The 407,818-nt window shown below is 44.2% G+C and carries 343 protein-coding genes, 2 pseudogenes and 1 riboswitch (1 of these 346 running past the window's edge); of the genes and pseudogenes, 145 read left to right on the top strand and 200 right to left on the bottom strand.

All coding sequences use genetic code 11. The features are described from left to right. Positions 1 to 173: 173 nt before the first annotated feature. From F0228_RS01975 to F0228_RS01960, 4 genes are all read right to left on the bottom strand, one after another. The gene (locus F0228_RS01975) at positions 174 to 710 is read right to left on the bottom strand and encodes a nucleotidyltransferase family protein (protein WP_105058154.1); all 537 of its coding nucleotides are present in this window, start codon (positions 708 to 710) and stop codon (positions 174 to 176) included. Positions 711 to 847: 137 nt separating this feature from the next. Beyond that, entirely contained in the window at positions 848 to 1,501 is a 654-nt protein-coding gene (locus F0228_RS01970; RefSeq protein WP_171761795.1) for a DUF262 domain-containing protein, read from the bottom strand. Continuing rightward, positions 1,491 to 2,294, bottom strand: coding sequence for a hypothetical protein (locus F0228_RS01965; RefSeq protein WP_171761794.1), 804 nt, complete (start codon positions 2,292 to 2,294; stop codon positions 1,491 to 1,493). The genes F0228_RS01970 and F0228_RS01965 overlap by 11 nt, the downstream gene beginning before the upstream one ends. Positions 2,295 to 2,492: 198 nt before the next feature. Further along, positions 2,493 to 3,122: a hypothetical protein gene (locus F0228_RS01960; protein WP_171761793.1), complete on the bottom strand. Its 630-nt coding sequence runs from the start codon at positions 3,120 to 3,122 to the stop codon at positions 2,493 to 2,495. 394 nt (positions 3,123 to 3,516) lie between these two features. On the opposite strand from F0228_RS01960, the gene F0228_RS01955 reads away from it, so the two are divergent. Beyond that, positions 3,517 to 4,899, top strand: coding sequence for an MATE family efflux transporter (locus F0228_RS01955; RefSeq protein WP_171761792.1), 1,383 nt, complete (start codon positions 3,517 to 3,519; stop codon positions 4,897 to 4,899). A gap of 95 nt (positions 4,900 to 4,994) precedes the next feature. Here F0228_RS01955 and F0228_RS01950 read toward each other — a convergent pair whose 3' ends face one another. From F0228_RS01950 to F0228_RS01895, 12 genes are all read right to left on the bottom strand, one after another. Next, the gene (locus tag F0228_RS01950; RefSeq protein WP_061031336.1) at positions 4,995 to 5,537 is read right to left on the bottom strand and encodes a hypothetical protein; all 543 of its coding nucleotides are present in this window, start codon (positions 5,535 to 5,537) and stop codon (positions 4,995 to 4,997) included. Between the two features lie 407 nt (positions 5,538 to 5,944). Beyond that, positions 5,945 to 6,571, bottom strand: a complete 627-nt coding sequence (locus F0228_RS01945) for a LysE family translocator (RefSeq protein ID WP_171761791.1) — start codon at positions 6,569 to 6,571, stop codon at positions 5,945 to 5,947. A gap of 253 nt (positions 6,572 to 6,824) precedes the next feature. Further along, positions 6,825 to 7,685, bottom strand: coding sequence for a delta-class carbonic anhydrase (locus tag F0228_RS01940; protein ID WP_171761790.1), 861 nt, complete (start codon positions 7,683 to 7,685; stop codon positions 6,825 to 6,827). Positions 7,686 to 8,045: 360 nt separating this feature from the next. Then, entirely contained in the window at positions 8,046 to 8,573 is a 528-nt protein-coding gene (locus F0228_RS01935; RefSeq protein WP_253820267.1) for a hypothetical protein, read from the bottom strand. Positions 8,574 to 8,717: 144 nt separating this feature from the next. Then, complete coding sequence (locus F0228_RS01930) at positions 8,718 to 9,095, bottom strand: VOC family protein (RefSeq protein WP_061031005.1); 378 nt, start codon at positions 9,093 to 9,095, stop codon at positions 8,718 to 8,720. A gap of 186 nt (positions 9,096 to 9,281) precedes the next feature. After that, a complete protein-coding gene (locus F0228_RS01925) occupies positions 9,282 to 11,330 on the bottom strand; it encodes a M4 family metallopeptidase (protein WP_171761789.1) in 2,049 nt (682 codons plus the stop codon). A 408-nt stretch (positions 11,331 to 11,738) separates the two neighbouring features. Next, positions 11,739 to 12,095 carry a hypothetical protein gene (locus F0228_RS01920; protein ID WP_171761788.1) on the bottom strand — a complete coding sequence of 119 codons (357 nt, stop codon included), beginning with the start codon at positions 12,093 to 12,095 and terminating at the stop codon, positions 11,739 to 11,741. A gap of 214 nt (positions 12,096 to 12,309) precedes the next feature. Beyond that, a complete protein-coding gene (trpS, locus tag F0228_RS01915) occupies positions 12,310 to 13,332 on the bottom strand; it encodes a tryptophan--tRNA ligase (RefSeq protein ID WP_171761787.1) in 1,023 nt (340 codons plus the stop codon). A gap of 230 nt (positions 13,333 to 13,562) precedes the next feature. Next, positions 13,563 to 14,363 carry a hypothetical protein gene (locus F0228_RS01910; protein ID WP_171761786.1) on the bottom strand — a complete coding sequence of 267 codons (801 nt, stop codon included), beginning with the start codon at positions 14,361 to 14,363 and terminating at the stop codon, positions 13,563 to 13,565. 159 nt (positions 14,364 to 14,522) lie between these two features. Continuing rightward, entirely contained in the window at positions 14,523 to 15,854 is a 1,332-nt protein-coding gene (locus tag F0228_RS01905) for a D-serine ammonia-lyase (RefSeq protein WP_171761785.1), read from the bottom strand. A 131-nt stretch (positions 15,855 to 15,985) separates the two neighbouring features. Beyond that, positions 15,986 to 16,771 (bottom strand): helix-turn-helix transcriptional regulator, encoded by a 786-nt coding sequence (locus F0228_RS01900; protein WP_171761784.1) that lies wholly within the window; start codon positions 16,769 to 16,771, stop codon positions 15,986 to 15,988. A 34-nt stretch (positions 16,772 to 16,805) separates the two neighbouring features. Continuing rightward, positions 16,806 to 17,339 (bottom strand): YbhB/YbcL family Raf kinase inhibitor-like protein, encoded by a 534-nt coding sequence (locus F0228_RS01895; protein WP_105058141.1) that lies wholly within the window; start codon positions 17,337 to 17,339, stop codon positions 16,806 to 16,808. A gap of 275 nt (positions 17,340 to 17,614) precedes the next feature. Here F0228_RS01895 and F0228_RS01890 point away from each other — a divergent pair, with 275 nt between their 5' ends. From F0228_RS01890 to F0228_RS01875, 4 genes are all read left to right on the top strand, one after another. After that, on the top strand, positions 17,615 to 19,024 hold the full coding sequence (locus F0228_RS01890) for a DUF3404 domain-containing protein (protein WP_171761783.1): 1,410 nt from the start codon (positions 17,615 to 17,617) through the stop codon (positions 19,022 to 19,024). Next, on the top strand, positions 19,002 to 19,652 hold the full coding sequence (locus tag F0228_RS01885) for a response regulator transcription factor (RefSeq protein WP_116870710.1): 651 nt from the start codon (positions 19,002 to 19,004) through the stop codon (positions 19,650 to 19,652). Before F0228_RS01890 ends, F0228_RS01885 begins: the two co-directional genes overlap by 23 nt. Continuing rightward, positions 19,649 to 20,467 (top strand): DUF2861 family protein, encoded by an 819-nt coding sequence (locus tag F0228_RS01880; protein WP_171761782.1) that lies wholly within the window; start codon positions 19,649 to 19,651, stop codon positions 20,465 to 20,467. The genes F0228_RS01885 and F0228_RS01880 overlap by 4 nt, the downstream gene beginning before the upstream one ends. A gap of 118 nt (positions 20,468 to 20,585) precedes the next feature. Continuing rightward, positions 20,586 to 22,898: a glycoside hydrolase gene (locus F0228_RS01875; RefSeq protein WP_171761781.1), complete on the top strand. Its 2,313-nt coding sequence runs from the start codon at positions 20,586 to 20,588 to the stop codon at positions 22,896 to 22,898. Positions 22,899 to 22,982: 84 nt separating this feature from the next. On the opposite strand, the gene F0228_RS01870 is transcribed toward F0228_RS01875, so the two are convergent. Beyond that, complete coding sequence (locus tag F0228_RS01870; RefSeq protein WP_171761780.1) at positions 22,983 to 23,885, bottom strand: LysR family transcriptional regulator; 903 nt, start codon at positions 23,883 to 23,885, stop codon at positions 22,983 to 22,985. 127 nt (positions 23,886 to 24,012) lie between these two features. Between F0228_RS01870 and F0228_RS01865 the strand changes: the two genes are divergently transcribed. The 5 genes from F0228_RS01865 to F0228_RS01845 all read left to right on the top strand — a co-directional run bounded on the left by F0228_RS01865 (position 24,013) and on the right by F0228_RS01845 (position 30,137). After that, a complete protein-coding gene (locus F0228_RS01865) occupies positions 24,013 to 25,077 on the top strand; it encodes an HlyD family secretion protein (protein WP_061031018.1) in 1,065 nt (354 codons plus the stop codon). A gap of 3 nt (positions 25,078 to 25,080) precedes the next feature. Continuing rightward, on the top strand, positions 25,081 to 26,631 hold the full coding sequence (locus tag F0228_RS01860) for a DHA2 family efflux MFS transporter permease subunit (RefSeq protein WP_061031019.1): 1,551 nt from the start codon (positions 25,081 to 25,083) through the stop codon (positions 26,629 to 26,631). A 270-nt stretch (positions 26,632 to 26,901) separates the two neighbouring features. Continuing rightward, positions 26,902 to 28,491, top strand: coding sequence for a response regulator (locus F0228_RS01855; protein ID WP_105058135.1), 1,590 nt, complete (start codon positions 26,902 to 26,904; stop codon positions 28,489 to 28,491). Beyond that, complete coding sequence (locus F0228_RS01850) at positions 28,485 to 28,817, top strand: Hpt domain-containing protein (protein WP_105058134.1); 333 nt, start codon at positions 28,485 to 28,487, stop codon at positions 28,815 to 28,817. The genes F0228_RS01855 and F0228_RS01850 overlap by 7 nt, the downstream gene beginning before the upstream one ends. Before the next feature lie 423 nt (positions 28,818 to 29,240). Next, positions 29,241 to 30,137, top strand: a complete 897-nt coding sequence (locus F0228_RS01845; RefSeq protein WP_061031021.1) for a sigma-70 family RNA polymerase sigma factor — start codon at positions 29,241 to 29,243, stop codon at positions 30,135 to 30,137. A gap of 100 nt (positions 30,138 to 30,237) precedes the next feature. Here the strand turns inward: F0228_RS01845 and F0228_RS01840 are convergent, their stop codons facing one another. Next, entirely contained in the window at positions 30,238 to 30,591 is a 354-nt protein-coding gene (locus tag F0228_RS01840) for a hypothetical protein (RefSeq protein WP_171761779.1), read from the bottom strand. Between the two features lie 195 nt (positions 30,592 to 30,786). Next, a complete protein-coding gene (locus F0228_RS01835) occupies positions 30,787 to 50,304 on the bottom strand; it encodes a tandem-95 repeat protein (protein ID WP_171761778.1) in 19,518 nt (6,505 codons plus the stop codon). A 184-nt stretch (positions 50,305 to 50,488) separates the two neighbouring features. Here F0228_RS01835 and F0228_RS01830 point away from each other — a divergent pair, with 184 nt between their 5' ends. The 10 genes from F0228_RS01830 (at position 50,489) to F0228_RS01785 (ending at position 65,014) form a co-directional block, all read left to right on the top strand. Next, a complete protein-coding gene (locus F0228_RS01830) occupies positions 50,489 to 50,851 on the top strand; it encodes a hypothetical protein (RefSeq protein WP_171761804.1) in 363 nt (120 codons plus the stop codon). A 3-nt stretch (positions 50,852 to 50,854) separates the two neighbouring features. Beyond that, positions 50,855 to 52,204, top strand: coding sequence for an HlyD family type I secretion periplasmic adaptor subunit (locus F0228_RS01825; RefSeq protein ID WP_171761777.1), 1,350 nt, complete (start codon positions 50,855 to 50,857; stop codon positions 52,202 to 52,204). A 3-nt stretch (positions 52,205 to 52,207) separates the two neighbouring features. Then, positions 52,208 to 54,439, top strand: a complete 2,232-nt coding sequence (locus F0228_RS01820; RefSeq protein ID WP_171761776.1) for a response regulator — start codon at positions 52,208 to 52,210, stop codon at positions 54,437 to 54,439. Further along, entirely contained in the window at positions 54,414 to 55,838 is a 1,425-nt protein-coding gene (locus tag F0228_RS01815) for a TolC family protein (RefSeq protein WP_171761775.1), read from the top strand. The genes F0228_RS01820 and F0228_RS01815 overlap by 26 nt, the downstream gene beginning before the upstream one ends. Next, the gene (locus F0228_RS01810; RefSeq protein ID WP_171761774.1) at positions 55,828 to 57,414 is read left to right on the top strand and encodes an ATP-binding cassette domain-containing protein; all 1,587 of its coding nucleotides are present in this window, start codon (positions 55,828 to 55,830) and stop codon (positions 57,412 to 57,414) included. Before F0228_RS01815 ends, F0228_RS01810 begins: the two co-directional genes overlap by 11 nt. Then, positions 57,411 to 59,549, top strand: coding sequence for an ATP-binding cassette domain-containing protein (locus F0228_RS01805; protein ID WP_171761773.1), 2,139 nt, complete (start codon positions 57,411 to 57,413; stop codon positions 59,547 to 59,549). The genes F0228_RS01810 and F0228_RS01805 overlap by 4 nt, the downstream gene beginning before the upstream one ends. Positions 59,550 to 59,657: 108 nt before the next feature. Beyond that, a complete protein-coding gene (locus F0228_RS01800) occupies positions 59,658 to 60,032 on the top strand; it encodes a hypothetical protein (RefSeq protein ID WP_171761772.1) in 375 nt (124 codons plus the stop codon). A 214-nt stretch (positions 60,033 to 60,246) separates the two neighbouring features. Continuing rightward, complete coding sequence (locus F0228_RS01795; RefSeq protein WP_171731564.1) at positions 60,247 to 63,459, top strand: response regulator; 3,213 nt, start codon at positions 60,247 to 60,249, stop codon at positions 63,457 to 63,459. Positions 63,460 to 63,468: 9 nt separating this feature from the next. Further along, positions 63,469 to 63,945 (top strand): hypothetical protein, encoded by a 477-nt coding sequence (locus F0228_RS01790; RefSeq protein WP_171731565.1) that lies wholly within the window; start codon positions 63,469 to 63,471, stop codon positions 63,943 to 63,945. Between the two features lies 1 nt (position 63,946). Then, a complete protein-coding gene (locus F0228_RS01785) occupies positions 63,947 to 65,014 on the top strand; it encodes a sulfate ABC transporter permease (RefSeq protein WP_171761771.1) in 1,068 nt (355 codons plus the stop codon). A gap of 88 nt (positions 65,015 to 65,102) precedes the next feature. On the opposite strand, the gene F0228_RS01780 is transcribed toward F0228_RS01785, so the two are convergent. From F0228_RS01780 to F0228_RS01770, 3 genes are all read right to left on the bottom strand, one after another. Next, on the bottom strand, positions 65,103 to 65,513 hold the full coding sequence (locus F0228_RS01780; protein WP_171731567.1) for a phosphate ABC transporter substrate-binding protein: 411 nt from the start codon (positions 65,511 to 65,513) through the stop codon (positions 65,103 to 65,105). A gap of 9 nt (positions 65,514 to 65,522) precedes the next feature. Continuing rightward, positions 65,523 to 66,665: a hypothetical protein gene (locus F0228_RS01775; protein ID WP_171731568.1), complete on the bottom strand. Its 1,143-nt coding sequence runs from the start codon at positions 66,663 to 66,665 to the stop codon at positions 65,523 to 65,525. A gap of 116 nt (positions 66,666 to 66,781) precedes the next feature. Then, a complete protein-coding gene (locus F0228_RS01770; protein WP_171731571.1) occupies positions 66,782 to 68,248 on the bottom strand; it encodes a methyl-accepting chemotaxis protein in 1,467 nt (488 codons plus the stop codon). A 623-nt stretch (positions 68,249 to 68,871) separates the two neighbouring features. Between F0228_RS01770 and ggt the strand changes: the two genes are divergently transcribed. Next, positions 68,872 to 70,602 (top strand): gamma-glutamyltransferase, encoded by a 1,731-nt coding sequence (ggt, locus tag F0228_RS01765; protein WP_171761770.1) that lies wholly within the window; start codon positions 68,872 to 68,874, stop codon positions 70,600 to 70,602. Positions 70,603 to 70,802: 200 nt separating this feature from the next. On the opposite strand, the gene F0228_RS01760 is transcribed toward ggt, so the two are convergent. Then, positions 70,803 to 71,861 carry a hypothetical protein gene (locus F0228_RS01760; protein ID WP_171731107.1) on the bottom strand — a complete coding sequence of 353 codons (1,059 nt, stop codon included), beginning with the start codon at positions 71,859 to 71,861 and terminating at the stop codon, positions 70,803 to 70,805. Positions 71,862 to 71,943: 82 nt separating this feature from the next. After that, the gene (locus F0228_RS01755; RefSeq protein WP_171731106.1) at positions 71,944 to 73,275 is read right to left on the bottom strand and encodes an anaerobic sulfatase maturase; all 1,332 of its coding nucleotides are present in this window, start codon (positions 73,273 to 73,275) and stop codon (positions 71,944 to 71,946) included. Between the two features lie 137 nt (positions 73,276 to 73,412). Between F0228_RS01755 and F0228_RS01750 the strand changes: the two genes are divergently transcribed. Then, a complete protein-coding gene (locus tag F0228_RS01750) occupies positions 73,413 to 74,201 on the top strand; it encodes an SUMF1/EgtB/PvdO family nonheme iron enzyme (RefSeq protein WP_105058118.1) in 789 nt (262 codons plus the stop codon). Positions 74,202 to 74,281: 80 nt separating this feature from the next. Beyond that, positions 74,282 to 75,964 (top strand): alkaline phosphatase family protein, encoded by a 1,683-nt coding sequence (locus F0228_RS01745; RefSeq protein ID WP_171761769.1) that lies wholly within the window; start codon positions 74,282 to 74,284, stop codon positions 75,962 to 75,964. A gap of 114 nt (positions 75,965 to 76,078) precedes the next feature. Here F0228_RS01745 and F0228_RS01740 read toward each other — a convergent pair whose 3' ends face one another. Then, positions 76,079 to 77,173 (bottom strand): substrate-binding domain-containing protein, encoded by a 1,095-nt coding sequence (locus F0228_RS01740; protein WP_171731104.1) that lies wholly within the window; start codon positions 77,171 to 77,173, stop codon positions 76,079 to 76,081. A gap of 82 nt (positions 77,174 to 77,255) precedes the next feature. Here F0228_RS01740 and F0228_RS01735 point away from each other — a divergent pair, with 82 nt between their 5' ends. Then, positions 77,256 to 78,374 (top strand): substrate-binding domain-containing protein, encoded by a 1,119-nt coding sequence (locus F0228_RS01735; RefSeq protein ID WP_061031040.1) that lies wholly within the window; start codon positions 77,256 to 77,258, stop codon positions 78,372 to 78,374. Next, the gene (locus F0228_RS01730) at positions 78,371 to 80,848 is read left to right on the top strand and encodes an EAL domain-containing protein (RefSeq protein WP_171731103.1); all 2,478 of its coding nucleotides are present in this window, start codon (positions 78,371 to 78,373) and stop codon (positions 80,846 to 80,848) included. Before F0228_RS01735 ends, F0228_RS01730 begins: the two co-directional genes overlap by 4 nt. A 105-nt stretch (positions 80,849 to 80,953) precedes the next feature. Here F0228_RS01730 and F0228_RS01725 read toward each other — a convergent pair whose 3' ends face one another. The 9 genes from F0228_RS01725 to F0228_RS01685 form a co-directional block, all read right to left on the bottom strand. Then, positions 80,954 to 81,859, bottom strand: a complete 906-nt coding sequence (locus F0228_RS01725; RefSeq protein ID WP_171731102.1) for a LysR family transcriptional regulator — start codon at positions 81,857 to 81,859, stop codon at positions 80,954 to 80,956. Positions 81,860 to 82,002: 143 nt separating this feature from the next. After that, the gene (locus tag F0228_RS01720; protein ID WP_253820269.1) at positions 82,003 to 83,280 is read right to left on the bottom strand and encodes a BatD family protein; all 1,278 of its coding nucleotides are present in this window, start codon (positions 83,278 to 83,280) and stop codon (positions 82,003 to 82,005) included. 89 nt (positions 83,281 to 83,369) lie between these two features. After that, complete coding sequence (locus F0228_RS01715) at positions 83,370 to 85,061, bottom strand: VWA domain-containing protein (protein WP_171761767.1); 1,692 nt, start codon at positions 85,059 to 85,061, stop codon at positions 83,370 to 83,372. After that, complete coding sequence (locus F0228_RS01710; protein WP_171761766.1) at positions 85,054 to 86,127, bottom strand: VWA domain-containing protein; 1,074 nt, start codon at positions 86,125 to 86,127, stop codon at positions 85,054 to 85,056. The genes F0228_RS01715 and F0228_RS01710 overlap by 8 nt, the downstream gene beginning before the upstream one ends. After that, positions 86,120 to 86,659, bottom strand: a complete 540-nt coding sequence (locus F0228_RS01705) for a DUF4381 domain-containing protein (protein WP_171761765.1) — start codon at positions 86,657 to 86,659, stop codon at positions 86,120 to 86,122. Before F0228_RS01705 ends, F0228_RS01710 begins: the two co-directional genes overlap by 8 nt. Next, positions 86,660 to 87,622: a DUF58 domain-containing protein gene (locus tag F0228_RS01700; RefSeq protein WP_171761764.1), complete on the bottom strand. Its 963-nt coding sequence runs from the start codon at positions 87,620 to 87,622 to the stop codon at positions 86,660 to 86,662. A gap of 12 nt (positions 87,623 to 87,634) precedes the next feature. Further along, positions 87,635 to 88,618: a MoxR family ATPase gene (locus F0228_RS01695; protein WP_105058109.1), complete on the bottom strand. Its 984-nt coding sequence runs from the start codon at positions 88,616 to 88,618 to the stop codon at positions 87,635 to 87,637. Positions 88,619 to 88,746: 128 nt separating this feature from the next. After that, on the bottom strand, positions 88,747 to 91,131 hold the full coding sequence (locus F0228_RS01690) for a multiheme c-type cytochrome (protein WP_171761763.1): 2,385 nt from the start codon (positions 91,129 to 91,131) through the stop codon (positions 88,747 to 88,749). A 190-nt stretch (positions 91,132 to 91,321) separates the two neighbouring features. Continuing rightward, positions 91,322 to 92,869, bottom strand: coding sequence for an arylsulfatase (locus F0228_RS01685; protein WP_061031049.1), 1,548 nt, complete (start codon positions 92,867 to 92,869; stop codon positions 91,322 to 91,324). A gap of 345 nt (positions 92,870 to 93,214) precedes the next feature. On the opposite strand from F0228_RS01685, the gene F0228_RS01680 reads away from it, so the two are divergent. The 5 genes from F0228_RS01680 to F0228_RS01660 all read left to right on the top strand — a co-directional run bounded on the left by F0228_RS01680 (position 93,215) and on the right by F0228_RS01660 (position 99,688). Next, complete coding sequence (locus tag F0228_RS01680; RefSeq protein ID WP_171761762.1) at positions 93,215 to 94,777, top strand: arylsulfatase; 1,563 nt, start codon at positions 93,215 to 93,217, stop codon at positions 94,775 to 94,777. A 259-nt stretch (positions 94,778 to 95,036) separates the two neighbouring features. Next, a complete protein-coding gene (locus tag F0228_RS01675; RefSeq protein ID WP_171761761.1) occupies positions 95,037 to 96,113 on the top strand; it encodes a cytochrome c peroxidase in 1,077 nt (358 codons plus the stop codon). Beyond that, positions 96,106 to 98,493, top strand: a complete 2,388-nt coding sequence (locus F0228_RS01670) for an ATP-binding protein (protein ID WP_171761760.1) — start codon at positions 96,106 to 96,108, stop codon at positions 98,491 to 98,493. Before F0228_RS01675 ends, F0228_RS01670 begins: the two co-directional genes overlap by 8 nt. Before the next feature lie 12 nt (positions 98,494 to 98,505). Beyond that, a complete protein-coding gene (locus F0228_RS01665; RefSeq protein ID WP_171761759.1) occupies positions 98,506 to 98,925 on the top strand; it encodes a hypothetical protein in 420 nt (139 codons plus the stop codon). A 106-nt stretch (positions 98,926 to 99,031) separates the two neighbouring features. Then, on the top strand, positions 99,032 to 99,688 hold the full coding sequence (locus tag F0228_RS01660; RefSeq protein ID WP_171761758.1) for a DUF2057 family protein: 657 nt from the start codon (positions 99,032 to 99,034) through the stop codon (positions 99,686 to 99,688). Between the two features lie 112 nt (positions 99,689 to 99,800). Here the strand turns inward: F0228_RS01660 and F0228_RS01655 are convergent, their stop codons facing one another. From F0228_RS01655 to F0228_RS01600, 12 genes are all read right to left on the bottom strand, one after another. Continuing rightward, on the bottom strand, positions 99,801 to 99,959 hold the full coding sequence (locus tag F0228_RS01655) for a hypothetical protein (protein ID WP_171750743.1): 159 nt from the start codon (positions 99,957 to 99,959) through the stop codon (positions 99,801 to 99,803). A 153-nt stretch (positions 99,960 to 100,112) separates the two neighbouring features. Next, positions 100,113 to 100,832, bottom strand: coding sequence for a Crp/Fnr family transcriptional regulator (locus tag F0228_RS01650; protein ID WP_171761757.1), 720 nt, complete (start codon positions 100,830 to 100,832; stop codon positions 100,113 to 100,115). A gap of 226 nt (positions 100,833 to 101,058) precedes the next feature. Next, the gene (locus F0228_RS01645; protein WP_116870739.1) at positions 101,059 to 102,360 is read right to left on the bottom strand and encodes a BatD family protein; all 1,302 of its coding nucleotides are present in this window, start codon (positions 102,358 to 102,360) and stop codon (positions 101,059 to 101,061) included. After that, complete coding sequence (locus F0228_RS01640; protein WP_239930599.1) at positions 102,347 to 103,942, bottom strand: VWA domain-containing protein; 1,596 nt, start codon at positions 103,940 to 103,942, stop codon at positions 102,347 to 102,349. The genes F0228_RS01645 and F0228_RS01640 overlap by 14 nt, the downstream gene beginning before the upstream one ends. Further along, positions 103,932 to 105,029, bottom strand: coding sequence for a VWA domain-containing protein (locus F0228_RS01635; protein WP_171761756.1), 1,098 nt, complete (start codon positions 105,027 to 105,029; stop codon positions 103,932 to 103,934). The genes F0228_RS01640 and F0228_RS01635 overlap by 11 nt, the downstream gene beginning before the upstream one ends. Then, a complete protein-coding gene (locus F0228_RS01630) occupies positions 105,016 to 105,528 on the bottom strand; it encodes a DUF4381 domain-containing protein (RefSeq protein ID WP_116870742.1) in 513 nt (170 codons plus the stop codon). The genes F0228_RS01635 and F0228_RS01630 overlap by 14 nt, the downstream gene beginning before the upstream one ends. Then, positions 105,518 to 106,462, bottom strand: a complete 945-nt coding sequence (locus F0228_RS01625; RefSeq protein ID WP_171761755.1) for a DUF58 domain-containing protein — start codon at positions 106,460 to 106,462, stop codon at positions 105,518 to 105,520. The genes F0228_RS01630 and F0228_RS01625 overlap by 11 nt, the downstream gene beginning before the upstream one ends. 11 nt (positions 106,463 to 106,473) lie before the next feature. After that, positions 106,474 to 107,496, bottom strand: coding sequence for a MoxR family ATPase (locus tag F0228_RS01620; RefSeq protein ID WP_116870744.1), 1,023 nt, complete (start codon positions 107,494 to 107,496; stop codon positions 106,474 to 106,476). A 59-nt stretch (positions 107,497 to 107,555) separates the two neighbouring features. Continuing rightward, positions 107,556 to 108,587: a hypothetical protein gene (locus F0228_RS01615; RefSeq protein ID WP_116870745.1), complete on the bottom strand. Its 1,032-nt coding sequence runs from the start codon at positions 108,585 to 108,587 to the stop codon at positions 107,556 to 107,558. Beyond that, positions 108,584 to 109,123 (bottom strand): hypothetical protein, encoded by a 540-nt coding sequence (locus F0228_RS01610; RefSeq protein WP_116870746.1) that lies wholly within the window; start codon positions 109,121 to 109,123, stop codon positions 108,584 to 108,586. Before F0228_RS01610 ends, F0228_RS01615 begins: the two co-directional genes overlap by 4 nt. A 9-nt stretch (positions 109,124 to 109,132) precedes the next feature. Then, complete coding sequence (locus F0228_RS01605) at positions 109,133 to 110,437, bottom strand: anaerobic sulfatase maturase (RefSeq protein WP_116870747.1); 1,305 nt, start codon at positions 110,435 to 110,437, stop codon at positions 109,133 to 109,135. Positions 110,438 to 110,701: 264 nt separating this feature from the next. Then, on the bottom strand, positions 110,702 to 112,249 hold the full coding sequence (locus tag F0228_RS01600) for an arylsulfatase (protein WP_239937404.1): 1,548 nt from the start codon (positions 112,247 to 112,249) through the stop codon (positions 110,702 to 110,704). Positions 112,250 to 112,514: 265 nt separating this feature from the next. Here F0228_RS01600 and F0228_RS01595 point away from each other — a divergent pair, with 265 nt between their 5' ends. From F0228_RS01595 to F0228_RS01575, 5 genes are all read left to right on the top strand, one after another. Beyond that, positions 112,515 to 113,294 carry a LuxR C-terminal-related transcriptional regulator gene (locus F0228_RS01595; RefSeq protein WP_116870749.1) on the top strand — a complete coding sequence of 260 codons (780 nt, stop codon included), beginning with the start codon at positions 112,515 to 112,517 and terminating at the stop codon, positions 113,292 to 113,294. 242 nt (positions 113,295 to 113,536) lie between these two features. Beyond that, on the top strand, positions 113,537 to 114,364 hold the full coding sequence (locus F0228_RS01590) for an SDR family oxidoreductase (protein ID WP_116870750.1): 828 nt from the start codon (positions 113,537 to 113,539) through the stop codon (positions 114,362 to 114,364). Between the two features lie 295 nt (positions 114,365 to 114,659). Next, complete coding sequence (locus F0228_RS01585) at positions 114,660 to 116,087, top strand: sodium-dependent transporter (protein ID WP_116870751.1); 1,428 nt, start codon at positions 114,660 to 114,662, stop codon at positions 116,085 to 116,087. Between the two features lie 253 nt (positions 116,088 to 116,340). Then, on the top strand, positions 116,341 to 116,664 hold the full coding sequence (locus F0228_RS01580) for a hypothetical protein (protein WP_017072366.1): 324 nt from the start codon (positions 116,341 to 116,343) through the stop codon (positions 116,662 to 116,664). Between the two features lie 2 nt (positions 116,665 to 116,666). Continuing rightward, positions 116,667 to 117,890 (top strand): efflux RND transporter periplasmic adaptor subunit, encoded by a 1,224-nt coding sequence (locus F0228_RS01575; RefSeq protein WP_017072365.1) that lies wholly within the window; start codon positions 116,667 to 116,669, stop codon positions 117,888 to 117,890. Positions 117,891 to 118,349: 459 nt separating this feature from the next. On the opposite strand, the gene F0228_RS01570 is transcribed toward F0228_RS01575, so the two are convergent. Next, the gene (locus tag F0228_RS01570; RefSeq protein ID WP_171761754.1) at positions 118,350 to 118,889 is read right to left on the bottom strand and encodes a hypothetical protein; all 540 of its coding nucleotides are present in this window, start codon (positions 118,887 to 118,889) and stop codon (positions 118,350 to 118,352) included. Between the two features lie 87 nt (positions 118,890 to 118,976). Continuing rightward, positions 118,977 to 120,032, bottom strand: coding sequence for a DUF2860 family protein (locus F0228_RS01565; RefSeq protein WP_116870753.1), 1,056 nt, complete (start codon positions 120,030 to 120,032; stop codon positions 118,977 to 118,979). A gap of 156 nt (positions 120,033 to 120,188) precedes the next feature. Here F0228_RS01565 and F0228_RS01560 point away from each other — a divergent pair, with 156 nt between their 5' ends. Further along, a complete protein-coding gene (locus tag F0228_RS01560) occupies positions 120,189 to 121,364 on the top strand; it encodes an outer membrane protein transport protein (RefSeq protein ID WP_116870754.1) in 1,176 nt (391 codons plus the stop codon). Between the two features lie 58 nt (positions 121,365 to 121,422). Here the strand turns inward: F0228_RS01560 and F0228_RS01555 are convergent, their stop codons facing one another. Continuing rightward, positions 121,423 to 122,184: a hypothetical protein gene (locus F0228_RS01555; RefSeq protein WP_017071330.1), complete on the bottom strand. Its 762-nt coding sequence runs from the start codon at positions 122,182 to 122,184 to the stop codon at positions 121,423 to 121,425. A 139-nt stretch (positions 122,185 to 122,323) separates the two neighbouring features. Between F0228_RS01555 and F0228_RS01550 the strand changes: the two genes are divergently transcribed. The 3 genes from F0228_RS01550 (at position 122,324) to F0228_RS01540 (ending at position 124,581) form a co-directional block, all read left to right on the top strand. Then, positions 122,324 to 123,280, top strand: a complete 957-nt coding sequence (locus F0228_RS01550) for a LysR family transcriptional regulator (protein ID WP_017071331.1) — start codon at positions 122,324 to 122,326, stop codon at positions 123,278 to 123,280. Between the two features lie 212 nt (positions 123,281 to 123,492). Then, positions 123,493 to 124,146, top strand: coding sequence for an OmpA family protein (locus F0228_RS01545; protein ID WP_116870755.1), 654 nt, complete (start codon positions 123,493 to 123,495; stop codon positions 124,144 to 124,146). 24 nt (positions 124,147 to 124,170) lie between these two features. Continuing rightward, positions 124,171 to 124,581, top strand: coding sequence for a hypothetical protein (locus F0228_RS01540; RefSeq protein WP_171761753.1), 411 nt, complete (start codon positions 124,171 to 124,173; stop codon positions 124,579 to 124,581). Between the two features lie 343 nt (positions 124,582 to 124,924). Here the strand turns inward: F0228_RS01540 and F0228_RS01535 are convergent, their stop codons facing one another. Beyond that, entirely contained in the window at positions 124,925 to 125,428 is a 504-nt protein-coding gene (locus F0228_RS01535) for a GNAT family N-acetyltransferase (protein WP_171761752.1), read from the bottom strand. Between the two features lie 139 nt (positions 125,429 to 125,567). Next, on the bottom strand, positions 125,568 to 126,560 hold the full coding sequence (locus F0228_RS01530) for a DUF2860 family protein (protein ID WP_171761751.1): 993 nt from the start codon (positions 126,558 to 126,560) through the stop codon (positions 125,568 to 125,570). 202 nt (positions 126,561 to 126,762) lie between these two features. Here F0228_RS01530 and F0228_RS01525 point away from each other — a divergent pair, with 202 nt between their 5' ends. Next, complete coding sequence (locus tag F0228_RS01525; RefSeq protein ID WP_061031059.1) at positions 126,763 to 127,260, top strand: fasciclin domain-containing protein; 498 nt, start codon at positions 126,763 to 126,765, stop codon at positions 127,258 to 127,260. Positions 127,261 to 127,371: 111 nt separating this feature from the next. Here the strand turns inward: F0228_RS01525 and F0228_RS01520 are convergent, their stop codons facing one another. The 6 genes from F0228_RS01520 to F0228_RS01495 form a co-directional block, all read right to left on the bottom strand. Beyond that, entirely contained in the window at positions 127,372 to 127,668 is a 297-nt protein-coding gene (locus F0228_RS01520; RefSeq protein ID WP_086713803.1) for a hypothetical protein, read from the bottom strand. A 499-nt stretch (positions 127,669 to 128,167) separates the two neighbouring features. Further along, on the bottom strand, positions 128,168 to 128,638 hold the full coding sequence (locus tag F0228_RS01515) for a GNAT family N-acetyltransferase (RefSeq protein ID WP_061031061.1): 471 nt from the start codon (positions 128,636 to 128,638) through the stop codon (positions 128,168 to 128,170). A gap of 103 nt (positions 128,639 to 128,741) precedes the next feature. Beyond that, positions 128,742 to 128,960 (bottom strand): hypothetical protein, encoded by a 219-nt coding sequence (locus tag F0228_RS01510; protein WP_061031062.1) that lies wholly within the window; start codon positions 128,958 to 128,960, stop codon positions 128,742 to 128,744. A 25-nt stretch (positions 128,961 to 128,985) separates the two neighbouring features. Then, on the bottom strand, positions 128,986 to 129,300 hold the full coding sequence (locus F0228_RS01505) for a cupin domain-containing protein (RefSeq protein WP_061031063.1): 315 nt from the start codon (positions 129,298 to 129,300) through the stop codon (positions 128,986 to 128,988). Positions 129,301 to 129,357: 57 nt separating this feature from the next. Next, a complete protein-coding gene (locus F0228_RS01500) occupies positions 129,358 to 129,861 on the bottom strand; it encodes a YgjV family protein (protein ID WP_105058101.1) in 504 nt (167 codons plus the stop codon). Between the two features lie 182 nt (positions 129,862 to 130,043). Continuing rightward, on the bottom strand, positions 130,044 to 130,841 hold the full coding sequence (locus F0228_RS01495) for a PhzF family phenazine biosynthesis isomerase (protein WP_171761750.1): 798 nt from the start codon (positions 130,839 to 130,841) through the stop codon (positions 130,044 to 130,046). Between the two features lie 417 nt (positions 130,842 to 131,258). Here F0228_RS01495 and F0228_RS01490 point away from each other — a divergent pair, with 417 nt between their 5' ends. Further along, on the top strand, positions 131,259 to 132,290 hold the full coding sequence (locus F0228_RS01490) for an extracellular solute-binding protein (RefSeq protein WP_171761749.1): 1,032 nt from the start codon (positions 131,259 to 131,261) through the stop codon (positions 132,288 to 132,290). Positions 132,291 to 132,293: 3 nt separating this feature from the next. Next, positions 132,294 to 134,696: a bifunctional diguanylate cyclase/phosphodiesterase gene (locus F0228_RS01485; RefSeq protein ID WP_171761748.1), complete on the top strand. Its 2,403-nt coding sequence runs from the start codon at positions 132,294 to 132,296 to the stop codon at positions 134,694 to 134,696. A 336-nt stretch (positions 134,697 to 135,032) separates the two neighbouring features. Here the strand turns inward: F0228_RS01485 and F0228_RS01480 are convergent, their stop codons facing one another. Together F0228_RS01480 and F0228_RS01475 are read right to left on the bottom strand one after the other, a co-directional pair. After that, complete coding sequence (locus tag F0228_RS01480) at positions 135,033 to 136,061, bottom strand: diguanylate cyclase (RefSeq protein WP_171761747.1); 1,029 nt, start codon at positions 136,059 to 136,061, stop codon at positions 135,033 to 135,035. A gap of 8 nt (positions 136,062 to 136,069) precedes the next feature. Further along, entirely contained in the window at positions 136,070 to 136,537 is a 468-nt protein-coding gene (locus F0228_RS01475; RefSeq protein WP_171761746.1) for a hypothetical protein, read from the bottom strand. 372 nt (positions 136,538 to 136,909) lie between these two features. Here F0228_RS01475 and F0228_RS01470 point away from each other — a divergent pair, with 372 nt between their 5' ends. The 6 genes from F0228_RS01470 to F0228_RS01445 all read left to right on the top strand — a co-directional run bounded on the left by F0228_RS01470 (position 136,910) and on the right by F0228_RS01445 (position 142,433). Next, positions 136,910 to 137,278, top strand: coding sequence for a cytochrome c (locus F0228_RS01470; protein ID WP_171761745.1), 369 nt, complete (start codon positions 136,910 to 136,912; stop codon positions 137,276 to 137,278). Between the two features lie 58 nt (positions 137,279 to 137,336). Then, positions 137,337 to 138,761 (top strand): cytochrome-c oxidase, cbb3-type subunit I, encoded by a 1,425-nt coding sequence (gene ccoN, locus F0228_RS01465; RefSeq protein WP_171761744.1) that lies wholly within the window; start codon positions 137,337 to 137,339, stop codon positions 138,759 to 138,761. Position 138,762: 1 nt separating this feature from the next. Further along, positions 138,763 to 139,374 carry a cbb3-type cytochrome c oxidase subunit II gene (locus tag F0228_RS01460; protein WP_171761743.1) on the top strand — a complete coding sequence of 204 codons (612 nt, stop codon included), beginning with the start codon at positions 138,763 to 138,765 and terminating at the stop codon, positions 139,372 to 139,374. Next, positions 139,371 to 141,527 carry a cytochrome c gene (locus F0228_RS01455; RefSeq protein ID WP_171761742.1) on the top strand — a complete coding sequence of 719 codons (2,157 nt, stop codon included), beginning with the start codon at positions 139,371 to 139,373 and terminating at the stop codon, positions 141,525 to 141,527. Before F0228_RS01460 ends, F0228_RS01455 begins: the two co-directional genes overlap by 4 nt. 218 nt (positions 141,528 to 141,745) lie before the next feature. Then, the gene (locus tag F0228_RS01450; RefSeq protein ID WP_061031074.1) at positions 141,746 to 141,973 is read left to right on the top strand and encodes a PAS factor family protein; all 228 of its coding nucleotides are present in this window, start codon (positions 141,746 to 141,748) and stop codon (positions 141,971 to 141,973) included. 277 nt (positions 141,974 to 142,250) lie between these two features. Next, positions 142,251 to 142,433 (top strand): hypothetical protein, encoded by a 183-nt coding sequence (locus tag F0228_RS01445; RefSeq protein WP_004741177.1) that lies wholly within the window; start codon positions 142,251 to 142,253, stop codon positions 142,431 to 142,433. A 139-nt stretch (positions 142,434 to 142,572) separates the two neighbouring features. On the opposite strand, the gene F0228_RS01440 is transcribed toward F0228_RS01445, so the two are convergent. The 7 genes and pseudogenes from F0228_RS01440 to F0228_RS01410 all read right to left on the bottom strand — a co-directional run bounded on the left by F0228_RS01440 (position 142,573) and on the right by F0228_RS01410 (position 152,063). Further along, positions 142,573 to 143,865, bottom strand: a complete 1,293-nt coding sequence (locus F0228_RS01440; protein ID WP_061031075.1) for an alpha/beta fold hydrolase — start codon at positions 143,863 to 143,865, stop codon at positions 142,573 to 142,575. A 316-nt stretch (positions 143,866 to 144,181) separates the two neighbouring features. Then, positions 144,182 to 144,919 carry a DUF3726 domain-containing protein gene (locus F0228_RS01435; protein WP_116870764.1) on the bottom strand — a complete coding sequence of 246 codons (738 nt, stop codon included), beginning with the start codon at positions 144,917 to 144,919 and terminating at the stop codon, positions 144,182 to 144,184. Next, positions 144,916 to 146,729, bottom strand: a pseudogene (locus F0228_RS01430) (hypothetical protein). The gene F0228_RS01435 and the pseudogene F0228_RS01430 overlap by 4 nt, the downstream one beginning before the upstream one ends. A 288-nt stretch (positions 146,730 to 147,017) precedes the next feature. Further along, the gene (locus F0228_RS01425) at positions 147,018 to 148,625 is read right to left on the bottom strand and encodes a BCCT family transporter (RefSeq protein WP_008217070.1); all 1,608 of its coding nucleotides are present in this window, start codon (positions 148,623 to 148,625) and stop codon (positions 147,018 to 147,020) included. Positions 148,626 to 148,855: 230 nt separating this feature from the next. Beyond that, positions 148,856 to 149,851, bottom strand: a complete 996-nt coding sequence (locus tag F0228_RS01420) for a membrane dipeptidase (protein WP_048613377.1) — start codon at positions 149,849 to 149,851, stop codon at positions 148,856 to 148,858. Between the two features lie 165 nt (positions 149,852 to 150,016). Then, positions 150,017 to 151,477 carry an aldehyde dehydrogenase family protein gene (locus tag F0228_RS01415; protein ID WP_061031078.1) on the bottom strand — a complete coding sequence of 487 codons (1,461 nt, stop codon included), beginning with the start codon at positions 151,475 to 151,477 and terminating at the stop codon, positions 150,017 to 150,019. A gap of 187 nt (positions 151,478 to 151,664) precedes the next feature. Then, positions 151,665 to 152,063, bottom strand: a complete 399-nt coding sequence (locus tag F0228_RS01410; protein ID WP_004741170.1) for a RidA family protein — start codon at positions 152,061 to 152,063, stop codon at positions 151,665 to 151,667. Positions 152,064 to 152,220: 157 nt separating this feature from the next. Between F0228_RS01410 and F0228_RS01405 the strand changes: the two genes are divergently transcribed. The 10 genes from F0228_RS01405 to F0228_RS01360 all read left to right on the top strand — a co-directional run bounded on the left by F0228_RS01405 (position 152,221) and on the right by F0228_RS01360 (position 160,761). Then, the gene (locus F0228_RS01405; protein ID WP_105058091.1) at positions 152,221 to 153,105 is read left to right on the top strand and encodes a LysR family transcriptional regulator; all 885 of its coding nucleotides are present in this window, start codon (positions 152,221 to 152,223) and stop codon (positions 153,103 to 153,105) included. 757 nt (positions 153,106 to 153,862) lie between these two features. Beyond that, on the top strand, positions 153,863 to 154,264 hold the full coding sequence (locus F0228_RS01400) for a hypothetical protein (RefSeq protein WP_061031080.1): 402 nt from the start codon (positions 153,863 to 153,865) through the stop codon (positions 154,262 to 154,264). 1 nt (position 154,265) lies between these two features. Continuing rightward, on the top strand, positions 154,266 to 155,036 hold the full coding sequence (atpB, locus tag F0228_RS01395) for a F0F1 ATP synthase subunit A (protein ID WP_017060838.1): 771 nt from the start codon (positions 154,266 to 154,268) through the stop codon (positions 155,034 to 155,036). Between the two features lie 47 nt (positions 155,037 to 155,083). Further along, a complete protein-coding gene (gene atpE / locus F0228_RS01390; protein ID WP_004730405.1) occupies positions 155,084 to 155,320 on the top strand; it encodes a F0F1 ATP synthase subunit C in 237 nt (78 codons plus the stop codon). A 55-nt stretch (positions 155,321 to 155,375) separates the two neighbouring features. Further along, positions 155,376 to 155,846: a F0F1 ATP synthase subunit B gene (locus tag F0228_RS01385; protein ID WP_004741166.1), complete on the top strand. Its 471-nt coding sequence runs from the start codon at positions 155,376 to 155,378 to the stop codon at positions 155,844 to 155,846. Between the two features lie 11 nt (positions 155,847 to 155,857). Further along, positions 155,858 to 156,409, top strand: a complete 552-nt coding sequence (locus F0228_RS01380) for a F0F1 ATP synthase subunit delta (RefSeq protein ID WP_004741165.1) — start codon at positions 155,858 to 155,860, stop codon at positions 156,407 to 156,409. Positions 156,410 to 156,417: 8 nt separating this feature from the next. Continuing rightward, a complete protein-coding gene (atpA, locus tag F0228_RS01375) occupies positions 156,418 to 157,959 on the top strand; it encodes a F0F1 ATP synthase subunit alpha (protein ID WP_061031082.1) in 1,542 nt (513 codons plus the stop codon). A 46-nt stretch (positions 157,960 to 158,005) separates the two neighbouring features. Beyond that, positions 158,006 to 158,875 (top strand): F0F1 ATP synthase subunit gamma, encoded by an 870-nt coding sequence (gene atpG / locus F0228_RS01370; RefSeq protein ID WP_061031083.1) that lies wholly within the window; start codon positions 158,006 to 158,008, stop codon positions 158,873 to 158,875. 42 nt (positions 158,876 to 158,917) lie between these two features. After that, on the top strand, positions 158,918 to 160,303 hold the full coding sequence (gene atpD / locus F0228_RS01365; protein ID WP_004741162.1) for a F0F1 ATP synthase subunit beta: 1,386 nt from the start codon (positions 158,918 to 158,920) through the stop codon (positions 160,301 to 160,303). A 14-nt stretch (positions 160,304 to 160,317) separates the two neighbouring features. Continuing rightward, positions 160,318 to 160,761 carry a F0F1 ATP synthase subunit epsilon gene (locus tag F0228_RS01360; protein WP_004741161.1) on the top strand — a complete coding sequence of 148 codons (444 nt, stop codon included), beginning with the start codon at positions 160,318 to 160,320 and terminating at the stop codon, positions 160,759 to 160,761. Between the two features lie 155 nt (positions 160,762 to 160,916). Here F0228_RS01360 and F0228_RS01355 read toward each other — a convergent pair whose 3' ends face one another. Next, complete coding sequence (locus F0228_RS01355) at positions 160,917 to 161,879, bottom strand: nitrilase family protein (protein ID WP_171761740.1); 963 nt, start codon at positions 161,877 to 161,879, stop codon at positions 160,917 to 160,919. 107 nt (positions 161,880 to 161,986) lie between these two features. On the opposite strand from F0228_RS01355, the gene F0228_RS01350 reads away from it, so the two are divergent. Next, positions 161,987 to 162,880: a LysR family transcriptional regulator gene (locus F0228_RS01350; RefSeq protein ID WP_171761739.1), complete on the top strand. Its 894-nt coding sequence runs from the start codon at positions 161,987 to 161,989 to the stop codon at positions 162,878 to 162,880. A 121-nt stretch (positions 162,881 to 163,001) separates the two neighbouring features. Here the strand turns inward: F0228_RS01350 and F0228_RS01345 are convergent, their stop codons facing one another. The 6 genes from F0228_RS01345 to bla form a co-directional block, all read right to left on the bottom strand. Then, positions 163,002 to 163,550 (bottom strand): RNA-binding S4 domain-containing protein, encoded by a 549-nt coding sequence (locus F0228_RS01345; RefSeq protein WP_171761738.1) that lies wholly within the window; start codon positions 163,548 to 163,550, stop codon positions 163,002 to 163,004. 126 nt (positions 163,551 to 163,676) lie between these two features. Beyond that, a complete protein-coding gene (yejF, locus tag F0228_RS01340) occupies positions 163,677 to 165,296 on the bottom strand; it encodes a microcin C ABC transporter ATP-binding protein YejF (protein WP_105058086.1) in 1,620 nt (539 codons plus the stop codon). A gap of 9 nt (positions 165,297 to 165,305) precedes the next feature. Then, the gene (locus F0228_RS01335; protein ID WP_171761737.1) at positions 165,306 to 166,328 is read right to left on the bottom strand and encodes an ABC transporter permease; all 1,023 of its coding nucleotides are present in this window, start codon (positions 166,326 to 166,328) and stop codon (positions 165,306 to 165,308) included. Positions 166,329 to 166,359: 31 nt separating this feature from the next. Then, positions 166,360 to 167,448, bottom strand: a complete 1,089-nt coding sequence (locus tag F0228_RS01330; protein WP_061031098.1) for a microcin C ABC transporter permease YejB — start codon at positions 167,446 to 167,448, stop codon at positions 166,360 to 166,362. Between the two features lie 12 nt (positions 167,449 to 167,460). Beyond that, a complete protein-coding gene (locus F0228_RS01325; RefSeq protein ID WP_171761736.1) occupies positions 167,461 to 169,356 on the bottom strand; it encodes an extracellular solute-binding protein in 1,896 nt (631 codons plus the stop codon). Positions 169,357 to 169,600: 244 nt separating this feature from the next. Beyond that, positions 169,601 to 170,464, bottom strand: coding sequence for a class A beta-lactamase (bla, locus tag F0228_RS01320; RefSeq protein ID WP_171761735.1), 864 nt, complete (start codon positions 170,462 to 170,464; stop codon positions 169,601 to 169,603). 192 nt (positions 170,465 to 170,656) lie between these two features. Here bla and F0228_RS01315 point away from each other — a divergent pair, with 192 nt between their 5' ends. Next, positions 170,657 to 171,700, top strand: a complete 1,044-nt coding sequence (locus F0228_RS01315; protein ID WP_171761734.1) for an endonuclease/exonuclease/phosphatase family protein — start codon at positions 170,657 to 170,659, stop codon at positions 171,698 to 171,700. 151 nt (positions 171,701 to 171,851) lie between these two features. Here the strand turns inward: F0228_RS01315 and F0228_RS01310 are convergent, their stop codons facing one another. Both F0228_RS01310 and F0228_RS01305 read right to left on the bottom strand, forming a co-directional pair. Next, positions 171,852 to 172,517, bottom strand: a complete 666-nt coding sequence (locus tag F0228_RS01310) for an outer membrane beta-barrel protein (protein ID WP_171761733.1) — start codon at positions 172,515 to 172,517, stop codon at positions 171,852 to 171,854. A 163-nt stretch (positions 172,518 to 172,680) separates the two neighbouring features. Next, positions 172,681 to 173,316 (bottom strand): porin family protein, encoded by a 636-nt coding sequence (locus tag F0228_RS01305; protein WP_171761732.1) that lies wholly within the window; start codon positions 173,314 to 173,316, stop codon positions 172,681 to 172,683. Between the two features lie 405 nt (positions 173,317 to 173,721). Here F0228_RS01305 and F0228_RS01300 point away from each other — a divergent pair, with 405 nt between their 5' ends. From F0228_RS01300 to F0228_RS01265, 8 genes are all read left to right on the top strand, one after another. After that, positions 173,722 to 174,045 (top strand): winged helix-turn-helix domain-containing protein, encoded by a 324-nt coding sequence (locus F0228_RS01300; protein ID WP_061031102.1) that lies wholly within the window; start codon positions 173,722 to 173,724, stop codon positions 174,043 to 174,045. Between the two features lie 307 nt (positions 174,046 to 174,352). Beyond that, positions 174,353 to 174,772, top strand: coding sequence for a D-ribose pyranase (gene rbsD, locus F0228_RS01295; RefSeq protein WP_105058081.1), 420 nt, complete (start codon positions 174,353 to 174,355; stop codon positions 174,770 to 174,772). A gap of 85 nt (positions 174,773 to 174,857) precedes the next feature. Continuing rightward, the gene (rbsA, locus tag F0228_RS01290) at positions 174,858 to 176,363 is read left to right on the top strand and encodes a ribose ABC transporter ATP-binding protein RbsA (protein ID WP_171761731.1); all 1,506 of its coding nucleotides are present in this window, start codon (positions 174,858 to 174,860) and stop codon (positions 176,361 to 176,363) included. After that, positions 176,360 to 177,352: a ribose ABC transporter permease gene (rbsC, locus tag F0228_RS01285; protein ID WP_171731062.1), complete on the top strand. Its 993-nt coding sequence runs from the start codon at positions 176,360 to 176,362 to the stop codon at positions 177,350 to 177,352. The genes rbsA and rbsC overlap by 4 nt, the downstream gene beginning before the upstream one ends. A 108-nt stretch (positions 177,353 to 177,460) precedes the next feature. Next, positions 177,461 to 178,339, top strand: a complete 879-nt coding sequence (gene rbsB / locus F0228_RS01280) for a ribose ABC transporter substrate-binding protein RbsB (RefSeq protein ID WP_171761730.1) — start codon at positions 177,461 to 177,463, stop codon at positions 178,337 to 178,339. A gap of 222 nt (positions 178,340 to 178,561) precedes the next feature. Beyond that, positions 178,562 to 179,488: a ribokinase gene (rbsK, locus tag F0228_RS01275; protein ID WP_171761729.1), complete on the top strand. Its 927-nt coding sequence runs from the start codon at positions 178,562 to 178,564 to the stop codon at positions 179,486 to 179,488. Between the two features lie 108 nt (positions 179,489 to 179,596). Then, positions 179,597 to 180,598 (top strand): substrate-binding domain-containing protein, encoded by a 1,002-nt coding sequence (locus F0228_RS01270; protein ID WP_171731060.1) that lies wholly within the window; start codon positions 179,597 to 179,599, stop codon positions 180,596 to 180,598. Positions 180,599 to 180,832: 234 nt separating this feature from the next. Next, positions 180,833 to 183,295 carry a CHASE3 domain-containing protein gene (locus F0228_RS01265; RefSeq protein WP_171761803.1) on the top strand — a complete coding sequence of 821 codons (2,463 nt, stop codon included), beginning with the start codon at positions 180,833 to 180,835 and terminating at the stop codon, positions 183,293 to 183,295. A gap of 74 nt (positions 183,296 to 183,369) precedes the next feature. Here F0228_RS01265 and F0228_RS01260 read toward each other — a convergent pair whose 3' ends face one another. Continuing rightward, positions 183,370 to 184,161 (bottom strand): carbon-nitrogen hydrolase family protein, encoded by a 792-nt coding sequence (locus F0228_RS01260; protein WP_171761728.1) that lies wholly within the window; start codon positions 184,159 to 184,161, stop codon positions 183,370 to 183,372. Between the two features lie 119 nt (positions 184,162 to 184,280). Further along, positions 184,281 to 184,703: a lysozyme inhibitor LprI family protein gene (locus F0228_RS01255; protein WP_061031111.1), complete on the bottom strand. Its 423-nt coding sequence runs from the start codon at positions 184,701 to 184,703 to the stop codon at positions 184,281 to 184,283. Between the two features lie 288 nt (positions 184,704 to 184,991). Here F0228_RS01255 and F0228_RS01250 point away from each other — a divergent pair, with 288 nt between their 5' ends. Together F0228_RS01250 and F0228_RS01245 are read left to right on the top strand one after the other, a co-directional pair. Further along, the gene (locus tag F0228_RS01250; RefSeq protein ID WP_171761727.1) at positions 184,992 to 186,551 is read left to right on the top strand and encodes an EAL domain-containing protein; all 1,560 of its coding nucleotides are present in this window, start codon (positions 184,992 to 184,994) and stop codon (positions 186,549 to 186,551) included. Positions 186,552 to 186,817: 266 nt separating this feature from the next. Further along, a complete protein-coding gene (locus tag F0228_RS01245) occupies positions 186,818 to 187,216 on the top strand; it encodes a hypothetical protein (protein ID WP_171761726.1) in 399 nt (132 codons plus the stop codon). Positions 187,217 to 187,382: 166 nt separating this feature from the next. Here the strand turns inward: F0228_RS01245 and F0228_RS01240 are convergent, their stop codons facing one another. From F0228_RS01240 to F0228_RS01230, 3 genes are all read right to left on the bottom strand, one after another. Beyond that, complete coding sequence (locus tag F0228_RS01240; RefSeq protein ID WP_171761725.1) at positions 187,383 to 190,271, bottom strand: Ig-like domain-containing protein; 2,889 nt, start codon at positions 190,269 to 190,271, stop codon at positions 187,383 to 187,385. 973 nt (positions 190,272 to 191,244) lie between these two features. Continuing rightward, positions 191,245 to 191,463: a hypothetical protein gene (locus tag F0228_RS01235; RefSeq protein ID WP_171761724.1), complete on the bottom strand. Its 219-nt coding sequence runs from the start codon at positions 191,461 to 191,463 to the stop codon at positions 191,245 to 191,247. An 87-nt stretch (positions 191,464 to 191,550) separates the two neighbouring features. Further along, positions 191,551 to 192,408 (bottom strand): LysR family transcriptional regulator, encoded by an 858-nt coding sequence (locus tag F0228_RS01230; RefSeq protein WP_105023317.1) that lies wholly within the window; start codon positions 192,406 to 192,408, stop codon positions 191,551 to 191,553. Positions 192,409 to 192,494: 86 nt separating this feature from the next. On the opposite strand from F0228_RS01230, the gene F0228_RS01225 reads away from it, so the two are divergent. Beyond that, positions 192,495 to 192,734, top strand: a complete 240-nt coding sequence (locus F0228_RS01225; protein WP_063524166.1) for a DUF2798 domain-containing protein — start codon at positions 192,495 to 192,497, stop codon at positions 192,732 to 192,734. Further along, on the top strand, positions 192,727 to 193,014 hold the full coding sequence (locus F0228_RS01220; protein ID WP_171761723.1) for a putative quinol monooxygenase: 288 nt from the start codon (positions 192,727 to 192,729) through the stop codon (positions 193,012 to 193,014). The genes F0228_RS01225 and F0228_RS01220 overlap by 8 nt, the downstream gene beginning before the upstream one ends. 146 nt (positions 193,015 to 193,160) lie before the next feature. Here F0228_RS01220 and F0228_RS01215 read toward each other — a convergent pair whose 3' ends face one another. The 10 genes and pseudogenes from F0228_RS01215 to F0228_RS01170 form a co-directional block, all read right to left on the bottom strand. Further along, complete coding sequence (locus tag F0228_RS01215) at positions 193,161 to 193,832, bottom strand: hypothetical protein (RefSeq protein ID WP_171761722.1); 672 nt, start codon at positions 193,830 to 193,832, stop codon at positions 193,161 to 193,163. 127 nt (positions 193,833 to 193,959) lie between these two features. Next, a pseudogene (locus F0228_RS01210) lies at positions 193,960 to 194,221 on the bottom strand (MerR family transcriptional regulator); the annotation flags it as partial. A gap of 89 nt (positions 194,222 to 194,310) precedes the next feature. Beyond that, entirely contained in the window at positions 194,311 to 194,631 is a 321-nt protein-coding gene (locus F0228_RS01205; RefSeq protein ID WP_171761721.1) for a hypothetical protein, read from the bottom strand. Positions 194,632 to 194,854: 223 nt separating this feature from the next. Then, on the bottom strand, positions 194,855 to 195,100 hold the full coding sequence (locus F0228_RS01200; protein WP_171761720.1) for a hypothetical protein: 246 nt from the start codon (positions 195,098 to 195,100) through the stop codon (positions 194,855 to 194,857). A gap of 117 nt (positions 195,101 to 195,217) precedes the next feature. Beyond that, on the bottom strand, positions 195,218 to 195,967 hold the full coding sequence (locus F0228_RS01195; RefSeq protein WP_171761719.1) for a hypothetical protein: 750 nt from the start codon (positions 195,965 to 195,967) through the stop codon (positions 195,218 to 195,220). 149 nt (positions 195,968 to 196,116) lie between these two features. Continuing rightward, complete coding sequence (locus F0228_RS01190; RefSeq protein ID WP_171761718.1) at positions 196,117 to 196,902, bottom strand: hypothetical protein; 786 nt, start codon at positions 196,900 to 196,902, stop codon at positions 196,117 to 196,119. 133 nt (positions 196,903 to 197,035) lie between these two features. After that, entirely contained in the window at positions 197,036 to 198,325 is a 1,290-nt protein-coding gene (locus F0228_RS01185; RefSeq protein ID WP_171761717.1) for a hypothetical protein, read from the bottom strand. Between the two features lie 168 nt (positions 198,326 to 198,493). After that, the gene (locus tag F0228_RS01180) at positions 198,494 to 199,420 is read right to left on the bottom strand and encodes a toll/interleukin-1 receptor domain-containing protein (RefSeq protein ID WP_171761716.1); all 927 of its coding nucleotides are present in this window, start codon (positions 199,418 to 199,420) and stop codon (positions 198,494 to 198,496) included. 133 nt (positions 199,421 to 199,553) lie between these two features. Beyond that, the gene (locus F0228_RS01175; RefSeq protein ID WP_171761715.1) at positions 199,554 to 199,946 is read right to left on the bottom strand and encodes a hypothetical protein; all 393 of its coding nucleotides are present in this window, start codon (positions 199,944 to 199,946) and stop codon (positions 199,554 to 199,556) included. A 116-nt stretch (positions 199,947 to 200,062) separates the two neighbouring features. Then, positions 200,063 to 200,638: a hypothetical protein gene (locus F0228_RS01170; protein ID WP_171761714.1), complete on the bottom strand. Its 576-nt coding sequence runs from the start codon at positions 200,636 to 200,638 to the stop codon at positions 200,063 to 200,065. 1,196 nt (positions 200,639 to 201,834) lie between these two features. On the opposite strand from F0228_RS01170, the gene F0228_RS01165 reads away from it, so the two are divergent. After that, the gene (locus tag F0228_RS01165) at positions 201,835 to 202,122 is read left to right on the top strand and encodes a hypothetical protein (RefSeq protein WP_116870796.1); all 288 of its coding nucleotides are present in this window, start codon (positions 201,835 to 201,837) and stop codon (positions 202,120 to 202,122) included. A gap of 62 nt (positions 202,123 to 202,184) precedes the next feature. On the opposite strand, the gene F0228_RS01160 is transcribed toward F0228_RS01165, so the two are convergent. The 15 genes from F0228_RS01160 to F0228_RS01090 form a co-directional block, all read right to left on the bottom strand. Further along, positions 202,185 to 202,949, bottom strand: coding sequence for a hypothetical protein (locus F0228_RS01160; protein WP_171761713.1), 765 nt, complete (start codon positions 202,947 to 202,949; stop codon positions 202,185 to 202,187). Between the two features lie 131 nt (positions 202,950 to 203,080). Further along, positions 203,081 to 203,503 carry a GNAT family N-acetyltransferase gene (locus F0228_RS01155; RefSeq protein ID WP_105058062.1) on the bottom strand — a complete coding sequence of 141 codons (423 nt, stop codon included), beginning with the start codon at positions 203,501 to 203,503 and terminating at the stop codon, positions 203,081 to 203,083. A 223-nt stretch (positions 203,504 to 203,726) separates the two neighbouring features. Next, the gene (gene def / locus F0228_RS01150; RefSeq protein ID WP_171761712.1) at positions 203,727 to 204,230 is read right to left on the bottom strand and encodes a peptide deformylase; all 504 of its coding nucleotides are present in this window, start codon (positions 204,228 to 204,230) and stop codon (positions 203,727 to 203,729) included. A 93-nt stretch (positions 204,231 to 204,323) separates the two neighbouring features. Further along, positions 204,324 to 204,737, bottom strand: a complete 414-nt coding sequence (locus F0228_RS01145) for an NUDIX hydrolase (protein ID WP_061031128.1) — start codon at positions 204,735 to 204,737, stop codon at positions 204,324 to 204,326. Positions 204,738 to 204,758: 21 nt separating this feature from the next. Then, the gene (locus tag F0228_RS01140) at positions 204,759 to 205,529 is read right to left on the bottom strand and encodes a GNAT family N-acetyltransferase (RefSeq protein WP_171761711.1); all 771 of its coding nucleotides are present in this window, start codon (positions 205,527 to 205,529) and stop codon (positions 204,759 to 204,761) included. Positions 205,530 to 205,557: 28 nt separating this feature from the next. Beyond that, positions 205,558 to 206,388: a GNAT family N-acetyltransferase gene (locus F0228_RS01135; protein WP_171761710.1), complete on the bottom strand. Its 831-nt coding sequence runs from the start codon at positions 206,386 to 206,388 to the stop codon at positions 205,558 to 205,560. Between the two features lie 107 nt (positions 206,389 to 206,495). Beyond that, positions 206,496 to 206,834, bottom strand: a complete 339-nt coding sequence (locus tag F0228_RS01130) for a DUF952 domain-containing protein (RefSeq protein ID WP_171761709.1) — start codon at positions 206,832 to 206,834, stop codon at positions 206,496 to 206,498. A gap of 66 nt (positions 206,835 to 206,900) precedes the next feature. Beyond that, on the bottom strand, positions 206,901 to 207,224 hold the full coding sequence (locus F0228_RS01125) for a hypothetical protein (RefSeq protein WP_171761708.1): 324 nt from the start codon (positions 207,222 to 207,224) through the stop codon (positions 206,901 to 206,903). A gap of 153 nt (positions 207,225 to 207,377) precedes the next feature. Beyond that, positions 207,378 to 207,731 (bottom strand): DUF6404 family protein, encoded by a 354-nt coding sequence (locus F0228_RS01120; RefSeq protein ID WP_171731642.1) that lies wholly within the window; start codon positions 207,729 to 207,731, stop codon positions 207,378 to 207,380. Positions 207,732 to 207,848: 117 nt separating this feature from the next. Beyond that, a complete protein-coding gene (locus F0228_RS01115; protein ID WP_061031132.1) occupies positions 207,849 to 208,301 on the bottom strand; it encodes a hypothetical protein in 453 nt (150 codons plus the stop codon). Between the two features lie 408 nt (positions 208,302 to 208,709). After that, the gene (locus tag F0228_RS01110; protein WP_239938234.1) at positions 208,710 to 210,032 is read right to left on the bottom strand and encodes a hypothetical protein; all 1,323 of its coding nucleotides are present in this window, start codon (positions 210,030 to 210,032) and stop codon (positions 208,710 to 208,712) included. Beyond that, positions 210,025 to 210,750, bottom strand: coding sequence for a hypothetical protein (locus F0228_RS01105; RefSeq protein WP_171761707.1), 726 nt, complete (start codon positions 210,748 to 210,750; stop codon positions 210,025 to 210,027). The genes F0228_RS01110 and F0228_RS01105 overlap by 8 nt, the downstream gene beginning before the upstream one ends. A 263-nt stretch (positions 210,751 to 211,013) precedes the next feature. Continuing rightward, positions 211,014 to 211,472, bottom strand: coding sequence for a hypothetical protein (locus F0228_RS01100; protein ID WP_017107819.1), 459 nt, complete (start codon positions 211,470 to 211,472; stop codon positions 211,014 to 211,016). Positions 211,473 to 211,759: 287 nt separating this feature from the next. After that, positions 211,760 to 212,434, bottom strand: a complete 675-nt coding sequence (locus tag F0228_RS01095) for a hypothetical protein (RefSeq protein WP_061031340.1) — start codon at positions 212,432 to 212,434, stop codon at positions 211,760 to 211,762. 381 nt (positions 212,435 to 212,815) lie between these two features. Continuing rightward, positions 212,816 to 215,398, bottom strand: a complete 2,583-nt coding sequence (locus tag F0228_RS01090; RefSeq protein WP_171761801.1) for a nitrate reductase — start codon at positions 215,396 to 215,398, stop codon at positions 212,816 to 212,818. Between the two features lie 505 nt (positions 215,399 to 215,903). On the opposite strand from F0228_RS01090, the gene nirB reads away from it, so the two are divergent. From nirB to F0228_RS01065, 5 genes are all read left to right on the top strand, one after another. Then, entirely contained in the window at positions 215,904 to 218,483 is a 2,580-nt protein-coding gene (gene nirB, locus F0228_RS01085; RefSeq protein WP_171761706.1) for a nitrite reductase large subunit NirB, read from the top strand. A 126-nt stretch (positions 218,484 to 218,609) separates the two neighbouring features. Further along, a complete protein-coding gene (gene nirD / locus F0228_RS01080) occupies positions 218,610 to 218,954 on the top strand; it encodes a nitrite reductase small subunit NirD (RefSeq protein WP_061031137.1) in 345 nt (114 codons plus the stop codon). 198 nt (positions 218,955 to 219,152) lie between these two features. Beyond that, a complete protein-coding gene (locus F0228_RS01075) occupies positions 219,153 to 220,619 on the top strand; it encodes a NarK family nitrate/nitrite MFS transporter (protein ID WP_171761705.1) in 1,467 nt (488 codons plus the stop codon). Between the two features lie 144 nt (positions 220,620 to 220,763). Next, positions 220,764 to 222,548, top strand: coding sequence for a bifunctional protein-serine/threonine kinase/phosphatase (locus F0228_RS01070; protein WP_171761704.1), 1,785 nt, complete (start codon positions 220,764 to 220,766; stop codon positions 222,546 to 222,548). Positions 222,549 to 222,788: 240 nt separating this feature from the next. After that, a complete protein-coding gene (locus F0228_RS01065) occupies positions 222,789 to 223,415 on the top strand; it encodes an outer membrane beta-barrel protein (RefSeq protein ID WP_171761800.1) in 627 nt (208 codons plus the stop codon). A gap of 91 nt (positions 223,416 to 223,506) precedes the next feature. Here F0228_RS01065 and F0228_RS01060 read toward each other — a convergent pair whose 3' ends face one another. The 3 genes from F0228_RS01060 to cra form a co-directional block, all read right to left on the bottom strand. Further along, positions 223,507 to 223,986 carry a hypothetical protein gene (locus F0228_RS01060; protein WP_061031141.1) on the bottom strand — a complete coding sequence of 160 codons (480 nt, stop codon included), beginning with the start codon at positions 223,984 to 223,986 and terminating at the stop codon, positions 223,507 to 223,509. A 15-nt stretch (positions 223,987 to 224,001) separates the two neighbouring features. Further along, on the bottom strand, positions 224,002 to 224,697 hold the full coding sequence (locus F0228_RS01055) for a winged helix-turn-helix domain-containing protein (protein WP_105058050.1): 696 nt from the start codon (positions 224,695 to 224,697) through the stop codon (positions 224,002 to 224,004). Between the two features lie 213 nt (positions 224,698 to 224,910). Beyond that, on the bottom strand, positions 224,911 to 225,915 hold the full coding sequence (cra, locus tag F0228_RS01050; RefSeq protein WP_105058049.1) for a catabolite repressor/activator: 1,005 nt from the start codon (positions 225,913 to 225,915) through the stop codon (positions 224,911 to 224,913). A gap of 374 nt (positions 225,916 to 226,289) precedes the next feature. Between cra and fruB the strand changes: the two genes are divergently transcribed. From fruB to fruA, 3 genes are read left to right on the top strand one after another with little or no spacing between them, the layout of a single operon-like run. Continuing rightward, positions 226,290 to 227,423: a fused PTS fructose transporter subunit IIA/HPr protein gene (gene fruB, locus F0228_RS01045; protein WP_061031144.1), complete on the top strand. Its 1,134-nt coding sequence runs from the start codon at positions 226,290 to 226,292 to the stop codon at positions 227,421 to 227,423. 9 nt (positions 227,424 to 227,432) lie between these two features. Further along, positions 227,433 to 228,410, top strand: coding sequence for a 1-phosphofructokinase (gene pfkB, locus F0228_RS01040; RefSeq protein WP_061031145.1), 978 nt, complete (start codon positions 227,433 to 227,435; stop codon positions 228,408 to 228,410). Between the two features lie 15 nt (positions 228,411 to 228,425). Next, entirely contained in the window at positions 228,426 to 230,189 is a 1,764-nt protein-coding gene (fruA, locus tag F0228_RS01035) for a PTS fructose transporter subunit IIBC (RefSeq protein WP_171761703.1), read from the top strand. 77 nt (positions 230,190 to 230,266) lie between these two features. Here the strand turns inward: fruA and F0228_RS01030 are convergent, their stop codons facing one another. The 7 genes from F0228_RS01030 to yghU all read right to left on the bottom strand — a co-directional run bounded on the left by F0228_RS01030 (position 230,267) and on the right by yghU (position 239,592). Continuing rightward, entirely contained in the window at positions 230,267 to 231,301 is a 1,035-nt protein-coding gene (locus F0228_RS01030) for an AraC family transcriptional regulator (RefSeq protein ID WP_102424857.1), read from the bottom strand. Then, positions 231,298 to 234,447: an efflux RND transporter permease subunit gene (locus tag F0228_RS01025; RefSeq protein WP_171761702.1), complete on the bottom strand. Its 3,150-nt coding sequence runs from the start codon at positions 234,445 to 234,447 to the stop codon at positions 231,298 to 231,300. The genes F0228_RS01030 and F0228_RS01025 overlap by 4 nt, the downstream gene beginning before the upstream one ends. Further along, entirely contained in the window at positions 234,444 to 235,619 is a 1,176-nt protein-coding gene (locus F0228_RS01020; protein ID WP_171761701.1) for an efflux RND transporter periplasmic adaptor subunit, read from the bottom strand. Before F0228_RS01020 ends, F0228_RS01025 begins: the two co-directional genes overlap by 4 nt. Next, on the bottom strand, positions 235,609 to 236,496 hold the full coding sequence (locus tag F0228_RS01015; RefSeq protein ID WP_116871533.1) for an ABC transporter six-transmembrane domain-containing protein: 888 nt from the start codon (positions 236,494 to 236,496) through the stop codon (positions 235,609 to 235,611). Before F0228_RS01015 ends, F0228_RS01020 begins: the two co-directional genes overlap by 11 nt. Positions 236,497 to 236,774: 278 nt before the next feature. Beyond that, positions 236,775 to 237,098, bottom strand: coding sequence for a DOPA 4,5-dioxygenase family protein (locus tag F0228_RS01010; RefSeq protein ID WP_004740273.1), 324 nt, complete (start codon positions 237,096 to 237,098; stop codon positions 236,775 to 236,777). Positions 237,099 to 237,307: 209 nt separating this feature from the next. Continuing rightward, positions 237,308 to 238,534 carry an NAD(P)/FAD-dependent oxidoreductase gene (locus F0228_RS01005; RefSeq protein WP_171761700.1) on the bottom strand — a complete coding sequence of 409 codons (1,227 nt, stop codon included), beginning with the start codon at positions 238,532 to 238,534 and terminating at the stop codon, positions 237,308 to 237,310. A 200-nt stretch (positions 238,535 to 238,734) separates the two neighbouring features. Then, positions 238,735 to 239,592, bottom strand: coding sequence for a glutathione-dependent disulfide-bond oxidoreductase (gene yghU / locus F0228_RS01000; RefSeq protein ID WP_171761699.1), 858 nt, complete (start codon positions 239,590 to 239,592; stop codon positions 238,735 to 238,737). 274 nt (positions 239,593 to 239,866) lie between these two features. Between yghU and F0228_RS00995 the strand changes: the two genes are divergently transcribed. After that, a complete protein-coding gene (locus F0228_RS00995; RefSeq protein ID WP_004740276.1) occupies positions 239,867 to 240,211 on the top strand; it encodes a YajD family HNH nuclease in 345 nt (114 codons plus the stop codon). Between the two features lie 137 nt (positions 240,212 to 240,348). On the opposite strand, the gene F0228_RS00990 is transcribed toward F0228_RS00995, so the two are convergent. Then, a complete protein-coding gene (locus tag F0228_RS00990; RefSeq protein ID WP_061031149.1) occupies positions 240,349 to 240,729 on the bottom strand; it encodes a hypothetical protein in 381 nt (126 codons plus the stop codon). Between the two features lie 596 nt (positions 240,730 to 241,325). On the opposite strand from F0228_RS00990, the gene F0228_RS00985 reads away from it, so the two are divergent. From F0228_RS00985 to F0228_RS00975, 3 genes are all read left to right on the top strand, one after another. Further along, positions 241,326 to 242,561 (top strand): OFA family MFS transporter, encoded by a 1,236-nt coding sequence (locus F0228_RS00985; protein ID WP_004740278.1) that lies wholly within the window; start codon positions 241,326 to 241,328, stop codon positions 242,559 to 242,561. A 56-nt stretch (positions 242,562 to 242,617) separates the two neighbouring features. After that, the gene (locus tag F0228_RS00980; RefSeq protein WP_171761698.1) at positions 242,618 to 244,282 is read left to right on the top strand and encodes a VRR-NUC domain-containing protein; all 1,665 of its coding nucleotides are present in this window, start codon (positions 242,618 to 242,620) and stop codon (positions 244,280 to 244,282) included. A gap of 144 nt (positions 244,283 to 244,426) precedes the next feature. Further along, positions 244,427 to 246,781: a fatty acid cis/trans isomerase gene (locus tag F0228_RS00975; protein ID WP_061031152.1), complete on the top strand. Its 2,355-nt coding sequence runs from the start codon at positions 244,427 to 244,429 to the stop codon at positions 246,779 to 246,781. A 127-nt stretch (positions 246,782 to 246,908) separates the two neighbouring features. Here the strand turns inward: F0228_RS00975 and torS are convergent, their stop codons facing one another. Beyond that, on the bottom strand, positions 246,909 to 249,923 hold the full coding sequence (torS, locus tag F0228_RS00970) for a TMAO reductase system sensor histidine kinase/response regulator TorS (protein WP_105058042.1): 3,015 nt from the start codon (positions 249,921 to 249,923) through the stop codon (positions 246,909 to 246,911). Between the two features lie 92 nt (positions 249,924 to 250,015). Between torS and torT the strand changes: the two genes are divergently transcribed. Beyond that, entirely contained in the window at positions 250,016 to 251,044 is a 1,029-nt protein-coding gene (torT, locus tag F0228_RS00965) for a TMAO reductase system periplasmic protein TorT (protein WP_061031154.1), read from the top strand. Positions 251,045 to 251,106: 62 nt separating this feature from the next. Next, positions 251,107 to 251,562: a methylglyoxal synthase gene (locus F0228_RS00960; protein ID WP_008218843.1), complete on the top strand. Its 456-nt coding sequence runs from the start codon at positions 251,107 to 251,109 to the stop codon at positions 251,560 to 251,562. Between the two features lie 92 nt (positions 251,563 to 251,654). On the opposite strand, the gene F0228_RS00955 is transcribed toward F0228_RS00960, so the two are convergent. Then, positions 251,655 to 252,005, bottom strand: a complete 351-nt coding sequence (locus tag F0228_RS00955) for a VOC family protein (RefSeq protein ID WP_171761697.1) — start codon at positions 252,003 to 252,005, stop codon at positions 251,655 to 251,657. Positions 252,006 to 252,089: 84 nt separating this feature from the next. Continuing rightward, positions 252,090 to 254,165, bottom strand: coding sequence for a DNA helicase IV (helD, locus tag F0228_RS00950; RefSeq protein WP_116870828.1), 2,076 nt, complete (start codon positions 254,163 to 254,165; stop codon positions 252,090 to 252,092). Between the two features lie 177 nt (positions 254,166 to 254,342). Here helD and yccS point away from each other — a divergent pair, with 177 nt between their 5' ends. The 5 genes from yccS to F0228_RS00925 all read left to right on the top strand — a co-directional run bounded on the left by yccS (position 254,343) and on the right by F0228_RS00925 (position 259,961). Next, positions 254,343 to 256,526 (top strand): YccS family putative transporter, encoded by a 2,184-nt coding sequence (yccS, locus tag F0228_RS00945; RefSeq protein ID WP_171761696.1) that lies wholly within the window; start codon positions 254,343 to 254,345, stop codon positions 256,524 to 256,526. Between the two features lie 332 nt (positions 256,527 to 256,858). Next, on the top strand, positions 256,859 to 257,044 hold the full coding sequence (locus tag F0228_RS00940) for a hypothetical protein (RefSeq protein ID WP_061031158.1): 186 nt from the start codon (positions 256,859 to 256,861) through the stop codon (positions 257,042 to 257,044). Positions 257,045 to 257,165: 121 nt separating this feature from the next. Further along, positions 257,166 to 257,504: a hypothetical protein gene (locus F0228_RS00935; RefSeq protein WP_171761695.1), complete on the top strand. Its 339-nt coding sequence runs from the start codon at positions 257,166 to 257,168 to the stop codon at positions 257,502 to 257,504. 208 nt (positions 257,505 to 257,712) lie between these two features. Continuing rightward, positions 257,713 to 258,975 (top strand): hydroxymethylglutaryl-CoA reductase, encoded by a 1,263-nt coding sequence (locus tag F0228_RS00930; protein WP_061031341.1) that lies wholly within the window; start codon positions 257,713 to 257,715, stop codon positions 258,973 to 258,975. Positions 258,976 to 259,049: 74 nt separating this feature from the next. Next, positions 259,050 to 259,961 (top strand): LysR family transcriptional regulator, encoded by a 912-nt coding sequence (locus F0228_RS00925; RefSeq protein ID WP_116870830.1) that lies wholly within the window; start codon positions 259,050 to 259,052, stop codon positions 259,959 to 259,961. A 27-nt stretch (positions 259,962 to 259,988) separates the two neighbouring features. Here the strand turns inward: F0228_RS00925 and F0228_RS00920 are convergent, their stop codons facing one another. The 3 genes from F0228_RS00920 to F0228_RS00910 all read right to left on the bottom strand — a co-directional run bounded on the left by F0228_RS00920 (position 259,989) and on the right by F0228_RS00910 (position 263,377). Next, positions 259,989 to 260,903, bottom strand: a complete 915-nt coding sequence (locus F0228_RS00920) for a YjjW family glycine radical enzyme activase (RefSeq protein WP_116870831.1) — start codon at positions 260,901 to 260,903, stop codon at positions 259,989 to 259,991. Positions 260,904 to 260,927: 24 nt separating this feature from the next. Continuing rightward, positions 260,928 to 262,484, bottom strand: coding sequence for a YjjI family glycine radical enzyme (locus F0228_RS00915; protein ID WP_171761694.1), 1,557 nt, complete (start codon positions 262,482 to 262,484; stop codon positions 260,928 to 260,930). Between the two features lie 311 nt (positions 262,485 to 262,795). Further along, positions 262,796 to 263,377: a methyltransferase gene (locus tag F0228_RS00910; protein WP_171761799.1), complete on the bottom strand. Its 582-nt coding sequence runs from the start codon at positions 263,375 to 263,377 to the stop codon at positions 262,796 to 262,798. Between the two features lie 162 nt (positions 263,378 to 263,539). Between F0228_RS00910 and F0228_RS00905 the strand changes: the two genes are divergently transcribed. Further along, the gene (locus F0228_RS00905; protein ID WP_010428915.1) at positions 263,540 to 264,418 is read left to right on the top strand and encodes a LysR family transcriptional regulator; all 879 of its coding nucleotides are present in this window, start codon (positions 263,540 to 263,542) and stop codon (positions 264,416 to 264,418) included. A gap of 10 nt (positions 264,419 to 264,428) precedes the next feature. Here the strand turns inward: F0228_RS00905 and F0228_RS00900 are convergent, their stop codons facing one another. Continuing rightward, positions 264,429 to 264,779 carry a hypothetical protein gene (locus F0228_RS00900; RefSeq protein ID WP_008218874.1) on the bottom strand — a complete coding sequence of 117 codons (351 nt, stop codon included), beginning with the start codon at positions 264,777 to 264,779 and terminating at the stop codon, positions 264,429 to 264,431. Positions 264,780 to 265,069: 290 nt separating this feature from the next. Here F0228_RS00900 and F0228_RS00895 point away from each other — a divergent pair, with 290 nt between their 5' ends. Further along, a complete protein-coding gene (locus F0228_RS00895; protein WP_061031165.1) occupies positions 265,070 to 265,966 on the top strand; it encodes a cation diffusion facilitator family transporter in 897 nt (298 codons plus the stop codon). Between the two features lie 39 nt (positions 265,967 to 266,005). Here F0228_RS00895 and yddG read toward each other — a convergent pair whose 3' ends face one another. Together yddG and yjjG are read right to left on the bottom strand one after the other, a co-directional pair. Beyond that, positions 266,006 to 266,932: an aromatic amino acid DMT transporter YddG gene (yddG, locus tag F0228_RS00890; RefSeq protein WP_171761693.1), complete on the bottom strand. Its 927-nt coding sequence runs from the start codon at positions 266,930 to 266,932 to the stop codon at positions 266,006 to 266,008. A 449-nt stretch (positions 266,933 to 267,381) separates the two neighbouring features. Further along, positions 267,382 to 268,056 carry a pyrimidine 5'-nucleotidase gene (yjjG, locus tag F0228_RS00885; RefSeq protein ID WP_004740299.1) on the bottom strand — a complete coding sequence of 225 codons (675 nt, stop codon included), beginning with the start codon at positions 268,054 to 268,056 and terminating at the stop codon, positions 267,382 to 267,384. Positions 268,057 to 268,271: 215 nt separating this feature from the next. Between yjjG and F0228_RS00880 the strand changes: the two genes are divergently transcribed. From F0228_RS00880 to F0228_RS00870, 3 genes are all read left to right on the top strand, one after another. Further along, a complete protein-coding gene (locus tag F0228_RS00880; RefSeq protein ID WP_162884304.1) occupies positions 268,272 to 268,448 on the top strand; it encodes a hypothetical protein in 177 nt (58 codons plus the stop codon). Positions 268,449 to 268,687: 239 nt separating this feature from the next. Beyond that, positions 268,688 to 269,836 (top strand): L-threonine dehydrogenase, encoded by a 1,149-nt coding sequence (gene yiaY / locus F0228_RS00875; protein WP_105058035.1) that lies wholly within the window; start codon positions 268,688 to 268,690, stop codon positions 269,834 to 269,836. Positions 269,837 to 270,030: 194 nt separating this feature from the next. After that, positions 270,031 to 270,954, top strand: a complete 924-nt coding sequence (locus F0228_RS00870) for a hypothetical protein (protein ID WP_171761692.1) — start codon at positions 270,031 to 270,033, stop codon at positions 270,952 to 270,954. Between the two features lie 101 nt (positions 270,955 to 271,055). On the opposite strand, the gene F0228_RS00865 is transcribed toward F0228_RS00870, so the two are convergent. Further along, positions 271,056 to 271,490, bottom strand: coding sequence for a YccF domain-containing protein (locus F0228_RS00865; protein WP_004740303.1), 435 nt, complete (start codon positions 271,488 to 271,490; stop codon positions 271,056 to 271,058). A gap of 233 nt (positions 271,491 to 271,723) precedes the next feature. Between F0228_RS00865 and F0228_RS25935 the strand changes: the two genes are divergently transcribed. Further along, positions 271,724 to 271,849, top strand: a complete 126-nt coding sequence (locus F0228_RS25935) for a hypothetical protein (protein WP_008218887.1) — start codon at positions 271,724 to 271,726, stop codon at positions 271,847 to 271,849. A gap of 99 nt (positions 271,850 to 271,948) precedes the next feature. Here the strand turns inward: F0228_RS25935 and F0228_RS00860 are convergent, their stop codons facing one another. Further along, a complete protein-coding gene (locus F0228_RS00860; RefSeq protein WP_171761691.1) occupies positions 271,949 to 273,025 on the bottom strand; it encodes a beta-eliminating lyase-related protein in 1,077 nt (358 codons plus the stop codon). A 304-nt stretch (positions 273,026 to 273,329) separates the two neighbouring features. Here F0228_RS00860 and F0228_RS00855 point away from each other — a divergent pair, with 304 nt between their 5' ends. From F0228_RS00855 to F0228_RS00845, 3 genes are all read left to right on the top strand, one after another. Beyond that, the gene (locus tag F0228_RS00855; RefSeq protein WP_061031171.1) at positions 273,330 to 273,944 is read left to right on the top strand and encodes an NAD(P)H-dependent oxidoreductase; all 615 of its coding nucleotides are present in this window, start codon (positions 273,330 to 273,332) and stop codon (positions 273,942 to 273,944) included. 3 nt (positions 273,945 to 273,947) lie between these two features. Next, complete coding sequence (locus tag F0228_RS00850) at positions 273,948 to 275,873, top strand: monovalent cation:proton antiporter-2 (CPA2) family protein (RefSeq protein ID WP_061031172.1); 1,926 nt, start codon at positions 273,948 to 273,950, stop codon at positions 275,871 to 275,873. 515 nt (positions 275,874 to 276,388) lie between these two features. Beyond that, positions 276,389 to 277,612, top strand: a complete 1,224-nt coding sequence (locus F0228_RS00845) for a DUF819 family protein (protein ID WP_061031173.1) — start codon at positions 276,389 to 276,391, stop codon at positions 277,610 to 277,612. A 77-nt stretch (positions 277,613 to 277,689) separates the two neighbouring features. On the opposite strand, the gene F0228_RS00840 is transcribed toward F0228_RS00845, so the two are convergent. After that, a complete protein-coding gene (locus F0228_RS00840; RefSeq protein WP_061031174.1) occupies positions 277,690 to 277,935 on the bottom strand; it encodes a hypothetical protein in 246 nt (81 codons plus the stop codon). 287 nt (positions 277,936 to 278,222) lie between these two features. On the opposite strand from F0228_RS00840, the gene F0228_RS00835 reads away from it, so the two are divergent. Then, positions 278,223 to 278,378, top strand: coding sequence for a hypothetical protein (locus F0228_RS00835; RefSeq protein WP_244268232.1), 156 nt, complete (start codon positions 278,223 to 278,225; stop codon positions 278,376 to 278,378). 47 nt (positions 278,379 to 278,425) lie between these two features. On the opposite strand, the gene F0228_RS00830 is transcribed toward F0228_RS00835, so the two are convergent. The 3 genes from F0228_RS00830 to F0228_RS00820 all read right to left on the bottom strand — a co-directional run bounded on the left by F0228_RS00830 (position 278,426) and on the right by F0228_RS00820 (position 281,780). Next, positions 278,426 to 279,271: a hypothetical protein gene (locus F0228_RS00830; protein WP_061031176.1), complete on the bottom strand. Its 846-nt coding sequence runs from the start codon at positions 279,269 to 279,271 to the stop codon at positions 278,426 to 278,428. A 173-nt stretch (positions 279,272 to 279,444) separates the two neighbouring features. Further along, on the bottom strand, positions 279,445 to 280,476 hold the full coding sequence (gene tdh, locus F0228_RS00825) for an L-threonine 3-dehydrogenase (RefSeq protein WP_061031177.1): 1,032 nt from the start codon (positions 280,474 to 280,476) through the stop codon (positions 279,445 to 279,447). Positions 280,477 to 280,586: 110 nt separating this feature from the next. Next, entirely contained in the window at positions 280,587 to 281,780 is a 1,194-nt protein-coding gene (locus F0228_RS00820; protein WP_061031178.1) for a glycine C-acetyltransferase, read from the bottom strand. A 380-nt stretch (positions 281,781 to 282,160) separates the two neighbouring features. On the opposite strand from F0228_RS00820, the gene F0228_RS00815 reads away from it, so the two are divergent. After that, a complete protein-coding gene (locus F0228_RS00815) occupies positions 282,161 to 282,892 on the top strand; it encodes an EAL domain-containing protein (protein ID WP_105058834.1) in 732 nt (243 codons plus the stop codon). A gap of 25 nt (positions 282,893 to 282,917) precedes the next feature. On the opposite strand, the gene F0228_RS00810 is transcribed toward F0228_RS00815, so the two are convergent. The 7 genes from F0228_RS00810 to F0228_RS00780 all read right to left on the bottom strand — a co-directional run bounded on the left by F0228_RS00810 (position 282,918) and on the right by F0228_RS00780 (position 290,893). Continuing rightward, the gene (locus F0228_RS00810; RefSeq protein ID WP_061031180.1) at positions 282,918 to 283,730 is read right to left on the bottom strand and encodes a helix-turn-helix transcriptional regulator; all 813 of its coding nucleotides are present in this window, start codon (positions 283,728 to 283,730) and stop codon (positions 282,918 to 282,920) included. Positions 283,731 to 283,783: 53 nt separating this feature from the next. Further along, positions 283,784 to 285,028, bottom strand: a complete 1,245-nt coding sequence (locus F0228_RS00805) for an MFS transporter (protein ID WP_105058028.1) — start codon at positions 285,026 to 285,028, stop codon at positions 283,784 to 283,786. A 213-nt stretch (positions 285,029 to 285,241) separates the two neighbouring features. Further along, positions 285,242 to 285,946, bottom strand: coding sequence for an ABC transporter ATP-binding protein (locus F0228_RS00800; RefSeq protein WP_171731835.1), 705 nt, complete (start codon positions 285,944 to 285,946; stop codon positions 285,242 to 285,244). A gap of 19 nt (positions 285,947 to 285,965) precedes the next feature. Beyond that, positions 285,966 to 287,249 (bottom strand): ABC transporter permease, encoded by a 1,284-nt coding sequence (locus F0228_RS00795; RefSeq protein ID WP_171761690.1) that lies wholly within the window; start codon positions 287,247 to 287,249, stop codon positions 285,966 to 285,968. A gap of 2 nt (positions 287,250 to 287,251) precedes the next feature. Beyond that, positions 287,252 to 288,496, bottom strand: a complete 1,245-nt coding sequence (locus tag F0228_RS00790) for an ABC transporter permease (protein ID WP_061031184.1) — start codon at positions 288,494 to 288,496, stop codon at positions 287,252 to 287,254. After that, positions 288,493 to 289,764, bottom strand: coding sequence for a TolC family protein (locus F0228_RS00785; protein ID WP_171761689.1), 1,272 nt, complete (start codon positions 289,762 to 289,764; stop codon positions 288,493 to 288,495). Before F0228_RS00785 ends, F0228_RS00790 begins: the two co-directional genes overlap by 4 nt. After that, positions 289,757 to 290,893, bottom strand: a complete 1,137-nt coding sequence (locus F0228_RS00780) for an efflux RND transporter periplasmic adaptor subunit (protein WP_171761688.1) — start codon at positions 290,891 to 290,893, stop codon at positions 289,757 to 289,759. Before F0228_RS00780 ends, F0228_RS00785 begins: the two co-directional genes overlap by 8 nt. Before the next feature lie 356 nt (positions 290,894 to 291,249). On the opposite strand from F0228_RS00780, the gene F0228_RS00775 reads away from it, so the two are divergent. Next, entirely contained in the window at positions 291,250 to 292,182 is a 933-nt protein-coding gene (locus tag F0228_RS00775; protein WP_061031187.1) for a LysR family transcriptional regulator, read from the top strand. After that, positions 292,182 to 292,565: a VOC family protein gene (locus F0228_RS00770; RefSeq protein WP_171761687.1), complete on the top strand. Its 384-nt coding sequence runs from the start codon at positions 292,182 to 292,184 to the stop codon at positions 292,563 to 292,565. The genes F0228_RS00775 and F0228_RS00770 overlap by 1 nt, the downstream gene beginning before the upstream one ends. Before the next feature lie 93 nt (positions 292,566 to 292,658). Here the strand turns inward: F0228_RS00770 and F0228_RS00765 are convergent, their stop codons facing one another. The 4 genes from F0228_RS00765 to F0228_RS00750 form a co-directional block, all read right to left on the bottom strand. Next, positions 292,659 to 294,194, bottom strand: coding sequence for a PepSY domain-containing protein (locus tag F0228_RS00765; protein WP_105058021.1), 1,536 nt, complete (start codon positions 294,192 to 294,194; stop codon positions 292,659 to 292,661). 110 nt (positions 294,195 to 294,304) lie between these two features. After that, the gene (locus F0228_RS00760) at positions 294,305 to 294,655 is read right to left on the bottom strand and encodes a hypothetical protein (protein WP_004742438.1); all 351 of its coding nucleotides are present in this window, start codon (positions 294,653 to 294,655) and stop codon (positions 294,305 to 294,307) included. A 303-nt stretch (positions 294,656 to 294,958) separates the two neighbouring features. Next, positions 294,959 to 295,354: a cytochrome b562 gene (locus F0228_RS00755; protein ID WP_105058020.1), complete on the bottom strand. Its 396-nt coding sequence runs from the start codon at positions 295,352 to 295,354 to the stop codon at positions 294,959 to 294,961. A 145-nt stretch (positions 295,355 to 295,499) separates the two neighbouring features. Further along, a complete protein-coding gene (locus F0228_RS00750) occupies positions 295,500 to 296,246 on the bottom strand; it encodes a phosphatase (RefSeq protein ID WP_105058019.1) in 747 nt (248 codons plus the stop codon). 312 nt (positions 296,247 to 296,558) lie between these two features. Between F0228_RS00750 and F0228_RS00745 the strand changes: the two genes are divergently transcribed. Beyond that, complete coding sequence (locus tag F0228_RS00745; RefSeq protein ID WP_171761686.1) at positions 296,559 to 299,573, top strand: HD domain-containing phosphohydrolase; 3,015 nt, start codon at positions 296,559 to 296,561, stop codon at positions 299,571 to 299,573. 17 nt (positions 299,574 to 299,590) lie between these two features. Here the strand turns inward: F0228_RS00745 and F0228_RS00740 are convergent, their stop codons facing one another. Next, positions 299,591 to 300,601 carry a DMT family transporter gene (locus F0228_RS00740; RefSeq protein ID WP_171761685.1) on the bottom strand — a complete coding sequence of 337 codons (1,011 nt, stop codon included), beginning with the start codon at positions 300,599 to 300,601 and terminating at the stop codon, positions 299,591 to 299,593. 91 nt (positions 300,602 to 300,692) lie between these two features. Between F0228_RS00740 and F0228_RS00735 the strand changes: the two genes are divergently transcribed. Both F0228_RS00735 and F0228_RS00730 read left to right on the top strand, forming a co-directional pair. Further along, a complete protein-coding gene (locus F0228_RS00735) occupies positions 300,693 to 301,619 on the top strand; it encodes a LysR substrate-binding domain-containing protein (protein ID WP_171761684.1) in 927 nt (308 codons plus the stop codon). Between the two features lie 45 nt (positions 301,620 to 301,664). Continuing rightward, positions 301,665 to 301,985: a heavy metal-binding domain-containing protein gene (locus tag F0228_RS00730; protein ID WP_004730185.1), complete on the top strand. Its 321-nt coding sequence runs from the start codon at positions 301,665 to 301,667 to the stop codon at positions 301,983 to 301,985. A 99-nt stretch (positions 301,986 to 302,084) separates the two neighbouring features. Here F0228_RS00730 and F0228_RS00725 read toward each other — a convergent pair whose 3' ends face one another. Then, positions 302,085 to 303,341 carry a peptidoglycan DD-metalloendopeptidase family protein gene (locus F0228_RS00725; protein WP_171731827.1) on the bottom strand — a complete coding sequence of 419 codons (1,257 nt, stop codon included), beginning with the start codon at positions 303,339 to 303,341 and terminating at the stop codon, positions 302,085 to 302,087. Positions 303,342 to 303,484: 143 nt separating this feature from the next. Beyond that, positions 303,485 to 304,324, bottom strand: coding sequence for a hypothetical protein (locus F0228_RS00720; protein ID WP_008217164.1), 840 nt, complete (start codon positions 304,322 to 304,324; stop codon positions 303,485 to 303,487). A gap of 276 nt (positions 304,325 to 304,600) precedes the next feature. On the opposite strand from F0228_RS00720, the gene F0228_RS00715 reads away from it, so the two are divergent. Beyond that, positions 304,601 to 305,116 carry a cytochrome b/b6 domain-containing protein gene (locus F0228_RS00715; protein ID WP_116871534.1) on the top strand — a complete coding sequence of 172 codons (516 nt, stop codon included), beginning with the start codon at positions 304,601 to 304,603 and terminating at the stop codon, positions 305,114 to 305,116. 83 nt (positions 305,117 to 305,199) lie between these two features. On the opposite strand, the gene F0228_RS00710 is transcribed toward F0228_RS00715, so the two are convergent. The 7 genes from F0228_RS00710 to F0228_RS00680 form a co-directional block, all read right to left on the bottom strand. Further along, complete coding sequence (locus F0228_RS00710) at positions 305,200 to 305,634, bottom strand: hypothetical protein (RefSeq protein ID WP_116870853.1); 435 nt, start codon at positions 305,632 to 305,634, stop codon at positions 305,200 to 305,202. A 47-nt stretch (positions 305,635 to 305,681) separates the two neighbouring features. After that, positions 305,682 to 305,948: a hypothetical protein gene (locus tag F0228_RS00705; RefSeq protein ID WP_061031198.1), complete on the bottom strand. Its 267-nt coding sequence runs from the start codon at positions 305,946 to 305,948 to the stop codon at positions 305,682 to 305,684. Positions 305,949 to 306,175: 227 nt separating this feature from the next. Next, complete coding sequence (locus F0228_RS00700; RefSeq protein ID WP_171761683.1) at positions 306,176 to 307,960, bottom strand: ABC transporter ATP-binding protein; 1,785 nt, start codon at positions 307,958 to 307,960, stop codon at positions 306,176 to 306,178. Beyond that, positions 307,954 to 309,717, bottom strand: a complete 1,764-nt coding sequence (locus F0228_RS00695) for an ABC transporter ATP-binding protein (protein WP_171761682.1) — start codon at positions 309,715 to 309,717, stop codon at positions 307,954 to 307,956. Before F0228_RS00695 ends, F0228_RS00700 begins: the two co-directional genes overlap by 7 nt. 232 nt (positions 309,718 to 309,949) lie before the next feature. After that, a complete protein-coding gene (locus F0228_RS00690) occupies positions 309,950 to 310,462 on the bottom strand; it encodes a hypothetical protein (protein WP_171761681.1) in 513 nt (170 codons plus the stop codon). 13 nt (positions 310,463 to 310,475) lie between these two features. Beyond that, positions 310,476 to 312,587: an LruC domain-containing protein gene (locus F0228_RS00685; protein ID WP_061031202.1), complete on the bottom strand. Its 2,112-nt coding sequence runs from the start codon at positions 312,585 to 312,587 to the stop codon at positions 310,476 to 310,478. A gap of 563 nt (positions 312,588 to 313,150) precedes the next feature. Beyond that, positions 313,151 to 313,669 (bottom strand): NUDIX hydrolase, encoded by a 519-nt coding sequence (locus F0228_RS00680; protein ID WP_171761680.1) that lies wholly within the window; start codon positions 313,667 to 313,669, stop codon positions 313,151 to 313,153. Between the two features lie 368 nt (positions 313,670 to 314,037). On the opposite strand from F0228_RS00680, the gene F0228_RS00675 reads away from it, so the two are divergent. Then, positions 314,038 to 314,301, top strand: a complete 264-nt coding sequence (locus tag F0228_RS00675; RefSeq protein ID WP_061031205.1) for a DUF333 domain-containing protein — start codon at positions 314,038 to 314,040, stop codon at positions 314,299 to 314,301. Between the two features lie 196 nt (positions 314,302 to 314,497). Beyond that, the gene (locus tag F0228_RS00670) at positions 314,498 to 315,175 is read left to right on the top strand and encodes a hypothetical protein (protein WP_116870858.1); all 678 of its coding nucleotides are present in this window, start codon (positions 314,498 to 314,500) and stop codon (positions 315,173 to 315,175) included. A 4-nt stretch (positions 315,176 to 315,179) separates the two neighbouring features. On the opposite strand, the gene F0228_RS00665 is transcribed toward F0228_RS00670, so the two are convergent. Then, positions 315,180 to 316,058, bottom strand: coding sequence for a YdcF family protein (locus tag F0228_RS00665; RefSeq protein WP_171761679.1), 879 nt, complete (start codon positions 316,056 to 316,058; stop codon positions 315,180 to 315,182). Between the two features lie 313 nt (positions 316,059 to 316,371). Here F0228_RS00665 and F0228_RS00660 point away from each other — a divergent pair, with 313 nt between their 5' ends. The 3 genes from F0228_RS00660 (at position 316,372) to F0228_RS00650 (ending at position 320,619) form a co-directional block, all read left to right on the top strand. Further along, positions 316,372 to 317,742, top strand: coding sequence for an L-serine ammonia-lyase (locus tag F0228_RS00660; RefSeq protein WP_019820442.1), 1,371 nt, complete (start codon positions 316,372 to 316,374; stop codon positions 317,740 to 317,742). 415 nt (positions 317,743 to 318,157) lie between these two features. Continuing rightward, entirely contained in the window at positions 318,158 to 319,636 is a 1,479-nt protein-coding gene (locus F0228_RS00655; protein WP_081090286.1) for a peptide MFS transporter, read from the top strand. A gap of 200 nt (positions 319,637 to 319,836) precedes the next feature. Beyond that, on the top strand, positions 319,837 to 320,619 hold the full coding sequence (locus F0228_RS00650) for a siderophore-interacting protein (RefSeq protein ID WP_171761678.1): 783 nt from the start codon (positions 319,837 to 319,839) through the stop codon (positions 320,617 to 320,619). A gap of 138 nt (positions 320,620 to 320,757) precedes the next feature. Here F0228_RS00650 and F0228_RS00645 read toward each other — a convergent pair whose 3' ends face one another. The 7 genes from F0228_RS00645 to F0228_RS00615 all read right to left on the bottom strand — a co-directional run bounded on the left by F0228_RS00645 (position 320,758) and on the right by F0228_RS00615 (position 329,004). Further along, positions 320,758 to 321,660: an EamA family transporter gene (locus tag F0228_RS00645; protein ID WP_061031210.1), complete on the bottom strand. Its 903-nt coding sequence runs from the start codon at positions 321,658 to 321,660 to the stop codon at positions 320,758 to 320,760. Positions 321,661 to 321,816: 156 nt separating this feature from the next. After that, positions 321,817 to 322,521 (bottom strand): phosphonate utilization transcriptional regulator PhnR, encoded by a 705-nt coding sequence (phnR, locus tag F0228_RS00640; protein WP_061031211.1) that lies wholly within the window; start codon positions 322,519 to 322,521, stop codon positions 321,817 to 321,819. Between the two features lie 67 nt (positions 322,522 to 322,588). Further along, entirely contained in the window at positions 322,589 to 324,298 is a 1,710-nt protein-coding gene (locus F0228_RS00635; RefSeq protein WP_171761677.1) for a putative 2-aminoethylphosphonate ABC transporter permease subunit, read from the bottom strand. A gap of 21 nt (positions 324,299 to 324,319) precedes the next feature. Further along, positions 324,320 to 325,429: a putative 2-aminoethylphosphonate ABC transporter ATP-binding protein gene (locus F0228_RS00630; RefSeq protein ID WP_171731359.1), complete on the bottom strand. Its 1,110-nt coding sequence runs from the start codon at positions 325,427 to 325,429 to the stop codon at positions 324,320 to 324,322. A 274-nt stretch (positions 325,430 to 325,703) separates the two neighbouring features. Next, on the bottom strand, positions 325,704 to 326,357 hold the full coding sequence (locus F0228_RS00625) for an HAD-IB family hydrolase (protein ID WP_171761676.1): 654 nt from the start codon (positions 326,355 to 326,357) through the stop codon (positions 325,704 to 325,706). A gap of 97 nt (positions 326,358 to 326,454) precedes the next feature. After that, complete coding sequence (locus F0228_RS00620) at positions 326,455 to 327,873, bottom strand: FAD-dependent oxidoreductase (RefSeq protein ID WP_171761675.1); 1,419 nt, start codon at positions 327,871 to 327,873, stop codon at positions 326,455 to 326,457. Between the two features lie 120 nt (positions 327,874 to 327,993). Then, positions 327,994 to 329,004 carry a putative 2-aminoethylphosphonate ABC transporter substrate-binding protein gene (locus F0228_RS00615; protein ID WP_128644407.1) on the bottom strand — a complete coding sequence of 337 codons (1,011 nt, stop codon included), beginning with the start codon at positions 329,002 to 329,004 and terminating at the stop codon, positions 327,994 to 327,996. A gap of 350 nt (positions 329,005 to 329,354) precedes the next feature. Between F0228_RS00615 and phnW the strand changes: the two genes are divergently transcribed. The 4 genes from phnW (at position 329,355) to F0228_RS00595 (ending at position 334,180) form a co-directional block, all read left to right on the top strand. Beyond that, the gene (gene phnW, locus F0228_RS00610; protein WP_171761674.1) at positions 329,355 to 330,458 is read left to right on the top strand and encodes a 2-aminoethylphosphonate--pyruvate transaminase; all 1,104 of its coding nucleotides are present in this window, start codon (positions 329,355 to 329,357) and stop codon (positions 330,456 to 330,458) included. Continuing rightward, on the top strand, positions 330,458 to 331,879 hold the full coding sequence (locus F0228_RS00605; RefSeq protein WP_171761673.1) for an aspartate aminotransferase family protein: 1,422 nt from the start codon (positions 330,458 to 330,460) through the stop codon (positions 331,877 to 331,879). Before phnW ends, F0228_RS00605 begins: the two co-directional genes overlap by 1 nt. A gap of 84 nt (positions 331,880 to 331,963) precedes the next feature. Beyond that, positions 331,964 to 332,782 carry a phosphonoacetaldehyde hydrolase gene (gene phnX / locus F0228_RS00600; protein WP_061031219.1) on the top strand — a complete coding sequence of 273 codons (819 nt, stop codon included), beginning with the start codon at positions 331,964 to 331,966 and terminating at the stop codon, positions 332,780 to 332,782. A 330-nt stretch (positions 332,783 to 333,112) separates the two neighbouring features. Beyond that, entirely contained in the window at positions 333,113 to 334,180 is a 1,068-nt protein-coding gene (locus tag F0228_RS00595; protein WP_171761672.1) for an OmpA family protein, read from the top strand. 136 nt (positions 334,181 to 334,316) lie between these two features. On the opposite strand, the gene F0228_RS00590 is transcribed toward F0228_RS00595, so the two are convergent. Continuing rightward, positions 334,317 to 334,715 (bottom strand): OsmC family protein, encoded by a 399-nt coding sequence (locus F0228_RS00590; protein ID WP_017071630.1) that lies wholly within the window; start codon positions 334,713 to 334,715, stop codon positions 334,317 to 334,319. A 202-nt stretch (positions 334,716 to 334,917) separates the two neighbouring features. Between F0228_RS00590 and msrB the strand changes: the two genes are divergently transcribed. Next, a complete protein-coding gene (gene msrB, locus F0228_RS00585; RefSeq protein WP_171761671.1) occupies positions 334,918 to 336,060 on the top strand; it encodes a peptide-methionine (R)-S-oxide reductase MsrB in 1,143 nt (380 codons plus the stop codon). 83 nt (positions 336,061 to 336,143) lie between these two features. Here msrB and F0228_RS00580 read toward each other — a convergent pair whose 3' ends face one another. Both F0228_RS00580 and F0228_RS00575 read right to left on the bottom strand, forming a co-directional pair. Next, positions 336,144 to 337,511: a TrkH family potassium uptake protein gene (locus F0228_RS00580; protein WP_137407085.1), complete on the bottom strand. Its 1,368-nt coding sequence runs from the start codon at positions 337,509 to 337,511 to the stop codon at positions 336,144 to 336,146. A 24-nt stretch (positions 337,512 to 337,535) separates the two neighbouring features. Further along, positions 337,536 to 338,192 (bottom strand): TrkA family potassium uptake protein, encoded by a 657-nt coding sequence (locus tag F0228_RS00575; RefSeq protein ID WP_171761670.1) that lies wholly within the window; start codon positions 338,190 to 338,192, stop codon positions 337,536 to 337,538. 187 nt (positions 338,193 to 338,379) lie between these two features. Here F0228_RS00575 and F0228_RS00570 point away from each other — a divergent pair, with 187 nt between their 5' ends. The 3 genes from F0228_RS00570 (at position 338,380) to F0228_RS00560 (ending at position 342,500) form a co-directional block, all read left to right on the top strand. Next, positions 338,380 to 339,495 (top strand): mechanosensitive ion channel family protein, encoded by a 1,116-nt coding sequence (locus F0228_RS00570; protein ID WP_171761669.1) that lies wholly within the window; start codon positions 338,380 to 338,382, stop codon positions 339,493 to 339,495. An 80-nt stretch (positions 339,496 to 339,575) separates the two neighbouring features. Beyond that, positions 339,576 to 341,060 carry a mannose-1-phosphate guanylyltransferase/mannose-6-phosphate isomerase gene (locus F0228_RS00565; protein ID WP_171761668.1) on the top strand — a complete coding sequence of 495 codons (1,485 nt, stop codon included), beginning with the start codon at positions 339,576 to 339,578 and terminating at the stop codon, positions 341,058 to 341,060. Between the two features lie 15 nt (positions 341,061 to 341,075). Then, positions 341,076 to 342,500: a phosphomannomutase CpsG gene (locus F0228_RS00560; RefSeq protein WP_171731350.1), complete on the top strand. Its 1,425-nt coding sequence runs from the start codon at positions 341,076 to 341,078 to the stop codon at positions 342,498 to 342,500. A 115-nt stretch (positions 342,501 to 342,615) separates the two neighbouring features. Here the strand turns inward: F0228_RS00560 and aroG are convergent, their stop codons facing one another. The 4 genes from aroG to F0228_RS00540 all read right to left on the bottom strand — a co-directional run bounded on the left by aroG (position 342,616) and on the right by F0228_RS00540 (position 345,330). Further along, the gene (gene aroG, locus F0228_RS00555) at positions 342,616 to 343,668 is read right to left on the bottom strand and encodes a 3-deoxy-7-phosphoheptulonate synthase AroG (protein ID WP_008217211.1); all 1,053 of its coding nucleotides are present in this window, start codon (positions 343,666 to 343,668) and stop codon (positions 342,616 to 342,618) included. 312 nt (positions 343,669 to 343,980) lie between these two features. Next, positions 343,981 to 344,196 carry a DUF3820 family protein gene (locus F0228_RS00550; protein ID WP_061031229.1) on the bottom strand — a complete coding sequence of 72 codons (216 nt, stop codon included), beginning with the start codon at positions 344,194 to 344,196 and terminating at the stop codon, positions 343,981 to 343,983. Positions 344,197 to 344,208: 12 nt separating this feature from the next. Further along, on the bottom strand, positions 344,209 to 344,880 hold the full coding sequence (locus tag F0228_RS00545; RefSeq protein ID WP_105057995.1) for a DUF3313 domain-containing protein: 672 nt from the start codon (positions 344,878 to 344,880) through the stop codon (positions 344,209 to 344,211). A gap of 96 nt (positions 344,881 to 344,976) precedes the next feature. Next, positions 344,977 to 345,330 (bottom strand): transcriptional regulator, encoded by a 354-nt coding sequence (locus tag F0228_RS00540; RefSeq protein WP_105057994.1) that lies wholly within the window; start codon positions 345,328 to 345,330, stop codon positions 344,977 to 344,979. A 322-nt stretch (positions 345,331 to 345,652) separates the two neighbouring features. Continuing rightward, a riboswitch (cyclic di-GMP riboswitch) is annotated at positions 345,653 to 345,742 on the top strand. 72 nt (positions 345,743 to 345,814) lie between these two features. Here F0228_RS00540 and gbpA point away from each other — a divergent pair. Next, entirely contained in the window at positions 345,815 to 347,281 is a 1,467-nt protein-coding gene (gbpA, locus tag F0228_RS00535) for an N-acetylglucosamine-binding protein GbpA (protein WP_137407079.1), read from the top strand. 110 nt (positions 347,282 to 347,391) lie between these two features. Here the strand turns inward: gbpA and cyoE are convergent, their stop codons facing one another. The 4 genes from cyoE to F0228_RS00515 all read right to left on the bottom strand — a co-directional run bounded on the left by cyoE (position 347,392) and on the right by F0228_RS00515 (position 351,017). Further along, the gene (gene cyoE, locus F0228_RS00530) at positions 347,392 to 348,330 is read right to left on the bottom strand and encodes a heme o synthase (RefSeq protein WP_116870880.1); all 939 of its coding nucleotides are present in this window, start codon (positions 348,328 to 348,330) and stop codon (positions 347,392 to 347,394) included. After that, positions 348,320 to 349,375, bottom strand: a complete 1,056-nt coding sequence (locus F0228_RS00525; RefSeq protein WP_171731348.1) for a COX15/CtaA family protein — start codon at positions 349,373 to 349,375, stop codon at positions 348,320 to 348,322. The genes cyoE and F0228_RS00525 overlap by 11 nt, the downstream gene beginning before the upstream one ends. Before the next feature lie 74 nt (positions 349,376 to 349,449). Then, positions 349,450 to 350,058 carry a hypothetical protein gene (locus F0228_RS00520; RefSeq protein ID WP_171731347.1) on the bottom strand — a complete coding sequence of 203 codons (609 nt, stop codon included), beginning with the start codon at positions 350,056 to 350,058 and terminating at the stop codon, positions 349,450 to 349,452. A gap of 59 nt (positions 350,059 to 350,117) precedes the next feature. After that, complete coding sequence (locus F0228_RS00515; RefSeq protein ID WP_171731346.1) at positions 350,118 to 351,017, bottom strand: SURF1 family protein; 900 nt, start codon at positions 351,015 to 351,017, stop codon at positions 350,118 to 350,120. Here F0228_RS00515 and F0228_RS00510 point away from each other — a divergent pair. After that, positions 350,929 to 351,159 (top strand): DUF2909 family protein, encoded by a 231-nt coding sequence (locus F0228_RS00510; protein ID WP_061031236.1) that lies wholly within the window; start codon positions 350,929 to 350,931, stop codon positions 351,157 to 351,159. The two genes, F0228_RS00515 and F0228_RS00510, sit on opposite strands and share 89 nt — an antisense overlap. A 22-nt stretch (positions 351,160 to 351,181) precedes the next feature. On the opposite strand, the gene F0228_RS00505 is transcribed toward F0228_RS00510, so the two are convergent. The 4 genes from F0228_RS00505 to coxB are packed head-to-tail and all read right to left on the bottom strand — an operon-like array spanning position 351,182 to position 355,597. Next, a complete protein-coding gene (locus F0228_RS00505) occupies positions 351,182 to 352,066 on the bottom strand; it encodes a cytochrome c oxidase subunit 3 (RefSeq protein WP_105057991.1) in 885 nt (294 codons plus the stop codon). Between the two features lie 29 nt (positions 352,067 to 352,095). Next, the gene (locus F0228_RS00500; RefSeq protein WP_171761667.1) at positions 352,096 to 352,725 is read right to left on the bottom strand and encodes a cytochrome c oxidase assembly protein; all 630 of its coding nucleotides are present in this window, start codon (positions 352,723 to 352,725) and stop codon (positions 352,096 to 352,098) included. A gap of 11 nt (positions 352,726 to 352,736) precedes the next feature. Beyond that, positions 352,737 to 354,398, bottom strand: coding sequence for a cytochrome c oxidase subunit I (gene ctaD, locus F0228_RS00495; RefSeq protein ID WP_171761666.1), 1,662 nt, complete (start codon positions 354,396 to 354,398; stop codon positions 352,737 to 352,739). After that, positions 354,395 to 355,597, bottom strand: coding sequence for a cytochrome c oxidase subunit II (gene coxB / locus F0228_RS00490; RefSeq protein WP_116870887.1), 1,203 nt, complete (start codon positions 355,595 to 355,597; stop codon positions 354,395 to 354,397). Before coxB ends, ctaD begins: the two co-directional genes overlap by 4 nt. 451 nt (positions 355,598 to 356,048) lie before the next feature. Between coxB and F0228_RS00485 the strand changes: the two genes are divergently transcribed. Then, a complete protein-coding gene (locus tag F0228_RS00485) occupies positions 356,049 to 357,755 on the top strand; it encodes a phospho-sugar mutase (RefSeq protein WP_116870888.1) in 1,707 nt (568 codons plus the stop codon). A 104-nt stretch (positions 357,756 to 357,859) separates the two neighbouring features. On the opposite strand, the gene F0228_RS00480 is transcribed toward F0228_RS00485, so the two are convergent. The 4 genes from F0228_RS00480 to yegD all read right to left on the bottom strand — a co-directional run bounded on the left by F0228_RS00480 (position 357,860) and on the right by yegD (position 362,481). Next, positions 357,860 to 358,492, bottom strand: a complete 633-nt coding sequence (locus F0228_RS00480; protein ID WP_061031342.1) for a LysE family translocator — start codon at positions 358,490 to 358,492, stop codon at positions 357,860 to 357,862. A 150-nt stretch (positions 358,493 to 358,642) separates the two neighbouring features. After that, positions 358,643 to 359,275: a fumarylacetoacetate hydrolase family protein gene (locus tag F0228_RS00475; protein WP_116870889.1), complete on the bottom strand. Its 633-nt coding sequence runs from the start codon at positions 359,273 to 359,275 to the stop codon at positions 358,643 to 358,645. 287 nt (positions 359,276 to 359,562) lie between these two features. Then, positions 359,563 to 360,636: a porin gene (locus F0228_RS00470; protein ID WP_116870890.1), complete on the bottom strand. Its 1,074-nt coding sequence runs from the start codon at positions 360,634 to 360,636 to the stop codon at positions 359,563 to 359,565. Positions 360,637 to 361,128: 492 nt separating this feature from the next. After that, positions 361,129 to 362,481: a molecular chaperone gene (yegD, locus tag F0228_RS00465; RefSeq protein WP_171731343.1), complete on the bottom strand. Its 1,353-nt coding sequence runs from the start codon at positions 362,479 to 362,481 to the stop codon at positions 361,129 to 361,131. A gap of 158 nt (positions 362,482 to 362,639) precedes the next feature. On the opposite strand from yegD, the gene F0228_RS00460 reads away from it, so the two are divergent. After that, on the top strand, positions 362,640 to 362,948 hold the full coding sequence (locus tag F0228_RS00460; RefSeq protein WP_081090287.1) for a DUF1289 domain-containing protein: 309 nt from the start codon (positions 362,640 to 362,642) through the stop codon (positions 362,946 to 362,948). A 99-nt stretch (positions 362,949 to 363,047) separates the two neighbouring features. On the opposite strand, the gene F0228_RS00455 is transcribed toward F0228_RS00460, so the two are convergent. Next, positions 363,048 to 363,398: a HopJ type III effector protein gene (locus F0228_RS00455; protein WP_061031245.1), complete on the bottom strand. Its 351-nt coding sequence runs from the start codon at positions 363,396 to 363,398 to the stop codon at positions 363,048 to 363,050. A gap of 194 nt (positions 363,399 to 363,592) precedes the next feature. On the opposite strand from F0228_RS00455, the gene F0228_RS00450 reads away from it, so the two are divergent. Beyond that, the gene (locus F0228_RS00450) at positions 363,593 to 364,252 is read left to right on the top strand and encodes a PilZ domain-containing protein (RefSeq protein ID WP_171731342.1); all 660 of its coding nucleotides are present in this window, start codon (positions 363,593 to 363,595) and stop codon (positions 364,250 to 364,252) included. Between the two features lie 79 nt (positions 364,253 to 364,331). Here F0228_RS00450 and luxQ read toward each other — a convergent pair whose 3' ends face one another. The 5 genes from luxQ to F0228_RS00425 all read right to left on the bottom strand — a co-directional run bounded on the left by luxQ (position 364,332) and on the right by F0228_RS00425 (position 369,533). Further along, entirely contained in the window at positions 364,332 to 366,902 is a 2,571-nt protein-coding gene (luxQ, locus tag F0228_RS00445; protein WP_171731341.1) for a quorum-sensing autoinducer 2 sensor kinase/phosphatase LuxQ, read from the bottom strand. After that, a complete protein-coding gene (locus F0228_RS00440; protein WP_061031248.1) occupies positions 366,902 to 367,996 on the bottom strand; it encodes an autoinducer 2-binding periplasmic protein LuxP in 1,095 nt (364 codons plus the stop codon). The genes luxQ and F0228_RS00440 overlap by 1 nt, the downstream gene beginning before the upstream one ends. A gap of 308 nt (positions 367,997 to 368,304) precedes the next feature. Then, positions 368,305 to 368,619 (bottom strand): GIY-YIG nuclease family protein, encoded by a 315-nt coding sequence (locus F0228_RS00435; protein ID WP_061031249.1) that lies wholly within the window; start codon positions 368,617 to 368,619, stop codon positions 368,305 to 368,307. Beyond that, a complete protein-coding gene (locus tag F0228_RS00430; RefSeq protein WP_061031250.1) occupies positions 368,620 to 369,276 on the bottom strand; it encodes a YceH family protein in 657 nt (218 codons plus the stop codon). A gap of 56 nt (positions 369,277 to 369,332) precedes the next feature. Next, positions 369,333 to 369,533, bottom strand: coding sequence for a hypothetical protein (locus tag F0228_RS00425; protein WP_008217256.1), 201 nt, complete (start codon positions 369,531 to 369,533; stop codon positions 369,333 to 369,335). A gap of 195 nt (positions 369,534 to 369,728) precedes the next feature. Here F0228_RS00425 and F0228_RS00420 point away from each other — a divergent pair, with 195 nt between their 5' ends. The 3 genes from F0228_RS00420 (at position 369,729) to F0228_RS00410 (ending at position 371,212) form a co-directional block, all read left to right on the top strand. After that, positions 369,729 to 370,043, top strand: a complete 315-nt coding sequence (locus tag F0228_RS00420; RefSeq protein ID WP_004742367.1) for a DUF496 family protein — start codon at positions 369,729 to 369,731, stop codon at positions 370,041 to 370,043. Between the two features lie 140 nt (positions 370,044 to 370,183). Then, a complete protein-coding gene (locus F0228_RS00415) occupies positions 370,184 to 370,810 on the top strand; it encodes a D-Ala-D-Ala carboxypeptidase family metallohydrolase (protein WP_105057980.1) in 627 nt (208 codons plus the stop codon). Positions 370,811 to 370,975: 165 nt separating this feature from the next. After that, a complete protein-coding gene (locus F0228_RS00410; RefSeq protein ID WP_061031252.1) occupies positions 370,976 to 371,212 on the top strand; it encodes a hypothetical protein in 237 nt (78 codons plus the stop codon). A 73-nt stretch (positions 371,213 to 371,285) separates the two neighbouring features. Here F0228_RS00410 and F0228_RS00405 read toward each other — a convergent pair whose 3' ends face one another. After that, the gene (locus F0228_RS00405; RefSeq protein WP_171761798.1) at positions 371,286 to 373,850 is read right to left on the bottom strand and encodes an ATP-binding protein; all 2,565 of its coding nucleotides are present in this window, start codon (positions 373,848 to 373,850) and stop codon (positions 371,286 to 371,288) included. An 849-nt stretch (positions 373,851 to 374,699) separates the two neighbouring features. On the opposite strand from F0228_RS00405, the gene F0228_RS00400 reads away from it, so the two are divergent. Beyond that, the gene (locus tag F0228_RS00400) at positions 374,700 to 376,136 is read left to right on the top strand and encodes a glyceraldehyde-3-phosphate dehydrogenase (RefSeq protein ID WP_061031254.1); all 1,437 of its coding nucleotides are present in this window, start codon (positions 374,700 to 374,702) and stop codon (positions 376,134 to 376,136) included. Between the two features lie 179 nt (positions 376,137 to 376,315). On the opposite strand, the gene F0228_RS00395 is transcribed toward F0228_RS00400, so the two are convergent. Together F0228_RS00395 and hcp are read right to left on the bottom strand one after the other, a co-directional pair. Continuing rightward, a complete protein-coding gene (locus tag F0228_RS00395; protein ID WP_171731340.1) occupies positions 376,316 to 377,371 on the bottom strand; it encodes a hybrid-cluster NAD(P)-dependent oxidoreductase in 1,056 nt (351 codons plus the stop codon). Between the two features lie 101 nt (positions 377,372 to 377,472). Beyond that, positions 377,473 to 379,134 (bottom strand): hydroxylamine reductase, encoded by a 1,662-nt coding sequence (gene hcp / locus F0228_RS00390; protein WP_061031256.1) that lies wholly within the window; start codon positions 379,132 to 379,134, stop codon positions 377,473 to 377,475. A gap of 273 nt (positions 379,135 to 379,407) precedes the next feature. Here hcp and F0228_RS00385 point away from each other — a divergent pair, with 273 nt between their 5' ends. Both F0228_RS00385 and F0228_RS00380 read left to right on the top strand, forming a co-directional pair. Then, positions 379,408 to 379,638 (top strand): hypothetical protein, encoded by a 231-nt coding sequence (locus F0228_RS00385; RefSeq protein ID WP_017630489.1) that lies wholly within the window; start codon positions 379,408 to 379,410, stop codon positions 379,636 to 379,638. Positions 379,639 to 379,685: 47 nt separating this feature from the next. Continuing rightward, positions 379,686 to 380,849, top strand: a complete 1,164-nt coding sequence (locus F0228_RS00380; protein WP_116870897.1) for an alpha/beta fold hydrolase — start codon at positions 379,686 to 379,688, stop codon at positions 380,847 to 380,849. A 93-nt stretch (positions 380,850 to 380,942) separates the two neighbouring features. Here F0228_RS00380 and F0228_RS00375 read toward each other — a convergent pair whose 3' ends face one another. From F0228_RS00375 to F0228_RS00365, 3 genes are all read right to left on the bottom strand, one after another. Next, the gene (locus tag F0228_RS00375) at positions 380,943 to 381,557 is read right to left on the bottom strand and encodes a LysE family translocator (RefSeq protein WP_171761797.1); all 615 of its coding nucleotides are present in this window, start codon (positions 381,555 to 381,557) and stop codon (positions 380,943 to 380,945) included. Positions 381,558 to 381,670: 113 nt separating this feature from the next. Continuing rightward, a complete protein-coding gene (locus tag F0228_RS00370; RefSeq protein ID WP_171731339.1) occupies positions 381,671 to 382,591 on the bottom strand; it encodes a LysR family transcriptional regulator in 921 nt (306 codons plus the stop codon). After that, positions 382,585 to 383,046 carry an Lrp/AsnC family transcriptional regulator gene (locus F0228_RS00365; protein WP_171731338.1) on the bottom strand — a complete coding sequence of 154 codons (462 nt, stop codon included), beginning with the start codon at positions 383,044 to 383,046 and terminating at the stop codon, positions 382,585 to 382,587. The genes F0228_RS00370 and F0228_RS00365 overlap by 7 nt, the downstream gene beginning before the upstream one ends. A 238-nt stretch (positions 383,047 to 383,284) precedes the next feature. Here F0228_RS00365 and yjeH point away from each other — a divergent pair, with 238 nt between their 5' ends. After that, positions 383,285 to 384,550, top strand: coding sequence for an L-methionine/branched-chain amino acid transporter (gene yjeH / locus F0228_RS00360; RefSeq protein WP_105057977.1), 1,266 nt, complete (start codon positions 383,285 to 383,287; stop codon positions 384,548 to 384,550). Between the two features lie 15 nt (positions 384,551 to 384,565). Here the strand turns inward: yjeH and F0228_RS00355 are convergent, their stop codons facing one another. Continuing rightward, positions 384,566 to 386,026 carry a PLP-dependent aminotransferase family protein gene (locus F0228_RS00355; RefSeq protein WP_171761665.1) on the bottom strand — a complete coding sequence of 487 codons (1,461 nt, stop codon included), beginning with the start codon at positions 386,024 to 386,026 and terminating at the stop codon, positions 384,566 to 384,568. A gap of 90 nt (positions 386,027 to 386,116) precedes the next feature. Between F0228_RS00355 and F0228_RS00350 the strand changes: the two genes are divergently transcribed. Further along, positions 386,117 to 386,776, top strand: coding sequence for a pyridoxamine 5'-phosphate oxidase family protein (locus tag F0228_RS00350; RefSeq protein WP_061031262.1), 660 nt, complete (start codon positions 386,117 to 386,119; stop codon positions 386,774 to 386,776). Positions 386,777 to 386,859: 83 nt separating this feature from the next. Next, positions 386,860 to 387,783: an urea transporter gene (locus F0228_RS00345; protein WP_171731337.1), complete on the top strand. Its 924-nt coding sequence runs from the start codon at positions 386,860 to 386,862 to the stop codon at positions 387,781 to 387,783. 8 nt (positions 387,784 to 387,791) lie between these two features. Here the strand turns inward: F0228_RS00345 and F0228_RS00340 are convergent, their stop codons facing one another. After that, the gene (locus tag F0228_RS00340; protein ID WP_171731336.1) at positions 387,792 to 388,799 is read right to left on the bottom strand and encodes an AraC family transcriptional regulator; all 1,008 of its coding nucleotides are present in this window, start codon (positions 388,797 to 388,799) and stop codon (positions 387,792 to 387,794) included. A gap of 132 nt (positions 388,800 to 388,931) precedes the next feature. Here F0228_RS00340 and F0228_RS00335 point away from each other — a divergent pair, with 132 nt between their 5' ends. The 6 genes from F0228_RS00335 to F0228_RS00310 all read left to right on the top strand — a co-directional run bounded on the left by F0228_RS00335 (position 388,932) and on the right by F0228_RS00310 (position 395,877). Continuing rightward, the gene (locus tag F0228_RS00335) at positions 388,932 to 389,282 is read left to right on the top strand and encodes an MFS transporter (protein ID WP_171731335.1); all 351 of its coding nucleotides are present in this window, start codon (positions 388,932 to 388,934) and stop codon (positions 389,280 to 389,282) included. Next, entirely contained in the window at positions 389,276 to 390,499 is a 1,224-nt protein-coding gene (locus tag F0228_RS00330; RefSeq protein ID WP_105057973.1) for a biotin/lipoyl-binding protein, read from the top strand. Before F0228_RS00335 ends, F0228_RS00330 begins: the two co-directional genes overlap by 7 nt. A gap of 705 nt (positions 390,500 to 391,204) precedes the next feature. Then, a complete protein-coding gene (gene codB / locus F0228_RS00325; RefSeq protein ID WP_032498227.1) occupies positions 391,205 to 392,443 on the top strand; it encodes a cytosine permease in 1,239 nt (412 codons plus the stop codon). A 9-nt stretch (positions 392,444 to 392,452) separates the two neighbouring features. Then, a complete protein-coding gene (locus F0228_RS00320; protein WP_171731334.1) occupies positions 392,453 to 393,730 on the top strand; it encodes a cytosine deaminase in 1,278 nt (425 codons plus the stop codon). 361 nt (positions 393,731 to 394,091) lie between these two features. Further along, complete coding sequence (locus F0228_RS00315; RefSeq protein WP_004740083.1) at positions 394,092 to 394,304, top strand: cold-shock protein; 213 nt, start codon at positions 394,092 to 394,094, stop codon at positions 394,302 to 394,304. Between the two features lie 556 nt (positions 394,305 to 394,860). Beyond that, positions 394,861 to 395,877 (top strand): GGDEF domain-containing protein, encoded by a 1,017-nt coding sequence (locus tag F0228_RS00310; RefSeq protein ID WP_061031267.1) that lies wholly within the window; start codon positions 394,861 to 394,863, stop codon positions 395,875 to 395,877. Positions 395,878 to 396,012: 135 nt separating this feature from the next. On the opposite strand, the gene F0228_RS00305 is transcribed toward F0228_RS00310, so the two are convergent. Beyond that, positions 396,013 to 396,612, bottom strand: a complete 600-nt coding sequence (locus F0228_RS00305; RefSeq protein WP_105057972.1) for a malate synthase — start codon at positions 396,610 to 396,612, stop codon at positions 396,013 to 396,015. A gap of 169 nt (positions 396,613 to 396,781) precedes the next feature. Between F0228_RS00305 and F0228_RS00300 the strand changes: the two genes are divergently transcribed. Next, positions 396,782 to 398,314, top strand: coding sequence for a DUF3612 domain-containing protein (locus F0228_RS00300; RefSeq protein ID WP_081090288.1), 1,533 nt, complete (start codon positions 396,782 to 396,784; stop codon positions 398,312 to 398,314). Positions 398,315 to 398,942: 628 nt separating this feature from the next. Here the strand turns inward: F0228_RS00300 and F0228_RS00295 are convergent. Beyond that, positions 398,943 to 400,598, bottom strand: coding sequence for a DEAD/DEAH box helicase (locus tag F0228_RS00295; RefSeq protein ID WP_061031270.1), 1,656 nt, complete (start codon positions 400,596 to 400,598; stop codon positions 398,943 to 398,945). Positions 400,599 to 400,761: 163 nt separating this feature from the next. Then, entirely contained in the window at positions 400,762 to 402,117 is a 1,356-nt protein-coding gene (locus F0228_RS00290; RefSeq protein WP_171761664.1) for a diguanylate cyclase, read from the bottom strand. Positions 402,118 to 402,401: 284 nt separating this feature from the next. On the opposite strand from F0228_RS00290, the gene F0228_RS00285 reads away from it, so the two are divergent. After that, positions 402,402 to 403,586, top strand: coding sequence for a DUF3541 domain-containing protein (locus F0228_RS00285; protein ID WP_171761663.1), 1,185 nt, complete (start codon positions 402,402 to 402,404; stop codon positions 403,584 to 403,586). 109 nt (positions 403,587 to 403,695) lie between these two features. On the opposite strand, the gene F0228_RS00280 is transcribed toward F0228_RS00285, so the two are convergent. From F0228_RS00280 to F0228_RS00265, 4 genes are all read right to left on the bottom strand, one after another. Continuing rightward, positions 403,696 to 404,313 (bottom strand): class I SAM-dependent methyltransferase, encoded by a 618-nt coding sequence (locus tag F0228_RS00280; protein WP_061031273.1) that lies wholly within the window; start codon positions 404,311 to 404,313, stop codon positions 403,696 to 403,698. A 31-nt stretch (positions 404,314 to 404,344) separates the two neighbouring features. After that, positions 404,345 to 404,614: a hypothetical protein gene (locus tag F0228_RS00275; protein ID WP_171761662.1), complete on the bottom strand. Its 270-nt coding sequence runs from the start codon at positions 404,612 to 404,614 to the stop codon at positions 404,345 to 404,347. A gap of 296 nt (positions 404,615 to 404,910) precedes the next feature. Then, the gene (locus F0228_RS00270) at positions 404,911 to 406,119 is read right to left on the bottom strand and encodes a NupC/NupG family nucleoside CNT transporter (RefSeq protein ID WP_004740074.1); all 1,209 of its coding nucleotides are present in this window, start codon (positions 406,117 to 406,119) and stop codon (positions 404,911 to 404,913) included. 445 nt (positions 406,120 to 406,564) lie between these two features. Continuing rightward, positions 406,565 to 407,185, bottom strand: a complete 621-nt coding sequence (locus F0228_RS00265; protein WP_171761661.1) for a hypothetical protein — start codon at positions 407,183 to 407,185, stop codon at positions 406,565 to 406,567. Positions 407,186 to 407,607: 422 nt separating this feature from the next. Here F0228_RS00265 and F0228_RS00260 point away from each other — a divergent pair, with 422 nt between their 5' ends. Continuing rightward, positions 407,608 to 407,818: the start of a hypothetical protein gene (locus tag F0228_RS00260; protein WP_008217326.1), read on the top strand. The gene runs 266 nt beyond the window's last position; the window shows 211 of its 477 coding nt (coding positions 1–211); the start codon lies at positions 407,608 to 407,610; the stop codon falls past the right edge of the window.

The following is a 407,818-nucleotide window of genomic DNA, read 5'->3' as shown; positions in this document are numbered from 1 at the left end:
GCTTTTAACTGTAGCTCCTTCTCGAAGCGAAAGTCGGACAGCAGTTACCTTAAATTCCGTAAGATATTGTTGAGTTTTTTTACCTGATTTATAAGCTGGCATAAACACCTCCAATTACTATTGAAGGTGTCCACTAGATCGGGTCAACTACAGAGTCACTCTTAAATTGTTTGTTAGGGCACTACTCTCAAAGATGACCACTTTACTAGCCACCCTTTTGAATTTACACGACTTTTAAACGTTTCTTGTGACCTTTTCGGGTTATGTGTGACACAGTAACCAAATAATGATTCATACCCAAAAGCTGATATGCATTCGTACTTTTCAGGAACAACTTGTCGGATACCAATTGCCGTTTCTTTCTCTGGCCAGTAGCTCATAGCGTCTAGTGAACTTGTATAAGGTAAGTCACCATTGCGAGTGTGCATTATTGCCTGATTTCGAACTTGCCAGTTAATTTCCGGCATTAGCTGCTTAAGCTGAGCTTCATAGTATAAATATGCATTATGATCTCGCTCGTCAGGTGCGAAATAGATAACATCCGCATCATTCAATGGTGTCGCCACCTGAAAACCATGTAATGCATCCCACACAAGATTTCGGACGAAACCTGCTGCAATATAGCATTGAGGTAAACCCAATTGAGATACACACTTCAAAGCGTTAACTCTAACTGGATCTTGTTTGATTAATTCTACGATTCTGTCCATTTCGTCCTGTGCCCTAACGCCCTGTTAAGGTGTGAGCAACGCAATACTGATGCCGCTGCATACCACCTAAAACACAAAACGCAACGCATAGCAAAAATGCCAAGCGTTGCGAATCACTCTTAAACAGATTGTTAAGTTTATTTGTTCGAATATTTCTTAGCCAACTCTAAATCTTCTTTAGTTAATCTAATGCCGCTCACATTAATTCGTTTAAATAATGACGATAGTTTTCTATTATCAATATGTTTAATCTTATAAAGAGGAAGTGAAAACTCTTTTATCTTGTAATAAAAATCATCTAGCTCATGTAGGAGTTCACTATTCACCGCCCCAATGGACTGTATTGCCTTGAAGTATTCTTCTGGATTAAATAGTGAAGACAAAAGTATAGATGTTTCACTCGTCTTCTCCCCCATCGAAAACTGTTTATTCTTCAAGTCATACCAAACTTTAAACTTTTCGTTTTTACTATTAAAGCAATTATATAAAGTCGATAACCTTTGTACGCCATCAATAACTAAATAGTGATGATAAAAATTACTCTCGGTTTTATTTGGTTTCGGAAAAAATGACTCTTCTATATCTTTTAAAGGGTAATCAGAAGTATCAACAGCTAAGATTATAGTTCCAATTGGAAAGCCTTCAGATATTGATACAAATAGGTCTATAATATTATTTTCTTCCCATGAATACTTTCTTTGAAAAGCTGGCACTTGAATCAAGCCATCTTGCATTTGAAGAAATAGTTTATATAGTGAGATTGTTTCTAGTGCCATATCATTATTCACCATGCTTCTCCTTACCCAAAACAGAATTTCTTGACTCTAGAATAATTGACTCTAATAAATGTAAAGTATGACTTAAATATCCAACTTTAAATTTGCCTGATTCAAAATTCCACTTCCACTTGTCAACATCCTCTGTATCTACCGAACGTTCTTTCTCATAAAACTTATGAGTTATGCTACGAAGTACTTCTTGAAGTTGCGTTGTAACTTGTACTTCTACCTCAACTTCAGCCTCATACGAAGTAAAATCTATATTAAACAGTTGGACCGGGACTTTTACGTAAAAATGATACGCATAATACCCATCATCACGCTCTTGGCTGTAAGATCTATGTTTTAAATTTAAGGAAGCAGCAAATTCAGACAACTTCTCTGTAACATATTTCGGGCCATCAACGTACTTACAAACCAAGCAACCTCTAATTATATCATTAAAGCTCACAACTAAATTAGTAGTCGTGATCCATCCATTTTTCGGTTGCTCTGGAAAGTTTTCATTCCACAGAACATTAAAACGAAAAGATTTATCAATAGCAGATTCAAACGGTTTTGTAAAAAAGGTTGGCACAGAGTCACTAGTATAAAGCTGACTATCCGTCTTTTGATTATAGTCTTCACACCATTGCCCGGATTTATCATTGAGTTTTTGAAAAAACTCGTGCTTCTCAACAGTAGTTTTTATCGATGCCATATTGGCACGATACATATTAGCAACTGCCGGGTCTAGAAACCTAGATTCCAGATGCTCTTCTGCCCAAGGGTAATATGATTCTAGTGTTCTTGGGTTCTCGTCCAAAGTATGCTCTCCATGATTTAACGAGGAAACTGTAGTAAATCAGACACTTATATCATATACATTCACACACTGTAAACTTAACGCCCAATTAAGGGGTGAACAACGCCTCCCCCCAAACCTAACGTATTGTGCCATAAACACTAAATTTGAAGTAGAAGCAAAAATGCCAAGCGTTGTGAATCCCTCTTAAATTGCTTGTTAGGTTTGTACCCACGAGCTTTGCATTAGCCTATTGTACGGAATTTCATATGTATCCAAATAATAAGCAACAATAGACTGGTCGCCACCCTGCTTCCGATACAACTCAATATATTGAAACAGACCTTTTGCAGCATTGTGTGCCTGTAACCATATATCTCTATCTTGGAATAGTACTCCATTAGGTTGCTTACGAAACTTTAAGCTTCCCATCAGTTCAGATAAATGATGCTCCCAGTCTATAGAGTCACTTTCTAGCAATGTTCGTAAAGGTAATTCCTTTAAATCGTCAAAAGCGCCAATATCATGCCCCCATACCCAAGGAGATTCACAAGTAACCACCATTTCATATGAACTTTTCAAATCTTGCTCATATGAACGAATTGTAAGTAAGATCTCTGAATTTACTTGTTGTCGTTTGAGGAATTTTAAATTCTCTAAACCAGCAAGAAACGCTAAAAATGCGAATAGTGGACCAAGAACACCACCAACATAACTACCAAAGCTCCCCCAGTCGCTTTGGTCATTAGAAAGTCCAGAATGAAACTGAATGAAAAACACACCTAACGTTGAAATTGTTACCAACACTGCCCCGATAAGAACAGCATTTTCACGCTTAAAGTATTTCAATTTGAACTCCTAAAACCTAACAGTTCTTAGACAGAAAAATTCTGCATTTAAATATAGAATTTTTCTATCTAGTTTCTTATGCCATCAATTGTACTAAATTTAGTTCTTCCATAACAGTGACTTATGATGTGCGCATGGAAATTCAACAAGCAAATATAGAAACTTTCTATCTAGTATGATTCACATTAAAATCATCAGGTTATGTACATAGAAACAGTATCTAACACCATGCAAATCTGGCGTTCTTCCAGAGCAAATTAGCCCCTGTAAATCCAATGCTTGACCCTATACGGTAAGGTGTTTATATTGTCGCCCGCCCAACGGGGCACATCCTAAAATGCACGCCGGCCATCCTGCCATCACTGGTGCATTTATATTGGTGTTTTGAACTTCCATGCTAACGAAACTTCGTCCTTTTACTCGTGAATCGGGTGCGCTTATGCATCTTTCGATTCCAATCATTTTGACTCAAATAGCTACCCAAGCGATGGGATTTGTCGATACGACAATGGCTGGCCAAGTAAGCCCTGCTGATCTTGCCGCTATTGCACTCGGCACTAGCCTTTGGATTCCCGTGTTGCTGTTGTTACGTGGTGTGATTATGGCGTTAACGCCTGTAGTCGCTTACCACCGTGGCGCTCGCGACTTTCAGAGTATCTCTGTCGAGTTTTTCCAAATGGTATGGCTTGCATTAATTGCTAGCGTACTGCTTATCGCTTACTTGGTGAGTGCTAAACCAATCTTAGAATGGATTGGCGTAGCCGCTGAGATCATCCCAATTGGCAGTGACTATGCGTTTGCCCTAGCCTTTGGTGTACCGGGTATTGCCCTGTTCTACACCTTGAACGGCTTCTGTGAAGGGATGAACAACACCAAAGTACCGATGATCATTTCGGTAATTGGTTTGCTGATTAACATTCCAGTCAACTACGTGCTTATCTACGGTAAGTTTGGCTTCCCTGAAATGGGCGCTGTGGGTTGTGGCTGGGCGACAAGCTTGGTGTATTGGCTAATGTCGGGCATGCTGTATTCCTACATTAAAGGTCATCACCACTACAAGACGATTATTAGTTTTACAGACGCTAAGCCAAAAGCAAAAGAGATGCTTCACCTTCTAAGGTTAGGTTTGCCTATCGGAATGAACATCGCGGTATGTGGCAGCATCTTTGCGGTTATCGCATTGATGATCGGCCGTATTGGTGCCGAGAATGTGGCAGCGGCGCAAATCGCTCTCAATATATCGAGCCTAACTTATGTGATCCCGATGAGTATCTCGTTTGGCATTACGATTCGTGTTGGACACGCTTTGGGTGAAAAAGATGAGCTTGGCGCGATTGAGCGCAGTAAAGTCGGTATTTTGGTGGCAGCATTAATCTCATTGCTTTCGGTAGCGATGTTCCTACTGTTCCCTGAATTAATCATTAGGCTTTACACCACTGACCCAGTAATCAGTGCAACAGCGGCAGTGTTATTGACCTTTACCGCTATGTACCAATTCAGTGATGCTCTGCAAACCTCTGCAAATGGTGCTCTGCGTGGCTATAAAGATACCAAGATCCCGATGATCTTAGCTATCGCTTCATACTGGGGCTTAGCGTTACCACTGGGTATGGTGTTGGGCTTAACAGATCACATTGTTCCTGCAATGGGTGAAGAAGGCTTTTGGATTGGTATTCTAACGGGCTTAAGTGTGTCAGCAGCTCTCATGCTACTTCGCTTACGTTACGTGATTAAGAAGCGTGACTTGCCACCAGCAGATGCGGTAACGGCAAATTAAGAGAAACCAATAAACTGATACAAAAAAGCGCGTTATTGCCATTGGCGATAACGCGCTTTTTATTCGAAGTCTAAAAATCAGTTACAGGATTCGGTTTAACAATTGTTGTTCACAATACGAACTGTACACTCACATCCTTCATCAGGACATTGGCTGCCATTTGTTCGGCCAAAAGAGTCATAAAGAACAAAGCAACCTTGGCGCGTCTCTAGATCCGCATCCGTTATGTTCGTGCTATCTAATTCAGCTTGGGTAAAGTCGTATTCATACCCGATCACAGTGTGTCGATTACCAAAATCAGAAGTTAAGCTGTCATCATCTGATAAGGTCATAAAATCGATCATCGTCAATTTGTCGCCCGACTCCCCTCGGCTTTCCGGACAAAGTGTGCCCCAGTCAACCTCAACACTGCCGATACCAAAATCGATCACATAGTTGCTCTGATCTCCTGGGTTTGATGCATCAGGGTTAAGCCCAGCGATAATAGCTTTAGACGTTACCTGTGTGATTACTCCTTCCATTGCACCCGCAACACCCTCAAGTACCGCTTCTCTTGCTGATTCTTGGATATTAAGAAACCTCGGCGCTGCTGTTACAGCAATAATACCGATTATCACGATCACAACGATTAATTCCATTAACGTAAAGCCGTTTTTCTTCATAACACCCACATCATGCGACAACTTAAAATTAGATAGCTCAATCATTAGATAACTTAATGAATTATCATTAACTATACATCCTGAATAACACACTTAAAACTCAACTTAGAGCGTGATAACACAGTCAACCTCAAATCATTTTATATACATTAAGTTGATATAATTCTTTGAAGCGTTATCACACAAGGGTTAAATCGAGTTTTCTACATGTAGTTCTGTTGAGTTAGCTGAGGCTAAACAAGGATCGATTTTAGTCCAAATATTTGAGCTAGCGCATGAAAGACTAAATAGAGAATGTATACAGATAACGCCAAGGCGAACCAATTGGTCCGCCTTCATGTTTCAAGAGTCGTACTTAGAAAATCGAGCTCAACAAGCCATATCTATCGATTGATCGCCAGATATGAGCCTGCAGCAATCATGATGCCACCAGCGCTTTGGTTTAACCGTTTATGCGCGCGCGGGGTTTTAAGCAAAGTCACCATGCGCCCCGCTCCCATCGCAATCAGCATCAAGCCAGCCATTAGTGCAATAGAAGCTAATACAGAAACTAAGACGATGTCTTGTGAACGCAAAACCGTTAGATCAACGAACGTTGGTAAGAACGAAATATAAAACAGAATTACTTTAGGGTTTGACGCTGAGATCAGAAAACCTTGCGCGAAGCTAGCAAGTTCTGATTTCTGACTTTTTTTGGCTGCATGCTCTGCCGAACCTTGCACTTCAGGTAAGGCCTTAAACATTTTGTACCCGAGGTAAATAAGGTAAGCTGCGCCGACATAACGAATGATCTCGAAAGCAAATGACCAGTTCTCCGCAATGGTTGCTAAACCAAAACAAGCAAGCGCTAGATAAATAAGATCACTGCATATCATGCCTAAAGAAAGGGAAATGCACTTTCGCCATCCATCGACCATTCCACGAGCCAAAATCGCAAATACGCCGGGCCCTGGAGTAATGCCAAATATAAACATGGCAATAAAGAATGTAACCGCACCTTCAAACGACATTGGCTTGTCCTTATTCATAGCTCAACATGATATTTGCTGAACGTAACATGCGTCCTTAAAGGGAGTAAAGAAACTATTCACCGATCCTTTACTTACGGTATCAAGGCGTTTAAATCTGCTTTTATTACTCGCTTAGAATATTCACCTAATGACAGTCGCTCGCTAATTAAAAACGTTCAAAACCTTTAATACTAAAAAAGCGAACCGTATGGCTCGCTCTTTATACTTCAGCTTCAGTTGAAAAGAAACTTATCTAGTTCGCGATTGGCGACAGTAACTTAGGGTTTACGACTAAGTTTCTCACACCGTGTGCGTGGTCTTCATTAAAGTCGTTCCCCTCACACCAGCTACCAACCGTTGCGATGTTCACTTTCGCCACTTGTGGTCTCACACTCCATGTGACTTGGAACGGTGAACCTTGTTCGTTGTAACCTGGGCCCGTAGTCGAGCCTGCATATTGAATGGCAGAACCTGTATTTTGTGGAATGTTCGTCGCTTGGTGCAAACCATTCACTTTAGAGTGCTTAGCTAGCTCTTCAAAATCGAGCGCTTTGTTATCATTAACTAAGACGTAGACTTGGGTTTCTACACGTAGCTGAGGGTTAGTAATTGCATCATTGAAACACGCCCCTAATGTTTCACCCGGCTCCACTTGCGCCGTTGAGTACACATAATGCACTTCAATAGTATCACCGGAATGAAGCGAACCATGATCGCTCGGACAAACCTTACCCTCAAATGGTTTTAGTTCAGCCTCGCTTAGCTTACCTGTGTATTTGAATCCACTTTGGAAACCTTTGCCGTCACCATTACCCGCATACTGGGTAAACTCACCGCCTTTGTGCTCTGCATTTTTATGAAAGTGAATATTACATAAGTTCATCGCGGTTGAGTCTGGTGCATTTGAGAACAAGCGCTCGTTAGTACCCTCAGATGAACCCAAGTCACGCGGCGCTTGTGGACCAAAGCCTTTACCTTGCGTATTTTCCGACAGTTGCGCTCTTTGCTCTGCTATCACACTGTCTGAAACCGCCTCATGACTGGCATCTGACGCACTTGCTTGCGTGGATAACATAACCATGGCGACGCTTAAAAACACACTTTTGTTTTTCATATCTCTTCCCTAGACTCTTATTTATTAAACCTAACTGACTGTGTCACAACAGCATATTACTATGCTCACGAGTGAATATAAGACATTGTCTTTGTAAGATTAGATTTCAATGCTTACTTTGGGAGAGTATTCAAACCCTTAGTGCATATAACAAGATCAATAGGTTAAATACGGCGACTCCCTTCCATAACAAGTAAATACCGAGCTGCGCTGACCTGCCCCTTACTCAAATCCAACTCTTATTGTGTTAGTAAGCAGAAACAAGACGTTACGTAATCCTGACGAATTCCAAATTCAGGCTCAAAAAAGGCGAACCAATTGGGTCGCCTTTTTTGTTTAGTCGTAATTTTTAAAATCGAGCTATTGTGCTGGTCGCGTTCCTGAAGCAAATATTCCGAAAGTCATGACATTCAAAGCATCTGTCACACCCTCCAAAGATTTTATGACCTGCTTCGTAGGCCCATTATTGAATATATGGTTACCCAAGCCTTTTTCGCCGTTAGCCTTAGCATGCTCCTCAGGAGGTTGTTTATCTGTCACTTGGGTCTTTTCATTAGCATCAGATGATTCACTCAGTTCATGAGAAGCCGAGCCATCATCACCATTGATATCACTGTCTTCTGAGGTAATAACGGAACTCTCATTAACATTATTTGGGGCAGGCTCAATGACCACTTCGCTTGCTGTCTCCTTGACCACAGCCTCTTCGACACTGTTATTAATCACTTTTTCATTGCTTGAGATATTTTCGTCGGTTTGATTTTCACTTGTTGTCGCACAAGCGGATAAAAGCAACAGGCTAATAGTTATTATGAATAATTTTCTGACCATGACGATTGGAACTGGATTAATAAAACATTGTTCGATTGTAAGTAAATTAAGCCACATGTTCCAGCTACACACTTACTTTGTGGTAACGAGATGTGTACATAATTACGTACTGCATAGAGATTCTTGGCTTTACAGAGTCTTGCTTCAAGCTTTAATAGAGTAACTGATTTATGGGTAGCACAATCCACCGATATCGACCTACTAATAATTCGAGACTTCGATTAGGTTACCATCAGGATCTCGTAGATAAATTGAGGTGATCTTGTCCACTGCACCCGTTCGCTCGACAGGCCCTTCTTCGATGATCACACCTTGTCCCGTGATATGATCGAATACCTCATCAATAGGTGTGTTGGTAATGAAACATAAGTCCGCACTCCCGGCTTGAACATGCTTAGCCTTAGGCTCGAACTCTTTCCCTTGCTGATGGAGGTTTATCTTTTGATGACCAAACGACAATGCCCAACGTCCCTCACCAAATTGAATCGGTTTCATCCCTAATACGCTTTGATAGAAATTTACTGTTATCTCTATATCTTTAACGGTTAATACAAGGTGATCTAGATGACTTATTTCCATAAAAGTAAACTCTCCAAAAATGACAGGCTCCCCGATTTAACCATTCGCCATGAGCGCAGATATAATCCAGCGCTTAGAAGAGTGACACAAGTAAATTATACGTAGGTAGATCCCATTGTTGACGAATAAAGGGAGCACGTCTGAGTGCTCCCTTTGTCTATTTGTCTTAGCTAAACTCTAACCAAGTTACATACACAAACCTTCGTGTGTCCAGTACCAATAGTTTTCAAACGGATCAGCACCCCAGTTATCTGTTGTAGACGTAAAACGGTTGCCCCAGTATTGAACCGACGCTCCAGCTGGGTAGAAAGTATTCGGGCTCCACTCTGGCACATCCACACACATGTCCTGAGGATCAGGTTGAGGACTAGGGTTTGGCAGTTCTAGTACAGTGCTGACCGCTACATAAGCGTCTGTTGACCCTTGCGCACCAGATACCATTACGTAGATATCATCTCCTTGTATACCGCCAAAGCCACAGTACTCGTTGTTATCCAAGTTGGTAGACGAGCAATCGTAATCATTCAAGGATGCAGGGCGACCGATAGCAACATACAGATCGACGTTACCGTAACCATTGTAAGTTTGGATCCACACATCACCTTCAGAGCTGTTCTTCAAAACGAACTGCTGCTGATCGTTGCCGCTACTCAACACTGGTGCAGGAACGTTCAATTCTAAATTGTTGATGCCCGGAGTTGGTGTTGGTGTTGGTGTTGGTGGATTAGGGTTTGGATTCGGCTGACCAGAACCACAGTATTGTACGTTAACCCCAACCTGACTAAAGGCAGAGCGTACAGCAGATGATTCATAACCTAGGTGTTGTGCCGCCTTACAAACTCCTTCAGCTCCTGATTGGAAGTTCGATCTTGATGTCCAGTAAAGTTGATTTGCCGTAGCGTAAGCCATGAACGCCTTTTTAATGTCCCAACCGTTGCTAGTTGCTAGGTGGTAGAACGCTTTGTTAAAAATGCCCGAGCTGTGGTGGACATCAATGCCATTGTAGTACTGGTTAACATGGTCGATAGACATACCATCTTCGCTAGGTTGAATGAAGTAGCGCATTGCTGGGCTATACTTCATGACGTGCTCACCCATCTTCCAGTTAAAGCTGCCATGCACATATTCACTTAACGCCGCAGCTGCCACATCAGAGAATGACTCATTCATACCACCTGACTGACCACGGTACTCAAGGTTTGAATTTTGCTCAGTAAAACCGTGGCTTACCTCGTGCGCGATCACATCCCACGTTGCTAATGGGTACATTGATTGGTTGCCATCACCAAACGTCATCTGTTGACCATCCCAGAACGCGTTACCGTAGTTCGATCCGTAGTGCACACGCATCGTTAGTTTTTGCTGGATAGGACGAGTGTTCAGCCACTCTTTGTACATATCAAAAACACGCTGGCCGAAGTAATGTGCATCGTTCATTGGTGCATACGCGCCGTTAATCGCGCGATAGTCATTGACGTTTCTTCCGTAATTACCATTACAGGCAAATTGGTGAACCTGACCATAATCTTGGCGATTATTCATGTTCATAGTGACGACGTTTTGGCTGTCCATCTGGCAATATGAGTTAACTTGGAATCCACCATACTGAGTGTTCGGACCGAAGTAGTAGCGACCACTCTTCTGGTTCCCACCTGGGCCTTCAGCATCGATGAACGCAATACCTTCCCACTGGTCAAGTAGCTCGCCAGATTTAGCGTCTACAAGCGTAATTGGTCGTGAAGGTCCCATGCCTTTTGTTTGTAGGAAATCAACCTTATAGATGAGGTGTGCTTGTTGCTGTTCATCTAACCAAATAAAAAGATCAGCATTTGGATTACGAATGGTTGCAGCTGCTACACCCTTATGTTGTGACTTGGCAATGGCAATCGCTTGTTGAGCGTTGATCATTGGCAAGGTTGACCCGATATCAGTTTCAATGCCCGTCAATACTTGTCCATCGACGGCTTGAGCAATACCTTGCTGGGAAAGATCAACGACTACCGACTGGCCATAAACCGGAACGCCATAGTGAAGCTGTTGTTTACGAAGGAGTGTCGTTGTACCGGTCTCAACTCGACTTGCTTCATGATAAGCAAGTGATTGATTTGCAGCACTAAAGCCTTGGCTAGTTTGATTAAGAATTGTTGACAAATCGACTTCAGAGTAGTCGAGTACATTGGCAGCTTGAGAAGTAAACGCTATTGGAAATAGCATTAGTAAATGTGCACCACGCATACATCACCTTTATAATTATGTTTTTTATAAATTCACCCAATGGATGAGCGCGCATCTTAACGATAGATTTCACGCATAGCTAAGTGCACTTAGTTTTATATGTGATGTCGATTCAGAACATAACTTCTCACGAAATAAAAAGTGAGGTGGGGAGTCAAAAAAATCAATACTTTCCGACACTTACGAATAACTCAATAAATAGACGCAAAATATGGAGGGGTATCTAATTTCCGATAATATCCGGAAATTTCATGCTTCGAATGGTTACGAGATTAAGGTTTGATATCAATTTTCAAATAACGGCGCCAACTCACCATCACAAAATTAAACTCCTACATTCACTAAACAAGGTAACGAGCAAATAATGATGAGGGTGTGTTGGCAATGTGTATTAGCTGAGGTTGAGACTTAGTCTTTGGCTTTATTGAGCGTATAAGTAATTATGCTATCGTCCCCTACCTTAAATGACCAAGTGTTGTCGCCTTCGGTAAAATGATATTCACCCTTAGACAAAGTTGGCGTCAGATTAGCGATGAACGCAGACAGCTGAGGCTCGTTGATAACAAAACTCCCCTCAGAAGTGTTGATATCTAAATCGTTATTGACTTCAATCTGCGACGTTGAGCTAGGCAATATGTCGGGCAACCAACCTCTATCAAACAAACGATCTTGTTGAGCCTGCTCGTAAGTGGCGTACTGATCACTGACCACGTCAGAACAGCCTGACAGTAAAAGTAAAATTGGGAGTAATAGCTTCGTTTTCATTTATTTCCATCATTTGAAAGCAAGGGCTTGTCCAGCCTCTGAGTTGTATTCGAATAAAAACAACAAGCGAGGAACAAGTACAATACAAAAACAATTTTATAAATTAATTATTATTCCCATTCAATTGAATTGACTTTATTTACATGCAGCCCACATGTAAATCATTTTAATCAGTACCTTAACGGAAGGATTTACCTATAAAGCGATATATCGATCAGAGTATATTAAGACCAAACACGCCCTTTACGTCGAACAAAACAGCTTCCGTTTTTTCTCTCGATACTTGCGTACCTTTGCGTAAAATATCAATCAGCTGCGCTTTGTCATCTAGCAGTTCTGCTCTACGGGACCTTATCGGCCTTAACATCTCCTGCAAGCACTCCTCCAACACCTTCTTTGTTTGTCCATCCCCTAACCCGCCTCTGCGGTAATGATTCTTTAACTCACTGACATATTGTGCATCACCATGAAACGCATCAAGGTATGTAAACACAATATTCCCTTCCACTTGACCCGGATCTTCAATTTTTAAATGGTTTGGATCGGTATACATGGACTTTACTGCCGTTCGAATCTCTTTCTCAGTCGCTCCCAGGTTAATGGCGTTTCCCATCGACTTGGACATCTTGTTTTTCCCATCCGTACTCGGAAGTCGTGATGCGTTACTCAGAAGCGGCTTACATTCGTTCAAAATAGACTTACCAGCGAGCGAGTTTAGCTTTCGAACAATCTCGTTTGTCTGCTCTAGCATTGGCAGTTGGTCATCGCCCACAGGGACTAACGTTGCATTGAACGCCGTAATATCAGCCGCTTGAGATATAGGATAAGTGAGAAAACCAGCAGGAATAGAGCGACCAAACGCCTTGTTTTGAATTTCACTTTTGACGGTAGGATTACGTTCCAAACGTGCGATGGATACAAGGTTGCTGTAAAACATGGTCAGCTCGGCCAATGCAGGAAGCTGAGATTGAAGGCAAATTGTGGTTTTAGTTGGGTCGATGCCAACAGCCAGATAGTCGGCGACCACATTGGGGATGTTTGAAGAGACCTTTGCAGGATTATGCGCGTTATCAGTCAAGCCCTGCATGTCGGCAACCAATATCGTTTGGTCATGCTCATGTTGTAAGGATACACGTTGTTTGAGAGAGCCCACGTAATGCCCTAAATGCAAAGGACCTGTCGCGCGGTCGCCAGTAAGAATAATTTCGGATTTGTTATCGTTTTGATTTGTTTTCATTGAGTATCTCCAAGTTAAAAAGGCTACTGGAGATATAAAGAGACGACAATCTTGATGACATTCTTAGCTACCTTCCAGCAGCGTAAGAATGTGAGTATTCCGTGCTGCTCTAGATAGAGCACCACCAGAAGAAAACTGAAGTTGAAGCGGGATTAAATTTCATTCTTAAAACGTATCAATATTATTGGCTAGCGACAACACATTTTATTGATTCAATTTAACTCGCTGTATTAATTGCATAAATTTATAATTCTAGAACGCATGGCTTGGTTAATCTCAAAGTAAGTGTTCAAGAAATTGAGCTGCGATAAAGCAGACTCTGCGGTGTGTTCGTAACCTTGATTGAAGCTTGGAAGCAGTTGAGCAAACTTAGGAAACCGCGCTTCTAACCTTCTATCAGACATAAACTCATCGACATAGCCAGGTTGTGGATTTTCTGTTTGTTCGACAAGATCAATCAAACGATCCAATGCATAAGACTGAACAAATCGACTCCCAGAGAGCTTTTCTCCACGGTTATAGCGGGACATACCCACATAAAGATTGGTCAGTGCTTCCCCGATCAACCACTCTTGGGTATTAGCTTGTGGAGCACTTTTTTTCGATGGTACACAGCACCTAGCATTGAACGCCTCTTCCTGCCAAACAATACGACCTTCAGCAAATGGAATATGGGCTAATTCATGGGGTTCAAAGACCGCAAATTCGCAAAAGATTCCATCGGCATACAGAACTTTATAACCATCGACCGTGTTTCGCACGGAATAGTCGATTGGATAGACATCAGATAACCAATTTAAATTGTTTAAAAAATGCTGCTTTTGTCCTGCCTGTACGATCGCAAAGAAATCGACATCTGAGTATTGGTCCAGTCTTTCCGTTTCGATACCAACAGAACCAAGCCCCAACAAGGCAAGCGCCTTATTTGAAGCTCTTAAACACTGCCCAATAGAATCCAAGCGTTGTAGCAGCATTGTTGGGGTAAGTTCTTGTGATGTGATTGGCTGTCGAATGGTGTTATCGGTTTGCATCGTGCTATCCCTGTCAAATTGAATGCCATTCAACCTAACTGAGAGTGATAGCAACGACTAAACACAATTTATAAAATCTGTGTTTTGGATAACGATCTGTGCAATAAATGGATTGATTTAGGAGCTTTCAACTACCACCCGCATTTGTATCTCTACCTATTAAATAGATGACTTGCCAAGATACATCGCCATTTCTTGTTCAGGTACCATGCCTCCACCCGTCGCCCAAACAAGATGCGTGCTGTTGGATAACGTCGAACCATCAATACCTAATCTCGTCATATATTCAGTGTTGTGTTCTACATGGATAGGCCCTGGCATGCCTGCTAATGCAGAGGGCTCTAGTTTGATGGCTTCTGCTTGATTCAATTGACCTAACAATTGATACATGCGTTCATCCGTTAATGTGTAGTAACCATCCAATAAGCGCTCCATTGCTCTGCCAACAAAGCCTGACGCTCGGCCCACGGCTAACCCATCAGCTGCAGTAAGGTTATCAATACCAAGATCTTGTACTGCAATCTCGTCATGCAAACCGGTGTGAACGCCTAACAACATACAAGGTGAATGCGTAGGCTCGGCGAACAGACAATGAACATGGTCGCCAAATGCCATCTTCAAACCAAATGCCACACCACCGGGGCCGCCGCCTACACCACATGGTAGGTAGACAAACAGCGGGTGCGCTTCGTCGACGACAATCTGCTGCTGAGCAAATTGCTGCTTTAGCCTTTCTCCGGCCACAGAATATCCAAGGAACAGTGTCTTCGAGTTTTCATCGTCAATGAAGAAACAACTAGGATCCAATTCAGCTTCTTTTCGTCCTTGTTCAACCGCAACGCCGTAATCTTGCTCATACTCAACCACATTTACGCCGTGCTCACGCAGTTTGTTCTTCTTCCACGCTCTCGCATCGGCAGACATATGAACGGATACGGTAAAGCCTAATTTCGCGCTCATGATACCAATTGACATGCCTAGGTTCCCTGTTGAACCTACCGCAATACTGTATTGCTTAAAGAACTCACGAAACTCGGGTTCTAGCAATTTGCTGTAATCATCGCTTTCACTTAGTAACCCAGCTTCAAACGCGAGTTTCTCAGCGTGAGTCAGTACCTCATATATGCCGCCACGGGCTTTGATAGACCCAGAGATAGGCAAGTGACTGTCTTTCTTCATCATCAACCGCCCTTTTATCGGCAATTGATAATACGCCTCCAATGCTGTTTTCATCGTTGGAATATCAACAACATCCGATTCAATGATGCCATTGGATAATTGAGTTTCAGGAAATGCTTTTGCAAGGTAAGGGGCGAATCGTTGTAAGCGTAAACTCGCATCATGAATGTCTTTCTCATCCAAGCCGACATAAGGTAACCCTTGGTCTAGTGTTGTGACATTTGGGTTAAACCAAACCACCTCTTCGAACGCCATAAGCTTATTTAGTAATGGAAAGTCGTTGGTGAGGTTATTTAGATTCAGTTCGTTCATGGCTACCTTCTCTGGTATTAAGCGTTCTGGGCGATTTCAATCACTTGGTGTACACCCTATTAGAGCCGTAATCGAGAAATGATTCAATAACCGATACTTGTGCCTGCCGTCAGCAGATGCTATTTCCCTTACTATGCCCTTGAGGCAACCGTCTTAATGTATTCACTTGGCGACAGACCAAACTTACCCTTAAAGCGCTGACTAAAACGTCCTTCAGATTGGTAACCACAAGATTGAGCAAGCATCGTGACATTGTGTTGGCCATTTTGCATAAGATACAAAGCATGGCTCAAACGCACTTCTGCTAATACCTCACGATATTGCATTCCTTCGAGTTTGAGCTTACGGATTAACGTCGCACGACTCATTGCAAAACGCTCTGCAACGTCTTCTAAAGAGTGTTTCTCGTCTGGTGAATGAGATAGGTAATGACTGAGTTTTTGGCTGAAAGAGACGTTTGAACGGGTAAACAACCGATGTAATACACCCTTCTCTGCAAGCTGTTGATACAAACCTTGCAACCAAAATTGCTGTGTGGTTTCACTCATACTTTGACGATCAAACGTAAACAACGCATTTAAAGTATCTTGTAAACTGCGGTCTGTTTCTATAGTGGGGTATTCAAATTCGGCAGCACATTGTTCACTCAGTTCGAGCATCGCTTGAGTGGGTTGAAAATGAAAACTAAACACGCGGGACAGAAATCGCCCTTTATGTGGCATATTCTCAAAACTCAATGATGCCGAAGCTTCACACAGCAACAACTCAGAATGAGTAAGCTCTGCTGCTGAGTCTTTCCAAAACAAACGCTTACTGCCCGTGATGATCTGAATAATACTAGGGGATAGAATCCTCACATTACGCAGCTTTTGTAACTGCTCAGCTCGAAACACTGTCACTTGATATTGATGATTCATCTCATCCCCTTATTTGTTGTTTGTCTATAGCAAATTAACGGGTGTAAGTTGCTGTTAACCTTGCTTTGTCTAGCGCCATGCTATTCAGTGTAAAGCCCACGACAGCTGATGGTGTATTCTCATCGAGGTTTAACTTATCAGTTGGTAGCGCCCAAACCGTAAATTGATAACGATGCATGCCGTCTTTCTCAGGAGGGCAAGCGCCACCAAAACCGACCGTTCCGTAATCGATGCGCCCTTCCTTACCACCCAACTTCGTAATGTCCGCTGCGCGAGGTAATTCATTCACGGTTGCTGGAATATCAAATGCAACCCAATGCCAAAAACCACTTTCGGTTGGTGCGTCTGGGTCATAAGCCGTGATTGCAAAACTTTTGGTGCCTGCCGGTGCGTCTTTCCACATTAGTTGAGGTGATAAGTTCTCACCATCACAACCCCAACTAGAGTATTCAAACGTCTTGGCCATTGGGTGACCTTCTTGAATATCGTTACTGGTTAATTCAAATGCGTGAACTGAGCTTGCAGCCAAGATGCTCGCTGCCAATACTGATCTGATCATTGTTCTCATGATGATTCCTCTTGTTAGGTTTAAATCCAGTATAATCAGTTCCACCCTTTAATAAGTAACAGTAAGTACATAATTATCTAATCAAATTCAAATAAATGATACTTTCTGCACTTTAGAACCATTATTTTAAGAAATCATCGATTGATGATGTATCGCTAATTTCGCGACTCGCGGTCACAAATTGATAAAGTGGGGACACTTGTTGACATTCAGGTTACAAATCTCGAGCAAAATTCTTTAGACTCGCGCTAATGACTTTTAATGAGAATAACTGGATGCGCAGGCTGACATTAGCCCTTTGTTTGATCTTTTGGCTCCCTACGCTAGCCAACGCCCAAAGCTTGCAAGATAAATGGCAGTCCCTGTACCAATTGAGTTGGCAGGCGTCTCCGATCTTTGTTTCTCAGCAAGAGTTATCTCATTACCCAAAGGCTCTGCTTCAAGACAACAGCCGTTACCCAAATTTCAAAAAATTCACATGGCAAGATATTGCTTTATTGGCTGAGATTCAGCAAACATGCCAAGCGATTGAACCTTCTAATTCTGCGTTAAACGATGCCATCGAGTTCGAGCTTGCTTTATGTCAGCAACAAACCTTAGATTCAATCTGGTTTGCCGCCCATTCTAAAAAACACCCTGCTGGTGGAAGTTTCGCGGACCGTTATGTGGCGCATTACCCAGAGACAAGCGAACAGATTCACCCGTTTTTAACGATTACCAACCCACTGCACCCGCTGTACACCAAACTACAACCCTTAACAGCAGAAGGAAGGGAAGCGCTGCTTGATGGATACCGAGCCTGGCAACAAGGTGATGTACTTTGGTTAAGTGGTGAGCAAGGTTGGAAAGTGGTCTCGCAGGATGTTTGGAAGCCAATTGCGAACCAACAAGGCATGACCTTATCTGGAGAAAGCTGTTCGTTTCGATACAGTAATCTCTGCATGAGTGAAACGAACAACGACACTCTTTTCATGAAAGTGATGATCTTCTCTTTACTGATTGTTCTATTTTCAATACTAGCAAGATCGCTATTTCTAAGAACAAAACAGCGTAAAGAGAGACAGTTTGTGTTGCAGCTACTGACTCATGAACTTCGCACACCAATTACCAGCCTTGGTTTAACCGTCGAAATGTTCAGAAATCGCTATGACGAGTTCCCTGATGCCACTCAAGATGCAGTTTGGCGTTTAATATCTGACTATCAGAGGCTATCTCAACTGACTGAAAACAGTAAGGTTTACTTGAGCACAGAAAACGCCGAACCTCTATTAAAGCAAAACGCTTCTCTCGAAGAGTGGCTTGAACATGTATGCGAAAAGCACAACATCGGCTATCAATGTGATTCCGGCGAAGTAGAGCTTAACCTGCCCTATTACTGGCTGACCATTTGCTTAGATAACTTGATCAAGAACGCTAAGCAACACGGCAAAGGTAATGTGTTAGTGACCGTTACCCTTGCTGACAAGTTAAGAATTGAGGTCCAAGATCAAGGACATTTCCCTTCATTCTTAGAACGAACCTTGTCCCGAGTCACTCCAAATGATGCGCATAGACACGATAACATGGGTATTGGACTCACCATTGTCGAACACTTGATGAAACAGGCGAATGGACGCCTCATTATTCTCCGTAATCCAACCCGATGTATTTTGGAAATAGCTTATGAACACCCTACTGCTGATTGAAGATGATCCACTACTTGGACAAGGCCTAGTCAGCTTCTTTGAGTCCAATGGTTATCAATGCCTTTGGGCACAAGAAGCTGCGCATGCCAATAAGCTTTGGTTACGAGCCGACCTCGTGGTGCTTGATAGGCAACTTGAGGACGGCGACAGCTTACAACACCTGCCAAACTGGTTACTTCTTAAAGCACTACCCGTGATCGTATTAACCGCGAAAGTAGAAGTTCAACAGCGTGTTGAAGGCTTAATGGCTGGAGCAAAAGATTATGTGACCAAGCCTTTTTCTAATGAAGAGCTGCTCGCGCGGGTCATCACTCAACTGCGTCCGCTGGGTGTGAGCCACCTAAATTACGCCGACATCCAAATCAACTTGTCAGAAAGAATCGCGTATCTGGATGAAAGCCCAATCGCACTTAAACCTAAGGAATTTCAGTTACTGGTTCTGTTTATTCAAAACCAAGGGCGGGTGTTTCATCGAGACGAACTGCTCAACAAAATTTGGGGCTATCAAGCCTTTCCAAGCACCCGAACCGTGGACAATCACATACTCCGCTTGCGTCAGAAATTGCCGACACTCCACTTAGAAACTCACCGCGGTGTTGGTTATCGTTTAGTTGGGGATTCGAAATGAAAGTAACATCGTTAACCGCTTTGCTGTGTGTGTTACCGTTTGCGAGTCATGCGACTTGGTTTACAGAGACACCTTTACAACGATCTTATCAATCGCTACTTAATGAGCAACCGCAGCTTGCATGGCAAGAGTTACAAATCGCACTCAATCAAGAATCGCTTGATAGTCACCTTTGGCTGCCCGTAAAACAAGAAATACTCACTAGAACTCAATGTGGAAGAACACTTAAACAAAGCGATGTACCCACCTACCACATCCAAGTGAGTTTTATTAAACGTTACGGTCTTTCGTCACAAGGCTATCAGATTAAAATCTCAGCCGAGCCACGCAGCAGTGATCTAAATAAAAAAGCACAGCCAGTCACACTCATCGCTCCTGATGGTCTTACGATGATTGAAGGACAGTTCAACCCGGGCGTCGACTATCAAGAAATCGAAACCAATGAGATGTTCATTAAGCCTGAATCTGGTGTCTATCAATTAACCGTTGGGACGAACAACTACCCACTTGTAGTCGCTTTAGATGACAGCAATCGCTGGTTAGCACTGGAGAATAAGCTTGAGAATGCACACGTTGTGGTCACGCCGCCAGAGGTAATCGATAACTGCCCTAGCACCAATGTAAGTTGGCAATGGTTTGATGAAAACTACAACATGTTAGGTTTCAAAGTGCCGATCAAAGCAAAACACGTCGCTGTTCCTACAGAAAGCCCATCAGTAGGTAAAGCTAGCCACTTGAGTGCCTCTGTAGAAAAGTATGAATACCAAGGCGCGATTGAAATCCAATATGTTCAGCGTGTTGCGGTGCCCTTCTGAAGTCCTACCACAACAAGATACTGATAGTTGTTCGGTGTAAAAATAGAGACATATAGGTGACAAAACACTAACGCATCTCAGATGTAATAACCGTACTTACTCTTTACGGAATATCGATATGCTTAGTATCCACCACAAATTTAATACTACATCTTGTGCCATTTTGGCCGTATTCGCCGCTTGTGCTTTTTCAACACATGCTCAAGCGAACGAGTTAATACTTGCCGACCACACCGCCAACGACATCGTTTCGATATCACCAGAAACGCTCACGATAGATTGGAATGACCTAAGCATTAACAGTGCTTCGCTAACCGTTAACCGTATCCCTCAAACAGTGGCCGAGATAACCAAGGATTCAACCAGTGCCGCTTGGACGTTAATGCCAAGCCGTATCGCAGTAACCGCAGAGTTAAATCAAGGTGAACTTGACCTCCAATTCACGCTACCTTCCGATATCAAGGTAAAGCGCAATCAACCAATAGAACTAGCGTGGTTCAACCTTGCGGAACAAGAAACACAAACACTGCTGCTGCCCTTTAGTGAAGGTATGCGCGTGCCTACCAACAATAAGCGATGGGCGAATTATCTCGCCAATAACCACTCTGGAAGTAACACCACTCAAGACCTAAAGATGCCGTTTTGGACCACACAACAGAGCGATCAATTCATCAGCTACCAATTGATCAACCCAACCAATAACCAACTGTTTTTTAATGATGTAACGTCTGAATCGGACTCTAAAAACAAGTCCCTTATCGATATGAGCGCATCGCATCAGTTCACCGCGCTAAATCAGTCACAACCTTTTGCTGTACGTATCACGCTTGGCGATTCAATGCTCGATGGTGCCAAGCAATACCGCGACTGGCGCATCGCCAATGGGTTGTCAGAATCACTAGCCTCAAAGCAAGCGCGTAATCCAGATATTAGCAAGCTGGTTGGTGCAAGTCATGTCTACCTGTTTGGTAAAGATCCTTTGAGTATCCAAGATGTGAAAGACTGGTGGGGACTAAAAGAGTGGTACTTTGAACGCTCTAAGCTCAACATATCCGATGAAGCTAAGCGTGAGCTATCCACTTTGTCTAAAGGTAAGGACTGCTTGAGCCGATATCATAAACAGTTGCTGTTGGATTCTATTAGCCAATATCTACAAAGCTTATACCCCGTCGCATCCCCGACACTCGCTGATAACACGATTGAGGCGCAATACATCGCGGCGCAAAATCGAAAAAACTGGTTGTCTGAACACGCGTCGTCATTTCTTAACTCACCAGATACTTGGGGGCAAGCCTTATCATCCGGCATGATCGATAATCTAAACAACGCCGGATTAAACAAGCTTTGGTTGGGCTTTGATAACTGGATGCCTGCATTTTATCAGCCAAACGCGGTCGAGTTAGCCAAACAATCTGGTTACTTGGTTGGGACTTACGACTCCTATAACACCGCAATACCGGCTCAATTAAATGACAGCTGGTTAACCGCCCAGCTACCAGATCCAATACGAAAAACATGCGCAATTGAACAAGCTGATGGGGCATTGAAAAAAGGATTTCGTGGTAACGGCTTCTACTTAAACCCTAATTGCCATTTGGACTACGTAAAACAGCGCGCTAAAGACATCATGAACTTTGGGCACTTCAATAGTTTATTTTTAGATGTCGATGCGACCGCAATGGCACGTGAAGACTACAGTGACAATACCAGTGAATCGCAGATGCTTTCCGCTTTTAACAACCGAATGCAGTGGCTAAGCGAGCAATCATCTCTCGTATTGGGCTCCGAAGACGGCAACAGCTTAACCACCAAAGGCATTGCATTTGCGCACGGCTTAGAAACGGTTGGATTCGGGTGGACAGATAAAGAGATGAAACAAAATCGCCAGTCCCCCTACTTTTTGGGTCGCTGGTATCCTGATCATAAGCCCGACTTTTTCTTCAAACCGGCAAAGGTTAAAGAGCCGTACAAGTCACTACTGTTTTCGCCTCAATATCGCGTCCCGCTATACCAAACTGTATTTCATGATGAAGTGATTAATACGCACCATTGGCACTCAGACAGTCTCAAGTTTACCAATGTGAAAACCAACCGTGACTTAACAGCCATGTTGTATAACACGCCCGCGATGGTGCACTTAACCAGAGACGAAGCTGTGAAAAGTACAAGCCCAAGGCTCAAAACCTTAAAACACTATCAAGATGGGTTTGACCCGATACATGAACAGCTGTGGAATAAAGCGTTGATTAATTTCTCATGGTTAAATAGCAACGGTACCGTCCAACAAACCATGTTCAGTGATGGCAGTAAGATCATCGCCAACTTCTCAGACCAAGTGTTTGATAAAGGCGACATCGATGTGGCTTCGGCTTCCATCAATGCGATATTAAGCAATGGAGAAGTCATAAAGTGGAAAGCCGAACTTAACTAAAGTGATTAATTTAGTCCCTTAGCTGTTAGCAGAAAACCAAGGGGGTTAGCTTACCTTAATAAAGCTAAGATTAAGCTAACCAAGCTACTTGCGCTTCTCACTCTGAAACGCTGTGAGTAGATAATCGATAAACACCTTCTTGCGTTTCGGCATTAATTGTCTGTCGGCATACACCAAGCTTACCGAAACTTGTGGCATGTCGTATTCCGGCAGCAGCTTCACCAGTCGACCCGTCTTGAAATGCTCCCGACAGATGAACTCAGGTAACACTGCTAGCCCTAGGCCATCGACACAGGCCGTTAAACACGCGGTAATCGTGTTTACCCGGAGTTGGCTTGGTAGCTGAATCAATTCAGACTCCCCATCACCTAATTGCAATTCCCACTTAGGTAAACGTGCGGCTTTGTTTACCACCTCTATCATGCGAAAAGGAATCTTAAGGTCCTTTGGCGTGTGTATTGGGCCAACTTGTTCTAGATATTTAGGGCTCGCCACTAACACACGTTTAGAGGTTGTTAGGTATCGAGAAACTAAACTTGAATCAACCAGCTCACCAATCTGCGCGTACAGGTCGATCCCTTCGCCGATGATGTCAACTTCTCGGTTGGTTAGCTCCAAGTTCATCGTCACATTCGGGTATTCAAGCAGAAAGCTATGGATGTATTTAGCAAGTACTTGATGACCCAACTCTACCGGTAGTACTACATTCAATGGACCACGAATCAAGTCTTGGTTTGCAGAGACTTCTAACTCCGCTTGATTCATGATCTCTTGCATTTGAAGGCTCGACTGATAGAAGCGCTCTCCTTCAGGCGTGAGTATCAAACTGCGAGTCGAACGAGTGATCAGCCTCACACCTAAATGCTGTTCTAGCTCTGCTAATTTTCGACTCACTGTTGATTTCGTCATGTTCAACGTTTCAGCAGCATGCGTAAAACTCCCACAATCAACCACTTGTGTGAAAACAGTCACAGCATTTAAGTCCATAAGACCTCCGAAAACTATAATTAGTAAGATTTTTGCAACAGTGTTTCCCTTTTTTCCTATCTTATCAATCAATCAGATTCATTTACAATTCGTTACATCCAAATAAAAACAAAATGAGAAAAGAGAAATGGCAGAGAACAACACCGCTTCGCAACCAGTAAGCACAAAAAAACGTAAAAAAGCCCCGCTTATTGCCACTGCGATCATGCTGTCATTGGGTTTAGCTGGCGCTGGATATTGGTACGGTTACGGTCAGTACTTTGAGTCGACCGATAATGCCTACCTACAAGGCGACATTACCAATATCAGCCCTAAGGTATCTGGCTATATCGTTAAGTCCTATGTAACGGACAACCAATCTGTTAAGGAAGGCGATCTATTGGTTCAAATCGATGATCGTGACTACCAAGCAACGCTTGCTCAGGCTAATGCTCACCTAGCCGTCGTTCAGTCTGACGTAAAGAACCTTATCGCCCAACAGACGTTACAACGTAGCAAAATTAGTCAAGCAGAAAGTGGCGTCGATTCAGCAGAAGCAGAATACGAACGTGCGATTCAACAAGTGCAGCGCTCGCGTAGCCTGTTAAAACGTAATTATGCTTCTCAAGATGAAGTCGATAGCATGGTCGCTCAACAAAAAGTGACTCTTGCGGACTTAGAGGAAGCAAAAGCAAACCTTGTGGCTAGCAATGATCAATTAACCGTAATTGCCAGCGAGATAGAACAAGCCAAAGCTTCGGTCACTGAAGCCCAAGCACAACAAGAACAGGCTCAGCTAAACCTTGATTACACCAAAGTTTACGCACCAACAGACGGTGTAATTGGTAAACGAAGCGTACGTGAAGGCTTGTTGATTCAAGCTGGTGCTCCACTTATGAGCTTAGTGCCAAACAACCAAGTGTGGATTGAGGCGAACTTCAAAGAGACGCAACTTAGTGGCATTCACAAAGGCCAAACGGTTGAAGTCGAACTCGACGCTTTCCCAGGACAACCGCTTGAAGGTGTTGTCGATAGCTTCTCACCTGCAACTGGTGCTAAGTTCGCACTACTTCCACCAGAGAACGCAACAGGTAACTTCACGAAGATCGTTCAACGTGTACCCGTAAAAATTACGATTCCAGACCAGCAAGGGTTAAAAGGTCGATTGCTTCCTGGTTTGTCTGTGGTTGCGACCATCGATAAACGAGGCTAGACCATGAGCAGCGCTGGTGTTATCAACTCAACTCATGATGAGGACAAAGTATCAACTCGCCATTGGATCGCCCTATTTGGCGGCTTGATCGGTGCGTTTATGGCTATCTTGGATATCCAGATCACCAACTCGTCTCTTAAAGATATTCAAGGTGCGCTATCTGCTACCCTGGATGAAAGTTCATGGATCTCGACCTCTTATCTAGTCGCAGAAATGATCGCTATTCCTCTCAGTGGTTGGCTTTCAAAAGCATTAGGTAAACGTCGTTACCTAACATGGACCACGGCTATCTTCACTATTTCATCGTTGCTGTGTTCGTTCTCGTGGAACATGACCTCGATGATCGTGTTCCGTGCAATGCAAGGTTTTAGTGGTGGTGCTTTAATACCACTCGCCTTCTCACTGGTCATTCAACTACTGCCCATTAACAAGCGTGCTGTCGGCATGGCTCTGTTTGGTGTTACTGCGACGTTTGCTCCATCTATTGGCCCAACGTTTGGTGGCTGGTTAACCGAGAACTTCTCGTGGCATTACATTTTCTACATCAACATCCCACCAGCCCTGCTCGTGATCACCATGATCCGATACGGCTTGGATGATGAAAAGCTCGACCTGGGTACGCTGAAGAAAGCCGATTGGTTCGGTATCGCTACCATGGCACTTGGACTTGGTTGTTTAGAAGTGGTGCTAGAAGAAGGCAACCGTGAAGAATGGTTCAGTTCAAGCTTTATCATTACGTTGAGCATTATCTCTGCAGTGAGCTTAGTCTACTTCGTCATAAATGAGCTTCAACACAAAAAACCATTGGTCAACTTACGGCTATTACGAAATGGGCAGTTTGCGATGTCTTGTATCGCTTACCTCATTCTAGGGATGGCGTTGCTTGGGTCTATCTACGTGTTGCCAATGTATCTGACACAGATTCAGCAATACAACGCGATGGAGATCGGCGAAGTACTCATGTGGATGGGTTTTCCTCAACTGTTGATATTTCCAATCGTACCTAAGCTGACTCAAATCATTAAGCCGAAATACTTAGTGACCTTTGGCTTCGCGATGTTTGGTTTCAGTTGTTACGTAAATACCCACATGACCATTGATTTTGGTGGGCAACAGTTGATCTTATCTATGGTATTGCGTGCAATTGGTAGCCCGTTCATCATGGTTCCGCTCTCTTTAGTGGCGATGAAGAACATCAGCAAAATGGATACGCCTGACGCCTCTACACTAACTAACGTTATGCGTAACCTAGGCGGGGCGTTCAGTATTGCGATCATCGCTACCCTTTTGGACAACAAGACACGTGAGCATCTAGCACATATTAAAGAGTCACTACCTTCAGTAAGTCAGTTAGGTTGGCAAACACTCAAAGATCAACAAGCGTTCTTTATCCAATCTGGCAGTGATGCCGCGACAGCGATGCAACAAGCACAGGCAAGCCTGTTAGGAACCATGCAACGTGACGCAGCTATCATGGCCTACAATGATGTGTTTCTCATGATGACCGCATTCTTGGCATTAGCTGCAGTGTTAATTCTTAGTATGCGTGATTAAGTTTTAAGGCTTACAAATACCGTTTGAATCGTAGATAAATACCGTTCCAATTAAACAAAGAGGCAAGCCTAACCGCTTGCCTCTTTTGATCAAACAAGTGTTAACCTCACAAAATTTATGGAAAAACAGTAGCCGCAAAGAAACACTGTCAATGGTTTGTGAATATTCTTTAGTTACCAATAGCTTATTGACTATATAGATGTGAGCTGAGCACCTTGACAATGTGCAACCTGACACCTAAATTAAAAATATCATTTGGTATAAAGGAAAATGGATTTGACCTTACCAGGAGACCTAAGGGTTTTAATTGTCGACGACTCTAAAAGCGCGACGATTCTGATCAAACAACAGCTAGCTAGTTTAGGTATTGCCCACGAGTGTATTTTCATTGCGACGGATTATCGACAAGCCATTAAGGCTGTCGAAACGCATGCGTTTCATGTACTTCTCATTGATTACCACTTAGAGCAATCTTTTACCGGCTTTGAGCTACTAGGTATTCTGTATCGTAATCGACTTATCGACCACACGGTTGCGACGATTTTACTCTCTGGAGATATGCGTCAAGAAACCGTGCTTACCGCCCTATCAGGGGAGGCTCACCATTTTATCTCTAAGCCAATTAACACTCAGGCATTAGGTAAAAAGATCAAAAGTGCCGTATTCGAGTCAAGACAAATAGACCAACTCAATCATCTATATCCCATTACCACACCGGAATTACTCAAACAGGCATTAGAAATAACCAGCGAGAAATCCAACGTTCAATTCGAAGCAACACTGATTGAGCACTTGATCGCTGGGAAGAAGTGGCAACTGCTCTCTAGTCTCATCACTCACTCTAAAACTAACATGCACCCAACCAAATTGGTCGCAGAAGCCTTAATTCTAGACAGCTTGGGAAAGCCGAACTTGGCAATAGAGAAACTGCACAACTACCTTATCGTGCAACCACTATCGTTAAACGTGATTGATTGCCTCAGCTGCATTTATGAAAAACACAACATGCTACTGCCCGCGTTAAAGTTGGCTATTCGCGCATTTGAGATGACGCCAAGTATTAGCCATCGCGCAATCAGAGCGATCGATTTGGCTGAGAACGCTGACAATACACACATGCTTATTAAGCTTGGTGAGATGTACGCAAGTCATATTTCACCCGCCGATATCGACGTAATACATTCTATTAGAACTCACTTCGATTCTCTTAAAGCGACGTACCAAAGAGAAACTCAAGTACAGAATAAGCGTCTTTTGCTTGAGCATGCCAACCAATTTACCGAGCTGGTCAATTTGAAGCTTCCCGCCACGCTTCAACAACAAGTGTTAGCAAGCCTCGCCCTCTTTCATAGCAATATATTGTTGATTGAAGGCAGCCCGTTCGTTGCACACAAAAAAGTGATACGAGCAACTACATTGTTAGCTAATCAGTTTTACAATCAACCGACTTCACTGCTATCGCAACTTCTGCCTTTGCTCTGCCACTTTGGTGAATACTCTTTGTATCACATCGTTGAGGAGTGTTTGAAATCACGCGGTGAGACAATAAACGATAAACTGGAATCTCGCAAAGACGATCCTTCGAACTGTATCAACATCGAAGACTCAGGTTCGCTCCAAGAGCTACGCGACTTTATTACCAATTACCCCTACTCAGTCGCCGCTAAGCTAGACTATCTTTACGCTGTCAATAACGCATGCGTTGAAACAAACCTTAGCGACGAATACGTGGAAGATCTTATTCAGCTAGACCTTCCTCCTAGATGGAATCAATGGATTAGTGACTCATCAAAATATGGTTATTCCACTAAGCCGCCCAGCCCATTTTCAACATGCAGCCGACAGGAGTCTATATGCTAGATTTTGATGCTTTAAATGCCTACCTCGACAATGACAGAGATGTCATTTTTGCCGTGTTATCAACCTACCAAGAAGACCATGGTAATTCATTACAAGAGATCGAAGAACTGGTGCAACAGCAAGATTGGGGCAAGCTTCATTTCACGGTGCATACCTTAAAAGGCATTTTAGCCAGCTTCGGGGAAGAGACAGCAACAGTTGCCCTCGAAAGAGTTGAACAAAACACGTTTAACAAAGTTGCTCCTGAAGCTGATGACCTTTTACTCATCTACAGTGAGATGAAAATTATTAATCAACAAATCGATGAAGTGCTCAGCACCTATTAATCTGGATGTCGTCCCTATTAATCAAAGAAGTCGTCCCGCTGACTCCATTTTGTCCCACCACCAAATAACGATCAGTGTTGAGGTTTTGTAGAATCACAGAACCTCTACACTTGTCATTTTCGTGAATAATTTATGCCCTTCTCACCGACTATAAATTCACGTAACTTATCTAGAACCCATACACATAACACCCCTTTATAAAAGGCTTATCTTTTTGTTTTTATTCTGAAATTCCACCTATCAGTAGAATGTAACCTAGTTAATTATTTGTTGAGTTATTTGTGACATTCACATACCAAGTTGCATTTTATTTATTGGTAAAGATAGAACTCTTATCTACACTCTAATGAAACCACGCGTTAATCGCTTAGTGGCATAATAATAAAATAAAAAACGTTCAGTCGGTTAGATAAGGACATGGAAATGAACAACGAGAACATTGCTGCGGTTCTGGGGCTCACGGATGGCACCCCCATTACAGAATCATTTTCTGCCAACGCAGAACCTTATGCACAATACTTGAAGGACATTGTGGGTATTGACCTACTATCTCGCGAAGATGAACTTTACTACGCACGTTTAAATCGTCAGGGTGACAAAAATGCTCGCGATGTGATGATCGAGTCGAATTTACGTCTTGTTGTTAAGATCGCAAAGAGTTTTCTCAAGCGCAAAGGGAATAACTTCACACTGCTCGATCTTATCGAAGAAGGTAACATTGGTTTAATTAAAGCGATCGATAAGTATGACCCAGAACCGGGCTATCGTTTTTCGACTTATGCCGTTTGGTGGATTCGTGAAAACATTGAAGCTGCCCTGATGAATAAGGGGCGTACGGTTCGTTTGCCCGCTCATGTTTGCAAAGAGATAAATAGCCTTGCATCTAAGAAGCTCGATGTAAGCAAAAAAATGCGTAAATCGGTTTCCATAACAGAGTTATCTGACAATTCCGGAGTTAAACCTCAACGCGTTGATCAACTTGTCGCACTGAGCGGTTTTATCGATGTGACCACCACGGTAGATATCAACCATGCACCATTAGTTTTGGAGCAATTTGAAAGTCTTGATATCCCCGATCCCCAGCAAGATTTGGAAGCTCAATCGTTCACGCAGGCTTTGGAGCAAATTATCGGTACTTTGCCGTCTAAATTACAGAAAGTCTTAATTCACCGTTTTGGACTGTTTGATAATAACGTTAAGACACTATCTGAAGTGGCAGGCATGTTAGATGTGAGTGTTTCCAATGAACGAGTAAGACAGATGCAAAAAGAAGCGGTTGAAAGGGTTCAAAAGCGGCTGCAATTTGATGGATGGGTATAAATCAAAGCCTATATAGTTGGATTTTGGGAGGGTGAGCTTAGAAGCTTGCCCTTTTTTGTGGCTGCCTTCTAAAAAACTCAATAGCGTTACCAATACTACGTCACCTATAAAGCGTAGTACGTTCACTACGTAGGATTAGATAATTGACATAAGTGGTCTCAAAGCGGTTCTGCTCCCACAACGATAGAATTCGCTTCGCCGCAAAATAGTAATCTTTGTTTCTCAATAGCATACCAACCGTGTTACTTAATTTCTCAAACCTGGCTTGTTCACTCTCGGATATGTAGCTCTGGTCGTTTTCAATAATTGGAGCCAATCCGTCTGCAAACCAGTTATTTAGAATTTCACGCATTTCTAATTCACACTCAGGCACGTCCACATTTGATAGCTCTCGATGTTGTGGGGGTGGCACAATGTATTTAGATGCTTGCGGTGAACTGACATAACGATACATGCCCTCACTCCTTTTTAACTCTCTCTATAGTAACTAAGAACATTCTTGTGGATTCTCAACCTTTTTGAAGCCAAAGAATGAATCTCAGCGACAAATAAGAAAGCCATGCAAAGGTCACTCTACATGGCTTTGCTCAGGGCAACTTTACGCTGCCCTATCTACTTGTCGGTTTAGACTAAAACTAAGCCCTCTCGATTATATCGAGCTTTGGTCGAAGTCGTTGCCTTGATCGTTTCCAGACTGCGAATCTGAGTCGAAGCTTCCAGAGTCGTCTGTGAAGTCAACACCTTGGTCTTGACCACCAGCACTAGTCCAGTCACTGCCACCTGATTCCATACCGGCCATGTCTGGTTGCTGCTCTTGAGTAGAACCTTGCATGGTGTATTGATCATCGACCTCAACTTCAACCGAGCCGCTTGCACCGTCTATTGAGCTACCCAATTCGTCGTAACCTTGGAATTGGATCTCGCTAGTGCCTTCGTAACCTTCAGGAAGCTCAACCGATACCGGCTGCTCAAGGTTACCACTGATAGTGAAGCTACCATCACCGTTATCCAACGCATTACTCACGCTAGAACCTTCAGGTAAACCAGACATTTCCGCGTAATCCACGGATTCATTGCCACTGACCTCATCAGGGATCGAGATAGAAATGGTATCGCCCGGAGCCGCTGTCACATCAGCGACGCTATCTTCAGCATCGGTGTCACTGTCTTGAACTTGCTCATCAGCTTGTTGTGCGACTTCCACTTGCTGCTCTTCTGTTGCTTGAACAGTTTCTGCTTGTGGTTCATCACTCTGTGCTGAATCATCGGCTACTTGAATGCTCAAGCTATGGCTCGATACTTCACCACCATCGCTAACGTCGACATTCATCGCTAAGTTGCCGTCGAAGTCTTCGTTTGGCCAGTATGTCCATTCTCCTTCACCAGATTCAGCGAAGAAACCTGCATCGTTCGCGTCTGCAACATCGACAACTTCTGCCGTTTCGCTCACGCCAAGTTCATCCACCAACTGCGATTCTGTGATAGTTAATGAACCATCGTCGGCTAATGCATAACCGTCACTCGCAGTCGCTTCATCGCCACCTTGGATATCCACATTGAAGAAGCTTTCGATGCGGTTTTCGCCATCGGTAGCAATAAATCCAACTTGAACATCGCCGGTGTAATCTTCGGCTGGTGTGAATTGGTAGTTACCTTGGTTATCGCTCTCTATTACGCCCTGACCTTCCATCAAGCTCACTGATTCAATGCTCAAGCTATCGCCCTCAGCATCGCTCAGGTTCGCTAACATATCTTGATCAGTGAACGACAAGGTAGCATCTGCCGCAATTTCAGTGGTTGTGATGCTGTTAACTTCTGGTGCCGCATTCTCTTGTGAGTCGCCCTCTTTAACGACTACGCCAGTTTGCTCATCATGAAGTACACCATCCTTGTCAATCACGTACGCAATGTCTGCTTCACCAGTAAAGCCAGGAGCTGGTGTAAACGTCCACGTGCCATCGCCATTATCGACAATCTCACCTTGGCTACGGTCCGCTAGGTGAACCAGTTTCACTTCATCATCACCATCTGCGTTCACGTTTTCAGCAAGTCCGATTAGGTCATCTGCTGTTAGGATAATCGAGTCACCCGCAACAGTTTCAAAATCACCTGAATCAATACCATCTTCAAACGCTTCTGGCTCATCACCGTAGTCAACGGTTGTTGCACTTACGGTCACGAAGAACTCGCCGTGGAAGTCTTCAGGAGGCGTCATTTGAATGTTTGAGATATCCCAGTCGAACAAGTCAATGTATTGACCAGGTTCAGTGATCATTACGGTGTTCACACCATCAGTCACTTCGAAGCCAACAGGGAAACCAGTCATCACTAGATTACTTAGTGTTTCTGAATCATCGACTAAGCCAACGTTCAATCCTAGGTGACCCGTTTCATCTTCACCGAAGACAAGTGGACCGTCATGGTCGGTTGTAATCACCGCGCCATCCGCAACAGGACGAACGTACACAGGAACATCGAGCACCGTTTCAAACTCACCGTCACTCACGACAACTTGTAGGTCTGAAACACCTGCAAAGTCGCCCGTTGGTGTGAAGGTCCAAGTACCATCGCCGTTGTCTGTTACTTCTCCGCCATCTTCACCGTCTGCGGTGATAATGCGTGAAACTACAAGGTCAGCGGTATCAATGTCACCGAACAAGTTCATCAAGTCGCCAGCGTCGAAGGTGAACGCGCCATCTTCGTCTGTGGTCATCATGGCGTTACCGACATTGAATGGAGCGTCGTTAACTGGAATCACATCCACATTCAGCGAACCATCAACCACTTCTTCGCCATCTGTTGCTTGATAACCTAGCTCTACCAAGCCATTGAAGTCTTGAGTAGTCACTAAGTGATACATGCCATCTGGCTGCTGAGTTAAGGTCGCATTGGCTGGAGCACGAACCGTAATGCTTTCGATGCTGATCTCGTCACCATCAAGATCCGTCACTTGATCCGCGATGTAAGCCGGGTCAATCACCATGACCACATCTTCTTCGCCTTGCATCTGAATGGTTGGTGCATCAGGTGCATCATTCACTGGCGTGACATCGATGTTGCCGTCGACTGATATTGTCTCTTGGCCATCGCTAACGTTAAACGTCATTGGCACATCGCCATTGAAGTTTTCGTTTGGTGTGAATGACCAAGTACCATCTTCGTTATCTAGCAACTCACCCAAACTAGGGGCAATCTGTAGACCTGAAGCAGACAGCTCGTCAACAGTGTTATCGATATCTGTAGCTTGAGCTAACAACATGTCTTGTGTGATAAGAATGGTGCTGTCTTCGGCTGTGGTTAGATTCACATCCTCTGATTCAGGTCCATCGTTCACAGCCAGAACTTCGATACCTGCCGTTGTTGTTGCTGTCGCACCGTCATCGTCGGTTACAACAACATCTAAGCTAATATCACCGTTAAAGTTCTCACTTGGTGTGAATGTCACTGAGCCATTATCGTTTTGAACTAAGGTGCCATCAGAGCCCGAGTAAGTCACACTCTCTAGCGACACTTCGCCATCAACGTCTGAGCTGTTCGCAATCAATTGCTCTGGGCTAATGGTTATCGTGCCATCTTCGTTCATTTGGTAAGACGTTGAACCTGCCACTGGTACATCATTCACATCCGTGACTGTCACATCGATGTTGGCGTCAACCGTATCAGTACCGTCAGACACTGTGAAACCAAGGTTTACATCGCCATTGAAGTTCTCATTCGGAGCAAAGCTATAAGTGCCGTCGCCGTTATCGGTGAACACACCCTCTGCACCTGTGTAAGACACATCAGCGATAGATAGGTCATCACCATCAATGTCCGCAGCGCCAGCAAGTAGATCTGCATCAGTGAAGGTTAGTGAACCGTCTTCTTCAATGGTGTAACTCACATCGTCGGCAGTCGGTAGGTCGTTAACAGGGTTAACCGTTAAGTCACCGGTTGCTTGAATGGTGTCGGTACCATCGGTGATATCAAACTGCATGTCGATATCGCCGTTGAAGTTCGCATCTGGCGTGATGGTAAATGAACCATCTTCATTCGCTTCAACCGTTGCATTACCATCCACAGTCAGGTTCGAAGCAGTTAGGTCATCCCCTTCAACATCACTTGAACCCGCAAGAAGTTGCTCTTGGCTGATAGTAATCGAGCCATCTTCGTTCACCGTGTAAGCCTGCTCACCTTGAACCGGAGCATCGTTCACAGCAATAACTTCAATGCCAGCAGTGGTTTCAGCCGTTGCGCCATCTTCATCAGCCACAGTGACATCTAAGCTGACATTGCCGTTGAAGTTTTCGTTTGGTGCAAAGCTGTAAGTACCGTCACCATTGTCAGTAAAGATACCGTCTGTGCCTGAGTAAGACACATCACTAACAGACACATCTCCCTCGATATCTGAGCTATTCGCAAGAAGCTGAGCGTCAGAAATCGTGATCACGTTATCTTCATCAACGCTGTAGGTCGTTGAACCAGCGACTGGTAGGTCATTAACTTCAATAACCTCAATACCAGCCGTGGTCTCTGCAGTTGCACCATCTTCATCCATAACGGATACATCAAGGCTGATATCGCCGTTAAAGTTTTCATTTGGCGCGAAGGTGTAAGTGCCGTCACCATTATCCGTAAATACACCATCAGTACCGCTGTAACTTACGTCACTAACAAACACTTCCCCTTCTACATCTGAGCTGTTCGCCAGTAGTTGTGTGTCGCTGAGGGTAATGCTGCCATCTTCTGCAACACTGTAAGAGGTTGTACCCGCAACTGGTACGTCATTGATTGGAACAACTTGAACATCAATGTTTGCTGAAACAACATCAGTACCATCACTTACATCGTAAGTTAGCTCGACGTTGCCGTTGAAGTTCTCGTTTGGAGCGAAGGTATAAGTACCATCGCCATTATCCGTGAACACACCGTCTGTGCCTTCGTAATTAACAGATTCAACAGAAAGGTCGTCGCCATCGATATCCGTTGCACCAGCGAGTAATTGCTCATCAGTGAAGGTTAACGAACCATCTTCATTAATGGTGTAGTCATGGTCGTAAATAACCGAAAGGTTGTTAACGGCTGTTACGGTAACGTCAAGTTCCGCAGGCGTAACCCCTCCGTTGCCATCGTCCACGTTGTAGCTAATGGAGAATTCACCGTTGAAGTTCTCCTCCGGTGTAATGGTGTAAGTGCCGTCACCATTGTCAGTGATTAGCGCGTTGTCGATGGAAATACCACCAACACTTGGTTCGTTACCATCGGTATCAACAGAGTCGCCATCTTCGTCGCCGGTTAGCAATTCAGAGATATCAATACTGTTTTCATTCGCGAGTGCTTCTTCTGCCGTTGGCAAGTCGAATGCATTTTGAGTGCCTACATCTTGGCTTGGAACAATAACTCCGTTCACGATATCGAATACATGCCAGTGATCACCCGATGGGTTTTCAGATAAGTCAGGGCTAAAGGTTTCAACTAATGTATCGCCAACAAACACCTGAACCTGTACATCTTCAACACCATCCACATCCCAACTTCTGCTGGTGTAGTTGTGTACTGAATAGTGCATGTCTGCATCTTGATAATTTGGAATAGTGATGGTTTCAGGACCACCGCCATTCGTGTCATCCACATCTTGCTGAACGACATTACCTTCGCCCAAATCGTGGCTCATGTCGCGGTAGTAGATATGGTCTAGCTCATTGCCATTTTCTGTATCGTAGAGCCATAGATGGTTGTCCATATCACGTGGGCTTTCACCCCATGTGACCACGATACGCATATCTGTTTCTTCAAGTACTTCAGATATTGCAGTTACGCCACCGTTCACATCCTCGCCCGCAGGGACAATGAAGCTGCTGGTGATAGATCCCTCTTGCTCAATGGTTACGGTACCTTGGTCGACGACAGCGCCAGTCACCGAGTAGTTTCCTGAGTCATCAGTAACTGTGGTGTAGCTGTGCCCTGCACTGTCGGTTAACGTCACTTCAGCGCCAGAGACTGGGTTACTGGTTTCAGCGTCTAAAACTGTACCCGTGACCGTAGTTTCATCACCTGCAGCACCAATAATCGCTGTCATGTCATCGTCTTCGATGTCAGTCGCGAATTGCAGCAACTCTTCTTGAGTGATGGTATACGAACCGTCTTCTTCGATGGTTATCGCCACATCAGCAGAGACAATCGGTGCATCGTTAACTGGGTCAACCGTTAGACCTAAGTTAGCCGCAATCGGTGTGTCACCATCACTGATGCTGTACGCGACATCAATGTAACCATTGAAGTTTTCGCTTGGAGTGATAGAGAATGTGCCATCGCCATTATCAACAATTGTTGCATCGTCTCCCACCAAGGTTAGGCTAGAAGCAACAAGCTCATCACCCTCAAGATCCGCGGCATTCGCAAGTAACTGCTCTTGAGTGATCGTGATGGTGTTATCTTCATCAACGTTAGCGTACACATCGTCACTGGTTGGTAAATCGTTCACTGGGTTAACGGTTAGGTCAACACCAGCTTGTACCGTTTCTAAGCCGTCTGATACATCGAAGCTTAGGTCAATGTCGCCGTTGAAATCAGCATCTGGCGTGACCGTGAAGGTACCATCGCCATTATCAACAACGGTCGCGTTATCCCCTGCACTGAGGTTGCTGGCTGTTAGATCATCACCATCGACATCCGATGCTTGAGACAGCAACTGCTCTTGAGTCAGAGTAATTGAACCATCTTCATCAATGCTGTACGCCAAGTCGCCCGATACTGGTGGATCATTAATTGGTAGAACATCAATACTTGCCGTTGTGGCCGTGGTTGCGCCATCCTCGTCGGTCACCACTACATCAAGGTTAACATCGCCATCGAAGTTTGCGTTTGGCGCGAAGCTGAATGTTCCATCGCCATTGTCCGTAAAGATGCCGTCAGCGCCTGTGTAATTCACGCTGTCAATCGCGACTTCGCCTTCAACGTCTGAAGAGTTTGCCAACAGCTGCTCTGAACTAATGGTGATAACTTCGTCTTCATTCACTGAGTAGCTCGTAGAGCCAGCAATTGGTGGATCGTTAACCTCAAGAACCGTAATTCCGGCGGTAGTCGCTTCAGTTGCACCTTCTTCATCAGTAACAACAACAGCTAAGCTCACTTCGCCATTGAAGTTCTCATTTGGCGAGAAGGTGTAGGTGCCGTCACCGTTGTCTTCGAACACACCATCACTGCCAGTGTAAGACACGCTATCAATCGCCACTTCACCTTCAACATCAGAAGAGTTAGCTAACAGCTGCTCGTTGCTGATGGTGATTGAGTTGTCTTCATGGACCGTGTAAGACGTGCTGCCTGCCACCGGTGGGTCGTTCTCAGGAGTCACGCTCACATCAATGTTGGCTTGAACCGTATCTGTGCCATCTGACACATCAAAACTAAAGTTCACATCACCATTGAAGTTCTCGTTAGGTGCAAAGCTGTAGCTGCCATCACCATTATCAGTAAGCACACCGTCAGCGCCTGTGTATGTCACGCTTTCAACCGCTAGTGTGTCACCTTCAACATCCGTAGCACCCGTTAGTAGGTCTTCATCTGTAAAGTTAAGAACACCATCCTCACCAATGGTGAATGTTTGGTCTTGTGGCTCTGGCGCGTCATTGACTGGTGTTACCGTCAAGTCTAAGCCTGCTGCAACCATGTCTTCTCCATCGGTGACATCGTAACTAAATTCGATATTACCGTTGAAGTTTTCACTTGGTGTAATGGTGAAACTGCCATCGTCGTTCATTTCAACGGTCGCATTTTCATCATTGGTGGTTAGGTTGATTGCAGATAGATCATCACCATCAATATCGACAGCGTGTTCTAACAACTGCTCTTGCGTTAATGTGATGCTGTTGTCTTCGGCAGTGACTGCACTGATATCACCTTCTACCTCTGGCGCATCGTTTGCTGGCGAGATGTGAATCGTCACATCTTGTGTTGCCGTTGCGGTTGTACCAGTATCAACATCCGTTGATGTCGCATTGACTGTCAGTACTACATCGCCATTGAAATCATCTGAAGGGATAAACTCTAGTCCTGCAAGCTCTTCTGGCTGTAGAGACCATGTGCCATCACCGTTGTCAGTACCTGCAGAAAGCGAACTTCCCTCTGGTACATCTTCAATCAAGATAGCGAGATTTTCTGAACCATCGGTATCCGTTAATGCAGCATCAATATCCAGTGGAACTGGTGTGTCTTCGGTACCAATGATTTGGTAATCCGCGTCAGACACTGATATTTCGATGTCGTCGATACCAAACGACTCGTCATTGACGCTTTGATTCAAGGTTGAACCAAAGCCAAGTTCAAGTTGGCCGTCTTCAACCGGCACCGTTAGGTTGATTTGGTGAGCTTGGTCATTCCATCCACTGAAGCCCTCACCTTGCGACACGCCATGAACCACTTCGCCGACTTCGTTACCTTCTGAGTCGTAAAGCGTTGTTGTGCCATCTTGCGTACGGAACGCAGAATTATCTAATGTAGTTAGCTCTTCGCCACCAACAAAGATTTGGAACGACTCACCATCCCAAGAGTCGATTTCGTAGAAGCTAAACGAGATATTAACTTCGCTCACATCACTTGGAATGTCGTAGGTTTTGCTGACGGCTTCATCGCCGCCTGTGCCACCGATACGACCCAACATGTCACCCGATTCGAAGCCTTGTGAGCTTTCTGTGCCTGTGTTCCAACCATTCGAGCCAGACTCGAAATTATCGGAAGCAATCACCAAGTCAGACGCAATCGACAGCTCTGGCATATCAACCACAGATTGAACATCAATCGTCGCTTCTGCAGGTACCGTTGCCGTACCGTCATTAACATCAAACGTCACATTCACATTGCCATCGAAGTTTTCATTCGGTGCAAATGTGTAGGTGCCGTCACCGTTATCAACCAAAGTACCGCTATCTGAAGCCACATTTTCAACCGATATGTTATCGCCATCAATGTCGCCCGCATTTTGCAGCAGTTGTTCTTCAGTGAAGGTAAAGCTGGTGTCTTCTTGAGTCACAAATTGTGGCTCACCGACTGTTGGTAAGTCATTAACTGGGTTAACAGTTAGGTCAGCCGTTGCTTGAAGCGTCGCATCACCATCGGTAATGTCGAAGTTCAAATCAATGTCGCCATTGAAGTTAGCATCTGGCGTGATAGTGAAACTACCATCATCGTTTGCTGTAACTGTCGCATCACCACCAACGGTTAGGTTAGCCGCTGTTAAGTCATCGCCGTCAACATCACTCGCTTGAGCAAGTAATTGCTCTTGGCTCAAGGTAATTGAACCATCTTCATCCACGCTGTACGCCAAGTCGCCCGATACCGGAGCATCGTTAACAGGCAGAACATCAATGCTTGCGTTGGTCGCTACAGTTGCACCGTCTTCATCGGTAACGACAACATCAAGGCTTACATCGCCATCGAAGTTAGCGTTAGGTGCGAAGCTGAATGTTCCGTCACCATTGTCGGTAAAGATACCGTCTGAACCTGTGTAGTTAACGCTATCAATCGCCACTTCACCCTCGATATCTGAAGCATTAGCCAGCAGTTGTTCAGAACTGATGGTGATGACTTCATCTTCATTCACTGAGTAGCTAGTAGAGCCAGCGATTGGCGGATCATTAACTTCAAGAACCGTAATTCCAGCGGTAGTCGCCTCGGTTGCACCATCTTCGTCTGTCACCACAACATCAAGGTTAACTTCGCCGTTGAAGTTCTCATTTGGCGAGAAGGTGTAAGTGCCATCACCGTTGTCTTCAAATACGCCGTCAGCACCACTGTAAGTCACGCTATCAATCGCCACTTCCCCTTCAATATCTGAAGAGTTTGCAAGCAACTGCTCGTTACTGATGGTGATTGAGTTGTCTTCATGAACGGTGTAAGACGTGCTGCCTGCAACTGGCGGATCGTTCTCCGGTGTCACGCTTACATCAATGTTGGCCTGAACTGTATCTGTGCCGTCTGACACATCAAAGCTGAAGTTTACGTCACCATTGAAGTTCTCGTTTGGCGCGAAGCTGTATGTGCCGTCACCATTATCGGTAAGCACACCGTCAGCGCCCGTGTAGTTTACACCTTCGACTGATAGGTCATCCCCATCGATATCGGTAGCACCTGTTAGCAGGTCTTCATCAGTGAAGTCCAAGGTGCCGTCTTCGCCAATGCTGAAGGTTTGATCTTGTGGCTGTGGCAGGTCATTAACAGGGTTAACCGTTAAGTCAGCCGTAGCGACTAATGTGTCTGTACCATCGTTAATGTCGAACGTTAGGTCAATATCGCCGTTAAAGTTAGCATCCGGTGTAATGGTGAAGCTACCGTCATCATTAGCAGTAACCGTAGCATCGCCATCAACCACTAGGTTAGATGCGGTCAACGCGTCGCCTTCAACATCACTCGCTTGAGAAAGAAGTTGCTCTTGGCTCAAAGTAATAGAGCCATCTTCCTCAACGCTGTATGCCAAATCTCCCGATACCGGTACATCATTTATAGGTAATACATCTACCGTAATGTAAGTATCAACTTGAACACCATCTTCATCCTGAATGGTTACATCCAACTGCACTTGACCGTTGAAGTTTTCATTCGGTGCAAAGCTACAAGTGCCATCACCATTGATTGAAAAGATGCCATCTGGACCATCGTAGTTGATCTCAACAAGCTCAACATCGCCTTCAATATCTGACGCGTTCAACAACACTTGAGATTCGCTAAATGTCAGTACTGAGTCTTCATCAATTGTGTAAGACGTTGGGCCTGCAACCGGAGGATCGTTCACCTCTAGAACCGTAATTCCGGCTGTGGTTGCTTCAGTGGCACCATCTTCATCGGTGACAACAACATCAAGGCTGACTTCACCGTTAAAGTTCTCGTTCGGAGAGAAGGTGTACGTACCGTCACCATTGATTTCAAGTACACCATCACTGCCGCTGTACGTAACGCTATCAATCGCCACTTCCCCTTCGATATCCGACGAGTTCGCAAGCAATTGTTCGTTGCTGATCGTGATGGAGTTATCTTCATGAACGGTGTAAGACGTGCTGCCAGCAACTGGAGGATCATTCTCAGGTGTTACGCTTACATCAACGTTAGCAGTAACCGTGTCTGTGCCATCGGACACATCAAACGTAAAGTTAACATCACCGTTGAAGTTCTCATTCGGCGCAAAGCTGTATGTACCGTCACCGTTATCAGTTAATACACCATCTGCGCCAGTGTATGTGACGCCTTCAACACTCAGGTCATCCCCTTCAATGTCCGTCGCACCTGTTAGTAGGTCTTGATCAGTGAAGGTTAATACACCATCTTCGTTTACTGTGAAGGCTTGATCTTGCGCGTCAGGACCGTCATTCACTGGTGAAACAGTCAGTTCTAGGTTAGTTGAAACAACATCATCACCATCAGATACGTCGAAGGTAAAGCTTACATCACCGTTGAAGTCAGCATCTGGTGTCAATGTGTATGTGCCATCACCGTTATCTGTAATAGTCACACTGTCATCGTCAGTTGCTAAGTTCAGCGCTGTTAACTGGTCGCCATCTAAATCGCGAGCGTTGGCTAACAGGTCTTCTTGAGTGATGATGATTGAGCCATCTTCTTCTACTGTTGCTGCAACAGGCAGTGCTTCAGGAGCATGTTCAATATGTGCACCTGTCGCATTGATGTGAATGGTTTGAGATACCGTCTCAGAGTCACCGTTTGATAGCTCGGTTGCGGTTGCTGTTACGTTGATTTCAATTTGTTCATTGAAATCTTCTGGCAGTTGAATCTGCAGCTCTTGTGCAATAGCTGTTGTTGGTATATCAACTGAGCCATCAGGACCAACGGTAATTTCACCGCTATAGATTTGGCTGTTCACCTCACCGACATCAATGGTGAAGTTGAAGTCGGTAAAGTCAGCGTCACCGCCGCCATAAAGATCTTCAAACCCATAAACCAGTTCGCCGTCTTCATTAACCGTGGTTCGTGTATGCTCGATACCATCTTGGTTTAGTTGAGCGCTTGAACCACCGTGGAAGATCGCGTCTCCATTCTGACCTTGAACAACTGTCTCAGAGCCGTCAGCACCTACGAATACTAGCTGAGGATCAACCGTATCCATGGTAGCTGGCGAGCCGTCTGCAGCGCGGAATTCATATTGACCGTCCTGCATTGCATCAAAGTTATTCGTCTGATGTCCATTTGGAATCAAGAACAGGTTGAAGCTTTCACCTTCTTCAATTTGGAAGCTGAATTGATCTTGCCCAGGGACTAGGTCACCACCGCCGCCAACTTGTGATGCATTCTCATACACCACTTCAACGCCTGTAATGTTGCCGTCTTCATCAACTTTGTAGTAACCGGCCGCATTTTGGAAACCGGCTGTTTCACCTTCAAACGTTACTGTAATTTCTGTGTCGTTGTAACTTGTGATGCCGTTTTCTTGGTCATTCAGAACGCCTTCGTTATCGTATTGAATAACCGAGCCTTCTGGCACACCATCAACCGTAACCGTGAGTGTTTCTGATAAATCTTGGTCGACAAGCGCAGCGCCAATATTCAGTTCAACAATACCGCCTGGCTCAACCAGAATCGCTTGGTCATCAACGTTAACGCCATCACCATCGGTAATCACAAGATCCGGCGCATCTGCGACTGCTTCAATATTCACGTACAGATCTTGCTCTACCTCATCAGTACCATCAGTCACTGTGAAGCTGAACTGTAAGTCACCGCTAAAGTGCTCTTCAGGAACAAAGCTGAACGTGCCATCACCATTGTCGGTAACCGTTCCTTCATCACCAGAGTAGTTGATGCTGGTAACACTTAGGTCGTCGCCATCAATATCAATCGCACCACTCAATAGATCTTCTTGAGTGAACAGGATGCTGCCATCCTCTTCGATGTGGTACATGCCTGGAGCAACAATTGGAATGTCATTCACCGGATTCACGGTCAATGTCATGTCATTAGAAGTACTTAGCTCACCATCGCTCACCTCATAAGTGAATGCGATATCACCGTTAAAGTTCTCCGAAGGTGTCACCGTGTAAGAGCCATCGCCATTATCTACAATGCTTGCATTTGGATCGTTAGTTTCCAATGAACTTGCAAACAGCTCGTCGCCATCTTGATCGGTCGCATTTTCTAGTAGCATCTCTTGAGTCACTAGAATTGAACCATCTTCGTCGACATTGGCAACCATTGGCGTTGCTTCTGGCGCGTCATTGACGAATTCAACTTTTAAGTCGATGTTTGCTGCAACTACATCCGTGCCATCGCTCACATCAAACGCTAAATCAACATTACCGAAGAAGCCCTGCTCTGGCGTCAATGTATATGTACCGTCGCCGTTATCGGTGACTTCAACTGTGTCGCTGGTGCTTGTAACATTCACAACAGACAGCTCATCGCCTTCGACATCGGTTGCTTGTGCTAATAGCTCAGCTTCAGTAATGGTAATCGCCTCACCATCTTCCGTGCTGAACGACATGTCCGGTACGTCAGGAGCGTCATTGATTGGATTTACTGTTAAGTTCAGGTCTGCTGCCACTGTCTCAATGGCATCAGTCACATCATAAGTGAATTCAATCTCACCAAAGAAATCTGCACTTGGTGTGATAGTGAAGCTGCCCTCAGAGTTTTCTACGATAACCGCATTTGGATCGTTGGTTGCTAAGTTAACCGCTTCAAGATTGTCACCATCAACATCCGTCGCGTTCGCTAACAAGTCTTCTTGTGTAATGGTGATTGAACCATCTTCATCCACCGCCGCTTCAATTGGACCACTCACTTCAGGGCCTTCATTGACAATCTCAACGTCTACCCTTGCTGTGCTTGGCGCGCTTGCTTGGCCATCACTAATATCGAAGGTTAAGTTCACCTCACCATAGAAGTTCTCGGCAGGTTCATAGGTAAAGGTGTTGTCGCCGTTATCGGTCAACGTACCTTGAGTTTGATCGACCAGTAACAGGTTCTCTACATGTAGGATATCGCCATCAACGTCCGTTGCACCAGATAGAAGATCTTTTGCTTCAATGACAATCGTGCCATTTTCAAGCATTTGGGTATGCAGCGGTTCACCTGGAACTGGAACATCGTTTACAGGCACAACGGTTAGGTCTAGATGAGTTGCTACTTCGTCAGTGCCATCAAATACTTTGTAGTCGATGTCGATTTCACCGTTGAAGTTTTCATTCGGCATGAAGGTGAATGTACCATCACCATTGTCGACTAGCTCACCGTCATCACCACCGTACGTGATGTCAGAAATAGACAGCGTATCGCCCTCAACGTCTGTGGTATTTGCCAACAAGTCATCAGCGCTGAACGTAATGCCAACATCTTCATCTGTTGATAGAACAATTGGACCAGACACAATTGGCGCATCATTCACAGATTCGAAGTTGATGTTGATGATATTGTCGTCGGTTAACTCACCATCACTGACTTGATAACCCAGCTCGATTTCACCATAGAAGTTTTCATCCGGTGTTACCGTCCAAGTACCATCGCCATTATCAGTCAGCGTTGCGTGCTCTGAGTTTTCACCCACCAGCTCTAAGTTCTGAATATCAAGGTCATCACCATCGATATCCGATGCTTGAGCGAGTAACTGTTCTTCGGTTATTACAACAGAAGCAAACTGAGCTGAACCTTCAGTATCGATAGTGATATTAGGAAGATCAGCCGTTAGCTCGATTTCGTTGTCACCCGCATGGATGTTCAACTCAACCGTTTCAGTGATTTCAGAGCCGTCTACACCAATCGATGTAAACACAGCTTCATCATTACAAGTTTGTGACACTGTCATGTTTTGAACAACATAAGTACCATTACCTTGCACTGTACCCAGTTCAAAGTAAGACACAGGTTGGTCAACGGTTAGTGTGTAGTCGGTCTCGAACGTACCACGATCTTCTTTGTGGTAAGTCATCGAATCGATCGTGTCTCCGTCTTCATTGAAGGCGCGAATTTCTACTTCTGTAAAGTGACGCGACTCTTCCATGAACCAACCACCCAAACCATCTAGGTGGAAGCTAATTTCGTTGATGTCTTGGCCTTCAACAGAAATGGTCAGTTTCTCATCACCACTCAGACCTTGGCGGTCGGTATCACCGATACCATGACCAATATGAGTATTACCATTCCATGCACCCAGCGGATCATCGTTACTTTGAACCGTAACCGTTAAGTCACCATCCGAGAACTCACGAGTATATGGGTCAACTTCTGTTCCCCAGTCATCCACGCTCGCATTATCATCGAAGGTACCAATTTGTGTTGTATGAGTACCGTTTGCTAGAGCATCTTCACTTGGCACGAAACGAACTTCCGTGTCAGCCGGTACTTCTTGACCAACTTCCAGTACTACCCACTCATTATCAAGATTAGCTTCAATAATGCCGTTTTCTGGTGCTTGATCTAGACGTAATGCAGGCTCTTCACGAAGCGTTACACCAACTGTTTGGTCTTCTTGTGCTTGGATGAAGATTTCTTCACCCGCTTCTGGTGCGTCATTGACTGGGTTAACGGTTAAATCCAGTGTGGTTAGGACTTCATTTTCACCATCGCTGATGCTGTATGTGAAATCTAGCTCGCCATTGAAGTTCTCGGTGTGCGTAATAGTGAAAGAACCATCGTCATTTGCAACGATAGTCGCGTCAGGGTCATTGGTTTGCAGGTTAGACGCCGTTAAATCATCACCTTCAACGTCCGTTGCGTTCGCTAGCAACTGCTCTTGAGTAATAGTGATTGCGTTGTCTTCATCGACTTCAGCTTGAATGCCGGATGTTTCAGGACCGTCATTCACAGCAATAACATCGATACCCGCAGTGGTTGTGGCAGTAGCACCATCTTCGTCAACGACAACAACATCAAGTGAGATATCACCGTCGAAGTTTTCGTTTGGCGTAAAGGTAAATGTGCCATTACCGTTATCAACGAATGTGCCATCATCACCGCCATAACTCACACTTGATAGTGAAACATCGCCTTCGACATCTGACGAATTCGCCAGTAGCTGTTCTGCACTGATGGTGATTTGACCATCTTCTTGAACGGTGTAAGCCGTCGAGCCCGCGACAGGTGGATCATTCTCAGGTGTCACGCTCACATCAATAACAGCAGCCGTCGATCCGGTACCATCAGAAACATCGAATGAGAATTGAACATCACCATTGAAGTTCTCGTTTGGTGCAAAGCTATATGTGCCGTCGCCATTATCGCTAAGAACGCCATCCGCACCTGTGTAAAGTACATTTTCAATCGACAGTTCATCACCATCAACATCCGATGCGCCAGCAAGTAAGTCCTCGTCCGTAAACAGTAATGTGCCATCTTCTTCAATGGTGAACTGTTGGTCTTGCGCTTGTGGCAAGTCGTTCAGTGGATTGACAGTGATATCGAGACCAACTTGAACCTCACCACCATCGTTATCAATGATATCGAAGCTTAGGTCTAGGTCGCCGTTGTAATCAGCATCAGGAGTAATGGTGTAGCTACCATCCTCGTTCTGTTGAATCGTTGCGTTTTCATCCGTCGATAGATTAATCGCTTCTAGGTTTTCACTATCAATATCACCCGCTAGTGCTAACAATTGATCTTGTGTCAGCGTGATTGAACTGTCTTCGTTGATGGTGTAAGCCAAGTCACCCGATACTGGTGGATCGTTAATTGGCAGAACATCAACATTGATGTGAGTTTCAACCGTTGCGCCATTCTCATCTTGAATCGTAACATCAAGCTGAACCTGACCATTAAAGTTTTCATTTGGTGCGAAGCTACATGTACCATCACCATTCACGGTAAAGATACCGTCCGACCCGTCGTAATTGATACCAACAAGTTCAACGTCACCTTCGACATCTGAAGCATTCGCAAGAATCTGAGATTCACTAAACGTTAGGACCGAATCTTCATCAATAGTGTATGACGTAGGCCCTGCAACAGGCGGATCGTTCACTTCAAGAACGGTAATGCCTGCTGTGGTTTCATCAATTGCACCCTCTTCATCTGCAACAATCACATCAAGGCTAATATCACCGCTGAAGTTTTCATTAGGAAGGAAGGTGTAGCTGCCGTCACCGTTATCTTGGAATACACCATCTGTGCCACTGTAGGTCACAGTATCAACCGATACCGCACCTTCAATATCCGAAGAGTTTGCTAACAATTGCTCATCAGAAATGGTGATCGCATTGTCTTCATTAACCATGTACGAGGTTGAACCAGCGACAGGCGGATCATTCTCAGGAGTGACACTGACATCGATATTTGCGCTAACGGTTTCGGTGCCGTCTGACACATCGAAGCTGAAGTTCACATCACCATTAAAGTTTTCGTTAGAAGCGAAGGTATAGGTACCATCCCCGTGATCGGTAAGTACACCATCACCGCCTGTGTAGCTGATGCCTTCGACTGTAAGGTCATCGCCATCCACATCTGTTGCGCCAGACAGTAAGTCTGCATCTGTGAATTGCAGGGTACCGTCTTCTTCAATACTAAATTGTTGATCTTGAGGAACCGGTAGGTCGTTAACTGGATTAACAGTCAAATCCGCTGTGGCTTGAACGGTGTCTGTACCATCAGTGATATTGAATTGAATATCAATGTCACCGTTAAAGTTCGCGTCAGGAACAATTGTGAAGCTGCCATCATCATTGGCCGTTACCGTTGCGTTACCATCAACCGTTAGGTCACTCGCCGTTAGGTCATCGCCATCTACGTCAGATGCTTGAGACAGTAATTGTTCCTGACTCAAGGTGATTGAGCCATCTTCGTTTACGTTATATGCCAAATCACCTGACACCGGAGCATCATTAATTGGCAATACGTCTACATTAATAACGGTTTCGACTTCTGCACCGTCTTCATCTCGTATAGTGACATCAAGTTGAACTTGACCATTGAAGTTCTCATTTGGTGCAAAGCTGCAAGTGCCGTCGCCATTTACAGAGAAGATACCATCTGGGCCGTCGTAGCTAATGCCAACAAGCTCGACATCGCCTTCCACATCCGAAGCGTTCAGTAGTACTTGTGATTCACTGAATGTTAGAACTGAATCTTCATCAATCGTGTACGACGTTGGACCAGCTACAGGTGGATCATTTACTTCTAGAACGGTGATCCCAGCCGTTGTTGCATCGGTTGCGCCGTCTTCATCGGCAACCACAACATCAAGTGCAATCTCACCGCTAAAGTTCTCGTTTGGAGAGAAGGTATACGTGCCGTTACCATTAATTTCAAGGACACCGTCACCACCAGAGTAAGTAACACTATCTATCGATACATCGCCTTCAATATCTGAAGATGTTGCCAACAGCTGCGCATCAGAGATAGTAATCGAGTTATCTTCGTTAACCGTGTATGACGTAGACCCTGCCACAGGCGGATCGTTTTCAGGAGTCACGGTAAGATCAATGTTCGCTGATACCGTATCGGTACCATCCGATACATCAAAGCTGAAGTTAACATCACCATTGAAGTTTTCGTTTGGTGCGAAGCTATAAGAGCCATCGCCATGATCTGTCAGCACGCCATCAGTGCCTTCATAGCTAATGCCTTCAACCGTGAGGTTATCCCCCTCGATATCAGTTGCACCCGCTAGAAGATTGGCATCGGTGAAGATTAGTGTACCGTCTTCTTCAACAGAGAACTGTTGGTCTTGAGGAACTGGCAGGTCGTTAACTGGGTTAACTGTTAGGTCGGCAGACGCTTGAACGGTATTGGTGCCATCAGAGATATCGAAGCTGATATCGATGTCACCGTTGAAGTTCTCATCCGGCGTGATCGTGAAGCTGCCGTCATCATTCTGAACAACTGTTGCATCCCCATCAACCGTTAGGCTGCTAGCAGTTAGATCATCCCCCTCTACGTCAGAAGCTTGGGATAGCAGCTGTTCTTGGCTTAAACGAATCGAACCGTCTTCATCAATTGAGTATGCTAGGTCGCCAGACACAGGAGCATCATCAACCGCAGTAACACTTACATCGATGTTTGCAGAAACAGTGTCTGTGCCATCCGACACATCAAAGCTAAAGTTGACGTCACCATTGAAGTTCTCGTTCGGTGCAAAGGTGTATGTACCATTACCATTGTCAGTAAGAATACCGTCGCCGCCATCGTAGGTCACACCTTCAACAGTAAGGTTGTCGCCTTCAATATCCGTCGCACCTGCTAGTAGGTCTGCATCAGTGAAGATAAGTGTGCCATCTTCTTCGATCTCGAACGTTTTATCTTCGGGAACTGGCGCATCATTTATTGGGCGAACCGTTAGATCAATTGCGCTGCTAATGGTTTCTTGGCCATCACTGATATCAAATGTTAGGTCAAGCTCACCGTTGAAATCTGCGGAAGGAACAACGGTAAAAGTACCATCACCATTATCCTGAACGGTAGCATCAGCACCAACTTGAACGTTTGATGCGACTAGGTCATCTCCATCGACATCACTTGCGTATTCGAGTAGTTGTTCTTGAGTGAACGTTATGGAGCCATCTTCATCAATGATGTAAGCAAGATCTTGCTCTACTTCTGGTGCGTCATTCTCACCTTCTACTTTGATTTTGAAGGTTTCGCTTACCGTTTCTGAATCAAAGTCGTCTTCAACTTCACTAATGGTCTCTTCATCTGAAGCTTGAACATCAACAGCAAACGTTTCTTCGACTGTCTGGGAATCAAGGCCATCATCAACCGGTTGTTCAGGTGCTTCGGAAGATTCTGCACTTGGCGATGCTGATGTTCTCGCTGCCTGCCCCTGCTCTTCATTACCTTCAGCAGTTGCACCGCCATCTGAAGCTTCATTGCTTTCACCACCTACAGCTTGAGCTCCAGCACCAGAACCGCCACCACTACCCGCCGCTTCTCCAGTCACCGCATCAGAAGCTGCGCCGCCAACCACATTCGACTGTGCATCATCAGAATCGCTGCCACCTTCAGGCGTTTCTTCTTGAACAGCACCACCGGAAGCTGAAGCCTCTTCTTCGTTACCAGCGCCACTTGGGTTATCTGCTAGAGCTTGGTTAACTTCGTCAGCTGCATCCGTGTTTTCAGCACCCGTAGCTATTGTTGACGCGATCGTATTCTGTTGATTCTGCTGGTTCTGCTGCTGGGAGGGAGTACCAGCATCATTCGCGTCCGTTTGTTCGACAGCATCATTGAGATCTTCGTTTTGGTTATTTTGGTTATTTTCGCCTGCCATTACAGCCTCCGTTGCTACTAGCTAACTGATCGTTTACAGGCATTAAAGGACACCATTTCGGAAAACCAAATTTTTATACAACATTTTTCATAATTTTCTTTTTACAAATAAAGATGCAAAAAAAATTTGAAATTCTCCTTTAAAGATCCTTAGTTATTGTCATTAAAGCAATTAAGGCAGTGGAATTATGATAGACATGACAAATTTGTTGCGTTCAATCGACAACAACCACAAAGGGCTGCAATTGCTATTGGGAGATTTTTACAAGGATTTTTCTGACGCAGCATCAAACATCGAACAGCTTCATAAAGGCCATCGTTTCGATGAGCTTAACCATTACGCAAGAAAGTTGAAGACAATCTTAACCCTACTATGCGACCAGGATTTGCCGCCTAAGATGGCGAAACTGGAGCATTTAAGTAAACACGAGTTCCCTGCTCCGGAAGAACTTTTAGAGGATGTAAAAGCTGAATTGCTAAACGTTAATCGACAAATAAATCATTTGTTAGAACTAGAAATCGTTTCAGATAACAAGGTATCGAGGTAGGTCATGAGCAATAATCAAATTGAGCATCACCTTAGAAAAGCCCTTGTTTCTAATACAGAAGCCACTAAGGTCACAGCAGACGATACCATAGTACTAGCAAGTGCAATGAGTAGTGTTCACAAAACGCTGCTTATTATATTTATGCTGGCACTGGTTGCGGTTGCCGTAGCGTCACAAGCACGTATAGACATTGTTGTTTCTGTTCGTGGTGAACTGCTTTTGGAATCTGACGTGGAAAAAGTTCAACACCTAGAAGGTGGGATTCTAGAAGAGTTGCTCGTAAGAAAAGGTGAAGTCGTTTATGAAGGGCAACCCATCGCGAGAATACGCTCACTCGACCGTAATACTCAGCTGGATACAGTAAATACGGAGATCATCCAACTTGAACTAGACAAGATTCGTTATGAAAGCTTGCGCGATATGGTGGAGCCCGACTTCACCACATTCATTGAGCAGTACCCTGAACAAGTGCAAACCAACATGAACACTTGGCGACAAGAGTTCTCTAAAAATCGCTCTAATGAAGAACTCATCACTCATGATATAAAGCACAAAAACTCCCTTATCAGCTCCATGCTAAAGCGCCGTAAAAGTTCAGAGAATCAGCTTTCATTGATTCGTAAACAGCTCAATATCAAAAACACCCTCTATAAAGAAGAGATGGCTTCTTACGTAGATGTTCTCAATATGCAGGTTCAAGAGTCCAATATGGTGCGTGAAATAGAGAACCTGGATGAGTCGGTAATGAACGAGCGCTTCCAGTTAGACAAACTAGAAAAGCAACATCGTGATTTAGTTGAGAACCGAAACTCAGAGTATCAAGCACAAATCATCCAAGCGAACAAAGATCTCAAACTGAAACGAATCTTACAACCGCAGCACTCAGACAAGGTTGACCGCCTAGTCGTTTATTCACCGGTTGATGGCGTGGTCGATAAATTGCACTTTAACTTCCGCTCGGCGGTTATTCCTCCAGGCGAGAGTATCGCTGATATCGCACCGATCAATAACTCCCTTCACGGCGAAGCAAAAATCCCTCGTAAAGACATGGGGTTTGTGGAGATCGGCCAAGCAGTAAAAGTGAAAATGGATACGTATAACTTTGCCAAGTATGGTTTTGTAGAGGGAACCATAGCCTCTATCAGTCGATCATCTTACGAAGAAGAGGACGCTGAGTTCTATTTGGCAGAGATTGAGATAAGCCAAAATTTTCTTGAGCGAGGAGGCACACAATACAAACTATCCCCTTATATGGAATTTACTGCCGATGTCAAAACGGGCTCACGCCGAGTCATCGAATACGCAGCCAAGCCTGTGATGTCCGCCATCGAAGATGCTTTCGATGAGAGGTAATGAATGAGCGGAAAGCCTTCATACAATATTTCGGTACCTGCGCTACGTCTAAGCATACTCTTTAGTGTGGTATTAGCTGCGCTTGCCTTTTATTTGTATTTCTCTTGGTCAAAGGTTGACTCGGTATCACAAGTGCAAAATACCCCGCTTCTTATCAAAGCCCAAGAGCTGAATCAAACCATAGAGTCAGACATTCAAACCTTACAGCGCTGTATAAAAGCCAATAACTGCAGCGCTAATGACTTAGATCTAACTACATTAAAGGGCGAGATTGACGAGTTTCGTTCATTAGCCTCCTTAAACAAAACCGAGTTCAGCTTGGTTGGCGCAACCGAATACACACAACTTGAATTGGCGATTAATCGTTTTTCAGATAGCTCAAAAACCCGTAATGACGTACTCGATTTATATCTTTCGCTCACCAACAACTACCTACAGATGGACGATAACTATCGCACCATGTTTAACAACCATGCAAGTGACCTAATGGCTGAGAAAAATGAGTTTTTCGTATGGCTATTCATGGTGGTGGCAGTGTTGGCTGTGATTAGCGTATTGTCCAATTTAGTCGCGATATTTAAGCTTAAGAAGTCCAGCTCAAATGAACGAGTCATTGACTATGAATTTGATGCGCTATACCAAGAGCTTAAACAACTGGATTTGCAAAGACTTGAAGAGCTTCTCAACGAAGTGAGCATCAACCCCAAACAGCGACAAATATACTCTCACCTCAAGTTGATCTTCAGCAAATTAGAAGATCAAAAGCGCAATAACGACCTTTATAAACAACTGTATGCGCTCATTGGCTATGAAATTCGCGGTATTACCAACACCATCAACGGTGGTGTTCAGTACCTAGTTCAAGAGACCGATGAAAGTGGCGTATTAATGGCGAAGGACATTACCTCCGCTTCCAATACCCTTTCTGAGCTAGCTGAAAACTACAACCGTCTGATATCTCAAGGAACGGAAAGCAAATCGAAAGAGTTCTCGCTGCTCAGCGTCTTATCAGAATTGATGATTCATATCAGTGCTAAAGTTCAACGAAATGAAGGCGAACTCGACTGCTTCATTTCCGACAACTTACCCAATCGCGTTGAAGGTCAATCCACCAGCTTGTTCTGGATTCTGTTTCTACAGCTTTCAAACGCAATTCAACTTAAATCAAACAAGAAGTTATTTGTGACCATTGAATCAGGCGCAGCGTCCGATATGGAAAACACGCGAGTCACGATTAACCTCAACTTTCTCTCAACCCTAGATGTGTCGGTGGCAAAGTTAAACAAGCTCCATTGGAGTGCTCATAAAGACCACACGACCAACACCGATGACTTGGCTAAGAGCGTGCTAAAAGATTATGGCTATTACGAAAGCCATTGGTTCCAATCAGGAGCCCAAGAGCGCTTTCAGATTGAGCTAGACCTCAAGGCGAAAAACTTCCATACCGAGAAAACTCGCTTCGATGGCAAGCGTTTACTGCTATGTGCTAACACTCAAGTTCGTATTGATGTGATGAAAAAGATGCTCGTAAATTTAGGACTAGATATCACCGAAGTTCGTACTGCAAACGAACTGTTCTCAGCAGCTAAAACCTTTGGTGACTATGACGCAATTATGTTGACTGACACCTTTGAACCTAACAAGCTACCGTCATTGAGCAAAACGGTGAAATCTCAACTCAAGAACCACCCGAACACCAAGCTACTACTGTCTGTCACGAATACTCAACATGCGCAAGAGTGTCACAGTTTTGTCGACAAGATCATCAACTCTCCTGCTATTCCGTATGAATTCATTCCGAACCTACTTGCCATCATGGAAGCAGAAGCCTCGGAAGAACAGATGGAAAACAGCTCATTCCTAATCGTGGAAGATGATCGAGTTCAGCAAATTCTTCTCAAACGAATTCTAACAAAACAAGAATACGAACCGGATACGGTTGGCGATGGTGCCGATGCGGTTAAGCACTTCATGAATAAGCGTTCTGACATCATCTTCATGGACTGCATTATGCCAGGCATGGGTGGCATTGAAGCAACCAAACGCATTCGTCAATTTGAACAAGAAAACGAGAAAAACCCTTGTACCATCATTGGTGCAACCGCATTGACCAGCAGTAATGAACATCAAGCGTGTATAGAAGCAGGGATGGATTACGTGATCAGCAAACCTTACAAGAGCGATGAAATCATCAAGGTGATCAACAAGTATGTGGCGGTACAAAAGCTTAACTAGCAGCATTATCGCTGCACTTGCAATCAGCACGACTCCTTCGGCAATGGCAACTACCCTGCTTGAGACGGTAGAGCTCGGCCTGCAAAACAGTCTATCCCTAAGAGCCAGTGACAAAGGCGTAGAAGAGAACGAATACAATATTGGTATTAGTCGTTCTAAGTTTCTCCCTTCGTTAAACGGTGCCGCCGATACCACATGGAATGAAAACGAGACCTTGTTATCGGGAGTTCCTGATGAAACCTCTAGCTATAACTCTAACAGCTATAGCCTTTCCCTTTCTCAATCGATATTTAACCTTGGTGACATTTTCAAATACGGCACCGCAAAGCTCGATTTCAATATCGAAGAAATTAAGCACGAAAACAAAATTCAAAGCACCATTTCAGAAATCGGATCTCAGTATTTTGAATACCTAAAAAACAATGCGCAAATCAAAGCGACCCTAGTTGAACTTAAATCATCTGAGACGCGAGAGCATCAAATGCGACGTAACGTAGAGCTAGGCAACACCGCGGCCAGTGAGCTATATGAGGTTATTGCGCAAAAAGAAGGAGTCGCTAACCGATTAAGAACGCTCCAAAAAGACCGACGCGTCATTCTTAACGGGTTATCGATTCAGATTCAGTACCCTATTACTCCGTCACAAGACATCTACGAAAGTGTTCCACTAAAAGAGATAAGTGAGACAGAGCAACGCTCAATTATGGACCAAGCGCTAAAACTCAATAACGATCTACTGGTCGCTAAGAAAAACGTCGAACGAAGCCGTCGTAGCTTAAAAGAGAGTGGGTCCAACTTTTTACCAACCGTTTCTCTTTCAGCCAGTTACCGCCATGACGATGCCAATAACTACGACAAAACAGACATCACTGCCACTGGTGAAAGTAACTCAACCAGTGTTGGACTGAATCTAGCCGTACCTATCCTATCGGGTGGCTCGGACTACTATGGTTATCAAAAATCATCGACGGCCATCGAGCGCACAGAGTTGCTTTATCAAGACTCGCTCTACACCACTCGTAATAGCGTGAACACATCAGTTCTTAACATTAACGACTTTTCTCAGTCGATCAGCAGTTATGAAAACATCATTCGTGCCAACTATGCCTCTTACAAAGGGATTCAACGTGCATATCAACTAGGCACGCGTACTATCACCGATTTACTCGCCGCAGAAAGCAAACTGTTTAGTGCGTTGCGAGACTACGAAAGTGCACGTTACGACTACATCATTGAGACGATCAAGCTTGAACAAATTAAAGGCGTACTGTCGATTCAGTCTATTGAGAGCATTATGCAATTAATGAGCGACATCGAAGGACGTGATAACCAAGATTTAGTGCCGAAACACCTTCTCTCAACCGAGTCACTAAAGAAAGGAGGTCGCAATGCAAACTGAGCAATTTTCTCAGAAAATCAATATGGCTGATAAGTGCTATCTCACTTTCTCTACCATTATCTCAACACTATTTGGTTTGGTACTGCCTTTCTCAATTCTGATCATTTTTGACCGAGTATTGCCGAACCAAGCACAAGACACCCTTTTCTTGCTGTTCGCGATCATTTTGATTTCGATATTCCTCGACTACCACCTAAAAAATCAGGAGGAGAAAATCTCCTCCGTGATCATGAGGCAGTTTGAGACAAACCTAACCAACAAGGTATTTCAATCCATCTGTTTAGCTGAAATATCTAAATTTCGCCGCTTAGAGCCGGGGGAATATCTAGAACGCATCGCCACCATCCCCGAACTAAAAACCTTCTTTGGCGGGGAATCGGTTAGAGCGCTTATCAACCTCGCAGTCAGTGTACTGACCATACTTATCATCGGATTAATCAACATATGGGCAGGTATCACCCTTCTCATTGCGTCACTGATCTTGGCTATATTCGCTTGGAGCCTTTCTAAACAAAAGATTGGCAGCTTGCAAAACAAGTCAGACATCGAGGGCTTAACCACATCTAAAATCATTGAGATCATATCAAGCCCACTGGATATCAAAGCGCGAAATATGGAGTACCGCGTAGAAAGCTTGATGACACAAATGGTAGAGGAGCGTGAAGTCGAGAACATCAAATACGAACAGATTGAATCTAACTTCAGTTTGATATTAGCGTTAATTCAACAGCTCTCAATTGCTTGTGTGGTGGTTGTTTTGGCGACAGCTGTAATCAATATGGAATCAAGCCAAGGGATCATGGCTGCGATTATTATGCTGACCAACCGTTACTTCGCCCCATACCAACAAGTCATGCGCACTGCGAGCCGCTGGGAGCTAAACAAACTCCACATCCAGCGCATTGCGGAGTTATTGGAGCTTGCCGCCTCTGTTGAACACCAGCATGAAACCACGGAAGTTGAGCGGATATCGGTTAAATATTCAGACAAACAGCGTATCGAGTTTGAGCGCGGCCAAGCGTATTTGCTGACAGGGAAGAGTGGCTCGGGTAAAACCCATTTGGCGAATTGCATCACTCGACAAAACAGTGACAGCAAATTAGAGATAATGATCAACAACACGCCGTTAGATGAGCTGAACTACAACGTTTGGCGCAACAGCGTATTGATGGTTGATAAGACCAGCTCCTTCGTAGAAGGCACCATTATTGATAACCTGACCTGTTTTCGCCCAAGCTTGAATAACACCGCCTTTGCCTTGTGCGAAACCATGAATATCAAGGCACAAATCGACGGGCTGCCTGCCGGTTTTTATACCGAACTCAAGGGCCATATGAGGAACCCTTTCTCACGCCAAGTGGGATACGCCCTGTTGTTGGTTCGTGCGTTACTGGCTAGCAAGCGTGTCTTAATATTTGATGACATCGATTGTGTCTACGACGATGAGTTCGCCCGCTTGGTGCTCACCAGTACCGCTTACCGAGCCAACGATAAGATCCTCATCATTGCCAGTAACAAAATGGACAAACTGAATCACCGCCTCAAACGCGTCAAACTAACGGGAGGTGACCAATGAGTATCTTAGTTGATTTCAATAATGTACCGCAGCGAGTGCTCGACTTTGAAGCCAGCGGGTATGACGAACGTTATATCCAATCACCACTGATTCGCGGCTTAGCCTACACCTTAATTGCCCTCGAGTGGGAAGGCACACCAGCGATACTCAGCGATGCATTCATTCCAAAGCCAAAAGACAGCGACAGTTTTACTGCGACTATCGAACGCCTTGGTTACCGCTGTGATGTCACCAAATTAAAAACACTCGAAAACATCGATAAGCACCCTCACCCATGCTTTATTGAGATAGAAAACCTTAGTGCTATCTTTCTTGGCACCAAAGATGGCAAGTTGATGCTGTTTGATTACACCAACAACAACACCATCGAATATCCAATGTGTAAAAAACCTTGCTTGTTGATTGCAATCAGCGAGTATTCACGCTTGTTCCGCGAACCACCACCAGAGTCACAAGACCGAAGTAACTGGATCAAATACGCGTTCTATCGTTATAACAATGAACTCAAAAGTTTAATCATCTTAAGCTTCGTGATCAGTATATTAGGTGCACTCCAACCCTTCTTCATCATGAGTGTATATAACTTCGCATTGACGTCCAGCTCTGAAGCCACCCTCTATTGGTTGACCCTATTTGCGGTGATTGTTGGATTCTCTGAATACTTCTTTAAGAAGATGCGGGTCAATATCATTGCCACTTCCGGTAAAGATCTCGCGGTTCATATATCGCAAGCCGTGATATCGAAGCTGCTATGGTTGCCCTACGCGATGACCTCAACCGCCGGCGTGTCATCTCAACTTGCCCGCTTAAAAGATATCGACACGTTTAGACGCTTGGTTACCGCAGAATCCACACTTAGCTACTTTGATATGCCGTTTGTGATTGTGTTTATCATAGCCATTGCTCTGATGTCCGGTACCGCGGCACTCGTGGTAATGGGTGGATTGATCTTGATGTTAGTGTTCTGTGTATACTCGCGTTATATCTATTCTCAAGCGACGTCCAAAAGCTCTCGGGCTAACGCCATGGTTTCCTACCAGTGGAATGAGATACTTCGTGGCATCAAAACCATTCAAGGGTTGCCGCTCCTGCGCGTGGTACAATCTCGTTTTAGCGCTTCTCACTTACAAAGTACCAATGATGCCGAAAATGTTGCGGTGACGAATAGTAAAATTCAGGCTGCTGGCGGTAGTTTGATTCAGGTGATTGGTACTGCAAGTATCGTGACTGCCGTTATTGGCGTAATGGAAGGTACCTCAGATGCCGGAGCCATGCTCGCAACCGTGATTCTGGTATGGAAAGCCTTAGGCCCAATCATGGGTATCTACAATTCGATCTCCAAGTTTCAGTCAATTAAGGCTTCATCGGCACAGATTAACAATTTGATGTCGATGAATGACGACAAGCTAACACTTGAAAAAAGCCCACCGATTCGCCTGTTCCAAGGCAGTATTGTAGGCAGTGGCGTGAGTCACCGTTATGCCGGCGCGGCAACAGGGCTAACCAACCTTGGCTTCAAAATCCCACCAGCAGCAAAAGTGGTGGTTTGTGGCCCTACCGGATGTGGAAAAACGACGTTGATATCCATCATTGCTGGCTTAGAAGACCGTTATCAAGGTGCTGTCTCTGTCGATGGTTACAACATTAAACAATTCAACAGCTATCGCTACCGTACCTCAATTAACTACATCCCTTTTAACCTACATATTTTTGAAGGCTCTTTAGAGACCAACTTCATTCTGCACAATGGGTTAATTCCTACTGAAAAGATGAAAGAGATGGTCAGCTTCTTCGAGCTAGATGAATGGTTACCAGAAGGGTTAGCAACACAGCTCAGTGTAGACAAATGCAAAAGCCTACCTAATGGAATTCAGCAAAAACTACGCCTCGCCCTTGGCCTAGGCAACTGTGAACAATCTCTGATAATCATCGATGAGCCATTCAACGGCGCTGAGCAAGAAAACGCCCAATATTTTAACCGATTATTTACTGATAAACTTTTGAATAAGAGCGTAATTTTCTCAACCAATGACCCGGGATTAATCGCGACATCGAACATGAGTCTAGTGTTAGAACCTGACGGGAACCTTAAATATTTTGGCTTAACAGACAAATACTTAAATAGCTTAAGCTAAAACTACAACGTACATTCACAATTCATTCGCCAGATAAATGGATAACATTGACACGCGGGTGATCGAGAGGGATGATTCGCTCAAAAAGCACATATAACAAGGAACCAGATGTACACATTCGTTGCTGACAAGCTTGATGTCACTTACTTATCCGCAATTCCTGAAAACCATCAACTTCAGGAATGCGATGTCCCTGAAGAAGAGCTAGAACTCCGCGAAATCATTGAGATATGGTATGAATGTTCTTTCCTGCCCGCTTTTAATCTTCAAAAGGTCGATATTGCCCACAAGGCGGAGCTTACTATTATACAAGCCCATGTATTGAATAACGATACTCAGACCTTAGCTTTCCTTCTCAAAAACAGAGTCTATCGTGCTGCACTCAAGCGCATCTTAGGTGTTTGGAAGTTAGAACACTCTGCAAAAGATATACTAGAACAACTTCTATCCGCAGCAAATCAGAGTAAAACTCGTACTCATTAATCTTGCTTTTGACATATTCATCAGCAAGCACAAGGAGAACAATAGAACTAACATCAATAAATTGCCGCCAATTATTGGTTTAATCAAAATAAGTTTCGGAATCATAAGAACTTATACTCCTCCCACAGTTCCAAAAAATTAACTCGTACAAAGTTTCCATATCGCTATTTTTATTCTACTGTTTTTATATAAAAACAGTTGGATGGATCCTTATATGGCGATTACGGTCTGGAATAACCTTTCAGTCAAACATAAACTCTTTGGCTTAGTTCTACTTCCCATTTCACTTTTACTCTTCCTAGCAGGCAGACAAGCGTATATTTTGACGACACAGTTAACTGATTTTGAGCGCACCAATCAGTTATCTGTCTACCTTCAAGATATTTCTGTCTTATACAGAAGCACATTAGCGTCGAGTCCTGAAGAGTTTACCGCTCAAAGTGAACAAGTTAAGTCAGAACTCAAAACCTTATCTCCTATTATCTTTCTAGGGGCTTCTGATGAAATGAATCAGTTAGTCGCGGATTTTAGCGAAGCGACCTTATCGACTATGGAAGCAACTGACACTTACGATAAATTGGATGCCCTTGAATGGCAGAGCGATTTATATAAACAGTTGTTACTTGAAATCGAGAAAGTCCCATTTGAAAACACCAAGCGTGAAATCCAACAACATCTCACAGCGCTACAACAACTAGAATGGTTGATGTTCTGGTCGAACGAAGAATTTAAATTGGGTACCTCGCTTATTGAGATATTCCAAAGTAGCCAAGAATACAATCCCGAACTAGCAGAACAGATTGAAACCCTAAGTGAAAGGCAACAACTGTTTTTGGAACGCTTCGTGTCATTGAATGCCAATGAACACCAGGTTTCACTAATGGTTGAAGTGTTCAGAAATGATGTGTTTGCTCAAAGCCAAGAAATAAGAAACGCTCTACTGGATCTCAACGCTCTTAGTGAGTTAACACCTCAAGAGATATCTGTCGGCTTGGAAGCAATGAGCGCGCGACTTAACCTATTGCAAAGTTTAGGGAACGTCATCAAACAAGAGTTCCAAGTTGAAGTTGAACAAGCAATCTCAGCGGCTCAAGTACAAAGAACATTATTCATCTCTTTAGTCGCCCTACTCGCAACGATTGTTATGGGCTTAACGCTGAGCTTAGCAAGACAGGTAACCAATAATCTTGGTTTGGTTCTGAAGTTCTTAAAGAGTGAGAATGATGAAACTCGCCCTTCACTGGAAAAGCTCATTCAAGGTAAAGATGAACTGAGTCTATTCGCTCAGCAAGTCGAGCGTTTAACTATTGAAAGAGAGCACGCTAAAGAAAAGCTCACGCTAGCGAAAGAAGACGCAGAGCGAGCTAAAGAGGACGCCGAAGAAGCGAAAGATCACGCAATACAAGCAAGTAAGGCGAAAAGTAGTTTCCTAGCCAACATGTCACACGAGATCCGTACCCCATTAAATGGCGTTATCGGTATCTCAGAGATCCTTTCTGATACTCCATTAACCCCGACACAGCGTGATTATGTAGACACTATAGAAACCTCTTCTCAACTCTTGCTTAGCTTAATCAATGACATATTGGACTTCTCGAAAATTGAATCCGGTATGTTGCTGATCAGTCCACATTCTGCGTCTATCCGCGAATCCATTTATGACATTGCGTCGATTGTTGCGCCAAAAGCCAAAGAGCAAAAAATATCAGTCAACGTTGATATCAGCCCGGATACTCCAGCCCGAGTTATGATCGATGACCACCGTCTAAGACAAGTGCTGATGAACTTTATGTCGAATGCTGTGAAGTTCACAGCTGAAGGCGGCGTTACCCTCTCGATCAACACTCTCCAACAATCCGACGACAAGGTCACAGTGCGCTTTGCAGTGCGAGATACGGGTATTGGTATCGATAAGCAGCAGCAAAAACAGATATTCGAACCTTTTGCGCAAGAAGATGACTCAACGACTCGTCAGTTTGGTGGTACTGGCTTAGGACTTGCCATCAGTACTCAGCTCGTAGAACTAATGGGCGGACAAATACAGCTAGATTCAGTGAAAGGCGAAGGTAGCTGTTTCTATTTCGACCTAGAATTAGCGGTTGACCTAATGCTACCGAAGCCAAGCTCAGCTTCCGCAGACATTTATATTCTTGGGCATGCTAACTTGCTTTCAGAGCGTATCGAAAACGACCTAAAACTCTATGGGTTAGAAGTGGCGCAAACCACCGATAATACGAGCGAGATTAGTGACCAAATCACCAACAAACAACACACAAAACCGACTACGGTTATCTTTGCAGAAAGCGATGAGTTCCAAGCTAGCGACTATGCCGAACAACTAGATACGCTCCATAAAAATGGCGCGACTATTTGTTTAATTCGTTCCTTCCTCAGCGACCCCGCCGACATCGGGGAATGTATCGCGGCACAAGTGTCACAACCCCTGCTCGGTCTGCGCTTAATAAAAGCAGTCGAACTTTGCGATACCCAGGGGTTAGCTGAGCTATCGAATACAAACCAGTCCGAGCTTCAGGTTCAACATAAGATCTTGATTGTCGAAGATAACAAGATAAATCAAAAAATCGCCGGTCTACACGTCGGAAAAAGTGGGTTCGAATTTGAATTCGCTAACAATGGGCAAGAGGCCGTGGATATGTTTACCGCGAACCCTCATTACGCAGCAATCTTGATGGATTGTATGATGCCTGTCATGGATGGCTTTGAGGCAACGGGTCACATTCGACGTATCGAGAAAGACACAGAAGCAACCCGCCGCATCCCTATCATTGCGTTGACTGCCAGTGTTATCGATGACGACATACAAAAGTGTTTCGATGTGGGTATGGACGATTACGTGCCTAAGCCGTTCAAGTTCGAGATGTTAAAAGAGAAAGTGCTAACGGCTGTCGAAGCAATGCCGCTTCCAGCAACACACAATACAGCGCCAACGCACAACTCAACCGTTACCCCTATTCACAAAGCCACCTCTACAACTCAAGCAGCGAAAACCACGCTACCGGAGGAGCCTCAAGAAGAATCTGTACCAAGTAAATCTGAAAAGATTCTTTTAGTCGAAGACAATCGTGTAAATCAAAAAGTGGCGTCGGTCATGCTTAAGAAAGCAGGTTATACCTTTGAAATTGCGGACAACGGACAGATTGCCGTTGATATGTATCAGAACGACAGCAGCTTCGACATTATTTTAATGGACTGCATGATGCCGGTGATGGATGGTTTCACCGCAACCAGGGAGATTAGAGAGCACGAGAAAAACCTAGGCTTAACAAAGACTCCTATCATCGCGTTAACCGCTAGCGTTATCGACGATGATATTCAAAAGTGCTTTGATTCGGGTATGGATGGTTATGTTGCGAAGCCCGTAAGAAAAGAGAAACTATTCCATCAAATTGAAAGCGCGACTTGCTAGGAGAAACCAATGGATTGGAAGAAAACAATAAAAACACTCCAGTGCAGAGCTGTGTTCGTCGCAGTACTAGGGCTATTAGGAGGTCTACTTCTTGTTAGCCCAGCTCATGCAGCGGAAGACTACGCCATATTCTCTTTAGATTCAGGGTTTGAAGAGATATCAATTAACAAAGCAAGAAAACTATATCGAGGAAAAACCAAACGTCTTAACAGCAAACGTGTAGAACTATCAGATTGGCCTGAAAACAGCGCCGAAAGAGAGGAATTTTATCAACTTTTACTAGGAAAGAACGCCGCTCAAATGAACGCTCACTGGGCTGGGTTATCTTTCTCGGGTAAAGCGCGTTATCCAAGAGAAATAAAATCGGCGTCGACAGACAGCTTAGTGGATTGGCTCAACGACAAACCTAACCGTATTGGTTATGCCCCACTCTCTTCGATTCCTCAAAATGCCAACGTTCTCTACGTTATAAGCTCGGAGAAATAACATGAAAAAAATAATTACGTCAGTGCTATGTGCTTCAATTGCCTCTCCGGCTTTCGCGATCATCGAGCTCACCGATAACTTGTCTCTGAGCGGCTTTGGTTCAACGTCTTGGGCAACATCAGACAACGACAACCCATTAATCATCAATCGTGGTTTTACCGATGAGAGTTGTTACGACTGTGATACCACTTTTGGTGTTCAACTCGATTATTTCTACGACTCATTCAAAGCCTCTGTGCAAGTTGTTAAAGCTCCTCAGTACGATTGGAGTGATCCGCAATTAGAATGGGCTTACCTTGGTTATGAATTCAATGATTTTGATGTCAGTATTGGGCGATTGAGACTGCCTCTCTTCCTTGCATCTGAGTACTACTATGTTGGTCAAGCCTACATGACAGCAAGGCCGCCTACAGAGGTGTATAACGCCGTATTGGGTATCACTGCGTTCAACGGTATCAAAGTGAGTTGGACCCATGATGTAAGCGATGAAGCGACGTTGTTACTCTCTCCGTTTTTCGGAATAAAAGACAACAATGAAGTCGATTTTAATTCGAGTACGGAACTGGAATTTGAAACCAATCGAATGTTCGGTGCCAATCTTCAGCTTAGTGGCGAGAACTATCGTTGGAACTTATCCTTCCTAGATTCAAACTTTGATCAGACGGTTAAGATTAAAAACGTTGGTTCTCTTCCAAAACAAGATAACCAACACATTCAACTTTGGTCGTTGGGTGCTGAGTACGAATTTGGTCAAGCAATACTGGCCAGTGAAGGTCAAATCAGTGACTTCTCCTCCTCGATGTACGCAAGTTTAGGTTACCGACTTAACTCATTCACTCCGTACGTGGTTTACGGAGCTGAGTTCGACTCAAATGAACATCTAACCGGCAACAGCTATTTAATTGGTGTTGATTACGACGTGTTACCTAACGTCTCTATCAATGGTGAGGTGCAATACTTTGAAGCTCGTAAAACCAACGGCGCCTTTGTTGAAGACTTCAATCCACTGACGGGCTTTGATGATAAAGATGCAGTGCTCTATACCATCATGCTGAGCTTTGTGTTCTAACCTCTACCGATAAAACACGTAACCAGTAAAACGGAAAGCCCAAGACAACACCTTTGTCTTGGGCTTTTTATCATCAACTAAAATTGCATTAGTACTTAAACAGCACTTTCACGTCACCCGTCAATGCGGACTCATCAACGTAACCAATGGCGTTAGTTTTTGACGCTACCGTTGTGATGGCCTCGCTATAGTCTGCAACTTGAATAGGCGCTTCAGCTTTACCTGTAAACACTAGCCTTGACCAAGCAGATTGTAGCTGAGATTCACTGCGCCCCGTTGCGACCTCATGGAAGGCAAGTCGACCCTCTGAACCATCAACTAACTCTATAATTTGCGCCTTAGTTCCGTTAGCCAGCTTGCTCTTTTTACCCATAAAGAGCTTTTTGACATCCGACTTCGACAATGACTCCACACCTGCATTGTTACCAATAACAACCATGCCTGCCGATACATTAAATGAAAGGATGGCTAATGTTATCGCTGATAATAAAGTTTTCATGTTGCCTCCTTAAAATACGAAATCTAGACGAGCTGAATAGACAATTGAGCTATCTTCAAGGTAATTCCCTGTCGCCATAAATGGGTTGGCTGCAGACGTCTCAACATTGGTTTGGAAGCCACCGCTTGTATCGCGGTAATCCACGTAAGTCACGTCAGCCTTTAACGACATATTCTTAGCAAAGTCCCAGCGGTTACCGATAGAGTAAGAGATACGCTCGTAATTCATCGACTCTTTAACTGCCGTAATCGTCATGTTTTCACGTTCATCGTTATCCGTGGTTTCAACCCAGCTAACTGAAAGGTAAGGTGTAAACTCATTGATTCGATAACCGACCAAGCCTGAAACGGATTGATAGTCGTAGAATTGACCTTCAATTTGAACGTCAGCGGCTTCTACGTTAACCAGTAGGTCGCCATTATCATATTGCGCCCCCAAAGAGATAAACTGACCATCTTGGCTATCAAGTAAAGGAGCTAAATGGCGGCAGTACGGGTCCGTTGATGTATTGAAATCACAAGATGGGTTTGTTTCAGCAACCAAGTAAGAACCACGGAAAGTAAAATCATCAACGTTCCAGTTCGCGCTCAAACCATACAATTGATCTAACTTAACCTCACCTACGATTGAATCTTCCTCATCGATAGTACCAATACCAACCAGTGGCTGCAGCAACAGGCTTGAATCTTCAAGCTCTATCGGAATCAGCAAATCTGCGCCGGTATAACCTTTCAAAACAATGTTTTCATAAAGCTCTTGAGACGGCCTGATCATTGGGTACGCATAGCCTAAATCGGTATAGTCTGAATAGAAGAATAGAGGAAGACGAAGCTTACCTGCACGAGCAGTAAACGAATCGAAATCATAAGACGCGTAAGCCATCTCAAATTTTGGATCATAGTCATAGCGGCTATTAGCAACCACCTGTGTTACGAATTTAGCACGCTCGTTGACTTGAAAGTCAAACTGCACCCCCGCTAGCATCTCTTGTTCCCAGTCAAGTTTTTCGTCAGTGTAACCCGCATAACCTATGGCGTTATCTGACTTACCAATACCTACAGAACCGAATCCGCTAATACGAATATTGTCCATACTTGTAGCATTAGCGCCAAACGCCATGCCTACGAGTGCAGCAACCACTGTCTTTCTCATAACTAACTCCATTGTTATGTTATTTTCTTGTTTTTATATGAATCACCCGAATTTCGGGTATAGACCTCCCTCCTTTATGTTTCACGAACAAGGATAGAGAGGACAATTAGGGGCTTTTAACTCACTTTAAAGTGGCCAGTTAATGTTGATATGTTTCGAGTGACCTCTTGAATATCATGGGCGACAGCATCAACTTGTTTTACACTGTTGCTGGTGCCTTCGGCCATTTTGCGAATTTCTTCTACAAAGCTTTCTATTCGGGTTGAGGTCTGTTCTTGCTGCTCTGTCGCAGCGGCAATACTTTCGTTTCGTTGGCTGATTTCGGTGACATCTGATGTAATTCTTTGCAGCGAACCTTCAGCCACTAAGAACTTCTCTACACAATCTTCTGCTTTGATAACGCTTTCAGAGATAATGTTCGAAGCGGTTTGTGCTTGTTCTTGAAGTTGTAAAAGCACCGACTGAATTTCTTGGGTTGAAGTTTGTGTCCGTGACGCTAACGTTCGAACCTCGTCAGCAACCACAGCAAAACCTCGACCTTGTTCTCCAGCACGAGCCGCTTCAATGGCCGCGTTAAGCGCTAACAGGTTGGTTTGTTCTGCAATTGCACTGATCGATTCTAAAATTGAACCTGCACTCTGTGTGTTGTCGTTCAGCTGTTTCACAACTTGCGATGCATTGCTGACATCGTTCGTTAGCTCTTTTACCGCAACGATGGTGCTCTCAACTTGCTGCTCCCCTAAGCTTGCTTGTTCACTAGCACTAGAAGCAGAAGATGACGCATCGTTTGCATTGGTTGCAATCTCTCGAGCAGCAAGAAATAGCTGATTCAATGAGCTAGAAACTTCTTCAATTGAAAGGTGTTGCTTGGTAGAAAGCTCGTTTGTAACTTGGCTCGACTTAACAAGAGAGCCAGAGATTGAATCCAGTTGAGTCACGTTGTCTATGGTATGGGTTACGTTCTGTTGCAGATGAGACACGAAGCTATTAAACGACTCTACTAATGGTTTAAGTTCATCATTTTTCTCGTGTTGAAGGCGTACTGTTAGGTCTCCGTCTCCCTCAGCGATATCGTGCATCTTATCGCTAATGTTTGCCAGATCCGCTCGAATTCCTCTTACGACTAACCACCCGAAGATACACATAGCAAGCATTGCCACAGCACCAGAAACACTCATGATTTGGTTAGCCTGTTTATTATTGGCTTCTAGATCTTCAACTGCATTCTCGAACTCAGTTTGTCGGTCTGCGCTGAACTCACGCATGCCAAGGGTTAAGGCATCTAAAATCGCGGTACTTTCTTTTGCTAAACGACCGGCTTCGCTCAGACTGATCTCCTCATCGATCATTCCTTGGGCAATTTGGTAAGCAAGTTCAAAATATTGATTGGTCTTATTTTGCAGAAGCGTCGATTCACCCTGCAGAGAAGGATCCAGCGTGATTTGAATATTGAAGTTACTTTGAATCGCAGCAAGAGTTTGCTTGTTCATTTCCAAAATCTCTTCATCACCAAGCGTTACAGCTAAGTTAAAGCGCTCCGCCAATTGCGAGATCAGCACACTGTTTAACGACGCCGCGTTCATCACGGGATAAGTAACTTGGTCAATTCGATTAACCTGCTTGGTATTGCTAGTAAGTGTATTCCCACCGACAAATAGAATACTAATAAACCCTACTAACGAAACCAAACATAACGCCAAAATTCGATTCTTAATCGATAGTGTAAACATAAGCTTCCTTGCTAAACAGTATGACAAACCGCACTAGTATTTTTTGGCACAATAACAGATCTGACCAGTTATTCAATCGGTCAATACAAAAATAGTGATAAATATGTAAATATTGTTTATAAAATGTATCGACCAAGAAAATCACCATATAAATCATAAGTTTTAATTTTCAACTTCATCAAATACAGCTTAATTCCAAGCTCGTCATCCTGTTTAAAACTTAATGTTTATTCGACTTCATACTCAACTAACATATTTAAACGCACGTATTCCATAGGCTTAATGTCGAGTTGAAATATATAAAAACACGATGATTCAAACGCGTTACCAATAATTAAATTTCCTACATGCCCTACACTTTAATAACTGTGTCAACATCGTCAGGTTTGTGTAAGAAGGCGACAGGCTCAAGAACTTACTCTTTTTAATTCAGTCAACCTTAGAGCGACTAAATTAAACCTCTAATTGGAGAGCGCATGCGTATAGCAACTTTATCTTTAAGCTTGGTTTCAGCGGTGGGTTTTGCTGCTGAGCCCAGCCCTTTTCCGGTAATGCCAGATGCTGAAGGTGACAAATTCATGGTTAGTGCGACAAACCCCTATGTCAGCAGCACTGGCTATTCGATACTGAAACAAGGCGGCAATGCCATCGACGCCATGGTGGCGATGCAAATGACCATGTCGGTGGTCGAGCCCGACATGACCGGGATCGGCGGCGGAACGTTTGCTTTGTTTTATCAGCATGATAAAGACCAGTTTCTCGCTCTTGATGGACGAGACGAGGCTCCTTCAAGCGCTACACCCGACATGTTCATGGAAAACGGCAAGCCACTGAGTCGAAATGAAATTTTAGGTCCGCGTTCGGTCGCAGTACCTGGCACTCTTCGTCTACTTTATAGTGCCCACCAAGAGTATGGGAAACTACCTTGGTCAGAGTTAGTTCAACCGGCCATCGACCTGGCTAGCAAAGGTTATGCGATGAATAGCTACACGTACGACATTGTGGTCCGTGAACAAAGCCGTTTAATTGAAGATCCAGAAATCAAAGCGCTGTATTGGGATAACGACGAAATCAAACCGACGGGCACCTTTATGACCAATCCAAAGCTTGCCGACACGTTGACCAATATTGCTCAACAAGGTGACAAATACCTTTATGGTGGAGAGTTTGGTAAGAACATTGTCGAAACGGTCAACAGTCGCATCGATTCCGACCACGCAAAATTATCCATCGAAGACTTTGAGCAGTACCAAATCAAAAAGCGTGACGTCATTGAGAGCGACTATCGTGGTAACAAGATCGTATCCTTTGGTTACCCTGCCTCTGGTGGCGTGATGGTAGCGCAAAGCCTAGAAATGCTAGAAGCGTTTGATTTGGCAGACATGCCCAAGACCGACGCAGAACCATGGCGCTTGATGACAGAGGCAATGAGAATCGCTAAAGCCGATCGTATTTCTTACGCCGGTGACCCTGATTATGTGGAAACCCCCATAAGTGCCCTGCTTGATAAATCTTATATTGATAATCGACGCCAACTGATCCCAGAAAATGGGATCGCTCAATCAAATCCAAAAGCTGGGAAGGTTTCAGATTCCGACTACGCACAACATCAAGGCTTTGAGAGTAAGGATACCGGACACATCTCCATCATCGACAAAGAGGGCAACGCGATAGCTATGACGAGCACCGTCGGTACAGGAATGGGCTCTGGCGTGATGGTAGACGGTGTGATTTTGAATGCGCAAATGGCGAACTTTTCTACCAAACCAACCATCAATGGCAAACCAAGCCAAAATGCAATTGAAGCAGGCAAGCGTCCTCGCTCAGCAATCACGCCATTAATGGTCATGGATAAGCAAGATGACCTACGTTTGGTTGTTGGCTCTCCGGGTAGCTCACAAATTCCTGGGTACGTGTTAAAAACCGTGGTTGGTGTTGTGGATTGGGATCTATCAGCGCAAGAAGCGATTGACCTGCCAAACATTCAATACGGTACTAAGATAGATCGCACCAAGCCCTATGACCCAACAGGCCTTTTGGTCGAGAAAAAAACCTACGCCGAAATGTTGGTTCCAGAATTCATGCAACTTGGTTACCCAGTGCATGTCATACCTGTCGTCAGTGGCTTAAACGCCATTGAAATCAAAGATGGAAAACTTTACGGCGCAACAGACAGACGTCGCGCATCCAGTTCTATGGGTGAATAGATGTTTTATGAGTGAATAGATGCTTTATGAGTGAATAGGTGCTTTACGGGTGAGTCGCTCGGCTCACCCACTATAACGCCTCTGATTTGTCTCTTGTTCCAACCACACATTTTAGAATCACTTCCAAATGCAAAAAAGCCAGTCGAACGTTTCGACTGGCTTTTCAATAACTCACTCTAGTTTATCGATTAACGCAATTACTATGAACTTGGCGCTACTCGCTTCTCTTTCAACTGCTCGATCACATAGTCAGGTGCGACTTTACTAAGCTCAGTCAAACATTCATCCGTTTTTTCATTACCGTAACGAACGTAAATATCACATACAGCGTAGAGTTGCTCTGGAGCGCCAGAAATCAAATACGCCTTTTCAAATGATTTTGTCGACTTGTCGATATCGAGATCTTCTTGCAATACGCCGTTGAGATACCAGTAATAGCTGTTGTCTTTCGCTAGTTCAGCAGCCACTTCAATCTCTTTTGCTGCGGCGCCCTTCTCTTCTAATCGAACTAAGGTCAGCGATTTTGAGTAATGCAAAGCCGCATTGTCCGGCACATTCGCTAAACCACGATCTAACACTTCAACCGCTTGTTGGTCTTTCTTCTGAGCTCGGAAGTTGTCTGCGTAACTCAACCATACTTGAGGATCATTTTGATGCGTTTTAATCAGCTCTAAATAAACCGTTTCCGCCTTTTCCCACTCATTGTGCCAACGTAGGACATCTGCAAACAGTAACTGAAACTTCTCTGATTCTTGTGTTTCCAAGAAAGTGATCAGCTCTTTTACCGCCGGTTCAATTTCCGCTTTTTGCGCTTCATCTAGGGTGTTGAAATCACGAACTAAATTCGATGTCGCTGTGTGGCGAACCATGGTATCACTGTCTTTAAGCAAAGGGGAAACCAATGCCCAACGATGTTCCAGTTGATATGGTTCAGAGCCAATAACCGCAGCTTCGCGTACTTCAGGGTCTTGGTCTTTCAAGCCTCTTGCAACGGCCACCAGCGCGTTTTGGCTTGGGTATGAAGCCAATTCTTGCAAAGCTCCTGTGCGGTTTTCAACAGACTGATTCTTATCTTGTGCCATGTAAGACAACTGCTGAATGCGTGTTTGAGTGTCAGTCATTTCAAGTACTTGATTAATGTTCTGTGCAGGTGCGTCAACAGTAGCTTGGACGCTGTTAGCTGCCATTGCAGATGTTGATAGCAATGCGGACGTTGAAATAACTAAAGCAACCGCTGTCGCTAAACTCTTCTTGATCATAGTGGTACCTTAAACTTGAGAACTTAGCCTGTCCCTAGACTCATATCTGTTTGAATTATCGTTAAGATTGATAGACCTTGAACTAGAACTTGGTCTCGAACGTCGCTTGCTTAGCCATCTCTGCACGACGTGCCATCATTACAGAGTCGCTGTACTTGCCGTGAGCAACAGGGTGTCTCATAGCGCGAGCGATGTACGCCATCGATTTATCGACATGAGAAAAGAACTTGTGCCAACCCGCGCACAAGTAGTTCAAACCCGGCTCACCTGAACGCGTTTTAATAAAGCGGTTCTTAGGACATTCACCATGGCAAGCAAACTTGTAATCACATTGCTGACATTGGTTGGTTAATGTTCGTGATTTAGCAAAGCCAAACTTCTGTTGTGAAGCGCTGTACGCCAAATCATCCAACTTCTCGTGGTGGATATTACCGATTTTATATTCTGGATAAACATAGTGGTCACATGAGAAAACGTCACCATTAGGCTCCATTGCCAGGCCTTTACCGCAGATCTCATTCAAGGTACAAAGTGGATTAGGACGACCAATCCACGTTTCTAAACTTGCTTCGAAATATTGAACGAACACTTTGCCGATATCGTTTTTCGCCCACTCATCAAACACGGTAATCAGGAAGTTACCCCACGCCAGATCTGACACACACCATGATTCCATGATTGAATCTTTATGACCCGGGATCAGGCGCTTGTCACCCTGCTTCAATTGCTCGCTCACTTGAGAGGTTTGCGGTGCAACCGTTCTAAAGGTTTTTTGCTCAACGATAGGGATAAACTGCATTTGCGGCGACTTCACCACATCACGTAAGAATCGGTACACTTCTAGTGCATTTTGACTGGTCAGGTTGTTCACGCAGGTTAACGTCGCGAATTTCACTTGGTGCTTGTGCAACAGCTCAACAGCCGCCATCACTTGCTTGAACGTACCGCGACCGGCTCGGTTAGTTCGGTAGGCGTTATGCAGCATCTCTGGGCCATCAATACTTAAGCCTACCAAGAAGTTATTCTTTGCTAAGAACTGTCCCCAATCGTCATTCAGTAATGTGCCATTGGTTTGTAGGTCATTGGAAATCAATACACCTTCAGGTTGGTACTTCTTCTGTAGTTCAACCACACGTTCAAAATAAGCCAAACCAAGCATGGTGGGTTCACCACCCTGCCATGAGAAGATAATTTCTGGCGTATTCTGGCCTTCGATGTATTGTCGGATATACGTCTCTAACGTTTCATCATCCATTCTTGGAGAACTGCCTTTCTTGTACTCCAACAAATCTTGCTTACTTAGGTAGTAACAATATTTACAGTCAATGTTACACGCTGCGCCAATCGGCTTCGCCATAACATGTAAGCGCTTAGACGCTTTACCATTATATTGAGGACCTTGAGTAATATGCATGATTTACCTACCTATCTTATTATCTTGTTCCCATCATAATTCCGAATGAAGTCAGTGGCATGTTATACCCTTTATAACCAATAGGAATGACCAAAAACGTTAGAATTACACCCTATTTCGAACATTTGAGGCACGTGATGAAATTTATCAATTACAAACATTTAGCAGCAGTCAGCGGCGTCACCATGACTATTCTTCTCAGCGGCTGTTCAAGCGTGCCAACACACCCTATTGCCCAACAAATTGACCAAGATATGGTTCTCGTTGAAGGCGGCACATTCACCATGGGTTCAAACAGCCCAGAAGCAAGTAAAGCCGAGCGCCCAGCACGTAGTGTTACTGTAGATAGTTTCTACATCGCCAAGTTTGAGGTGACTCAAGAATTGTTCGAATCTGTCATGGGCTCATCTCTCAGTTATTTCCAAAACCCACAAGTTCCCGTTAACAACCTAAGCTGGCAGCAAGCGAACTATTTCGTAGAGCAATTGAATGAGTTAACTGGCGAAGATTACCGTCTACCAACCGAAGCAGAATGGGAATTTGCTGCCAAAGGTGGCAACAAAAGCAAAGGCTATACTTACAGTGGTTCCAATAACTTAGATGATGTTGCGTGGTACTCAGCAAATTCGAAAAATAGCGCACACCCAGTCGGGCTAAAGAAGCCAAATGAACTAGGCTTATATGACATGACCGGTAATGTTGGCGAATTCGTGATCGATGCCTTCGATGACACCTTCTACCGATTTGGTCCAACAGACAATCCAAACAACGCTAAACACAGCGACGTAGGCTTATCGCACAAGTCTGTTCGCGGTGGCAGTTTTGCTTATGACGAAAATGAATCGGAAAGTTACCGTCGTGATTTCGCAAGCCAGTCCATCACCATGTCGGACATGGGATTGCGGTTGGTTAAAGATGCGAACTAGATACGTGAATAACCCTATCTCAACGTTAAAAGTCTGACCACACGCTAGAACAATGCGTCAACACTGAATAAGGAAACCCTATGCAATACACCAAGCTTTCAGGTCTTACACTTGCTCTACTCTGTGCTTTGCCCGCAACAGCCGCAGAGAAACCTGATTTGGTTCTTCAAATCACGGTTGATGGTCTGCGTGCCGACCTTATAGAGCGCTATAAGCATAACTTTGGTGAGGGTGGCTTTCGCTACTTGATGGATGATGGCACCTATTACACTAATGCCAATTATCAACACGGTAATACAGAAACCATTGTCGGCCATGTATCACTAGCAACAGGCGCTCCACCAAGTGTACATGGCATGGTGGGTAATGTTTGGTACGACCGCAGTGAAGAGCGTTTAGTGTATAACGTAGAGGACGGCAACTACACCATGTTAACCTCTGGTGCTGGTGTCGATAAGGCTACAGAGATAGATCCAACACAAAAGACAGCACAAGGCGATGGCCGTTCTCCAGAGCCAATTCTTGCGACCACCTTTGGTGATGAACTCACTATTTCCAACAGCGGAAAATCAAAGGTTTTTGGTGTGTCAGTGAAAGACCGTGGTGCTATCTCTCTTGCAGGACACAGTGGAAAAGCGTTTTGGTTCTCGAAAGCACAATCTGAGTTTGTCACCAGTAATTATTACTATGATGAATATCCAGATTGGGTATCTCGTTGGAATGAGAAGAAAGTTGCAGCGCAATACTCCAAACAGAAATGGGAACTCTCGTTGCCGCGCGACCAATATACACTTCAAGAGCACGATACTGATTACAAGGTTAAGCTAGGTGATTTCCAAAGGACTTTCCCTCACCCTTATGGCCCAGCGAGTTACAAATATTACAGCACCACGTTAACCGTGAGCCCCGCTGGTGATGAGATTACAGAGAACTTTGCCAGCACACTATTGATGCAAGAAAAGCTTGGGCAAGGCGATGCCACCGACTACCTATCGGTTAGCTTCTCATCGAACGATTATGTGGTCCATCTATACGGCCCAGAAAGCTTAGAAACGGAAGACAACTTAATTCGACTTGATAAAACTATCGCGAAACTTTTAAAAACCGTCGATGACCAAGTGGGGTTAGAAAACACACTCATTGTTTTGTCCGCCGACCATGGCGTACCTGAAGCGTCGCCTGCGGCAAATGCGCTTGGCTTTAATCAAGCACAATACTTCAACAAAGATACCTTACTATCGAGTGGTGTTGAGAAACGTTTGAAAGACCAATTTGGTTTAACTAAAGATGCGATCCGCTTGTATGCACAGCCGTACATTTACCTGAATCATGACCTTATCGCTGAGAAGAAGCTTGACCTAGCAAAAGTTCAGGAAGCGATTGCAGATGAAATTTCGAAAGTGAAAGGCGTAGCATTTGCTGTATCAAGCAGTGATATCGCTAAGAACAGAGTACCTGATACACACGTCATGCAGCTGATTAAAAACAACTATCACCCAGCGCGCTCTGGTGACGTTTATGTCGTATTTGCACCGCGCAGCTACATCAACGACATGGAAGGTCTTCAAATCGCGTCGACACATGGTTCACCATGGAAATACGACACTCATGTACCGGTTATCTTCGCAGGTTATGACGTAGAAGCTAAAAAGGTATCACGAGCAGTTACGCCTTATGATATTGCACCGACTCTGTCTAACAAGCTAGGCATCACACAGCCAAGTGGTTCGATTGGTGAAGTATTGAAAGAAATCGTCGACTAAAAGCATTAGCACTAACACCGATTAAACCGGTGTGTTGCGAACGATAAAAAAGCCGCTTACCTAATACAGGCAAGCGGCTTTTTCTTTGCTGTTGTGTAAGTGACGTTCAGTGCACTAGTTTTTTCCTGAATAACGGAAAGCCTCTCGAGTTAATTGGCTCAGCTCTTGATCATCCATTTTGTTGTGCACCACGGTGATTCTGCCTAAATAGATCAACGGCACTTCTGTTTGTCGACCTTCCAAGTGAAACTTAATCGCTTCTGCCGTAGCAACACCCAGATCGTCGCTCATTCTCATAGGGGTAGCATCAAGCTCATCAGAACGGATTTTTTCTATTTCTTTTGCGGTGCCGCCCCAACCTGTCACATATATCTCAGACAGCATGTCAGCTTCACTAAGCGCGTCCACCGCTCCCATCGTCATTGCCGTATTAGCATTGTGAACCATGGTCACTTCCGGAAAGTTACCGAGTACTAGGCGAATCCCATCGGCCCCTCCAATTTTTTGATACTGCCCAAAATGCTCATAAACCGTTAACCAATCGCCTTTCTCTTCAACACAATCGATAAAGCCTTGTGAACGTTGGGTGTCGGTGATGCCAGGAATGCCTCGGTTCGCGGAAAACTCAACATCATTACCTAACTCTTGAACCACGTGATCACACAACACTTTCGCGCCCATCTCACTGGAAAAATCAAACCAGCTATCTGGCTGATGTGACCACTGCTCGTTAGGGGTATGGAAAGCCCAAATGAAGGTTTTAAAGTCGGAGGACGCCGACAGCTTTTGAATGTTTCCGGCTTGAATATCCAATTCTGAAGGTCCAAAAATGACGAAGTCATACGGAGTATCCGAGCTGAGCACTTGTTCCGTGTATTGAGTTTGCAATGAGTGTTCAATCTGCCTTGATGTGAATTCATCAATCTCAAACCTGAGCTCCAAAGCGATCAGCCTTTCCTTTAGCGCAACGAAATTACGTATCCAAAAATCGGAAATATCTGCGCTTGGGTAAATTAAAGCGATCCTTACGGGTTTTTCAGACGATTCTGCTACAAGAGAAATAGGCTCACCACTCACAGTCTCTTGAAATTTTTCAAGTTTTCTAAAATCATCGTCAAGCCATTCTCCATCAGCCCTCACAGTTAGTGAAACCATAAAACAAGCAGTTAGAAGTAAAGGTAAAAGGATTTTATAATTTTGACCCAGCATAAATGTTACCAAGTGTTTGAATGTTTATTAACAATATTATAAATATAGGGCGATAATAATTTAAAGAACTTTTATAAAACTGATGAATAAAATATTTAACTTTGCAAGTGCATTACTTGCTATCACTTGCAGCTCAACAAGTTTTGCAGGGTACCCAGAAGACGTATTTTTCAAATACGCTGAAAATAAGGTTACGCGTGCGGTGTCTTACCAAACCACTTGGGGAGGACCAACTGCAGGCCCTGCGATACGCCATGAAAAAAGCATCATTTTTGTTGCATCGGACCTGCGTAACGGTGGTGTTTATGGTGTGGGGAAAGGCCTATCTGAAGCGATTTCAAAAATTGATTGGCACCTACGTTTTGTCGATGGTTTAGGATCTGAGGTTCGCCAAGGGGCAGCCATTAGAAAAGCAATCGGCTTTCAACCCGATGCCATTGTGCTTGGTGGTATTGATGCAGTACGTCATCAAAAGATCCTAAAACAAGCCCAAGATTTGGGCATCACCATCATTGGATGGCACGCCACAGAATTAGCGGGTGGAAATCCTGAGATTGGTCTGTTTACCAACATCACAACCGATCCTCTGGATGTAGCAGAAATCGCTGCTTTATTGTCTATTGTTAACTCAAAAGGCCAAGCCAAAATTGTGGTTTTCACCGACCCAAATTACGAAATTGCGATGATAAAAGCGAATGCAATGGTGGATACTATCAAACAGTGCCGCCAGTGTGATGTGCTTGAGCTGATCTACCTTCCACTCGATCAGATCGACCAAAAAATGCCATCTACCTTGAAGATGCTTGATAAAAAATATGGTGACAACATCACCCATATTTTAGCGATTAACGACCTATATATCGATTATGCCATCCCCTCCTTAGAGTCAAAAATCGAAGATAACAAGTTGATTCCCAATAACATTTCGGCAGGCGACGGCAGTAAAGCCGCGTACAAAAGAATCAACAGAGACAAGTTCCAGTCTGCGACCGTTCCTGAGCCTCTATACCTTCAAGGTTGGCAAATCGTTGACGAACTCAACAGAGCGTTTAATAACATGCCGCCTAGTGGTTATTCTGCGCCTGTTCATCTCGTCACGCCAAAGAACGTAGCAGAGCTTATTAACAACGAAACGACTGGCATTTATGACCCTAAGAATGGCTACCGCGAAGCGTATCTGAATATTTGGAAGCCACAATGAAATTCAATCAAATTAACATTACCCAGCGCTTCATAATATCCAACTTAATATCACTACTTATCGTAAGCTTCGCGGTCATCATGGTGATTCGCTCTTTGTATTATGTCGAATCAACGCTTAAAACAGAAACCTCTACACATGTCTCCGAGTTGATTGTAAATTCCGAGATAAGTCGACGAGTTTTTACCTTGACCTCTCGAGTAAAACTACTCGAACAGACCTTTCTATTCAGCGAGAATACCTTGTCTGAAGAGGCTTTTAACGTTGATTTCCAGCTGCAAAAACTAAGAGATTTGTCTACAAATGAAGGATTTTCACAGAAAATAGATGCCTTTATTGACAACTTCCACCGTTTCTTAGGCAGTTCACTTGCGCTTAATCGAATCTTAAAACAAACCAATCAAATTGATGCCACCTTAGCAGCCCAACTCAATAAGCTGGAGTTTGCTATTGCTGACAGTAAGCTGAAGCACCTCAATCAAAATGACTTTATTCGATACAACAATGAGTTGGATCTGATGAACATGCTGAGGGAATCTTTTCTGACTTCCGGAAAAATGGTCGGTGACATACACAGCCGCATTACACCAGAAACAGAAAAAGTGCTGTTAATCAAAGTCGAAAAAGAGCTCGATATCTTCTTACTGCACTTAGAAAACGTTGATATAAAAACAGCAGCGGTAATCAGCGAGAAGCAGAAAATTCAGAAAACAGTTAAACGCTATAATGCGGCACTTAAACGAATTCGTGCCAACCTAGAACAACGTTGGCTGGTCATGGCTTCTCTATTGGATGCACAAAGCGATCTATTAGAAATGGTAGAAAATACAGAGTCTCGTGTTCAAAACCAAGCTCTGGCCCTCACTGCTCAACTAGAAGAAGAGATCGGTGAGTCGCGCTTTAACGCAATTATCATCAGCTTTTCTGCCGTTATCTTGTCACTGCTGTTACTTAACCATGTCGTCAGACACCATATTCAAAAACCACTCAACGCACTTAAGCATGGTTTCAATCGTTTGGAGTCTGGCAGCCTAAAAGAGCCTATCGCGCTTGGTAGAAGCGATGAATGGTCTCATTTAGAGAAAGCCTACAATGACATGGCTGGTAGGCTGTCTGAAGCGTATTTGGACCTAACTGAAGAGAAAAAGAACTTCGACTTTCTTGCCCACCACGATCCGTTAACAGGTTTAGCAAACCGACTGTTAGCGACGAAGAGATTAGATGAGGAGATTAAACGGTCTCGAGAGCATAACTCATTTTTCTTACTGTTCTATCTGGATATTGATGAGTTTAAAACCATCAATGACTCGCTAGGACACGGGCAAGGTGACAACCTGTTGATCAACGTATCAAATATTTTGACCACGCTTGTTGGCAACAATGGCTTCGTCGCACGAATGGGCGGCGATGAGTTTATGGTCGTGTTCTCTGACATCAGCTTAAGTAAAGGTGAACAACTGGCAGACCGACTAAACCAATCACTCCGCAAACCTTACTATGCCGACAACAACTCGATATTCGTTGCTGCAAGTATAGGCGTGTGTGAGTACCCTACTCATGGCTCAAGTGGTGAAACTCTAATCCGAAACGCAGATACTGCCATGTATCACGCCAAGCGCAATGGCAGAGACCAATATCGCGTCTATGCCGACAAGATGACTCATGAAGTCAATGATCTTATCGAAACCAACATGGGCTTGCATCAGGCCATTGCTAATGACGAACTAGAAGTGTTCTTCCAACCAAAAGTCGATCTGGACACGCAAGAGATCATTGGTGCTGAAGCGCTAGTCCGTTGGCGACATCCTAAGTTGGGCCTTTTGCCTCCGGCTGGTTTTCTGGAAGTCGCAGAGAAGAGTGACCTTATTATCGACATTGATAAGTGGGTATTTAAAAAAGTAGCTAACCTCATCACCGACTGGCAACGCTCAGGAATCGACTTGGAGGGGGTAACTTTCTCAATCAACTTCTCTGCTCGGATGTTTTACATGACCGACCTCGCCGAGCAACTCCAAGTAATACTCGATGAGACAGATTGTCAGCCACATCAACTGTTACTTGAGATAACAGAAAGAGACATGATGCGAGATTTCGAGACCTGTTCGAGAACGATAGAAGTGCTTCATTCCAAGGGCTATAAAATTGCCATTGATGACTTTGGTACCGGTTACTCTTCACTATCTGTGTTGAAAAACCTCTCAGCAGACTGCGTCAAACTCGATCGAAGCTTTATTGAAGACATCAACTCATCTAAGGTTGATTACGAGATCACCTGTGCGGTATTAAAACTCGCACAAATACTCGATTTTTCAGTGATTGCTGAAGGACTTGAAACGCAGAACCACGTAAAGACTCTGCGTCAGATAGGTTGTAAATACGCACAAGGTTACTTCTTTGCTAGACCTCTACCTATAGATGACTGGGTCTCATATTTTGTTGGCAATACGGAGCAAACATCACAAGCATCAGTATAGGCTGTCGCTTCAAGCTCAGTGGAGTCAGTGGTTTGTACCCTACTCCAGACGTAATAAAAGCGTCTGGAGTGGGTCTACGAAACCACCACTCAGCTAACGAAAGCGCTAAGCCGAGACCTCTTTTGCTGCGGCTTTGATCTTGGCGCGTAACCACTTGTGGCTTGGTTCGTTAGTGCGGCTTGGGTGCCAAATCATACACATATCGAGGTTGTCCAGTTCGAACGGCAGCGCTAGCGTTTTAACCTTGTACTTTTCAGAGAAGCAACGCACCGACGACATCGGAAGCATTCCGATATAATCTGAGTTTTCGATAACCGGCAACATTTCAACTACACCTGCTGCTCTATAAACTACTCGACGTTTCTCAAGGTCTCTATAGTGCTCCGAACTCAATAGGCTTCGGCGTGCATGCCATTTGGATACCACCACATGCTCAAGCGACAAAAATTGTGTCATATCGATGCTATCGCCAATAGTTGGATGATCAGTGCGGCACACCACCACCAACTGTTCGGTAGAAATCACCTCATGCTTTAGCGTCGTTCTTCCTTTTGGCGTCATATCAATGATTACATCATGTCTTTGTAGTCTTAGATCCGACTCGTAGTCTTCTGTAAACAAAGGGTGAATTTCTAAGGCAATACCCGGTGCTACCTGGCTAATCAGTTGCATCACCTTAGGCATCATTTCGTAGCTCGCCGCCGACACACAGGCGATAGAGAACACGCGGCCGGAGGTTTTAGGGTCAAAGTCTCTTGATGCAGACAAGGTCGACGTAAAGTTCTTCAGTGCGGCCGCCATCGCTGGGTAGATATCCATCGCGAAAGTAGTTGGCTCAACACCTGAAGTGGTACGGTGAAACAGTGGCTCATCATAAATATCTCTCAGCCTTGCAAGTGCTTTACTCACAGCTGGCTGACTAATATCCATGCGGCTAGCAGCTCTAGATAAGTTCTGCTCTTCATAGATAGCGACAAATATAGGAATTAGATTTAGCTCGGTACTTTTCATACAGTTCCATATTAAAGAAGCAGGTTCCCTATAGTAGGGAACCTGCTGATTTTGTTCGATGCGAATTGCTAAAAGTTGTGCGTAATGCCTCGATAAACCTTGAATTTTTATAGGTATTTCAACGATACAAGAGCATCACGTGGCTACTTAGTTTTATCTTTTAAGTCTGGCAAGGCTTTAGGAATTTTCAAGCGACCTGCGATTGAGCGAGATACATGAGAGTTGGTCCGGCGATTGGCGAGTTTTTTTAACCCTTTCCACAAACGTTTAAACACGTTCTTATCTTCATGCCCTTGCTGAAGAGCAGTGCTATCATCCAGCCATAACTTTTCGGTGCTGGCTTTCGATAGCTCTAACTCCGTCGTTTGATATCGTAATTGAGTGTAAATAAACATTCGTAACGCAGCCCAGTCGCCCTGCTTAAGCAGGCGTCTCATCACTAACCACGTGGGTGTTGGTCGAGCCGCGTAATAACGCTTACCAACAACAAACAGTAAAACACATGCTAACGATACTAAACCAATCGTAATGAATGCCGACATATAAGCTTTAACAAAGGACTGTAATGTGTGCTTGGCTTCAAACACTTCACCTTTGATTACGACATCTTCTAAACGTTGTTTGTCGCTATTCCACCATTGAAACTTGAATTCAGGAAGCGTCAGTTCACCACCTTGTTGAATCACATAGACTGATTCTTCAATTCGGCTTGAACGATAGTCCCCTCGCTCTTGGGTATCATCAAGACGATTCGGTTGCGGATAGGCTTGATACTGCTGTGTAGATTCGTTGGTTAGTACGTTAGGTAACAACACAGATAAGCTGTCTTTTGCCCTAATGGTCACTGTTCGAGTGATTGCATCGCCAACTTTCAGCTCATCACTAGAGCGTTGCCACTTTTGCTGAACCTCAACATCCGTTGCTGCGAACCAAGGCGTGTCTTCACTCAATAACCCAGAAGGTAGCGAAGCTTCAAACTTAATCGGTTGGGTGTAAAGTGTACCAGTCACGTTAGAACCATCGGGAGCTGACACCTTTAAACTCACAGGCAAGGTAGGAATAACAAAAGCACCCGATGCCATTGGATAAAGAGTGATTTCCCAGCGCTGGCGTGACCAAGTAGTCCCGCCTACTCTTTCGGTGTAATTCGTTGCAAGTTGATTACGCTGCTTTGCAATCACGTTTGGGATTTCAATGCTACCGATGCGTGTGCCACCCGTAAACCAATGTGGGGTCGCGACTTCGATATTCAAAATCACTTGCTCATTAACGCTTACCTTAGCCGGCGTTATCTTATCGCCCAGTTTCGGTTTTTCTCCGACCCAAGCGATAAGCTCAACATCACCACTACGCTGAAGATCATAAATATCACGAGCGTACGCTGAAGAGGAACACAAGGTGATAAGCAGAGCCATCAACATAACAACGAAACCATGCTGTACATGACTTAACGGCTTAACTGAGTTCGAATCTCTAGAGTAACTGAGAGACAAAAATTGACAATAACTCATTACTTTTGCTCCTCATTAAATACTGGTGATGGTTCGCGCAATTGAATTTGAAACTTAGCTCGAAGGAAATACTTAGGATCCGCTTCCACTCGCTTTAACCACTTATCAGCGAGCTCTTGACTACCAAGAATTTCATTCGCATTGAGCGTTTCTTTTAACATGAGCTCAGCAACTGTCTCCTCTTCTGCACCATCGCCCGTACGTGGCTTATCCTCGTCTAGTTCAAACGATTCTTCAGGGCCATCCGTCGTCCCTGCTTGGCTTTCACTGGTTCGGTTAACTTCTTCAACAATGCCATTAACCACGGCTAAGTTGTGCTGAACCTCAGGCTTTAAATTAGAGTCAAGGTCAGGCTTATCATTTAAACTTTTCAGCAAATCTCGTGCAGCCAGATACTCTCGTTGCCTAGCTAGAGCACTGGCCGCGTTGTATAAACCTAAATCACTGTCGACTTGTAAGAAGGCACTATGGGCAAGCTTAAACTCGCGTGCGTAGTAGTAAGCGACACCTTTCCTAAGTGGATCCTCAAAGTGTTTCGCCGCTTCTAGATACTCTTGTTGATTTAACAATCGCTGACCCTGTTGGTCCGGAGTCAGCCATAAATCCCACCACCATTGGGCAGTTTTATCCCAAGCCGATAATGTTTCCACTTCAGCAGGTCTGTCCGCCGTCAGATGAACCGTTTTTGCCATTGTATTTGGCGTATATAAGGCACCTGTCGTAACAGCTCCGATTAGACACCACTGCACGAGCCAGCCTTTTCGGAACCAAAGTAACATGATCAAAGCAATAGGGAACAACAAGCCGTACCCCATGTCTTTCCAAGGCATCGAAGACTCACCATTGAGCTGCATATTGCGCTCAACCGCACTGTTAAGCGCTTTTATGTCAGAGTCATCTACCGTCACTTCAATCAAGCGACCACCCGTGGCTTTAGCCAACGTGTTCAATGAATCAAGGTCTACTGGGTTATTACTAACCATTTGGCTATTACCCGCTGCCAAAATCAACAATTGGTAACTGTTTTCATTAAAGAACTGTTCGTACGCCTTTATGGTCGTAGGATTCACGCCATCAGAAACCAGCAACACAGTTGAACCCGGTTCACCAGACAATTGTTGCTGAACTAAAGGCAGTGCTTTCTCAGCAGCTTTACCATCAACAGGCATAATTTCAGGCGTGATTGCCGCCAAAAACGGCTCGAAAACTTTGCTATCTTGAGTCACCGGCATCGCAACATGAGCACTTCCTGCATACACTACTAAACCTGTATTACCGCCTTTACGCGCCGCCAATAAGTCTCGAATTTTTTGTTTCGAGCGCTCTAAGCGACTAGGAGGTAAATCCTTTTCTAGCATAGATTCGCTGTTATCAAGTACCACTAACATCGAGGCTTTATCTTCTCCAAATGGCGATGCTTCACGCTGCCACGTTGGACCGGAGCAAATAATGATCGCGATGGTCACTATCACCATCAGTAGCTTGAGCGGTAGCTGTTTACGCCACCCTGTCTCACCAATTGTTAGTGCATTGCGTAAATGCTCTGGAAGAATGTCTTTCCAGTTCGGTTTAGTCTCTTCACGCCAACGTAACCAGAGTAAGAAAAACATCGGCACAAATGCTAAGAGCCAAAGTGGGCGAATAAAATGAAACTGAGTAAAAACCTGTTGAATTGCGAGAGAATCAAACATCAATCTCTCCTTTCGTTTCAAGGTTCGACAAACGAACGGCACGGCGACGTCTTAACGTTGCAAGACTAAATACTGTGAGATACATGAGTACGACGACTGCCATTAAATAGTGGTGTAAGCCCTGCTTAGGTCGATAGGTTGTGCTTTCATATAACTGAGGCTCAAGTTGGCCGATCTGTTCGTAGGCGGTACTGAGTTCATCACGGTTAAGCGCTTCAAACGCCTCACCGCCAGATTCAGAGGCGATACGCTTGATGGTTTCCATATCCAAAGCAACTTCTCCGACAGTCTGAGGGTCGCCCATCGCAATCACGTGGATACGAACCCCTTTCGCCTTAGCCACTTTTGCAGCATCAATTGGCTCTACAAAACTGCCCGTATCATTACCGTCCGTAAGAACAATCACGACTTTCTCACGCTCGATATCGTTTTGGGCTTGTTCGGCAGACATCTGCTTACCGCTCTGCTCAAACACTTTTATCGCTAAGCCAATCGCATCGCCCAAATGAGTGCTCTGCCCGGCCATCGCCACATCTGTTTGATTTAAGAGCTCAAGCCATACATCTTGGTCGGCAGTGAAAGGAGTTTGTACAAAAGCAGCATCACCAAACAGGATTAAACCTAAGCGGTCGCCTTTTCTGGTTTTCGCAAAGTCCGCTAACACCTGTTTGGTTGCTTCCAAGCGTGAGATTTTCTTACCTTGCTTAGATGTGAAGTCTTGTTCTGCCATTGATCCAGATAAATCAACAACCACCATGACATCGCGACCTAATTGTTCACGCACTTGAGGTTCACCAAGAATGGTCGGTTTAGCCAAGGCACAAACAACCAAAACCCAAGTGATAATGAGAGTGGTGCGTTGCCACCAGCTTGGCGTCAATTGACTTGCCCCTTCAGAAGGTGCTTCCCCAATCGCTTCCACCAATTCGTGGAAGAACGGCACTTTAATGGCCATTTGTTTGGTGCGATATGCTGGCACCGCTAAGTAGACCAACAGAGGTAAAGGCAGTGCAACGAACCACAATGGATGTGCAAATTCAAAGCTAGAAGAGAAGAGATTAATCATTTGCTTGCCCCTCAACTGCTACTTGAACATCAGGCTTATGGAGCTTTAACCACATCATTGAGGTTTGAATCACTTCCGAGCGCTGTTCAAAGGTCAAGCGTACCTTGGGATCAATGAGGCTTTGCATCCATAGTTCTGAGATTTCCTCGGCAAAGAATGCGTTGTTACTCTCTGTTTGCGCGTTGACAGGAAGGTGAGCATTCAAACGTTTTACATAAGCTTGTCCAAACAACTTTGCATTGCTGCTGTCTAAATAACCGAGTACAACTTTAAGCACTTTAAAAGCCTGCTCAGGGGAGTTTTTGTTTCTCGCATCCAATAACATCAATTCATTAAGTGCTTCTTTTCGGTAGCGATTATTCCACCACCTTAGCGCCAAACGATAGGCCAGGTAGAGAGCCGCTAATAACAAGATAACGCCAAGGATCTTCCAACCTATCGTTTGTGGAGCCCAGCTAACACTATTAGGTATCGCCACATCGTGCAGCTCACGCAGGATATAAGTACTAGGAGGCGTATGTTCGACTGTCATTTAGCGCCCTCCCACTAACTTTTGTAACTGGGAGATATGATTGCCAGACGTGTCTAATTCGATATACGGAAGGTTTTTCATCGCCATTAATTTAGCTAGAGATTGTTTTTGAAGTGCCGCTTTCTGAGCCAGGCTCTCGCTTGCAAGGTTGACCTTAGATTGGCTATCTAGGCTCAATTGAAAGCGACCATCACCCACCACCCAGTTTGCACTCGCAAGATCTCTTGGCAGTGAACGCTCTAGTGGGTCAGTGACCATGATTGCGAGGATATCGTTATGCTGCTGAAGTTGTTTCAAACGGTCTACGTGGTGCTCTTGGCAATCACGCCAATCGCTAATGAAGATTAACGTCGACTGTTTTAACCTCATTCGCTTAATCAATTCGATGCATTGAGTAAAGCCGACTCCCTCATTGTCACTCACATTTACACCCAAACTCTGGTTCGCTTTAGCAAGGTGTTTGAGTTGGGATAGCAAATCAGACTGAGAACGTTGCGCTTTTGTGTGAAATAGCTTTTGGTGTGAAGCCAAAACAAAACCGACGCGGTCTCCATCCTTAAGAACCCGCCAACCACACAATGCCGCCACTTCCGCGGCAACGACGGACTTCATGGTGTCTTGAGAGGCAAAGAACATAGAGCTGCGTTGGTCTACACAGATCATCACATTGCGGTCTTTTTCTTCGGTATAGCTACGAACATGTGGTTTCCCGGTTCGCATGGTGACTTTCCAATCAAGGTTACGGATATCATCACCCAGTTGGTAATGTCGTAACTCTTCAAAGTTCAAACCACGACCACGAAATAACGAGTTGTGTCTTCCCGAAAGGACACTGCCCGCTTTTAGGTGAGGCAACAGGGAAAACGACTCAGCTTGCGCCTGTATTCGCACTAACTTTGAATAATCACAGTACAGTCTTGGATCAAGGCCTTGCGATTTGGGAGCTTGTGTTGGCTTCGCCATGACGCCCCCTTATTATCCGATCTCTACGTTATCAAGTAGCTCTTCAACGACTCTCTGATGGTCGACCCCGTCAGCAAGCGCATCGTAAGACAGTGAGAATCGGTGCCCCAACACAGTTGGCAGCATTGCACGAACATCATCCAACGTGACGTGGTCACGCCCTTGTAGCCAAGCATAAGCGCGAGCACACTTATCTAGAGCGATAGAAGCACGTGGACTCGAACCAATTTCAATCCATTTGGACAAGTTAGATTCTGGGTAACGTTCCGGCTTTCGAGTTGCCATAACTAACGCCACGATATAGTTTTCAACTAAATCAGACACCGCGATTTCTGGAAGTTGGCGCCGTGCCTCAAGCACTAATTCAGGTTCAATATGCTGCGGAGTCACTAGCTCGGAACTGGTCTCATTGCCTAGCTCTTCACTGCGAACCAAGCGAATGATGTCACGCTCTGCTTCATCTTCTGGGTAATCAACCGTCACTTTCATAATGAAACGGTCCATTTGCGCTTCAGGTAGCGGGTATGTACCTTCTTGCTCAACTGGGTTTTGAGTAGCGAGTACCATGAATAGGTCAGGAAGGATGTGAGTTTCACCACCTACTGTGATCGTGCCTTCAGCCATCGCCTCAAGCAGTGCCGCTTGTACTTTAGCTGGCGCACGGTTTACTTCATCGGCTAGGACAATACTGTTGAAGATAGGCCCCGGTTGGAAGTGCAGTTGAGGTTTCCCGTCTAGCTCTTGATACACCTCTGTACCCGTCACATCTGATGGCAATAGGTCTGGTGTGAACTGGATTCGACCAAAACTGGTATTTAATAAGTTGGCAAGCGACTTTACTGAACGTGTTTTCGCTGTGCCAGGAAGCCCTTCTAAAAGCACATGCCCATTGGTCAATAACCCTATCACAAGAGCCCGAACGACGTGGCTCTGTCCGATAACACTTTTTTCTGTTTGTTCAATCAGTTGGTTTATTGCTTGTTGCGCATGGTTCATAGGTCTTCCTTTATTCAAACTGGCTGCGTACATCCTACTCACAAGCTCGATAACTATTGGTTATAAACGCAATAAGTGGTTATGGTGTAAAACGTTACAACCAGCATAACCAAGCTAACCTCATCGTTTTATTTAAGCCTAGCCTTCAATTGGTTAATGGCTTCTGGCGGGGCCACTTTACTCAATGATGAAATACACTGTTCAAATGCTTTTGGCACACCCGGTATATGGCTGTTTCGCGCCAACACTTCACACTGTGCATACAAATGTTGAGGGTTTCGGCTAAATTGATAAGCCTTGTGTAATGACTTGCTCGCCGCAAGTACATCTGACTTTTCCAATGCCAAGCCATACACATACCAATATTGCGGATCCGTCTGTGCAGTTTCAGCCGCTTGTTTTAGATAACGCGTTGCTTGATCATAGTCTTTTACCCTTAGCAAAGCTAAACCTGCGCTGTATGGCAACACACTCGATTTTGGTTGCGCCTGAATGCCTTGCTTCAAGGTAACAAGAGCTTTAGATTCATCACCTAGTGCCCGGTAGAGGTCAGCCAGATTGGCGTAGCTGTTCTCGAAATATGGCTCGATTTCGATAGCGCCTAAGTAGTATTCAATGGCTTGTTCGTGCTTCCCTAAATCTCGGTAAACATTACCCAGATTGGTTCTTCCAAAACCTCTGTCACCATTAAAGCGCTGAATCTCAATGTACTCTTCCAATGCAGACTTGATTTGGTCTTTCTGTAGCGGATTCATTTCTCCCCAATAACGGACTAGCGCGCCAGCTGTTTCTGAACGAATAGACAATACTGGGTCAGTAAGCAGTGGTTCTAGAATCTGCCAGCGGTCGGTAAACGGGAAACCAGATGAACCTTGTACAACGCCTAAACGGATCATCTCATCGTCGTGTTTTACTGCCCTTGCTAATGAAATGAGAGTGTTCTTACCCGTGTTACCAGACAAGCGCTCCAAGCTTGATGCTCGAATAATATTACTTAAGCTAGAATCCTGAGCCGAATACGCCAGTGCATCTTCCGCGCCTCTGTGCCCTATTGAGTCCGCGTAAAAAGCCACAGCGAAATGCTGTTGGTTTCTATATTTTGAATCAGGGAACCATTGACCAATTTGCTTATCGGCCCACTGATCGGTTTTGTCTTCATGGCAACTAGTACACACGTTCGGCGTTTTAATATGCTGGCTAATATCCGGGCGCGGAACATGCCAGCTGTGGTCACGTCTCGGATCGACCTCCATATACGTCGTTTCAGGCATGTGACAAGTGGTACATTTTGAAGCTTCCGTGTATGCCTCATGGAAAGTGTGTTTTTCTGGTGTGTATTCCGATGCAATATGGCATTGGCTACATACCGCTTCTTCCGCAATTTTCAGCTCAGCGGTATGGGGATCGTGACAGTTAGTGCAAGTGACGCCTTTCTCAGCCATCGCTGACTGTAGGAATGAACCGTACACGTAGTCCTCATCATAGATTTGACCATCGTGATGATAGAGTTCCGGGCTAATTAAGCTCAAACGGTATTTATCAAAAAACGAGCCATTGACGTGATCCGCCGTCTCATTCAGTTGTGTGCGTCGGCTATGGCACTGAGCACAGGTTTGAACTTGGTTGGTATGAATGATGTCTTTCGGTTGAAGGGTGGAATTGCCCTCTTGGTAAACCCACTCTTTGACCGACTTAGACAAATCGCGGTCAAAACCATAATGCGCCGTGAGTTGAACGCTTTTACCACCGTTGGCTTTAGCTGAATGAGCAGCTTGCTTTGCTTGTTCAACGTGCTCACTTGCAGGGCCATGACACGCCTCACAACCCACATTGATTTCAGACCAAGTTGTACTGTAGGTGTTGCTTGCCATGTCGTAGTTCTTTTCTAGGTTTGTTGAATGGCAATCAGCACACATGAAGTTCCAATTTTGGCCGCTATTGGTCCAATAAAATTCATCGGTGTTGGTTGTATCTGGATAGAGGTGAAACCAGCGCTGTCCTCCCTCAGTCTCGGTGCGAGAGTCCCAAGCAAAAGGAATGAGCTGAACACGGCCGTCTTCAAACTCAACCATATATTGCTGAAGTGGTTCAAAGGCAAAGGTATAACTGATTTTGTAATCTTTGAATTGAGCATCTGGCCCTTCAATGTTGACCCAGAACTCATCACCTTTGCGATAAAAACGATTTGGCTTACCTTGATGCGTGATGGTTTGGTTATCAAAATTACCTAAAACGGAATCATCTGTGGCGTGCTTCATCGCCATGTCATGATGAGAGCCCTGCCAAGCTTCGACTTCTGCGCTGTGGCAATCAATACAAGCCTCTGAGCCTATGTACGTGGCTGACGAACCGCTTTCCGTAGATTTAGACACGGTTTTCGTAGCTTTATCACTGACAGGCGACGCTTGTTCGCTCGCGCAAACATTGAAACTCAATATCGTGAAAATCGCGGATAATACTGCAACTCGCTGGTGTTTCAATCCGTTCACTAGTGAGCACAACAATGCAGACATAACATTCCTTGTTTTATACATCCTTATGCTTAATAAGGTAGACGCAAAAACAGCTAATTTACAATTATTTAGTGACCATGAGCTCGATTGTTGTGATTCATATTCAGGACATGTGGCTGCTCACCACTGCACCCATAAAAAAGAGCTCCGAAGAGCTCTTTTCATACAGTTGGTATATCCAAACCGTCGATTACTTGTTATGGGACTCCTGAAGTTTCTCCATAACCTGATCCAAACTAAAGCTCGCCGCTTTTTGACGTGGTGGATATTCAGCGAATGTTTCTAGGAACTTGCCCACATAGGCTTGTGCTGGAACGAACATGTACGCGTGGTCAAGTAACCAGTCGTAGTATGTGTTCGATGTGATATCAGCATTTTCGTATGGGTCCATTCTAAGGTTAAACAACTTAGGAAGACGCAAGGTCACAAACGGTTCAGCCCAAATTTGCATAGTACCCGTCGCTCGTTGCTCCATGAATACCGCTTTCCATTGGTTATAACGAAGTGCCGCTAAATCACCATCATCTGTGAAGTAGAAGATTTCGTGACGACGACCTTTTTCTTCTTCACCCGTTAGGTAAGGAAGGAAGTTATAACCATCTAGGTGAAGCTTAAAGGTTTTGTCACCCGCGGTATGACCTTTGAGTAGCTTCTCTTTGATCTGATCATCACCCGCTGCAGCAAGGAATGTTGGCATCCAGTCCATATGATGCATGATTTCGTTAGAGACAGTTCCAGGTTCAATTTTACCTGGCCAACGAACCATTGCGGGTACACGATATGCCCCTTCCCAGTTGGTATTTTTCTCACCTCGGAATGGCGTTGTACCTGCATCTGGCCATGAGTTCATGTGTGGACCATTATCCGTAGAGTAGAAAACAATGGTGTTGTCTTTGATGCCTAGATCATCCACTTGTTTTAGTAGCTGACCAACATGTCTATCGTGCTCAACCATACCATCGGCATAGTTACTAATGCCTGTTACACCTTTACTGTCTGGCTGAACGTGTGTTCTAAAGTGCATACGCGTAGCGTTCCACCAAACGAAGAATGGTTTGTCGGCTTTCACTGCACGGTCCATAAAGTCGAGTGCCGCGTCTAGTGTTTCTTCATCTACCGTTTCCATACGCTTACGCGTTAAAGGACCAGTATCTTCAATCTTACCGTCAGCGAATGACTTGATCACGCCACGTGGACCGAATTTCTTACGAAACTCTGGGTCTTTAGGGTAATCTTCATTCTCTGGTTCTTCCTCAGCATTTAGGTGGTAAAGGTTGCCAAAAAATTCATCAAACCCGTGTGCTGTTGGAAGGAATTCATCTTTATCGCCCAAGTGGTTTTTACCAAATTGGCCTGTCATATAACCCATAGGCTTCAGTAGTTCTGCGATCGTAGCATCTTCTGCTTGAAGACCAATATCCGCACCAGGTAAGCCTACTTTACTTAAACCTGTTCGCAATACACTTTGACCAGTAATGAACGTAGAGCGACCTGCGGTACACGACTGCTCTGCGTAGTAATCGGTAAACATCATGCCCTCTTTAGCGATGCTATCAATATTCGGAGTTTGATAGCCCATTAAGCCAAAGGTGTAAGCACTAACATTAGATTGACCAATGTCATCACCCCAAATGACGAGAATATTTGGTTTTTCGGCGGCGAATGTGGTGGTAGAAGCCGCCATCATCGCTGTCCCCAAAATCGCTAATCGACGCTTGACGCCATATTTCGCTGTCATAGAAACCTCTTCGTAAGTTATTTGCATCCTGCCCTACAACGTATAGTTCATTTTTTGCACATGCGCGAGATTCGGTAAGCTATTAATCTTTTTGTCATTTTTATAAGACACGGATACAAAACATACTGGTTTAATTTGCATCTACAAACTTGATAGGGATCACACATGTAAACTAAGTGTTTATTAGAACCATCAACTGAAACTCCAATTAATCAATAAGTTAACCCCACATCATAACGATTGGTTATAAACACTATAAAAGGACGGAACACGGTTTTGGGAATAACATTTGTCCATCGATGTGTTGTTCTAACGCATTAATCTTAAAAGTGAATCGGAGTCCTTATGGGTACTAAAATTAATAAACTAGCATTAGGTGTTGGCTTATTAGCAGCTTCTTCAGCAGCGACAGCAGCAGAAAAACCAAATATTCTTGCTATCTGGGGTGATGACATTGGTGTATTCAACATCAGTGCATATAACAACGGTATGATGGGTTACGAAACACCTAACATCGACCGTATTGCTAACGAAGGCGCACTATTTACTGACCACTACGGTCAACAATCGTGTACAGCTGGTCGTGCTGCATTCCTAACAGGTCAAGAACCTTTCCGTACAGGCCTACTTACCATTGGTATGCCAGGTTCTGATCACGGTATCCCAGACTGGGCTCCAACTATCGCTGACCTTCTTAAAGAACAGGGCTACATGACAGCTCAGTTCGGTAAGAACCACATGGGTGACCAAGACAAACACCTTCCTACGAACCACGGTTTTGATGAGTTCTTCGGTAACCTTTACCACCTGAATGCAGAAGAAGAGCCAGAGACATACTACTACCCTAAAGATCCTGAGTTCCGTAAGAACTTCGGTCCACGTGGTGTAATCAAGTCTACTGCTGACGGTAAGATCGAAGATACAGGTCCTATGACGCGTAAACGTATGGAGCACGCGGATGAAGAGTTCCTAGAAGAATCTCTAGCGTTTATGGAAAAAGCAGTGAAAGCTGACAAACCATTCTTTATCTGGCACAACACAACGCGTATGCACGTGTGGACTCGTCTACAAGAAAAATACCAAGGTAAATCTGGTATCAGCATCTACGCTGACGGCATGCTAGAGCACGATGACCAAGTTGGTATCCTTCTAGACAAGCTTGATGAGCTTAAAATCGCAGACAACACGATCGTGATCTACTCTACCGATAACGGTGCAGAGACAGTATCTTGGCCTGATGGTGGTGCAACTTACTTCCACGGTGAGAAAGGTACAACTTACGAAGGTGGTATGCGTGTTCCTCAGCTAGTTCGCTGGCCTGGCGTAATCAAACCGGGTAGCAAGATCAACGATATCATGGCTCACCAAGACTGGATCCCTACTCTTCTAGCGGCAGCTGGTGATGATAAAGTGGTTGAGAAGCTAGCGTCTGACAAAGGTGCTACATACAACGGTAAAAACTGGCGTGTACACCTAGATGGTTACAACTTCATGCCTTACTTCGAAGGTAAAGAAGAGAAAGGTCCTCGTGACAGCCTACTTTACTTCTCAGCGAACGCAGAGCTAAACGCGGTACGTTGGAATGACTTCAAGATCTCATTCGCAGTTATGGACGGTAACATCACAGATGCTGTACGTTTCCAACCAAACTGGCCACAAGTAGTACACCTACGTGCTGACCCATTCGAAAAAGCACCACACGAATCTGGCATGTACCTACGCTGGATGGCAGACAACATGTGGTTATTCGTACCAGTTGGCGGCAAAGTACAAGAATTCATGCAAACGCTACCTGATTACCCAATGCAGAACAGCCAAGCATTGAACCCAGGCAACTTCAACCAAAACGCTTACATGCTGCAAGGCAAACTTAAGCAACTTGAAGCGGCAGCAGCTCAAGCTAAATAAGCAAACCTGAACCATGTATTTTGAGTTGAATAACTAAATTAAATACATAGTCAAATACAAAGCCGTGGTGACTCAAAGAAGTTTCCACGGCTTTTCTGTATCTATCAGCCAATGTTCCTATCCCTGCTCCTTATCTTGCAACATTAGATTTATGAAACTAGATTTATAAAAGAACCCTTATGATTAGCAAGGTAAATAAGGGGTAATTCAGACGGATCCTGAATTGATTTAATGGATTAAATTTAGATGGAACTGAGCTATGAAGACATCCTATTTGGCTGGAATAAGCATAACTGTTATTTGTGTTTCGATCGCTATACTGGTTTATGATGGTGCATCTTCAAATTCTCACTCTTCCTTTGAACACAAAGACCATCACCCTGCTGATTCTTCTCACTCGGATTCGCACGCAAGCGACACGCATAAAACCCGTCAACTCACGACCTCTAATATCAAAGTCTTTCCAATTCCTAACGCCACTGAAATCGATCACGATCTGGCGAAAATTGGCTGGGTACTCTTCAAAGACCCAAATCTTTCCTCTAATCGAAACGTCAGTTGCGAAACCTGCCACAGCCTTCAAACCAACGGTGCTGAGGTGATTCCTGTATCAATAGGGGTAAATGGTGCCGGAATGCGCAACTCTCTTACGGTCTTCAACGCGGTTTTCAATTACCGATTCTTTTGGGACGGCAGGGTAAACAACCTTTCAGATCAGATAGACGGACCAGTACATAATGTGGACGAAATGGACTCGAACTGGGCGCTTATCACCGATTATGTATCTAAGTCACCCACCTACATTGACCTATTTAAAAGCCAAAAAATGGCAATTGATACCGTCTCCGTTAAAGCCGCGCTCATTGAGTTTATGCGAGGCTTAACCACACCCGACTCCCCTTTTGACCGATATTTACGTGGCGATACTGCCGCACTCTCCGCTGCTGAAAAACGTGGCTGGGAAACATTTCAAGAAGAAGGATGTATTCGTTGTCACCAAGGCACCAATATTGGTGGAGGCATGGTGATGCGTTTTGGTTACTTCGGATTATCAAAAACAGGCTCTGAGCGAAGTGAAGACCAAGGTCGCTTTATGTTTACTCAGCAACCACAAGACAAGCATCTGTTTCGTGTCGCGAGCTTGAGAAACGTCGCGATTACGGCGCCTTATTTCCATGACGGTCAAACCGAAACCCTAGAAGAGGCCATTAAAATAATGGGTGAAAGTCAGCTTGGTAAAACGTTTGAAGAACAAACAATCAGTGACATCAAGGTGTTTCTCGAGACACTCACTGGGCAACGCCCCGAAATACTAGTGGAGTTTGAAAATGAATAAGATCAGGCTCATCTTTTTGCTTTTTGTCACGCTATTTATCAGCTTAATCAGCTTTATCATACTGACCAACTCGGAGTATGAGAGGGTTACCGAATATGGGGAACCTATTCGTGAACTAGGCCACGAAGTTTTAGAGATGCGTGATCATATTACCAATGCAGCACTTACTGGTACTTCCGACCCTTACCAAATGTCCGAAGATTTAGTGATCCTAGAAAAAGAATTACAACAGCTAAGAGAGATCTATCAAGGCAAGAATATCCACTCTGCGTTCTTTAAAGACTTACCGACAGCGCAATTATTGGAGCGTTTTTATAACGCCTCAATGTCGAATTTAGACACACTCGATAAACTAGTTGGTTTAAGCGTCGCTCGTCAGTTTATTCTGCAATCTTTAACTCAACAACTCACAAAGAGCAGTTCAACTCGCACCGCGGTGAACAACGCAGATATCGAAATTCAAAGTGAGCTTCTTGCAAGCGTATTGGTTGGAGGAATCAGGCATCAGAATTCTGGTATCAACTCTGAGTTAGCGAACCTATATAAAACGTTTACTGAACTCAACCAACAACAGAGTCAGCTACTCTCACAAGTACTTTCAGCGCACAGTATGGAGTACATTGAACACATTGAGCATCGGTTTACTGACTTGCAAGACCAGCTTAAAGGCGTGATCGTTAAGCTTATTATCGTGCTAGCTTTTCTGACTTTAGTCTTTTCGTTCGCCATATTTATCTTGAGAGTTTTTGAATTAAAAAGGAATAACCTTTCTTATCAAGAGGCAGCAAACAGAGCACAAAAAGCGAGTGAGGCAAAATCATTGTTCCTCGCGACAATGAGTCACGAACTAAGAACCCCTATGAACGGCGTATTAGGTATTGCACAAATCATCAAAGAAGATTCTCAAAGTGCCGATACTCGGAAACAGGCACAAATCATCATCGACTCAGGGCAGCACCTTGTCACCATTCTGAATGACATTCTCGATTTTTCTAAAGTTGAGCAAGGTAAAATGGAGCTCGAACTGAGTCCATTTTCCGTAACCGACGTTGTCACACACCTAGACAAAACGCTAACGCCGCTCGCCACCGATAAAGGGATATCTTTTGTTATTAAGGATAATATCCCAACCAATATTCAACTTCTTGGCGACTCAGCACGAACGCGCCAAATCTTATTTAATCTAGCCGGAAATGCCGTCAAGTTTACCGAGTCAGGTAAGGTCGAAGTCGAGTTCGAGATCGCCCCTACTACACCACCATCGGTCAACATTATGGTCTCCGACACGGGCATAGGTATTGCTGAAGACAAGGTTGACCACATCTTTTCAGCGTTTGAGCAAGCAGAGCTCTCTACAACGCGTAAGTTCGGCGGAACGGGTTTAGGGTTATCAATAGTCAAACAGCTGGTTGAATTGATGGGCGGAACCATTGATGTCTCTAGCCAACTGAATGTGGGTACTTGTTTTACCATTTCCTTACCATTAGAAATGCACGAACTAGAACAACAAACTACCGAGCAAGCCTCCACCAGCATTAATAAAACGCTCAATGACTTCACTGTGCTGCTCGTAGAGGACAATAAAATCAACGCCATGGTTATCAAGAAGTTCTGTGAGTCTATAAACATGACTGTTGAGAATGCGTATGACGGGCTGCAGGCACTCGATAAATTGGCTGCAAACCAATATGACTTAATCATTATGGATAATCACATGCCGAATATGAGTGGTATCGAGGCGATTCAAAAGATCCGCAATGAACTTAAGTTAACCACGGTTATTTTTGCTTGTACTGCTGATGTGTTTAAAGAGGCTCATGACGAGTTTCTTGTGTCAGGAGCCAACTTTGTCCTTACGAAACCATTGCAAAAAAACAGCCTACAAAATGCCATTAATGAGTTTCATCATCAGTTTGAGATAAACCGACACCAATCTGTTCATTCTCGCCAATCAACCGAAACGAGTAATAGCAATGTCACCATGCTGACTCGTCCGCCTAAGAACAAGCTGCCTCTTACAGAAGAAGAAATATCTCGTAGCCCATTACTCGAGGGCGATAAGCTAGAAGGGAATGAAAAGCTGAAGTGTTTAAACAACTTAGTTGATGAATTAGAAAATGAAATTGATGAGCTAATAGCCCTCTTCTCGGATGATAAACCCGATGATTTATCAAGAACTTTAAAAGCCGTCATCGCCATTGCATCTAAGCACGAGATGTATGAGGTGCTTGAGCTTGCTATCTCTGCTGCGCAAACCACAGAGCAGCACATCATGCCGGAAGCCGAACTACTGCAACAGCTCATCAATCGACTCATGGTAAACAGCCATCAAGCAACACGCTTAATACACAAACTCAACCAACAACGTAAAACGGGTTAACTGGGGTGTCATATGAAATTGAACCTACCTAGTATCGGTCCACATCTACTTTTGGCGGTGGGCGCTACGCTCATTTCTGTCGTCGACTATCACGTGCCATTAGGTATCGCGATGGCCGTACCTTACATTACGATAGTACTGCTCGCATCAACCACTAAAGAGCCATTTTCAGCCATTATGTGGGCGATTGTCTGTACCTTACTTACTCTCGTTGGATACTACGTTTCCGAGTCCGGTAGTGAGGCATGGTTTGTTATATTGAACCGGGTCATTACCATTTATGCGATTTGGGTGTGTGCTTTTGTTCCTATCTACATCACGCTTCAATCGCCTACTGATGCTGAGGTTCTTGATGATGACGTCACCCCACCAGATGCACTAAACCACTCTTACGCGGATAAGAAACGTACAGGTAACACGGTCAATAATTAGGCTTAGGTTAAGTTTCGGTGAATTTTGCCAAATCGAGACAAGGTAACTTGAAATACTTCGTTCTGCGTGAGATTGTAAAATATCTCACACCAATAACTGTATGATTATGAAAACATTACAATCCATTGCGCTACTTTCCACAATTATCGCAGCACCACAAGTGTTAGCTGATGTAAAAATTGAAGTTCCTTCTAGCGCAGATGCTCTAGTTGAAGTCTTAGCGGTTAATGAGGCTAAACCTGATCTTGAGGGTGGTTTTTTCTCTTCAAGCAAAACGATCACCGTGCCAGACGGTATAAACCAAATCGTTTTCCAATATCAGCTCGCTTTTAGTCAAGGTAACGACCGTGAGTTTGTCGATAGTGACGCAATTATTGCTACTTTTGACGCTACAGACACAACGGTAACGTTCGACATGCCTAAGTTCCGCAACGCTAACGAAGCGAGAAAAGGCTTTCAGAACCTAGATTGGAAATTGGTTGATGAGAACCAAAATGCAATCAGTGTTAAGCAAGACAAATTAACCAAAGATGGTATGCAGATTGGCCGTAAATACCCTCAAGAAGCGAAAGAATACAACCGTACAGGTGGTATTGCCGCATTAACGACAGGTGCTACAGCCGCTGCAGTTGTTCAGCCAGTAACACTACCAGCAAAAATTGATGGCAACGCGTCTAACACGGCCGAAGAAATGCTGTACTTCTGGTATGAAAAAGCCGACGCTGAAACCAAGCAAAAATTCAAAGAGTTCGTGAACAAGTAAATCCTACTTGTTGATCGTCTTAATAAAAAAGCTGGCATTCAATCGCCAGCTTTTTTGTATCAACTATAGGGTAACTACCTTTCCGTATTCGCCCTATTGGTGCGCGTTTGCACTATGCGTTCTCAGCAGAAAACACTTCCCCGTCGATTTTGATCGGCCATCCCATCAATTCATATTCAGCAGCCAGTAAATGTGCGCAACGGCTTGATACTCTGGTTTTTATCCACTCACCTATGCCACACACTTTGTATTCCAAAACAGCCATTTTCATAACAACACCATTTACTCAAAATTAAATTTATAAATATCAGGTAGAAGTTATCTATTCCAAGGGCTTATGTATGTTCCCAAAAGAACATTAGCCTATAGTTTACCTATAAAGTTGTAGGTATTTTGTTTTCAATCATTTAGCGTAAAGCATACGCTACTGGGATTTTATCTCCGCAACTGGATCACGCATCATTAGATTCATTGGTGAAATACGTTCGTATAGCCCTTCAACATCTGAGATAAATACTTTACCCCTTTGAATCTTGACCAAACCGTCCTGTTCTATTCCTTTCAACACTTCGTTCAAGCGTGAGCGAGAAATTCCAGTAATCGTACTCAATTGAGTTTGTGACACGTTAACACTCACGGTAGCTCCCGCTATGTTATTTTGGCGCGCAGCGAGTTCTAAAAGTACATAAATCGTTTTTTGTTCTTTTTCATGGATAGAGGAAAGGTAAGCCTGCATCCAAATCGATTGTGCTCGGGTTCCGCAATGAAGCAGCCATTTGAATACCATGCACTGCTCTTCAGCCAGCTCTAGTACCTTTTCGGATGGGAAAAGTACCATGCTGACCGGTTCAACTTCTTCAGCAACCGCAAAAAGATTGTATTCAGCGTGAATCGACAAGGCCCCCATCCAATCACCTTTACCGATCACTCCTCCCGATAAGCTCTTCATATTTTCCGTCGAAAAGCAGATTCCCGCAGAGCCACTAAGAATATAGAAAACGCCAGGTAGGTTTTGAAACTTTTGTGTAATTTCCAAGCTTTGGATACCGGTTTTAAATACGGCAATCTCAAGTAAGCTATCGATAAGACCTTGTGGTAAATCACATGGCCACTGTATTTGTTTGCCTATGGTTGGGTCTAACAACAGTAATACGCTCCTTTCCCAAAATCCAACACGAGATGTGACAGATACTTTTAAAATATAGTCTATTCAGATAGTTGTACTAGAGAATTTTTATAATCATAGACAAAGTTAATCTAATAATTTTGCTAATACCTCCCATGCGCCTTGGTTAAGAAAGCGTATGGGAGGTATGCGCCTATCTTCAAGTTTAACCAACACTCCGCTACCCCTGGCGTTTATTAGCGACCTAACACTTTTGAGGTTTTGGCGGCATAGACATCAGTAGTTTTGCTAACACTTTGATCAAAAAAACGCGTGGGTGTTGCACTTCTATCAATGAATGAAGTGCCATGTTTTGTTGATATCTTTGCCAAATAACATCCAGCTCATCAAACGTTCTTCCTTCCTGCACTAATACTTTGGATTGAAAGTGCTTAAGCAATATTTGGTAAACCGCCTGTTCATACAAAGGTATATCTTTCTGGTATATCGCCTGACTTAATGTCACCCACCTATTGTTTCGATGAGCTCGGACATATCGATACAAGATCATGACTGCCAAAGCCAATGCTCCAATAAAGGCAGCTATCGAGGCTAGCAACCACTTGTACAGCTCAACAAAAGAACCTAACGTATGCGACACTTCCCAACTTCGCTCTTCCAGCACAAGAGTCCTTTGCATTTGAGACGCAGAATCCCACCAAAACACTCTTACAGAAGGAAGGGTCACTCGCCCCGGCTGATTGACTATATAGGTCACTCTTTCTATTCGTTGGGCAAGGCGCACTCCTCTTTGCTCATCATCGAGGTACTGAGTAGACTCGGGGTACACCAAAAATTGACTCTCTAATGTGTCAGGGAGTGTGGTGCTCTCCGGTAAAAGTGCGCTGATAGTGTCATGTGCCGATAACGTCACTTCACGAGTGATAGAGTCGCCTACACTGAGCTTTTTCTCTAACTCCTGTGAGCTCCCACTTTGAGAGACCAATGTCCACTTTTCGTGCAGGTTAGCTTCAGAGCCAGTTAACCATTTGTAGCCAGCCGTCATATTGGCTGAAGGCTTGTGAGCATTGAAAGACAAAGCCTTTGTGAGCAAGACCCCTTCAATATTATTCCGACCCTGCTTTACGCCAATTTCAAGTGCAACAGGAGGGATTCGATAGTCTCCACTCTGCAATGGGTAAAGCACTATTTCCCAAAGTTGCTTGGAATACACTTTCCCATCAATACGCTCTGTAGAGTTAACAGCAAAAGAACTCACAGGCAGCACTACCGCATTATCAATCTCGACACGATGTATCTTAGTACCTTTGGTGAACCAGGTATCAGTCATCACTTCTATGTTGAGAGTGATCTGCTCATGCACCGAAATATTAGAACTGGCGTGCGTCAGCCAAGCATTGAGTTTTACATTGCCTTGCTCATAGAGTGAGGCTAGCTTCTGACTGTGAGTATTTGGCTCGCTATAAGCAGAATGACTCGTTAAGCTAATAACTAAACACAAAAGCTGGAATAAACTCGTTAGTTGCATCTTTCTACTTAGCTGCATCTTTCCACTCCGTCTGATTCGCCGCCCCTTGTTGATACTGCAATGCAAACTTGGTGGAGATAAAGCTCGATAAGTCACTCTGAACGCGCTTCATCCACTTTTCGTTGGCGCCTGGATCATTCAAGATTTGTTCAGCGGATAAGACTTCTTGAATCACTTGAGCTTGCTCTACTTGCTGCTTTACGCCATCCGAGCGTTGCGGCTTATCACCATTCTCTTTACTTACCTGACGTTCATTGCTTTTCGATTGTTCCTTCGTGAAACTATCAATATAAGCAATCACATCTTCTACAATCTTTAAATTGTGAAGCGCCTCTTTATTGTTCGGATACAGATCCAAGATATCTCGGTACAAAGATCGGGCGGCGACAAACTCCTTTTGATTGGTCAATGAAGCCGCTGCACCTAATCGCCCCTGTAACGTGTCACTTCGCATGTAGAATTGTTGTGCTAATTCATACTCACCCGCTTGATAATAGGCCGATGCTTTCCAGTACTCATTTTTAAAGACTTGTGCGGCTTGGTGGTATTCTTGATCTTGAAAATACAGAGCCCCCTGCTGATCTCTCGTCAGCCAGACATCGACTAGCGAAAACTCTGCAGCGTATAAGTTAGGGCTGTAAGTCGCGCTATAAAACAGAGAAGCCACAACACACCACTGAACCAGCCAACCCTTTCTAAACCACAATAAATACGGAACCAATACCATCCACACCAAAGGGTAACTTGCATCAAACCAAGGTTCAGCTTGATCTGCAGAAAGCTCAGCAAACGACGTTATTTTCCCACTAAGGTTTTTGATATCTTGGCTATCTTGAGTAAAAGCGACGAACTCGCCACGCACCGAGCCGGCTAATTTCGACAGTGCTTCAACTTCCAAAGGTAAAGGAGATAAAACCTCTTGGTTGCCAACACCATAGATCAGCAGTTGGTAACCTTTTACCTCGAAATATTCTTGATACGCACGGTAAGCCAGTTGGTTTACCGCATCGGTCACCAACAATATCGTGGCATTGGCAGTTTCAGGTACTAATCTGTCAATGACAGGCAAAGTATATTCGGCAAACTTACCCGCTCTTGGCATGACTTCAGGATGGATAGCCTCCAATAAAGGCATAAACACTTCGATGTCTTGCGTTAAAGGCATCGCTAAATGAGCGGTACCCGAGTAGACGACTAACGCTGTTTTTCCTTTACCTTGCAGATCAATCAGCTCCGCTATTTTTTGTTTCGCTCTAAACAGACGACTTGGCGCAATATCCTTTTGTAGCATCGACTCAGAGACATCGAGCACAACCACCAATGGCGTGGTGTCTTCTGCAAAAGGCGAAGACTGACGATACCAACTGGGCCCGGAAGCAATCACTATCACGGCCAAACAGATTACGCTGAGCAGTATTATCGGAAGGTGCTTCACTCGAGACGACTCACCAACACGCAAAGCATCAGACAAGTGCTTGGGCAAATGAGTTACCCACGAATTCTGCTTTTGGTTGCGGCGCCAATTCATGATCAGAACCACAACAAGTGGCACGATTAGTAACAGCCATTCTGGGCGTATAAAGTGAAAATTATCCATCATAGCCCCCTGTGCTTTGGGTTTCTGGCTTCATACGCAATCGCAAAAGAGAACGAGCGACCATAAACAACAGATGGTAAATAAAGGCGATAAGCAAAGGCACATAATGAAGACTTTGTTTTGGCTGATAACGATAGCTTTCAAACACACTCGGTTCGAGTTCATTGATGATGTCGTATACATTGCTTAGCTCGCTAGGTGACATCGCTAAAAAGCTCCTTCCCCCCGTCAACTTAGCAACCGTATCAATGACATCCATATCAATCGCTTGTTCACCCGAAGTATTCGGACTACCCATCGCTACTAGATGAATCTTGATGTTATGTGCAGCAGCCACTTTAGCGGCATCAATCGGAGGTACTAAGCTGTCGGTGTCATTACCATCGGTAAGTACAATCATCAGATGTTCTCGCTTGAGATGCTCGTCACTATGACTATCCTGTGCAATTGAATTCGATTGACTGCTATTTAAGCCTGATGGTTGCTCTTGCTTATCTTTCTGGTTCTCAGAAAGAAATGTCTTAATACCCAGACCGATTGCATCACCCAAATGAGTACTTTGCCCAGCCATTGCTGGCTCGGTTTCATTTAGCAGTGCCAACCATGCCGAGTGGTCAGCCGTGAATGGCGATTGGAGAAAAGCAGAATCACCAAATACAATGAGACCCAGTCGATCGCCTTTGCGCTTCTGACTGAACGTATCCAGCACGTCTTTTGACGCTGCCAAACGAGTTACTTGGTTCCCATCACTATCAGATAAATCATCTGTCGCCATTGAGCCAGACAAATCCAGAACCATCATCACATCACGGCCCGTTAGCTCTCTCGTCTCTTCAGGCCCTAACCAAACGGGTTTGGCAGCAGCAAGTACAACTAAAAACCAACCTAAAACCAGAGAAGAACGTTGCCAAACACCTACTTTGATCTGACTTGAGCCTTTCTCAGTCCTCAAACCTAAACTAGATGCCAACGCATTAAAAAAAGGTACCTTTAAAGCAAGCTGGGGAGTTTGATGACTCGGTACAAAACAGTAGATAAGAATAGGCAGGGGCAATAAAGCGAAAACCAATAGATATTCAAACTCGATCATCCGTCCCCCTCGTATGGCCTTTTACCCATGCAATTGCACTTGTACGAATCTGACTCAATTCAGTTTTAGTCCAGCCATAATCAAGAGCTGGCTTATATATATCTTGCTGCCACTGCATCAGAAGCGTCCGGTCAAATACGAATTGTGGTGAAGAGACCATAAGAAATTCTGCCCACTCATCGCCACTTAGCATAGCGACCTTACTTCTAGGAAACGAACAACAAGCCACTTGCTTCAAAAGGCTGTTAATGGTGCGCAGTTCTTGATGTAAGCGCTGATTATCAAGGGTATCTTGTTTAGTTCTACAGATTGTTTTCACTGCTAGGCGACGATATTTGTTCGCCCTGTAGGATTGAAAAAAGTGGAACGACTTCCAAGCTCCCCACATTAAAATCAGAACAAAAGTGACTTTCCAACCAATTGTCGTTGGTAACCAACTGACATCAATATTCGAGGCCGGGTCGATAAAGCCTTTGAGCAAAACTCGATTATCGGACACGGTAGCCCCCGCTCATTTTTTGAATAAAGTCAGCGATGTGGTTACCAGACGTGTCTAACCTGACCACATCAACCCCACCAGCACTCAATAACTGATGGATATCTTGATATGCATGTTTGGTCGCTTGATTGTATTGATCAAGTTTCTCGTTCAATGATGTATCAACCAATAACTGCCACTCACCATCACTGATATGAATCGGTTGAGTGAATTCAAGTTCCAGTTCCATAGGGTCATTCACAGCAATTCCCATAAAATCATTGTGCTGTTTGAGCCATTTAATTCGTTGAACGTCTTGTTCTGTAGCGTCATTAAAATCACTTATAATGACGATCAAACAGCCCTTGAGTTTTTGCTGTGTTAGCTTATTCAAAGCGCTTGATAGCCCAAAGGCTAGGCCCTCTTTAGCTTTCGGCTCTTTACGGGATAAACCCTGATTTACAAGCGCTAGTGACTGAAGAATCCGTGCAACGTGAGCAGAATGACGTTGCGGTTTGTGCCAGTACTGCTTATCGTTTGAAAAAATCAGTGCGCCAATGCGATCACTGTCTTTTAGCACCTTCCAAGCACAGCAAGCGGCGACTTGAGCTGCCACCACTGATTTCATGGTATCGACCGATGAAAAATACATGCTACTACGTTGATCGATGAGCAAGATCACGGGCAGATCTTTCTCCTCACTTTGAACCCTTACGTAAGGCTCAAGCATTCTTTGTGTCACATTCCAATCGATGCTGCGAATATCATCCCCCATTTGGTAGTGACGAAACTCTTCAAAGTTAAGTCCTCGACCGCGGTAACGAGACAAATGGTTGCCAGCTTGTCTAGAACGGCTTTTGCTTAATGGTGGCAACGAAAAACCTGTCGAATTCAATTTTGTCGCCATCAAGGACTCAAACGAACTGACAACCCTTGCGTCATTGGAAATATTCATAACAATGCTCCCTAAGATAGAGGCACATTAAGCAGTAGCTCGTCGACTATCTGTTCTGCGCTCACCGAGTTAGACAAAGCATCAAAACTTGGAGTAATACGATGGCCTAATACCGAAACCACTACGGCTCTTACGTCGTCTGGAGTTACATAATCGCGTCCTACTAACCAAGCCTGGGCACGGCTACATTTGTCTAATGCAATCGAAGCACGAGGGCTTACACCGACGTCGATCCATTTGTCTAGGTTTGAATCTGGATACAAATGCGGAAAACGCGTCGCCATAACAAGGTCCACAATATATTGCTTAATAGGCTGTGATATATGGATACGCTTTACCGCTTCCTTGCCTGCCGCAATATGCTCAAAACCGCCTTTAAATGCCGCAGCTAACAATTCATTTTGTTCTTGAGGCTGAGTCTCTGTATCCTGGTTTATTCCACCATCCATTAAGGCGAGCTCTTCCTGGCGAACCAAGTCAATAATCAACATTTCAGAGTCTCGATCTGGATAGTCCACATTCACTTTCATCATGAAGCGATCCATCTGCGCTTCCGGTAATGGGTAGGTGCCCTCTTGCTCAACTGGGTTTTGGGTGGCTATCACCAAGAAAGGTTCTGGTAGAGACATGGTTTCACCCGCAACCGTCACGGTACCTTCAGCCATCGCTTCTAATAGTGCGGCTTGAACTTTTGCTGGTGCTCGATTGATCTCATCAGCCAGCACCATAGAGCTAAAGATTGGCCCTGGTTGGAAAGTCAGTTTTGACTGTTCTTGATGATAAATCTGCGTGCCAGTAACATCTGAAGGAAGTAAATCGGGCGTAAATTGCACACGGCTAAACGCCATATTTAATTGTTCCGCCAATATTTTTGCTGCGCGAGTTTTTGCCGTTCCAGGAAGTCCTTCCAATAAAATATGCCCACCCGACAACAACGCAATCATCATTGATTGCGTAACATGGGCTTGACCAATAATGGAGTGGTTAGTCTGTTCTATTAGTTGGCAAATCGCTTCACGAGTATCTGTAGACATAGGATTACCTTGAGGGCTATCTAAAACGCTGATCACTTAATAAAAAGTCCAGCATCAATTTATTTGGGCAAATATGATGTTTTGAGTTTTGATACAACATCTTGAGGTGCGACAGATTCAAGCTCAGCAATGCACTTAGTCGCATCTTTTTCAGCACTCAATAATGTGTCGCATAATGCGTATAGGTAAGCTGGTTGAGCGTGTTCCCGATAGATGTCTTGATAGACTTTGATCGCCGTTTCAGCATAGCTATCTCGAACCAGAGTCGCATAGGCATACCCATAAGAGCCGTTATGGGGATCCAGCTCATACGCATTTCTCAAACGGCGCAGCGCATTTAGCCTTTCTTTAGTTCGTAAGTAAGACAGACCAAGGCTATGGTGTAGAGAGGCAGCTTGGGGATACTCTGCGAGTGTCTGCTTTAAAATCTCTTGAGCTCGGTTATCGTCACCTACGCTTTTCAGATATTCTGCGTAAGCGATAGCGACTCTTGGCTCTTTATGATCATCAAACTGCTCTGAGTAAATCAACTCGGCCTGTTCAAAGTCACCTTTAATGGTATAGATCCATGCGCGCTCCATATCTCCATCAAGATCGTCGGATAATAAAGCTAAATGCCTATCCACTGCAGGCTCTAGGCGGTCAAGATACTCTCCTGAAAGCTGTGGCCAGAGTTCGATCAAAGTTCGAACCGCTTGAGCTTCAACAGCTCGGTCGACATCATCTAGCATTGGAGAAATCAAATCCCACTTAGCTCTACCACGCCATTGTCCAGCCGCTTGTATCGCAGCTAAGCGCAATTGAGGGTATTCCGACCGCGAAGCCCTGGCGACTGCAATGATCGAATTAGGGCCATAATATTGCCCTAAGCTGACAGTCGCTGCAGCACGCTGGGCTATCGGCAAAGATTCGTTTTGAGAATACTCTGCTAACAACTGCTCGCGCTGCTCAGGCCCCAGAGTAATTTGGTTTGAGCTTTCTTCACTTAAAGCGTGGATTGTTGTCGCCTGGCAGGTTTGAGACTGAATACTAACTAGCACTCCAACAATAATAAGCAGCACCGCTGACCAATTAATTAGCCGATGTTTCATATTGGATGACGCTCTATATACAGTTGTTGAGATAGCTCTTCAGCCCTTACCATTAACGCATGCATAAAATAGATCTCATCGGTTTTCGCAAAACTATGAAGCACAAGCCATTCATTCAATGCTTCAAGGACTAAAGAATGTTCCGCTTTAGTTTCATTTTCACTTAAATACCCCAATGTTTTCAGAGCCGAAACCAATTCAGGATAGTTAGATGGTGGCATCATTAAATCGATAAATTGCGCCTCATTGGCCATCAACAGCACGTTGTAATTCGCTTTCGCCAGCTCATAGTTTGATCGTTTTTTTTCGTATTTTTCACCACATTGTGGGTTATCAGGTAGCTTCTGACACAAGTTAAAAAGTGTCGCAAATTCAGTGTATCGTTGGCTTTTTGTATCGAAGGCCATGTCAATCACAGCGCCAACAGAAGCTTGGTTAAACAAGTGTTCAGCTGGTATAGGCTGTTCCGTTTGAGCAGAAACAGCTTGGCTGAAAAGTGCAGCAGTAAGCAAAGCGGCAGTCTTGAATCTCATCATGGTACACCTCTATTTAAACTTGATTTTCATTGCATCACTGTTGATGCCTTTGTGTACCGGATAACCCATAGTGGCCACAACCATTGAGATGTAAGGGTCAATATGAGAGAAAAAGCGCTTCCAACCTGCACATAGGTAGTTCAGTCCTGTTTCACCATCGAGCGTTTTAATAAAACGATTTTTCGGGCATTCGCCAAAACAAGCGAATTGATAGGTACACTCTCTACATTGCTTTGGAAGTGAAGACTCTTTTGCACGCCCAAACTCTTCTTGTCCTTTAGAAAACTGCATATCTTCTAGCTTGGCATCATTGATATTGCCAAGTTTATAGTCAGGATAGACGTAGTGGTCACAAGCGAATACATCACCATTGTGCTCAATAGCTAGACCCTTTCCACACATAGGAGCAAGTGTACAAAGAGGGTTTACACGGCCCATCCAAGTTTCAACGCAAGATTCGAAATACGGTACATTTACTTGGCCGATATCGTTCTCTAACCATTCGTCAAAAATGGTACAAAGAAATTCACCCCATTGATGGTCTGATACGCACCAAGACTCGACGATCGAATTAGGGTGGCTTGGCTCAGTTTCAGGCATGCCTTGAAATATGACTTCTTCATCTGTCCACTTTTGAGGTGCCGTATCTCGGAACGATTTCGGTTCAACAATTGGGATAAACTGCATCTGCGGTGAACGGATCTCGTCGCGTAGAAAGCGATAAACGTCCAGTGGGTTTGAACCTGTAAGATTGTTTACACAAGTTAAGGTCGCAAAATTAACCTTGTGTTTATGCAGAATATCGACACCTTTCATAGTTTGCTTGAATGTGCCGCGACCAGCTCGGTTAGTACGGTAGGCATTGTGAATCATCTCTGGGCCATCAATACTTAAACCAACCATGAACTTATTTTTGCTTAAGAACTTGCCCCATTCATCGTTCAGTAAGGTGCCATTGGTCTGAAGGTTGTTCTCAATTTTGACGCCTTTCGGGCAATATTTCTTTTGAAGACGCACGACATCACGAAAGAAATTCACGCCAAGTAACGTCGGTTCACCACCTTGCCAATGGAATACAATCTCAGGGAAGTTTTGCTGTTCGATATAGGTTCTGATGTAGGTGTCGAGCATTTCTTCGCTCATTTGAGTCGTGCAGCCGCGCTCATGGCCTAACAACTCTTCTTTACTTAGGTAATAACAGTAAGTGCAATCGATGTTGCAGGCAGAGCCTATCGGCTTAGTCATGATATTCATACGCTGCGCAGGCGCTGCTTTGGGTAACATAATCGTGTTGTGCTGAGCTGATTGGGTCATTATTTTTCCTCTTCTCGTTCACTCACATTCACTGTGCAACTGCTTCCCTAAAACAACCTACATCGGTTATCTGCAACCATTATCGACCAAGCAATTCGGGGGGTAATCAGTAGTATTACGGTATCGGCTCATACAGAGTGACGAAAAAAAAGAGCGACCCAAATGGTCGCTCTTCCTGTTCCCGATTAGCAATTAGGACTCAGCTGATTGAACAATATTGTATATCGATACCGTTAACACTGATGCCCTATGAACATTGAAACTCTATTGATATTGAGCTCGCTGCCAAATGTTCATCTTCTCTACAATCTTGTCGATAGAGAACGAACCTGGTACTTGACGAGGTGGAAACTCTTGGAAAGTTTGCAAGAATTGGAATGTGTAAGCCGCACCCATGTACATGTATGGCAAGTGCTCAACACGCCACTGCTGATAACCTACACCCTCTTTATGTGCATTCTCATAAGGGTCTTGACGTAGGTTAAAGATGTATGGGAAACGTAACTCTTCAAATTGACATTGCCAAGTTTCAATACCATGACATTCGTTAACCGTGAACATCACTTTCCAATCACCCATACGAACCGCTGAGATGTGACCATCATCGGCTGCATACACAAAGCCTTTACGAGGCCAATTCAGGTTGTTGTCTGCCGTCGTGTTTTTGCCTTCTTTCAGTGCAGGCATTAAGTTGTAACCGTCTAGATGTACTTTGTACTCTTTACCGTTAAGCTTTTTGCCCTTTTTAAGGTCAGCGACAATGTCCTTCTCACCAGCGGCGGCTAGGAATGTTGGAGCCCAATCATTGTGAGCAGCAATTTCATTCACTACAGTGCCCGCGGGGATCTTGTTTGGCCAACGCATCATAGCTGGTACGCGGAAACCACCTTCCCAAGTTGAGTTCTTCTCACCGTAGAAACGAGATGTTGCACCATCAGGCCAAGACCATTTTTCAGCACCGTTATCAGTGGTGTATGAAACGATCGTGTTATCGGCAATCTTCAACTCATCGAGCTTGTCAAGCAGTTGACCAACCATGTTGTCGTGCTCTACTAAACCGTCACCGTATATACCGCCACGTTTAGATAAGCCTTTTGATTCTTCTTTCAAGTGTGTCCAAACGTGCATACGTGTTGAGTTAAACCAAACGAAGAAAGGTTTTTTCTCTTTGTGAGCACGGTCGATGAAGTCTAAAGCACCTTCAAGGAACTCTTCGTCAACAGTTTCCATACGTTTGATCGTTAGAGCACCAGTATCTTCAATACGGCCATCAGCGTATGAATGAATAACACCACGTGGGCCAAAACGCTTTTTAAACGCTGGGTTTTTCGGGTAATCCGGATGCTCTGGCTCTTCTTCTGCGTTTAGGTGGTAAAGACTACCCATAAACTCATCAAAGCCATTCGCTGTTGGCAAGTGTTCGTCACGATCACCTAGGTGGTTCTTACCAAACTGCCCCGTCATGTAACCTTTGTTTTTTAGCATTATCGCGATGGTTGGATCTTCAGGGCGCATACCTTCAGCAGCACCAGGCATACCTACCTTCGTTAAACCTGTACGCATTGGGTGTTGGCCAGTGATAAATGCACTACGGCCCGCTGTACAAGAGTTTTCACCGTAGAAGTCAGTAAACAGCACGCCTTCATTCGCGATACGATCAATATTAGGAGTCCAGTGACCCGCTTGGCCGCGTGTATAAGCAGAGACATTATCGATACCAATATCGTCACCCCAGATAGCTAAGATGTTAGGGCGGCTGGTATCCGTTGTCGCGTAACTCGCCATTGCAGTCGATGCAAGTGCTGCACCCATCGCCAGCTGTAGGAAGGTTTTCTTTTTGAACATAGCTCAAGACCTTTTGTGATTTTTAAAAGTAATTTCTTTCCGAGAGCTATTATTTAAGAAACATAAAAGTAGGTAATCAGTAGTATTACTGATTTAAATGATAGTGATATATCGAACGTTGGTGAGAATAACGTTGGCGATAATATTCGGATATATAATGAAACGTTTGACGAGTAGCCCTAAAAAAAGCTAGTTTGTTTAGTATTATTACTGTTGAGGTTGATGATTTTTGATGACAAATACCACTAAAATATCTTTTGAAGACCTAGTGACGGAACAATCCGACGCATTAATTGGCTCACCTCCCAAAGATTTTGACATGACTTGGCAAAGAATCGCGCACTCCGTATTAGATTGGTTTGACATTGATAGAGTCACGCTTTTCCCCAACTCAATGATCATGCTCAACGACGGAAAGACCGTTACTATCGCTCGTGAGGGAGTTCCAGAGCTCAATGCACAGAGCTTTATTAGTGGCAATTACTTAGATTATCTAAAACAACTAAGAACAAAAAAACGTTGGCTGACATTTGACGAAGAAGAGATGAGTGACCACAAGATATCGGTTCTCAGAACATTGTATACGGAAGGTGGGCGTTGGCATGGCATCATCCCTCTGAAACTGTTTGGGCAAGATTGGGGTGCGCTATCCTTTTCCCGATTTAACAACGAGTTAGACCCACTATCAGACCAAGACATGAAGCGTCTTAAGCTTATCTGTGATATTTGGCTGTGTTATTGGCAGCACTCAACAATGGCTCGAAACCTAAAACAAGACCAAGCGATTAATGCAAATGAAGGTGAAAAACTTCTTCTATTATCACCTAAGCAGTGCTCTGTATTAACACTGCTCGCTCAAGGTTTTACCGCAAAACAGTGCGCTGAAAAGCTATTCTTAAGCCCCCGAACCATCGAATCTCACAAGTATCGTATGATCGACATATTGGAGCTAGAAAACAATACAGAACTAATCCAGTTCGCACTTCGTAATGGCCTAGGAATCGATCAATAACCTTCCTGTCGTTTCAAACACTTCCAACATTCTACTGAGTAGAACGCCTGTCACTTCAAAATGATAGGCGTTATTTCCGTAATACTACTGATTACAAAAGCAAGCTTACAAATTAAATTTAGGTATCAATAAATCTAGCTTCTAAATATATCCCTGACGATTACCACTTTAATTTTATAAAAGGGATAATTTCACGGTATATCTCTAGGTTTACTTCCTAACTAATTACTTGGAGCTTATCTATGTCTCTCAAAAATGTTCTTGTTACTGGTGCCTCATCAGGTATCGGTAAAGATCTGGTAATTGCGCTACTCAAGCAAGGTCACACCGTTTACTGCGGTGCAAGGCGCATTGAAAACATGCACGATTTGAGAATATTGGGAGCACATGTAGTAGAGATCGATGTACGAAATGAAGCGCAGGTAAATGCTGCCGTAGCCAAAATGATCTCAGAAGTAGGTAATATTGACATTGTTTATTCCAATGCCGGTTACCCAATCGCAGGCCCTATTGAAGAAACACCGATAGAAAAAGTCCATGCCCAGTTTGATACAAACGTTTATGGCGCTGCACGCCTTGCCCGCGCTGTATTGCCACATATGCGAGAGAGAAATCAAGGTCGTATCATCTTTACTACTTCTATCGCGGCACGTGTTTCTACCAGCATGAATTCTTGGTATTCAGCTTCTAAACATGCTCTAAACGGTATGGCTAAAGGACTATCTCAAGAAATTGCGGACTTTAATATCCAGATTTCGACGATCGAGCCGGGCTGCGTTCAAACAGAGCTTGATGCAATTCAACTGCAAGATATGAAAGACACTAATCAGATTGCCGAATATAAAGAGATAGTCGACAAATCTCATAAATTCTTAGATGAAGCTTACAGAAAAGGAGCAACACCCGAATCCACTGTAAACCACATGCTCAAAGCAGGGTTTGATGCTAAGCCAAAACTGAGTTATCAAACGACATTAGATGCCAAGCTCATGACTGTTGTACAAAAGGTCATTGGTGAAAAGGCTCTAGGCTCTCTACTTTCTAAGTTAATAAAACGCACATCAGTTTAGTTTTAAATCGTGTTGGTAGCTCATAAAAGTATTGAGCTGCCTGCTCTCCACTCCCCCTCGACATGCTCTCCCTCTCCAATATCGAACACCGTTTACCCACTACATCAAAAGTGTCGCCATAACAAAGCCAAAGAAGGGTGATACCGTAATTCTACGGTTTAGCTTCGTACTTTCGCCCCCTACACTGCGCGGCGGTTTGAAGTAATGTGACATTAAGAACACCACATTACTTTCATTATCGTCAAAAAAGCAAAATCTAATTCAATCATTTACTTAGAACACTTTCGGAGATGTTGTGGCAAGTAACCTTTCACAATCAAGAGACACATGGGGCTCAAAGCTTGGCTTTGTTATGGCGGCAGCAGGTTCTGCTGTTGGTCTTGGAAACATATGGAAATTCCCTTATACGGCAGGTGAGAGTGGCGGCGGTGCCTTCGTTCTTATCTACCTAGCCTTTGTTATCGTCATCGGCTTTAGCGTTATGCTGACCGAGTTTGCTATCGGTCGACACACTCAGAAATCGGCGGTCGGAGCATTCAAAACGACCGACCGACGTTGGACGTTTACCGGCGTGATCAGTGTGGTAAGTGGCCTGTTGATCATGGGGTTCTACCCCGTAGTCGGAGGTTGGTCTATCGCCTACATCTACAAAGTAGCGACCGGGCTCCTCAACACGCCAGAATTAATTGGCGATAGCTTCGGAAGCTTTATTTCAACGCCAGTAGAACCACTAATGTGGATGAGTGTTTACCTCATGTTGAATGTACTTATCGTAATGAAGGGCATTTCTGGTGGTATTGAAAAAGCAGGTAAAATCCTAATGCCAATGCTATTCATGATTTTGATTATCGTATCGATCAAAGGACTGTCACTTCCAGGTTCAAGCGCTGGCCTTACGTTCCTATTCAGCCCTGACTTTTCAAAGGTCGACAGTAGCGTTGTACTGGCAGCACTGGGGCAAGCTTTCTTCTCATTAAGCCTAGCAACAGGCTGTATGATCACCTACGGTAGCTACTTAAATAAGAAAGAGAACCTAGTACAAACAACCGCGATGGTAGTAGCAATGGATAGCGGTGTGGCGCTGCTAGCAGGTGTCGCCATGTTCCCTGCAATGTTCGCGTTTGGTATGGAGCCTGCTGCGGGTCCAGGATTAGTATTCGTTGTCGTACCTCAACTCTTTGCCGAGATGGGTGGTGTAATTGGCCTTCTGTTCGCCCTACTCTTCTTCGTTGGCTTAAGTGTGGCAGCATTGACGTCTTCAGTTTCTTTACTTGAAGTTGCCGTGTCATACTTAATCGATGAAAAGCAGATGACTCGTTTTAAGGCTGTCTTGGTATCAAGCATTACCATGATCAGTATGTGTGTGCTTTCTTCGTTGTCTTTGGGAGGCATTGGTCCGAAATTATTCGATACTGGTGTATTCGATATCTTCGACCTGCTTACTGACAAAATCTTCCTAGCAGTTTGTGGCATGTTCATATGTATTTTTGCCGGCTGGAGATTGAACAAGAAAGACCTAGAGAATGAAATTACCAATAACGGACAAGTTTCGTTCCCTCTATTCAACTTGTGGTACACACTTGTTAAATACGTAATCCCTTTTGCAATCGCAATCGTTGCATTGATGGGCGTAAAAGCAGGTTTTGATAGCGGCAAGGGCGAAGTCATGCTGATGGGAATCGCATTTATCGCGTTTACAGCCGTGATATCCAAACGATTCTAAAACTAATTACCATTTAAATATGCAATTAATATAAGCCTGTCATTGTATGTCAGGCTTTATTTTTGTCTTCTAAGTCACTTCAAATTTTCAACTAAATAAGCTCTAGCTCATTTTTTCTTCGACTAGTAATCACGAGCCGTATTTTTACTGATTCACACACTTTATTAGCTCCGTACCATTCCTCTATTCGTTCACTCACACTAAGTGAACTTACTCTAACTCAAATTTTTTAATACCCATTTTAGGAAGCGTTATGAGTTTAATAAGCATGCCTTTTGTCGATACTGCGTTCGACACAGGCTTACATGTGGTCGCAGGACTGGTACTCATCGGTACGGTTGTAGGTGCGTTATATGCATTTTGGAAGTTCCATGAGCTCCCAATTCATCACGCAGACAAAAAGAAACATGGTCAGATGGGCTTAGTCACGATCCTCACCTGGATTGGCTTTATTTGGCACTGGGTTTGGGTGCTAGCTGTGATCATTGCTTTTGTCGATACAGAAAAGAGCATACGCCGTATTCGCCACATTTGGCATGATTCCGCACCAACTCAAACGGCAGAGACAGGAGAATAATAATGTTAGAAGGTTTAGCTGTATGGGCTCTATTCATTTACCTACTCCGTCTTATTGGGGTACCTTGGACAAAGCCATTTAAAATGTTCGCTTACGGCGGCGGTTCTGTTTGGCTTGTTTTTGTGTGGGTTGGCCTTATTACATGGGCACCAATGGATCTTTCTGGTGGATCTGTTGTGCAATCACCGCACATTCAATTGCGCCCTGGTTCAACTAGAGTAACGGGTAACATCGAAGCGCTTCACATCTCGCCAAACAGTCAAATTGAGAAAGGTCAACTGATCTACGAACTCGACGATGACTCTTATGTAATAGCGGTAAAGAAAGCGACAGCACAACTAGCTATCGCAGAGATGGCACATCAAGCTGCACTCCAAGATATCAGTATCGCTAAAACAAACTATCAAGCTTCACTTGAAGATGTTGAGATCATCAGCAACCAGATATCGGCGGCTAAACAAGACCTAACACTTAAGCAACGTACGCTAAAGCGCTATGTCGACCAGAATGCAAAAGTTAAAAATACCATTACTGAAAGCGTTCTTGATCAGCAAAGAACGGCCGTGGAAGTCGCTAAAAATCAACTCACGATCATTGAATCCCAATATCAGAAATCAAAAATCACTGCGAATAAAAATCTAAATCTGATTGAGAAATCACAGATTTCCGAGATTAGTAAGCAGGCCGATCTTCAAAATAAAAAAGCAGCCTTAGCCCAATCTGAATGGGATCTATCGCAAACAAAAATTTATGCGCCAAGTAACGGGTATGTGACTAACTTTATGGCTCGTGAAGGTCAATTTGTTGGTGCGATGCCTCGCTTAAAAATGTATAGCGATGAAAAGTTTGTTTTGATGCGAATTAACCATCAAGCGTTCAGAAACATCAAAGTTGGACAAGAAGCAGAATTTGCTACCGCCATCTATCCAGGCAAGGTCTTTAATGCCCGCGTAGAAGGCATTGTTGAAGCGACAGGTGAATCTCAAGGTTCTTTACTTGCTCGCGAAACGAATGTGCGTGCAACAACAGGCAAAAACGTAATGAACAAGCATCACTTTGTGCGCTTACGCATATCGGAGCCTGAAGGCTATGACATTCCTGTTGGTGCTGTTGGACTTGCGTGGGTTAATGCAGAAAAGCCAATACCATTTTTGAATTTCTTGAACGTTATTCGAGGCATCATTATCCGAATGAAAGCTCAAATTTACTTCCTATATAGCATGTAAGAATATGAATAAATTCCACAAAATTTGCGATTTCGTAGATATCACGCACAGAAAAAAGAGCCAACTAGTTCTATTTATCGCGTTTGTTTACCTCGTTATACGTTGCGCTTACTAGCCTCCTAGCGCTACTTATTCATATTAGAAACCCAGCGACATCAAGGATGATTTGCCCTCCCCTATAGGCTGCTGGGTTTCTCCCCCTACTTAACAATTCAAACGGTTTAAATAGTTACAAACTCGAGTTTAGATACTCAGTCTTATCCCTAGCTATTTAGCGTCAGCCTCTCTTACATAGCCGTATCTCTTTATTGACTATTGAAATCCAGCGATTTCTTTTAGCCAACTAACCCGCAACTCCAGCAGTGCCCCTAAAGTGATCACATGGTACCCACCAGACCATAGATATAAAAAAGCCCCATCAATCATTAAAGAGTGATGGGACTTCATAAAAACAGAAACTTAGCGGTAAGAAAAACGTACTGAGAGTGCTAATTGGTGGTCATAGACTTGATAGTTCTTCCAATCCACTCCAACACTCAACTTTGGAGTGGAATGGAATCGAGCTCCTGCCCTGAACGCCGATTTTTCATCGTCGTCATTCATTAATCTACCATAATGACCAGATAACTCGACTCTATCGCTTAACCAAAATCGAGCTCCGAAGTTAATTTCGGCGTATACAACACTGTTTTCTGACTGTTCGATAGCGACAGTCTCTGTGTACTTTACATGATGTCCTAGAACTTGCCCGTAAATATCCATTCTGCGGTTAACAGGGCCATTGAAACCGACACCAACAGCGGAGTCCCAATCCCTCTCTAGATGGCTATCAATTCGAGTGACAATATGGCCGTTTTGGCTCAAAGGTAGATAAACTTCACCTCCGATCGTTTCCGTTCCTGTCGCGACTCTCACTTCAAACGTGTGATAGTCAAAATTATTTGCAAATGCATATTGTGGTGCTGATAAAGACATCATCAGTAAAGCAAGCTTCTTCATAAGTAGTACGTTTATTTATGTTCAAAGGAATATAAAAAAGACCCACCTTGGAAAGGCAGGTCTAAATAGAATTTAGATAAAGTTATATTAAAACTTGTAGTTAGCGCCGACAGATGCAAAGAAGAAATCAGCATCGTAATAATCAATGTTAGAATCAACGATATTTGCGCCTAGAAGACTAACAAAGGACCAGTTTTTAGCACCAAAAACATTCGCATACTCATAAGCGAAGAACATTCCGTATTGCTTATCTTCTCTGGTTTTACCATACAGAGGGTTAACCGCGTCGTAATCACGGACTCTTGCATCCAGAGTCAAAGCGTAACTATGACGTTTAACCGTTTTAGCATACGTCAGCTCTCCTTTAACCGAGTAATATGACAACGCATCGCCATCAGCCTCAGAAGACGCGACAGTCATAGAAGGCAATAGTAGCCCCATTTGTCCCGGAATAAAGTATAGATAATCGACTTTAACACTGTAATACTGACGATCTCGTTCCAACTGCTGTGCTTCATATTGAGTCAATGCGTCCCCATCAAAAGAGGCTACATCTTCAGTGCCACTTTGAGCATCATAACCTGATTGCTCATCGTCAATTTCAGAATACCCTGCGCCAATATCAACACCAAAATTAGAACCGAACAAACGATCAATTTTGATTCGACCCGCATTGCCTGTTAGGTCTGTTTCATTTCGTTGTTCTCCCACAGCGTATGGGTCAGCCCACACTTCAGCAGACACTAACGTTGGTAGTGTCGAGAAACTAACAACCGTTCCATCATTAAATTGATGTTTGTACCCCAACTCGAATGCTAGTGAACCTGTCGCAATTTCTTCACGTGATGTACCAAGGAAAAACTGATGATTTAACTCTTCACCAAATGTGTAATTCACAATCCCTAATAAACCAAAAATACCATCGCCATCAACACTGTCGTGCGTCTTTTCCTTACTGTCTGCACTTGAAGTTATGTCCTGCTGATACGCATCATTATTTGTACTTAAGTTATTCTTATCGCGGTAATAGCCAGTTAGGAAGTTAACCTCACCCGAAAAGCCTGCTTCTGGAGCAAGTGCGGCATAAGAAGATAAAGAGGTAAAAAACAATGAAGAAAGTAGCGCCAATTTTTTGATTTGCATAATGTCTGCTGGTTGGTTTTGGAGGTGCTCGTACTCTAAACACCTACCATTTATTTCAATACAGAAAAAATACTGAATATCTCCAACCCGTCCTTCCTTACACTATCCGCAGTTTATTAATCCATGCCCTCAAGGCTAACCTGCAGGAAAAAAACCATGAAAAAAACTGCTCTCGCTTTACTTATCTTTTCAAATCTAGCCAATGCTAGTGGCACACTCATGCAGGAAGCGACATATGCAAATGCAGGTACAGCGGGCGCTGGTGACGGCGTTTACACCGAGACCGCAACAGCTGCGTATACAAACCCTGCAACCATGTCCCACATGGGTGAAAGCAAGACTACGGTTAATGCCATGGTACTTGACTTAAACATGGACTATACCGACACCAACGATAGCAGCCCCCTAAATGCAACAGGCAAAGCTCAAGGTGATGCAAGTGCGCATACCGTTATGCCATCTATCGGTATTTTCCATGTGACTCAACTAAACGAAGATGTCCACTTAGGCCTGATGTTCGGTTCTATTGGCGGCACCGCTGTTGAATATGGAACAGACTGGGAAGGCGCTATTGGTTTAGACGAAGCCTTGGTGACTGCAGTTCAATTCAACCCTGCGTTGAGCTTTAAAGTGACGGATAAAGTGTCTATCGGCATCGGTGCTCAACTTAACTACGGTATCCTAGAAGCAAAAACTTCTACCCTAGAAACCGATCTAGACGGAGACTTTGCATGGGGCTTTAATGCCGGTGCAATGTATCAAGAAGATAACTGGGCGGTAGGTTTAAGTTACCGTTCAAAACTAGAACACGAATTTGATGTGGATGTTACTTCAGATGTCGATAGATTAGACACTTTAAGTACTGATCTAATATTTCCAACTATCGTTGACCTAAGTGGTAGCTATAACCTCAATCCACAATTAACTGTTTTGGGCTCAGTACAGTGGCACAAATGGAGTGATTACCCAGAAACACCACTTTATGCCAACGGCAGTGATAGCGCGCCAGTAGCTGTAGACCGCGACTGGGACGACGTTTGGAAATTCGCCATCGGCACTGACTACCAGCTGAACGCCAAATGGGCACTAAAAGCAGGTTTCTCTTACGAGACATCGCCACAAGATGACCCAACCAAGCAATGGGTTGACTTACCTGTTGGTGAACAGTATCGCTACTCTGTGGGCGCTAGTACCTACTGGGACGATGTTCGTATCGACATGTTCTATGAATTTGCTGACCTAGGTACCGTTGACGTTGAAAGAAACAAGGTTGACGTAACGGGTTCATTCGACGGCCATATTCACTTCATTGGTGCCAACGTCACTTTCTAATGCTGCAAGCGGTAACTTCAAACGCTGAACTCTCGAATTCAGCGTTTTTCTATCGTGACTAGAAGCGGTAATCAATACCAATTGAGGCGGTCACTTCTTCAGAAGTTTCATCAATGCCGCGCTCATTTTGAACAGAGATTACGTCGTATTTAAATTCAAACATGATGTTGAAATCTTTGTCTTGAACCTTGGTTTTAATACCTTGCAGCCACATAAGATTAGCCACCTGCATTTCAGCACCACTGTAGGATGAGCCAAGGTTAATATTAAATACAGAAAAGTGAGTGTCGTTCCACGGGTGTAGCGCGTACATGTTGACAGAACCCAAATGTGCTTCTTCGTTACCTTCTAAAGGTGCGCCTAGTCCGTTCAATGTTGAATAAGCATCACCACCATCGACATAGGTATAGTTCAATGAAGGGAAAAACAAAGTTCCATCCTCGCTTCCTAACGGTAGCATGTAACCAGTGGTATACATGTTAGCGGCGTCTTTCAATTGATAAACGTCAACATAGACACCACCAAAAGAATCAAAGTGTGCGGCTCTTAATCGCGCATTCTCAGACTGAGTGTAGTATTCGGCAAAACCAACGGTCTGAGAGATATCACTCGTGAGTCCTGAAGCACCACCACCAGCTAGGAGTTTTAATTCACCTTCATCGTCAGAAAATACTGCGGCTCTTAAACTACTATTTCGAGGGTCAGCATCATGATATTCATGAGTGTTTACGTCACTATTTTGCTCTGCGATAACTGAAGTTGAAGCTAACACTAAAGCTGTACTTATTAGAGAAAGAGAAGCTATTTTAATATTTTTCATAATATATACCGAGACTGATACTTAAGAAGATGCCGTCACTATATTCATATGAAGATTTCTTAGCTACTTATACAATAAATTAGCATTACTTATTCGATCGAATGTTTAATTAATCTAATAGAAAAAAGTGAGTATTTATATGTACAAAAAGTATAATGAACAAGTAAATCTAAACTACCTACGAGTCTTTGATGCTATTTATATTCATAGAAGTACTAAGTTAGCAGCTTCTGCTTTGGGTATTAGTCAGTCTGCGGTTAGCCAAACATTAGCTAAACTACGTGACTATACAGGCGATAAATTATTTTATTCAGCGAATGGTAAGCTACAGTCAACGCATAGAGCGGATGCTATTGGCTTAGGCTTAAATGAGCAACTCGACGCGCTCGACAATCGAATTTTTTCGGACATTTTTGAAGACCCAAGCAAATTCGATGGTGAACTCACAATCGCAGTTTCCAGCGTATTCCTTGAAGCAATAGCAACAGAATTAACCAGCTCCGTTGTATTTAACTCGTTCCCAAAAGCAAGATTGAACATTACGACTTGGACAGATAGAACATTCGCCGACATCCAAAATGGTGATGTGCACATTGGGTTGAACTTCGGCCCAATCGACACACCGAAGTCTATACGTTCTGTTGCTTTAACCTCAAGTGAACCCATTGTTATCATGAGAAAAGACCACCCATGGTCAAATGAAAACTACAAATTAGAAAGCTTCACTAAATACGTAACAGGCGGGATTCTTGTTCCAGGACTCACTGACTTTAACGCGATACTCGAGCGTCGTTCTCCAGCGACTTTTAACTTTAAGTACCGTTCTGCCAGCATGTCTGTTTTAACATGCCTAGCGGAGCATTCAGACATCTTAGCTATTACAGAAACACTTTCTGCATCTATGTGCCCAAACACAATTGATTGCATCCAACCAACATGGTTAAACGAGCTGGCACCAGATCAAATGAGCCACTCAATTTACTACCTAGAACGTAATCACAACCACCCTTTATACAGATTCTGTATCAATATTGTACGAACTTCTCTACAAGAAAAATTAGATAATTTAAAACTGCGAACCAAAATAAACACATAGTCATTAGGTATATTTACTGATTACACAAACGAAATAAAATGATATAGATTTTTCATTCTATTTTAAATCGATATATTGAAAAGCATAGCTGCGACCTTTAAATAAGATTAATTGCAGTATTTTTTCTGATCATTATTTACATAGGTAAGATTAAGATAACACTCATAGATATAACTAAATTTAGTCTCTCACTAATAAAGAGTATAAATTCAATGAAACGTGTAATCGTAACCCTCTCTATCGCTGCTTTGCTTTCAGGCTGCCAAGCCACTCAACGACAAAATGCAACTACTGGTGAAACCGAAACAAACTCCGCAACTAAAGGTGCTTTAGTGGGTATGTTAGCAGGTGCAGCAATTGGAGCTGCGACAGGTAACAGTTCTGACGCGTTGCGCGGTGCTGCTATTGGTGGTGTTGTAGGCGGCGGTGCTGGTTACTACATGGATAAGCAGGAACAAGCATTACGTGAGCAACTGGTGAGTTCTGGTGTACAAGTTAAACGCATCAATGAAAAAGAACTTCAATTAGTAATGGAAAATGGCATTGGTTTTGAATCAGGGTCATACAACTTATCATCCAACATCTACCAAACATTAAACAGCGTGGCTCTTGTTCTGGATGAATACCCTGATACGCGCTTGGATATTAAAGGATATACGGATAGCTCAGGTAATGATTCAAGTAATCAAACACTCTCTGAACAACGTGCTGAATCTGTTGGCCGTTACCTTATTAATCAGAAGGTTGCCTCAGGCCGAGTGGTCACTCAAGGTTATGGAGAGCGTTACCCGGTTTGCGATAACAGTACGAAAGAAGGCAGAGCTTGTAATCGTCGCGTTGAAATCAATATTTTGGCTTTGAACTGATCGTCGGACTAAAGGTAACTTGATATGTTTTTTAACCGCTTCCTCAAACCTTTCTTAGTCAATGGTGGCTTGGTCACTATGTATGCAGGTATTTACGCAATCAACCCAGAAACTGCCTTACATGACATGAACAACCTACCCTATGATTCTAACTACGTGTTCTTATTCAGACACTGGGGAATCATGGTTGGCTTAATGGGCTTTTTTATTGCAGCTTCAGCGTACGTGCGCCGTTGGAGAGAGTCGATTATCCTCTACTCATTCTTGGAAAAGCTATTCATGGTGTACCTGTTCGTTTCTAATTTCTTTAATCCAGAAACAGCACACTTAAACGCAAGCTTCATCCCGTTTGCGATAACTGATATCACCATCTGTACCTATACCCTTGGCTATTGGTACGAAAACTACAAGCTTAGAAAGACAGTAAGTGCCTAGGACGAAAGTAAAAGCTATGTTGCCATTGGTGGCGGTTTCATTTGCGTCGTTCGCAGACATAACAGTTACCCAAAGAAGCATAGTTTGTGGCAAAAAGAGTGCAATCTTAGCAGTAAAAGCGATGACAAAGCTTAACAACCTAATGGAATTACCAGATAGTTGTCGCCAGCTAAAAGTTGAACTCAAGGGCAATATCGCTAATGTAAACCACAGGCTGAATGTTAAGGTCAAAACTGAGTTGGGTGACGAGTTTTTCACCTTAACCAAATCAATAAAACACTGAATGTATAAGCCGCGAGTCTTGCGGCTTAAACTTTTTAATACACCATCGACTTACACGTCGTTAATTTGTTGCTAGATATTCAGGCTTTATTCTCGACATCAGCAACATATCAATGTACTTGCCGTTTTTAAAGGTACTCAATCGCTTAGTCCCCTCTAACTGAAATCCTACGCGTTCGTATAAAGCAATCGCAGCGTGGTTATCGGCATGAACCTCTAACTCTAGGCGAATTAGGTTTAGCCAATTAACCGCTTGATTGATGGCTTCTTGCATCAAGGCTTTACCAACCCCTTTTCCGTGAACATCCGGATGAATGGCAATACCAAGCCCTGCGCTGTGTCTGTCTCTCACCTTAGTCGTCATAAACAAGGTAATATGGCCCACAACTTTTTCAGCAGACTCTGCAACTAGAGTAAAATGATCGCAATGACCAAACAGCCGTTCCACTTGGTCAGAACTGAGATAAGGCTTTTGTGACGTGTTTTCTGAAACCGAAGGACGGCGATAAATATCAAATAAATCTTGGCTATCCGTTGCTTCTAAATGTCTAATTTGTATATCCAAATCGCTTCCTTAATAAGTTCCAATGTATCGTCTGGATTTCATATTACGGATAGCAGCGAGCACCTACAACCATAAAAAGTGTAAGTGCCCGAAATAATGAAGTTAACTTAGAACCGCACAGCTATGGTGGCGATCTGCGTTAAAATTTATAGTCGATGCCGACGCTTGCCAATACCTGTTCAGAGTTATAGAAATCGATATTGGAGTCAATCGTTCTTAGACCAAGTAAGGTGATAAACGACCAATCTTCATAACCCATCAACCCACCAAACTCATACGCTAAGAAGGCACCGTACTCGTTCTCTTCACGAGTTTTTCCATAGATTGGATTGACTTCATCGTACTGACGGTCATTCGCATCTAACGTAACAACAAAACCGTGACGGCCAATTCGCTTAGCGTAGTTCAACTCAATACCGTAGCTATCAAAGCTGAGTGCACCGCCTTCAGCGTCTGAATTGAAATAAACCATAGAAGGCACTAACAAACCGGCCTGATTAGGCAATATAAAGCGATAACCTGCTTTAGCGTACAGGTAGGTTCTTTCCCTATCTAATAGCGCTATTTCTTCGCCAGTTAACCCCAGTAAGTTTTGTGTACCCGATAATTCATCATCCACATCAGATTCACCAATAGCGAAGTCTGTTTGGAAAGCAGTGCCACCGATGTTAGTCAGTTGCAGCCTCCCAACAGTACCTTTCACGTCGGTTTCGTTTCGATTCACACCTACAGCATAAGGATCAGACCAAGCCTTACCGGAGATGAGTGTCGGTAACACGGAAACATCTAATATGGTGCCACCAGAGAGTTGGTGTCGATAACCTATTTCAAATGCAATGGTACCGGTCGCAATATCTTCTCGGGTAGTACCGGCATAAACTTGGTGAGTAAGGGATTCACCAAAGGTATATTTAACGGTTCCAAGAAAACCAAGTAAACCTTGATTCTCACCATCACCTTCCATGGTATTAGTTGCTTGATTTGAGTCTTGTTCGGTACTCAAATTACTGCTGTCAGAATAGAAACCAGCCAAGATACTAAAGTTACCACTAAAGCCCTCACTAGGAGCTAGTCCACTGTACGCAGGCATAGAAATAGCCGCGGAAAGTACTACAGGTAAAACAGACCTCATATTCACATCCATTAATTGAATAATCACCAATTAACTATAAGTAAAAAAGCGGAAGTTTAACAAATATTTAACTCATAATTTTTCATCATCTGCCCGCTTACCCTGCCAAAACTCTCGACACGAGAATTCAATAAGTTGATCTATCTCTTTTAGGCTTTCGTAGTACCTCTCGGAAATAACGGACAAACTCAAAGGACTACATATGTTGAATTATTTAAGCAAGACTCTGTCAGTACTGGTAGCAACACTTCTGTTCACCACTTTTGCACACGCAGCACACCACGGAGCGAAAAAAGACATCGTTGATGTAGCGGTTGATAATGGCTCTTTCACAACGTTAGTAGCGGCAGTAAAAGCAGCAGGATTAGTGGATACACTGAAAGGAGAAGGCCCGTTCACTGTTTTTGCACCAACAGATGAAGCGTTTGCCGCTCTACCGGAAGGCACAGTAGATATGTTATTGAAGCCGGAGAATAAAGACAAACTGGTCGCAATACTCACCTATCATGTGGTGCCAGGAAAAGTAATGGCTGAAGATGTGGTCAAACTAGATAGCGCAGTCACCGTCCAGGGTGAGCCAGTCGCAATTAGTACTGACCATGGTGTTGTAATGATCAACAAAGCTCACGTCGTAACAGCAGACGTTGAAGCGAGCAACGGTGTGATACATGTCATTGACGCTGTACTGTTACCTAAGTAAAGACAACCAATGGACATAAAAGATATTTAGGGGGTGTGACAATGTCACACCTCTTTTCTATTCGAACATTAGATTTTGGCTTACTACTTTAGATATTAAGTGAATATTAGGTTATACGAACAGTCGGCCGAATATCAGGAACGCGGCCATCGACACCACTTTGGTAAACACCACCACCCAAATACAATCACCAATACTCGAATGGGTTGCCTTCCCAAGTAGAAATACGAACAATATAAGCCCTAGAACCCACCCCACTGTCGGTATCATAGAGACTAAAGATACGATGATCGCTATCGTCAGAAGAGACTTAAAGTCCGCCACCACAAACGACATTTTAGATGCAATGTACATACAACATGCCGTGACTAGCGCATCCATAACAAATGCTAAAGCTTCGATTCCCACGTACTACCCTCACTCTTTTCAATCGAACCAAATAGTACATTGAAATTAAAGAGGAAATCTTTGGGGCAATTGTAAAAACATCATCAAGATCTGTCCTACAATTGAGATTTAGAAGAGATTTTCGATAATCATTTTCGAGATTTATTCTTTGGCATTCTCATATTTATGGCCGAATAAACAAAGGAATGAATTGATGACAAAAGAAAAAAATGAAATAACCACGACGAAGAGCGGAAACAACCCAGAGACCCCGGATTGCAAGGCTAACACTCCGATTGCAAAAGAAAAAATCGACACTAATGTATATATTTTTAATCTACTCACGTGACCCATGAACAACACTCCTTGTATTCATACAATCTTTAAGATTAGACAAATTGGCTAATACACAATTTGAACTCATCGACAATATCAGTAGATCAGCAAAATTTACCCTTAAAAAGGTTTAATAATCCTTTTAGGCCTGTTCCTCTTCACAATCTTCGCTCTTAACATAAACCTACTTATCGATAACCTTTTCCATCACGAAATTCGTAAGCGTTACTCCACGCATATCGACTTGCTGATCACTCACTACTTTAAAACCCATACGCTCATAAAATGGCCTCGCAGTGATACTTACCTCTGAGAAGTATCTTGATACCCCACGAATTTGCCCAATCGTGAACACATGCTCCATCAACGCTCGGCCCACACCTCGCCCCTGATGTTGGTGATGGCAAAAAAAATGGTCGACTAAACCACTCGGCTGTAAGTCAGTATAGCCAACAATATGACCATCTAACTCAGCGACAAATGGTTTTAACCCGTCCATACGCTTTTGCCACAACGCAAAGTCAAAACCACTTGGTGCCCAAGCCTCGACTTGCTCTTGAGAATAATCTCGTATGTTCACGTTGCGAACCGTGTAAAAAAAGATCTCCCATAGCGCTTTGGCATCACTTTCTTGATAATTTCGAATTCTAACCACACTCTCTTCCTTTGGTTGCTTTCAGATTCTAACTATTGGATTTGTTACTCTACAAACAGGCATCAGTTGATACATAGTTGCAATGGGACACTCACTAGCCACATTAAAGAATACGTGTCACTGATGGGTATTTTTCTGAAGCAAACTCATGATAAATATCCGCTAAATAACGCGCTAACTCTTCCTCTGCTAAATCAGAAGGGATAATCACATCATAAACTCGAGCTCGTATTGAAGTTTCCGACTCTCGATAAAGTAGCCACTCTTCGTTTTGTCTCTGTACCGACATTCTCTGATGAAAAACCTGAAATTTTAGCCACATACGCTCTTTCACCTCTATCCCAAAACTAACGATAAAACACCGCGAGCCATATCGTAACAGAGTCTTTGTCGGTCCCCTGAACCTTGTGCTTTTCACCGGCGGGAATATTGAGGTAGTCCCCTTTAGACAAAGTAACAATACGACCATCAGCAAATTCGATAACGCCTTGCCCCTCGAGCACCAGAACCCATTCATGCTCCTCTTGATCGTACCACCCCTCCTCAGGAGAACTGTGCCCATGTGAAAGTATCCTCTCTATCCGAATGTTGTCATTCGCTATCAAGTCATTAAATATTTCATTAGGTATCGACGAAGGGATATCCGTGTAGATATTTGACATAGCATTTCCTTGTTTTTTAGCCGCTCAAAGGTTGTGAGGTGTTAATGACACAACACACTAAGCAGCTACGTTCTTCCTGAAATAAAAACGGTAATAGCCAAGCAAGTTACTGACAATAAATAAGGCTTCCATAACAACCGCTGTTGGAGAGCCAACTAAGTAATTATGAACAAGCCAAAAACTGGTGCCGATGATCATTAGCTCTCGAAGTCGACGGTCATCCTTGTTAAAAGCAGCAAATGTTTGAAACATTGATGCGCAGCAACTCAATACGCTAGTTAACCCTGAGAAGGTAAAGGCAGTGGCAACCACAGACAGAGAGCAAAACAGATATTTGAATTTAGGTGATGTGGAAAACACACTCGTTAAATAACGGATAGTGGCAATAATCATCAAGCATGCCGCAGTCCACTGCTCCAAAAGAATAAAGTGACTTGAAATCAGTACACCGGCAAAAAACAGGCAAGTTACAATCTTCTTACGCTCTTTAAACTGAAACGACAGAAGATCAAAGCAAATCGCAATGGCGACTAAAACTTGAGATAGATAAAAAGCAGACACAGTGATTCCTTCAACAATAACTTAGGTTTTAACGACCTCGCTACGATTCATTAGGCAACTCAATAGCCAATAGCGCTCGTATGAACCCTCCATTTGTAACCTAAAAAAATGGGCTACACGATTATTTTTTGAATTACTGACTCGTTTTAGCGGCCTATGTGATATTCGTTCCTAAGTGATATCTAAACCTTCAAGCGCCCACTGATCACGGTTTTCGCAGAGCCAATCAACTTTATGCGTCCATTAGCCAGAAGTTCTGTCGAAATATAGCCTCCACGACGAGAAGCTTGGTATGCATTAAAACAATACTTGTTCAGTTTCTCAGACCAGTATTGCGTGAGAGCACAGTGCGCCGAGCCAGTTACTGGGTCTTCATTCGTGCCAACCCAAGGCGCGAAATAGCGGGAGATAAAATCAAGCTCAATATTGGATGAAAGCGCGGTCACCACAACACCTCTACCCTTCATCTTCTTGAGGGCATCAAAGTTGGGGGTTAGGTCTAAAACAACCTGCTCATTGGTCACCTCGATAAACGTTTTAGAGTCGAACTCCATGTATGACAACACTTGACTGTTCTCAATACCTAGATGTTCCAACAGCCTAGTATCAACCTCTACACTTGATAATTGAGTACCTGGGAAATCTAACTCGATGGACGAGTCACAAACTGTGGCAGTTAAATCACCAGATAAGGTCTGAAATACGATCCTGTCACTGGCTTTTACTAGTCCTTTTTCTTTCATCACATGAACCGTCGCCAAAGTGCCGTGCCCGCACAGCTGAACTTCTACTTCCGGCGTGAACCACTTAAGAGTCATAGATTCTAGCGCAAGGAAAGCCGTTTCTGGAACCGCCATCTCATCCGCAATAGAAAGCATTAATGCTTCATCCAACACGTGTTGACAAATACAGACACCCGCAGGATTGCCTTTAAAAGCTTGGCTAGTGAATGAATCGACTTGATATATTTCTAAATCCACAATGTCTCCGACGATTGAAATGAATGACAACGTTCGACCACAATAAGCACAAACTCCTTGTGCCACAAGTCATTAGGCAAAATTTCTCAAGGGGTGACCGATAGAATAAGCCAATGATAAATAATGAGTTATCGAACAACAACATGATTTAGAAGAATGGACCCATTAAGCTTGCTCAGGAGCGTCTCCTCCTTTTTCAGCGCTTTGTTTTATCGCTTCTCACCGTCGCTCCATATCGCAAACCTAGCGATTGGGATAGCGCTAACTAACACCATGCTGATGGTTTTACTTCAAGTAAAACCTAGGCAATTGCGTGCGCAGCATAATGTTTAAGTAAAATTAGAGGCGTAAATTTGAAGCAGGTCTCAAATTTTGCGCTAGGATCTAGTTAAACAAAGAAGAGAAAGGAATCCGTCAGTGAAGGCATTTTATGTTTCAGTTCTTGTGTCCGCATCCTTTTCGCCTGGGTTAGTATTTGGTCAGCAACATGAAATTTATCTCTATAACTGGGATGAGTTTTTATCCGAGAGCGTCGTTGAAGAATTGAATGATGCTTACGGCATTGCATTAAAACAGCAATACTTTTCGGACGAATCAATTCGCGATGAAGTGTTATTGAGTGAGCGCCGAGGTGCGTTTGAATTAGTTGTCATTGAAAGTATGAAACTGAAAGCGCTGGCTAAGCAGAACTTATTCCACAACCTAAGCGATTTACAGCAATCCCTTTCAAGTAACTTTGAATCAAGATGGGTGGATGGGTGTGGCGAATATGGAATCCCTTATGCTTGGGGGACATCCGGCATCTTATATCGAAACGGAAAAGTTGAGACTCCCAACTCTTGGAGCGCCCTTCTAAATCCTGAAACTAAAACCAGCGGTCGAATCAGCATGTATTATGAACCTACGGATTTGGTGAGTACTGCATTACTAGCGAATCAATTTGATCCATTTACCAACAACGAACAAGAACTTCGAGTGGCTTACAAAGCTCTACAAAACCAAAAGCCTCACCTCGAAAGCAGTGAATATGTCATCGACTACATTCACCAACCCGAACGTCTTGCCAACATAGACCTCGCCTACGGGTATTCTGGAGACAGTTATGCGTTAAATGATGCCGATCCTGATGCATCTTGGGCTTATATTGTTCCTCAAGAAGGCACTACGTTATGGTTAGAATGCATTGCGGCGATCAATAATGGGGAATTATCGCCCCAAGCAACAACCATTCTCTCATTCTTATCACAACCCAATATCGCCGCTCAAAACGCAATGGAGTCATGGTTTGCAACACCAAATTCGAAGGCAAAAGCCCTTACCTCACAAGAGTATCAAAACGACCCAGAGCTCTTCCCTAGCCAAGAGATTTTAGAACGCAGCTTTCTATATCAACCTCTTGAACCTAGTAGCCTTCAAATTCGAAACCGTATAGTCGATAGCTTGAGATAGTTGATGCCTTTATTAAAGAAACTGTATTTAGTCCTAACACCCGCACTACTGTTCGCATTTACGGTAGCGGGAATCATTACTTACAATTTCGCCTCTAACCATGCTAAGCACATGTACCTAGATGAAGTACGAGCTGATGTAAATGCAGCCCTAGTAGCGGCCGAATATGAACAACTCGGGCTTTCACTGCTAGTAAAAGATATCAGCTCATCACTTCAATTCTTACGCTACATTCAAAACCCTACTGACTACACTGCACTGTCTCTTTTAGAAAAAAGAGTGCTACGAGTCTTAAACCAAAGTAATGTCAATCAATTCGGCCAGCGACACATTTATCTCATTGATCCTAAATTTAAATTGACCCTGTCAACTTTACGAGTTGATCCATTCGAAGATCTAAAGATGCCTGATAACATCTACGAACGTGTATTCGATATCTATACCTCATTGGTTAATCAAGATGAACTAACTCAAAAGGGTTTCTCATACATATCCGTGAGTGGTGGCCTTAGATACGCCTACGTTGCTGCCATCGACCCATATTTAGTCCCTCAGGACAAACGAGCCAATAATAGTTCAAATCGATATATATTGATTGCAGACGGCCCACTCAAGCAACTATCAAGCTTACTTACCGAGTATAACGATGACGGTAATATGCAGCTTTTGATTGAGCCATCAGTGAATGAAGCATACATTGATAATACACAGTTTTTGATAAATTCATTCGAGCAAACTAAAGACAGTATTAACGTCCAAATGACCAGTCGTCACTTTCTCACTCAAGTCAACATTCGCGAGCAAAAGTTCAACCAAGAAAAAACCATGCTCGCCCAACAAACATTCTTAGGGTGCTTTACCACACTGTTTTTTATTATGTTAATCGTGCACTTGGTGGTGCGCTATCAATTAGTTCGCCCGCTCAAAGACCTTCTCCACGAAATTTCCATTGGCGGACTCAAACTCAGGTACTTTAAGCGCTCTTCAGGGCAAAGTGAGATCGATGGATTGAAGAATGCTTACATTGACTCACTTACGGAATTAAAATTCGAAGCCGAGTTCGACCAGCTGACCAAGTTGGCGAATCGACGTTCCTTCATTCGACATCTTGACGTTCGCCTGAAAAGCTCTGTGAGTCCAGGGTGCTACCTTGTTTGTTGGGACATCATTGATTTTCGAAAGATCAACGATCTCTACGGAGCAAAAATTGGTGATAATGTACTAATAAGTTTGGCAAAAACACTTAGAGAAACCATACATAACCAGCAATCTTCTTTTGGCTTTAGCTGCAGCGATTATTCATTGGCAAGACTGGGGGGAAACCAATTTATTGCCATATTAGAAATAGGAAAACGTCAATCGATCAACGAAGAAATCGAAAACATCAACAACACACTGACTGGCACCACCTTCCTTGATTACTATGGGTTCAGACTATCGCTCGCAACAGGCGTCTTACCTATCGATACTCCAAAATTCGAAGAAATTTGGTACCGATGCATAGACGAAATGCTAACCCATGCCAAAGCTCACAGCGATGGTGAAAGTCGTATTGTATATGGCAAAGAATTATTGCATACACTCGAACGACACGACATTGTCGAAAAAAGATTGCTAGAGTGTTGCGAGAGTGACAACTTTGAACTTCGCTTTATGCCCATTTTCAATGCTCAAACACTTGAAATAGATGGAGCTGAATGCTTGATCCGCTGCCCAGCCCTATTTGATATTGATGCAGGTCCTGAAGAATTTATTCCAGTAGCTGAAAAAAGCAACCTTATATCGAAGCTCGATATGTGGGTTATCAGCACCGCTATCAGGTGCTATCAAGAGCTCTCTGAAATCCACAAATATAAAGGGTCTCTATCGATAAACATATCGGCAATGGAACTCTACAACCGCAACTTTGCTGACAATATCCGTAAAGTACTCGAACGTTATCAAGTGCCGGCTGGCAACATTATTATCGAGATAACCGAGACCAGCTATGTAAAAAGCACCAAGCTGACTGTTCAAACGATTGAGAGTATCAGAAGTTTAGGCTTAAAAGTTTCGCTAGACGATTTTGGTACGGGCTACACGGCGTTTAATCAACTCCTCCACTACCCGGTCGACGAGTTAAAAATAGATAAAAGTTTTATTGATCATATCGTACCCGACAAAGCCGATCGAAAAATGGTCGAATCAATGATTAATTTGGGGCACTCCTGTGACACTCTAGTCGTTGCCGAAGGGGTTGAGTCCATCGAACAGTATTATCACCTCAAAGAAGCGAACTGTGACCTAATTCAAGGCTACTTCTTTAGCCAACCATTGACCTACATAGAGTTTATTGAGTTCATTCGCGACCATAACCCTCAAGCGATCTTAAACACGAGGTCTATCAACGATTCAAGGGCGAGTTAGTGTCGTGCTCTTATTTTCACTGACAGCTAAACATAGTGACCTTTGCGTATATCAAACCCGCACTACTTACAGTAACTCCAACGCCGAATAGCTTCAGTTCAAGTCCCACCTTTAGAGCAAGTCCGAGCTTTATAACAATATTTAGCTATGTATAAATAATTAGCTTTAAGCCGCGCTTCGCAAGGCAAACTAAATGAAAGGACTATCATTATCAAAAATGTCAGGCCCGGTACGCAGCACCTTCAGGTTTAGGAAGAGAATTGGATTACTTTAGGCCCGGCTATGGCGTGAATGGTAGGGAATATTAACCAAGCGTGTGGGGTAACTAGGTTATCATTATTGGCCTTGCATCGTAGTCAATAACTCCATCATATCCTTAGAGCTTATTTTCGCCTTATGTCTAACTACTGCATCAATCATCAATTCCAAATTACCCGCTGAAATATAATCTTTAAGCACGCTGTTAAACGTTTCTTGCATCTCATCACTTGAATATAAGTTTTCAGGGATAAAGAAAAGGAACTGGCTTCCACTGCTACGGAACGAGATGGTACTTTTGGGAACCTTAGTCGTCAGGGATTTCGCTGCAGAGCTAACAACTAGGTCGCCATATTCAAGCCCGTATTTTTGATTAATCTCGCTCAGGTTTCTAATTCGTACAAAATAAAGGTCATAGCGACTATCTCTCGGGTAACTATTTTTGACAAATCTCATTAGTGATACGCGGTTGCGAAAGCCTGTGATGAAATCCGTCGAATATAGTTTGCGCTTAAGTGAAAAGTCGAGGTAAAAAATGGCAGCCGTGATAAACCAGATTATGGCAAGTATTAGGCTGCTAACACCATGAACCATAACGAACTTGTCTACAATGGATGTATTCTCTTCAATAACTGGGCTTTGTAATCGAAACTTTTCGTTAATAAACTCAACCAAGGTGGTGTAACAAATATCGACTTTTTTTTGCAAGGAATCTTGGGGTAAAGCACCTTGCTGAACGAGTTTAATGGAAGCTTCTAATGACTTAAATTTTTCAAACTCTGTTGAAAAATATGGCTTAAAATTCGCAGATTTAATAAAGCTTGAAGATTCCGTACTGTTGAGGAGAATATCAAAACGACTCCAGGTGATATCATAAGCTAACCACAACTCGTCGTAATTTAGATTATCTGAACGGCTTATCATAAGAAAGTTGGCGTATTCTTTTACAAGCTGAAAAACAAACCACGTTGCTTCGTTTTGACGACTAGAGAAGCTTTTGTTTATATCGTCAATACGAGTAACGCTGTAGATGTTTATAGTTAGAATGGCTGCAGCAGAAATCAAAATAACAACTTTAACGGCATCCAGTGACAAGAACTTCTTCATGGTACTCCTCATAAATGAATATCTCGTATCTGCCAAATCATTTTTGCGTGGTAATCAGGGTTGTTGATGTCAGGCTGCGATGACAACGGGTAGATTAGCCAGTAGGGACCTTTCTCTCTCACCGACATAAACTCGCCGTTTTGTTTAACAGCAATAATCGGCTGGTAGTCGTAAAAATCTTCTTTTGGTATCGCCACTTTGTAGTCGTTTAGAGCCACAATAGTAACAAGCGATGACATCGATAAGTCTATGCTTTCTAAAATAACCTGCAGAGTCACACCACTGTAAAGCGATTCCCCCTCACTCCATGGAAGGACAGTTTTTATTTCAGTTTGAGGTAGTAGTAGCAACTGCTCTCGACTCAATTCATACTTTTTCCCAGTGTGATCAAACAAAGTCAAACCTGACGAGGCAAAAATAGAAAATGAACATAACGAAAAGAAACAAAGAAGTGCCGTTCTCATTTTAATCTCCATTTGATAATGGTCACTAAATTGAGTCTAGTTCAGATTATTGATTTGATTTACTAACAACAGCTTTATTTCTTTCAAAACCATCACTTTGTATATAATCGCCAAGTTAGATCTTAGATAAGCCCATTTATCAAGAAAACAATAACTTTGTTCCCAACCAGTAATCCAATTCCCTGCATGAATACGTAGTGACCAATAAAATTGACAAGAAAGATGAGTTTCAAAGTAGCGAGAAGTGCCGTCACAGCATAACCTTTAATCGAACGCAGTCATTTAAAGAGTCTATTTTATTCGTTTCATGGTGTGCTTATGCACCTTTGTCACTGTAAATAAACCTCAACATGGTTACTCACTTCATAATCAAGGGAATCGATAATGAGTTTTAATAAAAAAGCATTTAACCCCAAGGCGACACTTACTGCCTTAGTAATGACGCTGGTCATGTTTCCTGTTTCTGCTGAAGTTAATCAAGAACAATTTGAGTTAGGTAAGCAAAAAGCAAAAGTATGCATGACCTGCCATGGCGTTGACGGCATTTCAACACAAGATCCCTACCCTAATCTTCGAGGTCAAAAAATGGGGTATCTCATCTCTTCACTTAAAGATTATCAAACGAGAGAAAGAACGAGTGGTTTGGCGGTTCTAATGCAACAACAGGCCGACACGCTTTCAGATCAAGATATACGAGATATTTCGTATTTCTATTCAATGGTCGGTAGCGACTCAACCACATCTAGCGATTGAAGATCATCCACAGATTAAAATAAGTCAGCCATTGAAACTTTAGGCAAGGAGCCTTGTTATGGAACAAGTGACAACCCAGTACAGTATTAAGGTCGTGAAATACTTTATTATTGCCTCCTTAATCTGGGCCATTCTAGGTATGATTATCGGCGTGATTCTCGCCGCGCAATTGTATTGGCCGATACTAAACTTTGACTCTCAGTACTTTCAGTTTGGTCGGCTGCGTCCACTACATACGTCCGGTGTGATTTACGGGTTCGTCGTTAATATCCTGATGGGGACATCACTGTACATTGCCCAGAGAACGGGACATTGCGAACTGTTCAACAAAAGCCTGTCATGGATGGTGTTTTGGGGTTGGCAGCTTATCTTGCTATTGGCGCTCATATCGCTGCCAGCTGGCTACACCACATCAAAAGAGTACGCAGAGCTAGAATGGCCTATCGACCTACTTATCGTGTTGGTGTGGGTGCTCTACGCTATGTTGTTCTTTGGGACTATTGCTAAACGAAAAGTCGACCATATTTTCGTAGCGAATTGGTTCTTCGCTGCGTTCATCATTGTGATTGCAATGATCTTCATCGTAAACAATCTTGCGATGCCCGTTTCTGCCATGAAGTCTTATTCGGTCTTCGCAGGAGCACAAGACGCCATCGTCCAATGGTGGTGGGGCCATAATGCGGTAGGCTTCTTGTTAACGGCGGGGGTTATTGGAATGAACTACTACTTCATTCCCAAAGCGGCAGAACGCCCTATCTACTCTTACCGACTATCAGTAATTCATTTCTGGGGTTTGGTTGGTTTCTACACATGGGCAGGTACACACCACCTGATTTACTCATCCGTTCCGGTATGGGTTCAAAACATCGGTATTGTAATGTCACTGATTCTCTGGCTGCCATCATGGGCGGGCGCATTCAACAGTGCGATGACGCTTCTACAAAACAAAGAGAAACTTAAGTCCGATTACATTCTTTTATTCTTCTTTTCGGCCATTCTCTACTACTGCTTAGCTACATTCGAAGGTCCACTGCTTGCGATTCGCTGGTTCAACATGGTGGCGCACAATACCGAATGGATCATCGGTCACGTGCACTCCGGCGCACTTGGTTGGGTGGGTATGTCGGGGATAGCAGTCTTCTACTACTTCATTCCACGCTTATGGGGAAAAACCGAACTCTGGTCACCACGGCTTATTAAATGGCACTTCTGGTTGGCACACGCTGGTGTTGCTATCTACGCTATTGCCCTTTGGGTGGCGGGGGTTGGTGAGGGCTTCATGTGGCTCACTCAAAATGAAAACGGTGAGCTTGTCTATAGCTTCGTTGAAGCTATGAATTTCAAAGCTCCGTGGCTATTCCTACGCTTCTTTGGCGGTGCCCTATTTGTGCTTGGTTTGTTCTTAATGGCACTGAACCTGTACAAAACGGTACGAATGCCTAACACACCAGAAGCGAAACACACCGTAACGAAGGAGGCTTAAGATGAGCAAGGACTTTACACACTCAGTCGTCATATTAATTTTGACCACCGTAGCCGTCGCCTCCTTTTCGTTAGTGGTTTGGGTTGTGCCTAATATTGTTCGCAGTGACGATATCGCGAAAAACAGCTTAGCCGTTCCACTGACTGCCATAGAACTAGCAGGACGTGACATTTACATCAGCGAAGGCTGTCACGTATGTCATACGCAGATGGTGCGCCCGCTCGACCCGGAAGTGAAACGTAACGGACGCCCCAATCAAGAAGCGGATGATATCTACGAATTCCCTAATCTATGGGGCTCGAAACGTACTGGGCCAGATCTCACAAACCTAGGAAGAAAATATTCAGACCAATGGCATGTTCTGCATCTTATTTCGCCGCAGAAAGTAGTCCCAACCTCAATCATGCCGGCCTATCCGTGGCTGTTTGAGCAAACCTTGTCGGGGGATGATATCGGCGACAAGATGGAAGTTTTACGTACGTTAGGCGTGCCTTATACCGATCAAGAAATTGGCGATGCCAGACTGCAAGTAAGAGGAAAAACCAAAGGCGAAGCGCTAATTCGTTATCTACAAAGCCTTGGTAAAGATACGTCACAGGAGGTATCACAATGAATACATTCTGGAATCTATGGGCGGTAATATTAACCTTAATATTCTTTGTTCTAATGGTATCGGTTGTCGTTAAATATTGGCGTAGCAATCACAAGGCGGACCACGACCACACCATTGGCACCTTTGATGGTATTGAAGAGAAAGACGCACCGCCACCCAAGTTGCTGTTCATCAGCTATGCTGTCGCCTTCTTGCTGTCTGCTGGCTATTTGGTCCTTTACCCTGGGCTTGGTGAATGGGAAGGCTTAGTCGATTGGCAACAAAGCGACGACAAGCTTAGCTCCCCTAGCACAACGTTAGATGAGCAGTTTGCACAAACAAGCGAAACCACATTAGAAGGCCTCGCAACTGTTCCAGCTATCGTAAACAGCGGTAGAATTCTGTTCCAGACCCATTGTGCCGCGTGTCACCGCGACAACGGTCAAGGCCAAAAACACTTCCCTAACCTGATCGACCAAGAATGGCTATATGGCGGTAGCGATGAAGCGTTGATCCATTCCATTGCCAAGGGGCGAAATGGCGCAATGCCGGGTTGGAGTGAAATCATGCGCCCAGATGAAGTGGCAAAGGTTTCTTACTATCTAGCGTCTCTAAACCAACGCCATACCGATGTGCCTGAGGTTAAAGTCGAACTCGGTAAAAGCTTGTTTGTCCAATACTGTTCGTCTTGCCACGCTGATGGCACAGTTGCCAACCCAGAGATTGGGGTTCCCGATCTTTCCGATGACACTTGGCTCCATGGAGGCAGCATTGAAGAGATTCAACACACCATCAACTACGGCTTGAACAACCTGATGCCAGCGTTTGATGGTCAGCTCAGTGAGAACGAAATACTCGCACTTGGGGCATATATCCGACATGCGGGCGAAGCAGAACAACAAAGGGTGGCAAGCTTGGACTCACAGTCTGTTGAACGTGGCGAATACTTGGCGCATGCCGGTGACTGCGTGGCTTGTCACAGTGCAGAAGGTGGCGAACCCTTTGCTGGTGGCCTGCCGTTTGTTACTCCATTCGGTACCGTGTATTCAACCAATATCACCCCTCATACAACCGAGGGGATTGGAACCTATGACTTTGATGATTTCCGAGCCGCTTTAGTCGATGGTAAAGGTAAAAATGGTTACTTGTACCCTGCTATGCCATACACCTCTTATCAGTACCTCACCGACCAGGATATGGTCGATTTGTGGGAGTACATGCAATCCATCACAGCTGTACCAAGACGCAATGACGACAACAGCATGATGTTTCCATCGAACATTCGCCTAGGTCTGCTTGGCTGGAATATCGTGTTTATGGATACCGATCCGGTCGATTATCAAGTACCAGAGGAGATCAAAGACAAAGTCGACAACGTTGAGAAGTGGCAGCAAGGTAAATATTGGGTTGCAGGGCTTGGTCACTGCTCTGAGTGCCACACACCACGAAATATTGCACAAGCTCTAATACCTGAGCGCATTTTCCAAGGTAACTTAATTGATGGCTGGAATGCGCCCGATATTACCGCAAACGAGCTTTATATCGACGGCTGGGATGAGAAAACACTCACCGACTTCCTACACACCGGTCACTCAGACAAAGGCACGGCTTTCGCTGGTATGGCTGACGTAGTGAAAAATAGCCTGAGCTTGATGACACGTGAAGATATCGAGTCGATGTCCTACTACTTGTTGAGCGGTGATACCAACAACACCATTAGTAGCGATGCCGTACAGTTGCAGCCGAAAGGGTTTGATGAAGAGTCATACGCTGCCGAGATCTACACGACTTATCGCCAAACCTGTGGTGCGTGTCATGGTGACGATGGTAAAGGTCGCGACCCTATCGCCCCTACTCTGCTGAATAACGGCATCATCATGCACAGTGACCCATTCAACACCATTGCGGTAACGGTAAGGGGCTTACAACCTACGTATCTCGACAAAGACAGAAACTTCATGCCAATGGCTAGCTTTGAAGATGTCCTGTCTGATCAAAGGCTAGCCGAACTGATCACTTTCGTCCGATTACATCTCGGTGATAGAGAAGAACCAGTCACCGCAGAACATGTTCGCGAAGTGAGAGAAACCCTAGAGGCAGCGGGTTACGCGGGTGGGTTACATACCACACCTGACATGTATGACCGCAGAGATAACAACATCAACATCCGCTAGCGGATCTATCACTTAGAAAGTGAATTGCAAACGACCAAAGGAGACCTAAGTGTCTCCTTTTCTTTTGCGCTTTAAATGCCCTTGCTACTACAACACAATTATAACTAACTGATTACACAATTAAGCAGACTTGCACATAATGCGATCAATCTCGCAGAACAAAGATGACACCGAGTGCATAATACGCAAAATTTTATAATGAGTTACTAAGGACTGATATGGATACAACTACACTCATCTACGATACGTTGGAAGGTCTATCGAGCGCGAAACCACAACAACACGCTCAAATCCGCCAAAATCTATATAACCATCTAGATTTATCATTTGAGAAGCAGTTGGCTTTGTATTCATCCGTTCTTGGTCCAGCAAGTGCTGGTAGGTTGACCGACTTAGACAGTGCAGTAATGTCTGCGCGTAAAATTGTTGGTTTAGAAAACAGCTAATCTGTCGTCCAAGTGAATTCTTAAAAACGCTGCCTTGTGCAGCGTTTTTTTATGCTTCAATTTCCCGTATCGCAGCCCATTCTCTACGCTCTCTATCCCCCGACGACCAGCTATTTAGAGTAATAAGCTCGAACACTGATAAGTGCAATTTGTCGAAATTTTCAAGTTGCGGCCATTCTCATTTAGTTAATCTTATGTTCCATTTTTAACAGGTGTGTAACGACAATAATGGCGCTAATGTTAGTAGCACGTTAACCACACAGCGGATGGAAGAATCATGAGAGTACTTATTGAATACACACAAACAGGCAAATATCGTGATCAAGCTTGGGAAGCACTGACCATTCGTTCGAAAGGCGAGATTCAAGCTGTGACTCCATCTTACGCGGCTCAACTTATCGAACAAAATCGCGCCTGCTTAACCACAACAGAACATCAAGATATCGTCATCCAACCTTAATGGCTTATTGAGCTACCCCTCCTAGTTCCTTAAATCGAATAGTTCGATGACCTAACAAAAACGCTGCACGGATGCAGCGTTTTCTTTTTCTAGCGTTTCTAATTTTTAACGTCTCTTATTTCTAACTGTGATAGCTTGATTACTTTGGCAAATTCTCTAATGCTTCAACCATGGTCATCAGCTTGTCTACAATTCTTTCACCGTCTGCTCGTAAGCCGTTATGCTCATACTCATTAGTGATCCACGCTTTTGAGTTTGGAATGTTCGCCAATGTTTCACGGCTGTAATCCAGCTCAACGTACATGTCGTCGGCATAAACTGCGCACGCCATAGGCACGGTATTCTTGCTAAGTTGCGCTGCATTGTACAAAGTGCCCCAGTCCGACTTCTCAGCTAAGATATTCGCCGCTTCACGCAGTGGCTTCAGTGTCTCTAATTGGTCAAACATCCATGGGTAGACCATTTCTCCAGTAAACCAGAACTCACTTCCCGATTGGTAATTAAAGTGTGGATACTGCTCGCGAACTCGATGAGCCGACCAATTTGATGCTGTACCTTGGCAATAAATCGATTCATGCAAAATGGCATAGATTGGGTTGGTTAGATAACCCTGCTCTTGTTGCATTTGATTTAGGAAGCTGTAGCTCAGCTGCTTTTTACCATTTGCTTCAACAAACGCACTCTCTAATGTGAAGTACATAGGAAGGTTTGCTTCGCCAGCACCTAGGTTAATGCCAATCAATTGGAACTGTTCAACAGTAAATACCTGACCGTTTGGTAACTTCACTTCATTGTTAAGCAGATAATCAGAGATCTCACGACACATGGCTTGTGCTTGAGGGAATTGAGCAAAGAAGGCTCTGTTTTTATCTTCAACACGCTTATAGGTCGCACGGTATACATCGTCAGCTTCACGTTCAATAGACGGAATACCGCCCGTCACATAGCAGCGTTGCAAGCTTTTCGGGAACAGTGATAAGTAGCTTAGAGTGCAAAAGCCACCAAAGCTCTGGCCAATCGTCGACCACTGCTTAACACCAAATTGCTCACGAATCGCTTCAGCATCACGAACAATGTTGTCGGCCCTGAAGTGCGTAAGATATTCAGCTTGTTGCTCTGGAGAAAGATGCGCCAAGGTTTCATGGCTGATTACCGTGCTATTGCCAGTGCCACGCTGATCAAGAAGCAGAACGCGGTAGTTTTGTAAGGCACGTTTCATCCAACCTGATTCTCCACTCACACGCGGAGAAGGAAAGCCTGGGCCACCCTGAAAGTAGACAAGCCACGGGAGTTCTTGGCTGTCTTTTGCTAGATCGACAACTTCACGAGCGAATACTTGAATCTGCTGTCCATCTTTCGCTTGATAATCGAGTGGTAGTTCAAAATAGTGCTGACGATACAGGGTGGTTCCATCTATAAACTTAGCTTGCACGCTTCATTCCTTTTTATCTGATTCTAATGTCATCGGTACGAATAAAAGTAGCGCCCTATGGCACACATAGGTAGCAAGATACGCATAGTAGCTCGCAAATGAAACCGTTTGTTTAGCATGAATGTGAAGGTGCTTCATTTGATTGCTCAAGGAGTGTTCGTATCGTTACAACCTGTGTCAAAACGGCGCGTTTTTGAGGCTTTATCAAGGGATCAGTAAATAAAGAAGCAGGAAAATAAAAGGAACTTAACGAGGTGAGGATACGTTAAGCTCTTTTGGTGTTATCTGATGTTTCTTTTGCGGTAAGTTCAATCCACTATGAGGCGACTAACTCTCCTGCCCCTTGAATTGAACGCTGGCTATTTTCAACCAGAATCGCGGTGGCCGTTTCTTTTAATGTCGCCCACTCTGCGTCGTTGACCTCAATGCCATCACGCCACGCGTTTTCTTGTGTCTTAAATAACGACTCCGACGTGACATGTGTTTGGTAGCCATCTGACAAGCGTTCGATATCGAAATCCTGGACGGAAAGTTCGATGGTCATATTATGGATATGTTCGTCCGATGTCAGAGGCAAATCTGATAAAAACAGTTCTGGAGCAACGCAACCACGGTTAAGCACATACAAGGTGCTCTTAGGGTTAGAGCCGTTGTCCCAACGTGCAGTACACGCGATACCTTTCGCGGCCAGTTTCACAAGCTCGCTGTACGCTAGCCAGCGGTTATGACAGTTGTTGAGCTCAATTTTCAACGTCTTCTTACCGACCATTTTTTCAATCGCGTAATCCATCACCACAGGAAGATGGCACGCCAAGCTTGCCTTATGCAGGTCGACTTCAACCGTGTTATCACTTGTCACTTGAATATCAACTGGGCAGTCGTCCTCTAGACCTATAAAGTTGCTCGCATTATTAAAATGACGCACACCATCCAAGCCTACCATTTGTAAATCAGCCACCATGTTCGCTATCACATCGGCTTCACCACATGTACGGCGCATCCCTAAAAAGGCTTTGTTGACGGCCGCGACCAATTCATTGTGAGAAACGATCATAGCGATTTACCTCCATGTTGAGCATTGATATGTGTAGGAACGTTATGTGAGCCAGCAAGCTCCGCTTCACTCGGTAAGACTGGGAACACCCACTCGTCTTGATGAATTTCGTCAAGCAGCGGTGCGCCTTGGAAGAAGGTTACGCGAACCCAACGATCTGAGCGAGGATCAAACTTAGTTGCACCAAACATAGCCAGTTTGCAACGTAACAGATGCATCGGCAGCGACTCTTTATGAAGCACATTCATTTGAATGTCCCCCATCGCTTTGTTGCCCAGTGTCCATACGCGACGAGCTATAGCACGATGCTGTGGCTGTTTTACTAAGAACTCGGCTAGCGAGAGCTCCGGCGTAAACTGCAATAAAGCATGGTACAAACGATAAGCTTGACGACCGATATCTAACGGCAGTTCACGCTCTTCACCCAGCTCTTCACCTCGAACACCGAGTCTTGGCTCTTCTTTGTCTTGAGAGCGATACCAGAACCAGTAGTTGTTCTCAGCCTTAGTAAAGTCCGTTGTAATTGCCCAGCGGTACTTCTCTTCTAAGATCACCAACAGATCTTGTATTTTCTTACCGCTAGGAAGTGACAGTGTCTCGCTACAATTCATCTGCTCCTGATGGGCGTCCACTAATTCTGGGTACAATTCCATCAAGCATGAGATAAGGATTTCTTGGGCTTCCATACTCATGTGCTTAGATTGTTCAACTAACTGCGCCCATGTATCACATTGGCTGACAGACACTTCTAACGATTGCTCTGCGTGTTTCAACTCATCCACAGCAGCTTTGTTCAGCTCCTGCTGATGTTCATTGATGGTAACGACTTGTTCTAAATGACAAATCGCTTTTTTAACTAATGTACGTAGTGGCTTGATCAACGCCGTATCCGTGTGATTAGCCAACACGTCAGCTAATGCATGTTCACGGGTTGTCATCCATTGGTCGACAATACTTGGGTGGTTAATCAGGTATGGCGCCATGCCTAAACCAGTAGCATTACCCACACCTAGATAGCGTTGTAAGCCTCTGTGCAAGGTAATCGCTTGTTCACCGCCTTGTTGCTCTGCTAGGTAATGAACCCAGTCGAGACTAAATTCACGCAACATGTATACCGCACACATCTGAGCACTGAACGACTGATTGAAATCTGGGTTCTTTTCTAAAATTTTGAAGTCAGCAATACCGAACTTACCATTGCCATAAACCGCAGTAGTTCTCAGGATATAACCTACTTCCGCTAACTCTTTTGGCGTTGGTTGAACCCCTTTAGCCAAGTGGCTCACTATGTGTTCAAACACACGCACACTTTTGTTGGCGCGCGCTAGAACAAGCACATTGTTAGGGTTACGGCCTGCTTCTTGTAGCGGTACATTCGCACGAAGTCTCTCAAGTAGAGCGACATCCACATCGCCAAGAACCAAAGCAAATGTTACGTCCCACTTTTCAGCAATTACACGGTCATTTCGTTCGTCGTCTGCAATCTCATCGCAGAACACAACCAAATGATAAACATGGTTTGGCGTCTGTAGCTTATAGATAGCATGACCATACCCTTGAGGGTCTAATTGCCACTCATGCTTAGTCACTTTCCATTGCTGTTGCGCCATTTTGCGAATCAAAGTTCTTACGAAGCTGATACGCGTTTGGTGCATAGCACCTAGCCTTTCCGGTGCCATGACGACCGTTGCGTCACGTAGTGCTGATTCAGTGTAGGTAGAACGATGTGCATCCATTTTGCTCACCACCTTTGTAGTTATAAGGGTTTTGCTAGCCATTCAGAACCGATCGTTGCTGTCTTTTGAAGCATTTATAGCGACAGTATGTTGGTTAGCTTTCACGTTTTAATCGTTATTGATGTTGTCGGGGCAAGCGAACTCGCCCCTTATTATTTGTCCTGACTAGATCTCTTGACCTAAATAGTTGCCGTCCGATGTATCTTCACCAGTACGGGTTTTCTCTTCCTTTCGGAATCTGGTATCAGCCTTATTTCAAAGGCTGATACCTTGTTTCTCTTTAATTTTTAGAGAGCGTTACCTCTACAGTTTCTTTACAGTTCCTGCTCTTCTACAAACTCTGCTTTTCTACAAACTCTTTTCTACAAACCTTGCTCTTTCGCCATCTTGATTGCGATTTGAGGCGCATTCCAAAGCGATGGCAGTAAGATTAAGGACACCGGGACCGCTGTGATTACGATGAAAGATTGCAGTGCTGAAATACCACCAGAGCCTAGAGAAATCAGAATCAACGCCGTTACGCCCATCATCACGCCCCAGAAAGTACGGATGATTGCATTCGGCTCTGTCTCACCACTGATTACAACACTGATGGTGTAAGTCATTGAGTCGCCAGTCGTTACGATGAAAATCGTGGTTAAGATCAGGAACAAGATAGAGATAAGCATCGGCATTGGTAATTGCTGAGTTACCGCTAGCAGAGCACCTGGTAAGTTAAAGCCTTCAAACGCTTTACTTACGCTGCCTGGATCTGCGATTTCGAACGCAAGGCCAGAGCCACCAACAATCGTGAACCAGAAACAAGTAACAAACGGTGCAACTAAGCTGATGGTTGAAACCAGTTGGCGAATACTACGACCGCGAGAGATACGTGCAATAAAGATTGCCATCATTGGGCCGTAACCTAGGAACCAACCCCAGAAGAATACTGTCCACCAGCTCAACCACCCCTCGTCACCACGGTATGTCGCCATCGGGATGAAGTTATCGATCATGCTGCCTACACCTTGAATGTAGCCGTTAAAAATAAAGTTTGTAGGGCCAAAGATCAGGATGTAGACCATCAATGCCATTGCAAGAATCACGTTGTAACGGCTTAGCATTTGCATTCCACGGTTAAGGCCGCTCAATGCCGATAATGTGTATAGAACGATAGCGAATAAGATGATGATCAGCTGCGTCGTGAAGCCATCAGGGATATCAAACAGTGCATTCAGTGCATAGCTCACTTGCAAGCCCAAGAAGCCGATAGGACCGATGGTGCCCGCCGCTACAGCGACAATACAACATGCATCAATCAAAGCGCCGGTGTGACCTTTCAGTGCACGTTCGCCTAATACTGGGTAAAGCAAAATACGCGGTTTAAGTGGCAAGCCTTTGTCGTAGTGAAGGTGCATAACCACGATAGACGTTAAGCTGCCGACGATTGCCCATGCAAGGAAACCCCAGTGCATGAAAGATTGTGATAACGCATTCACCGCGCCTTGCTGTGCGTTTTCTTGTGCACCGTACAATGGTGGTGGGCTAACGTAGTGAGCAATCGGCTCCGCTGCAGCCCAAAATACGCCGCCACCCGCAAGTAGCGTACAGAAGATGATCGCCATCCAACGGAAACCATCCATTTCAGGTTTAGCGATGCCGCCTAGGATAACCTTACCTGTTCGCCCTGCCGCCAGGCCAAGACCAATAAGAAAAGTCAGAAGAAGTAGCATTTGCCAGTAAGGACCGAATACTTTTACCGACCACGCAAAGCCCGTGTTAACCAGAGTTGATAACAGTTCGCCATCAAATAAGGCCAGTGTCACGAACAGAGCGATAAAACCGCCGCTGTACCAAAGTGCCGGGTTGGATAACCCTAATTTGTCTGAGGTAGATTCAGACTGGTTGGTGTTGCTTGTTGCATTACTTGCTGTGTGTGCTTGACCCGCATTTAAGCTTGAAGATTTCACGCTATTGGTTAAATCAGACATACTCTGACTCCAGAGGTTTCTTTGCAGCTGTCATTTGAATGATGACTACAAGGGTGTATTTAACACCTGCCCTATTGTTTTTTGTGTTGGGCAGGCTAATCCATGTTTGGGTTACCGCGTTGCGAAATAGACCGTTGTTCCTTTTGAATAGTGAAATTGGTTTAAGCAGCACTTGCTTATTGAACGTTTGTTAGAAGGCTGCTAATTCGATGATGGCTCGCGAGAAACCGTTAACCCTTACTTTGCGGCTCTAGGCCATCTTTCAAGAAGTTAAACCAGTTTTCTCCCAAGACTTGCCCAGCTTCAGACTCACTGAAACCATGACGCATCAATCCGTTATAAATATTTTCCATACCCGAACTACCACAGAACCAAGGCAACGCATCAGGCCAACCAGAGTTATTCGCAGAGCCTTCGCCGTAGTCCATCGCTTTAGACCAACGACCATTTCTCATCCATTCAAGGACAGCTTGAGGCTGGTTTAAGCATAGGTCACTACCAATACCGAGGTGTTCGACGCCAACCATGTCAGCAGTGGTCGCAACCATCTGACAGAAGTCTTCCAAGGTACATTGGCTGCCGTTTGGTAGGTGGAATGGGTATAAGCTGAATCCGATTAAGCCACCGCGTGCAGTGAGCGCTTTAATCACATCGTTTGATTTGTTACGAAGTGCATCATGAGCAAACGTCGGATTCGCGTGGCTGATACAAATAGGACGAGAAGACAAATCAATCGCTTCAAGTGTTGAGCGCTCGGCACTGTGAGACATATCGATGATCATGCCCACTCGGTTCATCTCTTCGATGGCTTGCTTACCAAAGCGAGTAATACCGGTATCGTTCTTCTCGTAACAACCTGTCGCCAATAAACTTTGGTTGTTGTACGTCAGTTGCATGATCAAAAGACCCTGCTTACGCATCACTTCGATAAGACCGATCTCATCATCGATTGGAGAACAGTTCTGAGCGCCTAAGAAAATGCCGACTTTGCCAGTTGCTTTTGCAGTCTCAACATCAGCCATTGAGTGAATCGGCATGATAAGGTCTGCATTCTGCTCGAATCTTAAGTTCCATTCTGCAAAGCGAGATAAGGTTTCACGAGCTGTCTCGTGGTAAACCGCGGTAGCGTGAACTGCTGTAATGCCGCTCGCCTTTAGTGTTTGGAAATATTCTCTGTTCCAATTGCAGTATTGCAATCCATCTATAACAATCCGTTGCTGGTACATAACCACTCCTATTGAAAGCTCAGTGTTCTAGCTCGGTTTTGAAAACACGCTCAGGTAGCATGTTTTCAAAAATGGGTTAAATCACTTATCTAAGTTTGTTTTCTGTTTTGGTTTGAATGTTGGCCTGACTCTGTGAATCAGGCCAATTCTTATATAGAAAGCAGATTAGTAAGGACGCTGGTAAGCCGTCTTCACTACTGTGTAGAACTCTTTTGCGTATTGACCTTGCTCACGAGGACCGAAGCTAGACTCTTTACGACCGCCAAACGGTACGTGGTAGTCGGTACCAGCGGTTGGTAGGTTAACCATCACACAACCAGTTTGAGCTTGTTGCTTGAACAGTGCGCTCGTACGTAGGCTTTGAGTGATGATGCCGCCAGTTAGGCCAAAGCGAGTATCGTTAGTTGTTGCAATCGCTTCGTCCAAGTCAGCCACTCGAATCACGCTTGCCATTGGTGCGAACACTTCCTCTTGGTTCACTTCCCAATCGTTCTTAGTGTTCAAGAACAACGTTGGAGACATATAGAAACCTTCGTGTTGCATGCTCAAGCGTTCGCCGCCGAATGCTAGCTCACCGCCACTTTGACGCGCTTTCTCAACCCAACCTAGGTTTGCTTCAAGCTGGTTTCCGTCAACAACTGGGCCCATGAAAACGCCTTCCTCTAATGCGTGACCCACTTTCAGCTCGCTCATACGTTTAATCAGTGCTTCAACGTACTGGTCGTGGATGCTATCCATAACAACAAGACGAGAAGACGCTGTACATTTTTGACCTGCACCAGAGAAAGAGCCTGCAATAGTTGCTTCAACTGCGGTTTGGATATCTGCATCATCAGCGATAACCAGCGCGTTCTTACTGCCCATTTCCAGTTGGCAACGAACGAAGTTTGGTGCGGTAGCCGCTGCCACTTTACGACCCGTGTCAACAGAACCGGTAAAGCTCACACCGTTCACTTCTTTAGAGTTAATCAGTGCATCACCTACCGTTGAACCGCTACCCAATACAAGGTTAAACGTACCTGCAGGGATACCTTGGCGATGGATGATCTCAGTAAGCGCAACCGCACTTGCTGGTGTTAGGTTTGCTGGTTTCCAGATAACACTGTTACCGAAAGCCAATGCTGGAGCAATTTTCCAAGCTGCTGTTGCTGTCGGGAAGTTCCAAGGAGAGATAATGCCGATAACGCCTACCGCTTCGCGAGTCACTTCAACAGAAACACCCGGGCGTACAGAATCTGCGTTGTCACCAATTTGGCGAAGCACTTCAGCCGCAAAGTATTGGAAGAACTGACCTGCACGGTAAATCTCACCGCGACCTTCAGCAAAAGGCTTACCCTCTTCACGAGATAGCAAAGTGCCCAGCTCATCACAACGGGCAATCAGCTCATCACCAATCGCTTGAAGCACCGCTTGCTTGCGTTCAATCGGCGTTTTTTCCCACTCTGGTTGAGCGTGTTTCGCCGCTGAAATCGCTTGTTGAACTTGCTCAGCACTTGCTTGTGCAAAGTTACCGATGTTTTCAGAAATATCTGATGGGTTAATGTTCGCTACGGTGCTTACACCCGCTTGCCATTCGCCGCCAATGTAAAGTGCGTTTTCTGCTTGAACATTCTGTAAGTGAGTCATCATTCTGTCCTTGTAACGTTAGGTTGCGGTTGAGTCTGGCAACCATCGGATTAATTAATAAATTGTTAATTTATATAGAGAATAAGTATTAATTTTGTATCTAGACGTAAAACTATTCGCTTGTATCAGTAAAGATCTGCGTAGACAAACAGCTTTGATTGGCAAATTGCCTCAGTTCACAGTCCATTTATTCAGGTTGAGACGCCGATGCATAAACCACGAACTCAACCAACATCTCTTCTCTAGCTAGCCCTGCAACAACGACTGCTGCACGATTTGGATAAGGTGCGTTGAAGTATTCTCCGTATACGCTGTTTACCGTTTTCAGGTATTCACGGTCAGTCACGTAAATCAGAACCTGCAGCACGGAATCCATCGATTCGCCTGCACACTCCAAGGTATGAACAAGGTTGTTAAAAGTCTGACGCGTTTGCGCTTCAATACCGCCTTCTACTACTGCGCCCGTTTCATCAATTGGAATCTGAGCCGTGTATAGAGTGCCGTTATTAACGATTGCCCACTCTAGTGGTGCTTTTGAAGCAAAAAGAGCGGTTTTTACTGGGTGTTTTTTAGTTTGTGCGTTCACGATTTCATCCAACTTTGTAACAACTATGTTTCAAGATAGTTAAATACTGCACCTTGACGCCTGATAAATCTAACGGTAAATTTTGTGCATTTGATAAATAAAATCTATCACCTTACAAAAAGTAAGATATAGCAAGGGCTAGAGAGGGATCGAAGTCATGAGTATTAAGCTACAACAGTTAAAACATTTTGTTTTAGTGGTCGAAGAAGGTGGATTTCGTGCCGCCTCTCACCGAGCAAATCGCTCTCAAGCGGCACTGTCTACTTCAATAAAAGAGCTTGAGAAGATACTTGGTCAGCCACTGTTTGAAACAGGCAACAAATCTACACTGACACCTTTTGGTGAAATATGCCTACCAAAAATCATTCAATTCTTGAATGTTTACAAAGCATTAGACAACGACTTACGTGCAGCGGCGGCTGGGCAACAAGGAAGAGTTCGAATAGCGAGCGTGCCTTCGGTGGCAGCCAAATTGATCCCTAGCGTGTTAGGGGCCTTTTGTGAGCAATACCCGAATGTAGAAGTGAGTTTGATTGACGATAATGCGGCAGGTGTAGAAGCACGATTACTCTCTGGAGAAGTAGATGTCGCCCTAGGCAACACCTCCCATTTAGAAGAAGAGAGTATCGACTTCACCCCACTTCTTTCCGATCCTATCGGTGTGGTCTGCTTAAAGGACAACCCTATCGCCGCTCAACCTGAAGGGATCGAATGGCAAACTCTGTTAAAACAGCCCTTCATTCGTAACGGGACTTGCACCCTACTCGATCCAACACCTGCACGTATGCTCAGCGAACAAGCCCTGTATTCCGTAGAGAACATTACTTCTCTGTTTTCAGTGTTGGAACTAGGCATTGGGGTAACCACGCTGCCTAAGCTTGCTTTTCCAACCAATGAAACACGTTTAGTGTGGATTCCTTTGATCGACCCGCCGTTACAGCGACAAATTGGAATATTCCGACTGTCTGACCGTACTATCTCACCCCAAGCGCAAGCTTTTCATGACTTGTGTATTCAATATCTGAGCTATGAAGCTTCATAAACAAGGTTTAGCAAATGGCAGTGCTGCACTGCCATTTGTTGCTTCAAAATACGCTTTATCTGGCCGCATCAACCACTATCAACAAGCTCTTAAGTGGAGTTTGAACTTCATAAAAACGGTTTTAACACTCTCAATTCTTCCCCTTACCATCCAATCTAACCGGCCATAAATACCTCGATGAGTAACAAAAATGCGGATAACCATTGATGTAACACAGTTTTTCCACGCTTCATGAGTAATAAATAAAAAATATATATTTCTGCGTTAATAAACGCACGCCGCTCCCTATAAATAACCAAATAGTGATGAATTAACACATCTAGAGTCCGACTCTAACTCTGATGAAAAGTTAATTTAAGTGTCTGAAAAATATAAATTGATTACCTTAAACACACGTGGCTTGACCCTGATTTATTCGAGCAGTTATCAATACTTAAAGTTATCAGTAAATCATCTGAAATATTCATGATTATAGTGACAGAATTATTACTTTCATAAATGGAAAACACCCATTTCAAAAATGGAATTATTGATGTCGATATTTGTCGTTTTGATCACATAATTTTAGGCGTAGTTTATATTTTGTCGAAACGAGAGCGAATTAGTTTATATCGTTCTATTTCGTCAGGAGATATAAAACCAGCAAGATTATCTCTTTGTTAACAAGCAAAGTTTTATTAACAAGTAAATGCGAGTAGCAAGACATATTCAAACTGTGTTTTATATGAGCTTACACTGTTAAATATAAGGTTTTATTATGAGGCTTAATGGGATAAGTGGTGACATTCTTGTTGCTGCTAAAAGAGTTGTTCTCTGCCAAGTAGTATTAGCCGTCGGTGTAGTTTTATATGAAGTGTTTTTTGGTAATAAAGTAGATATGGAATCGTCGGCTTTGGGTATCGTTATTGCGATGCTACCTCCGCTGTTTGGTTTTATATATGCAAGCCTAAAGGTGCGCAAGAATCCTAATTATAGTTTACGTGACTTAATGCAAATGAGTCGTGTCGTGAAAATAACTTATACGTTCTTAATGTTTATCTTGGCGTTCCAGTTTTTCAAATTGGATAACCCAGTAATATTGTACGCATATATTCTCACTATGGTTGGGTACTTCTTAACACCATTTATTACTGCCTCTACAAGATCGGAGTACGTGTAGTATGGATCAAGTAACTACCGCTCACGAATACATAGAGCATCACTTAACCTTCTTAACTACAGGTGATGGTTTCTGGGCGTTCAACATCGACTCGATGTTGGTATCTTGGATTACGGGTTTACTGTTTATTGGAGCTTTTCGATACGTAGTGACTAAGGGCACCAGCGGTGTTCCAGGTCGATTTCAATGTTTTATCGAACTGATATTTGATTTTGTAAACAACCTAGTAAAAGAGATTTTTCAAGCGGAGGATAAATTAATAGGGCCACTGGCATTAACCACTTTTGTTTGGGTGTTGTTAATGAACGCGGTCGATTTATTACCAATAGATTTCATACCAGCATTAAGTCGTGCAATGGGTCTAGAACACTTTAGAGATCTACCAACGGCGGACGTAAATATTCCAATGTCGATGGCACTCGGTGTATTTATCTTACTGTTGACTTATACATTTAAAAATAAAGGATTGAAAGGCTTTATCAAAGAGCTTACTACGCAGCCATTTGATAACCCTCTTTTATACCCTGTTAACTTAGTTCTTGAATTAATAACATTAATTTCAAAACCTATATCACTAGGCTTACGATTATTTGGAAACATGTATGCAGGTGAGATGATATTTATTCTGATCGCATTAATGCCATGGTGGATGCAATGGGCACTGAGTGTTCCTTGGGCACTATTCCACATATTAATCGTATTCTTGCAAGCATTTATATTTATGGTACTGACCGTTGTTTATTTAGGTATGGCAACAGAAGAACACCACTAATTAATAACTAAAAAATTTAACTAACAAATTATTTATCGGAGATACAAATGGATATCGTAAGCGCAGTTTTATATGTAGCAGGTGCATTACTGATTGGTTTAGGTGCGGCAGGTGCAGCGTCAGGTATTGGTAATTTGGCAGGTAAATACCTTGAAGGTGTTGCTCGTCAACCAGACCTTACCCCAATGCTTCGTACTCAATTCTTCATCATGATGGGTCTTGTGGATGCAGTACCAATGATCGGTGTTGGTATCGGTCTATACATCATCTTCGCCGTGGCTTAATCAAAAAGCTTTGAAAAGATCGATTTGTAATTAATCAAGATTTAGCGAGGAAGGTATGAACTTAAATGCAAGCATGTTCGGGCAAGCAATCTCATTCGTGATTTTTGTTTGGCTATGCATGAAATATGTATGGCCCCCTCTCACCGCAATGTTAGACGAGCGCCAAAAAGAAATTGCTGATGGTTTACGCCATTCAGAGAATGCAGCGAAAGAACTAGAACTAGCAAAATCCAATGGCGCACAACTGGTCGAAGATGCAAAACGCAACGTCACTGAACTGATTGAACAAGGCAAAAAACGCCGCAATGAAATCATCAGCTTAGCGCACGAAGAAGCCGAGCAAGAAAAAGCTCGCATCTTAGAGCAAGGCAGAGCCGAACTAGAGAGTGAGCGTCAAAAGTTACGTCGTGAACTTCAGGCAGACATGGCAGACGCTGTTATTCAAAGTGCACAGAAACTGATCAACAAAAACCTAGATTCAGAAACGAACCGAGCGTTAGTTGATCAACTCATTAGCGAACTGTAAGCGGAGGCAGTATGTCAGATTACACCAATATTGCTCATCCCTACGCCAAAGCCTCATTCGACTTTGCTTTGGGTGAAAACAAGTTACAAGAGTGGCACTCGATGCTTTCGATTCTTGTGGCAGTAACGGAAGAAGAGGCGATCGCTGATCAGATTATCTCAGCAGAAGGGGCAAGCGCCCAACAAACTGAACAGCTCGCCAATCTCATCATTCACGTTTGCCAAGGGTTGGTTGATGAACACGTTATCAACCTAATTCGAGTGTTGGCTGAGAATGGTCGCCTTTCCGTCGTAAAAGACTTGTTTAGCTTGTTCAGCGAGCTGAAGGACGAACATGAACGTGTAATTCCTGTCACTGTCACCAGCTCAGAATGCCTTACATCAGGTCAAGTTACCTCATTAACGGCTGCACTTGAGAAGAAATTAGAGCGTCAGGTTGAATTAGAACAGGTGATTGACGACTCACTGGTCGGTGGGATCGTCATCAAGGCGGGTGAAACCGTTATCGATGGTTCATTGAACACATCAATAAGCCGATTAGCTAATCAACTTCACGCGAGATAGGTAATAAAATGCAATTAAATTCAAATGAAATTAGTGATCTAATTAGAGAACGAATCTCGCAATTTAACGTGAGCACTGAAGCTCGCAACGAAGGCACTATCGTATCGGTTCGTGATGGCATCATCACAATCAACGGTCTTGCAGATGTGATGCAAGGCGAGATGATTGAACTACCTGGCGGCAAATACGCACTTGCACTTAACCTAGACACCCACTCTGTTGGTGCGGTGGTAATGGGCCCTTACATTGACCTTTCTGAAGGCATGAAAGTAAAAGGCACTGGGCGTATCTTGGAAGTACCTGTAGGTAACGGGCTTCTGGGCCGTGTAGTAAATACCCTAGGTGAGCCGATTGATGGTAAAGGCCCCGTAAGTTGTGACCGTCTTGACCCAGTAGAAGTGATTGCCCCTGGTGTAATTGAACGTAAGTCTGTAGACCAGCCAATTCAGACTGGCTACAAAGCGGTAGATACCATGGTGCCTATCGGTCGTGGTCAACGTGAACTGATCATTGGTGACCGTCAGACAGGTAAAACGGCACTAGCAATCGATGCCATCATCAACCAAAAAGATTCAGGCATTAAATGTGTGTATGTGGCGATTGGTCAAAAAGCGTCAACCATCGCTAACGTGGTTCGCAAGCTCGAAGAGCACGACGCACTTAAAAACACCATCGTGGTTGTCGCATCAGCATCAGAATCAGCAGCGCTTCAATACCTAGCACCCTACGCGGGTTGCACCATGGGCGAATACTTCCGTGACCGTGGTGAAGATGCACTGATCATCTACGATGACCTATCCAAACAAGCAGTCGCATACCGCCAAATCTCATTGCTACTTAAACGCCCACCGGGTCGTGAAGCCTTCCCTGGCGACGTATTCTACCTTCACTCACGCCTGCTAGAACGCGCAGCACGAGTCAATGCAGAGTATGTAGAGAAGTTCACTAACGGTGAAGTGAAAGGCCAAACAGGCTCATTAACCGCGCTGCCTATTATTGAAACTCAAGCGGGTGACGTATCGGCATTCGTACCAACCAACGTAATCTCGATTACCGACGGTCAGGTTTTCCTACAGACTCAGCTATTTAACGCAGGCTTACGTCCAGCCGTTGACCCAGGCATCTCGGTATCTCGTGTGGGTGGTGCTGCCCAGTGCAAGATCATCAAGAAGCTATCTGGCGGTATCCGTACTTCGCTGGCTCAATACCGTGAATTGGCGGCATTCGCTCAGTTCTCTTCTGATCTAGATGAGATGACGCGCAAGCAACTTGACCATGGTGAGCGTGTGACTGAACTGATGAAGCAAAAGCAGTACTCCCCTATGTCGGTTGCAGAGCAAGCTACTGTGATTTACGCGGCTGAAAAAGGCTACTTAGTCGACGTTGAGCTAAACAACCTAGCCCGCTTCGAAGAAGAGCTGATCGCGTACGCCAAAGCTCAAAACCCAGCGCTGATCGACAAGATTAACGCGACAGGTGATTACAACGACGAAATCGATAGCGCTCTTAAAGAGATTCTAGAAGGTTTTGTTGGGATGAAAGCTTGGTAAGTGCTCCGGTTTGTTAGCTGGAAACAAAAACAAATAGGAGCAGATTATGGCAAGTACTAAAGAAATTCGCACCAAGATAGCCAGTGTTAGTAACACTCAGAAAATCACAAGTGCAATGGAAATGGTCGCGGCAAGTAAGATGCGTAAGGTTCAAGACAACATGACGCAGACGCGACCATATGCCGAAAACATGCGTAAGGTTATCTCCCATGTTGCATCAGGGTCGCTGGAATACCAGCACCCTTACCTTCAACAGCGTGAACCTAAGCGCGTGGCTTACATCATTATTTCGTCTGACCGCGGCTTATGTGGTGGCTTGAACTCCAACTTGTTCAAGAAAGTGCTGGAAGAAATGGAGCAATGGAGTGCTAAAGGCGTTGAGGTAGAAACCACCTTAATTGGTTCAAAAGCTATCTCATTTTTCCAACGCGGCGGCAATGTTATCGCACAAACCTCAGGCCTAGGTGACGCACCAAAGTTAGAAGACATCTTAGGTACGGTTAACGCGATGCTTGGTCACTATGACGAAGGCAAAATCGACAGCTTGTACTTAGTTTACAACCAGTTCGTTAACACCATGGTTCAGGCTCCAACGACTTTACAGCTTCTACCCCACCCTTCTGACTCAGAGGCAGACGGTGAAGCCAAGAAAGCGCGTCGTTGGGACTACATCTATGAACAAGCGCCAAGAGACATACTCTCTGAACTGTTACACCGATACATCGAATCTCAAGTGTATCAAGGCATCGTTGAGAGCATCGCCTGTGAGCAAGCTGCACGAATGGTAGCCATGAAAGCCGCTACCGACAACGCTGGTCAGCTCATCGATGATTTGCAGTTGGTGTACAACAAGGCACGACAAGCTGCCATTACCCAAGAACTGAGTGAAATCGTCTCAGGTGCTCAAGCTGTCTAAGGGCAGGAAGAGCGGGTCAGAATAGAATTTGAGGAATTACACATGAGTGTTGGAAAAATAGTAAAAGTGATCGGCGCGGTGGTCGACGTCGAGTTTAGCGGCAATAACAGCCCACGCGTTTATGATGCATTGAAAGTCACTAGCGACGAAGCAAGCTCGCTGGTATTAGAAGTTCAACAGCAACTCGGCGGCAACATTGTTCGCTGTATTGCGATGGGTACATCAGACGGCTTACGTCGTGGCCTAACTGTTGAAAACACAGGTTCTCCAATCACAGTTCCAGTCGGTGAAGAAACACTAGGCCGTATCATGAACGTGCTTGGCCAACCTATCGATGAATGTGGCGAAATCGGCCAAAAAGAGAACTACGAGATCCACCGCGAAGCCCCTTCTTATGAAGAACAAGCTAACAGCACTGAATTGCTTGAGACAGGTGTTAAGGTTATCGACCTTATCTGTCCATTCGCTAAGGGTGGTAAAATTGGTCTGTTTGGTGGTGCCGGTGTAGGTAAAACCGTCAACATGATGGAGCTTATCAACAACATCGCCAAAGCTCACTCAGGTTTGTCTGTATTTACCGGTGTAGGTGAACGTACTCGTGAAGGTAACGACTTCTACTACGAAATGAAAGAAGCCGGCGTACTAGACAAAGTTGCCATGGTTTACGGCCAAATGAACGAGCCACCGGGTAACCGTCTACGTGTTGCGCTTACTGGCCTAACTATGGCTGAACGCTTCCGTGATGAAGGCCGTGACGTACTCTTATTCATCGATAACATCTACCGTTACACGCTTGCAGGGACAGAAGTATCTGCGCTATTAGGTCGTATGCCTTCAGCGGTAGGTTACCAGCCAACATTGGCGGAAGAGATGGGTGTACTTCAAGAGCGCATCACGTCAACAAAACAGGGCTCTATCACCTCTATCCAAGCGGTATACGTACCTGCGGATGACTTGACTGACCCATCACCAGCAACCACCTTTGCTCACTTAGATGCGACCGTTGTACTGTCTCGTAACATCGCAGCACTGGGTCTATACCCTGCGATTGACCCGCTAGATTCAACGTCACGTCAATTGGACCCACTGATCGTAGGCCAAGAGCACTACGACATTGCACAAACGGTTCAAACTACGCTGCAACGCTACAAAGAGCTAAAGGACATCATCGCGATTCTTGGTATGGATGAGCTTTCTACAGAAGATAAGCAGGTCGTATCTCGCGCTCGTAAGATTGAACGTTTCTTAACTCAGCCTTACCACGTAGCGGAAGTCTTTACCGGTCAGAAAGGTGTGTTTGTACCACTCAGCGAAACGCTAAGAGGCTTCAAAGGCCTATTGAATGGTGAATACGACGACATTCCAGAGCAAGCATTCTTGTACTGTGGCTCTATCGACGAAGTGCTTGAAAAAGCGAAATCACTCTAACAGGTAGGTGCATCATGGCTATTGGAATTACAGACAATACATTTCAACTTAATATCGTAAGTGCGGAAGGTACGCTGTTTTCAGGGCCGGCATATGCCCTAGCCGTTTCTGGAGCAGATGGTGAACTCGGGATTCGTCCCGGTCACTCCCCGCTTCTCAGCAAAATAAAACCGGGCGTGACGGTATTTGTCACCGACCCAAAAGCAGAAGATGAAGTACTTTATGTGTCTGGTGGGATGATTGAAGTTCAACCGGATGTGGTAACGGTGTTGGCCGATACCGCTTTGCACGCAAAAGACATTGACCGCGCTCGCGCTGAAGAAGCTAAACACGCTGCCCTAGAAAACATCAATAAGGGCAACGTAGACGTTAACTTCGCACAAGCTCAGCTTGAACTAGCAAAAGCGATTGCTCAACTTAGAGCTGCGGATCTTACTTCGTCTCGAACTCGCCACTAAACATAGGCAATTGCTTATCCCAGTGTAGATAGTCTCCCCACTTAAAAACGATTTAAGTGGGGAGACTAAATTAAGAGCTAAAGACCGATCCCTTCCCCACTTCCCCATTAATCACTCGCTTGATTCACTCACTTTCTCCACCAGCAACTTCAACATTATTTCTCTGCAAAACGCGCTTGGTGTGGGTCCAGTTCATGTCCGAGCGGCTGCGTCAGTGAATGATAAAGCTCAGGCTTGCGACCACGAATCCAACGTCTCCCGGTGCACATCTCTAACTCTTGCGCTTGCAAACCCGCAACCACCATATCGTCATCAACGCTGTCCGTCTCTGTGATGATCTCCCCATAAGGGCTTAGGATCATCGCATTGCCCGTTCTTACTTCATCCATATCAACGCCAACACCGTTACTGAACACCACAAACATGCCATTATCGTGCGCTCTTGCCGGTAACCAACGCATTAGCCATTCGCGCCCATTCTTGCCCTGCATTTCAGCACGAATCGCCTCTGTGTTTTCATCTCGGTTTAACCATAAATCTGGGTCAATTCGCTTCATCGCATTGGGGCTACGCGAGTGGCAACCGCCCGTTTGATGTGGTGCAATCAATATATCGGCACCTTTCAAAGCGGTAATTCGAACGTTCTCAACCAAGTTATTATCCCAACAAATCAAGATCCCGACTTTGCAACCGTGGGGCGTATCGAACACCGTGTATTGATCGCCGCTGCTCATATATGGGCTTACGAACGTGTGCAATTTGCGATGTTTCTGTACCTCACCATTTGGCATCGCGAAGACATACGTATTGTATAACTCACCATCAATACCCTGCTCTATCAAGCCAGCACCAACACTCATTCCAAATCGTGTTGCTAGTGCAACCAGCTGTTGAGTGGATTCACCGCTCGGTACTGGCTCCGCGAGAGCTTCGATTTCGTCTCGCGACAAAGCAGACACATACCAGTAGCCAGTAATACACATCTCTGGGAAGCTAATGATCTCGACACCACTGTCCGCCGCTTGTTGAACGTAATGCTCAATCACCGATAAGTTGTACGCCTTGTCGCCGGCATGATGGTTAAACTGAACCGATGCTACTTTGATGTCTCTTTTCATGATTCGTCCTCAAATTTTCGCTTTATCCGATTTGCTATGGAGCCAGTATAAAAAATCGCTTCAATTCCATATAATGAAAGATATTCGTAGTTCAATGAGCGTTTGGAATGGAATTTGATTTACTGAAGGCATTTTGTCAGCTGGCTAAGTCGGGAAATTATCGTTTAGCTTCAGAGCAGCTCTACATTACTCAATCGGCACTCACCAAAAAGATTCAGCGGCTTGAATCCAATATTGGGGCGAGCCTGTTCTCTCGCGGCAGAAATGGCGCCGAACTGACGCATGCAGGCAAAACCTTACTGGCAGAAGCCCAACGCTTGGTCGATTCAATGCAAGCCTTTCAGCAGCTTTCTGGCTCGGTGGTCAATGGGACAGAGGGGCATTTAAACATTGGATTTGGCGTGTCCACTTATCACGAGGCACCTAAGATGATTGCTGCGTACAAGCAACAGCAGCCAAATGTTCACATCACCTTGAATGACACTCCTTCTAAGCAACAGACGGATGAGTTATTGACTCACGAACTCGATATCAGCTTCAATCGTATCCCCGATTCATCCGTTCTAAACAGCCTAACGCTTTTCGATGACTCCCTTGTGATTGCGATACACAAAGATCTTCTCAAGCAAGCGCCAAGCAAAACTCTGATTATCTCTGAGTTAGCGAAATGGCCTTACCTAAAGCTCGCCCAACATCGTGGACCCGGACTAGACAAACAGATCCAGCAATATTGCCTCGCCAATAATATCGAGCTATCAAAGACACAAGAAGCTGACGATATTCTTACCTTGCTAGCCTTAGTATCGGCCAATATTGGCTTTACCATAGTACCGAGCAGCGCGCAGCAGATAAGCAACACCAAAGTTGAATTCATTGCATTACAAGGTGAACATGCCACTTGGCCTGTCGGATTGATATGGAATGGAGAGAGTGAGAACCCACTCAGGGATAGGTTTGTAGATTTTGTGGCGAAGCAAAGCGAAATTAAAGCCAAACGCTGAATTTCAAACAAAAAAGGCTCACTATCAAAGTGAGCCTTTTAGTATCTCGCAAGCGCTAAAAATATGTAGCGCAGCTAATAAGCTATAAAAGAGTTTCAGACCAGCAGTTTAGAGCTGCAAATTAGAAGAATTCGATAGAATTACGGCCGCTTTTGTCGTCACGTGTTGGCTTTGGCGTGTCCGCTTTCTTTTTCGGCTTGTTTTCTTTCTTCTTCTCTTTTTTCTGTTTCTTAGGTTCAGCTTTAGCGCTTAGCATATCTGCAGTGCTGCGCTGTGATTCTTTCTTGCTTGAACCCTTTTTAGACTGGCCTTTTTTCGACTTGTTGTCTTTCTTAGCCGCTTCTTTTTTCTTTGGTTTATCTTCTACTTCTTGTACTGGCTGGTCACAGCACACTACATAGTATTCTTGGTTAAACTCAAAGAAGTCACCATCGTACATTTTACGACGCTTACGTGTTTCCAGCTCACCGTTTACCGCAACGTAACCTTCAGAGATGACATGCTTGGCTTCGCCACCGCCACTCACTAGGTTCGCGATCTTGAACACCTTGTAAAGCTCAATCGGCTGAGATGATACATCGACACCAATCGCCTCGATTTCAATCTCTTCGCCTTCTGCGCCGTGCTCGTAACCTTCGTAGTCAGCGTCTTCGTATTGTTCTTGGTCCATGGTGACCTCTACCTAAATATGTACTTCTGAAATATTGGGCGCAGTGTAATCGTAAAACCACTAAATGACCATGTTGAATTCAACCTGATCGCCCTTGTTATAAAGAATAGTGCTTCTATTGGCGACTTACACGCCACCCACGTTCGAGAGGCTCACCAACTGTTTGGTGTATTCGTGTTGAGGAGCGCTAAACAGCGTCTCAGTGTCACCTTTCTCTATCACCTCACCCGCTTTCATCACTATGGTGTAATGACATAGGGATTTGACGACGTTCAGGTCGTGACTGATGAACAGGTACGTAAGATCGTACTTTTCTTGTAGTGACTTCAGTAGATCCAGCACTTGCGCTTGAACGGTTCTGTCTAACGAAGATGTAGGCTCATCTAACAAGATAAACTCTGGTTTCAGAATCAGTGCTCGCGCAATCGCAATGCGCTGTCTTTGACCGCCCGAAAATTCATTTGGGTAACGGTGACGTGTTTCAGGGTCAAGGTCGACCTCTTTCATCACATCACAGATCCGTTGGTCCAGTTCGGTCTCATCCAGCTGCTGATGGACGCGTAAGCCTTCACCAATCACTTGTGCCACCGACATTCTTGGATTCAACGCAGAGAATGGGTCTTGAAAGACGACTTGCATACGGCTTCGAAATGGTAGCATCTGCTGGCGGTTTAGCCCTTGAAGCTGCTCGCTTTCATAAGTGATCGAACCTTCACTCTCCACCAGCTTTAATATCGCCATACCTGTAGTCGACTTACCCGAACCACTCTCACCCACTAAGCCAATGGAGTGCCCTTTCTTAAGGGTGAACTCCATATCAGTGACCGCTTTTATGTGCGAAATAGTACGCTTAAATAGGCCACCCGTGATCGGGAACCAAACTCGAAGTTGATCTACATCGAGTAGCGGTTTGCTGTCGGGTGACACAGGCACAGGCAAGCCTTTCGGGTCTGAATTGATTAGCTTTTGTGTGTAAGGGTGAGCTGGCGCATTAAACAGTGTCTGGCAGTCGTTGCTTTCGACAAGACGACCATCTTTCATCACCGCAACTCTATCGGCAATCTTACGAACAATACTCAAATCATGGGTGATAAACAGCATCGCCATGCCAAGCTCTTGCTGCAGGTCTTTTAGCAAGTCGAGGATCTGCGCTTGCACCGACACATCCAGTGCAGTCGTTGGCTCGTCAGCAATAAGCAGCTCTGGCTCATTAATCAGTGCCATCGCGATCATCACACGCTGACGCTCACCTCCAGATAACTCATGCGGATAGGCTAATATTTTTTGCTCTGGATGACGGATACCTACTTTAGATAACCACTCTATCGCCAAGGCTTGCGCTTTATTTGTGCGCATACCGCGGTGAATAGCGAGGGTTTCAACCAACTGCTTGCCGATTCGATGAAGCGGATTCAGTGACACCATCGGCTCTTGGAAGATCATCCCGATGCGACCACCACGAATACCGCGCAGTTGCCTCTCAGAACAACTCAAGATGTCGCTACCAGAGAAGTTAATCTTTCCGCTCAAGTAATGCGACGAGCCTTTAGGCAGTAGCTTTAAGATCGAGTTAGCCGTCACCGATTTACCCGAGCCACTCTCTCCCACCAGCGCCAGTGTTTCACCTTTGTATATTTCGAGCGAAACATCGTGTGTTACCTGCTCTATCGCCTTCTTTCTTCCAAAACCCACAGACAGTTTATCTATGGTTAGCACTGGAGAAGCAGGAGCTGTATTTGAAGTCATAACCTATCCTTACTTCTGTTGGTGTGGGTCGAAGGCATCACGTACCGCTTCACCGACGAAGACAAGTAACGTAAGCATCAAAGAAAGTACAACGAACGCGGAAATACCAAGCCAAGGCGCTTGTAAGTTAGCTTTACCTTGCGCCAAGAGCTCACCTAACGAAGGCGACCCCGCAGGAAGACCAAAGCCCAAGAAATCTAACGACGTCAGCGTGGTCACCGAACCAGACAAGATAAACGGCATCATAGTTAGGGACGCAACCATAGCGTTCGGCAACATGTGACGAAGCATAATGCGTTTGTCATCGACGCCCATCGCTTGTGCCGCACGTACATAGTCGAAGTTACGACAACGTAAGAACTCAGCGCGAACAATGCCCACCAAACTCATCCAGCTAAACAGCACCATAATCCCCAGCAACCACCAGAAATTCGGCTCGATAAAACTCGACAAAATAATCAGCAAGAACAAGGTCGGCATTCCGGACCACACCTCGATGAAACGTTGCCCAAACAGGTCAACCCAACCGCCGTAATAACCTTGTGTAGCCCCAACGACCACACCAATGACACTTGAAACAATCGTCAGAACAAAACCAAAGAGTACCGAGATACGAAAGCCGTAAATAATTCTCGCCAACACATCTCGCCCTTTGTCATCTGTCCCTAACCAGTTAACCGAGTCAGGCTCCGATGGTACCGCGCCTGCGATATCAAAGTTGATAGTGTCGTAGCTAAAAGGAATGATGGGCCATACGATATAGCCACTCTCTTCAATGAGGTCGATTACATACGGGTCTTTATAGTCGGCTTCGGTTTCAAACTCCCCACCGAATTCTGTCTCTGCGTATTCATTAATGACAGGCACAAACCATTGATTGTCATAAGAAACCAATAATGGCTTATCGTTCGCGATGATTTCAGCGAACAGGCTCAAGCCAAACAAGATGGTAAATATCCAAAGGGAGATAAAACCACGCTTATTTGCTTTAAAACGTAACCAACGAGCTTGAGCTAAAGGGTTGTTAAACATTTATTATCAATACCTTGTTATTCGTTCGCCATTAACGCGCTTCAAAATCAATTCGAGGATCAACCCAAGTATAAGTCAGGTCGGAGATAATACTCAGAACCAAGCCTAATAAGGTCATGATATAGAGAGAACTGAACACCACGGGATAGTCACGTTGAATGGTCGACTCAAAGCCAAGTAAACCAATGCCTTCAAGTGAAAACATCACTTCAATCAACATAGAACCCGTGAAGAAAATACTAATAAATGCGCTTGGGAAACCGGCAATAATGATCAACATCGCGTTACGGAAAACGTGTTTGTAGAGAATACTGTTCTCGTCCAAACCTTTCGCTCGTGCCGTTACCACATATTGCTTGTTAATTTCATCAAGGAAGGAGTTTTTGGTCAGCATGCTGAGCGTGGCAAAACCACCGATCACCATGGCGAAAATAGGCAATGCTAAGTGCCAGAAATAGTCACCGATTTGCTGATACCAATTGAGTTGGTCGAAGTTGCTCGATACTAACCCTCGCAAAGGGAACCAACTGAAGTAGTTACCGCTGGCAAATAAGATAATCAGAATGATAGCAAACAAGAAGCCAGGGACCGCATAACCGACAATCACCACCGCGCTCGACCAAATATCAAAACGAGAGCCGTGGTGTATCGCCTTCATAATGCCCAGAGGTATCGAAATCACGTAAATGATTAACGTACTCCAAAGCCCCAGAGAAATAGAGACGGGCAAGCGCTCGATGATTAAATCGATAACATTACCGCCCTTAAACAGGCTTTCACCAAAGTTAAAGGTCGCGTAGTTTTTCAACATCTCAAAGTAGCGAACGTGAATCGGCTTATCAAAACCAAACTGCTTTTTGATCTCTTCAACCACTTCCGGATCCAGCCCGCGTGAGCCTTTATAGCCACTAGCAGACGCTTGATCACTCTCGCTTAAATCAACCTCTTGTCCACCACCAGAAAAGCGCTCCATAATACCAGAGTTATGCCCTTCTAATTGCGCCACAGCCTGCTCTACAGGCCCGCCTGGCGCAATCTGAATGATGAAAAAGTTAATCGTGATGATCGCCCACAGCGTGGGGATCACCAACAACAAACGTCGAAATATATACGCAGCCATGCTAACTAACTCCTAGCGACGTTTCTCAGGAAGCAATGCCGCCTTCTCTTCTGAAATCCACCATGTATCGATACCTAAATCGTATTTAGGCAGCACATCCGGACGCTCAAACTTGTCCCACATCGCCACTCGGTATTCACCAACGTGCCATTGAGGAATGTTGTAGAAGTTCCACTGCAACACACGGTCAAGAGAGCGACCTAGCGTAAGGAGCTTTTCTGGGTTCTGTTGGTTACGCGCGATTTCTTCAGTTAACGCATCGACCACAGGATCCACTACACCCGCTGTATTGTAAGTAGAATCAATGTAGTTAGAGTTCCAAACAATCATTAAGTTCGGGCTTGGGTAAGGGTTTGGCGAAAACGATGAAGAGACCATATCGAAATCTCGATCACGCAGACGCTTGATGTATTGCGTGGTATCGACCGTGCGGATCTTCATCTCGATCCCCATTCGCTTAAGGTTCTTTTGAACAGGTGTAGCAATACGCTCCGTCGTTGGGCTGTAAATCAACAACTCAAACGACATTGGCTTACCAGTCTTTTCGTTGGTCATTACTTTGTCTTTTAGTACCCAACCCGCTTCCTTCAGCAGTTTAAATGCCGTGCGCATTTGGCTACGAATACGACCACTGCCATCGGTGACTGGTGGTTGGTATTCTTCGGTAAACACTCGCGGTGGGATCTGGTCTTTGTATTGAGACAGCAACGCCACTTCGTCTTCACTTGGTAAGCCTTTCGCTTCATAGTCAGTGTTTTGGAAGTAACTACGAGTGCGCTTGTACTGGCCATAGAACATGTTCTTATTCATCCACTCAAAGTCCATCGCATACGTTAACGCTTCACGAACTTTAGGATCTGAGAACACTGGAGATTGAATATTGTAGACAAAGCCCTGAGTCGACTCTGGCTTCTCGTGGTTGATCTCTTCTTTGACGATATAGCCTTTGTCGAAGTTTGCGCCTGTATAAGAGTTGGCCCAGAACTTAGCTGAGTTTTCAGTACGAAGGTCAAACTCCCCTGCTTTAAAGGCTTCTAACATCACGGTGTCATCACGATAGTAATCGTACTGCACTTCCTTAAAGTTATTGCGACCCACGTTAACGGGCAAATCTGCAGCCCAATAGTTTTCATCAAGGCCGTAGGTAACACTTTGACCCGACTTATAACTGATGATCTTATAAGGACCGCTGCCTACTGGCGGTTCACTTAGCGGCTCAGAGAGTTTTCTGTCTTTCCAAAAGTGCTTTGGTAACACGCGAGTGCTTTGAGCAAAGCTAAACAACTTCTCACGGTTCGGATTATTCATCTCGATACGAACAACCAAGTCAGAAACCGCGGTAACGGATTCGATGTCTTTGTAGTACACACGATATTGAGGCACACCTTCTGTCGAAAATTTCATGAAGGTAAACGCCACATCATGGGCTGTGATGGACTGACCATCATGGAATTTAGCATTCGGGTTGATATCGATTTCCATCCAAGAGAAATCACTCGCATAACGAACTTTAGAAGCAATCAATGGATAGTAGGCATCAATTTCATCACTCGGTGAAAACATCAAAGTATCGTAAATTTCACCGGAATAACTAGCGGCAACACCACGGGAGCCGAATCGATTAAAGCTATCGTAGGTACCAATGCTGCCGTAGGTCACTTTGCCGAATTTAGGCGCATTCGGATTAACATAATCGAAGTGAGTAAAGTTGGCTGGGTATTTTGCTTCACCAAAACCAACCAGTTGTGTGGTTTCAATAACAGTGACAGCGGGAGTGGATTCGGTATCGGATGCGTAAGTAACGGAGGGTTGTAGAGCAATAAGCGGCAGCATAACTGCACATGAGGCTAACTTTAACCTGAAAAACTGAGTGCGCTGCGAGGCCTTGCGTCGAAGATCTGTTCCCATTTGACTCTCCCTTCAAATGTCATGAATTCAATATTCAGCTTGATTTGTCGGCTTTGAATGCATGCCGTTAAAACAAGTATAGAATCAAATCTAACATCATGTAATAACTAATAAAACCATCAGCACCATAAGTCTTACGCTTTATTTACAAATTACTCGGGACTGCTCTAAGAAATATCACGCGCTAGCGCTATGGCTGAACCTGTGGCTAGCGCGTGATTGTGTAGGATTACTGCACTATTAACTACTGCACCAGATACGCGTCAAAGATAAGTTGACCCACTTCATTAATCACCTTGTCACGTTGTTGGAGAGTGAATTCAGTTTCTGTGAGAGAGACGCTGATGATCAACGGAGCTCGATGTTCACTCCACACAATAGCCGTGATTGCGCGAGAACCATAAGCGCCCGCCCCTGATCTATCCGCAATATTCCAACCACTAGGCAAGATAGAACGAAACATTCCGTCAGACACTTTATTGTCCATCATCCAGCCTTTTAACGTCGCTTTAGACGCTTGTGACAACGTATCGCCATACATCAACTCATTCAACGTCATCACAATACTATTCGGTGTTGTGGTATCGCGAGCATCACCAGGTCGAGCATGATTCAATTCTGGCTCCAAATGATCAAGGCGAGTATTGCTGTCTCCAATAGAACGCAGGAACTGAGTTAAGCCATTGGGTCCATCTATTCCACCTAGCACAATATTTGCGGCGGTATTGTCACTCATCGTCATGGTTGCGCTACACGCATCTCTAAGTGAAATACCTTTATCGACTAGCTCTTTAGTCACTGGAGACCAAACAATGAGGTCTTCAGACTTAATGTTGACCTTTGAATCCAAATCCAGCCCTTTGTTTTCAGCATCATAAAGAAGGTTCGCACAAGCCAGAGTTTTGAAGGTGCTCATCATCGGGAAACGTTCGTCGCCCTTGTAGCTCCACGCTTTCTTGGTCGCAGAATCATAGACCGCCAGACCAATGCGTGCCGAAACACGAGATTCAATTTGCTCAATCGATTCAGGCTTAAGGGATTGACTCAATGACGATGCAGAGAAAAAGGCGCTCAACAATACAAGAGCGAGAGAGGTATATTTTTTCATAGTGAAACCATAAGAAAACGACCGATTGATCGTAGAGAAAATTAAACTCGACACCTTAACCGCATCGAATGGAGAGAATCTAAGCAGAAAGCGACGACCTTCGCTAGATCAAATGAAAATAACTAACTAAATCCGAACAATATCTCCATATTTTAGATATCCTTAAAAGAGTGATTTCAATAGGATTCAACCTTGAACAAACCAAACCAAGTAACCTTCTCAACGTTCAACCTTTTGAACTACCTTGAGCCGCCGAATGCTTATTATGATTTTGAGAACATCTACAGCCTCGATGAATGGCAAAAGAAACAACATTGGATTGCTGAGGCGATTCGTTCAACAGATTGCGATGTGATTGGCTTTCAAGAGATCTTCAGCCCAGAATCTTTACAGCAGCTAATGAATGAGATCGGTTACCCCTTCTTTGCCGTGGTCGATAGTGCACATGTTGAAGATGATTACCTGTACACCTCCCCTGTCGTTGGTATCGCATCGCGTTACCCAATTGAAAATGTGCAGCCTGTGACACCCGATTTAGAGCAACTTTCAGCCTTCAACCTTGGCGACAAATTCTCATTCAACCGCACACCAGTACACGCCACGATTGAACTGCCTCACTTAGGCTCAACCGATTGTTATGTCGTGCACTTTAAATCACAACGCCCAACTGAGCCAAAAGTTGAGCTAGCAGAACCCAGCGACAGTTCAGCAGAGCAAAAGCCACAAAGCGACACACTGATTAAACTTCACCAGGAACAACTAGGGTCTTGGCTATCGAGTGTTCAACGCGGCCTGGAAGCTCAACTGCTACACCAATACATTACCAATCAACGCTCTCTCACCGACCAACCCGTTGTGTTGATGGGCGACTTTAACAAGCCCCTATTCAACGATGAATTCAAAGGGCTGTTGAGCTATTCGTTGAATCGAGATGAAACCAGCCAACATTGGCTTTCACACTTTAGATTGAGAGACAGTTGGGATCTCTACCATCAATTACACGAAGAAGACTTACTTGAACAACGGAAACCGACACACTATTACGGCGCTTCAGGCTCTGTATTGGACTACATATTGATGTCGAACGAATTTGACTGCCAGAACTCTTCGAGTTTGATGGAGATATCAAACTATACCGTGCTCGATCATCACCTAATTAACCCAAGCTTCGAACACGACCAATTCAGTACTGATCATGCTGTCGTTTCCGTCACCGCTCATATCCGCGAGGCCTAAGCTAGACACAGAAAAGCCGCAGTCAAACACTGCGGCTTTTTAGCCTAGCCAAGCGAGTTTAGCCAACCGACGCCCCATTTAGAAATGGACTAGCTTTTGGAAATAGACTTTCTTTTAGAAATGGATCTGTTCTTAGGCAAAACGAAAAATATTAAAAGGTGTACATCGCGCCTAAGTAGAAAGAGTCCAAAGTTACTGTCTTTTTATATTTTTTACTCTTTTCTGCGACCGAGCCCTTCCACCTTGTCTCCTTAATTTCGGCATCAAACACATCAGCTTCGTATCCTAAACGCATACTGAAAGCCGGTGCTTTTGGAGGTGTGTACTCTAAGCCAAAGCCTACGCGAGCCCCGATATCGGCATCAGACTTGATCTGAGAAGCGCTGTATCTTCCATCCTTAGAATCTAAGTCGATACTAGACAAACCAACCACACCAAAAGGACGCAATCCGTTATCGAACGTGTAACCAAGGTTTGCGCTCAAAGAAATAACCTTTGGTGCCCAACTGAAGTTGTAAGAGCGAGCAAAGTTTACTTTTGCGTTGTGCGCAACTACATCACCGTAATCCGTGTATTGAGCCTCAATAGAAGCAATACGATTAAACTTATAGCCGGCCATAATGCGATAAGCGTTATCTTTCGCTTCAAATGTCGCTGTTTTGGCTGAATTACTTTTTGATACTAAGCCGTCATCATCAATGTCTGACGAACCAATTGCGCCACCTAGATAAAAGCCGCTATCCGTTACCGAAGCTGATGCCGTATGAACTGTAAATGACGACAGAAGCAGTACTGCACTCAATAGAGATTTATTCATCTTCATATTACCTTGAGTCTTTAAACCAACAGCTTTGACGAACGTGTTGGTCGATGTATAAAAAAGCTGCCGACGATTGCGGCAGCTTTCACTTTAGCTAAACGGGTTGAGCCAACCGACGCCCCATTTCGAAATCGATTTACCGTTTAACAAAGTGTGAAACTTAAAAGTTGTATGTTGCGCCTAGGTAGAACGACTCTAGTACAATGTCTTTTTCTACTTTTCTACGATTCCAAAAACTACCTTCGTAAGTCTCGATAGTGAATGCATCCGCTTCATAACCAAGACGCAGGCTTAATGCTGATAATTTAGGTGGGGTATACTCCACACCAACACCGAAACGTACACCAGTGCCAGTATCGTCGAAGTTAGAACCAGAAGGGCGAGAACCGTCTGCGTTTTTCATATCTAGGTCGATAGAAGATAAACCGATAATACCGAATGGACGCATGCCGTTATCAAATGTGTATCCTAGGTTTGCAGCTACTGATAATGTTTGAGGAGTCCAAGTAAAACCGTCGTTTTTATCAGCGTGGTTTTTTGCAACTAGGTCGCCATAGTCTGTGTATTGAAACTCAAGCGATACAATGCGGTTAAACTTGTAACCTGCAATTAGACGGTAAGAGTTGTCTTCGGCTTCAAAAGTCACAGGTTCTGTCTTTGATGAAACTAAGTCATCATCTTCAAAATCAACGGTACCAATTGCACCGCCAAGGTAAAAACCACTGTCCTCTGCCATTACACTGTTTGTCGCTACCGCTGACATCAATGCCACGCCTAAAATTAGTTTGTTATTCATTACTGCTTGACCTTACTTATTTCAAATCAAGATTGCTAAGCGTTCCCAAACCGCACAATCTTTTTAGAGTTATCCGACACCCCGTCGAATTGGCAATCAGATTACGCTCACAGAAAACAAAAAAATAAATAAAAATATAATTACTTAGTAACTTCGAACAACAAAATCAGTAAAAACAAATAACCAACTGAATAACAAAGAAATAAAACATCTTCATTTTTCACAAAAAATCCCACATCCATTTTCAAACCAACGGTTTTTTATATTTTTTCTCGCGTGGCTTACGTGCGCTTACTTTCAAGAGAGGTGTGATTTTGCATAATCCGCGCGCTTTGATTGCTCACTTTCGATGCACAACAAGTCATAAACCAATCTTTTCTATTCGAACAAATGAACATAAATACGATGAACCACACCATAGACTTCAGCGGCCTGCTCATTGATACCAACTCTCGAACGATTACCAATCAGCAAGGTAACCGTATTGCATTACGCCCTCAGTTATTGGCTGTGCTCTGTCTACTAGTAGAGAACGTAGGAAAGCCAATCACTAAAGAACATATTATTGATGAGTGTTGGGAGGGAGAGCTTTCATCACCTCACGCCCTAGCTAACGTTATTTATAACCTGCGTAACGTATTCGCTCGCTTAAGAACGCCTCATATCCAAATTCTCACAGTCACCAAGTTTGGTTACGCTCTATCAATAAAAGAAGGTGAACTCGTTTAGGCTTTGCCCTATTCGAGCCAACGGTAAAGCCAGACATCGAGTAAACCTGTTCCTAGCTTTGCCAACGATCGGGCTCCACAAAAACGAACCTAGCCCCCTACTTCCCTCGAATTTATGCAATCAATCACGGTGATTGAGATCACCAAAAAACACCTCATCGAAACGTTTCGATGATCGCTATCACACTCTAAAGCTCTCATAGGTGCAAATGATAAATCACACACTATTATCACTATCGAAACGTTTCGATGGCTTTTCTTGAGTTGTTTCTCATCCCATTAAGCGTGTTTTTTCGATAGGTCGTGATATGAAAAAAAGTACTCTAATAAACTCTGAACTCTCCTACTTAGTGGCGACTCTTGGCCACACAGACGAAATTACGATTTGTGATGCAGGGCTACCGATTCCAGATCATGTATCTCGTATCGACCTTGCTTTAACTCACGGTGTGCCGAGCTTTGCTCAAACCGTAAAAACCATGCTTGATGAATCTCAAATTGAAGGTGTGGTTATCGCGGAAGAATTTGCAAAAGTAAGCCCAGAGCATCATGCAGCGCTGATTGATCAAATCAAAACAGAAGAAGCGCGTTGTGGTAAAGAAATTGCGATTACTTACATCACTCATGAAGAGTTTAAACAGCGCACTCATGAAAGCCGCGCTGTGATTCGTACCGGTGAATGCACACCTTACGCGAATGTCATTTTCCAAGCTGGCGTAACGTTCTAGCTCAAGCGAAAAATAACGACAGCCCAGCGTGACAGCTGAAAGAAAGAATAACCAAATACAACTGGCCCCGAGTAAAGGAACCGACATGACTCAAGCCATTTTAGAACTTAGCTCAATTGAGAAGGCCTTCCCTGGTGTGAAAGCACTAGACAAGGCAAGCCTCAACGTTTACCCAGGACGCGTGATGGCGTTAATGGGCGAAAACGGTGCAGGTAAATCAACCCTCATGAAAGTGCTAACAGGTATCTATCAATTGGATGGCGGCACTATCGCGTACCAAGGTAAGCCTGCTGCATTCAAAGGGCCTCGTGACTCTCAACAAGCTGGTATCAGTATCATTCACCAAGAACTGAACCTGATCCCAGAGCTGACCATCGCCGAGAACATCTTCTTAGGTCGTGAAATCACCGGCTCCATGGGACGCATCTTGTGGAACGAGATGTACCAAGAAGCCGACAAGCTACTGAAGCGCCTAAACGTAAAGCACAGTTCAAAAACACCGCTTGGCGAACTGAGCCTAGGCGAGCAGCAAATGGTAGAGATTGCAAAAGCCCTATCGTTTGAATCTAAGGTCATCATCATGGATGAACCAACAGATGCCCTAACCGATACTGAAACCGAGTCTCTGTTCAAGGTAATCAACGAGCTACGTGATGAAGGCTGCGGCATTGTTTACATTTCTCACCGCTTGAAAGAGATTTTCGAGATCTGTGACGACATCACTGTACTTCGTGACGGCAAGTTCATTGGCCAGTGCGAAGTAAAAGATACTGACGAAGACGGCCTTATCGAAATGATGGTAGGTCGTAAGCTCGACGAACAATACCCTCGCATCGCACCAAGTCATGGTGAAACCTGCTTAGAAGTGATTGGTCTTACTGGCTCAGGTGTGCATGACGTTAGCTTTACCCTAAAGCGCGGTGAAATCCTAGGTGTATCAGGGCTAATGGGTGCTGGTCGTACTGAATTGATGAAAGTGATTTACGGTGCCCTTCCAAGTGAGCGCGGCGTTATCAATTTAGAAAATAAAACCATCAACCCTGTGAGTCCTAAAGATGGCCTTGCTAATGGCATCGCTTACATATCTGAAGACCGTAAAGGTGACGGCTTAGTGCTTGGGCTTTCAGTGAAAGAGAACATGTCTCTTTGTTCACTGGACCTACTGACCAAAAGCGGTCAAATCCAACACAAAGACGAAGTGATCGCAGTCGATGACTTCATCAAGCTATTCAACATCAAGACCCCTACTCGCGAGCAAATCATTGGCAACCTTTCTGGTGGTAACCAGCAGAAAGTCGCTATCGCTAAAGGCTTGATGACTAAACCAAAAGTATTGATTCTCGACGAGCCAACCCGTGGTGTCGATGTCGGTGCGAAAAAAGAGATTTACCAACTCATTAATAAGTTTAAAGCCGACGGCATGAGCATCATTTTGGTGTCCTCTGAAATGCCAGAAGTATTAGGAATGAGTGACCGCATCATGGTGATGCATGAAGGCCGCATCAGCGGTGAATTTGACGCTAAAGAAGCAAACCAAGAATTATTACTGGCGTGTGCGGTCGGTAAAAAGATTAACGAGGACGCAGCATGAGTACCAAAACCATGAGCAAAACAACTGAAACTGAAGCGCCGAAGAAAAAGCCGTTAATCAGCAAAGAGTGGCTGATTGATCAAAAGTCATTGATTGCTTTGATCTTTCTGATTGTTGTCGTTTCTTTCTTAAACCCGAACTTTTTTACTGTCGACAACATCCTAAACATTCTGCGCCAAACGTCGGTTAACGCAATCATCGCTGTAGGTATGACGCTGGTTATCTTAACCGCAGGTATCGACTTGAGTGTTGGCTCTGTACTGGCGCTTTGTGGTGCATTCGCTGCCAGCATGATTGGCATGGAAATCCCAGTGATGATCGCTGTGCCAACCGCTCTTGTAGCTGGCGCAGCATTAGGTGCTATCAGTGGTGTGATCATCGCGAAAGGTAAGGTTCAAGCCTTCATCGCAACGCTAGTAACCATGACACTACTTCGTGGTGTAACCATGGTTTACACCGACGGTCGCCCTATCTCAACAGGCTTTACGGACACAGCAGACGCATTCGCTTGGTTTGGTACAGGCTACGCAATGGGTGTACCGGTTCCAGTTTGGATCATGGTCGTAGTATTCGCATCCGTTTGGTACCTACTTAACCACACACGCTTTGGCCGTTACGTTTACGCGCTTGGCGGCAACGAATCAGCAACTCGCCTATCAGGCATCGACGTAGACAAAGTAAAAATCGGCGTTTACGCAATCTGTGGTCTGTTAGCAGCGGTAGCGGGCATCATCGTGGCTTCTCGTTTGTCATCGGCTCAACCAACCGCAGGTATGGGTTATGAGCTAGACGCTATCGCAGCGGTGGTTCTTGGCGGTACAAGCCTAGCTGGCGGTCGTGGTCGCATCATGGGCACATTGATTGGTGCACTGATTATCGGCTTCCTGAACAACGCCCTAAACCTACTAGACGTTTCTTCTTACTACCAGATGATTGCAAAAGCAGTGGTTATTCTTCTGGCAGTATTGGTCGACAACAAAAACAAGTAACACTTTGAACGGCTCTAGTTTGAGTCAACGCAACACCCTAATAAATCAATAATATAACAACGAGCTAGGACTCACCTCCTAGCTCACCCTACACAAAGGACTTACACCATGAAAAAATTAGCGACTCTTATTTCTGCTGCTCTTCTTTCTACAACAGTATCTGTGTCTGCACAGGCGCAAGATACAATGGCAATCGTTCTGTCTACATTGAACAACCCATTCTTTGTAACCATGAAAGATGGCGCAGAAGCGAAAGCTGAAGAGCTAGGCTACAAGCTTATCGTTCTTGATTCTCAAAACGACCCAAGCAAAGAGCTGTCGAACATTGAAGATCTAACCATTCGTGGTGTCAAGGCAATCCTGATCAACCCAACAGATTCAGATGCTGTGTCTAACGCGATTCGCATGGCTAACCGCTCTAACATCCCAGTACTAACACTTGACCGTGGCGCAAGCCGTGGTGACGTTGTAAGCCACATCGCTTCTGATAACGTAATCGGTGGTGAAATGGCAGGTCACTTCATCATGGAAAAAGTGGGCGAAAAAGCGAAAGTAATCCAACTTGAAGGTATCGCTGGTACTTCTGCAGCTCGTGAACGTGGTGAAGGCTTCATGAACGCAGTAAACGGCAGCGGCCTTGAGCTTCTTGCAAGCCAACCTGCTGATTTCGACCGTACTAAAGGTCTGAACGTAATGGAAAACCTACTTGCAGCTAACCCAGATGTTGAAGCAGTATTCGCTCAGAACGATGAAATGGCTCTAGGTGCACTACGCGCTGTTCAAGCATCAGGTAAAGACGTGATGATCGTTGGCTTCGACGGCACAGACGACGGCATCGCTGCTGTTAACCGTGGCCTACTTGGCGCAACCGTTGCACAACAACCAGACCTAATCGGTTCTTTAGGCATCGAAATTGCTGACAAAGTACTGAAAGGCGAAAAAGTAGACGAGTACGTACCAGTACCTCTAAAAATCATCGCTAAATAATCGATGCTAATCGAGTAATACCAAGCAGGGAGTCCCCTATCTCCCTGCTTTCGTCACTCAATAGCGCATTTACTCACTGGCTCAAAGCAAAAAGCAAAAACCGACAGTGCATCGCTGTTTCTCATCCCTCTATCGCGACTTGACGGCTCTCTCGCGACTGAATAGCTAACCATGAGAAAGACCCATGCATTTTCAAATACGATATATCATAAGGCTCGTATCATGACTCAACTGATTGTTTTAGGTAGCGTTAACGCTGACCACGTACTGCAAGTTCCTTCGTTCCCTCGTCCGGGTGAAACCTTGATTGGCGGTAACTATCAGGTCATCCCTGGCGGTAAAGGCGCAAACCAAGCGGTCGCTGCTGCGCGATTAAACGCAGATATCGGCTTTATTGCCTGTGTCGGTGACGACCCATTCGGCATCAACATTCGTCAAGATTTTGCTAAAGACGGCATTAACATCGATGGCGTAATCATGGCAGAGAACACGCCAACTGGCATCGCGATGATCCAAGTATCAGCAGCGGGTGAAAACAGCATTTGTCTTTCTCCAGAAGCGAACAACAAGCTGACTTGCGAACAAATCGAACCACACCTAGAGAAGATCCGCGGTGCGAAATTCCTTCTAACTCAATTGGAAACCCCAATCGAAGGCATTGAATACGCAGCGAAAACCGCTAAAGAGAGCGGAACTCGCGTGATTCTAAACCCTGCCCCTGCTCGCCCACTATCAGATACGTTATTAGCGTGTGTGGATGTGATTACACCAAATGAAACCGAAGCAGAAGTACTGACAGGCGTGACCGTAACCGACAGCGCATCTGCTCATCAGGCGGCTTTGGCTCTGCATGCGAAAGGCATCGAAACGGTAATGATCACTCTTGGCGCTAAAGGTGTATGGGTAAGTAAAAACGGTGAGGCTGAGTTAATCGCTGGCTTCCGAGTTGAAGCGACAGACACCACCGCTGCTGGTGATACCTTCAACGGTGCACTAGTGACAGGCTTACTTGAAGATATGCCAATGGAACGCGCGATTAAGTTTGCTCATGCTGCGGCGGCAATTTCAGTAACTCGCTTTGGTGCTCAAACGTCTATTCCAAGCCGTGATGAAACAGACGCATTTTTGGCAGAGCAACTGTCTGCCTAATAGGTTGCAGCTTAATTAAGTTATGTAACAACAAATAACTAAACATAAGCCCCTGTTTTCAGGCAGAATATCGCCCAACGTGGAAGGTTATTCCCACAAGGATTTTTTATGGCAACAATGAAAGACATCGCTAAGCTCGCAAAGGTATCGACCTCTACGGTAAGCCATGTGATTAACAAGTCACGTTTTGTCAGTGAAGAGATAGCTGAGCGTGTCAACAATGCCGCGAGAGAGCTTAACTATGCGCCTTCTGCATTAGCTCGCAGTTTGAAGATGAAGCAAACCAAAACGCTTGGCATGCTAGTGACAACCTCTACCAACCCATTCTTTGGCGAAGTAGTAAAAGGCGTTGAACGTCGTTGTTATGAAAAAGGCTACAACCTTATCTTGTGTAACACCGAAGGCGATAGCGAACGTATGAAATCGTCTATCGATACACTGCTACAAAAACGTGTCGATGGCTTAATGCTGATGTGCTCTACCCTTGAAGGCGAACATATCGACGTGTTCGAACGTTACCCAGAACTGCCTGTCGTGGTGATGGATTGGGGACCAATGCTGTTTGCGAGCGACAAGATTCAAGATAACTCGCATCAAGGTGGCTACATGGCGACCAAGCACCTGATTGATAACGGCCACTCTCAAATTGGCTGTATCACAGGTCCGCTGCATCGTAACCAGGCATCATCGCGTTACCAAGGCTTCAAGCAAGCGATGGAAGAAGCAAGTTTAGAGATCAACCCTAACTGGATTGTAGAATCAAACTTTGAATGTGATGGCGGCTTTGACTCCTACCAAACATTAAAAGCCCGTGGCGAAATGCCATCAGCGATATTTGTTAGTAATGACATGATGGCAATGGGCGTGATTCATGCGGCAGCGCAAGATGGCACATCAATACCCAATGATCTGTCTATTATTGGCTACGATGACATCCACTTGTCTAAATACATGACACCGGCGTTAAGCACTGTCCACCAGCCAAAACACCGCTTAGGTAAAGCAGCCGTTGATACACTGTTGAGTCGCTTACAAACACCAGACGCCTACCCACAGGTCGTTGAGTTAGAGCCGACCCTAGTAGAACGAAGCAGCGTGAAAGCGATTTAACCCACAATCACCCTTACCCCATCATAAAGAGCCAGCTTATTAAGTTGGCTCTTTGTTTTTAGACTTAGTTGGTCAATAAAAGCTTCGTCCATCAAACCATCACCCTACCTCTCAAAACATGTATTTATGCATTAAATAGAGACATTTTCGAATCAAAATATGCATTTACACACTCAACAACTCATTCTCACCTACACTATCAATAACGAACATCGACATGGAGAGCGTTGTTTTATGATTTTGGGCTGGTTCGACAATATTTCCCTTCAAAAAAAGCTATTCGTCAGCTTTTGTATACCTATTGCTCTGATCGTGACCGTTTCGTTCTCAGTTCATGAAAACACCCAATCAATGGTAGAAGACAATCACTGGGTGGTTCACACACACAAAGCTATTGCACGAGCTCAAGAGTTGCTCAACCTAGTCGTAGATATGGAAACCGGTCAAAGGGGCTACTTAATCACAGGAGACCCTGTCTTTTTAGAGCCCTACCACCTTGCACTCGATGTGTGGCGTCAAAAAATTCAAACCCTTGCCGCTCAAGTTAGCGATAACCTGGCGCAAGTTGATCGCCTAAACAGAATTGATGATATCCATAAAACCTGGCTCAAAGAATCTGGAGAAAAGGAAATCCAACAACGCAACCTCGTTAACAAAGGTGAAGCAGATATGCAGAGTGTCGTAGCTCTCACCAAGCAGCAAACGGGAAAACAACTGATCGACCAAATACGAAGTGAAATCGCGCGATTTATCGAAATAGAGCATCAGCTGATCAGCGTTCGTGTTGTTAAATCTGATAACTCCGCTCAGCAAACCGATTACGTTCTATTGGTCGGTACACTCCTTTCCGTTTTCATCTCATTAGTTATCGCGGCATGGTCATCAAACCGTATTAAACGCAGGATAGACATACTGCTCGCAGCCGCTAATCAAGTTGCCGCAGGTAATCTAAGAGAAGGCGCTTCAACGCTTAACCTACATTCAAAAACAAACGCCCAAGACGAGGTTGCCCACCTCACACATAGCTTTCAGAAAATGGCGACCAACCTAGTAAAAAACGACAATGAAATGCGGGCAAAAAACCAAGAACTCGTCGCGGAACGCGCCAAAGCTGAAGCTGCGGTAAAAGCCAAGGGTGAGTTTTTATCAACCATGAGCCACGAAATCAGGACACCCATGAACGGTGTACTCGGGATTTCTCAGATCATCGCCAGTCAAACTCAAGAGCAAGAAACCAAAGAGAACATTAATATTATTCTCGATTCTGGCCATCATTTAATGACCATACTCAACGACATTCTCGACTTTTCTAAAGTAGAAGAGAACAAGCTTGAACTAGAGGTTGCACCTTTCCATTTTGTCCAAGTGATACAACCCGTTTGTAGCGCAATCAAGCCATTAGCAGACGAAAAAGGCATCCGCCTATTGATAGAAAATAACGTTCCGGCGCATATTCAGCTCATTGGAGACAGTGCAAGGTTACGTCAAATTCTTTACAACTTGGGCGGCAACGCGACCAAATTCACCAAAGAAGGTCATGTTGCCATTCAAGCTGAGCTCAACCGCCCCAATAATAAGCTCATTCTCACGGTGACAGACACCGGCGTTGGTATTCCCAAAAACAAACACGAGCAAATATTTAACTCATTTGAACAAGCAGACACATCAACAACAAGACAGTTTGGCGGTACCGGGCTTGGCCTCGCCATCGTTAAGAACCTCGTCAAACTTATGAATGGTGACATCATATTAACCAGTGCTGTTGGGCTTGGAACAAAATTCGAAGTCTCGCTTCCTATTGCATGGCAAGAAGGTAAAGTAGCCAGCGAGAACATCCCACGTTTGGCTGATACAGAGAAACTCACCTACGAATCCCTCAACATCCTGTTAGTCGAAGACAATCGCATCAACGCCATTGTCGCTAAGGGCTTCTGTGAAAACCTAGGCCACCATGTCGACCTAGCAGAGAATGGAAAATTGGCGATTGAACGTCTCGAAACCCATCAATATGATCTTATATTAATGGATAACCATATGCCTGAAATGAACGGGGTGGAGGCGACACATTACATACGAGATAAATTAAAACTCAACACCTTAATATTCGCCTATACCGCGGATGTGTTTCGCGAGGCTCATGACAGCTTTCTCGATGCTGGTGTCGACCACGTTCTTACCAAGCCCCTACAACAAGAAAGCTTCTTCGATGCGCTGCAACAGTTCTCAAACCGCTTACCAAAACAATCAGCGGTTGAACGTACAAAAAAGTATGAGAACGTCATAGAGCTTCTTCGCAAGCCCATCGACACATTAAGACTAACCGAAGAAGAGATAAGCCAATCAGAAGTTCTGAAAATGCTTAAAGATGACAAAATAGGATTTAGCATGCTTATTGACTCAACGATTCTCGAGTTCGAAAACTCTGTCGACAAAGTCATCGAATACTACCTCGCGAAAAAGCTAAAACCACTGTACAAAACCTTGCACTCCATTAAAGGTATGTCGCTTAACTTGGGGCTTAACATGCTTTCAAAACAAGCATTAGAGTTAGAAGTACAGGCAAAAAACCAGCAGCTACCTGATATAGAACTGCTCCAAAAACTGCTTAACCGCCTGATGGTCAATATTCATCAAGCTCAGCGAATGAAAGCCGGTAATTCCATCGAGCGTTTAAAGAAAATAGATAAAAAAACGTAAGAACACACCACTTCAAGACTAAGGGCAAGGTGAAATACCTTGCCCTTTTCAATTCCATACTGCATTGCGTCATCCTAACGGCTTAACACAGAGGCGATTTTCTGCATTTCATCCAACAGTTCTATCCCATTGTATTGAGGCGCTATCGCCAAGTCTTGAATAGTCACTGTATCAACCGACTGTTTGTCCGAACATTGAAGCACCAAGTCTCCCTTTGGTGAATAGACTCGGCTTCCACCACAATAGGTTGCAGTAAAGGCATCAACCGCATCTTGCCCAACACGGTTACACGTTACGATGTGGCAACCTTCTTCTAGCGCCCTCGCCCGTCCGATGGCAAAACTGTGGTGACCACCAAAATTGGCGGGGTGAAGAACAACATCAACAGAGTGATACGCTCTCATGATCTCTGGGAACCAAATATCGAAACAGATCGCCACACCAAACCTCAGGCCTTTATATTCGAAAGTTAAAAGCTCAGAGCCCCGTGAGAAATACTGCTTATCGAATTTGGTTTGACTGACTTTGCGATATTTATGGCGAAGCCCGGTTCCATCAATCACAGCAACGCCGTTGTAATATTCGCCTTGGTCTTCCTCTGCAATGCCAGCAACAATCAAGGTTTCATGCTTTTCTGCCAGTTTCGACAAAGAATCAATGGTCTCACTATTGGCGAAGTTTTCGCTTAACTCGTGCACTTCTGACGCTTGGTTAAAGATGTAACCCGTAGAGAACAATTCTGGTAGCAGGGTAATGTCACCGACGGAGGCTTGCGCATCTAAAAGCTCCGAAACCAGAGCGAGGTTTTGCTGTTTGTTTTTGTATTCAACTTCAAGCTGAACAAGGGTGATACTGACATTATTCAAAATCGAATCCTTACTGGGTCACACAAATCAGATGCAGAGTAAGAGAATCACCCTTCGCTTTCTTACTTCAAGCCAAACCATTGAAGCAAGCGCACACTCTCAAGCTCATTTTCGCCTGTCTATTCCATCAACTTAGGTTCTGGCAACACAGGCGGCGTACTGTCCATATAAGTTAAGAAATTCTCCCACACTTCGTGCGTGCGTTGCTTGGTTAACTTAGTCTTACAAGAAAGCGCCATCAGTCCACGAATTGAACCATCGCGCCATTGGGTATACACAGAATCACAATGCGCTGTCATATAGGCTTGCCAACTCTCCTGAGCGACCTTAATGCCCCCCACCAACTCAGTATCATCTGCATTGTGTTCAAAGCTGGCTGCTAAGTATTTCTCAAGCTCTACCTGTGCAGATTCAAGCTCAAGCGCGGCACAGTGATTGATCTCTAGCGTGTTCATCGCATTGTCGCAATCAACCGCGTCTTCGCCAGCATGTGCCAAACCAGAGAAGTAAGTCAGTAAGAGCAGTGCTATCGCTTTTTTCATACCAATCCCTAATCATTCGGTTAGTTTTCTTCAATATTGCAATCGTATATAACTCTAGCCTTTATAGGGTTATAAATATTTTTAATTCGTATTACTACTGCAAAAACACGTAAAATCCACAAAGAAAACCGGATTAACATCAATATGTTACTGGTGAAACTAAAAAAACATTATCTTTATCAATAATCCATGCGTGCATTCACAATATTTATTATTTTCCTTGCTACCTAATCGTTAAATTTATAAATTAAATCGAATGCTCATCCAATCGGTAACGCTTCTCCAATTATGGATATCAAGTACCAACATTTTGCCAAGACCACATTCTACTTTGCCATCTCTTTCGTTTTGTCGATGGCATTGCTCATTCCTTTTACACCGTCTCATTATCATGCGTTAACCGAAGAATCTTCACAATTAGTTGAAACCAGACTTCAAGAGATCCAAGCCAGGTTTGGCAGCTTTCTCGCAGGCATCACACCCGCTCTATCTTGTGATGCCATCGTGACCGAGCTTCGCCAGAATGTATTCAATGCCGATTGGGTGAAAGAAGCCGCTGTATTCAATAAACATAACCGCTTTTACTGCTCTACCACCGATGGCGAGGTGTCATTTCGCCTTTATAGCAGCATCCGAGAAAGGCTCAATGACAATCCAAACTTAACCACCTTATCGTACTCCAACGCTGCAATTACCAAGGTGCAGTCCATCATGCTGATTTTCTCGGACAAACAGCAGGCGGGAGTAAGCCTGATGATACCGCCACACTTTATCTACGATCTTGTAGAGTCAAACCTGAGTAGCCATGGAATCAACTCAAAAGTAGAAGTGATAAAAAGAGATATTCACCCAACCGAACCCGAAGTGTACTTTTCGAAGGTTCGCATACAATCAGAGACATACCCTCTGGCTATCACCTCCTACATCGGGCATCAGTACTACATCAACTTCTTAATGAGCTTTTCTTGGTTTGGGTTTCTTATGGCGGGAATCACCACCATTGTCCTGTTGTCCGCTAAACATAAGAAACAGAGCCAACGCAGTTTAGAATATTCCCTCTCTAGCGCTCTGAAAAACAAACACCTGCAAGTTCACATGCAGCCAATTGTTGACCAGAAAACCACCCAAATCGTGGGCTGTGAGTCACTGTTAAGGTGGAACCACCCGATTGAAGGCAACGTCTCACCCGCTATTTTCATACCGCTCGCAGAGAAGCTAGGTTTGATAGAAGAGCTGACGTACTTTGTGCTACGCGAAGTACTGAAAACCATCAAACACAATCAAGACCTTTTCGAAGACAAATACATCAGCGTCAACATCAGCCGAAACGTCGTGTCTAACAGTAACTTCGCCCACAAAGTATCAGGGATTTTCAAAAGAAACCCTGAGATTCTAAAGCAGGTGGTGTTTGAAGTAACCGAAGATGGTGAGTGCTCAGACGCGGATATGGCAAAGATAAAAGAAAACCTAACCAAGCTAGCGAACATGGGCGTGAAAGTCGCAATTGATGACTTTGGTACGGGCTACTCAGGGTTAGATTTCGTAAGGCAATTTCCGTTCAGCATCCTAAAGATTGATCGCGTCTTCGTGCAGAACATTTCAGACGAATCCAGCTTTGGTGTTCCTTTGCTAGAGTCCATGCTGCAACTGTCCCGTACTTTAGGCATGCAGGTTATCGTGGAAGGCGTAGAGTATGAATCGCAAGTGAAAGTCTTGTCTAAGTTAGGTGTCGACTATATCCAAGGTTTCTATTTCTATAAGCCGATGCCAATCAACCTAACCATCAGCCTGCTCAGGCAACAACAGCACATCACTGCGACTCATGAGTATCACATCTCGCCAACCTAACATATGAATGTAAACCGATGCGGGGGAAGCGCTGAAGAGACAGCCAGCGCTTTCCTGATTTCCTGATTTCCTGATTTCCTGATTTACCCACAATAGAAAACTCCTTTCTAATTCCTATCTCCCATTCACAGCGCGAACCACAAACCTAGCCAGACATTCCTTGTTACATAAGGCACTGAAAAACTGCGAAAGAAAACACAACAGCCATAGGTCTCCTTTGATGAACATTTAACGTCATCGCACCGTGAGTGCATAAAAGGAATATCATGGAAAAGACACTGCAAACCAAACTGGCCACCAGCCTACTGCTACTGCGAGTCGGCATTTTTATCGTCTTCTTGTTCTGGGGCTTAGATAAGATTCTTGTGCCAGAGCACGCTGTTAAGGTGCTGTCCGGCTTTTACGGGTTGGACATATCAACCAATGCGATGATGGCCTTAGGTGTCGCGCAGCTCGGGTTTTTAGGCGCGTTCGTCGTCGGTATGTGGAAGAAGTACACCTACGGCGCAATTCTAGTTCTTCATGCAGGTTCTACTTTCTCCTCTTTTGCTAAGTACATGGACCCGTTCAATAACCTGCTGTTCTTTGCCTCTTGGCCAATGCTTGCAGCTTGTGTCGCACTCTTCTTACTGCGCGACTACGACACTTACAGCGTTACCAACTAACACAAAGTGAGCATTTAAACTTTCCAAGATGTGATAGGTCTGAAGTGAAAGTAAATGTGAGATTAGTATGGGAATAAGGCGAGAAAAGCATTCCCATGATGGAGATTAAAAGAATAACGGAAGGCATAAGCGCCTTCCGTCGTTCAAGCAGGTGATAAGGTAAGTACTACTTACTTACGCTAATCATCTCGTTAAAGTAATCCACTTGCTCTGCCATGCTCAAACTTTGGCTGTTTGAACCTAACGTCCACATAAAGAAGCCACCGTAACCGTTATCTTTTTGCCATTTAGCACGGTCTAGGTTGTTCTGACGTGTTTCAACAAAGTTACCACCGGGTGCCCACTGACTGTTGATCGTATTACCTAGAACAATCTTTGACTTGTCTCCAATGTACTCAGCGTAGTTTGCCATCGCGACTTCGTATAAGAAGTTTCGACCCGCGTCGTATGTCATCACGTTGAAGAAATCGAAGTCGTTCTTGGTCGCTTTCAACAGATCAATCACTTCACCGTGATGAGATGAACGGCCAGACTCTTCAATGTAAGAGCAGTTTTCAAACACACTCGCATCCATACATTCAACTGGATCCGCACCTACGTGGTAAGTCGTTAGAGACAGAACCTTCGTATTACCCACTTTCTCACGGATAAGTTTGATCAAAGCCGTTAAGTCTTGGTTCTCTTTGTCTGAGATTCGTGCCGCTTTCTCAAAGTCAAAGTCCAGACCATCAATGTGCACGTAACCCGCTAATTGGTACTTGCTGTAATCACAGCTACCGTCTGAGTTTGTTGCAAGACACTCGCCTTCCACCTCTTCAGGTTTTAGGTTCTTTTTGTACACAGGGAATGGCGTATGCACCAAATCAACTAAACCGTTCGCAACCGATTCACGGCTTTCAGGCGTACTGATCGCCGACCAAATGCTCTCGTAAGTTTGACCACCAAACGCAACCATCATAGTCGCATTTTCGTTGTCATGCTTGAGCGTTGACCATGCTAGGTACTGTGTTGGCATCCAGTCCGGATTGTAATTCGGTGGTGTTAGCATGCCATCAGAGATCGTGATGTTACCGCTCGCGTCCCACTTACCAAATGACAATAAGTAACCATCACCTTCTGAGTTGAACAGCTCTTGGTAGTCATTCAACCCCCAAGACGTTAGGTAACTGATAGAGCGATCAGGGTTATCGACTAAGCCGCCACCACCTGTGCTTTCTTTGACTGTAATGTTAGACGTTGCAGAGGTTTGCTCTTGGTTGGCCGTATTCACCGCTTTTGCCGTGACAGCATATGTACCCTGCTGAGCACCTAGCCACTCATATTCATAAGGTGCTTCCGTGTCTTTAAACAGCTCGTTACCGTTCGCAATGAAGCTTACCGAGGAAATATCGCCTTCGTAACTCTTCGCGTCTGCTTTGATCGAAATCGCACGACCTTCGAAGTAGCTTGAACCATCCACAGGAGATGCTAAAGAAACAACCAAGTCTTTATCGGTAATCGCTAAAGAAATTGGCGCCGCCTCCGCACTCGCACCTTGGTCATCGTAGGCAACAACCGTTAATGTGTATTGGCCTTCAACTTGGGCAGGCACCGTGATGGTGTAAGTATCGCCTTGTGAAGGCGTGTTTGATGTCGCAACCACTTGACCATTCAATTGAACATCAACGCGAGCAACTTCAGTATCATCCGATGCATCGACTACAACTTCAAATGCTTGGTTAGGTGCGATTTTCTGTCCATCTTGCGGTGATTGAACGTCCACCACTGGCACTGGGTTCGGATCACACTCACCCGCTTCATCCCATGCATCTTTCCACGCATCAGGATAACTTGGATGACCGGTTCCTGGTGTCCATACAGGGTTACCACACCAACCCGCTACCGTACATGAGTAGATATTGCCAATGTTAGTGACTTCATCACCGACGTTATAGGCCACACCATCTTGGTACTGAGGTATGTCACCACAGCTGGTGCTTGTATCTGTCACCGTGATGGTTAAGTTCTTACTAGAGACATGTTGCTCGTCATCTTTTGCTTCCGCACGAAGCGTAGTAGAGCCTGCCGTTTGCGTTGTCCAGTCACAAGAGAAATCTTGGGGCGTTTTCGCATCAAGAGAACACACTTCTGAATCGTTAGCGAAGAACTTAACCGTCGCTAAGTCATCATCTGCATCTGTTACATGCGCTGAAATTGTGATGCTGTCACCTTTTTGGTGAGAAGAGCCTGCGTCTGGCGAGATAAACTCAATCACAGGTGGATTTGGCGCCGTCGATTCTGACTCTACCGTCACTTGAACTGCTTTTTCTGTGAGTTTATCGCCACTGTCATTGAAAGCCATCACAGTGATCGATGCTGCACCAACTTCGCTTGGAAGCCAAGCTTGTTGGTATTCTGTTGTACCTTCTACAACGTTTTGCTCACCCAATTTGGTACTGTTTGCCCAGAACTCGAGTTTGCTTGCACCCTCACCTTCGACACCCGTAATGATGTCAACATTCGTACCTGTGTAAACCACTGAGTTTTGAGCAGGCGCTAAAATATCCAGTGAAAATTCTGGTGGAGGAACCACTTCGCCATCCACTTTGACCACAACAGAATTCTCAAACGCATTCAGATCAGTCAGTTCGCCACCGAAAGAAATAGTCAATGCCGCAGATTCACCAGAGGCCAGCTCACTATCAACCCAAGAGCCTTCTGGGAACGTCAACGTCACGGCGTTCAATACCCCATCCGCTTGCGTCGTATGAGAGATTTCCCATGATGGGTAAGAAAGATGGTTCGACGCCCAGTTGATCTCGTTAATCGCTACTGGCAATAAAAATTCGATCACGGCTTCACGCATGTCTGCGCTATCTGAGCCTGTGTTTGTGATATCTAGCTTATAGGTGCTCCAGTATTCACTTTCTGACTGAGCCACCGCATCAGTACTGAACTCACTAGCCATGGCTTGTGAAATTGGATTCAACAATAAGCCAGAGCAAAGCATTGTTAGCCCTAACGCGCGATATCCAAAAGAGTGAATCTGTTTAGCACTGCTCTTTCTTAGATACATACTTGATTCCTTAGCTTTATATTAATTATTTTATTTCTGCAATAAACCTGCAATTGGAAATTCATCCCCCCCTTGCAAGTACACTTAATTTACACAAGAAATTAACCAACAAGGAATTAAACTTTTACTTATTGAATAAATGTCAAAATTTATTTAATTATGAGATAAAGCCCAAAATTTCGGAAAATACAATTATGTAAGGCCCCTTTAAACCACCAACTTAGAATGAACTAAATTAGGTTGAACTAATTTAGGAAAGGTAAAAATAATTAAATTAACCTGGATAAGAAAGGGTCTTGGCGGCATAACTAACAGACAAAGAAAATCACATGCAAATCAATACATAACAATAACTTAAATGAAAACCACTCATCTAAAAGCACCTATAGAAAGAATAACTCTCATGCGAACCATGAAGTCTATTTCGCTGAAAAAGGTTCATGGATCATTAACTCCCATCTAAATATCAACTTTTAATATGACGTTTAAATTAAAATAACAGTAACAACTCCAAGTTGGGTTTTATTTTTATTTTGAATTAAAATCACAATTTATTCATGGGAAAGAGTCATGTATAAAACGGTATTATTTAGAGTATTAATTCTATTTCCAACTGAATTATTCAATTAAAAATTTAATTATCTCTCTATGACTTCAATGTCTTCCATTAAAAACCGAACGTCACGCCTGTGTTTTTTATGCTTGTTCTGTATTTATTTTACCCAACGGTTAAAAAGGCAAGCCGAAAACCGCCTCTCACAGCGTACTGCACTCTTCTTACTACGCGACTACGACACATACAGCGTTACCAACTAACACAAAGGGCGCCGTTACTGGCGCCCTTTTCCATCGTTATACAGGTCAAGACTGGTTAATTCGCATCCTCTAGATATGAAGTTATGACTTATAAACACACTTACCTGATTAAGGTCTCCACACTGCAACAAATTTTCATAAGGCACTCAATTACCACTTAGTTCAGTGATTTATACAAGCGTTCCAGCTTATCTAAAAAACCATGTAATTTTATCCACCATTGAACACCTGTTCCCTTACCGATTCTTCCAAAGATATACCGCTCAATCATGGGCTGATAATAGCTTGCTAAAATGTGCAGCGAAGCGAAGCCGAGAAAGCGGTTAGCATTCCCATGCAGTATTAGCTTGTTAAGATTGCTCTTCAAATGGCTCACATAAAGTACCCTGATGGTAGCTCATTTGCCATCTCACCAAAAATCGTTGATATATGGAGAATTACCTTTCCATAGCAGCCAACCCAATCACGTCAAATCAACCTTGCGCCCTTGTAAAGCGGGAGTGTTTTGAACACAACTCTCGATACATGTGATCAGATCTTGGGACAGTGACGAAGGTTTTGGTTTATTCGCCCACAAGGCATACATAGGCCGAGTAAAAAGTATTTCAGAGTCGTATTGAATGTGCCCGGACATCTCACTATTCAAATCGGCGATCTCTGTCATAGGCAATAGGCCTACACCCATGCCTGACGCGACCAGTTTACGTACCAAGGTAATGTCGTTGACCCGAGAAACCTTGGAGTATTGCCGCTCGATACTTAGCAAGTCTTGCCCTGAAATTTGCGTCTTAGAGTACGGCATAATAAGTCGATCTCGGCTTTTGGAGTCTCTTCTTGAGACAAGGCATACGGCAATGTTGGCTAACTTTTTCTGGTAAAAAGACGAGTCTCTTTGCTCTCCACAACGTATCGCTAAATCAAAAGAAGTTTGGCTGAGCAGTACATTTGTATTGGCAGGCTCAATAACGACATCCACATGACTTTTCTCTAGCAGAAAGGCTTCAAGCGCTGGGTATAGTTGGCCAATGATTAAGTTTCGTGGGCAATGTAAGACGAATGAAACCGCTTCACTTTTCGAGCTTTCAGTTACAGCCTGATGAAGATTTAGGGTGGTCTCGCCAAGCTGTTCAAATAACCCTTTACCAAAGCTGGTGAGTTTGACTCCCCTAGAGGAACGAATAAAGAGTGACTCACCTAATCTCTCTTCTAACAATAAGATGCGTTTAGACAAGGTAGGCGCGGTAGTTGTTAAGTCTCGTGCCGCTTTTGAATAACTGCCTCGACGGGCTACTTCAACAAATAATAAAAAATCATCCAGCATAGGGTTTTCCGCAATCTTAGTGTTCTAAAGCTCGTATGGCTGAGGATACGATAAATCCATACAGTATACAGACAGGAGGAAGCGCTATGACAAAACTTTTGTTCACTGCTCTGTTCTCATGTGCGATGTCAAGTATGGTGTCCGCGTGGGTTACTTACATCAATCTCGGTTTACCAGAGGATTTCATCAGTCGATGGGGCTTTGCCTTTATTAATGCTTGGCCAGCTTCGTTTGCAGCGGCCTACTTGTTGAATAAACCAATCATGGTATTAACCCAAAAATTGATGTGCCAATTTACCCCCCAAAAGGAGAAAAACAATGCTTAGTGTTGTGGCTTTTATTACCCCAAAAAGTGAATTTTATGCGGAGTGCAAACAAAAAGCTGAAGGCATTCTAACGGCTACTCGAGAAGAAGCGGGGTGCTTGCGTTTTGAGCTATATGAAAACAAAGCGAAAGATCAGCTTATCTTGGTTGAAAAGTGGGTCGACCAGGCCGCCCTAGACGAACACTATGCCCAGCCATATATCACACCGATATTTGAGTTTTATAAAACCGCATTAGCTCATGAGCCACAAATACACAAAATGACCAATGTAGAGGGTTAAATTCTCAGATATATCTGAGTAAGTCACTAGGTAGGTATTGGCCTCACCTACCTATCATTTAAAAGTTGCTTGAGCTTCGGCTCTAACTCATTCCGTGAACATTCGAAAAAGTATCTTGAGTCTTAGTCGTTTGTTATATGCATAGCCTATTCAGCACTGAATACATAGCCCGGATACTCATCATTAAGTGTTTCCACCACTTCCAACCACGCACTTTTCTCGAGTAATTTAGGGGAAAGAGCTTCCGGAGCTAAAGACCAACTTTTTAGATTAAAACCCCAAGACACCGCGCCAACTGGATAGAATACCCCTTCTACTTCAGCTAGCCCAAACAACTTTCCATTCCAAGTTAAAGTGATATGGGGAGCCGAAGTCCAACCTGGATTATCTCGAAAAGCCTTTCCCAAACTATAAAATGGGTAACTACTATCACGCTTCTCTTGGCTACCAACATCAACAAAAACCCAATTGGGACCAAAGTTTCCCAAGGACGCATGTTTGCCTGAAAACTGCGCGCCGCTCGATGTTTCCACAATATGTAGCCAGTGTGTCACTTTTGAGGACGAAACCTCAATGGCTGGAAACTTTGGTGCAAAGCAATGAGAATTACCTGATTCGACAAAACGAACATCAAAAGCATCCTCTCGATTCCACAGATCAATACTGTAATTCTTTATCGCAGAGTCATTCAGACACTCACCATAGCTGCCATTTTCAATATTGGTTGAGAAAGCAGAGTTCCGATAAACGCCAAACGATAAGTAGGCACCAACAACAACGATCAGTAAAAATAACGAACCAAAAATATATTTTTTCATACCTTTTAAGCTTGCCTCCCCCTATAGCTTACGACGCCTAATTCTTATAAGTTCCCTCATCACTTCGATAAAACCCTTGAGAGGAAAATACGAAGTGCGACACCTCTGAACATCAAAACAGTAACTCTAAACTCTGTTGGTGTTGTTCTAGCAGCGCTGACGTTCAAGTACCGCGCTGCTGCCCTGCTCCCTTAATCGAGCGTATTCCAATATCTCTTCGAGTGGCATGGCCGTTTCTTTTAGTCGAATGACAAACTCAAGCCACTTTACGTCTTTCGCGCTATACACTCGGTGCCGACTGCTATTACGCTGAACATTTTTAAACAAACCGATTTTTTCATAGTTCTAAACGTATGAGCCGACAAACCCACCAAGCCAGAAACTATCATCCAAGAACGCGTTACGCTAAAAACACAAAAACCCAACGATAGCTTGTTGCCGTTGGGCTCTACTTTAAAATGCTGGTTATAACGCTTTGTTACTTAACTGTGATACCAAAATCGCTCCATTGAGCTTTACGCTTGGTCGTAAAAATACAAGAAACACCGCCCACGGTATGAGTAATTGGAGCTTCAAAATCACAAAACAGTGAGATATACAAAATTGGTAGCTGTTCGTTACCAAATGAATTTGGTGTCCACATGGCTACATCACCATCTTTACATTTAGCATTCGCTTCATCACCATTGGCAAAATGACAGATCTTATCTTGCTTTAAATCACTTAGCCCAAATGCAGCCGATGAGTTGAATGATATTGCTGATAAAGAAAAAGTAAGTGCTAATAGAACTTTTTTCATAATAAGGTCGCCCGTAGTTTGATATATACGAGTTACCTTAACATGATGATAAACATATACTTAGCCAGATTATGCAACCTATGACACAAACCACAAATTGCGTTACTCACGTCCAATTAAGATTTGAGTAACGCAATATCGTAGCCAGAGCAAACTACCTTATTCACTCACAGTGAAATGCCGTGTGTTGTGAATCGCTCTTAAACAGTTGTTATATGTATAGCTAAAAGTCCCCACTGATATTGACCATAGCCATTTTTACAGAACCCTCAGATTTTCCAATGATGAGAGTAGGTTTACGATATGCATCTCGAGTTGGTTCTACTTCCATTACATTTATATCTTGTACATCAAACAACTTGAATAACTCTTGATTATTAAGAACGTCTTCGTCTTCTGTAGACAAAATCAATTGTAATTCAGGGTCTAATTTAGACAATTTCTCTTGCAACTCTTTTACTTTCATCATTACTCCAATTTCAATATTCTGGAAGAAATATAACGCCGCATAAAGGTATGAGCGGCGCTTGGCTATACTTGAGCGAAGCGAAACCGCCAAGCGTTGCGATCACTCTTAAATGCTTTGTTATGCATATGATTTTAAAGATTGTTTCAGTGCTTCATACAGACCATACGCAGACTTTTCAACAAGCTTCCGTTGCTTCTCTGATATTTCCTCACCATGGATTGCATAGTTACAGATCGCCATGATTTCTAAAACACTTCCAGCCAACTCAGAACTTATAATTTCTTGATTAGCTAAGTTTCTTATAGTCTTTGTAATTGGACTACGCCTCGGATCGATACCATTCAAACGCGCATAATTGTTCAGCAACTTCTCGAATGAATAGCGAACCTTAAACAATTCAACATTTGAACGTTGGACATTTTCGCCAACAAGACTTGCAGTACTGCCACTAACTTTGTCACTTAGCCCGTACTTTTTGAGTGTTTCCGCTATATGTTTTTCAATATCTGGTAACTCAGAGTCAGACGCGGGAATCATAGGGTTTGAACCAATATGTACGTGGTTACTATTCGATGAAGAGACTTCAATTGATGACTGTAGTTCAACCTTCATCAGCGAAAGTTGATGATTCAAATCTTTTTTCAGTTGATCGATATCTTGCTTTAGATGTAGACCAAACAACTTCATATCTTTGAATATTGGCGCTAGTGCAACGGCAACCCAAACAAGGAAAACTACTGCGTCAAAGTAATTGGGATTGCCTTCAATGAGGAGTGGATATCGACCATACAGGTAAATACCAACTACAATCAGTAAAATGCCCCACCATAGAAGTTTAAAATTTTCACTATTATTCATTGTTATCATCGATTTCCATTAATACACATAACGCCGTATTAAAATGTGAGCAACGCTGCCACAAACCCAAACCATTGCGCCGAAAACACGAAACCCAAACTTGAACTGAAAATGCCAAGCGTTGAGAATCCGTCTTAAACGCTTTTTTATATGCCCTGCTAAAATGGAATGTCGTCATCGAAATCCATAGGTGGCTCACTGTATAAGTGAGACGAGCTTTGCGTTAACAAAGGAATATTCAAAACTTTGTGAGCTGCCCTAGTTGTATTACTCATGTCCTGGATTAGGGACAATGTACTTTCAGGTAGGTTTGTTACGTATGTTAGTTTTTCGATTCCCAAACCTACATCACGCACAATGTGAGTTAACTCTTGTCTGAGAGATTCTTCTCTAGCGCCGAGGTCATATACTTCAGATGTAAGCCTCTGAATTTCTTCTCGATAACTTGATACTTCGTTGTCAATTTTAGCCATTTTATCGGCATGTTCAGACCTAAACTGGATGATAGTTTCTGACATTCGCTGCTTTTCGTCGGCCCAAGTATCTAACTGCCTATCGCGCAATTTCCTGTTTTCTTCTTCGTCTGAGTCTAATTTAGCAATAGTTGTTCTCTTAACGGTATAATAATGCTCTTGCAAAGTTTTTTGTTTGAAAGCATTTCGGTACTTATTTATAAACCCATCAACAACTCGTTCATAAAGCATATTTAGGATAGGGACCACTAACAGGTAGACCAAAGAGATACCTAATGGAAACAGTAAGTCATTAGTTACCTCAAAAGCAGATTCATTGATCATCGCTATTTTCGCAGCGCTGCTGCTGAGAATAAACAGCATTACATCCGTGATGTTCCAGATTGTCCAAGAAAATACATAAGCACCTACCAGCGGATTTTTGAGCCTGCTGACAGTATTTTCTTGTAACGAATTGATCAATGTTCTCAAAAATAAACTCCTAATATTGTCTCGTTACTCGTGAGCATATAACGTCGCATTAAGGTGTGAGCGGCGCCTGGCAATACTTGAGCAAAGCGAAACTGCCAAACGTTGCGAATCACTCTTAAATGCTTTGTTAGTTTTATCGTCTCAGAAGCCCAAAAAAGTCTTCCTCACGTTGTTCGTCACATAAAGCTTCGATAAATTGCCTTTCTTGAAAAGATGCGGAAATCTTTTCTAATACGATGTTCCCTAAAATACGTAACCTGCGAAGCTTAGCAGGTGCTTCAATGCGCCTTTTTAGCAGATCATTACTTAAAACACCCTCAACAAAGTAACTCGCTGCGTGATCATCGAACGATTTAAACATATCGGGGATGTACATAGCTGCACCATCAGCATAAAAGTCTGTACGGTTCCACCTAGCACTAGATCCCATTCTGCCGACATATGTTTTTGTTATTGAAAGTACATACTCTGGAAGTAGATCATCTGGAATGAGGCTAGCGTATGGTACTAATGCTTTTACCGCATCGTTTTCTCTTGGAAAATCATCAAAAGCTGCAGATAGAGCCTGAACTAAAGGAGTTATTTGGTAACGTCGTGCCACAACCGATAAATAACCTTGTGTCTTTACCAGCTCAATGAAATTGAATGATGACTCTGTAACTTCAGCGTTACCTCTCTGAATTTCCTGATCTACGCGACGCGCAACCTGTACCTTGATATCTTTAGGAAGAACACGCCATAGTATTGGGGCTACAAACTCAATATTTGAACGTAGAACGCTCGTTGATTGCGGGTGAATATATGAATTAAATAGCCTATTTGCCAACTCCGTTTTATAGATCTCTGGCAGATCCCCTAAAGCGCTTTCTATTGCGACGACATTTCGATCAAATGTTTGCTCCGCTAGGTTAGACACATAGTCATTCACATCAATAATTTGTGCTGGATATTCAGCATTAAGAACATATTTGATGCAATCATCCATCATTGCTAGCACTTTGATTATTGACGGATCACTACTTTTTGGATGTCCTGAAAAAATATGACGCGTTTCTTTCGCATGCCTCAAAACTTTGCTAGCTTCCCAACCAATGACACCTATTTTGTATGCACCTTCGATTAACTGGTCATCATTAACAAAGTTTTGAAAGTCCTCGTATGATTCAACTTTACGAGGAAGATCTACAGATTGGTTAAATAGTTTTATACTACGAAAGATAATCTTGTTTCTTAAATCGTCAACAACTGCATTCCAGAATGAGCCTATTGAGCTTCGATAACCACCAACTTGAAGCACTTTTATTGCTTCTATTATATATGGGTCATCACGGAGCTCTTCCCTAACCGACATCAATGATCTCTGCATAATAGGAACCATCTCTGTCTGCCCTTCGGGCATTACAACTAGCACTTGATTACTCATTTCTATTCCTTCTAACTTTCTGAGAGTAACTTTTGTAAAACTAACCCCGTTTAAGTGGTGAGCAATGCCATACTATGTTTCTGCAAACCACCTAAATCACTAAATTTGCTGCAAACCATAAATGCCACGTGTTGCGAACCCGTCTTAAAGCGTTTGCTATGTGCTGTTCTAAAACGGAATATCATCCAATTCTTCTTGCTTAGGTTGAGAAAATAGAATAATTTTTTGAACATTGAATTTAAGCAACATGCTATTGAGCGAGTTAATAAAGTCACTTGATTCGACTAAAATTTTATTTTCTGACACTTGCTGCTTTAGATTTTCTAAAATCTCAGTTGAAATACTATCAATAGACTTCATGATTCTGACTTTGTCCAATGCATCTTCAACATCCGTTGCTTGGATTATTGCATTTGATAGAGCTGAAAGAATTTTGGCATTGGTTTTCGGTGACTTTACTAATGTTCTGAAAATTGCGTCAGCCACTTCAGCAACGCTTTTATTAGCGGCTTGAATACCCTGATATTTCCCAATGAAACCATATGGATCTAGTCCTTTACGTACAGGGATAATCAAAACATCACGCCCAACTGCTACTCCAACTTCTTGATCACACCAGTTACTTTCCTTAAAACCATCCATCAAAATTGCAGCTAGAGCATCCATTGTGTGCAAGCCAGCCTCAATTTCACTTTGCCACTCTTTTGTCGGCTCAATGTCTTCATGTGCTACAAAACTTGAAATTGCATAACGTCGTAAAGCAGATTGAAGGCGAGATGTTTGAACTTTGAATATTGCTAAATGGCTTAAAAACAAACGAAAGTGACCAGCTTTCCAGAATGTCGCATTTTCCACACTCTTATTCGAAAAGGGGGAATCAACACCCAACTCACTTGCGATTTTAAACAACACATCTTCATCAACTTTTGCGAGTACATCTTTGGCGTAGACTCGCTTACTGTTAGTGTTTGGATTCATATTTTTTAGGTCGATTTTATGCCCCGAAAAATATATATCGATGTCATCAAATGTCATTCGTGATTGCAGCTCAACACCGAGTTTTTCAAGAAACTCAATTTTTTCAATTCCGTTCATATATCCTCATTTGATTAATAATGGTGCTGAAGCATATAACGCCACATTAAGGTATGAGCGACGCTTAGCTATACTTGAGCGAAGCGAAACTGCCAAGCGTTGCGAATCACTCTTAAATGCTTTGTTATATTGGTTACCCTCCGTAATATTGCTTACAAGAAGGACACTTATGGTGACCAAATCTAAGGAATGCACCAGAAACTTTACTTAGACGAACTTGTTGATTTTTAGTTTCATAACAAGCTGAGCAAAATGGACCATCATCATCTAAACTAAAGTATGCAAATTTTCTAAATTCGAGTTTATTGAGATTGCTTCCTTGAGAGTTTTTGAGCTCATTAATTTCCAATTTTAGTTGCGAGTTTTGTTCGATTACATCTGCCAGTGCGAGCTTTGTATCCGCTAATTCCAGATTTAGATCAGCGAGTAGATTCTTAAACTCTGCATCTTCTATATTTTTACTTATATCTCTCAAACGTTTGGCTAAGCTTATAGCTTGACCAATTGAACCTAATACATCACTCACTTTTACTCCAAACTCAAATACCAATATAACGCCACGTTAAGGCATGAGTGAACATGTGCCACAATTGGAGCGAAGCGAAAATGGCACGCGTTTACGAATCGCTCTTGAACGTTTTGTTATGCAATTGGCTGTTTGTCAAAGAGCTTTTGAACCACTGCTTGCCCTGTTTCTAAAGCCCACTTCCAATCTTCATGAGTCGGAACGTCTCCGTCCCACCATTCAGCATAAAAAGTTATATTGCGTAAGCGTTCTAGTTCAGCCACCTCTGATTCAGTAATTTTACCCTGTGATTGACACATTGGAATTAGCTTATTTAAAGAAGGTGAAACACCTAACTCATGATCAGGAACTAACGCAACTAACCCCTTTCTCATTAACATTCTGGAAAGCACAAGCTTAAGCCAATCATTACTTTCAACAGATGTATACAAGTTGTTTATAGATTTATGATCAACAGAATCACCATGCGCCACATGCTTGATAGTCTTGTTTACATCACTTTTTAACTTCTCAAGCTCTAATCCCTTGGAACCAAATTTTATTACTGAAGCGTCTTTCCAAACAAAAGTTAAAAAAGGGATTAAAAGTAGCAAGATCAAATTAAAGTCTAATGGGGAAGTCTTAGTTTCCCATCCTATGTATATGTGCACTGTAGCTACCGCTGCTACAATAAAGATATATACGAATTTCATTATTTCCTCATAATTGCATAACAGCTCTATTAGACAGAATAATTCTGCATTTTGTCCCTAGGACTATTCAATCTAGTAACCTGAACCGTTTGGGAGCTGCCTAATAACTAATTTAATAACAACACCTTACCTGCTTGCTTCTGAAGCGAACATGATGAAACACAGAAATTTTCTATATAGTTTCGGCAAAATGCAGAAAATGGCGCAATGTGTGAGTGAGTCGTCATCTTGCAGTTTGGTTTTTCCCCGCCGCCTTAGCATTTTGGTTCCAGAACTGTCGGTAGCATGATGATTAAGCGGCAATGTCGGCTAGTCTCTTGCTGATAATTTTACAGAACGACATTCAAGATTCGAGAGATGGTATGTGAAACAGATCGTTTAATCAATCAGTATTTCATACTTAAAATCAAGTTATCTTATTGATACTTCTAACACTTTAACGCCGCGTGTAACGGTTCATTTTTAGTGGCTCATGAAGCCTTGGCACTCATCCATTTGGCTTGAGTTTTCTATGGCGTTACATCGCCGCTTTCAACACACTGGTAGACCTTGGTATTTATCCTTGTAAGTTTAATGGTCTTTATCTATCGAATTCTATACCTAAAGCTCCGCAGTGATGAAGCCTTTTGTGCACTGATAATTTTTGTCATCACGATTAATTTCATGGTGCTTAGTGCTCGGTTAATCCTGCTAAGTACAGTGCCAAACGTTTTGAAGCGCTAGCTTGGCTACAAACATTACTGGAACCAAAAGCACCGCGTGTTATGAATCAATGATGGATGTGACTGAGACGATTAATCCACTCAACTACTCATGTTCTGAGCCGACACCGATTCAGCACTAAATACCATGTGTTGTGAATCAATCTTGATCGACGACTCCACACGTTTAGCCAATAGCCCCCACCACCAGCGAATCGCCCCACAGAACGGATACATTAAAAGTCATCAAGCGGTTTGCTGCGTCAAAAAATGACGGAGCGAGAACGTAGGCACTAAAAAATTTCGCAACCGAGCAAAGGGTTAATTAAGAGCGAACAGCCCAATAAAACCGAAGGCTTTCACCATTATGCGCATGGTAGAACAAACACAAAACAACAAAAAATTATTGTTAATCGATAATTTTTTATTGATCTGCAAACATTAAGATGTATATTAGCCCCTCAACACCAACCCTAAACTCTTACGAGGTATAAAATGAAAAAGGCTTTACTGTTTCTTGCTCTTGGTTCTGTTTCTGTTTTCGCTCACGCTAAAGCAGCACAAAATTCCGACCAGATGCTTGCCCAAATCGATAACGTTATTGTTTACGCAGGTGAAAATGTAGACAGTTCAGAAGAGGTATATGAAACGATCAATTCAGCTAACTCTGCTGGGTTCGAAAACTGCGCGGTTTATTTACCGGAGGGGGAATTAGAGGCCAGCACGACGATCACTTTACGCCGCACTGAAGATGGCTTTATGTTGGAGTGTGGCTCTAATTAGAGCTGACGAATTAAAATACCGACCTTTAGGGTCGGTATTTATTCATTTATTGTCTTAAATGCCTATGTTGCGGCATTTAAAGCAAGTGACTGAGCAAACTCTCGCATGTGCCTTGCGTTGTCTGCTTTTTCTGCATCACCACATGCTTTTCCGTAGTATTGAATGTTTGGCGAGGAATACACGGGCAATACTTTTTCAGCGTAGGTCATCACGGTGCCCGCTTCCCGGCACAAAGCGCCGAAAGAGTAAGGTTTTATATAATCATGGTTTTCTTGTAGCAACATACCTTTGAGCCAGTGATCGGGAGTGTCGTTGTGCCAAGCCCAAGCCAAATGACCGAGTTCATGCTCAAGTACCCCTACCTCTGCTGCAGATGACAGCACTAAAAAGCTACGGCTTAAATTCAGATCAACCGTACCAAAGGTTCCGTCGTCTGAGAACTCGTGGTCTTCAGGAAGAATCAGTGCATAGTAGCTCCCCTCTCGCTGCATGGGTTCCAACACCTCATCGCCAACCAGGTTGACTAACTGTTTGTGCAGCTTGCTGCTTTCCGCATCTTGGAAACCAGAAAGGTCGATTCTAGTGATGCCTGATAATGTTCGCTCCATTGGTACGCATGAGTTTTGCAGAACAAGATTAGAGTAGCCTATCATCTTCTGAATTTTTGACTCGCTCATCGATGCATCGGTAAAAAAGTGAACGGGAGTTTCGACTTTTTCACCCATATCACAAGGGGCAAGGGTCAGTTCTTCGCCTCTGTGTTTGCCAACGAAAAAGAGTGCTACAACGCCCAGTAAAGAGCCGCCAACCACGAGGTTTTTCTTCATTATATTCCTTTACTATCTTATTGCTTTGATAGCTTTACTAAGTTAGTGCTTTATCAAACCATGTTTTGATGAGGGCAACAGCGTTACACTGCTGCCATCAGTGTCTTGGTTATGCTGGTTGCATGAACCCGTTAAGCTAACGCTTTTTCCATAGACAAGTGCACAATGCCTGCTTCCATGAACTCTTCTCCAAATGGTGTGAATCCCAGCTTGGTATAGAAGTCGATGGCTTGCTTTTGAGAGCCAAGATACACGCGCTGGTAACCGCTCTTCTTCGCTTCATCGATGAGCGATAAAACAATCTTCGAGCCAAGCCCCTGTCCTCTAAAATCTCTCATGATGGCAATACGGCCAATGTGACCGTCGCTTAAAATACGGCCCGTGCCGACAGGCTTTCCATCGACAGTCACCACGGCATGGATGGCCGAACTGTCTAACCCGTCGAACTCTATTTCAGGTGCGATAAATTGTTCGTTAATAAAAACGTTCTCGCGAATAGAACGAATTGATTGTTCATTTTCACTATCAAAAGCAACATTTTTTACTTGGATCATCATTTACCTTTTGTGAACGTTAAAACTGAATGAAACACGAGAACCAAACTAAAAGCACTCGCCTGCATATGCAACATAACTAAGGGAACGGATCAACCTATTGAAAAGCCGTGTAACATGAAAGGAGTAGTACACAAAATTGAGGAGGATAGCGACAAAACCCAACGCTGATGTGTTGAAATTCACGCGTTGGGTTTGAAGAGATGGTGATTTATAAACCGAATTAAGCGTGCGCTTTTAGGTACTTTTTAACTTTTTTCATCGCCATTTGACGCTTTAGTGGCGACAGGTAATCAATAAATAGGTTACCCGATAAATGGTCAATTTCATGCTGCATGACGATAGCGAGAAAGTCATCGCTTTCAATGGTGATTGGCTTCCCTTCTCGGTCGAGAGCAGAAACAGCCACAGACGTAAAACGCTCGACATCCGCATAGTAATCAGGCACTGATAAGCAGCCTTCTTGGCCCAAAGCTTTGTTGGAGCCACTTGCGACTACCGGGTTCACCAAGATTAACGGTTGGTCTCGGCTGTCTGAAATATCGATAACCACCACGGCCTCTTTACGTCCGATTTGAGTGGATGCCAAACCGATACCATTATCAGTGGCATAGAGTGTTTCTAACATATCGTCGATGAGTGTTTGTACCGTCGATACATCTTGCACCTCTTCCGCTTTCACTTTAAGCCTTGGGTCCGGTGCGGTAAGAATGTCTAAAACTGCCATGCTTTCCTTTGAATTTTCAATTGAATCATTACGTTGTAAAAGAGTGAACAAGATAACCCAATGTTCTTTCAGTACCAAGTATGGGCGTTCTGACTAGTCAAAATTCTTGAAGTTTACCGGCTCCTTCAACAAGTTCACCAAAGGTAAGAACAGAGGTTCTGGCAGTTCATCTAAGTCGAACCATTGCCACTGCTTACACTGATGAGGCTCCATGACTTGAGGCTCACCGCTAGTACTGGTCGCGACAACATACAAGGTGACATAGTGCTTGCCTTCTTTTTCGAAGATATCGTTGGTAAAGCCGAGCTTCTTAAAAGCGCCGACCTCTAACCCTGTCTCTTCAAGGGTTTCTCGCTGTGCGCACTCTTCAATGCTTTCACTCAGTTCAAGGTGCCCACCAGGCGTCGCCCACGTATTCGCACCATGAGAGCCTATGCGCTCGCCAAGTAGAATGCGTCCTTCCCGGAAAATGACCGCAGCCACACCTACACGTACTTGATTATTCACTCTTTACTCCTTTAAAACACATTACTCGCTACTTGGTGAGGTATACCCTATGGTTATCGCGATCACTTCAAAACCACGTTTGGATACAATGGGTTTACTCATGTCAGAAGCATCGATGGTAAGGTATTTAACCCCTTTCGATTTGGCTTCCTCAATGCGTTTGTTCAGTAGCAAACTGTAATAGCCTTTACCTCGAAATGCTTCGATGGTGCTTCCGCCCCAAATACCTGCAAACGGGCTGCTTCCATTAAATATGATCCACGCTGAGGTCACAGGCTGGTCGTCGACATACACGACATAGATAGACACTGAATCGGGAGCGTGCTGTTTAAGGCTGACTAAATGGTTGTAATGCCATTCGAAATCGCCACCCCAAACTTGCTCTTGGACTTTGATTGCATCGCGAATGCCTTTGCTGTCCGTCACCTCGGTGATCTTACCTTCATCAAAGGGCTCGCATGTGGCCTTAGACAGGTCCAACACCATGAATGACTCGTGCTCATCCTGCTCAAAACCATTCTCGAGCAATACGGCACTGATGTTCGTTGGTTTGTCGGTACTGTACGTCTTCCATTCAAAACATAAGTTACGCTGCTTAAAGTACGCGAGTTGCTCTTTTACGATAGAGTCTGTGAGGCTTTCATCGAAGTCGAAAAAGGAGATATAGCTACCATGACGATCGTTAGATACGAACTTAGTCAGGTTGTTCTCTGTTACTTTAATACCATTGAATGAGTTAAAACGCTTTCGCTCAAATTCGTTGTACTCTTGCATTACATCCGTTGTATTCATAATTTTCTCTTGGTAGATCGCCCTATCTCTAATCTTTACACCATACACTTCGTACGCCAACCGAGCGAAAACCGATCGATTTACAATTTTTGCTACTGGTGCTGTTTGGCATTACGTCGGTTAAAAGTACCTTTGCCCCTAAGGCGATGGCATCTTCGATTCGAGATCTTAACAGCGCCGTTTGGCATCCCTTTGAACGATAGCGCTCTTGTGTATACGCATTGGCAAGTATGGCGTGTTCGTTGTTGATGAAACTCGTCGCCCAAGCGCACGGTTTACCCTCTATTTTCGCAACGTAACAACGGAAAGTATCCGTGCAATAGAGCGCGCGTTTCTGCTGCCAAATTTGGTCTGAACACTCTAAACCGGATGTTTTGAGCAAAGCCAAAAACTCATCGGCATTATCTTGTGTCCATCGCTCAATCGTGACTTTACCTACATCGCTCAACGGTTCTACGCTGGATATTTCTGCAATCAATGGTTCTGCGCTTGATTTTTCAGTACTCGGCTTTTCTACATAGCCTTCTGCGGATAGCTCAAGAAACTCATGCTCAAAAGCGGGCACAAACTGATGTTTCGATAACCATGATTTCAGCTCTGCTGTTAAAGCGTTAGGCGCAATAGAAATCTCAGGTGAGATACCATCTTTAAATAGTTTGAGGTCTGCCTCTAAGCTCGCGGAATTGCAAACGCCATCAATGAGGATCTGGTTGTCGTACTTACGTGTTTTATCGATAAAAACAGTGAAGCCATCATCTTCAATTGAAATCAGTTCACTGGCTAAATCGGTTGAAAGGGTTCGCTCGTTATTAAAATAAAAGTATGCGTTATATGCGTCTTTAACTGCTTTAACTTGCATTGTTTTCCTTAACTTGATGGAAACAAAAAGCTCTGTAGAGCCAAAACAACAAACGATTAAGTGCTGCTTGTTTTGAATGGTACAGAGCCGATAGGAATACTCGATTGTTACAGGTTTACTTTTAGCGCACCTGATGAATCCGCGACTAACTTTATTGTTCTAATCACGGCTTGCTTAGAAAGTGGACTGTATAAATGTGGGTAGAGTGCCCCATCATCTTCAGTCCCTACTGGCGGCTCATCTCTTAAGTCTCTAGCAATCGCGTTTTTGTCGATTTCTAGAAGATATGCTTGCGCCACTCCCACAAAGAAACAATCTACAATTTTTTGCAGTTGCTCTTCATAAGCAAGGTGGATAAAGCCTTCGTCCTTCAAGGATGCGGGTTCATAGGTTTCTGTGCTTTGGTATTCTTTGTAATCACTTTCGGTCAGTAAGTGGTATAGCATTTTTATTTATCCTACTTTCTAAGACTTTGAGTCTACTTAAGCCGTTTAGCGACCACCAAAGTATCTTCAAAGATCGAACTCAGAGTTATAGATTTTGAAAACATTGACTAAAGGTTCCTCCCAGCCGAGGGACTCGCTAAGCTGATCAACAATTGGTTTCACTTGGCTCTTTGCCACGTTGATTTCAACTTTTAATAGCGGGTAATTTTCGACTTTTCCTTTGCTCCCAAACACAGGCGTAGATCCATCAAGCGCTCGGTGAGACCCGATAACTGACCCGATAGCCCAACAGTGGTCATAGTTTCCAATCCTGTCGACACCGGACTCATGTAAAGTGCTAAGAACTCGCTCTTGTTGTTCAGGCGTACAGAAAATTTCAAGTTTATACATCTAATTTAAACTCCAAAATACCCTGTGTTTTGAATCACTCGGAGACCTCACGAGATGTTTTACAGCTTTCTACCACAGCAAAACTATTCTAAACACAAAGCCTAAAATTTAAGGTGTTGAGCTAGACTCTGAACCTTGTTGATAGGTTTGCGGTCATTCACCTAATGAATCCCAATCTGTTAGGTTTAACTGCTTACGTCTTATGGCGTAGAAGATTGACATAAGCAAGCCAAACAAAGCCCCGCATTGCAATGATTTATAGGCAGCTTCTAGCATAGATATCCCAACCTCATTCCAATCCAAAAACCATTCAAAACCCCACCATATAGGAGCGAAATAGACCAAACAAAACACAAAATTTGAGAAAAAGCCCTGATAGTAAGGTGGCCGTATACGAAACCCGAGTTTACGCAACAATCTATCTATTGGGGGGTTATAGTTCGACTTCCAAACACCTTTGTCACTTAACTCTTTTAGAGCAAGTTGTATTTTCGTTTCATAATCCATGAGCTAACTCCTAAAGCTCTGCCTTTTATGCAAAGAAACCTAAAGACAACTGAGTTGCAGACAAATGTAAACCCAAGCGCACGCCCCACGTTACCCGCCTGATTACATGGTTTATTATTAATCTCTTACGTCGCCCATATGCTTAACAATGCGCGCATACAGTAAGATATTTAAACTCATCGATATCGCAACATCAACGCCTGTGGTAGCAATATCGCCATCATCAGATATCACTGAAAAGTAATAGAAAAATAACAGGATATAGAGAGGCAACATAAAAATGAGAAACCTCAAACCCACAACAAAGCTGATACCAAAATAGCGACCTAAGAAGTCTCGCCCATTTTCTGCACCATTCGCTCTATAAGCAAAATAGGTCCCTAGAAGAACGATGACGCTGAAACTGATTGATTCGATAACCTCCCAGGTATTTGAAAAGCCATTGGCGTAGCCATACATCGCGAGCGTACCCAACGCGATATATATAAATACATACCGAAAACGATCTTTCTCCGACAACTTATCGGCTTTGATGTCCGCCTTTAAGCCTTTGATGTTCCAAAAATACATACCTAGCCCTTTTACTGATAACGGTTCCGAGACCGAACATTGACGCTGTTTATAATTGAAATAGTTCGCCTACTAATAGCAACAGCTATTAAATTGACAATTAAGTCATTTAATAACAATACCTTAGTAAGAAAGTCGCATCATACATGACGAAAAACAGAAGTATTCCTAATAACTCCAATTAAATGTAGAAATCGTATGAATATGTGTATTACTTATCATTTTATCCATATCCATCCTTGTCCAGACGGGATAGTTGATTTTAGGTTTGTGTGTGACGCGATGATGGATAAACGACGTGAGGTTCGATAGATAAAAGTTAGCGTTGCCGTGGCGAATGGAAAAACGCCGACAGAGTTGTCGGCGTTTGGATTTCAGCGTGTTGTGTTAAATTAACGAGTGCACATCTTACTCAATACTTGCGGTATATTTTCCCGTTTCTTCGTTTTTAGTAACTAGCACATTAAACAAGTGGTATTCAGGCTTATCACCTGTCGCTCCACCTAATGTCACACTTTTTGTGCCAAGTGCTCCATTGGTCGTCGAATCAATCTGTACGGTTGCTAACCGGCCAGTAGCACGAGAAAAGTTCGCGACAGACACTGAATAAAGCCCTGTTTTAAGACTAGCTGGATCACACGAACTAAAATAATGCTCAGGACCGTACTCCCTAGTATTGTCTACATCTAAATACCCTGATGAACCTTGCTTGTTGCTGTAATAAACATGCTCCCCACTAGGCTCTGTCACATGAAGATCCGCATCTCCTTTGCCGTCCCACGTTAATTGTGCTGTAAAGAAACCTTGAGACGCTTCTGCGGGAGGAGCGGTCAGTGTATTCAATGCATCATTGATCTGCGTTCTCAATCTGTTCGATATATCTAGCTTTTGGTTGATATATATTTCAATAAAACCATGACCGAGAATATCCTTACTACCATTAACACCACTCGGCCTGAACAAGTAGCCTGGAATATTGTCTGTAATGTTCGGTACACTGCCCACAAGTCTTAACCCATTTATCACCAAATCCAGATCAGCCAATGTATGCTCACCATTAAGAGACGGTGATGCCGGAGCTACGTGAACAACTTTAACGGAGTCTTCATTTACCTTTGTTGTTGTATATTCGTAGGCCGCATTCGCAAAAAGGTTACCCTGAGAATGGGCTACAAAAAGTAGCTTAAAGCCTTTAAGGACCCAGTTATCGATCTTGGCCTGATGTTCTGAATAGTTAGCGGTAGTAGGTGGATTTCCCATCAATGATGTAAGGCTTTGAATAGTATCAGCCCGAAATCTATCACCAATAGCTTCATATAGAGCAGCAGTCGAAGAGGCAGTTTCAATAATACTCGACCACCAAGGGCCATCGCCTCTCATAATTTCAAAAAAGAGCTCATAACGCCCTTCCAATATGCGGCCTTGCTCCAAAAGACGTTGTTCGAAGGTTTCAACAAAGTCTTCAAAACCATCGGTGTAGTTGTAAAAAACCTCATACTGGATGGAGTCTCCTGTAACCGACTTTTCTCCATGGATTCTTTTTAGCTCTTCTTTTGCTCTGTTTGCTCCACTTGGCGTAGTGTTAACACCATTAAAAAAAGCGACGACCACATCTGTGTTTCTACAAATATCTCCTTCAGTGGTTACCTGTGCAGACGCTGTAAAAGTCAATACCGATGAGAGGAATAGGCCAATACTAAAAGATGAGATGTATCGAATAATTTTATTCACAGGTATCTCCTTTTGGAATCGACCAGGAAGTACCATTCAAGGCTCTGGCAAAGGCGAGATACGCTAATAGTCTTTCTTTTGTGTTCGTTGTTATGGACTCAAGCTCTTGGGATACTTGCGCCGGTTGCTTACTATTATTACTTCCATCAAAGCGGCTATAAATACAATGATCAGCTTCTGAAAGTTTTCTATTGGCACTTTTGACCGCGTTGATATCTGTTAGATCAATGATCAAAGTTTGCTGTAGTGCTTTAACATACTGCTCAACTGCCTGTTTCTGGTCCAGTTCGAGGTAGTTATTATCGATATATCTTTCAATATCATCCCTAATGCCATTATCGTCATTATCCACACCAACAAGTGTCGGCTCTCTTTCCAAATTAGGGAGGGTTTCTGGCAACTCCAGTTCTTCTTCTGATCCTGACGCAGCAGGAGGCAACGTATTGCTCGGCTCCTCTTCTGATACTGGCACAACAGGAGGCAACGTATTGATCAGTTCTTCTTCTGATACTGGCGCAACAGGAGGCAACGTATTGATCGGTTCTTCTTCTGATACTGGCGCAGCAGGAGGCAACTTATCGTTCGGCACCTCCTCTATTTTTCTTAAATCATGACATCCCATAAACATGGAAACTAATGGGACAATTAAAAACCTTATTTTCATATAAATCTGCTTTATTAACTGAACTGCTAATTCTGACGCACGTTCCTTACTCATTGGGTACAACAAGCAAGCAATGCCATGTATAACGAATCATTTTTATTGTTTGAACTTATGTTTATAACTAGCTTTTCGCACATCAAACATGCCTCCCACTTCACCTAGCACGGATATTGAGATCTAGGTTTCCATGTGGAGTTATAGTTGGTAAGTGGCGCTGAAATAGCGGCTAAGCTAGTCGCTGACAAGTTGTCAAAGAACGCCGATATGGTTGTCGGCGTTTGGTTGTTTACCTAGCTAAATTACTACTATTTATAAAACTAGTATTTTCTACGATTAATAGTGAAGGTAACTTTTGCGTCTCCGGTTACAACATTGAAATAATCAAGTTTTCCAGTACAAATCGCACGATCTCGGTAACTTCTGCTCTCATTCTCTGCGATTACTTTTTGAGGCAACATAGTGCCTGTTCGCGGATCGATTAAAGCAACAAAACGGAAATGACAGCGCGGTGCGTCATAGACTGAACTATCACTATACTGATATTCAAAATCAACCAAGCGAACTACATTGGGATAATTGCTAGAGACATTAAAACGGTCACTTGATTTAGCGATAATGGTGTCTTGAGGGTTTGGTGAGTATCGAGATGTTTGATAATCTTTACTGGTTAATTCTACATCATAGATTCTAGATTCATTCTTAACCTCAACGGCAATATTAGCGAATGCAGAAGAACTTAAAAGTAAGGCTGAAGCAACAATTGCTCTTTTGAACATGGATTTGTCCTTTATATTATTGTTTTAATAATGACTTTTTAATTATTAATAAGTCGTAGATAAATACCCATCTTTTACGTCACACAGGGGGAATCTTCGTCAGAATTCATTTCTAACTTAATTAAGTGTTTATAGAGAATAGGCAGCTAAGAAATGACGGAAAACTTAGGTTCTCTGATACAAGAACCTAAATATATCCGTCTAACCAAATTTAAATTTGATATTATTTTTTGTTAGATGATAGCTCTAAGAAATTTAGTTAATACAGGAAGTTAACCCCACTCTTGTTATGCCTCATTTCCTAGTGGCATTTCAGCAGCATCAACATTCGTAATGTAAACTCTAAAGTAGACAATAGAGCCGAATATCAATAAAACAGGGGATAAAATTGATGTTAGTATCCCTGTCGCTACTTGTAACGTCGGGTAAACCTCTCCAATATAACCAATCACGAAATTAAGGATAAAATTAAGGCACCCCAACAACAGAGATATTTTAATCAACTTCATAGTGATACCTTTGGTATCTCGCCAACTTTTTTCCAACGCAAACAGTGGAGATTTATTATTTAGTACAGCTTCGAACTCTACGAAACTGTATCGCGCAGCTAGATACAATCCCGGAATAATCAGTGCAATCGTTCCAACTAAAACAATTAAAGAATAAATAATATAAACGATCATTAATCTGGACCAAACTCTCCAAGATACGGAGCGTTCAATATCAAACCCATTAGTAGACGAAGCCATAAAATTGATAAAAATAGCGATTAGATAAGTGTAAATAGAAGAATATACACATAGATATACCGCGTAGACCCAGAGGTTTTCTGATACAGAAAATGAATGTTCAAGCCATACGCCTAAACATGACATCGTGATGATGAAACCGCCGAAAATTTTAAATATGCTTTTAAAATTTGAGCAAGTGAAATGTAAGCATTCAGATAGAAGAGTTCTCATAAACTGGTCTTTATTTAATGTAATTTGAACAGGATTCATCACCCAATAAACATTGGGTACTTCCGAGGCACTTCGTAAAGCAATCTCACCATCGATTAAATTGACAAATAAGTCATTTAATAACAGTACCTTACGAAAACTCTGGCATCATACACCAGGAATAAATAGAAATATTGTATATATTTGCACGCAAATAAAGAAACAGCATGAATATGTGTGTCGCTTGTCATTTTTTATATGACTCTGCAGCCTAACCGAGGTATTCGTTCAAATTATTCATTTAGCACGATGATTGGTAAATATGATCAAGAATGTTCGTCAGAAAATAAAAATGCCGACATTATTGTCGGCGTTTTACTCTGGACCTATTTCGATAAGTATCTACTTCGCCAATGTACTCAAAAACTCGGCTTCAAACTCTTCATCAGCCTCTCGGATTAAACATCCCACCAGCCAATCGATGCTTTGATGGTCGAGCTTACTGTTCACGACGAATGCTTGCTTTACACCAAACTGATCCAACTTGGCAGAGCCGTAGTTCTTGAATGATTTATTGCCGTGGTAATGGAGTGATTTAATCGCCTCTGTATTCGGTTCTGGTAAGGCATCAAGGGTGTTGGCAAGCTGAATCACCAACTCCATTGGATTCTTCGATGAAGAAATACGATACAGAAAACCACCCTCCACTCTTTGGCGAACCCAGTAATCAAACCCACTACAATCCATCACCTTCTCACTGACTAAGGCAGCTTCACTGCGATAGCCACACGGCTCTACCACAACAGGTGTGTGTTTAAATTCTGGTTGGCCTGAAGCTGCATCGGTATGAGGCAATATCAGGTCACACGGCTTGCTGTCTTTGGCGGTCGGCGCATTCCAGTGAATAGGCATAAACACCTGTTCACGGCGCATCTCTTTGGTCACCACTAAGCGAGCCTGGCATTCACCTTGTGCGCTGCGCACTTTCACTACCGGATTAATAGTGGCGTGGTTGAAAGCATCTAAGCCAAACTCTTCTAAACCAAGCTCTGCAACCGTATCTGGGTGCATGGCGACAAAGGGTTCTGGTGTGTGTTCACCTAAACCTGCGGCTAAGCCAGTTCGGCTCATGGTGTGCCATTGGTCTCGGATTCGACCTGTGTTCATAATCAGTGGGAATTCAACACTGGTATCGGCAATCGGCTTGTCGTGCTCAACCGCGATAAACTGCGCCTTGCCGGATTCAGTAAAGAACTCGCCATCGGTGAACATGCGCTGTTCAATGATCTTTGGTTGATATTCAAGTACTGGCCATTGCTGCGGAGTCAGTTCACTATAGCCTTTCTCATCTAACTGAGTAAGCCCGATTAAGCATAAATCGCGAGCTTTACCTGTCTCATTACCTAGTGCTGTCATCTCGCAATACTCTTTGAAGATCTCGCCTTCGTGGCGGTAATCAAACTGCTCTTTGAATCCCATTTTTTGCGCGACTTCTTTTAATATCCACCAATCAGGTTTCGCTTCTCCTGGGCTTGGTAATACGCGGCGTTGGCGTGAGATTCGACGCTCAGAGTTGGTTACGGTGCCCGACTTTTCACTCCACCCTTGCGCGGGTAGCACTACATCGGCCAAGCGAGTGGTTTCCGTATCGGCAATACAGTCCGACACCACCACAAACGGGCATTTCTCCAAAGCAGTTTTGATTTTTTCGCTATCTGGCAGGCTTACAACAGGGTTCGTCGCCATGATCCACACCGCTTTTATCTTGCCTTCATTCATGGCATCAAACAGGTCGATGGCTTTCAAGCCTGCGTGAGTGGCTAAGCTGTCGGTTTGCCAAAACTTGCTAACGGTTTGGTGTGATTGTGGATCACCAAATTCAAAGTGCGCGGCTAAGGTATTGGCTAGGCCGCCCACTTCACGCCCACCCATCGCATTCGGTTGGCCTGTTACCGAGAATGGTCCCATGCCCGGTTTACCAATTTTGCCAGTCGCTAAATGACAGTTGATAATGGCGTTTACCTTGTCACAACCTTGTGTGGATTGGTTCACGCCTTGGGAATAGATGGTGAGCACCTTCTCATTAGATGCAAACAACTGATAGAACTGTTCGAGTTGTTGCTCGCTAAGCCCAGTCAGTTCAGGAACGCTTTTGTTGCCCCAACCTGATTCGGTATAGCGATAATCTGTGGCTGTTCGAATCGCTTCCGTAAAACCTTGGGTATGATTTTCAATGTAATCAGAGTCAAGCTGGTCGTTATCATCTAAGTAAGCCAACAAACCATTGAATAGAGCGACATCGGAACCAGATTCCAATGCCATGTGTATATCGGCAATCTCACAGCTGTCGGTGTAGCGCGGGTCAATGACGATCACTTTCATGTCTGGGTTAGCTTGCTTGGCTGCTCTTAAGCGTTGAAACAGTACAGGGTGACACCAAGCGAGGTTTGATCCAGTGATGACGACCACTTCGGCTTGCTCTAAATCTTCATAACAAACAGGAACAGTATCAGTACCGAACGCGCGTTTATGCCCAACCACGCTAGATGCCATACAAAGGCGAGAGTTACTGTCGATGTTAGCGCTACCAATAAAACCCTTCATCAGCTTGTTAGCCACATAGTAATCTTCAGTCAGTAGTTGGCCTGACACATAAAAGGCGACAGAGTCTGGGCCATGCTGTTCTATCGCTTGTTTGAACTTGTCTGCCACCAGCTGAGATGCGCTACTCCAAGGTAGAAGTTGTTGTCCGCTTTCGACTCTTTGCATCGGCTGAGTTAAACGGCCAATTGGTGTTACGGTGTCTCCCAGTGCAGCGCCCTTTGTACACAACTTGCCATAATTCGATGGGTGGTCTTTATCGCCACGCACTTCCAGTTTCCCCGAAGCAGTTGGCCTTACTTCAATACCACAACCTACGCCACAGTAAGCACACGTTGATTTGATCCAATCCTTGTTTGAACTCATCACTCTTCCCTCGTGCAATGTTCTTTTTATTGTTTCCACCGTTCTAACAGAGCGCCTCTTACTAACCACTCTTCGCGGTGAAAATTTCTCTTTTTTAATAAAGCAATTTACGCACCACTATTCACCCCTTTCCCAACCAAGAAAAATAACCATAAATTACAACAACTTAAAATCAAATCACTTACAGAAAATAATGTTAATTAAATGCTATCGATAAAATATTTAGATTTTTGCACCATGTTGATCAATTTTGCACCACAAAGGCTCATTTTCATAAATGTTCTCTTTCTTAAACCTACCACTTTAGGGGTAATTGAGTCGCTCACCATTTAATTAAGCCACTGATTTAAAATGTTATTTTTATTTTCCTCGATATCCATTTTTATCTGGCACCCTACTTGCTCTCCTATTTACCAACCACTCAAAATTTACAGTTTTCAGTTCATTGGAAGAACAGCACATTATCCACCAGAGTGTGGGCAGTTTTAGAAACGCTAGGAAGCCAGCAAAAAAGGAATTTACTATGAGCAAACAAAAGATTGTCGTCGTTGGTAATGGCATGGTTGGCCACAAATTTATCGACAACATCATTCAAGCTGATTCAGACCAATATGAAGTTATTACCTTCAGTGAGGAATCGCGCCTTGCCTACGACCGTGTTCAACTTACGGCCTACTTCAACGGTAAGACAGCCGACGATTTGGCTTTAACGAGTGAAGCTTATTACCAAGAAAATGGCGTTAAATACCTAATCAATGCCAAAGTCACTGAGCTCGATACCGAAAACAAAGCAGTAGTGACTGACACTGGTCACCGTGAAAGCTATGACAAACTGATTCTCGCAACAGGTTCATTCCCGTTCGTTCCTCCTATTCCGGGGAACGACCAAGAACACTGTCATGTGTACCGTACGATAGAGGATCTCGATGCGATTGAGTCATCTGGTAAACAGAGCAAATCGGGCGTGGTGATTGGTGGTGGCTTACTGGGTTTAGAAGCGGCAAACGCGGTTAAGAACCTTGGATTAGAAACCCATGTCGTAGAATTTGCGCCTCGATTAATGGCAGTTCAACTCGATGACGGCGGCGGTGCCCTGCTGAGACGTAAAATTGAAGATTTGGGCGTACAGGTTCACACCGAGAAAGCGACCTCTGAAATTGTGGCGGGTGAAAATGCTCGCTACCGCATGAACTTTGCCGATGGCACACACTTAGAAACCGACATGATCGTGTTCTCTGCAGGTATCCGCCCTCAAGATGCTCTGGCTCGTAGCTCGGACATCGCAATAGGTGAACGCGGCGGTATCGTGATTGATGATTACTGCCAAACCAACATTGATGATGTGTACGCGATTGGTGAATGTGCGCTGTGGGATAACAAGATCTTTGGCTTAGTGGCTCCGGGCTACTCAATGGCGAAAATCGCAGCAAGCCATATCCTTTCCAATGGCGAAGATAAGAGCAGTTTTACGGGTGCCGATATGAGCACCAAGCTTAAGTTGCTAGGCGTCGATGTAGCAAGTATTGGTGAAGTGCATGGTAAAACCGAAGGTGCACAGTCTTACACCTACAACGATGAAATTGAGCAAGTTTATAAACGCTTAATTGTTTCTGCTGATGGCAAGAAGATCGTCGGTGCTGTGTTAGTGGGCGACGCAGACGCGTATGGTTCGCTGCTGCAAATCAAGCAAAACGATATGCCGTTGCCAGAGAACCCATCGGTATTGATTCTACCAAACCTTGCTGACGATTCCGGCAGCGCAATGGGTGTCGAAGCGCTACCAGACAGCGCCGTGATTTGTTCATGTTTCGACGTGACCAAAGGTGACATCAAAGAAGCAGTATCAGCAGGCTGCACCACAATGGCAGCGCTGAAAGAATCGACCAACGCTTCGACGGGTTGTGGTGGCTGTTCTGCCCTTGCTAAACAAGTATTAGATAGTGAATTGAGCAACTTGGGTGTGGAAGTCTCTAACGACATCTGTGAGCACTTTGCTTACTCTCGTCAAGAACTGACCGACATTATTCGCGTCAATAAAATCAAAACCTTCGATGAGCTGCTTGAGTCTCATGGTCAAGGCTTAGGCTGTACCGTTTGTAAGCCTGCGGTGGGTTCTATTCTCGCCTCTTACTGGAACGACTACATCCTGAAAGACGAACACATCGAGCTGCAAGATACCAACGACATCTACCTTGGCAACATGCAAAAAGACGGTACCTATTCTGTTGTTCCACGTATTGCCGGCGGTGAAATCACACCAGACAAATTGATTGTGCTAGGTGAAGTAGCAAAAGAATACGACCTCTACACCAAAATCACAGGCGGGCAACGTGTCGACCTATTTGGTGCACAACTCAATGAACTGCCAGCCATCTGGAAAAAGCTGATTGATGCAGGCTTTGAAACTGGCCACGCCTACGGTAAATCGGTTCGTACGGTGAAATCTTGTGTCGGTAGCACTTGGTGTCGCTACGGTGTTAACGACAGTGTTGGCCTCGCGATTAAACTAGAGAACCGCTACAAGGGCCTACGCTCACCACACAAGATCAAATTCGCGGTATCTGGCTGTACTCGTGAGTGTGCCGAAGCGCAATCAAAAGACATTGGTGTTATTGCCACAGATAAAGGTTGGAACCTGTACGTCTGTGGTAATGGCGGCATGCGCCCACGTCACGCCGACCTATTCGCAACCGACCTAGACGAGCAAACTCTCATTCAATACATCGACCGCGTGTTGATGTTCTACACACGTACTGCAGACCGCCTGCAACGTACTTCTGTTTGGATGGAAAACTTAGAAGGTGGTTTGGAGTATCTCAAAGAAGTGGTGATTGAAGACAAACTCAATGTCGCTGCTGAGCTAGAAGCCGACATCGCGCTCAACATCGAAAACTACCAGTGTGAGTGGAAAACCACTATCGAGAATCCAGTGAAGATGAAGCGCTTCCAGCACTACATCAACAGTGAAGAGATGGACTCTAGCCTCTCGTTCATCAAAGAGCGCGAACAACGCTTCCCAAAACCTTCGGTAAATACGGACCAAGAAGCGGAACGCAACCAAGCGTTAAACAGCACTGAACAGATTGAAATTACGGAAGTCTAGTAGCCAGTTTGGTCGTTAGCAGCCCCTTCGATCTCGGCAACACGCTGCTAGCGACCTTCTTTACGATCTTCTTTTTTACGAAATTGAACAAAATCAAAGACTCAACAATTTGACAAGGAGACTGTCATGGAAAACTGGACCACTGTTTGCTCCCAAGAGGAACTGTCACCCAATGCGGGTGTGTGCGCCAAAGTAGCTGATCATCAAGTCGCCATTTTTTACTGCAAACGCAGCGACAAGCTTTATGGCCTATCGAATTTCGACCCTGTGGGCAAAGCCAACGTTATGTCTCGCGGCATTATCGGCTCGTTAAGTGGAGAACCCTATGTGGCCTCCCCACTCTACAAGCAGCATTACCACTTAGAGACAGGCGCTTGTTTGGAAGAACCTGAACATGCCCTAACTCGCTTTGAAGTGCGCAGGCAAGGCAACCAGATTCAAGTACTGGCACCCGAAGCGTTGGCAAGTTAGTCATCTGACGACCAGTTAGCAACTAACAATAAATGTTCAACTAACAAGAAGTTATCGCCTAACTAAAAGGTTGTACTTTCAAATTCACCCATTAACATGCCTTAGCCGCCTATAATTAACAGTCTGGGCAAGCTACGGAGTTGGCATGTGGACGGCTAGATAAATCTAGACTCTTTCCATATTTAAAGGATTTAAAACATGGATAACTCAAAATTTTCGCTGTTTTCGTTTACAGGTAAGATGAAGGTCTTACATCTCAGCTGGATGGCCTTTTTCATTACCTTTGTGGTGTGGTTTAACTTCGCACCACTACTGCAGATGGTAAAAACCAGCCTAGGGCTAACCACTGAAGAGATCAAAACCCTTCTCATCTTAAACGTTGCCTTAACCATTCCAGCGCGTGTCGCGATTGGTATGCTTACCGACCGGTACGGTCCAAGACTTGTCTACTCTTCGCTACTCGCGATCTGTTCGATCCCGTGTTTCATGTTCGCACTGGCTGACTCTTTCATTCAAGCTGCCATTGCTCGTTTCCTACTTGGCTTTATTGGTGCTGGCTTCGTAGTTGGTATTCGCTTGGTATCTGAATGGTTCCCACATAACGAACTTGGTACAGCAGAAGGTATCTACGGCGGTTGGGGTAACTTTGGTTCAGCAGCGGCAGCATTCACTCTTCCTACTCTAGCATTAGTATTTGGTGGCGAAGATGGCTGGCGTTATGCGGTTGGTATCACCGGTGTAATGAGCTTACTGTTCTCTGTTGTGTTCTACAAAAACGTATCCGACACACCAAAAGGTTCTACCTACTTCAAACCAGCTCAAGTAACTGCAATGGAAGTGACGTCTAAGGGTGACTTTTTCTTTCTACTCTTCATGAAGATCCCTATGTACGCGGCACTGGCTCTACTTGCTTGGAAACTGTCTCCATCAGGTATCGGTATGCTTTCAGACGCAGCGGTGTACGGTGTGTATGCGGTACTTGCTGCACTGTATGTGTATGAAGTAACGCAAGTTTGGAAAGTGAATAAGAACGTATTTAAAGAAGAAGTGCCAGAGATTCACCAGTACAAATTTAAGCAAGTTGCGGTACTGAACGTTCTGTACTTCGCAACCTTTGGTTCTGAGCTAGCGGTAGTTTCTATGCTGCCTCTGTTCTTCTCTGAAACCTTCGAACTAACGCCTGTTCTGGCTGGTATGGTGGCTTCGGCTTATGCCTTCATGAACTTGATGTCTCGCCCAGGTGGCGGTTGGATTTCAGACAAATTTGGTCGTAAACCAACCCTACTTATTCTAACGGCAGGTTTGGCTGTAGGTTACTTCGCTATGGGCCAAGTCGAAAGCACATGGCCAGTATGGCTAGCGGTTGTTGCAGCAATGGCATGTTCGTTCTTCGTACAAGCAGGTGAAGGTGCAGTATTTGCGACAGTACCTCTTATCAAACGCCGTATGACAGGCCAGATTGCAGGTATGACAGGTGCTTACGGTAACGTGGGTGCGGTGGTTTACCTAACGGTCCTTTCATTCGTAAGTTACCAGACTTTCTTCCTTGTGATTGCTGCAACGGCGGTTCTTGGCTTTGTTACTCTGATGTTCATGGAAGAGCCCAACGGTCAGATCGCTGAAGTAAACGACGATGGTAGCGTAACCTTAATCAAGGTCAGTTAACCACTCATTGAATCGGGAGGAGTAACCGGGCTGCGACACTTGGTTACTTCGTTCAAAGGCTCTCGCTTTACTGAGAGCTTTTGTTCTTTCTCAGATGTGCTCTCAAGCAAATGAGAAAACGGCCAGTTAAGAAGAAGACCAGTTATGACGATTTCATTCAGCCAAGGGCAAGTCATTAAGCCAGAAACCAATAACCAACTGACTTTGAAGTTTGGTGGTTATTCGAATAAAGGCGTACGTGACGAAAACCAAGACGCCATCATTGTAAAACATCCGAAGACTCGTGCAGAACAAGAACTAAAAGGCAGTGTTGCCTGCATAGCCGACGGAGCCAGTTGCAGTGAACACGGCCAGAAAGCCAGTCACACCAGTGTGATGCAGTTTATTGACGACTATTACGCGACCCCACAAAGCTGGAGCATTCAGCGTTCGGCGCAAAAAGTTCTAACTTCGCTTAATTCTTGGCTCTTCAACACCTCTGTTTCTAATATTCATTCCGCACAACAAGTTAACCACAATGCCTTAGTTTCGACTTTCAGCAGCGTGATATTGAAATCGAACACCGCTCATCTATTCCATGTGGGTGACAGCCGCATTTACTTGCTAAGAGATGGAGAATTACGCCAACTGACCCGTGACCACACTCGTAAGAACATGGGACAAAAGCATTACTTAACCAGAGCATTAGGCATGGATAATCAGCTCAATGTTGACTACCAAACCTTACCCATCAAGAAGAATGACCGCTTTATCCTAACCTCGGATGGTGTGCATGAGTTCGTTTCCCCTAACACATTTAAAGAACACATCGACAAACCCGGTGCAGATTTCGAATACGCCTCTCAAACAATCTGTAACACAGCACTAAGCCACAATAGCGCAGACAACGTGAGCTGCCTGATTGTCGAAGTTACTCACTTACCTACACCGTCATTAATCGAATTTCACGAAAAGCTCTCTAAGCGCGCTATTCCACCTGCGTTAAAGCTTGGTCAAAGTATCGATAACTTTATGGTGCTTGAGGTGTTGTATGCGGGCACTCGAAGTCATGTGTATCGTGTGATGCAGAAAGAGACACAAACCGAATTCGTCCTCAAAGTACCTTCGGTTCAATACCATGACGATCCAGCACAGTTAAGGGCTTTCTTTAACGAGCAATGGGCTGGCATCTTGTTGAATAACAAGAAAGTAATGAAGGTTTACCCAACGCCAGAACACTCTCAATTTCTGTATCAAATTTGCGAATTGGTTGAAGGTGTCACGCTAAGGCAATGGATGTACGACAACCCTAAACCCTCGCTCGAACAAGTGCGTGAGATACTCGAAAAGATCACACAAGGTATTCGTGTATTGCAACGAGCCGACATGGTACACAGAGACTTGAAGCCTGAAAACATCATGGTTCAACGTAATGGCGACATCAAAATCATCGACCTTGGTGCGGTGTTAGTAAGAGGAATTGAAGAGGGAGAACAAGCAGACAAAGACTCAACACCACTCGGCGCGGTGAATTACATTGCACCAGAGAGCATTAAGTACAACACAGCTACGACAAGCTCGGATTTGTTCTCTATCGCGGTGATCGGCTATGAGATGCTAACGGGCGAACTACCCTACTCTGAAATGAGCGCGCAATCTCTAAAACAATCGCGCCATCATCAATGGGAATACCAACCGCTGACACAAAAGCGAACGGATCTACCGGCTTGGATTGATTTGGTTTTACAAAAGGCGTGTGCAGAATCCCCGACCGAGCGATATCAGGTTTTAGGCGATTTTGTAGCTGACCTTTACACACCCAATCAAAATCTAATGAAGCACAAAGCTAAGCAGCCTTTGATAAACCGTCACCCTATTCAGTTCTGGAAGGTGCTGGCCCTACTTTTAGGCTTAGTAGCGCTGGTTGAGTTTGGAATCTTGATTCAGTAGCCATGTCCATCGACAATTCATAAAAAAGAGCGAAAAATTAAAAGCTAAATATTTCAGTACCTTATCCAACTAAAAAAGCTAAAGATTTATCAAGATAAGCACTTTAGCTTTTTTCTGTCCTATTCCGCACAATTCGCTTCTCCTTTCCTACCCGAGCCTCTAACTTGAGCATCAATTCACCAAGACGTGAAAAACAATAACAACATAGTTAACTCTCAGCCTTTTTAATAGGAACCAATGATGCTTAATAAAACAACACCACTTTTTGCTTTTGCTATTCTAACCACAGCGACAACGTTCAACGCTAACGCCGCTACGAACTATGAACCGTTTATCGGTATTGATGTTGGTACACGTTTAAGTGGACAAATTGAATCAGAGTCCACGTATTACGGGACTAAAGGTAAAACCGACTTATCTTCATCAATGGTATTTGGCGTCGAAGGCGGTATGACAATCAACCAGACTCATCAAATTAGTATTGGTTATGATTACCGCGGTACCAGTGTCGAAAATAATGAAAATAACGATGATGAACTTGAAGTAGGCACACTATTTACTAAATACAACTACATCGTGCCTATTACACAAAAACTCGCTTGGACAGTGGGCGGCAAACTTGGTTATGAGATGTTCAACTCAGAAGCAGAATATGATGTAGATGATCTAAATGGAATCGTCCTTGGTGCTCAAACAGGACTCGACTACCGCTTTCATGCTTGGAGCATAGGTACCGAAGTAAACTACGTTTACCACACCAATGAACTTGAAGCCAAATGGACTGAAGAAGACGGTAAGACCTACAAAAACACCCAAAAGGTGAGTGATGAGTGGTTACTAATGGCGAACGTGAAATACCACTTCTAACACAGATAGAATTGATTCCCTTTATCTCCCGGTTAGCCGGGAGATAACCTTGGTTTGGGCTTTATCTTTACTGAAGTATGTTTATCGCTTGCTATTGCCTAACTCGGCTTAGCATCAAATAATTCCGCTCTCTCGAAATGACATCGACTCCTTGCCCATGATAAATCAATTCGTTTTTCGAGGTACCCGACAGGAACATTGTGGTATAACTCGCGGCTTGGTAACCATCTAATACTTCAGTAGTTTGAATGGCTTCAGTATTGTAAGAAAACTCAAATTCGCCATCGAAAGATTTGGTTATTTTGCCGTCCACTGAGAACAGTGCAACACCTTCTAAACCATCTCCTTCTATCGATATCGTTGACTCTATATGGCTTCGATACAAATCAACTTCAATTCTTTCTCTCCAAATATGCATATCATCAGAATATTGTTGCACCTCAGTAATGTATCTGCCATTAAGCAAAAGCTTTTTACTAAGCACGTAAAGTGACGCCCCATAAAGAGCAACGGAAGCAATCAGAAGAACGATCCAAGGTTTTAAACTAGATTTTAAGCTAAGTTTTATCAAACTAGATTCATCAGGCTATTCATCATTGAACAACCCCTCCGTTATTTCTGGCAGAGCCTCAATTTCAAAAAAGTAGTTCTCGCTATGATGACGTTTTTTGTCATAAACAGAGAGATTGTAGAGCCCCGCTTTTTCACCAATGAAATAAAAACAATCACATTCGAAGCGTTGAATCACCGCCTCAAGGTCAGGCGAAATAATCATGTCTTTGCGTTTCAACAGTTCATGAGAGCCGATATCCACCACTTCATAATCTCCGTGTAAATAAGGCATTAATTGAGTGTTCGTCACCCGTAAAAAGTTCAAGCAAGATAAGACAATGAACATAATAGAAGCTGACGCCAACAGTATCTTTGCTAGTTTAGTCGCGTTGAAACGTCGAGCACCTGATGGTTCTGTTTCGAGGGAGGCTTGATCGCAATACAGCATGTAGCCGACACCTGCAATCGTGCGTAACTCAACGGATTCAGACATAGCGATGGCAAGTCTAAGTTTTTGTACTGACTTTTGGAGAGAGGAATCCGTGACGATGGTTTCAGGCCATCCTGCTTGCTTTAGCGTCTCTTTATTCAGGACTTGGTTTGAACTGTCTAAGAATGCTTTAAACAAAAGACATTCATTGTAATTCAATGCCCGTTCTGCACGACCTTTTGTGATGGTCATCTTTTCGATATCGAAAACCAAATCACCACAAGAGTACTGCTTATCCACTTTGACTTTTCCCACCAAGATGTTAGCTAAATGAATGTTTATTGTAGTTGAAAAGTGACGAATATACATTAGGTTAAGTGCACTGATCAGACCAAGACATATGCATTCCCAAAACTGATCCATCCCACATGCAACTGATAACTATCACCCATAAAAAAAGCCTCAGTACCTTAAAAGTCACTGAGGCTCTCTTAAACTTGAATCGTCGGCGCGTTAAGTGCGTCTCACTAAGCTTCTTGGCACGAGTTCAATGCCAGCTTGGTAACGCTTAGCCGATGCATTTAGCGCCAAAGCAAACGCGCTGTCTGCAATGACCTCAAATTGCTGCGGCAGTGAGTGAACCTTAAAGGGTAAGAAATCCAATAATCGGTTATCACCAAAAGTCGCCAACTTCACTTGATTGATCAGCTCTGGCTTTTCGACCATCACATCCAACACACCTTCTAACAAGGTGTAAGACATGGTCACAATGGCATCAGGAACTGTGCCTTTAGCAATCCACTCTTCAAACACTTCTCGACCGGATTCACGATCAAAGTGCTCACCGTAGCCTACAACCATTGGCTTATTTTCATCGAGCCCTGTTTGCTGTGTATGAGCCTTATTCGCCGCTTCAAAACCCAACTGGCGTTCGCGTGAAATGTTCAGATCAGGCAGTGCGCCGATTAAACCAACACTGTGAATGTTGTCATCGAGAATCGAATGCGTCAGTTCAAATGCTGCTTCGAAATCTTCACTGATCACGCAGGCAAAATGTTCATCGTCTAACGGACGGTCAATCGCAATCACAGGCGTTCCCGAGTTTTGCAACTTCAAGTAAAACTCGTTAGCGTCTGGCATAGAACTCGCCACCAGCAAAGCATCAATACGACGGCTCACCAACGCTTCCGCGACCTTTCGTTCGGTTTCAGCATCATCATCAGAACAACCAATCAGGATTTGATAGCCCACTTTACGTGAGTTCTGCTCTATCAGTTTTGCCAAGCGCGCGTAACTGCTGTTTTCCAGGTCAGGAATAATCAAACCAAATGAACGGCTATTACCAGCACGCAGCGACGAAGCAGCATGGTCTGGACGGTAGTTATACTCGTCTACCACCGCCATTACTTTCTGCTGAGTCTTCTCACTGATTCTGTATTTTTGCGCCTTGCCGTTAATCACGTAACTGGCCGTGGTTTTCGACACACCGGCTAGTTTGGCAATCTCATCTAGTGTCATATGGGTGACCTGTATTTTGTGCGTAGGATCATATTACCAATCTTCTGATCCTTGGATTAGTTGAATTATATGCTGAATCGATTCAGTATAAAAGCTGAAAGGATTCAGCAAAATCTGAAAAGTGACTTCAATCATCCTTTTGAATGGATTGAGCGTCATTTGTCGTGATTCAACTTCTCGTTATGAACGAAACTGAAATTACGACACGCAGCAAAACTATTTTGGTTAACAGAATTGGCTTTGCTGAATTTTTTTACACTGAATGCTGAACCGATTCAGCCAAGATAAAACAAAGAGCAAGCGACGAGTAAATATTGCTCTAGACTGAATCGTAGCGATACACAAATTCTCAAGCGATACGCTAAAGAGGCACCATGCTTAAATTATCAAAATCTGACATCACTCTTGGTCAAACGGCCGATGACAAATTCAAAGCTATCCAGAACATTGCTGGCGACCTAACCACGAAAGGCTTAGTGGACTCTGGCTACGTTGAAGGAATGCTGAACCGTGAAAACCAGAACTCTACGTTCCTAGGCAACGGCATCGCGATTCCTCACGGCACCACTGACACGCGTAGCCTAGTAAAAGAGACAGGCGTTGCAGTACACCACTTCCCTGAAGGCATTGATTGGGCAGACGGCAACCGTGTTTACGTAGCAATTGGTATTGCAGCGAAATCTGACGAGCACTTAGGCATCCTTAAGCAGCTAACGAAAGTGCTAGCGGCGGACGGTGTTGAAGATAAATTAAAGCAAGCGAAATCAGAAGACGAAATCATCGCCCTGCTAAACGGCGAAGTTCAGCTAGAAGCCGACCTAGACGCTTCTCTAGTTCAACTATTGTTCCCAGCAAGCGACATGGTTCAAATGTCGGCGGTAGCTGGCGGTCTTCTTAAGAACACAGGCTGTACTGACAACGCATTCGTTGCTGACCTAGTAACAAAAACACCGACTCATCTAGGCCAAGGCGTTTGGTTACTAGGTAGCGATAAAGGCGTAACGCGCACTGGCGTATCTTTTGTTTCTACAGCGAACGATTGTGAGTTCGAGGGTACACCAGTGAAAGCATTGGTGGCATTCGCGGCTTGCAACAGCGCGCACCAATCTATTCTGGCGAACCTAAGCAAAATGGTTTTCGAAGGTAAACAGCAACAACTGTTAACTGCTGACGTTGCACAAGTGATTGGTCTTCTTAAAGGTGAAGCGGTTTCTACAGCTTCTGAGGGTGATGACAACTGCGCAGTATTCAAGATCAAAAACGCACACGGACTACACGCTCGTCCGGGTGCAATGCTGGTTGCTGAAGCGAAGAAGTTCGAATCAACAATCCGCGTTTCAAACCTAGATGGCGACGGAAAAGAAGTGAACGCGAAGAGCTTGATGAAAGTGATCGCACTTGGCGTTAAACACGGCCACCAACTTCAGTTTGTTGCTGAAGGTGACGATGCAGCACAAGCACTTGAATCGATTGGCAAAGCTATCGCTTCAGGCCTTGGCGAAGGTTAAGGAATCGATATGTCTGATAAACAAATCAAAGCCGTTACTGTAACGCTAAACCCTGCCCTAGACCTGACAGGTGCTATCGACGCACTGAATGTTGGCTCGGTTAGCCTAGTGAATCAAGGCTCTCTGCACGCAGCAGGCAAAGGCGTAAACGTAGCAAAAGTACTTTCTGAGCTTGGCGCTAAAGTGACCGTAACAGGTTTCCTTGGTCGCAATAACGAAGAGGCCTTCTGCCAACTGTTCGAACAAATGAGCGCAACAGACCGTTTCATCCGTGTTGATGGCGCAACTCGCATCAACGTGAAACTGGTAGAGAACTCTGGTCAAGTAAGCGACATCAACTTCCCTGGTGTTCCTGTTAATGCTGACGCGATTAAAGCGTTTGAAGAAACTTTGCTAGAACTGGCTGAAACACACGATTATTTCGTGATTGCGGGCAGCTTGCCTCAAGGCGTATCACCAGAGCTGTGCGCTTCTTGGGTACAACGCTTACGTGACCTAGGCAAGAAGGTTCTTTTCGACAGCAGCCGTGATGCACTTAAAGCTGGTATCAATGCACAGCCTTGGTTAATAAAGCCGAACGATGAAGAGCTATCTCAGCTATTCAATGCAGAGCTGACAACACGTGACCAATGCCAACACGCAGGCCAAGCCCTAAGTGAAAAAGGCATCGATAACATCGTGGTATCTCTAGGTGCTGAAGGCGTTATGTGGCTGAACCAAGGTGAATGGTTACACGCTCAGCCACCACGCATGCAAGTAGTGAGCACAGTAGGCGCAGGCGACACCTTAGTTGCTGGTCTATGTTGGGGTCACATGCAGCAAATGCCAAAACCAGAACTTATCAAATTCGCAACCGCCCTATCTGCTCTAGCCGTTTCGCAGGTAGGTGTCGGTGTAACCAGCCAACAAGAGCTGGATTCAGTACTACAAAATATCCAATTACAGGTGCTTGGTGCTCCAACTAACCAGTTAGACACAAGCAAATAGGACAAAAGGTTTATTATGAATATTACCATTATCACAGCTTGCCCTAGTGGCGTAGCAAACAGCATCATCGCAGCAGGCTTGTTAGAGCAAGCAACAAAAGCACTGGGTTGGAACGCCGCTATTGAATGCCAATCAAGCGTGCTGCCTGAATCTCCAGTATCACAAGACGCTATCGACAGCAGCGACGTTGTGGTTATTGCAGCGAACACAAACGTTGATAAAACACGTTTCGTGGGCAAAAAAGTTTACCAAGCAGCTATCTCTGAGTGCACTTCAGATGCAAAAGCATTTCTAGAGAAAGCGGTAGCAGAAGCAACAGTATTAGACGCTTCTCAAGCTGAAAGCACTGTTGAAGTGACTGGTACCTCTCCAAACTCTTCTACAACAACAAACACAGGCAGCAAGAAGATCGTAGCGATTACCGCTTGCCCAACGGGTGTTGCACACACCTTTATGGCAGCTGAAGCGCTTGAAGCAGAAGGTAAACGCCTAGGTCACCAAATCAAAGTGGAAACTCGCGGCTCTGTAGGTGCGAAGAACCAACTAACAGACCAAGAAATCGCAAACGCTGATCTTGTTATCATCGCAGCCGACATCGACGTTCCACTGGATCGTTTCAATGGTAAGCCTCTTTACAAAACAACAACTGGCCCAGCTCTTAAGAAAACTAAGCAAGAAGTTGAGAAAGCGTTCGCTGAAGCTAAGCCATACCAACACACAGCCTCTTCTTCACAAGCAGCACCTGCTGATGAGAAAAAAGGCGTGTACAAGCACCTAATGACAGGTGTATCTCACATGCTTCCTGTGGTTGTTGCGGGTGGTTTGATCATCGCACTGTCTTTCGTATTCGGCATCGAAGCGTTTAAAGAAGAAGGCACACTAGCAGCTGCACTGATGACTATCGGTGGTGGTTCTGCATTCGCACTGATGATTCCTGTTCTTGCTGGTTTCATTGCATTCTCGATTGCTGACCGTCCTGGTCTGGCTCCTGGTCTAATCGGCGGTATGCTGGCTAGTTCAACAGGCGCAGGCTTCCTAGGTGGTATCGCGGCGGGTTTCATTGCAGGTTACTCTGCGAAGTTCATTGCCGACAAAGTTCAACTTCCACAATCTATGGAAGCGCTTAAACCAATCCTGATCATTCCGTTTATCGCGAGTTTGTTCACTGGCCTTGTGATGGTTTACATCGTTGGTGGTCCTGTTTCTGGCGTAATGAGCGCAATGACAGACTTCCTAAACAACATGGGGACGTCTAATGCGATTCTTCTAGGTGTGATTCTAGGTGCAATGATGTGTTTCGACCTTGGTGGTCCGGTAAACAAAGCCGCTTACACATTCGGTGTTGGTCTATTGGCTTCGCAAACTTACGCACCAATGGCGGCTATCATGGCAGCAGGTATGGTTCCTGCTCTAGGTATGGGTCTTGCGACTTTCCTAGTGAAAGACAAGTTTGAAGCAGGCGAGCGTGAAGCAGGTAAAGCATCATTCGTTCTTGGCCTATGTTTCATCTCTGAAGGTGCGATTCCATTCGCAGCGAAAGACCCAATGCGTGTTATCCCGGCATGTATGGCAGGTGGTGCACTAACTGGTGCTCTATCAATGATGTTTGGTGCACAGCTGATGGCTCCACACGGCGGTCTATTCGTACTACTGATTCCTGGCGCTATCTCTCCAGTACTTATGTACCTAGTGGCAATTGCAGCAGGTACGCTAGTAACTGGCTTTGGCTACGCAGCACTTAAAAAGATGAGCGGCTCTAAAGTAACGGCAGAGGCTTAATCCCCCTACTCTGTTAAGCTCCTTCTATAAAGCGGCTTATCATTAAACAAAGGCTCCTCATATGAGGAGCCTTTTTGTTATTCGCTGTCTTGGGTCGTTAAAATGGGCAACTGGAAAGAGAAAGTCACCCCTTCTACATCGTCATCATCTATATGGCGAATCATCTCCACTAAATAGCCATTCACGTCTAACTGCAAGCCTTGTTGCTTAACCGCGTTAAACAGCGCTTCTAAAGCCGTGCTGTAGGCGACATCGGAAACCAGATACACATCGCTACACAAGTAGTATCCTTCTGGAATGATCATATCGTAACGCTCTTTAGCCACTTGCCAGTTACCGATTTCAGCGTCTATGTCGTCCCACTTGTTTCTCATCTGCTTAATTGGTGTTGTGCCCATGAGTTGTGTTGATTTCAGACCGTACATTTCAAACACGGTATCCCAATCAGGATCGTCCAATTTGAGCTTCTGCATACCGCGCTCTGGATACCAAACCAATTCTGTCGGCATCGACTTAACCAGCTCTTTCTCGATGGAAGACTGCACACCCGGATGCGCCAGTCTCTGGATAAAATCCGCGGTTTCCTTGGGGGTTGCGTTGTAACCCATTTCTCGGATGTGCTTTGCCGTCACGCCCAACTCACGCTTGAGCGCCTTGCCTAGCGACTGTGACGATGAAAATCCACAATACTGAGCTATCTCAATAACGCTCCATGGCTCGTCATTGATCAACAAACTAACCGCAATCTGTAGACGTACTCGGCTTAGGTACTGCCCCGGCGTTTCATTAAACAGCTCTGTAAACTGACGATGAAAGTGGTATGGCGAAATTGCGCTTTCGGTTGCGATCTCTTCCCAAGTACGACGTTCACCCCACTCTTCATGCATTAAATTAAGTGCATGGCTAAAGCGTTTTTGGAGGTGCTCTGGCAAAGATTCCACTAACGCAATCTCAGGCACCAGCTTAAAGCCAGGCACTGATTGATAGTCAGGTTTGCTCTGTTGCGTCATACGGTCTTTGTTCTCAGGCATAGAAGCTCTTGTCTCTGTCGACTTGATCGAATTCGATCGCTTGGCTTCACTATCGTCTTTGTCCTTTATAAAATCAATCATGAGCGCTCCAAAGTGAGCTGTGTCTGTACATGTGGTTCTTGTTCGACCTGCTCTTTTTCAATAAGCTCTTCAGCTTGAGGCGCTTTTCGGCAAAACAGACCAAGCAACACAGGTATCAAGATCAACGTTACCGCAGTGGCAAACAGTTCACCAAATACCAAGGATACCGCTGCAGGCTTTAGGTATTGTGCTTGTTCCGCAGTTTCGCTTAGTAACGGCAGCAAGCCACACACAGTGGTTATCGTAGTTAAGAAGATCGCTCTCAAACGGCTGGTGCCTGCAATTACTAACGCCTTCTGAAGTGGGACACCTTGGCGATATTCCGTATTAAAACGCGTGATCAGCACCAACGAGTCGTTAATCACGATCCCCGTCATGGCCATCATACCGAACATTGAAAGAATGCTGATCGGCAAGTCCATCAAGTAATGACCAAAAATCGCACCTGCGAATCCAAACGGGATGACTGCCATGATAATCATTGGTTGCCAGTAAGACTTCAAAGGCACCGCCAACAAGATGTAGATCATCAGCAGAGTCAGAATCATTGCGGATTTAAAGCCATCCGACACTTCCCCTATCTCTTCAAATTCCCCACCCGCTTTGATGGTTACGCTTGGATATTGTAGGTGCAGAGACTCAATCGTATCTTCAAGTTGCTCACGTGTTTTCTCTGGTGATTGTAGGTCGCGGTTTTGCTTCCAATAGAGGTTGATCACTTGCTCTCGGTCGCGGCGATAAACCACTTGCGGCTCTTGCTCGTGACGGAACTCAGCAATGTCGCCAATCATTACGCTGCCACCGCTCGGCAACATGATGATGGCTTGTTCTAGCTGAGCTAAAGTTCTGCGCTCATCTCTTGGGTATTGCAGCAATACCTTGGTCTCTTGTCCGTTTTCTAATAGGCGATGAACTTCCCTTTCGCCAAACGCTTCGCCAGCGAGTTGAGCTAGTGTGGCTTGAGTCAAACCAAGCTGTTGACCATATTGATTCAGTACCAAGCGAACTTGCGGTAAGCCATCCTGACCATCATCGTAAACATCTGAAACGCCTTTTAGCGAAGCTAAAGTATCTGCTAGCTGTTCACTGACACGAGACGCTAGTTCACGATCGTTGGAAGAGATCGTTAAGAACGTGCCGCCAGCAGGCTCCTCTGCCGCGCTGAATTTCACCGAGTAAGCCCCTTCGATTTGCCCAGTACTTTCTCGCCATCGCTTCAGCAGTAAGTTACCCGGCAATAAGCTTAAAGATTCATTGGTAAGTTCGGCAGTGACTTCAATTTCGCCATAGCCATCAGACCATGCAAGCAGGTTCACCACGGGCTTCTCTTGTAATGGGTAATCATCCATTAAGCCTTTTTCTACCTGTGTCATCGCTTGTTCTACTTGCAGCAAGGCTTGGCGCTGTAGTGGCAATGGCGCACCATCTTCTAACTCAATCACCGCTGTAATGTATCGCCCTGGAATTTCAGGGAACAGCGCACTGCGAATCGCCCCATTCGACCACATGCCATAAGCCAGTGATATAACCGCCACAAACCCAAGCAAAGACGCCACTTTGTAGCCAAGTGCAAACTCCAATACCGGCTTGTAGATGTTGAGATTGAACCACTGCAACCCACCTTGAGCGGTATTCTGAACCTTGGCGAAAATACTGGTAGATGGCTTTTTCACTGAAAGCTGAGCCAAGTGTGACGGTAGAATGAATTTGCTTTCAATCAGCGAGAAGATCAAAGCGAAGATCACCACTGCCGAAAACCCAGCAAGTACCTTGGCTAACTCATTGTTAATCCATAACATTGGAGAGAATGCCGCAATGGTTGTCAGCACACCGAATACCGTTGCCACCGACACGGAGTGTACACCCTGCCAAGCGGCTGTTTTTCCGTTTATATTAGAAGAATAGCCTGCGCTACGCGTCCGTTTTTCATGTATCGCTTCACCGACAACCACTGCGTCATCCACCAGCACACCGAGTACCAAGATAAAGCCAAACAAGGTGATGTCGTTGATGCTGTAGTTAAACCAATGCATTGCAGCGAGCGTTCCTGTCAGCGCAATTGGAATCCCCATTGCGACCCAAAACGCGAGCCTAATCTCAAGAAATATTCCGAGTAAAATCAGCACTATCAACAAGCCTTGCCATGCGTTTTCGCTCAAACGAAACAGCTGTTCTTCAATGTAAGGTGCCATATCAGCCATGGTATTCAGCTCAATATCCGAAGGCAGAATCGCTCGTTGTGCATCCAGGGTTTCACTGATCGCTTCGCTGACTTTAAGCAGGTTATCGGTTTGGCTAGTACTGACCAACAAAGCAATGGCATTGGAACCGTTGTTACGCACGATAGAACCGCTGTATTGGTAGCCACGGGTCAGCTTGGCAATGTCTCCCAAGTGTATTTTTCCGTTACTTCCCGAAATCACGACAAGCTGATTGAGCTTCTGCAAATCATCAGCGTAACCGTCACCACGAATCACCATTCGGCCTTTGTCACTAATAAGCTCTCCGCTGCGAGACTCAAGTGAGCGCTGCTCAACTAAACCTGCAAGATCTTCCAAGCTCAGCCCTAATGCTTTGAGTTCATCAGGGTCTGGCTCGATCACCAACTGAGGTGTTCGAGTTCCCCAGTTTGATACCTTTGAAATTTGAGGGTTCTTCTTCAGCGCTTGTTCAAGCTGCTTAGCAATCGGTTGTAATTCGTCGTCGGTTCTTGGGCCTGACACCACAACAAACGCGGCTAAATTGGTAAATTCATTACGCACCACTTGCGGTCTTTCTGCTTGCACGGGAAAGCCGTTGATGGCGTTAACTTGGTTACGAATGTCATCCAACAGCTTGTCTAAGTCTGTGCTGCTGGTTTTACGCACCACGACTCGTGACATTCCAGCACTCGATTGGCTGGTGATCTGCTTGATGCCTGCAATGCCACTAATCGACTCTTCGATTCGTTGCGTCACGCTCTCATCAATCTGTTGTGCAGTACCGCCAGGATAAGCCACAGTAATACTGATTGATGATGGTGCGATTTGCGGAAACGACTCAACACGCAGTTGTCCAAACGCCAACACACCGCTGATAACAATCGCCATCATCAACAAATTGGCAGCGACTGGATTATTAATGAACCATTTTGTCATCCAACTCATCGGTTTGATTCCTTAATCTGTGCGACATCAGATTTGCCCGCGAGCATGGCTTCGGAGCGACCGTCATCGAATTTAGGCGCGACCTGTTTACCGATTAACATCGAAGAAAGCGGATATTGCACCACGCGGCGAGCCTTATTACTTCGATCATTAAAGCGAATATCAAGCTCTTGGCTGCCTTGACCAATAAGCGTTACCGACTCTTTTCGTAGGCGATCTTCTGTATCTAATGTCCACACATAGCCGTCTCTCGTCATTGCACTCAGAGGAACACTGACTACGTCATCTTGTAGACCAAGGTTAACCACAGCTTGAACCTGCTGATTAGGGAATAGCCTAGGCTTGTGTTGGTAAGGATCTTCAACCGAGAGCACTACTTGTCTTTGACGAGTCACCGATTCGACTTCCGGCGACACATAGCGCACCTTCGCTGGCCATTGATGACCAGAACGACTCACGACACGAATACTCGGCTTAACCAAGGCAGTTTGCACTTGTTGCCAATGCATTTCAGAGATTGGAAGCTCGATATCAATCGAATCACTGGCAGCTAACTCAAAGGTCACTTGCCCCGCCTCTACCCACTCTCTCGGACTAATGTGACGCTTCATGACCACAGCATCAAAAGGCGCGGTGATCGTCGACTCTTCCACTAGTTTCTTCGCACTGACATACGCTTGTTTGGCTTGTTGCAGGTTAGCTTTTGCGGCAAGCACTTGGGGCTCTCTGCGTGCAAAAGACGAACTTGTTTTTGGGTTGAGCATTTTGAGAGCGACAGTTTGTTCATGTTTAGCCTGTTTCAATTCCAACTCCGCTTGCTTTAACGCGCTTAACGCTTGCGCTAGGTTCGCATCAACGGCGCTGGTATCTAGCCTCGCCAGCACATCGCCCTTTGTCACTAATTGTCCCGGTTCGATGTTTTCATTCAGCCACTTAAGTTGCGCACTACTCGACGCTTTAAGTTGAATTGGCCAGCGAGCAGCGGTTAAACCGAGTACCGTTAACGTCGATTCGTGCTGCGAAGGTGTCACCTCCAACACAGAAACGGGTGCCAGTACTGCTTGCTTCTTCACAGGTTCCGCTGCCTCAGGTTCCAATTCATCGACAACAATCAAGGCAACAAAGATAGCTGCACAACCGACTAATACCGAAAGTGGCTTTTTAAACTTCATAAGGCATCTCCTTGGTAGCCTGTTGGACAGAGGTAGGATTGAGTCGCTGACTGATCTCAGTAAGACGAGAAAGGGTTTGTAGCGTAATTGGCAGCATCACTGCGGTTTCAACAAACTCCAGTGAATAAGTAACGATAGAGAACACTTGTCCTGCAGTCGGCTCGATAAGCTGACTCACCATCCACAAATTGCCCACGACTGCGCCAAACAAAACGGTAAAGATCAGTCCATAGACAATCGCCTCAGTGTCTGAGAGTTTAATTTCACACTGTTTAAGTCGCTCAAAGTGCCAGCGAAGCGCTGATAAGCGAACACCGCTCAGCAACTGAACCTGCTGTTCAACTTGATCGTTAAATTGGCCGTTAAGCCGCGCGAAGGTTTGGTGAAACAAACCATAGATGGCGAGCATCGACAGCCCAGCAAACAACATGCAAAGCGCCAATGAGAAATGGAATGTAGAGAGAATCACCACAGTTGCAACAAGCTGCACCACTGCTGTCATCAAAGCAGGTAAGTCGTCTTCTAGGAAATCAACCAGCTCACGCGACATGGTGAGCCGAGCGTCTTTGGTTGATACAGATAAGCCTCGTAGGTTTCGCTCCACGATATTCGCCAGTTTTACACGAATCGCCCCATAAACGCGGGTGTCGTAGAAACGACGAACCACGCTGAGAATGACCAGTACAAAGAGGATCAGTGCCAGCATCACCAAAGGCTGGAAGCTTTGGTTTAACACGCCGTCGATGGCGTAACCAATAAACAATGGCAACAGAATAAGCATCACGTTTTCAGCTAGGACCATTAACCAAGTCGCAGCGACCTTTAATGGGTTAAGCCGAATAATCGTTAGCAGAGAGACGGGATGTTTGAATAGCATTATTGAGCCCATAAATGAATATGGCCTCAGTATTACCAATTCGGCATGGGAAAAAGTGTCCCAGATTGCTGTATTGGGAAATCACATGCAATTCAAGGGCAGCAAACTCTATAGGCGACGAACTGAATTACATTAATTAGAGGGAAGTTCAGACAGGAAGGTTGAATTTATCGAAGTGGAAACTGGGATAACTCACCCGACAGAAGAAAACAATGATTCGCTTATGTTTTGTACAAACGTATTGTTTATTAGGTACGTACTGTCGGGCGTAAATTAAATTAGCTACTTAGCGTGTCTTCGAATACACCTAGCTCACGCCCCAGCCAGATCGCACGTACTGTATGGTCTAATGTTTCTTCACCACCAGTTACTGGGTGAATCAGCACCGACATATCACCGCGCTCTTGCTCAAGCCATTCCACGATGCCTGACTCTTTGTTGGCAAAATGAATCTCAAACATCGGCATTTTATGTGGGCCAACCAAACGTTGTACTAAAGGAAAAACCTCTAATACATCTTTACGCTCAGATAGAATCTTTTGACGAAGTGTTTCTGCTTGCTCCGCAAATCGCAGAGGGAAATAAACATGACCGTGGTACATGGCACCATCCTTTAGAATTATGATGTCGCAAGTTTATACCTAAACCACCATCAATAGCTAAAGCTAAATATGATAAGTCAGCACTCACGCTTTCACGCCGTATCTCAGTTGTAAGCTGTCTTTTGCACAAAAGAAAAGCGCCATACATAACCTTATGCATGGCGCTCATTGAAGTAGCAACTTGAGGGTAAGCCTCAAACCGACCTACGTTAGATCTTTTTACTGTATGGGTTTAGTGCACATTTCAGTCTCTTTAATACGACCAATGCGGTCACACGCCCCCAACTAAACAACACTCTTTGATGTAAACGGAAAATAGTGTCGTAAAGGTTTCGCACAAATCGACCACGCAAAAGTACTCTGTCATTCATCAGCGCGCCGACCGCATAGTCATGACCAACCGCTACCAACATGCCTCCATCATGGAAAACAAAGGGTTGTAATGCCTTACCTTTCGCTAAACGCTTGAACTGCTGAGCCAAGTGAGCCGCGGCTTGATTAGCAGCTTGAGCTCTTGGTGGAACAAAAGAACCATCCGGTTGTGGACATTCTGCACTGTCGCCAATCACAAAGATATCGTTGTCATTGGTTGTTCTTAGTGTCTGATCTACAACTAGTTGATTGATTCGATTTGTCTCTAAACCATCTAATTCACTTAGCCAATCTGCACATTTAATACCAGCAGCCCATACTTGCAGATCTGCTGAAATAATCTCATCTTCTGAAGTGACTAATTTCGCCTCTTCAGCTCTTTGAATGCGAGTCCCAGTTCTAACGTTAATGCCTTGTTTTACCAAAGCTTCATGAACTCGTTTCGACATGCATTCAGGCCCAGCAGGCAACACGCGATCAGCCGCTTCGATCAAAGTGATCTCAAGACTGCCTTCCTGACGATAGCGCTGTAGCTTGGCACTCACTTTTGCTAGCTCCGCCGCCAGTTCAACGCCTGTGGCACCTGCGCCGACAATTGAAATTTTACGCTGACTGCTTGCTCTCAGTAGAGGGTTGATCTCCTGCCAAGCTTTTTGGGCTTGCAATGCTGAATCAAGGAATAGACAGTGTTCACTCACACCTTCTGTTTTAAAGTCATTGCTGATGGCGCCGACTGCGATAACAAGATAGTCGTATTCTAGCTCTTGCGTCGTGCCGCTAAAATGATTCAGTTTGATGACTTTACTAGCACGCTCTAAGCCGCTCATTGAAGCTTGAACATAGGTGTAGCCATTACAAGATGCATGTTGGAAGTAGCTGACAGCGTCGAGTTCTTCGTCGAATGTTCCCGCTGCAATTTCGTGTAAGCGCGGTTTCCAGTAGTGGTGTGACGATGGCTCGACAAGTGTCACATCATAACGTTTATCACGACCTAAACGCGTAACCAACTCCAGGCCAGCAGCGCCGCCACCAACCACAACAATCTTTTCTTTCTGTTTCAACATTCGCTTACCCACCGTACCTAAAGGCAAAATCTTTCTGATGGAGCGCATTATATTTATAACAAAATTAATGATAATCCCAATTTAAATAAAATCACCTTTACTAATTTGTAATAATAAAACTCAAATTGATTCATTGCCGGATCAAAAAAGCGCCACATTCAAAAAGAATTTGTGACGCTTCTGTCTACCTTAAATAAAAACTAAGGCTTTAGTTTCAGTACCTTATCAATATCTTCAGCCGAGTGGCGCTCTGGTACTTGTTCCCACTCTTCACCCCATGAACGGTTAATAATACGACCACGTTGGAAGCCTTCACGCGCTTCTAGTAACTTCGCCCAGCGAACGACATTGGTGTAAGAGTCAACCTGCAAGAACTCAGCAGCATCATAAAGGTTACCGAGTACTAGGTTGCCATACCAAGGCCAAATCGCCATATCAGCGATAGTCAGCTCTTCTCCAGCAACAAAGGTACTATTTGCTAGCTGCTTATCCAGTACGTCTAGTTGACGCTTAGCTTCCATCGCGAAACGGTTAATTGGGTACTCTTGCTTTTCATCTGCGTAAGCGTAGAAGTGACCAAAGCCACCACCTAGGAATGGGGCTGAGCCTTGTGCCCAGAATAGCCAGTTAAACGTTTGAGAACGAGCAGCGCCCTCTTTCGGTAAGAAGTGACCAAACTTTTCAGCCAGATGAACAAGAATGGAAGCCGATTCGAAAACGTTCACGTCTTCATTGCCAGATTTATCGACCAAAGCAGGAATTTTCGAGTTAGGGTTTACGCCAACAAAACCAGAAGAGAATTGATCCGACTCGCCAATATTGATCAAGTACGCATCATATTCAGCTTCTTTCACGCCCGCGGCTAATAGCTCTTCAAGCATGATCGTCACTTTTTGGCCATTCGGTGTGCCAAGAGAATACAATTGCAGAGCATGTTCACCAACAGCCAGATCCTTGTCGAATCGAGCACCAGATTCAGGGCTATTGATATTTGCCCACTTGTTACCACCGGCAGTATCGTTAACCCATACTTTTGGTGGTGTGTATTGTTGTGACATGATATTTCCTTATTAGTATAGGGTCTTACCAACAGATATTAGGTCACATTTACTCGGTTAAAACCCCTCAATACGTTTTCTTTTCAAACTGTTAAGCATGCCTTATTCCAGAAAGACATATCCAACACACAGCCCCCTTTGTCTAAGCATTCACAAACCAGCCCAGCGCAAAATTGATGTTGGTTAAAACAAAGTACCATTTAATGACAACATCCCTAGAGCTTCAATAAAGCTGTGATAATATCGACTCATTACAACAAATAGGAATTTGGCAATGTCTTCAGATTACAATGGCTCAAGCGCGGCATACGCTCGCCAAGAGCAAGGTTACCGTGAGAAAGCACTCAAACTTTACCCTTGGGTTTGTGGTAAGTGTGCACGTGAGTTTGTTTATTCAAACCTTCGTGAACTTACCGTTCACCACGTCGACCATGACCACACGAATAACCCTGAAGACGGCAGCAACTGGGAACTATTGTGCCTTTACTGTCACGATCATGAACATTCTAAATACACAGACCACGAACGCTACGGTGTCGATGCCACAGCACGTTTAGACGACCACCAAACGGCGACACATAACCCGTTTGCTGATCTAGCGAAAATGATGAAAAAGTAAAACGCTCTTCATTCCTGGCTCGATAACAAGAAACCCCAGTATGTCGCCATACTGGGGTTTCTTTTATCTGAGGCTATATAGATTCTCGCAGGATCAAAAAAGCCTTCCGAAGAAGGCTTTTGAAAATCTGTTTTTAATTATGCTGCAGCTTGCTTGCGAGATTCTTCAATCTGTTTCTCACGTTTCTTTAGTGTCAGCTTATCGCGGTAAGAGAACCACACGTAAGACACAACCACTAAGAAGAATAGGTAAGACAATGAGAAGATGAATGGTGACTGGATAATATCGTTAGAGATACCCCAAGACACACCTACCACTGTTACCGCGATTTTTGCAAAGAAACCGCACATTAGCAGCACTAGTGCTAGTTGTGGGAAACGTGTGCTGCGGAATGCAAGCCAGTAGCAACTACCCACTGCAAGTGCTGCAATGTAGAAACCGAATAAGAAAGAATGAATATGATCAGCGGCTGCTACACCACCAGTAATCGACATCAGTAGAATTAAAAATAGTTTCATAACACTTGCCTCTTAGTAGACTAGAAACGCATCCTTTCAAATTTGAAATCTCAGTTTGCATGCTATTTTCCCACTTTTTACGGACAAAACAAGCCCAAAAAACGAACAAATTGTAACCAACAAGAAACACAACACCCCACATTAACAATCAATTAACATTCGTAAATTCAACAAACTAAGTCCCCTCTGGGGTTGTGGCGATTAATGTCCAATTTGATTTATTTTGTTACACAAAATTAACCACAGAAATAATTTAAAATTAATTGCAATGATGTGATGACAGCACGGTTTGTAGGGGCACTAGCAGGAAGAGATTGGGTAAAAGCATGAATACTGGAGCCTAAACCAGCAAAGTGTACAAAAAAGAAAGGTGTTAACAACAACTGCAACACGCATAAAAAACAGTTCTTTAACAACTCAAGTTTAATTTTGATAAAAATGGAAAAAGAGATTCCAATCACATTTTTATTGGTTATAATCCGCGCTCTTTTGCGCTATCTGTTGATAAACGCAAACTAATTTTGAAGAAACAATCACAATAACCCGTCTTTAGTCCTGTGGCTCTCACTAGACCAAAGACAAAACTGAGAATAAAAATGAGCAAGATTGATAAAGCTACACGTATCCTGCTAGCAGGCTTCTGTATCAACCTTTGTCTTGGCATCCTGTATGCTTGGAGTGTATTTAACAAAGCCCTACAAGGTGAAGGCTGGTCTGCAGCTGAAGCATCAGCACCATACGCGACTGCAACAATCACATTCTCTATCTGTCTTCTTGTTGCTGGTATCCTACAAGACCGCATGGGTCCACGTAAGATCCTAATTCTTGGTACAGCTCTTACTGGCCTTGGCATGATCGCATCTGGTTTTGCGACTTCTCCACTAATGCTAAACATCACATTCGGTGTGATGGCAGGCGCTGGTATCGGCTTCGGTTACGCATGTCTTTCTCCTTCTGCAATGAAGTGGTTCCACCCTTCTAAGAAAGGTATGGTTAACGGTCTTATCGCAGCAGGCTTCGGTCTAGCGGCAATTTACCTTGCTCCAGTTACTGCTGCTCTTATCGAGAGCATGGGCATCCAAACAAGCTTCAAGATTCTTGGTGTTGGTGTACTAGCAATCGCTGTACCTCTAGCAGCAACAATCAACAACCCACCAGCGGGTTACTCTCCAGCTGAACCAAAAGTAAAAGCTGGCCAAGCTCCAAAAGCTGTTAAGAAGAGCGAAGACTTATCTTGGAAAGTAATGCTGAAGACTCCTCAGTTCTACTCTCTATGGATCATGTACGCATTCGCAGCTTCTGTTGGTCTAATGATCATCGGTAACATCACAAGTATCGCAAGCGCACAAGCAAACCTACCGAACGCGGTTTACCTTGCTTCTATCCTTGCTGTATTTAACTCAGGCGGCCGTGTTGCTGCTGGTATGCTTGCTGACAAAATCGGTGGCGTTCGTACTCTTCTACTTGCGTTCATTCTGCAAGGTGCAAACATGGCGCTATTCGCTACGTTTAACACTGAGTTCACGCTAATCATCGGTACTGCAGTAGCAGCGGTTGGTTACGGTACTCTACTAGCAGTATTCCCAACGCTTACAGCTGAGTTCTACGGCCTGAAAAACTACGGTACTAACTACGGCGTGCTTTACACGGCATGGGGTATCGGTGGTGCAATCGGTACAGCGGTTGTTGGTTACTCGATGACTAACGGCGACAGCTACGGCCTTGCTTACACTATCTCTGCAGCAATGATGGCAGTATGTATTGTTCTAGCAATCATCACTAAGCCAATGTCTGAAGCGAAAGCGGCTGAGCTAAAAGCATCTCAAGCTTAATCTGATAAAAGATTGAATTTGAAAAGAAAGAGCTTAACCTTAGGGTTAGGCTCTTTTTGTATCAAGCGACGTATCAAGTGACATTAGAATCCACTCCTCAACTACACCCAACTTACTATCTCGACAACTTCAATCGACTGATTGAACACGCTCAAACGTACTACCCTGACCTTCTGAGCGCCGATGAAACTCGTTGGCTACAAGGTTACAAGCGCCTTTCTACACCTAGCCAGTGTTTAATGGTTCGTTTGCTGTCTCGTAAGGGGTGCTGGTTTCGCAGTGATAAACTCGACTACGTTGAAATACCCAACCTTCCCGATGCGCTGCAAGAGCTGAGCACATCCGGCTTTATCGCACTGAGTAATCCTAAAGCTACACACAACCTTGTCATCACAGAGCATGAGTTAGGCTTACACTTGCTCACCAAGCCTGAGCTATTAAACCTATTTCCTCCCCTCAAAAGCAGTAAGTCGGCTAAAAAGGACGTGCTATTGGGGCTGCTGACTCAACAACCTTTTGATAATTATCAAGCCTTAACATTTGACTGTATCCATGTTATTGAAGCCGAAGTTATCGATGTATTACTGCTACTCTTTTTTGCCAATACATACCAAGATCTCAGTCAGTTCGTTTTAAGCGATCTTGGCCTCAACACTTTTGAAAACTACCCATTGAGCAAGCAGCGTCGCTTCTTCAACTCCAGAGAGCAGCTCAACCAACTGCTCTCAATGCGCGATGTTCAGCGCCAATATTATGAAGGTGACCGTAAGGACAGCGATGTTCTTGAGCACCTTTTGCAATCCTTACCGTGTGAATCAGAACATCGCACCATCGCGAGAAAACGAGCACGCCTGATCAATGACATTGCTCGTGATCTAGAAAGACTCAATCAGAACGAAAAAGCCGTCCATTGGTTTAAAAAATCATCACTTCCACCGAGCAGAGAGCGGCTTGCTCGCATCTACGACAAGCAAGATGAGCTAAACCTAATGAGTGACACCGTCACGGAGATGCAAACAAATCCATCCGATGTATCAGAACTGGAAGTCGCCGTTAAGCTTGAGCAGCGATTGCTACGCAAGCAGGGGCAAAAGGTTCCACGCGCATCAAAGCCGATTTGCGAACAAATTAGGTTGGAATTAGACCTAAGCCAAACCAGAGTTGAACTTGCCGTTAAGCAACATTTTGAAACTCAAGGTTGGGACGTCTACTTTTCAGAGAACAGCTTTCTGTGTGGGTTATTCGGCTTAGCGTTTTGGGATGTGATTTTCTCAGATGTGGAGGGGGCGTTTATCAACCGCTACCAACATAGACCGCTGGATCTCTATCATTCCGACTTTCAACAAAAGCGTGAATTGCAAATCAATGCCGTATTCCAAACCATCTCGAACCAAGGTATTGAACACTTGCTCGATGTCTATGATGAAAAGCTTGGCATTGCTAATCCGTTTGTTCATTGGAATCACTTCCCTAAAGCACTCATCGAACATAGCATCCACTCAGTACCACGAGCCTTGCTGATCGATCTCTTCAAAGTCATATTGAGTGACCTAAAACTGTTTAGAACCGGAATGCCTGACCTGATCGCATTTAAAGATGACCAATTTCACTGGATAGAAGTCAAAGGCCCTGGAGACAAATTACAAGACAACCAATGGCGTTGGATAAAGGAATTTGAGCGACTCTCAGTCCCCTTTTCTGTTTGTTACGTTAACCAGTAGGTCTGAATACTGAGCTCTATGCCCGCAGCCAAGCCTTGCGAATCGCTCAATCCTATAGAGATCTTGTCTACAAAATTGTCAGAACATGAGCATTTTCAATCGTTTTCGATATAATTAGAAAAAATGCCAAATATCTAAGTACGTATGAATTTGAAAAAACTCTTCATTTTGTCTCTTGTCAGCGTGTTCTCAGGTTGTGCCGTGTACGCGGGTCTAAACTTCGATGAGCTGTTTGGCGAACAACAAGTTCGTGATCGCCAAACTCCTATCCTTTCAGCTCAATCGCAACACTTTCTCAACGAAGTTAAACCGATCATTGATAACCGATGTGTGGTTTGTCACGCCTGCTATGATGCTCCTTGCCAACTAAAAATGTCTTCTGTGGAGGGTATCGACCGAGGTGCAAGTAAAGCACTGGTTTATCAAGGTACGCGTTTAACGGCATCGGCTCCTACTCGCTTGTTTGAAGATGCGTTGACCACACAAGAGTGGCGCGACGCTGATTTCCACCCTGTTCTCAACGAACGTATGCAGAACTCGACCGCTAACTTAGATGCTGGGCTTGTCTCTCGTATGTTGATTCAGAAAGAGAATCATCCACTTCCGGAGCAAACGCAGCTAGAAGGCTTCGACTTTTCCATCGATCGTGACCAGCAGTGTCCGACTATCGAAGAGTACGCTCAATATGAGAGAGATTACCCTACGTGGGGTATGCCTTATGGGATGCCTAACTTAGACAAGACAGAATACGCGACTCTGATGAGCTGGCTAGAAAATGGCGCTTTGATGAACGAACATATTCCGCTAAGTGAAGCTGAGCAAGAGCTGGTTAATACTTACGAAAAGTTCCTCAACAAAAGTTCAAGAAAGAGCCAGCTTTCAGCACGTTACATCTATGAGCACTTGTTCTTATCACACGTTTATTTTTCTGAGTTAGGACAGCCGACACGTTTCTTCTCGATCGTTCGTTCTGCTACACCTCCTGGCGAACCAGTTAAGCGCATCACCACTCGTCGTCCTTATGACGATCCAAAAGTACCACGCGTGTACTACCGTCTTATCCCTGAGCAAGGCACAATTGTCGACAAGACACACATGCCTTTTGCCCTCAACGAAGAGCGCCTGCAAAGCTGGAACACTTGGTTTGTTGATGCCGATTACACTGTAGATAAGCTGCCAAGTTACGATATTGATGTTGCCGCGAACCCAATGACCTCGTTTGAAGCTTTGCCGGTAAACTCTCGCTTTAAGTTCATGCTCGACAACGCTCAGAACACCATCATGGCTTACATCAAAGGCCCAGTATGTCGTGGTCAGTTAGCATTGAACGTGATTAACGACCGATTCTGGGTATTCTTTATCGACCCAGACAAAGCCGATCTTCCAGAGATCAACGCCTTCTATGCAAGCCAACGTGACAATCTTAAGCTTCCAAGTGAACTTGAAAGTAACACGGTTCCTGCAACTAACTGGGTTAGATATTCAAAACAGCAAGCACGTTACCTAGAAGGGAAATCAGATTTTGCTAATAAGTGGTTTAAGAATGGCGAGAACTTAACGACAGACGTTATCTGGGATGGCAATGGGACCAACCCGAACGCTGCCCTTACTGTTTTCCGCCACTTTGACAGTGCATCAGTTGTGCAAGGCTTAGTAGGCCCTCAACCAAAAACCGCGTGGATTCTGGATTACGCACTTTTAGAGAGAATTCATTACCTACTTGTAGCTGGCTTCGATGTTTACGGAAACTTCGGCCACCAGCTCATAACGCGTATGTTTATGGATTTCTTACGTCTTGAAGGTGAAAGTAACTTCTTAACACTACTACCAAAGGATGTACGCCACCTTGAGCACTCAAGCTGGTACCAAAATCAAAGCGTCCAGTTGAGCGACTTCTTGCAACGTAATATCGCACCTTTTGATCAGCCAACTAGCGTGGTGTACAAAACGGCCGATCCAAAACGTGAGTTGCTCGATAAGCTTAAAGATAAGTTGAACCCAATACTTAATGACCGTTATGAGATCGTTGATACTGGCTTTAGCCGTAAAAATGAAGCACTGCTTAAACAGGTAAGCTTGGTTAAAGGTGAAGGCTTACGCCATGTCCCTCAACTCGTGATGATCATGATTGAAGGCGAAAACGGTGAAGAGCAGCTGTTCACCATGATTCACAACAACGCTCACAGCAACATTTCTAGCCTGTTTAACGAAGAAGGTAACAGAGATTACGCTAATGACGACTTAACGCTCGTCCGAGGTATTGTAGGCAGCTATCCAGCCGCTTACCTATCACTGACAGAGAAGGAAATTCCAACTCTAGTGAAGTCTCTACAAAACTTACAGACTGAAGAAGATTACGTGGCGCTGCTTGATAAGTTTGCCATCCGACGCAGCTCTAGTGAGTTCTGGCCATTCAGTGACCGTGTACATCGTTGGTACCAGCAAGACCAACCAATTGAGTTCGGCCTGTTGGACTACAACCGTTTCGAAAATCGTTAGTCCTCAGATGCCGCTTTAAAAACAAAAATCCTCTGTCTTGGCAGAGGATTTTTTGTTTCTGGCTGCGCGGTTAGACAGAGCTCAGCTTAGCCTAAGAAGCTCATTATGTGGCAGAGAACATTCTATATCAGACATGTTGTTGCAACGCCGCTAGAGAGTCTTTAACTAGCTCTGTTAATTCTTCAGAGCTGTTCTTGTATTGCGTTAATGGCTCACTGCTTATCTCAATGTTCTTACACAATTCAAACAAGGCTAATAGTCCTAAGCTGCCAGCCGACCCTTTGAGCTTATGAGCGAGCGATTTCACCTCACGGGCGTTCTCCGCATCATTGGCGTCAGCCATTTCTTTTAACGTTTCAAGGCTGCTTTGTTCAAAGAGCCCGACAATCTGCTTCATCTTGTCCAAACCAAGAATAGACAAGTCGCCTTCTATTACTTTGCTATCAATTATCAGTTTGCTATCAGAAGTGGTCACAGGGCTTTCCTCTTGGTCTGGCTGTTTAACTTTGCTTTCGACTACTAGGTCGCTCTCATTACGCTTTTCACAAAAACCATCTTGGTTTCTTTGGCAGGTCGAATCATTAGGATCAGGCTGTGGCAATAGCAAGGTCTTGCCATCTAGTTGAGTCACAATCAGCCTTGCAAGCGCTTCTTTCTCAAGAGGTTTTGGTAAGAAGCCATCAAAGCCAGACGCCAAATAACTTTCTACTTCTTCATTAAACACATGAGCCGATACCGCCACCATAGGAAGCGCATACTGTGTCGTGCTCTCAGGTAAACAGTCTAAAGCAGATGCTTGAACCTCGATCTCTTTCAGTTGCTGAATAAGCTCAACGCCATCGCAGTCCGGGAGGTTGATATCAACAAGTGCAATATCAAAGACCTGTTCACTGTATATCTGACGAGCTTCTTGTCCGGTTGTGGCAATCACGACCTCATGCCCTAGGTTGTTTAGGAAGCCTTCGGCAACAATGCAGTTCACTGGGTTGTCTTCAATCAACAGCACTTTAGCGCGGATACAGGTTTCAACCATTGCAGCTTTAGTTTCGATTTTTTCACCAGCTTGAAGCGGTAAAGAGAACCAAAACTGACTGCCTTCCCCCTCTTCTGAATGAACGCCAATATCACCATTCATTGCCAACATGATGCGTTTACTGATCGCCAGACCTAGCCCAGTGCCACCCGTTGTGTTTCGACCACTGTTGGTTTGGCTAAACGCATCAAACAAGCACTTTTGTTCGCTTTCATGTATCCCAACGCCCGTATCGGACACTTCAAACATGACGCGGTTTTCATCTTCGAGATCTAAGCTGATGAAGATGTCGACATCACCTTTATCGGTAAACTTAATTGCGTTACCAACCAGGTTATTCAATATCTGGCTAATACGGGTGACATCACCACGCCAGTAGCGCTGTACATCGCTCTCAATATGGTAGCTAAAGCCAAGCTTCTTCTCGGCTGCGCGCCCTTCCATCAATTGATAGGTATCTTGAACCATTTGATGCAAGTCAAAAGACGCAATCCTTATCTCAAGGTGCCCAGCTTCAATTTTAGAGTAGTCCAATACATCGTTGAGAATGGCTAATAAGTTCTTACCGCTGCGGTTAATGATGTCAGCATAGCCCGATTGCAGAGAGTTCAGCCCGGTATCTTTTAGCAAACGGGCCGTACCCAATACCCCATTCATAGGTGTTCTGATTTCATGGCTCATCGTCGCCAAGAAAGCTGACTTAGCACGGCTCGCTTGCTCGGCGGCACTTCGCGCTTTGGCGTGATTCGTCACCTCGACGTTCAGCTTTTCGTTGGTTTGTTGAAGCTGGTAAGTTCGCTCTGTGATCAGCTCTTCAAGGTGCTCTTTGTGTTCTTCTAGCTCTCGTTTCGCTTTAGCCTCACCCACAGCCACCACTTGTAGCGCCTGCGCAGTGTTTCTTGCTGTGATGATCGCCTCACCCATGTGGGCAAGCTCATCGTTACCTTTTACCGAGATATCGATATTGAGACGCCCTTGAGCAATAGACATCAAGGCAGCAGAGTATTCAGCAAGGCGTTTCACGACCGACACATACACCACTCGCCACACAATAAACGCCACTATCACCAAACCAATAATAGAGATCACCGACAGCGACCATTGCGCGAGGCTTAACGTAGAAGTCAGTTCATCTACCGCCTTTTTTGTGCTCAAGTTGGAGTCGTCGATCAGTTGGTTTACCGTGGTGTTCAGCTCTGAGAATAGCTTTAATGTGTTCTGCATCAATAGCTCAGACTTCTTGGTGTTCTCATACTGTTCCAAAGAGATATCAAACACCACTTGGCGCTTTTGTAATTCATGGAGTAGCTGAGACATTTGCTCTGAACGTGTTGGATCCTCTACCGCTTTCACGCGGCGCACCATGATCCTATGATTCGCTTCAAACTCGGTCTGGATTTGGTGGATACGCTCAACATTGGTTACCGTTTGAGTTTCCTCAATTTGGTTAAGCATTTTAAACGCAAGAAGGTGTAATTCGTGAAGACGCTCTGATAGGTCAAGGTCTACTTCCACCAGCGCATCCAAGGCTTGGTAAGCTTTATCGGTTTCTTTAGTTTCTAGCAGGTCATAGATATGGGTAACGTTAGCAACGGCTATGGTTGCGGTATTCAGCACTTGAGTTCGAGTCAGCTGTTCTAGCTCTTCAGCCAATAAGCGCATCTCTTCAACGCGCGACGTCAGCTCTTTGGTTAGCCAGAGTTTACGTTCTACTGAAACGCCCAGTTCAGCTAGCGTGTTGATAACGCTCTGCACGTTATTTTCAAGTTTATGCAGCAGCTCTGAGTCGAAACTATCGACACCCAGGTCTTTGATGTGTTGCAACAAAGACTCGAGCTGATCAAACAGCAGTGTGCCAGCTTCTTTTCGCTCAGCTTCATTTCTCGCATTAGAAAGAGTTTGCACAGACGAAATGATACGATTACTCAACTCAGAAACCTGACGAGCTTCAATCATCGCTGGTAGCGCTGAATCAACAACGTTTCTCTCTGTTTTTGCAACAAAGCTAAACCCAGATACCCCGATCAATGCTGACAAAAGAACGAGCATCGCCATCACTAAAAATGAGGCCAGCAACTTGCGTCCAATACTTGCTGAAGCTAACAACATAAAACCTAAACCTTAAAACGTTCTTCTTTACCCCTGCAGAATACGCTATATTTTGCAGTGTTTCTTATCTAAAACCAATAAAACGGCAATTCATGCGCACTAAATCCTTCGCGTCAAAACTTCTTTTATCTTTATTTGCGTTAGCCGCCTCTTCCGCTAGCGCTGATGAGCTATTAAGCCCTATCAAACCGGCAACTGCGACGTCACAAAAAGAGAAGATTTGCGCCATCTACCCACACCTCAAGGATTCCTATTGGTTATCTGTGAATTACGGCATGATTTCCGAAGCCGAAAAATTGCAGGTTGAGCTACGAGTGCTAGAAGCTGGAGGCTACCCAAATATCGGCAAGCAAGCCTCGCAACTCGTGCTTTGTACTCAATGGGGTGCCGATGCCATTATTTTAGGCACAGTATCACCAGACGCCTATCACGATAACCTCACCGACTGGGTTGGATCGACACCAGTGTTTGCGACCGTGAATGAGTTAACACTAAGCAAGGAGCAGCAAAAAGTCTTGAAAGGCACGGTTGGTGTTGATTGGTATAAGATGGGCTTTCAAGTAGGTGAATACCTTGCCAAGCTTCATCCTAAAGGTTCAGGCGAAACACCCATTGCACTCTTGCTTGGCCCTCAAGCGAGTGGCGGCACCAAACCTGTGGCGTTAGGATTCTATGACGCGATTAAAGATAGCGATGTAAAAATCGATGTGAGCTATTGGGCTGACAACGACAAAGAGCTACAACGCAATCTTGTACAACAAGTAATAGAACAAGCTCACGTAAAATACATTGTCGGCAGTGCCGTCGCGGTTGAGGCTGCAATCAGCGAGCTAAGAGCGGCGGACAAAACCGATGAGATTGGGCTGATTTCTAGCTACCTAAGTCACGGGACTTACCGAGGTTTGCTGCGAAACAAGGTACTTTTTGCACCAACAGACAAAATGGTGGAACAGGGTCGCTTGTCGGTAAAACAAGCGGTGAGCTATCTACGAGACCAACCTTACGAGATGCACAGTGCACCAAAAATTGAAGCTCTGACCCCTGCAACACTCAAAGATCAAATTATTGCCGATTCATTGTCACCTTCTGAGTTTCGGCCGGTATTCAGTGTGAATCCATAGTGTTATATTGAACCAAGCACTCAATAACTATAAAAATACGAACAATAATTTAGGGAACATTCATGCAAAAAACAACGCGTACTATGCCAACGCATAAACATATCGCTCTAGTCGCTCATGACCACTTCAAACCTGAGCTTCTAAGATGGGTAAAAGAGAATAAAGAGAAGCTACAAAGCCACTTCCTTTATGCGACGGGTACAACGGGTTCTCTGCTAAGCAAAGAGACAGGTTTAGCAATCAAGAGCATGATCAGTGGCCCAATGGGTGGCGACCAACAACTTGGCGCTCTAATTTCAGAAGGCAAGATCGACATGCTGATCTTCTTCTGGGATCCACTCAATGCCGTACCGCACGACCCTGATGTAAAAGCACTACTGCGTATCGCGAGTGTTTGGAACATTCCTGTAGCAACCAACCGCGCTACTGCGAACTTCCTTTTCAACTCTTCACTACTTGAAGAAGAAGTTGTTATCGAGATTCCAGATTACGAAGCGTATCTGGCTGAGCGTACCTAATTCTCGTTAAGACAGATGAGTACGTCACAGACAAAAAAGCCTGCTTAATCGCAGGCTTTCTTTTTATCTAAATATAGAGTTATGAAAAAAGGCTATTTGTCACTCCACACCGCCATTTCGTTGCCACTTGGCTCACGAAAATGAAAGCGTCGACCACCTGGGAAACTGAATATTTCACGATTGATCTCTCCCCCCGCGTCAAGCACGTCACGTTCGGTCTGTTCGAGATCTTCACTGTAGAAAACCATTAATGCCCCGCCCTTTTCTGCATCAGAAGACAAATCACCCAAGTAGAAACCGCCCATTAACCCTTTACCTTCAAAAGCGGAATACTCAGGACCATAGTCCTCAAAGCGCCAACCAAACGCTTGGCTGAAAAACGCCTTGGTCGCTGCAATATCTTTCGCGGCAAATTCGATATAGTTGATTGATCCATGTTCCATATGCATGTCCTTCTGCTTTATGTCTGCAAATAAAATACAGGCGAATGCGACTTAAACCCCTACCTAAACACCCTAGCTAGACGACTACTTTTTACGGACTACAGGGTAGTCGGAGCCGTGTAGCTCTTGTACGAAGCCAGAACCATCGCCACTGTGCGTGATCCACACTTTCTCTTTAGCACGTGTCATCGCTACGTAGAACAAGCGACGTTCTTCCGCGTATGGGAACACGTCTGACGATTCAGTCAATGCACCATCAATATGCAGTTGCTTCTTCTTCGCTGGGAATTGTCCTTCATCCACGCAAAGGATAATAACGAAGTCTGCTTCTTTACCCTTACTGGCGTGACAAGTCATGAAATTGATATCAATGGAGGTGAAAATCTTCTTCCAGTCTTCCAATAATTCTGGCTTGTGATAGTGGTTACGACCAAGCAATAACACCGACTTGTTAGTTTTGCCTTTAGATTGACGGTTAAGTTGATCAAGAATCTTCTCAACTTCTTTACTTGGCGCACTGTATACCGCCTTTTGCTTCTGTTGCTTGAAGCTGTTCAGCTCTTTCGGCAACTGAATTGGGTTTTCCTGCACAAAGCGATTCGCTACTGCGCCCAACTGATTGTTGAAACGATACGTGGTATCGAGGTGATGAATTGTCGAGCTCGCGAAACGATCTTTAAAACCTGTAGTTAAATCAACGTCTGCACCCGCAAATTGGTAGATGGATTGCCAGTCATCACCCACGGCAAAAATAGACGCTTGGTGCTCCGCTTTAGACTGGTTACACAGCGCCTCTACCAAGGCAAGGCGATCGGGTGAGATATCTTGATATTCGTCGATCATGATGAACTTCCAAGGCGAAATAAACTTACCTTTTTCGACGTACTGAGTTGCACGGCTGATCATGGTAGAGAAATCAATATGGTTCTCTTCTTTCAGTGCCTTTTGCCACGCCGTAACACATGGCCAGCAAAGTGATAGTTCACTGTTAAGACGTGTGTAATCGCGGTGGTCAATAAGCTGCTGCTGTACTTCTTTCTTGGTTAAGCCTGATGCGTTCAGCTGTTCTAGTTGCTTTTCAAGCCAGCCAATCAGTTTAAGGTTTGAAACGTGGCTGCCTAGCTCGTCATCACCCGTCAGGTAAGCAATCGGCCATTTAGATAAGTGTTTTTGCCAACGTTTGAAGTTGGTAGGCGTCATCCAGTGCTTCTTCAACCAATCAATACACCATGCTTGGCGCTGGTTATCATCAAGTGCTAACGGAGAAATCACCACACGTTCGGTTTCAACCTCATTCAAGATCTTCAAACCCAACTGGTGGAAGGTATTCACTTGAACCTTCTCAGCGGACAACCCAATTTTACTGTCGAGGCGCTGCTTCATCTCTTCGGCCGCTTCACGACCAAAGGCAAGCAATAAAAGCTCTTCGGCTTGCGCTTGGTGACTTTGCAATAAATAAGCGACACGTGCTGTCAGAACACTGGTTTTCCCTGAGCCCGCACCTGCAAGAATCAGATTGTGGTCATCGTTCATCAAAACCGCATATTGCTGTGACAGGTTCAACGGAGATGACTCACACTGAGCAAACAACACTTCCCAGTTTTTTCTCTCGGTCTCAAGCCATTGCTGGTTTCTTTCCGCTTGTTTAACCTCGGTGTCTGACAACCACCGCTGCATTCTTGCGATGCGATTTGGCATACGCTGCGCAGCTTCGTCCAAAGTCATCGTCATACTCTCTAGGCCAGAGTTAACCTTCTCAACCCAAGTGTTGACTTTAGAATGAGGAAGAAAGGCTGGAAGTTGCTCTAAGCGTAATAACTCAGCTTCCCATTGAGGTACGTGTTCGGCCAGCTGCTCACACTGTGTGTCGTGCCATTTCTGGTATGCCGCCACAGATGCACGTGCAAACTGACGACACTGGTCCCAAGGTAGACCTTGAACTAACCAACTGCGCTGCTTTCCGTCTTGTTGGTTAGCAAAAAACTGTAACGATCCCCAAAACAATCCGCGTTTGATCGCGATCTTGCCACTCCAAATAGTAAACGGGATACGTTCCTCACTGCCCACTGACGACAACAGCAGACGTGAACCATCGAGTTCAACCTGATGGTATTCATTTTGAATAAAAAATTGTGCAGTCTTGTTAGCGCTTAGCTGCATTGGAGTGTGCTCTTAATTGGGAATATTGAATTTATATCATGATGCAATGAGAATTAATAATATCTCATATCTTATCGACGCTTTCATGACCACCTATGGACAATTATGGATAAGTATCAAATTCTTGTGCTTGATTTCTGTTAGGATTATGGTTTTTAGTGCGTCAAGCGAGTGACTGTGGACTTTTCAGCCAAATTACGCCTCTATTGGGCGAATAAAACCATAAATTACAGCGTATTAATTCTCATCACTCTGCTCGGAGTAGTCGTACCTGCTTGGTATTATGGACAGAACACACTCATCACCCCGTTGATTTTAGGTGTTATCGCTGCGGCATTGGCCGAAAGTGATGACAGCTTTACCGGTCGCTTAAAAGCCCTGACCCTAACCTTTATCTGTTTTGCAATCGCTGCCTTTTCTATTGAACTTCTTTTCGACACGCCGTGGTTGTTCGCTTTAGGTTTATTTGCATCAACATTCTCATTCATCATGCTGGGTGCAATCGGGCCTAAATACGCCAGTATCGCCTTTGGTTCTCTGCTAGTGGCCATATACACCATGCTCGGCGCCCATGAGAGCATCAACTTATGGTTTCAACCTTTATTACTCTTAACGGGCGCGGCTTGGTACTACTTCATGTCGATGATTTGGCAAATCGTGTGGCCGATGCAACCTGTACAGCAGAACCTTGCTACGGTGTTTGACCAAATTGGCACCTACATGGAATCTAAGGCTGAGCTTTTCTACCCTGTTTCTGACCTTATTCCTCAACCACACCGCATTATTGAAGCCAAATTGAATGCGAGTACCGTGAATGCGCTCAACATGTGTAAAGCAACGCTACTTAACCGTTCTAAGCGTGGGCACATTGATGGCCCTAGTGACCGCTTCTTAAATACTTATTTCATCGCGCAAGACATTCACGAGCGTGTGAGTTCGACCCACTATCGTTATCAAGAGCTTGCTAAACACTTTGAACGCTCTGATGTGCTATTCCGCTTCAAATACCTACTGGAAGCGCAGGCAACGGCATGTAAAGAGGTGGCGAGCTCACTCAAGGTCGGCACCGAGTATCAACATGGTGATAAGTCAGTGTTAGCGCTGGATGAATTAATGTCTTCACTCAACCACCTACATCAACAAAATAAGCCTGAATGGAAGCCGTTGTTGAACCAACTGGATTATCTGTTCAATAACCTAGCGACCGTTGAGAAGCAGCTATCAAACATCAGTAACCCAGATGCGGAAAAGCTAGAGGAAGATGTATTAGACGACACCAACCCACATACGCTCTCGGCAATGTGGCAAAAGATCAAAGCCAACCTTCATACTGACTCTATGCTCTTTCGCCATGCTATTCGTATGGCAATCACACTGACACTTGGCTACGGAATCATCCAAGGATTTGAGATCGAACGCGGTTATTGGATCTTGTTAACGACATTGTTTGTTTGCCAACCAAACTATAGTGCTACCCGCCAAAAGCTGACTGCGCGTGTTATTGGTACCGTTGCTGGCCTGTTGATCGGTGTGCCACTGTTGACCTTCTTCCCTTCTCAAGAAAGCCAGTTGGTATTCATTGTGATCAGTGGTGTGATGTTCTTTGCGTTCCGTATTAATAACTACGGCTTCGCGACAGGCTTCATCACCCTATTGGTACTGTTCTGCTTTAACCAACTTGGTGAAGGCTACGCTGTGGTTCTGCCAAGGCTTGCAGATACCTTCATTGGCTGTGCTTTGGCGGTATTGGCAGTGGTTTATGTGTTACCCGATTGGCAATCAAAGCGACTACACAAGGTAATGGCTGACGCGCTGGACGCCAACAAAAACTATCTAGCGCAAATCATCGGTCAGTACCGAGTCGGCAAAAAAGACACGCTGAATTACCGTATCGCTCGTCGCAGTGCGCACAATAACGATGCGAACCTAACCGTAGCGATCAGCAGTATGTTAGTCGAACCTGGGAAATATCGTACTTCTGAAGATGAGAGTTTCCGTTTCCTAACGCTCAACCACGCCCTATTAAGCTACATTTCGGCGTTAGGAGCCCATAGAACCCGTATCGACGACGAAGCAACACACAAGCTAGTATTAGACTCTCACCGTGTGATACATGAGCACCTCGACGCACTTAATGATCAGCTCTATTCGCACTGCGAGCAATGTGAGGTTAAAAATACTTACGATCCGGATTTGGACAAGCGTTTAAGTGAATGGCGAGAAGAAGATGAGAGTTCTGTCAGGATGGTCCTACAGCAGCTGCATTTGATCTATCGAATGCTTCCAGAACTGCATACGCTAGCGACCAAATTTGCGGTTAAGGTAAAGATTGATAAACCACTCGATAAAGAAGATTCTTGAAAAGCAAACAAAATACTGTAAAAACAAAAAGATAGCATAAATCGCTCACCTTTTGATCACTTGTTACAGTAATACTTCTCTTCACAAATACCTATAACTGGGTAGAGTAACTCCTTGCCTACCCTTACTACAAAAGGGCTAGGACGATTTTTACATTGTAAGAATTTTCTGACCTTGATTGACCAAGCCATAACTTTGCTTAACATTCCTCGGACAAAAAACGACCACAGAAACCTATAGTTGTCTTAGTTCTAGGAAACGACAAATTTATTTTAATATTCACTTAATCTTGTTTGATTTCCGGTAACAGTAGTCTATGCTCATTAGAGCATATGGAATTGCAGCAAGGTCACATTATGAATACACAACAATTTGAAGCATTTAAACAGCAGATCCAGCTTCTTAACCCGGAGCAACTAAAAGCGTTGCAGGGTGAGATTGACGGTAATCTGGAAACAGAGAAAGAAACTCTGCTTACCGACGAAGAGCTAAATGCACTTAACGATCTGTTCAGTTAATAGACAGATATCACTATTTTAGCTTAAGTTCACCGTTTCACCGTAGATTTCCCCTTCTCAACATTGCGCTTAAAATATCGTCCACCTAGACTCTTCCTATACGTCAATTAAAGGTCCTGCTATGTCGATATCTGGTATTCAATCTGGTTACGCCATTATTCAGCAGTCTGCCAACATGGCTGAAGAAGCGGCGATCGAGCTCAAACAAGCGTCTGAGCACCCCCCAGTCTCTAAAGATACTTTTGAATCTGATGATGTTTTCAAAGACAGTGATTTCAGCTTTAATCAAGTTGAACCCGAACAGTCCCTTTCATTCAAAGACAAAGAGTCAGAACCCTCTTCTTCATCAAACGATGCACTGATCAAATTAACCCAAAGTGCTAGCTATAACCGAGTCGGTGCTAGTGTAGTTGATCGCCAAAATGAAGCCATTGGTAGCCTACTCGATATCCATATCTAGGCCGTGCTGATCTGTTGAACTGATCTATAATCGAATTTAACGTCCGGTTCCTGTAGTCTGAATCCCTTTGGTTCAAGCACTTTTAATACTTTTTGACGTAATAAGCACACAAACTGTAACTCATTATATCTGGCGCTTGTTTCTGGTTTATTACTCGGTAGAATCAGCGCAAACCATTTTGCTGCACAAACTTTACTTCATACTATTTATGCCAAAACTAAATCTGCATCGCCGTGACTATGTTTCTATTTTAGGGGGCGATATCTCCGCAGACGAATTAGAAAATAAACTCCAACCTCATTTTGAAAAGCCAGCAAACAAGCTGACACCTAGCCCTTACCTGACAGAAAAGAATGTGACACGTCGTTGGACTGCTCTCGATAATCAAGAATCACAAAAAGAGCTACTCGACCCTCATACCGAAAGTCAGATGCAAGCCTATGAAAAAAACATCGAGCACTTCGTTGGCACTGTTAAGGTACCTGTAGGTATCTCTGGCCCATTGCGCGTCAACGGCTTGTTTGCCCAAGGTGATTACCTAGTTCCACTGGCAACAACCGAAGCAGCACTTGTCGCGTCTTACAACCGTGGTTCTAAACTCATTAGTGCCTGTGGCGGCGCGAGTGCGATGTTGCTCAATGAAGGTGTTACGCGCACCCCAGGGTTTGCCTTTCAAGGCTTAGTGGAAGCCGGGCAATTTGTGGCATGGGCCGTGACCCAATATGAAAAGTTTAAAACCTTAGCAGAATCGACCACTTCTCACGGCAAACTGACCGACATCAATATCAACATTGAAGGCAACCATGTTTACTTGGTGTTTGAGTTTCTAACGGGAGACGCATCTGGTCAGAATATGGTGACCATCGCGACCAACGCGGTATTTGAGTACATCATCGAACACACACCAGTTAAGCCTGACCATGCCTTCCTTGATGGTAACTTGTCGGGTGATAAGAAAGCCAATACCCAAACCTTGCGCAGCGTGCGCGGCAAAAAGGTAACCGCTGAAGTTAATATCCCAGCAGAACTTGTTGCTAAGTATCTACATACCACGCCAGAGAAGATGGTTCAGTTTGGTCAAATGACCACTGTGGGCGGCGCTCTGAGCGGCACTATCGGTATCAATGCCCATTACGCTAATGCACTGGCTGCACTTTATATTGCTTGCGGACAAGACGCAGCGTGTGTTGCAGAATCTGCCATAGGCATGACTCGCATGGAGTTGAACAAAGAAGGTGGCTTATACGCAAGCGTAACACTTCCTAACCTAATGGTGGGTACTGTTGGTGGTGGTACAAGCCTTCCAAGCCAAAAAGCGTGTCTTGATTTGCTAGGGCTGCACGGCAATGGTAAATCCCAAGCCTTAGCTGAGGTTTGTGCTGCATTGTGTTTAGCCGGTGAGCTTTCCATCGTTGGTGCATTTTGTGCAGGCCACTTTTCACGAGCTCACCATAAGTTAGCTCGTAAATAACCTTTATCAATTTGGCTTTTTCGGTTTTGGTGTAAATTCAAAGTCACAAGCCAATTTGAATTCGTGAGTCATACATGGATTACTTACACTTATCGAGAGTGAGCCTTAAGCACCTCACTGCTCTACATATAATGCTAAATACCCATAGCGTGACTCAAACCTCTGAGCAGCTCTGTGTTAGCCCATCAAGTGTGAGTAAGACCCTGTCTCAGCTTCGTGAGATCCTCAACGACGAGCTGTTCTACCGAGATGGCACTAAGCTCATCCCAACGCCCTTTGCTCTTCAAATCGCTCCAACGGTTCACGCGATTCTTTCCAGCATGAACGGATTGCTTCATCAGAAGAGCTTCGCTCCAGAGGAATACCAAGGCAGCTTTTCACTCTCGATGCGTGAGAGTACCTTTGAAGTATTCGCCTCTAAAATCAGCAGAATCACCACAGAGCTTGCTCCGAAAGCAAAACTTCATATCTATTCGAAACAGCAGCTTGGGTTCGATGCTTTGCTCAGCGGCAAGGTTAATTTGATCTTATTGCCTCACGATATTTCTCAACCTCCAACAGACAACAAAGAGCTGGTGTGGGAAACGATCCTGCCGGATGAGATGGTTTGCTTGATGGGTGCTCATCACCCGCTCGCACAGCAAGAGCTGACGGTAGAGGGTTACCTAAACTACAAGCACATTGGCATCTTAGATAATGAACTGTCACAGCCTTACTTTGAGCAGAGTTTGGTGCAACGTCATAAGCCGAGAGAGATGGCTATTTCGGTCGCTGATTTTGGGGCAGCAGCTGTGCTTTGTCACCATACCCCCTTCCTGTTCACTTGTTCGAAACAGTGGGCTGAACATGCCAAGCAAGCGCATGGATTAGTGAGTAAGCCACTCCCCTTCGATTACGGAAAAGTGGCGTACAGCTTAGTGTGGAACAAGCCAAACATGAATGATCAGGCGATCAAATGGCTGTGTGACCTGTTTTTAGAAGCCTAGCTCTTTGGTCATTGATAACCGAGAATATTAAGTGTACACCTCTGGCGTTTGCATCGGTCTTTGCACAATCGTATAGAGCTGATCGTGGAAGCTTTGCATCTGTTGTTTTGTACACTTCGGCCACTCCAACGCCTCGCCAATCACGCCGTGATGTTGAAAAGCATTGAGTCGAATCCGAACGTCACTTGGCAATCCTTTTAAGTAATACCCAACTTGGTTTATCTCTTCCTCAAGGTCACTCTTACCCGGAATATGCAAAAGCCTCACTTCGTGTAACTTACCTTGTTCCGCTAGATAGTTGATGGTTTCAAACACACGATGATTCCCTCTTCCCACTAGCCAGTTATGGGTTTCTGATTGCCAAGATTTAAGATCAATCATCGCTCCATCAAGATAAGGCAGCACCTTGTCCCAGCCTTGTTTTGACAGCGAACCGTTACTATCGATAAAGCATGTGAGATGCGCTAGCTGCGGATCGCTTTTCATCGCTTCAAATAGGTCAATGATAAACGGCAGCTGCATGGTCGCTTCGCCGCCCGACACGGTAACACCACTCAGGAAGAACTGATTATGTCTCACAAGCTCTAGTACTTCTGAAACCGTCATCGTGGTAATTTTCGGACTCGATTTATGACCACAAACATCAATACACTGGTCGCAATTGGTGCAAGCCACCGGATCCCACATAACTTTGCCACCAATAGTACTCAAGGCACCACTTGGGCAGCCACTAACGCAATCTCCGCAATGATTACAGTGATTGATGGTATGAGGGTTATGACAGGTTATACAGTCGAAATTGCACCCCTGTAGAAACAGCACAAGCCGATTCCCCGGTCCATCAACACAAGAAAAGGTCAGCACACGGCTGACCTTCGCTTGTTTTTCTGTCTTATTGTTATTAACCCTAGCCATTTGAGTTGTTAGATCAGAAATTTTCATAGTTAATGTGATTCGAACACCAGGTTATTCGTACGTTGGCGACATCTCTAAGCTTGCCACGCGTGGTTTACGCTCTAAGATACCCGTATTTTTCGCCGCTTCAGCTCCTAAGAAAGTCGTGTTGGTGCGCGAACCCTCTTCGTCGTATTTAGCGATGTCAGACAACTTAATCATGTAACCTGTCACACGAACTAAGTCGTTTGATGCAACGTTAGCGGTAAACTCACGGTAACCCGCTTGGATTGCACCTTTACACAGGTTAAACATAGCTTCAGGGTTCGACTTCACTGTTTCGTCGATGGTTAAAATGTCGCTGATACCTGAGGTATAGAACTTGTGGTGACCCGCTGTCGCACGAACGTAAGAGACAGGATCTGGTTCGGTTCCATAAGGGATACGCACACCTGGTGTTACACCTTCATCTAAGCTGATACCACCTTGAGCATGCAATAGAGCCTTGCCTTCTAGAGCATATTTCACTTCAGAGCTATCAACGATCTCAGCCAGTTTTTCTGAAATGCGATGCCCAAGTTGGTTGGCTTGCTCGTCATGACCATAGCGCCCTGCTTTACCCTCTTTCTCCATCAAGATATTCACAGCTTCAGCCATACCGTAGATGCCGAACATTGGTGCGAAGCGGTCTTCTTCGATCAGACCCTCTTGGGTTAAGAAACCCTTGAAGAAATTAGATTCTTCATGCAAGAAGCGGCTGCGAGCGTTCATTAGCTCAACCATGATAGCGCTGTAGTGTGGTAACACTTGCTGTAGGAAATCGACACTGTCCTCAGACTTCAACGCTACTTGTTTTAGGTTCATACGTACTAACGTGTTTGAACCACCAGCCAAAGGAAGAGAGTTATAACAACTCACGATGCCAAAGCGCTTATCACCGTATGCCGCAGCGTGTGCTGGGTAGTTAGCGATGTGTGGCTTACTGCATTCACAAATATTGCTCGCAGCATGACGTAGCAAATCATCAGGTGTTACAGCAGGGTCATACATAAAAGTAAGGTTTGGCGCAATCTGCTTGAGTTCAGCATCAACTCGCAAAATAGTACGGCAGATAACGTTGTCTGTTGGCCCGATATTCACATGCATGAACGCATCTGGCAGTGTGCGGTCCAGCATGATCCAGAATAACTTAAGCTTCTGATAAACCTGCTCTTCTGTTAAGTCGCCAACGAAAGGCATTAATACATCATCCAATTGACCTAAGTAAACAGGAATAGATGTTACCGATGGAACGTGATGGTAAAGGATGGTAAGCATGTTCAATGCTTCATCGAAATTAGTTGCCGCGCTAAGCTCTAAGTACTTTGAGCCTTGATGTAAGTATTTAGAATAATCGGGAAGCACATAGCGCGGCTTAAATGGGGCGTGACCTTCAAACATGTCACATAACACGCCTTGCTGTAAGGCTTGCTCTACTTCACTACTTACCGGCATGTACGGTAGGCTCGCTTCAGCCTCTAAGGCAAGATAGCTCGACTTCTGTTTTGGTGACAGATTGGCATCTGAAATGATATTGCTAAAGCGTTGTTGCTGCTTGGAAAGTTGTGGAGAAGCAGATTGGTGGCTCATGATAAAACCCTTAAAATTGTTATGGGCTTATTTTATATCTGGCCATTTAGTTTCCACTAGTGAAATGTATGCAAGGATATATTTCCAAAATGGAAATAAGTAGTTTGTAATTGGGTGATTTTCGAGGGGCGGATTTATGCGTTTAAAACGTTAATAAGTGTCATAAATCTCAACAATTAAAAATAGAAAACCCACATAACTGGCACTAAGGCCGTTGATGTGGGTTCGGTTATTTATGTTTTACTTTGTTCGCAAAAACGTGTTTTGGATTTTAGTTCTCGCTAATCACTTAGCCATAAGCTTCAAATGAACTACTTACGTCCAACGCCCATCAGTACTTTTAGCTTGCCTTGTGGGGTATCAACAGAGAAAGGTACCGATACTTCAACAACAGAAAATCCAGCAGCACTCAATACGTTCTCTGAGCGCTCAGGGCTTACGCCGTAGTCATCGCTATCGTTTTCTAGACACCAGTCCCAGTGAACAAATGTGCCATCGTTTTCGAGTAGCGTATAAATTAGGCTAACTGTGTCTTGTAGGTTCGGGAGAAAGCCACAAACTGACGATGCTACCACTAGGTCAAACTGGTTTCTGAATGCTGGATGCTGCGCTGCTAGCCCGCGCGATAGAATATCAACAACCGGTTCAACGTTGGATAGCTCTTTCTTATCTAGCTCTTCAATCATCCCCTCAGACATGTCGAGTGCGATAATCTCTTTTGCTAAAGGAGATATTTTTTGGCTGAGTAGTCCTGTACCACAACCAAAATCAAGGACACGGGTTCCGTTTAAATCAACGAGCTGTGTTAACTGGTCAAATACGGACTGTGCGAATACTGCGGTCGCGGGATCTTTATCCCAATCAACGGCGTACTCGTCCCATTGTTTCGCCATCATGGCCTCCATCTTTACTTCTTGTAGGTTCGGAACCTGCCCAGAGTAAACTAAATTAGTCAATTCGTCATAGAGTTATCATGCAAAGATGGACTATTTCTAAGATAGCCAGCACAATATTCAATATAATATGCATCAATACCCGCCTAATCTGGAAATGAAATGAACCTTTCTCAAGTCCAAGCCTTCTGTTCTGTTGCTGATTTAGGATCAGTCTCTGAAGCTGCACGGCAGCTAGAATGCAACCGAACCAAGCTTAGTATGTCTATCAAAGCCTTGGAGAAAGAGTTAGATGTAGAACTTTTCGTACGCAGCGGCAACCACGTCGAGCTGTCTGAAGCAGGCAAAGCCATCTATAAAGATTGCGAAGGAATGTTAGTGACAGCAGCGCGTATTAAACAAACCTGCCTCCATGTTTCTGGTGAGTTCAACGCAGAGATATGGATTGCTCGCGATGATTCTCTACCCGATGAAATGTGGCAAGATTTATCTCACACGCTGAATAACAAGTACCCTTCTACTTCTTTCAACTTCGTTCTAGCATCGAGTGGCGACTTAGCCAACCTCGTCGAAACTCAACAAGTTGATTTTGCATTCGGTGTTGATTACGAACGTGTAGACGACCCACGAATCATCTATAACCCGCTTGGTAAGATTCGGATGATGTCTGTGTGTAAAAAAGGACACGACCTGAGTGCAATGCGCCGCGTCTCCGACGAAGTACTAAGAAATTCGATGCAAGCGACCATGGTTTATCTCAATGAAAAAGATAATCCAGAGCTTGAGCCCTTCTCTCGTCGTTACATTGGTTTCTCTAGCTTTGACTTTATGCTGGATACGATTTTACGTGAAGAGGCATGGGGCGTAATGCCAGAGCCATTGATTCGTCACTTACTGCGTGAACAAGAACTAGCAGTGATCAAACACACCTACGGCCTGACTCAAGAAGATTACTGCATGTTTACGGCAGCCGGGATGGCAGAACACCCAGGTATGAACTGGCTTGCGGACCAGCTGAGCGATTACTTGTTTGATTTCTAATTAGCGCTTGTTAGAAGACCATCACGTGGTCAACTAAATAGCGTCCGTCTTCTTCAACTAGCACCATTTCAGCAACGAATTCGCCTTTAGCAATGGTGTATGCCTGCTTCCATATAAATGCGACGGAATCAGAACGCCTAAACACCGCTACAGGTTCGCGCTCTGCAAAAAAGCCGTTGCTGTGTTGATAATGATGGCACACCTTTTCTAAATACTCAGGTGTCACTATGTCCTTCATTCGTTGAGTAAAGTCGCGACAATGTTGGGCATGATCAACATTGGTTGAGCCCTCCATCAAATTATCCATAATAGGGTTAGCGATTGCCCACAAATCGCTATCGCTAATATCATCAAACTTCATCGTCATCCTTTCTTTCCCACTATTCCAAGCGCTAATGCCCTTCACTGCGCTATAAAACACCGCTGAATGATGTGTATTATTAATGATAAGCGATCTTGATTCAGTTGCACACTAGTCCACGAAAACAGTCATCGTCAATTTTACTGACACCTGAAAGTTAATGTAAATAACTGAATTAAAATGAATAATATAAAAAACCATGTTCTGTAACATAAACATCATCAGATAAAGTTTGAAAATCTCGCTCAATATTAGAACAATGAAATTATCAAAAACATCTGGAAAATATTATGTGTGACAGGAAAAGCCAAAACGAAAATCGAGTTCTATTGTTCTCAGCCCTTTTAGCATCAGGCTTCGCTATTGGCGGATTGGTGTTGGGTCTTCTCGTTGGCTCTCTGGTCATAGTATTTGACGGTGTCTACTCTCTTATCAGCTTACTGTTAACTTTATTGTCACTAGCTGCCTCAAAATACATTAATCGCCCTTCTGATCGTGAATTCCCGTTTGGTCGTGCGATCATTGAACCTATCGTCATCACGATTAAAGCCGCTGTCATTTTACTTGTGGTCGGTTATTCACTCTATTCAGCGATTGGCGCTTTGATGACAGGAGGTCGTGAAGTTGATGCTTCAATCGCAACTCTGTTTGGTATTTTTAACGTATTGGGCTGTGGTTATGCGTGGTGGTATATCGCTAAGAAGAGTAAGAGCATTTCATCAGGCTTGATTCAAGCTGAGTCTAAGCAGTGGCAAATGGATACACTGTTGAGTGTCGCGGTAACAGCAGGTTTCGTCGTGGCTTGGTCAATGACATTCTCGCCGTTCGCAGAGTACGCTGTGTATGCCGACCCGATGATGATGTTGCTGATGTCTTTCTACTTCATCAAAGTACCGTTCGATATGCTAAGAGAAGCTATGCGTGAGCTACTAATGATGTCGGCAAACAAAGAAATTTGTGACGCGGTAGATAAGAACGTTGTCGCGGTAGACAAAGAAGCAGAACAAGATTTGGAGCTAATCGGTGTGACTAAGGTTGGTCCTGAGCTAAGAATCAACGTTGATATTCATACCAACGACCAACAAGCGATTGCGGTCGATGATATTGAACGTACGCGCCGCCAACTAAAGCGACGCCTATCTAAGATGCCATATGAACTTCAACTGAACCTCAACATCGCGAGCTAACTTATCACCCCAGCAATCGGTAGATAAACACAATTGCTATTAAGATTGAACCTCTTCAGAAGCCGACGCCTTAACCGTCGGCTTTTTTTCTCTTGTAACCCACCAGCAAGCCAGTGACCCAATCGTCACCATACATACTCCCTGCCAAAATGTGATAGTCAGCGTTAAACCTAAAATCATAGAAGAGAGTAAGGTTGCAAAAATTGGCGTGAAGTAAGACATAGTTGCGAGAAAGACCATGTTGCCACCCAATATCGCGGTATTCCAAAGCGCGTAACCCGCGCCCATACACACGCCCGCCAGAGCCAAATCAATCGCGGCACTGCTCGTCATTACCATACCGGTTTCACTGCTCAGTGCGTATTTGATCCACAAGGTGATCGCTGTAGCGATAAAGAACAACACAATCGCATTCTGCCCTTTCGCAACTTTCTGAGTGTAATTACAGTAAACCGCCCAAATAATCGCGCCGAAGAACGCCATCGAATAGGTTTTGGGGTTAGTCGCGATATTTGCCGCAATCTGTTCAACAGAGAGGCCTTGGTCGCCACTGATGCTCCAAGCCACTCCAAAGAAAGCCAAAAAGATACTTGGGTAAACCAGCCAATTTATCTTTTTATCGCTGAGTAATACCGCAAACAATACTGTCAGCGCAGGCCAAAGGTAATTGATAACCGCCATCTCTAAGGCTTGATGTCGGTTATTTGCCATGCCTAATGCCAAGGCTAGAAAGATCTCGTAGCAAACAAACAGCGCGCCACCAATCAACAAATAAGACTTTGAGAAGCGTTTCAGCTTAGGTAACCCCATCACGCAAACCAAAAACAGTGAACTCACTGTGTAAAGACTGGCTGCGCCGCCAATTGGGCCTAATTGCTCTGACACGCTACGAGATAACGCAATTAAGCAGCTCCAAAGTAAAATGGCAGCAATGCCGTAGCAGCTATAGCGATGAGATTTCAGCACGCTTATTCCTTCTATTTATTATGAGTAGTTATCGTGGCAGCTTAAAGCATAAATACGCTTAAGTACTACAATCGAAAAGTGAAACCTGTAGAAATTAAGTAGCCGAGCACAGAATTGTACTCGGCTATTAGGGCGTGTTGAACTTTCGTGGTTAAATTTTGTTCGAGATAAAAGCGCTTTAATCGCGGCGAGGGAGAAGTAGCCTAGTCATTCTAAGCAAATCTCCCTCAACAAAGAGTAAAACGCTTTTAGCCGAACCCTTCGGGCAGCGTTTGCTGGTCATTTCTACTGCGTTATCGGCATCTCATGTAGGCTAGCTACACATCAAAGCCTCTGCCTTGTATAAATACCCAGCAACTCGCTGCAAAAATCAGCTCGAAAGATCAACACGCCCTAACGATCAACGAATAAAGAGATGATCAATGAATAAAGCTAAAGTCAGTAAGCCGTTACGCTAGCAGAAGTGCTTGCAGCTCAGCTAGAGACTTAACTTGGTAATGAGGGTTAATACCTTCTGGCGTTGCCTTCTCCTGGCTGTTTAACCAACAGGTCTCGATACCAAAATCTAAGCCACCTAAAATGTCTGAGTGTGGGTTATCTCCCACCATCAAAATGCGCTGCTTTGCTGGTAAGCCAACAAGCTTGTGTGCATGTTCAAAGATCTCAGCATCTGGTTTAGCAACGCCGACTTCTTCAGAAATGATCACATGTTCGAAGTAATCGGTCATGCCAGTGCGCTCTAAACGGATCGATTGCAGCTCAGTGAAGCCATTAGTAATAATGCCCATGTTCACTTTGCCTTGTAACGATTCCATTAGCTCTTTGGCACCCGGTAGCAAAGAACAGATGTCCGCCATTGCTGTTAGGAATGCGCTGTTTAATTCTGCAGTTGTTGTTTCTAACTTTTCTGCCCAGCTTTCGAAGCGTGTGTGCTTCAGTTGATCAGCCGTAATTCGGCCATCTTGATAGTCTACCCATAGTGGTAGGTTAACTTCTTGATAAACGGAATAATCCTGCTCGCTAAAATCCACACCAAAACGTGAGAACATTAGCTTCATTCCTTGAAAAGCGTCAAAGTGGAACAAGGTTTCATCCGCATCAAAGAATATCCAATCGTACTTCATTATCTGTCCTATTATTCGCGCTATCGAGCCGAATTTATATTTTGTTCTTTCCTAACCTCAACGGTTAAGAGTGCATTCTACTACCATTTTTGTGAGCCTGAATATAGTTCTAAGAATTTATAGAAAACAAGCAACAAGTCATGATGTATCGCAAATTTTGCCACATATTAAACCAATACCATAAAGGAAATACACGAAATGTACCGGGAGGTACTATGAAGCACTTCTTACCGTCATCCGTCATGCTCACTCCATTCCTGGTCAAATACTACGATGAAGAGCCTCAAGAGGCGTCAGATTCACCTGAGCAATCAGAAACTCAGATCGAGTGCAGTACTGATTCTGTTCAAGAGCGAACAGAAGAAGAACGCGAACCGGCACTGTCTGAATAACCTTTATTTTTCATGGTTATAGAGCAGCATACTGGCCAGAAATCTATCAATCATTCGCTATCCATAACTGGCAATATACACATCAGAAAACCATAAAAACGATTGCTATATGAGCCCTATCACAACCAATAACCAGAAAGTGGTAGTTCGAAATCAAAGTTGTTCCAGATCAATGGTCGACCAGTTGTTTGCCGACAACATATAGGCAATTAAAAATCATAATTAACCGGAGTTTTCCAATGTCTAGTGCATTTTACATCCCTACAATCAACTTCATGGGTACTGGCTGTCTAAAGGATGCTGCTGATAGCATTCAGTCTCAAGGCTTTAAAAAAGGTCTAATCGTAACCGATAAAATCCTAAACCAAATTGGCGTGGTTAAGCAGGTACAAGACCTTCTTAGCGAGCGCGGTGTAGACGCTGTGGTATTCGACGGCACTCAACCAAACCCAACCATCACAAACGTAAATGATGGTCTTGAATTACTGACTGACAACGACTGTGATTTCGTTATTTCTCTAGGTGGCGGTTCTCCACACGACTGCGCAAAAGGTATCGCTTTAGTTGCTTCTAACGGCGGCAAGATTGCAGATTACGAAGGTGTCGATCAATCTGAAAAACCTATGATGCCTCTTATCGCTATCAACACGACTGCGGGCACCGCTTCAGAAATGACACGTTTCTGCATCATTACAGATGAAGAGCGCCACATTAAGATGGCTATCGTTGATAAGCACACAACACCGCTTATTTCAGTAAACGATCCTGAACTAATGCTTGCTAAGCCTGCATCACTGACTGCTGCAACAGGTATGGATGCGCTAACACACGCAATCGAAGCTTACGTTTCTATCGCAGCGACACCAATAACAGACGCTGTAGCGATTAAAGCAATTGAACTTGTACAAGCTCACCTAAGAACGGCAGTAGCGCACGGCGAAGACATTGAAGCACGTGAGCAAATGGCTTACGCACAGTTCATGGCGGGTATGGCGTTCAACAACGCGTCACTAGGTTATGTTCACGCGATGGCGCACCAATTGGGTGGTTTCTACGACCTTCCACACGGTGTATGTAACGCTATCTTGCTACCACACGTTCAACGCTACAACGCGCAAGTTTGTCCTGAGCGTCTACGTGATGTTGCAAAAGCAATGGGCGTTAACGTTGAAGGTATGTCACCAGAGCAAGGTGCAGAAGCTGCGATCGAAGCGATTGTTCAACTAGCAAATGACGTGAACATCCCAACAGGTATCGCGCAACTTGGTGCGAAGCTAGAAGATATCCCTACTCTGTCTGACAACGCACTGAAAGACGCATGTGGTTTTACTAACCCTAAACAAGCGACCCACGAAGAAATCTCTGCGATTTTCGAAGCGGCAATGTAATCTGCCATTAAGTCACTTATAAACTTATCGACAAACGGGCTCACCTGCTGGGCCCGTTTTCTTTACCTGCCATATACGATTCGAGTCTCTGTTTGAATAGCCACTGATTCAGATTAATCTCTTTAAAAGTCGCATTGTCGTAACTGCTTAGTTATAGTCAAACTATTGATACATAGAATGACAAACAGGTTCCATTGAGTCGTTGGATAGTTAGCTCCTCATTATTAGCATCGCTCGTTTCCCACTCTGCCTTCGCGGAGGAACAGGATGAGTGTCACAGCCAACCGTTAGAAGACACGCGCGTCGAAAAAGCTTACCACTACCTAAACAGCAAGTTTTGTCAGCCCGCAATATGGTTCGATAACTTCTTTGTGGATGACCGTATTACCGAAGACGCCAGAGCAGGAACCTCTGTACGTTGGTATAATGATTTCATCTATTCTGAGGGCGGTGACGTAGATTACTCCACCAAACTAAACGCACGCTTACATTTACCCTTTGTCAGTAAAAGGCTTAAGCTAATCTACGAGTCTGTTGGCGATGAAGAATTCTTAGACTTCTTCCCACAAGATTCTGAAGAGTTAGAGAATGCTCTTGGCCTTCGTTATGACGCCTATGCCAAGGGTTACAGTAGTTTCAATATCAAAGCGACATTGCGCCCAAGAATAGAGGCTCGCTATCGTTTTACCTACCCGCTCACCACAGATGCAGTATTCAGGCTAACTCAACGTGTGTATCAAGAGAAGAAAGAGACGGGAGAGATCACTGATATCGATTTTGATCTCTCTTTGAGTGACGATTTCTTAGCGCGTTGGTCTAACTTTGCTGGCTATAACGATGACCTCAAAGGCTGGGAGTATGGTACGGGCATTACCTTGTACCATTACCTTTCTCAAGACCAAGCTCTGCAATACAACGCCACGATAACCGCGACCAGCGAGCCATATAACCACTACGAATACTCGCAAGTGTCGGTTACCTATCGAGAAAACATTTGGAAAGAGTGGCTATTTTACGAGATTACTCCGCGCTATCAGTGGGAGCGAGAGCCTTACGAGAAGCACACGGAAGAAGCGAATATCACGCTTCGAATTGAAGTCTTGTTCAATAACGTATAGCGGCTAGATAAGCTTGATAACACAAATCGAGAACCAAGAGCCAAGAAAAAGCACATCAAATGATGTGCTTTTTGGTTTCAGATAAAGGTTAAACTAAATTCTTACCCTTTATAATTTCTTACTCGTGCCGCTTCCGCTTCGCGCTTATCTACTACGGTTTTACCGATTGGCGCCAACGAGATAACCGCTAACTTAAGATGCTGAATTGCAAATGGAATACCGATGATGGTAATGAAACATGCCACCGCTGACATGATATGACCAATCGCAAGCCAAATACCTGCAAACAAGAACCAAATGATGTTACCAATCATACCTAACGGACTGGTACCAATATCCATTTCATTGGTCAGCTCATCACGAGAAATCGCTTCTTGACCAAATGGAAAGAACGAGAAGTTACCCATAACAAAACACGCTCTGCCCCACGGAATACCAACGATGGTCAGAAATGCAAGCAGCCCAAAGAACCACCACGCCAATCCCATAAATACGCCACCGAACAGAAACCAAATGATGTTACCTATTGTTTTCACCTGTATTCTCCAACTCTTTGAATGCTGTTTAATTACTATGCCAAATAAGGCTGTGCTTCTTTCAATAGGTTCATTATTGTTGAGCCTTTATGAACCGTTTATGAATCAACGCGATTTTCTGTGTTTGATGCACACCACGAAATACCAAATCCGCATAGGGCAGTGCTAATTTATTTGATACCATTCAGTTCTAACCCAAGCGCAGACTCAACAACGAATTTAAGGCCGAATCTATGAACAATACAGAGCAACCTAAAAAGAAAATGAAAAACTGGGTGCCTATCGTCTTCTTCGGAGTTCTTAGCACCGTTCCAGTATTCATGTTCCTAGTCGACGTGTACATCAACCAATATATGTAACACACCCTCTATTGTCCCGACTTAAATGAATACAGGTAAACACACCTGTATTCATCCTAGTTAGCACTCCTCACTACATTCAGTCCAGCCGTTCGGTAATCAAATCAGTGCTTCGCTAATGAGGTCCAAGATATCGATAAGCTCGTGATCCGGCAGGTTTAATAAGTTATCCCCCACATACCACTCAATTTTGCATTGATTCGGTAACTCACAGATAGCTGGGTTTCCTATCCATACCTTATGCTTACTAGCAATATTGTCTCTTAAAGCAACCCCATCTTCGTAACTTGCCGGCAAATAAAGATGTAGCATGTTCGCTTGCGGTTGTTGTGGGTTCACTTTGAATTGAGGGTAATCTAAGAAGATTTGGTAGATCTGTTTCGTGCGTTCATACAAAGCGGGCATCTGCGCTAGTCGTTGATCAAACTGCATAGCTGCCGATACAACATAAGGTGTACGGTGATACACATTACCGCCTTGTCGTTTCATCCAAGCTGACGCCTTCGCAACAAACGCTTTACCACCCAACAACAGTGAGCCACCAAGTCCATTTAGCCCTTTGTATAGCGAGACATAAGCAGTATCAAAGCCCTTTGCGATTTCGCTGTAAGGTTTTTGATAATATGCACCACACTCCCACAAGCGCGCGCCATCCATATGCAGATGAATGGATTGTTCGTTGCAATACTGCTTAATCGCTTCGAGCTCTTCCCACTCTGGTAGCTGACCACCTATCTCTCGCATCGGTAACTCATAAAGCGCTGCTGCGATTTCATCTGGCCACGCTTTCAAGTCATCGACATTCCAAGTGCGAAACACATTGCCCACTGGCAACACATTAAAGCGGTTCTGGAGCTGGTACCCTTGGCGCTCATGACGCAGGATATGACTCGATTCATGCATCGCGACCAACGGGTTTCTTTTCTCTTGGCAGGCGATCTCTAGTGCCGTTGGTTGATTCATAGTGCCAGTGATAACAAATACAGCCGCTTCATATCCAAGCAGCTCTGCAACTTTGGCTTCAAAGCCTTCGATGAACTCACCATCACCGTAAGTATCGTGATGTATGTTGTGCTCTTCACACCATTCAGCCATCTGAGCAAATGTTTGGGCCGGAGTCGGATCTAAGTGACCTGAAAGAAACAAATTACACTGTTGACGCAAGTCCATGCTCATACTTTTTCCTTTATTCATTGTTGTTCTATGTAGAGAGATTGAATTATTTACGTTCGCTACCAACGTTGACATAAAATACGTCTATTCGCTTTTATTATTCGCGAATAATTAGTTTTACTTAGTCATAGTCTACGTGTGCCAGAAATACGCAAACTAACGAGTGTTTTATATAATTAAGCACTCGATAAGCCCATGTATCTAATTAGATAAGTATGGGCTAATTCGTTGTTCTTCAATCATTCTTCTATTATTGTATATCTATAATTCCAATAAGCATTATTCGTTAACGGACAAAGAGGGCTTTATGTCGAAAAATCGAGTCTTGGTGCTATTCGCCCACCCTTCTCAGCATCGCTCTGAAGCAAACAAACCCTTATTCGACCAAGCCAAGCGTATTGATGGCGTGACCTGTGTTGATCTCTACGCTGAATATCCAACTTTCAAAATCAACATCGATCGTGAACAGAAACGCCTGTTGGACCATGACATCATCATTTTCCAATTCCCACTTTATTGGTATTCAACTCCGGCAATTCTGAAAGAGTGGCAAGACCTTGTTCTTGAGTATGGTTTTGCCTACGGCACGGATGGCAATGAATTAGAAGGTAAGAAGTTCCTTTGCAGCATTACTGCAGGGGGTAAAGAGGATGCCTACCAAACTGACGGCTACAATCATTTTACCATTCGTGAGCTACTCCACCCTCTTGAACAAACCGCTGCTTTGTGTGGTATGGAATATTTAGCACCTTATGCACTATTTGGCTCGCGAACCGCCTTGGAGGAGAGCCGCATCACCGGGCATGTTGAGCGCTATAAATTCTTGTTGGAGTCGCTAGTCGCGGGCAATATTGACTACAAAAAAGCAAAGAAAGCCGCGAAGTTAAACCACTACCTCGACGAAATCATCAACAAGGACTAAAGAATGACTGGATATTTTTTACAAGCCTTTATCTACTTAGTCGCCGCCGTGATCGCAGTGCCGATAGCTAAGCGTCTTGGCTTAGGCTCAGTACTGGGATATTTAATCGCAGGTGTGGTTATCGGACCTATCATCGGCCTTGTCGGTGAAGAAACCACCACCATTCAACACTTTGCCGAATTCGGCGTGGTAATGATGCTGTTCTTGGTTGGCCTTGAGCTCGAACCTAAGATGCTATGGGCAATGAGAAACCGCTTGATGGGGCTTGGTGGCCTACAAGTAGGAGGTACAGCAGCGATTGTAATGGGCATTGCTCTAGCCTTTGGCCAACCTTGGACTATCGCTCTCACTATCGGCTTAATCTTTGCGTTGTCATCGACCGCGATTGTACTTCAAACATTCAACGAGAAAGGCTTGTCTAAGACTGAAGGCGGTAAGAATGCCTTTTCGGTTCTATTATTCCAAGATATTGCCGTTATTCCGATGCTGGCATTCATTCCTCTGTTGGCGTTGCCAGAATTAATTGAAGCTGCACAAAGCGCGGTCACTTCAGCTTCTGACCACCATGAAGAGTTAAGTCTGGTTGCTGGTCTACCTGGTTGGGCTTATGGCCTTGTGATTACCGCATCTATCGCGATTGTGGTTGTTGGCGGGCACTTCTTAAGCCGTCCACTCTTCCGCTTCGTCGCAAGCTCTGGCCTGCGTGAGATCTTCACGGCAACGGCACTGATGCTGGTTATTGGTATTGCTGCACTGATGAGCCTTGTCGGCTTATCGCCTGCACTAGGCACTTTCCTTGCGGGTGTTGTACTGGCGAACAGTGAATTCAGACACGAACTGGAATCGAACATCGACCCGTTCAAAGGACTGCTACTTGGCCTGTTCTTTATTACGGTAGGTGCGGGAATCAACTTCGATGTTCTATTCAATGATTTCATCCTAATCATAGGGCTAACTCTGGGTGTCATGTTACTTAAAGCAGCTGTGCTTTTTACCTTGGCATTGATTTTCAAAATCAAGAACAGCGATCGTTGGCTATTTACACTGAGCTTGGCGCAAGCCGGTGAATTTGGATTCGTACTATTAAGCTTCTCGGCTCAAAACCACGTATTGCCGGCTGACATTGTTCAAACGCTCTCACTAGTGGTTGCTCTTTCAATGTTCCTAACTCCGGGCCTGTTTATTTTGTTTGATAAGGTGATTCTGCCTCGTTACGAGCAAAAATCGAATGACCGTGAAGAAGATACTATCGAAGAGAAAGGCACAGTAATCATTGCGGGTATCGGGCGATTCGGTCAGATCGTTAACCGCTTATTGGTATCGAACGATGTCAAAACGGTGGTTCTAGACCATCAGGCTAACCAAGTCGACGTGTTGCGCTCTATTAATATCAAATCTTACTTTGGTGATGCGACTCGTCACGATCTGTTGCACACTGCGGGTATCGAAGAAGCAGCAATGCTTGTTGTTGCCATCGACAATCAAGACTCAAGCGTAGAGTTGGTCAAGTACGTTAAGCACTCCTACCCTAACGTAAAAATTTTGGCTCGTGCGTTCGACCGTGGTCATAGTTACCGCTTAAGAGAGGCTGGTGCTGATTTCGTGGAATCAGAAACCTACCACTCAGCACTAGAAATGGGCGCACAAGCCCTACGCTCGTTGGGTCATCATCCATTCTTCGTAGAACAGCAGAAATCGACCTATCAACGTGTTGAAAGCCGTAAGTCTGAAAAGCTGTTCAAAGCTTGGTCGGAAGCTGAAGACAACCCAAGGTACGACAATAACTATCGACAGATATTTATTCACCTTGAAGAAGCGATGAAAGAAGACATGAAGAAAGACCGATCCGATAAGCATTCTCGCTCAGAGCGTGGTTGGACACCGCCTCCAAAAGGTTATGCAGACGGTTTTGAGGAAGAGGAATCATAGACTTCGATTCTCAATCCCAATTAAAAGCGGCTATTTAGCCGCTTTTTCTTTATCTATGGCCCCTAAATACCGCAAACAAGTGCCATTTATTGATACCTAAGCGGATAATAATCGCAATTAATGTGATCAAGTTATAATTTTTAATCTCATCCCTCTCTTCAAAAACGAATTCACTTTTTACATTTTTGAAACATACCCACCCTGCATAAACCCCAGTAAAAATGCGGCTTAATATGCACTTCCTTTAACTATACTGAACTCAGCTAAAATTCCAACAACCAGTTTCAGGGCGTTGAACACCATTGCATATATCAAAGCCGACCTTACTAACCTTTACAAAAACATTCACACAGCAAATATCTGAAGCGTCTAATTCACAAACCAAAGCCAATCTAGTTAACACAAATGTTTCAAAGGATGTCTATCGTTACAATTTGTAACGAATTGAAGTTGTCGGTATAGTCCTGCCATCAAAAAAGTGAGACCTATGCGCTCACCTTAAAGGAGATATAATAATGATCACTAATGATGCCGTAATTATGGGCATGTTAGCTGTTATTCTTGGCGGTGTATTTATCACGGAAAGTAGCCAAAACAGCGCACTGAAAAAATTCTATTCATTCATTCCAGGCCTATTGCTCTGCTACTTTGTTCCTTCATTGTTGAACAGCTTTGGTATCATCGATGCGTCAAACTCAAAACTTTACTTTGTAGCAAGCCGCTACCTACTACCAGGCGCACTGGTTCTACTGATCATTTCAGCAGACCTTCGTAAGATCTTTGGTCTTGGCTCCAAAGCCGTCATCATGTTCCTAACCGGTACCGCTGGTATTATCATTGGTGGTCCTCTGGCGATTCTAATTATCGACCAAGTAAACCCTGACCTTGTCTCTGGTGACGTATGGCGCGGCCTAACGACAGTAGCTGGCTCTTGGATCGGTGGTGGTGCAAACCAAGCTGCGATGAAAGAAGTATTCGAGGTAAATGACAAACTGTTCTCAGCAATGATTACGGTTGACGTTATCTGTGCAAACATCTGGATGGCAGTACTACTGATCATGGCTGGCCGTCAGAAGAAAATTGACGCATGGCTAAAAGCAGACACTTCTTCAATCGAAGAACTGAAAGAGACAGTATCTAAATACCAAGAAGAAAACGCTCGCCCGACAACAACAACCGATCTCATGAAGATCGCTGCGATTGCTTTTGGTCTAACAGGCCTTGCTCACTTCTTCAGTGACTTAATCGCACCATGGATCTCAACGAATGCTCCAGAACTAGCAAAATACAGCCTAACATCTGGCTTCTTCTGGCTAATCGTTATGGTTACAACGTTCGCGTTGATCGCTTCGTGCTTCAAATCGACACGTAGCCTAGAGCACAGTGGCGCATCGAAGATTGGTTCAGCGTTCATCTATATCCTAGTTGCTACCATCGGTATGCAAATGGATATTACCGCTATCTTTGACAACCCAGGTTACTTCTTCATTGGTATCACATGGCTAACTATCCATGCTCTACTCATGATTGCGATGGCTAAAATCATTCGTGCACCGCTGTTCTTCATGGCAGTAGGTAGCCAAGCTAACGTTGGTGGCGCGGCATCAGCTCCAGTGGTTGCAGCAGCATTCCACCCTGCATTAGCTCCAGTAGGTATCTTGATGGCGGTACTAGGTTACGCATTAGGTACATACGGCGCTTACATCTGTGGCCTAATCATGCAGGCTGCTGCGGGTTAATTGAGTTCACCTTAGCTTAAGCTATCCATTAAACATCAAAGTCCGATATTGGTACGCCAATATCGGACTTTTTATGTCTACAGGTTAGTCATGATGTAGTGAAAACAAGGAATTAAGATCATCTGTAGCCCCAAGAATGCCAGCAGATACTGAAGAGTTTCATTTTTGGACTTCTCAATCTTTTTGTTCACATACGACTGAGATACCGGGTCGATTTCATTAATTGAATCTTTAAATGCTTTGGCAAGTAACACCGCCCTCTTCTCTGGAACGCCTGCCTTAATCAATGTGTTGGATAATTTTCTAACGTCTACTCGTACCATTTTAAACACCAATAATTAGATTAAGTGCTTGAAATCTATCATAGAGAATAGATCGTATCTCACTTCAAAATGAATCGTGTGTTTTAAGTTTATTCTTAGTTTCAAACCTCATTCGGTTTTGTTTTCATTAGCTTTTATGTAGGAAGATTTAGACTTAATTCCATCCTATTGATACTAAAACAAACCATCGTTCAGGCTAGCTAAACATCTGTTAGAAAATCATTGATTTATACGAACACATCTATCCAGTTATATTGCTTATCAAAGTGATTAACAAGGTGATGACGATGGGTGAACTCGATAGATACTGCGAACAAATCAACCTAGAACTGACAGAGCAAGATGTTGCTCGCCTTGGTTGGAACAAGCCTATGTTTAGCAAGTGGATTGCTACACTCTCAGCTATGTCTTTGTTAGCTTTGTGGCTAACTTATTGGTTTTAATGAAAAGGCCAAACGACGACCGTTCAGCCTCTATCTTTTAAACCCTACTAATCGAACAAAGATGCTAGCTTGTTTTCAACGACTGGGCTGACGTTAAAGCTCAACATGAAGTCCGGGCGAGTCTTTTCATCTTTCTCGATATAGTAATTAGCTTCAATACCAAACTTCCAAGGACGACCGTTGAACACCGTTGTTTTACTTACGCTAATATTCAACGGAATTTCAGCCTGCTCTTTTTTCCAGTCATAGGAAAGTGTCGGCGCTGAGCCTACCGTCCATCCTCCCTCCAACAACTCTACCCAAAACAACTGCGTAGATGTCTTGTTGATGCGTGTACCAGAGTGATCCGCGCCATTGCCAGATACACCATAAAGGTGGCTTGGGAACACACCTACCACGCGATCGGCGCTTACTTTGCCGTACATAAACTCAGGGCCAACAGCAAACTGATCCGCCGTGAGTTCACTACTTCCGGTTGGTAACGAAGCAAACACACCAAAAGCGGCAATGGTCCCGCCTTCCATTTTGGGCGCATAAGCTAGGTCAAAGGAAATATCACTCACTCCCGACTGACCCATATGTTGGGAACTTGTCGGCGTATTCACATTGAAATCATTCTGAACATAAGAGATAGCCGGGCGGAAAATGATTTTGTCGCCGTTCTCCATAGGGAATGGTAGCGTCGGCTGAAGAACCGTAGCAAAACTGTCCCCTCCTCCGTCGTATCCGCCAGAGTATTGAAGTTTTAAGTTCAGGCTCGCGTAAGCCGTGTTCGGGTTTGCAAGTTCCTTTGCTGCCTGCTCTGCTGTTTGATTACTTTCTTCATTAGCAATCGCGACAGTAGACGTTAATAATAATCCACTCATTATTACAGCAAGTGATTTACAAGCCATTAAGCCCTCTCTAAATATAAACGCTGTGTATTTACGCGTATTTTAAAGACTGCCGATATTCAAAATAGCCATTAGGCGACATGGGAATTTGTTCGCCCTCAAAAAACAAAAATGCCCCAAATTTCTTTGGGGCATTTTCATTGTGGAACTAGCTAAGGGTCTCCCCTATTTGCTTATTCCCAATCTAGGATTACTTTACCAGACATACCAGAGCGCATCATGTCGAAGCCAGCTTGGAAGTCGTCTACTTTGTAGTGGTGAGTAATGATTGGAGATAGATCTAGGCCAGACTGGATTAGTGAAGCCATCTTGTACCAAGTTTCAAACATCTCACGACCGTAGATACCTTTGATAACCAAGCCTTTAAAGATTACTTGGTTCCAGTCTACTGCCATGTCTGATGGTGGAATACCTAGTAGAGAGATCTTACCGCCGTGGTTCATGTTAGTCAGCATGCTGTTGAACGCAGATGGTACACCAGACATTTCAAGACCTACATCGAAGCCTTCTGTCATACCTAGATCAGCCATTACGTCTTCAAGCTTCTCTTCCATCACGTTTACAGCGCGCGTTACACCCATTTTCTTAGCAAGGTCTAGGCGGTATTCGTTTACGTCAGTAATTACAACGTGACGAGCACCTACGTGCTTAGCAACCGCAGCAGCCATGATACCGATTGGGCCAGCACCAGTGATTAGCACGTCTTCACCTACTAGGTCGAAAGAAAGCGCTGTGTGCACTGCGTTGCCGAACGGGTCAAAGATTGATGCTAGGTCATCTGAAATCTCCGCAGGGATCTTAAACGCGTTGAACGCAGGGATCACAAGGTATTCAGAGAACGCACCAGTGCGGTTAACGCCAACACCAGTAGTGTTACGACAAAGGTGAGTACGGCCGCCACGACAGTTACGACAGTGACCACATGTGATGTGACCTTCGCCAGAAACACGATCGCCGATTTCAAAACCACGAACTTCTTGGCCGATGCCAACAACTTCACCTACGTATTCGTGACCTACAACCATAGGTACTGGAATTGTGTTTTGTGACCACTCATCCCAGTTGTAGATATGTACGTCTGTACCACAAATTGCGGTTTTCTTAATACGGATAAGAAGATCATTATGACCCATTTCAGGTTTTTCAACCTCGGTCATCCAAATGCCTTCTTCAGGCTTAAGTTTAGAAAGTGCTTTAATTTTCATAATGTTACCTAGTTCATCTCGCCGAACTGTAAGGCGAGAATCAAAAATCTATATGTTCGACTGGGTGGTGTTCCATCTAATTAAAGGATGCTCGTGGCACCCCTTTAAAATTAGATGATGCCCATGTCTTTACCAACTTGGATGAACGCATCGATTGCGCGGTCTAGTTGCTCACGAGAGTGTGCTGCAGACATTTGCGTACGGATACGAGCTTGACCTTTTGGTACTACAGGGAAAGAGAAACCTACAACGTAGATACCTTTCTCTAGAGCGCGCTCTGCGAATTCAGCCGCTACTTTTGCATCGCCAAGCATGATTGGGATGATTGCGTGATCAGCACCGCCCATAGTGAAGCCCGCTTCTTCCATGCGAGTACGGAAGTGAGCAGAGTTTTCCCATAGTTGAGTACGTAGGTCACCAGACTCAGCTAGAAGATCTAGAACACGGATAGACGCGGATACGATTGCAGGTGCAACAGAGTTAGAGAATAGGTATGGACGAGAACGCTGACGTAGCCAGTCGATCACTTCTTTCTTACCAGACGTGTAACCGCCTGAAGCGCCACCCATTGCTTTACCTAGCGTACCAGTGATGATGTCGATGCGGTCAACGACGTTATGGAACTCGTGAGTACCAGCGCCGTTTTCACCCATGAAGCCCACAGCGTGAGAATCATCAACCATTACTAGTGCATCGTACTTGTCTGCAAGGTCACAGATAGCAGGAAGGTTAGCTACTACGCCGTCCATTGAGAATACGCCGTCAGTTACGATTAGCGTGTGGCGAGCGCCAGCTTCTTTAGCTGCGATAAGTTGCTGCTCTAGCTCTTCCATGTTGTTGTTCGCGTAACGGAAGCGCATCGCTTTACATAGACGAACGCCATCGATGATTGAAGCGTGGTTTAGCGCGTCAGAGATGATTGCGTCTTCTTTGCCTAGAATCGTTTCGAATAGGCCAGCGTTAGCATCAAAACAAGATGTGTATAGGATTGTGTCTTCTTTACCTAAGAACGTAGACAGCTTTTGCTCTAGTTCTTTGTGAGAATCTTGAGTACCACAGATGAAACGAACTGAAGCCATACCAAAACCGTGCTGATCCATACCACCTTTCGCAGCTTCGATAAGCTCAGGGTGGTTCGCAAGACCTAAGTAGTTGTTTGCACAGAAGTTTAGTACTTCTTCACCAGTCGAGATAGAAACCGCTGCTTTTTGAGCAGAAGTAATAATGCGCTCAGACTTGTAAAGACCTTCTTCTTTAACTTCTTCGATTTGATTTTGAATCTGTTGGTAAAATGCAGAAGACATTGTCTCATTCCTTCCTAGTTATTATTCAGCAGCATCGCGCGCCGCATTATGTAGGGATATAAACGATCCTAAAACGATCATTTACACTGTAAAACTAATCTCTATATTCTAGTTGAACATCCCCTTTTCGATTATCCCTCCAGTTGGAAAAACATTAATGAATCTGAGGCACGAATAATAGTTCATCCCAGTGACACAGGGCACATTAACGTCCTTATCTTGTTCTTTTTTAACGCCATGTTCACCGAAAATTCGACCTAATTTCGCTTTCATATCAAATCTCAATTTTTAATCTCAAAACGATATAGTGGTGAATTACTGTTTCTCTCAGAATGTGCGGCCGTTACACAAATGCCCAAGATAAGATGAGAAACAAGCCCATGACACTATCCGACCACATCATTCAAGAAGCCTTCGAAAACGACTGGCACACCTGCTTTTATCAACCAAAAGTAGAATCGAGTGCAGAGAAAGTAACAGGCGTAGAAGCACTGTTTCGTCTGAATATTCCCGAAGAAGGTGTCTTTTCACCCGGTGTGTTCATTGATCGTGCGTTCGCGCTAGGTTACGAAGAAGAGATCTTCTTTAGTGTTCTTGAGCAATCTTTAACTGAAGTGAAGTCGCTATCAGCACACTTGAACTTGGCCGTTAATATCAGCAAGAAAGTACTAGCGAACCCAGACAACGTAGAAAAAGTACGTGAACTACTTTGGAATACCTCGTTCAAAGCAAAACAGTTAACGTTCGAACTCAGTGAAGCCGATCAATGGGATGAAGAGCTCTGCGAACAGATTAAACGCTATAAAGCGCTTGGTATTAAAATCTCTATCGATGATTTCGGTGTGGGTTACTCAGACATGAATAAAGTGATGAACCTTGATGTCGATGAAGTGAAATTTGATAAGTCGATTGTAAATAGCCAAGACAGTTCTCGCTCTGAACTAATCCAGCAAACTTTGGCTTACTGTAAGGCGTCTGGAATTAAAACCGTAGCTGAAGGTGTTGAAGATGTAGATACACATCAACGTGTCCACCAGCTTGGCTTCGATCGCTGTCAGGGTTTCCTATACTCGAAGCCACTTCCGTTGACGGATCTTAGACTGGTCATGTAATGACTCTGCTCTACTAAGGAGTGGGCTAGCTTAAAACAAACTCAACGCTTTTTTTCTTCTGTTTTAGGTCATGGTAACGGATGTACTTGAAATAGATATCGTGCTTGTTTTGGATATTCTGAGAAAAGGGATTTTTCACCACTTTTTTAATATCAGCTTTGAAGAAAGGCATGCCAAGCTTGCTCATGTATGGCTCTAAATAGAGATCATAAAGAAACTGGCACATAGCTGGATCAAGAGTAGGAAAACAGAATTCAGTATCAGCTAAGTTGTCTGCCATGTAATCAAAGATCTTGCGGCGAATGACAATACTCACGGCCCCTACACTGCACAGCATCTTGCTGACACCGTCGTAAACCACATGCCCAATGATGACGCCCTCATAAAGAAAACACAGCACCTGCATCTCTTCTCTCTTCACACCCAAATGACTCGCGACTTCGATAAAATCTCTGCCGTAAGTTTTTTGATGCATTCCTTGAATCGACTTAAGCCTTTTTGCAGGGAGTGAGCAAAGGCTATGTGATTCGACACTGGTCACCTCGTAATCGTAACCAATATCAACACTGAACGGGCGCTCAGCGTTCTTGGTTGCTGCTTTCACTTGCACCATTTCTTCAACAGAAAAGTCATAATCCACCTGAAAGAAGCTCGCAATCCCCAAACGACGAACAAAACTGGGCAGTGTCTTCGCCCTTTCCCACTGGCTCACCATCACCTGATTGACACCAGAAAATGCTCGGTGAGAATGAGAAAGTAGCTCAGCAAACTCTTCCTGAGATAAAGCTTTCTCTTCACGCAGATACTTTAACTTTTGTGCAAAATTCGATTTATCCATAACTCACATTGCCTTAGTTATTATCAGTCGCTTAACACCCAAGGCTCATCTCGCTAAGTCTGGGTCATCGACTCTCTTTCGACACTGTCTTCAGTATGCTCTGCCAACCAGTACAACCAAATCATCGCCAAGCATAGGATGAAACAGAGCACAAATAGCCAGTAGGCGCTCAACATCTCTATCACCACACCACCAAGCAATGGCGCAATAGCAAAGCCAAGAGAGTAAAGTGCCGCCGCACCGAAGTAAGAGCCTCTCAGATGTGGCGGTGCCATTCTATCGATTTGTACATTCAGGGTTGGGAAAGCAATCACTTCTCCTAAACTTAATATAAAACAAGCAATTCCCCAACCTAGTGGCCAATCATTTGGTGTAAAAAGAAAACCAATTTGCGCAATCGCCATCAAAATCATGCCGATTCGAGTTCTTACAAACAACGGTACGTGCTCAAGCCATTTAAGCATTGGGAACTGGAAAACGATAATCGTCAGCGTATTCACCAAAACTAACCCAGCAATGAGTTGAGCGGCATCAGCGATTGAAGAGCGCACGATGACTTGAGGAATTGACGACTCAACCTGCGCGTAGACAAACATCATGATGAAGTTAGCGACCATCAGTTTTACAAAAATATTGTCTTTACGAATCACATTAAGCGTCGCGGCGAAATTAAGCAGTTGAGAGGGATCTGGCTTGGTAAAAGTACCTTTTCGTTCAATTCCTAACAACAGCCAGAAACCGTAAACGACATAAGTACCACCAGCAACAAAGAACAGGTTTTGTGGCTGAGAAAGAGCCAAAGTGATACCAATCAATGGACCAAGTGCGCCACCCAGATTAAGCAAGAAGTAACGAATGTTCAGCGCTAACTCACGATCTTTGGAGTCTTTGAGATTATCGCCTATGACTGCCTTCGCTGGCGCTTCGATCATTGGGCGCATTAGACCCGTCATCATGATCAACACATAGAACTGCCACACTTCACTCGCTAATGCGATGCCAGTGTAGGATATCGAGGCAATCCAACTGCCTAGCACCATGACCCATTTACGTCCTAGCTTATCCGAAAGGTAACCCGAGTAGAGCCCAGTTCCAGCACCAACAACCGCGGATACCGCTAGCATGGTACCGACTTCTATCGCAGACGCACCGTAATCTTCATAGAGAAAGACGATCAGAAAAGGCCATGCCATAAAGTAGCTTGTTCGGGCGAGTAACGTTCCAGTAAGAACTGTCCATACTGAAAAATTAAACCGTTTTATACGCTGCTTTTGAAACAAGCTTTCTGATCTATCCATAGATAACGCCTCTATAACTGACTGATTTAAATGTTATTATTCAGCCAGTATATAGAGTAAGTAGAATAGATACAGAGTATTCAATAAAGCTGTGTCTATTATGGCACCTCCATACCTATTTCACATTAGCAGATGCACACAGCCAAAATACCATTAACGAAGAGCGGTCTAGAGTTAACGTAATAGAGCAGCCTCTAGTCAAAGATCAACGCACTAGGCTGAGTAATGTTGCCCTTTGCGGTCAGACAATACCTTTCCGTCTTTGATCGTCACGATTCGCTTGGTTCGTTCAGCAAGCGAATTATCATGTGTCACGATAATCAATGTTCGTCCCTGCGCATGAAGACGATTAAACAAAGCCTCTATCTCTGCACCAGATTTTGAATCCAATGCCCCCGTTGGTTCATCCGCTAAGATGATTTGCGGATCGTTAACTAGGGCTCTTGCAATTGCCACTCTCTGCTTTTGACCACCAGAAAGCTGGTTTGGTTTGTGGTCGAGGCGATCCCCTAGCCCAACTTGCTCAAGCAGCTTCGCGGCGCGCTGGCGACGTTCTTTGGCTTTGATGCCCGAGTAAACCAATGGTAGTGCCACGTTATCCAATGCTGTCGCGTATTCCAGTAAGTTAAAGCTTTGGAAAACAAAGCCTATCTTTTGGTTACGAATACCGGCTAGCTCATTCGGGCTTAAACTTGCGACGTTTTGACCACCCAATTGGTATTGGCCATCGGTCGGTTTATCTAAGCAGCCCAGCATGTTCATCAGAGTCGATTTACCTGAGCCAGACGGACCAAGAATGGAAAGAAATTCACCTTGGTTGATGGTCAAGTCGACACCGTCTAGCGCACGTACTTCCGCCTCTCCGCTTGAGTAGTATTTACAAATGTTGGTCAAATCAACCAGTGGTGTGTTCGACATCTTATCTCCAGAGTTTTTGTTATTCACTTTGCAGCGCCTCCAATGGGCTCACTTTGGCGGCGCGGTTTGCAGGCAGCCATGCAGAAGCGACACCAATAAACACCAAGGTAGAAATCACAATCGCAACAACGATCCAAGACAGCTCAGGGACCGGCTTCCCAAGGTGTTCATAGAAGGTGTTGCCTTCTAGGTTTATGGCGCTGATGGCCGATACAAGTGTGTAAGTCACACCTAACCCCAACAAACCGCCGAGTATCATGGTCATCAGTGATTGCACTAGGTAGTGAAGACGAATGGCTGTTGGCGTGGCACCGACTGCCATGCGCACACCGATGTCTCGGGTGGAACGTTTTACGGTCGCGTACATGACATTCGCAATTCCTACGCCCGCCACAGCCAGCGTGACAAAGCCGATGATGCCAAGAAAGCTTTGTAAGCCAATCAAGAACTGCTGCATGCTTTTCTGTTTAAGGAACATGTCTTCCACTTGGACGACCTGCTCATCACTCACACTGGCGCCGTGTTTACGAGCAATCACCTGACGAATGGTCTTTGCCAGTTTTTCACGATCAGCATGAGCTTGCGGCTCGACATTGATGCCTCCGATATCGCCGTTAGTATAAAAGCGTTGCCACGTTGCTAACGGCACGAAGCTGGCGTAGTTGATTTGGTCGCCCTGTTCGATTTCAGCACTGTTCTTCTTCAACACACCAATTACGGTGAACTCTTCACTGCCAATCTTGACCTTTTCACCGACAGGGTTGGTTTGCAGTGTCACAGGGGTAAACCAGCTGAAATCTTCAATAGGGTTAAACAGATCCGCAGCAAGTGAATAGCCCAACACAACGACTTTACGCATCTCTTTTTGATCAAGTGGATTGAGCCAACGTCCGCCATCCATTGGGATTAAGTTGGTCATAGATGCAAAGTCAGTCGTGACGGCTAGTGGTTTTTGCCATATTCCTCGATCACCGACTGTAATGCGCTCATCCCAAACGGCGGTTGGCGCAACGCTTTTCACCTCTGGCAGGGCTTTAATTACCTCGGTATCGTCGGCTTTTAAGGTTAAAAACTTACCTTGGTGGAACACGCCATAATCGACGGTTGCCATGCCCCCGGTTAAGTAAATCAGGTTCCCGTTGCCATCTTGCGCGGTTCTTAATACGCCTTGACGAATGCCCTCGCCCACCGCCAGCATGGCTGCGATACATAGGGTTGCCCATGCAACGGCAAGAATGGTCAATCCCAAACGCAGCTTTTCTGCTGCCATTTCTTGAAAGATTTGTCTCATTGGTAGCAACATATTTACGCCCTCGCACTTAATGCTATTACGGGGGTGAGACGCGATGCTCGCCTTGCCGGAAAGTAAGACGCCAACAGCGCTAGAAAGAGAGTCACCAACAATGACAAAGTAATCGAATCTCCCGTAATCACAGGAAAACCTAACCACTCCGGTAAGGTAATGGAACCAAGCAACGCGACCACTAAATAAGCAACCATTAAGCCGAGAGCTGTACCGACCGCCACCAAAATGAGTCCTTCAAGGATGAACTGGTTGAGTATGGATTTTTGCGTTGCACCAATCGCCAAGCGTACGCCGATTTCTCGAGTTCGCTCTGTCACAGAGAGGAACATAATATTTGCAACGCCAAGCGCACCAACTGCCATGGTCATTGCGCCGCTTGCTCCCAGGAATATTTGAATGCCGCGGAAAATACCCGTGATTACCGCCGCTCCCTCGCTAAAGTCTGGCAAGTTAATCGCTTCTTTATCGGTCGGGTCAAAGTGCAATTGTTTAGCGTAAAAGTTAACGATGGCTTGTCGGAATGCATTGCTATCCATACCGTCGACAGGCTTGAGTAGCACCATCCAAGGTTTGGCATCCCACAAATCAAGATACGTGGTCTGAGGGATGAAGACTTTACGGCTATCACCAAATGAAATGCCCGCATCTTCGTCTTTCATAATGCCGATTACCAAAAATGGAATACCATTGACTTTGGTGGTTTGCCCAACGTGAATTCCCCCCATTCTTGCGACTTGATCCCCCAAAATCGCAACGCGGGTGTGGTTGGCAATATCACTGGGTGAAAGGTTCCGCGAACCCGACTCCAACTTACGTTGAATCAACGAGAAGTAATGGGAATCAATGCCACTGACGAAGCTTGTCAGGTTCTGCCCTTTTTCATTGGTGACGTTCGCATCCCACTTGGCATAAACGCTAGATGCTTGTTTCACAAAACCCGATTGTTCGATCATATCGACCTTATCCTGTGGGATCTGGATCTGGCGTCTCAGGCGTAAGCCATGCCAAGGTTTGCTGGTGCTCGACGGAAAGGCGACTTGCACATTGTTGACCATAAATGACAACTGCTGAGTTTGATGGCGATAAAAACCTTCACCCAATGCAATCAAAACCACAACCGAAATCACACCCCAAGCAATAGCCACGATGGCCAGCATGCTCTTCATGCGATGCGCCATCAGTGTTTGCCAAGTTTGCTGCAATAAGGTTTGCTGTAATAAAGTTTGCTGCAATAGACGGATCATGAATTAAATGCTCGGGAGATCAGTACCATGGTGTCGTCATCTAACTTACCTGCGGTTTGCAACAAGCCGATACGCTGACGCCAGTAGTTATACAGGTTGTTTTGCAGGCTGTTTTTGGCTTCAAACAAGCTGTTGTGCGCACTAATCACTTCCGAGACTTCTAACAAGCCCGCATCGTAAAGTTTCTCTTTGCTGCGCAACACTTTCTGACGAGAAGTCACCAGCTCGTTCGCCATTAAGACTTGATTCCAGTTGATGTCTACTTGAGTAAATTGCTGGATCACGCGCTTTTGGATGTCGATTTCAACTTTACGTAAGTCTTGTTTTGCGCTGAAAGTATTGAGTGACGCTTCGTCCACTCTGGCACGCGTTGCGCCATTCAAGTCAATCGGTACGCTTAGTGTGATGCCAGCGCTGAACTCACCGTCTTTACGTCGGTCATCATCGTTATATCCAACATTACCTTTCACCGTTGGGTAGTAACCGCCTTGGGCTGAGTCTTTGGCAAACTCGCTGGCTTTGACGTTCTGTGTTGCCACCAGCAATTCTGGGCTGCTGTCTTTAGCAAGCTTTAGCCATTGTTCTTGCGATTCCACCATCATTGGCGGTTGAACAAGGGAATCAGTGCGAATTTGGTCAACGTCTTGTGGAACTTGGTTAATCAAGGCCGACAGCTCTGCTCGTTTGACTTCTAAATCTGAGCGCGCATTCAAAATACCGGCTTTATCAGCAACTTGGGTCGCACGGATCTCTTCAACGTCAACGGATTTCACTTTACCCGCGAGGTAACGCTTCTCGATGATCTTCAGCAGTTTATTGCCTTCTTCCAACTTGGACTGCGCCAACTGCAAATCACCTTGTGCACTTGCGACATCCAAATACGATGAAAGCAACCTTTGTGCTAATTCATTATGTGATTGAGCCAGTTCGAGCTGAGCTTTGATGTAGTTGGCATTAGCTTGATCCAAATCTGACCACAAGCTGCTGTCCCAAATAGTTTGAGAAAGCGATGCACCATAACTGTTGGTATTGTCAGTGGATTCATTCCAATTCGCCGAAGCCGTCGCACTTAAATCGGGTAAGAGTGAACTGCGGCTTGCATCCACACCCACTTCGCCAAGTTGAACACCAATTTTGGCTTTCTCGTAGTTTGGGTCACTTTGTTTCGCCTGCTGCCACGCTTGTTTAATCGAGATAGCATAGCTGGGTAAGCTGAGTGTGGCGGCCAGGATCGCGCATCCGATTTTAGATAGGTTTCGTTTAGCCATGCGCGGCTCCCATCATCATGCTGTTATCGATGATTTCTTCGTCTAGCTTAACGCCGTCTAATACTTCTACGTTGATGCCATCCGACAAACCAAGCTGCACTTTTTGTTTGTGGAAACCTTGCTCTGAGCTATCTGGGATCAATACGTTTGGTGTATCGCCATCAAATTGCAGTGCTCGTTCTGGCAAGGTTAAGACGTTCTCAGATCTCTTCAGTGTGATTTGTGCAGTGGATGAGAAGCCTGAACGCAGTAAGATCTCTTTCGGGATCTTCAGTTCACCAACCTCCACTTCAAACCCGTTATCAAAGCTTTTTGCCGTCGCGTTACCTTCTGGCGAGTTAAGGTTCTCTGATTGGATTGCAACTTTGGTTAACACTCCGGAAATTTCCATATCAGGATAAGGCGCAACGGTAAGTAATACAGGCATGCCCGGAGAGAGCTGCGCGGCATCGTGCTCACTGACGCTGCCTTTGAAGATCAGGCTGTTCATGTCCGCCAGAGACATCATTTCTGTCGCGGCTTGGCTAGATTCAGTCGAGATGATTGGCTCACCCACTTCGACTTTGCGGTTTAATACTGTGCCATCAATTGGTGCATAAATGGTTGAGGTTAAACGGGCATCACCAATGGAAGCTTCACCGCTGCGAATTAATTCGAGGTTTTGGCGTTTTTGCAGTACGTTCGCTTGAGCCGATTTCACGCTTGAACGCGCACTAACGTATTCATCGTAATTCTTTGGAATGATGTCTTGCTTCACCAAGCTTTCTAGGTTGGCGAGCTTTTGTTTGGCTGATTCGAGGTCCGCTTCACTGCGCATTAAGTCTGTTGAAGCATCAGTAAGCGCTTGAGGCGTCGGGTTCGGACGAACCTTAATCAATGGTTGGCCTTGCTTAACCTTTTCACCGACCTGCACGTACATCTCACCCACAATGCCATCGATTTGCGACTTAATGGACACTGAGTGCGCAGGAACAATATTGCCGACCGCTACCGCTTGTTTTTCAATGGTTCCCTTTTCCACCGCCAGCGTTGGAAACGCCTCTGGTTGAGTGGAAGATTGCAGATAAAAATACGCACCGCCGCCGAGCAATGTAACGCTCACAGCAGAGACTAGCCAAATTTTTGCCATTATTGATACCGATTATTTTTGTGTAGTCTTGTGACCATCTTATGAACATAAAGTTCTTGAATCATATCGGCTTTAATGTCGCGAGTTTGTAATATTTGGTATGGCTATGTCAGATAGCTATTGACAGTAAGTTAGATGGATAATCCACTTAGTAGCATGAGTCTAAATATTGCCGGCGTTGGATGGTTTGCTCAAATGCATTGAGCTGAAGAAGAGGCAAATCGGTAATTAAACAATCGATGGTTAAACATCATCACGACTCATTTTACTTTAGCCAATTAATGAAACTGATTCACAAATTAAGTTAGATCACTCACAATTACTATTACGCTCATCGCTGACTCTCATGGATACTTATGGTCAATCCCAAACTCATCGCCCTACTTCCAGATCTAGCCTCGTTTATCCTAGTGGTAAACGAAGGCAGTTTTACTGCGGCAGCCAAGCAATTAGGGGTAACGCCCTCTGCACTCAGTAAGCTCATTACGCGTTTAGAGAAGGCACTGTCAGTAAAGCTTTTTGAGCGAACTACTCGTACGCTTATTATCACTCAGGCAGGTCAACTGGTTTACGATCAGAGCGTTGTCATGATTAACGCAGCACAGCAAGCGGTTGAGTTATCGACGTCTGATCATACCGAGCCCTCTGGCTCACTTACTGTAGCCGCGCCAGAAGCGTTTTTGAACTCTGTACTTCAGCCTTTTGTGGTGCCATTTCTCAATCAGTATCCAGAGATCCAACTTAAGTTACGCGCTGCTGATGGTGATATCGACATACTACGCCAAGGCATCGATATTGCGTTTCGCCTTACCGATAAGCCCGATGAGAGCTTAGTGCTAAAAGAGTTAGGCAAGACTAACTTAGTACTGTGTGCGAGCCCTGATTATTTGAGTCACAAAGGCATCCCTTCTCACCCGACCGATCTTAGTCAGCACGATTGCCTGTACCTTGCAGAAACGGACAAAGACCACATTTGGGACTTTCTCAAAGATGATGAGTTTCACACCGTTTCCGTCAGTGGTCGATACGCCGTGAACCACTCTCAAATGCGACTAAAAGGTGTGAAAGAAGGTTTGGGGATTGGCATCTTCCATGACTTTGTGATTCAAGATGCGTTAACAGAAGGCAGCGTTGTTCAAGTACTGAATGACTGGACCATCAAGAGTAACTACCACGGTGCCATCGCTATGCAGTTTGCACAAACCAAGTATATGCCCGCTCGCCTACGCGTGTTCATTGACTACGCGATGGAACACTTGGGTGAAAAGTTGGCAGGAGAAATAAACTGATGCTAAAAGGAATCCACCACGCCGCCATTATTTGCTCAGACTACAAAGCCTCAAAACGCTTTTACACTGAGATTTTAAAGCTAGAAATTATTGCAGAGAATTACCGAGCAGCGCGCCAGTCTTACAAACTTGACCTAGCACTCCCTAATGGTGCTCAAATAGAGTTGTTTAGTTTCCCTGATGCACCTGAAAGACCGAGCTTTCCAGAAGCTCAAGGATTGAGACACTTAGCCTTTTGTGTTGAGGACGTTCAACAAGTAAAAAGCTATTTAGAAGGACAAGGAATCGACGTTGAACCGATTCGAGTTGATGAGTTTACAGGGAAGTCATTCACGTTTTTCGCAGACCCAGACGGCCTGCCGCTAGAGCTTTATCAAAAATAGGCTTTATCAAATCTAAACTTTCTTGAAAAATCAGCTTCCCGCCAGAATAAAAAACGGACCTTCTCAAGCCGAAAATGTCCGTTTTTGGTTCAATTAGCTCAACGCCATTTTGAACTTCTCAACACGTGAGAACAGTAGCCAATCCAATATCATGGCCGTCACAATCGTTGCTCCTGCGAGAGGGAATAGTACTGAAATCAGCACAACACTCACCAAACCAGCTTTCCATAAGCCAGCATCACCAAACTTAGGTGGCGCGCCAAGCTTACGTTGACCTGATGGTCTACGCATCCACCACATCACACCGCCCGTGACTGACACCACGATGAACGCCAAGCAGAACAAGGCATTTAAAAGCTTGTTGATAATACTTATATCACCTTGGTGCAGAGAGATACCGACCGCTAATGTCTTGGCGATAAAGTTATAATCTTGCCAGGTCACTTCACCAAGGATACGACCTGAATACTGGTCGAGGTGCGTGGTACGATCTTGAGTGGGATCGATGATATCGCCGCCCATCGTGTTTGCTGTCACGGTGTAAACACCCGTCTCAGAACGTGGGAAATTCACCTTGTACTGCGTGAAGCCAAGAGCTCGTGCTTTCTCAATAACATCATCAATGGCAAAGCTACTCACAGACATGACATGCATAGAGTGGTCATCACCCATCTTAGAATGATCATGAGGTTCGGACGCCTCTTCCACATGATGAACGTGTTCTGCTGGCTTATCTTGAGACAACGGCAGTGGTGTCTGTTCCAGATTCCATGGCAGTTCTTCTTCTGAGCCATGGTTAAGCGATGCGTGTGTCTTATCAGACAGCGGAATATCATCCCACATTTGAGCAGGGAAAGTGCTCCATGCTTGGACGAGCTTACCGCCCCAGAAACCTGTCCACGCCAAACCAGACAGGATAAAGAGCAGCAGAATAAGAGATAGCGTGCCACCGATGTTCGCATGCAGATCACGCATCAGTACGCGTGGGCCAGATGACACTCTCAGCTTAAGAAAGCCTGCGCGGCTCGCGTTGTCTCGTGGCAACCATAGGTAAATTCCACTGACGAGCAACAGAATCGACAAGCTGATTGCGACTTCAATCAGATAGTCCCCCCAATCACCAATTAATAACGTGCCGTGGATGTCGTTTGCCAACTGGTACAGGCTGTCGCTGCGTGGTACTTCACCGACGACTTTACCTGTGTATTGATTCACGGTGGCGAAAACAGATGTGCCATCTTCCAGTGATACTGAAAATCGGTTGGCCATATCAGGCAATTTGCTCGGTACGAACTGTGTCACTGAACCTTGTGGATAGTGATTTTGCACTGCAGCTAACTGCTGCGAAACCTTGATTGGTTCACCGGATGCTGCAATTTCAATCGCCTCTTGATGAAAAGCCAGTTCGATCTCATCGTCAAACAACATCACTAAGCCAGTAATACTTAGCATCAGCATGAATGGGATAACGAATAGACCAGCGTAAAAGTGCCAGCGCCAGGTGAGGAAGTAGAGAGTTTTATTGCGCTCTTTGGTTTTAATATTGGTTCTCGAACCGCTTGTTGCACTGCTTGTAGACTGCGAAGTCGCTTGTGCCTTCGCAGTAGTTTGAGATTCATTTCTCAACATTATTATTTCCTTTGACATGCGCAAACGAACCTTCTGAAAATCAGAAAGTCGCTAAGGCATGTTTAACTTTACTTAATACTATATTTTTTAATTATTTTAATGAGTTAGGTTTAAGCAGTAACAAAGGGAGGGCCGCGGGGGGCTTGCCTCGAATAGCGTTCGCTTAGAGCCAAAAAAGCGTAGCTGTCTGAGACAATAAAACTCAGTCGAGTTGTGAGTAGTGTAGTTGGAAGTTCATCTTGGTGAAATGTGGAAAAATGGCTAAACGGGCACGGCTTACCTTTATGAGTATTCGGTTCACCCTCTTCGATTTGAACCAGTTCAAAGCCATTGACCGTACACAACGACGCCCACACTCCCGCACTATTACCATGAGCATTGATAACAGGCATTAATGTCACTAAAGCCCAGCTTAACGCTGTGGCAAGTAACATAGAGAGGTTGAACGAGGTTCGGCGCATTATTCCAAATCTTTATAAATTTCCCTTATTATGAGGCACTTGTTATATAGGTAAACGTAAAGATTAACATCAGGTTAAAAAGTTGAAGCCAACGCACACTCTTTTTAGTTAAAAACTGGTTACGCGAATAGAACATAACCCATATTATTCATCTACGCGCACAGATCCCGGTCAGAAAGCCACCAATAAAAAACGCCGCCTACATTTTCCAATAAAGGTAAATATAGGCGGCGTTTTAGAAATCGAATCTTGAGGTTTGGGCTTTGTTAAACGTCTAACATGCAAACGCTCCTGATTAACCCATTAACCGAAGATCTTGCTCCAGATACTTGGGTTACGCTTGTCGTGGTACTCTTCACGAAGGCCATCAATCGTGCGCAGCTCTTGTTTTGCTGCCTCGAAATCACCTTGGTCTAGCTTCTGTTCAATGCTATCGATCGATAGACTGATCTTCTTGAAGCCTTCCATGAAGTTTTCTTCTTTCTCTACTGGGTACACACCCGTTTTTAGTTCTGCCACTAGCGTATCTAAACGAACGATAGGTTTTTGCATCTCTTCAATGCTTTGAGCTTCTGCCGCTTGTTTGAATGCAAGCTTCATTTCTTGCATGTTTTTCTTAAGGTCAACGTTAGCAAATGCGTTGCCAGACATTACTGCTGCAGCGATTAGGCCAGATAAAAGGATTGAGCGAGTTTTCATTGTTTCTCCAAGTGAAACTGTGACTTTGAAGATAGCGCCGTCATTATTGCAGCGCTTCGACTTTATTATTTTCCGGCTAGTGTATACAAAAATCCGTCAGGCACAAAAATTGATTGTGTCGAAATGCAAACCTGCCGACATTCTCTTAAACAAGTGCAGAGTATTCTGGGATCTCGTTGCGACCACGTAGTGCCAAAAATGACAAGAATTGCTGCGGTGAATGGGTGATCACCTTACTCGAATCTACGCCCACCTCATCAAGTAATGAAGCAACAAGATTTAAACCGCCTACATCTTGGCAGAAATGTGCATCACTCCCTGTGGTAATAAATGCCCCTTTTTCTCTCGCAATTCTTGCTATTTCGTAGCAACGATCAACACTGCCCACGCGGCTATTGCCTTTAAGTGTCGTGTTATTAATCTCGATGGCGACATTGTGTTCTACCGCACATTGGATGACCGCTTCAAAGTCGAAATCAAAATTAGGATTCCCCAAATGACCGAGTGCATCGACTCGTCCACCTTTGATGACATTTAAAAGAGCCTCAGTATGAGCTTCGGAGTCTAACGGGCGAAATACAGGCTCATGAAAGCTCGCAATCACCCAATCTAAGTTCTTATCAACACTAGGGTGTATATCGATTTCCCCCTGAGTGTTCATAATGTTTGATTCAACACCGCGAATAATCGCAACGCCTTCGATAAAACGAGGAAGTACACGCTGATTGCTAAAGAACCAGTAGTGTGGCGCGCCCGGCATTGACTCTGAATGGTCAGTGGTACAGAACATAGCAAGGCCGTTTTGTTTTGCCGATTTAGCGTTTTCAATCAATGTACTGTAGGCATGGCCACTGGCGTATGTATGGGTGTGAGTGTCTACCTTTAATTCCATAAATCAATGCCCTCTCTTGATATCTAAACTTTCCAGAAAATAAACCTAAAGCCTCTGCTTGGAATTGAGTACCTTATGTTATCAATAGAACCAGTTTATCAGCACAAAGTGACAATTAGCACCTTAACCTAACGCTTTCTTGTAACTAATTGCCCAGTTGCTATAGGGCATATGTCACCTCTACCTTCACCCAATTTTCTATCGGTCGGCTTCATAATCATGGCTACGTGCAAGCCTGGTAATTGAGCCAATTTTTTTGCAACCTACCCAAGTTCGTCAATACTTAAACCAGTTCACACGCTGGAGTGTTAGATGAGACGAAGACGTTATCCGCTGAGTATCCACATCACTAGCCTTTTCCTAATTTTGACAACGTTTGTCGGTGCAGTTTTGATATCAATAAGCTATCGGCATTCTCAAGAGTTGCTACTGGGAACCGTTCGCGAGGTCAGTAATGAGCACCGTGACAAGCTAGAGTCGGTGTTCAAACAAGCGATAGCCCCGGTCATTACCACATTGAATGTGATGGCGGTCAGTCCGTTTGTTAATCAACAAAGCTCCTCTACCGAGAAGGAGTCTTGGCTAGCATCAGTCGATATCATCTTCAAACAGAATGCTAATTTAGTCGCGCTCTTCTATGGCTCGGAGGATGGCGACTTTAGAATATTCCGCCCCTTGAGCACCAATAAACAAAGGGCCGAAAATAATGCCCCTGCCAAAGCGACCATGATGGTCAGTAGCACTAATTTGGATGGTGAGAACTTTATTACCTACCTCGATGGTGCGCATCAGGTCATCAGCACGGTGCAAAGCGAGAGTAAATTTAACCCAACGACTCGTACTTGGTATCGCAATGCAAAGCCCGATGGTTCAATCCACCTATCCGAGCCCTATCTTTTTTATTTCCTTAAAACCAATGGCATTACACTGTCTAGGCGTTCAGCTGATGGCAAGCACGTGGTAGGCGCCGACTTCACGCTGAGTTCTCTCTCTTCTCAGATCAGTGAGCTGGCCTACTCTCCGCAGACCAGACTGGCTCTATTTGACCAACACTTTAACCTTCTGGGTCAGCATCAACTGGATTTAACGACCTCTAACCTCACCTTCCAAGCTAACCATGACGGTACTAATAATGTAAATGGCGCAGGAAAACTCTCTGGTAGTGAGCAGGAGCAGAGCTTTTTCAACATCCCCAAACGAGAGCAAATGGAAGCGTTAAAATCTTCAGTATTGGGGCCGCTAATCTCAGATGAGGAAAAGTTTAACCTCAATCTCAAAAACGTCGAGTACAACCTGAACACATGGGCACTGACCTTAACTCCGGTTGAGCTCACCCAAAACGTGACCCTCTATTTGGCAGAAGCGACACCACACAATGAACTGCTTTCTGACCTCATTTCGATGCGTGACAAACAAGTCGCCGTCGCGATTGGGATGTTGTTTATCTGCTTTGGTATCGTGTGGTTGGTTGCTAATCGTCTATCCCAGCCACTCAATACCTTGATGCAGCTTACCGATAACATCGCTCGGTTCGATTTCCGTCGTACCCATTATCCGAAGAGCATGATTAAAGAGGTCGCTAACCTCGCCCACTCCATCGAATTAATGGAACACACGCTTCATGACCTCATCAACTTGCTGCGAGACACAGCAGGGAATCAGGAGTTCTCGATACTTGCCAAGAACATCGCTCACCAAAGCTATTTGATAACCAAAGCCGAAACCATTGTGCTGTTTACTCAATCAGAAGAGAAAGATGTATTTGATACCGCCGCCAACCTAGCGATCATTCCCTTTAAAGCAGACATCAATGACTTCATCAAACATACACCTTGGTTACTGTGCAAACTCAAGTCAGGAGAGACCATCCACTTAAATCGAGAAGACAATGTACTCAACTATTATCAAGACTCTATCTTCAACTCAGACCTGTACTTGTTCCCATTATTGAACCGCGAAAAACTGTTGGTTGGTATTGTGGCGATTGGCTATGAAAGACCGATTACCAAAGCTCAAGCAGATAAACACGCCTTTTTAAGAGAGTTATTGAGCTTTGCAGAGATAGCCAAAGACAACATTGATCAAATGCAGCAACAGAAAGACATGCTCAACGCCTTTATTGAACTGATCGCCTCTGCGATTGATACCAAATCCCCATACACTGGCGGTCACTGCCAACGAGTACCCGAGCTGACCAAATGGTTAACCCAAGCGACTATCGATGACGACCGTTATTACCCTCAGTTCTCTCTGGACAACAAACAGTGGGAAGAGTTGATGTTAGCCGCGTGGTTACATGACTGTGGGAAAGTCACCACCCCAGAGTATGTGGTAGACAAAGCAACCAAACTTGAGACCATTTACGACCGAATCCACGAAGTTCGTATGCGATTTGAACTACTCAAACAACAAGCCGAAACTGACTACTGGAAAGCGATGGCGAATGGTGGACTTCAAGAAGAGCAGCTACAGATCCTAGGACAAACCCTTTCCGACCTCGATGAAGAGTTTGCCTTTGTTGCTCAGTGCAACCTTGGCGGAGAATCAATGACACAAGAACAGTTAGAACGATTGGACCAAATAGCCAAGCGTCAATGGAAACGAACGTTAGATGATCAACTTGGAATATCTTGGGCTGAAAAAGAGAGGTACAACTCGTGGCAGAAATCGTCGCAATCTGCCGATTCTGCACCAGATAACAGTGAACAGACATTACCAGTGATGGAACCACTGCTTGCAGATAAGCCAGAACACAAGATCCCATGGGATAACGGCTTTAACCCAGCAGAATTGTGGCAAGAAGATTTTGTTCTTAAGCCGGGAGAAGTCAAATACAACCAAGGTGAACTGCATAATTTGAAGGTCAATCGTGGCACTCTCAACGAAGAAGAACGCTTCATGATTAATGACCACATCATTCAGACCTTCACCATGTTAAACAAGATCCCATACCCACCTTACCTGCAAAATATTCCCGAAATTGCCAGTGGGCATCATGAACGCATTGATGGTAAGGGCTACCCAAGAGGATTGAACGAAGACCAGTTACCTCTTCCGTCGAGAGCCATGGCAATTGCTGACGTATTTGAAGCTCTGACTTCGAGCGATCGTCCGTATAAAAAAGGCAAGCTGCTCAGTGAATCGCTCAATATCATGACCGACATGGCCACCAACGGCCATATCGACCCTAAACTCTATTTACTGTTTCTAGAAAACAAAATCTACGACAAATACGCCGAGCAATTCCTTGAGTTAAGCCAACGATGCGATATCGATGAAACGAAACACATCGAAAAAGTAAAAGAGTATATTCGCTCACTTTTTTAAACCGTTACTGACAAGGTTTAGCGCTTAACTATTGGCTGCAAACCCAACATCGAGCTTTCTTTGGAACTGCTCGTCGGCTTGGCTGCTTGCCCAGCTTTACTGTACTTTTTCGCTAACAAGGTGTTTGTGATGCTCGCAGCGACAATCAGATTAATACCGACCAACTGCTGAGTAGAAAATACATCATCAAAGAACACACCTTGCCACAGTGCACTAAACAACATGTTGGTGAAAATTAACGGAGCCAGTTGAGAACCACTTTCTGCAAGCTTGTAAGCCTTCGAACGGAAGATCTGTGTATTAACAGTACATAGCGCTAATCCAAATGCCCCGATTCCAATCCAGCCGATTTGGTCAACCGTCTGTAAAGTATTAAGAATACTTGAGTCTGCCTGCACTCCAGAAACGCCTTGTACTGAGGTGAATACCAACATCGGGATAACCAATATTGCTGCAACTAAAAACGTCCAAGCGTTAAGTTCTGCAGGCGTGAGACTAGTTTTAGAGGCGCGATACAAACTCACTTGTGACGCTGAGTTGAATAGTCCGGCCAACAAACCAAGCAACAATTCAGGCCTCAAGAACTCAGAGCCAAATTTAAACTGCGACCAATCCCCAGCCATCATCACAACACCAACAAAGGTTATCGCTAAACAAAATATGGTTGTTGTATGAATTTTAGTTCCAAACATTAACTTTTCTAACAAAGGAATAAATAGCGGCCCAGTACTAAATAGCACCACACCTTCCACCAGCGTTAAAGTTTGTAACGACGTAAGAAAACACCACTGACATGCCACCATGAATATCGCCCGCATGACCAGTGGCTTCCACATACTTCCTGTCGGCCTGCTGATTTTAGAAAAGATAAGAAACAAGAATATGAGCAAGCTAGGTAAGAAGAAACGCACAAAGCTCAGTAATGAAATAGGCATCGCTTCCGATAAATACTTCGCTACTAAACCGCTTAAAGACAAACTGAACGTAGACAACAACATGAAAGTCGTTGCCTTGGTAATATCAGACATAATTATCACCTCCTATGCTGTCTATTTTAGAAGCGTGACGTCATTAAAAATAGCGAGTAATATTAACCATAACTGTAAGGAAAACTTACCAATGAAAAAGCTCGTTCCGCTTAAATCCGTTTACGCTTTCATTGCTGTCGCAGAAACTGGCAGCATGACCGATGCCGCTCGTGTGTTGTATGTCAGCCACTCTGCAGTAAGCCAAGCCATTAAGTCTTTAGAACAACAGGTCAATAGACCTCTGTTTCAGCGAGTAGGTCGCCGTGTTGTCCTTAATGCCGCTGGTAAACGTTATTACCGAAAGGTCGCTCCTGCATTGGAGCAAGTGATAGAGGCGACTGAAGAACTAGCAAGGACGCCCAATGACCATCGCATTACCCTCAATATGGTGAATTCGCTTGCAATGCACTGGTGGATCCCTCGAGTCTCTGACTTTCAATCTTTTGCTCCATCACTTGATATTCGAATTTCGACACTAACAGGCCCTTTCGATATTGAACAAGAAGGGGTTGATATTGCTCTTGTACATGGCAAGCCCAATGAGTGGGAGCGGTGTTACAGCGAAAAACTGGGCGATGATGATCTGGTGTTGGTGTGTAGCCCTGCGCTCCTCAAAAGTAATGAGAATTTAAGCGTCAAAAAGCTTGTTGAGCAAAACTCCACGATTGGTGTCTTTAACCCGAGGCGAAAACACGACTGGCAAGTGTGGTGTGATCATTACCAAATCCCGATGCCAAATTTTCACAGCAACCTAACGTTTGATGTGTCGATTCAAGCGGTACAAGCCGCGATTCGTTCACTAGGTGTATTAGTCACCCATCGCTTGTTTGTAAAAGATGACATTAGCCACGGCATGCTGGTTGAGCTTGGTGCCCCCGTTGCTAACCCACATCAAGATTTCTATTTTGTTTGCCCAAAAAACAAGTTAAAACAAGAAAGTGTGCTACAACTGAGAACATGGTTAAGGCATGAATTTGCCAATTCAGACATGACACTTAGCGATACAACACAAGAATAGAATAACGACAACGTCCAATAGAACCGTTACTTACAAGAGGCCATTATGATCATTACCACCACACAATCTGTCGAAGGTAAACGCATTGTCGACTACAAAGGAGTTATTGCCGGAGAAGCTATCTTAGGGGTGAACGTATTCAAGGATATGTTTTCTGGCATTCGTGATTTTGTTGGTGGGCGCTCTGGCACCTACGAAAAGGAACTCGAAAAAGCCCGTAACTATGCATTCAAAGAGCTGGAACAGAAAGCCATTGAAGCTGGTGCAAATGCAGTGGTCGGTGTCGATATTGATTACGAAGTACTTGGAACAGGTAACGGCATGCTAATGGTATCAGCCAGCGGCACAGCGGTAGTAGTAGCTTAATTACTCGCTAAGTCGTGATTACCTATAAAAACGCCTCTTAGCTAAATCACTAGCTAAGGGGCGTTTTTGTATGCGTTGCTAGGTTAGGTTTGAATATCTCTAACTCGCACGACCTGCTGGCTCAGAGATCATGGCATCAAAAGAAGCGATTCGAGCCAAAAACTCTTTTCTATCTTTCGGCATAATCGAACTTGCCATCGGTAAATTCGCCTTCATCGCATCAACGGCTCGACCACGAACCAACACCTCAAAATGCAAGTGAGGACCAGTGATACGCCCCGTTGCACCCGATAGCGCAATTTTCTGACCTCGTTTAATTTGCTGCCCTTTCTTAACTAAAAAGCGGCTCAAATGAAGATAACGAGTGGTGTATACGCTGTTGTGTTCAATCACCAAGTATTTACCGGCATAAGGGTGGTCACGAAGCGCTACAACCCGGCCGTCACCCGTTGAATATACCGGAGCGCCCACTGGCGTCGCAAAGTCAGTACCATTGTGCGGCGAGATTCGGCCTGTCACAGGGTGTCTTCGTTTCGGGTTGAACGATGAGGTAATTCTTCGGAACTTTCTGTCGACAGGGTATCTATCGAAGGCTTGCTCTAGACTGTTACCCTCTCTGTCATAAAAAAGGCCATCTGGCGCTAAAAACGCTGCTACTTCTCGGTTTCTTAATTGAATGGAGATGCCTTGAACTTCTGTTTTTCCCGTTAAGTGATTGTCTGTGTACTGCTCTTTGACCAATACATTGAAGCTGTCACCGGCTCTAAGCTCACGAGCGAAGTTAACTTTATCTTTCAGCGTACGAGTAATATTGGCTATCTGAGCCGTTGTAAGCCCCGCTTTGTATGCCGATGTTGAAAAGCTACCATGAACACTGCCCGCATAGAGTTTTTCTTTCCATTCGCCTGGTATCTCGTGGAATTTATAGGTGAAGCTCCCATCATCATTTCGAGTAAAGGCAGCTTGCTCAACCAGACTTTCGTGGAACACCAACTCAACAAGCTGTTTGGAGTCACTATCTAAAAGCAGCTCTAAGTGGTCACCGGGTTTTATTGTATCGAGTTTCAAGGATTCAAGATCCGCTTCCATTACTTTATGAACCGTTTCATAAGGCAGATTCCACGATTCGAATATGTTACTCAGTGTGTCCCCTACTTTTACAAAGTAGTGAATTTTGATCAATGAGCTCGAATTAGCTTGTGGGTGCGCCTGTTCCTCACCGTCCATGTGTAGTTCTTGATAAGGCGTTACTTTTATTGAAATTTCTTTTTCCGGTTCCGGATGGAAAGAGAGCAAAGCGGCAAGTGAAAATGCACTGATCGCAACAACAATCAGGATAATGCGGAGGTACTTCATAAAAATTAGCAGTTATAACAAGGAACTTAAAAAGTGTTATAACATAACAATCAAATCAAAAAAACAAACGAAATGTAAGAAACCGTTCTTTTGGAAGCACAAAAATATGGTGGGCTTAAGAAACCCACCATAGCATCAAAGCTTTATTCTTCACGAAGCGCCTCAAAACGCTCTAAGCCTCGAAGCATTTCGAAGTCCGGTTCTTCAGCCAACAACTCTCGCATTGAGCCACTGGCTTCGACAGAGCGTTCTAGGTCGTCAATAGCTTGTCCTTCCGCCCCTAACCTTGCGTAAGCACACGCCCGCTGATACAGAGCATGAGCGTTCTGGTCATCCACCTCTAACACGCGATTACATAAGCTCATCGCCCAATGGTACTCTTGAATATCCATTGCTGCGTCCGCTTTGTAGGTTAATGCTTCCAAATCCCCGGGACGAACCTTCAAAATCTCATCATAAATTTCAATTTTCTGTTCCGCGGTTTGCGCATTTTGCGCCCTTAACCATAGATTGTGGATCTCATTGATGATTTCGATTTCTCGGTTGTTCTCTGAAATGATTCTGGTTTTGCGTTTAAGATCCCTCTCTAGAACATTAAACTTCTTCTCATAGTCTTGTGCAATGTCGTTGAGTCGTCGATCTGCCATCTCTTTAGTGGTGTGTTTTAACTCTTTGAGCGACTGCCAACCAACCAGTGCAATTAACGAAGCAACACCAGCAATGATATAGAAGAAATACGTTACGGTAACATTGGCGTAGTTGAGCGACTTATCTGCTACTGCGAGCTCGCGATCGGTCATCTGAATGGTGAGACGTCTTTCAAGATCCTGCTGTTCGATTCTCAGCTGCTTCAACTCATCCAAGATATAACGTTCCATCAAGGGTCTATCCAAATACTCTTGATCCGAGTATTTATTTTCTTCGCTTGCAAAACTCATCGTGCTGAACACTGAGATAACTGCAATCAATAAGATTCGAAGCATTATACAATCCTTATATATTTAGCTTTAACCTAACTGTATCTCGTTATAGGCATACAAGCTAGGAAGTCGGCAAGTTTGCCTTATCCATATTGGAATTAACACTCTAAAACATCATTGATAATTATAAAACACCTGAAGCAACATCATTAATTTCTAAATTATAAAAATACCAAGTAATACTGTTCTATATAATTAATTCGCGATGCGAATATAGAGTCATTTGATTTATTGCATCGAGATGAAACTTATATTAATAACGATCAGAGCGAGGTTAATTTGAATAATCCAAGATACGATTTAGTAAGCCGTGTACTGCACTGGGTAATGGCTTCTGTAATCATTTATGCCACAATCGCAGGTTATGTGATGCACTATGTGACCAGTCATCCAGAGCTGTTTTCATTCTTATCTGTACTTAACATGTCATTGGCGACCGTTGCGACACCATTGCTCATGGTTCGTTATATCTGGAGCCACTTTCGCTCTTCTCCAAGCATGCCGACATCAATACCAGAGGGGCAAAAGTGTGTGGCTAAGCTAGCTCACTCTTTAATGTACCTCGCCATGTTTATGGTGTTCAGTACAGGTTATTTGATGCTGGAACAGCCATACTCATTATTCTGGCTAACCACAGTCGAAAACCTAATTAGCAACCCAGCAATCAACAGCTTCTTCTTTTATTTACATCGTGCCAGTTGTATTGCCCTAGCTTGTTTGATTGTTTTACATATTAGCGCAGCACTTAAACACCACTTCGTCTCTAAGAACTATGTATTAAAAATGATGATTTAAATAATACTGTGAGACTTTGGACTTAAAGCTCGACCAACAAAAAAGCCATAGCACTTCTGCTATGGCTTTCTTTTTCGGCGTGATTAATTGGATTGGTTATCCAGCATCACTTGCCAGTATTCACATTTAGCAAGAAACTCTTTTAGGTAGAGTTCAGGGTTAGCTAGCTTCTCGCCGCCCTTAACATCAGCACCAGTCACTCGCCAGAAACTGCGAGTCACTACGTTTCTATGATAAATAAAATCGCTAAGTTCGTTTTTTTTCAGCGTTAGTTGTTCACCGAACGTCTTCTCATACAAGCTGAGCGTTGCTTCTTGGTGGCTCGCCTTCTCTCTCAAAAAAGTATCTAGGTCTAAACCTAGCTCTTTCTGAGCATCTTTTGACAAGGTTTTTGATAATTTAGAGATCACATTAAACAGCGCCAACTCTACTTTTTGGGCCGCTAGTAACGATGCACCCAAAAGTGCATGTTCATTGGAGATCTGTTGCTCTGTTGCTGAAACGGTAGCTGTTGTCACTGTGTTAACCTCAAATTGTCATAACGGATATTATTGAGCGTTTCTGATTACGCGCTTTTGCTAAGCTGAGCTCGTTCAGCGTCAACGATCACGAAGCCAGTTGCGTCTTCACTTTTCTCTACTTGCACTAAACCTTTGAAGCCAATTTGCGACAGTTTCTTCGCTAGATGCTCAGGTGCGGTTTCAAAAACCACCGACATGAAAGGTAAATGCTCTGCGGAAACAAAGCCATGCTCGTTAAACAGGTCCATTGCATGAGATAAATGGTCTGAGTCGGTTAATTCAATGATTTCTACAACTTCTTCCAACAACATTTTCGATTCCATATTCGCCAGAAAGTGACTGACACAAGCACGTAAATTTGCTCGCATACATCCCGATGCCCAAAGACACCCATTTAGTAGTAGGGAGATCATAACATATTAATAATCGAAAAATATGTTTAATTTCCCTAACCTACTGGGAATATTAGAAAACAAATTGGTGAAGCATAGACAAGACCAATTCGTCTTATTGAAAGCTACAGCCTGATTTTAGGCAATTAGGCTACCGTAGCTTGAGAATCGCCAGTTTCTACAATCGATTCTTGTAACAAGCCAGCATAAATACCATTGTGCGCCACCAGTTGTTGATGATTACCTTGCTCAACAATTTCCCCCTTTTCCAACACCAAAATGGTGTCTGAGTGACGAACAGTACTCAAACGGTGGGCAATCGCAATCACGGTTTTCTCTTTGAACAGACGCTGCATCGCTTTTTGAATGAGATCCTCGGTAATCGAATCTACCGAACTGGTTGCCTCATCCAGCATCATCAGTTGTCCCCCTTGAGCAACGGCTCTTGCAAACGAGATAAGCTGAGTTTGTCCAACCGATAGATTTGCCCCGTTCTTATCTAGTTGGAAGCCATAGCCTTGAGGCAGCTGCTCAATAAATTTATCGGCATAAACATAACGCGCCGCCTGCTCAATCTCGGTACTTGATAAATGTTCTTTACCTAGTGCTATATTGAAAGCAATCGTCTCTTCGAATAAATGCACATCTTGCATCATCATCGAGAACAGGTGTACCGAGTCTTCACTAGAGATCTGCGACAGCTCAATGCCATTCAGCAGTATGCTGCCTTCATAGTCTTGGTAGGTTTTCGAGATCAAACGCAGAATCGTTGACTTACCTGAGCCTGTAGAGCCCACCAGTGCGATTTGATGCCCTTTCTCCAATACAAACGAGACATTCTTTAGAACGTGCGGAGCATCGCCTTTGTAGCGGAAGCTTACGTTCTTAAACTCAAGGCTTTCAAACTGCTCTAACGGTTTAGCAACCTGCTCTGATGGCAGTAAGTTACGCCCCTCTTCTTCGGTCGGTTCAACAAACAACTCTTCGATATGGTCGAACGCGGCAAATGAGCTCTGAATTGATGCAATTTGCGAAGTAAAATCTCGGATCGGCACGAACACTTTTTCTAAGGTGTTGATGAACGCAATCAGCACACCCAAGGTGAGCGCCCCTTCTATCACTTGCTCAGAACCGTACCAAATCATTACCGCGATGGTGATGGATGTGATACCAGAAATGAATGAGAACAGAATAGCGTCGTATTTATTGATCTTTTTCTGCGCTCTCAAAAACTCGTCGGTATAGCCTTGGTAACGTTGTTCGACTTGCTCTTCTGCTCGGTACATCTGTACGGTTTTCATACCAAACAGCACTTCTTGCAAGAAGCCAATACCTTGAGCCAGTGACGAACGAGTCACCTTATACAGAGCACGAAGTCGATTTCTAACATGTACAGTCAGATACATGACCGGAGGCATGATGATCAATACGATCAGCGTCAGCTTCCAATCAATTAAGAACATCATGACCAGCAGCGCAATGGTGTTAATACTGTCTTTTACCAAACCGACAACCGACTGAACAAACGTCTCACCGATGGTTTCTAAATCACTGGTTAGACGCGAGAGCGTGACACCGATTGGTGTATTGTCAAAGTAGCTGCGTGGCAATTTCAAAACACGAGCAAACAGAACTGAGCGCATGTCAGTAATCGTGTATTGACCTGTTTTACGTAGGTTATATGCGTAAGTGGTATCCACGACATAACTGACGATTAGTACAGCAACGAGGTAGAAAACGTATTCTAATAGCCCGTCCATATCACCATGACTCAACTGAACGTCGATCACTTGAATAATCAACCAAGGGAACAACAAGCTTGTGATGACAGAAAGCGGAAGCATCGCAATGCCCAAAATCGCCGAGCCTTTGTATTTCTTAGCAAACTTAAAGAAATGCTTGAGGTACTTGAGGTCAACACCTTTTAACATGCTGCTGCCTCCGTTTCATTTTGCTGTAGTAGCCATGTCTCGTAGTAGTAATCGCAAGTTTTCAGTAGGGTTTTATGGTCGCCCTTAGCAATCACTTTTCCTTCATTCAACACGATAACTTCATCCATATATTCAAGTGCATTAACACGATGCGAGACGACAAGAACCGACTGATTTTCCAATCGTTTGAATAGGCCTTCTAAGATTTTTCTCTCTGTCTCGTAGTCAACGGCAGACAGAACGTTATCCATAATGATGAGATCGGTTGGTTGTAATAGAGCACGAGCAATGCTCAGGCGCTGTTTTTGTCCCCCTGACAACATAATGCCCTTCTCACCGACTAAAGTTTGGTCGCCCTGCTCAAAGCGCGTCACATCACTGGCTAGTTGGCTAAGCTCTAACACTTCATCAACCTGGCTTTTTGCTAGCTCGGTATCGGCGCTACCAAAACGAATATTCGCTTCAACAGTTGCAGAAAACAAATACGGGTCTTGGGTGACGGTTTTAACGTAACGACGTAAATCGCTACGCGAGAAGCTAGTGATATCTCTCTCACCAAGCAGTACTGAACCTTGTGGAGTGTCTAAGTGATGGTTCAAACAGTTCACCAACGTCGTTTTGCCCGCACCGATACCACCTAACACACCGACTTTCTTCCCCGCGGGAATATCAAAACTGATGTCATCCAGAATCAGACGCTCCTCGCCCGGATAGCTAAAGCTAAGGTTACGAACAGAGAACGTTTTTCCTTTTAAGGATTCCACATCGAGCTCAGACAGTTTCTGCTCATCCAACTCTGGTATTTTGGCATTAAGAATAGTCTGGGCGCTTTGAATACCTACCATGCCACGCTGATAAATCGTCGCGATTCGTCCTAATTGCATCAGCGGCATGGCGAGCAAAACTGAGTAAGTTAGGAATGCTGTGATTTCACCAAGAGTCAGTTCCTGTCTCATCAACATAAAACCACCTAGACCTAGAATAATGATTTTCATTAGGTCATTGGCGTAATCGAGAACCGGCATAAAGAAGACTTGGATACGCGTGATTTTAAGGCGGCATTCAAGTAACAACTGATTCAGCTTCTCAGTCTCCGCTTTTACCCAAGGTGACATCTGCTGGCTTTTAATCAGATCAATCCCAGACAGATAACTCATCAGTTGCGCAGACAAGTTTTGAAGGCGCTTCATATGCTCTAAATGAAGTGTTTTCATACGCTTAAAGCCGACTCTAAAGATAACAAATGCAATTGAAATCGGAATGATCGAATACAGGGTTAGTTCTGGCGATATACGCCACATGTATAGCGGCGTTAGCGATAGAGCGAGCAACGCATTAAAGAATTGCAGAAAGCCAACACCAAACATCAAACGAATACCACTTAGGTCATTGTTGATGATTGAGATTAAACGGCCAGAAGCAAAGCGCTTGTGAAAGCTGTTTGGCAAGCGATTCAGTTTTCGTAGAAGAGTGGTCTTAAGTGAAGCTTCTGTAATTCGCCCGGGGTTAAGCGCGTAAATGCGAGACAGAATCCTAACAACGACCATAGCAACCGACATACCAACGACAATCCACACATAGGACTGCAACTGTTGATGTCCACTTGAAGAGGCGTCATCAATCAGGTCTATTGCCAATTGAATATAACGAGGGATTTCTACTTGTAACCAGTTAACGAGAAAAATGAACACAACCGCAAGTAAGTACGAGGTGCGATTCATGCGCAAGTAATGGGCAATAAACTGTCTTTTATTCATAACATTCTTTATTGAGGGCAGGCGTATAGCTATTTGGTGATTTTGCTTAGAAAGCACTTCACGATATGGCAAAGATACATCAAAAATACTTAGTTGACAATATCAACCACATTCAATAATTCGTCATCGCTATTCATTTTTCGTATTGTAGAAACAACTTTGCCGCCAAATAATGGCGGCAAAGGTATTAGAAGTGATAATTAAAAGCTAAGGCTCCAATCCAGTAATGACTTTAAAGAAGCACATCCACTTTATCATTTTCTATGCTATATGAGTTTCTCACCTCGCTACCCAATGCTGATGGGTACCACACTTCGACCCAAACTTTATCAACATGGTTGGGCAACAATAGCGTTGTTGAAAAGTCAGTGTCTTCATTAATAGGCATTCTTAACACTTGTGAGGTGTAGTCGACAACGTCCCCATCAAACTCAGTGTACAAGCTCATAAAGCCCCGCGAACTTTGTGAACTTGCGACATCGACCGTCACAGCGACTTCCCTCTCAGTTGAGAAATCAAAGCCTTCCGGTATGGTCAGCTCGACCGAGCTCAACACTTGTGCCGCAGGCGCGACGCTAGACGTCACTGTGTTATTAGCAGATGACGAGTTGCCTGATGAAGAATCATCCGCTGGTGGGACAGAGCTTGGAGCTGATGTGGTAGAGCCACCACCACCGCCGCCTCCGCCACACGCAGCAAGGAAGACAAGAGTCACACTACTTAGCATTAGTTTTGATAGTTTCATAAATCCTCCTTGATTAATCTTCAGTAGACCAAGTTTTGTCTGAGTTAGGGTTTAGATACCAAGTCGGTTTAGAAGAACCGCCAGACGTCGCCCATTCTGCAAAGTCTGGGAACGCTTCACTGATATCAATGTACTCGGATGGGTGATTCCAAGGAGATGAAATCAAAATACCCCAAGGCATGTTTTGCGTAGTTCTGTAGTATTTTCCACTACTTGGGTCTGAATCATCTTGTGCCACACCGTAAAAGTCGCTTACTAACGTACCACGTGACGTTGGTGGAAGATCCGCTGTGTGAATTTCAAGATCTTTACCCGGAGAGCCAGTAAAACTAGAGCCATGGTAATAGCCTTCACCTGGACCAAAGATGAACGGGTCGAAACCACTCAATGGTAGAAGTGAGCTTACCGTTGGTTGATCGTCGTCGTTAAACGGTAGTGAGATACTGAACGTCATTTGGTCAGACTCAAGAGACGGATTACAAGATGGGTTGGTACGGTGGAACATACACTCATCGTTAATCGGGATATCATTTTTTAAGTTCAACGAAGCGACAACAACAAGGTCACCTCCTGGCGATGCAACCGATTTATCTTCGCCCGTAAACGGTGAGATATTCACACGAGTTGCGCCGTTTTTCTGCACTCTGGCGGTCTGTAAGTCGACATCCGACTCATCAAAGCCACTCAATTTCCAACCTAAGCCGTTACCATAAGAGGCACCGTAGGCCATGATGCTACCGCTGATATCCATACGCAATACAGCATCGTCTTTACTCAGAATGGTGGTTCGGTAATAAACAACAACATCGTTTAAATCGAAGTCACCCACTTCAGGCCAGTTATCTTCGAACGCTGCAGTGTAGTAGTTAGAATGTTGAATTGTGGTACCCGGATCAGTCACGTTGAACACGTAATCCTCGACTTCCCCGTCACCAACGTAACCATCACTTGGGATGTTAGGGCTGCTCGCTAGACGGAAACGTGTTTGTACAGTCCCCACACTCGCATCATCAGCCACTCGAATTGGAACCACTTGGCCCCCTTCAACAACCGAATGGTTTTTCAAGATTTGTTCATCATCATCGAAAGTACCACTCAAGTCCCAGTCAGCCCAAGCTTGTAGGTAACCATTACCCACAACGTTAACGTTAATGAGACTATCCAACCCAATTTCTAAGTTAGTTAGTAGCGTAATACCGTCGTCATCATTCCCGTCAACATCCAAGTCATCACCGTTTGATAAGGCGCCCGGTTGTCCGTCAGAATCAGCATCGATATTAGCCCCGAGATAGAGCGTTGAAGAAACAGCATGCTCCGCACCGTTGCTTGCTTGTAATGTTCCATAGGTATCCGGCGCATCGCCGAAATCAGACTCGTCGGAACTCTCTATCGGATTAGTAAAACCACTTAAATCCCAGTTACCATCAAACGCTGAAAAGATTGGATTAGGGAAACCACTGCCACTGGTAGTAACAGTTTCAAACTGGAGGGTAACTATAGAGGTATTTTTGTAGGTAAATTTAACCGCACCTGACGTATCGGTTTCAGAATAATTAGTACCTGGTCCGGTGAAGAGAACTGAATTGCCATCAGCACTCTCTTCAGCAGTCAAACTGGCACTCGCGCTCCCTAGCTGATAACTGTAAAAACCTTCGCTTTTAAATACACGAACTTGCTCTGACTGAACGGGCTCACCATCAATGTCATAACCGATCATTTCAAATTCAGGAATGGTGTAAGGGACCGAGAAAGTACCTGATAGACCATCTGTTCCGTCAAAGAACTCAAAGGTATAAATCAAACCTGCAGAACCGGCTGAGTTAGTTTGATAGAGGAAACCAATATCGCCTGACGGTTGTGTTGCGCCGACTTTGTAATTAGGTGCATGAAACACAAATGTCGCATCACCAAATACGCTACTGGATACCTTAGCATCAATGGTCTTTCCATTGTGTGTACCGACATTGAGGAAGTGCATGGAGGCGCCATCGTAGGTCGGCCCTGCCCAACTGCTACTGCCGTTTGTTGATTCTATGTGATTTGAAAAATCCAAGTCCACTATGGTTGCGTGGACCGGGACACTAACTATTGCTCCGATGAGATAAATAATTTGCTTGTATTTCATAGTTAACCTCGACTTCTTCTTCGCTTAGGCGATTTCCTTGAAAAGTACGTAAACTCTGAACGGCAAAGCTAAATAAATGTGTCCCTAAAATCTGATGCTACGAGACAAAGGATGTTTACTTTTTTATTTTGGTGCCGACAAAACGAGTTGCATAAGACAATGAAGCAAGAGAAGAGCCAAGTTTTTGAATACTTAAAAAATAAACCTAAAGCATTGAAAGTGGGCATTTATTTTTCTACAGACTTATTAAGTTCAAGAGTAAAAAAACACTTTCTTCAAAATAGGAATCAATTTGATGAGGGAATGAGTCAACTTGACAACTTGTCATTGAAAGGAGTGTGAGAATTAGACTCCAAGCGATTAAACATGTTGTTCAAACTGCGAGAAACTGGAGAAATAATGGCTGTTGATTATAAACAAAGTTGGATGACTGAAAGCACTAACAATGAACTGTTTAAATGCCGGGGTGAAATTAAACAGCTCAAAGATCAATGTCGGCTGCAGTGCAGTTACAGCGGAACAATTACTGCTGTGCTATTGCTGCAATATAAGCTTGGGTGAGATTAAAGTATTTCTTTTGCGATCAAATGCAACAAAAACGTCTCGCGCTCAATGCTCATACCCTTTTTAGGACTTTCGGCCATCGTCTTTTCATTATGAGCAATCGCTTCATGGATGTTCATCCACACAGGCTTCATTCCGTTTTTAACTTCGTAATCTTCGTAAGCCGTCTCACCAAGTTCACGATCGATCTTGCAGGAATAGCAGTAAGAAATCATATGCATGATATCTGCATCATCTTTGTACCAAGGGCGAAACTCTTCAAAAATTCCAAACGGCTTAATGCCATGAATGTTCTTTGCACCCGTCTCTTCTTCAAGCTCTCGGACCATGCCCGCAATCACATCTTCGCCTTCATCTAAACCACCACCAGGGATGGTGTAGTCGTGGTAACGCTCGGTATAAAGCATCAGAATATCTTCACCATCTAAGACAATCGCTCTGGCGGCATTACGCTTATAAACTGTTTTGTTATCTAGGTGATCGATATCTGGGTGAATGGTGGTTTTTAGGTGTCTCATGGCTCTAACTGCTCAACTGAATTTGGCGGCATCATATCATAATCATTCATAGATTCGAGGTTCATAGCGGTTCACATCAACACGCCTTCTAACTTTGTACCTCATAGCCGATAAAGCAAGAAAACATCACATAGCCTCTGAAAAGCCTTCACTCAACAATTCATGCCCTTCTATCGCCCGGCTAGCTTAGCTTGATCTAGCCCTCAAAAAGCAGCTAAACATGGCGAAATATCAACCTATTTCAATATCTTGACCAAATTAGAACAACCTTTTCTGAAATCTAAAATATACTCATTTGATAGAGCTTCTAATTGGGTTCTGTAGAACTTAACGTATTCAACTATAGAGTTATCACGTAGGAGATAAACATGAAGAAAATTGGTTTGATGGCTGTATTTGCCGTTGTATTAGGTGGTTGTGCAAACGACTATGCAGAGTATAGCGAAGGCCAACGTGTTTCAGTCGCTAATCCAGCGGCCGTTTATTGTGTTCAACAGGATGGCGAATTAGACACGGTCACAGAAAACAATCAACGCACCACTTATTGTGTTTTTGATGACGGTGAACGTATTGAGCAATGGGAATATTACCGAAATAATCATGAGCAAGACTCAGAAGCTAAAAGTGAATAGCGCTCCACTCTGATACCCACCAATCCCTTCCCCTCTTTAATTCAACCAATTACGTAAACTGGCTGCCAATTGGCAGCGGTTTACCGTATATACACACCAATTGTACACTGTTTTATTAATGACATTTCTCTGACATTGTCAAATTCCAAACAGATAGAATGCCGGCCTGTTACAAATATTTACAGGTTGAATTGAAATGAAAAACCAATCTAAAACGGAAGAGCAAACTCACATGTCTTTTGAACTCCCTGAGTTCAGCCTTTCTCAATCGACCTCTCAAGTGATCTACAAGCGTTGCCAAACCGCTTTAGTCGTTCTCGCTATTGGTATTATTGCTAACTTAGCGCTAAGAATTGATTTTGTATTGTTGAACGGAAATGTTGGTGAGATCTCAGTGACAGAGATGTTGCAACAGCTGCTACTTATCGTAACTTCAGGTTCTTTTGCTTACCTAGCGAGAAAGAGATGTGAAGTAAAACACGCTGCGGCTCTCATTAGCGCCTTCTTCGCTGTACTGTTCATTCGTGAAATGGATTTTTGGTTCGATAAGATCGCACACGGTGCATGGGTTGTTCCTGCTGCGCTAGTTGCTGGTAGCGCTATTTTTTATGCTGTAAAAAACGGCAAGCGCACTATCGATCAACTTGCCCTTATTTTGGCTTCTCCGCACATGAACCTGTTAGTGACAGGCGTAATGTTACTGTTAGTATTCTCCCGCCTATTCGGTATGGGTAGCTTTTGGCACAATGTGATGGGCGATGATTACGTTCGCGCCGTTAAAAACATTGCAGAAGAAGGCACAGAACTACTCGCCTACTGCTTAATTGCGTTTGCTAGCCTAAAAACAGTTCTTGCCATCACCAGAAAAAAATAACGATTTATCGCCACCAGCGATGCGTATGATCCGATTCAGGGTCTAACAATCGATTCAGAAAAGTTAGGTTGGTATCTAGTAACGCTAGGTACTCCCTGACTTTTTTTATATCCGTACCTATTGGAGTACCTCGAATACAGCCTTCCAATACCGGAAGCAGACTTTCCACAATACTAAACTTAGGTGAACTTCCGACTAAGCCTTTTGCTTTCGCCAAGGCTTCCAAGGAAAGCCTTTCTGGCTCCGACCTCACCATCTTCAAATCTCGCTTAAACGCTCCGGCACATACTCCTTCGAGATACACTCGGTACGTTGTAAGCACATCCATCAATAAAAACAGCTGACCTTGAGTCGTTTGGTGAGGATATGGGACTGCAACATGAGCCTCCAACTTGCGATCTATCTGCAGTTCTACGCCAAGCGCCGAACACTTTTCAATGAGAACTTTGAGCAAACCTTGCTCGTCCATTAGCGTTTGAATCTCAAAGATTCGTTGCAAGTGATAGTCATTCGACACAAACGTTATCTTTACACCTTGCCCACGAGTAAACAGACCACTCTCTATCATCTCAGCAGCTAAATTTTGGATGTTTTCTACAGTATTGGTTGAATGCTGCTCTAATAAAATCGCTCCCAGAGTAAACGGGACTTCGCGGAGGCTTTCCAACTCTCGAAAGTATCGGTGCATCGCATCGGCTTCCGAAACACTCTGCCCTTTGGTTACCCCACCACAAAAAGCGACCGCTGTAGACGAGCGACGCTCTGCGTTCAAGGACTCCGCCAGATACTTCACCAAAGCATCAACTCGACTGATTCCTTCCTCAGTCAATTCATTCTCATTAAGCCGTTTACCCAGCACAATAAGGAGGTTATTAATGCTCATTTTATGTTCAAGTCTCGTTTTGGGGATTAGATGGAGTGAATTATGTATACAATACTTGTGAACAAAAGTATTTTGAAATTCTTATAAGTTGCTCGCAATAATGCTCACTATTGCAAAGCAACACCATAAGGTACTCGACAATCAAAGTGCAGCTTAAAAGCACAATAGCACGATCATAGGGTCCACAGGGCTACGCTGGTTAGCGTTAGTTTTAGTTTTAAACAGAGAACGCTTTCACACATATAAGTGAAACGAACAAAATACAAATTTTACACAGAGTTCGTCCATCGAACCGTCTTCACAGGAAGTTACTATGCTGTCTATTTTTGATATCTATAAAATTGGGGTTGGGCCTTCTAGCTCCCATACAAATGGACCAATGATCGCAGGGTTTAATTTTACCCAAAAGATTGAATCTGTACTTGACCAAGTTACCCGTATTCAAATCGACTTATACGGCTCACTATCATTAACAGGTATCGGCCACCACACTGACCGAGCAACCCTGTTAGGTCTACTTGGCAACCGCCCTGATACCATCAAAATAACCAGTGCTAATCTAGCAATGCGCAAAGCGATTGAAGACAAGTCTCTTATGGTGAGTGGTCACCATGAGATTCACTTCGATGTAGAGAGCGACTTGCTCTTTCACAAAACCAATCTGCCGCTTCATGAAAACGGTATGACAATCTCTGCGTTTGATGCGAGCGGTAAACTTTTGGATATGGAAACCTACTACTCGATAGGTGGTGGTTTCATCGCAACTGCAGATGAGCTGCAAAACGGCAAACAAGAGTCTGAAACCCAAGTTGAATTCCCTTTCTCATCTGCTGACCAACTCCTTGAGCTCGCTGATAAGAATGGAATGAGCCTTGGCGGATTAATCCTACGCAACGAAGTATCCTTCCAAGATATGGAAGCCATTGACCAAAAAGCAGATCAAATCTGGAAGGTGATGTCACTGTGTATGCAGCGTGGTTTTGATACTGAAGGTATCCTAGATGGTGGCCTTGAAGTCACACGTCGAGCACCCGCTCTTTTGAAAAAACTTGAAGCGAATGCCTCGATTGAGAACGATCCAATGGAGATCATGGATTGGATTAACCTATTTGCCTTTGCCGTAAGTGAAGAAAATGCAGCTGGTGGCCAAGTGGTCACATCGCCAACCAACGGTGCGGCTGGCGTTATTCCTGCAGTATTAATGTACTACCATCGTTTCATCAAAGAACTGGATACCAAACAGCTCAAAGACTTTTTAGCGGTATCTGGCGCCATCGGTATTCTATACAAAACCAATGCGTCTATTTCAGGTGCAGAGGTAGGCTGCCAAGGTGAAGTTGGCGTATCTTCTTCAATGGCAGCGGCTGGCTTAACGGCCCTTCGTGGTGGCAGTAACGAGCAAATCTGTATCGCAGCTGAGATCGCGATGGAGCACTCACTGGGTATGACCTGTGACCCAATTGGCGGACTGGTTCAAGTACCATGCATTGAGCGTAATGCGATGGGCGCAATGAAGGCGATCAACGCATCACGTATGGCACTAAAACGTACGAGTAAATGTCTTATCTCGTTAGACAAAGTTATCGAGACCATGTACCAAACAGGTAAAGACATGAACAAGAAGTACCGAGAAACGTCGTTAGGCGGCTTAGCGGTGATCCACATGGCGCCACCGTGTGAATAGCAGACAAGAACACGAGTTCACAATGCCCTTGTAGAAGGGTCATTCTTGTAAACTTAGTTTTCAATATCAAAACAAAGCCAGCCACCAAGCTGGCTTTTTTATTGGCTCGAACCCAACCGGCAATTGAAAGTGATACTCACTTAAAAGCATTTACCGAATGAATCTCGCTAATTTTTCCTTTAATAGTTCATTACTTAGCCACAAATGAAACCGACTAATTTTCACACAATCATACATCCACTAGCAAAATCTAACATTGCAAATTTCATTCATGAAAAATATGAATGTACTCATAAGAAAAGATATATCGAGCAAAGTCCGGTTTGGGATAGATGTTTCAGTTTATGTATTACTATCAATGGTATTATAATTGGGCAATTACACTACATATTAATACTAATGTGAGAATAAAATAATGTGGAATAGATTAAACAAATCAATGATGTTCTGCCAAATGATGTTTGGACTTTCGTTCTATGGCGTCATGGTGATCTTGACTCGTTTCTTCCTTGAGGACCTGAACTACAACGAAGCCGACACCATGATGGTGGTTGGTGCTTTCTCTGCAATCGGACCGCTGTTTGCTATTGCCGGTGGTTTCATCGCCGACAAATTCTTAGGTGCTTACCGATCTCTAACTATCGCTTTCCTAGGATTCGCGAGTGGTTACGTTTTACTGGTACTCGGCGCAGCAGCAACCAATGTTCCTATGGCATTGTGTGGTATTGCGTTAGCAAGTTATGCACGTGGTTTGATGTCTCCTTCCTACCCAAGTCTCTACAAACGCACGTTCAAAACACAAGAAGATTTTGAAAACTGCTACCCTATCAACTACTCAGTAAACAATATTGGTGCTCTACTAGGTCAATATCTGTTCCCAATGCTAGTGCTTGTTGTTGGCTTCCACGGTGGCTTCCTTCTGTCTGCTGTTCTAGCAGGCGCGGCACTACTGATGATGTTGTTTGTCCGTAAAGGCCTTGTTGAAGCAAGTGCTGAGATCGACCAGCAACCAGTAAGCACTAAAAACTGGGCTGCTTTCCTAGGCTTATCTGCAGCAATGATCGGCTTAGTATTTTTCATGTTCTCTAACATGGATATTGGCCAAAACATCGTTTACGCGATCGGTGCTGCAGCTATTATCTACTTTGTCTCTTTGATGGTGAAATCAAAGAAATCAGACATGCTGAAAATGGGCACGATCTTAATCATCACATTCCTGACTACATGTTTCTTCGTGTACTACGGCCAAATGATGACATCGATGACAATGGTGGCAATCAACACCATGCGTGGTGATCTATTTGGCTTCATTCCTGTTGCACCAGAAGCATCAATGGCAATGAACCCACTATGGTGTATGGTGGCTGGCCCTATCATCGCCGGTATCTTCTCTAGCCTAGAAAAGAAAAACATCAACTTCTCTACAGCAACGAAAGTAGGTTTCTCTTTCATCCTGACGGCTATCGCTTTTGGTATCCTGACGATGGCAGTGACTACCGTTGGTGAAGACGTTCTGATTCGTCCTGAAGTATTCCTAGCGATCCATTTCTTCCTAGCATTCGGTGAAGTAATTGTGGGCTCTATGGTAGTGGCGTTCATCCTGTCTGTGGCACCTAAGCACATCGAGAACTTCTCTGTAAGCTTATTCTCTGTAGCAATCGCACTATCAGGTATCGTTGGCGCGGTATTCTCAACGTCAATTGCACTAGAGAAAGGTCAAGAGATCACACAAGAGATCGTTCAAACAGTTTACGGCGACTACTTCCAAATGCTGACTGTTCTTGCGGTAGTAATGGTAGGTATTGCAATGGGTGCATCTTTCATTATTCGTAAGATGCTAGAAGCAGCAAAAGCCGCTGATGAAACGATTGAACTAGAACAAGCTAACAGCTAACTACTCTCACGTTCAACCGACCTAACCCATCAAGCCCTTCAGTTTTCTGAAGGGCTTTTTTGTCTATATTTTTAATGATTTATAAAAAATCTCACCTTTGGATTTTCATTATGTAAATTATAGTAAATGATAATTATTAGTATTGAGTGTTTTCTGGTTCGAGATTATTATGTGGGCATCAAAATCTAAGAGAGCCTTATATGAGCAAGCCTAGCCCTATCACATTAACCGTTACTCAAACCTCAACCATTACTCCAAACATGCAGCGTATTACGTTTAGCGGTGAGGGATTAAGTAAGTACCCTGCTGAATGTGTAGGCGGCTACATCAAGCTACTATTCTCGCCACTAGGCACCACCGACTTGAGTCAATTAAATGAAGGTGAGCGTCCAACCATGCGCACCTACACCATTCGCCACTACAATCCTGTAGAGAAGTTCATCGAAGTCGATTTCGTTCGCCATATCACTAAAGATCTTCAATGTGGCTTTGCTGCGAGATGGGCAATGAGCGCACAAGTTGGTGATACTATTTCAGTGGCTGGCCCAGGTTTAATTCAGGGGCTGAACCTAGAGTCAGATTGGTTCTTCTTAGTGGCAGATATGACTTCACTCCCTGCGCTCTCCGCAAAAGTAAAAACACTGCCAGAAGACGCAACAGGGCACGCTGTTATCCAGATCAATTCAGCAGCAGACAAGCAAGAGCTAGAAGCCCCTGAAGGCATCAAGATCACTTGGCTAATTGAAGATGAAACATCAGAAACACTATCCCAAACGGTTCGCAGCTTAACGTGGTTAGACGGTCAGGTTTCAGTATGGACAGCGTGTGAATTTGAAAGCATGCGTGAACTCAGACAGTACTTCAGAAACGAAAAAGAAGTCGCAAAAGAGAACATCTACATCAGTAGCTACTGGAAACGTGGCGTCAGTGAAGATGGGCATAAGGTAATCAAGCAACAAGATGCTCAAGCTCTCGCAAACTAGGTCAATCACCACGTAGCCTGCCTCAAGACCAAATAAGAAAACGCCCTTAACGATCAATCCATCGTTCAGGGCGTTTTACTTTCTAATGCCAGAGAGCATTTTCTATCTCTCAAAGCAAGATAGCCTAGTAGGCGCTTTTTAAATCAGTGAGGTAACTAGACCTATAAGAATCAAAACAACGCCTACACCGCGAGTCATGTGCCACTTTTCCTTTAAAAAGTAGATCCCCATCACGACACCGAAGATGATACTGACTTGCCTAAGTGCCACAACCAGGCTGACGTTCTCTGTCATGGTCATCGCAAATAACACTAAGCCATAGGTCGATGCCATCATAATGCCTGCAACCGTGGCTTTCTTACGTAGTATCCACGCGTTGTTAAACTCGACTCTTTGATTGGTCACCAATAACCAAATACTCAGCGGAATCACGATCGCCCAAAATTGAATGCCTAGGTAGAAAATCGCCGTATGTTTATTAGTAATGTTAGACGTGCTTAATGGCTCCAATAACAAAAGCGCTTCTTTATCAATAATGGAGTAACCCGTAGTACCAATAGCCGCGATGAGAGCCCACAACACGCCAAGGTTCAGGTAAGCTTTCAGCCTCAGCTCAGAGAACTGTTTCAATGGAACAAACAAACAACCTAATGTAATCAGTGCAAATCCAACCCATTGATTAACGGAAAGATCATAGCCAATTAATACGGTTCCCAAACCAACCATCAACACAGGCAATGCTCGAGCCATTGGATAAATAACACCAATATCAGCTTGTTTATAGGCAGCACCTAAACCAATTAGATAAATAATTTGGCAGATCCCACTCAGCAAAACTAATTGCCAAAATGGAAGAGAGATATTTGCAAAGCCAACATTATCGACATACCAGATAAGATAAGGAGTCAATATCGCAGCAGCGGCAAAGCCAGACGCTAAGAAGAAGGATGAGCCAGAGCCTTGGTTTGATTTACCTAGAACATTCCAGCCCGCATGCAGTAGAGCCGAAATAATCACGATGATGATGGCAGAGAATTCCATTTCGTTCCTAAATCATTAGTAAATATAAAATAAAAGCAACAGCTTAATTGAAGTGATAAAAAAGGTCTCTGGATGAGAGACCTTAAATCATTGAAACCGGACGCCCCTACAGAATTATCAGGGACCCGTTAGTTAACTAACACAGTGTCAAAGTGATTAGCGTTCGAGTTGAGCTATCGATTCAATACTGATTGCATCATGACGCCAATACTCAATATCACAGTCAATCAAATCGCCGTTTTGATTGTAGTTAACACGCTCTACCACCATTGCAGGAGAGCCAGAAGTTGCACGCAGTGCTTGCGCGGTTTCACCCAGCAAAGACGTTGTACTCACACGGTAACGAATCTTCTGATACACCACACCAAAGTGCTCACGGTAGATGTCCGTTAGTGATTTAGACAGGTCATAATCGAGCAAGTTAGGAAATAGCTCTGGTCGAATGTAGTTTGTCACATACACAACAGGCCTATCTTCAAGATAACGAACTCTATCTACGCGATAAACATCCGAGAAAGGAGGCAGTTCAAGGAGCTTAGTCGCCTCCTTCGTGGCGAGCATTCCCTTGGCAGAGATCAGCTCAGTTTTCGGCTTACGATTCTGCGCCAGAGCCATATTAGTGAAGTTCAATGTTTGTGTTGGATCGTAACGAAGTGGTGCTGGCGAGATAAACCAACCTCGTCGATCTTCTCGATAAATGCGCCCTTCCGCTTCGAGCGAAGATAACGCTTCACGTAACGTAACTCGTGTTGTATCAAACGACTCAGCAAGCTTACGTTCCGCAGGCAGCTTTTGTCGCGGTGTTAACATCCCAGACTCTATCTGCTCTACGATGACATCTTTGATTTTTACGTACTGCACTTAATTTCCTTCATTCTTATTCTTGTCGTCAGCCACTCCTTGGCCAACTGCAATCTACAATGGTTCGCTAGCGCTTGCGCCAAGCTTGGGTGCGCTTCTCAAATAACTTATTGATTAACATATGAGTCAACTTCGCACTCGCTGCAGATATCATGATCATTACCGCCATGGCTGCTGCTGCACCGGTTTGCCCCGCGTCGTCCATATTCAGTACTGAAACTGACGCAGGTATCGTATCGGTAGAATACAAGAATACTACCGCAGATGTGGTGGTAAGTGCATTAATAAACAGGTATGTCGCAATATCTAAAATCGCAGGCAGGCAAACTGGTACCGTCACCTTAAAGAACAATTTGTATTGCGGTAAGTTTACCGAGGCTGCGGTGGCTTCAATTTCCGCAGGCAGCTGCTTCAATGCAGTTAATGCCGTCATGTGCCCAACCGTGTAATAGTGAACCACGGTATTAATAACCAAGAACGCCATTGTGCCATATAAGAAGTTAAGTGGATTGCTCAGGTCATTGAAGTAGAAGATATAACCCAAACCCAACACCATCCCAGGAACGGCCATTGGCACAACACTGAGCATCTGCATCGCCTGACGAACAGGACCAAATGCTCTGCCCTTCTCAATGCAGTACGCACCTAAGAAAATCAATACGGTACCGATAATGGCAGTCCATGCGCCAAGTGTTAGCGAGTTGAAGAACGGTGTCCAACCATAGGTACTCATTTCTGCGAAGTTGTAGTTGTTCAGTGTCAGCGCTTTGTTCCAAGGCCAGAAGGTGACCATAGAACCGTATATCGCCATCCCCAGCATGATAACGACAGCAGCTGATATCACAGCACAATACAGGAAACATGCTCCATCACGCAGTGGGCTTGGCTCTGGTTGGTAAGCTACAGAGCGGGTATCAAATAAGCTCTTTTGCTTCTTTTGAACCCAGCGGTCCACTGTAAACGCAAGCAATGCAGGCAATAACAACAAGATACTGGTTACAGCCCCCATCGAGAAGTTTTGTTGACCTACTACCTGCTTAAAGATATCCGTTGATAGAACGTTGTAACTACCGCCAATAACCTTTGGTACACCAAAGTCACATACCACCAGCGTAAACACCACGATAAGCGTACTGATCAAGCCATATTTGGCTGCAGGTAAGGTAACCATGAAGAAGGTTTTGAGCGACGACGTATTCAGTGCACGTGCTGCCTCATAAAGACGGGCATCGGACGTTCTGAGTGAAGTGGTTAGAATCATCAAGGCATGTGGAAACGTCCAGAATATCAGGCCTAATGAGATGCCAATTAAGCCATATACCGAGTTGCCACTGAGGAGTTCTTTGGCAATGCCTTGGTTACCAAATAGGAAGATCAGACTAATTGCAGGAAGTAATGAAGGCGCAAGGATCGGCGCAGAGCCTAATACCTGAAATAGCCCCTTAAAAGGCATACATGACCAAGTCAACGCATAAGCGTAACCAAACGCTAAAACACCAACCACTGTCGTTACCAGTATGCCAAGCGTAAAAGTGTTACCCACAGATTGCCAAAGGCTTTGCGAAGCGAAATACGTAGCGAAATTCTGTAAACCTACAAATTCGCCATCAGTATTCTGAACGCTTTTTTTCAGCATCGCCCACAATGGCATCAGAATAAACAGTGTCATGACTACAGACAAAAATGCCAACAGCCCAAATAGAATCACATTGTCCTTGCTTAACCGAGCCAGTAAAGGCTGTACTCGTCGTTGAATTAGAAGCTTAGGTTGCATCATTTGAGTCGATTCCATGATTCTTTACGCCGCCTCGTCTTTCATCACTTGAACACTTTTCGATGGATAAGCTCGCAAGCCTTCTTGATCAAACGCCACATAACGAATATCACTGCGGCGTAACTTCAATCGATTGAACTCTTTGACTGGCACATCAACGATAATCTCTTTAGCGGTAGAGTCATGCTGCAATTGACATTCGACGCGGTAAAAAGCCCCTAGAAACTCACTCGAAACGATTCTGACAGGTAACGACTCATTAAAACGATCAACGAACTGGATTTGCTCAGGACGCACCGCAATATCGAACACATCCCCCTGCTTTGGAGTCAGATTGTCTAATCCAGGAAGTGGTAACATAGACTCAGCAATACGCATCTTGCCTTGAACAGCCACAGAGGCTTGAATGAAGTTCATGCTGCCGACAAACTCAGCAACAAAACGACTCGCTGGCTTTTGATAGATCTCTTGAGGCGCCCCCACCTGTTCAATAACCCCATGGTTCATTACCACGATGCGGTCTGCCATAGTCAAAGCTTCGTCTTGATCGTGTGTCACCATGATCGTGGTGATGCCCAACTTGCGCTGTAATTGGCAAATCTCATCACGCAGGTGTGTTCTTACTTTTGCATCGAGTGCAGACAGCGGCTCATCAAGCAGAAGTAACCCAGGAGACAAGGCCAGTGCGCGAGCTAAAGCCACACGCTGCTGCTGACCGCCAGATAATTGATTCGGATACTTTTGACCAGACGTTGGCAAGCCGATGGTTTCTAGCCAAGACTCCACCGTTTCTAGTGCTTCTTTGGTCGACATGCCTTGGTTTTTCAACCCGATTGCTATGTTTTCTTCCACCGTCAGGTTAGGGAAAAGAGCGTAAGATTGGAACACGATGCCAAAGTCGCGCTTCTCTGGCGGTAAGAAGGTCGTGTCGCTGCCATTTTGCTCAATGGAACCTGAGGTTGGTAAGTCTAGACCTGCAATCGCACGCAATAAGGTTGTTTTTCCACAACCAGATGGGCCAAGGAAACAGACGAACTCGCCTTTTTCAATCGATAGGGAGATGTCTTTTAGCGCTGTAAATTGGCCAAATTGCTTTACAACGTTTTCAATATTCAAATAAGTTTGGTTGCTCATACTACAGCACTCTTTATATGGTATATACCAAATTTAAACTTTGAATATTTCAGTTGAGTGACAAATTTATAGAAGCTAAATGACAGTTATATTGCAGAAATAAAATTCATTCTAACTGAGGGTGACGAGATCAAAACAAGTAATAATATTCAATATCTTACAGAAACCCACTAGTCCTCAAATAGGTATTTGGCGATGAAAGCCAATGTGCTTTTCACCGCCAAATATCAATGCTTGTTTATGGTTATATCTATTGTTTCTTCCAATACTGAAATCAGTAGATCGCACGCCATGGAGCAGATTCCAAGCGAGCGCTTAAACGTTCGTGTGGATTAACCAAGTGAGGGCGATCCGCCACTTCATATTGAGGTAAATAATTAATCGAGTCAGCACCAATTTGACTATGGTTGTGCGAAGGGCCGTGTTGCTCTAACCACTCATTCAAACTAACCACCTTGCCATGCGGATGACTCGGAAGCCCCAAAATCTTGGCAGAGTATTGACCCGACGATTCCATGAGTTCAATACCGACAACATTGGGAATATTGAGCCTTTTTGCCACACATGCAGGAATGAATGACACAATGGCAGAGATGATCACCATCGGCTGCCCTTGTGTTGTTGACGACCAGCTCCTCTTTGCAAGATGAGGAAAGATCTTGCTGAGAACTTTACGATTAATGCACTCTTCTAATAATGCACACACCTCTTGATAAGTTTTATTGGCTAGTGAGCGGGTTGCAAATTCAAGGTAAATATCTTCATTGAGAATACCTTGAACATACAGCGCCATAAGCCGGCGTTCTTCGTTCAAAAAGCTAGGTTCATTTGCCAAGCCTTTCTCAACCAAAAACTCATTCCAAATCATGGCGCTGTTTCCATCCATGAGTGCTTCATCTAAATCAAATACATACAGCGGGGTCGTCATATCAATTCTCACTTCAAATCAAATTTAACTTCCAATTCAGTTGCCACTTGAAGATCGGTTCTCGCTTAACCTGCAAAGCACAATCTACAACAAAGATTCACTCAACCTTGTCGGCTTTACCTGCCGCACCAGCCAGCTTTGCCAACTGCTTATCGAGCCACCATGGCGCTTTTCCTGAGTCTTCTGCGTTCTCTTTTCTGCGTACTGCATTGCGCACCGTCATGGCCCCTACCCAACGGAATGGCTCTGGTGGGAAATGCCCAAGCGGTCCTTTGGTTAATCCGCAGCAGGTCCAAGCGTTGTCAGTGCCGAGTACCATAGATGACAGAATCTTTCCGCCCATACGAGTTTGCGCAACACCATTACCTGAGTAACCGAGCCCATAATAGATGTTGTTTTGGCCTTTTAGATTACCGAAAAATGGCAATCCTGTTACTGAGCGATCTGATCCACCCGACCAGTTGTAATCGAACTCACTTTGTTCCAATTTAGGGAACAATTTTTCGAACGATTGATTTAGAATCGACAGGTAGTTTGTCTTTTGGTTAAACATGCTTTCAACTTGATTGGCAAACGAGAACTTATTGCCACCTTTACCCAACATCAGACGTCCATCTTGGGTGTCTCGGTAATAGTGAACAAAGATACGTGAATCCACCACTGCCGCCCCTTTCTCTGGGCCAAATTGCTGAAGCTTTTCAGGGATAGGCTTAGTGACAACCATGTCTGACGAAACAACCACAATACTGCGTTTAAACTCTTTAAAGTGATCGAGCATCCATGCGTTGAGTGCCAAAATGACCTTGTCGGCAAAAACAGATCCACCTTTGGTTTGGATTCGAGCTGGGGCTCCATAATCAAGCGAAGTCATCTCCGTGTTTTCGTGAATTTCAACCCCTAAATCAATAGCAACTCGACGTAACCCTCTCGCCAGTAATGCTGGCTGCACACTGCCCGCGGCTTCTGAGTAATAACCTTCGATATGACGCTCCGATCCTGCTTTATCAGACAAAGAGCTGTCACACTTCTTCCAGCTATTGATACCCTGTTTAACCAACTCATTCACTACGGGCTCCATTCCACCTTTTTGTGCTTCATTGGTTGCCGTGTAATAAGTCCCGCTACGATACAAATGCGCGTCGATATTATGTTCGTTACAGAAAGCTTCGATCTCGTAAATGACCTTTTCCGATTCTTTTACCAGCCATTTTGCTTGCTCTTTTCCGTAGAGCCTCTTCAACGTGGGATACTTAGTCGACCATGTCAGCATACAGCCACCGTTCGCACCAGAAGCGCCGCTGCCACACAAACCTTTTTCAATCACCACAACATGCTTTTGAGGTTGCTGCTGCTTGATCAAAATCGCCGTCCACAGCCCTGTGTAACCGCCGCCAACAATAGCGATGTCGCAGTTAATGTCTTTTTGCAGTGGCTTCGCAGATTCTAGCCCCGCATCGATGCCGCCAAACTCCTTTTCTAGTGCTTGTTTGAACCAATATGAGTAGTGTTTTGTCATTTGTCGTACCTTACATAAAACCTAAAGGCGTAAAACTAAAAAAGGAAGACCGAAGCCTTCCTTTACTGATTTCTAACTTCTAATGAACTTAATAGTTAATTAACTGAGTAGCTCGATAGATTAAGATTTCGGCTCTGATTTAGCGTCAAACTTCTCAGACCATGTTTTCAATACGTCTGCACGCTCGCTGCCCATACGTGCAAAGTCCATTTTTGCCATGTTCTTTTCGACGTTAGGGAAGTTTTCAATTGTTGCCGTCACATCTTGGTGACCAACAACTGGGTACATTTCGATGTAAAGCTCGTTTGCTGCTTTAGAGATAGACCAATCAACCACGCGTTGCGCTGCATCGGACGGCTTCACAAGACCTACCGCTTCAGATTCCCAGCCGATACCTTCAGGCGTAATTACAGAAAGCGGTGCACCTTGAGTTTTCAGCTTAGCGCCACGGCTCGCCATAGAAATACCGATAGCGACTTCACCCATACCCGCTTGAACACATGGCTTAGAACCAGAGTGCGTGTAGTGAGCGATGTTTTGGTCTAGCTTCTGCATGTAGTTCCAACCTTGGTCTTCACCCATGTTTTGTAGCCAAGCAGACACTTGCATATAACCAGTACCAGAAGACGCTGGGTTTGGCATCGCAATATGACCTTTGTAGATAGGCTTGGTTAGGTCATCCCAAGATTTAGGTGCTGGTAGGTTAAGTTGTTTCGCTACCGCTTCATTGAAACAAACCGCATTGAAGAATGCATCGTTGCCATACCAAGCTTGAGTAGATTGCGGATCGTTGAGGTTTGAGCGCAGCGCTTCTACACCTTGAGGAGTGTAAGGCTTAAGAATGCCCTCTTCTTTAAGTAGAGCCATTGAAGAACCCGCAAGGCCCCATACCACTTCTGCACGAGGGTTGTTTTTCTCAGCTAATAATTTTGCCGTCATGATCCCAGTTGAATCACGTACCCATTTGATGTTGATGTCTGGGTTTTCGCTTTCAAAAGCATTTTTGTACTTCGCTAAGATGTCAGTTTCAAAAGCGGTGTAAACCGTCACTTCCTGTGCCGCATAAGCGTTACCAGCTAATAGTGTGACTAATGCTGCAAGTGATCCTTTCATAAAACGGTTTTTCATCATTTTCTCCAGTCAGGCCCAACTCTAAAGTGAGAAGTTGCCAAAGTTAAAGTTGTTAAAGCTAGAAGCCCTATCGAGAGGCACCTATATTCAAAAATTCATTCCAGTTGTTGGCACACACCTCCGTATTGGTATATACCAGATTTCGAGTGTTAAGCTAACTGGCTTTTGTGACGATTAAATGAACGAAAAATGGCAGTTTAAAGATCGAAAACTTTCTCAAGACAAGTGAACATTTTTAATATGAAGCTTTTGTGAAAATGATGTTTGGGCTATTTACGACCGTTTAAATTGGTTGTTAAAGTAGCTCTAAATACTGGTATAGTCCAAAATAAAAATCACGAGAGTTGAACATGAGAAACGAATACTTACTGCTGACACCGGGCCCTTTATCTACTTCTGAAACCGTTCGCCAAGCGATGTTAAAAGATTGGTGTACTTGGGATGATGAATACAACAAAGACGTTGTTGAAGTGATTCGTAGCAAGCTAGTGACTTTAGCGACTAAGCAAGCGGGATATACAAGCGTATTAATGCAAGGTAGCGGCACCGCTTCGGTAGAAGCAACAATCGGTAGCGTTATCTCTAACAGCGGTAAACTTCTTGTTGTTGATAACGGTGCGTACGGCGCTCGCATTGCTCAAATTGCAGAATACTTAAACATTCCATGCCATGTCGTTTCCCCAGGTGAAACATCACAGCCTGACTTGAACGAAATGGAAACGGCATTGGCCATGAATTCAGACATTACTCACGTTGCGATTGTGCACTGTGAAACCACGACAGGCATGCTGAATCCAATTGAAGACATTGCCAAATTGGCAAAACAGCACAACAAAACCGTCATTCTCGATGCAATGTCGAGCTTTGGTGGCATCCCTATGGATATCGCTGACTTAGGTATCGATTACATGATCAGCTCAGCAAACAAGTGCGTCCAAGGTGTACCGGGCTTCGGCTTTGTCATTGCTAAGCAATCGGAACTGGAAAAGTGCAAAGGCCAAGCTCGCTCATTAAGCCTTGATCTGTTTGACCAATGGCACTGCATGGAAAGCAATCACGGTAAATGGCGCTTCACCTCTCCAACTCACACAGTGCGTGCTTTCTACCAAGCCCTACTTGAACTTGAACAGGAAGGCGGTATCGAAGCTCGTCATAATCGCTACCAAACCAACCAAACTACCTTGGTTGCAGGTATGCGCTCTCTTGGCTTTGAACCACTGCTTAATGATGATCTTCATTCACCTATCATTACCTCTTTCTATTCTCCAACTCATAGCGATTACCAATTCAAGGAATTCTATGACCGCTTGAAAGAACAAGGTTTTGTGATTTACCCGGGTAAGGTTTCAAACGCAGACTGCTTCCGAATCGGTAACATCGGTGAAGTGTATCCGTCAGATATTGAAGCTCTCATTGGCGCAGTGAAAAACGCTATGTACTGGGACATCAAATAATGACGATGGCCAATCAAGATTCTGTTCTAAAGGCGACACACTTTCGAAGCGAAGGCGATGTGAACACCACGCCAGCGCGTGAGAAATGGAACGAGTCGCTAAACGATGAGGCGACTCAAGCGATGTTAAAACGTGACTCAGACGTGTTTCTTCATCAAGCGATGTCAACGCCTTGCCTAGACACTCTTGAAGCAGCCGAAGGCATCTACATTCAAGATGCGACTGGCAAAAAGTACATGGACTTTCATGGCAATAATGTCCATCAACTGGGTTATGGTCACCCTCACATCATTAATAAAGTGACTCAACAAATGGCGTCATTGCCGTTTTCACCACGTCGCTTTACCAATGAAACAGCCGTTCAATGTGCTGAAAAGCTGACACAGATCTGCGGTGGTGAGTTGAACCGCGTGTTGTTTGCACCGGGTGGAACGTCAGTTATTGGTATGGCACTCAAGCTAGCTCGACATGTCACCAACAACTTCAAGGTCGTTTCACTGTGGGACTCATTCCATGGCGCGTCACTGGACGCAATTTCAGTGGGCGGTGAAGCTTGTTTCCGCGAAGGCATGGGGCCATTAATGGCTGGCGTAGAACGCATTCCACCAGCCGTCTCTTATCGTGGCGCTTTCCCGCTTAAAGGAGGTAGTTCAGGCGATAGCAATGAGACGGCATGTGATGTGCACTATGCCGATTACCTTGAGTACATCATTGAAAAAGAAGGTGGCATTGGAGCCTTCATTGCCGAAGCAGTGCGTAACACAGACGTTCAAGTTCCAAGCAAAGCTTACTGGAAGCGCATCCGTGAGATCTGCGATAAGCATAACGTCATGTTGATCATCGACGACATTCCAAACGGTATGGGTCGTAGTGGCGAATGGTTCACTCACCAGGCCTTTGATATCGAACCTGACATTCTTTGTATCGGTAAAGGTTTTGGCGGGGGCTTGCTTCCAATTGCAGCCATGGTCACTAAAGACAAATACAACACGGCAGCGCAAGTATCACTTGGTCACTACACCCACGAAAAAAGTCCTATTGGCTGCGCGGCGGCACTGGCTACGATGGAAGTGATTGAGCAAGAACATCTACTTCAAAAAGTACAGGCGGACAGCGCATTCGTACGTGAACAACTGCTTCAAATGAGAGAGAAATACCCAGTCATTGGTGACGTTCGCGGCATCGGCCTGCTTTGGGGAGTGGAATTGGTCACTGACCATATCACCAAAAACCGAGCGTTCGATGAAGCAGAAGCAGTACTTTACCAGTGTCTGAACGATGGCCTGAGCTTTAAGGTGTCACAAGGTAACGTGATTCAGTTGAGCCCACCATTGATCATCAGTCGCAGCGAACTAGAAGTCGCTCTGTCTGTATTCGAAAAAGCGATAGCAAAAGTCTGCAAAGACTTTGAGTACCTTTAAACCATCATCTAACCAATAACTTAAAACAATCATTTGTCTCCCAGAGCAACTTGAGCTGGGAGAGAACAGAAATAGGACACGACTATGAACACAACATCACCTATCCAAGCAGTTATCTTTGACTGGGCAGGCACTATCGTTGATTTTGGATCATTTGCTCCAACCAGTATTTTCGTTGAAGCATTCAAACAAGGTTTCGACTTTGACATCGACTTAGCAGAAGCTCGTGAACCTATGGGTATCGGTAAATGGGATCACATCCAAGCGGTGGGTCGAATCCCTGCAGTTGATGCTCGTTGGACTGCTCAGTTTGGACGTTCGATGACCAGTGAAGACGTTGATGCGATTTACGCGGCATTTATGCCTCTTCAAAAAGCGAAAGTAGCCGACCACGCAGCGCCAATTTTAAACGCGATTGAAGTAGTGAATAACCTAAAAGAGAAAAACGTAAAAATCGGTTCTTGTTCCGGTTACCCACGTGAAGTGATGGATGTTCTAATTCCTGCAGCAGCAGATTATGGCTATCGTCCAGACAACGTGGTTGCAACCGATGACTTACCTCAAGGTGGTCGCCCTGCACCATTCATGGCACTTAAAAACGTAATCGACCTAGGCGTAACAAACGTTGCAGCCTGTGTGAAAGTGGATGATGCAGCCCCGGGCATTGATGAGGGTCACAACGCAGGCATGTGGACGGTAGGTCTTGTGTTATCAGGCAACGAAGCAGGATTAACTTACCAAGAATACTTAGATGCAGACGAAACAACACTGGCAGCAGCACGTGAAAAAGCCAGCCTTAAGCTAAACAAATCAAACCCGCACTATCTAATTGACACCATAGCCGATTTGCCTGAAGTAATTGCTGATATCGAAAAGCGCTTATTGGCTGGCGAGCGTCCTTAAAGACACTCACCTTCCTACTCAGGCAAGCTTCAGTACAAAACGAAAACCTCGCATTACCGATATAAGGTGATGCGAGGTTTCTTCATTTCCAACATTTGAGACAGCAATTAATTGACAAAAACGCCTGTAAATAGCACTTTGAATATATAAATCTTAACAACTTCATTGACTCCCATAAGCAATCAGACTAACAATGTATTAAGAGTTCCAAGATAGGTTCGAACTGGATCAACGCCTTGATTTACTTACATTTGCAGTGTGCCTATCAGTAAGAAATCGTTTTAAAGGACTGATTCAGATAACAATAAGAGTTAATCCAAGGATAAGATTATGAAAAAACTCTCAAAGATTATGTGTGCCGTCATTGCAGCTTCAGGCTTTGCTGCTGCTCCTTCCATCGCTGCAACCACTTATGTTGGTGCGAAAGTCGGGATGGGGTGGCTTGATAGTGCTTGTGTAGATAGTGTGAACTGTGAAGATGATTCAGTCGCCGGTGGTCTTTACGGTGGCTACAACTTTACCGATAACATTGCACTGGAATTAAACGCAGATTACCTAGGTGACTACGACACTAGTTTTAATTACAACGGGACAACTCAGCGCTACAGCGATTCCATTATTGCAATATCGTTGAGCCCAATGTACCGATTGGCGATCAAACAAGAGTTTGATGTCTTCTTCAAAGCGGGTCCAGCTTACATCATGCATGACGATGAAGATGATGTTGTACTGGCTCTGGGTATCGGTGCTGAGAAACAGTTTTCAGACGACTGGGCAGTGAGAGTGGAATACCAATACTTCGATGATTTTGACGATAAGATCATTCAAGATCTAAACTCCAACCTTGTCACAGTAGGTCTTAGCTACAATTTCGGCACAGGTAATACAACCGCATCAGCGGCTGCAGCTTCTGCGGCGGCGGTTACTCAAGCACCTTCTGAACCAATCACAGAGCCAGAAACTGTGGTTGTTGAAGAGGAAGCTGAGGTAGTAGTTACCAAAGCGCAAACTGAGAGCTTCTCTCAAGGTACATTTGCGACTAACAGCACCGAGCTTTCAGACGAAGGTAAAGCCGCTGTACAGCCAATTGTGGAAGTCTTACAAACATACCCTCAGTCTACCGTTAATATTGTTGGTCACACAGATTCAACAGGTGCTGCTGAGTACAACATGATGATCTCTAAGAAACGTGCGGCAGCAGTAGCAGCATACATCGAAGAGCAAGGCATTGAGTCAAGCCGCATTACCGCTTCTGGTGAAGGGGAAGAAAACCCAATCGCATCAAACGATACAGCTGAAGGTCGTGCACAAAACCGTCGTGTTGAAGCAACAATTCCAAGCTTCGAGTACCAAGAAGATGTTCAATTTGAAGAGGTTATCGTAGAGACAGTGGAATAATCGTATTCTGCCGCAATCACGATATCTTCCTTACTAATAAGGGCGGAGCACTGATAAGTGCTCCGCCCTTTCTTTATCTATGTTTGCTCATAAGCCGAAAAGTAATGACTCAAAGCCAAGCTATACGGCCAGAAGGCTAGACTATTTCCCAGCTGTGCGTCATTTCTACGCCAGCACCTAGCATTAGGCACACTGAACAGTATTTTTCTAATGAATCAGCGCATACTTTTGCAACCAACTCAGGATCAAGGTTGTCACCTGATACTTCAAAGTGGATGTTAATCGCGGTAAAGATTTTTGGCGCGGTTTCGCGACGTGTAGTTTCAAGTTTTGCGTTACAGCCTGTAATGCTTTGACCAGCAGATTTCAATCCATCGACCACATCAACAGAGCTACAACCACCAGCGGCCATAAGCACCATTTCCATCGGGCTTGGCGCCGTTGCACCACCACTGCCATCCATAACAATAGAGTGGCCTGATTGAGATTGACCCAAGAATTTAAAACCTTCGACCCATTTAACTTCTGCTTGCATGCTGTTCCTTAGATGACCGATAACCGCCATCACTGTCTGTTATTTATTGTTAGTATCGACACCCTACTACTGGCAGCATTCATGAGCAAGATTTTCTCTGACACATATTTTTTTCATGAATAGTGCAATTTTTTCCATCTAAAACCTGTCTCTATTCGTACATTCAAAATCGAATGAAAAAGAACGTCAAGATGAGGTATCTATGAATAAATTATCTAAAATATTGGTATCACTCGTGGTTGCACTACCACTGATTTCGTTGTTTGTCAGCCAAACTGGCACTGCCAATACAATGGATAAAACGGCTAATTCAGGGAAAAGTGAAATCGCGACACTCGCGGGTGGTTGTTTTTGGTGTACAGAGTCTGACCTAGAGAAACTAAAAGGCGTAACAGACGTTATCTCTGGATATTCTGGTGGCGAGCTCGAAAACCCAACCTATAAACAAGTTTCTTCAGGTAAGTCTGGTCACATCGAAGTGATCAACGTGACCTATAACCCTGATGTTGTTAGCTATGAACAGGTACTTGACCAATTCTTCCGACATATCGATCCAACCGATGACAAAGGGTCATTCGTAGACCGTGGTCCGCAATATCGACCTGCCATTTTCTATCATAACCAAGAGCAAAAAGACGTTGCTCAAAGCTTTATGATGGAGATCGACAAGGCTCAAATCTTTGGTGCACCACTAAAAACAGAACTGATCAAATTTGAGAAGTTCTGGCCAGCAGAAGATTACCATCAAGATTATTACAAGAAGAGTAAGGTTCGTTATAACTACTACCGCTACGCTTCAGGTCGTGATCAGTATTTAGATAAAATCTTCGGTGATGATAGAAAGGACAACCCTAAAACACTACGTCAGATCATCGACAGTAAAAATGCGACAGCGAATGCTAAAACATACGTAAAACCGTCTGATACGGAGATCAAAGCGAAGCTTACAGCACTTCAATACGATGTAACGCAAGAAGACGCTACTGAGCGCCCATTTGACAACAAATACTGGGATAACAAAGAAGAAGGTATTTATGTTGATATCGTTACCGGTGAGCCTTTGTTCTCGTCAAAAGACAAATACAAATCAGGTACGGGCTGGCCGAGCTTTACCCAACCAATCAACGAAGCTTACGTAGTGACAACCACAGACTACAAACTGTTGTACCCACGCACAGAAGTTCGTAGCCGATTTGGTGATTCTCACTTAGGTCATGTCTTCAAAGATGGTCCTAAACCAACAGGCTTACGTTACTGCATGAACTCAGCGGCGATGCGCTTTATCCCAGCAGATAAACTGGATGAAGAAGGCTATGATGAATATGTAGAGATGTTTGAGGGCTAAGCATTCAGCGATTAACGCTACACCTATAACAACAAAGCCAGCATAACGCTGGCTTTATGTTTTCTGATTCATTAACAAACGCGCTAGCCTGTTAGAACAGTGTCTTCTGGGTATTTGAGCAGTGAAGGCTCTGGGCGAGCTAACATATACGCCAAGGTCAAAGGACCGATACGACCAATAACCATCACAACAATCATAATGTATTTGCCAGGTTCGGTTAGATTTGCGGTTAACCCAGCCGTCAATCCTACCGTTGCAAAGGCAGAAATCACCTCGAACATGACTCGATCAAACGCGGCTTTTTCGGTAAGCATTAACAAAAACATCGCCGTAGTTAATAACGCCCCACTGACCACGATAATGGCCAATGACTTGGTTACCGCCTGCCATGTAACAGTACGTTTAAACATCACGACGTGCTTTTTCTGACGTAGGAATGTCCAAGTCGCGACAAAAGCAACTGCAAAGGTCGATACCTTAATACCGCCACCGGTTGAGGTAGAACCAGCACCAATCAGCATTAACACAATCATCACCAATAAAGCAGGCTGCGTGTACTGAGACAAATCCACACTGTTAAAGCCAGCGGTACGAGCGCTTGCTGATTGAAAAAACGCCGCCAGCCATTGGCCTTGAGTTGATAACCCTTCCATAGTCGCAGAGTTATTTCTCTCCAACAGCCAGAATAATACCGTACCTACCAACAATAGAGTCGGAGTTGCGGTTAGCATGATCTTGGTATGTAAATGTAGATGCTGAAAGCCTTTGCGCCAGTTACTCGATAAGTCACCGACCACCGTGAAGCCTAAGCCACCAAAAATGAACAGAGCCGCTAAGGTAAAGATCACCAATGGATCGTCAACAAAGCTCATCATGCTATCTGAGAACAGAGCGAAACCTGCGTTATTGAAGGCTGATATCGCATGAAACAGTGCGTAAAAGCTTCCGGTTGCCCAGCCCATTTCAGGCACCCATCGGAAGCAGAGCAATACAAAACCAATAAATTCAGCCACTAATGCGAAGACGATTATCTTCTTGACCAATTTTCGAAGGTTAATCTTACGATCTTGTCCCAATGCTTCTTTCGCCAATGCCTGCTGCTTCAAGCTTAACCTAACACCAAACATGTAAAGCAGTACCGCAGATAAAGTCATCTGCCCTAGCCCACCTACCTGCATCAAGAACATCAGCAAGATTTTTCCAGCTAAAGTAAAGTGCTCGCCCGTATCGACGACACCTAAGCCTGTCACACTGATTGCAGAGGTCGCAGTAAACAGCGCATCCGTAAAACTGAGCCCCGTGACAGAGAAAACAGGCAACGTCAGCAAGATGGCCGAGGGAATTAGAACGCCTAAGAAACTGGTCAGGATTATCTTAGGTTCAGAGCCCTTACGAGGCTTTTCATCTCTCTTAAGGGTATAAAAAGTACCTTTTCGTTGAAACGAATTCATACTGTTACCTTATTGCAGTTACCATTACCAATTACGTAATTTTCTAGATAAGGTCTCTTTAGGCCCGGCGATGATCACCACATCCCCAATTTCTAAACTCACTTCCAGTTCAGGCGCTTTAGTCAGATTCGGTCCGCGTTTAAAACCAAGAACTTCAACACCCACCTCTTTGCAAAGCTTCAAATCACGAAGTTGTTTACCTAATAACTTGGCACCGATAACAATTTCGGTCATCGCTAAGCCACTACCGAGGTCGATAAATTCAAGAACGCGTCTATCCAGCATCTTCCTTGCGACACGAATACCCATGTCTCGCTCCGGCATGATGATATGGTCAGCGCCAATTTTAGAGAGGATCTTACCGTGGAATTTATCGTTCGCCTTAACCCAAACGGTTTTAGCTCCCGACTCTTTTACGACCAGAGTAGTCAGAATGCTCGAGTTCACATCAGAACCAATCGAAACCATTACCATATCGTACTCGTCGAGCCTCAGCTCTTTAACCGTCTCTTCACTCGTACAGTTAGCAACAATCGCTTGTGAAACAAAGGCCGCGGCTTCTTTCACTCGCTCCTCATTAATATCGACGGCTAACACCTGTGAGCCTGAACTTTGAAGTTCTTGGCAAACAGATAAACCAAAACGCCCTAAACCGATAACTGCATATTGTTTGTCGCTCATTTGAAATCCTGTTTAGAAATTTTAATTACACGGGATAGCCAAACCTACATTAGTTTCTATCTCAAAAAAAGTCAGTTCTGCAATAAATAGAGTTATACTATTGTTATAATCGCTTGATTTATAAAGGTAGAGAACATCTCGAGTTTCTGCTAATTTCCAATTCATAATTTCTGCGGCAGCACACACAATGAATGAATTATTGACCCAAGTACAAACCTACATCAACCAGACCCATAGTGACTGGGCGAATAGCGTCCTATTCATCACTATTGCGAGTTTTCTCGCTTGGGTAGCTTGGCGAATAATCCATAATCGCTTGGAAGTTCTGGTACAGAGAACCCACTTTCACTGGGATGACCTACTACTAGAGGCACTGAAAACCCCTGTCAGTACGTTACTTTGGTGTTGGCCAGCGACCGTATCTGTCGGGTTGATTCTTCAAGATCAGTTTGGCAATGAAATCAACTGGTTAAAAACTCTCAAGCACATATTGATCATATGTACCTTCGTTTGGTTCACCTTACGAATGATCACCAATGCTGAAGCATACGTCTTAGAGCAAAAAAACAGGGATGAGACAACTGTACAGGCGATTGCAAAAGTAGCTCGTCTGTTCTTTATGGTCATGGGCGGCCTGACAATCATGCAAGCGTTTGGACTCAGCTTGTCAGGCTTACTCACCTTTGGTGGTGTGGGTGGTTTAATCGTTGGTTTGGCAGCAAAAGATCTACTATCGAACTTCTTTGGTGGCATGATGATCTACTTCGACCGCCCTTTTAAAGTCGGAGACTGGATTCGCTCACCTGACCGCCAAATTGAAGGTACAGTCGAACGTATAGGCTGGCGTATGACCATCATTCGCACCTTTGATAAGCGCCCTTTGTACGTACCAAATTCGGTATTCAGTAACATTGTGGTGGAGAACCCATCGCGAATGCTAAACCGCCGAATTAATGAAACCTTCGGGCTTCGCTACGAAGACGCAAGCAAACTCGCTCTTATTGTGGATGACGTAAAAGCCATGCTTGAAACGCACCCTGACATTGATGCTAAGCAGACGTTGATCGTTAACTTTGATAAGTTTGGACCATCAACGCTTAATTTCTTTATCTACACCTTTACAAAAACGGTCAACTGGGTGAGATACCATGAAGTTAAGCAAGATGTTCTGTTACAGGTACTAGCGATCATCCATAAACACAATGCGGATATCGCATTCCCAACACAAACACTCAAGATTGATCCTCAAGGTTTTAGCGAAGCTCAAGCTATGGTCATTTCCAACCCAGAAGGTCATCGATAAGTAAATTTCTTATCGATAAATAATAACAGTGAAGCGTGGTAATATGACGCCAGTATTTTAAGGCACTCAATTACCACGATATGATTTTACCTGTCATTCTAGCTGGCGGCTCTGGTAGCCGCCTCTGGCCACTGTCTCGCGAGCTTTACCCTAAGCAATTTCTCAATATTGCCGGCGAGCAGTCCATGCTTCAGCAAACACTTCAACGACTGCAAGGTCTTGATGAGCACTTAACGGATAGTAACTGCGATGCCCCGCTCATAATCTGTAATGAAGAACATCGCTTTATTGCCGCAGAACAAGCTCGAGCATCCAATATCCAACACAGTGGAATATTGTTAGAACCTGTAGGTAGAAATACAGCCCCAGCCATCGCACTCGCAGCCTTACAGGCCTTAAGTTACTCGAACAGCAACCAACAGAGCGAGTCAGATCCAATATTATTGGTACTGGCAGCCGATCATCACATCGCCAAAGCGACCGAATTTCAGCAAACGGTAGCGAGAGGTGTCGAATACGCGAGACAAGGCAAACTCGTCACATTTGGTATTACTCCGAACGCACCCGAAACGGGCTATGGTTATATAAAACAAGGAGAACCACTCTCCCATCATGCTTTTGCCATTGAATGTTTCGTTGAAAAACCCGACCTAGCCACCGCAGAACAATACATTAGCTCAGGGCAATACCTCTGGAACAGCGGCATGTTTATGTTTAAAGCATCACGCTACTTAGAAGAGCTAGCAAAGCATCATCCACAGATCCTTGAGGCCTGCAAAAGCGCGCTCGAAAAGCAAAATACCGACCTCGACTTCATCCGTATTGACGCCGAGGCATTCCAAAGCAGCCCGAGCGACTCTATCGACTATGCCGTGATGGAAAAAACGTCGGATGCTGCGGTGATCCCTATGGATGTTGGTTGGAATGATATTGGTTCATGGTCTGCAATCTGGGATGTCAGTGATAAAGATGAACACAAGAATGTGATTGAAGGCGATGTGTTAACTGTCGATTCTCAGCACAACTATATCCACGCTGAAAACAAGCTAGTTGCGACTGTAGGTGTTGAGAACCTTATTATTGTCGAAACAAAAGACGCTATACTCGTCGCGAACAAAGACAAAGTTCAAGGCGTGAAATCGATAGTCAGCCAGCTGAATCAAGCAGATCGCACAGAACATGTTCATCACCGCGAAGTGTTTAGACCTTGGGGTAAATACGATGTAATTGACCTAGGCAAACGCGACAAGGTTAAACGTATCACTGTAAAACCCGGTCACAAGTTATCGCTACAGATGCATCACCATAGAGCAGAGCACTGGGTTGTTGTTGCAGGTGTTGCGAAGGTGACCAATAATGAGAAAACCTATCTCGTTGAAGAAGACCAATCCACTTATATTCCGCTAGGACACATACATAGCCTAGAAAATCCAGGGGACGCTCCACTCGAAATGATCGAAGTACAAACCGGTAGCCATTTGAGTGAAGACGACATTATTCGATATCAAGATAGTTACGGGCGAAGCGAACAACCTAGCTCACCTCAAATCAACAAATCGAACTAAAGCAGCGACGATAGAATGAAACAGAATTTAGATCTCAGCTGCTTTAAAAATAACGATATCCGAGGAATCATTGGTAAACAAATCAATGAGCGCCTAGCTTACCTGCTTGGTATAGCATTTGGCGAATATGTCCTTGCAGAAACATCTAAAACGTCACTCAATAGCTTGGCTAAAGTAGTCATTGGTCGTGATAATCGTGAAACCTCATTGCTCCTGCAGAAAGCGATGACCAAGGGTTTGATTGAATCAGGGATCGCCGTGGTAGATATCGGTATGACAGGCACAGAAGAAGTCTACTTTGCGACTCGCCACCTACAAGCCATTGGCGGAGTCCAGATTACGGCAAGCCACAATCCAATCAATTACAACGGCATGAAGTTAATCGGTCTAGACGCTAATCCAATCAGTAAAAACAATGGGTTAGATGTAATTAAACAGCGTATTGAAGCTCTACAGTATGAGGGCGTCAGCGAACAACCGATCAGCCATGAACAAGCCGATAATTCCGTTAGAACGACCAGTATCCTAGCTCCTTATGTGGAGCACCTACTCTCTTACATAAAGCCGTCAAAGCTATCACCGATGAAGATTGTGGTTAACGCGGGAAACGGCGTTGCTGGGCATGTCATTGATGCGTTAGAGACCAAATTCAATGAACTGAATGCTCCAATCACCTTCATCAAGGTTCACCACATTCCTGATGGGATGTACCCAAATGGTATCCCTAACCCTTTACTCAAAGAAAACCAAGCTGCGACTCGCGATGCCGTTTTAGAGCACTCCGCAGACCTTGGCATCGCCTGGGATGGTGATTTTGATCGTTGTTTCTTCTTTGATGAAAAAGGCAATTACATTGAAGGTTACTACATCGTCGGTTTACTAACCGAAGCCTTCTTGCTGAAGGACTCCAATGCAACAGTACTACACGACATGCGCATGACATGGAATACAGTAGAAGTTGCACAAAAACTGGGTGGAAACGCTGTGGGCGTAAAAGCAGGGCATGCTTTGATCAAAGAGAAAATGCGAGAGCTCAACGCTGTGTACGGTGGAGAGATGAGCGCACATCACTACTTCCGTGACTTTGGGTACTGCGACTCAGGGATGATTCCTTGGCTACTCGTCATTGAACTCATCAGTAAGACTCAACAATCGCTTCATCAACTTATCAGCTCTAGCGTAGAAAGATTCCCCTCTTCTGGAGAGATCAATCGTAAGGTAGCAGACCCAGAACAAGCTATCGCTCGTGTACTTTCATGCTACCAAAAGCGTGCTGTAAACATAGATCATACCGACGGTATTAGCATGGATATGGGTACTTGGCGCTTTAACTTAAGGAAATCCAATACCGAGCCACTAATCCGCCTTAATGTAGAAACCAAGCAAGATAAAGATTTGTTGTCACTTAAAGTCGACGAGCTAGTGTCTTTCCTAGTTTAAAAATACAGGTCACTTCCTATTAGCGATTAGTGACTATTAAAAAGCCCTTACTCACAAAAGCGAGTAAGGGCTTCAATTATCTAAGTCGTTCTAGAGACTAATTAAAGTCACTAATTTACTTGTTACGGCGAGCTTCAACTGCATCTGCCAGTTGACGAAGTACTGTTTCAGTATCTTCCCAACCAATACAAGCGTCAGTAATTGACTGGCCGTATGTTGGAGCTTTGCCGTCAACCAAATCCTGGCGACCTTCAACTAGGTGAGATTCGATCATCACACCAAAGATAGCTTTATCACCACCCGAGATCTGTGCACTTACGTCATCAGACACATTCATTTGACGCTTGAATTGCTTAGAACTGTTTGCATGGCTGAAGTCGATCATTACTTTCTGCGGTAGACCAGAAGCTTCTAGCTCTTGCTTGATCTTACCAACGTGCTCTGCGCTGTAGTTTGGCTCTTTACCACCACGTAGGATGATATGACAATCTGGGTTACCAGCCGTTTCAACGATAGCTGAGTGACCGTACTTAGTTACCGATAAGAAGTGGTGAGAAGCACTTGCAGAGCGGATTGCGTCTGTTGCGATCTTGATGTTGCCATCGGTACCATTCTTAAAGCCAACAGGGCATGAAAGACCAGAAGCTAGCTCACGGTGAACTTGAGATTCCGTAGTACGTGCGCCAATTGCACCCCAGCTAATTAAGTCTGCTACGTATTGAGGCGTGATCATGTCTAGGAATTCACTTGCTGTCGGCATACCCATGTCTGTTAGATCAAGAAGTAGCTTACGTCCAAGGCGCAGACCATCGTTTAGTTTGAACGTGTCGTCCATGTAAGGGTCATTGATCAGACCTTTCCAGCCAACCGTCGTACGTGGTTTCTCAAAGTAAACACGCATTACGATTTCAAGCTTATCGCCTAGCTCATCGCGTAGTACTTTCAAACGCTTACCGTATTCAAGAGCCGCTTCTGGATCATGAATAGAACATGGGCCAACGATAACCAATAAACGGTCGTCACTTTCTTCTAGAATGTTGTGAATTGCTTTACGGCTTTCAAAGGTTGTCGAAGAAGCAACTTCTGTCGCTGGAAACTTTTCTAAAACAGCAACAGGGGGTAATAACTCTTTTACTTTGTTAATTCTTACATCATCAGTCTGGAACATTGCTTACTTCTTCCTATATCTATCCTTGAGCTGAATGTACGTTATCTCACGTAACTTTCCATCAGCACATATCTTCTTGTTCCCTGTAACTTAACTAGTAAAAACGCCAGTTTCAATCACTAATTTAAAAAGAACGCAATTTTTTTTGTGTTTTATATTTAAAACACCCTGTATAACTTTATTTACACGCTATCGATTGCGCAATTTCAATAGGATAACGTTGAATGTTTTTTCACCCATCACTTGTCAACAAAACTGTTCTATCAACAGAAACAAAAAAGCCCACGCTGTTAACGTGAGCTTTATAATTAATTACATTCTTTTCAATGGCTTGACGACACTGTCGAGCCCTTCTATTTTTAGCGCTAGGCACAGTTTGAGCAGGTCACCTAGCTCACCGTTTGGGAACCCTTTCTTGTCAAACCACAACAAATATTCTTCAGGTAGGTCAATTAGTGTGCGGCCGGTGTACTTTCCAAATGGCATCTGCATTCGAGCCAACTTAATCAGGTTCTCTTTCTCTAGCATTGTTCGGTCTTTCTATGCGTCATCGATGTTCTGTAGAGTATCACCTAAACGTTCAACCCAATAGTTGATTGCATCTTTGGCATCATCAAGTGAATCGATCATAGTTGAAAAGTCCTTATTTCCGGCTTCACGATCGATCGCTGCGAACAGTGGTGTGCCATCTTGAGCGTCACTCACCAGCAGCTCGACACTCGCACTACCAACATTGGTGTGCTCTCCTGTCGCAACTTTTGAGATGGTCGACATGGCAAGACCAAAAGGTAAGACACTACTGGTAACGGCTAAGATAGGATTTGGCGTTTCAACGTTACTCAATGCGATACTCAGGCGTAACGTTTTGCCCGTCGGCTCACCAACGATCACTTTGTGAGGTGATATTTTCTCTTCTAATCGGTTCACCATGTGGTCGGTAAGTTCCTGAATTTCTTCTTGATCTAACGAACCTTCTTCGGCAAGCACAAAGATTTGGTCAATGACGACAGAATCATAGTCATCCAACTTACTCTTCAAGCGGTCGGCGTCACGCAGCCCTAATCTTGCCCAAACGAGGTCAACTCCCCCGTCAGGGCCAGGCTGAAAATCTTCATAAGTGGTGAATTTGGTAGCAGTCTTGATTGGGCCGCCTGCACAACCAAACAAAAAGATGCTGGTTGCGACAAGCAAAAATAGTTTTAGAGGATTCATAGCGCACTTAGGTTGGAAGAAAAACACCCAAGTATGCTATACCATATGTGAAAAGTTTGTAGAAAAAGGGGCTATAACTCAGAGCTAACTCTAAAATTAGTTGTGTTGAACAGTGTGAGCATACTCTACGATAACTTGATTTCCTTCGATGTAAGCATTTTGGATCTCTCCATCAACACTCATTCTACTTTTCAGATAGACCACTTTAGGACCAGAGTCATTTCCTTCTTTAAGTGACGGGAATACGTTTCTCGGTTCCAAGTGAAGTAGACGACAGAAATGGCTCACAAATGACATAGTCAGCGGCGACTCCCCTCGCAACATATTTGAGAAATCAAGCTGACTCATTCCAAGCTTCTTTGAAAACTCCATCTGAGTGATTCGCATTCGTGATTTTTGTGACATCCACGTTTGGTACAACGCTTCTCTATCTTGTTCAGTGAATTCCATACTGACTCCTTTATATAATTCATACCAATTAATTGTCCGGTTTTTCATACATAGCGTGTCAGGGTTCGGTTAGTGGAAGCCAAAGGTTTGGTTTTGATATGCGCTCAATTGTTATCCAGTACAAAACTAAAAAGACAAAACCATTCATAAAAACAATTAGAGCAAATGCTTTCTTAATTTATTTCAATCACTTATAGGTAAATAAAGAATACATTTAGCAAGTTAATTTGTGACAAGAATTAAAAGTTCGAGATTAGCATTCCACATTTCAATCTATTCATTCGCATTTATAAAACGCGTTGACTACATTTCGCTTGCTTAAACGCACTTCTGGCAAACTATTTGAAAGAATAGGACGCAAAGCCACCGGTCTGTCGACAATTATTCTGTCTATGATAGCGGAGCTGCCACTTAATAGGATTTAAGTGCAAATGCGTGCCGGAGTGTTCTCTTTTTTGTCGGCCAAATACAGTAAGGACAAATAATGAAACAACTCCCAAAAAAATCACTCATCGCTCTGTCGCTACTAAGCGTTAGTGGTGCAAGCTTCGGTCACGGTTATGTCTCGGCATACAATAATGGCGTAGCTGAAAGCCGTGTAGCGCTGTGTAAGTTCCCTGCGAGTGATACACAAGAGAAGAACACCAACTGTGGTGGTATCCAATACGAACCGCAAAGTGTCGAAGGTCCTGAAGGCTTCCCAGAGGTTGGCCCTGCTGATGGAAAAATCGCTAGTGCGCAATCTTCTTTAGCGGCTGCGCTAGACGAGCAAACGGCAGACCGTTGGGTTAAACGCCCTATCCAATCTGGCTCTCAGTACTTTGAGTGGACATTTACAGCAAACCACGTGACTCACGATTGGAAATACTACATTACAAAACCAGACTGGAATCCAAACCAGCCTTTGGCTCGCAGTTCTTTTGATCTAACACCATTCTGTGTAGTCGAAGGCAATATGGAACAGCCACCAATGCAAGTAAGCCACTTGTGTAATGTCCCTGAGCGTGAAGGCTACCAAGTGATTCTTGCTGTTTGGGATGTGGGTGATACTGCAATGGCTTTCTACAACGTTATTGATGTGAAATTTGATGGCGATGGCCCGATCATTCCTGATTGGGACCAAGGCGGTCAAATCAACCCAACTCGCGACCTAAACATCGGTGATGCCGTTTACACTCGTGTCTTTGACCAATCTGGTGAGAACGCTTCATACAGCACAGAGCTAGTCATTGAGAACAACGAACAAGGTAAAGCGAATAACTGGTCTTATGCATTGGCATCAAAGATCAACCAAGAGCAGACGCAAATCAAAGCGGGTCAATTGAACGACCAAGGTGATTTCGCTCCTGTATACGGCTCAAATCCAGTTTACTTAAAAGCAGGTTCAGGCTTTAAGAGCGTAGAGATCGGCTACAAGATTGATACTCCAGAGCCAGAGCATGAAGTTGAAGTAACAGGTTTAGAATCAGAGTACATTATCGATGAGAGTCAACCGACTCAACTTGATCTTACTCTAGCGGCAACAGGCGATGTTCAAGCAGAACTCACGGTATACAACCACCATCGTGAAGCACTTGCGTCTCAGAAATCTGAACTTAAAGACGGACAAGTTGAAGATGTTCAGTTGACTCTGTCTAAATCTGAAGCTGGCCACCACATGCTTGTGGTTGTAACTAAGGATGACCAAGGCAACTTAGTTGACCAAAACACGCTTGATTTCCACCTTATGGACGAGCAAACACCGCCACCAGCAGGCGATTACGATTTCGTATTCCCTGAAAGCATTGAATCTTACACTGAAGGTACAAAAGTACTGAGCAGCGACGGTAGCGTTTATCAGTGTAAAGAGTTCCCATACTCTGGTTACTGTATTCAGTGGGCACCAACGGCAACTCAGTACGAACCTGGTGTAGGCTCACACTGGCAAGATGCTTGGTACAAAGTCGACTAATTGATCGCTCTGTGCTTACTTTCATGATAGTGAAACTAAGCAATCAGCCAAACAAAAACGGATGCCAAGCGCATCCGTTTTTTATTCAGTATTCATCTACAAGTCTGATCTTAAAGGAGGTAATGGTCTGCCAGCAAAGCAACAAACAAAATCATGAGATGATAAATAGAAAACTTGAATGTCTTCATCGCCATGTTAGGCTCATCACGATACTTCAATACCCAGGCATGATAAACAAACCCACCGTTGAGCACCAAAGACGCGCTCAGGTATATCCAACTGCTCATTCCAACCAATACTGGCAGCACACACACGATGCTCAGCAATAGTGTATACAGCAGAATTGAAGTCTTGGTGTAAGTTATCCCATGTGTCACAGGCAACATCGGGATATCTACCTTGGCATATTCGTCACGACGATGAATCGCAAGCGCCCAAAAGTGAGGAGGTGTCCAGATGAAGATGATCATCACCAGTAGCCATGCGTTGGAGTGCAACTCGTTAGTCACTGCCGTCCAACCCAATAAAGGTGGCATTGCCCCTGCGATCCCTGCAATGACAATGTTCTGTGGCGTCGCTCGTTTTAAATACATGGTATAGATAACCGCATAACCTAATAAGCTCGCAAAGGTTAGCCAAGCCGTAAGCGGGTTAACTAACAAGGCTAAAGTCACAAAACCAAGTAAACCGATACCTGCTGCAAAGGCGAATACTCGTACACTGCTGAGCTCACCCGATGGTAAAGGACGACGATTAGTACGAGACATTTGCCCGTCGATCTTCTTGTCGATCAAGTGATTAAATGCAGCAGCTGAACCCGCCATCAACCCTATCCCTACCATGCCAAATAATGCTTGCTGTAATGGCAATCCATTAGGCACCGCTAAACACATGCCGACTAATGCTGTTAACAACATCAAAGCAACCACTTTAGGCTTAGTCAGTGTTAAATAGACCTTCCAAGCTGCTTTGTTTTGAGCAGCAACTTCATGACTTGAAGCGGTATCTTGAACCACAATTTGATGCTGTGTTGAAGTTCTACTGACCATGATTACCTCCTTGTAATACACTGTTCTTTGCCAAGCGCTCACTTGGTTTTCGTTGCCACACTACAAAGTTTGTCGCAACCAGACTGACAAGCAGCATCGCCGCAACTAAGTTATGAAGCACTGCCACTGAAATCGGTAGATGGAACCACACGTTACTGATCCCTAAACTGACTTGCACGGCTAATACCAATGCCACAATGACACCCAGTTTTTGGTGCGCTGTTTGACCAAGCTTCCACAACTGATACACGACCATTAGCACCGTTATCGTTGCCACAATAGCGCCAAACCTATGCATGACATGTATGGTGAGCCTTGCGGGATACTCGAGCACACCAAACTCATAGTTATCATGCCCATGCTGTGCAAAGTCGAACGCATTCTTCAAATCTAGGTAGCTTATCCAATTACCTTCACAGATAGGCAGTTGAGTACATACCAGCGCGGCATAATTTGAAGACGTCCAACCGCCAAGTAAGATCTGTCCAATTACAACCATCAGGCCAAGTAACGCAGCAAACTTGCTCGTCGCCGAGTATGTCGTTTCACTGAACCGAGTCTGGAAATTAGAGAGGCGACAATACAGTAGGCAGAGCAGAGACAGCAGAGTGAACCCTCCCATCAAGTGCGCCATCACCACAACAGGCATCAGTTTGAGAGTCACTGTCCACATCCCTAACAAAGCTTGAAAGATCACCGTTGCTGCAATAAGTAACGGTAGTCCAGCAGAAGTGATGTTCTTCTTAATACACCAAGCAACTACAACAAAGATGAGAAGCCCTAATGAACCAGCAAAGTAGCGATGTATCATCTCTATCCAAGCTTTATCAGCCTCAAGAGCACGTTCAGGGAATTGGAGGTTAGCTTGGTTCACCGCTTGGGCATCTGAAGGTACCGTGAGCTTTCCATAACACCCAGGCCAGTCAGGGCAACCAAGCCCAGCATCCGATAATCGGGTATAAGCACCGAGCACAATCACTGTCAGCGTCAGTAAGATAGTCACTCGCATCACGAGCATGAGTAAATCAGGGGCTTTGTTCTGCATCGTTTATCTCCCTATACTTATTCCCTTTCGCTGCCAGAGTTCAGTCACCACAGTCAAACCGATTCGCTTATCAACTATCCAACACGTGATAGCTTTAGAAGCTTTCTGAGGTCATGAACCATGCCTTTGGACTGCCCGACTAACTGCGACGGTTCTGAGACACTTTTGTATTCCATAACGAGTTGCCCAAGGGGATCAATGATAACAATCGAAGCTGGTGCAAACTTAGTGCTCAACTGCTCCCCACCAGACAGAAATGACAAACCAGGTTTGTTAAATGCTCCTGGTAATGCATCCCCTTCAGAAACAAAAACCACAGCTGTCACTCGTTCTTTGTTCTTCCCTAGCGCTAAGTAGCTTTGGTTCAAGTAATGGAGTTGTTGTTCGCATAAGCTATCGCAGTCCGTTGGCGCAATGTAACCCACCAACCACCCTTCTCCTTCCATCGGCGTCGTCAGCCCAAAATCTTGTAGAGTCACTCTTGGCTCAACTAACTCCCCACTGTTTGTCACACCAGATGTGTACCAATTCTGCTCTAATACAGTTTTAGCAATAATGGCAGGTAAGGCGAAGACCAAGATCAACCCGATGAAGATAAGTCGACCACGTGAGCGGCGCTGTTTAAACGCAGCAAGATTAGCATCGGTACTTTCCTTTTTAGTTTGTGTTTGAGACTTATCCATTTTGATTCCCTGTATTAGTCGCTGCCGATCACTAACCGTGTTTATGTCGTTACAAGCATTTACTTCTTATTAATGTGACTATGTTTCTTCAAGTATCTGAACCCAATCAACAACATCAGCGAAAGCAATACTGCAGCCATCACAAACCATTGAAATGAGTAACCGAAGTGCTTCTCAGACTTCATCGCAGTCGGGCGCCATAGCATTTCATAAGGCCATGAATCTAAGCTCTGAGGTTGAAAAACGAACGGTAACACCTCTTGCCCTGTGTATTGTGATAACGCTTCTATGTTGATATTTTGAATCCTTTTCGGCGTCGTGTTTTCTAGCCCAAGTTCCTGACTTAACGGATTCACCGAACGTGTGTACAAGCGACCAGACATCTCGATTGGTAGCGTGATCTTTCCTATTCCTGGTAGCTCTCTTCTGTCATTACTTGCTGCAACGAATCCAAGATCGATCAAAAGCTGTTTTCTTCCATCTTGAGTTTGAACCTCGCCCAGCATGTAAATCACATACCCCACCGTTCCTTGATTGATTTGATTCTCCAGCAAGAGAATTAAACCACTCGATTTCACTAATTCGACGTCAGCTTTCAAGCCATTTAAGGTCGAAGGGGGCACCGGCTGCTGAGTTCCAATGCTTGCCTCTTGCCATTCATTGAGCACTGCATCTAGTGGTTTAGAAGGTTGCATAGCTCTCTGCGATAGCTGCTGCTCATAACGTAGTTTCTCGTTACCTCTGTCTAACTGCCATAAACCCAGCTTGATTAAAGTGCCGACTGAAACCAAAGTTAAAGCAACCGCAAACCAAAAACCTTTACTGCGGAACGTTCGTTCATCATGATTCAAACGGTTTGGAGTTATCACTATGGCGTCACCTACCTTTATCCTGTTATTCAAAGTTGTGTTAGTTGCCCTGCTGTTTTTCATTGCATTCAACTTAATGAAAGGGCTCATTCAAATCGCTTCTAGCAAACACAATGGCAAAAAGCTGAGTCACTTCTTGGGGCGTCGAGTCATGTGGTCAGCCGTTGCTGTGTTACTGCTATTGCTTGCTTTAGGGTCAGGAGTGATAACTCCCAACCCTCGTCCTTATTAAGCCCTTTAGCTCTGTCGCTTCGCTAAAGTACGTATACAAACACGAATAATCCTAACCACACCACATCAACAAAGTGCCAATACCAACTGCCGGCTTGGAATGCAAAATGGTCTTTGGGTGTAAAGTGATCTTTGGCAACCCTAGCCAACAGCACGATTAAAAAGATCGTCCCTAAGCAGACATGTAAACCATGGAAACCCGTCAGTAAGAAGAAGGTGTTGCCATAGATTCCCGATTGAAGAGTAAGGCCCATATCTTGATAAGCATGGATATACTCTTCAACTTGAAAAAATAGGAAGAACCCAGCCAGAACGATGGTGATCTCTAACCAAACGATTAATGCCATGCGCTTGTTTTGTTCGAGGCTTAGATGGGCCATATGCAGCGTGATGGACGAAAGCAATAGGATAATGGTGTTTTTGAGTGGAATTCCTTGCCATGGCATAGCTTGTGTTGTTACGCCATCCGGTGTCGTAGTCAGCGGCCACATTGATTGGAACATTGGCCACAATACTTCATGAGTCATTTCATTGTTGCCCGCCCCGCCAATCCATGGGACAGAAATCATACGAGCGTAGAACAGCGCGCCAAAGAAAGCACCGAAGAACATGATTTCAGAAAAGATGAACCAACTCATGCCTTGCCTGAAAGAGCGGGATATTTGCTCAGAATAGAGGCCGCTCAAGGATTCTGTAATCACGTTGCTAAACCAACCCGCAAGCATGTAAAGCAACACCGCAAACCCGACGAACAACACAGCCTTACCGAACACACCGCCAGCGGCATCAGTGCCCATGTTTTGCACGGTTAACCCTGCTCCAACCGCAACAAGAAATAGCGCAACGGCACCGACTAATGGCCAATGGCTTTGATGTGGAACGAAATAAACTTCCTTTTTAGAACTCATCGCTCAACTCCTTTTGTTGATTCTGGTTCCTAGTTACTCGCGATTACATTAGGCTCGGCACTACTTGATTCCCCGACCACCTCATTCGTAATGTTAAATAGCGTATAAGAGAGCGTCAGTGTGTGGATCGATTCTGGAATATCTGGCTCTATGTAAAATATCAAACCCATTTCAGCGCTTTTATACCCCTCTAATGGCTGCTGGTTAAAGCAGAAGCATTCCATCTTATTAAAGTAAGTCGCCCCCATCCCTGGAGATACTGAAGGCACAGCCTGCCCCACTAGAGAGTTTCCTGATAAATTTTTGGCGATGTAATTCGTTTGAATTACCTCACCAGGGTGAACCTCTAACACACGATCTTCAGGAACGAACTGCCAGGGCATATCAGGTTTGATGTGCGACATAAACTCCACACGAACCGTACGAGAATAATCTGGCTGCATACCCCGTGGCTGTACCGCAGACACGGTATTAGTTTTGCCGTTGATTCCCAAAGCCTCGCACATCACATCGTAGAGTGGCACCAAAGCAAAACCGAAGCCAAACATCGCCACAACACTCAATACCAAGTAGCCCGTTAGCTTTTTAGTTGATCGCTTCTTGATTGACTGCTTGGGTTGGTTTTCATCTTTACGTAGATCGCTTTGCTTATCGCTCATAGCCCATCTCCCTAATCGACTTTAGGCGGATGAGTAAAAGTATGATGAGGCGCAGGGCTTGGTACCGTCCACTCTAATCCTGCAGCACGTTCCCATGGCTTGCTTGGTGCTGGCTCGCCGCCTTTCACACACTTGATGACTAGCCACAAGAAGATGAGTTGCGATAAACCAAAGGCGAAGCCCCCTATCGACACCACTTGGTTAACGTCAGCGAACTGGATAGCGTAGTCTGGAATACGACGTGGCATCCCCGCTAAACCTAGGAAATGCATAGGGAAGAAAAGAACATTCACTGAGATTACTGACGTCCAGAAATGCCATAGACTGAGCTTGTGGTCGTACATATGACCAGTCCATTTAGGCAACCAATAATAAGCGGCGGCCATTATCGAGAACACAGCTCCAGTCACTAGAACATAGTGGAAGTGAGCCACTACAAAATAGGTGTCGTGGTATTGGAAATCTGCAGGGACAATAGCCAACATCAATCCAGATAAGCCGCCTATCGTGAACAGAACGATAAAGGCGATGGTGAATAGCATTGGGGTTTCGAAAGTCAATGCGCCTCGCCACATGGTTGCGACCCAGTTAAAGACTTTCACCCCCGTCGGCACAGCAATCAACATGGTGCAATACATAAAGAACAGCTCAGCAAAGACAGGCATCCCCGTGGTGAACATGTGATGCGCCCAAACTAGGAAGGACAAAATTGCAATACTACAGGTCGCGTACACCATTGAGTGGTAACCAAACAAGCGCTTGCCACTAAACGCCGGGATGATAGCCGAAACGATACCAAAAGACGGCAAAATCATGATGTACACTTCGGGGTGCCCAAAGAACCAGAATATGTGCTGGAACATGACGGGGTCACCGCCACCCGCAGCGTCAAAGAAGCTTGTCCCAAAGTATTTATCGGTCAACACCATGGTCACAGCCCCAGCGAGAACGGGCATTACGGCTATCAGCAAGAAAGCGGTAATTAACCAAGTCCAAACGAACATTGGCAATTTAAACCAAGTCATACCTGGAGCTCTCATGTTCACTATGGTCACGATGACATTGATCGCCCCCATGATCGAACTGATACCCATAATATGAACAGAGAATACAAATAGTGCTGTACTATCAGGGCCATAAGTCGTTGAGAGCGGCGCGTAGAATGTCCAACCAAAACTCGGTCCGCCTCCCTCAGTAAACAAAGAGCCAATCAAGATTAAGAAAGCAAAAGGTAAAATCCAGAAGCTGAGGTTGTTCATTCTAGGTAACGCCATATCTGGAGCGCCGATCATCATAGGGATCATCCAGTTGGCGAGCCCCGTAAATGCTGGCATTACCGCGCCAAATACCATGATCAAGCCATGAACTGTAGTCATCTGGTTGAAGAAATCAGGTTCAACAAGTTGTAGACCCGGTTGGAATAGCTCCGCACGGATCACCATCGCCATCGCACCGCCGGTTAGGAACATTGCGAAACTGAACCACAGGTATAGCGTACCTATGTCTTTATGATTGGTTGAATACAACCAACGCGCCCACCCTTTTGGAGCGGCATGGGAATCGTGATCGTCCGAAGGTAAGTCATGGCTGTCTAAGGTACCATCTAAAGTATGACTTAGAGCCTGGTCTTCTGCAGGCGCCGATTTCACCGGCTTTTCGATTGGTGAACTCATAGCTGCTCCTTAGCATCACTTTGTGCTTCATCCGCAGAGCCTTCCGCTCCACCCGACTGTTTAACCTTATAGGCATTAACATCTGAAGCTTGAACCACATCGCCAGTGTCATTCCCCCAAGCATTTCGTTGGTAGGTCACGACTGCTGCAATCTCTTTCTCAGTCAACTGATTGTCGAAGGCTTGCATTGCCGTGCCTCCTCGACCGTAAACAATAGTGTCGATATGCACATCGACATCTCCTAAAGCAACAGGGCTTCCTTTGATACCCGGAAATGCACCAGGAATACCTTCACCATTTGCTTGGTGACATACAGCACATCGAGTTTTGTAAACCTCTTCACCTATAGTGTTCAACTCTTCCAAAGAAAGTGACGCGTCTAACGCATCTTGAGCCGCTTGTTGTGCGGCAATCGTTAGCTCTTTCTGTTCTGCTAACCATGCGTCAAACTCATCTTCTGCCATGGCATGCACTACTATCGGCATGAAGCCGTGAGCACGACCACAAAGCTCTGCACACTGTCCTCGGTAAACGCCTGGTTCATCAATTTTTGTCCAAGCTTCGTTAATGAAACCCGGAATGGTATCTTTTTTAACGGCAAAGGCCGGAACCCACCAAGAGTGAATCACATCATCTGAAGTCATCAAGAAGCGAACTTTTCGATCGACAGGAAGGACGAGTGGTTTATCAACCTCTAGCAAGTAATGAGCGCCTTTCACTTCAATGCCTTCGATTTCTTTATCACTGGTTGCCAGCAAGCTGAAGAATTCAACATCTTCGCCAAAATAACTGTAATGCCATTTCCATTGTGAGCCAGTAATTTTAACTGTGAGTTCAGATTGGGAGGTGTCTTCCATCGCTATCAAGGTTTTAGTAGCGGGAATCGCCATTGCGATGAGAATAATAATAGGAATGATGGTCCAGAGGATTTCAACTTTGGTGCTTTCGTGAAAATGAGCGGCCACCGCGCCCTTCGACTTTCGATGCCTCAGAATCGAGTAAAACATAACACCGAACACAACGAAGGCGATTGCACAGCAGATGTAGAAGATCAACATGTGAAGTTCATACACTTGACCACTGATCTCTGTTACACCTTGTGTCATGTTATATTCGCTACTCGCATTCACCCACGGCGAAATCGACAGCACAACAAAACTGTTCAAAAGCCACGCTAGCCTAACCAGTAATCTTTTCAAAAGATCTCTCCTTATCCTTCCTAATTGGATACATGCGACCTAAATGTCGTTGCGAACCCAACACCACTCATTGCTGTACCGGCTTCGCATGAAAAGGCTGAATCTCAATCTACTACTCTCGTGAGCACAGCCTATAACGGGCTGCTAGATCCTCTTAACTTACCGACTTATACGTCTATCAAAGTCTGGAGGTTTCAACGAAAGATTCAAAAACGGCGAAATTGTTCAATTTTGTTATATTTATGTAAAAGGCTAGTTAGTGATATCCAATTGTTCAAGGTAAGTTTACTTACAAAATAGTCAATTATTTAGAATGGCTTAGCCCACTTGTCTTTGTCGTTGGAATTTATTTTTAATCGAGTTTTACGATTGCTTTCATAGAAATGATAATCAATATCACTTAAATTAATCCCAACAGTAAGTCATACCGACATAAAAAGGTTCAGTGATTATGCAAGATGCTATGAATTGGTTAGCGAGAGACCCAGATCCAAGAACTCGTGAAGAGCTACAACACCTCATTGATGAGGGAATGCACGACGAATTGAAAGACCGCTTTACGCAGCGATTAGAATTCGGAACAGCGGGTCTTCGAGGTAAAGTAGGATGTGGCCCAAACAGAATGAACCGCTTAGTCATTCAAGAAACCGCGACCGGGCTTGGTCACTATCTAATTGAACATGTAGCAAACGCGACCATGAGAGGTGTCGTTGTGGGCTATGATGGCCGATTAGATTCAAAGCAATTCGCGATTGATACCGCTTCAGTACTGACGGCTTTAGGCATCAAGGTTTATCTAACATCGAATGTAGCTGCGACCCCTATCGTTGCTTTTGGTATCGAGCATTTCAACGCAGCAGCGGCCGTTGTGGTGACTGCTAGCCACAACCCACCTGAATATAACGGCTTCAAGGTATACTGGGAAAATGGCGCACAAATTATACCGCCTCATGATGCAGGTATTGCCGCTGAAATTGACTCCGCAGCGACTAAGCCAATCCCTTTGATGAGCCTCAGTGATGCAGAAACGCAAGGCAAGTTAGTGTGGCTCACCGAGGGTTACTATCAAACCTACCGCGCTGCGATCAACAAAAGCCCATTTGTAAAGAACGATATCGAGTCTGCTAATACCACCATCGCTTATACAGCAATGCATGGGGTGGGCGCGCAGATGGCAGAAGATCTTCTGCACGACTCGGGTTTCCATAAGGTATTCAGCGTTGCAGAGCAAAGAGAACCTGATGGCCACTTCCCAACGGTGAATTTCCCTAACCCAGAAGAAAAAGGGGCAATGGATCTTGTGGTTAATCTAGCAAAAAGCGTCGATGCAGATATTGCTTGTGCTAATGACCCTGATGCGGACCGATTTGCGGTTGCAGTAAGAACAGATGAAGGCTCATACAAAATGCTGACTGGCGATCAGGTCGGTGTGCTATTCGCGCATTACTTGTTATCAAAACCTCACACCAAAAATCAATTGGTGGGTAACAGTATCGTATCGTCTACCCTGCTTGAGAAAGTAGCTAACTCTCACAACGCTACCTACTTCCAAACTCTGACCGGGTTTAAATGGTTAGCTAACATTGGCATGCAGTTGGAAGATGAACAGAACGAATTCCTATTCGCCTATGAAGAGGCGCTAGGCTACACGATTGGAACTCAAGTCCGCGATAAAGATGGTTTGTCAGCCATTGTCGTTTTCGCACAACTGGTCGAGGAGCTAAAATCTCAAGGTCGAACAGTGTGGGATCTTCTGGCTCAGATTTCCTTCGAACATGGTGTTCATACCAATGCGCAGCGCAGTATCGCGCTGGACCCAGATTCACCTTCAATTGGCTCTAAGCTTCGCGCAGCACAACCAAAAACAATCAATGGCATTGCGATATCTGTGATTGAAGATCTTCACTCTTCGCTACGCTTCATTACTGGTGGTGCAACAGAGGCGATAAACCTCCCTGCGAGTGACGTACTCATCTATCATCTCGAAGATGGTTCTCGCATTATCGTCCGCCCATCGGGCACAGAGCCAAAGGTTAAGGTTTATTACGAAACCGTGACAAAATTTGAGGGGACAGAAACCTATGACGACACTCGTCAGCGAGGTGAAGAATATATGGATAAGCTCATCGAACAACACCAGAAAGAGCTCAACTCTTAACGGATTAGCGCATTAAGAATGCATCAGTTAAATTAAAAATGGACGCTCTAAGCGTCCATTTTTCTTTAAACATCTGGTTGCGGATAATCGCGTTTGGTTGTTACTTATGAAGTGAAGAAAGAAGACAGCATCCAAACCGCTAATACAACAAATACGCCACCCATCACTTTCTGTTGATAGGTACGAAACTTAGCATTTTCTACCAGTGACTTACCGATGGTACCTACCAGAGCTACAAGCAAGAAGTTGAACGTTAAGCCTAAAACATTCAGTAGTAAGCCTAGTACCAACATCTGCTCTCCTGATGTCGCCTCAATATTTGTCGACACGAACTGAGGTAAAAACATCACAAAAAACACTAGAGCTTTAGGATTGAGTAGGTTACTGATCAACGCTCTTTGGTAGTAAGCCTTTGCGGCAAAATTATCAGTCAGTTCAGGTGCGTTGCCCTGCTCTGTTCGCAGGCAGTCCCACCCCATTTTTAGCAAGTATGTACCACCTAATAGATGGAGAGCATTCAAAGCAACAGGGCTCATTGCGATTAATGCAGATACACCCATCGCCGCTAAAACAGTAAGAATGATCCCTGAAGTCGCGTTACCTAAGCTCGCAAAGACACCAACCTTGCGACCATAACTCATGCTTGAGCTAGCAATCAGCAACATATCAGGACCAGGTAAAAGAAGAAGAGCGACGACGGCAGTCAAGTAAACAGGCAGAATGGTTAAATCGATCATGAGGTTCAGCATTGATAAAAATGGAGGCGGATTTTATATCAATTACCAACACCCTTCCAGATGCAATCAGTTGTACCGCAGCCAAAATATCGAATTAAAAACCAACATCATAAAATCAGACCAAATTATTAACTAAATCGATAACAATAATTAACTCGCGACCCACTCGATCTCTATCAATGTTGTCTCACCACACTTAAGGCGACCTAGGAAAATATCACCTTGGTGCACTTCTCCGACGCCTTTCGGGGTGCCTGTCATCACAACATCGCCATCCAGCAAGGTCGTGTAAGAAGAGAGCTCTTCGAGGATAGTTTTCGGGGAATATAGCATCTGCTCAACGTGCCCTTTCTGAACACGAACACAGTTAATAAACAGCTCTAGATTCAAGTCTTCAAGATCCAAATCTGTTGTGGGTACAAAGCGGCTAAGAACGGCAGAACCATCAAACGCTTTAGCGCGCTCCCAAGGCAAGCCTTTCGCTTTCAAGCTGCTTTGCAGCTCGCGCTTAGTCAGATCTAACCCTAAACCTACTGCTGAATATTGACCGTTTTCAACGATGAAACAAATTTCTGCTTCATAGTGTAGGGCTTCCTGATGAAAAGAAGAGAGGGAAGAAGTTACGCTAGTACAGGGCTTATTGAACACCACCATAGCGTCTGGGATCGCGTTGTTAAGTTCTTCAATATGATCGACATAGTTACGCCCAACACACAGCACTTTCGTCGGTGTCGCTATTCGTTTCGAATTCATTAACTTTTCCTGATCTACCACGCTGCTCATAGTTTATCCCTGAACTATTTTTGGAATGCAGAGTTTACCTCATCACAAAGAGAGAATCTTCGACAAGCTGGCTACTGATCTCTAAATTCTGATCTTTAGCTCAATTCGCTCATTGGGAAGTTTTCATAAGGAAATCGCGGTATAAGAAATGGCCATTCAAAACAGAAGTACAAAACGAAAAAAGCCCTCTCCAACCAAAAGGTTTGAGAGGGCTTAGCATGGTGTCTAGGACAGTATCCTAAAAGGTAAACCTAAGGAGTAAACACTATGCTAAATCAGTCTGCGACTTATAGGTAGTAACGAGCACCAAGAGTCCACTTGTCATCAGTAGTGCGACCGTTGTCATCGTTTAGGTCAAATTGGTAACCAGTGTAACCTACAAAGTTGCTAGTGAAGTTGTACTCAGCTTGTAGAGCTAGCTCTTCACGAGCTGTAGTAGTTGTACCACCTTTGAATACTTCGCCTTCAACTACTTCGTAGTTCACGCTAAGGTTTAGGCTGTTTGCAAAAGCGTATGCAGCTAATAGTTCGTAAGCATCGCTCTCTTCAAGAGTAGTACCGCTTACAAGGCCAGCATTCATATTCTCGTTGAAGCCGTAGATACCAGCAAGGTATAGACCTGAGCCGTAAGAACCGTATGCTGCAGATATTAGGTGAGATTCAGCAGTCTTAGAAACACCAGAATCCGTGAAGTCACCAGTGTTGAATGCGTAGCCTAATTTAACGCCAGCAATAGAGTAACCAAGAGTTGCTTGAACACGGTCACCGTAAGAAACAGTTGAGCGAGTTGTAACAATTACACCGCCAACGTTTCTTTCTGTATCAGTAGTAACATCGTTGTCACCTTGCCAACCTAGACCAAAGCTAAACTCACCAGCTTCACCTAGCTCAAATGCATTGCGGTAGCTAAGCATTTTGTCTGCACGACCAGTACCAAGAGCACCGTGGTTGTCGTATAAGAAGTCATTCGCAAACGCGATTGGCATATCTGTCGCTGCCGCTACATCGTAGTAAGGAGACCATTGTGTACCTGCAACTGCACGACCAAACTCATCGTGAGTTAGACCAACGTAACCTAGACGAGTTGTGAATGTCTCATCACCACCATCTAGGTAGTTAAGTGCCCATTCGCCTTTAGCGTCAGCTGTGAAGCCGTTGCCTAATTCTTGAGTAGCGTTAAAGTTGATACGTGGAGAGTTAGTACCAACATCAGTCTCGCCTTCTTCTGAACCATTAACGTTCACTGAAACGTGGCCGCCAACTGAGAATGTTGTGCCGTCTTCGTTGTAAAGTTCTACTGCAACTGCCTGTGTACCAAATACTGCACCAGAAATCGCTAGCGCTAAAAGTTTCTTATTCATTGTCATATCCATTTGTAGCTGGGTGAGTTATTCACTAACAACCTCGTGCTTACGGAGAAGTTGTTACCTGCATTTAACAAGTAGGCAAACACTAATCGATGAATGACAAAAAAGTTGCATTAAAATATATAAAATAAAGAAAGCAATGCTATAAAAAACAAAAAATCAATTTAAAACAAAATTTTAACTTAGGATAAGCAAATCCTCATTGTGATTTATTTACAAAAAATGAAACTTATTTTTGCTTTTTAAATCACTAAAAAAGCATTAAAAATCAAAGCACCAAAACTACTCATCAGACCAATACATCACACAGCCCCAAAACTGAAACACTTTGTAACATCTAGAATTCGGTCGAAATATTTAGGCTCCTAAACTAATTTCGACTTTAGATTCCGAGAAGCTACTCCGTTAACTAATTTGGCCTTCGCGAATACAAAAAAGGGCAACCAATCAGCGACTGGTTGCCCTTCATAACTCATCATTGAACTCTTATTTGAAACACACCTCAGCCCAACGAGCCAAACCCGCCGTTACTGAACCAAAATAGTTGCCACTTACAATCGGTACATTCGGTACGGCTTGTTGAACCGCTTCACGAAGGATAGGCGAACGTGCCGAGCCCCCTGTCATATAGATAACATCTGGCTTTTTCTCACCTTGTTGAATGGCCTCTTTAACCAACTCAATCATCTTCGACTTTGGCGTTTCGATAGCATCGACCATCTGTTCAACTGAGATATCGACTTCTATCAACTCGGAGGCAACATTCATCGCAGCGCGATACTGAGAAGATTCTGCTAATGCAATCTTGGCTTCTTCGGCTCTCCGTACGATGCCGTAACCTAAGGTATCGTGATAAACCTTAAGTAAACGGTCTAGCTTCTGTGGCTCTGCGGCTTCTTTACGAAGTAACTTAAGCGCTGCAAGGTTTTCTCGAGAATAAAAATTCTTCTGAGCTTCTACATTGTTGATAGCAATTGGATTCCAGAATTGGGTCAATGGCATATCAATACCGGAAATGGCTTTACTGCTCATTCCGAAAGGTGACATCAGTTGTTTGAAAGCGAGGTAAATATCTAAATCATTCCCCCCAACCCTTTGACCACTGTGTGCCAATAAGCTCCGGCTACGGTCCGCTTTCCCAGACCAACTCGGGCCCATTTCCAATAAAGAACAGTCGGTCGTACCACCACCAATATCAACCACCAATACTGTTTGGTTTTCGGTCAAAGTGCTTTCATAGTCTAAGCCAGCAGCTACGGGTTCAAACTGAAAGGCAATATCAAGGAAGCCTGCACGCTTCGCAGCGCGAGATAAGATAGCTTCAGCTTGTCTGTTTGCCTCTTCACCACCTCGACCGTGGAAGTTAATTGGTCGACCAATAACCGCTTGTTTGATTTGTTCTTGAGTAGTGAGCTCAGCTTGCTGCTTGATGTTCGCCATCATGGCGCATACTAGATCTTCAAAGAAGCTGACCTGAACGTCATGTAGCCCACTTGCGCCAAGGAAAGACTTAGGAGACTTAACATAGTAGACATCACGCGGGTCTTCTAAGTAGAGATCCAACGCTGCCTGACCAAATGCCATGTCTTCTGGCACAAGGTCGATACTCTCTTCGCGGTTGTAGGCAATTGCACGTCGTAGCACTTGCTCACCGACAGCATCGCTCGGCTTGATGTTCAGGTGGCGAAATAGATGTTCAGATACACTCTCACGAGTAGGAGCAAATACGGTTGAGGGAATATAGTGGTTGCTACCTTCTAACGGTAACAAGCTTGGTTCTCCATTGACCATTGCAGCCACAGAACAGTTTGCTGTTCCATAATCAAATCCAATAAACATAATATCCCCCAGTCAACAAAAGGGGCGAGATGCTACATGAAAAGCCTTTCAATTACGAGGTCATTTACTATTTTTCAGAGTCAATTTTTAGTGAGTTTTCTCTTAAAACAGATACAAGTGTGTTACATTTCAGCCCAAACCAATCAAGGGTCAGATAGATGAAAACACCTTGCCGAGCGGCTTGTAAAAATAATGGTGGCATGTGTAGCGGCTGCTTCAGAACCATGGACGAAATTATAGGTTGGAAAGGCTTATCTGAGAGTGAAAGAGAGTCTGTGATGAATAACCTTAGTGGTATTAGCTCTACCCACCAATGTCCGCAATGTAATGAGCCAGCTCAATGCGATATCAGTGCCGGTAAAGAGACCTGTTGGTGCTTTGAGCTAGAGAAAAGAGACACGAGCTCTGTACCCAAGTTTGGAGTATGTATGTGTCGTAAATGCTTGTCTGAATTGCCAATTCAGTAGCCTGCCGTATGGAAAGATATAAAATCTGAAGCGAGATAAACTCATCTCGCTTCAGGGTCTTAATGTTAAGTAAGTATTTACTTCGCCGGTGAAACCTATTTACTTAGACTTCAATACCAACGCTGGCTGGGAGAATTCCACCCCACCCCAACCGTGAATCATAAAGTTACGGATGTTTTGGTGATCAGTATTCTCTGGGAAACCTAGTACATCATTGCGGTAGTATTGACCAAAACACGCGAGTGTTTGCTCTGCTGAAAGCCCTTGATCTTGGCCGAACGCAAAAATTTTACACGAACCGTTGTTCTGTCCAGCCTCATTCACGACATCCCCGTTGCGAAATTCACATTCACAAAAGTCATAATGTGCTTCAATCACCTGCATCGTATCTTCAAACTGCACATTCTCTGGGGACTCAGACAGGGTGTTTAACAAGGTTTCTAGTTCCATTTACCATTTCTCCATTGAGTAAATTATTGATAGCAGTGTAACGTGTTTTTCGACAAGAGTAAGCCAATGTTTGAGTAACAACCCGTTTCTAGTTTTCATCCCGCCAACCTCATTTCCTTAATGAAAGTAATGACATAGCTTTATTAGGACGTTATATTATTTCAACAGACAGTTAACATTGTTCATCGATAAATATGCATAAAGATAAAAACGTAGAACTGTTTAGATACCTGAAACCAGGTACAAAAACAGCAGGTGTATTAGAGTTTGGCCCCGACGACTCAATTCAGATCAGTACTCTATATATTGGGCACAAAGAAGAGCAGTACCTTATCCTGGAACTGTCACAAAAAGCGACCGAGGCACTGACGTTAAGAAAGCTCATCAACGTCGATATCATCGTTCGAGCGATTACAGACACAGAACTTGGGCACATCGTCGCCTTCAAAACCAATGTACTGGCTCATATCACCTCCCCTGCGCATCTTCTATTTCTTCGTCCGCCAACGAGCTTTGCAACAAAACCAATCCGCGAACACGAAAGATACAAAGTGCGCCTCAACTGCGAAGTTACCTTTGACACCTTGATGCTAAACGCTGTGTTAGTCGATTTCTCTGTTTCCGGCTGTGGTATCTACATTACACAACAATCCGATATTGATGTGGGATGGAAGGTAAAGGTGGATTCAATGTTGAGTGAGCACTTAGATAGTGAATTGGTTTACAAAGTTGTGAGTAAGAAAAGACAGGGCCAAGGTTGGGTACTAGGAATTCAATTCCCTGAACACCTAGACATGAGTGATGAGCTTAAAACATTACTGTTAGAACAAGCTTTCGTTGCTGGCTTTGTATAGTTGTTCTCGGATGTTCAGAATGCAGAGCTCGACACCGCTCGGTGTGGCACAATCTTGCATTCAAAGAGTTAAAGAAAAACTAGAGTCTGTTTTGATCCCAGTATGATTTTTTGAAATGAACAAAAGCTTGATGCAACGACTCTTCTTTAATCGGTTTAACAATCACATAGTTGGCACCTGCAGCCATAAAACTATCCCTTGTCGATTCTTGAGCATCTGCAGTACACGCATAAATCGGGGCTAATACACCGATTTCCTCTCGCAACTGTTGTGTCGTTTCAACGCCGCCAAGGTTAGGAAGTTGATTATCCATTAGAATGAGGTCATAAGTGTTTGCTTTTGCGAGCTCTATGGCCTCCAGACCATCTTTCGCCCAGGTCACCACCATGCCATATTTTTTACAAAAAGCCTGTGCGATGAAAGCATTGGTGTGGTTATCTTCCACCAGCAACACCTTCAAAGAGCGATCGAATAGCGCCTCAGGTTCAATACCTGTTTGCTGCTTAACATCAATTAGCGGCTTAGAGTGCAGTTCAACTGGGATTTCGATGATGAATTCCGAGCCTTGATCTTTAGCACTGCGAACCTGAATATCGCCTTCCAGCATGTCGACCAAGTTTTTAACAATGGTTAACCCTAACCCAGTCCCGCCGTACTCCCGTGTTGTCGTTTCTTCGGCTTGGACAAAGGGTTCAAAAACAGCATCAATTTTACTCCCATCAATACCAATGCCGGTGTCTTTCACGCGAACGATCAAGCTGGCTTTATTCGTATTGAAGATACTTTCAAGTTCGAAGCTAACGGAGATACCACCTTGATGCGTAAACTTTAGGGCGTTACTCAACAAATTAAACATAATTTGGTTCAAACGCACTTGGTCGGTATTGATTTCAATGTCATCAACAAGGTGATTAACGATAGAAAACGTGACCGATTTATCCTCACAAAGGGGGCGATAAATACTGTCTAAAGTGTTAATCAACTCCACTAAGCGGAAGTCTTTCTTCTGAATATTAAACTGCCCCTGCTCGATCTTTGAAAAGTCCAAGATATCGTTCAACACCGCTAGCAGGTGCTCCGCACTGTTACAAAGTACATCAACTTGCTCTCGGTTATCTTCACTGTGCACAGAACGCTTGAGCAGTTGAGAAACGCCTAATATACCGTTAAGTGGTGTACGAATTTCGTGGCTCATCTTTGCTAAGAAATCAGCACGAACGTTCGCAAGATGCTCTGCCTCTTCTCTGGCACGATCGGCTTGTCTCTCCGCTTCAACCAACTTGGTTATGTCTTGTCCTTGTACTACGACGCCTGTGATGCCATGTTCAACCCGAATCGCCGACATATTCCAACGGAACACCTTTTCGCCAATCGGTACGTTAATACCCGTCAACTTGGCCCCTTGAACCACCATTTGTATGTTTGGCAGCATGCGGTGTTCGAACTCATGTGCGACGGCACCATAATTATCATCTTCATCAAACAGCGCCATACGCGCTGCTGGATTCATTTGAATCAAGTCTCCTTTTTCAGACCAAACCAAAATGGGAGAATGAGCAAAGTTAAACAGGTCTTGGAATTTTTGGTTTTGTTCAGATAGACGTTCAAAGGTATCCTCAAGCGTACAGCCTATGTGGTGAAACTCGAAAATATTAGAGCCATCAAATTTGTTGTACTCTTCGCTATCACTGGCTGAGCGAGTGAAGTCCATGAGCTTATCAAGTTCAGCAGAAACTCTTCTCTGAATCCAAGAACGGGCAAAGAAAGACATGAAAACGATCACAACAATGACAACGATGATCGCACGCTCATAGTTTTCTTCTAAGGCGATGAAGTTACTGTTCTTTTGAACGGCACGAATGACAAGAGGCGTTTCTACCGCGTTGATTTTAATCGTGGTGATAGTGACAAAATGACGAGGTAATTGCTCGTAGATTCTGTAATTGAGGATGTCTGTTATCGAGTAACTTTCATCACCACTGAAGGTTGAAGTGACAGGCGTACCGTGCGCTTCAATCACGATATTTTCGCAGTTACTACCCTGCTGGATAGACTCTGCGAGAGAAAAATTATTATCAAGGACAATGGCAATATACAGCTGTCCGAGTACTTCGCCCGTTTTACTGTCAACAATAGGAGTACGACGAGCTAGCAAGTGACGCTTACCTATATCCGTCATCAGTTGAATAAAGTGCCAATTGCTACTGAACGAAACCTCTTCAGAAATATGCTTCAGGCTTTTGTCATCCAAGCCATAAAACTGACCGTTACCGTCCTCCCACGCTAAGCCGTCATGAGTAGAGACAAAGCGAAGATCTGGCGCATGATCCGGTTCACGCTGGTCGACACCAAAGAAAAAGTAGCTAAGTACCTCTTCGTCATTGGTCTTAAAATACTCACGTAGCGTATCACTGTGCGAGCTACTATCCTGGTGAATTTGCAACACAGACAAACGGTAATCAAACATATTCTGGATCAAGCTAGAAGTTTGCTTAACCGTTCTATTGGTCTCTTGTTTTACAATACTACTACTGGTCTCGTAGTTATGAATAAGCACGCCAAGCGCCATCACCCCGATCACTAAAATAATGATACGTGTAATTAATTTGGCTAGGGTGTTCCTTGGAGTATTGGCGTAGCTTTTCTTCATTATTGACCTGAGTATCTAAATGCTCGCTGTTTGAGTTCAGAAATACGTTCTGGTGAGTCTTCCTTGGTCACCACTTCAAAATCACCTGAGTAAACTGTAGGAACTTGTTGCCCTGCAAGGTCCCACTTAATCGCCTCTGCCATTGCAATGCCTGTGTCATCGTTCATACGCATAACCGTCACATCAAGGTCACCTCTAGCAATGGCTTCAAGCTCAGCAGATCCGCCGCCCCAACCATTCACTAGGATATCTCGACCAGACTCACGAATGGCATCTGCAGCGCCGAGAGCGACATCAGTTGCACAGGCATAAATAAAGTCTAGGTCTTTATCGTTCTCAATGCTGATTTTAGCGGCTTGATAACCGCTCTCTTTATCTGACTTGGTGTAAAACGACGACTTTAAAGCAAAGTTTGTATCGCTATTCACATCATGGATAAACGTATCACCTCGCGCATCGCTGATATAGCCTTCTGAGCGGTATAGAACCGAGTATTTGCTTCCTGGCTTACTCGCAGTTTTAAAGTAATCCGCTAACTTCAAACTGCCAGTTGCATGGTCAAAACCCACATACATAAACGGTTGTCTGTCAGCCCATGCACGAACAGGTGTCGTAATGTTCTGTAGAATCAACTTAGTCTCTGTTGAGGTCAATACATGTTCGATAAACTTGCGGTGACGCGTGGTATCCAGTGTGAAGATTAAGTAGTCAGTCTTGTTTTCAATGGCTTCTTGCAACGAGATGCTCTGCTGAGTGAGATCCGCATTCACTCGCGTAAACACTTGGTTAATCTGGTAGTTTATTCTCAACTTGTCGAGTCGCTTTTCAAAGGCTTGAATATTACGAACCCAGTAATCAGAGATCTGTTGCCCAGGATAAACGACGGAAATAGTGATGGGCTCGTCTTGCGCTTTCGCGAGCGGAACTGGGTGTTTTTTTACGGCCTCGACCATCTTATCGGTTAAGGTTTTTTGTTCTGGGAAGTTAGAAAGATATTCTTGGTACTCCCAATATCCATTAAGGACATGAGTACCATGGGAGAGAGCGGACGCAGAAAATACGGCAAGTCCAAACAACATCAGTAAACGTTTCATATTTTTCTCGTTTTATATGAGCTACTTTGGCTCATTTTTTAACCTAGCATGACACCACCTCTTTGGATGGCTGAAAGATATTATGTAGGACAACGAGGATAAATGATAGCGGCTAAAACTAATTAGAATGACATTCTAAATGACTAATATGTCAAATGAGATTAATGATTGGAAGATTAGAACATCAAGCGCGTAGATACACATCATTGATTTTATATTTTCAATCTAAAAATCAGGCATTTAGTAAAATTTAGCGTCGAGCTTTCACTTATTAAGATTTAATCAACAACGACAATTTTAGGTATGAATTATGAGACTTCGTTATATTGAATACTGCCATCTTGCCACTCAATCATCAGCTTGAGTGATACCAAACTTTCTTTACGCAGTTTGGGTAATTGTTTGATCGCGTATTCAGTTTTTAGTGCCTCACTTTTTGACTGTACGTTCATACTCCAAACTAGCTTTAGCGGCCCCTTACCTTTTAGGGCTTTAGCGCCTTTACCAGTTTGATGCTGTTCGAATCGGCGTTGTAGATTATTAGTGACACCACAATACAAAGCGTTATGACGATTGCGGATCAGGTACACCACCCAATCCGCGTTTTTTTCAGATTCAGACATTTATAGCAGAGATTCAACCAGAGCTTTCAACTCGGCGACTTCAGCTCTTAGACTTGCGACTTCAGACTCTAGCTCTTCCAGCTTCTCATTCGATGCAGCCGGTACAGCAACACTTGCAGGCGCCGTCGCAAACGCTTCTACATCTACTTCACCACTCAGTAAATGCTGGTAACGTGACTCACGCTTGCCAGCTTCACGAGGCAATTTAACCACAAGAGCGCCAGCTTCACGTGTCGCTAGTTTCTCAAGTGTTGCGTCCACCTCTTTCACATCACTGAAGTTCGCCAAACGCCCCGTTCGTGTGCGTAATTCGCCCGGGGTCTGTGCACCACGCAATAACATGCAGCAGATGATAGCGCGTTCTTGTTCTGTAAATTGCAGGTCACCAAACTCGGTATTGCAGAAACGATGCTGATACTTATTCACACGGCTATTGAAGCTGCTTTCGTCACTCACCATGCGACGGGCAATCAAACCGTCAACGGCATCTAATACTTCTGATTCAGACAGCGAGAGAACAGGTTCACGGTTACTTTTCTGGTTACAAGCCGTAGTTAAGCTGTTTAATGTCAGCGGGTAGTGATCAGGAGTCGTGACTTCTTTCTCGATCAAACAGCCAATGATTCTCGCTTCAATTGGGGAAAGTACTGTGTTCATCGTTATTCCTTTTTATTATTTTGGTGATTTCGTCTCAGCGCCTATTTATGCAACGTTTAGTGCTCAGATAAAATTGGTACTCGCTTCTTTCTACCCTGCTCATCAATCATTATGATCTTAGAACGGTTTAGCTCTATTTCCACGACTTCCAAATAAGTACGCTCTTTTACATACGCATCACGAAGCTTGTTTTGCTCTGCTGAAGATTCAGTCACTTTATCGCCCGAATCTTCGATTTCCAATTGTTGTTGATTCATTTCACATTTCGTATCAATGCAGTATCTACATGGGATACTAACTTGATCGGTAAGATAAAAACAATCACACATTGGCGAGAGTGACGAATAATTAAACAACCTTACTTTTGCTTTGATCTAAAGACTGTTACATCATCAATTGATGTGCTTTAATCAGAACCAGACAACGTATTTGACGAATAGGAAAAGGAATCTATGAGCAGCGTATTTGAAATTGTTAACCAAGCACGACGTAAGAACAAACTTAAGCGTGAACTTCTAGACAACGAAAAGAAAGTTCGTGACAACCGCAAGCGTGTTGACCTTCTTGATAACCTACTTGATTACATCAAGCCAGAGATGACTCACGACGAGATCCTAGGCATTATCAAAAACATGAAAGCTGACTACGAAGACCGTGTTGATGACCACATCATTAAGAGCGCAGAGATTTCTAAAGCGCGTCGCGACATCAGCCGCCGTATCCGTGAACTAACTGAAGAAGACAAGCAAATTCAAGGTAAGAAGTAATCTTATTAAATTGAATGAATTGTTAAGTAACCCACTCATTGTAGTGGGTTTTTTTGTACATAATTTCCAGTGTCTATACTTAAGCTTACGCATTTATTGAATCAAGTATCACTAGCCAACGTAAGCAATGGAGTCACCATATGTACTCAATCATTCTGATTACCTTAGCGCTATCAAGCACTCAACCCTATCCTGAAGAATTCGAAAGACTGTATACCGAAGAGACCGAAATCACTTACGATGATCTCGTGGTCGACGTTCATGGCTACAAGGTTCCGACTCGCTCGGCCTTTCGAGGCTGGATGCTACTTAATCACGCAGAAGACAAAGTAAGAGAGATTGGACAGCAGCTCAAAGATGCTGGAATCACCCAAAGCATGCCTTTGCATCTGGTACTGCTACAAGGAACAGATTGGGCGATGAGCAACACCACCTTGTTTACGCTTCCGGATAAGAAAAACGTGCCGAATATGATCAATACATTGAAATATATTCAGCAATACATTGAACCTGAAATCGGTGTTGTTATACCTGTGTCCGGTGAACGAACCCAAATCTATAACCAACAAGCTGGCGGTGCACTACGAAGTAAACACTTAGAATTCTGCGCCTTGGACCTAGTCCCAGCGAATGACATTACTCGAGAACAACTGCACGTAAAACTCAAAAAAATTCATGCTGAGTTTGGGCAGAAAAATAACGTTGGTCTGGGTTTGTATTCTGGTGTTCGTTTCCATATTGATACTTGTGGTTTTAGACAATGGTAAAAATACACTTAAAAGTCAAAAAGACACATAAATCGCAAGTGTCTTTTTGACTACAAAAGAGCGGAACCTAAAGTTAAAACACTGATAATCAAGAGTTTTAAATCTTGGACCACTAATTGCTAATAGTTAAATATCAAAACAACTATTAGTAACTAGGAATTCAATATGAAGACGATGACTCAACGCTTTCAAACTCTACTTTCTGTATCTAACTTCAGCCTAGCAATCACCACCTTGCTTATGCTACTCAGCATAATTATCGCTTACCCAATGGCGGACCATTTCTCATTGCCGATTCAGATCGTTGCGCATATCAGCACTATCATTGTGGCGGCTTTCGTCAAAATCAGTTATGTCGGTCGATGCCTTGCGCAATACAACCTTGGAATGGAAGTGCGTTAAATATCGGTAGATTCGTTCTAAAACTCAAAGCAAAAAAGCTCAACGACTTGTTGAGCCTCGAGTGAGATATCCATTAAACAATATCAAGACTGCTAAACAGATCATAGAGTTGGTGAGATTTATAAGGTTTAGGTAAATAAGCATTCATGCCCGCATCAAAACAATCTTTGATGTCTTCTTCTAACACACTTGCAGTTAAAGCAATAATGGGTAGTGGTGTCGCTTGTTGTTCAAGCTCCCACTGCCGGATTGCTCTGGTCGCTGTTATCCCATCCATGACTGGCATCATGCAATCCATCAACACGGCATCAAATTGCGCGCCCTGAGTGATAACATCAACCGCCTCTTGCCCATTACTAGTAATTAGATATTCATAACCAGCTTGTTCAAGAAAGAAGCTCGCTATCTTCTGATTCATTAAATTATCTTCGACAATCAAGATACGTCGATTCAGAGGACGTACTTCTTCTTTTTCTGATTTGGCTTCAGGTACCAGTTCTTCATTCGCATCAAGAGACAATAGACTATTCAGGAAACGTCGCCCCAAGAACGGCAGTGTATGAGTTGAATGAACAGACTCTGTAATCAGATTGGTTTTGAATAAGTGGTGCTGACAAACAATCACACGGTCTAAAGGGTATTGTGTTTTCAAAGCTGCTAAATCACTCTGCAACGAGTGATGTAAGGTATGGCAATACAGGACAAAGTCGCTCTCTTTAATCTCTTCATCTAGCGACGATATCGATCCAACCACCTTGGGTTTTATATTGAGGCGCTCACACTCTTTGACTAACTGGTCGAGATAGTTAAAAGAGTTGGAAATGATCGTTGCACGATTTAAATTTTCGAAGCTTTGAACTTGCGTCTCTACCACATCGACATACAGACAAAACGTAAAGGTAGAGCCTTCACCTTTTACTGAACGGGCAGTGATGTATCCACCCATTAAATCGACAAGCTGCCTACAGATTGCTAACCCAAGCCCTGTGCCACCAAACTGACGCGTGATACTGCCATCCTCTTGGGTAAAAGGCTCAAATATGGACTCGAGTTTCTCTGGTTCAATACCAATGCCTGTATCCGAAACACTGCACTCGAGTTTACCTCTACCCATCGACATTGGCGTATAGGCGATGTCCGTTGTGATGGTACCGTTAGAGGTGAACTTGATGGCATTCGACAATAAGTTCGTCAGCACCTGCCTGACACGGTATTCATCGAAAAACAGCTGTGCTGGGGTCTGGGAGTCAATGTTTACATCAAGCTCAATATCTTTACTGATCGCCTTAGATAAAATCACGCTCACAGAGTCATAGACCGCTTCTCGTAAGTCAGCGTTATGGGGAGAGAGCATGAGATTACCTGACTCAATTTTGGACAAGTCGAGAATGTCATTCAACAGCACTAGTAATGAGTGCGATGACGACTCAATATCCCCAAGCACCTCTTGTTGGTTGGGACTCAGTTTGCTCTGAGACAGGATCTCCGCCATGCCAATAATCCCATTTAGTGGTGTGCGAATTTCATGGGACATATTGGCGAGAAACGCACTTTTCGCTTTATTCGCTGAAACCGCATCTTCTTTGGCTTCAACCAATTCTTGATTGTGCTGATAGTTACGTTCCATTACTCGATTTAACGTATCGGTAAACTCAACCAGCTCATCGTTGCCATCAATTTTGATCATCTTGGGCTTACCATCGCTATCAGCGCACTCAGATACCCCTTTTAAGATAAGTGATAGGTTTCGATTTAAGTGTATCGAAGTCATGGCGCCAAGCCACAACAACACGCCAGACACAACGAGAATCAGAAGGGAAATAACCAATGTTTGTCGCTTCTGTAGTGCGATGTTGTTTGTTAGCTCAAACTGCAACTGCTTAGTATAACTGCTAATCGCTTTGGAAATTGCTCGCTTTTTGATTTCCAAACTTTTGAGGTGTTCGTATATTTCAGGTGATGAAAAATCGCCTTTGAGGATTCGAGATATAAATTTGGCTTGAAAATCATCTTTGGCGACCGCGTTTAGCAGTTGCCTAATTTCAGGTGAACGAGTATCAGAGCGGAAAAATGTATCAAGCAACTGTTGCTGCCTCTCTAGCGCACCTACATAACTCAATAAGTATTGATTTCTTAGCTCGGGCGAGCGATACAAACTGTAGCTTAACCACGCCTCTCGCTGAGTCCAAAACACGTAGTTAGAGAGGTGGATAAACATGGCTTCAGTTTGATCTATGTTTCCATCGACTAAAGCGATGTGAAATTCAGATAGCTCCATCAACACATCTTTCAACAAACGAAAAGCGCGCTCAGTCAATTGCTCATTTTCCGCGTTTTCCGGTGAGCTCGCCAAACTCATCAGCACCGTTTTCAACTCCATCAACTGAGATTCAATACTCCAATGGGAGTCAGATTGTTGCAGTTTTATTCCATACTGATTAAGCCGACCCAACTCGGATTGCAGCGTTAAAAGTAACTGGCCTTTATCAGGAGAGTCATTAGACAGCACCAACCATCGATAAGCATCACTTGAGATCGTATTAAAAGATTGAAGAGCTTCAACCTTAATGCGTGTGGTCTCAAGGTTATTCATCTTCTTGTCATTCTTTAACACTTGATTCACTGTAAACCCAAACATGATGAGTACAGAAACGGTGGAAAGAAAAATAAGACGCCATCTAATTGACATGTTTATCATTTTTATAACTACTCCCTTCCCGAAAGTAATTTTACCTAGCCCAGTTTAAGAATAGGACATTAACAGAAGGTTATTGATCAAATTGGATATGGACAAACGATACTCTGAGCCCAAAATAAGCAATAACATTGAACACAGTGAACAATAGACGTTTGAATGGAAGAAGTGTGAAAAGAGCTAAAACCAGCTAAATCGAGTTATTATCACTCGCATAACAAGTCCATGGAACTGGGCAGTCCACATCAAAAGTCAGTCAGTAACCGCCCAAGAGACCAACGAACTCAAAAATTCCGTTAAATTTGTGAGATCCAATCGTTTGCGTTCTGCGTTTTTTTCACTCAATCATGTCTTATTCAAAAGTCGAACAACAAAAACGGCGAATTAGCTCATCTATTGTTTACCAATCACGTGTAAGTTAAGCCCTTAATCACACTTTTAATGTTAACTATGACTTTCATTACATATGATATTTTGATTTGAGTGTTTTTTAGGGAAAATTAAGTGCTACAGATTATTAAAGTCAATAGCCATTCCATACGCGAAAAACTTGATTTATGGCTAATATCACGCCAGTTGATAGAGAATTTATCTGCATTTATTTTTCCTAGCAGAATAACCAGTCGTACCTTACAATCCTGCCACATAAAAATTACAAGTTACAAACAACGCATATCAAGCATATTTAAGTGGCATTAAAGACCACCGCCTGATAGCTCAACCCCTATGCTGATTGGCTTCCCTACAACTGCCATGACTGCAGAAACTTAACGTGAAAGGTCCCGAGTAAAGATGAGTCCCGAAAAGCACCTCCTAGACTGGCAAACTAGTCAAACTATTGCTGAATCCATCGCTCCAACTTTAGGTCAGTTATACCGTCAAAAAGGCGTAGAAGTTATCCTCTTCGGTAAGACCTTAGTTAACGCAACAACGATCGACATCATCAAAGCTCACCGCATCGCAAAACGCTACACTGGTTCACCGCTAACCGCAGAACAAACTCAACCAATTATCCAACATCTTCTATCAATGCGCCTTTCTCCATGCCGCGTTGATGTTGGTCGTCTAGCAGCTAAGTACTGGGAAAACCACGAAGATCTCAGCGCGATGGATGATTTCCTTCAAACGGCTCTAATGGGTTCATTAGAAGGCGAAGCGATGTCTACGCCACGCGACGTTGTGTTATACGGCTTCGGTCGTATCGGTCGTCTACTCACTCGTATTCTTGTAGAGAAAAGCGGTCCTGGTTACCCACTTCGTTTACGTGCAATCGTGGTTCGTGGCGGTAAAGATGGTGATTTAGAGAAACGCGCAAGCCTGCTACGTCGTGACTCAGTTCATGGCCAGTTCAACGGTAGCATCGTGGTAGACCAAGAGCGTAAAGCGATCATTGTTAACGGTAACTTCATCCAAGTTATCTACGCAAACAAGCCTGAAGACGTAGATTACACCGCTTACGGCATTGATAACGCACTGGTTGTTGATAACACAGGTGTGTGGCGTGACGCGGAAGGCCTAAGCCAACACGTAGCGTGTAACGGTGCAAGCAAAGTACTGCTTACTGCACCTGGCAAAGGCGACATTAAAAACGTTGTGTTTGGTGTGAATGAAGATGTGATTCAACCTGAAGACACGATCATTTCTGCAGCAAGCTGTACAACGAATGCGATTACACCTGTGCTGAAAGCCGTTCACGATAAGTTTGGTGTTCTATCTGGGCACATCGAAACAGTTCACTCATTCACCAATGACCAAAACCTAATTGATAACTTCCACTCAGGTGATCGTCGTGGTCGTGCTGCTTCATTGAACATGGTACTGACATCAACTGGTGCTGCAAAAGCAGTATCAAAAGCAATGCCAGAGATGGAAGGTAAGCTAACAGGTAATGCGATTCGTGTCCCTACGCCGAATGTTTCAATGGCAGTAGCAAACCTAAATCTTGAGAAAGGTACTAACAAAGACGAGCTAAACGCGTACCTACGCGAAATGGCGCTGTCTTCTGCCCTATCCGCTCAAATTGATTACACCGATTCAACTGAGATTGTATCTACTGACTTGGTTGGCTCTCGCCATCCTGGCGTCGTTGACGGTGTTGCAACTATCGCGCAAGACAACCGCGCTGTTCTTTACATCTGGTACGACAACGAGTTTGGCTACAGCTGCCAAGTTGTTCACTGTATGGAACAGATGATGGGTGTTCGCTACAAGACTTACCCAGCGGTTTAATATCTCTGAGTAAAACAAGCTCCACAACATAATAACTATATCTGCGAAGCCTGTTTCAGGCTTCGCAACCCCTTTTGTTTTACTCCCCCGTATAAACAGAAGGGTTGCCACTTAGATCTGCTCTCTCTAACGGATCTGAGTGGCCTTTTTATATCAAAAGTTCTGATACACCATCTCTTCTAAAGCTCTACCTCGACATCCGACTGAATCGAGCTTGAACATGCCAGTACATAACCTTGCTCTACCTCCTCTGCTGTCAGAGTTTCTTGGCTGCTTGATTCCACCGAACCTTTGGTCACTTTGCATTTGCAAGAGCCACAAATACCGCTACGACACGCGATAATAATTGGCACACCCGCTTGCTCTAGTGAATCAGCAAGTGGCGTACCCACTTCTGCTTCCACTTCTTTGCCAAACGTTGGGACAAATACTTTAACTGCACTGTTCTCATTGTCAGCGACTTCAGTTTGAGGCTCTTCTGAATGAGCGTTCTGAGTAGCCGGTGTAAAGCTTTCCTGATAGAAGTTATCCATGTTGAACTCAAGTTCTTTTAGATAGCTTTCTATGTCTTGCATGAAACCAACTGGGCCACACAGATAGACGGTGCGCTCTAAAATATCATGGCTTAGACTGACCAGCCAATTCTTATCCAATCGACCTTGAGGAGCCGTGGTGCCTTGATTGTCTTTGAGTAATAGCTTGAGATTAAAATTAGAGTGAGTTTCATCAAGTTGGTGAAGCTCTTCAAAATAAATCGTCTCTCGCTTATTACGCGCCATATGGATGAAGTCAATCTCAACGCCGCTATCTTGACTCAGCCAATACTTCACCATCGCCATAACAGGCGTGATGCCACAACCTGCACTGACTAACGTTACCTTCTTGCTCTCAGTCGGCATGCAATCAATACAGTTAAAGCCACCAGCAGGTTTTAAAACAGCAACCTCATCGCCTTCATCAAGCTCATCGACAATAAAGTTAGACACCAAGCCACCTTCAACACGTTTAACCGTAAGCTTTAAGCGATTGTCCTCTGGACAAGAAGCCACCGAGTAAGCGCGATAATCGGTTTTTGTCGGCATATCCAAGCCCAACGTGATGAACTGGCCTGGCTTAAAATTGAAATGTAGGTCTTGTGGAATACTGCCAAGCTCGAAGCTGACCGTATCTGGCGTCTCGTGCCATTTCTTTAAGCATACTAAATTGATTGAATCGCTATCCGACCATGCATACATAGTTCACACACCTTACTGATACTAAAGAATTAAATCTAAAAAGCCCCGAAGCTGCACGTTCGAAGAGAACAGCAACAACGAGGCTTGGGAGTGGGCTTACATTAAGCCGCTAAGATTGTTTTAAGATCTTGCTCTGGCGTTGAGATAGCACGCATGTCGAACTCATCTTGAATAATCTTAAGTAGGTTTTCTGTTAGGAATGCTGGCGCTGTTGGGCCTGTGTAAATGCCTTTCACACCCAGCGCAAACAAAGTAAGCAGAATAACAATCGCTTTTTGCTCAAACCAAGACAGGACAAGCGTTAGTGGTAGTTCGTTAATGCCACAGTCAAACTCTTGAGACAGTGCAAGCGCAAGCTGAATCGCTGAGTACGCATCGTTACATTGACCCACATCTAACAGACGAGGAATGCCATTGATGTCACCAAACTGGTTTTTGTTGAAACGGAACTTACCACACGCCAAAGTTAGGATAACTGAGTCTTCTGGGGCTTGAGCAGTGAAGTCTGTGTAGTAGCTGCGCTCAGATTTGTCACCGTCACAACCGCCCACAAGGAAGAAGTGTTTGATGTTGCCTTCTTTCACTTGTTCAACAACCGCAGGTGCTGCTTCCATCAGTGCATTACGACCAAAGCCGACAGTGATCATTTGCTCGATCTCGTCATGCTTGAAGCCTTCTTGTGCAAGTGCACAATCGATTACTGCACTGAAATCGTCGCCTTCAAGGTGAGCAACACCTGGCCAGCCAACAATGCTACGTGTAAACAGACGGTCAGCATACGCCCCCACATCTGGGTTAAGCAGACAGTTAGACGTCATCACAATCGCACCAGGGAAGTTCGCGAACTCTTTCTGCTGGTTCTGCCAAGCGCTACCGTAGTTACCTGCAAGATGTGGGTACTTGTTCAATTCAGGGTAACCGTGTGCAGGAAGCATCTCACCGTTAGTGTAAACGTTGATGCCTTTGCCTTCGGTTTGCTGAAGGATCTTTTCTAGATCGTGAAGGTCGTGACCAGAGACAAGGATACAATGACCTTTCTTAGTCTTAACATTCACCGTTGTAGGCTGCGGGTGACCAAAGGTATCTGTCTCCCCCTTGTCCAACATTTCCATTACTTTGTAGTTCATCAAGCCGATCTGCATTGATGTATCCAATAGCTGTTTTAAGTCGGTTGGATCTGTACCTAGGAAAGCCATGATCTCATGATATTCAGCAAAGATAGCATTGTCTGTTTGACCAAGAACGCGAGCGTGTTCCATGTATGCTGCTGCACCTTTTAAGCCATATAGGCAAAGAAGACGAAGACCAATCACATCTTCGTGTTGAGAGTCGTGACCACGGTTAACCGCAGCTTGTGGTGCAAGCGCCAATAGCTCTGAAGAGTCCGTTGGAAGATCGAATTGCGCGGCAGGAGAAAGCGCTGGAATTTCGAAACCAATTAACGTCGCGGCTGCACGAACTTTCTGTTCTAAACGCTGTTTGAATTCGTGAGATTGCTGTGCAAATTCGATGATACGCGCAGGGTCGAAGTTCACGTTAGTGAGTGTTGCGAAGAACGCTTTTGGCGCCCACTCATCGATTTCAGTATCAATAACATCGCAAGTGCGACCTAAGTTTGCCCAAAAAGAAACACCTTGAAGAGAATACACCAACACATCTTGAAGGTCGGATACTTCCGATGTTTTTCCACACATACCTTGTGCGAAAGAACAGCCTTTTACAGTGGGTGTTTGAATAGTTTGTTCACATTGAATACAGAACATATAGGGGCTCCAGTAATTTTTATTAGCTGTAAGTACTTGGCTTACAGTGACTTATTCCAAGCCCTATAGAGCATCAACTGTGCCAACTTTTAAATCATTGATTTTAAATAACTTATCTATATTCCATATTTTTAGTGCGTGTTTATGACTACATTTACACACCCAAAGTCAACACACCCGTGTCATAGTGACTCTCGGTAATTATTTAACGGCGTTCATGTTTCGTTCAGAATAGAAGCGATAAAGTAACAACATAGAAAAAGAGGAATGAATATGAAAAATATCTTAGTTACGATTGTTGCGCTGTTTACTGGCCTTTTAGCGCTATTCACAAGCTTGATCCTTGCTATTCCTTTAGCTATTGCAGCTTTAATTACTGGCAAGCGCATTCAAAATCAAATGAAGAAACAAGGCTTCGCAGCTCATATGAACACTCGTCAGTCATCAACCAGTGATGCAGGTGTGATTGAAGGTGAATACGAAGACCTTTCAAACAGAAAATAGTCTAAGCTTTTGCTTCAAGACAACAACGATAGAGACTACACCAAACAATGCACAGAAAGACCATTCTAACTCTGCTCGCTATTACGACTTTAGGTCTCGTTGGCTGCTCTAACGAGACCACAACTCCAGCTTACGAAGCTTCACCAAACCTACCTGAATATCAACAAGAAAGCTTCGATGCCTATGTGACCGAAACACAAGACTGGCTATTAAAAAACCGTGTGTTCATCACCGAAGACAAGCAACTAGAGGTCCAACTTAATTCACCCACCGAGTACCAACCTACCTCACCAAATGGTAAAGCGGTTTTGTTGGTTCATGGATTAGGCGACTCGCCGTATTCATTTAGAGACATTGCAGAACATTTAGCCGATCAAGGTTACTTGGTCAGAACCGTGTTGCTTCCCGGTCACGGTAGTCGCGCCGGTGATTTGATGCAACCACACCTCGAAGACTGGCAAGGCGTTGTAGCTCATCATACTAAGTTGCTTGAGCAAGAGTACGATTCAGTGTGGCTTGGGGGTTACTCTACCGGAGCGAACCTTGTAACGTCACAAGCCATGAAAGATCCAAAGATCGAGGGGCTACTTCTTTTTTCACCGGCGTTTCAACCCAATTCATCGGCCGTACAATACGCTGAGCTAGCGAGCTATTTTGTGACTTGGGCAGACCAAGATCCTGAAGACAACATACTGCGTTATAACTCACTACCAATGAACGGAGCATCGGTATACTACGAGACCTCAGAAGTGGTTCGTGCAGATTTAGAAGCTCAGCAATTCGACAAGCCAGTGTTCATTATGATGAGTGAAGGCGACAGTGTGATAGACACTAGCTTTGTTCAGCAGGCGTTTACTGAGTCTATGCCAAACCCAAATAATGTGTTGGTGTGGCAAGGGGAAACTAAGCTCGATGACCCTCGCGCCGTTCAATACAGCATGAAGATCCCAGAGCAACGTATCTCGAACGGCTCACACATGGGTTTACTATTCTCGCCAAGTAACCCGTATTACGGCATCAATGGCAGCGAGAAAATTTGCTCGAATGGACAAGAAGAGGGCTTCGAGGAGAAGTGCAACGCAAACAGCGAAGTATGGTACTCAGCATGGGGGTACCGTGAAGAAGGTAAGAATCACGCTCGTTTAACATATAACCCTTACTTTTCCGACTCGATGGCCAAACTAGATTCAGTGCTAAACTCGGCAGGTTAGCGGGGCCAACGCATAAAACCTAAAAAGCTCACTAGCGATTCGCTGTGAGCTTTTTTAGTACATCTCTTTTTATTGCGAGTCGGTTGTCTAACGCTATATGGTCCACACCACGCGCACGGCAAGCAAAATCAAAACAATACCTGAAAGTCGATCAATCAGCTGCGCTTTTGAACGGATTCGTTCGACAATGAGAGGGCTAGATAGCACCAAGGTAATGAAGGTGTACCAAAGACCATCAACAATCAGCGGAGTCGAGACAATAATCACTTGGTTAGTCAGCTCATTACCGAGCGCGACAAATTGGCTAAACAGAGCGATAAAGAACAGTGCAATCTTAGGGCTCAAGATAGAGATCAAGAAAGCTTCACGAGCAGACTGCATGTAACTCATCTGCTCACCAGCTTCTAATTTCGCAGCCACTCCACCTTTCGAACGCAGGGCATTTACCCCTAAGTACAACAGATAAGCTGCACCCGCCAAGCTAATACCTTTAAATAATGTTGGAGATTGCTCCAATACCACCGCCAAGCCTACGATGGTTGCGAACGCATAAATACCAATACCTGCAGCGTGTGACCAAGCAGCGAGAAGCCCATTAATACGACCACCAGCCAAGCTGTGTTTAGCGATCATTGCTAAACTTGGCCCCGGAGACATTGCTCCTAGTAGGCAAATCGCCAATAAAGAAAACCAAATTGTTACCGTCATCATTCCATTCCTAGTCAAACCATGCGTTCTTGTTGAACGCTCTACCATTGATAGTTAGCATAATTATCACTTGGTATTATTTGAAATCAAAGATAATCATCATAGCCATGACTTCAAATCATACTGATATTGTAACTCGACTTTTGCATTGCCTGGAACGCCTTTTCTCGAGCCCATTTATGTGCAGAGTCGTTGTCATACTTCGGGTGCCACATTAACCAATAGGTGTGCATTTCGGTTTCGAACGGCAATGGGAAGTACTTAACCTCAAGATGCCTACCTAGGTTATAGGCAATATGCTCAGGTACGATCATCAAATAATCGTCTTGCATTAACACATTACTTGCCGATGAAAAGAACGGAACCTTAAATGCAACTCTGCGTTTTAACCCTTGCTTTTTCAATGCAATATCGGCGTAGCTGTCTTTATCTCCTCCCCCGGTAACCTTGATATGAGAGTAGTGGACAATATCTTCGGAACTTAACACCTCGTGCTGAGCCAATGGGTGTGACTTGCGCATTAAACACACCGATTTGTCCTCTCCAAGCTTGATACTCGATACATGTTCCGGCTTTTTAGGAAACATGCTAGAAGCCAAGTGGATTCCTGATTCATTGAGTGATTCAAAGTAGTTTGGCTGCCACAAACGGTAGGCCAAATTGATATTCGGCGCATCTGCTGATACCTCGGCAACAATCACAGGCAAAATATACTGAGCAACATAATCACTCGAAGACAATACAAACTCCCCCTGCCACTCTTGCGGTTCAAATGGTTTGTCATCTAGCAAGTGGTCAAACTCACCGAGTAGGTCATCGAGTTTCTCTTTAAGCAAAATAGCTCGATTGGTTGGCACCAGCTTATTGCCATCACGCACTAACAAAGGATCACCACATAAATCTCGTAGCTGGCTAAGTTGGCGGCTCACCGCGGATTGCGTGATATGCAGACGTTGGGCGGCGCGGCTCACATGACACTCTTCAAGAAGGACATGCAGTGAGCGCAGTAGGTTTAAGTTGATATTGCCTAACATGAATGTACCGTCGTACTCAGCTTATTAAAAAACTCGGTCAACACGGTATGAGTCATTAAATGGCGAAGCTCTGGATAGCTTTGCAACTGATCGCGAACTTGATTTAGACGTTCCATACTCTCGACCTCAACGTACAGCATCATATCGGTCTCTCCACTAATTGAGTGGCACCATTGCACACCGTCAATACCATGAATTTGGTTCGCGTAAGACTCGCAACTATGGTCACTGCTCGACAGGTCGAACTTCAACGAAATATAAGCGCATACGTTCTTAATTTGGTTGGGCTCATCAACCAAAGCGCAGTATCCTTTGATGACTTTGTCACTTTCCAACTTCTTAATTCTCGCATTCACCGCCGAACGAGAGAGGCTCACTTCTCTCGCAATATCGCTCACTGAGCAACGAGCATTGGTTTTTAGGATATCCAAAATTTGGCGATCAAATTTATCCATGCTTTTGATTCTTCCCATTTATTGTTCTATTTATCACGCCTAATTTGACACAACTTTTGAACTTATAACAGTCGCTGTTTACGACAGCCGACACTTTGACACTTAATCCAACAAATACCGTTAAAATGGCGGCGGCTTACGACGTTTCGCTAGCTGTATTATTGATGACGACAATGTATGCTTTCATTCACACTCTTTTCCATTCCCAAATAAAAATCGTCACAAGCTAGGAGAGCGAATGACCCAGCTAAAACAAGAAATCACGCTAATGTCCGGCATCGGACAACTTTCAACGACCTTGCTTGGTACTGGACTATTTATGATTCCCGCTATCGCGGCAGGTATTGCAGGTCAGATATCACTGTTAGCCTGGTTAATCCTGTTTATCGCCATTTGCCCTATTGCTCTTACTTTCGCCGCGCTGGGTAAACGCTACCCGAACGCGGGAGGCACCGCCTATTTTGTTCGCCAAGCGTTTAGTGAAAGATTGGAAACGAGTGTCGCTTGGTTGTTTGTGAGTGTAGTACCCGTGGGTATTCCAGCAGCTATCGCATTGGCTGGCGGCTTTGCCCAACAGTTATTACCAGCACCGCTCGACACACCACTCGGAGCTCAGTTCTTTACCGTAGCGCTACTGATTGCGGTCAATCTTATGGGCAGTAAATCTTCCGGCCGCCTACAAACCGTGATTGCCCTGTCAATCTTTGCCTTAGTTAGTGCTTTCGTTTGGAAGGCTGAGATCACTGTAACCGATATAGCGGTACCTAGCCTATCCTCTGACTCCATGTGGTCTATTGGCGCCGCACTGGCAGTGATGTTTTGGTGTTTTGTCGGAATCGAAGCTTTTGCTCATATGGGGGAGGAATTCAAAAACCCTCAAAGAGATTTCCCTATTGCTATCGTAGTGGGTTGTTTCGTTGCTGGCTTAGTGTATTGGGCTTGTTCAGTGGTGATCCTCAAGCTAGGTGCGTATGGCTCTGCGGAATTTGACGCCGCATCAATCCCATGGGTAACTGAACAACTGTTTGGGAATGGATTTAAAGCTGTTATCAGTGTGCTTGGTTTCTTTGCCTGTTTCGCTAGCCTGAATCTATACACACAAAGCTTGTCACGAATGATCTGGGCTCAGGCTCGTCAACATCGACCTGATGGCAAAATGGCCCAGCTCAATAGCCGCGGAGTGCCACTCTACCCAACGCTAGCAATCGGCGTTATCGCACTGATTTCATGTGTGATTGGCGAGCTTTCCGATCTAGATCTTGAGTTCTTTCTAAAGCTCGCTAACGGTATTTTTGTTCTGGTTTATCTACTTGCAATGCTAGCCGCTTGCCGACTTCTGAATGGTGCTTCTAGATACACAGCGATGCTTTCATTGGTTATCTGCACTGTCGTATTTATCTGCCTAAGTTGGTCAATGCTCTATGCTGTGACGATTTTTGTGACATTGTCACTTCCTTGGCAAAGGTGGTTCGGTAAAGCCACCGTTTCTATCGACAAGTTATAAGTACTATCGACACCTTTATTGATAAAAAAGCCGAGCGATCGCTTTGATCTTCGGCTTTATTTCTGCCAAACGAATATTCCCAAAACCCAATAACGCTCCACTCCAATCACGCTCAACGCTAGAGCCATATTCGTAAAAAGAAAATGGTCGAACAATAATATTGTCGAGTTCAGCTCTTTGGCTCCATTCATGTTCAGAAATGCCACCACTCCATTTGACGGTCACATGCAGTCCCGCCGCTTGACTTATCACCTCAAGGTCGCCGTTAAACTCACTTTCAATAGCATCGATCATCGCTTCGTACTTGAGTTTGTACGAACGACGCATCTTCCTGATATGTCGTAATAAATCACCTTCACGAACAAAATCAGCCAGTGCTTCTTGGGTGTGGCTTGCGGTATCTCCACTGAGCGCATCTTTAATCTCGAGACACTTAGCAACCAAGTGTTCTGGAACCACCAAATAACCCAAGCGAAGGCCATTGAACATCACCTTACTTAGTGAGCCGACATAGATAATACGATCATCCAAGCCAAGCTTGCCCGCTAGCCCTTGCATACTGGTATATGGACGGTGAGCGAACTGAAACTCGCTGTCATAGTCATCCTCTATGATCCAAGATTGGTTTTGGTTCGCCCAATCAATCAGCTTAAGGCGCTGCTCAGTATTAAGCGTAGTCCCCATCGGGTATTGATTACTCGGAGTGACGTACAAAGCCTTGGCTTTACTGGAGAGGACTTTATCGATATCAAGCCCAACCTTTTCTCGCACCGCCACACCGTCTAATTTGAGCTTTAACAGATCAACGATTTTATGGACTTGTCGATACCCAGGTTCTTCCATCAATAGTTCATCCCCCATCATCAACGTAGCCATCAAACCAATGGAAATCGCTTGTTGCGCCCCCGCCGTGATAATAATTCGATCAGCGTGACAGCGAACTGAACGACTGCTCGCGAGATAGCCACTGAGCGCATCTCGTAAAGCCACACTCCCTTGGACGTCTTGGTTGCCTGCAATGTTTTGACGCGTTGAATGTCGCTGCAGTAGCCTTTGCCATTTCGCAAAAGGGAAAGCATTGAGATCAGGCACTCCGGGGGCAAAGCCACTATTGATATCATGCGTTGTCGCTATGGTTCTAGGTGCTACCGAAGCCTGTGCAGTCACCTGACTCGTCTTTTGAGCAAGGTTAGGTTGAGACGAGTTCAAGAAATGTTCGGGCTGTTCGACCGACACATAAAAGCCAGATCCCTTACGACTTTCGATATAGCCCTCCGTGACTAACTGCTCATACGCGTAGATCACCGTATTTCGGCTCACCGATAACTCAACAGCCAACTTGCGCGTTGAAGGTAACTTGCTGCCTTTACTCCATAAATCTTGAACGATCTTCTCTCTGATCGCATGGAATAAAGCGGTTTGACGCGTGTCATGTTGCTCACTAAGTTGTAGGTCACCGACATCGATAGACTGCATAACTGGATCCAAGTAGTGTTTAAAAGTGGCTCTATTTAATAGACCAGTTAATCGCTACATTAATCAAAAGGCAATGATTAAGGAGCGATTATGTTATCTAACACGAAAAGAACCACGATTAAGAAAGGGGCTCATAAAGCGGTATTTGAACAAGAGAAACTGCATCAAATCATTGATGAAAGCTTAATCGCACATATTGCTTTGCAAGGCGAACAAGGGCCGATGGTGATACCAATGTTGGCATGGCGAGTCGATGACATGGTCTACATTCATGGTGCAAAAAACAGTCGCTTGCTTAGAGGGCTTAAAAAGGGTGAACCAACCTGTTTAACATTCACGCTATTTGATGGCTGGGTGTTGGCTCGTTCAGCCTTTCATCACAGCGCACACTACCGTTCAGCGGTTGTACTGGGTTCATTTTCAGTCATCGACGACAATCAAGAAAAGGATCGCTTGCTGAATATCTTCATTGAGCAGATAGCCCCTGGTAGAACCGAAGAGGTTAGGCTGAGCAATGAAAAAGAGCTCACTGCGACTGAGTTATTGGCGATACCATTAACTGAAGCATCGGTGAAAATTGGTAAGCATGGTGTGAATGACGATCTGGCTGATATGGATATCCCTGTATGGGCTGGGGTACTTCCCTATCGAACCGTTGTGGGGCCACTAGAAACGGTACCCGAGCAAGAGGGACTCATTGAAAAGCCTGACTACCAACAAGCTTATGGTGAACGTTGGTATCAGAATTAGCACGATAGGGTGGTCAGCAAAGGATAGTTGTATACAATCTGGTTTATCATAATTTTAACATCAGTAAATAACGTAGCCAGACGATGCAGACGAATAAGGGCTTTCAACAACATCAGGGCTTGCTCAATGGTATTGGGCAAGTCTATTTCACCCCTTCTCTCGTGACATCGGCTCTACTATTGTTTGCGATCTCAATGGAGTCACTTCCGCTGGCTTTACTCACCTTGCTTGGTGCGAGTTCCAGCTACACATTGGCTCGTGGTGTCCATACCTTTAGTCATACCAACAGCAAACCAAATCATCACATAAACAGTGGAATGTATGCGCTAAACGGAGCGCTGATTGCTCTGTTCATCGGAAACTTTTTTGGTGTGACGCCACTATTGGCGATAGTAACAATATTCGGTGCACTACTCACCGTACCTATCGCTAATATCGTATTCAGATTTAATAAATATCGAGGTTATACCAGCGCGTTTATCCTTATTGCCTGGCTGATTTATGTACTTCAATCGAGCTTGGCGCTTTCGGTCTTTTCTCCATCAGATTCTAATCGGATACCGCTGATGAATATTGATGTCGATTTTGGAACTCTGCTGCCCACTTTTATTCTGACCATACTTAAAGGGATCAGCCAAGTCAGCTTTATCAACAACGAATGGACAGGGCTGATTATTTTAATTGCTATCGCGCTCCACAGCGTCAAATACGCAGTTTGGATCGTGTTGGCTGCAGTCATCAGCACTCTGTTTAGCTACATGATTGGTGTTGATGACACACTGATTTCCCAAGGGTTGTATGGCTACAACGCCATTTTAGCGACATTGGCACTCGTTCTCTATCCAAGAGTTACATGGCAGTTGGTTATCGCGGGTATGCTCTGCAGTTGCCTAATCACCCTTATTTTTCATCGACTAGAACTCATCCCGTTAACGGCACCTTTCGTTCTCAGCACCTGGCTAATGGTTTATTGTTCGGGCAAATTACAAAACCCGAACGTCGACTAGTCATACAGCTATAGATCGCTCCTAAATCTCTCTATATATTGCTTTGGCGTTAAGCCTCTATGCTTTTTGAACATTCGATTAAAACTCGCGACATTGGTATAGCCTAAGCGTTTGGCAACCTCTTCAATGGACAATTTATAACTCAACAACTCCACCGCAACATTGCTTAATGCATAACCCATAATGGTAGAAAAGTTGACACCCAATTTATGCAAGCGCCGTTGAAACTGTTGCTCAGATAACCCCAGTAAACTCGATACCTTGTACAAGGTCGGCAACCCAAAGTGGCGGCTATAGTTGATCATCTCATACGTCACTTTATGTTCATCACCGGCATCTGGCATATTGAGGTAATTGTCTAGATCATGAAAATTCATCGCCAAACCCATTTTCCCAACACTCGGTGACTGATTAATCGATAGTCTCGACTTACTTGGAATCCAAACCTCGGTGCGTGGTTGGCCCCATTGAATATTGCAGCCGAAGTACTTTTCATAAAGGTCAACGTTTTCACGATACCCTGCGATAGAAACGAACGCTGGTTTGAAATCAGGCCCTAAATATCGCCTAATAATCTTCATCATGAAAATTGCGATACGCACTGAGTCATGAACCTTACCAACTTCAGAATACTCAGGATTATCGTAACACCACTTAATTAAGCTCCCAGCCTGGGTTCCATAGAGAAAAGCCCCCGACTGTAAACAGTGCAGTCCAATATTGACTCGACGAATAGTTGAAGCTAAGTCGTGTCCGGAGAAGAACCAGTTAGCAAGTGGCCCTAACCTCTCAATATCCACCCTATCGGCAAGCTTCAAAATAATGTCGGGATCGTTCGTTTGCTGCTCGAGTAAGCCGTACCATTTATCCACTTCATTGACAGGAATCAGGTTCAAAGCGTTAGCGAAGACTGACTTGGGAATACCTAAAGAATCCATATCTATGTCGCGGTTAGCCGCCGCATACTGATAAATACCTAAAATTCCTAATGCTCTTAAGAAGTTACAATTGTTCATTCGTGATAAACCCCTGAAATGCAATTACAGATCAAATCATTTACCTGTCATTATTGAAGTAATTGGTAAATTTGCAACCTATAAATCGGATATCTATCACACTCAGCGCTCAATTTAGCTTAGGGTTTATCAATGAGTTTAGTAAGTGTCCCATTTGTCGGAACTAGCGCTGATACAGCGCTACACGTAGTTGCGGGGGTTGTCTTGGTCGCAACTATTGCCGCCGCATGTTACGGGTTCTGGCGTGTTCATGAATTACCAATCAATAAAGCTCACAGTAAAGAGCATCAACAACTCGGTTTGATCACTGCACTCACATGGATTGGATTTTTATGGCACTGGGTATGGGTACTCGCCGTGATCTTAGCATTCGTTGATATGGAGAAAGCCATCATCAACCTCAGAGATACATGGAAAGCACCACCAACACCAAAAGATTCAACGACGACTAAAACTAAAGATGAGGAGAACCAAACATGTTAGAAGGTTTAGCAATTTGGGCGCTGTTCATCTATTTGTTGAGACTGATTGGTATGCCTTGGAACAAAGGCACAAAAGCGTTTGCTTACCTTGGAGGTACATCATGGCTGATGTTTGTATGGGTCGGACTGATTAACTTCACGCCAATGGATTTGTCTGGGGGCTCTGTAGTTCAATCGCCACACATTCAATTGCGTCCAGATTCAACCAATGTGTCTGGGAAAACCACGAAGGTACATATTCACCCGAACCAAGACGTGGCAGAAGGACAATTGATCTATGAGATAGATGACACCAAATATGTTATCGCACGAGACAAGGCACAGGTTCAGTTAGAGTCAGCAGAGGTCGCTCTAGATACCGCTCGTCAAGAAGTCAGTATCGCAAAAGTCAGCTATCAGTCTGCGCTTCAAGACATCAAAGCCTCTATTGCGCAGATCGAGTCAGCAAAGACCGACTTAGTTTTGCAGTCTAAGACACTGGATCGTTATCAAAAGCAAAACAGTGTGGTTGAACATACCATTACTGAGTCCGATATCGATCAGCAAACGGCTAAAGTAGACTTAGCAACACACAACGTCACTACGCTTGAATCTCAGTTGAGCAAAAAAGAAGTGGATGCGGAAAACGCCAAGTTAAACATCCACAAAGCAGAGACCAACGTTAGTAAGCAAAAAACGGAAGTCGAATCTGCAAAAGCGACACTGGCACAAGCGCAATGGGACTTAAATAGCACCAAAGTGACGGCGCCATCTGATGGCTTTGTGACAAACTTCATTCTTCGTGAAGGACAACGAGTTTCGTTGATGCCTCGTATTCAAATGTATACCGACGAGAAATACGTGTTAATGCGAGTCAACCACCAAGCGATTCGCAACATCAAAGTCGGTCAGCCCGCAGAGTTCGCAACAGCGGTATACCCAGGGAAAATCTTCTCTGCGACAGTAGAAGGAATTGTAGAAGCAACGGGTGAGGCACAAGCCAGCTTATTAGGTATCGATGAACAGGTTCGGGTAACCACAGGTCGAAACCTTCAGAACAAGCACCACTTCGTTCGTTTGAAGATTGATGAAACAGAAGGTTACGACATCCCTGTCGGCTCAGTAGGGCTTGCTTGGGTTAGTGGTGAGAAGCCAATTAGCTTTATGGCCTTCCTCGATGTTATTCGTGGCATCATCATCAGAATGAAGTCTCAACTGTACTTCTTCTACTCTATCTAGCCACCTTCATGAATTAGAAATACCAAGCCCGAGTGATCATTGATTACTCGGGCTTTTCGTTTCTTGAATACAAACTGATACGTTTAAACCGGAAAGAAGAGCCAACACCTTAAACCCCCTACTATTTGTCGTCAAACAAACACCAATTCGCAAAATGCATTTGCAAAACGCAAAGGCAAGATATTAAAATGCGAACATATCGCTCAAATACGCACCAAATTGCTATAAAACAGACAATAAATAAGAGTTTTAGAGTTGGCACACTAACTGCAATATAACTAGTGACCCTTCTTAAGCCGAGGGTCACCTAGCCAACTGACGTTGTTAGTGAACCTATTCTTGTTCACAAAATATATAAGCCAATCGCGATTATTGCGGTTGGCTATTTTTTTACCTGTCGTTTGGCTAACCAATCACCCCCTCGATACAGACACCCATTCAATCGCATAACAATCAACATTCATAGCCAACCATCGCTAGTAGATACCCAACACGCTATAGAAAACGTTTTCTATTAATTTCTACGAAATAAATCATAAAAATAACCGTATGTTTTATATAGAAATTAATAAGAAAACTGATTTTAAGTTAGCTCTATTGATAAAATTAGCATTGACTATGTGATTTATATCACCATAATGCGCACGTTTGCCTGCAATACGGCGACCGTTAATTTTAATTTTGATCATTTGCGGAGGTTAAAAAATGGCTGCTGATAATAACTACAGTCTAGGGCCGGTTCCAACATCGGCTAGGAAAGGAGTTGCTTCACTCACCATGGTAATGCTTGGACTCACTTTCTTCTCTGCAAGTATGTGGACAGGTGGTTCACTCGGGACAGGCCTTTCATTCAACGATTTCTTCCTCGCCGTTCTCATCGGTAACCTAATTCTCGGTATTTACACTTCTTTTCTTGGCTACATCGGCTCATCTACTGGCCTCTCTACTCACCTCCTTGCTCGTTTCTCTTTCGGTACTAAAGGCTCATGGCTTCCTTCTGCTCTACTTGGTGGCACACAAGTCGGTTGGTTTGGCGTAGGTGTAGCGATGTTCGCGATTCCAGTACAAAAAGCGACAGGCATTGATACCAACACCTTAATCATCGTATCTGGTTTGCTAATGACAGGTACTGTGTACTTTGGTATTAAAGCGCTCATGGTGCTGTCAGCGGTCGCCGTTCCTGCTATTGCAATTCTGGGTGGTTACTCAGTACTGACAGCCGTAGACAGTGTTGGTGGTTTAGAACAGCTACAACTTATCAAGCCAGAAACACCAATGGACTTCTCAATGGCCTTAGCTATGGTTGTCGGTTCATTTGTGAGTGCAGGTACATTAACGGCTGACTTCGTGCGCTTCGGTAAGAAACCAGCGAGCGCAGTACTGATTACCATGGTCGCGTTTTTCATCGGTAACTCGCTGATGTTCATCTTCGGTGCGGCTGGTGCAGCAGCAACAGGTCAAGCGGACATTTCAGATGTGATGATCGCTCAAGGTCTACTACTGCCTGCGATTATCGTACTAGGTTTAAACATCTGGACGACCAACGAAAACGCGCTTTACGCATCAGGCCTAGGTTTCTCTAACATCACAGGCCGCTCAAGTACTACAATGTCTATCATTAACGGCATTATCGGTACAATTTTCGCGCTGTGGTTATACAACAACTTTGTTGGCTGGTTAACCTTCCTTTCGCTAGCGATTCCACCAATTGGTGGCGTTATCATCGCCGACTTCTTCGCGAACCGTAAACGTTACAAAGATTTTGCAAATGCGGAGTTCCAAACCGTTAACTGGGCTGGCATTATCGCGGTTGCAACAGGCGTAGCAGCAGGTCACTTCCTCCCTGGCGTTGTTCCTTTGAACGCCGTGTTAGGTGGTGCAATCAGTTACCTAGTGCTAAACCCTCTATTGAATAAAAAAGCTCTGAAATCTCAGGCCGCTTAAGGACACACTATGACAACCTTATTAATCAAGAACGCGAAACTTCAAGACCAAGAAGGCTTGAAACAGATTCTGATTGAAAATGGTCAATTTTCTCGCATTCTCGATAATGACGCGCAAATCAATCATCAAGGCCATATCCTTGATGCAGAAGGCGGTATTGCGGTTTCTCCTTTCTGTGAACCGCACATTCACCTTGATACGACTCAAACTGCTGGTGAGCCAAACTGGAACATCTCTGGCACTTTGTTTGAAGGCATTGAGCGTTGGGCTGAGCGTAAAGAGCTGCTGTCGATTGAAGACGTTAAATCTCGTGCTAAGCAAACATTGAAATGGCAAATTGCTAACGGTGTTCAACACGTTCGAACTCACGTGGATGTGTCTGACCCTACGCTGGTTGCGCTAAAAGCAATGGTTGAAGTTCGTGAAGAGATGAAAGAGTGGGTCGACATCCAGATCGTTGCATTCCCTCAAGAAGGCATTCTTTCATACCCTAACGGCAAAGAACTTCTTGAAGAAGCTGTGAAGATCGGTGCTGACGTTATCGGTGCTATCCCTCACTTCGAATTCACTCGTGAATACGGTGTTGAATCGCTGCACTATGTATTTGAACTTGCACGTAAATACGACTGTCTCATCGACGTTCACTGTGACGAAATCGACGACGAACAATCTCGTTTTGTTGAGACACTGGCAGCCCTAGCTCATAAGTTCGAAATGGGCGAAAAGGTAACAGCAAGCCATACGACAGCGATGGGCTCTTACAATGGTGCTTACGCATCTCGCCTATTCCGCCTATTGAAAATGTCTGGCATCAACTTCGTTGCAAACCCGTTAGTGAACATTCACTTACAAGGCCGCTTCGATGACTACCCTAAACGTCGTGGCGTGACTCGCGTTAAAGAGATGCTAGCAGCGAACATCAACGTCTGTTTTGGTCACGATGATGTGTTCGACCCATGGTACCCACTAGGTACTGCAAACATGCTTCAAGTACTCCATATGGGGCTACATGTGACTCAAGTAATGGGCTATGACCAAATCAACAACTCGCTTGATTTAATTAGCAAAAACTCGGCTCGCACGCTGAACATTCAAAACAACTATGGTATCGAAGAAGGTAAGCCTGGTAGCCTACTGATTCTTCCTGCAGAGAATGGCTTTGATGCAGTGCGCCGCCAAGTTCCTGTGCAGTACTCAGTTCGTCACGGTAAAGTGATCGCGGAGACTCAGCCGGCGAAAACAAAAATTAATCTAGATAAGACGGAAGATGTAAGCTTTAAACGCTAATATCGTCTATAATTACTATCGAATAAAAGGAAGCTGAGATGCTTCCTTTTGTTATGTTGGCGAAGAGACAAAACTATCACTAATTCAGTGTGTTTCTTGTTAATTCGCACGGTATGACAAAAAAAACACTGATTTTGCAATCAATGTGTGTACATCTCGAAAGACTGTGTTAACATGCACTCGCTCTGTTAGCCGGAGTTATTTAAGTTAGATGAATAGTAAAAAATTGACATGTAAAATCGTTACCCGTTTTTGTAAGTAGTTTTTCCTTATTTCTTAGCAATATTAAATAATTCAATTATCAGCGCATTGCATTGAATGCAATCAACAATTTAGAAAATTTATGAATAAGGGACAAATTATGTCTAACACAAATACTGGCACTGTAAAATGGTTTAACGAAGAGAAAGGTTTCGGCTTCATTTCTCAAGACAACGGCGGCGCTGACGTATTCGTACACTTCCGTGCTATCGTTTCTGAAGGCTTCAAAACTCTGAAAGAAGGCCAAAAGGTTTCTTTCGAAGTTGAAAACGGTCAAAAAGGCCTACAAGCAGCAAACGTTGTTGCTCAATAATTAGCATTTAGCTAAAAAGAATTTTAAAGCGCTGATTTTTATCGGCGCTTTTTTCTATCTGTCGAAAAAATATTTTCCTACCCCTTCTGCCATCAAGCGCTTTCTCTATTACACGCATTACACCCTAGCCCGTCCCGACTCCAACAATCGTCACATCATTCAATACCCACTAGATTAAGATTCAAAGTTACTTTACATAACAGCATCTCATAGACTCAATGTTCCCGTTCAAACAGTTCCAGTGTAAGCAACACCGCTTCAGCTCATAATTTCATTCACCACTTTCTAGAAGTCACCACTCATCCTGAGCGTTCATCTTTTCACCTAGTTCTCACACCAATATCGACTTTGGCGACAAAGTGAATAACCAGAAATATGTTTAAAGAACAATCCATTAGATGGGCATTATAAGTACGCAATCGATATTCATAATAAAAATGAGTGATTTATCAAACCCTCATCCATTAATTATATAATTTTTAAAGCAAAGCACTTCGAAATCCGCTAACCTTGTCCACTAGTGGCTTTAGTTGGTTTGATATCTGCAGTAAAAATAATGAACAAAGACGAATTCCAGAAATCCACCGCTAATCTAAAAAAAGCGGTGCCTCTTATGATGAAGAACAGGGTGTCCACCACACCTGCAAATTACGCACTTTGGTACACCTATGTCGATAATGCGATCCCGCAACTGACTAAAGATATGGATGGGGTACTGGAACATTATGGTATCTGCCCCCCAGCAGTCGGTGAGCAACTTTACAACAACTACGTTGCCAGCAAATCTGAAACCAATATCAATGATCTGCGCGCTAACTTAGAGCTGTTGGTATCTGAAGTATCAAACTCTATGAATGATACGCTAACGGATACTTCGGCTTTCTCGGATATGATCGATAAAAGCTTTGAAGATCTGTCTCGCGTTGAAAATGAAAGCCTCTCTATCGACGAGGTGATGTCTCTAGTACGTCAGCTTGTTTCTGAATCTCGAAACATCCGTCATTCAACTCAATTCTTGAATTCTCAGCTAAACTCAGCGACCTCTGAAATCTCTAAGCTCAAAAGCCAGCTTGTTGAAGTACAGAAAGACGCACTGTTTGACAGCACCACCACCCTATACAACCGTCGCTCTTTCGACCGAGATTTAGAGACACTCTGTGAAGCCAACCAATCTCTATGTTTGATCTTGCTCGACATCGACCACTTTAAGAACTTCAACGACACCTACGGTCACTTGTTTGGTGATATGGTTCTAAAAGGTATTGCTCGCAAGCTTAAGCTAAGTTGTCGTGAGGGTATTTCAGCATATCGATTTGGCGGTGAAGAGTTCGCACTTATTGTGCCAAATAAATCCGTGCGTATCGCACGTCAACTTGCTGATACAAACCGTCGTTCGTTAGAAAAGCTGTCGATTAAAGACCGTCGCAGTGGTGAACAAGTCGGCAATATTACCGCCTCTTTTGGTGTGGCCGAGCTTGAACCTGGGGAATCCCCTCAATCGCTGATCGAACGCGCCGATAGGCTGCTTTACGAAGCCAAAACACTTGGCCGTAATCGAGTTATGCCTCTATAAGGATCATCATTGGTCCAGGCTATTTAAGCGAATTACGCGTGTTTCGCCTTTATTGAAATTAGAAAACCCCAAAGGCATTACCTTTGGGGCTTTTAGTTTATTGTGCCCTTGATTCAGAGCGCTGAAGGCTCGGCTTTAAATTTGGAAACAGTAATTTAGGCAGTAGTCCTCACCACTTTTTGCTCTAAATTCTTTATCTTCACTACACGCCTTTGGTTTACCCTTTTCATCACCTTTAACTAGGCTGATCCAGTGTCGCATCGCAGCAATAGTTTCTTGGTGTAAGATGGTATTCGTTGATTCAGCTGGAGATTGACCAAAAGTCGTGCACGACTCCAGTTGGATATCATCAATCTCAACTAGCTCAATGCACCCCGTCCCTTTATGGCAACCAAACATTACTTCTAGGTGACTGCCGCTGCCATCGCGGAACAGGATTGAATCCGGGTCACTTTTCTCTCCCATGTAAGCCACGAAGTGCTTAGGGTGCTTAAGGCCGCTGTGCTGGCCATCTTTAAAGTAAGCCATAATATGGCGGTAATCGACTACGTAGCTCGTCACATCTTGATGCGAACCATGCTCTAGAGGAAACAGGCGGTCAAGCAGTTGCTTCGCTTTCACTTGTTTCTCATTTTGTTGGTTTGCACTGATTGTCTCCACGGCAAAGACAGCTTCAGCGATAAATGGCTTTGATTGTTTTTGGATTTCTGTTTTATCGAATGTCAGCATATTCATAGTCTTTCCCTCTTGACCAGTCCGGTGAAAACCACCGATTTGTAACGCAAAAATGTGTTCTAGAGCAATTATTCCAAACTAACGTTTAATTTATTTGTCATTTTGTGAATTGCTTAGTTTGTAGATTAGCGCTTTTTTACATACAATTTCACAACAAAAATTTTACAATGTGAATTTTACAAATATGGCCTTGTCAAAAAGTTTAGTTCGTCAGTCACATTTCCTAGGTACGAAAATCCGAAATCTTAGGAAGCGTAACCATTTAACGATGGAAGACCTGTCTGCGCGTTGTATTAGAATCAACCCAGAATACGCCCCTTCCGTTTCTTACCTCTCAATGATTGAACGTGGAAAGCGGGTGCCAAGCATCGATATGCTTGAAGTGATCGCGCAGGTCTTTCAGAAAAACCCAACGTGGTTTCTCGACGATGAATCAGAACAGCAGGCCATTGCTCCCGACAAAGGTAATCGTGGCGGGATTAGCGGTATGGCTCTTGAGCCTAGCTTTCTTTTCTCCAACGACATCCTGCAAATCGCGATACCAGAGATGTTGTCACAGACCGGTATATCGGGCCGTCAGTTCGCACATCTATTGATTAGAGCGCATCAAGAGAGCCACCAGAACCACTTCCCTGACCTTGAGCGCGCCGCTGAAGAGGTAGGCCTAAAACGACTCAACCTTAGCATAGAAGACCTGATAGACATCGCTAGAAGCCTTGGAATCAATATCCGCTGGGTAACACGCACACCACAAGACGTGGTCGATGAGCTAGGAATCAATGCCAAGCAGTTAGTGACGTCGTTCTTTGAACCTCCTGGCACTATCTTCTTGAATGAAATCCTCAAAGAGTATCCAACGCGTTTGAAATACGACTTGTCGGTTTACATCGGCCATTGCATTTTGCATAGCAAAGAAGGACTAAAGAGTGTGTTATCGGTGGGAAATAACAACACATGGGACGACAACCAAGTATCAGGGTCTTCTCAACTCAACTCTCAAGATATTTTGCAAGCGTGGCGAGATTTTGAATCCAGCTTCTTTGCTGGTGCTCTGCTGTGCCCGAAGGTTCCTTTCAGACAGCTGCTTGACCGTACCGGTTATGAAATCGATGTCCACCAAAGAGCAGGGGTTTCCCCCTCTGTTGCGATGCGACGAATGACGGTAGTATCCCCCTACCCTCACTGGCACTACTTTGATGCTTATGGACCGGGGAAACTCAAGGCGGTATACCGCGGGAACGGGATTCCACTGCCTTGGGGGAATATGAGAACGGTGGCCGACCCATGTCAGCATTGGGCTGTGTTCCGTCGATTATCAGAGCCTCGTGCGGGTAGCTCAGCTCAAATCTCCATTTTAAACGTGGGTGACGAGCCAAGAATCTACTGTTGCGAATCCATCAACATGACGGATCCGGCGGGTAACAATCGCGTATTGTGTGCAGGCATAGACCTCAACCCTGCGATTGATGCCCAAGGCGGTAATTCAAGAGAAATAGCAGAGCAGCTAAAAGCTTCGTGCGTTGACAATGGAGGCTCTGTAGCGATCCCACGTAACATCAAGAAAGATCTCACGACCATCGCCAAGATTCTAAATATAAATTGGATTGAACGTGGGATAGAAACAGAGGCGAGGCTTATCTGCTCAAGAGGCGGAGAGTGCCCACGCCAACCAAGCTGTTATTCAAAGTGCGGTGAGAGTTAATAGCGAAACCGGTGGAGCATGGGCCTGAACACTCATGCTCTGCTTGTTTTGCTTAGCAAAGTTGAGCTAATTAGGGTTAATGGATAATTCGATTTGCTTGGTTTTGGAAGAAAGTAAGAAGTAAAACAAAAATAGAACCTCAAATTCAGACAAAAAAAAACCAATCACAAAAGGGTGATTGGTCATATATTTTGTGTGAACAATAAGGGTTCACTAACAACGTCAGTTGGCTAGGTGACCCTCGGCTTAAGAAGGGTCACCTCTAATAATGCAGCATACGTGCCAACTTTTAAATCACCTATTTACTACGCATCTGGACACGTATTAGCCGTAAATTCCTGTTTGTTTTGCAAACTGGAATTGCAAATTGCAAATATCAACAAAAACGCTAGTGATTATGTTGTTATTAAAAACTTATTAAAGACAGATTAACCTTGAGTTAAATTACTCTTTTTCAATAGATTCAATAAGTTTAACATCCCTTTCGACCTATCACTTTTCGATACCACACGCATAAAAAAACGCGAACATTGATCATCAATATTCGCGTTTATCTCAGTGCTGTTGCAGAGCGATTTAGGCTTTCAAGAAAGCAACACTCTGCTTATGGCACTAGCAGCAGAAATTCTTACTTCTGAGGCGCAGGCTTCGAACGAGATCGAGACGGTTTGTTCGCCGAAGGTCTGTTTCCTGAAGGCTTATTCGATGACTTACCTGGGCCGTAGCTGCCACCGTATCCAGACTTCTTCGCTTTGCCAGAGCCTGTCGGTTTACCTTGATTATTTTTTGAGCCCGAACGCCCCTGTGAACCCGAATTGCTTTGTGAACCTGAGTGGCTTTGTGAATTAGAGTGGTTCGAAGCTGGCTTCTTACCTGTATTCCCACGCTTGAAGTTACTGCCATTGTTTCTTACTGACTTCTCTTCACCCGCAGCAGCTGAACCGTTTTCAGCAGGCTTTCTAGCGTGTGTAGGTTTACGTTTTGGCGCAGAACCGGTACCTGGTACATGGCGCTTGTTCTTACCTGTAGGCTTATGACCGCGAGCGTTATCACCCGAACGTTGACCATCCACATGTTCACGTGGTTGTTTCGCTTTCTTCGGCTTTTTAGGCTTAATTGGACGCGTATCCAAACGCGACTCCGGAAGCTTGTTTACTGGCGAGAAACCTTCAAGTTCACGGCGCTCTAGCACTTGTTGAATTAGACGTTCAATACCGAACAGCTCACCAACTTCATCCGCACAAACCAATGAGATTGCTTTACCTACTTCACCCGCACGACCTGTACGACCGATACGGTGTACATAGTCTTCTGAAACGTGTGGAAGGTCGAAGTTAACCACTTGAGGCAGTTGTGGGATATCAATACCACGAGCCGCGATATCAGTTGCGACTAACACTCGTACCTTACCCGTTTTGAAGTTCTCTAGCGCTTTAGTACGAGCACCTTGGCTCTTGTTACCATGAATAGGTGCAGCAGTAATGCCTTGTTCATCTAGGAAGCGAGCCAGCTTATTTGCACCGTGCTTAGTTTTGCTAAATACCAACACCTGACGCCAATCATTGTCTTTGATCAGCTTCGCAAGCATTGGGCTCTTTTTCTTCTTATCGACTGGGTAGATACTCTGTTCAACCGTTTTCGCCGTCGAGTTTGCAGGGCTTACTGAGATTTCAACCGGGTTATTAACCAAGCCTTTCGCTAAGCTACGGATATCGTCAGAGAAAGTCGCAGAGAACAGTAGGTTCTGACGTTTCTTAGGTAAGAAAGCCAAGATCTTACGAATGTCACGGATGAAACCCATGTCTAGCATACGGTCCGCTTCGTCTAACACTAGGATCTCTAGTTGATCGAAACGCACTGCATTTTGGTTGTATAGGTCAAGTAGACGACCCGGTGTTGCCACCAGCACATCACTGCCTTTACGTAGTTTTTGCATCTGAGGGTTAATTTTTACGCCACCGAATACAACACTCGAAGTCAAAGGTAGATTGATACCGTACTTAACAACACTGCCATTCACCTGAGCAGCAAGTTCACGAGTCGGTGTTAATACCAATGCGCGCACTTGGTTCTGACGAACACGAGGGCCTTTTGATAGTAATTCAAGAATAGGTAGCGTGAAGCCAGCAGTTTTACCTGTCCCTGTTTGAGCAGCGGCCATAACATCTTTGCCCGTCAGGACAGCTGGCACGGCTTTCTCTTGGATTGGTGATGGCTTATCGTAACCTTGTGCTTCAATAGCTTTAAGGATTGGTTCTGAAAGGCCAAGGGAGGTAAAACTCATAGATTATTTTCTCAGTTGAATAACATTTAGTACGAGCGACAAATGATAAAAGGGTGTCGCTGCAGCTTTTGCTGATCAAATCATTGATACGGAGCAAAGCGCGGTATTCTGAGGCTTTTCCCCACATTCAGCAACTAAATTCTAATCGCAACTGAGATTCTTTCTAGGTTATCTGACGCTTCTGCTCGTACATTTTTTCATCAGCGGCTTTCAACAGGCCATCGACATCATTAAAGCTGTTGTCATAAATGACCCACCCCACACTGATTCTGAGATAAAACGAGTGTGCTTCATAAACCACTGGCGTTTCGCATATCGCGCCTTGTAGCTTTTGCGTAATGGTTGCCACGTGTTGCTCATCAATAATGCGTGGCAGCAGTACCAAAAACTCATCACCACCAATACGCGCAACAATATCTGAGATGCGCAGCATACTCTTGATTCGTTTGGCGCACTCAATCAATACCTTGTCACCTGCCGCGTGACCATAAGTATCGTTAATCGCTTTAAAACCATCAAGGTCGATATTCACCACGGCGAAAGTCTTCGTTCGCTGCTTCTGAACCGTTTTGAATGCTTGCTTGAGGCTATACATAAAGTAGCGTCGGTTTGGCAACATGGTCAGTTCATCATGCATTGAACGGCTATCAGCAATACGATAAAGGCGATAGATCATGAAGTAAGCGCCCATAAGAATCAGCATCAACCCATACCCAATCAGCCTAACACTATGGATTCGAGACCAAGGCACATCCATCAGTACGTGGTCGTTCCCCGATAACGCCAAATACCAACCTCCGTAAGGAAAGTTTACCTGTTCAGTTGTAAAAGCATTAGTAAACACATCTTCTGTTCCGTAGAAAACCTCGCCATTTTTACCAGCACTATTCGCCCCTCGAATGGCTAGGTTGTATTTGTTTTCAATCTTACCAACACCTACATCTTCTAACAGTGCATCTAAGTCGATAACCGCGCTCGATACGCCCCAATAGTTTTGATTAAAAGGAGGATCTCTAAAAATAGGGGTTCTTGTTATTAAGGCTTGCCCACCTTGGAACAGATCAAAAGGACCAGCAATAAAGGTGTTACCTATGTTGCGAGCAATCTCAACTGACTCCCATTGGATGGGATGGTTTCGATAATCAATGCCAAGGATCTGCTCATTGCCTTCCAATGGATAAACAAAATTAAGTACATCGTTTTCAGCAAGACCAATCAATCGAATGTGGAAGCCATCTCGAATAATGTTCTGAGCTATCTGATCCCAACCTTTTTGATCGCCATTAGGATTGATCGTTACAAGGGTTGAGAAGTTATTAAGGATATACATATCAGACACGATCGTCGCTTCTATGCGGGAGCGAATAATCGATAACTGCTTTTTAGCGACTGAATAGGACTCGTTCTTGAGGAAGGTTAATTGCTTGGCGTGAAAATACTCAATCGCACTCGCGACAATAAAGAAAAATAACAACGATAATAATTTGGCAGGCCACTGCTTGCTAAAACGACTTGGCATTCGAGAACCTCTAACACTTTTGTTCTGTTTACTGCCTTGAATCGGCTCATTTCTGGCTTGTTGTGTCAGTATGCCGACATGTTATTAAAAATCCACACTTTGAGTCTGGTCTACATTCATTATTGAGTCATTCATCACTGATAGCCAGTTAACTACCCTGATTATTCAATCAAAAAACCTAAATGAACCTTATAAAGCTTACATTGTATTGACCCAAGCCTTACATTAAAGGATTCATCGGTGTTATTTTATACTTACGAACAATCAGCTTGGTACCTTAAAAAATGAAGTTAAAGACCCTCACTCTGTGCACTTTATTATCTGCCTCTGTAGCCGTTGCGTTTCAAGCACAAGCTTCCTCTGATACATATGAGGCTGTTGACGTACAACAGAATAAGCAGGAAAAAAACGTACCAAACCTCCAATCACAAGCTGATTCTCTCGATACTCAACACCAATCTTTCAAACAATCAGCCGACCTGATTCGCACCACCTATGAAAGCCAACTCTTCACTCTCCCAGCGTTCAAAGAGGGTCACTACGGTTTACGTATGTATCGCCAAACATTGGACGACAAATACGCCGCAGCGGTATGGAGCGATATGGCCCGTGTCGCTAGTAAGCTCAGCAGCCTGTCGAATGATGTTCACACCATGGAGCAAATCGTCCTTTATTCAGAGAAACGTGTTGCTTCTTACGTCGGTGATGACGATGAGCGCAGTGTACGACGTTACAATATCACCAAGCATATGCCCGAATATCTATATCTAGGCGTTGATCTTCTTGGCTCTATGGCACGTGCCAGTGAATACGGTTTGGAACACAAGAACGATGCCAAGCTACGCGAAATCATTCGTCGCTATGACTTTTCTCGTTATGTAACCAATGAAGACATGGTGAAAGCGTGGGCGGCTCAACTAGCGAATCAAGTTTACTGGCTACGTCAGTTGGGTGAACAAGATGTGGTTGATGAGTTCGTCGATACCTTCAAAAAAGCGTATCCCGACGACAAGGACAAGAAGCTTTCAAGCCAACAATACGGTAATAAGATCTATGGCATGACACATGTCATCTTTGGTGATTCCGAATACTACCAACATCAAGTAAGCGAGCAAGAGCACCAATGGATCTACGATTACTTTAGAGAAAACATCGATACCATCCTACTGCGTGCAAAAGAAGATGTGATTGCCGAAGTTGGCTTGACCTTCCTACTTGCTGGCTTGGAAGATGATCCAGTAGTAGAGAAGACCCGCCTTGCAATCCAAGCCTCTATTGATAAGAAACACGGGATGATCCCTTCTATCACGGGTGACTTTGACCTTGAGTACGGCGAACATCGCAACGTATTGGCAATCATGCTACTCGATTGGCAACAAGTGAACGAAGCGCCAACGTTCAAGGGCAACCCGAAAGTGTTTAAAACGATTCCTTACGGGCTCATTGAAAACCAACCATTGAGTAGATAGAAACTCCAAGGTTTATCTACAGAATCTAAAAAGCCGCACACCTTTCGAGGCCTGCGGCTTTTTAATGTCTGTTACGTTACTACGACATCAATCCAAGAATAGTCGTTCATTAAGCTTCAGAAACGGCTTTGTTCATCACTATCGTGAAATCCCCTTCCGTGTAACCTTCAATCAAAGAGACATCGTCACACAGCGTTTTACAGAAGCGATAGACGCCTTGAGGATGATAACTCATCAAGGTATTACGCGAAGGATATTGGCTTGAATTGAGCAGATTAAAAATCACCGCCTGATTCGCTAGTCCAAACATACGAGTAATCATGTTAGTTAGGTAATCAGAATCGCGAGAGATATAGTTCAAAGAGCCACTGGCAATAACCACATCGTGCGCTTCTAGATTCATTTTACTCATGTCACCCGCCATAAACTTGCAGCGAGCTTCGGTGTAGTTTTGCTTGGCCTTTTTAAGAAAGTCGGCATGCTGGTCAACGCCTGTGTATGATTGGATGCGGTAGATACTATCGAGCAGTTCGAACAACTCTCCATAGCCACATCCCAAATCCAAAACACTCTTATTTTCAAAATCTGTCGCGCGTGCAATTACTTCGAAGCGACACAACTGGCTCTCTTCGTTGGTCCAACCTAGAGACTTTGCCCTATCCCCTTTCCAACGGTGGGTTTGCTTTCGGTGATACCAATACACCTTAAAACGATCACGCCAATGCATTACACGCAACTCAACCACATAGTCAGACTTGCTAGGCGTCAGAGTCGTTAGTAAATAAGCCACCGATCTTATAACCAATCGCATAACAAACCGCGGCAACGGTCACGAACACCAGTGCTGAGAAGAAGTACGCTGCCGATGCTGCTACACCTGCGCCCCATACAACACTAAATACTAAACCGAGATAAGCTTCTTTTGGCCACTGAGAGATAGGAAACTGTTCACCACCAGCAATAAGATAAACCAACGCAAATAAGCCAATGAAGGTGGTAATAAGACCGATGAGGACGCGCATGTTCATGGGAAGACCTTTGATTAATTGGACTTGGTTGCTTTTGTTCTGGTGAAAACCGATTGTTCTTAATCGAAGCCGAACGTTATTAATCGCAACCTAATGATATTGAAGTATATCGGATAAAACAGGCTTGCTCTATTACTCTTCCGAGTGAGCCTGAAACGCAATAGAAGCGGTGAGAGAAGTGGTAACTCCGAATTCACTTAACTAGCAGACACAAAAAAGCGGGCACCCTTCTTACGTAAACTCCGTAAGTAAGGTGCCCGCTTTTAGTGAATTTAGCTGTTTTTGCTAAACCTAGCTTAAAGCAGGATGAAGATACCCGCTAAACATGCACTCATTAGGTTTGCTAGCGTACCAGCAGCTACCGCTTTCAAACCTAGGTTAGCAACTTCAGCACGACGCTCTGGTGCCATTACGCCGATAGAGCCCAGTTGAATCGCGATAGAACCGATGTTAGCAAAGCCACATAGAGCAAATGTCACAATCACTTGGCTGTGTTCAGATAGCAGTGCTTTGTTCTCTACAAAGTCGATGAAAGCAACAAACTCGTTCATTACGATCTTCTGACCAATGTAAGAACCCGCCATTAATACTTCATCACTCGGAATACCGATTAGCCATGCTAGTGGTGAGAATAGGTAACCGAAGATTGCTTGCAACGTGATACCCGCAAAGCCGAACGTATCACCTAGGCTTTCTAAGCCTGTGTTTACCATGGCAATCACACTCACAAATGCAATCAACATAGTACCAACCGCCACTGCGACTTTCATACCGTTCATCGCGCCGCTAGCCAACGCATCAATCACGTTGCTTTGGTCAGCTTTATCTAGCTCAATGTGGTCGTAGTCACTCGGTGTGCTGCGTTCAGGAACGATGATCTTCGCCATTAACAAGCTACCCGGAGCCGCCATGAAGCTCGCAGCAATAAGGTATTTAAGCTCAACACCAAGGCCAGCATAACCACCAAGTACACTGCCAGCTACCGACGCCATACCACCTGCCATTACAGCAAACAGTTCAGAACGAGTCATAGACTTTAAAAATGGACGAATAAGAAGAGGAGACTCACCCTGAGAAAGGAAGATATTACCAGTCGCTACCAGAGATTCAGCTTTACTTGTGCCAAGCAGTTTTTGCACCGCTCCACCTAAGATTTGAATCACTTTCTGCATGATGCCTAAGTAATAAAGCGCAGAGATCAAAGCACTGAAGAAGATAATGATTGGAAGTACGCGAACCGCGAAAATGAAACCTTCAGTAGCAAGATCACCGAAAAGGAAAGCAATACCCGCGTCAGCAAAACCAAGCAGGCTAGAAACACCATTACTTAGACTTGTTAACGCTAACTGTCCCCACGGGAAGTACAAAACTAAAGCTGCGAAGCCGATTTGAAGTAGTAGTGCACGAATCACCGTTTTCCAGTTAATCGAAGAACGACTTTCAGATAGCAGGTACGCGCAAGCAATCAGTGCAATAACACCGACAAAACCAAATAGAATATTCATAATGTGTCCTAGTAATCCTTATAGAGTGAACATGAGCCAAGCGAATGACATCAAAGGAACAGGACAAAGAACCGCAAGCAAAACGCTACGCGATGAAGGGGCTAACAAAGTTAGCGACTGTAACAACGAGTTGTTCATGTAAAAAATCACCTTATACAAGCAGTGGAACGTAGCTGGTCCGGTCCGTGGGGTCATTCACATATCCATGTGACGGCTTGTATTGGCTAAGCACCGGCTTAAAACCGGAAGAGAAGTATAAACAGTTGATTGAGACTTTCATCACATTTTTTAACGCAAACGATCGCGCGGTCAAAAAACACACAAAGTCGAACTATTTACCGTGATAATTCACTTTATCAGCAATAAATAAGAGAAATAAAAACACCATTAAAACAAAAAGCCACATGAAGTGGCTTTTTCAAAATATGTTAGAAAGTAGGAATGACTAGTTTAGTAGTGCACTTTTCACTTCAGGATCTCGAAATATCTCTTCAAAGCGCTGTTTGTAGATCCGTTGCATCTCATTGATGATTGCACCGCCATCAGGCACATCATTCTCCCCTTGGAAGTTTTTGCTGAGTAGCTTCTTACCAGCTTCATCATAAATAATCACATTAACGTTGTACCAAGAATTGTCCGTGAACGCGTGAAAGTCATACTTCCATTCATTCAAGACGAACATCATTGATTTGTTGTCGAACGCTTTCATCTGCTCGGCAACCTTAGTGATATCCTCTTCCGGTGTCGTCTCAACAGACTCAACGGCAACTTGCTGTTTTTTCAAGCCTGCTACTAGTCTATCCGTTAAAAACTGAGACATTGGCTGCTGTGTCGCCGTGTTGTAGGTATAAGGAATACCTAATGAGCTGCGAATAATACCTTCGAACTTTGGCTCTTTATCGTGATCGAGAACGTATGGTCGCTTGTCGATCACAGCTATAGTCAGCGCTTTTTCTTGCGGAACTTCATTGAGTTGAGGTGCACTTTGCTCTGCGGTTAATACTGTCGCACAACCGGAAAGCCCTAGAGATACTGCAGCAAGCAGCAAACTGACGAGTTTTTTCATTAGATTTACCTATCTTATTGTTTTGAATAGGCTGTTCTAACAAACATTGCCTCGCCCCGTAAACATTCATCAAATCAATAATTTATATAATCTTTATTTCTATAAATTAGCTCACACATCAGGTTGAATTTATTGAGTCGTAAATCAATAAAACGCTAAGTAACAAGCCCTTGTAAATGAGAGTTATGAAATGAACGAAATATGTTCAACCCATGTAGATCACCAAGTAAGCTCTTAGTTAATTCTGTGTGATTATTAGCAGTTTTCTGTGCTCTACCTCATTTACCGTGACTTCAAGATTCATCTTAAGTTTAGATACGTATATACTTTGTAGGTATCTCACCAAATAATATCTATAAAATACGAATAGAGCTGATCAGATATAACAGCCTTGAGACTAAGAGAGGAAACACGTGAAGAAAATGGAAGCTCCGCACGATATGAACATTGGAGCTAAATTCAAAACAAATAGACACGGTTATGTGACAGTAGTTGAATATTATAATACTCATACTGTTATCGTCGCGTTTGAAAACACCGGAAATATTCGAGCTATCAGTGCGGCTAAATTACGTACAGGCCAACTAACTGATCGTTCGGTTGCTCCTGAGTCAATTATGATTGGCGAACAGG

This window comes from Vibrio sp. 99K-1 (assembly GCF_013114585.1).
Classification (GTDB): Bacteria; Pseudomonadota; Gammaproteobacteria; order Enterobacterales; family Vibrionaceae; genus Vibrio; species Vibrio chagasii_B.
Note: the sequence above shows the minus strand (reverse complement) of the source record. Positions and strands in the feature narration are given on the sequence as shown.

Excerpts from the sequence above, each read along its gene's own strand:
- F0228_RS00580 (WP_137407085.1), bottom strand. The coding sequence starts at position 337,511 with ATGAATTCGTTTCAACGAAAAGGTACTTTTTATACCCTTAAGAGAGAT.
- F0228_RS00800 (WP_171731835.1), bottom strand. The coding sequence starts at position 285,946 with ATGTCGAACACACCACTGGTTGATTTGACCAACATTTGTAAATACTAC.
- F0228_RS01335 (WP_171761737.1), bottom strand. The coding sequence starts at position 166,328 with ATGTTTAACAACCCTTTAGCTCAAGCTCGTTGGTTACGTTTTAAAGCA.
- F0228_RS00905 (WP_010428915.1), top strand. The coding sequence starts at position 263,540 with ATGAACCTTTCTCAAGTCCAAGCCTTCTGTTCTGTTGCTGATTTAGGA.
- F0228_RS01860 (WP_061031019.1), top strand. The coding sequence starts at position 25,081 with ATGAGCAGCGCTGGTGTTATCAACTCAACTCATGATGAGGACAAAGTA.
- F0228_RS01590 (WP_116870750.1), top strand. The coding sequence starts at position 113,537 with ATGTCTCTCAAAAATGTTCTTGTTACTGGTGCCTCATCAGGTATCGGT.
- F0228_RS01330 (WP_061031098.1), bottom strand. The coding sequence starts at position 167,448 with ATGGCTGCGTATATATTTCGACGTTTGTTGTTGGTGATCCCCACGCTG.
- F0228_RS00415 (WP_105057980.1), top strand. The coding sequence starts at position 370,184 with ATGTACTCAATCATTCTGATTACCTTAGCGCTATCAAGCACTCAACCC.
- F0228_RS00545 (WP_105057995.1), bottom strand. The coding sequence starts at position 344,880 with ATGAATCCTCTAAAACTATTTTTGCTTGTCGCAACCAGCATCTTTTTG.
- F0228_RS00395 (WP_171731340.1), bottom strand. The coding sequence starts at position 377,371 with ATGTATGCATGGTCGGATAGCGATTCAATCAATTTAGTATGCTTAAAG.
- F0228_RS00645 (WP_061031210.1), bottom strand. The coding sequence starts at position 321,660 with ATGGAATTCTCTGCCATCATCATCGTGATTATTTCGGCTCTACTGCAT.
- ccoN (WP_171761744.1), top strand. The coding sequence starts at position 137,337 with ATGGAACAAGTGACAACCCAGTACAGTATTAAGGTCGTGAAATACTTT.
- F0228_RS01975 (WP_105058154.1), bottom strand. The coding sequence starts at position 710 with ATGGACAGAATCGTAGAATTAATCAAACAAGATCCAGTTAGAGTTAAC.
- F0228_RS01945 (WP_171761791.1), bottom strand. The coding sequence starts at position 6,571 with ATGTCGTTTGAAGGTGCGGTTACATTCTTTATTGCCATGTTTATATTT.
- F0228_RS01950 (WP_061031336.1), bottom strand. The coding sequence starts at position 5,537 with ATGGAATTAATCGTTGTGATCGTGATAATCGGTATTATTGCTGTAACA.
- F0228_RS00785 (WP_171761689.1), bottom strand. The coding sequence starts at position 289,764 with ATGGCTAAACGAAACCTATCTAAAATCGGATGCGCGATCCTGGCCGCC.
- F0228_RS00705 (WP_061031198.1), bottom strand. The coding sequence starts at position 305,948 with ATGTTGTTGGAAGAAGTTGTAGAAATCATTGAATTAACCGACTCAGAC.
- F0228_RS00485 (WP_116870888.1), top strand. The coding sequence starts at position 356,049 with ATGCAAGATGCTATGAATTGGTTAGCGAGAGACCCAGATCCAAGAACT.
- F0228_RS00365 (WP_171731338.1), bottom strand. The coding sequence starts at position 383,046 with ATGGATAAATTTGATCGCCAAATTTTGGATATCCTAAAAACCAATGCT.
- F0228_RS00805 (WP_105058028.1), bottom strand. The coding sequence starts at position 285,028 with ATGGATAGATCAGAAAGCTTGTTTCAAAAGCAGCGTATAAAACGGTTT.
- F0228_RS00510 (WP_061031236.1), top strand. The coding sequence starts at position 350,929 with ATGGCGTCACCTACCTTTATCCTGTTATTCAAAGTTGTGTTAGTTGCC.
- F0228_RS01665 (WP_171761759.1), top strand. The coding sequence starts at position 98,506 with ATGAAATTGAACCTACCTAGTATCGGTCCACATCTACTTTTGGCGGTG.
- F0228_RS00835 (WP_244268232.1), top strand. The coding sequence starts at position 278,223 with ATGGGTGAACTCGATAGATACTGCGAACAAATCAACCTAGAACTGACA.
- F0228_RS00660 (WP_019820442.1), top strand. The coding sequence starts at position 316,372 with ATGCTGTCTATTTTTGATATCTATAAAATTGGGGTTGGGCCTTCTAGC.
- F0228_RS00290 (WP_171761664.1), bottom strand. The coding sequence starts at position 402,117 with ATGCCAAGTCGTTTTAGCAAGCAGTGGCCTGCCAAATTATTATCGTTG.
- F0228_RS01415 (WP_061031078.1), bottom strand. The coding sequence starts at position 151,477 with ATGACTCACTTACAGAATGTTCAAGCAGAAAACGCACTTTACATTGGC.
- F0228_RS01955 (WP_171761792.1), top strand. The coding sequence starts at position 3,517 with ATGCTAACGAAACTTCGTCCTTTTACTCGTGAATCGGGTGCGCTTATG.
- F0228_RS00955 (WP_171761697.1), bottom strand. The coding sequence starts at position 252,005 with ATGGAACATGGATCAATCAACTATATCGAATTTGCCGCGAAAGATATT.
- F0228_RS00935 (WP_171761695.1), top strand. The coding sequence starts at position 257,166 with ATGTCGATATCTGGTATTCAATCTGGTTACGCCATTATTCAGCAGTCT.
- F0228_RS00285 (WP_171761663.1), top strand. The coding sequence starts at position 402,402 with ATGAAGTTAAAGACCCTCACTCTGTGCACTTTATTATCTGCCTCTGTA.
- F0228_RS01745 (WP_171761769.1), top strand. The coding sequence starts at position 74,282 with ATGCAATACACCAAGCTTTCAGGTCTTACACTTGCTCTACTCTGTGCT.
- F0228_RS01940 (WP_171761790.1), bottom strand. The coding sequence starts at position 7,685 with ATGAAAAACAAAAGTGTGTTTTTAAGCGTCGCCATGGTTATGTTATCC.
- F0228_RS00765 (WP_105058021.1), bottom strand. The coding sequence starts at position 294,194 with ATGTTGAGAAATGAATCTCAAACTACTGCGAAGGCACAAGCGACTTCG.
- atpD (WP_004741162.1), top strand. The coding sequence starts at position 158,918 with ATGAGTGTTGGAAAAATAGTAAAAGTGATCGGCGCGGTGGTCGACGTC.
- F0228_RS01230 (WP_105023317.1), bottom strand. The coding sequence starts at position 192,408 with ATGCTGGATGATTTTTTATTATTTGTTGAAGTAGCCCGTCGAGGCAGT.
- F0228_RS01030 (WP_102424857.1), bottom strand. The coding sequence starts at position 231,301 with ATGATTGATTTTATAAAGGACAAAGACGATAGTGAAGCCAAGCGATCG.
- phnW (WP_171761674.1), top strand. The coding sequence starts at position 329,355 with ATGAGAAACGAATACTTACTGCTGACACCGGGCCCTTTATCTACTTCT.
- F0228_RS00470 (WP_116870890.1), bottom strand. The coding sequence starts at position 360,636 with ATGAATAAGAAACTTTTAGCGCTAGCGATTTCTGGTGCAGTATTTGGT.
- F0228_RS01140 (WP_171761711.1), bottom strand. The coding sequence starts at position 205,529 with ATGAATACAACGGATGTAATGCAAGAGTACAACGAATTTGAGCGAAAG.
- F0228_RS00275 (WP_171761662.1), bottom strand. The coding sequence starts at position 404,614 with ATGAACATGCGCGTCCTCATCGGTCTTATTACCACCTTCATTGGCTTA.
- F0228_RS01595 (WP_116870749.1), top strand. The coding sequence starts at position 112,515 with ATGACAAATACCACTAAAATATCTTTTGAAGACCTAGTGACGGAACAA.
- F0228_RS01605 (WP_116870747.1), bottom strand. The coding sequence starts at position 110,437 with ATGACCCAATCAGCTCAGCACAACACGATTATGTTACCCAAAGCAGCG.
- F0228_RS00350 (WP_061031262.1), top strand. The coding sequence starts at position 386,117 with ATGTTATCTAACACGAAAAGAACCACGATTAAGAAAGGGGCTCATAAA.
- F0228_RS01100 (WP_017107819.1), bottom strand. The coding sequence starts at position 211,472 with ATGTTCAAAAGAGCAATTGTTGCTTCAGCCTTACTTTTAAGTTCTTCT.
- F0228_RS01675 (WP_171761761.1), top strand. The coding sequence starts at position 95,037 with ATGAAGACATCCTATTTGGCTGGAATAAGCATAACTGTTATTTGTGTT.
- F0228_RS00685 (WP_061031202.1), bottom strand. The coding sequence starts at position 312,587 with ATGAAATACAAGCAAATTATTTATCTCATCGGAGCAATAGTTAGTGTC.
- F0228_RS01790 (WP_171731565.1), top strand. The coding sequence starts at position 63,469 with ATGGATTGGAAGAAAACAATAAAAACACTCCAGTGCAGAGCTGTGTTC.
- F0228_RS00770 (WP_171761687.1), top strand. The coding sequence starts at position 292,182 with ATGCTAAAAGGAATCCACCACGCCGCCATTATTTGCTCAGACTACAAA.
- F0228_RS00760 (WP_004742438.1), bottom strand. The coding sequence starts at position 294,655 with ATGCGCCGAACCTCGTTCAACCTCTCTATGTTACTTGCCACAGCGTTA.
- F0228_RS00265 (WP_171761661.1), bottom strand. The coding sequence starts at position 407,185 with ATGAAAAAACTCGTCAGTTTGCTGCTTGCTGCAGTATCTCTAGGGCTT.
- F0228_RS01125 (WP_171761708.1), bottom strand. The coding sequence starts at position 207,224 with ATGTATAAACTTGAAATTTTCTGTACGCCTGAACAACAAGAGCGAGTT.
- F0228_RS01890 (WP_171761783.1), top strand. The coding sequence starts at position 17,615 with ATGCGCAGGCTGACATTAGCCCTTTGTTTGATCTTTTGGCTCCCTACG.
- F0228_RS01420 (WP_048613377.1), bottom strand. The coding sequence starts at position 149,851 with ATGTACCAGCAACGGATTGTTATAGATGGATTGCAATACTGCAATTGG.
- F0228_RS00615 (WP_128644407.1), bottom strand. The coding sequence starts at position 329,004 with ATGATGAAAAACCGTTTTATGAAAGGATCACTTGCAGCATTAGTCACA.
- F0228_RS00810 (WP_061031180.1), bottom strand. The coding sequence starts at position 283,730 with ATGGATAAATCGAATTTTGCACAAAAGTTAAAGTATCTGCGTGAAGAG.
- F0228_RS01160 (WP_171761713.1), bottom strand. The coding sequence starts at position 202,949 with ATGAAGAAAAACCTCGTGGTTGGCGGCTCTTTACTGGGCGTTGTAGCA.
- gbpA (WP_137407079.1), top strand. The coding sequence starts at position 345,815 with ATGAAACAACTCCCAAAAAAATCACTCATCGCTCTGTCGCTACTAAGC.
- F0228_RS00635 (WP_171761677.1), bottom strand. The coding sequence starts at position 324,298 with ATGATGCAACCTAAGCTTCTAATTCAACGACGAGTACAGCCTTTACTG.
- F0228_RS01840 (WP_171761779.1), bottom strand. The coding sequence starts at position 30,591 with ATGTATCGTTATGTCAGTTCACCGCAAGCATCTAAATACATTGTGCCA.
- rbsK (WP_171761729.1), top strand. The coding sequence starts at position 178,562 with ATGACTCAACTGATTGTTTTAGGTAGCGTTAACGCTGACCACGTACTG.
- F0228_RS00380 (WP_116870897.1), top strand. The coding sequence starts at position 379,686 with ATGCACAGAAAGACCATTCTAACTCTGCTCGCTATTACGACTTTAGGT.
- F0228_RS00455 (WP_061031245.1), bottom strand. The coding sequence starts at position 363,398 with ATGGAACTAGAAACCTTGTTAAACACCCTGTCTGAGTCCCCAGAGAAT.
- F0228_RS00695 (WP_171761682.1), bottom strand. The coding sequence starts at position 309,717 with ATGAATAAAAGACAGTTTATTGCCCATTACTTGCGCATGAATCGCACC.
- F0228_RS01610 (WP_116870746.1), bottom strand. The coding sequence starts at position 109,123 with ATGATGAGATTCAAGACTGCCGCTTTGCTTACTGCTGCACTTTTCAGC.
- F0228_RS01460 (WP_171761743.1), top strand. The coding sequence starts at position 138,763 with ATGAGCAAGGACTTTACACACTCAGTCGTCATATTAATTTTGACCACC.
- F0228_RS01645 (WP_116870739.1), bottom strand. The coding sequence starts at position 102,360 with ATGCAGCTAAGTAGAAAGATGCAACTAACGAGTTTATTCCAGCTTTTG.
- F0228_RS01480 (WP_171761747.1), bottom strand. The coding sequence starts at position 136,061 with ATGAAGAAGTTCTTGTCACTGGATGCCGTTAAAGTTGTTATTTTGATT.
- F0228_RS01800 (WP_171761772.1), top strand. The coding sequence starts at position 59,658 with ATGTACACATTCGTTGCTGACAAGCTTGATGTCACTTACTTATCCGCA.
- F0228_RS01205 (WP_171761721.1), bottom strand. The coding sequence starts at position 194,631 with ATGAAAAAAGTTCTATTAGCACTTACTTTTTCTTTATCAGCAATATCA.
- F0228_RS00280 (WP_061031273.1), bottom strand. The coding sequence starts at position 404,313 with ATGCATTGGCGTGATCGTTTTAAGGTGTATTGGTATCACCGAAAGCAA.
- F0228_RS00540 (WP_105057994.1), bottom strand. The coding sequence starts at position 345,330 with ATGGAATTCACTGAACAAGATAGAGAAGCGTTGTACCAAACGTGGATG.
- F0228_RS00850 (WP_061031172.1), top strand. The coding sequence starts at position 273,948 with ATGACTGGATATTTTTTACAAGCCTTTATCTACTTAGTCGCCGCCGTG.
- torS (WP_105058042.1), bottom strand. The coding sequence starts at position 249,923 with ATGTTGTTAGCTTCAGCAAGTATTGGACGCAAGTTGCTGGCCTCATTT.
- F0228_RS01795 (WP_171731564.1), top strand. The coding sequence starts at position 60,247 with ATGGCGATTACGGTCTGGAATAACCTTTCAGTCAAACATAAACTCTTT.
- F0228_RS01625 (WP_171761755.1), bottom strand. The coding sequence starts at position 106,462 with ATGAATATTTCCAATGACGCAAGGGTTGTCAGTTCGTTTGAGTCCTTG.
- F0228_RS00425 (WP_008217256.1), bottom strand. The coding sequence starts at position 369,533 with ATGAATCAACAACAATTGGAAATCGAAGATTCGGGCGATAAAGTGACT.
- F0228_RS00370 (WP_171731339.1), bottom strand. The coding sequence starts at position 382,591 with ATGTTAGGCAATATCAACTTAAACCTACTGCGCTCACTGCATGTCCTT.
- F0228_RS00335 (WP_171731335.1), top strand. The coding sequence starts at position 388,932 with ATGAGTTTAGTAAGTGTCCCATTTGTCGGAACTAGCGCTGATACAGCG.
- F0228_RS00880 (WP_162884304.1), top strand. The coding sequence starts at position 268,272 with ATGAAGCACTTCTTACCGTCATCCGTCATGCTCACTCCATTCCTGGTC.
- F0228_RS00895 (WP_061031165.1), top strand. The coding sequence starts at position 265,070 with ATGTGTGACAGGAAAAGCCAAAACGAAAATCGAGTTCTATTGTTCTCA.
- F0228_RS00650 (WP_171761678.1), top strand. The coding sequence starts at position 319,837 with ATGAGCAAGCCTAGCCCTATCACATTAACCGTTACTCAAACCTCAACC.
- F0228_RS00520 (WP_171731347.1), bottom strand. The coding sequence starts at position 350,058 with ATGGATAAGTCTCAAACACAAACTAAAAAGGAAAGTACCGATGCTAAT.
- rbsA (WP_171761731.1), top strand. The coding sequence starts at position 174,858 with ATGACTCAAGCCATTTTAGAACTTAGCTCAATTGAGAAGGCCTTCCCT.
- F0228_RS00855 (WP_061031171.1), top strand. The coding sequence starts at position 273,330 with ATGTCGAAAAATCGAGTCTTGGTGCTATTCGCCCACCCTTCTCAGCAT.
- F0228_RS01020 (WP_171761701.1), bottom strand. The coding sequence starts at position 235,619 with ATGAAGTTTAAAAAGCCACTTTCGGTATTAGTCGGTTGTGCAGCTATC.
- F0228_RS00860 (WP_171761691.1), bottom strand. The coding sequence starts at position 273,025 with ATGAGCATGGACTTGCGTCAACAGTGTAATTTGTTTCTTTCAGGTCAC.
- tdh (WP_061031177.1), bottom strand. The coding sequence starts at position 280,476 with ATGAAAATTAAAGCACTTTCTAAACTTAAGCCTGAAGAAGGCATTTGG.
- F0228_RS01355 (WP_171761740.1), bottom strand. The coding sequence starts at position 161,879 with ATGAAAAGAGACATCAAAGTAGCATCGGTTCAGTTTAACCATCATGCC.
- F0228_RS01785 (WP_171761771.1), top strand. The coding sequence starts at position 63,947 with ATGAAAAAAATAATTACGTCAGTGCTATGTGCTTCAATTGCCTCTCCG.
- F0228_RS00405 (WP_171761798.1), bottom strand. The coding sequence starts at position 373,850 with ATGTTTGGGTTTACAGTGAATCAAGTGTTAAAGAATGACAAGAAGATG.
- F0228_RS00830 (WP_061031176.1), bottom strand. The coding sequence starts at position 279,271 with ATGGCTTGTAAATCACTTGCTGTAATAATGAGTGGATTATTATTAACG.
- ggt (WP_171761770.1), top strand. The coding sequence starts at position 68,872 with ATGCGTATAGCAACTTTATCTTTAAGCTTGGTTTCAGCGGTGGGTTTT.
- F0228_RS00385 (WP_017630489.1), top strand. The coding sequence starts at position 379,408 with ATGAAAAATATCTTAGTTACGATTGTTGCGCTGTTTACTGGCCTTTTA.
- F0228_RS01805 (WP_171761773.1), top strand. The coding sequence starts at position 57,411 with ATGAGTATCTTAGTTGATTTCAATAATGTACCGCAGCGAGTGCTCGAC.
- fruA (WP_171761703.1), top strand. The coding sequence starts at position 228,426 with ATGAATATTACCATTATCACAGCTTGCCCTAGTGGCGTAGCAAACAGC.
- F0228_RS00675 (WP_061031205.1), top strand. The coding sequence starts at position 314,038 with ATGAAGAAAATTGGTTTGATGGCTGTATTTGCCGTTGTATTAGGTGGT.
- F0228_RS00515 (WP_171731346.1), bottom strand. The coding sequence starts at position 351,017 with ATGAGCCCTTTCATTAAGTTGAATGCAATGAAAAACAGCAGGGCAACT.
- F0228_RS01485 (WP_171761748.1), top strand. The coding sequence starts at position 132,294 with ATGCCTTTATTAAAGAAACTGTATTTAGTCCTAACACCCGCACTACTG.
- F0228_RS01970 (WP_171761795.1), bottom strand. The coding sequence starts at position 1,501 with ATGGTGAATAATGATATGGCACTAGAAACAATCTCACTATATAAACTA.
- F0228_RS01710 (WP_171761766.1), bottom strand. The coding sequence starts at position 86,127 with ATGATTAATCTCTTCTCTTCTAGCTTTGAATTTGCACATCCATTGTGG.
- F0228_RS01920 (WP_171761788.1), bottom strand. The coding sequence starts at position 12,095 with ATGAAAACGAAGCTATTACTCCCAATTTTACTTTTACTGTCAGGCTGT.
- F0228_RS00420 (WP_004742367.1), top strand. The coding sequence starts at position 369,729 with ATGAGCAGCGTATTTGAAATTGTTAACCAAGCACGACGTAAGAACAAA.
- F0228_RS01715 (WP_171761767.1), bottom strand. The coding sequence starts at position 85,061 with ATGTTTGATTCTCTCGCAATTCAACAGGTTTTTACTCAGTTTCATTTT.
- F0228_RS01580 (WP_017072366.1), top strand. The coding sequence starts at position 116,341 with ATGAGTTTAATAAGCATGCCTTTTGTCGATACTGCGTTCGACACAGGC.
- F0228_RS01905 (WP_171761785.1), bottom strand. The coding sequence starts at position 15,854 with ATGAACGAACTGAATCTAAATAACCTCACCAACGACTTTCCATTACTA.
- F0228_RS01200 (WP_171761720.1), bottom strand. The coding sequence starts at position 195,100 with ATGATGAAAGTAAAAGAGTTGCAAGAGAAATTGTCTAAATTAGACCCT.
- aroG (WP_008217211.1), bottom strand. The coding sequence starts at position 343,668 with ATGTTCCAGACTGATGATGTAAGAATTAACAAAGTAAAAGAGTTATTA.
- F0228_RS00725 (WP_171731827.1), bottom strand. The coding sequence starts at position 303,341 with ATGAAGTACCTCCGCATTATCCTGATTGTTGTTGCGATCAGTGCATTT.
- F0228_RS01760 (WP_171731107.1), bottom strand. The coding sequence starts at position 71,861 with ATGATCAAGAAGAGTTTAGCGACAGCGGTTGCTTTAGTTATTTCAACG.
- atpG (WP_061031083.1), top strand. The coding sequence starts at position 158,006 with ATGGCAAGTACTAAAGAAATTCGCACCAAGATAGCCAGTGTTAGTAAC.
- F0228_RS01880 (WP_171761782.1), top strand. The coding sequence starts at position 19,649 with ATGAAAGTAACATCGTTAACCGCTTTGCTGTGTGTGTTACCGTTTGCG.
- F0228_RS00595 (WP_171761672.1), top strand. The coding sequence starts at position 333,113 with ATGAAAAAACTCTCAAAGATTATGTGTGCCGTCATTGCAGCTTCAGGC.
- F0228_RS00790 (WP_061031184.1), bottom strand. The coding sequence starts at position 288,496 with ATGATCCGTCTATTGCAGCAAACTTTATTACAGCAAACCTTATTGCAG.
- F0228_RS00505 (WP_105057991.1), bottom strand. The coding sequence starts at position 352,066 with ATGAGTTCTAAAAAGGAAGTTTATTTCGTTCCACATCAAAGCCATTGG.
- F0228_RS01255 (WP_061031111.1), bottom strand. The coding sequence starts at position 184,703 with ATGAAAAAAGCGATAGCACTGCTCTTACTGACTTACTTCTCTGGTTTG.
- torT (WP_061031154.1), top strand. The coding sequence starts at position 250,016 with ATGCGCACTAAATCCTTCGCGTCAAAACTTCTTTTATCTTTATTTGCG.
- F0228_RS01025 (WP_171761702.1), bottom strand. The coding sequence starts at position 234,447 with ATGAGTTGGATGACAAAATGGTTCATTAATAATCCAGTCGCTGCCAAT.
- F0228_RS00570 (WP_171761669.1), top strand. The coding sequence starts at position 338,380 with ATGAATGAATTATTGACCCAAGTACAAACCTACATCAACCAGACCCAT.
- F0228_RS00985 (WP_004740278.1), top strand. The coding sequence starts at position 241,326 with ATGAGCAAGATTGATAAAGCTACACGTATCCTGCTAGCAGGCTTCTGT.
- F0228_RS01195 (WP_171761719.1), bottom strand. The coding sequence starts at position 195,967 with ATGATAACAATGAATAATAGTGAAAATTTTAAACTTCTATGGTGGGGC.
- F0228_RS00305 (WP_105057972.1), bottom strand. The coding sequence starts at position 396,612 with ATGAATATGCTGACATTCGATAAAACAGAAATCCAAAAACAATCAAAG.
- F0228_RS00690 (WP_171761681.1), bottom strand. The coding sequence starts at position 310,462 with ATGAAACTATCAAAACTAATGCTAAGTAGTGTGACTCTTGTCTTCCTT.
- F0228_RS01240 (WP_171761725.1), bottom strand. The coding sequence starts at position 190,271 with ATGTATCTAAGAAAGAGCAGTGCTAAACAGATTCACTCTTTTGGATAT.
- yiaY (WP_105058035.1), top strand. The coding sequence starts at position 268,688 with ATGTCTAGTGCATTTTACATCCCTACAATCAACTTCATGGGTACTGGC.
- F0228_RS01910 (WP_171761786.1), bottom strand. The coding sequence starts at position 14,363 with ATGCAAACCGATAACACCATTCGACAGCCAATCACATCACAAGAACTT.
- F0228_RS00930 (WP_061031341.1), top strand. The coding sequence starts at position 257,713 with ATGCCAAAACTAAATCTGCATCGCCGTGACTATGTTTCTATTTTAGGG.
- F0228_RS01835 (WP_171761778.1), bottom strand. The coding sequence starts at position 50,304 with ATGGCAGGCGAAAATAACCAAAATAACCAAAACGAAGATCTCAATGAT.
- atpE (WP_004730405.1), top strand. The coding sequence starts at position 155,084 with ATGGATATCGTAAGCGCAGTTTTATATGTAGCAGGTGCATTACTGATT.
- F0228_RS01010 (WP_004740273.1), bottom strand. The coding sequence starts at position 237,098 with ATGTACCACGGTCATGTTTATTTCCCTCTGCGATTTGCGGAGCAAGCA.
- F0228_RS01270 (WP_171731060.1), top strand. The coding sequence starts at position 179,597 with ATGGCAACAATGAAAGACATCGCTAAGCTCGCAAAGGTATCGACCTCT.
- F0228_RS00680 (WP_171761680.1), bottom strand. The coding sequence starts at position 313,669 with ATGAGACACCTAAAAACCACCATTCACCCAGATATCGATCACCTAGAT.
- fruB (WP_061031144.1), top strand. The coding sequence starts at position 226,290 with ATGCTTAAATTATCAAAATCTGACATCACTCTTGGTCAAACGGCCGAT.
- F0228_RS00605 (WP_171761673.1), top strand. The coding sequence starts at position 330,458 with ATGACGATGGCCAATCAAGATTCTGTTCTAAAGGCGACACACTTTCGA.
- F0228_RS00665 (WP_171761679.1), bottom strand. The coding sequence starts at position 316,058 with ATGAGCATTAATAACCTCCTTATTGTGCTGGGTAAACGGCTTAATGAG.
- rbsC (WP_171731062.1), top strand. The coding sequence starts at position 176,360 with ATGAGTACCAAAACCATGAGCAAAACAACTGAAACTGAAGCGCCGAAG.
- F0228_RS01825 (WP_171761777.1), top strand. The coding sequence starts at position 50,855 with ATGAGCAATAATCAAATTGAGCATCACCTTAGAAAAGCCCTTGTTTCT.
- F0228_RS01815 (WP_171761775.1), top strand. The coding sequence starts at position 54,414 with ATGTGGCGGTACAAAAGCTTAACTAGCAGCATTATCGCTGCACTTGCA.
- F0228_RS01565 (WP_116870753.1), bottom strand. The coding sequence starts at position 120,032 with ATGCAAATCAAAAAATTGGCGCTACTTTCTTCATTGTTTTTTACCTCT.
- F0228_RS00700 (WP_171761683.1), bottom strand. The coding sequence starts at position 307,960 with ATGTTAAAAGGTGTTGACCTCAAGTACCTCAAGCATTTCTTTAAGTTT.
- F0228_RS01725 (WP_171731102.1), bottom strand. The coding sequence starts at position 81,859 with ATGAAAAGTACCGAGCTAAATCTAATTCCTATATTTGTCGCTATCTAT.
- F0228_RS00815 (WP_105058834.1), top strand. The coding sequence starts at position 282,161 with ATGACACTATCCGACCACATCATTCAAGAAGCCTTCGAAAACGACTGG.
- F0228_RS01600 (WP_239937404.1), bottom strand. The coding sequence starts at position 112,249 with ATGGGTGCAGCACTTGCATCGACTGCAATGGCGAGTTACGCGACAACG.
- phnX (WP_061031219.1), top strand. The coding sequence starts at position 331,964 with ATGAACACAACATCACCTATCCAAGCAGTTATCTTTGACTGGGCAGGC.
- F0228_RS00375 (WP_171761797.1), bottom strand. The coding sequence starts at position 381,557 with ATGACGGTAACAATTTGGTTTTCTTTATTGGCGATTTGCCTACTAGGA.
- F0228_RS01075 (WP_171761705.1), top strand. The coding sequence starts at position 219,153 with ATGGATAACTCAAAATTTTCGCTGTTTTCGTTTACAGGTAAGATGAAG.
- F0228_RS00735 (WP_171761684.1), top strand. The coding sequence starts at position 300,693 with ATGAAAAAGCTCGTTCCGCTTAAATCCGTTTACGCTTTCATTGCTGTC.
- F0228_RS01635 (WP_171761756.1), bottom strand. The coding sequence starts at position 105,029 with ATGATCGAGTTTGAATATCTATTGGTTTTCGCTTTATTGCCCCTGCCT.
- F0228_RS00310 (WP_061031267.1), top strand. The coding sequence starts at position 394,861 with ATGAACAAAGACGAATTCCAGAAATCCACCGCTAATCTAAAAAAAGCG.
- F0228_RS01115 (WP_061031132.1), bottom strand. The coding sequence starts at position 208,301 with ATGTATTTTTGGAACATCAAAGGCTTAAAGGCGGACATCAAAGCCGAT.
- F0228_RS01935 (WP_253820267.1), bottom strand. The coding sequence starts at position 8,573 with ATGTGGCTTAATTTACTTACAATCGAACAATGTTTTATTAATCCAGTT.
- F0228_RS01575 (WP_017072365.1), top strand. The coding sequence starts at position 116,667 with ATGTTAGAAGGTTTAGCTGTATGGGCTCTATTCATTTACCTACTCCGT.
- trpS (WP_171761787.1), bottom strand. The coding sequence starts at position 13,332 with ATGAAAACAAATCAAAACGATAACAAATCCGAAATTATTCTTACTGGC.
- F0228_RS01225 (WP_063524166.1), top strand. The coding sequence starts at position 192,495 with ATGACAAAACTTTTGTTCACTGCTCTGTTCTCATGTGCGATGTCAAGT.
- F0228_RS01540 (WP_171761753.1), top strand. The coding sequence starts at position 124,171 with ATGTTTTTTAACCGCTTCCTCAAACCTTTCTTAGTCAATGGTGGCTTG.
- F0228_RS01345 (WP_171761738.1), bottom strand. The coding sequence starts at position 163,550 with ATGGACCAAGAACAATACGAAGACGCTGACTACGAAGGTTACGAGCAC.
- F0228_RS00460 (WP_081090287.1), top strand. The coding sequence starts at position 362,640 with ATGAAAACACCTTGCCGAGCGGCTTGTAAAAATAATGGTGGCATGTGT.
- F0228_RS01685 (WP_061031049.1), bottom strand. The coding sequence starts at position 92,869 with ATGACAGCGAAATATGGCGTCAAGCGTCGATTAGCGATTTTGGGGACA.
- F0228_RS00315 (WP_004740083.1), top strand. The coding sequence starts at position 394,092 with ATGTCTAACACAAATACTGGCACTGTAAAATGGTTTAACGAAGAGAAA.
- F0228_RS01445 (WP_004741177.1), top strand. The coding sequence starts at position 142,251 with ATGAGAGTACTTATTGAATACACACAAACAGGCAAATATCGTGATCAA.
- F0228_RS01780 (WP_171731567.1), bottom strand. The coding sequence starts at position 65,513 with ATGAAAACTTTATTATCAGCGATAACATTAGCCATCCTTTCATTTAAT.
- F0228_RS01130 (WP_171761709.1), bottom strand. The coding sequence starts at position 206,834 with ATGCTATACCACTTACTGACCGAAAGTGATTACAAAGAATACCAAAGC.
- rbsB (WP_171761730.1), top strand. The coding sequence starts at position 177,461 with ATGAAAAAATTAGCGACTCTTATTTCTGCTGCTCTTCTTTCTACAACA.
- F0228_RS01250 (WP_171761727.1), top strand. The coding sequence starts at position 184,992 with ATGGATATCAAGTACCAACATTTTGCCAAGACCACATTCTACTTTGCC.
- F0228_RS00845 (WP_061031173.1), top strand. The coding sequence starts at position 276,389 with ATGATCACTAATGATGCCGTAATTATGGGCATGTTAGCTGTTATTCTT.
- F0228_RS00755 (WP_105058020.1), bottom strand. The coding sequence starts at position 295,354 with ATGAAAACTCGCTCAATCCTTTTATCTGGCCTAATCGCTGCAGCAGTA.
- F0228_RS00820 (WP_061031178.1), bottom strand. The coding sequence starts at position 281,780 with ATGTCTTCTGCATTTTACCAACAGATTCAAAATCAAATCGAAGAAGTT.
- F0228_RS01180 (WP_171761716.1), bottom strand. The coding sequence starts at position 199,420 with ATGAACGGAATTGAAAAAATTGAGTTTCTTGAAAAACTCGGTGTTGAG.
- F0228_RS00995 (WP_004740276.1), top strand. The coding sequence starts at position 239,867 with ATGTCTTCAGATTACAATGGCTCAAGCGCGGCATACGCTCGCCAAGAG.
- F0228_RS01570 (WP_171761754.1), bottom strand. The coding sequence starts at position 118,889 with ATGAAGAAGCTTGCTTTACTGATGATGTCTTTATCAGCACCACAATAT.
- F0228_RS00975 (WP_061031152.1), top strand. The coding sequence starts at position 244,427 with ATGAATTTGAAAAAACTCTTCATTTTGTCTCTTGTCAGCGTGTTCTCA.
- F0228_RS00590 (WP_017071630.1), bottom strand. The coding sequence starts at position 334,715 with ATGCAAGCAGAAGTTAAATGGGTCGAAGGTTTTAAATTCTTGGGTCAA.
- F0228_RS01885 (WP_116870710.1), top strand. The coding sequence starts at position 19,002 with ATGAACACCCTACTGCTGATTGAAGATGATCCACTACTTGGACAAGGC.
- F0228_RS01530 (WP_171761751.1), bottom strand. The coding sequence starts at position 126,560 with ATGAGGTCTGTTTTACCTGTAGTACTTTCCGCGGCTATTTCTATGCCT.
- F0228_RS00740 (WP_171761685.1), bottom strand. The coding sequence starts at position 300,601 with ATGTCTGATATTACCAAGGCAACGACTTTCATGTTGTTGTCTACGTTC.
- luxQ (WP_171731341.1), bottom strand. The coding sequence starts at position 366,902 with ATGAAGAAAAGCTACGCCAATACTCCAAGGAACACCCTAGCCAAATTA.
- F0228_RS00475 (WP_116870889.1), bottom strand. The coding sequence starts at position 359,275 with ATGAGCAGCGTGGTAGATCAGGAAAAGTTAATGAATTCGAAACGAATA.
- F0228_RS01470 (WP_171761745.1), top strand. The coding sequence starts at position 136,910 with ATGAGTTTTAATAAAAAAGCATTTAACCCCAAGGCGACACTTACTGCC.
- F0228_RS00550 (WP_061031229.1), bottom strand. The coding sequence starts at position 344,196 with ATGCTAGAGAAAGAGAACCTGATTAAGTTGGCTCGAATGCAGATGCCA.
- F0228_RS01705 (WP_171761765.1), bottom strand. The coding sequence starts at position 86,659 with ATGACAGTCGAACATACGCCTCCTAGTACTTATATCCTGCGTGAGCTG.
- F0228_RS01220 (WP_171761723.1), top strand. The coding sequence starts at position 192,727 with ATGCTTAGTGTTGTGGCTTTTATTACCCCAAAAAGTGAATTTTATGCG.
- nirB (WP_171761706.1), top strand. The coding sequence starts at position 215,904 with ATGAGCAAACAAAAGATTGTCGTCGTTGGTAATGGCATGGTTGGCCAC.
- yjeH (WP_105057977.1), top strand. The coding sequence starts at position 383,285 with ATGACCCAGCTAAAACAAGAAATCACGCTAATGTCCGGCATCGGACAA.
- F0228_RS01380 (WP_004741165.1), top strand. The coding sequence starts at position 155,858 with ATGTCAGATTACACCAATATTGCTCATCCCTACGCCAAAGCCTCATTC.
- F0228_RS01640 (WP_239930599.1), bottom strand. The coding sequence starts at position 103,942 with ATGATGGATAATTTTCACTTTATACGCCCAGAATGGCTGTTACTAATC.
- F0228_RS00915 (WP_171761694.1), bottom strand. The coding sequence starts at position 262,484 with ATGAGCCACCAATCTGCTTCTCCACAACTTTCCAAGCAGCAACAACGC.
- F0228_RS01135 (WP_171761710.1), bottom strand. The coding sequence starts at position 206,388 with ATGCAAGTTAAAGCAGTTAAAGACGCATATAACGCATACTTTTATTTT.
- F0228_RS01425 (WP_008217070.1), bottom strand. The coding sequence starts at position 148,625 with ATGTCTGATTTAACCAATAGCGTGAAATCTTCAAGCTTAAATGCGGGT.
- F0228_RS00775 (WP_061031187.1), top strand. The coding sequence starts at position 291,250 with ATGGTCAATCCCAAACTCATCGCCCTACTTCCAGATCTAGCCTCGTTT.
- F0228_RS01620 (WP_116870744.1), bottom strand. The coding sequence starts at position 107,496 with ATGTCTACAGATACTCGTGAAGCGATTTGCCAACTAATAGAACAGACT.
- F0228_RS01735 (WP_061031040.1), top strand. The coding sequence starts at position 77,256 with ATGAATAAAATATTTAACTTTGCAAGTGCATTACTTGCTATCACTTGC.
- F0228_RS00410 (WP_061031252.1), top strand. The coding sequence starts at position 370,976 with ATGAAGACGATGACTCAACGCTTTCAAACTCTACTTTCTGTATCTAAC.
- F0228_RS01300 (WP_061031102.1), top strand. The coding sequence starts at position 173,722 with ATGAACCACACCATAGACTTCAGCGGCCTGCTCATTGATACCAACTCT.
- F0228_RS01325 (WP_171761736.1), bottom strand. The coding sequence starts at position 169,356 with ATGGGAACAGATCTTCGACGCAAGGCCTCGCAGCGCACTCAGTTTTTC.
- F0228_RS00435 (WP_061031249.1), bottom strand. The coding sequence starts at position 368,619 with ATGTCTGAATCTGAAAAAAACGCGGATTGGGTGGTGTACCTGATCCGC.
- cra (WP_105058049.1), bottom strand. The coding sequence starts at position 225,915 with ATGACACTAGATGAGATTGCCAAACTAGCCGGTGTGTCGAAAACCACG.
- F0228_RS00630 (WP_171731359.1), bottom strand. The coding sequence starts at position 325,429 with ATGAGCAACCAAACTTATTTGAATATTGAAAACGTTGTAAAGCAATTT.
- F0228_RS00500 (WP_171761667.1), bottom strand. The coding sequence starts at position 352,725 with ATGAGCGATAAGCAAAGCGATCTACGTAAAGATGAAAACCAACCCAAG.
- F0228_RS01475 (WP_171761746.1), bottom strand. The coding sequence starts at position 136,537 with ATGGAGATTAAAATGAGAACGGCACTTCTTTGTTTCTTTTCGTTATGT.
- F0228_RS00295 (WP_061031270.1), bottom strand. The coding sequence starts at position 400,598 with ATGAGTTTTACCTCCCTTGGCCTTTCAGAACCAATCCTTAAAGCTATT.
- helD (WP_116870828.1), bottom strand. The coding sequence starts at position 254,165 with ATGCAGCTAAGCGCTAACAAGACTGCACAATTTTTTATTCAAAATGAA.
- F0228_RS00960 (WP_008218843.1), top strand. The coding sequence starts at position 251,107 with ATGCAAAAAACAACGCGTACTATGCCAACGCATAAACATATCGCTCTA.
- F0228_RS01730 (WP_171731103.1), top strand. The coding sequence starts at position 78,371 with ATGAAATTCAATCAAATTAACATTACCCAGCGCTTCATAATATCCAAC.
- F0228_RS01350 (WP_171761739.1), top strand. The coding sequence starts at position 161,987 with ATGGAATTTGATTTACTGAAGGCATTTTGTCAGCTGGCTAAGTCGGGA.
- F0228_RS00780 (WP_171761688.1), bottom strand. The coding sequence starts at position 290,893 with ATGGCAAAAATTTGGCTAGTCTCTGCTGTGAGCGTTACATTGCTCGGC.
- F0228_RS00575 (WP_171761670.1), bottom strand. The coding sequence starts at position 338,192 with ATGAGCGACAAACAATATGCAGTTATCGGTTTAGGGCGTTTTGGTTTA.
- yghU (WP_171761699.1), bottom strand. The coding sequence starts at position 239,592 with ATGTCACAACAATACACACCACCAAAAGTATGGGTTAACGATACTGCC.
- F0228_RS01215 (WP_171761722.1), bottom strand. The coding sequence starts at position 193,832 with ATGAAAAAATATATTTTTGGTTCGTTATTTTTACTGATCGTTGTTGTT.
- F0228_RS01670 (WP_171761760.1), top strand. The coding sequence starts at position 96,106 with ATGAATAAGATCAGGCTCATCTTTTTGCTTTTTGTCACGCTATTTATC.
- F0228_RS01660 (WP_171761758.1), top strand. The coding sequence starts at position 99,032 with ATGAAAACATTACAATCCATTGCGCTACTTTCCACAATTATCGCAGCA.
- yejF (WP_105058086.1), bottom strand. The coding sequence starts at position 165,296 with ATGACTTCAAATACAGCTCCTGCTTCTCCAGTGCTAACCATAGATAAA.
- def (WP_171761712.1), bottom strand. The coding sequence starts at position 204,230 with ATGGCAGTTTTAGACATTCTTACCGCACCGGACCCAAGGCTTAAAGTG.
- yjjG (WP_004740299.1), bottom strand. The coding sequence starts at position 268,056 with ATGAAGTACGATTGGATATTCTTTGATGCGGATGAAACCTTGTTCCAC.
- F0228_RS00320 (WP_171731334.1), top strand. The coding sequence starts at position 392,453 with ATGACAACCTTATTAATCAAGAACGCGAAACTTCAAGACCAAGAAGGC.
- F0228_RS00730 (WP_004730185.1), top strand. The coding sequence starts at position 301,665 with ATGATCATTACCACCACACAATCTGTCGAAGGTAAACGCATTGTCGAC.
- F0228_RS00910 (WP_171761799.1), bottom strand. The coding sequence starts at position 263,377 with ATGGCGAAACAATGGGACGAGTACGCCGTTGATTGGGATAAAGATCCC.
- F0228_RS00330 (WP_105057973.1), top strand. The coding sequence starts at position 389,276 with ATGTTAGAAGGTTTAGCAATTTGGGCGCTGTTCATCTATTTGTTGAGA.
- F0228_RS00920 (WP_116870831.1), bottom strand. The coding sequence starts at position 260,903 with ATGAAAATTTCTGATCTAACAACTCAAATGGCTAGGGTTAATAACAAT.
- F0228_RS01165 (WP_116870796.1), top strand. The coding sequence starts at position 201,835 with ATGAAAAAGGCTTTACTGTTTCTTGCTCTTGGTTCTGTTTCTGTTTTC.
- F0228_RS01845 (WP_061031021.1), top strand. The coding sequence starts at position 29,241 with ATGAACAACGAGAACATTGCTGCGGTTCTGGGGCTCACGGATGGCACC.
- F0228_RS00400 (WP_061031254.1), top strand. The coding sequence starts at position 374,700 with ATGAGTCCCGAAAAGCACCTCCTAGACTGGCAAACTAGTCAAACTATT.
- F0228_RS01105 (WP_171761707.1), bottom strand. The coding sequence starts at position 210,750 with ATGAGTAAGGAACGTGCGTCAGAATTAGCAGTTCAGTTAATAAAGCAG.
- ctaD (WP_171761666.1), bottom strand. The coding sequence starts at position 354,398 with ATGAGTTCACCAATCGAAAAGCCGGTGAAATCGGCGCCTGCAGAAGAC.
- F0228_RS00565 (WP_171761668.1), top strand. The coding sequence starts at position 339,576 with ATGATTTTACCTGTCATTCTAGCTGGCGGCTCTGGTAGCCGCCTCTGG.
- F0228_RS00525 (WP_171731348.1), bottom strand. The coding sequence starts at position 349,375 with ATGCAGAACAAAGCCCCTGATTTACTCATGCTCGTGATGCGAGTGACT.
- codB (WP_032498227.1), top strand. The coding sequence starts at position 391,205 with ATGGCTGCTGATAATAACTACAGTCTAGGGCCGGTTCCAACATCGGCT.
- bla (WP_171761735.1), bottom strand. The coding sequence starts at position 170,464 with ATGAAAAAATATACCTCTCTCGCTCTTGTATTGTTGAGCGCCTTTTTC.
- F0228_RS00925 (WP_116870830.1), top strand. The coding sequence starts at position 259,050 with ATGGATTACTTACACTTATCGAGAGTGAGCCTTAAGCACCTCACTGCT.
- F0228_RS01070 (WP_171761704.1), top strand. The coding sequence starts at position 220,764 with ATGACGATTTCATTCAGCCAAGGGCAAGTCATTAAGCCAGAAACCAAT.
- F0228_RS00480 (WP_061031342.1), bottom strand. The coding sequence starts at position 358,492 with ATGATCGATTTAACCATTCTGCCTGTTTACTTGACTGCCGTCGTCGCT.
- atpB (WP_017060838.1), top strand. The coding sequence starts at position 154,266 with ATGGATCAAGTAACTACCGCTCACGAATACATAGAGCATCACTTAACC.
- F0228_RS01550 (WP_017071331.1), top strand. The coding sequence starts at position 122,324 with ATGTACAAAAAGTATAATGAACAAGTAAATCTAAACTACCTACGAGTC.
- F0228_RS00450 (WP_171731342.1), top strand. The coding sequence starts at position 363,593 with ATGCATAAAGATAAAAACGTAGAACTGTTTAGATACCTGAAACCAGGT.
- F0228_RS00670 (WP_116870858.1), top strand. The coding sequence starts at position 314,498 with ATGAAAAACCAATCTAAAACGGAAGAGCAAACTCACATGTCTTTTGAA.
- F0228_RS01615 (WP_116870745.1), bottom strand. The coding sequence starts at position 108,587 with ATGAAACATCGGCTAATTAATTGGTCAGCGGTGCTGCTTATTATTGTT.
- F0228_RS00720 (WP_008217164.1), bottom strand. The coding sequence starts at position 304,324 with ATGCTTCGAATCTTATTGATTGCAGTTATCTCAGTGTTCAGCACGATG.
- F0228_RS01770 (WP_171731571.1), bottom strand. The coding sequence starts at position 68,248 with ATGAACGCGGCGTCGTTAAACAGTGTGCTGATCTCGCAATTGGCGGAG.
- F0228_RS01545 (WP_116870755.1), top strand. The coding sequence starts at position 123,493 with ATGAAACGTGTAATCGTAACCCTCTCTATCGCTGCTTTGCTTTCAGGC.
- F0228_RS00655 (WP_081090286.1), top strand. The coding sequence starts at position 318,158 with ATGTGGAATAGATTAAACAAATCAATGATGTTCTGCCAAATGATGTTT.
- F0228_RS01865 (WP_061031018.1), top strand. The coding sequence starts at position 24,013 with ATGGCAGAGAACAACACCGCTTCGCAACCAGTAAGCACAAAAAAACGT.
- F0228_RS01385 (WP_004741166.1), top strand. The coding sequence starts at position 155,376 with ATGAACTTAAATGCAAGCATGTTCGGGCAAGCAATCTCATTCGTGATT.
- F0228_RS00345 (WP_171731337.1), top strand. The coding sequence starts at position 386,860 with ATGCAGACGAATAAGGGCTTTCAACAACATCAGGGCTTGCTCAATGGT.
- F0228_RS01095 (WP_061031340.1), bottom strand. The coding sequence starts at position 212,434 with ATGAGAACTCTTCTATCTGAATGCTTACATTTCACTTGCTCAAATTTT.
- F0228_RS01560 (WP_116870754.1), top strand. The coding sequence starts at position 120,189 with ATGAAAAAAACTGCTCTCGCTTTACTTATCTTTTCAAATCTAGCCAAT.
- F0228_RS01245 (WP_171761726.1), top strand. The coding sequence starts at position 186,818 with ATGGAAAAGACACTGCAAACCAAACTGGCCACCAGCCTACTGCTACTG.
- F0228_RS25935 (WP_008218887.1), top strand. The coding sequence starts at position 271,724 with ATGAACAATACAGAGCAACCTAAAAAGAAAATGAAAAACTGGGTGCCT.
- F0228_RS01405 (WP_105058091.1), top strand. The coding sequence starts at position 152,221 with ATGAGTATTAAGCTACAACAGTTAAAACATTTTGTTTTAGTGGTCGAA.
- F0228_RS00340 (WP_171731336.1), bottom strand. The coding sequence starts at position 388,799 with ATGAACAATTGTAACTTCTTAAGAGCATTAGGAATTTTAGGTATTTAT.
- F0228_RS00625 (WP_171761676.1), bottom strand. The coding sequence starts at position 326,357 with ATGACGACCCCGCTGTATGTATTTGATTTAGATGAAGCACTCATGGAT.
- F0228_RS01855 (WP_105058135.1), top strand. The coding sequence starts at position 26,902 with ATGGATTTGACCTTACCAGGAGACCTAAGGGTTTTAATTGTCGACGAC.
- atpA (WP_061031082.1), top strand. The coding sequence starts at position 156,418 with ATGCAATTAAATTCAAATGAAATTAGTGATCTAATTAGAGAACGAATC.
- F0228_RS00750 (WP_105058019.1), bottom strand. The coding sequence starts at position 296,246 with ATGGAATTAAAGGTAGACACTCACACCCATACATACGCCAGTGGCCAT.
- F0228_RS01750 (WP_105058118.1), top strand. The coding sequence starts at position 73,413 with ATGAAATTTATCAATTACAAACATTTAGCAGCAGTCAGCGGCGTCACC.
- F0228_RS01400 (WP_061031080.1), top strand. The coding sequence starts at position 153,863 with ATGAGGCTTAATGGGATAAGTGGTGACATTCTTGTTGCTGCTAAAAGA.
- F0228_RS00795 (WP_171761690.1), bottom strand. The coding sequence starts at position 287,249 with ATGTTGCTACCAATGAGACAAATCTTTCAAGAAATGGCAGCAGAAAAG.
- F0228_RS01850 (WP_105058134.1), top strand. The coding sequence starts at position 28,485 with ATGCTAGATTTTGATGCTTTAAATGCCTACCTCGACAATGACAGAGAT.
- F0228_RS00270 (WP_004740074.1), bottom strand. The coding sequence starts at position 406,119 with ATGAATATTCTATTTGGTTTTGTCGGTGTTATTGCACTGATTGCTTGC.
- F0228_RS01005 (WP_171761700.1), bottom strand. The coding sequence starts at position 238,534 with ATGTTGAAACAGAAAGAAAAGATTGTTGTGGTTGGTGGCGGCGCTGCT.
- F0228_RS01695 (WP_105058109.1), bottom strand. The coding sequence starts at position 88,618 with ATGAACCATGCGCAACAAGCAATAAACCAACTGATTGAACAAACAGAA.
- F0228_RS00840 (WP_061031174.1), bottom strand. The coding sequence starts at position 277,935 with ATGGTACGAGTAGACGTTAGAAAATTATCCAACACATTGATTAAGGCA.
- F0228_RS01930 (WP_061031005.1), bottom strand. The coding sequence starts at position 9,095 with ATGGAAATAAGTCATCTAGATCACCTTGTATTAACCGTTAAAGATATA.
- F0228_RS01680 (WP_171761762.1), top strand. The coding sequence starts at position 93,215 with ATGGGTACTAAAATTAATAAACTAGCATTAGGTGTTGGCTTATTAGCA.
- F0228_RS01925 (WP_171761789.1), bottom strand. The coding sequence starts at position 11,330 with ATGCGTGGTGCACATTTACTAATGCTATTTCCAATAGCGTTTACTTCT.
- F0228_RS01820 (WP_171761776.1), top strand. The coding sequence starts at position 52,208 with ATGAGCGGAAAGCCTTCATACAATATTTCGGTACCTGCGCTACGTCTA.
- F0228_RS01360 (WP_004741161.1), top strand. The coding sequence starts at position 160,318 with ATGGCTATTGGAATTACAGACAATACATTTCAACTTAATATCGTAAGT.
- msrB (WP_171761671.1), top strand. The coding sequence starts at position 334,918 with ATGAATAAATTATCTAAAATATTGGTATCACTCGTGGTTGCACTACCA.
- yegD (WP_171731343.1), bottom strand. The coding sequence starts at position 362,481 with ATGTTTATTGGATTTGATTATGGAACAGCAAACTGTTCTGTGGCTGCA.
- F0228_RS01015 (WP_116871533.1), bottom strand. The coding sequence starts at position 236,496 with ATGCTATTCAAACATCCCGTCTCTCTGCTAACGATTATTCGGCTTAAC.
- F0228_RS01900 (WP_171761784.1), bottom strand. The coding sequence starts at position 16,771 with ATGAATCATCAATATCAAGTGACAGTGTTTCGAGCTGAGCAGTTACAA.
- F0228_RS00620 (WP_171761675.1), bottom strand. The coding sequence starts at position 327,873 with ATGACAAAACACTACTCATATTGGTTCAAACAAGCACTAGAAAAGGAG.
- cyoE (WP_116870880.1), bottom strand. The coding sequence starts at position 348,330 with ATGGTCAGTAGAACTTCAACACAGCATCAAATTGTGGTTCAAGATACC.
- F0228_RS01690 (WP_171761763.1), bottom strand. The coding sequence starts at position 91,131 with ATGTCTGCATTGTTGTGCTCACTAGTGAACGGATTGAAACACCAGCGA.
- F0228_RS00745 (WP_171761686.1), top strand. The coding sequence starts at position 296,559 with ATGAGACGAAGACGTTATCCGCTGAGTATCCACATCACTAGCCTTTTC.
- F0228_RS01895 (WP_105058141.1), bottom strand. The coding sequence starts at position 17,339 with ATGAGAACAATGATCAGATCAGTATTGGCAGCGAGCATCTTGGCTGCA.
- F0228_RS01310 (WP_171761733.1), bottom strand. The coding sequence starts at position 172,517 with ATGAATAAATCTCTATTGAGTGCAGTACTGCTTCTGTCGTCATTTACA.
- F0228_RS01170 (WP_171761714.1), bottom strand. The coding sequence starts at position 200,638 with ATGAAATTCGTATATATCTTTATTGTAGCAGCGGTAGCTACAGTGCAC.
- F0228_RS01755 (WP_171731106.1), bottom strand. The coding sequence starts at position 73,275 with ATGCATATTACTCAAGGTCCTCAATATAATGGTAAAGCGTCTAAGCGC.
- F0228_RS01525 (WP_061031059.1), top strand. The coding sequence starts at position 126,763 with ATGTTGAATTATTTAAGCAAGACTCTGTCAGTACTGGTAGCAACACTT.
- F0228_RS01185 (WP_171761717.1), bottom strand. The coding sequence starts at position 198,325 with ATGAGTAATCAAGTGCTAGTTGTAATGCCCGAAGGGCAGACAGAGATG.
- F0228_RS00355 (WP_171761665.1), bottom strand. The coding sequence starts at position 386,026 with ATGCAGTCTATCGATGTCGGTGACCTACAACTTAGTGAGCAACATGAC.
- F0228_RS01155 (WP_105058062.1), bottom strand. The coding sequence starts at position 203,503 with ATGATCCAAGTAAAAAATGTTGCTTTTGATAGTGAAAATGAACAATCA.
- F0228_RS01720 (WP_253820269.1), bottom strand. The coding sequence starts at position 83,280 with ATGTTGATGGCTCTGCTTATCACCTTGTGTTCCTCTTCAGCGTACGCT.
- F0228_RS01740 (WP_171731104.1), bottom strand. The coding sequence starts at position 77,173 with ATGCTGGGTCAAAATTATAAAATCCTTTTACCTTTACTTCTAACTGCT.
- pfkB (WP_061031145.1), top strand. The coding sequence starts at position 227,433 with ATGTCTGATAAACAAATCAAAGCCGTTACTGTAACGCTAAACCCTGCC.
- F0228_RS01700 (WP_171761764.1), bottom strand. The coding sequence starts at position 87,622 with ATGGCGAAGCCAACACAAGCTCCCAAATCGCAAGGCCTTGATCCAAGA.
- F0228_RS01655 (WP_171750743.1), bottom strand. The coding sequence starts at position 99,959 with ATGAAAATGGCTGTTTTGGAATACAAAGTGTGTGGCATAGGTGAGTGG.
- F0228_RS01435 (WP_116870764.1), bottom strand. The coding sequence starts at position 144,919 with ATGATCGTTTCTCACAATGAATTGGTCGCGGCCGTCAACAAAGCCTTT.
- F0228_RS00940 (WP_061031158.1), top strand. The coding sequence starts at position 256,859 with ATGGAATTGCAGCAAGGTCACATTATGAATACACAACAATTTGAAGCA.
- F0228_RS01450 (WP_061031074.1), top strand. The coding sequence starts at position 141,746 with ATGGATACAACTACACTCATCTACGATACGTTGGAAGGTCTATCGAGC.
- F0228_RS00440 (WP_061031248.1), bottom strand. The coding sequence starts at position 367,996 with ATGAAACGTTTACTGATGTTGTTTGGACTTGCCGTATTTTCTGCGTCC.
- F0228_RS01265 (WP_171761803.1), top strand. The coding sequence starts at position 180,833 with ATGATTTTGGGCTGGTTCGACAATATTTCCCTTCAAAAAAAGCTATTC.
- F0228_RS01120 (WP_171731642.1), bottom strand. The coding sequence starts at position 207,731 with ATGGATTATGAAACGAAAATACAACTTGCTCTAAAAGAGTTAAGTGAC.
- F0228_RS01555 (WP_017071330.1), bottom strand. The coding sequence starts at position 122,184 with ATGAAAAATATTAAAATAGCTTCTCTTTCTCTAATAAGTACAGCTTTA.
- hcp (WP_061031256.1), bottom strand. The coding sequence starts at position 379,134 with ATGTTCTGTATTCAATGTGAACAAACTATTCAAACACCCACTGTAAAA.
- nirD (WP_061031137.1), top strand. The coding sequence starts at position 218,610 with ATGGAAAACTGGACCACTGTTTGCTCCCAAGAGGAACTGTCACCCAAT.
- F0228_RS01305 (WP_171761732.1), bottom strand. The coding sequence starts at position 173,316 with ATGAATAACAAACTAATTTTAGGCGTGGCATTGATGTCAGCGGTAGCG.
- F0228_RS00430 (WP_061031250.1), bottom strand. The coding sequence starts at position 369,276 with ATGAACACAGTACTTTCCCCAATTGAAGCGAGAATCATTGGCTGTTTG.
- F0228_RS00900 (WP_008218874.1), bottom strand. The coding sequence starts at position 264,779 with ATGAAGTTTGATGATATTAGCGATAGCGATTTGTGGGCAATCGCTAAC.
- F0228_RS01065 (WP_171761800.1), top strand. The coding sequence starts at position 222,789 with ATGCTTAATAAAACAACACCACTTTTTGCTTTTGCTATTCTAACCACA.
- F0228_RS01870 (WP_171761780.1), bottom strand. The coding sequence starts at position 23,885 with ATGGACTTAAATGCTGTGACTGTTTTCACACAAGTGGTTGATTGTGGG.
- F0228_RS00560 (WP_171731350.1), top strand. The coding sequence starts at position 341,076 with ATGAAACAGAATTTAGATCTCAGCTGCTTTAAAAATAACGATATCCGA.
- F0228_RS01775 (WP_171731568.1), bottom strand. The coding sequence starts at position 66,665 with ATGAGAAAGACAGTGGTTGCTGCACTCGTAGGCATGGCGTTTGGCGCT.
- F0228_RS01810 (WP_171761774.1), top strand. The coding sequence starts at position 55,828 with ATGCAAACTGAGCAATTTTCTCAGAAAATCAATATGGCTGATAAGTGC.
- F0228_RS01505 (WP_061031063.1), bottom strand. The coding sequence starts at position 129,300 with ATGTCAAATATCTACACGGATATCCCTTCGTCGATACCTAATGAAATA.
- F0228_RS01455 (WP_171761742.1), top strand. The coding sequence starts at position 139,371 with ATGAATACATTCTGGAATCTATGGGCGGTAATATTAACCTTAATATTC.
- F0228_RS01875 (WP_171761781.1), top strand. The coding sequence starts at position 20,586 with ATGCTTAGTATCCACCACAAATTTAATACTACATCTTGTGCCATTTTG.
- F0228_RS00990 (WP_061031149.1), bottom strand. The coding sequence starts at position 240,729 with ATGAAACTATTTTTAATTCTACTGATGTCGATTACTGGTGGTGTAGCA.
- rbsD (WP_105058081.1), top strand. The coding sequence starts at position 174,353 with ATGAAAAAAAGTACTCTAATAAACTCTGAACTCTCCTACTTAGTGGCG.
- F0228_RS01510 (WP_061031062.1), bottom strand. The coding sequence starts at position 128,960 with ATGTGGCTAAAATTTCAGGTTTTTCATCAGAGAATGTCGGTACAGAGA.